We start from the raw sequence: 461,373 nt of genomic DNA on the forward strand, positions 1-461,373 counted from the left end.
AGTTGTATTTTGCTTGTAGGTATTAGCTTGTTCGGGTTGGAGCGCGCTCAACTTCTCGCTGATAACCTCAGCGATCGCAATTCCATTTTTGGCATCATTCCAGACATGGGGATCGGCAACCTTTTGGCCGCGATCTTCAAATTCTAGCGTTTTAGTTACGGCTAGCTCGTTTACGGCAATTTTAGGGGCGGGATTGGATGTTGAGCTAATTAGCTTAATTAGGCTTGGCTCAAAATCGTAGCCGCCGTAGAGAATTAGCTTTGATGTTTCAATTGCCTTGCGATCCTCGGGTGTAGGCTGGTAAACATGGGGATCCGACCCTGGGGAAATCAAGCATTTAAGAGCTATGGTGTCGGCGGCAATTTGCTGGGTGAGGCCGCAAAGCACGGAGTTAGTTGCCACAACCTGAGCGCGATTGGCTGGCGGTGTAGTTTGTGCCACAGGCGAACTGACAGGAGTCGTTTGAGTCGTTGTGGTTGTAGTCTGTGTTGTGGGACTGCAACTGACCAGGCTTACTGTAACTGCCAGCAGTGCGGTTCCTTTGGTAATGCCTTTGCTGATGGGAAGGCGATCGCTAAGTTGTTTAAATAATGTTCGCGCCATTGTATGCTTAGTTTCTGAAATATTTTGAAAACGATTATCATTATTATATAACTGAAGTCAAGCAGCCATAAAACACTCCTGCCGTGTTATAGCCTTTTTCAATTGAGAACAGATTTTATTGACGTGGTGAAAGGGTGGAACCCCTTCAAACCCCCTGTCCTTAAGCAAAATATCCTGAAACCCTCACTGTTAGGCCTCCTCAGGAAGAGGGGAATAAAACAACTCCTAAAAGTTTTAATTTTGATTTAGTTCGAGCACAACTCTTGCTTCGGCAGCAAAATCACCATTGGGGTAATCTTTAATAATTTCCTGCAGGTAGCTTTTATCCTTGCGATCGCCCAGGAAATATTGAGCAAAAAGCAGATCGTCGATATATACACTCCGAGGAAACTTTGCTTTTAACTCATTCGTAATCTCCGCAATACGCCTTTTCGTATCGTTTTTAACAAGTTCGTCAACCTTTTGCGCATAATCAGAATCTTCTTTTCCCACCTTTTCCCAAACATTTTGAGAATAAGAGAAAGTCCCAGCCCAAATTTCCTGAGGAAGATTGGGGTTGTTGAGATTTGGCGGTCGATAGCCTTTCTCCCAAAACTCTATGCTTGTCTTAACTCCTGCTAGGGGATGAATACGCAGATTTTCATCGCTAAGGAATTTTTCAAATTGTTTTAGAAGAGTTGAAGCAGTCATGAAAAGCGTCTTTTCTCTGATTTGGGGAGGTGTAGCAGGATCTTCAAGTAGTTTCTGATAGAGCGAAACAGCAATAGCATTAGGATTACCTAGTTGATAAGCCTCGCGTACTTCTGAAGTACTTCTATGATTTAGGTCGCAAACCCAAAAGCGCTCGCATACATCCCTATTTTCCGTCCGCCCTGTTCCAGTAGGTATATATGCAAATCGCCCCCCATTCCAGATCGGGAGATAGCCATTTTTATATCCCCCAGCATTTGCCCAACTAGAAGCAATTTGATAAAGTGATTCAGGTGTATTTTGTTCCTGTAATACCAGAAGTTTTTGCCAACGTTGCCGTTGCTCTATCAGCATTTTGCGTGCTTCTTTCCCTAAGCTCCCTATTCTCCATGGTAGATCCCGTAAATTATGTATTGTCCTCTCGGAAATTCTCTCAAGTTCTCGATCCAGATTTTTAGATATTTCTAATGCTTGACGATAATCGTGTACTCGAGCATGTTTGACAGCTAGAGCATATTTAAGTAGCGCTTCTATGGGATTAGTTTGAGGCTCATCCAGCAATATCTCGATTTGCTGAATAGATAGGCCAATATCTAAAAGGGGACGCAAATATTCGTAAGCGCGAAAAGATACATCCCCATCTCCTACCTTTTCAGTCAACATCTTAATCCAAAGTCTAGTGGCTGACATGACATCATTAGTTGCATAGTATGCCTGAATCAGGCGAAAAGAAGCATCATCAGCTCCTGGATGATCTGGATAACGACTCAGCCAATCTTGCCATTCTCTAACCTTTTGCTCTGCGGGTTTTCTTAAGGCTTTGTCTCGGGTTGCCCCATATTTTTCCTCTATTTCTTTATCCCAAGAATTTGAGAAATAAGGTCTCCCGATTAATTCTCCATACTCGCGACAGCCACGGGTAAATCTTGAGTTTGGATATCTTGTAGTTAAGGGGAGTAAAAAGTAAATACCAAGCTCTGGAATTTGGCTGAGATCGCGGTCGATTAGGTCGCTAATAAGCTCTTTCCCAACAGAATCGTCATGTCGCTCTAGCTCAATAATAGCCAATGACCGATATTCAGATTTTCGATCTCCAGCTATTTGGCGTAGAAACTCCCTTTGAAAACTAGAAATACTTCCTTTTTTTAATCTCCCACTTTGATAGTCCCACATAATTTCATGCCGATCGTTACTTTGGAACTGCTGAAAAGTTTCATAGCCAATTTTTATGTCCTCTGCAGTTGGTTTGACCAGCTTCTCATATTTTCTTCGCCACCGCTCGACCATACTCTCACTTTTCTTTTCCTTTTCAGTCGGTTCCCGATTGATGCTCTCTTGATATTTTTTATTCAACTGCTCCATATATATGGTTGATTCTAAATGCTCTAAAAAGCGTCTATTGAAACTTTCATAATCATCGCGATCGCCACTTTTTCGCGCTAATTCGATCAGACGATCGCGCATAACTGGGTTATCCAATTCAAACTCTGAGCCTTTGAAAGCCACCTCAAAGAAGGGATCGCACCTACATGAGGGGTTTCGCTCAATTTGCTTAATCAGCCAAATAGTCGTGTATGGCTTCCCTAAACTGCGAATGCCGTTAATTCCATATTCTTGCCTGATCGGGTCGTTCGATCGCGTATAGTAGTCGAGTAGCGGATAGGCTTTGACACCATACTTCTTCCATGCTGGAGTAGATATACCTCCCTTCCACTTAATCGCGATAAAGTCATTCCGCACTGCTTCCACAATCGGAATCAGCTCCGGCTCCTTGAGCAGGCGATCGCGCATTAGATCGTCAATTTCAAATTTGGTAATTTCCTCTGGAGTCAGCGATCGCTGCGAAATTTCCGTTATTACTCTCTGCTGTCGATCCAGAGCTTCATTAAGAATTTTTTCAGGATCGGGAGGCAATTCGGTCTTATTTTCTAATTCTGATGCCACCAACAGACTGTGAATTACCAAGATAATCAACACATGACCCAACCAGACAAATGTCTTGAGTCTGTCTGGTTGGCGATCGCGATCGGACTCTTCAGTTGACATGTCTGCAATTCCCTAGAGTTAGGGAATCCTCCACTTAGCTGCCACCAATGCGGGCAACATCGCGGGCGTTCTCTTCAAATGCAGCATTGAGCGCGTCGTCGCCGCTCAGACCAGATGCGACGGCATTGTTTATCGCCTGTAGCACCCGCTTGTAGTCCTTCGGCATCACCTTGACGAACTTCGGTACCATTTCCTCCCAGCGATCGAGGACTGTCTTCGCTTTGTCACTCCTGGTGTAATCGACATGTTTTTGGATAATCTGACGAACTTCCGCAACTTCAGATGGATCGTCTAGAGGTTCCAAGCCCACCATCTGCACGTTGCAGCGCGTGGCAAAGTCCCCTGCTTCGTCCAAAACATAGGCAACGCCTCCACTCATACCCGCCGCAAAGTTGCGTCCGGTAGAACCGAGAATCACTACCCTGCCACCTGTCATGTATTCGCAACCGTGATCGCCAACAGCTTCCACCACGGCGGTCACGCCAGAATTGCGCACGCAGAACCGCTCGCCTGCAACGCCGCAAATGTAAGCCTCACCGCTCGTTGCGCCGTAAAATGCCACGTTCCCAGCGATGACGTTGTCGGCAGCAATGAAAGTAGAAACGGCGGGTGGATAAAGAATTATCTTGCCACCACTCAAACCTTTGCCGAGGTAGTCGTTGGTATCGCCTTCCAATTCCAATGTCACGCCTTTCGGTACGAAAGCACCAAAGCTCTGACCGGCGCTGCCCTGGAAATGCAGATGAATGGTATCTTCGGGTAGCCCCTGCCAATGCCGCTTGGAAATTTCATTGCCGAGAATCGTACCAACAGCACGGTTGACGTTCTTAATCGGTAGAGTTGCCCTGACAGGTTCGCCGCGTTCGATCGCACCTTTACACAAATCCAGCAGCACCGCCATATCCAGCGATTTCTCCAGACCGTGATCCTGGGGAATCTGGCAGTAGCGCCCGACTTCGGGGCCAGCTTCCGGTTGATAGAGGATCTTGGAGAGGTCGATATTTTTAGCCTTCCAATGCGCGATCGCCTGCTTTGGTTCCAAAATATCAGTGCGTCCCACCATCTCATTGAACGTGCGGAAGCCAAGCTGCGCCATAATTTCCCGTACTTCCTGGGCGACGAATCGCATGAAGTTTACAGTATGGGCGGGATCGCCGACGAAGCTTTCCCGCAGGAGGGGGTTTTGAGTGGCAATGCCTGCGGGACAGGTATTAAGATGACAGACGCGCATCATAATGCAACCAAGCGTCACTAGAGGAGCGGTAGAGAAACCAAATTCCTCCGCGCCCAAGAGGGCAGCGATCGCTACGTCGCGTCCGGTTTTAAGCTGTCCGTCGGTTTCTACCACAATACGGCTGCGCAAATTATTCAGAACCAGGGTCTGATGGGTTTCGGCTAAGCCTAACTCCCAGGGCAGTCCGGCGTGTTTAATCGAAGTCTGCGGTGACGCTCCCGTACCGCCATCAAAACCGGAGATCAGTACCACGTCAGCGTGGGCTTTGGCAACTCCTGCGGCGATCGTGCCGACTCCCACTTCAGACACCAACTTCACATTAATCCGAGCATCGCGGTTGGCATTTTTTAAGTCGTGAATTAACTCCGCTAGATCTTCAATCGAATAGATATCGTGGTGCGGTGGTGGCGAAATCAGTCCCACTCCAGGCGTAGAATGCCGCACTTTGGCAATCCACGGATAAACCTTCTTCCCAGGCAACTGACCGCCTTCACCCGGTTTAGCTCCCTGCGCCATCTTGATCTGGAGTTCCTTCGCTTGAGATAGATACAAGCTGGTCACGCCAAAGCGACCGGAGGCAACTTGCTTGATCGCGCTGTTCTTGGAATCGCCCAACTCGTTCGTCCAGGTGTAGCGTTCCGGATCTTCGCCACCTTCACCCGTATTGGATTTGCCACCGATGCGATTCATGGCGATCGCCAGCGCCTCGTGTGCCTCTTTTGAGATAGAACCGTAACTCATGGCTCCAGTTTTGAAGCGTTTTGTAATTGCTTCAATTGGCTCCACTTCCTCAATTGGAACTGGCTGGCGCGGTTTGAATTCTAACAGCCCCCTTAGCGTAAAATGCTTGCGGTTCTGCTGGTTGACCTGCGTTGCATAGGTTTTGTAGATCTCGTAATTGTTCGTGCGCACGGCCTTTTGCAAAGCATGGATGGTCTCTGGGCCGAACAGGTGCGCTTCTCCATCCTTCCGCCACTGGTACTCACCGCCCACATCCAATGCTTGTCCCAATGTATGTCCGTTCGTAGGTCGATCTGGGAAAGCATGTGTATGTCGCAACACTGCCTCTTTGGTAATTACCTCTATATCCGCACCTTCAATGCGAGAGGCCGTCCAGGTAAAGTATTTATCGATGACTGACTGATTCAGTCCGATCGCTTCAAAAATTTGAGCGCCGCGATAGCTCTGAATTGTGGAGATGCCAATTTTGGAGGCAACTTTGATTACCCCCTTGGTTGCGGCTTTGATATAGTTTTTAACCGCTGTCGAGTAATCGACATTGAGCAGAATATTCTGGTCGATCAGATCCTCAATCGTCGCAAATGCGAGATAGGGATTAATCGCGCCGCATCCGTAACCGATCAGGGTAGCGAAATGATGCACCTCGCGAGGTTCGCCAGATTCTAACACCAAACCGACGCGCGTGCGGGTACCATTGCGGATTAAATGATGGTGCAATCCCGAAACAGCCAGTAGTGCAGGAATCGGTGCCAGATCGGGGTTGACACCGCGATCGCTCAGAATGATAATAGCCGCGCGATCGGCGATTGCTCGATCTGCCTCGGCAAAAATCGCCGCTAACGCTGCTTCGAGTCCAGCCACACCTTTTTTAGGATCGAACAGTATGTGGATGGTTGCCGAACTAAATCCCCGTTCGTTTGCATACTTTAACTTCATCAACTCTTCATTAGTAAGAATCGGTGATTTGAGCGAAATCAAGTGGCAGCTTTCGGGTTCGGGTTTGAGTAAATTTCGTTCCGTCCCAATCGTCGTTTGGGCAGAGGTAACGATCTCTTCTCGAATTGAATCGATCGGTGGATTGGTGACTTGGGCGAATAACTGTTGGAAATAGTCGTAGAGCAACTTCGGGCGATCGGACAGCACCGCCAGCGGCGTATCCGTTCCCATCGAACCTACAGCTTCCACCCCATCCCGCGCCATCGGAGTCAGCAACAACCGCAACTCCTCAAATGTATACCCAAACGCCATTTGATGGGCAATTAATCCCCACTTGTTCAGGGAAGTTGGCGAGATGAATCCTGCGGCTTCCCATATATCCTCTTGACCTGGATGTTGGGAAGTTGGAGGCGTTTCCCGTGTATCTAGCTCGGGGGGCAGTGGCATACGTGCGTGGGGGATAGGGGGAATGCCCTCGCGCAGATCCTCCAATTTAACCAAATTCTCGTCCAACCACTGGCGATAAGGCTGCTGCGTCACGATCGCTTGCTTGATTTCCTCATCTGCAACGATCCGCCCTGCCTGCATATCTACTAGGAACATCCGCCCCGGTTGCAGCCTGCCCTTGAGCGCCACGCGCTCCGGTTCGATTGGCAGTACTCCCGCTTCCGATGCCATGATTACGAGGTCATCTTTGGTGACGTAATAACGCGACGGACGCAAGCCATTGCGATCCAGCACTGCTCCAATTGAGGTACCGTCGGTAAAGGCGATCGAAGCTGGGCCATCCCAAGGCTCCATCAAGCAGGAATGGTATTCATAAAATGCCTTTTTCTCGTCACTCATGGACTCGTGAGCCGTCCACGGCTCCGGAATCATCATCATGACGGCATGGGGTAGCGATCGCCCTGCCAGCACGAGCAATTCCAGCGCGTTGTCGAATATAAGAGAGTCGCTGCCTTCAATATTAATGACGGGCTGACTCTTTTGCATGTCGTCGCCGAATAGTTCGGACTCAAACAGAGACTGCCGCGCGTGCATCCAGTTAATATTGCCGCGCAGGGTATTGATCTCGCCGTTGTGGGCAATGTAGCGATATGGGTGCGCCCGTTCCCAACTGGGGAAAGTATTGGTGCTGAAGCGCGAATGCACCAGTGCCAACGCGCTTTCGAGATCGGGATCTTGCAGGTCAGGGAAATATTGTCCTACCTGCACTGGCATCAACATGCCTTTATAGACAATCGTGCGGCATGACAAACTAGATGGGTACCAGTATGGATCGATTCCTGTAGCGCGGATAGCATTATGTGAAAGCTTGCGGATTACGTACAGCTTGCGCTCGAAGGCAAGATCGTCAACTAGATCGCGATTGCGCTGGATAAACACTTGCTGCATAAACGGCTCGCTGGCTTTTGCCGTATTGCCCAGCGACGAATTATCGGTTGGCACATCGCGCCAGCCCAGTACCTTTTGCCCTTCACCAGCCACCACTTGCTCGAACACTCGCCGACTCTGCTCCCGTTGAGCGGGATCGGGCGATGCGTAAATCGTACCAACACCGTATTGGCCGACTTCTGGCAGCATAATTCCCTCAGCCTTAGCTACCTTGGCCAGGAATTTGTGCGGTACCTGCATCAAAATACCTGCCCCATCGCCCGTGTTGGTTTCGCAGCCACAGGCACCGCGATGGTCGAGGTTGAGCAGAATCGTCAATGCCTGCTCTACGATGGCGTGCGACTTCTGCCCTTTCATATGTACAATGAACCCGACACCACAAGCGTCATGTTCAAACTGCGGATCGTATAGGCCTTGTTTGAGGATCGGCTGATTGCTATTCATATGCTGTTTGATGGGCTGAATGGGCTAAAAGTTGTACAGTCACCTGCTACCCAGAACAAAGGAGGCTGCTCGTGCTAGGTTCAGATAGGTATTCTCTGATGTGCAGATTACAAAAGTCTAGGCTCTTAAGGAAAATGTTAGATCTAGCAAACCATTAAGTAGCAATTGGTACAAGAGTGATGCGGTTTAAACATAAAAGCTTTTAGCGGTCAGCTTTCATCGGAACCCTTTGGTGTATGAAGTCTGCGGAGGCAGACTTTGTTTGTGTAGGCGCGAATTCATTCGCCAGCGACCGTTAGCGAATTCATAGGTGTTTCATGACTTTTGTCAGTCAACCAGGTTGGCTTATTTATAGCTATAGCCAACAGGCTTAGGATGGGGTGCAGAGGTGGAACCCCTGCGTGGGGGCGCAGCACCCACACCCCTGTCCTAACAGATCTGTACTATGGCTATATATTGTAGGGTTACCGCACTAGCTAATCCGACCAAGACAAGAGAAAGCCCCCGAGCGTCTGACCGTGTTTCGACTTCAGGGGCTTTCTTGTATTTAATTCACTCCTCACAGAAATAATAATATAACGATCCGTTGTTTAATGTCTTGCCGATTTCGGCAAACATGCGATCGCTTTTATACCCAATTTCCCAATCGATCCGGAGATCGCAATTCCAGCTTAAAACTCATTCTCCTCATCCGGAGGTTGAATGGGCTGAGCCACAAATTCCTGCCAAACCGCCAGAACTCCTGAGTCAGCACCGGCGGACAACAAACAGTCCACTACTGGGCCAGGGCTACATTTCAGTTCGGGGAATTTGAGTAGCAGCATGGCAATATCTCGCCAATCTGTTCCCGATTTTGGTTGACCGCGCCGTTGATGGAAAGCGATCGCTTTACTGGCAAGCAATTCTGGGGGAGCCATCACCCAGATTCGATCGATGCATCGAGCTGCTGGCAAAGTCTGTACCGGCCTGAGATCGACCAGATGACGGTTGCCCGACTTTTGCAGTTGAAAGAGTCGATAGCCCTTGCCGTCGCCAATTTCTCTCACTCGCACGGCAATGTGAAATTCCTGGCTTAAACAGTCTTTAAGTTCCTGGGCTAATTCCCGCGCATGGGTTGAGAGCAGATCGATGTCTTGAGTCATCCGAGGCTCGCCCACGTAGGCGTTGACTGCTTGTGCTCCAAATAAAACGACATCATTGCGATCGCGTAAAAACTCCAGCACCGCTTTTTGTAGCGTAGCTAAGGAAACGGGTTCCTGCATTGCAAACTCATGAAATGTTAAAACTTCGGCGCTAAACATAAGGGGCTGTTTCCGCTGGATGCAATTCATCTGCTTTAGCAGATACCATATATACTAGCTGTTTTAGCGCGGCTTTTAAGTAGGGGTTGCAATGCTGAAGTTCTACTACAATCCGGTCTCCGTCAACGCACGGCGAGTGTGGGTCGCATTGCGTGAAAAACAGATCCCGTTCGAGCCAATTTTGGTGAATTTGGATGGGGATCAACTCGATCGCGACTTTAGTGCAATCAATCCACTCCAGCGCGTTCCCGCCATTGAAGATAATGGATTTCGAGTGATTGAGTCGTTGGCAATTTTAGATTACTTAGAGGCAAAATATCCAACTCCACCTTTAATGCCAAGCAACCCCGAAGACATTGCCAAGGTGCGGATGGTAGAGATGGTGGCTCTCTACGAGCTTCAACCTGCTACATTCCCACTAACTCGCGTATTGCTGGGACTGGATGTTGACGATCGCAAGCTCGATGCTGCTAGAGAAAGAGTTACTACTGTAATGCAATTTTACGAGGATCTTCTAGCAGGTCGTTCGTACTTTGTCGGAGAAGAAATAACTTTGGCTGATATTGTGGCTGGAACCTTAGTGCCGGCATTGCCAATGTTTGGATTCTCCTTAGATGTCTACCCCCACCTTAAAGCGTGGTCGGAACATCTGGCGCTACGCGCAAGCTGGCAGCAAACAACGCCACTGCCCGAAGTTGTGGAAGCCGCTTTGCCAAATATGAGAAAAATTTTAGAGCGGCGGTTTTAGCGATCGCGACAGCACAAGAGCAATACTAAGTTTCAGAATACTAAGATCGACTATGCCTACACCCAAGGAATTAGGATTTCGCCAGCCCGCCGAATGGGAACCCCATGCTGCCTGTTGGTTGGCATGGCCGAGCCATCGGGAGTTATGGCAGGAGTATTTGGAAGCGGTGCAGGCAGAATTTACCGAACTGTGCCGAGCGATCGCCCAGTCGGAAAATCTAGAAATTCTGGTGCCGGATGAAGCGAACGCACAATTGGCGAGCGATCTCCTGGGCAACTTATCAGTCAACCTGCACCGCATACCATTTGGCGATATCTGGATGCGAGACATCGCGCCGATCTTCACAGTTACTCAAGACCGCACGCAAATCGCCGCTCTGAATTTTGAGTGGAACGGCTGGGGACAAAAGTATCTACTCGAACATGACGAACAGGTAGCAGATCGCGTAACTGCAACCTCAAATCTAAAAGCCTTCAATTTCCCCTGGATTCTAGAAGGTGGGGCAGTGGAAGTAGACGGGCAGGGTACGTGCCTGACCACGCGACAATGCCTTCTCAATCCCAATCGCAACTCCCACATGAATCAAACAGAAATTGAGGCAGGCGTATGTGATGCCCTTGGAGTAGATAAAATTCTGTGGCTGGATAGAGGTTTGCTCAACGACCATACAGATGGACATATCGATACGATCGCTCGATTTGTCGCTCCCGGTGTAGTGATGTGCATGCGATCGCTAGATTCCCAAGACCCGAATACCGAAGTCTTGTCCGAAATCGCGTCTCAGTTGAAGACATTCACTGACGTTTGCGGGCAGAGATTGGAAGTGATTGAAATTCTGTCACCTGGACTGGTACTGGATCCCGAACAAAACATTATGCCAGCTAGCTATCTCAACTTCTATATCGCCAACGGCAGCGTAATTGTACCTACCTATGGCACGATATACGATGAGAAAGCTGTGACGGCGATCGCTGCTTGTTTCCCGAATCGTCGAACCATAGGACTTAGCGCTAAGCACATTCTGCTAGGTGGTGGAGCTTTCCACTGCATCACCCAGCAACAACCGCAAATATAGCGTTTAACTTGACTGTAATAGCAAATCAAGACCTTGATGTGGTGAGAACCTTACGCAAACCCATTGCTCAACTTGATTGGAGGCCATTCCCAACAGGGGGCTTGACTTTTGCTTCTTCTTCTTAGAAGCTGTTTGAAAAGGCAAAATCCTTGCGCTCGATAACACTTTTCAAACGGGTTCTTATAGCGGTTTTCAGATGAAAACGAGAAGGGGGTTTGGGGGCGTTGCCCCCAAGAAGGGGAGGCAGGGCGGTCTTGGGGGTTCCCCGCTAGAGCCACTGCCGTGTGGAACCCCTTCACCCCGTCAATAAAACCTGTTCTCAATTGAAAAACGCTATAACTTGTCGCGAATGTCTAAAGCTAATCCATCTTGTTGTTCTTCTTTGCTGAGCGGTCATTTAACCCTGGACGCAGCAAATCAACTGGCTGCAATCTTTCGAGTGTTAGGCGAGCCGATCCGACTGCAAATGCTGAGTTCGATTGCAGCACAGCCACAGAAAGAAGTATGTGCGTGTGAGTTAGCAGAGCCGCTAGGGATTTCACAACCAACTGTTAGTCATCATCTCAAGGTCATGCATGCAGCGGGTTTGTTAGGGCGAGAACGGCGAGGCACATGGATTTATTACCGGATTTTGCCAGAGAAATTGGCGATGTTGGCTGAATCACTGACATTTGCAAAGATGTAGCTGAAAGCCGCTCAACCTTTATTTTGGGGTGGAATTTGGGTGGCATCTTTTTCTGGCTGAGATGTACAGCCGATCGCTATTTCCTTGGTGCGGGGATAAAGGCTGAGAAATCTAAACAAAGCCCGAAAGTCGAAGCTTCTCGGATCGATGCGCTCGCCCGAGCGATCTACTGCCCTATGCGTAGTAATCCGTCGGTCGGGTACGCCAGTCTTGGCAATTAGCCATGCTAACGAACGATATTGCGCTTCGGTATAGCCACTATGCGTGTAGGCATTGTTTATGCCATCCCAAGGTGTTTCTAGGGAAATATGATAGGCAAAGTTGTTGACAGAACTGGGACGGTGGGGATTGGTCCGAACTGATTCCCGCCCAGAAGCACTCACAAACTCTGAGTTACCTGCACCGAATGCCCGCTTATCGGGTGGGACAAAATACACTACGGTGCCATCCAGGGCGATGACTGTATGATAGCTGGCCTGCTCGTCTTCATCGCCATGATTTGTCTGGAAGTAATTAATGACGCTGCCAGTGGAACCAACAGTTTCGTGTAAAACAATTATCGGGTCTGACATGGCAGGGCGACCCTTTAGATCCTTGAGATAGCGATCGCCGTAGTTACTGGGATCGGCTAAGGCTATTACCTCTTTGGGGGCGGGTAAGTTAGCAGCGAGCTTTGCTGACTTAGCTCCTAAAATTGGCAACCCATTGGGGGCAACTTTGACGAGCTGAGGTGTTGTAGTAACGGCCTGGGTTTCTGTAGCTACCAACTGGGAGTCTTGTCGAAAGCGAGATAGGGTAATAGGCTGAGCAATTGTGGCAGCAGGTAAGGAAGGAATCGGTGGGTTGGCAGGAGGGCGATCGGCACAGCCAAAGACGGGAGAAAACTGATTTAACTGGCTGGAGTCCAAGGCAGAAGCACGAAATTGCTTAGGTTTGCTAAAGTCGGCATCGCCGATCGCATTTGTGCGGAGCGGTCGGTCGATCGCGAGCAGCACTAGCAAAGAAATTAAAGTGAGTGCAAAGGCTACAACCCGAATCTTCAGCTTCATGCTTGGCTTAAATGCTGCAATCCGAGTCTTCAGTTTCATGCTTGGCTTAAACAATGTTCTGAGTGGGGAAAAACTACAGGATCGTCAAAATTATAATTGGGTCTGGCTTGGTGCTTATCAATAATTTTGCATAGTCTGGTAGCAATACTATACAACTTGAAGTTTATTGAATATTTTTAAACTTTATGCTGCAAAAAGCACAAATCACTTCGAGGTTGCCTAAAATTAAGGCATAAGCATTTCAGGACGGAGGAAAATCCTATGGCTAGCTCTCCTCAAGGATCGATGCAACATGATGAAAGCGTGGCCGATATCATGATCGGCAGCATGTTGTTGTTCTGCTTGTTAACTTTCATCATTCTGCTGGGTATATTTTGAATAATTCAGTAGACAATAGTTTGACAGCAGGGGTAGGTGAGTATTGCTACCCCTTTAATTTGTAAAAATTGCCTTATCGAAATACCTTCAGGGCTGTCAGCGATCGCAGGCTAGGTAAGTCCATAATGCTAGCATCAGCCGGATTTACCTTCAGGAGATGGTGAACTAGTAAAAATCCCACGATCGTCCAGGTCTGACCGATTCTAGCTTGCTGTCCGATCCAGATGCCTTCGGGGCCGTCAAAATATTCTGCCCATTTCTGCTGCGGTAAGCGTTCTAAGAGCAGATCGTAGGACTCATGAAGCATTGCTTCAATTTCCTCGCCATCACTGCCTAAGTCACCGTACTTGCGTTTGAAACGCAACACGGACTGGACAAAAAACCACAACAGACAGGGCCAATGTCCGGCATTGTGATAGCACCAGGGTAAGTTTTTGCGATCGAACCCTGTAATAATCCGCCAGTCTTTATCGATCAGGGGCGGATGGCAGATGCGGAGTGGCATTTGGGCGAACAGGCTTTTGCGATTGCGCAGGAACAGGTGAAACAGCGATTTCTGTTGTGCCGAACTAATAGCATCAAAAGAAGCTCCCAAACAGTTCCCTAACGTAAAGAAACGGAAATCCGGCCTGCCCGTGCGAATATTGCCAATTAGATAGCCGCCCTGATTTCCCAGCCAATCTTGCAGCCAATGGGGAATCGTTTCCGTCTGGATATTGTATTCGTTCGCCACCTCATCACCATATTGCTCGGTCGGTCTGCGCCGCAGGGTTTGAACCGTTTTACTATTTACCCAGTAATGTTTGAGTAAATAGCTGCGCAGCCTCTTTGCCCAAGCGATCGCGTATTGAAATTGATAGTTTTGCTTATCTGCTAGAGAATCCTGCAATTTAATACTGTGGATCTTGGCAGTGGGATGGAAATAGCCCTGGATTTCCAGACTAATTCTGAGCAGACCGGCTGCCGCCAAAAGCGCACCGTACAAAAGCACCTGAATCTCTAGAGGATTGCCCCAAACGTCTAGAGGACGGTCGATCATAAACGCTCCATCTGGCACGTAGAGGGTAGGAGCATCGCGAAATTGGGGATGTAGGATCAAATCTAAAAATTTTTGCACCCCAATTTGTACTTCTCTTCGGATTGCCCATTGGTGATCGCCCGTACGCCGCACGTAGATATAGGCCAAAATCGGCCACCACAAAGTGGCATCAACCGAGCAAACGCGACCAATTGCTCTCTGACCGTAATCAATGCAGAGCTTGCCACGATCTTCGATGAAGCTGGTGGGAAAAATTCCTTGAGTTTGAAAGTCATTACTCTGTAGTTTCAGACAGCTTTCGAGAAAATGACGGACGATATCGTACTTGCCTTCAATTAGCAGAAATATCATCACGGGTACGTTGTCCCGAATGAATATTTCCCCGTAATTTAAGTTGTCACCGCCGAGATCGAAATTAGACTTCTTAGGAATAGCAGCTACTGCACCCACACATTTGCCATCTAACCTAACTAATGCTCTTTCATAGAATAAGGTTCTAGCTTCTTCAACTACTGAACGTTCTTTAGAATTGCTTCCTTTCATTGCACTGTGCGTTTGGCGAGTTAGCTGGTGGAGTTAATTTTTAGAATATCGAGACAAATCGAGACAACCTGTTTTATAGTTCCGCATTTGACACTCCCCCGACTCGGTAACTCTCGCTAAGCTAGCGTTACCTGAAAGTCGTGGGATTCTTCCTTCAATGACGCACCTTGCCCACGCAGGTTTGCACCAACGCAAGTAGAGGGTATGTCTCCAAAAGCGTTTACCGCATCGAGTACGGAGGTTCCAACGTGCCCCGTTGTACCTATTGCTTTGGTCAATATATTGAGCGCGGCATTATGGTCGCGTCCGAGTTCACAGCCACACTGACAAGCATGGGTACGAGTAGACAGCGATTTCTTGACCACAGTGCCACAACTAGAGCATTCTTGGCTGGTATAAGCTGGATTCACCGCAACAGTAACCCGACCAAATATCCGTCCAAACGTCTCTAGCCACAATCTAAATTGATACCATCCCGCATCAGAAATCGACTTAGCTAAACAATGGTTTTTCACCATATTTCTCACTCTTAAATCTTCATAGGCGACTAGATCGTTAGATCTGATTACGCACCGTGCTAATTTCACAGCATGGTCTTTACGTTGCCGACTTATTTTAAGGTGAATTCTGCCTAGCTTAATCCGAGATTTAATGCGATTTTTTGAACCTTTGACCTTGCGGGAAACTAGGCGTTGCGCCCGTTTCATCTTCACTTCCCCGGTACGGTAAAGTCTAGGGTTTTCCAGCTCTAAACCATTAGAATCAGTGTAGAAACTCTTCAGTCCTACGTCTAAACCAATTGTGTTACCAGTGGCGGGTAAAGTTTCTCTGCGGTCAGCCGAAATGCAAAACTGAACGTAGTAACCATCTGCTCTTTTGACCAGCCTTACCCGTTTAATTTGGTCGGGTTGGTAGAAGTTCAGATCGCGAGTACCTTTGAGTTTTAACCGACCGATACCTTTCTTGTCAGTGAAAGTAATCGATTTGCGGTCATCACTTAACGCCCATCCTGACGTTTTGTATTCAACCGAGCGGTTATCTTTCTGGAATTTAGGGAACCCTTTCTTCCCAGAAATCTTTGCTTTGCAGTTGTCATAGAAACGCTGAATTGATGCCCATGCACGTTCGGCAGCAGCTTGACGTGCCATCGAATTGAGTTGGTTAGCAAACGGGAACTCACGAGCCAATACAGCACAGTATTTATTGAGGTCGTAACAGGACTTTGCCCCTCCATCGATCCACAAGCGAATTGCTTTATTGCGAATGAACTGGACAGTCCGAATTGCCTCATCGACTGCGCTGAATTGACTAGATTTTCCGTATGCTTTGTACTCAAATACGAGCATAGATATTAAGGTTACCGAGATTGTTTTATGATCGCATAGTCATCACAAAAATACTTTTATTGGGCAAGGCAAAGCATTGGGCAGAAGGCGGTAGGCAGTTTTAACCGCTGTTGCCGCTACATCCACCCTCTGAAGAGAGGCGGTTTTGCGGCTATCGCTACTCTTCTGATAAGGTACTAGCGGCGCAAACTACTTAAAAAGCTGACCACTGACTGTTGAAAGCTTAACCACTACAAAAAGTTGTAATTATCGACAAGCATATGCAATTTTTGTTGATTACTGACCTCGACAATACCCTAGTAGGAGACGATCGGGCAACCTTTGCCCTCAGTCAAAAATTAACGAGTTTTCGGCATCATTGTTACTTAATCTATGCCACGGGTAGATCCTATATTTCGGCCCAGTATTTAGCGCAAGTCAAGCAACTTCTAGAGCCAGATTACTGGATTACAGGTGTGGGCACGGAAATTTACGAGCACGGCCATTTAGATCGGTCGTGGGCGAGTCAGCTATCGCAGGCATGGCAACGAGAGGCGATCGCGGCGATCGCGCAAACCTATAGCGAACTCATACCCCAACCGCAAAGCGAGCAAAACCCCTGGAAAATTAGTTTCTGCCTGGCACACCCAGAAAATGCTCGCGTTGTCGATAATTTGCGGGTTCAGCTAAGTAGAGCGGGCATGAACTGTCAAATCGTTTTCAGCAGCGGTCGCGACATCGATCTTCTACCCAGTAACGCTGATAAAGGTCTAGCGGCTAGTTATTTGCGCGATCGCCTGCAAGTTCCTGCCCATGCTACGCTCGCCTGCGGTGACTCCGGCAACGATATCAGCCTTTACCAGCACGGCACCCTGGGCGCGATCGTCAGCAACGCACAGCCGGAGCTACTGGAATGGTACAAACAACATCGGCATCCACAGATTTATCTAGCGCGATCGCCCTATGCCTGGGGCATGTTAGAAGCAATGCAATATTTCAACCTCATGCCCAGTTAGTGGCAATTCACCCTAATTGAAAGGCATCATTGGCATGAATCCAGATTGGTGAATAATTTGCTGACCCTTTGGCGACAAAGCCAGATCGATAAATTCCTTCACGGCTGGGCTTGTAGGTTTTGGGAAAGCTAGGTAAACATTACGACTAATCGGATATTTACCGCTTTGTACGGTTGCCATGTCGTTAGGTAAGGCTCCTTCAATGGGAACGATGCGCACTAATTCCTGCTCTTTCAATTGCGATACGGTGGCGTAATAAATCCCATCTTTCCCCAACGATGGCAATACAGCGGTGGTTTCGTCGCGGAGCCAGGTGATAAACCTGGAACTATCAGGGGCAAACTCCCGCCCTACAAGTACCGTGCTCTGAAATATATCTCTCGTACCGCTTGTCCTAGCGCGGTTGATGACTCGAATTGGCATATTCGCCCCACCCAATTCCGACCAATTGGTAATTTTGCCGAGATAAATCCGGCGTAGCTGATCGGTGGTCAGTTCGCCTTTGAAGGGATTATCTACCCCTACAACCACAGCAATTGAATCGTAGGCGATCGCTACTACCTGTATGCCTGCCTCAGCTTCTTTAGGGTATAACGGTCGGGAGCTAGCCGCTAAGACTACCGAGCGAGCGATCAGTCCTTCAAGCCCCTGGTTGGAGCCGCCTGGACGACCGTCAGGCTGACCGTAGGTTACGGGGATATTGGGATTGCGATCGGCATAGGCAGTTCGCAGCCGCATTACTAACTCAACCATCGAGGTACTGCCATCCATTGTCAAGACTTTTGGGTTAGGGAGCGAGGTGTCGATGGTAAGGCCAGCTATAGGTTGAGAGGAAAGCTGTGGTGGTGTTTCCAGCGAGGTACTGGCTGGTTTGGTACTGTTGCTGTATATCCAGTACAACAGACCAGCTAACCCCATAGCTACTAATAGGATTATGCCTATAATTTTGAGCATTCGCTGGCGGACTCCCTCCTGCAAATCCCAGTTTGATATTCGATCTGGGGGAGGTTGGACATCAGCCTCTGTAGATAAGGGAGGTTGTCCAGGTTGAGAGTCAGCTCCTAGCAGAATCTGTGCTTCATTCTTAGCACCGTTTCCAGTAGCGTTTTCAGCAGCATTTTTAGCAACGCCAGAACCTTTAATATCGATCGGTATGACTGGCTCCTTCTCGGATTTAATGGGTTGAGAGTTCGAGACTGCGGGCGTGGATAATTCAAACTGCGTCGATAAGTCAGGGTTTGAGAGACGATTGTGGCTCAACTCGTCTATTGGCAATGGATACTGGTCTATTTCATCTTCACTCCACACGCTAAAGTTATTAGGTTCTTCCAGAAGGACGCAGAGCTTACCCATATCTTCTGTGAGATAGCGCGAGAAGGCGACAGCGCGATCGCGATTATCTCCAAATGACTGCGCTAGACAAAAGATATGACCTTTGTACTGTAGAAAGGGAACCAGGTTGCCTTTAGGATGCAAAACCTTAGTAATTTCAACGTCTTGCGGGGAAACAATAAACATGATAGGAATTTAGGTGCCAGTTGATGAAATCCTAGCAAAAATTCGAGGATCGTGGTTAGAAGAAACCTTAGAAGAAACAACTGTCCGATGCAGGCTTGAGGTGGTGGTTGAGGAGTTAATGACAACAACGAATAAAGATTCTATAAAAACGCACGATCTTGCGACTATAGCCAACAAATTCGTCGATCTGGGTAATATCTCGGAGATTCAACCAATTGGGAGCGGCAATATTAACGATACCTTCCTGGTAACTATAAATTCCATAGGAGAGGCATCCGAGACCAGATTCATCCTGCAAAGGATCAACACGCAGGTATTTCGACAGCCAGAGCTGGTGATGCAAAACATGCGCATTCTCACGGAACACGCCCGCGATCGCCTGAGACGCAACCCACCAGGTAGCGATCGCCGTTGGGAAATACCACAAGTAGTCTCAACGCAAGATGGGATGGACTATTGGCTCGATCCAGATGGGTCGTTCTGGCGCGCGCTCGGTTTTGTGAGCAACTCATATTCTTTAGATGCGATCCAGGATCGCAAACACGCCCACGAGATTGGGTATGCCTTGGGCACATTTCATAACTTGATTAGCGATCTCTCTCCTGACAAATTAGCGGATACGTTAGAGGGATTCCACATTACGCCGCTTTATCTAGAACAGTATAAAAGTGTTTTGGCTCGATCCTCTCATCCCTCTCAATCACCCGATACTCGGTACTGCATGGAATTTATCCGCGATCGCCAGTCATGGGCGCGCGTACTGGAGGATGCTAAGGCTAAGGGCAAACTACCCTTGCGTCTGATGCACGGCGATCCCAAGGTTAACAACGTGATGATCGATATTGATTCGCAGCAAGCTGTTAGTATTATCGATCTCGATACTGTTAAGCCCGGACTGATCCATTACGATATTGGGGACTGTCTGCGATCGGGATGCAATCCTTTGGGGGAGGAAACCGATTGCTTGGGATCGGTATGCTTTGAATCTGAACTTTGCCAGTCAATATTACAAGCCTATCTAACTGAGACTAGCGAATTCTTAACAAAACACGATTACGACTATATATATGATTCGATCCGCTCGATCGCATTTGAGTTAGGCTTGCGGTTCTTTACAGACTACTTGGCAGGAAACGCATACTTTAAGATCGCGTATCCAGAGCATAACCTTGCTAGAGCATTAGTACAATTCAAGCTAGTGGAAAGCATTGAATCGCAGGAATCTACAATTCGTCAGATCGTTGAGGATATGAGATGAGCGATCGCGGTTTCAGAAATTTTAATCTGGTGGAATTCGGAGCGGGCGATCGCACCTCAAATCTGAAGATTTCTGGCAATGTTCGGCGTTCCCCGCACGCATTATCCATGAATTATTATTTGTACGATCCTGCGGCAATAGTCCTTATACCTCCGCAAGCGGAGCGATCGCTCCGCAAACATAATCTGTGGGAAGAAACTTGTTTTGAGCTTTTTCTAAGAATCAAGGATTCCGAGCCATACTGGGAGTTTAATCTTTCCCCCTCGGGGCATTGGAATGTTTACCATTTTGATACATATCGACAAGCGATGCGGGAGGAATTAGCTTTTACCACGCTCCCTTTTAGTTTTCATACTCGATCCGATTCCTTGTCTCTAGCAATCGATCTCGACTTGCAACCAATTATCCAACCGAAACAGATATTAAAAATTGCTGTTAGTGCTGTAACTAAATTCAAGGATGGCAATATCGCTTACTGGGCGCTAGTGCACCCTGGCATGTCAGCAGATTTCCACGATCGAGACAGTTTTATTTTGGAGATGTTATGCCAGCAGCAATCGTACTGATTGGCGTGCCAGGAAGCGGCAAGTCCACATTAGCCAGGGCAATGGCGCGATCGCCACAATTTGGCGCTCCTGCCACCACCCGCCTAATTTCACCCGACCTGATTCGCTACAACCTCTATGGCTCGGCCAGTATTCAGGGAAATTGGGGAGAAATCTGGACGCAGGTACAGCAAGAATTTGCTGAGGCAGCAGCTTCGCAACATTCCGTAATATATGATGCCACAAACTACAAACGCGAATATCGGCAGGAAGTAATAGGTTTAGCCAGACAGCATGGCTTTGCTCCAATTACGGGACTTTGGGTTGACGTGCCGCTGTGGTTATGCCTGATCCGCAACCAACACCGCGATCGCCCCGTTCCCGACGACGTAATTATCGAAATGCATAACTGTCTCAGCCGCACTCCACCGCATCTCAGCGACGGATTTGACTCCATTATGTTTAAACAAGAGAACAAAGAAAGCGAATGGATGGACTAGCTAGAAGTTATTAATTCTTGTAGTGCAATCTACTCTCACCCGAATGGATGAATCTTTAGGATGTAAACCACTGAATAAGCTGTTCGAGAGCATTTTCAATCTTTTAAGTTTATCAATCCAAATCTGGGGCGATCGGTTGCTGGGATATTTGGGTATTTTGATCGAAGAAATCATTTATAGTCCTTTGATTCATACACATTAGCTATGGGCATCCTTACTTCAATATTCGCGAAATTACAAAATCAGCCTCAAAACATCACTGTAAAACCATCAAAAGTTACTGCCTCAGTTAATATTGCCCAGCCACCATCCTCGGCATCGGTGCAGCCAGCATCTCCAGCAACCTCAGCACTAGCTCAGCCCAAACCCATCAAAACACTAGCCGAGTTGGAAGCAGAGATCCTGCAAGCTCACAATTTAAAAACTCAACCCATTGCCAAGCCAGGCGTAAACTGGGGCAAGTTGCGCAGTCGCTTGGTATGGACGATTATCTTACTTGGTATCCCATGTGGTGTAGTCTACGTCGCAAATTTACCCTATCCCATAATTAGAGGGACTGTATCAGAAAAGGCACCGCTTTTGCTGTTACCCAGTTACATAGAGATGGACTCAAACTTTAAACAAGCACAAGCAAAACTCGAACTAGCCAAACAGCTTATTACAAATCCGACGAGTCCAGAAGATCTCGATCTCGGTGAGAAGAAATTAAAAGAAGCACAAGCGCATTTAGATGCTTTACCTGTAGGGTTTGTGAGGGATTGGGTCGATTACAATCGCTATTACTGGTGGTATAGCTGGAGATTTAGCCCTGCGGGATTACAAGCATCGCGAGTGGAGGCTGGCGAGCTAGAAGCAAAAGTTTTCCAAGAGAAAAACGCCCAAACCGTATTATTTGAGGCAGATCGAGATTATCAACAGGCATATCGGCAATATCAACAAGCACAAACTCCTACCGATAAGCGTCTCGCTATTACCAACTGGCAGGCGGCGATCGATAAACTCGAACGAGTTCCGTCTGTAACCCTGGCAGGTAAAACCGCTCGGCAAAAATTAACCGCTTATCAGCGTAATTTTAAGGAAACAGTTGGTTTAGCAGCAGGCAATGAAAAGGTCATTGCTCTAATTACAGCCGCCCGACAGTTCTCTAGACAAGCTGCAGAAGCAGGGCAAAATCCTCCGCATACGGAGACGAGATGGCGGGAGATAGAACAACTATGGCAAGAGTCAATCAGTCAATTAGAGCGGATTCCACAGCAAGATATCGATGGTTATACAGAAGCAAGAAGGTTAATGGCAGAACATCAGCGCAGTCTGGCTGAAGTGCGAGAACGTCGAGAAGCAGAAGCTAGATCGGTGCGAGCTTTGGAACATGCCCAAAACAAAATTGAGTATTTGCTTGCTTCAACCCCGGTCAATCCTCAGGCTAGCGATCGCAACCGCATCATCAGCCAATTACAAGCAATTATCAACGAGCTGGACAAGGTTCAAAATGGTACGACTGTCTATCTTAAAGCACAGGATCTGAAACTAAAGGCAGAAGCAAAGCTAACACAATTGACTCCTGGATAATTTCGCTACTAAATGGCAAGGAGATCGCAGCTTTACGCCTCAAGTCTCTTTCGTTCTAAATTCGTTCTTCGTTAATCCTGCCAGCGATCGCGACTCTCAACGAGCAGCTATCCAAACTCAAATCGCTTTGGGATAACCCTAGTACGGGGGCTTAGTGGGGCCATTGTAGCCGCACATACCAAGATGAGGGGAGAATTGGGTCTCTATAGTCGTTATGCGGGTGTTCCAAACCCATGCATGTAAAACCTAAAAATTAATTTAATTGCTATAGATAATTTAGGTTAAATCTACTATAATTCAAGCAGTCGATCTCAACCATTTTGTTTCGATCCATGAAGACAGTAGGTTTGCCCATAATGGCTAAAAATGAGGTAGAGGACGTGGAGCTTTGTCTTGCGCCAACGGAATACGGCATGCTGACCGATCTCTACCAACTTACAATGACAGCTTGCTACATCGGTGAGGGCTTAGAAAATGCCCATGCCAGTTTTGAGCTATTCGTGCGGCATTTACCGGAAGGGTTTAGTTACCTGGTGGCTATGGGCTTAGCACAAGCCGTAGATTACTTACAGAAACTCAGTTTTAATTCGGAGCAGATCGAAGCCCTGCGAGCGACGGGCATATTCCCTCAAGTTAGCGACAAGTTCTGGTCAACACTCGCTAATACCAGATTTACGGGCGATCTGTGGGCAGTGCCAGAAGGAACGATTATATTTGCCAACGAACCAATCCTGCGCGTCGAAGCACCGCTCTGGCAAGCGCAGTTAGTAGAAACCTACCTGCTCAATACGATTAACTATCAAACCCTAATTGCCACTAAAGCCGCACGCATGAGAGATGTGGCAGGCGATCGCGCCACGCTCTTAGAATTTGGCACCCGTCGCGCTTTTAGCCCGCAAGCATCGCTGTGGGCAGCCCGCGCCGCCCTGTCTGCGGGGATGAATTCCACCTCGAACGTCCTCGCTGCCGTGAAACTAGGTCGCAAGCCCAGCGGCACGATGGCTCACTCGCTCGTGATGGCATTAGCGGCAACGGAGGGTAATGAGGATATGGCTTTTACTGCTTTTCACCATTACTTCCCCAATAGCCCCTTACTAATTGACACGTTTGACACCATAGAAGCAGCGCGACATTTAGCTGCCAAAGTGCAATCAGGTGAAATGAATCTCAAAGGTGTGCGATTAGATTCCGGCGATCTGGTTTCTCTATCGCAAACCGTGCGATCGCTTTTACCCGACGTTGCCATTTTTGCCAGTGGCGATCTCGACGAATTTGAAATTGCCCGCTTGCAAGCTGAGGGGGCATGTATAGATGGCTACGGCATCGGTACGAAATTAGTTACGGGCACGCCGGTGAATGGAGTCTATAAACTAGTAGAAATTAACGACATCCCTGTCAGCAAAAAGTCCAGCGGCAAGCAAACCTATCCCGGTCGCAAACAAATTTTCCGTCGTATCGACCCAGCAAACGAACAATATACGGATCGCCTCGGCCTTGCCACTGAGGCTACCCAGCCCAACGAACAAGCCCTCCTGGAGCTAATCATCAAAAATGGCACCCAAATAAAGCCAACAGAAAGCTTAGAAGCGATCGCCCAACGCACCCGCACGGCGATTGTCAACCTCCCCTCTGCTATCCGAGACATAAACCAAATCCATCCCATCTCCCCCCAACTCTCTCACCATCTCCAATCGCTGATAGATGCGCAACCGCGATCGGTGTAAGGTTAAGCATTTGCACGATAATTTTTGCATCAAGTGTAAGTGCTCGGTGCAAATGCTTAACCCCTCCGATATCCTCCGATATCCTCCGACATCGCTAAACCACTAAACCCGCAATCTCTATGAAAATCTCTCTCTTCGGTACCAGCGCTGACCCACCCACTCTAGGACATCAAGCTATTCTGAAATGGCTGTGCCAACACTTCGATCTTTGTGTTGTGTGGGTATCCGATAATCCCTTTAAATCCCACCAAGCCAGTCTAGAGCAGCGCATCCAGATGATGGAACTCGCGATCGCCTCGATGCAGTCTGAGTATAAAAATCTGGAGTTGCACCCCGATATTAGTCACCCCCGTACTCTGATTACACTGCAAAAAGCAAAGGTACTTTGGCCGAATGCAGAGTTTACATTGGTAGTAGGGGGCGATCTCATCGCCCAATTACCATCGTGGTATCGGTCGGATGAGTTACTAGCTCAGGTCGATATTCTGGTTGTACCGAGAGCGGGCTATGACATTCCCAATCGGGAGATCGAACAACTTAAACAACGGGGAGTGAAAGTAGCGATCGCGGAAGTTAGCGTACCAATGGTCTCCTCTTCAGCGTATCGTAAAAATGGTGACAGATCGGGCATCGTACCTTCAGTTTCAGCGTATATAGATAGGGAGCACCTGTACTCATGGCAGGAAACAAAAAACAATACCCTCTAGCAGATTTTAAAGTAGGGGTTGATAATGCTATCTTCTCTGTAGATACGGAGCAGAATCGCCTGTTAGTCCTACTGGTGATGCGGGACTCAGAACCGTATCGAGACTATTGGTGTCTGCCGGGGACCCTGGTCAGGCAAGGCGAATCGCTCGAAGCAGCAGCAGATCGGATCCTGTCGGAAAAGATTCGCGTGCAGAATCTCTATTTGGAGCAACTATACACGTTTGGCGAACTGGGTCGCGACCCCAGGGAAGATCCGCAAAGTTATAACATACGCTACCTGTCGGTCAGTTACTTTGCGCTGGTAAGGTATGCGGAGGCGGAACTAATTGCAGATGGAGTGAGCGGTATTGCCTGGTATCCGGTGAAGCAAGTCCCTCAACTAGCCTTCGATCACAATCGCATTCTGGAGTACGGCCACCGTCGTTTGTGCAACAAACTGGAATACAGTCCCGTTGCCTTTGATGTACTGCCGGAATTGTTTACACTGGGGGATCTTTATCAACTTTACGTCGCAGTGTTGGGCGAGAATTTTTCCGACTATTCCAATTTTCGATCGCGTCTACTAAAATTAGGATTTCTAGCAGATACTGGGACAAAAGTGTCGCGCGGTGCAGGCAGACCTGCCAGTCTCTATCGATTCGATGAAGAAGCTTTTGCCCCCTTTAAAGATAAACCATTGGTATTTATTTAACTGTATGCAACCTGAATCTCAATTGCGATCGCACAGACTGGCCGTATTAATCGATGCAGACAATGCTAGCGCTAACTCGATTGAATCTTTACTGAAGGAAGTTGCAAAATATGGAACCGCTCATGTCAAGCGGATTTATGGCGATTGGACGAGCAGTCAACTGAGTAGCTGGAAATCGAAACTCCACAAGCTAGCGATCCAACCAATTCAGCAATTCAGCTATACAACTGGGAAGAATGCTACCGATAGCGCTCTGATTATCGATGCGATGGATTTGCTCTACACGCAGAATTTCGATGGGTTTTGTATAGTATCCAGCGATAGCGACTTTACCAAGCTTGCCAGCCGCATGAGAGAATCCGGGTTAGTCGTATATGGTTTTGGCGAGAAGAAGACTCCCGAAGCATTTATTAGTGCCTGCGACAAATTTATCTACACGGAAATTTTAATGCAGTTAGAAGCTGAATCTACAGGTAACCTATCAGAAAATAAGCTTGAAGAAGGGAGTAAAAATGTTGCCAAGAACTCTCCTTCTTTGGCTGACGAGGCAGCTAACTTGCAAAAACTAAAAAGCAATAAGAAATTAATTAATCTGCTCAAGGATGCCTATGAAGCAGTTGATGAAGAGGATGGATGGGCGCATATGGGGCCTTTTGGCAGTCAATTGACTAAATTATCACCTTCATTTGATGCCCGTAACTATGGCTATAAAAAGCTCAGCGAACTGGTCAAGGCAATCGACTGCTTTGAGGTTAAGAAAACGCAGAATCACCTGCAAATTAGATTTAAAGAATAAACAAAAGATTGAATACATATGAAAATCGGAATTGCACAACTCAACCCCATCGTCGGCGACCTTATAGGTAACTCTGAGAAAATTCTGGCAGCGGCGCAAACCTGTGCGAGCGAGAGAGTAGATTTGTTCCTCACGCCAGAACTCTCGCTCTGCGGCTATCCACCCCGCGATTTGCTTATGGATCGCAGTTTTATTGACGACATGGCGATCGCTCTGCAAAAACTCGCTCAAGCCTTACCCGCAAAAATGGCGGTTTTAGTCGGCACAGTGGAGCCAAATCCTCAGGCAACCGCATTCGGAGGGAAACCTCTATTCAATAGCGCAGTCCTGATCCAGAATAGACAAATTGTCCGTAAATTTCACAAGCGACTCCTCCCCACCTATGACGTATTTGATGAGGATCGCTACTTTGAACCTGGGGAAGAGAGTAACTTTTTTAGCCTAGAGGCGAGCGACTCTTCCTCTCAAACAATGCGGATTGGCGTGACCATCTGCGAAGATTTTTGGAATGATGAGAAATTTTGGGGTAGGCGCAATTATCCTGAAAATCCCGTCGCAGAATTAGTTGCCAAGGATATCGACTTGTTAGTAAATCTCTCCGCATCCCCCTATGCTGTAGGCAAGCAAAAGATTCGCGAAGCCATGATCGAGCATAGCGCCATTGAGTACGGACTGCCAATTATTTATGTCAACCAGGTGGGTGGCAATGACGACTTGATCTTTGATGGTAGTAGCGTTGCCTTTAACCATAGCGGTCAATTAGTGGGACGCGCGCCAGCCTTTAAAACCGATTTGCTCGTGTTGGATTTCGATCTAGATAAACAGGATTTACTCCAAGGCAAAATAACGGCACAACCTCAAAGCGACGATGCTGAAATCTGGGACGCTCTGGTTCTCGGTGTCCGCGACTATGCCCAAAAATGTGGATTTAAAAAGGTAGTAATTGGTCTGAGCGGTGGGATTGATTCTGCCCTGGTGGCAGCGATCGCGACCGAAGCCCTTGGTGCCGATAACGTGCTGGGCGTGCTCATGCCTTCTCCCTATAGCTCAGATCATTCCATCACCGATGCCTTGGAACTAGCAAAGAATTTAGAGATAGACACCCAGACTTTGGCGATCGCAGAAGCAATGCAAACTTTCGATCGCATACTCGCTCCCATGTTTGTGGGTACCGCGCCAGATATTACGGAGGAAAACCTGCAATCGCGCATCCGTGGTAATTTGCTCATGGCGATCTCCAATAAATTCGGACATCTCTTACTATCGACTGGCAACAAATCTGAAATGGCGGTTGGCTATTGCACGCTCTATGGCGATATGAATGGCGGTTTGGCAGCGATCTCGGATGTCCCCAAAACCAGGGTATATTCTCTATGTCAATGGCTGAATGCGACGCGAGAGCATCCGATTATACCAGCGCACATTCTCACAAAAGCTCCCAGTGCCGAACTCAAACCCGGCCAGGTCGATCGGGATTCGCTGCCGCCCTACGATGTGCTGGACGATATCTTGCAGCGCTCGATCGGCACGCACGCCTCCCCCGCTGAAATTATTAAAGCGGGGCACGCGCCTGAAGTTGTGGAGCAGGTGGTAAAGTTGGTGGCTAGAGCCGAATTTAAGCGCCGTCAGGCAGCACCGGGTCTGAAAATCAGCGATCGCGCCTTTGGCTCCGGCTGGCGGATGCCGATTGCTAGCAAACGTACTAGATCGAGCGATTTCCACTAAAAAGCGTTACTGTAAAAAAATTCGTCACTACGGGTATTTTATATACTAGACATGTCCTGCGATCTATGTTGAATTTTTTCAAACCCCCATTACGGGAGCGCTTTCCCAAAGCTGCAACCAAACCCAAACCAAATCCCAAACTGCAATTATCAACATGGGCAACATCGATCGTGTCAGTTATCGTGGCGATCGCAGCAGCATCCGTCATTTATCAGCTAAACCAGGCAGCAGAGCAAATTGACGAGAAAAGGCTACTTTTGTCACAAGCCAAGGAGCGCATCAGCCGGCTTTACGCTCTGGAATGGGAGGGTATTTCCAAAGGTAAAATTGACGAGAATCTCGCTGAGGAACTGGCTGAAAATCAACACAGTACCAAATCACTCTTTGACAAGCTAGAGCAAATCAACCGGAGAGATCGCAATCTAGACAAATTCTTTGCTCTCTACAGACCCTATAAGGCTAGAGTTAGCGGTGCATTAGAGCTGATCGCTCAAAATATGCCCAAAGAAGCAATTTCCGTTGATGCCGACTTCATCGATCGCATCCATGACGAACTATATGCCGAAGTTGCAGCTTTAGAAAAAGCTTACGTAGAGCGGAAAGAGCAGGCGAGGAATCTGGCCGACGCTGGAATCTCATTTTCTTTACTGCTATCAGCCTTTATCATTGGCACTTTGTCCTACAAGTTTAGCAAAAACCTATGGAATAAAAACCAGGCTTTAGAAGCTACTTTGCAGGAACTACAGCAAACGCAGAATCAACTAATTCAGCAAGAAAAAATGGCGGCACTTGGGCAACTGGTTGCTGGAGTAGCGCATGAAATCAATAATCCCTTAGGTGCAATTAAAGCATTAGCCAGCAACAATCACACGGCATTACAAGCAGCTCTTACCGAACTTCCTCATTTGCATCGACGTTTGCATCTTGAAGAACGAGAAAACTTTTTTCAACTGATCGAGCGATCGCTGGAAAATAAACCATCGATCGCTTCGCAGGAGCGTCGCATCCTGAAACGCAAAATGGCTGCGCAGTTGCAAGAGTTCAAAATTACGGATGCCAGACATGTTGCCGATCTCCTCATAGAAATGGGCATTGGTGAAGAGATGGAGTTTTTGCACCCCCTTTTGCAGAGCGATTCTGCTCAGTGGGCTATCCAATTTGCCTATAACCTGACTTGTCCTTTTGCGAACAATCAAATCATAAGTGGTGCTGTAGATCGCTCCGCTAAAATAGTTTTTGCTCTCAAAAACTACGCTCGTTTTGACCAGAGCGAACAGAAACAGTTGGTAAAAGTGACTGACGGCGTAGAAACCGTACTGGAAATTTATCATAACCAGATCAAACGTAAAATAGATGTCGTGCAAAATTATCAAGATATCCCTGCCATTTGGGCTTATCCAGATCGACTCATTCAGCTTTGGACAAACCTGATTCATAATGCAACTCAAGCGATGGAATCAGGTGGAACGCTGACGATCGCGACGCAGCAGCAAGGGAATGGCGTGACGGTGAGCGTTATAGATACAGGATCTGGTATCCCAACCGAAGTGCAACCGAGAATTTTCGATCCCTTCTTTACTACCAAACCCCCAGGTGCAGGAAGTGGTTTAGGGCTGTATATCAGCCAGAAGATCGTCGATCGCCACCAGGGACGGATCGAGGTGGAGAGCCAACCAGGTTATACTCGGTTTAAGGTCTGGTTGCCCATAGAAGGTAACAATTTGGAGGAAACTTAAACATGCCCGATACTGCCATTCTCTGCGTTGATGATGAAGAGACAATTTTGATGGCGCTTAAGCAACAACTAAAAAATTGCTTTGGCAGTCAGTACATCTATGAGGTTGCTCAAAGCGCTGAGGAAGCCTGGCTTGCGATCGACGATCTAGTGCAGGACAGGATCGAGATTATCATTGTTGTTTCTGATTGGTTGATGCCAAATGTCAGGGGGGATGAGTTTTTAATTCAAGTCCACCAACGCTTTCCAGAAGTGAAAACTATCATGCTGACCGGGCAGGCTGATGAAGCAGCTATTAATCGAGCTCGCAAACAGGCTAATCTTTATGCTTGCATTTCTAAGCCTTGGCAGCAGGAAGAGTTGCAGCAAATTATTTATGCCGCGTTGAATTAATAGACGACAAGCTTAACCTGTGGAAATCTTTGTAATGTTACTTAAAACCCCCAACTAGTTAAAATATAGCTTGTCCGATTAATTTTGGTCTGCATAATCCTGGGTTAAGTCATGAATAACGTGCAGTTTCTAGATGAATATGAAGTAATTGTCGTAGGTGCAGGTCATGCTGGCTGCGAGGCAGCGCTGGCATCGGCGCGGCTTGGCCGTAAAACCCTACTGCTTACTTTGAATCTAGATCGGATTGCTTGGCAGCCCTGTAACCCCGCCGTGGGTGGCCCTGCCAAATCGCAATTAGTGCACGAGGTTGACGCGCTGGGTGGCGAAATCGGTAAAATTACCGATCGCACCTACCTGCAACGCCGCATTCTCAATAATTCCAGAGGCCCTGCCGTCTGGGCATTGCGCGCCCAAACCGATAAACGCGAATACGCGGCTGAGATGAAAAAGGTCATTGAAAATCAGCCCAATTTGCAACTGCGCGAGGGCACGGTTGTCAATCTTGTTTTAGAGAACAAGCAGAAAGTAATAGGTGTCGAAACCCAATTTGGTGTGGGCTATGGCTGCAAAGCCGTAATTTTGACCACGGGCACGTTTCTGAACGGTCAAATTTGGGTAGGCAATCGCTCCATGGCAGCGGGTCGAGCCGGAGAGTTTGCCGTATCGGGACTGACTGAAACTCTGAATGAATTGGGATTTGTCAGCGATCGCCTCAAAACCGGCACGCCAGCACGGGTGGACAAGCGCACTGCCGATTACAGCAAAATGGAAGTGCAACCACCTGACGCGGAAGATCGTTGGTTCAGTTTTGACCCCACCGCCTGGGTACAGCGCGAGCAAATGAACTGCTATCTAACGCGCACGACTGCTGCGACACATCAAATTATTCGCGATAACCTGCATCTATCGCCCGTCTACGGTGGCTTCATCGATGCCAAAGGCCCGCGCTACTGTCCCAGTATCGAAGATAAAATCGTGCGCTTTGCCGATAAGGAAAGCCATCAAATCTTTATCGAACCTGAGGGACGCGATATCCCCGAACTCTATATCCAGGGATTTTCCACAGGTCTGCCGGAACCGATTCAGTTGCAAATGTTGCGAACTCTCCCTGGCTTAGAGAACTGCCAAATGCTTCGCGCCGCCTACGCGGTGGAATACGACTATATTCCCGCCACGCAATGCTATCCCACTCTCATGACCAAGCGGGTGGAGGGTTTATTCTGTGCCGGACAAATCAACGGTACTACGGGTTACGAAGAAGCTGCTGCCCAAGGGCTGGTGGCAGGGATTAACGCGGCGATGTACGCGGGCGATCGCGCTATGTATACATTTCCCCGTTCCCAAAGCTATATCGGCACCCTGATCGACGACCTCTGCACTAAGGACTTGCGCGAACCCTACCGCATGCTCACCAGCCGCTCCGAGTATCGTCTCATCCTGCGCTCGGACAATGCCGATCGCCGTCTCACAGCACTAGGACGAGAGATTGGCTTAATCGACGATCGCCGCTGGCAGTTATTCCTCGATAAGCAAGCCAATATCCAGGCAGAGATCGAACGCCTGCAATCTACCAGGCTCAAGGAACATGACGATGCGGGAAAGGCGATTATTAGTTCCACTGGAGAAGCAATTAAAGGAGCGATCGCGCTGGCTGACCTGTTGCGCCGTCCCAGCATCAGTTATGCAGACTTATCGCGCTATCAACTCGATAATCCCAATCTATCTCTTGCCGAGCAACAGGGAGCAGAAATCGAGATTAAGTATCAAGGCTATATCCAGCGGCAACAATTACAGATCGAAGCGATCGAGCGTCAGTCCGAGCGCAAATTGCCAGCCAATCTGGACTACAGCAAAATCGCAACTCTCTCGATGGAATCGCGCGAAAAACTTGGAAAAATCCAACCGCTGACCATAGGACAAGCCAGCCGCATCGGTGGCGTGAACCCAGCGGATATCAATGCTTTACTCGTATACCTGGAGCTAAAGAACCGCTGCGCCGACCTAGTCACCAAATAATTCCACTTAAATATAATTCCATTCGCTAAATGTGGCGGCTTGACCGCATTTGCGATCTTCTTCGTCTAAAACGTTCCACACGATCGCCGATTTAATCTCAAAACGCTTCCTAGTACTGGAGATGCGAATGCCGTTATAGTTACTGATATAGCCGTGGGTTTGGGCTTGCCTTAAAAGCCGTTCGCGCTCCTCCCTTGCCACTGGTTCGGCGGTATGGCGAGAAGGCGTACTGGTAAACTGCGCCCAATCCATTTGCCATAGATCGAGTGCTGCTAGATTCCCGTAATTTAAGATGGGATCGGCTTCCATGCCATGAGAAACCAGGATGAATGAGGCTTCAAACAGCGATCGCGCTATTTCCTCATCCGCGCCCTTCGTTTCAATTAAAGGTTTGCCCGTCCAATGCTGAAAGCTGCGATATAAGCGCATACTATGCAAAATAAGTTCAGGTTGTTGCCAAATAGCCTGCATCTTAAATCAATCCTCTTCCTCTATTACAATGTTTCTCTTTTTAATTTCATCCACAAAGATTTTAAAACTGGGATTCTCTTTGTAAGAATTTAATAGAGTTTTGGGTTTGCAGTATTTGCATGAAATACTGCGATAATATTCGGGATTCTTATTATTACTGGAGTTTAGACTAAAAGGCAACAAGAAGCATCTCGCTAGATAGAAACTAGCGAGAGAGAGGATAAAAGGGAAGAAGTTGAGCTAAGCAGTTGCAGCGGAAGCTTTTTTGAGGGGCTTGGCATAGCGTTTTTTGACAGTAGGATAACGAATCCGTTGGGTTCGTTTTTTCCCAAGAGGCCAACCTGGAGACTTACCGCGAGGTTTAGGGTCAGGGGAAGGAGAGCCAATCCTGACCAAAACTAAAGCAAAAGCATTTGCAACTCGACCAGGAGACAATTTAGTCATCGGTTTCTGCCAAGGCAGAGGAGAGTCTTGGACAAGTTCACGAGCGAGCCACAATTGCCAAGTAAGTAAAGGCATCAAGTCCGACCAAGTCTCCATCTGAGCAGGGGTAGAAAGCTGAGGGATTGTCCAATGGAGACGTTGACGCACCAAGCGATACCAATGCTCAATGGCAAATCTGCGCAGATATTTTTGCCATACCTCACTCAAGATTGGCTCGTCTTTAGCGACCCAAATCAACCACAGGGGTTTCGATTCAGGCATATCAAGACGTTCGACCAGAATGAGTGTAAAGGGATGGTCTGCGGCTTGCTTTAAGTGCAGGTTTGGCCATCGACGAATTTGCAATCGTCCCAGTTTAGGCTCTGCAATTGTGATGTCTGCTTGGGGAATAGACCAAGTGTCAGAGTCTTTGAGGCTAAATTTCTCTCCATGCTTATGGGGTCGCCCATGCCCCTCGTAATCCTTTGGGGCATGATACAGAACCCGGTTGGGGCGTAGCCTGAGCAGCTTGATACACGGGATGTCTGCTGTTTGCTGCAAAAATGGTGCGCACCCATACTCGCCATCCCCCAGGAAAAGCACAGTCCCAGGAATTTCCGCACAAACCAAGCGTAACTGACTAGCGGCTTTCTGAATCGGGTTCTCGAAACTGGTGATCCGCTCATGCCGCAACGGTAAGGCAAAACTCCCTTCTGACTCTGGAATCCAGGCAATTGTGCTGTATCCTTGCCCCACCGTAACAGGTTTGCTTCCTACTCCCGGTTGAGGTTGATGTTCGTAGGTGCGTTCTTGTAATGTCACCGCATAGGGACGCGACCAGGCTGTATGGTCGCCCGCCAATATCGTCACCTCTGCTGCCGGCATTTGCTGTATGTATTGCTTCATCAAGTCTTCACGTGGAGGATGACTATCTTGCAGTGCTTCATAGATACTCGACCACTCCCTCCGAAATAATGGGCTTAACGAAAGTTCCACAAACGATGAAACACTCCGACTCGTCAGTACCGCATCCATCAAGTCGAACAGCGCATCTCTCCCGTTCCCTATAATTTCGTACGTGTACTTGCGAAATTGCTCAAGTTTATCCAAACTAATCATGATGAAGCTGTTGATTTTATAGTCTTTTCAGCTTCCATCATCAAGCGGTCAGTCTGCAATGGCTGGCTGCTTTTTACCACTTTTTAGTCTAAACTCCAGTTATTAGCGTCAATTGTAAAACCTTTTTTGGCAAGCGCTTGATTCAATGTGGATAGACAATTTATGATTTTTGCTTTTTTCTTGTCACTGTAGTACAGGGGTAGTAACCAACACTCCGTCGAATGAACGGCTATGGCAAAAATGATTTTATCTTCATTCTGACTGTAAAAATCTTCGCCAATTGAGGATTTAAATTTTGTAATTACATTCTCGATTAGTTTTTCAGGAGATAATTCGCCATCGCAATCTCTGTGAGGCACATCGTAATGTTCTTCTGAAACGTCAGTATCTATTTGAACAATGATGTATTCATTGAACTGAAATGCTTCTTTAAAATCATCTGATTGACAATACTCAAAAACTTGACTCCAGCCACCATAATTACTGGATCTATTTGCATCAGTTGTGTCTCTTAAAGGTTGAAGCCAGTTAACATCTATATCGGGGTTAAAATATCCAGCTAAAATATTTTCAATAATAATTTGGTCGGTGATTCCCTCTGTAATTCCTGCGAAAGTGTTCTTCATCTTAAAATCCCTTGGGCAATCCTCCAATATAGCCTCGCATAAAAGCTTCGGATAATTTTACTGGTTTTTGTCCCTCTAGAGGTTCTGGCTTTAAAATACGTTTAGCTTTGGTATGTCCGAATCTATTACGATAAACTACAAACAGTCTCTGCTCGTCATCATCTAGGTTTAGTCCGTCTAAAATAGCTGGATTATGTGTTGTGAGTATGGCTTGCTTATCGTGTTTTTTAGACAGTTCTACCAACTCTCTGGTTAGCTGACTGCATAATTTAGGATTAAGGGAAGCATCAATATTATCAACAGCAAAAAAGTCAGGTGTAATGCTACTAATAAATAAGGCAAAGTAAAACAATAAAAATAGAAAGCCTTCATTTGAGCTTTTCTGATCGAAGTAAGGTAGATTTGCATCCAAGTATCTATCTTTAATTTGGATACTTCGTTCCATACTTAATAAATCTTGAGATATTTCAAAATCACCAAACCAATCTATAAGCTTAAGTTTGGTTTTGATCTCATTGATTTCATCAATATTTTCGTCCGAATTTAAAGACTTAAGAAGTTTAAATAGCCCCTCTCCATTAATTCCTAACGGCTGGATCTGTCCTTCTCGCTCAAAAATACGCAATGATGAATTTTCTGGAGAATATATCAGGAAACTACTAAGACTATCTCGGTTTCCCCATTCTGAGATAATTCCAGTCGTATCGGCTGAAGTTTCTGCAATTAATAAAGCAAGTTTTTCTTTGACATCTGAAATTGTTTCAAGTAACAAAGCAAGTTTTCTCTTGCGATCGTTATCCTCTCCGCGATCAGTGGCATTAGCTCCAAACTCTTTAGATGCCCACTCAACAATCACTTCCATCTTATCAGTCGCAATCTCATTGAGTTGGTTGAGCATTTCAAGATGCTTCTCTCTCCAACTAGAGTAAGATTGATTATCATTTTGCAGTATGTATTTAAAATTACTTCCATCTTCCATTCTTAAATATATCTTTATCTCTTTATCAAGGGTTTCCTGTTCAAATGCCGATCGCATAAATTGAGGCTCTGTAACTCTGATACCCCTAGAGAATAAGAACTCGTTATCTAATTTATTGTTGGCAGCAGCAGAGGCTAGAGCGATCGCTTCTAATATATTGCTCTTGCCACAACCATTTTCGCCAATCAATACTGTTATTCGCCCCAAGTCTAGCTTGAGCTTTTGAATAGATTTAAAATTCTCTACCTGAATTTCTGTAATCATATGGCGATCGCCTCTGTATCTAATTACTCGGCTTTAATATTTTCTGGTTCTTTCAGTAGCTCTAGGCTACAGCATAACCTGTATGAGGACGCACGTGAGCCGGGTAAAAACCTAACACGATCTTATCCTTTGGAATACCTGCTTCCTCTAGCTCACCCGTAATGCCATCCTCAAGGCCATCTCGCTGAATCCAGATCTTATTATCGATAATCTGTACGTGTACTAGGCAACCGTGTACCCTACGGTGCTTTTCCCAGCCTTCTATCATCAACAAGAAATTCTTTCGTTCCGCGTCAATTACAACACTATTATGAATTTCACCATAACTATGGGGGATTTTCGCATGATTCTGTAGAACAGACTCAATTATTTGACTGTATTCAGCTAATTTATCCATTTGACGATTTCCTCCGTTACTGGATCGAAAACAATAATATTGAGCTGATTGTTCTCAATAAAAATCCTTCCTATTGGCTCGGAAAATATGTCTAAGTAAACATCATCGCGAACTGCCAAGTAAAGCCTTCGCTTTTCTTCCCGATACACCATTACTCCTTGATATAAAACGTATTGACCTAAATGCGGCCTCGAATCATAACTCCCTCATCTTCCATTTCGACATCGACGCTGGTTTCTGTCTCAATCCGAAATGACCTATGATAAAAATCGGCTAGATCTAGAAGTGGCACAAGAATTACCAGCTTGACACTATTTTCAAGCATCGGCGGATCTTCCATCAATTCCAAAAAATTAGCCTTCACCCGATCCAATAACTGTTGCTCTAATTGACTCAGATCGGGATAAGCCTCCAACCATTCTGGGAAAAAGGTTGGGCTTTGAGCTTGCTGCAATCCAAATGCTTGCTTCAGCTCGCGTAGGGTAATTTCAGTAGCTGGGATTGTTTGTACCATTCCTACCTTCTTCGGGCTAAATTAAACTATAGCTATAGCCAACAGGTTTGAGACGGGGTGCAGGATTTCTACCCCCATGGTGGGGACGCACACCCCAGACCCCCTGTAATAACCGATCTGCCTACAGCTATATTATTGCAAATGACGACGCAAGAAGGCGATCGTATGTCCGACCTCCAGTACCTGATTGCTGCGTTTGCCTGAACCGTGCCCCTCATCCGCAAAAATAATCAGTTGAGAGGGAATCTTACGCTGCTCCAAAGCCACTTGCATTTGTACTGCTTCACCCACTGGTACGCGCGGATCGTTGGCTCCCTGGATAATCAACAATGGAGCTTTTAATCGCTCGATATAGGTGATGGGTGAAAGTGCAATTAGAGCAGCGCGATCGCGCTGCGGATCGCCATATTCAGTAATTCGCAGTTGCCGCCGCGCCGGAGCCGTATTTTGCAGGAATGACAAGAGATTGCTCATGCCAACTAAGGAAACTCCCGCATCATAGCTGCCAGCAAATTTGGTCATCCCAATCAGCGCCGAATAGCCGCCATAGCTCCAACCCATAATACCAATCTTAGGGGTTTTGCCATTCACCTGCCAGGCTTTACGAATGTAGAGAGCGCAGTCTTCAATATCCGTAATTACTCCCAAACGCTTGGCTCCATTATCGGCATTCAGCCAGTTTTTGCCATATCCATCGCTACCGCGCACGTTGGGTTCCACGTAAACAAAACCTGCATCTACAAACATCTGCGCTAGGCGATTAAACCCCGCCGTACTTTGTGCTTCGGGGCCGCCATGAAAATGCACGACGACGGGACATGCTTTCTGCTCGCACTGGGGCGATCGCCAGACAAACATGGGAATCTTCGTACCGTCGCGAGCGGGATATGATGACAGAGTGGCAGCAACAAATCGACTCGCATCTACCTCGGGAATGCTGGGTAACACCCACTGGGTTAATTTACCCGTTGACCAATCGTAGACATAGCTAGTGCGCGGCGCTTTCCCCGTTTCCACCCCGATCGTCATAAAGCGACCATCCCGCGAAATCGTCCCCGCGTAGATACGATCTGCGCCCTCAAATTGAGGTAAAGCGATCGGCTTAAAAGTCCGCGCATCCATTGCTAACAAACGCGAATAGCCGCGATCGTTGACGCTGTAAATAATCCGTTTTCGAGGGTAATCGATCTCAAAGCCAGAGACATCCATTGGTACTTCCGGTGAGATCGGCGTAAACTTTCCGTTCGCGTATCGATAGAGGCGACGGAACTCGCCAAACTTTGGCGTGAGTACCAAAAATTCATCTGGGCGATCGCCAAATGCGACTTCGTACTCCTGACGCTCGTCCTGTCCTAAAATGGGTTGCAGTTGCTTGCTTTGTTCGTCAAAGGTGTAATACTCGCGATAGAGGCTGCCTGTAGCTTTTACCAGTAGCAACTTACCTGTGGGCAACCTGTCAGCGATCGCCCAAAAGCCTGACTCGGAAAAAATAAGTTGTTTCTGCCTGGTTGTGAGATCGTAGCGATAGATGGCAAAGGAATCGGGCTTGATATCGTTGGCGTTAAAGTAGATGTAGCGCGAATCATCAGAAATGGTGGCAAAGGACGTTCGCACCTGCGGCAGGTGCTGAATTACCTGTAAAGCGCCGCCGCTAGTAGGTTGAATATACAGACCGGCATTCTCTTCACCCTGGCGATCGCGAGACAGCACGATATACTTGCCATTCGGACTTATGCCCACAATCGTCGTCGCATCCTGTCCGCCAGTGACCTGCACCGGAAATGTTCGAGCACCGTCGATGCGCCATACCTGAGCCACGCCCGTAATGCCCCAACCGAAAAATAACTGCTTGCCATCGGGGGTAAGCATTCCTAAACCAGGCGATCGCACGTCCAGCATTGCCTCGATTTGCCGAGTTACGGTTGCGTCGAGGCTGGGAGGTGCATATTTCTTTAACGTAGCGGCATCAATGCTCGATTTGCCCAAACCCGTGTAAGTCTGTGGGACGGCTATAACTTTTGGGGCAGTACTGAAATATGTAGCAAGAGTTAGGGCAGGTAGAATCTTAAACAGCTTCATGGGTAGCTTAATAATTTCCAAAACGAAAGAAGGAGCCGATAACTTTCCTCGTTTCGTTCGGCTCCTTCATTCGGTTCGCTCCTCACACATCGGTAAGTGTAGCCTACTTCTGGCAAAATGGCTACCCCCATACCCAATCTTATTTTTTCGTAATATAAACAGACCAAACATCGCTAACTGACGCAGAACCGTACCAGATACCGGATCTGGGCGAATGGTTAGCGCCTTCCACCACTAAATTTTCTGCCCCATCCAGGTGCGCTGCCTCAATTGGGGTAATGCCATCGCCCCAAGTATTACCAACACCGCAGGTTAACTCGTAGCTGCTATAGGCTAACCATCTGGACAATTTCTTTTCGCCGTAGACTGCCTTACCAGCGACGCATACATATTTGACGCTTGTATAAAATGCACCCGGATAATTGTCGTTGACAAAGCCGAGGTTGCGCCGCGTCCAAGGCTCTAAGCTGCGGTGGGGCGTGCCCAGAGTAATTAAGCTGGCTACCATAGGCTCGGCGTGCCAAGTGCGATCGTAATAGGGAATGCCACCCAAATAGATCCGCGCCACCCAGCCACCGGCAGAATGGGCGATTATATTTACCTGCGGAACGTCGTACCGCTGTAAAACATCTTTTACAGTGGCATCCAGTCTCGCTAGAATCGGAGCCATCGATCGCCCCCCTACCGTAGGCAGCCATTCCCACCACTGTAGCGGCACGACTTCAGTTGGCATATTTTGTGCGGTTAGCCTTGCTGCCAAGTCGAAATAATCAGATGCACCAGCTAAATAGCCAGGTAAAATTACGCTAGGTAGATACATGTAGGGGTTCAAGGTTTTTAGGTAATTAGCTTTTAGCTTTTAGCTTTCATCGGTCAGCAGGAAAGTTTAGGCAAAACGGTAGTGTTTCTTTACGTCTTTGAGGATTTTCCACGTACACGACATTCCAGCGGGAAAAGTTACCAGGTCGCCTTTCCCTATATGCACTGGATCGCCGGATTCGGGCGTGACGATTACTTCACCTTCGAGCAAATAACAGGTTTCCTGACTGTCGTAGTGCCAGGGAAACTCAGATGCTTCCTTAGTCCAAATACCCCAATTTTTCACGCCTAGCTCTTGCAAATGCGCTTCAGTAGGTTGTTTTTCTACTTGTATTTTCATAGCTACAAACTTTTCCTCCTTTAAATCTTTTATTACTCGGTTGAGCGCAGGGCAGGTTTAGCTAGTAGTTTTGCTCGTCACGGGAGACACGCGTATAAAAACCGCCCCTACGACAAATCTGAGACAACTACAAACTTTTTCTGCTGCGATCGGTAAAAATTGAACCATTACAAGAGATGATCTAAATCAATCTTGAAACTATAGCCGTAGACAGATCTGTTAGGACAGGGGGTGTGGGGGCTGCGACCCCACGCAGGGGTGGAACCCCTGCACCCCGTCCTAAGCCTATTGGCTGTAGCTATAGTATCGATATATATCGTAGGGCGAGCATTGCCCACCTTACCCATGACATCCTACCTACTGGAGTACCTGTGTAGGCTCTGTCAATGCAATCAACCTTAGTTAAATCAAGCTAAAGTCAAAACTAACATCGACACAGGTACAATTATTAAGTATTCTTAATATTAATACTCTAAGTATATTTTCCTACTCAATTTTATGAATATGTCACCCACAATATCAGCAGAGCAGATCGATCGCATCGTTTGGAACCAGCATCAAGATCCCTTTGCTGTGCTTGGCCCCCATGAAATTGAGCGGGATGGTAAACCTGCTTGGGTGGTAAGAGCCTACCTACCCGATGCTGAAGCGGTATCTGTGATGGACTCAGATCGCCACATGACCTATCCCATGCATTCTGTCCACCACCCCCACTTCTTTGAGTGCGTTATCGATACGCCCCACATGTTTAGTTACAAGCTCAAAGTGACAGAAGGTGGCAGCGATCGCACGATCTACGATCCCTATTTCTTCAAATCGCCTTTGATGACTGAGTTCGATCGCCACTTGTTCGGGCAGGGCACCCACTATCAAATCTACGAAAAAATGGGCGCGCACGTTACCACAGCAGAGGGGGTTAGCGGTGTTTATTTTGCCGTCTGGGCACCAAATGCCCGCAATGTATCCGTGATCGGAGACTTTAACTATTGGGATGGGCGCAAACACCAAATGCGCAAAGGCGATCCTGGAGTGTGGGAATTATTCGTCCCAGGCATTGGTGCTGGTACTAAGTATAAGTTTGAAATTAAAAACGATGTGGGTCACATCTATGAAAAGTCCGACCCTTATGGCTTCCAGCAGGAAGTTCGTCCGAAAACCGCTTCGATCGTCACCGACCTCAACATTCACAAGTGGCAGGATGCGGCCTGGATGGATAAGCGCCGCACGACTGATGCGCTGAAGGAACCCATATCAGTGTACGAGTTGCACTTGGGTTCCTGGATGCATGGCGATGCCAACACGCCTCCTGCCGACGGCAACCCTATAGTCTACGCCGCCGACATGAAGCCTGGTGCGAGGTTCCTTACCTATCGCGAACTGGCGGATAAGCTCATTCCCTACGTCAAGGATTTGGGCTTTACCCACATTGAAATGCTGCCCGTTGCCGAGCATCCGTTTGACGGTTCCTGGGGTTATCAGGTGATCGGTCACTACGCCGCCACGTCACGCTACGGCAAGCCAGAGGACTTGATGTATTTCATCGACCAATGCCACCAAAATGGTATTGGTGTAATTGTTGACTGGGTACCCGGTCACTTCCCCAAGGATGGACACGGTTTAGCCATGTTCGACGGTACGCATCTTTATGAAAGTGCCGATCCTCGCATTGGCGAACATAAGGGCTGGGGTACGCTGATTTTCAACTACAAGCGAAACGAGGTTAGTAATTACCTGATTTCCAATGCCCTGTTCTGGTTCGACAAGTACCATATCGATGGTATCCGCGTCGATGCTGTCGCCTCGATGATCTACCGCGACTATTGCCGCGAACCTGGCGAGTGGTTGCCCAACGAGTATGGCGGACGGGAGAGTTTAGAGGCGATCGAATTTTTCCGCCACCTCCACAGCATTCTCTTTGAGTACTTCCCTGGAGTGCTCTCGATCGCGGAGGAATCGACCGATTGGCCGATGGTAACCTGGCCTGCCTATGCTGGCGGCTTGGGTTTCAACTTCAAATGGAACATGGGATGGATGCACGACATGTTGGACTACTTCCACATGGATCCCTGGTTCCGACAGTTCCATCAAAACAGCGTCACGTTCAGCATCATGTATGCGTTTAGCGAAAACTTCGTGCTGGCGCTCTCCCATGATGAAGTCGTACATGGCAAGAGTCCGATGATTGGCAAGATGCCCGGCTACGACTGGGATAAGTTTGCGAATTTGAGATGTCTCTATAGTTACATGTTTGCGCACCCCGGCAAGAAGACCATATTTATGGGTATGGAATTTGCCGTGCGCGATGAGTGGAATGTCTGGGGAGATTTAGATTGGGATCTGTTGAACCACGAGCCTCATCGGGGCATTCAAAAGCTGTTTACCGATCTAAACGCACTTGTAAAAGCCGAACCAGCTCTATACGAAGTTGACTGCTCCTACGACGGCTTCCAATGGATTGATTGCAGCGATAATCGCAACTCTGTTGTTTCCTTCATGCGCAAGGATAAGTTAGGGAATTCCTTAATTGTCATCTGCAACTTCACGCCCGTACTGCATAGCAACTACCGCATTGGCGTACCGAAGAAGGGATTTTATTCGGAAATCTTTAACAGCGACGCTACGGTCTATGGTGGCAGCGGTGCGGGCAACTACGGCGGTAAATACTCAGAAAACTGGGGCTATCACTATATGCCCTATTCGCTTGATATCTGCTTGCCACCTTTGTCAACTCTCGTGTTTAAGCTGACTAAGGAAGAAATCGATCCCGAGCCTGAAGTCACTTCAGAAAGCGAAACAGAAGTAGTGGAGCAATCTGTCTGAGAGATCCTCTCATGCACGAAATCCCTCTAGGGGCATTGCCTCCGTGCCGATCCCTTTAAGCAATTATGGCTTATTTGCCCTCACCCCCTAGCCCCCTCTCCCAAAATTGGGAGAGGGGGAACAGAGCGGTCGAACTCACGAGCTATAGCTATAAATCTTCACCCGCAAAATATAGCCATAGACAGATCTGTTAGGACAGGGGGTGTGGGGGCTGTGCCCCCACGCAGGGGTTCCACCCCTGCACCCCGTCCTAAGCCTGTTGGCTATAGCTATATAAACAATTCCCGTACGCTCATCAAAGCGGATAGGCTCTATAGTTTTAAAAAACATGCATGAGGTCGTTAGTTTTGATGCGATCGCAAGGCACTGCCAACTTCATAGTCGATAATGTTGGTATCGGCCAGTGTAGTTGAGATATCCGCAAGTGAGAGTAAAGGCCCTGTCTGAAGTTGACCGTTAGTGCTCAGTTCGCTATAGCAGAGGTAAACCCTTTCGGTGGCGCGATCTAGTAAGTCTCGCAGCAAGCGCTCTAACCGCCATCGATCGGCATCATTTTCATCCTGAATTGACCAGGGTTCACCGTGCCAACCGTGTAGAAATAGCGGTGCGGCAAATAGATCGGCAGCCCCTCCCTGTTTCCATAATGGCGAACTGGCATCCAACCAGAATTGCCAGCGGTGTTGCAATCTTGCCATTCGATACTGGTAGATGGTTGCCAGGGTTACGCTATCCGATTGGGTGCGCGGTGCGTAGGGATTGGCCGTGACCGTACCCTGACGAATCAGCTTAATAAATTGCTCGATAATTTGCCCATCCTGCCAGCCCAAACGGTAGCCGATCTCCCAATAATGTTGTGCGGTTTCAATTAATGCCTGGAGGTTGGCGATGCGGTCGTAACTGAGATTTCTAGGTACAAAAAATTTCTGAATTGCCCGATCCAGAAATAACAATGGCGCAAGGCTAGCTGTTTGTTGCTCGATCCACTGACGCAGTTGTTCGTAAGCGTGGCTGACTTCATAGCCAAGGCGATGCCACTCGCTGTAGGTATCGCTCGGAAGTAACTGAGGTCGATCGGGATGGGGCTGGAAGCACCGATCTGCTAAGATACCAGCCCTAACTGGATCGATTCTAGGATCGAGCGATACCAGCATCTCAGCGACGCGATCGCGATCTATCTGATGTCCTAATTTGGGATAGATCAGAGGCATCAACGTGAGGAGCGATCGCACCAGTGCAGAACCCGATAGGGGATGTTGGTCGTTTAATGGTAAGATATCTATCCCTTTTTTAGTGAGAATCTCTACGATCGCGTAACTGGCGATATTGTCTAAACCTGGGGCAATAATCGCGATTTCCTTGGCCTGAATTTGTCCAGTTGTAATCGCCGCCGCGATCGCGTCTGCAACGCTGCGGAACAGCTTAGCTCGCGAAATCGTTTCGATACTGACCAGACCTTGCAATGGCTCGTGGGCGAAGTACGTGCTACCGATCGGATTCACAGACGAGTCCAGGACGACAGCACCAATGCGATCGCCCAAACTATCCTGGGTAGGCGATAAATTAACGATGTCGCACTGAGCCGCAAGATCGCTCCAATAGTCTGGGTCTGCCCCTAAGCCTTGCCGAATCCCCCCCTGTGGGTTGAATGTAAATACGGCACTGGCTCCGGCAGCGATCAGGACTTCGCAAGCCTGTCGCACGATCGCTGGATATTCATCGACATCATCAGCAATGATATAGCGAAACCGCTGGCATAACTTGGCTTGATATTGGGGATTGGGGAGAAGATAGCGTCCAAATAATTCTGTAATTACGCCGTAGGTGAGCAACCCGTGCTGCCAGCAGAACTGCTGCCAGGCTGTTAGTGCCGTGCCAAAATATGCGTAGGTATTTTTAGTACTTTGATTCCCATCGCTTTCCAAACCCTGTTGTAAAATTGCTGGAATCTCATCGATCGCTTTACCACTATTAGCTGCTAGCAAATACAGATCGAGCAGGCGACGCACGAGGCGATCGCGGCTGACTCCTTCCATGCGCAACCGCCCCTCCTCCAGGTCTTCTGCCCACAGATTCATTGCCAATTCCTGTTCGTTCTCAACTCGCAAGAGAATGGGGAATTGCGCCTTCAGGCGGAGCGTTCGCACCAGGAGCGGAAAGAACAGCAGCACCTGATCGCGGAAGAAACCGATGGGAGTGGTAGCGGTAACCGGATATTGTCCGTGGGTGGCATGACTGAGGCGATCGCTAAATAAACGGCGCTGCTCGGCATCAACGGATAGCACCAGTACGGTTTGCGATCCAGCTTGAGGGTCGCTTTGCTGCGATATTTCCGTTTCTACCCACGTACAGAACTGTTCGCAAGCTCTCTGGCTTTTACCACTACGACCGCTCCCTTGAATCCATATTAGTGACATCTCAGTAGATACCTATTTGATGGTGATAGCAATTAGCTTTTAGCAGTTATAGCGCTTTTCAATTGAGAACGAGTTTTATTTTTGGGGTGAAGGGGTTCCACACGGCAGTGGCTCTAGCGGGGAACCCCCAAGACCGCCCTGCCTCCCCTTCTTGGGGGCAACGCCCCCAAACCCCCTACTCTTTCCGATCTGAAAACCGCTATAGCTTTTATGCCAACGATCGCTTTGTTTTATCGGACAGAAAAAGTTCTATCTTTCCTCAAGACAAATACGCTGCCTTCGTTGCCTCTGCTAATACGCAGATCGGTATCTAGATAGGTGGTTTCTAGCCAGCCCTGGCGATCGCGTTCTTTAATCCCAAAATCAATCGCTCTAAGTTTCCGCCCCGATTGCAGTAACTGCACGAATTCATCCACATTAGTGTAACCAATCAGGCGTTGCAGTCCTACTACCGCTCGCTCGAATTTAACGTTAACGCGCTGCGCGGAAACAACGGTAAAGCTGGCGCAAACACTCACAAATCCCTCTAGTAAAGGCAATCCTAAAATCTCTGCCACATTGTAAACTTTGCCCTCGTTGGCGCGAATGCACTGATAGATCTGACCGAGTTTGATGCCTGGGAAGCGCTCGAATCCCAATAATTCCTGGCTGGTGGTAAATAGCAAGCGCCAGTTGCCCGTTAGTAATTCTCCCGCCTCGGTGGGCGTTGGCGTAGGATTGCTTGCTTCCATATAGGCAATTGCGGCAAAAATGGCTTGTTTCTGCACGTCTGTCATTTTTAGACCGCGATTTACGGGCGCGATCGCCTCAAACAGCATTTCCTTATAGTTCATAATCTATGGGTAGGAGATTCTCTCTATCATAGCCGTCCAGTTGCAGTAGATCGCGGTCAAACCAGCAACTCATCCACTAAACCAGATGGCGGCACAACTTCGATCCGTTTTTGCGCGAGATCGACAAACGGGGCGATCGCCTCGACAAATGGTATTAGCGCCGTCTTACCCTCTTTTTTGACTTCGAGCAGATCGTTGCCAGCGGGAATTACGTCGCTCACCTCACCCAAATATTTTCCTGTGAGTTGATGGAATACACGGCAACCAATTAAGTCGTTGACATAGTACTCGTCTGGTTCCAGATGGGGGCGATCGCTCTGCGGCACGACGATCGAACAGTTACGCAAAGCATCGGCGGCGGTGCGATCGCCTATTCCCTCCAAACGCAGAACGTAAACATTGGTTTTACCAGGTAAACACCGACCAGAGAGCATTTCTACAGGTTGGGGCGCATCGCGATCCGAGGCACTCAGCCATCGCTTCCCAGGCACCTCAAATCGTTCGGGAAAATCAGAATAGGAAATTACCCGCACCTCACCTTTAATCCCATGCGCAGCGACCACCTTGCCAATTACAATCCAATCGTCTTGCATAACTATCTAAAATGGACTGAGTCCCGATTGCTGGATTAGGTTAAATGAATCGCGGAAGATCATAAATATACCCAGTCCAAGTAGCAGGAACAATCCACCTTGCATGACGTTTTCTTGCAAGGCTGATGGGAGAGGTTTACCGCCACGCAAAGCTTCAAGAATTAGGAAAATTAACTGACCGCCATCCAGGGCGGGAAGGGGCAGGATGTTGATAATTGCCAGGTTGATACTGATAATGGCGGTGTAGTCAAACAGGCTGGAGGCATCGGATTTTGCCAGTTCGGAACCCATCGCCACGATCGCGATCGGCCCCGATACCTGAGCCGCAGTTTCTTGGAAGTTGGTAACTAGCTGCTTGAGCCCCTGAACGGTCATGACCGTGAGCCTCTCAAAACTTTTTGCCGCACTGGTTAAGGCTTCGCCAACATTGCGAATGGGGCGGCGGTGCGGCTTGTCAGTAAAGTCTAACCTGATGCCAATGCGTCCGTGCCCGACTTCACCGCTAGGGACAACCGTAAGGTTTAGCATTTCGTCATTACGCTGGACTGCTAGATCGATCGATTGGTTAGCATTCTTAGCAATTATGGCTTGAAATTCTTCGAGGGTAGTAAGGCTGGTACCAAAGGAAGTGCCATTCGCCGATCGCACGATGTCCCCAGGTCTTAGACCAGCTACAGCAGCAGGCGAGTCGTTAGCAATCAGGCTGTCAACCCGCACGCCAGGTACATCGACGGTACCAACGCCCACCGCGATCGTCATCACCAACAGCACCAGGTAGGCAAAGACAAAGTTAGCAATTACCCCAGCACTAATTACGATCGCCCGATCGGCGATCGGGCGATTGCGCAACAGGTTGGGGTCGTTGGGGGGGATAGTGCTTTCCTCGTCATCGTCGGGGAACCCGACATAACCCCCGAGGGGAATAGCCCGCACCGCATATTCAGTTTGCGCTCCCTGATATTTCCAGAGGATAGGACCGAAGCCAATCGAGAACCGATTGACGTGAATGCCTTGCAGCCTCGCTGCCATGAAGTGTCCTAGTTCGTGAACTACAACCAGCAGAGCCAAAACAGAAATTGCTAGTAAAACGGACATACGGCTATTTAGGAATAAATAAATATTTGTTTAAGAATTATGTAAATCATAACACTTAGTCACATTTAGGATTTGGTTGCCGCCGCTATGCATGAATCTTTACTCCAATTAGCGATCTCGATCGCTGATGGTGAGTGGGTGCGAAATATTGGGCGATCGCAGCGACTAATCTGGGGTTAAAAAGCGCTCCAACTTGTATCTAAACGTACAAATCCCAGATAGTTGAATCTAAATAATAGATATCAACAAAATTTTGCCAGTTCAAGCCAAATTTGTCCCTCTATCAGTCAAGTTAGCTGACAAAGTTTAGGTTATGCCAAAAAGACGCGATCTCCTTTTAGGTGGGGCGGCTGCGGTCGCAGTCGCTATGATGGTATAGCGAATTCAAACTCTTCTTGACATTCTCGGTTGCATCATCATTTCCGGTGCAGGTTCGGGTTTAGGGATCGATGCTAAGAAAGGTGTTATCCTATTTCCCATATTCTCCACAGCCAAATTAGAGCCAAAGATATTGGCTTCTGACTGAGTAGCTCTAGCAGGAGTAGGAGAACTGCTAGTTGGCCGGTTAGTAGAACGGTTACTTGTGTTATTGGGAGCTGATGGCGTACAACTGGCAAGCAAGGCCATCAGTGCAATTGAAGCTAAATATTTGAATTTCATGGCATGGGGTTTCCATAATAAATAACCTGGTGCAAAACTTGCAGGCCCTGACTGCGCAGCCAAGTTGCTTGCACTAGGGATGTACGATAGAGAATGGTAAGATTTAGAGAAGTAAATCTTGCTACTCTAATCTTTATACTGTCTTTGTCTAATAACGAATGTGACGCGGATCTCACTTAGTATGCGATCGCGATCTCATATAGCGGTTTTCAGATCGGAAAGAGCAAGGGGTTTGGGGGTGTTGCTCCCAAAAAGGGGTAGCCCCCCTTCACCCCGTCAACAAAACCCGTTCTCAAGTGAAAACCTCTATAGTATATGTGGAGAAATGCTCTATTAGTGTCAAATATCACCACAAGAAACCCAGGTCAGAGAGGATTTACTGCTTCATTAGCCAGGGCATCGGGAAATGCAGTAAATCCAGCTTTTGTCAAAGCTTTTACTGTGGCTTTGTCATCGCTGACCCAATGCTGATTGCCAAGGCGCACCATTTGGGAATGATATGCGATCGAGGCGATAACTGGAACTTTCGCCCCTTCTTTCTCACCAGTTTGCGCTCTCAGGATTTCCCGCAGTTGGTGCAGCTTCTGGATATCCATTGCTTGCTCGCGATCCAGCTCCACACGCACCATACGCACTGATTCAATTGGTTGCATATCATCAATCACTAACTGGACGCGATCGTCGCGGCGATCGGCTTTGCCCCACACCATCAGGCGATTGTCTTTTTGAAGATGCGATCGCACCTTTTCGTAGATCTTAGGAAACACTACCGCTTCCGAGCTACCCGTGAGATCTTCGATTTGCAGAACCGCCATGCGATCGCCCTTTTTAGTAGTAATATCCTTGATATCTAGAATCAGAACAATTGCCGTCAGGGTAGTATTCTCAGGACTGTCAGCCAGGTCGCTCAAGTTAATGGGAGCCATCAACTTCGCAGATTTGCCTACAACCTTAAGGGGATGATCGGAAATATAGAATCCCAGTAATTCCTTTTCCATGCGCAGCTTTTCTTGGGGAGGATAGTCCTGCACCTTGGGGCCACTGGGGGTGTCGTCATAGGCGCTCTCGCTTGTATCTCCTGTCAGGAGATCGAACAAACTGACTTGACCGGATGCCTGTTCCTTCGCTTTGCGCGATGCCCACTCCAGCGTGATTTCCAGATCGCTCATCAGTTGATGGCGATTGGGTTGGATGGAGTCCAGGGCACCAGTTTGAATCAGCGCTTCCAATGCCTTTTTGTTCAACGCCCGCGAATCGACACGACTGCATAGATCGGCTAAAGACTTGAACTTGCCTCCCTTTTGTCGTGCTTCTAGGATAGAATCAATCGCACCGCCACCGAGATTCTTAATTGCTGCTAAACCGAAGACGATCTGACGATCGCGGGGCGTAAAGTCCACACCGGAGGTGTTTACGTCCGGTGGCAGAATATCGATATTCATGCTGTTGCAACTGGCAATATATCGTTGCACTTTAGCCTGGTCGCCACTTACAGACGACAGCAACGCTGCCATGTATTCAACGGGGTAGTTGGCTTTTAAATAGGCAGTTTGATACGTGACATAGCCATAGGCAACGCTATGGGATTTGTTAAAACAATATTCCGCAAATAGCACCATCTGATCGAAGAGATCGGTAGCAATCTTGGACTTAATGCCGTTCTTAGCCGCACCATCGAGGAACTTCTCTCTTTGCTTCTCCATTTCTGCGGGTTTCTTCTTTCCCATTGCTCTTCGGAGTAAATCGGCTTCTCCCAATGTGTATCCTGCCAGATCTTGAGCAATCTTCATAATTTGCTCTTGGAATACCAGAATCGAATATGTTTCTTGTAGAATCGGCTCCAGATCGGGATGAGCGTAATCCATTGCTTCGCGACCGTGCTTGCGGTTGATGAATTTCGGAATCAGTCCCGCATCCAATGGTCCAGGTCGATAGAGCGCTAATATTGATGAAATATCATCGATATTTGATGGTTTGAGATCCCGCACGATTTGCTTCATGCCCGATGATTCGAGTTGGAATATACCTTCCAATTCGCCTCTAGCCAGCAACTGATATGTCTTTTCGTTTTCGTGGGTGGATGCATCTGGCGCGATCGCATTGATATCAAAAGCTATATTCTTGCCCTTCTCGATCAGATCGACCGTATGTTGAATTGTGGTCAAGTTCCGCAGTCCCAAAAAGTCCATTTTCAGCAACCCTAAGGACTCTAGATCCTCCATCGGATATTGCGTCACTACGGCACCATCATTACTTCTCTGGAGCGGCACAACTTCATCTAGGGGCATGGGTGAAATCACCACACCCGCAGCATGTACGCCAGAACTCTTGTTCACGCCTTCAATCCGCATTGCCATATCCAGCCATTGAAATACCTTCGGATCTTTTTCATAGCGCTCCTTAAACTCCGGGGCTGGAGTCTCGTCTGAAATCATGGTCTTGAGCTTAGCTGGCTTGCCCCTAAACACGGGGATCATCTTCGCCATTTTGTCCGCTTCGCCATAGGAGATATCCAGCACTCTACCCACATCCTTGAGTACTGCTTTAGAGGTGAGGCGATTAAACGTGACGATTTGAGCCACGCGATCGTCGCCGTACCGCTGCGTGACGTACTCGATCAACTCGTTGCGATGATCGATACAGAAATCGGTATCGATATCAGGCATGGATTTGCGTTCGGGATTGAGGAAGCGCTCGAATAGCAGGCCGTGGTGAATGGGATCGATATTGGTAATACCCAAGGCGTAAGCAACTAAACTGCCAGCAGCAGAATTATGAATGGCAATAGAGTTAGCAACGTAGGAAGTATCACCAGGAACGGTAATATCGTAAACCTTGCCTTTGTAGTGGAATTTCTCAGCCGATCTGATTTTGAGGTAAATGTAGCGATCGTCCACATAAAAGCTATCATTCCTGAAAAATTTCTGCTCCTTAACCCCAATGGGAAAATCCCAAAAGTCACTATTCCAGTTAAGTAGTTGACTCCCTGCTAGTTTGACCGAATATTCTATAGCCCAGTTGTCTTGCTGTTTGCCTCTTTTGCTTTTGATAATAGAGACCCAGTAACCAAACCTAGCTAATAGCGATCGCAGTTGCATCGCTAATGCCGAAGATGTAGTCGTATACTTAATTGCTGTAGTTTTCTCTTTAGACCCATTATGTCCATCACCCCTGAACATATAGGCGATCAAAATCTTAATCAGTTCTGATTTACCTTTGAGCACGACCGCCGTAGGGATTGATTTGTGATTGGCTCCGATGCCACACAAACTTGAAAGGAACTCACCGACAGTACGGGAGTATGTAAGAACCTGGATTGATTGCTTGGCATGATGCGGAACTATGTTAGCATCTAGTCCAAAAATATTTTTGAGCAGTTGCTGAACCTCATTGGCATAGGTAGTTTCCTTACTGGAAAACCCAAATCCGACCGTACATTCTCTCTCACCTAATCTTGACCATCCTTCAGCAATATAGTAGCCAAGTAATCGAGCTAGATCCTCGTCATATGAGATATACCTGGGAATCCTTTTCGTTGCTAGCTGATTCGAGCCAATTTCATACCAAATAAATTCTTTGTCATACCTTAAATGTTCTCTTGCAGCTACATACTCAACAACATCAAAAACTATTTCCACTTCCTCAGATGGAATTCTCGGAAATGCAACAAAATCATCTTTGCTTAATTCTCCTGCTGCTATCCACTGTAGTTGGTAGTAATCGCAGGGTTTGACGGAGCAATAGCGCGTGCAGGTCGGTTTGCAAACATTTGCTGTTTTAGCTGAGTTCACCGCGCAGTCTGCCGATCTAACTGCCCAGATCTTGTGATCTTGAGTCAGGCACAACTCTTCACTGGCAACTTTAATTTTGATAATCTCCTCATCACAGTCATATACCAGCTTGTCCTCTACAGGCAAGAGATTCCCTGCATGAGTTACGACCTCTTGCCCAATCTGAACCTCATGAATTGGGATTTCCTTGCCGCTAGACAGCAGTACATTTGTATCCGGCAAAACGCATCCTCTGCCAGGGCCAACCGGGATACCGCGATCGCGCGCGTATTTAATGTAGTCCCACACGACTAGAAAGTAGGTGGAGAAGCCCATTTGTTGCATGATCTGCAACTCATAGTGGATGCGTTGTTGATAATTGTCGGGTATATCGCTGCGACGCTCGGTTTGGAATCTCTCCATCAGTCCCTGCCAGGTTACTGCCTCCAGATAGGTATCGGCAGTGTGCCCCTGGGGAACTGGATATTCCGCCGCTCGCGGATCGCTCATGATGTCGTAGCTTTTTACTTTTGCCGCGACTTCTACGGTATTGCTAATTGCTTCCGCAATAACATCATCGGGGAGGTGATCGCGAAACATCAATTTCATTTCGTCGGCGGATTTGAGATATTCCGTACCGCTGTAGTGCAGGCGATTGACTTCTGTAATTAGTTTGCCAGTTTGAATGCAAAGCAATGCATCGTGAGCTTCAACGTCATGACAGGAGACAAAATGCGAATCGTTAGTCGCGACGATTTTGATGTCTAATTCCCTAGCAATTTTGACAATCTCTACGTTGACGGTGCGGTCTTCAGGGTAGCCGTGATCTTGAATTTCCAGGTAATAGTCACCGCCAAATACCTCTTTATACCAGGCGGCAACTTCGCGAGCGATTTCAGGATGTCCTTGCAAAATTGCCTGCGGTACTTCACCCGCTAAGCAACCTGAGGTGACGATCAGACCTTCTTTATATTTTTCTAAATAATCTTTACTGATGCAGGGGCGGGCAAATATTCCCTTGCCCTGGTAACCCTGGAGGTGGGAAATAGTCGTGAGTTTGACGAGATTTTTGTAGCCCTGCGTGTTTTTTGCCAGGACAATCTGGTGATATTTCCGCTTCTTTTCCTGCTTGGTAATATCGCCATTGATGATGTACATCTCGTTGCCCACAATCGGCTTGATACCCTTGCCGCGACAGGTCTTAATTAGCTCGATCGCACCGTACATTACGCCATGATCCGTCAGGGCGATCGCCTCCATGCCCAATTCTGCTGCCTGGTCGATCAGGTTGGGTAGCTGACTAGCACCATCAAGTAAACTATATTCGCTATGAACGTGCAGACCGACAAAATTAGACATAATAGACCTTCTTTACGGCAGGACTGGGCTGAGATTAACCATGACCGTCAGCGCTCAGGTATACAATAGCGCATGGATCGATCCTAGTGTACTAAACCGTGAAGGTGGGCTTGTGTTTGGGCGATCGAGAGCGATCGGCTTCGCCACGCAAGCTAACAGTTTCGCCATACAAGCAAAAGGCTCCGCCGTGCAGGCTAAAGAAAGTTTCCAGCATATTTCTAGGGTCGGCGATCCTGAAAGTTTCTGTATAATAGACTTAATCGGAAATAGTCAAAGCCTTGTGTAGCAAGGCTTTCAGGAATGACCCAAAATTAAGCGAAATGCTTACTGCATAAGCTTTTGATGGCATTTTGCCCTTTCTATTGCCGATAAAGTCTAATACATAGTTGGACTGCTCTAAAAAAGTTCATTTTGCCCTGTTGCTGGGGTCAAGCCATTTGCCAAGTCATTTCTTGACCTGCCCGTAAGGGTACAAGTCCAGATTCCATAAAGGGAAGTTCATCGGGAACACACCAGGCTGTTTTGGTCAAAGTAATGTGCTCCGTATTACGTGGAAGCTGATAAAAATCTGGCCCATAGAAACTGGCGAACGCTTCAAGTTTATCAAGGGCATCGGCACTCTCAAACACTTCTGCATACAACTCCATCGCATGCAAAGCTGAATAGCAACCTGCACAGCCACAGGAACTTTCTTTGCTATTCCGAGAGTGGGGGGCGCTATCGGTGCCTAGAAAAAACTTAGGATTGCCGGAGGTTGCTGCTTGCAAAAGTGCCGACCGATGCTCCTCTCGTTTCAAAATTGGCAAGCAATAAAAATGGGGGCGAATGCCACCCTGGAACAGGCTATTGCGATTAAATAACAAATGTTGTGGTGTGATTGTTGCAGCGATGTTGTTTGCAGATAGGACATACTGTACTGCATCGGAGGTGGTAATGTGTTCAAGGACTACGCGCAGGCTGGGAAATCTTTGCTTGAGAGGAATTAAATCTCGCTCGATAAATACTTTCTCGCGATCGAACATATCAACATCGCGATCGGTCACTTCTCCGTGCAGGAGTAAAGGCAGGTCTACCTGCTGCATCGCTTCAAAGACGCGATCGCACTTGTGAATGTCTGTCACCCCAAGGTCTGAATTAGTTGTTGCTCCGGCTGGGTAGTACTTGACCGCTTTGACAAACTGAGACGCTTTCGCCGCGATAATTTCTTCGGGGCTTGTGTTGTCGGTGAGGTAAAGCGTCATCAGTGGCTCAAACTGCTGACCAGATGGAACTGCTGCAAGGATGCGATCGCGGTAGGATGCAGCATCAGCGACCGATCGTACTGGGGGCTTCAAATTCGGCATGATAATGGCACGGGCAAACTGACGCACCGTATGGGGTAGAACTGCTTTCAGTGCTTCACCATCGCGGAGATGAAGGTGCCAGTCGTCGGGTCGAGTAATTGTGAGCTTTTGCATCTTTCAATCATAAAACAGTTAGCGATATGGTGAGGACGTGTGGAACCCATGTGTTTTCATGTTCTTGGATGGTGCCAATGACAATCTCTATAAACCGAGTCGGTTCACAATCGGTAAAAGACTTGGCTACTCGTTAATTGCTGCTACAAGCAGCGCCCATGCACGCCGACCGCCGAGAGTCGATTATGATAAAAAGGTTATCTGCGACGGGTGATGGGCAACGTTAGCTAGTGAGTTATTGGTAGGGTCGTACTTCCATCATATTGTCGGCAGGTGCCACTTGGTTCCAAACATGACGGCAGCTTGTGATATTGCTGACTGTCTTAGCCAAGTGGACACCCTATCTAAATACCCTGTGGTACAAGGGTTTCCTAAACAGTAGCAGCAGATCTGAAGCACTACCCATTTGCAATGCTGCTCTGGCGATCGGATTTTGAGGCTAAAACCCTTGCTATGACAATCGCCGAATTTGTTACAAGACATCGGCAAAAGCCGATCGCAAGCGCTGATAAAACTTAAAGCTTATTAAGAACACGATCGCGGCAAAAACAGTGGCAATGCCCCACTCCTGCCAATGTTGCACCCGTCCTACCAAAATCAGATCGCGATAGACCTCGGCGATCGCTGCCATAGGATTCAGCCACAGTACCCAATGTCGCCAGGCGGCTGGAATCACCCTTTCTGGATAGACGATGGGGGTGAGGTAAAACCATAGGTTAATAATTACGGTGACAGTTTGGGGAATATCGCGTAAAAAGACTGTTAAGCCTGCCACCAGATAACCCAAGCCTGCCGTTAACAGCAATTGCGTTACCCACACCAGAGGCAACAGCCATAATGTAGGCTGGACGACCTGGGACGACAACCCCACCGCCACAATGAGCGCCGCCAGACCCATTGTGCTTTCAATAAAAGCAGACAGGACTGGTACGATCGGCAGTAGTTCCAGGGGAAATACTACTTTTTTGACCAGATTGGGTTGGCTAATTACGGCAACGGCAGCTTGCGAGAAGCCCGTGGTAAATGCCACCCAGGGCACTAAACCGGCAAATAGCCACAGACCAAAAGTTAAGCTATTTTCCGGCAGACTATCCAGCTTCAGCTTGACCTGGAGTACCACCGAAAACACGTAGGTATAGATCAGTAACTGTGAGAGTTGATTAAATAGCGGCCAAAAATTTCCTAAAACCGAGCCTTTGTACTTAGCGGATAAGTCGCGCCAGACCAGCGTGCCCAACAGATCTAATTTGGTGGATGTACTAGCTGGTAGAGATTGCATAAACCTGGCGAATAATCGCCTAGCCCTACCTACTAAACGCTCGAACAACCTCATCAGAATCTGTAACCATATTTATTTAGCCTGCTAATTGTCCTATATATTTAGTCACTCTCTTCATCCCGAATTATGACTCAATCTTAAAAATTAGTTGATGCATATAATGGACTGTTAGGTTTAGCGTTCAGAATTGTATTGTTAAAAGCTTTGGTGTATTTATGATTTCTTTTGTCAGTCGAGTAGTAGCGATCGCCCTAGCCACGATCCTTCTCAGCAATATATCGTTTGGCTGGTTTAGACCCGACAATGCCGCAGCGATCGACCTTACCCAACAACTTCAGAGTCAATCTAGCGCTGCATCTACTACTCAGCCAGTTGCCCTCGCCAGGGGCGTAACCAAAACCGTTCTGGACAATGGGTTAACGGTTTTGACAAAGGAAATCAATACGGCACCAGTGGTCAGCGTGCAGGTTTGGTATCGAGTCGGATCGCGCAACGAAAAGCCCGGTATTACTGGCATTTCCCATCAATTAGAACACCTGTTGTTCAAGGGCACAAAGGATCGCCCCATTCAATTCGGTCGCCTGTTTAGCGCTCTAGGTAGCAGTTCTAATGCCTTTACCAGCTACGACATGACCGCATATTTCGGCACCGTCGGCAGTGAAAAGCTCAACGCTCTTCTGGAGCTAGAAGCCGATCGCATGGTGAATACAGTCGCGGGAGCTGCGGAACTAAAGAGCGAGAATACGGTGGTGCTATCCGAATTGGATGGCGGCAACAATAATCCTGGTACTCGCCTCAATCGGGTTGTCATGCAGGCTGCTTTCCCAAATAGCTCCTACGGTTGGCCAGTAATTGGCTATCGCTCTGATGTCGTAGACTTTAGCGCTGAAGAAGTCCAGGCTTACTACCGCACGCACTATCGCCCGGACAATGCCGTGCTGGTTGTGGTTGGTAATTTTAATACCAACGCGGTGCTGAAACAAATTAAAGACATTTTCGGGAACATTACACCCCCACCTGCCCCCTCATCAATTCCAATATCTGCCCCCTCCATTCCCCCTGCCAAGCCATACAAGCAAGGCGAGCCTATCGTGCTGAAGGAACCGGGCAGCGTACCGTTTTTGCAGTCAGTTTATCCGACTCTGCCCCCGATTACCCATCCAGATGTTCCGGTTTTGGACGTGATGGACTCTGTCCTGACCTCTGGTAAAAGTTCGCGCCTGTATCAAGCCCTCGTACAGACTGGCTTAGCCAGTAGCGTAGGCGGTTCTTCCGTTACCTTAATCGATCCAGGTTGGTACTCATTTAGTGCTACTCCTGCCCAAGGCAAGTCACTCAAGGAGATCGATCGCCTGATTTTGGCGGAAGTAAACAAACTACAAACCAATGGCATCACGCCTGCAGAGCTAGAGCGAGCCAAAGCACAGCTATTGGCTACTTTCATCCTGGGCAATCGCGATATTAGCTCTCTAGCTCAGCAAATAGGCTACAACCAGATCGTGGCCAACGATTATGCGTTTAGCGATCGCTACCTCGACGCGGTAAGCAAAGTCACCACCGCCGACGTGCAGCGGGTTGCCAAGCAATATCTTAATCCTGAAAAGCGGGTATTAGGTTTCTTCGAGCCATCGGTAGTCACTGCCCAAGCTGGTAATACGACAGCAGGCACTACCCATAAGGAAATGTTTGCTCCTGGCAAACCCCTCGATCCTGCCGAAGTTGCACGTTATCTACCCAAGAGCGCGCTGGATGCCAAAGCCGCAACACCCAAACCCGTAAAGCCAGAGCGTTTTACGCTTGCCAATGGCCTCAGAGTGTTGCTTTTGAGCGATAAGAGCAGTCCTGCGATCGCCTTAGTTGGGGAAATTAAGGCTGGAACTGGTTTTGACAGCGAGGCAAAAGCTGGTTTAGCCGATCTCACGGCGCAAAACTTGATGAATGGCACTAAAACTCAAGATGCCCTGGCGATCGCCAAAAATTTAGAAAATCGCGGCGCTTCTCTGGGCTTTTCTGCCAGCCGCGAGCGCGTCAGCGTGGCTGGTTCGGCACTATCCAAAGACTTACCAGTGGTAATCGAACAATTAGCTGATGTTCTCCAAAATGCCACGTTCCCAGCCAACGAATTGGAGCTGAGCCGCCAGCGCAACCTGGTGGCGTTAAAGGCGGAACTGGACAGTCCAGGTAGCCTGGCGCGGCGCAAGTTCCAGCAAAAGGTTTTTCCTCAAGGCCATCCCTTCCATGCCATGCGGACGGAGGCAACGCTCCAGTCAATTACGCGCGAAGAAATCGCTAGCTTCTACAAAACCCACTATCGCCCCGACACCACAACCCTAACCATATTTGGTGACTTCGATCCTGCCACAACTAAAACACTCCTGACGCAAGCGCTAAGTACCTGGCAAGCTAAAGGCACGGCACCCCAGTTGCAATATCCAGATGTCAAAAAACCTGCCACCATTCAACAGGAACAGGTGGTTCTACCTGGCAAGACCCAAGCGATCGCGATGATGGGACATCTCGGTATCGCCCGACGCGATCCCCGCTATTACAAGGCCCTGGTGTTGAATCAGGTATTAGGCGGCGATACTCTCGCCAGTCGCTTAGGTACGGAAATTCGCGATCGCCTTGGTTTAACCTATGGCATCTTCAGCGCTTTCCAAGCCGGACAAGGGGCGGGGCCGTTTGTAATTCAGATGCAAACCAGCGCCAAGGATAACCAGAAAGCCATCGATGCTACGCTTGCTCTATTACGCCAATTGCGCGAAAAAGGCGTTAGTCAAGCGGAATTAGATGCTGCCAAGAGAAGTCTAATCAACAGTTTCCCCGTGGAGTTAGCCGATCCCGATAACATCGCCAATGCCATCCTCAGCGATGAAGTCTATGGCTTTGAGATTGGCAATTTTTATCAGTTCCCCAGTAAGGTCAAGGAGATCGACCTAGATGCGGTCAACAAAACCGCCCGCGAGTTGATCTTTCCTGAGAACTTAGCGATCGTGACGGTGACACCGGGGGATAAATCGTAGGCATTGAGGACGGGATGCCAGAGGTTCCATCTCCACATCCCGTCCTAGTCCCCGAGATCGAATAGATCTGCTCTCGCGATGGCATCACCCCATCTGCGCGAGGCACCAAGCGCGTCGTAAACTACTAAGAGCGATCGCTTGCCATCAACTCCAGAGAAAATCGTCATGCCCTCGGCGCGATCGCTGCCTTTGCCGTAGGGAATGTCTTGAATGGGAAATAACTTATCCGGCGCTTGCCAAATAAGGGTCTCTTGAGGCTGTTCGGGAGCTTCAGTATCGTCTAGAGCATTGCGCCACCGAAAAAGTTGAACTGCACCATCGAGAGACATGGTTGGCCCCGCTAAAATTAGCAGATCGCGATCGGCGATCGCCAGGTCTCGAATACCCAATCCATTTAGTTGCAGGAAGTGTTTTTTGTAGAGTCGCTTATGGGAGCCAATTTTACCGAGCTTCAGTTTGTTCCCTTTAACCTTGACTTCAAGTTCTAAGACAATCGCCCAGCCCCTCAATACAGGGCCGCGCAAGCCCAGAAAAATGCGGCGATCGCGAACCGCCAGCCCTTCTATATCAAATCCATTATCCTTGCCAGGTATTTTGAGAAATGGTTTGAGATGTTTATCCGCACCTAAAGCTTCGATCAGATCGTTGCTGCTACCCGAGATTTCCAATTGCGCCGCCGTTAAATCGCCATCGGAGACTAATTCATATTCACCGTCCCTCTCCACCAGGGGAATGCGAGCGAGGAAATGGCGATTAGCTATCTTACGCCTTGGCAATACATACGTTAATGACTCGATGTTCTCCGCCATACTTTGCTTGGCTTTAGGGCGATCGCGCTGGAGAGAATGCGAACCAACAATCCAAAGATAATTACCATCATAATCCATGCCTTCGATATCAATTTCCGCCTGAGAGTCTGGAAGTTTGACATACCGATTGATTTGAAACTGTTGATGCTGACTGAACGTTCTGCCCTCTGCTCCAAGTTTGAGCCGCTCGACTGTGGTTGTCTCATCGCTGGCTAGAAACAGATTCTTCCCAATTGATGCAACTGCGGAGAGGCTATCTCGAATCTCTTTAACCTTGCCATCAGAATCCTTGGGATTGTTATAAATGTTAAAATGTAATGAAATATCTTGCATATCCGTACTCTAGAATTCGTCAGCTATTATATAGCGATTTTCACTTGAGAACGGGTTTTGTTTTTGGGGTGCAGGGGTTCACCCCTGCGTGGGGGCACAGCCCCCACTCCCCCTGTCCTGACAGATCTGCATACGGCTACAATCTAAGAATTCAGGATTTTTGCTTGTCGTAGAGATTGAATTGTAGCGATCGCAGTCTGTGCTGCCAGATCGATTTCCTCTGTCGTATTAAATCGCCCAATGCCAAATCGGATCGAGGCATGGGCTAATTCTTCCGATCTTCCCAATGCCATCAGAACGTGGGAAGGAGAATTCTTAGTAGAACTACAGGCGGCACCGGATGACACGGCAATTCGCCCGTTCAAACCTATTATCAAGGCAGCTCCATCTACTCCCTCAACGCTAATATTGAGATTTCCCGCAAGACGTTGGGTAGCGTGACCGTTGAGATGAATGCCGTCAACCTGTTGCAACTGCGTCCAAAGCCGTTGGCGTAAATCCAACATGCGTTTTTGTTCGCTGGACTGGGATTCTATGGCGATCGCGATCGCGGTCGCGAAACCAACGATTTGCGGTGTAGCGAGCGTGCCGGAGCGCAGCCCCCGCTCGTGTCCGCCTCCATGCAACTGCGGTGCGAGCTGCACTCTAGGATTGCGCCGCCGCACGTACAGAGCGCCAACACCCTTGGGGCCGTAGATCTTATGTGCTGTGAGCGACATCAAATCTATATGCATATCCATGACATCCAGAGGGATTTTACCGATCGCCTGGGCAGCGTCGGTATGGAATAGTACTTGATGCCGATGACAGATGTCGCCAATGGTAGCTAGCGGTTGCAGCACACCGATTTCGTTATTGGCTGCCATGATGGAAACCAGGATCGTATCGGCACGGATGGCACTTTCTAAGTCTTGCGGATCGATTAGCCCATCGGGTTGCACGGGGAGGTAGGTAATCTCAAATCCCAGCGATGCTAGATAAGCACAGGGATCGAGTACGGCGTTGTGCTCTGTGTGCGCGGTGATGATATGCCTTCCTTTATGCAAATAGGCTTCCGCTACTCCCTTAAGGGCCAGATTATTAGCTTCCGTCGCCCCACTGGTGAAGACAATCTCTTCGGGCGAAGCATGCATGGCAGTTGCGATCGCCTCCCTCGCGCTTTTAACCGCCGCCTCCGCTTCCCAACCGTAGAAATGATTGACACTGGCAGGATTGCCAAACGCAGTGCGAAAATAAGGCAGCATTGCCTCTAGCACTCTTTCATCCAACGGAGTTGTAGCCTGATAATCTAAATAAATCGGACGCTGCATGGTTGAAATTACGAGGGATTCTGAGAGTGGATATTTTGGTCTTGGGTGCTGGTGCTAAATAGATGGGGGAGAATTAAACCGGAACGCGCTTTGTAATCCGCAAATTCGGGATAGCGCGACAGAGATTTATCCTTTTTCAGCATATTAGGCACGAATAACGCGAATACAAAAAATCCTAGAATTACAAAGGGTAACCAGTGCTGCGCCAACATGGCAAATGACAGGTAAATCAGAATTTCGCCTAGATAGTTGGTGTTGCGGCAACGGGCAAAAAAACCTTCAGTGATTAATCCAGGGCGATATTTGAGCGTGTAGTATTTCTGAGCGTCGCTGGTGTAGTGGAGGAAGATTCCTATGATATTAATGGCGATCGCGGCTGCGATTAGAGCGAAACTCGGTACAGAGCCGCTACTAATCAACAAAAATGGAGCAACCCAATACAGGAATAAGACTGCAAATGTAAACAAACCAATTTGAATGGGTATTTCGGTTTCCCATTGCTTATCGGGATAAATGCGATCCTTCATCAACCATAGGATTCCATAGGTACCGTGCAGCGCTAAATAGACCCAGGCACCGAGACTAAAATTTTGGTAGGCATACATTAGTCCTAGAACTACTAATGCCGTAGTTCCTTTATGCAGGTTGATGGCGTGTTTGATTTTCATCGGCATAACTTCAGAAATATCTAGCTTCTGTTCTAGCACACCGACATTTAAAGACATAACCTCATCAATGACAGGGTATGCTTTATGTTTGTGCAATCAACTGGCAACAAATTTTTATGACTGGCAAAATTTATTTAACTGGAGTGCGTGCCTATGGCTATGTGGGGTTACTCCCAGAGGAAAATGTCCTGGGACAGTGGTTTACGGTTGATGTCGCGATCGCCACAGATTTTGAGGCGGCAACTTACAGCGATGCGATCGACGATACCCTGGACTATCGTTCCTGTATTGCCAAAATTGAAACAACGATCCGCACTGCCAAGTTTGCTTTGATTGAAAGATTGGCTGGGGCGATCGCTGACTCCCTCCTCGAAGATCCCAAAATTGAGAAATTAGAACTGCGGGTCACCAAGCACCCGCCTATTCCTAACTTTCAAGGTGCCGTTGCGGTTGAAATTAGCCGCGATCGCACGGCTAGAAATCGCTCTATCCAGGACTCTATCCAACTTTCCGAGCGATCGCAACCACAGCAATTACAACTCCAGGCTCAAGCTATAATGCAGTCGCCCCAACCCAGTCAATCCGATGGGGTTGTTGTCAAGCAGAATAACCAGCGATCGGCGATTGTCACCAGCATCCATACAGACGGTGCCTGCTCCAAAAACCCCGGCCCTGGAGGTTGGGGCGTAGTCGTACACTTTGATAATGGTGACGTGCAAGAACTTGGTGGCGGAGCGAGAAATACGACGAACAATCAAATGGAGATGCAAGGAGCGATCGCCGCTTTAGAATTCCTGGCAGAACAAAAACAGGCAGCACCAGTCGATTTATATACCGATAGTAAATATGTAATTGACGGCATCACGAAATGGATTAAAGGCTGGAAAAAGAACGGCTGGCAGACCAAAGACAAGAAACCAGTCAAGAATCAGGAACTTTGGCAAGAACTAGATCGGCTGAATTCAGCTAACGTAAGCTGGCACTGGGTGGAAGGACATTCTGGCGATCCCGATAACGAGCGCTGCGATGCGATCGCCCGCGCCAATACTGCCGAACAAGTTTATCGCTAAGACGATCTCATCAGAAATTTTGCCCTATATTACGTAGGGGCAATCCCTTGTGGTTGCCCTGAAACATATCTTTATTTTTTTATCCCTACGTATTTTGACAGAGGTAATCGATATCTTCTTAACAGTCTAATTGGACGAATTAGATAATACAGAAAATGAAGAAATTTAGGTAAAGGTAAAAACTCTAAATCTTGTGCTGTGGGAGTAAACCATCCGTGAGTATTCATCAGGCTCATAAAGATTTCCCATCTATCTTGCCAGCGCTCGCGCGCGCTCATGTGGAATAAAGCCTGCGGAACTCCCTGGATTTCCTCCTCAGTAGTTTCAGAGAATAATTGCTGACTGACCTGTAGTGCTAGAAAATTCGCTGCGGCATCGGACTCTAACTCTTTTAATACTTCTTCTGAGAGGGGCGCTTCTAGTAAATTTCTTGCTAGTAGAAGTGCTAGAAAAATTATCCGTTTGCAGCCTAAATTTGCAGCTCGATCCATAATCTGTTGCCAATCCATACTGGTATTAGCTCTCACTGTTTCTGCTACATCGCAAATCCGCTGCAATGTGTTCCAGCAGTCTTTAGTTCCGTTTAAACAGAGCATCAAAAAGCAGGCTTCTGGACCTAAATTAGGCACCATTTCTCCAGCTAGGCACAGTGGCTGCTGGCTCTCCCACCAGTAGTCATCGCTTGCAGAGCGAGAGTAGTTCTTTGGTAAAATTTCGCAATGCAGGTCGATACAAACGATATCGCCATCAAGCACAAAATGACACTCCCAGGGCAGATTGAGAATAACCTCATATCCTGTGGAAGCGAGCAAATCTATAGCTTTTTGGTAATGCTGTTTGCGCACGAGGATATCTAGATCCCGTGTTTGACGCAGGCAAAGGTTTCCATAGGCTGCCGTTGCTAAAATAGATCCCTTGAAGGGGAGGGCGGGAATTTGATGGCTTTCAAACAAGCGCACGATCGCAATTAACTTTTGAGCTAGAAAAACGGTACGACAACTGTTAGTTTGAAAATACTCGCGGAGTTGCTTGAGCTTCTCTAGAGGAACAAGTTCAGGGCACGTACTTTTGAGACTTTGGTACAAAAGTGGCATTACCCCATGCCATTGTGCTACTTGCATCAAATAATCCCAGTCGATATCTTCTAAGAGAAGAGTCCTTAAATACTCTGCTATTGGAGCGGGCATGTAAGTCCTGGCACAGCAAAGCAACAATTCTTCTTCTTTGCGAACGGTCATAGGCAGCGATTTAGCAGGTGTTCGTGGTAATTGGATCATGCTGCTTTCACCTCTTTCACCTCTTTCACCTATAGTGTTGGGCTTGAATTTCAAACAAATTGGCATAAGTTCCGCCCAACCGTACTAGATCCTCGTGACTGCCGCTTTCCACAATCGAGCCATCAGTCATTACATAAATGCGATCGGCCATCTTAACTGTGGATAGACGATGGCTGATCAGAATAGCCGTTTGACCTGCAATTAGCTGGCGAAATCCTTCAAAGACTTCAGCTTCTGCTTTAGCATCCATAGCGCTGGTAGGTTCGTCCAGGACAATCACAGGTGAGTTCCGCAGGAATGCCCTTGCCAGTGCTACTTTCTGCCATTGACCGATACTAAGTTCTTCACCCTGGTCGAACCAATTTCCCAACATGGTGTCATAGCCTTGAGGTAATCTGGCGATGACGCGATCGGCTCCAGAACGACGCGCCGCCGCAATTATGCTTTCGTGATTTGGTGGAATGTCAATATTTCCCAAACCGATATTTTCTCTGACAGTAAAGTAATACTTAACATAGTCCTGGAAAATAATGCTGAATTGGCGGCGCAGTTCTATGATATCAAAGTGACGGATATCGATACCATCAATCGCGATCCTCCCACTGGTTGGATCGTACAGACGGCACATCAGCTTAATCAAAGTGGTTTTACCAGAGCCGTTTTCACCTACTAATGCTACTATTTCACCTGGTTTAATCGTCAGGCTAATATCCTGGAGTGCTTGCCTGGTAGAGTTGGGGTATTGGAAGTTCACGCGATCGAAAACAATGCCAGTTGCCATGTTTTGAGGAACGGGCTTGGGATGTGCGACTTGAACTATATTGGGTCTCAACCCCAAAAACTCGTAGAGATTGACAAGAAATAAGTTGTCTTCATAGAGCGATGATAGACTGCTCAAAACTCCCTTAAGAGACTCCTGTCCGCGTTGTAGAGCTTGGTAATAAAGTACCAGATCGCCAATGCGCAGAATTCCCACGAAGGTTTGATAGATGATGAAGCTATAGGCAGTAAGCATGAGAACGATCGCTGCAGCTTGGGCACCTAAACTAGCGAGAAAGCGCTTAGTCGAGATCTCCATATTTTCTCGGTACAGTTGCTGCCGTAACTTGTCAAAGCGCCGGCTGAAAAGCGAACCTAAGTCAAATAGACGAATTTCTTTAGCAAAAAGATTTCCTGTCAACAGCCAACTGAGGTATTCAGTTTCCCGATCGATCGCAGTGCGTTTGCGATGCCAATGGTACATAATCTTGGCAAATTTAAACCGCACCAATACCGCTGGAATTGCTGCCACAAACAATACGCCAGCAACTCCCCAATGTAGCGAAAGTAGCAATCCTACCATTGCGACCAGGGAAATAACATTCTGACCGGCTTCTACCAGATTATTCAGGATTTGCTTGGGACGATAAGTGGCTTCTTCTTGGGCGCGTTGCAGCGTATCGAAGTACTGGGGATTCTCATAGTACTCCAGATCTACTTCAATGGATTTGGCATGAATTATACTACTCATATAGTTCTCGATCTGCTGGGATTGGGCAGTATTGACAAGTTCCGCACCGGATGTCAAGACAACGTTGACTAGAGTAACCGCACCAGTTAAAGCAATGAGGAGAATTAGTTGAGAGAAGTTAGACGCTCTGTCAGCACTGGTAACGCTGATACTGACCGTATCGATAATCAGCTTTGTGAGATACAGTTGCAGTACAGGTACAATGCCCTGAGCGATTAACAAGAAAATATAAATAGCAGTCCAGCCAGGGGAGCTTTGCCAGACCAGGCGCAATGCTGGTAAAAGCCGCAAGGCATTCTTAAGTTTATGCAGTAACGTTTGCAAGGAGGACATTAAACTTGCTTTCACCCTAGGAAAAACTGCTAACTAAGCTCTGGACAAAACTTATAGCTTTATGAGGTTCTGCGAATAAGTGAGGGTAATCCTGAACCAGATGATGGCTGAGTTTTTCTATTGATAAGGTGCCATTACTATGGGATAAAACGTAAAGAGCAGCCCTACCTTTATCGTTAATCTGGGGTTGATAGTCCCAGGCAACTTGCTTGATACTCTTAAGTGTTCTCGGCACCGAAAAAAAAGTAGAACGCACCTGTTGAGTCAGATTGGTTCTTACTTCCCAAGTCCAGTCGCCACAGGGAGGACGTTGCAATTTAAAGACGATCTCCTCACCTGCTGTCAGTTCGATGGGAGGGTCGAGGGGTAAAAATGCTGCCGACCAATGTAGGGGAGGTTCGTGAGGGGCCGTTGAAAGCCATGTTTCTCCTAACTGCATCTTGAACCAACCAGCAAAGCCATGGCACGTTCCAGATTCCGCAATCGCATATTGCACTTCGCTCTGGCAGTAGGTGCTATGAGCTTGATGAAAATCCAGGGTTAACAATTTGGCGGGTTCTGCCAAATAGCGAGCCTTGTTCAACTCTTTGTTGTAGTAGTAAATGGATTGACTGGCGTACGTGCGAGCCGGATCGTGGTCTATGCCCATGTGAGGTGTCGACCAGGATGCTATTTCTTGTTGATGGAGTTCTTCAGCGCATATGGGTACTGCTTCCATCACCGCTGCTTGGGGAATCATTACTCCCCCTGGTTTTAAATACTTGTCGCGGGCGTAGAACAGCGATGGCAGCAGATCTTCTTCCAGTAAAAAGTTACCAGTAAATACGGATACGATCGCGTCTACTCGTTCGGGCAAATTCACCTCTTCAATCTTGCCCTGGAGGCAATGGATGCGATCGCTAAACCCATTGGCTCGCACAATTTGAGCGGCGACGCTAATAATATCTTCGGGTTCGACCAGATAAACTTGCTTGGCACCTAACTTGGCCGCTAAAAGTCCGTGGATGCCCAGGCCAGCACCTAAATCGAGGACGACACTGTCAGGAGCGATCGCCTGGGTCAAAGCTCGAGCGTAGGCTTCATTGCGACGAGAATCAAGGGTCATCGATTGTTGACCCTGAACCAATAAATAGCTCACAGTTGATGAACTTCCTTCAGTAAAAAGTCGTAAACTTGGGGCAACATGACGAAATCGCGGGGGTAAAACAGTTTTTTAACTGGAGTTTGTTTTACCAGGTGGGCGTAAGCATTCAAGAGATTGGGATTGGTAGGAATAAAAAGGCTAACATCGTAGCCGTGCGTCAACAAGTCGAACACGGCTTGGGCTTGGGGCAGCCGCTCGGCATAAATACGTTCGTCGGGACTTTCATCGAGCAAGTAAATAATGCCAAGAGGAACGGGTTGCTGGTGAAGTACGGCACCTAACTGTGCTGGCTCGTAAAAAATTTTATAGTCCGTGTCTTCTGAAGCATCCAATCCCAGTATTTCTCCTGCCTCCGGATATAGTTTAATGCGAGGATTTCCCGGTACTATCCGACTATTTTCATCAATAACCAGAACGTCATCCGTAATAAAACCCGCACCGCGAGAAGCACAGTAAGCACTCAGCGTTGATTTACCTTTCCCGGAATAGCCCACAAAGGCGATTCCCCAATCTTCTAAAGATACGGCGTTCGCGTGAATTGCCACCTGTCCTTGTAAGTTAAGACAGATACCAGTCAGCACGCTAGTAAACCCAAGCGTGAGTTCGCCAACATCTATTTCTCTAGCATCGTCTCGGATCAGAATTTTGACATCAGAGCCATCATTACTCACCCAAGCTCCTAATTGTTCCGTCCAGTCAATCCAATATGGAGTGCCAGATTTTTTCTTAGCTGTCGGTAAACTAGGGACATATTCCAAGCTCAAACGAACTGTTTGGGGAATTTGCGCTAGATCCCTAGAGACAGTTTCTAAAACATTCATTGAAAAAATAAGGTGTAGTCTGCCTGCCAATTTCATTTAGCAGAAACGGGACAAAAATCAGGACAAGGAAGCACCAACCCATTCAGCTAGATGCAATTAGATACAGATAGATACAGAGTGCATCTCAAGTTTGCAGGTTCATAACCCCACCTATCCTCCCCTTACCACGGGGAGGTGACGGAGTCGGAGGGGTAATTGCAAGACCAGGATGATTCCTAGATACCATTAAGGAAGAGTTGCACGGATAAGTGAGGGCTATTGCCTGCTAGAGCAGTAGCTTTGTTGTATGATAGCCCATCGCATCGTACAACTCCTCTCAAAGACTTCAGACCGTATTTAGAAATACGATCTATATCTAAACTTTATCTCATCCATCCACCATCATCATCCTCATTGCCATACTCAGGCGAGCAAAGTCTCCATATGCGCCTGTATTCATGGCTTGAGTCATTGCCGCAACGGAACCCAATTTAGAAATTTTGATGGCTGAATAAGTCTTTTTGTTGTTTTTGCCAATCATAGAATTAACTCCTTACTTGTTTAGATAATTGAGAGTTACATGCTTGAGCCAAATTTAAGTGCAACTTTCGCTGCGAGCAAACCAAATATCTTAGAAAAACATTTCGATGTGCTCGGGGGAGGCTTTGAAACTCGCACTACGGAATTTTAGCATGTTAATGAAAATACTAGACTAACCCGAGCATTGGAAAAGTTCCCTACGAGCTTCTAAAAATACATGCCCCAACTCTACAAGCAACATAGCTACATAGAAGTTATGCATTGACGAACATAGCGATCGCTAACTTTTTGATACCAATTAACAAAGGCCAAAAGGTAATATAGCTGATTAGCAGTGTTATTTTGGTAAGGCTCTCCCGGACAATATGCCTCAGAGTATCCCTGACGATAACGATCGAGATAAATTTTCAATTGCTCGACATTAACGATTTGCCGCAGTAAAGGAATATCTCGTATTTGCCCTAAAAGTTCCAAGGCTTGATGTCCTTTACCAAGTCCAGCGTATTTTAGGGGATCGAAATAGTTTTCTTTGGAGCGCCACAGGATATCCTGTGGCAGTTTAGTTTGATTGGCTTGACGGAGAAATATTTTTTCGTGCATGGAGTCATACTGGAGAGCAGGGGGCAGAGCGATCGCAAACTCTACTAATCGGCGATCTAGTAGAGGTGAAGTATATTGCAACTGATGTGCAGCGCTCATTAATTTGTAAACCTGACCCATACCAACAGCCCCAGCAGAGTCGATTCCCCACATAATCATCCGCCACTGGTCTGAGGATAGCGTACTTTCATAATATTGCTGGATGGCTAGCCGTGTCTGCATTGTTTGGGCATAGGCTGGTGCAATCCAGACAGGTAAGGGATTAGACAGGCGTTGCCTTCTCGCAAACCATGGCGCGCGCAAAAATCTGGGCAGTCGAGGCAGTACGAATTCTCGCCAAACTGCTGAGTGCCAGCGCCCTTCGGTTTTCAGGATATGGAGTACTTTTCGGCAGCAACCAGCTCGTGCTAAGTCTGACAAGCTCGTATAAAATAGTTCGTCCCCCCCTTCCCCATCAAAAACCAATCCAAATCCTTGCCTTTGGATTTGCTCCATCAGGCTAATATTCATCGCCAGCGTGTAGCTTACTAAGGGATCGTCAGTAACTGGTAAGCTGTGCCAGGGTTCGCTCAAAGACCAGGCGCGATCGCTATTGACTGGATGCCACCTTACCTGGGGATATTGCTGTAAAAAAGATTGAATTGGTTGGCGCTCGTCAAATTCTGGAAAAATATCGGTCACGGTTGAGAATGCATCTACCACTGGCAAGTGATTTAGTAAGGAAATCGTAACTGTAGTCGAGTCCAGCCCGCCACTGAGCGTACTGCAAATCGATCGACAACTGCGCAAACGATCTTTGGTAGCTCGATCCAATATATGCCAAAGCTCCTCGTAGTATATCTCTGGCGATCTCCGTGAGTTGTAGGATGCAGATATGGCCAATCGTGCAATTTGTCGCTGTTGCAGTTGCCCGGATTGGAGCACTAGCGCGAACCCCGGTCGCAGGCGCGCGATCGCGGCAAAAGGGGTGATGCCAGGCGGATGTGCCCACAAGTTGCAGATAGTATGGGCGAGGTAGAGTTCGTCCAGTGCTTTACTCACTTGGGGATGCAGCAATAGAGTTACTACCCTTGAAGATAGCAGCAGGGTCTTACCATCCCAGTAGTAAGCAAGCGTGCGACCTCCCACAGGATCGCATCCCACCAGCAGTAGATCGCCGAAGGCATCCCAGAGAATAAAAGCAAACTCACCGATCAGGTATTTTAAGCAATCGATTCCCCATCGGCGATAACTTGCAATCAGCAGTTGCGCATCGGTGGTAGAACTTGGAAGATCGGCTAAAAGCAATTCGCGTGCATCCAGGCGACCATCCCAGACCAAAACGCAACCAAGAAATTCGACTACGGGTGCTTCATGACAGGATTCAGGTGTATCAAAGAATTGATTGCATCCTAGACTAAGACATACTTTAGTATCGTGCCAGTCGCCCTGTCCATCCTGTCCTAGCACGTGCAGATCGTCCAACATGTTTTGCCAGGGAGTAGGCTTCTGGCTGTTCCAAACACCTAAGATGCCGCTCATTGATTCAGATACTTCGATCGCGAATCCTTATAATTTCTAGATAATTTCTAGTAGTTGAAATCTTTAATCAGAAACTTTGTAAATCAGCCCGTAACTCGATAATTCCTCTATAAAAAACTCTAGATCGTTAAGAACTCGATCGCGATCCACTTCATATTCGTCAATTATGTTTTCAACCACATGGGCAAAAGGCTGTTGTTTTTGCAAAGCTTCCCAAAATGGCAAACTGGTTTCGCTTAAACTGTAGTACATGCCAGAAGAAACATGTAACAAAACCGCTTCATTCTCTACGTAACTGCAAAAAACGTCATCAACTACTTTAAAGACTTGAGCCTTCAATAAATCTTCGCTTGTCGATACATTGTTTTGACTGTTTGTATGCATAATTTTTTCTGTAAACCTTAAACCGAGCGGAGCTAAAAACAGAGCGATCGCGTAGCTTATAGACCATATAGCACTCCTCTCTGAATTGTGAAGTTTTTTCGCCGATTGCTGAATCGCCGATCGCTAACTTAAACACAAATCATTTCAGATTGCCATATTTGACATCCCACTCTTACTCGCCTATCGATCGGCAAGTTTTAATAAAAACTATTCTGAGGATAAATAATTGGGTTGATATTAATTACTTCATAAACATCGCTGGCAACTTTACCTCTATTGGACGCTCGAACGGGACAAAATGTTGCCGTATATTTGGTCGATCGTTCAAAACTTTGTTCTGATACTCTACCCACGCATGGGCTTGAACCTCTCCAGCAATCTGTTGTACTCCTATGCGCAAGTCGCTAACAATGCCCTGACGACGTAGTAAATACCACAAAACCAGCGATCTTTTCAGACAGTTGGCCCAATACTGACTGTAATGAGCTGCGATCGCCACCATTCGTGCTGTTGTTTCAACCTGCAGCCATAAAGATTCGGGCGATCGTGAAGTTGCCTGTGGGCATAGCTTCAAGAGCGCATATTGGGTTCGTCCCATTCCCAAAAGATGTATGCAGAATGCTACTAATGGCAGTAAGACCAATGCCTGTAACAACAGCGATTTCTCTTGCCAAGACAGTCTTATGAATTTGCCAGCCTTGCTAAATAGGGCTCCAAAATGTGACATAAATACGCGACATAAGAGACTGCTAAGCTAAAAAATTAACACCATTTAAACATAGCTTAATACTAAAAGGTCAAAAATCTAAGTTTGTATTGTAAAAAACAGACTTTGAAATTAAATAGTGCAACTCAATATCTGCGATTGACCTCAGCAGTAAAGTGTATACCAAAATATACTGCTTTTTAAAAGCATGAGCTAAGATAAAAACTGAAAATCGCTATGGAGCTTAACTATTACACTATTGCAACTATGTGTAGGATGTGCGATTGTAGTTCACGAGTTAAACAATATCTCTAAATAAAGAACTTTTTGAACAATTAATCAGTCAAGCATCTCTAACGCGATAATTTGGAGCATTTTCCAATATATGAGTTATATGGTTTAATAGTTTAGCAATGCTGAAAAACTCTTACGGCAATTATATTTCAACAGAATATCTAGCTTACTTTTGATTTAGGAGTGGGCTTTGATGGTCTGTGAAGATCTCAGTCTCTCCAACGTAATCTTCCATTTTTTTCTTTATTTTTCTTGTGTGGGAGGTCGAATTGCAGAGAAGGTGTGACCGAAATCGGAAGCGTTCTAAACAACGATCTATTTATTGCCCAATTCACGGCTGTCATCTCGATAGTGCGAGTCAAAAATATCAGTTGTTTGCGGATAGTGTTGAACAGCTACAGGAACGCGGCATGCCTAAACGGAATGCCCTAATGCTAGTAGCAAATCAGACAGCAGTACCTTTAGAGGGAGAATGGGTAGAAGCTTTTTGGTGCAACGATTGCCAGCAAACAAAATGGTATCACGTCCGTAAGGGTGAACATCGTACCTTTGAGGTCTCTCCAGCACCACGAGAACTTTGGCAATATGCCACTGGGGCGATCGCTCCTGAAGGCAACCCGTCGGTCGGAGAGTTTACTCGCAGGCAGGCGCGGTTACTCAAACATGGTGGGCTCAAAGACTTTAAGTTTGTAGGTTAAGTGGTTGCACCACCACATACTGAGGTTATTGCGATTGATGTTTTTATCCAAGTCAAAGCGCCGCCCTCGTTCAACTCCAGTCAGCCAGCTAACTCGCATTCAAGCGACTAAGGGATGGGGATCGCTCAAGCTAGACGAATTGTGGCGCTATCGGGATTTGATTTATTTCCTGTTATGGCGCGAGATCGTCGCTCGTTATAAACAGATGGCTCTAGGACCACTATGGTTGGTAATTCAACCGTTGTTCCTGATTACGATGAACACGCTGGTGTTTGGAACTTTGGCCAAACTACCATCAGATGGAATTCCCTATCCATTATTCAATTTCGCAGGCGTACTACCTTGGCAGTTTTTTGCAGGAGCGCTAGCAAGAGTTTCTGGCAGTTTAGCTAATAATCAACAACTGATTACCAAAGTTTATTTCCCCCGTCTCGTCATGCCAATTGTGGGGGCTTTGTCCGGAGTATTAGATTTTCTGGTTTCCTTAGGGCTATTTCTGATTATTATGCCCCTTTACCAGTTTTTCCCAGGCATAAATGTCCTAGCAATACCATTTTTACTCATTTTTGCCGGAGCGATCGCTTTAGCAGTTGGATTGTGGCTGGCATCACTTCAAGCCCGATTTCGGGATGTGGGGTTTATGCTGAGTTACATATTGCAGGCCTGGATGTATGCAACACCTGTGGTGTACGCTAGCAGCATCATTCCAGAGCAATGGCAGTTTGTATACCGACTAAATCCAATGACAACGGTAGTAGAGGGATTTCGCTGGGCTCTATTGGGCAATGGGACTTTGCAATGGTTGCCCTCATTGATTTCGGTTGCGATCGTATTGATATTGTTGGTAACTGGAGCTTACGTATTTCGGAGGTCAGAGCGCACTATTGTTGATGTTGTGTAATGGGTTGCTGACAACTCAGATAGTAAAGCATTTTATTTAGAATCCGCTTATGTCAGATACAGTTATTCAAGTAGAAAACTTGAGCAAGCGCTACAAAATTGGCTTGCGAGAAAAACAAGCTAAGACGCTCAGACAAGCGGTTAAAAGAATTGCTAGTTCCCCATTTAAGTATTTAAATTCTGTGTTGAGAGAGCCAACACCGGAAGAGGTATTTTGGGCGTTGCAGAATATTTCATTCGAGGTAAAGCAGGGAGATGTAGTTGGGATTATTGGTCGCAATGGTGCTGGAAAGAGCACGCTCTTGAAGATTTTATCGCAGATTACGGAGCCAACTTCTGGGTATGCGGAAATTCGCGGTCGGGTTGGATCGCTCTTGGAAGTGGGAACTGGATTTCATCCAGATTTGACTGGTCGAGAGAATACTTATCTCAACGGCACAATTATGGGAATGAGGAAGCGAGAGATAGATCGCCGATTTGATGAAATTGTGGACTTTGCAGGAGTTGAGAAATTTATCGATACTCCTGTAAAGCATTACTCCAGTGGCATGTATACGCGCTTAGCATTTGCAGTAGCAGCGCATTTGACACCAGAGATTTTGATTATTGATGAAGTGCTAGCCGTAGGAGACGCTCAGTTTCAGAAAAAGTGCTTGGGCAAGATGGAGGATGTGGCAGAGAAAGAGGGTAGAACTGTCTTATTTGTAAGCCATAGCATGGGAGCCGTTTCTCAATTGACTGCTAAATGCCTTTTTTTAGTAAATGGCAAGATGATAAGCTATGGACCAACCCAAGAGATAGTCAACAAGTACGTTCAGTCAGGCTATAGCCAGCTTTGCGAAGGAAAAATCTACAAGAAAGACAAGAGTAAATATGATTGTCAAAAGCCGATTGAGTTTGAGCAAATTAAAGTAGAACAAGGAAAAGATAGTGCTATTGAGTGCGAGATCCTTTACATAGTTCGCATGCCCATTAAAAGCGTTATTGCCATGAAGGTTACTAATAGTCAGGGTTTTGTCATTACCACGGTTAGAGATACAGATCACGACCCCAACTTATTTTTGAAAGCTCAGGGACAATACAGAGCAAAATTTAGCTTGTCAGCCGATGATTGGTGTCCAGGTATTTATTTTCTGACTTTCTCATTAGCAGATATGGTGAGTAAAAGATACGAAATCTTAGAAGAAATTTTATCTTTTGAAGTTAGTTTAAACGACAAGGATAAAACACCTGGATGGTCTCGTGAAGGTTTATTTCTCAAACAAACATGCTGGGAAATAAGTCCATTAGATTTTTCTTGTATCTGAATTTTTGTAAGCCCTACTATACAAGTGACTCAGCGATCGCCCTGTTTTAACTCTCTTTGTATAGCGGTTTTTAGATAAAAACGAGAAGGGGGTTTGAGGGCGTTGCCCCCAAGAAGGGGTTCCACCCCTTCACCCCAAAAATAAAACCCGTTCTCAAGTGAAAACCGCTATATCCAATTTATATTTCAGGTAGACTAGCATTCCTGGTTGTGAGAATTCAAACACATTGGATATAGAAATATATTTAGCGACAATCCAAAATCGAAACTCAAACAAATGTATAGCTCTTTTAAACAAGCAGTTAAGCAATTAACTAAATCAATTCTGACCGATCGCCAACTGCGCCAAGTTAGGAGAATCGAACATCTTCAGGCTTTAGGTAAACTTGCACTACAAGATTTCAGGGTTTACCAGCTCGGGCAAATTTTTCCCATGAAACCCCACACGCTTAATTTACTAGTAAATGACGTGTGTAACTCTCGGTGTCAAATGTGTTTGATTTGGCAACAAAAAAAGAATAAGGAGATGACTCCCGAAGAGCTAGTCAAAATATTAAACGATGACTTATTTAGCGAGTTGAAATACGTTGGTGTTAGCGGTGGCGAGCCAACCTTAAGACCAGACTTACCTGAATTGTTCGAAGCAATCTGTTCTAAGGAACCCAAGATTCTTGGAACTGGAATTATTACTAATGGAATTATTGAAAATCAGGTTAGAGAGAGAATCCTAGCTTCTGCTGAAGTTTGCAGAAAATATGGTGTAGGATTCAATGTGATGATTTCTTTGGATGGCATAGGCCAAGTTCACGATGCTGTCAGAGGTCGAAAAGATAACTTTGAGTCGGCTATTTCTCTCCTCAGGTTTTTCCACAATGAAACAGATATCCCAACATCATTTGGATGCACTATTACCAGTACGAATGCCATATATGTCGATGAGTTGCTCGATTTTGCTAAATCAGAAGGTCTATATGGCAGATTTAGGGTAGCTGAGTATATTCAAAGGCTCTATAACGAGGGGCAAACAGAGTTTATTAGGTCGTTCGACGATAAAATGCTCTATCACCTAGCACTATTCTTCTTCCGAGCTGAGCATGACTTTGAGACAACATCACTCTTTCAAAAAACGTATCGAAATATCAGGGGAATGCTGGTTGAAGGTAAGTCTAGACAAATAAGATGCCCTTATCAAACTGGGGCTGTGGTAATGACTGCCCGTGGAGAGTTGCTCTATTGCGCTCCCAAATCCCCAACCTTGGGAGATGCGTTAACGACCCCAGCCAGTAAACTATATTTTTCAAATGTGGCAAAGCGGAAAGCAATTCTTCAGAAGGACTGTGGCAACTGCATTCACGACTATCATATGCCACCTACGTTTCAGGAAACACTATCTAACTACTTAGAAGACCACAGAAGAAGTAAATATAGCTGTTCAAACCTATTGAAACTTGCTGCGAAGCAGATCGAACAGAGGCAACCTGTTGAGGATATAGCGAGTCTTAGTTCCTCTAAGGTACTGATTGTAGGATGGTACGGCACAGAAACAGTTGGCGATAAGGCAATTTTATGGGCAGTAGTTGATAAGCTTCGTTCGCGCCCAAATCCACCAAAGAGAATTTATATTAGCAGTCTTTACCCATTCATCTCCCAATGGACTATTAAGGAAATGAATCTTGAGAATGTCTCAATTCTTGAAACGTACTCAAGAGAATTTGAAGCAGCCTGTGACGAGGTTGATGAAGTTGTGGTTGGTGGTGGCCCCTTGATGGATATCGAGCCGCTCAATCATATACTTTACGCTTTTATTCGAGCGACCCGCAATAAAGCAATTTGTAGAGTAGAAGGATGCGGTGTTGGTCCACTCAACCATCCCCTTTACATTAATGTAGTTTCCGAAATCTTCAGGCTGTCTAATTGTATAATGCTTCGCGATCGAGCTTCTGAAAACTTCAGCCTGCAAAAATTCCCGATATCCACAGCAACAGTAATCCCCGATCCAGCAACTGACTACGTTGGCTATATAAAAAACTCGGGTATTCTGGAAAAGAGTTTGCCTCTACTTAGTTCCACAAGAAATGTCTCATGTTTCCTGAGAGAATGGTCGACTGAGTACAGTGGTTCGCTAAGCACAGCAGAATTCACTTCAATGAAACAAGAGTTTGAAACTCAGCTCGTGCAACTGGTGATGGCTATTGCTCGAGCTAAGAATTTAGATATCCATCTATTACCTATGCATACTTTCCATGTTGGTGGAGACGATCGTATCTTTAACCGACAATTTGCCCAAAAATTATCCAGCTTGACAGAAAAGCATCAGACGAAACCATCAATAGATTTTGCCAGAGGACCTGTATCTCCTCTTGAAATTCTACAAAGCATGTATCGTGCTGAGCTTAGCATTTGCATGCGATTTCACGCTGTCTTGTTTGCAGAAACTCTGGGAGTACCCTATTTTGCCATCGACTATACCAATGGTGGAAAAATTAAGGCATTCTTAGAAAGTAAAGGCAAATTAGATCGATTGATTTCTCTGCAAGATATTGCTTTCGGTGATTGGAGGAATAGGCTCAACGAGTTGATGCAAATCAAAGCAACAATTTAATCTTTTTGCGAATGCAATTTTGCAATACATCGTTCTGGGTTAGCTGTGCAAGTTCTACAAATCAACCAATCTGATGTTTCAGGTGGTGCCGCGATCGCAGGTTACAGGCTTCATCAAGGTTTATTGGATGCAGGTATAGATTCTCGCTTGCTAGTTGGCAATATGCAAACGGATAGCGATCGCGTTGCGTTAGCTCCTATAAGTCCTCTTAAGGAAAATCTTTTATTCCGTGCGAGCAATCGTCTCTTAAATACCAACCTCAGTAGCGACGATTTAGGTCTCAATTACATCAATATTAGTGGAAGCTTTGACATTCCCAAACATCCCTTTTACAAAAACGCGGATATTCTTAATTTTCACAATCTACATACAGGCTATTTTAACTATCTGTCAATTCCCAAACTTACGGAAAATAAGCCTGCAATATTTACCCTTCATGACATGTGGAGCTTTACTGGGCATTGTGCTTACAGTTTTGACTGCGATCGCTGGAAAGTTGGTTGTGGTAAATGCCCTTATCCCAATACCTACCCAGAAGTTAAGCATGATAGCACCTGGCTAGAATGGAAATTGAAAGATTGGGTTTTTAGTAGGTCAAATTTAACTATTGTTACTCCTAGTAGATGGCTAGCAGAACAGTCTAAAGCAAGCATGCTAAGACGTTTCCCTATTCACCACATACCTAACGGAAGCGACATGTCATCCTATCAGCCGTTAGACAGCGGCCTATCTCGGAGAGAATTAGGGCTTCCAGAGAACAAAAAAATTCTTCTTTTCGGTGTAGAAAGTCTTAAGGATTTACGTAAAGGGGGTGATTTACTCTTAGAAGCCCTGCAAAGGCTTCCAGAAACATTGAAATCAGAGATCGTGCTCCTGACGTTTGGTTATGGGGGGGAAGCAATTGCTGCTTCGGTGGGCGTACCTACTCTGAACTTAGGCTATATCAGTAGCGATCGCATCAAGGCTATTGCCTATTCGGCATCTGACTTGTTTCTCTTCCCAACTCGAAACGATAACCTCCCCCTAGTGCTACAGGAAAGCATGGCCTGCGGTACCCCAATGGTATCTTTCAAGATTGGTGGAGTTCCCGAGCTAGTTCGTCCGGATATTACCGGCTATCTGGCACAACCAGAAGATGCAAGAGATTTCTGTAATGGAATTATGCACCTGCTTGAAGACAAAGAAAAATTGCAACAACTGAGGCAGAATTGCAGGCAAATTGCTGTAGACGAATATTCTATAGAACGACAAGTCAAGAGGTATATAAACTTATATCACCAGGTTTTGGAGAGGTAATGCCAAACTATTTAAAAATGATTAGCGTTATTACGCCAGTTTACAACGGCGAACGATTTATCGAAGCCTGTATCAAGAGTGTTATCGACCAAAATTGTCCCGAGGTCGAACACATAATCATGGATGGAGGCTCCACAGATAGAACAACAGAAATTATCAAACATTATGCCGAACGACATTCGCATATTAGATGGGTTTCAGAGAAAGATCGAGGACAGTCGGATGCAATGAATAAAGGAATTGCGCTAGCAAGGGGGGAAATTTTAGGAATTCTAAATGTGGATGATTTTTACGAGCCAAATGTACTCGATCGCGTATTAAAACTATTCCTTCCCCTCCCAAACCCAAGTTTGCTAGTTGCTAACTGCAATGTCTGGAATGACGAAGACACTATAATTTACGTCGATAAACCAACCAACTTGAATTTCTTTGATTTATTGACATTCCCTTTTAGACAGGTGACTCATCCTGTTAATCCGTCAGCATATTTTTATCATACCTCTTTGCATCAAAAAATAGGCCCATATAAAGTTGACGAACACTATGCGATGGACGTAGATTTCATACTTCGCGCCGTTCAGGTAGCTCATGTTAAATATATAGATGAAATTTGGGGGAATTACCGATTGATTGTGGGAACCAAGACATTTAACGATAATCAAGGTAGGCAAGGTAGGCTTCGCTTGTTGAACCTTTTAAGTCAATATCGCAAAAAACTTCCAGTTCATCAAAAGATCCGCATGTTCGCCATAGAACAAAGTACAAAAGCAAGATGGAAAACCATATCGCTAATAAACAAACTAAGAGCGCTAAATACGCTGGCAAACAAGCATTTTGGCTAGCCCGATCGCAGCATTTTTAACGCAGAAGACTCAACGACCCAATTCTCGCGAGGCAATTTCCCTATGTTATTGAAGAAATAAGTTAAATATGGAGGCATCCTGAATATCAATCCTCTAATTCCATAGCAAGAAATACCAATGTCTAAAACAATTCTTGTTTTTTTTCCTCATAATCCTTTCCCCCCAAGAACAGGCTCCCACAGACGTTTTATAGAGATATGCAATGGCTTAAAATCAATCGGATTCAAGACAATCTTCCTTAGCTCTACGCTTAACACCGATACAAAATGGCACTTGCCAATAAATAGCGATTCGACAAATAAGACAGTAGATCGGTTATTTGTTTATACGCCAAATTTATTAGATCGCCAGTACCTTAAATTTGCGCGTCGCTACTATGGTTACTTGAAGAAAACTCCAGCTCTTAGTTCAGATCTATTTTGTCCCCCAGGTATGCGATCGTGGTTTTCTCAAGTTTTAGATCGAGTTAGCCCTAATTTCATTTTAATGAACTATGCCTACTGGGATAAGCTGATCGATCATCGGAAGTTAGCGGATATACCCCGCTTAATCGAAACTCACGATCTAGTTACGCTAAACTCCAAAATGCAAAAGGAATTGTCTCGTTATTTCCCCCGTAACATGGACTCTATTAGTCTTGACCAAATAAACGACGAAATTTTGCGAGAAGATTTCTTTGAAGCATTAAATCTAGAAGCAGAGAGAGAAGAGTTTGACATATATAACCGTTACTCTACTACTATTGCAATTACTCCGAGAGAGGCTGACATTATACGCGATCGCACTTCAAACACTCATGTTGTTTCAATTCCGATGATGCAAAAGCCCGTTTCGATCGAAAATTCTTATTCTGGCCCTGCTATTTTTCCGGTCGGGCCGAACTCTTTTAATTTACAGGGGTACATTTACTTCCTCAAGAAAGTTTTACCCAAGGTTATGCAACAAATTCCGTCTTTTAGACTGCAAGTTACTGGTTCTTTTGGAAGTCATATCTCAGTGGAGCATGTAGATGGAGTTGTTTTTAGTGGTTTTATCCCAGACTTAACAGCCACGTATAAACAATCTAGTTTTTTGATTTGTCCGGTTTTTGGTGGCACCGGACAACCGGTAAAGATTGTAGAGGCAATGGCGCATGGGTTGCCTGTAGTTGCGCTTAAAGATGCGGCAAAGCGCTCTCCAATGCGACATCAGTTTAATGGATTGGTTGCTAACAACTCTGAGGAATTTAGCGAATATGTAATTCAACTGTGGCAAGATCGAAATCTTTGTCGCCAACTAGGTAATGCTGCCAGAGAAACCATCGCATCTGAATGCTCGCAAGATCTTCTTTGCGATTCCCTAGCTCGTGTCTTTCGGTAAACTGGAGATTTAGTTTAAGGTTACAGCGCTGTTTTGAAGTGAAAGTTCACAATTCTTGCTGCTGTAAAAATCCATTGGTGTAGCGGTAGGTTTTGTACGAGCGTTAGCGGTAACAAGCAAAAATTTCTAGCTAAACCTGCCCGTACATAGAGCATATCAATGAAGATTTACAAGTAGAAATTCTTTGTAGGTAGAGGCGGAATTATTTGATGCGAATTCTTTACGATGGTCAGATCTATTCGTGGCAAGCTGCTGGCGGTATTAATCGATATTTTGCCAACCTTATTGGTCGGCTACCGCATGACTTTTATCCCAGCCTCACTAACTGTGCATCGCGGGACGTTAACTTCCCCAATCACCCTAATCTGAATATATACTTCTATCAAAGATTCAACTTTCGACCGGGACGTATTTCCCTACAAGTAGAAAAATTCTATTTCAGGATAATTAGTACTTGGCACAAATTTGACCTAGTGCATCCAACCTATTACGAGTCGATAACCGGACAAGGCTTTCAGAAATTTCGCTACCCCGTTGTTTTAACAGTTCACGATATGATTCATGAACTATTTTCGAGCCAGATGGATCCTACAAAAGCTTGTGCTGAAACAAAGAAAAAAGCCATTACTGCAGCCCAGGCGATAATCTGTATTTCTGAAAATACAAAACAGGATTTACTCAAGTACTATCCCATACCGGAAGAGCGAATAACCATAATCCCACATGCTTCTGAAATTGATATTAGTTTATCCTATGGTGACGATTCAGTGCCAGCCCAGCCTTACTTCTTATACGTCGGAAGCCGTGCTTCTTATAAAAACTTCGATCGCCTCCTTCAGGCATTTGCAAATGTAGTTGCTACCTTCCCAGATTTACAGTTATGTGTTGTAGGCTCGTCCTTCACTAAAGAAGAAATTCGTTCGATTGCCGATCTGAAACTGGATTCTCACCTCCAATACTATAGCTTTTTAAGCGATCGCCATCTTGCCAAACTTTATCGATGTAGTATTGCCTTTGTCTATCCTTCACTCTATGAAGGTTTTGGCATTCCTCCGTTAGAGGCAATGTCCTGTGGCACGCCTGTCATTGCCTCTAATACATCGAGCTTGCCTGAGGTAGTTGCTGATGCTGGCTTGCTCTTTAACCCACTTTCGACTGATGAATTAAGCGATTGCCTGAGATTTGTGCTCGATAATCCTGCCAACCGCGAGCAATTAGTGCAAAAAGGATTTGAGCGCGCTCGGGAATTCAGTTGGGACAAAACGGTTAACCAAACCCTTGATGTCTATCGTGCTGTAGCCTCTTAAACAACCAGTTTTAATATTTAAGGATAGCCAATTTGAAGCATATCGTTCTTACCGATCCTACTCTAAAGGGGTTTGAATATGGCGTACTACAAGATTTTAAAGAAGAAATAATTCGTGTCACTAGCGGTCATCCTGTTGTCATGCCGAGGCGGAAATTCCCAAAGTTAATTGAAGCTCGACTCGGACACGGTACTAGGTACGGAGGGTTGCGCAAATTAATTCCCAAAATTGAGTGCGATCTAAAGGCAGATGTACTTTGGGTTGTCCTTATGGGGGCAGAAAACTTTTCCCTCGACCTGTTCAAAAACTGGGATCGGCATATTGGAATTAAGATCCTCTACATATTTGATACTTTTGAAAGCCAACTACCTTCAATTCGTCGAGTTTTACAGTCGTCAAAATGGGATCTTGCGATCGCTTCTTTTCATGGAGCTTTACCTTTTTTAGAAGAACAAACTCAACAAAAATGGCATGCTATACCACAAGGAGTAAAACTCGATCGATTTCAGCCAGTTAGTAAAGATGAGAAGCTTATTGACTTTTCTGCCTATGGCCGTCGACTAGAAAAGGTTCATAACAGTATCAAAGAGTATTGTTGGCAAACGGGGAAGTACTATGACTATACAACTACATCGACTGTGCAACCGCATCTAGATCCTCTAGAGAGCTATAGACACTATGCTTGGCACCTTAGCCACAGTTTTTTTACATTCTCCTGGCCAGTAGAGTTAACAAATCCTAAAAGAGTTCTAACGTATAGCCCGATTACCTGCAGATGGTTTGAAGCGGCTGCTAGTGGAACTGTTATACTTGGGCAAGCGCCTCAAGACCCTGAATTCGAAAAATTGTTTGGTTCTGATTTAGTAATTCCCATCGATTATACAAGCTGCCAGGAGAAGCTAAGAAGCGTCTGGGAGGAACTGTGGGAGAATCGAGACAGTTATTTCCAGTCAGCACTAAACGCTAGAGAAAAATTACTTGAAAAGTGGAGTTGGGAAAGTCGGATACGGGAAATTTTAGAGCTAGTTAATTTAGGTTAGCTCACTTAGGTAGGAGCTATAGCGGTTTTCAGATGAAAACGAGAAGGGGGTTTGGGGGCGTTGCCCCCAAGAAGGGGAGGCAGGGCGGTCTTGGGGGTTACCCGCTAGAGCCACTGCCGTGTGGAACCCCTTCACCCCGTCAATCAAACCTGTTCTCAATTGAAAAACGCTATATTGTTACTACATACCTTTTCTAAGTTTTACCGGAATTACTAAAATAACGATCCCGAAATGCTGTAAATATTTGAAGATTGCAACTTGACTAATGCTACGTTTAGCTTACTTTGTCTCCCATCCAATTCAATATCAGGCACCTTTGCTGCGGCTAATTGCAACAGAGCCAGATATCGATCTAAAAGTTTTTTTTTACAGCGACTTTTCTTTGAAGTCGTATAAAGATCCAGGCTTTGGAAGATCGATCTCGTGGGACATCCCATTGACAGACGGTTACAAGCACCATTTTTTGCATTGCTGGGGTAGTAGCAAATATCAAGGTATGTTACACCAGCCATTTGCTCGGGATATTTTTCAACAATTACAACATGGAAAGTTCGATATTGTCTGGGTGCATGGTTGGTCGTGGTTCTGTAGTTTACAAGCTGTCATCGCAGCTAATAAATTGGGAATTCCAGTCTTGATGCGGGGAGATTCTAATAGTGTCAGCGAACCAACAAATACGTTGAAAAGACAGGTGAAAAAACTTTTTTTGAGCTGGCTGTTTAAAAAAGTAGCGGGATTCCTTACCGTTGGTACTTCTAATCGTCAGTTTTATCAAAACTATGGAGTCGATCGCGATCGCTTGTTTTTTTTACCCTATGCGGTTGACAATGAATATTTTCAGCAACGAGCGTCGATCGCTAGTACCAATCGTGAAGAACTGCGCAAATCTCTTAATTTAGAGGCAGGAAGACCGATAATTCTTTATGCTGCCAAGCTTGTTGATGTCAAGCGTCCCCAGGATTTGCTCGCAGCTTATCAACTGCTATCAACCGATGGAGTTCAAGAACCCGAACCTTATTTATTGTTTGTGGGAGATGGGATGTTACGCCCGACTTTGGAAGCGCAGGCAAGGTCAACAAACTGGCAGTCAATTCGCTTCCTAGGTTTTTGGAACCAGTCAGAAATACCAGCAATCTACGATCTGTGCGATGTTTTTGTCCTACCCTCAAGGTTTGAACCTTGGGGATTGGTAATTAATGAGGTCATGAATGCAAAGAGGGCAGTAGTCGTAAGCGATCGCGTTGGGTGTGCTCCCGATCTGGTAAAAGATGAGCAAAACGGACGGGTTTTTCCAGTTGGAGATGTTAAGGCTTTGGCTGAAGCTATGCGTTGGGCGATCGCACACCACGAATCAGCCGGAGAAAGCAGTTTTGAACTGATTCAACAGTGGAGCTTTCAGGAAGATATTCGCGGACTCAAACAAGCTATGGCGTTTTTCAATTGAAAACAGGTTTTATCGGCGGGGTGAAGGGGGTGAAACCCCTTCCTAGGGGCGTTTTTCCCTACTTTTCCCAATCTAAAAACCGGTATATAAATTTCTTGCAGGTGACAGCTTAGATGAAAAAAGTCTTGATTGTCGGCCAAGCGCTGGAAGTAGGACGTACTGAGGAAGTTTACGGGCGTGGCTTTTCAGCTTTTGGTTGTGAAGTGCAGCATTTTACGTGGACAGAGTCTAAACCCAGCCTATTTCCCAATTCGTTACTGAATAGAGCTGCCTGGCGAGTGGCATGGCAACCACTGGCAAAACTGGCAAATCAGAAGTTAGTGAAGATGGCAGATCGATTTCAACCAGATTTAACTTTAGTGATTTCACCGCTTTTGCTCCACCCCGATAGCATTCTGGCTATTAAACAGCATGGCTTAGCCTTTGTATTTTTTACAGATAATCCCGTAGATGCTCATCGTACTCACACTAATTCTTGGGTGCGGCGCGGGTTTCCCCTATGGGATGCGGCTTTCATTTGGAGTCAAGAGCTGGTCGATCGCTTGTTAGCAAATGGAGTTAAACGAGCTTTCTTCCACCCTTTTTGTAGCGATCTGGAATATCATTTTCCCAAGCGGCAGCAAAATCCAATTTATGATGTCGCATTTATTGGGAACTGGGATGCTAGCCGCAAGCGAGAGCAGTATTTAAAGGCGATTGCTAACTATCGCTTGGGACTATGGGGATCTAACTATTGGAATACTCACTGTCAAGAACCCGCGCTCAAAGGTTTATGCCAAGGGATGTGTAGTTATCAAGAAATTCCAGAAGTATTAGGCTCTGCTAAAATCGGCCTCAATATTTTGCGCCCCCAAAATGAAGACGGGCACAATATTAGAACATACGAAATTCCAGCGACAAGGACGCTAATGCTCAGCGAACGCAGCAGTACGTTACTGAAATTATTTGGAGAAGATAGGGAAGCAGTGTATTTTTCTCATCCTGATGAATTAAAACAAAAGGTAGACTACCTTTTGCAAAATCCTGCCCTCATGACATCCATTGCAGAAGCAGGATATAAAAAAGCCCTGGAGAATACAATTTCAGCAAGAATCGAAGAAAATTTCCAAATATACGAGCAAATCAAAAATAATTAGCTGACCTTACGTGAACGACAATAAAGAATGAAAGTTGTTATCTCAGTATGGGGAAGATTTCATGCCTTTAATTTGGCTCAGCAACTGCAAAAAAGAGGACATTTACAACAATTAATTTCCACTTATCCAAGTTTTGCAATTACCAAGTATGGTATCGACAGTCAGTTAATTCATTCTATATGGCATCTGGAACTTTTATGCCGCAGTTGGCAGCGCTTACCAGTTCGGTTGAGAGGCGATCGCAATTTACAGCTTTGGTTTGCAGAGCAATTCGATCGCTCAGTTACAAATTATTTGTCGCCAGGTTTTGACTTGTTTGTAGGTTGGTCTGGATTTAACTTCCGGTCGTTGCAGAAGGCTAAAGAAATAGGCGCAAAAACAGTAATTGAGCGAGGTAGCAGTCACATGCTTTACCAAACAGAAATCCTCAAAGCAGAATACGAACGATGGGGATTAAAATTTACTGCGACACATCCTGGGATATACGAAAGAGAAATCGAGTCCTATGGTGAAGCTGACCGAATAGCCGTTCCCAGTCTATTCGTAAAACGCACTTTTTTGCAGCAGGGAATAACCGAAAACAAGTTAATCCACGTTCCCTATGGCACCTCTCTATCAGAATTTTATCCAGTTCCTAAAGAAGATACTATTTTTCGGGTCATACACTGCGGGGCACTATCCCTGCGTAAGGGCGTACAGTATTTATTGCAAGCTTTTTCCGAATTAAATCTGCCCGATGCCGAACTGTGGCTTGTCGGTTCGATCGCTCCAGAGATAAAGCCATTTTTAGCTAAATATCATAGCGATCGCATCCTTTATAAAGGTACGCACCCTCAAAATCGCTTGCGCTGGTTTTATTCTCAGTGTTCGGTATTTTGCCTTGCCTCTATTGAAGAAGGTTTGGCTATGGTGCAAGCACAGGCTATGGCGTGCGGCCTACCTGTAGTTCATACAACCAATACAGGGGGAGATGATATCGTGCGAGATGGGATGGATGGTTTTTGCATACCGATTCGGGATGTAGAAGCTTTGAAAGAAAAAATACTTTTTTTCTACGATCGCTCTGATCGGCGAAATGAGATGGGAAGAAATGCCTTAGAGCGGGCGCGCAAGTCACTATCTTGGGATGACTATGGTGAAAAGATTGTCCGTGCCTATCTAGAAACCTTTTAGATAAATATAGCGGTTTTCAGATCAGAACAAGTAGGGGGTTTGGGGGCGTTGCCCCCAAGAAGGGGTTCCACCCCTTCACCCCATCAATAAAACCCGTTCTCAATTGAAAAGTGCTATATATAGTTAGGAATAAATTTGTCTATCGACATGCAAGTACGCAATAACCCAATTATTGCTCCGGCAGCCTGAGATATTACAGGAGATACGGTTGTTTCAAGGGTCACTACCTAAAAAATGCAGGCTGTATTATTGCCGGAGCAATAATCTAAGTAATGATAGTTACTTTGACATTGAGAACGAAACATTATACTGTGGGTGGAATGCTGGCTTCTTCTCCAATTGTAGCATTGCTTTTAGAAGTCTAATCGACCTGTTCAACAGAAATATAACACCAAAAAAGATCGATTTCTCAAATAGCTTCCATAGTTATAAAACAAAAGCACAAATTAATAAAAATCTAGATTTATTTCCATATTATTTCTCAGTAGACGATCGCTTCCAAATTCCACGCAACAGAAAGATTCGTAAGCCTCTCACCCATGGCATTTATCAAAATTTGGATTACTATTCTTTCAGTCCTTTTATGCAAAAGTACTTTAACTTGAGCAGCCATATTCTAGATATTCAGAGCGCGTTAATTGAAAAATATAAGTTCGATCCGGCAAAAATAATTGCTGTTGTCTATAGGGGTACAGATAAATATCAAGAGGTTAACCTGGCAAACCCGCAGTTGTATTTAAATAAGGCTGAGGCAATTTTAAAGCAAAATACAGGGTTTAAAGTATTAATCCAAACAGATCAAAAGCAGGTTAGAGATTTGTTCATCGATCGCTTTGGAGAACAGTGTTTGTTTTTTGAGGAAATGTCAGTTACAGAAGGCAAAATTGGCTTACATTTGCTTGATGAAGATTGTCTTGGCTTGAATAAGTTTGAATTCGGGAAAACGATCTTAGCAGTTACCCATTTAATCGCAAAATGTAAATTCATAGTTAACCACACAGGTAACATGGCGCTTTGGATCTGCTTATTTCGAGGCAATGCACGCAATATGTTTCAGTTTGACCGAAAAGGAAACTTTGTATCTCGTTTCTATTGGATAAAATATTATCCAGAACTGTTTGTTGATGGGCTGAGAATTTTTTACTCCTCGCTGACAGATAAAAAGAGCGATCGCTAAAGGATTATAGATGCATCCACACTCTCAATTCTTAGTTTATCCCCAATTACCCAGGGCAGGTTTAGGCAATATGCTTCTGGTATGGGCGAGGGCAATTTTATTTGCCCATATTAATAGTTTTCCTATTGTTACACCTGCTTGGGGTCAGTTTGCGATCGGGCCTTATTTAAGGGGCGAACGGGATAAGAGGTATTACGGCCATCTATTTTCTCGCAGAAATTATGTATCCAGGTTTACTTATTTATTAGCGAGTTTAAAGAAACCACACGTTCACAATAATCCGGCTATATCCAAGCTAGAACTACCCGATTTAGAATTTCAAGCATCAGGCTATCATCTATTTATTTTTAACCAATTACCCCATTGGAGTGACTTCTTCGTAGATTTAAAAGAGCATCAACCGATCGTCAAAGATAAATTACTCTCAAGCATTCGCCCATCCGTACTTGCAGCTATTTCTAAGCGATCTGCACCCCAAATTGGCGTGCATATTCGCATGGGTGACTTTAGAACTCTGAAACCGGGAGATGATTTTACCCAATTAGGTGGCGTGCGCACCCCTTTTAGCTGGTTCATTAGGGTTATCGATACTATTAGGGAAATAGCTGGTTGTGACGTGCCTGTAACTATATTTTCAGATGGCCGCGATTGCGAGCTAAGCGAACTGCTAAAACTTCCCCAAGCGTGTCGCGCTCCCACTACCTCTGCCCTATCCGATATGCTCACTTTGTCAAAAAGTAAGCTTTTGATTGCTTCTAGTGGCAGTACGTTTAGCTATTGGGCTTCATATTTAGGACAGTGTCCTACTATATGGCATCCAGCACATTTTCACGGAGGAGTGTTTCCACAAGATGTCAGCCAGATCAAATTTGAAGGGGGCTTCGATCCTCAGTCAACGAGCGTTCCAGATTTACTGATTCATAACCTCAGATCGGCATTTAAAGCTTCCTATAGCAGTCTGAAATGATTCGCTCAAATTAGCAGCGACCAGCTATCAGCTATCGGCGAAGCAATTTACAACTCAGCTCCTCATGATTTTTCAGGTTAGAACAATGGGTAAAAAAAGTATTGGGATAGTTATCTATGCCAATCCCGACTACTATCCGCCAACAGTCAACGCCGTACATTTATTATCGCAATATTTTGATATAGTTTTAATCGGGCGCAATCAAGATCCTCCCGATCGCGAATATCCCGATAATGTTAAAGTCTACCGACTGGGGGAATACACAACGGTACGGGAACGAGAGCAGATAAGTGCTAAAGCCAAGCTTTGGGAATATATCAACTTTGTGGCTCGATCGCGACATCTTCTCAAAGGAGTATCCCTCATTTATGCTTACGATCCATTTGGCTATATCGCATCTTGCATTTGTCAATTGCGATTGGGACAGAAACTTCCACTAGTCTACCAATGTCATGAAATTAGCGATCGCCTGGCTCCTCTCTCTTCCTTGACAGGACTAGTTCAGCGAGCCGAACGAGCCTGGATAGATAAAGCTGATGTTATTATTTTCCCTGACAAAGACCGAGCGATATTTTTCCAGCAACAGGCAGCGAATCTTAAAAAGGAACCGCTAATTGTTCCTAATTTCCCTTTAAAAGCTTATTTTAAAATTTCAGAAGATTGGAATTTGTTAATTGAGAAACGTCGATCCCATATTACGCTCTTCTACAGAGGCTCCATCTCAGATAGCAGTGCCATGTTGGAAAGTATAACTGCAGCCTCCTTTTTAGATATAGACGTTAATATTAAATTTGTGGGGTTCCTTACCGCTCCTAATGCGGAAAAGCTGATCGGCTGGGTGGAACAGATGAAAATGTCAGACAGTTTTTCCTATTTAGGTACCCTACCTTATCAAGATTTACAACCTCTTACATTGGCTGCAACAATAGGCTTTGCTCTCTACAAAAGTACTCATTTCGATCGCTTAGCTTGCGTGACTGCTTGCAATAAAATATACGAGTACGCAGCTTGTGGCTTACCTGCGATCGTGAGCGATTTCCCTAATTATCGGAAATATCTTAGTAATGAGACTTGGGTGCGCTTTGCCGATCCCAACAACCCTGAATCCATTGCTTCTGCTATTCGGGATATCTTGAGCGACTTTGAGAATTATCAGACAATGTGTTTAGCAGCTAGAAAGGCATTTGAAGAAAGGTATAATTACGAGTCAGCTTTTTCTCCTCTGCATGCAAAAATAGACGAACTGATTAGATATTCCAAATAAATATAGCGTTTTTCAATTGAGAACAGGTTTTATTGATGGGGTGAAGGGGTTCCACACGGCAGTGGCTCTAGCGGGTAACCCCCAAGACCGCCCTGCCTCCCCTTCTTGGGGGCAACGCCCCCAACCCCCCTTCTCGTTTTCATCTGAAAACCGCTATATCGCAACGGCTGAAATGCTAGCTAATACTAGCTATAGCAACCCCAAATGATGCGTGCAAGTTAGCGGTCAGCGATCGACGGGGAAATTTTACAACTCAGATAGGAGTGCTATATGTCTGGTTCTAGCGAAACTCAAACTACCTGGAAACAAATACTGCAAAATTATTTTGAAATCCAGATAGCGAATGAGCGTTACATCAGGGGACTCGGCTATTTTTTACTATTTTGCGCGATCGCATATAGTTTTTACTTATTGGATAATCGCCCCAAAGTAGTGACGTTTGACAAAGCATATCTAGCTTTGGGCATAGTTTGGCTGGGATTTCTACCAAGTATCCAGTATTTGTTCGATCGCAATCGTCCTCCGATGCCTTTCTTCCCGCTAGTAGGACTATTTTATGCTAGTGGGTTCGGTTTATCTATTTTTGCTAGTAAAGCATCAGTTTCGGGGCGCTGGTCTATAGCCAGGGTTAGTGAAGAATCGCTAATGCTAACGTTCATAGCATTGGCATTGATGAACGTAGCTTTCTACTTTTCAAAGTATTTTCTATGGAGAAAAGTTTCGCCAATTCGGTTCCCTCAAAACTACCCATTCAGCAAATTGCTAAATTTACTATGGATGCTACTGATATTAAGTACCGCTCTGAGATATATCCCATTCCTCCGAACAATTCCTTCTCTAGGTCAATTTGTGCGTGGCTCTATATACGTTATTTTTGGAATGTTTTACGTTCTTTGGGCTAGGGGGCATCTGCCAAAATTTCAAAGTCGGTTGCTATTGTTTGTATTTGTTCCTCTTGAGGTAATACCACGTTTAGCCAGCGGGCTTTTAGCGGAAATAATGATCTTATGCTTATTCATGATGATTGTTATTTGGTACGAACGCAAAAGAATTCCAGTAATTTTAATCAGCGTATTGGCAATTTTATATCTGGGATTAGCTCCTGCCAAAGCAGAATATCGCGCTCAAACTTGGAATGATGCAGGAGCAGATCTCAATCCGATACAAAAAGTGCAATTATTTGTCAATCTTGCGATCGAGCACCATCAGAAATATACATTTAATTTTGACTCAAGAGTGCAAGCTACTCCCAAAACATCTGTTTTAGATCAAGCGGCTGAAAGATCGGCGCAAATAGTTGTCCTGTCAAAAGTAATGGAAGATACTCCTAGAGTAATACCTTACTGGAACGGCAAAACATATTTACCACTATTAACGAGTTTTATCCCTCGAATAGTATGGCCTGACAAGCCAGAATTGAGGGTGGGCAACGAATTTGGCAAGCGTTATAATTATCTAAATGCCAATGATTTCACTACCTCTTTTAATCTTCCCTGGATTGTAGAAATGTATGCAAATTTTGGGTATTGGGGAGTGATTTTTGGAATGTCCCTGGCAGGGATTTTTCTATCTCTAATCGAAGCTAAATTGAACGATTCGCGCATGAGTGCTTTAGAATTTATAGTAGGTTGTGCAGCTTCCTTTAGTTTGGTTTATCAAGAATCAAACTTTGCACTTATGATAGGAGGTTTGATCCCTTTAATAGTATCTATGTACATATTGTTCAGGTTTTTCTTGCCCGATCGACCGCTTAAGTTCACGAAATAGCCAAATCTCATTGAGTTATAAGTTAAGTTCTATAGAGGGGGAAGTAAGCCTTAAAAAACATGGAAAATATTATAAAGACCGCTCTTGCCAGATACGTTCGATTAATCAAACAGGGAATTACGGATTACAGATGGCTTTTGTTCTATATCCAGAGGATAGATTACAATCCCGAGCGTCGCAGGTTTATATCGTCAATAATAGCAAACCTTCTGCCCAAAACTATCGGCCATCAACTTTCTCCAGAAGCGCAAAAATTAAATAAAACCCTGGATGAAGATGGGGTAGTCGTACTGAATAATTTTGTAGACAAGACTCAAGTTGAAGAAATGAGAGCATATCTTGCGACGAAACTGTGCTTGGATCCTCAACGTCCTGAGATGGGAAGATTTAGTTCGCCAGATCTTGCGCCAAAAGTTACTTTTCATGCCTACTACACCAATGAAGACGCAGCTAGTCTTCCGCATTTATGGGAGTTGGCTAACGATCCCACAATTTTAAGCATAATCGAGGAGAGATTTGGCGCAAAGCCGACAATTTCTTTCCTCGCAGTTTGGTGGAAGCTTAATGATTTCGATCCAGAGGCAAACGCGAACCTCAGATCTTTTGCCAAGCCGGAAGAATTTCATAGAGATGTGGATGATTGGTCGGAAATCAAACTATTCATTTACTTAAATGATGTAGATGAGAGCACTGGCCCTCATGGGTTTATCAAGTCATCTCATAAGTGGTTTTTACCTCCTAGATCGAGAGCTTTAGACCTCGATTGTTCTAACTTTCCTATGAAAGATAATTTAGCAAAGATTACTGGTGAAGCTGGTATGGCATGGCTGGAGAATAGTTATGTACTGCACCGAGGTATGGTCGTAACAGCAAGACCTCGGCTAATTATCTCTGTAGTCTACACTTTATTCCCAGGACCGCATAGTCCTAAAACTCCCATTTTAACTTGTCCAGACCGAAATCGTTTCGATCCCTATATCAACAGGGTCTATTTGAGAGATAGCAATCCGCAATAATTTGTTTAATTTACTCACCTTACGCGGAAGATCCTGAAACCCTCACCCCTAACCCCGCTCCCTCAGGGAGCGGGGAACAAAACCAGAGCGGTGGCTACGCCCCTGCGACCCTTATGTATAAAGGGTACGTACAGGTTAAAGGAGATAAGGATTCCGCATAACATCAGTAATTTATAGCGCTTTTCAATCGAGAACGAGTTTCATTTTTGGGGTGAAAGGTTTCCACCCCTTCTTGGGGGCAAAGCCCCCAAACCCCCTACTCTTTCCGATCTGAAAACCGCTATATCACTAACTCAAATATGACTGATGCAATTGAGAGCTATACAGTTTTTACGCGAAAGTACGCATTTCAAAAGCACAAAAATCTACACCTATGGTTTCCTAATATTTTTGAGTTTAAGGGTGGGATTCAAGTCTATTCAGCATTTTTGCTGGAAGCATTACAAAACTTATATCCTCAGGTCACCTATGATATATTTTTAAAACACGATTCTGGTTGCCCGCCAAACCTTGCGGCGATCGCTAACTCTAAATTTCATTTTTCTGGAACTTGGCCGAGCGCTCTCAGAACAGTTGCCTTTGCTACTCACATTTCAGGCCATGCACTTTGGCAACGCCCTTGTTTAATTATTTCATCTCATGTGAATTTCACTGTAGCTGCCTACTTGCTGAAACGTCTAATTGGCATCCGCTACTGGACTGTAGTTCACGGTGTAGATGCTTGGAATATTACCAACCCTCACTTGAAAATGGCGCTCCAGCACGCCGATCGCATCCTGGCCGTAAGTAATTACACGCGCGATCGCCTGTTGCAAGAACAGCATCTCGATCCAGCGCGAATTTCGCTTTTGCCCAATACATTCGATCCCGAGCGCTTCCAAATTGCTGCCAAGCCAACTTATCTGTTAAAGCGATATAGGCTGAAACCCGAACAGCCCGTTATTTTAACCGTGGCGCGATTAGAAGGTCTGGAAAGACAGAAAGGCTACGACCAGATCTTGCAAGCCCTGCCTGAAATTAGACATCAGATACCAGATGTTCGCTATATTCTAGCTGGGAAAGGTCGCGATCGCTCTCGGCTCGAACAGGCAATTGCTCGATTAAATCTGCAAGATTGCGTTACCTTAGCGGGCTTTATCCCCGATTGCGAACTTGGCGATCACTACAATCTCTGCGATGTGTTTGCTATGCCCAGTCAGGCGGAGGGTTTCGGTATAGTCTACTTGGAAGCATTGGCTTGCGGCAAACCAGTTTTGGGTGGGAATCGAGATGGAGCACTTGATGCGCTGTGCGAAGGCGAACTAGGCGTTTTAGTCGATCCTCTAGATGTGGGCGCGATCGCGCAAACTTTAATTCAAATATTACAAGGTGAATACTCCAACTCCCAGATCTATCAACCTGAATTATTGCGACAGAAAGTAATTGCAAAATTCGGATTCGATCGTTTTCAACAAACTCTGGCTAGCTACTTAGCCCCCTATCTCAGTTCTACTTAATATGAAATCCAGATATTCTTGCCACAGACGATTGAGAGCCGGAATATGAAAATTCTTCATATTATTCCTTCAGTAGCTTCAGTACGAGGTGGCCCGAGTCAAGCTGTGGTGGAAATGGTTAAATCTCAGCGAAACGTGGGGATTCAAGCTGAAATAGTTACCACTAATGATAATGGTAAGGATTTATTAGAAGTGCCTTTGAGCGCGTGGATGGAATACAAGCAGGTGCCGGTTCAGTTTTTCCCAAGGTTTTCTCCTAACATAGATGCCATCCGCGAATTTGCTTTTTCTAGGCAGCTTACTGCATGGTTGTGGCAAAATGCCGCTAACTACGATCTGCTCCACATCCACGCCATATTTTCCTATGCATCGACAGCGGCAATGGCGATCGCTCGCCTGCAAGGCATTCCCTACATTGTGCGTCCCCTGGGACAACTTTGCGAATGGTCGCTCCAGCAAAGCGCTCGCAAAAAGCAGCTATATCTTAGCCTCATCGAACATGCCAACCTCGATCGCGCGCAGGCAATTCATCTTACTTCAGAACAAGAAAAACAAGATGTTTCCCGTTTAAATCTAAAAGCTCCAAGCTTCGTCCTGCCGCACGGACTCGCTATCCCACCTGCAATTCCTAATGCTCGCAGTCTTCTTCGCAAACATCTCAATATTTCTGCCAATGAACCTGTTATTTTATTTCTGTCTCGATTGCATCCTAAAAAGGGTCTCGATTATTTAATTCCAGCCCTAGGTAAACTCACTCACCATCGTTTCACTTTTGCGATCGCAGGTAATGGCTCAAAAGAATATGAAGCGGAAATTGAGAATCTTCTAGTTTCTCATGGTATTCGCGATCGTACCCATCTGATGGGTTTTGTGGAAGGTGAGACTAAAAACATGTTGATGCAAGGTGCCGATCTATTTGCGCTCACATCCCATTCAGAAAACTTTGCCGTGGTAGTTCTAGAAGCTTTAGCTGCAGGTATTCCCGTGCTCGTTACCCCTGGTGTTGCCTTGGCTAAAGTTGTTCAGCAACAACAACTAGGTTACGTGCCAGAATTGGATGTAACGGCGATCGCATCAGCCCTCGATCGCTATCTTAACAATCCTCAAGCAGGGATAGATATGGGCGATCGCGCTCGACAAATTGTCTGTGAGAAATATGCATGGAAGCGGATTGCGTTGGACATGCAGCAAATTTATACAGATATCCTCCAGCAAAAGCCTATTTCTGGGGTTGACTGAAAACGCATTGCCCTACAATTTTCGAAGTAGTCATGTCGATTTCAATCGCTAAAACTTTTCTACCTAGATGTTACTTTCGGGTGTCAATATGCCAGTATCTTCCCTACAAAAAGTCATTTTTAACTATGAGTTCAAGATATTTCAAGGAAGAGCATCGTTGGTTAGACAATTCTTGAGACGGCTAGTTTACGCAAGTAAAATCTTTATAGCTAACCTTCTTAGGACATTTCTCTCCAATCTTTTCAGTCGCAGATCGGCCTCAAGACTGCACCGAATTTTATTAGAACCGCAAACTTTGCCCGATTGTAATTTTTTGATTTTAGTACATCCCGTACGAGTTCCTTCCTGCGAGCCAGAATTTTTCATGTCCGGATCTGACGAAGTGGAGTTTATGAGATATCTAACTTCCTCTAAAGATAGATGCACCTGTCCAGCGGGTATTATCTCTGCAGACAACGTTTATTTGTCATTACCTACAGGGATGCACCTGTGGAATGAAAAAATATTTGAGGATGCCCTTCTTGGCACGCACATACTGGACAATCCTAAGTACCTTTTCGATCTTGAAACTATCTCTTTTAAGAAGAAAATAAAAATTGTAGAACCATCAATTTTACTGACTTTCCCCTGGTACTATAACTTATACCATTGGCTCATCGAGATCCTGCCAAGGTTGCTTTTATACGATCTTGCGCAAGATATCCATGACTTACCAATCATAGTACCAGCTTCAGCTCCTAAATTTGTAAGAGAAAGCCTTGCTTTAACTGGATATCTCGATAAAACTCGGCTTATTGATGATGGTATTTATCAATTTGAGAAATTACACATTTTAAGTAGATTAGCTACAATTAATGATATTTCCCCTCTTGCAATTCAATGGCTTAATACACGCGCAATAACCGAAAGAGGATCTTCCCAAAGAACGCGAATTTATGTTTCGAGGTTGGATGCAAAAAATCGTTATCTCAGCAATGAGGCTGATATTCACAATTTATTATCTGACTTTGGATTTGAAACGGTTGTGATGACTCATTATAGTTTTGAAGAGCAGATACAAATCTTTCAACAAGCTGAGATAGTGATAGGTAGTCACGGTGCAGCCTTTTCCCATATAGCTTTCATGAATCCAGGCTCGATATTTGTGGAATTTTTTCAGCCTGGATACTTTATTGACTGTTACTACCGTCTCGCAAGCTTGAAACATCTAAGGTACGTTTTTTTAATCGGTAAAAAAACTGGTTTAGGATTCTCCATAGACCCAACTCAATTGAGAAGTATCCTAGAGAATGCCTTATCCTAACGACAAGTATCTCTCCCTTTTGACAACATCATTAGAAGAATTTTCAAGAAAGATCGTACTGTACTCTAGTTCTACATCACCTGTTAAATAACCCATGCAATCTCTTCCCAACTACGAATATTCCTATGCAGATAGTGCCTCTGGACATCACCATGCCTACTTGTTACCTGTTATCTTAGAGACAATCTCGCAGTACGCCCCACAGCACGCAAAACTGCGAGTGCTGGATTTAGGCTGCGGTAATGGCAGTCTCAGCCAGCAAATTGCCAAGCAGGGGCATGAAGTAATTGGAGTTGAGGATTCCAGTTCGGGAGTTTTGTTTGCCAGCCAGCATTTCCCAGAGTGCAAATTCTTACATGCCAGCGTTTACGATCTGCCTTATGCCGATTTGGAAAATACATTCGATGTAGTTCTTTCTGTCGATACGATCGAGCACCTACTTTATCCTAGGGAACTACTTCGAGCTGCGAGAAGATGCCTTAAGCCAGGGGGTAACGTCATTCTCACCACTCCCTATCACGGCTATCTAAAAAATCTGGCGATCGCCCTGCTCGGAAAAATGGATCGTCACTTCGATCCACTATGGGATGGAGGGCACGTTAAATTCTTTTCAGTCAAAACCCTTGCCCGTCTAGTCGAGCAAGAAGGATTTATTAACTGTCAATTCAAGTTTGCGGGTAGATTACCATTTTTCTGGAAAGGAATGCTCTGCTCTGCAACCCTAGCCTCAAGTTAAAGCTGATATTCTCATGAGTTTCACACCATTAAGCGAACAGCTTACATCTCTGATCCTGACTTTCAATGAAGCTCCTAATATCGATCGCACTCTCAAGCAACTCACCTGGATAAGTAGAATCGTTGTCGTTGACAGCTATAGTACAGATAAAACTTTGGATGTTTTACACTCTTATCCTCAAGTACAGGTCTACCAACGACAGTTTGATTCCTTTGCCAGTCAGTGTAATTACGGGCTAGGCAAGATTTCATCGCAATGGGTTCTGTCGCTCGATGCCGATTATGTCTTAACCGATCGGCTAATCAGCGAGATTCAGTCACTGTCAGCAGATTCTGATGTGGATGTTTACGCTGCTAGATTCAAATACTGCGTGTTTGGTCGTCCTTTACGCGGCACCCTACTTCCACCTCGGCAAGTAATCTACAAAAAGGAAAAAGCTGTTTACAAAGATGACGGGCACGCGCATCGGGTTTGGGTGGATGGGAAATCGGCAATGCTGGCTGGCTGTATATATCATGACGATCGCAAACCTCTAGGGCGTTGGCTCTGGGCGCAGGATCGCTACATGATAATCGAAGCCAAAAAATTACTAGAAACCCCTGTAAGAGACCTGAGTTTGGGCGATCGCCTCCGCAAGCACAAAATAATTGCGCCTTTTATTATTTTGTTTTATTGTCTCATCCTTAAAGGCGGCATCTTAGACGGTTGGGCGGGGTGGTATTATGCTTTCCAGCGCATGCTAGCTGAGATCGTCTTAGCGATACGACTCATAGAACGAGAAATGGACGAGCAGTAGAGTAGAAACAATCTTGAAGAGTGGAAGTCTCATGCACTTAGACCAATATAACCTTGGAGACTATAGTCCTGGAGCCTCTATCTGGAAACAGGCTATGTGGTACTTTATTGGTAGTCCGTTAGTGCAGAGCTACTGGATTCCACTTTCCATCTGTAAAGTGCTGCTACTAAGGTGCTTTGGCGCGCAGATTGGTACGCACGTGCGCATTAAGCCAGGAGTCAAAATCAAATTTCCGTGGCGTTTGACTGTAGGAGATTATGTATGGATTGGAGAGAATACCTGGATAGATAACCTGGCTCCCATTACTATAGGAAATCACGTCTGTATTTCCCAAGATGTCTATCTTTGTACGGGCAATCACGACTGGCGACATCCAGATTTCAAACTAATTACATCAAGCATTGATATTCAAGACAGTTGTTGGATTGCTGCACGGGCTGTAGTTGGCCCTGGCGTAACTGTTGGCGAAGGCGCTGTGTTGGGCTTGGGCAGTGTAGCTGGGCGCTCACTAGAACCCATGCAAATTTACTTAGGGAATCCAGCTCAATCCATTAAGCAGCGCAAGCTCTAAGAGCGCTATGGCGTAATTACGAACCCATCTGAAACGCTCTCTATACCCACTCGTAGGAAAGTCAGATCTGTGACATCGGATGGTACGGGAAGCGAGCGATCGGCTAACTTCTCTTGTCTAAGCGGTGCTAACATCGAATACAACCAGCCTGGATCGATTGTGCCTTGATTGGTATACTGTTGCCCTTTACCGCTTGTCGTAGTCCAATTTTGGAGAAATGACACTTTTCCATCGGTTGCTGAGTCAGAGAATTCCGAGGAGAAGCTATCTTGTTTGCCAAAAATTGAGTTCAGCAGTAATACATTCATGTCAGGGTTACTGCCCTTTGTCTGAATGGATGCACCATTGAAGGCAATGCCATTAATGGTAACCTGCCCCGAAAACCCATCGATCGCAATAACCGGCGTGTCACCAGCACCATGGGCAAAATACTGTTGACGCATGTTGTCGAGCGTAATGTTGCCACTGTTATTACTCGATAGCTGGAGCATGGGAGTTCTCGTTTTGCCATTTTCGTACCAGGAATCCCGCACTATGAGCCGTCCACCATCATTTACCTGAAAAGATGGCCCCACCCCTACAGAACCACTAGTGCCTCCGAAGAGATTTACCCGCGCTGTAGTTAACTGTCCTGACTTTGTCTTTGCACCTCCTATAACGCGGATCCCTTTGTCCCCACCAAATTGGTGGTTGATGGCATCAACAGTGGTGTAGTCAAGACCTTTAACGCGCAGACCTGCGCCAGTGTTAGCAAAGGCACTGGTTTGGGTTTGGTTCAAGAAAATGCGCCCGCCAGGTCGATCGACACCCTGGATCGCTATTCCTGGCACCTGCTTATTTGAGTCGCCAAATATAAAAATATCCTGGACAACGGCATGGGATGGCCCCTGTATTGACAATATTGGCCCAGTCTGCGTACCGCGCCACGACAATCTTGAGACTCCGCTAAAAGCTAGATATCCCACGTCACCAACTAACCTGAGATCGCTGCCCGCAGGAATTGAGATTGTCGAAGAGACAGCATAGTTACCTGCCCGGAGGTGTACGATTGGGCGCTGACCCGAGTAATCTCGCACTGCTCTGTCGATCGCAGCTTGTATGCTTTCTCCTGTCAGGGCATCGACCTCAATTACAGGAGCCGTTGCGCGTTCTGGCGTGGGGGGAAGCACTGGCTGGGAAGCTTGGATTGCAGATCTATCTCTAACAGAAGTGTCGAGATCGAGAAAACGATTGTATGTCGAATCGATTTTAATAGGGTGTTTAACCGAAAAGGAGTTGCCAACAGCAACGACATTGCCCGGCACAAATCCGCCGAAAGTAACCGCTGGCTTTGAATTTCCCGCACTATTTCGGATTCTATTGTCGAGCAACGTGACGGGGCCGGGTGTCTTAATCTGAATTGCCGTATCTGTAGCGTCCAGGATCGTATTGTTTTGAATTGTAGCAATCTGTCCAGATGAGGTGGGGCCACCTGTCTGATAGAAGTAGGGCGATCCGACAGAGTAGTTGTTGCGCAGACCGATATAGAAGTTATCTCGCGCCCAAATATCTCCACTGGTAGAATTTTTGAAGACTGAGTTCGAGACATGGAAAACGCCGATTTCTCCTCTAATGCCATTATTGTTGCGATCGAACAGAGAATCGCGAATCCACCAATCAACTGTATTCCAGTCATTCAACAAAATGCCAGTTGAATTCCCAACGAACTTGCTGCGGTTGATAGCAACTTCAGCAGCAGTGTCCTGATGACCGTCACTAGTTGGATATTTCCCTCCACGTACCCCAACTTGCAGATTTTTGAATACGTTGTCTGAGATATCGAATGTAGTTGGGAAATTTTTAGTTTTCCCATCCCAGCGTATCCATAACCCATTGCCAGCAGTATTGTTACCGTCGAAGGTCACGCGCTGAACCCTGGTATAGGCTGTATTTTGGAACCGCAGCATCGTTCCGCCAGGTGCCCCAGCCCAACGCAAGTTTACCAGATCCGGAGACTCGCCCACGATCGCAACATTACGAACTTTAGAAAGGTCGAGCTGATTAGTTATCTTATACGTGCCGGCGGGAAGATAGAGGACGCTAGACTTGCCCGTTTTGCCAAGGTCGTTCAATGCAGCTTGTAGTGCCTGCGTGTCATCGCTCTTGCCGTCGCCTACCGCACCGTAACGAGTCTTGAGATTAGCCCAACTCGGGAATGGCCCCATAAACTCTTCCATGAACGATCTTCCCCCAGATGTAAAATGCGAGACAGCCGAAACAGGTAGCAAGTGGACGCGATCGAATGCCACTATGCTAAAAAATACAAGTAAAAATGTAAAGATATACCTCACGCTCTTATCTTCTCGGATCGATTCCTGCTAAACGGCTATCTCTCAAATCTTTGCAAGACTATCGAGAGAATATGGTACTTGATTTTGAGTTGATTTCAAGACCAAGCGCTCGTAGATATAAAGGCAAAATCTTCTCTAGAGTAAAACGCCTTTCGCAGAAAAGTCGAGCATTCTTTCCTAAACATTCAGCTTTACGGCGATCGCGAGCCAGGCGTTCGATGTAGTCAGCTAGACCCTGAGCATCGCCGTTAGCAAAGTAGTTTCCACAATTTCCCTCATCGATTAAATCCCTGAGATAGCAACCTTCAGGGCAAATGACAGCAACTGGTCTTCCTGCCGCCAGGATTCCATAGAGTTTAGAGGGAGCTACTACTGCATCCATGCTGGGTTTGAGACTAACTAAAGATAGGTCGCCAGCCGATAACGAATAAGGTAGAATTTCTCTATCTTGATACGGTAGCTGCATGGCGTTGGGTAATAATCCCGCATGAATTGCTTCCCGCACTCTCAAGCTACCAGCCCCATTACCAATAAACAGAAACTTGATGTCAGGATTGTTTCTCAGCAAACGGGCGCACTGAATTATAGTTTCTTCATCGTGACAGCGACCGAGATTGCCAGAATACAGAACCGTGAAAAATCGATCCATCCCGTATTGCTTGACAAAAAAATTCTTCTCCTTGGCTATGGGTCTAATAAACTTAACATCTGCCCAAGAGTGAATTACGTGAATTTTGTCTTCGAGACTAGAATCTTTTTCGAGCACTAGTTGCTTCATTGCCTCGCTTAAGACGATTAAAGACTGCGAGCGCTGCCATACTATACGGTTTACAGCATCCCACATCTTTACAATCCAGCGATCTGGATTGACCACTCCTAATCTCACGGCGACATCAGGGTAGATATCGTAGATTAAACAGGTATAGGAATGCCCAAACAGCCTATTGTACAGCCAGCCTACCAAAGATAAAAAAGGAGGTGCCGAAGTAATTAATAAGTGCGAACCTCTTGCTGCTTTATTTCTCAGTCTGATGGCAGCGCGCGCGCAAAAGATAATGCCGTTAATCAATTTTCCTCTAATGCGCTTCGGTAAAATCCTGGACGCTCCTGTTCGCCTCACCTGAACTCCATCTACGAATTCTTCCTTTGGGGCATCTATTTGACTAAAGGCATAACCGGGCTTACCCGTATATACCTGAACGGGCTGACCTTGATTGACTAAAGCAACTGCTAGCTCCTCGATCAATTGACCGGTAGCAGCGTAATCTGGCGGATAAAACTGGGTTAGGATGGTTATCTTTTGTTTTGTAGTATCCTTCTGTTTAATTTGTTTTGGCGGAACATCGATTACTGGCGAAAGCACCCTATTGGAAAATGACATCAGAAGGTTAAACATACACCCACCACACGCTGAGAGAGCATTACTTTGCGTTAGATATCTAACACATTTTGTTCGATTTTCAACATTCAGGATTCAAGACCGACGATCCGCAAACGCAGAAACAATAATTTAAACTGTTGCATATAGCATCCAGATCCACTTTTGATGTGGGGATTTGCAGTAAATCACAGCGGTTTTTTCTATAGGACTTAAACAATAACTCATTTGTTCCACATAAATTTATCAAAAAACACAATATTGTGAATTATTTGACTCATGCTATAGCGGTTTTCAGATGAAAACGAGAAGGGGGTTTGGGGGCGTTGCCCCCAAGAAGGGGTGGAACCCCTTCACCCCGTCAATAAAACCTGTTCTCAATTGAAAAACGCTATATGCAAAGAAAAAAATAATTACGCTTGAGATTTTGGCCTCTTGTAGCAGCAGGACAAGTTAGAGGTAAAGCTACGTAGTAGCTAAAGTAAAAGGGGGTAACTGAACAGAATTTGGTATTAAAGAGATAATAGCGTCTCTATTGTAACTAGATCGTATCCGTTCTCACAAATGTTACACAAAAATCGAATTTCTGTTGCCAAATTAACTCTCCCTTCGATCGGTTGAAGTTATCGCAGCTTATGATGGCTTAAGTCTTTTGAGTTTTTTGCTGCTTTCTGTAGGTGCATAGTGGCGATATTTGTAGTAAACTCTGGGGGTTGCTCCGTTGGCAACCAGTCCTAACACGTTGATGTCTGACTTGTCTAAAAGTTTTTTGGCAACGCTCGCATCAGGAGAACTGAGTAACTCTGGTCTGGCCACAATTAATACACCATCAGCTTGCTTGCTTAACACCATGGCATCTGCTACTGGTAATAGAGGTGGTGTATCGAGAATTACATAATCGTAGATATCGGCCCATTTTTCCATTAGAGCAGACATGCGTTGAGATTTTAGTAGTGATAATGATAGCGTGTTAGAGGGTAGCTTACCTGCTAATAATAGATTTAAATTAGGTATTACAGTGTGGATTACGGACCCCTCAGGTGTTTGTCCCGCTAATAAATCGGTTAATCCTAACCCGTGCGGTATATCCCAAATTGCATGTTGAGAAGGATGCCGCATATCCGTATCTATAAGTAAAACGTGTTTTCCTAACTGCGCTGCGATCGCTGCTAGGTTTGCTGAAACCGTCGATTTGCCTTCTGAGGGAACTGAGCTAGTAATTAATATGACCTTTAAAGGACAATTCGCGTTCAGGAATTCTAACTTTGTTTGCAGCATGCGATACGTCTCGCTAATTTGGGAACCAGGCTCAGCGCATACGATCGCATCTTGCCTACCCACCCATTTCCTGCCAAATTTAGGGAGAACGCCGAGTAAGGGATAACTATCAAACGCGCGTTCTAAATCGTCTGTAGTTCTAAGTAGGGTATCCATACTTTGCAAGGCAATTGCTGTAGCGATCGCTACAGCCAATCCCAGCAATCCACTCATCATCAGATTACTTTTGAGCTTGGAGGCGATCGGTTGAGTAGGCTCGACCGCTGACGAGAGTACGCGCGCGTTACTAACCTTCTGATTCTCTACTAACTGCACTTCTTGCAGTCTTTTTAACAGGCTTTCATAGGTAATGCGATTGACTGCAATCTTGCGTTCCAGGGATTGCTGTTCTTGTTCTAGTTTAGGTATGACCCGCAAGCGATCGCTGTACGTATTAAGCGACCGTTCCAGAGTGTCTAACTGTTGCTGGAGGCCGCTGCGATTGATTTCAGATTTGACTAGATCGGACATCAGAGCAAGATCTAGCCCGCCGACTTGTAAATCTTTAGAATTTATAGATTTACCACCGCCAATCACTTCAGCAACTCGCTGCTGCAGCAGGGTTTGCAAAGTAGTTTGTTGGCGTTTTAGCCTTTTGATAATAGGATGGCCGTCACTATACTGTGTGCTTTGGACTGCTAATTGCTGTTCGACTTTTTGGAGTTCGGCAAAAGTTTGCTTTACTGGTTCCGATGCGCTCAGCGTGCTGAGGAGAGTAGCCTGGTTGGTACTGATTCCCAGTCGCGATCGCATAGCTCTTATAGATGCTTCCAGATTAGAGATCTGAGCCTTGAGGTCTGTAATTTGTTTGTCTGTTCCTATGACTACTCCGATCGAGGACGAAGACTCTTGGGCTAGCGCGGTTACCCTATTTTTTTCCTTAAACCTACGCAGGGCAAGTTCGGAATCTACTAAATCCTTTTCGACGTTGGGTAGCTGAGACAAAATAAACTTCCTGGCCGTAACAGACTCTGCCTGGTTTGCTTGCAAATCGTTGGCAATGTAACTCTTCATCAACGCATTGACCACCTCAGCAGGTTCTTTGGGGTTTTCGCTTTGATATGAAACTTTTAAAATATTCGTGTCAGGGCTGGGAATTACACTCAACCCATCCGTAATGTCAATGTCCTTAAATGCGGGGTCGAGCGACTTGACCGCCAGCTCTACTACGGGGGCAGACAGGATAACCCGAGCTTCGGTTTGTAAATTTGTCTGTTTTTTTTCCTCATCGCCGATCCCTGTCAATCGCGCCGCTCTATCTACTTTAAAAATTAGCTCGCCACTGGCTTCATACAAAGGCTTTTGCCGAGATGCTAAATATGCTGAAATGCCAAAGACACCAACAAAAACAATAGTTGCAGGTAGCCATTGACGGCGTAGAGTCGTTAATAGACCGATCAGAGGATTGCTATCTTCCTGTTGACGGATCTTTTGAGGGACGTTCAGTTCAAGGAGATTCATAGGTTAGCATGCGAAAACAGCCGTTACGTAAAGTGCTCGAGCAGCTAACAGATCGACCTCAGGTGCCAAGCGACCTGTTGAAGCTTTGGGGGAGCTAATATGATGTGACCTTATACTCCGCTTGAAGTTCCACAACCTGCCTCCAGATAAGCATTTACATTTCGCTTAATCTATATCCTGACAATAGATCGTCAATAACTAACCCAATGAATATACTCCTACAATTAATTCATGACAAGTAACGATCTAACTGTAGCCGTAGACAGATCTGTTAGGACAGGGGGTGTGGGGGCTGCGCCCCCACGCAGGGTTTTCCCCCCTGCACCCCGTCCTAAGCCTATTGGCTATAGCTATATTTGTGGATATGGCAATCCGAAATGATTTGTGCAAGTCAGCGATTGGCGGTCGGCGCAGAAATTTTACAACTCAGATAGGAGTGCTAGAGTAAACCCTTTATTTGTAGCGGTAAAGTCATACTAAGACCCCAGTTTAAAGGCCTCAAGACACATGCCATACAGTACGCCTATCTTGAGGCAATTTAGCATAGTTGATGGTAGCGATCGCTTTGCCAGACTACCATCGGGTAAAACCTGCCGACTGGGGCTGTAGACAAAATGACTGATTAGCTCGGACAGTATGACGATCAGACCAGCGGTGAAAGTATCCCAGTCCGATCTAGCTCCAAAGGAAGTGGTGAAGATCGATGCTAACAGGAAGCCAAACAGCAGACTAATGACGGATAAAGACGTTCGCCGCCAGGGATTGCCGAGCCACCGTGCTAGGCGAGCCTGGCTGACATTAACAAGGGTGTTGAGGCGAGTGTTTTGCACGACTTGGAATATGAAATGTACGGTTCCGTAGTTTAAATATGGTTTTATAGCGATCCTAAATCATTTACGAACGGGGTGCAGGGGTGAAACCCCTGCGTGGGGGCGCAGCCCCCACACCCCCTTTTTCACAAATCACGTACGAACGGGGTGCAGGGGTGAAACCCCTGCGTGGGGGCGCAGCCCCCACACCCCCTTTTTCACAAATCATTTGTGATTGCTATATATTCTAGGGAACAAGTCTTTTATAGCAAATCTGCAGCAATTATCCCTATATTGCCTGGCGACTGGAAGTCGCGGCTACACAAACAAAGTCTGCCTGCGCAGACTCTGCGAAAGGGGGTTAACAAACCAGGATTTGGTATTAGTTCTAGCGTAATGCAAGAGCAGTTTTGCTAGCTTACAAGATTTAAAGTAAGACTGAAATAGTTTGTTAGTTTGGTCAAATTGAGGAATAAAACATGGTTTATTCAGGACTGACAGTGACTCCAGGTAGCTGGAGTACTGTCACCAGTCTTTTTAGTCACAGTCATCCCTTATTTCTGAGCGCGATCGCCCAAGCTTCGGAGCCAGCAGAACCAGATAGCTCCTTTGTCTTAGCTGCTGTAATGCTGAGTCTAGTGGTTGTCTACCTGGCCAGTAAGGTAGGTGGCGAGCTATCTAACCGTCTGGGTTTTCCGCCAGTGTTGGGCGAGTTGGTTGGTGGAGTGCTGGTTGGTGTTTCTGCCCTACATCTGTTGGTGTTCCCGGATACGGGGGTGGATGGCTCTAGTTCGCTGATTATGCAAATTCTGCTATCTACCGATGGTTTGAGTCCTGAAGCTGTCAACCCCACTTTTAAGGCTACGGGCGAGGTCATATCCGTACTGTCCGATTTGGGTGTAATTATTCTGCTGTTTGAAATTGGGCTGGAATCAAACTTGAACGAACTGATGAAGGTTGGCATCCAGGCGATTCTAGTAGCGGTGGTGGGGGTGACGGTGCCTTTTGTGGCTGGTACCGCTGGTGCGATGCTGATTTTTGGCGTACCTGCCATACCAGCAATTTTTGCGGGGGCGGCGCTCACGGCAACTAGTATTGGCATTACTTCTAAGGTGCTGTCCGAGTTAAACCAACTTACGTCTAAGGAAGGGCAGATTATTCTAGGTGCGGCGATCGCCGACGATATTATTGGCATTGTCATCCTGGCCGTAGTGGCGAGTCTGGCTAAGACTGGACGGGTGGATGTTGGTAATGCGATTTATTTAATCGTCAGTTCCGTGTTATTTATTGTGGGCACCCTCCTCCTGGGCAAGTTAGTAAATACTGTCTTTATCGCCCTTTCTGAGAGACTAAAAACACGCGGAGCTTTGGTAGTTCCGGCAATGATTTTTGCTTTGATCCTGTCCTATATTGGTGCTGCCGTGCACCTGGAGGCAATTTTAGGGGCATTTGCAGCGGGATTGTTACTGGACGAAACCAAGGAACGCGAGGAGTTAGAGGAATTAATTAAACCTGTAGCCGATCTGGTCGTACCGATTTTCTTCGTCTCAGTGGGAGCTAGAACCGATATTGGCGTGCTGAATCCAGCCATTTCAGCTAACCGTGAGGGTTTGGTAATTGCCATCTTCCTGATTACGGTGGCGATCGTGGGGAAAGTCGTCACTGGTTTAGCCGTATTCGGTCAACCGGGAATTAACCGCCTGGCGATCGGCGTGGGCATGATTCCCCGAGGTGAGGTGGGGTTGGTATTTGCAGGTGTCGGTACCGCCAGCGGCATTATTTCCGATGCGCTCAATGCCGCTATTATCATGATGGTGATTTTGACCACGTTCTTAGCCCCGCCGCTATTGCGGTTCACTTTCCCGGAGCCGCAATCCGAGCCGGTACAGGATGAGGGTACACCGGCCCAAACCTGAGTATCATGAGTAATCCGTTTAAATTGCTGCTAATCGACAGCGATCCCGTATTTCGCATGGGATTGCAGGCCTGGTTGCAGCAATTTAGCGATCTCGAAGCGATCGCCGAGGTGGAAACCGATACTGATGCGCTAGAGATGCTCGCAAAGCAGTCAGCATCAGATAAGATCGATTTGGCGATCCTGGATCTGGGTTTAGAGGGCAGTTTGGATCTGTGCCAGGCGATCGCCAAGCAATTTCCCCATCTCCCCATCCTCTTGCTGACCTCACCGCAGCCAGTGAAGCTCGTGTCTGCCGCCTTGCAAGCTGGTGTGGCAGGCTATTGTCTCAAGGGCACGCCAGCTACAGAGTTGGAGAATGCCATTCGCACCTGCGCTGGCGGCGGTAAATATTTACAAGATATTCGATTGCGCGATCGCAGTTTGGCGGCAAGTACAGCGGATGCAGCAGACGAACTTGAAATCGTCAGCGTACTCGCGGTGCTGCGGCACAACCTGCGGAAATCGGGACTGAGGCAGATCGATCGAACTTTACGGGGTGTCAAAATGCATCTAGCAGGCGCAGGAACATCCATCTGGGATGATATCGAGCGCATAGTATTAGAAGGCAGGCAGAGGGAACTGTTGGCAACGCGCTGGCTGGTCTCTCATTTACTCAAATCAACACTGAAAACATCACCGATCGCTAATTTTGACATTACATCTGACTCCACACCCAAGTCGAGCTATACTCAGGCTGTATTTAAATCTGCTGCATCCACCGAATCTACAGCTAGCGAAGCACAACTCGCGCGCGCCAGACTACTACAGGCGGAAATCTTCGATCGCGCGGCAGCAAAATTACAAGCTGGCTTATCTAACTTAACTGATGTCCTGTTGGAAATCGATATCCTCAGAGAAGAACAAAAACGGGAGCTATTACTGATTGTCCTGCGCCACTTGGAAGATGTGTTGGTGGAGTTGCGACTCTCGCAAGTCGAGCCGCAGCAACTATTGGAACAGCAAGCAAAGATTCTCCACGATCTATGGCAAGCCAGTACGATTAGTTTCTTTGGTAAATACTACAGTGTCGATCGCGATCGCCAGTCGGTAGTGGATGTTTTACTCGCGGATGCCGCGATCGTGCAGGCGGAAATTCTAGCTGAGATTCCGCAAGCGAGCGAACTATTTTCCTATTTGATTTTCCAAACAGATTTAGTCATTGATAATGCTACCTATGCGGCTGGCACCATAGAGGCAGCCATGAGAGCAGAAAGCCTATTGGATAATCTCGCAATTGAGATTGCCAATGCGGTCATGCAACCGCTTTTAAATCACTTTGCGGATGTGGAAGCCATCAAGCAAAAGTTCTACGACTATCGCCTGATTGCTACCCGCGAAATCGAACGATTCCGCAATAATCTATCTTGGAAATACCGCCTCAAGAAATATGTTCAAGTGCCGCAAGCAATCTTTGAGAGCCGCTACGATTTATTCGTCCTCGCTAGTCCCGGCATCAAAAAGCACGCAATCTACGCGCCGCGCCGACAAGAGCTAACTGAGTTAGGCGGAATTCAACTCGCCGTGACATTGGCATTGGAACTCCAGGATGCGATCGCGCCGCGCTTGCGATCGGCAGTCGCTTTCGTTGGTAGCGGTATTGTCTACGTCCTCACCAATATCGTAGGGCGTGGCATCGGTCTGATTGGGCGCGGCATTTTGCAGGGTATTGGTAGTGCTTGGCAAGATAGTCGTCCCCGTAAAAAAAGCTGACCGTGCTACTAGACTTCTGCTAGCAGTCAGGCTCTATTTGCAATCTTTTGTTGTGTAACTAGCAATATATTGATGAACCATGTTGGCAATCAACAGCGAGATTGAAGTCTCTGTTTGCTGTGCCAAGTCTTGCAAATATCGCATATCATCTACAGGTAATTCGACTTTAATCTCCTCTAATACCTGCGATCTGGCATACTTATTGTAGCGCTGAATCTCCTGTGCTAAATTTGGTACAGACTGCCATTCATCATTTTCTACAGACTCCAAAAGCGCTTTTTCTTCCGCATCTAAAAATGTCATTATGTTAGTCTCCTAAATACTTTTTCTTTAGCTTGCGACTGGGAATTATTGTTTTGAGAAAAATCTCCTCAGTGCTTTCCACAAACGGTACTAGATAAACGTATTGGTTAACTTCAATGATAAAGATCCGTTGCGATGGATACCTTTCTTGGTTGGGATGTTCTATCACATCTAGTACTTTGCCTTCAGCGATCGCCAACACTGCTACCTCAAAGCTAATCCCTCGCTCTGCCTGTAGTTGGTTGTTTTTCTCAGTATTCCAGCGAAATGGTTTTATGCCGTAAGACATTCCCTATTTTCTTCATCCACAATCGAACTGACAATGTTACCCAAGGTTTTGCCCTTACCTGCAATTGCAACAGGAGGGAATCGGCGTTTTACAATAGGTAATGCTGTCTCTTCTAAAACTGTCAGGATCGCAAGAGCTGAGAGGACTGGAGGTGGTCCTTCCGACCATTTGACTCGTCCGTTTTCGCAAACTGCCTCGTAGCTTTTCAGCATAACGTTGTCCTAAAACTATAACTGTAAGTTATGTTAATACAATCTTAACTGAAACTGCTGAAAGCAAAGGTATTGGTAGCGTTAAAACCATCGATCCAGTATGTTCAATCCGCTACTAAGAACCTGCCAAAGCCCAATAAAGGCAAGTACCTGCGTGATAAACTGCACCCAATTTGTAGAGGGAGACGTTTGCTGAGGGGGGCGATCGGGATTTCGCTTCATAATCTTGCCTAAAAACCATCAAGTAAGTAATACCAAATCCCGATCTGTTAATCCCTTTTCTCGCAGTCTGTGCAGGCAGACTTTGTTTGTATAGCTGAGACTTCCAGTCGCCAGGCAATATAGGGATAATTCGTGCGAATTTGGCGCAAGGTGGGCATTGCCCACCTTACCTATGTTATCTCTGCGTAAGTCCTGAAATCTATCTACCACTTCTTGTAGGGTAGGAACTTCCCATTCATAACTACTTTGACGCGATCGCCCTTTGGATCTTCCACCTTCTCAATATCGAGCGTGAAATCGATCGCGCTCATAATCCCATCACCAAATTTCTCCTGGATGACATCTTTCATTGGCATCCCATATACCTGCATAATTTCGTAAAAGCGGTAAACGAGCGGATCGGTTGGTACGACTGGTCCTAAACCTTTGACCGGGTAGGCCGTCAGTTCCGAGCTAAGATCCAAACTCAAGCCCAGAGCCTGGAGAATCTTGGTTGCTTCCTCCGCAGATGCCGTTGCCTGTCGATAGAAAATTGAGGCAATGCAGATTTCATCGAGTCCGACGATCGCTTCGAGATCGGCGAAGCTGAGACCTTTGCTCTTCTTGGCAGCTAATAACTTTTCGGTAATTGCAGGTACTTCAACGTTTGACATAATCGTTCCTCTTTTTAGTTACTATTATTCACCAACAGATAGAGTGCGAGATTCCTCGATCGCTCTAGTTTCGCGCATCAGATGCTGTTCCATTTCTACTTTGAGAGCGTGGTAGGCAGGATACTGGTCTAGCTCCTCGCGCTTGCGCGGGCGCGGAAATGGCACGTCCAAAACCTGAGCGATCTTGGCAGAAGGCCCCCGCGTCATCATCACAATTTTGTCAGATAGCAATAATGCCTCCTCGATACTGTGCGTAATTAGAACCACGGTTTTCTGCTTTTGCTCCCAAATACGGGCGATTTCATCCTGCAAGAAGCCTCGCGTCAGCGCGTCGAGCGCTCCAAACGGTTCGTCCATCAACAGGATACTGGGATTGATCGCCAATGCCCTGGCAATGCCCACCCGCTGTTTCATGCCGCCGGATAATTCGTGGGGATGTTTCTTCTCCGCACCTTGCAGGTTAACAAGCCCCAGATATTCGTACACGATCGCTTCTCGCTCGAAGTGTGACATTTGAGGGTAGACTGTAGCGATCGCGAAGTCGATATTCTCAGCCACTGTCATCCAGGGCATGAGGGCATAGCTCTGGAAAACTACACCGCGATCGGGGCCAGGTTTGGTAACCAATCTACCATCGAGCAAAATCGACCCCGTTGTTGGTTTTGACAATCCGGCAATAATATTCAACAAGGTGGATTTGCCACAACCAGAAGTGCCGATAATCGAAACAAAGGTATTTACCTCTATTTCCAAATTGATATCGGTGATGGCTATGTAGTCCGGAGTAGCGCGCTTAAAGGCTTTATCCATTAGGGTTTGTCTGCCCCGAAAAACTTTGGAGACACCTTGGATCGCAAGATGCGCCATTGCTCCTATTGCTTTCGATCTGGAATTGCTGTTCATTACGATGTCCTCTGTCCAAAAGACACCCAACTTTGCAAAAGGCCGAACAGTCGATCCAGGATCAATCCCACAATCCCAATCGTCAAAATGGCGGTAATGATACTGGTGATTTTCAAATTGTTCCACTCATTCCAAATAAAATAACCAACCCCTCCACTCAGCAAGATTTCCGCCGCTACAATCACAAGCCAGGCAATGCCAAAACTAATGCGCAACCCAGCAATAATACTGGGAGCGGCGGCAGGTAAAATCACTTTGCGGATCGTACGCCAGCGCGAAGCACCTAGCGTGCGGGCAACGTTGAGGTAGGCCGGATCGACATTGCTCACGCCAAACTTGGTATTTGCCAAAGTCGGCCAGATGCTGGTAATGGCAATTACAAACAGAGCGGTACGCTCTGAGTCTTTAATCAGTGCCAGCCCCAACGGCAGCCACGCCAGCGGCGAGACAGGACGGAGAATCTGGATGAAAGGATCGACTGCTCTAGATACAATGGGAGACAAGCCCACAAGTATGCCTAAAGGCACGGCGATCGCCGAACCAATCAGAAAACCCACTACCACTCGTTGCAGGCTGGTGAGCAAGAGCCATCCCAAACCCTTATCGTTGGGGCCATTATCGAAGAATGGATTCGTGAACCAAAACCAGGCATCTTTAAGTGTCTGACTTGCCGACGGCATGATGGGCAGAAATATCTTATTATTTACGCCCATTTCCCAAAACAGTAGGATAACTGCCAATATGGCTAAAAACAGTAAAAAGGCTTTTTGGTTAATGCCAAGTCGAAAGGATGGCGAGTGAGTAGATATACTCATTATCATACCTTGTACTTCTTAATCTGCTCGTCTACATACACGGCAGGATTCTTAGGATCGAAGGAGTCGTACTTCAGTTTCTCCAAGCGTTCTGCTTCAGTGGGTGGAGTTTGTCCCAAGTCCTTTTGCAGATTTGCTGCTACTTCCGTCAGGAAAATATCTTTAGCAATCTTGTCATAATCTGCCTTGTCCTTGGGCATCAAATCCCAGCGCACGAGTTGAGCGGAGATCCACTTAGCAAAGCTCTTCCAGGGATAAGGATCGAAACCAATGCGATCGGGGACATCTAACGTGTTACCCAATCCATCTTCAAACTTGCCAGTTAGAACTGCTTCAACCACGGGTAAAGGTTGATTGAGATACTTGCGTTCGATCAGAGCCGCAGCAACTTTAGAACGGTTAGCGGGGTCGTTGGCATAACTGCAAGCATCAATAATTGCTTTATTGACAGCTTTGAAGGAGTTGGGATTGGCATCGATCCATGACTGGCTGGCAGCAAACGCGCAACAGGGGTGTCCGTTCCAGAGATCCTTGCTGAGGATATGGATAAAACCGATCTTCTCAAACACGGCGCGTTGGTTGAAAGGATCGGGCATTAGCATGGCATCGATTTCACCGGCTGTCATCTTCGCTACACTATCGGGCGGTGGTACGGGGAAAATTTGTACGTCTTTATCGGGGTCGAGTCCGCCAGTTGCTAAATAGTAGCGAATCAATAGGTTGTGCATGGAGAAGGGAAACGGCACGCCAATCTTGAAGCCTTTAAAGTCCTTTGCTTCTTTGACTTTGTCTTTGTGCTTAAGGGCGACTGTAATTGCCTGACCGTTAATATTCTCAATACTGGCGAGCTTAATCGGAAAAGCCGCAGAACCTAAACCCAGCGTAATCGCGATCGGCATGGGAGAAAGCATGTGATAGGCATCGAGTTCGCCCGCGATCGCCGAGTCCCTAACCGCTGCCCAGTTGGGCATTTTCTTCACCGTCACTTTCAGACCGTGCTTGGCATAGAAGCCCAGCGGATCGGACATCACGATCGGCGTGGCACAGGTGATGGGGATGAAACCAATCGTTAAGTTAGTTTTCTCTAGCTTGCCTGGTGCCGCAGCTTCAGGCGAGGCTGTCGGAGTCGTCGGCTGAGTGTTATTACAACTGGCAATACTAATCAGCGCCCCTGCTACTACTACCCGTTTGAGAAACTCGCGACGACTAAAGTCACCCGTACGAATTGTGTTGCTGAAGAACTCTGTAGCGTGTACGCCGAAGGCGGCTGCCATAGCCTGGTCTAAGCCACCCGCTTCCCTAAGCAAATCTCGACAGAACTGTTCTCGAACTGGATCGCCGCCACCAATTTGTTGCAACAGTAGCGCTTCGCGCAACTCAACTTGGGTGAGGGTATTGGCCAGATCCAGTACTTGCGGGCTGTACGTCCCCATCTTAACGAGATCGTCGATCAGGTCTGGCGGGTTTTGGGGCATACTCGACCAAAATTCCCAGTGGTCTTGGGGTAAATGATTTCCACCACAAGGACACCGAGCAATATTGGACAAATCGGACAAAGGCGATAATGAACTACCTTTAGTTTTGAGCGTAAAAGTCATAAGCCTGGGATCGCTAGAATTAGCATCTTAAATTGTAGTGCGTTTTGCAAAAAAAGCGAGATTTTAAGGCATTTAAGATTTTTATACTTGAAAAAACGCAGAAAACATGGGCGTTAAGCTCAAGCAGTCAAAAAACTAAGTCATAGGTAATGACTGCTACATAGGAAGTAGGAACGTTATGCATAGCGATCGCTCGTAGACAAGATCCCCCAACTACACCTATTTATCCATCAGCCATTTCTCCAAATCTGCAATCCCAGAAAAATCCAATAATGCTTCGCCAAGAGATTCTAAATCTTCCAAAGATAGGTCTTCAATGCGATCGCGCTTTACTTGCCCTATTTCTCACTAGCAACCAGATAGCACCAGTGCGTCCAGACAATTACCATCGCCATCGTATCCAAGCAGCAATACTGTCGGAGCAATTCCCGCCACTTTTCTCTGGCTTCAGGGCGATCGCGATGTTTGCCATGTAAAATCTCTTGATAAGCAAGCATAGCTCCAGTTCCTTCATTAATTACAGCGATTTCTCCCAGGATATCTACTTCTGGCAGAGCAGCATAGGGATTCAGGATCTTGCCATCTATTTGCTTGAGATATGCACTCAACCAGGGTAACTGATGCAAATAGGAGTTGGTTGCCCAGATTGCAGGTAAAACGGTCTTGAGCGAAGTTTTACCTTTCATGAGAGGATGGAAATAATGCTGGAGCGTAAGGGCATTCATATCGACTAAACGCGACATGCCATGACTATGAGTTTTGACAGTTTTACCCAACCATGTCTCCAGTTCTGGATCGCGATGACCGTATGCTGACACCTGCTTGTGGATATCTCGCAAGACACTATTTTCGTGAGTAGCCCAGGTGAAGATGGTGCCGCGATCGCCAATCTGCTCCATCAGGGCACGCGCAAACTTAAAATTTGGGAAAGAGTTATTTAAATCGAGCCAGTCGGAATGGATGGGAGGATCGCCAGGTCTATTAATCGTATGACAGCTCCATTGAAATGCGATTTGCTCGAAGGGTTGCATTCCAGCATGATAGGGAACCGTCATGCGTGCGGTTTCAAAATCGATAAAATGAAGCGGATATTGGAATTTGGTCAGGAGCTTGGGTAGTTGTTTGGAAATCCATTCCGTATTTTTGCGGGTATATTCAAGTTGTACTAATTGCCTCAAGCTATAGGTAATATCGTTTAAGTGCTCGGAGGGGACATCATATATGCTGACCTTACCCTGTTGAATTAGCTCGTTGACAACTGCACCGTCGGAACCGCCAATGCGACCCATATGGTAGAGATCGAGAATGTGTGGCTCGACATCGGCGAGTTCCCGCCAGCATTCTTTAAAGCCATCTCTAGAGTCGAGAGAATTTCCCCTAAATTCGCAATTCTTGCAGGATTTGCTAATTGGCACCTCAATTTTGGTAATCCCGTTCTTCAAGCTTTCTACCAGTGGTTTTGCCGCCGCGATCGTAGCAGGCATCACCTCTAGAACTTCATCTTTAATACTGACTTTGGATAAAATATGATGTTCTCTTAGCTGTTGCAGATCGCCAGAAAATGTTACTTCCACGCGATCGAACTTAGAGAAAGAATTACGCGATCGAACGTGTTGAATTTGGAAATCAAAGGCTAGCCCCTCGATCGCCGCTATCTTTGACTTATCCGGCATAATCAGATAGGGATGTATTTCCGGCTGCAGTCCCATTTCCTCTTCCAGGAATTCTTGCAGCACATAGGTCTGGTAGCTGACATCCGCGATCGCCGATCGCCATGCGCTAGATACTCGACCGTCTTTTTTACTGCGAAATAGATTAATTCCTCTAGAGTTAATTAATTCTGCGTTCTCGCGACTGTCAAATGCTTTAGATCTCACCTCGATCTGTTCAAAGCGATCGCCCTGTTTAATTAAAATATCAATCCGTATCAGCTTGTGACCGGCATAAATAGCTGCGTCGAATAGAATGACATTTTTCTGCTGTAATGCCTTCTGCGTGAGGGCAATACATGCTTCAATACCCTGCTCGGAAGCAATCGCTATCCCATCTGAGTGCAGTAACCGCGCCATCTGGTGAATGATAAATTCTCCATCAGATAACATCCTGGCGTAGTTGCTGTAACTGCCAACCGTGGGATAGCCTAATTTCTTGTAGTACAACTTGGTCGGACAAGTCTGGGCAACTTTAAAATCGGATTTGGAGAGGTAGATCGGAGTGGACATGTAAGCTGATGGCCCAGTTTTAGTAATAGCGATCGCGGCTATCCGGCTTGAGGATACTCTTGCCAAAGATTAGTTGCTTCTCTAATACTCTTATAGTCGCCATTTCCTAAAATCAGGTGATCTAACAGAGGAATATTAAGGAAGCGAGCCGCCTCTAGCAGTTGTCGCGTCAGTGCAATATCCTCAGGACTGGGATCGGTATTGCCTGAAGGATGGTTATGGGCAACGATTAACTTGATAGCGCCACTTTTGAGTACCTCGCGAAAAATATCGCGGGGATGCGCTAGGGTTTCAGTTGCGGTACCAATTGTCATAGTGCGCTGCGCGACGATACGATTCCTATTATCTAACATTAAAATAGCAAGCCGTTCTTGAGGTTGCCACATTAAATCGTGGCTGAGTGCTGCCACCGCGACGGATGGATCGGTAATTTCGGCTTTATCAGGCGGACGGGCGCAAAATGCTCTTTTACCCAGCTCGATCGCCGCCAGAATTGTCGTAGCTTTGGCTGGCCCCACACCAGGAATTTTCATTAATTCCTGTGCCGAGACATTTTGCAACCCTGCAACTGGATCGCTAAAGTCCCGACCAACTTTTTGCAAGATCGCATGACCCAGCCCTACTGCCGATAATTTACCCTCACCTTGACCGCCCTGACCCGTACCGAGCAAAATTGCGATTAGTTCTGCTGTCGATAAATGGCGCGTTCCATGACTGAGAAGGCGTTCGCGGGGACGTTCGCTGGCTGCCATATCGACAATACGCAAGGAATAAGTCATAAAGTTGCGATCTCGGGATAGTAATTCTGCGGTATTCGTACAACCTCAACATCAGGCTATACGATCGTGAATATACCCATCTCACAGCGATAAATGACTACTACGAGAGAGCTATAGCCGTAGATAGATCTGTTAGGACAGGGGGTGTGGGGGCGTAGCCCCCACGCAGGGGTGGAACCCTTGCACCCCGTCCTAAGCCTATTGGCTATAGCTATAAAAAAAGTGGTAAGCCCTAAAGAAGCATAGAAAAAGTTTAGGAGCACCTTGCGGTACTCCTAAAAAAGAAAAATGCAGAATATAAATAATTGCATTAATCGGGTTGAAACAACCTACCTAGTAGGTGAGAGCCATACTACGAGATGTTTCAGCGCCTAGATACACGCGGATGCTTAGAAAGTCAGTGGGGCAAGCAGTTTCGCAACGCTTACAACCGACACAGTCCTCAGTGCGTGGAGAAGAGGCGATTTGACCCGCCTTACATCCATCCCAAGGAACCATTTCCAATACATCAGTGGGGCAGGCACGTACACATTGAGTGCAACCAATACACGTATCGTATATTTTGACTGAATGGGACATTGTAATAGTGCTCCAATCTGGTGCTTACCTACGGAACTAAGCTAAGCTTAGCCCCACAGTTCTTGTGAGAACTTATTTTAGGTAAAAATTCATCAAAATTAAGTTTACCGCAGCAGCCGAACTTCACTCCTAATAACTTGGAATAACTTAAAACAAATTAATAATTCAGGGTTGCCAACTTTACATTTGCTTAATATTCCTGCTATAGCGGTTTTCATTTGAGAACGGTTTTTATTTTTGGGGTGAAGGGGTTCCACACGGCAGTGGCTCTAGCGGGGAACCCCCAAGACCGCCCTGCCTCCCCTTCTTGGGGGCAACGCCCCCAAACCCCCTACTCTTTCCGATCTGAAAACCGCTGTAGTCAAGGCACATTGGGGCAGAAGCAAGACGCTGCCCCTACAATTTTGCTCGGCGCGATCACCAATATGGCAGAATTTTTGCGAAAACTGCCGCGATCGCGCTTCAATTACAGGATATACAGCAACAAGAACAGGATAATCCAGATAATATCGACGAAGTGCCAGTAAATTGAGGCTGCTTCAATGCCGTAGTGCTTGCCACCTAGAAATGCGCCTGGTTTGAACGATCGCAAGCCAACCAGCGCAATAATTGTTAAGCCCACGAAAACGTGAAAGCCGTGGAAACCAGTCAGGACGTAAAACGTGCTGGCAAATAGGTTAGTGGTTAGCCCAAACCCCAGATGATTGTATTCGTATAGCTGACCGCACAGGAAAATTGCACCCATGACGAACGTAGCCAAAAACCACCACCGCACGGACTTGATATCATCGCGCTTAATCGCGGCATCAGCCTGGTGAATTACAAAACTACTGGACACGAGAATAGCAGTATTAATTCCAGGCAAAAGCAACTCTAACTCTGGCGTACCCTCTGGCGGCCAGGCGGGGGCAACTACCCTAAAAGTTAGGTAAGCTGCAAACAAACCCATGAACAACATGCCCTCGGAAAAAAGAAACACCAGCAGCCCAAAGACGCGATGATCCGGGTGCTCGTGATGATGGGTTGTAGTATGAGCGATCTCAGAATGGTTAAGCTCCACTTGAGCGGTATCGATGGTTGAACCTTGCATAGTCGATTTTTCCCGATCTTGTTAGTTGTTCAATTTTAGTTGTTCAATTATGTAACCCTTATGGGGAGAGCCTACGTGCCTACCACTACAGGTGTCTGTTCGTCCTTTTCGTCAAAATATCCCATACCGTAGTCGTAGGGCCCAGTTAACAAGACTGGTTCGCCTGGCCAGTTTTCGTGAATTGGCGGTGAGTCAGTAGTCCATTCTAGGGTTAAAGCTTTCCAGGGGTTAGAACCGGCTTTTGGCCCTCGCATCCAGCTATAGATAGCATTGACCAGGAAAGGCAAAGTGGAAATTGCCAGGATAAACGCGCCAATCGTGCAAACGAGATTAATCGATGCAAACTGCGGGTCGTATTGCGCCACCCGTCGCGGCATGCCCTGCAAACCCAGGACATGCATGGGCATAAAGCAGAGGTTAAAGCCAATGAAGGTCAGGGCAAAATGTACCTTACCCCAGAATTCGCTGTACATGCGTCCTGTAATTTTGGGGAACCAGTGGTAAATCGCGGCATAAATCCCAAATACACTGCCACCAAATAAAACATAGTGGAAATGCCCCACAATGAAGTAAGTATCGTGTACGTGAATATCAATTGGTACTGAAGCCAGCATGACACCGCTGAGTCCGCCGATGACAAACATGGAAATAAAACCGATCGCAAATAGCAAAGGACTCTCCAGACGAAGCTTCCCGCCCCACAGAGTTGCCAGCCAGCTAAACACTTTGATGCCTGTCGGTACCGCAATCAACAAAGTGGCAATCATAAAGAACACGCGCAACCATTCCGGCGTACCGCTGGTGAACATGTGGTGCGCCCATACTAGCAACCCCAAAATGCAGATGAACATGCTGGAGAAAGCGATCGTCTTGTAGCCAAAAATGGGCTTGCGGGAGTGTACGGGAACGATCTCAGAAATAATGCCAAACACGGGCAGAACCATCACATAGACAGCGGGGTGGGAATAAAACCAGAACAGGTGTTGATAGACAACCGGATCGCCTCCACCTGTGGGATTGAAAAATGCCGTGCCGATTAACAGATCGAATCCTAAGAGAATCAGCGCTCCAGCTAGCACTGGCGTAGCGATCGCGATCAGAAAGGAGGTTGCCAGCATTGCCCAGCAATACAGTGGCATACTGAACAAATCCATACCTGGCAAGCGCATTGCCAGAATTGTGACGATAAAATTTACCGCGCCCAAAATAGAAGAAGTGCCGAGCAAAATCACGCTAAAGATCCAGATTGCTTGACCGACGTGTTGATCGGTCAAGATACTGAGCGGCGGGTAAGCCGTCCAACCCGTTGATGGCGCGCCAAAGAAGAAGCTGCTAATCAACAACAGTCCGGCAGGGGGAATCATCCAAAATGCAGCAGCGTTCAGGCGGGGGAATGCCATATCCCTTGCGCCAATCATTAGCGGCACCAGATAATTCCCAAATCCTCCATTAATCGCTGGTACGATCCAGAGAAAGATCATAATCGTACCGTGCATTGTAAACAGACCGTTGTACATCTCTGGCGGCACCAAATCTGAATCTGGCGTGGCAAGCTCGACTCTCACGAGCGATGCTAATACACCTCCCAGTAAATAGAAAACAAACGTAGTGACCAGGTACTGAATACCGATGACTTTATGATCGGTATTAAAGGTAAAATACTCGCGCCAACCAGTTTTATGATGTGGTGAGACCTTCCCCTCTTGAGTATCGGTATCAGGTTTTACTGCTTGTGTCATAAGTAAATTCTTGTATTTTGGACAAATTCCCAATCAATCCTTACAGCGGTTTTCAGATCGGAGGTGAGTAGAGAGGGTAGGGGCGTTGCCCCCAGGTCGGGGTGGAACCCCTTCACCCCGTCAATAAAAACTGTTCTCAATTGAAAAACGCTATAGTAGGTACAGGGTATTAGGTACGTGACATATGAAGATGAGACAGATCAGGGGAATGGCGAACTGGCTGCGGCACTGAATGCAGCACTGTGATATCAATATCTTCGATCGCTTCCATGTTTTTCATTCTCCCTGCTAGATACTCCCTATCTGTCATTGCGGTAGTGGGTTGATTGAGACTATTTGCAGCAATTACTCGTTTAGATGGATTGCTAGCTAGCTCCTCCTGAGTGGTTTTAACCCAAGCTTGAAATCCGTCAGGTGTATCTACAAATAACTGTGCCCTCATGCCGCCGTGATAAGCTCCACATAGCTCAGCACAAACGACGGGGTAATCTCCTATTTTGTTAGCCGTAAATTGTAGCTGGGTCGGAAGACCGGGAATTACGTCTTGCTTGAGGCGGATCTGCGGCACCCAAAAAGCGTGAATTACATCTGTGGCTTTGAGATTCAGGTTTACCTTACTCCCAACCGGAACGTGCAGTTCAGCCGTCTCGATGTTGTTGTAATCGGGATAAGAAAAAATCCAGGCAAACTGCATCGCCGTGACGTTAATGTTAGTAGTCGACAGATCGGGCTGTTCGACATTGCCAGCACCAGGTAAATTAGAGGAATCAGGTGGTTTAGTGGACGGCATTGCCTCAGCTAGATTGGATATCTCGCTATTGACATGAGTGGATTGACGATCTGTATTTGAGGTTAAAATACTAGCCTGGACTGGCTCTATGCCCAGCTTATCTATACCTAACTTATTAGCTAACTTATCCGGGGCGATCGCTGCAGGTTGGTGATGGGCAGGTTGGTGATGACCGGACAGATCGTGCGACATTGCCATCATCAATGCTGGCGAGTTGCCCCGCATGGCACTGTAAACATCGAAGCTATAAATACCGACAAACATCACAATTACTGTTGGAACAGCCGTCCAGATCAATTCCAGGGTAAAGTTATCGCGAATGGGTGGCCCGTCTGTATTATCGTCAGGCCGACGGCGGAAGCGAAATATACAAAATAGTAAAGTTCCTTCTACAAGTAGAAATAATGCCGTTGCTAGTGCAGTCAGGGTGTTGAACAGTCCATCGTATAGCGATGCCTCATCAGAAGCGGCTAATGGTAACAAGCCATGGTTGTTGCCATACCAAATGCCTGAAATTACGATCAGGCACAGTACGGTCACAACAGAAATAGTTTTTCTTGCATTCATCGGTAGTCCCTATTTTGTTGAGGATGCCTACACATTAAGTGCCAGCATATGCCTGCATACTTAATGTTAAGAAAATAAAACTGAAATCGCCCAGCTTTAGGCATTTCTTCAGGATCGTCTAGGGCAATTGTCAAATCGATCGCAATTATTCGATCGCTACTACACCTCTCATCCCTGCCTCTGCATGACCGGGTACGGTGCAGCGCAGGGGGAAATTACCCGGTTTAATTGCCACAAATACCCATTCGGCTTTAGTACCGGGGCGCAGTTCTAGCTCGTGGATGTTACCTTTAACCTCTACGTTGCCCGCATCAACTTTTTGCGTCCAAATCGCGTCGGCAAAGTCCTTATCGGTAAAGTAATGTTTCGAGGGGCTGGGGTTGCTGAGTACGAGTTTATAGTGTTTCCCCGCTTCAAATTTCAGGCGATCCGGGAAAAATTTGAGTTCGTTACCCTCATTGCCAAGACTAATATTAACCTCGATCGCTGGTTGTTTGAGGATATTGTTGCCGGGTGCAGCGATCGCGGGTCGGGCGATCGCGCCCAAACACCAGACCAGAGACGCAATTAGTAAGACCGGCACGACAAGGGGAAATAATTTGGGAAATTTTGAGTCTAAAAGTTTAAGCATGGATTCCTGCATTTAAATATTGCGATGTCGAAATGGCTTGGCATGCTCGCCTGCATACGTGGCAACAATATGACCGCTTCCAACCAGTTGATATTTGTAGGTAACCAGCCCCTCCAAACCCACTGGCCCACGGGGGGGCATTTTCTGCGTGCTAATTCCCACCTCTGCGCCAAATCCATAACGGAAACCATCCGCAAAGCGGGTAGAACAGTTGTGGAAAACGCCAGCGGCATCCACATCGCTCATAAATGTCTGTGCCGCGATCGCATCCTGGGTAATAATCGTTTCCGTATGTCGCGAACCATAGGTATTAATATGCGCGATCGCATCTTCTAGCGTATCGACCACCCGCACTGACAGAATTAGATCGCAGTATTCCGCAGACCAGTCCTCCTCAGTCGCGGGAATCAGGGACATTTCAGGTAGTAAGGCACGAGTGCGATCGCAGGCTCTAATTTCTACACCCTGGGATTGCATAGCAGTAACAAGACGCGGTAGGAAGACAGCGGCGATATCCCGATGCACCAAGAGAGTCTCAATCGCATTGCAGGCAGAAGGATATTGCACCTTAGAGTCAACTGCAATCGCGATCGCCTGTTCGAGATCGACATCGCGATCGACATAGGCGTGACAGATGCCGTCCGCATGACCGAGTACGGGAATGCGCGTATTGTTCTGGATATAACGCACTAACTGATTGGAACCTCTGGGAATAATCAAATCGATTTCTTTATCCATTCCCAAAATGGCATTAATCTCATCCCTTGTGGTTACCAGTTGCACGACATCGGTTGCGATCGTGCCCAGCTTAGCTAAAGCCCTGTGAATCGTATTCACGATCGCCTCCGAGGAACGGGTAGCTTCGCTGCCGCCTTTGAGGATAATGCCGTTACCGGATTTAATTGCCAGCGCGGAAATTTGCGTGACCGCGTCGGGACGTGCCTCAAAGATAATACCCACAACCCCTAGGGGGCAACTGAGGCGTTCCAGCACCAACCCTTCATCTAGTTCTCGGTGAATTTGCCGAACCCCAACCGGATCGGCGAGTTTGGCCACATCCCTTACACCTGCCACCATCCCAGCCAGCTTGGCTCGATCTAGCTTTAGCCGCCCAATTAGTGGCTTAGCCAATTGCGCTGCCTCCGCCGCTTGCACGTCTTTGTAATTAGCTGCCAGAATGTCCTCGGCGTCATCTTCCAGAGCTATAGCGATCGCTTCTAAGGCCGCATTTTTCGCTGGAGCATCTAACTTGGCCAGCACTCTGGCCGCGTTCCGCGTAGCTCGCACCGACTCAAGCAGCGATCGCGTTTGTGGGGCAGGTGAGGTAGTAACCATGATTAACTAAAGCAGTTTTTAATCTAGTTTAACCTCATTATTAATCATTGCAACTAGAGGTATTTTTGTTGAATCTTATAGAGGAGAACTATAGCGGTTTTCAGATGAAAAAGAGAAGGGGGTTTGGGGGCGTTGCCCCCAAGAAGGGGTTCCACCCCTTCACCCCGTCAATAAAACCTGTTCTCAATTGAAAAACGCTATACTATGGCAATGCTCTTAACTGGAATTGTTTTAAGTGCTCTAATGATAGGATTAGCAGTTTGGATAGCTGCGGGGAGTTGGCATCGCGAGACTGCTCGGTTAGTCGAGCAATCGATCCAAAAAATCCTTCCTCAGAGCGATCGCGAGACAAAAACAGTCAGCTTCCAAGATTTCGATCCCCTCCCCGAACCAGTAGCTAAATACTTGCGCTTAGTTCTCAAAGAAGGACAACCCTATATTCGCTCGGCTTCTCTTACGCAAGCAGGCGAATTTCGGATCGGTAAAGATGAAAAGGGATGGAAGCAGTTTGAGGCGAAGCAGTACTTCGCGGCAAATCCACCAGGTTCGATCTGGGATGCCAATATTCGCATGGCTGCCGCGATCGCCGTACGGGTACGCGATGCCTATACAGACGCGCAGGGATCGATGCAGGCAAAGATCCTGGCGCTTATTCCCGTGGTGAACGATCGCGGCAAGCCAGAACTGAATGCAGGCGCGCTGCAACGGTATTTAGCTGAGTCGGTCTGGATGCCAACCGCGCTAATGCCAAGCGATCGCTTAAAATGGAGCGAGATAGATCGCCACAAAGCCCTAGCAACTCTGACGGATAGCCAAACAACTGCGAGCTTGGAATTTCATTTTAACGATATCGGAGAAGTTACGGGCGTGTTCGCGCCAGCACGCTATCGTGAAGTCAATGGCAAATACGAGCCGACTCCTTGGGCAGGCTATTTCTATAACTATCAGGAAAGGCACGGCATGAGAATTCCCACCGCAGGATACGTGGAATGGCAGTTAGGCGATCGCAGTTTCCCATACTGGAAAGGTAACATCACCGAAGTAAAGTACGATTACTAACTTAGCAACTCACCTTACGCGGATGTCTGAGAGGGTTTCAGGTTTCAGGGAATGCCACGCAGCAAATGCCTGCTTCAGTGCCTGAAGGTACAACTTCGATTTAAGCGCAAAATGATTTTGCTTAGACTGAAGCTTCAATACCTCCAATTTGATATAGCGGTTTTCACTTGAGAACGGGTTTTATTTTTGGGGTGAAGGGGTGGAACCCCTTCTTGGGGGCAACGCCCCCAAACCCCCTGATCTTTCTGATCTGAAAACCGCTATATAACCCCACAATGCAGCAAAGAAATGATTCGTCTGACTGTTAATCGTCTGTGTAGGCGACTTTGACAGACTCACATTCTGCTTGAGCGATTTGTGGTATTCTTCAACTTTCCATCGTTTTTGATAGATTGTTGTGATGCGCTCGTATGTCAAGCTCGTATCACTTGTCGCCAAATAGAGAATGCCCGTACTGCCATCTTCGTTTGTGAAGATTTGTTTGGCTAACAATAAAGGGAATTCTACCCCTTCAAGGTAGATTGACTTAATGCATCCTCTTTTGATATCCACAGCCTCGACGCAGACATACTTGCCCTTCCTTTTGTCATCTTGACTCAGTGCTACCTTGCGATTGCTTTTGAGTGGCATGATAAAATCTTTCTTCAGTTCTTGCTTGATGAAATTCATATTCTCCGCTGCTGCATACCAAATATCGTTGAGTACATAACTAAACTCAACTTGATTTTGCACTGCTTGCTTTAGCATTTGCCGATAATGCTCGTTTTTCGTGATTGTACTTCGTCTCTTAGGTTTCCCTGTCTTTTCGTCTTTGTAGATCTCTGTCTTCGTCACCAACACGAATCCGATTGGCAACGATACTCCTTGGCTATGATACAAGAGGCTGATGAAGTTTATGCCTTTGACTTGTCTATCTTTGCTGTGGTCGTAATGCCAGCAGATATGCTCATTAGTTACTTGCAAATTTGAGCAAGTAGAGTTACTTTGTATACATAGACATAATCGAACTCTAAAATGCGCAACCCAAACCCAAATACAAAAGGGCTTAGGCCTATCCAAAGGAGTGACGATACCACAGACCCACTAGCAGAGACAGCATTGATGGCAAGGGTACCCATCCACATTGATGCAATCGTGCGATCGCTACCCAATCGATCGGCATGGTTGCGTCGGGTGATTACCGAAGCAGCACAGCGAGAGTTAATGGGAGATAAGTCATGACTGAGCGTTGGACAGACGAGCGTTTAGATCGACTTGCCGAAACTGTAGAGCGCTTTATCACAGGAGCAGAGGAGCGCATCGAAGATCTGACCGCAGTAACCCAGGCGATCGGTCGCGATGTGGCTCAACTGGTTGCAACCCAGCAGCAGTCATCGTCAGAGTTGAATCAGGCCATGATTCGTTTAGCCGATACCCAAGAGGGTATAGCAAGGCTACTTGCCAACCTGGATGATGACCGTCCTACCATATTGCGCAAACTCAACGCGATCGAGAACAAAGTCGATCGGCTGTTAGAACAGCAGTAATACCCCGATTTTTACCCCGCTACTTTATTGATAATGCCCAGATGCTTTATCAGGTAAGCAATTCAACCATGAGTGACATCTCAATGGCATTGAGAGGGTCAGCGGTTCGAATCCGCTTAGCTCCATCGGTTGAGGAACCGTTAATTGATAAGGCTTTTGGGAGTTTCAAACATCTCCTGAAGGTAGTTTTTGCTGTCAATAAGCCCACGAAAATTGGCTTTTAAGGGTTGTTTGGGTTAGTAAATTCACCCCGATTTTTACCCCGAACTTTCATGAGCACTGTATATATCGAAAAGCACGACGGACGCTTGCGATTGCGATGGTTCCACGCCAATAAACGCTACACGCTGGCTGCAGGCGTAGATGACAATGCCACCGGACGAGCGATCGCCAAACAAAAAGCCGCCCAAATTGAGCTAGACATTGCAGCGGGTTACTTTGTCAATAGAAGTTGTTATGCCTTGATTTTTGTCACTGCGATACTGCCAGAGAAACACACATCAACATCTGTGCCGGGAGAGCGATCGCGCAGTTCGTATTTTCCTGCATAGATCAAATGCTCGCCTTCTACTCGAAATCCAATCGGTAAAGGTTTGCTGGAGAGCGGACAAAATACGATGGCTGGCTCTGGAGCGTTAGAATCTAAATGCGGCAAATTCACATTCCAAAATGTGCCTGGTTCGATGGGTAGATTCAATAATTTATCCAGAACCAGAGTAGTGAGATACGCAGCATATTCCCAATCGATTTCCTTGCGTTTGGCGCGGTAATGGGAAATTGCGATCGCGGGTATTCCGTGTAATGCCGCCTCGCGCACCGCCGCTACCGTACCGGAAATATAGACATCAGCGCCCAAATTACCGCCTTCATTAATTCCCGATAGTACTAATTTGACATTCTCAAAGAGATGTCCGATCGCCACTCGCACGCAGTCGGCAGGCGTACCCGCGATCGCAAAATGACCGGGCGATCGCTGCTGGACGTGAATGGGGCTAGCGGTTGTGACCTGATGACCGCATCCCGACAGATGGTCGCGGGGAGCCACCACAACGCCCTTGCCAGCTACAGCCTTTTGCAGCGCTAAGATGCCAGGTGCATCAATCCCATCGTCATTGGTTAAAATTAATGTCAAGACTTCCTCTATCCCTTCTGTAACTTTAGCTAGCTGGATTTCGAGCATCAGTTAAAATGACATCCTCGCAGCCTCTAACTGTAGATAGATAGGTGCCTGCTAGATTGGCTCCTCCTAGTTTGGCACGAGCGATATTTGCCCAGTTCAACTTGGCTCCAGTGAGGTTAGCTCCGGTCAGATCGGCTTCAGTGAGGTTGGCTCCAGTAAGGTTGGCGCGGGTCAGATCGGCTTCGCTGAGATCGGCACCAGTAAGATCGGCATTATGCAAGCTAGCTCCAGTTAAGGATATCTTAGTGAGATTAGCCCTAACTAAATTCGCTTTGGTTAAATTTGCCGAAGTGAGAAAAGCGCCCTGTAATATGGCTCCCCCCAGATTGGCTTCGCTCAGATCGGCATCGATTAGATAAGCACCACTGAGATCGGCACCGACTAGAGAAGCCTGATAAAGACTAGCACCATTAAGATTGGCACGATTTAAATTAGCCTGCTGCAAATTGGCACCACTGAGATTGGAGAGATTTAACTCCGCCCCCTCCAGACTAGCTGCTTCTAAAACTGTGAGAGTTAAATCTGCCTCCACTAAGTTGACTGCGTTGAGATCGACCGATTGCAAGTGTCCGCCACTGAGTACGACCTGACTAAAATCGCGATCGCCTGCAGCATACCTCTCTAATAGTTCTTGAGCTTCCATAAAATTTATCAGAACTGACCGAGTAGCTGAAATTTCAATTAGTTCTAGCTACTCGGTAAAAATACCGTAAGGTGGGCATTGCCCACCCTACCTATGGAGTCTAGAATTCTCCTAAAAAAATTCAAAAACTAGGGATAGTTTTTACCGATAATCTGGGCCACTTCTTTAGCGAAGTAGGTAAGAATAATATCCGCGCCAGCTCGTTTCATACTGAGCAGAGTTTCCAGCATCACCTGTTTCTCATCAATCCAACCCATCTGAGCGGCGGCTTTGATCATGGCATATTCGCCGCTGACGTTGTACGCTGCCACTGGCAGGTCGGTTGCCTCTTTTACCTTAGCAATAATATCGAGATAAGCAAGGGCTGGTTTGACCATGACGATATCTGCCCCTTCCGTAATGTCCAGATATACTTCTTTGATCGATTCCCTGGAATTGGCTGGATCCATCTGATAGGTTTTCTTATCGCCGGACTTGGGAGCAGAGCCGAGAGCATCGCGGAATGGCCCGTAATAGGCGGAAGCGTATTTAGCTGAGTAGGCCAGAATACCAACATGCTCGTAACCCTGCTCGTCGAGGGCAGCGCGAATGGCACCGATGCGTCCGTCCATCATATCGGAGGGTGCTACCATATCCGTGCCTGCGGCAGCTTGGGAGAGGGACATTTTCACCAGAACTTCGACGGTAGGGTCGTTGACGATGATGCCATTCTCATCCAGGATGCCATCATGACCGTGGGTAGTAAACGGATCGAGAGCTACGTCTGTAATCACCAGAATATCTGGGGTGGATTGCTTGATGGCACGCACGGTTTGTTGCACTAAGCCGTCGGGATTATAGCTTTCACTACCCGTAACGTCTTTTTTCTCAGGTGGTATGGCAGGGAAAAGCGCGATCGCATTGATCCCCAATTCATACACTTCGGCAATTTCCTTCAGTAGCAGATCGAGTGTATAGCGATAGGAACCCGGCATGGACGATACTTCTTCGCGGTTGTTTTCCCCTTCCATTACGAACATGGGGTAGATCAGATCGTCAACCGTCAAGACGGTTTCACGGACAAGGCGGCGCATAGCAGGCGTGCGGCGCATACGGCGAGGGCGGTGAGTTAGCGACATGAACGTATGTTGAGTTACTAAATGACTAGGTGGTTATCAAAATTACTCTTAAAGCCAGTATTTTAACCTAACAAGAGGACACCTTAGTGGCGGATTAATGCTAGAACTTAGGCGAACCTAATCTAGGAACTTTCGCTTACAACGATGGTTCATGAATCTTAACGTGCTTTCAGAGGATCTATGTAGGGTGGCTATGCAGTACAAATCTGACAATTGGGGCAATTCATCTAAGCGACGCACCAAGCACCGCAAATGCTATAAGTTCTGGCTGGTAGGGGGCGCGATCGCCCTATCTACCTGTGTCTCCATGCCAAGTTCAGCCCAGATTCCCCCCACCTTTAACTGGGACGTTTTCAAATTTGCCGCCAGTCCTAAAAATAGCGACCCCAACGCGCAGATCGCCTCAGGTTGGGTGTGGCTAGACGGTCGTCCCCTATTTCAAGTCTCAGCTCCCAAGGATACGCTTGCCGTTCGGATCGATAATATTCAAGATAATTTGAATTCTGTATTAGCTAGCTATCTCAGACAGGAGACGGCACCAGAGACCATAGAGGTACAGGTCAAGCAATCGAGCGGACTGACTGCTTTATATGTCAAGCCCTCAAATGCTAGTGAAATCTACTTGATGAGCGTGACGGAATACGACACAAAAGTACATGGTGTTACCGTCGATATTTTAGCTAGGAATATTAGTCAGACAGTCCGCCGAGCCTTGATGAATGCCAAACAAGAGCGGCAACCTCAGGCTTTGCTAGTGCAGGGAGGTTTAGCTGCGGGTACGGTTGTGGCAGTTATATTGCTCAGTTGGGGCGTGCGTCGCTGGCGAAGACACGTCCAGGCATCCGTGCAGCCAATCGCTGTTGGTGGTGCGATTGATGGTGCCACTAGCGATGCTGCTAATATTGCTGCTAACGATCTGCCCGAAGATGAAGGTATAGGTCGGGAGATTGCCACACAAATAAAAGTAAGACAGAAAAATACGCTCAAGGAAATTCAAATTCGTCTGTTACAAGGTTTACAAGTTGGTATTTGGACGTGTGGCACATTAGTAATGCTGTACCTATCCCCTTATACGAGGGGATGGCTGGTATTGCTAGCGATCACGCTAGAAATTCCGGTCAAATTAGGTTTAGCAATCTTCGGCACCTATCTAGCTGTACGCCTCAGCTATGCCCTAGTCGATCGGTTTACATCTACGCTCGCTCAGACCACGCTTCTGAGTACCGCCGAAGATTCACAAAGGTTGCAGTTGCGTTTGTCTACAATTTCTGGTGTGACCAAAAGCATTACTACCGTAGCGGGTTTAGGCATCGGCATTTTTACTGGCTTAGCCATTCTCGGTGTCGATATTGGCCCACTTCTGGCTGGGGCTGGCTTAGTTGGTGTCGCTATTTCCTTTGCTTCCCAAAGCGTAATTAAGGATACGATTAATGGCTTCTTTATCCTGTTAGAAGACCAGTATGCGATCGGAGACTCAATTGCGGTATCGGGTTACAGTGGCTTAGTGGAAAATATAAACCTGCGCATTACACAACTAAGAGATGCGGATGGTCGCCTGATTACTATCCCAAACAGCGAAGTCAAAATCGTTGCCAACCTCTCTAGCCGTTGGTCGAGAGCTAACCTCAGCATTCCAGTTGCCTATAATGCTGACCTGGATCGGGCGATCGCCCTGATTCGAGAAGTAGCAGCCAATATGGTCGAAGACAACAAATGGCGGGAAAAGATTTTGGAAACTCCAGAGGTACTGGGCGTAGATGACTTTGCTAGCAATGGTTTGACCGTGCGCGTGTGGATGAAAACTCAACCTTCGCTCCAAGGGCCAGTTGCGAGGGAATTTCGCCGTCGCGTTAAAATGACCTTCGATCGCGCTGGCATTGCCCTACCTACAACCGGTTAAAGGAGAGATTAAATACAGTGCAATTAACTAGCTATAACCCTGGTAACTTTTATGACGAGCTATTCTTAGCTTCAGGCAACCCTCGTCCCGAGGCAATACCGTTGGTAGATCGCATTAATTCCCTCTCCCCTGGCGAACTCAACCGCAGGTATCTAGCCGCACGTCAGACTATGTTTAAGCTAGGCGTAACGTTCAGCGTCTATGGCGACGAAGAGGGGACAGAGAGAGTTTTGCCCTTCGATATTATTCCCAGAATCATTACAGCAAAAGAATGGGAATGGTTAGAGAAGGGACTGAAACAGAGAATCCACGCCCTCAATCTCTTCCTGGCGGATATCTATGACGAACAGAAAATAGTCAAGGATGGTATTATCCCTCTAGAGTTAATTTTATCGGCAACAGGCTTTCTGAAGCCATGCATTGGGTTGAAGCCGCCCCAAGGCATCTGGTGTCATATTACTGGTACGGATCTGGTGCGCGATCGCTCCGGTGAGTGGTACGTACTTGAGGATAACCTGCGCTGTCCTTCTGGCGTTTCCTATGTCCTGGAGAATCGGCGCGTGATGAAAAGCACCTTCCCACAGGTATTCAATATGATGAGCATTGAGCCAGTGGAAGACTATCCCAGCTATCTACTTGACGCTCTGCTGCACTTAGCACCTCCTGGGTTACCCAATCTTACTGTAGTCGTACTCACGCCAGGCATTTACAATTCCGCCTACTTCGAGCACTCTTTCCTTGCCCAGCAAATGGGTGTAGAACTGGTGGAAGGTCGAGATTTAGTCGTCAGCGATGGATATCTCTACATGCGCACCACCAAAGGGTTGCAACGGGTGGATGTGGTCTATCGTCGCATCGACGACATCTTTATCGATCCACTGGCATTCCGTTCCGATTCCCTCCTGGGTATACCTGGGCTGATGGAAGTTTATCAATCGGGTAGAGTGGCGATCGCCAACGCCCTTGGGACTGGTGTTGCGGATGATAAAGTGATCTATGCTTTCGTGCCGGAGATGATTCGCTATTACTTAAGTGAAGATCCCATCCTGCAAAACGTACCGACCTATCTCTGTTGGGAGGAGAAACAACTGGAATACGTGCTGGCAAATTTGGATAAGCTAGTTGTAAAATCTGCGAATGAATCTGGCGGCTATGGCATGTTAATCGGCACGCAAGCATCAGCACAGGAGCGTGCGGAGTTCTCTCAGCGCATTCTCGCCACGCCCCGCAACTACATTGCCCAACCAACATTAAGCCTATCCCGCGTACCGACACTAATCGACGACCAGATTGAAGGCTGCCATGTCGATCTGCGCCCCTATATCCTCTATGGCAAGGATATTTACGTTAACCCAGGCGGTCTAACTCGCGTCGCCCTCAAACGCGGTTCGTTGGTCGTCAACTCTTCCCAAGGCGGTGGCAGTAAAGATACCTGGGTGCTGACTGCATAGATGCATGAGGCGTATTGTGTAATTGAGTCGATCCGTACTATTGTGGCAATAACAGGGTTTACGCAAGTAGTAAGGTGGGCAATGCCCACCCTATCCTCCACTAAAAAAGCTGACTGCTGACCGCCGAAAGCTGACTGCTAATCGCTAGTTAATAAAAATAATTGGTATGACCGTAAGTAATATTGAATCCCGCGATCGCCTGTATGCTAGCTTGCCCTACCTCCTGCCCATGTCGGCGGTTGTCTATTTTGGGGCTTCCTTACTCCAACAGTTTTTGCCCCTGGAATATCTATTCTTTCCGTTTATCTGGTTATATGGCAATGTTTTAATGCTGCCAGTCGTCCCTTTGCTAGGCTTGAACGGCGAGTTTTTGATCTTAGTTGGCCTGTATGTATTGGTGATTCGAAATACTCGCATCAATCATTTCGTGCGCTTTAACGCCATGCAAGCGATTCTGCTAGAAATCGTCATATTTTTAATGCAGCTAATTTTGCGCCTATCTGCGGAAATTGCGGGTTATTCGTCTGCAATGAGCTTGATATTTGCAACTCTCTTCAATACCGTTTTTCTGGGGATAGTTGGGGTTTGTGTCTACGCGATCGCACAGAATATTGCCGGCAAATACTCCGAAATTCCCACCATCTCTGAAGCCGCACTCATGCAATGCGAATAGATTCACACGATCGACAATCCCACCCGGTAAGGGTTTAGCATTTGTCTGCCAATCTCCGCATCAAACGCAAGAATTCACGACAAATGCTAAACCCCTGCGGTATTGCCCGCTAATCCCAAATCACTTCGTCTGAGTCACTCTCCAACTCAACTTTAAGTTAATCCAGAAATTCCAAACGGTGACGATCGCGATCGCGATCAGGTTGGCAATCAGGTAATGAAGATTAAAGTAATTAACCAAAACATTCACAATTAAGACATTCAGGAACAATCCCAGAAGGCAAACTAGATTAAATTTAATAAATCGCTTGATCCGCTTCGACCAACCTCTTTGCTGGCTAGAGATGTCTCTAAATGTCCAGAGATCGTTCCACAGAAAATTATTGACGATCGCAACTTCGGCGGCAACTACTTTACTGCGGGTTAACGGCAATCCTAGCGCTGCTGGGTCGTGCAGTAAATAGAATATTGCCATATCAACAAATACGCCGCTTAAACCCACCAGGCCAAATCGCACAAACCGTTTAATGGGAACCTCGAAGCGTTGTTTTAGCTTTTCGAGCCGCCCGCGAGAGCGAAGTCGGATTAAATGCTGGATGTACTCGACATATTGCTTCCAGGTAACTTTGCTCGCCCCCTCCTGCCGTTCCTGAAATACATAACCAATTTCTGCGATCCGATCGATCTGACAGCGCCCCAGCACTTCAATCAGGATTTTATATCCAATTGGGTCGAGGTCTCGTCCGATAACTGCATCTCGACGCACCATAAAATAGCCGCTCATGGGATCCGAGACGCGCCCGATCGCATTCGGTAAGATAATCAGACCCAAAAGTTGCGCCCCTCGCGATAAGAAGCGCCTGATAAATCCCCAATCGCTCACGCCGCCGCCCTCGATATGACGACTCGCAACCACTAAATCCGCTCCCCCTTTGAGGGCAGTCAACATTTGCAGTAATATTTCGGGCGGATGCTGTAAATCGCTGTCAATTACACCGAGGATTTGCCCTGCGGCAGCTTGCCAACCTCGAATTACAGCCGTAGATAGTCCGCGCTCTTGCTGCCGTCTGATTACTGTTAACTGGGGATAGTCGTTACACAAAGCCTGCGCCAATTCCCAGGTGCGATCGGGGCTGTCATCATCCACAACGATCAACTCATAGAACCCTTCCAGTACGGGATCGAGAAGCTTGCTGATGCGTTCTACCAGAGTCTGAATATTTGGTCTTTCGTTGTATGTGGGCACGACCAAAGATAGGTAGGTTTGCCGATCGCTTGACCCCTCAATGTCAGAAATTCTTAAACTCATGTTAACGACTCAAATAATTCAGATCTAGTTGACGATCGTAACATCGGTAAGAACGGGCGATCGTATCGGCAGCTAATTAGTGTCTTTAGGACGAAAAACCTCTGCTAGCTCCTCTTTAGTCATGGTGTCAGGAGAAGGGTAGGCTTTAGCATTTGGACTGCGGCAATTGATAAACAATTCTCTAATTGCCTCATCATCAGTGGGATTTTGTCTAATATAAGCTTTTAATTCTTTACGATTCATTTGGGTAAAGTTAGGTTTGGTCATCTGCGTAAAACTCCCAATTTCCATCTTCAAAAATGACAGTTTCTATCCCTTCATCGACACCAGCTAATGTTAAAGATTTATACGACGCATCATATCTAAACAAGTGAATAGGCTGTAGCATATCTGAAAGAGATTGACAGACATAGACAGAGGCGATCGCTTGTTCGTGAGTTGGCATTTACCAAAACATTTCCCGAATTGTTATAGTGCCTCTTAAATTGTACCTAAAATAGCGATCGCCGCCTTGGAATGCCTACCACTAGAGCACGATCGTGTTATGTGAAATCCGACTAATTAATTATTGATATATTGCCTACTTGTTAACGATCTCAGTCATTTTTATGGTAAGCGATCGACCGGATTTCGTACTATGGAGGTTGGCGATCGCGCTAAAGTAACTATCGGACATAATTGGATGCAATCGGCTATAATTGGCTAAGTAATTGGACATAAAATTGCCCCAATGCGTAACATTGCAATTACCCAGGAAATATTGTTACTCATTTCCGAGCTTGACGAATTTAAGGGTACTTGGAAGGCACTTAATACCCTGGCTCCCGATCGATTGGCAGCATTGCGGAAAATCGCCACGATTGAAAGCATTGGTTCCTCAACCCGCATTGAAGGAGCGCGGCTTTCCGATCGCGAGGTCAAAGATCTAATCGCAAATCTTGGACAACAGAGTCTTATTTCCCGCGACGAGCAAGAAGTAGCTGGGTATGCTGAAGTTATGGACTTAGTCTTCTCAAGTTGGGAGTCCATTCCCTTCACAGAAAATTATATTAAACAAATTCACACGATACTGCTCAAGTATAGTTCAAAAGATGAGAGGCATCGAGGTGAGTATAAGAAATTCCCAAATAACGTTCAAGCCTTTGATGTAGATGGGAAAAGCCTTGGCGTTGTGTTTGAAACTGCTTCGCCATTCGACACCCCACAACAAATGTCTGAAATTGTGACCTGGACAGCCGAACAGTTTGTCTCGCGGGAGATCCATCTACTGCTCGCAATTGGTGTATTTGTGGTTGCGTTCTTGGCAATTCATCCTTTTCAGGACGGAAATGGGCGGCTCTCTCGAATTTTAACCGTACTCCTGCTCCTGAAAGCAGGATATGCCTACGTTCCATATTCCTCGCTGGAAAGTATCATCGAAGAGAATAAAGATAGATATTACCTCGCGCTTCGTAAAACCCAAGGAACGCTTAACCAGGATGAACCTGACTGGGAACCCTGGCTGCTCTTCTTTCTGCGCGCGCTCCAACGCCAGAAAGTGCGGTTGCAAACCAAACTCGAAAGTGAAAGAATCATGGCTTCAACCCTACCGACTCTTTCGGTACGCATCCTCGAACTTGCAAAAGAACACGGTCGCGTCACGACTCAAGGTATCGAGAAGGCAACTGGTGAGAGCCGAAGTACAATTAAAGCGAGACTTAAGCAACTCACGGAGGATCGGCTACTGGTGCGCTATGGCAAGGGCAGATCTACATGGTACGGACTGAGTTAGGGCTATAAGGATACAGCATCAGCAAGGGTATGCAGCATATCCACGGTAGTAGCAAAGTCAACGCAGCCGTCTGTAATGCTTTGACCGTAAACCAGTTTAGAGAGATCTTTAGGGATAGATTGCTTGCCAGCGACCAAATGACTCTCAATCATCACTCCCATCAGATATGGAGAACCCGCTGATAGCTCCTGGGCAATAGCTTGTAGTACTTCAGGTTGCTTGGTATAGTCTTTGTGGCTGTTGTCATGGCTGCAATCGACCATCAGACGAGGGCTGAGGCTGTGCTTCTTCAGTGCCTGAGCTGCTTTTTCAAGATGGACATCATCGTAGTTAGGGCCATGCTTGCCTCCACGTAAAACCAGATGGGTACTGGGATTGCCCGTAGTAGTGACAATACTGGCGAGACCTTCGGCGTTAATACCGAGAAAGTGATGTACCTGATTCGCTGCCAGCATGGCATTGATGGCGATCGTTAAGCCTCCGTCCGTACCATTTTTAAACCCGACCGGCATGGACAGCCCGGATGCCATTTCGCGGTGAGTTTGGCTTTCAGTTGTTCGCGCTCCGATCGCTGTCCAGGCAATCAGATCGGCAATAAACTGCGGAATAATTGGGTCGAGCAACTCCGTCGCGCTGGGCAGTCCTAAATGCGCTAAGTCCAGTAGGAGCTTGCGTGCGAGCTTGAGCCCGAGGTTGATATTATAGCTCCCATCGAGATAAGGATCGTTAATCAGACCTTTCCAACCGATCGTCGTGCGGGGTTTCTCGAAATACACCCGCATCACGATTTCCAACTTGTCCTTTAACTGCTCGCGCAAAAAAGCTAGCTTTTCGCCATACTCATAAGCAGCCTTAACATCATGGATCGAGCATGGCCCCACGATTACTAGCAGTCGTCGATCTCGACCGCTCAAGATATTACAGATGCGCTCTCTGGTTTCCGCAACTACAGTGGATGCGGCTTCAGTAATCGGCAACTCGTTTTTGAGCTTCGCCGGACTAGTAAGCGCTCTAGTTTCAACAACATGCAGGTCGTTGGTTTTATACATGCTTTTCTGGGCTGGAGATGTTAAGACTGACAAGGCTCTTTTTAGTTATTAAATTGGATAAATGGACTGAAATTTTAGAAATATTTTTAAAATACTCAATGGCTTATCACCTAATAAATTCTACTTTAGTTAGCGCACAAGGCTCACGCTAAGGGGTGATGATAGCAAAATGCGGACACTGTAAACTTATGTTAATTCTTTTTGACAAGAACCTCCTGGGTTGCGTCTCAAAGTAATACAGGTAAGGCTTTGTCGATTGCAACTATTAGCCAATTCAAGTCAAGCTGCGATCGGCCCCGCAGGTTTTCACGGATTTTTAAAGATCTAATCTAAATTGTTATGGAGATTCCCCGCATTGGTAATATCGGTCGCAAGACTAACCCCTGGTTGTGGGGGTTACTCCTTGCTGGCATTGCGGGGACTAGCGCGATCGCCTATCAGTCGCTCGTCCGCAATAATGAAAAACCAAATATCAGTAACTTGACCGTACCCGTGACAGTGGAAACTTTAAATGTCACGATCAAAGCCAGTGGTTCGGTCGTTCCGGTGCAGACTGTGAATGTCAGCCCGAAGGTATCCGGTCGCTTGCAGGAACTCTATGTGGAGCAGGGGGATACGGTTACTAAGGGACAGATGCTGGCACGGATGGACGACAGCAACATCCAGCCACAAATTATGCAGGCCAGGGCTAGTCTTGCGAGCGCCCAGGCAAATCTAGCCCGATTGCGCAACGGCAGCCGCCCTGAGGATATTGCTGCTGCGGAGGCTAGAGTGGAATCGGCCAGATCGCGCTCAGCACTGGCTAAAGAGAAAGTATCGAGGTATAGATCGCTCGCCGATCAAGGGGCAATTACCCGCGATCGCCTGGACGAGCTATTAGCAGACGAAACCGCAACTGCCGCCAATCTGCTAGAGCAGCAGCGCCAACTCGATCAGCTTAGAAATGGCAGTCGAGCAGAAGAAATTGCCCAGGCCGAGGCTCAGGTTCAGCAAGCGATCGCCAGCTTGCGAATTGTGGAAGTGCAGCAAGAAGATACGATCGTGCGCGCGCCATTTGATGGCAAAGTCACGCAAAAGTTTACGAATGTCGGTTCGTTTGTTACACCCACAACTTCAGCTTCAACCACTAGCTCCGCTACCTCCACATCAATTGTGGCTGTCGCCAATGGCCTGGAAATCTTAGCCAAGGTGCCCGAAGTAGATATCAGTCAGATTCGAGTAGGGCAATTGGTGGAGATTGTGGCCGATGCTTACCCTGACAAAGTATTCAAAGGGCGCGTGCGGCTGATCGCACCAGAGGCGATCGTCGAGCAAAATGTCACCTCATTCCAGGTACGCATCACCTTAGAAACCGGAAAGGATAAGTTGCAGTCGGGTATGAATACCGATCTGAAGTTTGTGGGTGAGGTGCTAAAAAATACTCTAGTGGTGCCAACTGTGGCGATCGTGACTGAGAATAATCAAACAGGACTGCTTTTGCCGGATGGGAACAACAAACCCAAATTCCACCCCGTCACGTTGGGTATCACGATTAACGATCGCACTCAAATTCTCAAAGGCGTTAACTCCGGCGATCGCGTTTTCCTCACCCTCTCTGAAAACAAGAAACCCGGAAATAACTGATCGGTCTGTCATGCTTGTATCTGTTTGGGAAAAGATAAGCTAAAATTTCTGAGATTCGGGACTTACGCAAAGCAGATCCCCTAACCCCCAACCCTTACGGGAAGGCAAAGCCTGGAAAAAGGGTGCTTTTGGCTTCTCCCCCTTAAAAAGGGGGGCTAGGGGGGATCTTGAGTTTTAGCATTCAATGCGTAATTCCTAGGATTATCGCTCGGATTAACGATAGACAAAGCGAGGCAGAATTCAAATGGCTACAATCATTGGTCGCGTTTTTGCCACGGAAAATATCCCCAGTACGCCCGATACTTTTAATTTCTGGACGGAACTAAATTCCCCAGTGGGAATCGGCACGATCGTGAAGGTTACAGTACCGCAGCCGTCCAAACGCAATTTTGGCAATGCCAATGCCACGCAGTGGGATATCTATGGCATCGTGGTAGAAGCGCACGGTTACACGGATTTAGTCTCGGCGCTCTACGATTACATCGGTGCCGATCGCAGCCCAGAATTGGCAGATATCGCACCCACGCAAAGGCCGGAGATTCGAGCTTTTAAGGTAGCCGTCCTGCGCATGGAGCCGGAAGAACCCATGCAACCCGTTCCCATCGGCCCCGTGTACCTGGCGGAAGACGAGGACGTGCTGATGTCCATGCGCATGGATGAGTACGTGCATAAAGGCAGGGGAATTCCTGTAGGCGTATACGTCAAGGGAGGTGCCAATTCCCCCGTTTATCTCGATGCCGATTTCCTGTTGGGGCCAGAAGCGGCACATCTGAATATTACTGGCGTATCCGGCCTAGCCACGAAGACATCCTTAGTGGAATTTCTATTAAAAAGCATATTTACGCATTATTATCCCGATCGCAGCGATCGCAGCGTGGCAGCGGTATTTTTCAATGTCAAAGGCCCTGACCTCCTTTATTTAGATCTGGAGCCAGCCGAGTCTGGTCAGTTAAGCCCTGAAGAGATAGCGATCTACGATAAGTTGGAGATTCCTGCTACACCATTCGATCGCGTGCAGTACTACGCTCCCTATAAGCCTGACGGTTACAACCTGAATACACTCCGTACCCATCCCGATCTATTGCATAACGTCTCGCCACTGCAATGGGGGTTGACCGAGATTTTTGAATATACAGAGGTTTTACTCAATCGCGATGATGTTGATGCTAAGGCTGATGCCGTTTTGGCATTGATCGAAGAGAAGGTGATTCGCAAACCCGATCCTGCCTACACTCTGGGTGTCAAAGTTACTAATTTCCAGCGCCTCGAAGAGTGGTTTCGACAAGTAATTGAGGAAATGGAAAGCGACAATAAAAAAGAGTGGCACAGCCACCACATCGCGACATTGTATAAGGTGCGAAATCGCTTGCTTAACATCACTAATCGCTGTCGCGGTCTGGTTGGCAATGGCGATGCCGTAAGCGATCTGCCGTGGGGCGAGTTTCGCAAAAATCACATCTACGTCGTGGATGTGGCAAACCTCGATCCTACCGCCCAGGATTTAGTATTTACGCGCATTGTCAGTAAAATTCGCGAATCCCTCGAACAAAACGATCTGGGCGTAGAACGTGCAATTATCTTCGTCGATGAGTTAAATAAATATGCCGCTTCCGATAGCGGCGACACTTACCTGAAGCGCACTTTGCTGGATATTTCCGAGCGGGGCAGATATCTAGGCGAAGTCCTATTTTCGGCACAGCAGTTTAGATCGCAGGTACACAAGCGGGTTGTTGGTAACTGCGGCACGGGTTTGTACGGTCGTATGGATATGGACGAACTTGCTACGCCGGGCTACAGTAACCTCTCTGCGGCGGTTAAGACCAAGCTGTCGACTTTACCTAAGGGCGAGTTGATGGTGAGGCATCCCCACTTTACTCAACCTGTATTCGTGAAGTTCCCGCGTCCGTCGGTCATGCGCGGTCAAGATGGGCGACAGCTCTATCCACCGCAAGTGGATATGGAGTTCCAAGAAGCAATGGTCTATCGCTTGCGGCAGTTGCAACGCCATCTATCACCAGCCAAGATTAAAGATGCGATCGCGGGCTATGACGACGACATTGTTTTGCAGGTAGTGAACAAAATCGAACAGCAGCGACCGGAAGATATTCTCAGCTTCTGTAAAACCAATCTGCGTACTATTCCCACTCGCAGTAATGGAGCCAAGGTTAAGGTTGCCCCTCTCTACATACCAGATGAATCGGATGATGCCTATGGGGATTAACGTGACTTCACCCATCCACAGCGTAGCCGGCGGCGGCGATCGCACCCTTAACCTCAGATTCGGCTTGCGTTGTAGTAATACTGACTAACTTAGTGGTCAGATCGGCCTGGATTGTAGCAGAGGCATCCAGCGCCTTTACTGCCTTGGTAATGGTATCCGCACAGGCGGAACAAGCCATAGAGGGAATTTTTAGCTCGATTGTTGACATTTTAGTTTGTGCCCTTGTGGTTTAGTTTTTTGCAGGTGGTTGAAGCTTACAATAATTAAGGTTACGCAATAGTAATTTTACAAAATGTTCGCAAATGCCCGATCGTCAAATACTACTTGATTTTGAGAAACCTTTGGTAGAGCTAGAAAGTCGCATCGATCAAATTCGCTCTCTAGCTAAAGATAATGGTGTTGATGTCGATCAACAGATCTATCAGCTCGAGCAACGTGCCGATCAACTGAGACAGGAGATCTTTAGCAGTCTGTCTCCCATGCAAAAAATGCAGATCGCACGCCATCCGCGCCGCCCCAGCACGCTCGACTACATTCAGACTATCACCGACGAATGGTTGGAGTTACACGGCGATCGCCGTGGTAACGACGATCCAGCTATGGTGGGAGGTATCGCCAAGCTAGATGGCTACTCGGTCGTAGTTTTGGGGCACCAAAAAGGGCGCGACACCAAAGACAACGTTGCTCGCAATTTTGGCATGGCTTCACCAGGAGGATATCGCAAGGCACTGCGCCTGATGGAACATGCCGATCGCTTTGGCCTACCAATTATTACCCTGATCGACACTCCAGGTGCATACCCCGGCGTATCGGCGGAGGAACTGGGACAAGGCGAAGCGATCGCCGCTAATCTCCGCAACTGTTTCGGCCTGCAAGTACCAATTATCTGCACTGTGATCGGTGAAGGTGGATCTGGCGGTGCTTTGGGTATTGGCGTGGGCGATCATCTGATGATGTTCGAGCATTCTGTGTATACTGTAGCCACACCTGAAGCCTGCGCTGCTATTCTGTGGCGCGATGCGGCAAAAGCTCCTAAAGCGGCAGAGGCACTCAAGATTACTGCCGACGACCTCAAGCAATTAGGTATTATCGATCAGGTCTTGGCCGAACCAAGAGGTGGCGCGCACCGATTGCCACTGGAAGCAGCAGCCACCCTCAAAGCAGCACTTATCAAAAACCTGGAGCAGATTAGTAAGATGAGTGTTAGAGATCGCCAGGAACGCCGCTATCAAAAGTTCCGCAAGATGGGTGTATTTCTCGAAGCAGATTTGTAGGTAACCCTAGGAAACCCGATTATGTCAGAGCCTGGCATCGCCGAACTATTACGACAGGGCAATGCGATCGTGCTGGCTGCCTTAATTAATCGCCTCCTCTTACCCTACGCCATGACTGCTACGCTGGAGAAATGCGATCGCAGGTTGAACCTGTCGATCTCCTCCAGTCAAAGACTACCAGAGTTAGATTTTTCCATGCCAGATCGGCAGGGATTGGTGGCACTCGTGCAAAGATTGCTGCTGCGATTGAACGTGCAAGCGATCGACCGCGTGAACCTATCCTGGCAACTATCCAATGTAGTTCAGGATCTAGCTTTGCCAGATCGGAAATTCGATTGCTCTGAGTATGCTTGGAATGCTGAGTTTAATCTGGCTAACCCTGAAACTACAGCAAAAACCGATGATGAACGCAGTATCGAGCCTGCACCTGAGAATAGTAGGTTGGCTAAATGCGATCGCGATTTGCCCGCACCGACAGATAACTTTGGGAACCAGCTAGTACAATACGCGATCGCAACTCTAATTATGGCTGGTCTATTTTTGGGCATTCATTTTGCCATCAATAATAACAAACCCGCCAAAAATAGCCCGAACTCTGCCCTTATGCGTGGAATAATAGCGTGAAACCCGGCTTAATTCATATTTGTGTCATTTTAGGAACTCGGCCTGAAGCCGTGAAGCTAGCTCCAGTTGTCTTGAGCTTGCGGCAAAGTCCTGCGTTTAAAACCACCCTCATCCTCACGGGTCAACACCGCGAGATGGTGCAACAGGTGATGGATTTATTCGCACTCAAAGCAGATTATGACCTAGCAATCATGCAGCCCAAGCAGTCGTTAACTCAGATTACCTGTGGCAGCTTGAGCGGCTTAGAGCAATTGTTCCAGGATCTCCACCCAGACATGATTTTAGTACAGGGCGATACTACTACTGCATTTGCTGCGGCGTTAGCGGCTTTTTATCAGCGCATCCCCATCGGGCACGTAGAGGCAGGCTTGCGCACTGACGATTTATTTAATCCTTATCCCGAAGAAGCCAACCGCCGTCTCATTTCCCAAATTGCCCAGCTTCACTTTGCACCTACGATCGCCGCTGTCGAGAATCTCAAGCGCTCTGGCATTACCGCTGGCATCCACAACACTGGTAATACGGTAATCGATGCCCTCCTGCACGTATCCGCCCAGTCACCCGCCTGCGACATTCCTGGTCTGGATTGGTCGGCTCATCGCGTTATCTTATCCACGGTACATCGACGCGAAAATTGGGGACAGCCCTTAGAAGACATTGCGAAAGCGTGGTTGCAGATCCTCGATCGCTTCCCCCATGTAGCCGTATTATTACCGTTGCACCTCAACCCCGTGGTGCGCGAGCCGTTGCAGGCAATTTTGGGCAGCCATCCCCGCATTTTCCTCACCGAACCTCTCTCCTACGGTCAACTTGTAGGGGCGATGCAACGTTGCTACCTCGTGATGACCGATTCCGGCGGCTTGCAGGAAGAGGCTCCCAGCCTGGGCAAGCCCGTCCTCGTATTGCGCAAAACCACCGAACGCCCCGAAGCGATCGCCGCTGGCACGGCTAAGTTAATCGGTACCGAAACCGCAGATATAGTGGCAGCAGCCAGTACTCTCTTGCAGGATGAAGCTGAATACAACCGCATGGCACAAATTGCCAATCCGTTTGGCGATGGCAAATCCTCCGAGCGCATTCTAGAAATCGTCAAGTCATATTTTTAGCTTGCTTCAACAATGTCTATTCCTCCTGAAATTCTTGCGTTGGCTCAACAATTGACCGATGAACTAGATCGCATTGAACTGCAAGCCAATAAAGGACTTGTCTTGGTAAGCCAATTTTTAGAGCGTTTTCCCGACGATGCAAGGCTGATTAGCCTGTCTGTTAGAGTAGGGAATGGCTTATTTTTTGTTGATGGCTTTAGAAATAGGATTGAGAGCATAATTGAGAGCGTATCTGACCCCAACGTATCAATCGAGGCTATTCAGTTGGCTGGTGAGGAGTTGTCAGAATTTTGGGGAAGAACTCTAGAATGTAAGATAGTAGTAAATAGAGCTATGAATATATTGGAGAGCTTGCAATGACTCAGCCACAAATGACTAGGGAGCAGGAGGTTCTCTTGGATGAGGCTCTAAAATATGCCCAATTGTTCGAGCAACAGGCGAAAGAGCTATGGGAGCAGGGAGAAGCTTTTGCCCAAAGGTGGGAAAAACGCCTGCGTGAAGCCGAAGCTGCTGCTGCACCTAATTCATCTATTGACTAAAGCGATTCAGTTAAACTCCCTCTTTGTTGAGCTATGCAAATATAAGGGTGCGATCGCTGGGTGGTTACTTACCAATGCAAAAACGACTAAAGATTCGATCGAGGACGGACTCAGTTACTTCTTCACCAGTAATTTCACCGATCGCGGCGATCGCGGCACGCAGATCGATCGTCCAGAAGTCCAAGGGCAGGCGATCGGCAACGGCTTCCATCACTTTATGCAAGGACTGTACTGCCTTCAGCAAACAGGCTTTTTGTCTTTGATTGATCGCAATATCGAGATTGCTGGCGGTGAGATTGGAACTGCGCGCGCAGGTCAGAATGGCTGACTCCAGCAAGTCAATACCCCGATCTAGAGCAACGGCGGCATGAACGATCTGGCTGAATGGCACGGGGATAGAAATCCGATCGCTTAGATCGATGCCATCGACTAAATCGACTTTATTGATGACCAGGATAGTAGGGCGATCGCAAATCAGGTCGAAAATAGCTCGATCTTCTGGCAGCCAGCCAGCCTGGGCATCGATTACCAGTAATACGATGTCGGCGGCCTGGGCAGCTCGTCGCGATCTCTCTACCCCTATCTTTTCTACCTTGTCTTCTGTCTCTCGAATACCAGCCGTGTCGAGTACTTGAATCGGAATTCCACCGACGACAAGCTGTGAGTCCACCACATCTCTGGTCGTGCCGGGCAAATCCGTGACAATGGCGCGATCGCTGCGACTCCAGGCATTGAGCAGGCTCGATTTCCCCACATTTGGCCTGCCGACAATCGCGACTTTCAGTCCGGCACGTAATAGTTCGCCCCGATCCGCCGTGTCCAGAATATGTTGGGCATCAGTGGCAATCCGGTCGATTTCTATTTTCACCCAATTTGTATCCAGGGGCGGCAGGTCGTCCTCAAAATCAATTCTTGCCTCAATTTCCGCCAGGATATCGACACACTTTTGCCGCAGTTGTCGTAAAGGTTGGGCGAGTTTACCTTGAAGGCCGGCGATCGCCATCTCTGCGGCCTGAGGTGACCTTGCCCCCACTAAATCGTTAATACTTTCTGCCTGGGTGAGGTCGATGCGCCCGTGCAAAAATGCTCTCAGTGTAAATTCCCCAGGTTGGGCGAGGCGAGCGCCCTGTTCCAAGCATAAATTCAAAGTTTGCTGGACGGCGATCGCACCACCATGACAGTGAAATTCCACCACGTCCTCGCGGGTGTACGAACGCGGTGCTTTCATAACTAGCAGCAGACTTTCATCAATTACTACACCAGTAGTAGGGTGTTTGATATAGCCGTAGAGAATGCGGTGGCTTTCCCAAACTTGCTTGCCAGGTGCGCTAAACATGCGTCTGGCGATCGCCTCGGCTCGACTGCCCGATAAACGCACGATCCCTACGCTGCCTTGCTGGGGTACTATGGCGGTCGCGATCGCGACAATTGTACTGTCGAATGTATCGTCGGTCATAATAGGTCAAGGCAGGTTTGGTATTTTGGTGTAATATGCATTAACTTTGAATGGTGCGCCTATGTTGTTCGCGATCCTAGCTGTGCAAGCTCCTCAAAAAGTTAAGGAAAAAGATACTAAGGTAGTCCGCAAGCAGTACCCAAACTACAAAGTCATAGTGCTCAACGATGACTTTAATACATTTGAACACGTTGCTAAGTGTTTGATGGCATATATTCCTGGCATGACTGAGGATAGAGCCTGGGAATTAACAAATCAGGTGCATTTTGAAGGGCTGGCGATCGTCTGGGTGGGGCCGCAGGAACAGGCGGAACTTTATCACGCTCAACTAAAGCAATCAAACCTGACGATGGCTCCGCTCGAACCTGTTTAGCGATTTTGGGAATTCTCTTCTACCAGGTTAGCCAGCCATATACCACCACCAATCAACATAAACAACCCCAACCAGCCCCATCCACCATCTCCACCATCGATGGAACTGCCACTGCCACTGTAAGAACCTTTCGCAAATACGGAGTCCGGCGCTACGATGTTAGCGACCAACAGCGTGAGGGTAAGCATAATCAACACTTTAGTCGTATTTGCGGGGGTATTTGTAGAGATATTGCGATCGCTCCCTTGCGGTTCGCCAGCATTGCCATTACCGATCTGCAAATCAGACAGCGATCGCTGCAAGTCATCTGTGACTTGGGACGGTAACTCTGGCGATCGCTCCAGGATTTTCTGGAATAATCGGGATAGATCGATCTGGCTCAGCAGGTGTTTGGCGCTGCCCAACCATTCTGCCGTCATATGCGGCGCATGGTAAGGATGCTGCACGGGCAGTAGCACCTGTGGATTAAATTCATGACGCTCGGCTTGCTCCAGCCAGATCCTGGCTAAAGATTCCAATTGCAATGGATCGAGTTTTTGGGCTGAAGTCTGCGACGTTAGCTGGGGTGGCGAAGCCAATTGCGCTTGCGATCGTAGCGCTTGCTCTGTCGCTCCATCAATTTCTAGAAAGTCAATCGCCCTATCTGAGCGATCGCCGACTGTTTCCGAGTTTTCTGGGGGTAGCTCGAAGTTTGGATTAGTGGGGTTAAGTAGGTAGTAAAACAACTGCGGCGCTGTCTGACTGTGCGGAATTACCTGGTGCCGCATAGCAGCATTTGCTCGCGAGAAGGTAAATGCGGACAAAAGGAGATCGGTTGTTAGTGCTTGCAAATTATGCGGCAATTTCAGATCGCATAGTTCGCATTTGGAAATATCGAGATCCGATGCCACCAGAAATCCCCAATCACCATAGTCGTGCATCTGAAACGAGGGAATATCGATTTGCATCGGCTTTGGCAGCAATCCAGATGCCAGCATGGTTTGGTAAAGGCACCAAAAAGCTGTAGGCGTGTACTGTGGCGAAACGGCATTCTGGGCGATCGCGCCACCAGGAGCCAGGATGCGCCGTGCTAGTTGAAACCATTCCAGGCTATAAATCTGAGTTTCCTGGCTGGTTTGAGGATAGGTAAAATCAGCAATGATGGCATGATAGGGGTCGCGATCGCCGCGATCTATGAGAGTCGCAACTTCAGTTATGTAACTAAAAGCTTCCCCCACCTGTACGTTTACTTTAGGGTGATGCAGGCTAGCTTGATTGAAAGGAGCAAATGCAGTCCTGCCTAAATCCAATACATCTGGATCGTAATCGACTAGATCGATCCGACTCACCTCAGGATATTTCAACACTTCACGGGCAGCTAACCCGTCACCACCACCACAGATGAGTACGCGCAGGGGCTGGGGAAAACGTCGAACTGCCAGAGCGATCGCTGGAATCACCAAAAATTCATGATAGATCGCCTCATCAGCAGTATGGAACTGCAATTCGCCATTGATATAAAAAGCCAGTCCATGCGCTTGGTGTTCGATAAATAAGGATGCTGGCACGACTCACCAACCTCCAAATAGCATCAACAACAAACCCACAATAATCAAAGTCCACGCTCCGATCCACTGCCAAATGCGATCGTTTTTCTGCGAACCGATCCGCCCAGAACTAAATGCTGCTGCTCTTAAATTAGTCGCGCTGCGCTCCACATCTGAGAACTCCTCCGGTTGCACTGGTTTGGTCGAATAGACGCGCACTAAGCCACCCGCCCAGGCTTCCAGTGCCAGATTCCAGGTGCGATCGGCATCCCAGTAATCCCAAGTAGTGCGCGATTCATCGCCCTCGTCGCTTCTGTAGTTACCCGTAGTCTGAGATTCAAATGTAAATACCCTACCCAAGGCACGCAACTGATGATACGGTTGCCCATCGCGCATCGCGTCCCAGAGACCAAAGCGAATATCATCGCCAGGCTTTATCCCTGAGACTTGATTTAAGGAAATCTCCTCGGAAAAGTACCAATTGACTTCACTGTCAGGATTATGCGGATCGATTTCTCGCAGGAGATAGTGTTCTTTACCCGACAGCGATCGCAACAGCCATTCCGCTGTTTGGTAGTTTTCATCGTCCGCATAGGTACTGTAGTCCATCACCTGCCACTGCACGCCACCGTAGGTGACGCGATCGCCTGCTCTTAATTGCTGTAAGCGAGCCTGAGTAAAAACCGAAGGCATAGATTGCACCAAACTTACTCAATCTTGGGTTCAGTTTAAGGTAAAATTACTTAAGATAAAACCAACAACTATATAAGCCTATGTCTTTGCTTCAGTCTGGTCCCGTCGCGTACACCTTAGTTGCGGGTGCTTATCTTTTCGTCATCCCCTTAGCTTTAATGTACTACCTTAAAGCCCGTTGGTACGTAACTGGTTCCCTGGAAAGAGCTTTTATTTGTTTCATGGTATTCTTTTTCTTCCCAGGATTGTTGCTGTTTGCGCCCTTACTTAACTTCCGCCCCCAACCCCGTAAAATCTAGATGCGCCGTATTGATGCCATTGCTCTCACGTTAGTTTTTTTCCTACTGGGCGGACTGGCCTATATTGTTCTGCAATGGCTGGGGATTGGCAAGATGAATGCTGGAATTTGGAGTCAAGTGGTCCTGATAACCGCACTACTGGTGTGGCTTGGCTCCTATCTCCTGCGCGTCGTTACCAAAAATATGACCTACGACCAACAATTAGAAAACTATAAAACTGCCGTCCTCAAAAAGCGCCTGGAAGAAATGTCACCAGAAGAAATCGCACGACTACAGGCAGAAGTTGCGGCAGAAAAGCAGGAACGCCTAAGCGATAGTTAGAATACTAAAATATTAGAATATTAGGATAAATTCCTGCCAACCTGCCCACCCACAGGTGTATGAGCCAGTGCTCTCCATACCCTTTATTTCAACTCAAAACGCTAACCAGGCGGATGAGTAATTTTGGGTTTCCAGCCAATCTAGCTAGCCGCGCTGCCAAGATTCAGAGATGGTTGGACTTTGTGGCTAGTGGAGATCGCCCCAATCCTGCCACCGATGCCGAGTTTTTACATGAGATCTTTGTTGACGTTCTGGGCTACCGTTCGCTGTTTTATCCCGATCGACTGGGGTGGGAACTGGAATTTAGTCCTACTCCCTGCCTCGGTTTTTTTACGGAAGAGAAATCTCACGTTCTAGCGGAAATCTTCCCTGGCGAGATAAATCTCAAACCAGTGCCCATACACGACACCACAGAATGGGCGATCGTAACCAATTACGAGGAAATTCGCTTATATCACAGATTCAGTTCCCCTCTGTTTTATCAGCAGTTTTATCTCAATACATTAACTAACCCCGACCGTCTCAAGCAATTCTATTTCATTCTCTGTCGTCGTACGCTTTTAACCGCCAGCCCTAAAACACAAGAACCTTCTCGCACGCTACAGCTCCTGGAGGAATCGCACCAAATAGAAGCTGATATTGCCAAGGATTTCTACAGTCATTATCATAAAATTCGCTTGCAGTTGATCAAGGATTTTCAATACCGCTTGCAGCAATTACCGCAAGCACAAGCATCGAACCCGATCGCGAATGAAATTAAAAATTTAGCGATCGCCAAAGCCCAGAAGCTCTTAAGTCGGATTTTGTTTATCGCTGTTGGTGAAGATCGACAATTGTTAGCTAATGGGCTACTGAATAATGCCTATGAATTTTACAATCCCTATACTAGCCAGCCAGTTTGGGTTAACTACAAAGCGATCTTCAACTGGATCGATCGCGGCAATTCTAAACCTAACTGGCAAGTAAATGCCTACGGTAGTAGTCTGTTTGCCCAGGACGATCTTTTGGATCGATTCTTATTTGTTGGAGATGAGTTATGTCGTCAGATTAAGGAATTAACGCGATTTAACTTCGATGAAGAGATATCGAATGCCATAATTGCCTTTGTGTTGGAGGAGTCCATTAAGGATTTGTCTCTACTCAAAACAGAATCCGATAAGTTACCCAAGCGGCGTAAATATCATTACCCGCCCAGGTCGCTCTTAAATAGCATCTCGGTTGTGAGCGATATTAGGGCTTATCTAGCTAATAAAGCCCCTCTCAATCCGAGCGATCGCTCGTCTAGCGATGCTGAGATCGTGGAATATTTGCAAAAACGCCTCTCCTGCTTAATCGATCTCAAAATCGTAAATGCGAATTGCAATAGCGGCATTGCACTTGTGACTGCGCTTGATTGTTTACTAGAAGAGTATCAAAATCTAGAACAGGAGTTGCTTAAATTAGATATTGCCCCTAATTTCCCGCTTCACGAGGAATTCCCAGGCTTTGACGAAAAAGAGTTGATAGCGACGATCTGCCAGCGCAATCTATTTGGTTGCGATCCCGATCCAGAAAATATCGCGATCGCCAAACTATGCCTGTGGCTCAGAACGGCTCAATGCGATCGCCCCCTCATTCCTCTCGATCTGAATATCAAGCAAGGCGACCTCTCTAGTCGCAACCTGGCAGCCAAATTCACAGAAATCTTTGCCCAACCTGCTAATCCAGACTGCCTGTTGTTAATTTATACCAAAACCTGATTCCGGCGATCTTCGGTAAAAAACTCTCAATCAACTCTAGGGTGGACATTGCCCGCCCAGCAGTCTGCACCTTTGACACTGACCCCCTTTTCAGAAGTTGCCTCAACCACCCCAACCTGCCCAACCTGTAGAATTACCCTAAATGTATCTATAATTGGGTAAAATAGCATAGCTTGTAATTTGGCGCTTATTGGAGTTTTAAGATAAATGAGTTCTGAGGTTGAAATAATAAAGCCATCCGGCAGGTTAGATGTAACTAGTGCGGCTAAATTTCGGCACGAAGTTACCGAATTAGCCGCTACCAAGCCCAGATTTTTACTTGTAGATCTGGAAAATGTCAGCTTTATGGACAGTTCGGGTTTGGGAGCTTTGGTCTCAGCACTCAAAACCATACGCAGCGTCAACGGAGAGTTAGCTGTTTGCTCCCTTAGCGAACAGGTCAAAATGTTATTCGACCTGACCAGTATGAGCAAGATTTTTATTATTTATGCTAACCAGGGCGAGTTTTACTCTAAAGTTGGGCTATCGAGAAGTTAATTCGCCATAATTTGTCTCTGTAAAGTTCCATTGGCGTAGGGACAGGTTTCGTTCAAGTACTAGTAGTGACTGCAAAAAATTCTGGCTAAACTTGCCCTTAAATGCAGCCTATCGATCGAGAGCGCCAAATTAAGCAAAGCTAAGCTCCAACAGCGATAGGTCATCCTCAAGCTTATCGCCATGTTTTGCTGTCAGCGTAGCCTTGTGTAAGGCTATATCGAGACTATTTTCGCCCTGCCCCACAGGAGATATCAGGGCATCGATCAAACTGTCCAGCCCCCACAGTGAATCATCTGCTTGCGCGATCTCATAGGCACCATCGCTAAACAGGTAAAGCTTGCTACCAGGGGGAATATTGCAAATTTTGGTTTCAAATTCGACATCAGATATCATTCCAATTGGTAAGCCACTAGTTTTGAGCTTCACGATCTCTTTGCCATCAGGACTATCGTTCGAGTTATTTACTAATATGGCAGGTGGATGACCGCCACTGGAATAGGCTAATTGTTGATTAGATTTGTTATAGACCCCGTACCAGATTGTAAAGTACATATCTTGATGTCCCGACATCTGGAAATAGTCGTTTAGCGCGCTCAGTACTTCATGGGGTTGGCTCAGATCTGTCGATCCCAGTATCTGGGCGCTCCCCTTTTGGCCGCTCGTGCGTAGAAGGTTTAACACGGACACCGATAATAGCGCTGCCCCTACGCCATGCCCGGCAACATCGAGCAGGTAGAATACTAAGCGATCTCGATCCAGCCAGTAATAGTCAAAACAGTCTCCTCCTAATTGTGCTGATGGCAAAAAACAGGAACGGGTAGCGATCTGACCTTCAAGAGGATGTGGCAGTAGCGATCGCACGTAGGCTGCCGCTTGCGCTAATTCCGCTTCTAAATATTGTTTCTGCACCTGTAGAGCATGATTGGCTTGGTATAACCGCAAACCAGCTCTAACCCTCGCTTTTAGTTCATTTAGATCGGGTGGCTTTGATAGAAAATCATCTGCCCCATTTTCTAAGCCCTGGACTATATCGACCACCTGATCGCGGGCAGTAAGCAAGATAAAATAGGTATTGGCTAAGGTATCTTCGGTTTTGACATGGCGGCATACTTCCAGCCCATCCATCATCGGCATCATCCAATCACAAACGATCAGAGCCGGACGCAACCTTAGTGCTTCTTTCAGACCTTCTTCTCCGTTGGTAGCAACAAAGACCTCATAGCCCTGCTTCTTGAGGGACCTCGATAAGGTCAATCTCATGGTTGGATCGTCGTCAACGATCAGAATTTGGCACATTTACGGCAAAAGATACGATACAAAGTCATCTGCAACTGAATCCTAACAATCAAAGTTTATCTTGTCTTTGCCGTTGAAATTTTTCCCTTAGCATTAACCATACATAGTTTTATTACCGAATCTACTGCTGAACTGAGAAGGATGTCGCAACTTTGTAAAACATGTCCTTGACTTTAGGCCAACGGTTTTCCGAGGTCGATACGCTTAAAGTATACAGGTTACCACGATTTGTAGTGACATTAACCAGATCGTGACGTAGCTCTCCCGTAGCACGCCTGACTGCGTACTCTAGCAGGTAGTAATCTTTGCCATTGACATCGCGTAGTTCTGCGTTAATTAATTCCGCCTCGCGCCCAGAACCAGAAGCAGCAATTACCTTTTGTTTTACCTTTAGACCGACATCGCTAGCAGAGCCGATTTCGCCTAGATCCTTTACGCTACTTAGTTTGCTAATAACTACAGACACATTTTCGGCCTGCTCGATAATGTCATGAAAAATGACATCAGGGCCATTCTTCAGGCTAGTTTGCAACCATCCGTTGGGATAAAGAAAACTATAGCCATCTTTGCTGTCAACGAAAGGGACAAGCCCGTTTGTAGATGAGACACAGCCACTTAGACCTATTGTCAACATCATGAGAATAATGCAAACAGCACGTTTGAACATATGCTTATACCAACCTCGATGAACTATACAGATAGTAATATAATTTAATTAAGTAATGCAGCGAAAGATTACGCTTTGTTTCGGAATCCTGAAGTATGTAACCGTAGCATGATAGTTTTTAATGAGGATTTTGAGGAAAGCCCCCTCAAACAAATATTATCCTTCAATCGGTCTTGTAACTAACACATTCCATTTACAGAAGAAGTTGTATACAAAAGTTGCAATGAAAGAGAACACTATAAACTACTCAAATTTCAAATCCGAACCTTCCCCATCCGAAGCTTTAAGTGATTACGTCGCCCATCTACAACTGCACATGACCTTGCAAGCTCGTAATCTAGTTCCCCATCTCGGCAGCGATCGCTACTCTGGCGATAGCCGCAGCCAGTTACTACAACAGACACAGGTTGCATTTGAAAAGCTGGCATCGCGCCAGTAGTTTTGGGCGGATGCATTTTATTCCAGAATATTAACTAATTTGCGAGTAATTACTGCATATAAACCTGCTAAGGCTTAATAATTAAGCGCAGGTAGCATCAGTTTTACTCGCTTTTTGTTGCCTAAGCAAAAGGCCAATGATTATATATAGCTATAGCCAATAGGCTTAGGACGGCGTGCAGGGGTGGAACCCCTGCGTGGTGCGTGGGGACGCAGCCCCCACACCCCCTGTCCTAACCGATCTGTCTACGGCTATAATTAAAAAAAGCGATCGCTCTCACAGCTTTCCATAGGTAGGGCGATCGCTTTATTTGCAAGGTGATCCATTTGTCACTAGAAACTAGGACATGAGGAGCAAGAGTGTGATACCACGCTTGCTCCTTAAATGTCAAATCTTTTACTAGACCTTCTTCATCCAGCTAAACATAGCACGCAAGTCTTTACCAACGACTTCGATTGGGTGTTCGGCTTCGCGGCGGCGCATGGCAGTAAAGCCAGGTTTGCCTGCCTGGTTCTCCAGGACGAACTCGCGAGCAAATTGCCCGGACTGGATTTCAGAGAGAATTTTGCGCATCTCCGTGCGGGTTTCTTCCGTAATAATGCGATCTCCACGGGTATAGTCGCCATATTCAGCCGTATTCGAGATGCTGTGGCGCATGGTTGCCAGCCCGCCTTCTACGATCAAGTCTACGATTAGCTTGACCTCATGCAAGCATTCAAAATAAGCCAGTTCGGGTTGGTAGCCAGCATTGACCAGCGTTTCAAACCCCGATTTAATCAACGCACTTAAACCACCGCACAGAACCACCTGTTCGCCAAATAGATCCGTTTCAGTTTCCTCGCGGAATGTGGTTTCCAGGATGCCAGCGCGGGTGCCGCCAATACCGCGAGCATATGCCATAGCGCGATCGCGAGCCTGTCCAGAAGCATCCTGGTAAACGGCAAACAACGAAGGCACGCCCTGCCCCTGTTGAAACACGCGGCGCACCAGATGTCCTGGCCCTTTGGGTGCAATCATCACCACGTCAACATGGGGAGGAGGCACAACTTGAGCAAAGTGAATATTAAAGCCGTGAGCAAAAGCCAGCACGTCACCTTCTTTGAGGTTAGGCGCAATATCATTGTTAAACACAGCTTTCTGCACTTCGTCGGGTAGCAGAATCATTAAGAAATCGGCAGCGGCGGCAGCATCAGATGTACTTTTGACAGTTAAGCCTTCGGCTTCTGCCTTTTGCCAGGATGGACTACCAGGATACAGCCCCACCATGACATCCAGGCCGCTATCTTTGAGATTAAGGGCGTGGGCGTGTCCTTGAGAACCATAGCCAATGATAGCAATTTTCTTCCCTGCCAGGAAGTCAAGATTTGCGTCGGTATCGTAGTACATCTTAGCCATAGCTCAGGTATCTCCAGGACATTCAATAATAGTGAATAGCAGTTAACTTACAATTTACGGCGTGCAATTTTATTGCAGTTTTCTAGTTTACCTAAAAACTGGTGGCAAATTTAAATCTAGTTGGAAAACTGGAAAACCATCGCAGCAGCTTGCGCTACAAATGGCTCTACTGTAGCTTATTAAAATTGGTGTTTTCAAAACCTTAGGGAAAGCGACAATTTCATCAGATTTAGTACGAAACTCGCGGAATAAGCGCTCCAGATGATTAGTTATCCGAACCTGGCTGCTGGGAGAGCCAATTTCGCTCGCCGAACTCAAGCCTTCCGAGCTATCTTTGGAGCCAATTCGTGCCGATGCCCTGATTTTGCTACAGTCCGAACGGTTAGTTTTGCATAGTGACATCCTCCCCGCCGCAAGCGGACGGGGCATCCTAACCTCACGATTAGACATTAATCTGCCCAACGCCACTGATCTAGAGCCGCCTCATGACGTACTCCCCGACAGACCGACTTGACAGACTGTTTCCCTTCCCCAGAGTCCCTGGGTACAATACAATTCCCGAACTTTGGAGGTCCCGGCAATGCCTGACTTTCACTCTCAATCGGTGGGCTGCGAACCACAACAATTTTATCACGCCCCAAGGGGCGGGGAATTCGACCCTTAGCGATTAAATTCCAGGTCGAGCCGGATAAAACTATGCCATTTATAGCCGTAGACAGATCTATTAGGACAGGGGGTGTGGGGGCTACGCCTCCACGCAGGGGTTCCACCCCTGCACCCGTCCTAAGCCTATTGGCTATAGCTATAGAATGGCAGATTATCGGCTGCGGATATATCGCCGCTTCCCTGAGAAGGAAGTGCGGCAGGTAGTAATTTATCTAGTACCTTCTAGCTCGGAGTTGGTATTCCAAACCAGCTTTGTCATTCCGGAGATGCCCCATGAATTTGAGGTAATACGATTGTGGGAGCGATCGCCTGCCGAATTTCAGCGACTACCTGGACTGTTACCCTTTGCAGTCGCTCGGCAAATCCCGACAACTTCACGCGCGATCTCTGGTTGACTGAGAACAAAATGCGCGTTCTCTTGACTTGTATTTATTTCTGTGCGATTAATTTTCTTCTCCTGGCGATCGTTCTGCTGTGATTATTTCGTGGGAATTGCCCACCCTACTAGCTCTTTCCAAACACGCGATCGCCGGAAATCCCAAACGCAATGATGTAAAGAGATCGCTCAACAAGAACGTTTGATTTCACAATAGGAAAGACTTGCCAAACAAGAGTTGGAGGCGATCGCTGTCACCACTGGTTGCTACTAAAATACAAAAACTATGGCAGAATAAAGATAACCTGACGTGCTCAAAGCTATGGTTAATCTATCTTCTGAATACCGCCGCCGCTTACCAACGGCTCAGGAATTACCTTGTTCCGACGAAACTCCTGTGGATAACGAACTGCAAAACGACATCCCAAATATTTTGCTGCACCTGTTGATCGATATTTGGGGCGATCGCTCGGACTGGTTCTTTGGAGTCGATATGGCGGTTTACTACGACCCTGACCTGGAAAATCCGAAAAAGTCTAAATCTGTTGTTCCGGATGGTTTTTTGGCTTTAGGTGTCAAGAAGAGAACGGATGAAGGTGGGCGCTTGAGCTATGCGATTTGGCAAGAGGGAGCGATACCGATTTTCTTCTTAGAAGTAGTTTCTAAGAAATACAACAATGAATACGAGACTAAGTTGACACAATATGCAGAGATAGGCGTTCTCTATTATGTTGTTTACAATCCGTTAAGTGGCAAAGGAATTCATAAAAATCGTCAATCTTTAGAAGTATACAAATTAATCGAAGGGAAGTACGAACTTCAGTCATCCGTAGCGCGGCTACCTGAAGGGGTCGAAATGGTGTGGATGCCAGAGATCGATCTGGGTATTGGTTGCGAACGAGCAGATCGCGGTGATTGGCAGAGGGAATGGGTCTATTGGTACGATCGCCATGGCAAGAGATATCCTACTGCTCGCGAACGGGCTTTACAAGAGCAACAAGCTCGAATCAAGGCTGAAATGCTCGCAGATAGATCTATACTTGCTAAACAAGAAGCGGAGGCGATCGCTGAGCAAGAACGCCAAAAGAATGAAAAGCTAGAGGCGTACCTCAGATCGCTTGGCATTAACCCCAATGAGGTTTAACCATGATCGCCTGAGCAACACCTGATTAACCGATCGCTGGTTGAATGAGCGCTAGGAGCGCGATCGCTTCCTCTGAAACTTGAGAAACAAGGAGAGCGCTTGAATTGTATTTATCTCTGTGCGATTAATCTTCTTCTCTTCGCGATCGTTCTGCTGCGATTATTCCGTGGGCATTGCCCACCCTACTAGCTTTGATAACAAAGGTAGGCGAAATTAAGCGTAAATTCGTCACTAGAAAATACTTAGGGGAGATCGCTTCCCAGATAAGCGATTAAATTATGTACGTTAGTTTGGTAATCGTCTATATCGTCATCCCAGCCAGCCATCGATTTCATGGATGAACTGACTGGATTGTAATTTCGATAACATTCTTCAAAAATCTTATCATCTTTATAAAAGTCTCCTCTATCCGTCCATTCAAAAGCATTCATCTCATAGCAATCTGCAAAGGTTTGCATCATTGCTGTAAGATTGTCATATTTTTGTTGAAATGGACAATAGCCCCATTCTTTATGGTCAAATGTATACACCGGAGAAGAGAGAAATCGATCTACACCGCAAACTATAAAGTAAGTTATGGGATCTCTGTCAAATATTGCCAACCATTTATCTCCCCATAATCCCTCTCTCTTTAATCTCATAAATAAGCCATTATATTCTTGAATAGCTTCTTCTAAAGAGAAGAAATCTAAACCGCCAAACCCATCAAATTGAAATAATGAGCCTTGATCGAATCCATTATGCCACTGATACAAACAATAAACCTCTTCTGGCAAGTAGAAGGGAATAGCAGAAGCCATTTGATCGATTTGTATACGTGTAATGCCAGGATTAAAAATTTTGGCTCGCTCAGGTTCGTTAATTGTCATCCAACTAATTATTCTGTCCAAACTGTTGATTAGTTCATCCATCACTTCAGATCTCCCTATCAATTACCAAAATCAATAATATAAGGGACGAATCTATTTTCGGAATCAATCCACCCAGAGATAAACCACTTCCTGAGAGCAAGAACCCCAAAAGCCTCCCCTTGCATCATCCTTCCTCTTTTATCTGCTTTGTTATAGAAATTTCCCATGAATGCCGTTTGTCTTGCTGATTCATCCGGATCGACTAGTCGTAGTGAGACTAAGCCAGATAGATATTTATCCTCTCCTCCTTGAGCAGTTGTGGCAAAAGGATACTCGTCACATGCAGGTTTCTTTCCATTAGTATCTAGATATGTCTTTCGAGCAGCTTTACTACAAGTTATATACTTATCCTCATCATACCAATTGCCACCTTCGCGACCAGGCTGATAATTGAGAACAGAGGGCTTCCCTTCCGCAATGGCATCGGCAATATGCATTGTATGATCGTGGAAGTAAGCGATACCATAAACAATAACTGGGAAGCCAACTCTACATGCAAGATCTTGATCTAAATTGCATCTATTAACTTCCCTTTCGCTAAACTTATCTTGAATCCAGTCATATATGGACAAGCCAGTATTGACAGTATCAATTATTCTTGGCGCATTATTTCTAATTACTGAGCCAACTCTAGTTAGGAAGACAAATACTCGAGTTGTTTCCAGTTGTCTATAAAGCTTTTGCCCCTCTGCTTGCAGGACTAAAGTTTCATTGACGAGAAATCTACCATCAGGATCTATGGCATTGACGGGATTCCCATGCACGTAAGGATACTTCGCCATCGAGAGAGGCTGCATTATATCGCCTTCAAACGGGTCTCTCGTGGTAAATCTGCCCACAGATGGCTTGTAATACCTCGCTCTCAGGTAGTAATCGCCTAGATTCTGATCGAACTGCTCCCCTGCGTAGAGATAGTTATTAGCCGTGGTGCCTGTAGAACTGGTCAAGTTCCCATAGGCATCATAAGTATATTTATCCGTTACTGTACCCGCACTGTTAGTCAGAGCGCGAGTGCTATTGAGCGCGTCCGAGATAAAGAAAGAAGATTCACTATTTCTTGCTTGGGTTCTGGTTTGAACAATCAAATTATTGCTATAAACATACCTGGCTGAACTACCAGCCCGTGTCTCTTCCAATACCTGAGCGTAATCGCGATTGTCATCGATCAGATAATTCGTCGTGCTGCCATTGGTAGCGCTGCTGATTCTGATGCCATGGGCATCGTAGCCATAACGCACCATGCCTGTAGGTAACTGCGCCGATATCAGTCGATTCTGGTCGTCGTAGGTGTAGGCAATGGTTGCCGTACCAGTGGCCGTGCCCGTGGTATTGCCGTTGTTGTCATAGGAATAGGTATTCGCCCCATCGCTCAACAGCCTGTCATTGGCATCGTAAGTAGAGGTTGTGGTGCCAGCGCTGCTGGTTTTGGTCAACCTGTTGCCCACTGCGTCATAGGTGTAAGCGATATCACCCTCTGGAGCAGACTCCCGAACTAAACGATAGAGTTTATCGTAAGTGTAGTTCACCGTCCTGCCACCCAATTCGGCGATCGCAGTGCGATTTCCACTTGCATCCAGCGTATAACTGAATCTGGTCAAGACATTATTGCCTTTCTTACTCTCCATATCAGTCAGGCGATCGCGCTCATCGTAGGAATGAGTTTCGATGACTCCGTTGGATAGGTTAGTCTGCGTGAGATTCCCCACCTTGTCATAGGAGTAAGTAGTCACACCCGCAGCAGGATCGCTCACCGTTTTCAGTTGATGATACTTATCAAAAGTATACGCCGTCGTACCCGCAGCCGTAGTCACCGCCGTGCGCTGATTTGCCGCATCGTATTCATAACGCACAAACTGCTCATCAGGATCGCTGCGCTGCTTCAACCTTTGTCTGGCATCATACTCATACACTGTAAACCCTCTACTGTCTTTGACAGACTTCACTTCGCCCGTTGGTGTATAGGTATACTCCACATCAAAACTGTTGTCAGCAAAACGTTTTGCCGCCATCCGATTCATGGCATCGTACTCGTAGGATATGGTTTTACCATTGAAGTCCGTCATACTTGCCAGATTACCTACCGCATCATAGGTCATGGTAGCTCGCTGTCCCATCGGCAAAATCGTCGCAATCCGCTGATTGAGTTTATTGTACTCATGCTTGGTGATATGACTGTTAGCATCCTTAATTTCAGTCAGATTCCCTGTTAAATCGTAGCTGTATTCCGTTCTCTGATTGAGCGCATCGATAACCGCACTCAAACGTCCCTACACATCGTATTCGTAGCGAGTAGTATTGCCATTCTCGTCGGTTTTGGCAATCTCTCGACCCAGCGCATCATAAGTCGTAGTGGTAAAGGTAGCATCGGCAAAAATGGTCTTAATCGGGCGATTCAAATCATCATAAACATATTTGGTCGCTCTGCCCAACTGGTCGGTCTCAGCGGTAAGGTTGCCTGCCCCGGGTTGGGTCGAGGAGGAATATGACTTCCTGCCCCTCCCAATTAGATCGCAGCGTGCGACTTTCACCGCACTGCGCTCCCGATATTCTCTAGCTTGCGCTTTTGCCCATGTGGAAATAGGTATGGCAACTCTCATGAATCGCTAACAGGTTTTCTTTCTTCCAGTTGTTGTGGTTGCCATCGGCATGGTGGAGATGAACTCTTTCGTCCGATAATAATTTGTGACCGCAGGAAGCACATGAATGGTTTTGCCTTTTTAGGGCTTTAGAGGTTTGACCGTCATAGAGCTTGCTGTTTCGCTCACTCCAGTAGACCAAATCGCCATCAAAGGGAGATTTATTTCCTCTGACATTTACGTGTTTGTTTTCAGAGTAAGGAACAGATGGGAATGCTTTCTCAATCAACTGCTTGGTTGAGTATCGATCCTGCTTCTTCTCCTGATTGAATACCTTCCATGCCCTGTGACTGATGTGCCATAGGCTATGCTTAGCCCCATCCATCTTGCAGTACCTGTGGTATCTCCTCCATCCTCTCACGAGCGGCGCTAGCTTTTGAGCTTTCACCTCTGCACCATAGTTTGAGTTGTTGACTATGGCTTTGACTTTCTTGCGGAAAGCTTTGTAGTTGTCCACTGAAGGGAAACTTCTAAACTTGCCGTTGTTTTGGACTTTAAAGTGCCAACCGAGAAAATCAAATCCATCTGTCGTTGCGGTTAGCTGCGTTTTGTTTTGGCTAATGTTCATGCCTCGTTTGGCAAGGAACTGGCTGATTTTGACCAGTATCAAGTCTGCGTTGTCTTCTGGCTTGAGCATAAACACCATATCATCAGCATAGCGGATGGATGGATGCATATCTTCTATGCCATTTAGGGCAATGTTCGCTAATAGAGGACTGACCACTCCGCCTTGAGGCGTTCCTTGTTCAGGAAATTCAACACTGGTTCCTGCTTTTAGGCATCGGAATATGCCGAGCTTTAGCCCTGATGGGGCAATTAGGTTGTCCATTATTGCTTTGTGGTTGATGCGGTCGAAGCATGTTTCGATATCAAGCTCAATCACTCTTTTACCTATGCCATTGCTTCTGGAGCTTAAATTGTTGAACAAAAGTCTCTGGGCATCATGTGCCGAGCGTCCTGGTCTAAATCCATAGCTCCTAGCATGGAAGGTTGCTTCGTGTGCTGGTTCTAAGGCGAACTTAGCCAGACATTGCCATGCTCTGTCTGCGATTGTAGGCACCTTGAGCATTCGAGTTGTGCCGTCCTTTTTTGGGATGGCGATTTCTCGTAAACTTTGGTGCTGCCAAGTGGTAAAGTTAGCCCTAAGTTTATCACTTAGGTTTAAGCGTTCTTCACTTGTGAGGGACGCTTTGCCGTCAATTCCCGCAGTCTTTTTCCCAGCGTTTAGCTGGGTTACTTGCCGTATTGCCAATAGGATTGCCGCTTGCGATTTTACGATTAGCTTTTGCAGTGAACGGGCTTTCCGCTTGTCTCCAACTGTAACGGCTTTGTAAACTCTTCTTTGTAGCCGGAATAGGTCTTTGCGGAATTTCTTCCAGTTTAACTTCTTCCAAGATTCACTCGCATTGCTGCTGTGTCTAATCATGGTCTGCTCCAATTTGTTTATTCTGAATACCTCGGGGCAATTACGCCCCGTCCTACCCGTTTCTGAGGGCTTACTCCTCTCGTCCGGTCTACCGTGAATTCGACTTTTCACAGACCTCAGATCCGTTTTTATTCGTTCCGCCCCTATGATGGTTTTGTTCCTTTAGGTGTAGCCATTTTGACCGCCAGAACCCCTTACTCTTGCTGCTACTATACGAATGGTGCAGCGGGATACTAATCTCTGACAGGGTCAGACTTTCGGGCGTTGCGTCTGCCTCTACGTAGGTCACTTTTTTAGGCTCTGTTTCACCTTGGCAACTCCCCTTTAGCGCCAGTGTCATCTGCAACTGATGTCTGATTGCGCCCTGCTCCCAGCTTTGACCTCCCGAATTCCGAGTCGGGTCATCATGGGCAGATAGGGATTCACATCTGAGTTTGATGGGAAGGGCTTTCACCTTCATCATTGGGGCAGTTCAGCTCTTTGGGTGCTTCATGTCTTGCAGCCAAGCTGGTAAGGTTATTTACGGACTGGCTACCGTGATTCCCTTACAACGAATCGCACTCGTAAGCATAGTTCATACCATGGCAATCGCAATCATTGCGTAGCTCGATCCTTCTACCCGCAAGATCGTATTTATATTCCTGACGATTCCCCAACTCATCAATCTGAGCCGTTACCTGCCCCAGTTCATTATATTCCGTCCGGCGACGCGGGTTATCACTCAAACTATCAGGCGTATCGTCAGGATAGATGACCTCAATCGGTCGATTCAGCCCATCGTAGACATAGCGCGTCACGTTGCCCGCCTGGTCGGTGGAGCTACTACGCCTGCCCACATTGTCATAGGTTTCGCTGGTACTGGTACCGTCAGTATAGATTGTCTTGACTGGTCTGCCCACAGCATCGTAGATGTAGGTAGTCGCCCTACCCAAAGCATCTTTCTCGCTGATGCGATAGTTGCCATTGTTGTAGGTGTAGGTGCTGACGTTACCGATCGCATCCTTAACACTGGTGCGCCGACCCGCCAAATCGTAGCTGAATTCGCTACGATCGCCACGTTCATCAATTTGTGCCTTTACCTGTCCTGCCGCATCATATTCCACCTTTGTGCGCGGATTATCCGTGAGGTCGTCCGGTGTAGCATCGGGCAGGATCGTTTCCAAGGTTCTACCGAGGGCATCGTAAACCGTGCGCGTAGTTTCGCCCAATTGATTAGACCTCTTGCAAATTAGCCAACTGAGGAGCCTTGAGAGCGTTCAAAATTGTAGAGACCAGCAATTAGATTGCAACGCAAACCAAAGCGGTGACGACGATTGCGATAGCGTCCAGATAAGATGCGGAAGATCTTCAAGCGGCGATTAACATGCTCAATGCCAACCCGTTGGCGCGCAAGTTGGCGGTTGAACGCTTTCTGCTCGGGCGTAAGCTGACCACCTTTCGGTTTCTTGTGGGGTAAGCGGCAGTAGAGATGCAGTTTGGGAGCATCTCAACTTTGCACTGAGTAATAATGCTTAATATAGATGGGTAGCCAAAAGGGGGAAGAAATCAGAAGATAGGAATACGAGAAACCAACCCCAAGGAGAGCAACCATGACTCCAGAGCAGGAAAAAGAAATGCAAGCGCACGTTCAAGCTATTGCCGCCATCCTTTATCAGAATACACCATCGGAACAACTAACCAGCTTGGAAGGGATCGAAATCGCTGTGCGGCAGCAAATCCTCGAACATGTCAGCCCAGAAATAGGGAGTTTTTTATCCGCACAGTTACGGGCACAGAAGCAGGACGCCGCAGGCGAGTGCAAAGCAGCATCGGACAGCTCCACCTCACGCAAAAGCAAGCGCAGAAGCTCAAAGTAGCCCCCTATAGCCAGGTGAGCCCGTATGTGGAAAGATGTAGCCTGATCTTGAGTGCGAATGTATCCTACGAACAAGCCGCCAAAGACTTAGCCATGTTGATGGGAGTGCAAATATCGCGCAGTACACAACAGCGCCTGGTGCATCGCCATGAATTTAGCCCCCTAGAGGTAGAAGAGTCGGTCGAGGAATTAAGTGTCGATGGAGGCAGAATCAGACTGCGCACGCCACTTGGACAGCCAAGTGAGTGGAAGGACTATAAAGCTGTGAACTTGCATGGACAAGCCATATTTGCCACATTTCAAGATAACATTGCCTTAACAGACTGGGTAAATCGACAGCCTTTAGCAGATATGGTTACCTGTATTGGGGATGGACATGATGGGATTTGGAATATTATTGCCCAGATCTCTATACCTGATAGTCGCTATGAAATCTTGGACTGGTTCCATTTGGTGGAAAACCTGCATAAAATTGAGGCTACAGCTCAACTTTTGACTGGGGTCGAAGCTTTTTTGTGGCGGGGTAATGTAACTGCAGCTATTGCTGAGCTCAATCACTTAGCTAGTCCTCAGAGCATCAATTTTATTGCTTATCTGCACAAGCATCGCCATCGTATTCCTGATTATTGGTATTTCCAAACCGAGCAGATTTGCTCTATTGGTTCTGGCGCAGTGGAATCTGCTGTTAAGCAAATCGCTAGACGCATCAAAATCTCTGGCGCTCAATGGAACCGTGATAATGTGCCACAAGTCCTCAAACACCGTTCTGCTTACCTTAATGGCTCTCTTAACCTTGCCTTGCAAAACTGAGATGCTCCCTGCAGTTTCTGGATGCCTTGATAACCCTTGTCCTGCAAACTCTCGGTTTGAGGATGGAAATGGATGCCAGAAGCTTTGAACAGCTTGAAATCATGCCGTCGCCCCTTGCCGAAAAACGTACAGATAATCTGCCCAGTAAGAGCGTCAATTATGAGTTGACATTTGAGCGTGTGCCCTTTCTGTTTGCCGCTATAAAAGGCACGTTGGTGCCGCTTAGGACGCTCAATGCGAGTTTCAGTCACATCAACGTCGCGACTGTAGGTATCCCAAAGCCCCGCACCAACTGGCGCTTCCCAGGTAGTCGAAAGCGACGTGAGCGGATTAAAGTCTCCTCTACCCAATGCACTATTCGACAAACTGTAGACTCGCTGATGCCCCAACTAGTGGCGATGTGAAAGTAGGTGCGATATTCCCGCCAATACTCGAAGGCAACCAATATGCGGTCTTCTAGTCCGAGTTTAGGCTTGGCTCCAGGTGTTGGCGTTGCTCGCCACTCTGGTTTAAGCACTTTCACAATTGCTTTGAACGTATTAGTCTCGATACCAAATCGACGCTTAAAGTGTGCAGCAGGTAGGGTTTGCGCTATTATATAGTTCATCATCAGGACGCTTTTTCGTTATTGCTATGTCCTGATATTTTCCTATCTTGGGGTTCTTTGGCAACTCAACCTCAACCTAATCTGCAAGAGGTCTATTGGTTTGCGCTATTGTCTGTCCCTTGGCATCATAGACCGTGGTCTCTGAGGTGCGATCGGCATAGGTCACCTTAGTTTGCTGCCCCTTATCATCGTACTCATATTCCGTGCGATGTCCCAGTGGATCGGTTGAGGCGATCTGATTGCCCACTTTGTCATATTCCTGACTGGTCACATTCCCCAACTCATCCTTGGTAGAGGTGACGCGATTATTACTGTCATACGTCCATTCCTTCACCAACTTCCGAATCGTACCATCAGGAAGCCTTTCTGTATGAGTCTCAGTTAACTGATTGCCATTCGCGTCGTAGGTATAGGTAGTAGTTCTTCCCATCGCATCAGTCTGACTGGTGACGCGGTTGGAGGCATCGTAGACAAATCTGGTGGTGCTACCATCAGGCGCAGAAATGGCTACAGGTCTACCCTTGATGTCATAGTCATACCCGGTCGTATTTCCTTCCGCATTGGTGAGACTGAGGCGATTACCATTCTTGTCATAGGTATAGGTAGTAACTTCGCCTAAGGGATTAGTCTTTGTCAGTACCTCGCCAAAATTGTTGAGCGTGTATCGAGTCGTGTTTCCTAGTGGGTCTGTAGAACTGGTGAGATTACCCCTAAAGTCATAGGTGTAAGCAGTAGTCCTTCCCAATGGATCGGTTTGAGAGAGGAGATTATTATCCTCATCGTAGGTGCGCTGAGTCACCCCTCCCAGTGCATCGACCTCAGTGACAACATTGTCCCGCCTGTCATAGACATACGTTGTGGGATTGCCCAACGCATCGGTCACCGTTTCTTTGCTGTTATCTGGGTCATAGGCAATCTGTACCGACTTACCCAACGCATCCGCCATATTCACCAGGCGACCCTTATCGTCATACTCATTCTTAATCCCAGTGCGACCCAACGGATCGATAATCTCCGTGAGGAAATGCGGTCGAGTCGCCAGTGCATACTTAAACTGCGTCTTGTTATTCTCTCTGTCTGTGACACTGACCAAATCGCCCTTATCATCATAGGCATAGAGCACCTTTTGTCCCATAGGGTCAGTCGCCGAGACAATCCGCCCCACCGCATCGCGCCCAAACACCACAGCCTGCCCCGTATCGCTCGTAATCCCCGCCTCCGTAAACGTCAGCATATTCCCATTCGGATTGCTCACCGACAACAAATCGCCCGTATCACCCTCAATCTCATACACCACACCCTCCTTCGTCGTCAGCGTATAGCTGCCACCAAAATAACTATCCGCCGGATTGTACGGTACACCCGAACCCAACCCAAAATAGCGATTCTCCACATGCGACAAGCGCGTATCGCGTACCGACAGCGTACTGGTCACACCCTTATCCGCCACAAACGCCGGATGATAAATCGCCGTATCATACCCCTCAACGGGCGGAAAATACCCCGATAACCTATCCCTGGTCGGCTTAAACGTAAACCCTTCCCGCTTCCCACCCGGCAGCGTGAGATAAACCCGACTGTTATCCCTAAACGCCGCCGTGCGGATCCCCAACTGCCGATACGTCTCATCTACACCCACACTCGTGCGCAAGTCCGTATCCCTAAACTCCAAGCGCCAACCATAACCCAGATCGTCTCTGGTACTACTGGTAAGCGAATCATAGGTGCGACTGACACTGACTGGTAGTCCCACCACCTCCAGCGCCATGTCCGTAAACGATAGACGGAAGTTGCCTAACTTCAAATCTCCCGATACATTCACAATCCGCTCCATACTACTAGTCTTGCCACCCAAATCCTCTGCTGTGACTCGCAGGACATAAGCATCATTCCCCAACGTCGCCGGGTCAAAACTAGCGAGCTTACCATTCACGATCGCCGTACTGCCACCCCGTGCCACCTCCACAAACGCATCGCTACCCACCGGAGCCACCGCAACCGTATAAGCCGCCAGATTCGTATCCTGCACCGTGCCAAATAGCTCCACCGTCGAAGTAATAGACCTCTTGCAGATTAGGTTGAGGTTGAGTTGCCAAAGAACCCCAAGATAGGAAAATATCAGGACATAGCAATAACGAAAAAGCGTCCTGATGATGAACTATATAATAGCGCAAACCCTACCTGCTGCACACTTTAAGCGTCGATTTGGTATCGAGACTAATACGTTCAAAGCAATTGTGAAAGTGCTTAAACCAGAGTGGCGAGCAACGCCAACACCTGGAGCCAAGCCTAAACTCGGACTAGAAGACCGCATATTGGTTGCCTTCGAGTATTGGCGGGAATATCGCACCTACTTTCACATCGCCACTAGTTGGGGCATCAGCGAGTCTACAGTTTGTCGAATAGTGCATTGGGTAGAGGAGACTTTAATCCGCTCACGTCGCTTTCGACTACCTGGGAAGCGCCAGTTGGTGCGGGGCTTTGGGATACCTACAGTCGCGATCGTTGATGTGACTGAAACTCGCATTGAGCGTCCTAAGCGGCACCAACGTGCCTTTTATAGCGGCAAACAGAAAGGGCACACGCTCAAATGTCAACTCATAATTGACGCTCTTACTGGGCAGATTATCTGTACGTTTTTCGGCAAGGGGCGACGGCATGATTTCAAGCTGTTCAAAGCTTCTGGCATCCATTTCCATCCTCAAACCGAGAGTTTGCAGGACAAGGGTTATCAAGGCATCCAGAAACTGCATCTCTACTGCCGCTTACCCCACAAGAAACCGAAAGGTGGTCAGCTTACGCCCGAGCAGAGGGTGTGACCATAATTTGATGTAGGGATTAGAGGGAGAAACCATAGCGATTGATATTAGACCAGAATTGCTGCCAACGACCTTTGGTATAAGTCAAAGTTCTAAGGCTCAAAACGATAGAAGCACCCCAATCTTTCCATTTCATGCCAGCCCCTCCCAAGCGAGCCTTAATAATTACTTTGCAAGCAGCTTCGGTGACTCCGGAACCGATTGGTAAATTAGAGGAGATGGCTTCAGCATAAAGCATTTGATGATGATGATTGCGAAAATAAGTAATAGCATCTTGAAGTCCTTGAATAATGGATTGAGAAACTCTCTTGGGTTGAATGGTTTGTATTTCTGCAAGTAACCTCGAAGCCCCTCCAAATTCATGTTTAAGGTCATGACAATGGGTATCCATCCAAGCTTTTTGTGCCTGCTCGTTACGTGGATGAAGAGCCTTAGCTGCTTTGTCTAAATACTGGGTGGCATGGTAAAAGTCCAATGTTTGGGTGTCGGTTACGGTATTTAGAAAAGTCCAGTTTTCGGGAGCACCATCGGCTAAACCTTGATAATGGGCATTGGGATACAATTGCTTGACAGTCGAGACTGATCAGAATTTTGTGTAAGCGGTCTAGAATCACAAAAACCAAGGAGACCGCAACATGTTAAGAGGCAAACAAGCAACTAATCGTACAGATGAACTACTAGACGAGTTGGTGTCAGAGTGCCATAGCCCCGAGGACATTCTAGGAGAATCGGGCTTACTGAAGCAACTGAGTCAACGACTAATCGAGCGAGCGCTCACGGGAGAGCTGAGCCATCACCTCAAATCAAGCACGCCTAAGGGAGAGGAAGCGGTAGAAGACGAAGTTGTGCGACGCAACAGCCGCAATGGCTACTCGCAGAAGACGGTGCAGTCGCAACAGGGCGAAATGGAGTTGTCGATACCGCGAGACCGTAACGGCGAGTTTGACCCCGTGCTGGTACCGAAACACCAAAGGCGAATAGCAGGACTCGATGAGAAAATCCTGGCTATGTATGCACGGGGATTAAGCACCCGAGACATTAGTGCTCAACTCGAAGAACTCTATGGTGCCAAGATCTCCGCCGCACTCATCAGTGAGGTCACTGATGCAGTTAGCGACGAGGTCAAGGCTTGGCAGTGCCGTCCCCTGGAACCTGTATATCCCATCATTTACCTCGATGCCCTCTACGTGAATATCAAGGTGTCGGGTCGGGTGAGCAAGCGAGCGGTCTATGTCGTCTTGGGTATTACGGTTGAGGGCAACAAAGAATTGCTTGGGCTGTGGATTGGGGAGGTGGAATCCGAAGGCGCTAAGTTCTGGCTCAAGGTGCTGACTGACCTCAAAAACCGTGGGGTCAAGGACATTCTGATTGCCTGTTGCGATGGCTTAGTGGGATTCCCCCAGGCGATTGAGGCTGTTTTCCCGCAAACCCAGGTGCAACTATGTATTGTGCATCTGATCCGCAACTGTTTGCGTCATGTGCCCTGGAAAGACGCTAAAGCTGTTGTGGCTGACCTCAAGCCCATTTATCATGCTGCCACTTTGGCAGAAGCCGAAGCTGCGCTTGAGGCTTTTGCCGCCAAGTGGGATCGCCTATACCCCGCGATTAGCCAAATCTGGCTGCGCCATTGGCAGAACATTATCCCCATCTTTGACTATCCCATGGACATCCGCAAAGTCATCTACACTACCAATGCCATTGAATCCCTCAATCGCTCCCTGCGCAAGGTGATTAAAACCAAGGCTGTCTTCCCCGATGAGGAATCTGTCTTCAAGCTCATGTTCTTGGCCATGCATAACATTGCCAAGCGTTGGACTCGCCCCCTTAAAGATTGGAAGGCAGCGTTGTCATATTTTGCTATCCTATTCCCAGGACGTTTAAATTACTGACCTTATTTCTCGCTTACACAAAAATCTGAGCACTCTCGACAGTCTCTACTTCCCGTTGCAGTCGTCCTAAAAACCGCTCACGTCCATATTCGGGGGTGGCAGCTATGTAAGTTGTGTGTTGCCTGTCCCCTGATTGGTCATACAAGCTAATCGTACCCACCATTGCTTGGCGATAGCCCTCACCACATAACAACATACAAGTACCATCTAATCCGATACTCACTGTCGGAATTGCTACCTCTAGTTTTGGTGTTTGGTAAGCCCAGTCCTCCTCTTTGCTCAGCGCGATACTGCCAACTGCTTCGGCTAATGTCTGTACAAATGAACGATGTACTGTGATTCCATGATTCTCGCGTAAGTCTTCAACTAACCTCACGCTACTCATTTCTGCATATTTGTGACTGATCTGCTTCGCTAATCTTGGTGTTGAAGTGATGATGATCCTTGCCTCTACTTCCAATGGACAGTATGTTGCCCCTCCTGTACTCGCTTGATAAACATGTCGACTGATGCTGATGTTGCCATAGGGTGTTTGATATGTTTTCGCCTGTTTCCCCTTGCTCGTCCAGTTTTTTCCATCCACTTCTATCGGCAATCCATCCGTATCTAACTGTTTTAGTGCTTCTCCACTCGCTACCGTCCCTGCATCATTTAACGCTGATTGAATGCTTGTTTCCGTCTCTAAAAATGATTTGCTGTATGGTATCGTAATTTGAAGCGTTACAAATTTCTCATTACTCTCGATTATTGATGTACTCATGCTTTAATCTTTCTCTTAATTCCTTACCCCTACTGATTAACCTTATCAGCTTTTGTCTTTTACATCAAATTTTGGTCATGCCCCGAGCAGAAAGCGTTCAACCGCCAACTTGCGCGCCAACGGGTTGGCATTGAGCATGTTAATCGCCGCTTGAAGATCTTCCGCATCTTATCTGGACGCTATCGCAATCGTCGTCACCGCTTTGGTTTGCGTTGCAATCTAATTGCTGGTCTCTACAATTTTGAACGCTCTCAAGGCTCCTCAGTTGGCTAATTTCTGGAGTTTAGACTAAAAAGTGGTAAAAAGCAGCCAGCCATTGCAGACTGACCGCTTGATGATGGAAGCTGAAAAGACTATAAAATCAACAGCTTCATCATGATTAGTTTGGATAAACTTGAGCAATTTCGCAAGTACACGTACGAAATTATAGGGAACGGGAGAGATGCGCTGTTCGACTTGATGGATGCGGTACTGACGAGTCGGAGTGTTTCATCGTTTGTGGAACTTTCGTTAAGCCCATTATTTCGGAGGGAGTGGTCGAGTATCTATGAAGCACTGCAAGATAGTCATCCTCCACGTGAAGACTTGATGAAGCAATACATACAGCAAATGCCGGCAGCAGAGGTGACGATATTGGCGGGCGACCATACAGCCTGGTCGCGTCCCTATGCGGTGACATTACAAGAACGCACCTACGAACATCAACCTCAACCGGGAGTAGGAAGCAAACCTGTTACGGTGGGGCAAGGATACAGCACAATTGCCTGGATTCCAGAGTCAGAAGGGAGTTTTGCCTTACCGTTGCGGCATGAGCGGATCACCAGTTTCGAGAACCCGATTCAGAAAGCCGCTAGTCAGTTACGCTTGGTTTGTGCGGAAATTCCTGGGACTGTGCTTTTCCTGGGGGATGGCGAGTATGGGTGCGCACCATTTTTGCAGCAAACAGCAGACATCCCGTGTATCAAGCTGCTCAGGCTACGCCCCAACCGGGTTCTGTATCATGCCCCAAAGGATTACGAGGGGCATGGGCGACCCCATAAGCATGGAGAGAAATTTAGCCTCAAAGACTCTGACACTTGGTCTATTCCCCAAGCAGACATCACAATTGCAGAGCCTAAACTGGGACGATTGCAAATTCGTCGATGGCCAAACCTGCACTTAAAGCAAGCCGCAGACCATCCCTTTACACTCATTCTGGTCGAACGTCTTGATATGCCTGAATCGAAACCCCTGTGGTTGATTTGGGTCGCTAAAGACGAGCCAATCTTGAGTGAGGTATGGCAAAAATATCTGCGCAGATTTGCCATTGAGCATTGGTATCGCTTGGTGCGTCAACGTCTCCATTGGACAATCCCTCAGCTTTCTACCCCTGCTCAGATGGAGACTTGGTCGGACTTGATGCCTTTACTTACTTGGCAATTGTGGCTCGCTCGTGAACTTGTCCAAGACTCTCCTCTGCCTTGGCAGAAACCGATGACTAAATTGTCTCCTGGTCGAGTTGCAAATGCTTTTGCTTTAGTTTTGGTCAGGATTGGCTCTCCTTCCCCTGACCCTAAACCTCGCGGTAAGTCTCCAGGTTGGCCTCTTGGGAAAAAACGAACCCAACGGATTCGTTATCCTACTGTCAAAAAACGCTATGCCAAGCCCCTCAAAAAAGCTTCCGCTGCAACTGCTTAGCTCAACTTCTTCCCTTTTATCCTCTCTCTCGCTAGTTTCTATCTAGCGAGATGCTTCTTGTTGCCTTTTAGTCTAAACTCCAGTAATTTGCAAGAGGTCTAATCGTCGCGTCCTCCGCCAATACCTGCCCGTTCTGACGCAACTCAAATGCCACCTCAGGCGCATCAATATCAGTGGGGTCAGATACCGTCACCGATAGCGTATCGCTACCCTCATTCCCCGCCGCATCCATCGCTTTGGCAATAATGGAAATTACACCCACCCTCGACATTCTCACCGTGGCACTACCATTGTTATCGAGAATCACGCCCTTACCATCGACAAACAATTGCCGCCTCGTTACACCGACATTATCCGTAGCACTGACATAGAACGTCACCTCAGTACCCACATCCGTCGGATTAAATCCCGCAAACCCCAATTTCACTACCGGAGCGATACCATCCGCTGTCACCGTTAGCGTATATTCCTGCACCGCCGCATTCCCCACCGCATCCGTCACCGTCACCACGACGGGATAGGCACCCACCTGCGCCGCCGTCGGCGTCCAGCGCAGTCTACCCACCGCATCGATGCTCATGCCCCGTCCCACCGCCGCAGGATCGAGACCATAGCTGAGTTGGCTGCCTTCGGGGTCTACCGCCTGGACATCATAGGCATAGAGCGCCGCCGTTGCCGTCACAGTTATCGCTTCCGAACGAATAATCGGTTTCAGGTCAAGCCGCGCCGTCAGACTAAAGCTCTGCGCCGCACCCAATCCCTTACTGTCTTTGGCACCTACCTCTACGCGATAATTCCCCGTTATCGGTGTAGCCCAGTTCACCAGTCCCGTTGTCAAGATTTCTATGCCCAGTAGTTTCTCGATCAGTTCGTAGGCGATCGCATCGCCGACATCGGGGTAGGTTGCCCTTACTTGATAGGTATAGGGTCGATTGGTATCCGCCGGGAATAGCGGCGTGGAGGTGATGCTGGGTGGGCGGTTGGCCATGGGGGAGATGACGATCGCAATGGGTTCGGTATCCAGATCTACCACTTGCAGCCAAGCACAAAAACTATGGCAGAATAAAGCTAACCTGACGTGCTCAAAGCTATGGTTAATCTGTCTTCTGAATACCGCCGCCGCTTACCAACGGCTCAGGAATTACCTTGTTCCGACGAAACTCCTGTGGATAACGAACTGCAAAACGACATCCCAAATATTTTGCTGCACCTGTTGATCGATATTTGGGGCGATCGCTCGGACTGGTTCTTTGGTGTCGATATGGCGGTTTACTACGACCCTGACCTGGAACATCCAAAAAAGTCTAAATCTGTTGTTCCGGATGGCTTTTTAGCTTTAGGTGTCAAGAAGAGAGCGGATGAAGGTGGACGCTTGAGCTATGCGATTTGGCAAGAGGGTGCGATACCGATTTTATTTTTAGAAGTAGTTTCTAAGAAATACAACAATGAATACGAGACTAAGTTGGCACAATATGCAGAGATAGGCGTTCTCTATTATGTTGTTTACAATCCGTTAAGTGGCAAAGGAATTCATAAAAATCGTCAATCATTGGAAGTATACAAATTGATCGATGGGAAGTACGAACTGCAGGCATCGGTAGCGGGGCTACCTGAAGGAGGCGAAATGGTGTGGATGCCAGAGATCGATTTGGGTATTGGTTGCGAACGAGCAGATCGCGGTGATTGGCAGAGGGAATGGGTCTATTGGTACGATCGCCATGGCAAGAGATATTCTACTGCTCGCGAACGAGCTATGTTGGCGGAGGCGATCGCTACTCAAGCAGAACTAGCAAAGCAAGAGGCAGAGGCGATCGCTAAGCAAGAACGCCAGGAAAAAGAAAGGCTGGCAGCATATCTCAGATCCATAGGCATTAATCCTGATGAAATTTAGGACGATCGCACGAGAAAACACCTATCAGGCGATCGCTCTGCAAGAAAAACTTGAAATATCGCGGCGGTTCGCATCCCGCAGGGAATTGCTTCGGCAATCTCTCTGAGTAAATATGGCGATCGCTACCCAAAAATCTATAGCGGTTTTCACTTGAGAACAGGTTTTATTTTTGGGGTGAAGGGGTAGAACACGGCAGTGGCTCTAGCGGGGAACCCCCAAGACCGCCCTGCCTCCCCTTCTTGGGGGCAACGCCCCCAAACCCCCTACTCTTTCCGATCTGAAAAGCACTATATCATCAATGGGGCGATCTCATAAGAGAACATCCAACATGCGATCGCTATGTTAACATCTCTAATAAGCGACGGCGAACTAGAAAAAGAACTTTGATTTGTTGCTGCTATTCTCAATAACTTTAAGTTTTTAGAGGTGTCCTTAAATGAATCAACTAGTTTTATCCCTAGAAAAGCATATTGAAGGGTTGCTGTTTGAAAGCGATAGTTCATACCCTTTTAAAGTCTTTTTTAGGGATGCAAATCTTGGTGAGTTTACGGTTGGAGGGTTACTACAATCTATTGGCTACCTTAATCTGGTTAGCTTTGAACAGTTTCATGGAGATATATTTAGCAACCTGCCCGATATAGCTCAAAAATATGAGGAGATTGCAAACCTCATGCGATCCAACTTAAGCTGTTTTGAAATTTATCAGATTAAAACTGAAGACCTAACCTTTCAAAATGATTTCTATCCTGGTATTTCTAGTTTTTACATTATCGTGGGTAAGACTGAGTGTGGAAACTATCTTGGCTTATCAACAAAGCTCAATCCGTATGTTGGTCGAAATTTTGACTCATCTCTACTCGTTGCAAGAGAGGTAGTTGACGATCCAGAGTTAGCGTTGTTAAATTCTCTACTTTTACAAACTCTAGAAAACTATACATTCCCTCTTGATATAACATTGTATCCTTTCGACAGTTTTACATGGGAATTTACAACTCAAAAGGGCGCTCTACTAGATTTACTTCTAGACTCTATTGGACTTGTTGAAACCACAGTATTAGATAAACGTTTAATTATGATTGATGACCAAAGCTACGTTGAAAGAATGTCTGCATTATTCAAACTCCTCTCTCAAAATCTAATTAACATACGAGTTTATAGGATTGGAGTTATCCAAAACGATATATATATTTTGGGTATTGATAACAATAATAACTTCGTTGGTGTATCTACAATTTCTATTGATACTTAAACACAAACTCATGGGTTACCGAAAGAGCTAGGCAATGCCCACGGAATAATCGCAGCGGAACGATCGCCAAGAGAAGAAGATTAATCGCTCAGAGATAAATACAAGTCAAGCTATGACCTTGTTTCTTAAGTTTTAGAAGTTGTCGGGATTTACAGGGCGATCGCTTAAATCGCTTAATCAGTTATTTCTCAGGCGATCGCTGTTAAATGTCATCGGGATTGATGCCAAGCGATCTAAGGTAGGCAGCAAGTTTTTCTTTTTGCTGGCGTTCACGATCGGCAATCTCATTCGCAGTTAAATATCGATTTCCCTCTCGATCGTATAAATACACCCACTCTCTTTGCCAAGTCGCAAAAACCATCAGGCACGATCGCAGGTGTATGTAATTTGTAGTGAATTGCCATATCCACCCCAAAGAACCAATCCTGCCGTTCTTCCCAAACCAGACGCAATAAATTAAGAATAAAATTTGGGATGTCGTTTTGCAGTTCGTTGTCCACAGGCGTATCGTCTGAGTGAGGTAACTCCTCAGCCGTTGGCAGTTTCAGTAAGGGATCAGAGGAAAGATGCACCATAGCTTTCCTGAGTGAGTGAGGTTGCATTTATTCTGCCATAAAAATTATGCTAGCGATCGGATCGCCTTGTTTCTCAAGGTTTAGAGGAAGCAAGCGCGCTCTTACCGTGCATATCCTTAAGTGAAAATCGCCATAGCGCCTTTGAGGAAAGGAGGGGGGGAGATGTTATTTCCAGGGTTCGTCGAACTCACGTCTTAAAAGGGGATGCTTTTTCAAGCATCCCCTTCCGTACTGACAAATTTGTAGCGGTCTTTAAAAAGCTGACAGCTAGTAGCCGATAGCTAGCAGCTATATTACTTAATTTTGTCCATAATCGTGAAAATGGGCAGGTACATGCCAACTAGAATCGAGCCGACCATGCCGCCTAAGACGCAAATCATGATAGGTTCCATCACGCTGGTCAGAGCTTTTACTGCTTCTTCCACTTCATTTTCGTAGAAGTCCGCCACCTTCATCAACATCTTATCGAGTTCGCCAGTCTCCTCCCCAATTGAAATCATCTGAATCGCCATCAGTGGAAAAACCTCCTGCTTTTCAATGGCGGGTGCGATCTGGCCGCCCTCACGTACCGCTTTTCTAGCTTCTTCGAGTGCATTAGTAATTACCTGATTGCCAGAAGTTTCGCCCGTAATTTCCAAGGAACTGAGAATTGGTACGCCTGCTCTAGATAGCGAACCAAACGTACGGGCAAAGCGCGCTACAGCAGTTTTGACAACGAGATCCCCAAACAAGGGCAATTTGAGAAACACGCCATCCATATACAGCTTGCCTGCAGGCGTACTGTAAAACCATTTATAGGCAGCCATGAAGGCAAAAAAACCAACAGGCAAAGTAATAAAAGCTGGACTTCGTAGAAAATTACTAATTCCTACTAGAAATTGTGTAAATGCTGGTAGATCTCCTCCCAATTGCTTAAACACCCCATCAAAGGTAGGTATGATAAACACGCACATGCCCACAAAAATACCAACTGCCAGAATCGATACCGTCACTGGATAGGTCATGGCGGATTTGATCTGGTTAGTCAAGCGGGCAGAATCTTCTAGCAACTTGGCCAATCGCTGTAATACGTCATCCAGTACGCCCCCAGTTTCACCTGCCTGTACCATAGCGCAGTACAGGCGATCGAAAATTTTGGGATGCTTGCGCAGCGCATCGGAAAAGTTTGCTCCCTGTTGCACGTCCTCTAAAATATCTTTCAGGGCTACTTTCATCTTGGGATTGGAAGCCTGGTCGGTCATGACACCCAGACCGCGTACCATAGATACACCTGCGTTGACAAGGGTAGCTAGCTGGCGCGAGAAAATGGCCTTGTCCTTAACTGAAACAGTTTGAAGGGACATGGAAAGCTTCTCAAAACTGAAGCCTTCGGCGACCTCGCTCACGTCCAGAACTGTGAACCCCTTCTGACGCATGAGGTTACTAACATCCTTGACTGATTCGGCAGAAACCGTTTGCTGCAGGCTTCTACCTTGGGAGTTTTTCAGATTGACTTTATATTTAGGCATGGTTTCACCTCACATTTAACCGCTGATCGAACGAGATTTGACTTCCTGCTTGGGATCGTAGGTTCCCTTCTTGCGGATCACAGGTGCAGGATTGGGGCCGACAAGGCGGTGCAGTTCTTCAGGGCGTGAGGTTTTGGAAATTGCCGACTCAAATGAAATTTCGCCTTCTCTATATAAATCTGCCAAGACTGACTCTAAAGTCTGCATTGACTCTTTCCCCCCCGTTTGAATAAAACCGTACATTTGTGCTGTCTTACCTTCGCGGATCAGGTTGGCGATAGCTGGCGTGACAATCATAATTTCCTGCGCCATCACCCGCCCAAACTGCCCTGGTTGCACGTTAACTCTGGGAATTAAGGTTTGACTGAGCACAGCTACTAGGGAGTTGGATAACTGGACGCGAATTTGCCCCTGCTGTTCTGGTGGAAATACATCGATAATCCGGTCGATGGTTTGAGCAGCGGAACTAGTATGCAACGTACCAAATACTAAGTGACCGGTTTCTGCTGCTGTAACTGCAAGCTGGATCGTTTCTAAATCGCGCATCTCCCCAACCAGAATGACATCTGGATCTTCGCGCAGAGCGCCTCTTAATGCCGCAGCAAAGCTCTTGGTATCTTCGCCGACCTGCCGTTGGTGAATTACGCTCTTGATCGACTCGTAAACAAACTCGATCAGATCTTCAACGGTGAGAATGTGCTCGGCTCTGGTCTTATTAATGGTCTGGATCATGGCTGCCAGCGTTGTAGTTTTTCCCGATCCAGTTGGTCCAGTCACCAAAACAAGCCCCCGTGGTTTTTCCGACAGTTCCTTAACAATTGGCGGGAGCTTTAAATCCTCCATGTCAGGAATTTTGGAAGAGAGTGCCCGCAAACAGGCAGCAACTGTACCCCTATCCTTATAGACGTTAACCCTGAATCGGGCCAGTCCCTTTACCCCATAGGAACAATCTAATTCCCAATTCTGTTCAAAGGTCTTACGCTGGTTGTTATTCAGCATGGCAAAAATCAGACGTTGACATTCCTCAGGTGTCAGCGGATCTCGATCTGTAGGTGTTAAGTGGCCATTGATGCGGATATAGGGAGGTAGACCTGCGGAAATATGGATGTCAGAGCCTTTACGCTCCACGACTTCTTCCATCAGATCCTCAATAATGTAGTCCATTACCATAGTGGTACATCCAATTTAGTCAAGTTAGCATTTATGGTCGTGTAAGGAGAGATTCTAGAGAGCCAGATTATGGTTGAACCTATGCCGTACGGCCAAGACTAGACAATTCTGGGCGTAGTACAGTAAGGACACTCCAACATTTCTGGACGAAGAATAGCATTGCACGTCTGACATTCCAAGCTTCTTTTTCGGCGAGCGCGTTCTTCAGCCTCGCGTCCTTTATCGGTGTAGGTAACCCGCAAGACTTCTTCGAGCGTAGTATAACCCTGTCGAACCAGATCGAAACTGTATGCCATCAAGGTTTTCATGCCTTCTTCTACGGCAATTTCTTTGATAATGTCAGTACTGGCACCCTTATTGATCGCGCTTTGGAGCCGCTCGCTCATCCGCATAATTTCATAAGCACCGACTCTGCCTTTGTAACCTACCCCCCCACAAACAGGACAGATTTTCTTATTGGTACTTTGACGTGCTAATATTTCTTCGCGGCTGAGCGTATTGGCACGATAGAAAGTATGGCTGCGATCGCTGTGAGGCAGACCGAAGGAATCTAATTCCTCGGTGTTTGGGTTGTATGGAATGCGACACCCACTACAGACGCGACGCAGCAGGCGCTGTGCTAAGACACCAATCAGAGCAGTGCTGGTCATGAATGGTTCGATTCCCATTTCTTCTAAACGGGCGATCGCGCTGGGAGCATCATTGGTGTGCAGGGTGGTCAGCACCAGGTGACCCGTTAGTGCCGCTTCGATCGCCGTCTTAGCTGTTTCTTTATCGCGGGTTTCTCCCACCAGGATGACATCGGGATCTTGTCTCAAAAAGGCACGCAGGATGTTGGCGAAGTCCATCCCTTTTTCGCGAATAACCTGGCACTGGGTTAGACCGGGCAAGCTGTACTCAATCGGATCCTCTGCCGTACTGATATTAATTCCGGGATCGTTACATTCAGCAAGAGTAGAGTACAGTGTTGTGGTTTTACCCGATCCCGTCGGACCAGTAACTAAGATCAAGCCGAACGGTCGCCTTGCCATATCTTGCATGAGCTTGAGGCTGTCTGGGTCGGTGATCAGCTTATCTAAGCCTAGTTGCGTAGTTGAGTTGTCGAGGATGCGCAGTACAATTTTTTCGCCGTAGGGTGTGGGCAGGGTATTAACCCGAAAGTCCACTCTGCGACCCTGAAAATTCCGCTTGAGCTTACCGTCCTGTGGTTTGCGCCGCTCGGCAATATCGAGGTTGGCGATGATCTTAAAGCGAGATGTCACGGCAGCAATAATTTGGCGCGGTAGCTTTTTCGCTTCGTCGGATACCATTTCGCGCAGCACGCCATCTTTGCGGAAGCGAACGCGCAAATATTTTTCTTGAGGCTCGATGTGAATGTCTGAAACCCCATCTTTGAGCGCCCTCACCAAAATTTGGTCTACTAGCTTGATAATTGGGGCAGAATTTTCCCCAACTGCCTTACCCAGATCGTCGTCTTCATCCGCAATTGCATCTAATGACTCGTCAGCACCATAGATCTGGGTGTCGATCTCCAGGTGTTCTTGATCGATATCTTCTGCCTGATTAATGCTCTGTTTAACCTGAAGATTAACAATGTCTTCGTAAAGTACCTGGTGGCAGTCCTGCCGAGCGATCACCCTTTTTTGTAGTGCCAGCCCTTGCGATCGCAGGATCTGGTTATTTAACTCGTCCAGTGCTTTCATGTTATCTGGATTCACCATGCCAACTAGCAGGGATGAGTCCGTCCTAATTAGCGGCAATATTTCGTGCTCTTTACATTTATTGATAGGGATAACGCTACTATCAATCAAACGGCTAATCCCCGATACATCGAACTTCTCCTGGTCTACTTCCGGATCGATCGCCTCTATCCCATACAGCAGGGATAGCTCGAATAAGTACATTTTTTTGAAGTAGCGGGTAATTTTAGGAGCTAACTCATGTCCAATAATTTGCTCTAATGCCTCAAGAATCGAAATATCCTGTTTGGCGCTTTCCTCGATCGCCCGACTAAACTGATCGGAAGTAGCCATTCCTTCATTGATCAGCTTACTTTCAAAGGGGGTTCTCCCTCCCCGGGTAGCCAGTGCCTTGGTGCCGCCTACCCTAGTTCTAGTTGCCGGCATAGGAGGGATTTTATCTGAGGTATTCATACGCGAATTAATGAACCTGTAGAAATTTACGACTCAGGATAGTGGTCTAATCATCGATCATAGCTGCTGAAATGGCAACATGGGGAAACGTTTTATGTACTAACGTACTCTGCTATGGGTAAACACGAGCAAACAAAATGGCGATCGCCGAAGGCATTATCAATCCTACCCACACTGGGCCAAAACTTATGCTCTTTACTCCAAATTGCTGGATAGGCAGCCGAGGTTCTGGTGTAGGGGTGCGTCCATTCGTCCTGGAGTAAGGCTTCGGCGGTGTGAGGTGCATTTTTTAGCAAGTTATCCTGCCGATCTGCTTGACCGGATTCGATGGCGGCAATTTCGGCGCGAATGGCAATCATGGCATCGCAGAAGCGATCGATTTCCTGTTTGGACTCGCTCTCGGTCGGCTCTACCATCATCGTGCCCGCCACCGGCCATGAAACTGTGGGGGCATGGAAGCCGTAGTCCATCAGCCGCTTAGCAATATCGTCTACTTCAATACCAGCGGATTGCTTCAGTTGACGCAGATCGAGGATGCATTCATGGGCAACTAGACCAGATGCGCCTTTGTAGAGAATAGGATAATGGGGGGCCAAACGATGAGCCATGTAGTTGGCATTTAGAATTGCTACTTCGGTCGCTAGCTTTAGACCATACCCACCCATCAGGGCAATATAAACCCAGGAAATAGCCAGAATACTGGCGCTTCCCCAGGGTGCGGCTGACACGGTGGTGACGTGTTGCCCCTGGCTATTGCCATTGGCATCGGCATTGCTATGGGCGGACAAAAAGGGATGCTGTGGCAGAAAGGGGACGAGGTGAGATTTCACCGCGATCGGTCCCATGCCGGGACCACCACCGCCGTGAGGAATGCAGAAAGTTTTGTGCAAATTGAGGTGGCAGACATCGGCACCAAAATCGCCAGGACGGCACAGACCAACTTGCGCGTTCATGTTCGCGCCATCCATATATACCTGACCGCCATAGTAGTGGACGATATCGCAGATCTCGGCGATCGCTTCCTCAAATACACCATGCGTGGACGGATAGGTGACCATCAGGGCTGATAGTTCGTGTTGGTGCGCCTCTGCCTTTGCCTTTAGATCGGCAATGTCGATATTGCCCTGGAGATCGCAGGCCACTACTACAACTTTCATACCTGCCAATACGGCACTGGCGGGATTTGTGCCGTGGGCAGACTGGGGAATCAGGCATACGTGGCGATGGCGATCGCCTTTCGCCTCATGGTACTGGTGAATTACGAGCAGCCCTGCATACTCGCCTTGCGCCCCGGCATTGGGTTGCAAGGATACGCCATCAAAGCCGGTAATTTCCGCCAGCATGGCTTCTAGTTGCTGAAACAGGATTTGATAGCCTTGGGTTTGGCTCAGGGGGGCAAAGGGATGCACCTGACCGAACTCCGGCCAGGTGACTGGCAACATCTCGCTAGTAGCGTTCAGCTTCATCGTGCAGGAGCCGAGCGGAATCATCGACGTGGTGAGGGAGAGATCTTTGGCCTGGAGGCGGTGTATGTATCTCAGTAGCTCGGTTTCGGAGTGGTGCTGGTTGAAAACGGGGTGGGTGAGGTAGGGGGTGGTGCGGATTAGGGATTGGGATTTGAGGATATCGGGGATATTGGAGATATCGGGGATATCGGGGATATCGGAGGGGTTAAGCATTTGTTCGACTATCTCTGCATCAAGCTCAGGCATTCCGGGCAAATGCTTAACCCGTACGTCAGGGATGGGGGTGAAAATCTGAAGGAGATCGATGATGTCTTGTTTAGATGTGGTTTCATCGAGCGAGATCGTAATGGTACCTGCATTCAGGAGACGCAGGTTAATGCCACGAGCGACGGCACGATCCATAATTGCTGCGGCATTGTCGCGATCGCTATTGATGCGGAGCGTATCGAAGAATGGGGAGTCACCGAGTTGGTAGCCTAGTTGAGTTAGTTCTCTGGCTAATAGGCTTGTGAGTTGGTAAATGCGCGTGGCAATCTGTTTGAGTCCGTCGGGGCCGTGATAGACGGCGTACATGCTTGCCATTACGGCTAGCAACACCTGGGCAGTGCAAATGTTGCTGGTGGCTTTGTCGCGGCGGATGTGTTGTTCGCGGGTTTGCAGAGCAAGTCGGAGAGCGGGATTACCGTGCGCGTCTTGGGAAACGCCGACGATGCGGCCTGGAACCTGGCGCTTGTAGGCTTCCCTGGTGGCAAGGTAGGCGGCGTGCGGGCCACCGTAGCCGAGGGGCACGCCAAAGCGTTGAGTAGTACCGACAGCAATATCAGCACCAAATTCTCCAGGGGGTTTGAGGAGGGTAAGGGAGAGCAGATCCGCTGCTACGATCGCAATGCCACCTGCGGTATGAATGCGATCGATGCAATCGCTATAGTCATAGATCGCGCCATCGGTAGCGGGATATTGCAGAAGAGCGCCGAAGACGGAGCGATCGAACTCAAAGGCTTGACGATCACCTACGATGACTTCAATGCCCAGGGGTAAGGCTCTAGTTTGGACTACGGCAATTGTTTGGGGGTGACAATCCTCTGAGACAAAAAACTTGGTCGCGATCGCCGCATCTCGATCTTTATGCTTTTGAGTTTGGCTGCCTGTTTGATGACCCGATAATGCCCATGCCATTGTCATGGCTTCGGCAGCGGCAGTACCCTCATCCAGCAGAGAAGCATTGGCAATCTCTAACCCCGTGAGGTCGATTACCATCGTTTGAAAATTTAAAAGTGCTTCCAGACGACCCTGGGCGATTTCTGCTTGATAGGGAGTGTACTGGGTGTACCAACCAGGGTTTTCCAGGATGTTGCGCTGAATTACGGGCGGAGTGATGCAATTGTGGTAGCCCATGCCGATGAACGAGCGACATAACTGGTTTTTTGAGGCGATCGCCTTTAATTCCTCTAGCAATTCTCGCTCACCGCGTTGAACGCCTGGATCGCCTAGCTTTAGGGGTTGTTTCTGGCGAATCGAGGGCGGTACGGCTTTGTCAATCAGGGCATCCAGATCGTCAAACCCCATAGATGCCAGCATTTGCTGGATTTCTTCAGGGTTGGAGCCGATGTGTCGATGGACGAATGTGTCGGTTGGCACGAATGGATCTGTCGATTTAGCTGCGACTGACTGGGGCTGGCTACTTTGATGCCCGTTAGATCGTGCTTGCAAATCGAGATCGGAGCGATTGTGGGCGATCGAAGTTTCCGACATAGGTTTTGAGTTAGTAGTAGCTAAACTTTAACAATAGTTTAACAATTGTTTTGTTGTTAATATAACGCGAGTTCGGCAACCCCGAGCCAGAGGATGGTGAGCTGTAATATTGGGGAGGTATCAAAACCTCAAAATTATGCGGGTAATGAATAGTGGACTTTGAAATCATCGGTGATATTTCTGATATTGAAACTATTGCTGTAGGGAAAGGTATTCGAGATCGATTGCGCCTTCAAAAATATTATGGGAGAGGTAAATGGAGAAAGTTAAAAGGTGTTGCCAAAGTTCAGCTTCCTAGCGGTACAATAAGGTTAGCTGAGATTCATTGGTACGAGGCTCACGGTATTGGGAAAAAAGAGTTTAAGTTAAAGCTACCTTTCCTGGATTGACTATGATAGCAAAGTTAGATCGGGGCACAAGTTTTGTAATATGCCTGAATAATCAGGGGTACCGAGCCTCGCTTGAGGTTGGTAAGGTTTACCAAGCGATCTATGATAATGAAGCTGAGTTAAATGGTCTTATCCGTATAGTTGATGAGAGCGGCGAGGACTATGCATTTTCGGCTGAGCGTTTTTATCCGATTGAGTTGCCTAAGCGCGTAGAGGAGATATTACTAGCAACTCATTAGCCACCACATTAGCCACTGGTAGTAGGCGCTGAATCGGCTAGTAAAAGCAGGCGCACTGGGTGTATTTGCACCAGCCAGGATAAAGGGCGATCTTTGAAAGTTGACCATTTTTCCTTAAATACTTCGGCCTGGATGTGATAGTCCCGTGTGTGGGTGGAAGGAGAATTAAGTTTTAGATATAACGTGATGCGATGCGGGGTTTCGCTGGTCGATGCCAACCAGCAGGGAAATGTGTTGGGTTGGGTTGGGTCGTTGGTGAAAATCAGTTGGTGGGCGCGAATGCCAACATAGCGCATCGTGCCGGGCACTGGCTCGATCGCCTGGAGCGTGCAACCCCAATCAACTGCCTCGATCGCGTGCGACGATACTGCCACGGCACGGGAAAAGTTTTTGAGGCCCGTAAGACAAGCTATAGACAACGTGCGAGGACGCTCGAAAATCTCTTGCTTTGCCCCTGCTTGTACGACGCTACCCCGATCCAGTACGACCAGATCGTCACAAACGCGATAAGCTTCTTCGAGGTTGTGGGTGACGAATAGGGTAACGCCGCGATAGCGCGCTAAAGTTGTCACCAACTGTTGCTCTAACTGATAGCGTAAATGCGTATCCAGCGCAGAAAATGGCTCGTCTAGCAGCAATATTTCCGGCTGGCCGACCAAAGCTCTGGCGAGGGCGACGCGCTGCTGCTGTCCGCCAGAAAGTTCGTGGGGGTAGCGATCGCCCAGGTCATGCAACTGCAATTGCACCAGTTGTTCTTCTACTTTTTGTTTGGCGGCGATCGCCGAGATACTTTTCGGCAATCCAAAGGCAATATTCTGAACGATGGTCATGTGGGGGAAGAGAGCGTAGTTCTGAAACAAAAATCCCACGCGGCGATCGCGGGTAGGGATATTAATTCCCGCTTCCGAGTCGAACAATACTCTGCCATTTAAAATGATGCGTCCTTGCGCGGGAGTTTCTAGCCCCGCAATGCAGCGCAGAATCACGCTTTTACCCGCACCGGAGGCACCGAGAAGCCCTAAAGGGCGATAGCTACTGCGGAAACGCGCATCCAGGTGGAAATCGGCAATCTGCTTTTGGATATCGATAAATAGATCGCTTAGAACCAGATTGTCAAGGTCGGGAGGATTGGGCAGAGAAAGAGAAGTAGAGAGATCGCAGGACTTACTAACTTGCAGCCTGAAAGTTCGATCCCCCCAAGCCCCCCTTGTTAAGGGAGGGAGCTTAAAAGCCCCCTTGTTAAGGGGGTTGGGGGATCTGTTTTGCATAAGTCCTGGCTCTTTCTTCTTCCTCGCACTCTTCCTTTTGCTTCTCCATCTTCTAGTTCGCTGCCAGAAATTCACGGTTACGATACCCAATAGGGAAATGCCAAGGATAATCAGCGACCACGTCCACGCCTCTTGCATCGCTCCTGCTTCGACCGCAAAGTAGATCGCCATGGGAATCGTCTGGGTTTCGCCAGGGATATTACCTGCCAGCATTAAGGTGGCACCAAATTCGCCCAAGCTACGGGCAAAAGCCAATACCGTTCCTGCTAGAATACCGGGTAAGGCTAGCGGAAAGGTGATACGCCAAAATACGCTTTGTTCCGATGCGCCTAACGTCCTTGCTGCCCTTTCCAAGTTGGCATCTACCTGCTCGAATGCCCCCAGCGCTGTTTTATACATTAACGGGAAGGAAACCACCGCCGCTGCGATCGCGGCAGCGTACCAGGTAAAAACAATGGTGAGGTTAAGCCGTTCTAGCAATTGTCCCAAGGGACCATTCTTGCCAAACAAAAGCAGTAGCAAGAATCCCACTACAGTGGGTGGCAGGATCAGAGGCGAGACTAGAATCCCTTCGAGCGATGCCTTCCATTTGCCTTGATAGGATCTCATCCTGTAGGCAGTACCGATGCCGACAAAGAAAGTGAAAACAGTTGCAATCAGGGCTGTTTTTAAGGATATCCACAGGGGTGAGAAGTCGGAAGGCATATCTCTAGTCTAGGATTTAGCAAGCGTGAACCCGTATTTCTCAAATACACTCCTGGCAGTTCCACTTGATAGGAACTTTACATAGTTTTTAGCTACTGGGATGTTTTTGCTATTCTTAAGGACAGCAATAGGATAGACAATAGGAGAATGTAAATTCGTGGAAATTAGTTCTACTACTCTGACGCGATCGGAGATTTTGGCATCGGTAATATAGACAATACCTGCATCCGCATTACCGCTTTCCACAGCAGCAAGAACGTTACGAACTGTGTTGCCCAGAATCAATTTCGATTTTACCTGTTCGGCAATACCTAGTTTTTTGAAAACTTCTTCGCTATATTGCCCCACAGGCACGCTTCTCGGTTCGCCTACGGCAATCTTTTTGACATTGCCGCCAGCCAAGTTCCGCACGCTTGTAATCCCTAAAGTAGAATTTCTCGGCACGATCAAAGCCAGACGGTTGCCCAGTAAATTCTGGTTGGTGTCCTGTAAGATTAAACCTTTCGATTGTAAAGCGCTCATTTGTTTCGTAGCAGCAGAGATGAAAACATCTACAGGTGCACCCTGTTCGATCTGTTGCTGCAAAGCACCCGAAGCACCAAAATTATATTTTACGGCTACCGCAGGCTGAGACTTTTGGTAGATGGGTGCAATCTCTTTGAGTGCATCTTGCAAGCTGGCAGCGGCGGATACCAACAGGCTGGTATTACCTTGCGCTATAGCTGGATGTCGCTCGAAGAACTTGGTGCCGACAACTAGACTGAAGGTAAGAGCGATGCAGGCAATGAAAGTAAAAACTCGTCTTCTATTCATGATGTAGTTTGAGGTTAAGATGGAACCTAATTTATTGGATTTTACTTGGGTTTACCTAGCGTTTACGAGCAACGATGTGAAAAATATGCCAGTACTTCTCCTCACCTATGGCAGTTTTACCCAGATGTTCCTCTTCTTCCAACATTTCGATCGCGAATGACCGTAACAATTCTTCTACCTCCTTACGGCTGTGATGATTTGTAGAAGTATAAGTTGCCCAAGAATCCCTGTCTCCAAGTATCTGTCCGCAGAATCGACCTCCGGTTTTGAGCGATATTACAATTCTTGCCCACAGGCTAGGAAAGCGATCGGGAGGGCAGAATGGTAAAGAGAAGCTGGCATTGACTAGATCGACAGATGTTGGTAAGTTCGCATCTTCAAAGCGAATTACTTGAGATGCAAACTGTTTCTCTAAGTGGATGGGATCGATGTCCGGACGCAGCCGCAGCCGCGCGATCGCTTCTGCTTGCCCGTCGATTGCCAGAACGTGCCAACCGCGCCGCAGTAGCTCCACAGTGTCGCGACCTTCACCGCAACCGAGATCGACTGCAAATCGAGAATTGACTTCGCTTGCTTCAGCATCGAATCTTGCCAGTGCTGCTAAAAGCGTTTCTCTGGGCGGGCGACCTACAACAGCATTGTAATAAGCTTCCCAATCCCGTTCTAAAACCTTGCTTTTAGAATACTTGTCGTCTATCTGTGGCATGTTCTGGTATGGAATCTTTGGGCTTGCAAGCAGGAATTTAATTCATTTAATCCTACGAGAGTTAATGAAATTGTAGCAATTATACCAATTCTCAATCGGCACGTTATACAAATACTGTTTAGCTAACCCCTTTTACTTGAAGTCCGCCAAGGCTGACTTTGCTCGTGTAGCCGCGCCTGAAAGTCGCCAGACAATATTAGGGATAAGAGTCGCCAGACAATATTAGGGATAAGAGATTAGTAACTGGAGTTTAGACTAAAAAGTGGTAAAAAGCAGCCAGCCATTGCAGACTGACCGCTTGATGATGGAAGCTGAAAAGACTATAAAATCAACAGCTTCATCATGATTAGTTTGGATAAACTTGAGCAATTTCGCAAGTACACGTACGAAATTATAGGGAACGGGAGAGATGCGCTGTTCGACTTGATGGATGCGGTACTGACGAGTCGGAGTGTTTCATCGTTTGTGGAACTTTCGTTAAGCCCATTATTTCGGAGGGAGTGGTCGAGTATCTATGAAGCACTGCAAGATAGTCATCCTCCACGTGAAGACTTGATGAAGCAATACATACAGCAAATGCCGGCAGCAGAGGTGACGATATTGGCGGGCGACCATACAGCCTGGTCGCGTCCCTATGCGGTGACATTACAAGAACGCACCTACGAACATCAACCTCAACCGGGAGTAGGAAGCAAACCTGTTACGGTGGGGCAAGGATACAGCACAATTGCCTGGATTCCAGAGTCAGAAGGGAGTTTTGCCTTACCGTTGCGGCATGAGCGGATCACCAGTTTCGAGAACCCGATTCAGAAAGCCGCTAGTCAGTTACGCTTGGTTTGTGCGGAAATTCCTGGGACTGTGCTTTTCCTGGGGGATGGCGAGTATGGGTGCGCACCATTTTTGCAGCAAACAGCAGACATCCCGTGTATCAAGCTGCTCAGGCTACGCCCCAACCGGGTTCTGTATCATGCCCCAAAGGATTACGAGGGGCATGGGCGACCCCATAAGCATGGAGAGAAATTTAGCCTCAAAGACTCTGACACTTGGTCTATTCCCCAAGCAGACATCACAATTGCAGAGCCTAAACTGGGACGATTGCAAATTCGTCGATGGCCAAACCTGCACTTAAAGCAAGCCGCAGACCATCCCTTTACACTCATTCTGGTCGAACGTCTTGATATGCCTGAATCGAAACCCCTGTGGTTGATTTGGGTCGCTAAAGACGAGCCAATCTTGAGTGAGGTATGGCAAAAATATCTGCGCAGATTTGCCATTGAGCATTGGTATCGCTTGGTGCGTCAACGTCTCCATTGGACAATCCCTCAGCTTTCTACCCCTGCTCAGATGGAGACTTGGTCGGACTTGATGCCTTTACTTACTTGGCAATTGTGGCTCGCTCGTGAACTTGTCCAAGACTCCTCCTCTGCCTTGGCAGAAACCGATGACTAAATTGTCTCCTGGTCGAGTTGCAAATGCTTTTGCTTTAGTTTTGGTCAGGATTGGCTCTCCTTCCCCTGACCCTAAACCTCGCGGTAAGTCTCCAGGTTGGCCTCTTGGGAAAAAACGAACCCAACGGATTCGTTATCCTACTGTCAAAAAACGCTATGCCAAGCCCCTCAAAAAAGCTTCCGCTGCAACTGCTTAGCTCAACTTCTTCCCTTTTATCCTCTCTCTCGCTAGTTTCTATCTAGCGAGATGCTTCTTGTTGCCTTTTAGTCTAAACTCCAGTAGTAATGCACGCGACCTCAAGCGGAGACTGATAGGCTTTAGAAGGTCGCTGCTAGAAAGTTTCACCTGCTTGCGACTTGATGGCGAACTTGCAGAATTTCTGGATGTTCGTCACAGTATTCCTGAAAAGCCGTTTTCTCAGGCGGGATCGTACCTTCTTGGTAAACTGCCTCTGCCTGAATTTCCTCTACTAATTGCCAGGCATCAAGGCAGTCGGGGGCGGTAAATCCCTTGGCATTACAAGTGGATTTGGCATCCGCGATCGCTCTGGACAGTTCGCGCTTGAGCACGACAGACTTGGGATTTTCCAAGAAGTCGCCTTTATTCAGGATATCGCTCAACGAGATGATACCAATCAATCCATCTCTAATTACAGGGGCAACGTGGATGCCCGTGTTGGCAAACAACCGCGCTACATATTCCACACCCAGGTCGGGATTGACTGCGATGCAGGGTTTGGTCATAATTTCGTAGACCCGCATCTTTTCAGGATCTTTACCATAGGCAACGACTTTGTAGACGATATCCGCCTGTGTCACAATGCCGTAGGCATCTTGAGGACTGCGAGTATCCACGATGAGTGCGTGTAAATCCTTAAGCCGCATGAGCTTTATGGCTTGAGCCGCAGTTGCCGAACCAAGAATAGTGGCTACGTCCTGGGACATGATGTCCGATGCTTTCAACATAGTAATTAAACCTCCTCTCGAACAAAAATGGAATTCATAGTGAAATCAAAAACTCAATTGACTAGTTGAGTTCGTAAGGACTGTGCGCGTAACAGTTTTTAGGGCAGATGCGCGAGCAGGCTTGGCAGCCAACGCAGAGATCCGGGTTGGCAATTGTCATTACCTTGCGTTCGATTTCTTCGTCCTCTTCGTTATCTACGAATTCGCCCTCTTCATTGAGTGCTTTGAGCGCTAAAACATTGCGGCCGCATACTTTCATGCATCTGCCGCAACCGAGACATGTCGAGTAATTAATTGCCTGAACGAATTGGGGAGTCCAGGCATTGCCTCCAAGTGTCAATCCAGTTAAGTGTGTCATGGTACTTTTTCCTCCAAAATAGCTGTTAGAATTAATTCGTACTCTCAATTACATGTCGAGATTGAAATTATGCAACTAAGCGCACGTAACGCCCTCAAGGGAACGGTAAAAGCGATTGCTCCCGGTTCCGTTAATGCTGAAGTCACGATTGAAGTTGCCCCAGGTGTGGAAGTAACCTCGATTGTTACAAAGTCCTCAGTTGAGAAACTAGGACTTGCAGTGGGCAAGGAAGCCTACGCAGTTATCAAAGCATCAGATGTCATGGTTGCCATAGATTGAGTGCCCTAAAACTCATGAGGGAGAAATGGGGTGGCTGTCAAAAACGCGAACGTAAATAGCGCGCGCTAGCTGTTCCTCAAGTACCAAGCTTTTCTGTCCTGCCTTAACCGTGAAGGCAGGATATCGTTTTTCCAGAGTGATGGAAGTTCCTGGCGCAATTCCCATCGCCTCTAACTTTTGCACGACGCGATCGTCGTTACTTCTAACTTTGTTGACGATACCTTCTTCTCCAGGGTGGAGAAGTTGCAAAGAAGAACCGGAAACAGTAAAGGCTTTGGCAAACATAAGGATTATCTCCACGATCTTAAAGATCGATTTTGCAGTTACAGTTCGCTGACAAACTTTAGACTAAGTAGGCTTCTTGATGGGTGCGGATGACGCAATTGGAGCGAGGGTAGGAGACGCACAGGAGGACGAATCCCTTTGCGATCTGCTCGTCGTCCAGAAAGACCTGCTCGGATTGATCGATTTCTCCCTCAACCACTTTGGCAACACAGCTAGAACAGGAACCGGATTGACAGGAAGAAGGTAATTCGATATCTTGCTCTTCCGCCGCCTTGAGGATGGTTGTATCCTCATCGACTGGAATCGTAATATCGAGTCCTCTCTTCTTATTGATTAGCTGCACCTGGTAAGTAGCCATGGTTCTTCCCTCCAAGATCGATAATTATTAGGGTTGACTTACTGTCTCGCTTAGATACATCGGTTAGATCTTTCCGTTGGTTTAGCTGCACTTAACTGCTTCAGGCGTGCAGTCTCCTGCTTTGAAGGATTGCCCGCAACCACAGGATTCAGTCGCGTTAGGGTTAGAAAACTTAAACCCACTCTGCGTTAGCCCTTCAACGTAGTCTATTACTACTCCCTCTAGAAGCGGTGCGCTTTTGGCATCGACGTAGATTCGCAATTTGCCCTGTTCCACTAGCAGGTCTTCTGGCTTAGGCGTACTGGTAACATCTAAGGCATATTGATAGCCACTACAGCCGCCATCGGTTACTGAAACGCGGATACCTCGCTGTGATGGATCTGCAGTTTTGGCAGAACCCTGGAGAAACTTACGCAGTCTGAATTCTGCTACTTCGGTTAATGTTAGGGTCATAGAACCTCCTGAATAAATGGATAGATTTTGGGATTAAGATAGATTTGCATGGATGACTCGGTGATGTCCGAGCATATGCGGGGCGATCGCAGTAACTTATCTAAACCACTCCTGCCGTTTTAGGTGAGTTTTGCCTTACAGCAATTTGCTTCACGCTACCTCTAACGTCTCGCAACCCCACGCGCAGCTCCCTGGAGATCCTGCCGCAAACAGGGCAATCAGGATCGTGGTAGGAGTGGCGTTTGGCAAAGTCCGCACTGCCCAAGTCCATAGTGAGCAACTGCGAGAACAGTGGCTTGCCCAAGCCGGTAATCAGCTTGATTGCTTCCAGGGCAGTTAGGCAAGCTAACGCGCCGGAGACTGCACCCAGAACGCCGAAGCCACGCCGATCCCAATCGGGTTTTTCGGGGAAAAGGCAGGATAGGCAAGGAGTCTTGCCAGGTACGATGGTCGTGAGATACGCCTCCATACCATTCATCGCAGCTTCGATCGCGGGCTTGCCTGCCTTCACGCACGCAGCGTTGAGCAGATCGCGCTCTATAAAGTTGTGGGCGCAGTCGAGGGCAAGATCGGCAGATGCAACTAGTGCATCTGCATTCTCTGGCGTGACATATTCGGCGATCGCTTCCACCTGGATGTCTGGATTGATGCTTAATAGAGTCTCTCGGGCTTTGTAGACCCTTGGTTGACCGACCCAATCGTCAGTCATGAGAATTTGGCGATTCATATCGTCCAATCTCAAGTCGCCACCGCGCACGAGAATCAAGCGTCCGACCCCAGCCACAGCAAGATAGAGCGCCGCCGTACCGCCCAATCCTCCCACGCCCGTAACCAGAACAGTCGCCGACTTTAACTGCTGCTGTGCGATCTCGCCGAAACCGGGAAGCATAATTTGGCGGCGATAGCGCTCCAATTCAGTGGGTGTAAGGTCTAACATGTGATTTCTCCTGGGTTCTCCTGACATCCTCTAGGCTCTAGGCTAGGGTTTCGCAGTTGGCATCGACTTCGGCATCGACTTCAGCATCAATTTCCGAGAGCAGCACTACGTTAGCTGGCTTCTGCTGGAATACTTTAAATAGCTTTTCGTCAACGGCAGTGGAACTGAGAAACACCTCATAAGCCTGCTGAAAAGCCAGTCGATATTGCTCGAATTTTTGCTCTGCGCTCGGGTTAGCAGCATCGATCTCTTTCATGCTCTGCGAAAATTTTCGCAAAATATGCAGGCGATTGACGTTTACCACTTGAGGATCGTAAGGGAGTTGAAAGAAGTCGAAATACTCTTCAGCATCTACGAGAGTTTTGAATTTAGCGAAATCCCAGGTCATCTTTGTGTCTCCAGTGCAGCTAGTTGTTGTTTCATGGCATCTAATTGGCAGTAAATGTCGTAAGTGGTGGCTGCTAGCTCCATAAGTTGCTTGTAGTTCGCTGGCAACCCTTCTGCTAGATCGTGCAGATCCATCTTGAGTTGACCTGCCTTACTATTGAGGCGTTTGATCTCAGTTTTGAGTCGAGTAATATCTTGCTCGCGTTCATCAACTGCGATCGCATCCGTTACTTGCACCATAAATTTCTCCCATTAGAGTCTGACAACTTCAGGATGGCTCTCAACCATGGCAATACCAGCTTGGGTTAGCTTCTCACCCTCGGCTGCTAGCTTCTCAGCGGAATCAAAGCCAAAGCGCTGGGCATCTCTGAGCGTACGGGTTACGACCAGAAGGCGACCGCTGAAAACGAGCGCCCAACCAAAGCCTTCGTGGCTTAGATCGACAACAACTTGGGATAACGTGCCAGTTGCTTGTTCGATGCGGGCAGCGATCGCGCGATAAAAAGCTAAAATCCTTGCCTTGGTAACTGGATCGACATCGCCCTCAACAGAAATTTGACGTTTCTTTTCACGACTGACAATAAAAGGCTTGAGTACCAATTCATCCGACCAGTCGCGATAAACGCCGTAATGATCTTGAGCGCGAATCTGTCTTGCCAGTTCTTTCAGAAATGGCGTGTCGTAAATTTCCGATAAAGTTGCTGTCGTTTGGGTAGGTGTGGCAATCATACTAGTTCTTTCTCCAGTTCTTCTTCAAAATTTGATGTCTTCTGTTGCTGAAGGGCTTTACGCAGCCAGGGTGGTGGGCTGCCCTTCAGTGTCTGCACCATTTTGTCAAGGACATCGGTAATGCGATCGTTTTCCGATGGTGCTTTGATAGGCGTGATGCGCTTGTTAATCAGGCGGGCTGCGGCACTACCACCGATCGCGGAGACGTAAACGATCGTGCAACCGGCCAAAGCCTCTAGCTTAGGAAGTAGCTTATCTTCATTCCCATCCTCTTGCAGATCGCCAGCGAATTCTAAGGTCTCCAGGAATTCGTATCTTTCGGCAGTTACTTCGTAAACTGCAATTTGCTTTGCCCAGCCAAAGTGGGCATTGATATGAATTCCGTCTTCTGTAGTAAATGCAATTTTCATTTCTCTCCTCCTAGATCGATCGTTCCAGCACTTTTCAATTGAGAACAGTTTTTATTTTGGGGGTGAAGGGGTTTCACTCTTTACTTGGGGGCGCAGTCCCCACCCCCCAATCGTTCCGAATCTGAAAACCGCTATAGTCATTTACAAAGGTTCAATCACCTCAATGCTTTGCCATCGCCTCCTCTCTTTCTAATAAAAGATTGCCGATATCGAATAGAATCTGTACCGTGCCGCGATAGCCCACAGTACAGCGCTGGCCGTTGCCCAAGCGATCGTGGATGGGTATGCCCATTCGATACAATGGGATATCTAGCCTTCGCGATATCTCCGCACCGTGCGAATTAGTAATCAGCAAATCCGCTCCTGCCGCCAGATCCTCAAAATCTCCCAAATCGCCAACAGTAACTGTTTCTATTGGGAGTTTTTCGAGTAAGGGCGATCGCGTTGGCACGATGGCAGTCTGAATTTTTGCTCCCATCGAAGTCAGCCAGTGGGTCATGGTCGCAAGCTGGTCTGATTCCAGTGCCAGAGCTACGCGCTTGCGACCAAAATAGAAGTGCGCGTCCAGCATGGCATCTTGCAGTTGGCGGCGCTGGCGACAGTATTTCTCAGGCACGCCGATCTGATTCAGTCGTAATAACTGCGCGATCAGATTATCCGTCGCTTCCAATCCCGTTAGCTGCGACAGCACCTCGTAGGGCGTGCCAAACCGTTGTTGCAGGATTTCCGCTGCGGGTCGCATGCTATCGCCCAGTGCCAGCGTAAATGCCGACTGTCCCAAACTGCGAAGTTGAGCCAGAGTCGTGCCGCCCGTGGTCGTCGCGCTGAAGTTTTCGCCTAAATGACCGTCTAAGGAACCGGACAGATCGGGAACTACAACAGGCACGAGACCGAAGTCCGTCACGATATCTTTGATTTCCTGGAGATCGCCAGGGGTAAATTGAGAGCCTGCTAGAATCGACACCTGACCGTGATTAATTTCTCCTGCCTCGGGCAGCGATCGCACCATGCTTTCTACAGCAGCGGCGAAACCTTCTTGCAACGCCCCTTTAAAGTCGGGTGTAGAAACGAAGATAATTGGTAGCTCGTCTAACTCGGGGTGGCGACCGCGAATGCTCTTCAATATGCCATCCATGTCATCGCCTCTCGTCTCCGTCAGTCCGGTCGTACACAAACCGATGATTTCCGGTTTCGCCTTGGCAACTAGAGTTAGAATAGCTTGCTCGATATTATCTTCGCCGCCCAGGATAGTCGTTACTTCCGTCATGGCGGTAGTAGACATGGGAATTGCTTCGCGGAAGTGCCGCACCAGGGTTACTTTAGCGAAGGCAGTACACCCTTGCGAGCCATGAAACAGCGGCATCATACCTTTTAATCCCAAGAATGCCAGAGAAGCTCCCAGGGGTTGGCTGAGTTTGAGCGGATTAATAGCAACTGACTTTTTGTGACTGGTAACTGTAGCCATTAGACCGCCTCCTGTTCCCACGGTGCTGGTTTGCGAACTTGTGCCCATATGGGGCTATAGAGAGCCTCGTCGAGTTCTCTCGCCATCTCCACCATGCCAGCATAGCCAGCGTAGGGATGGTGGCGTTCTTGATTGATGTCGAGGAAAGGAATGCGTGCTTTCAGGGCGGTATACTGGTTGCGACCGCCAGCGATCAGCATATCGGCTTTGGTCTGTGCCACCACTCGCAATAGCTCTTGGGCGTTGCCTTTTTCCATCATGATGCCGTCTTTGCCTAGCAACTCTCGAATGCGAGCTTTGTCTTCTTCCGTACTTTTCTTGGTACTGGTAGCCACCACTTCCATACCCAGATCCTTCGCGGCTGAGATAATCGACCAGCTTTTGACACCACCCGTATACAGTACCACTCGCTTGCCTTTGAGTCTGGCTCGATAGGGAGCTAAAGCGCGATCGAGGGCAGCCTCTTCCTCTGCGATCAACTGCTCCGTGCGTGCTTGCAAATCGGCATCGCCAAGTTTTAGGGCGATATTGCGCAGACAGCGATTCATATCTTCAACACCGTAGAATGACTCTTCGATGTAGGGAATGCCGTAGCGTTCTTCCATCTTCCTCGCCATATTGATCAGCGCTTTCGAGCAGATCATAATATTGAGTTTGGCACGATGGGAAGCGCAAATGTCCCGATAGCGCCCGTCCCCAGTGATTTTTGCCAGTACGCGAATGCCCAGCTTCTCAAACAAGGGCAGGACGCTCCACATTTCTCCCGCAATGTTGTATTCGCCAATCAGGTTGATGTCGTAGGGGGTGGTAAATTCAGGTTCGACAGTACCTACAACGTATTCCAGTAGCGCTTCCCCACCAACGCGGTTGCCCAGGTTTTTGCTCCCAATAAAGCCTGGAGAATTCACGGGAATGACAGGAATGCCTGTTTTCTGAGCCGCAGCCTGACAAACCGCATCCAGATCGTCACCGATCAAGGCTGTAACGCAGGTGGAATAGACGAATACGGCACTGGGTTGATATCGCTCCTGCACTTCCAGAATACTCTTGTACAGTTTCTTTTCACCGCCAAAGATAACGTCGTTCTCGCTCAAATCTGTCGTGAATCCCATCTTATACAGGTGAGACCCGGACGAGAGACTACCCCGACTGCCCCAGGAATTCCCCGCACAGGCGATCGGACCGTGGACTAAATGCGCGGCATCTGTAATCGGAACCAGAGCAATAGAAGCGCCATCGAAAGCGCAGCCACCCTGTGCGGCACCAGGTTGAGCCTGCTGTTGGCAAGCCTTATTCTTTTTGCCGCCTTCATGCTTGTGGTGATTGTGCGAACAACCTGGCTCTGTGAGTAATTCCTTAATCTTTCCTGCGGTCATTTTCATGGCTACTAGTTCCAGTTAGTTACGAGTTAAGTGATGTATTGCGTAACATTCTCTCCACATTCCTCTGAGAGATAGGTTATGCTGCGCAGGCGCAACGCCACAACTTCTTCATAAAGGGGATTAATCCGGCAAAGAGCTGGGATATGAATCGTACGACCGAATATGCTAACGTCCCTTTCAAAGGGGCAACGAGAAGGGACGATCTGACAAATCAGGCGGGCAGTTTTTGCATCCTTAATTGCTATACCATTCATCCAATTGCGTATGGGGAATAGAGGATCGCGGATTGCTTCGATTACCTGAGGCAATCGGTATTGGAACTGTAAGAGAGGGATATCTGCCATAGGGAGAACCTCCAAGAAAGGTGAAGGTTGGACTCGCTTTGCATCTCACGTCTGGGAGTAATACCACCCACTCTTGGGAAGAGCATATACCGATTGGCTTCGCGATATAAGCTAGTGTCAGCGTTATCGCAGAGAATGGGTGGGTAGGTGCAAACGGAGATGCGTAAAGAGCAAGAATAGCGGATGAAGGACGAGCGACGTAACATCCTCCATCCCTATCTATCTCGCTAGCGAATTAGATCGTAGGAGATATCTGTTTTTGCTGGCACGATCGTTTTGCGATCTAGCTCTTCCAGTATCGTGTTGATAGTCCAGTTAAGCAGGTTGATCGCGCCTTGATACCCAAGCGTGGGATAGCGATGCAGGTGATGGCGATCGAAGATGGGATAGCCAATCCGCGCTAGGGGTGTATGGGTATCGCGCCATAGGTACTTACCGTAGGAGTTACCGATCAGCAGATCCACAGGCTCGGTAAACATGAGCGATCGCATGTGCCACAGATCCTTACCACCCCAGACAGTTGCACCCTGACCGTAAGGACTGGATGCCAACAGAGCCTTCGCTTCTGCTTCAAACTCAGGGTTGGAATTTGTAACCACAATGTGTACTGGCTCTCCTCCCAATTCCAGCAGGAAACTCAACAGACCCATGACCAGGTCGGGATCGCCGTAAAGGGCAATGCGTTTGCCGTGAATCCATGCCTGAGAATCGGTCATGGCATCTATTGCTTTACCCCGTTCGATTTCCAGTTCGCGTGGAATTGGCTTGCCAGTCAACTCTGACAGGGCGGTTAAAAATTCATCGGTACCGCGAATGCCAAAGGGGCGATATACGGCAGTCTTCTGCCCCCACTCTTTATTGATATAATCCCGAGTCTTGGTGGTGGAGTAGCTTTGCAAGGCGATCGTTGCCTCAGCATTGATCGAATCTGCTGCCTCTTCCAAGGTTGTATTTCCCTGGTACATGATAAACTCACCTTCGTTGGGCGAATCGAATGTCGTCGAGTTTTCTGCCAGGATGGTGTTATCTATACCAAACAGCGACAGAATCCTCTTTAACTCGCGATTATTGTTGACGTAGGTGTCAAAACCAGGAATGAAGTTCAACTTGCCGTTGGTTGTCTCTTTCTTTTTACCTTCCGTGAGCGTTGTGAGAATGCCCTTCAGCATATTGTCGTAACCCGTGATGTGGGAGCCGACAAAGCTAGGTGTATGGGCGAAGGGAACTGGAAAGTCTTCAGGAATCGATCCTTTCTCCTTCGAGGTCTTGATAAAGGCGCTCAAGTCGTCGCCGATGACCTCAGCCATGCATGTAGTGCACATGGCAATCATCTTGGGCTTGTAGAGGCTGTAGGCATTTGCCAAGCCATCAATCATATTTTGTAGCCCGCCGAATACCGCCGCATCTTCAGTCATGGAAGAAGAAACTGCCGAGAAAGGCTCCTTAAAGTGGCGGGTTAGATGGGTGCGGAAGTAGGCAACACAGCCCTGCGAACCATGTACGAAGGGTAGCGTTCCTTCAAAACCGGAGGCGGCAAAGATTGCTCCCAGGGGCTGACAGGCTTTAGCTGGGTTGATGGTTAAGGCTTCGCGAGCAAAATTCTTTTCGCGATAGTCCCAACCCTTTGTCCATTCTGCTACCCGTGCTATTTCTTCTGGGCTGTGCTTGGCTTCAAACTCCTTCTTGACCTCAAATAGTTCCTGATACTCTGGTTGATGGAAGAGGTCGACGTGATCCTTGATCTTTTCTACATTCTGAGCCATGGTTTTTCTCCATTCATAAATTTTGGCGATCGCGCTAATAGCACTTTTCGGTTGTGAAGGGTGTTTATGGGGCGAAGGGATAGAATCCCTTCTTAAGGGCATAGCCTCCAATAACCCCTGCTTTTCAGGTTGAAAACTGCTATGGAAGCAAGGAAGAGGTAAAGAATGAACTAGAATTTTCTCTGCCGCCCCTTGCCTCCAAGCTCTCTATGCGGCTGCTTCGGCTTTCTTCCACGGAGCCTTGACCAAACCCCAGGTAGGGCTGTTCAGGGCTAAATCCATATCCCTGGCGAAGATGGCAAAACCATCGTAGCCGTGATAAGGGCCGGAATAATCCCAGGAGTGCATCTGGCGGAATGGTAGAGCCATCTTTTGGAAGACGTACTTTTCTTTAATGCCAGCAGCAATCAGGTCTGGTTTCAGTTTCTTGGCGAAATCTTCAAATTCGTAACCAGAAACGTCATCGTAAATGATCGTGCCATCATCTACGTATTCGGCAGTGCGCTTGTAGTCGTCATTGTGCCCAAATTCGTAACCAGTTCCAATCACCTTCATCCCTAAGTCCTTAAAGGCTGGGATGACGTGACGCGGGCGCAAGCCACCAACCATCAACATCACGGTCTTGCCTTCCAAACGAGGGAGATACTTGGCAATGATGGCATCACTCTGGGCTTGGTATTTAGCAATTACTCGTTCGGCTCCTTCTTGGATCTTCTCGTCAAATTTAGCGGCGATCGCTCGCAGTGACTCTGCAATGTGAGTAGGCCCGAAGAAGTTAAACTCCAACCAGGGAATACCGTAGGTTTCCTCCATGTGACGGCAGATGTAATTCATCGACCGATAGCAGTGGATGAGGTTGAGTTTCACCTGCGGTGTAAGTAGCACTTCGTTTAGAGTGCCATCACCTGAGAATTGTGACACGACGCGCAATCCCATTTCTTCCAGCAAGATGCGAGAAGACCAGGCATCACCACCGATATTATAATCGCCGATTACTGCTACGTCGTAGGGGCCAGGTTCAAAGTTGAGCGATCCGTCTTTTGCCATTTTATCGGCGATCGGAAGTACCCAGTCGCGCACCGTGTCGTTAGCAATGTGGTGTCCGAGCGATTGGGAAACACCACGGAAACCTTCACAACGTACGGGTACGACGGGCTTGCCAATTTCTTTGCTGGCTTTCTTGGATACAGCTTCGATATCATCGCCGATCAGACCAACGGGACATTCTGATTCAATTGTGATGCCTTTGTTGAGAGGGAAGAGTTCTTCCATTTCGATAAGCAGCTTAGCTAGTTTCTTATCGCCGCCAAAGACAATGTCGCGTTCTTGGAAGTCAGAGGTAAATTGCATCGTACCGAATGTATCAACGCCTGTGGTGCCGATGTAGTAGTTGCGACGACCAGACCAGGAGTAGTAGCCACATCCCACAGGTCCGTGACTGAGGTGAATCATGTCTTTAACAGGCCCCCAAACCACACCTTTCGCACCAGCGTAGGCACAGCCACGGGTAGTCATCACGCCTGGCAGCGATTTGATATTGGACTTAACACCACAGTCGGATTTTCCCTCTTCATAGACGTTCAGGTGCTTTTCTCGCTTCTTAGCACTCTTCTCAGGATAAGCCTCTAAGACTTCCTTAATAACCGCTTTCTTTTCATCAATATTCAATGTCATAGCTTCCTCTCCGATTGATATAACTGAGGGGCAGGGGGTGGGCTATAATACAGCCCACCCGAGTGGGAATACAGTACTTACCTAGACAACTGCAACTTCTGCTGCTGTCTTGCCAACTAGATGCTCGAATTCCTTGTCATCGCCAAGGATACCGAATTCCACAAGTAGCTCTTCCAATTCATCCATAGAGATAGGAGTCGGAATGGTGAGATTCGTGTTTTCCTTGATTTTCTTGGCAAGCGTGCGATATTCGTCTGCCTGTGAGTGGGTGGGATTGTATTCAATCACAGTCATGCGACGCAGCTCTGCATGTTGCACCACGTTGTCGCGTGGGACGAAGTGGATCATTTGCGTGTTCAGACGCTTCGCCAGGGTTTCGATTAATTCGACTTCTCGATCGACTTTGCGGCTGTTGCAGATGAGACCGCCCAAGCGCACGCCACCAGAGTGAGCGTATTTGAGAATGCCTCGGGCAATGTTGTTGGCTGCATACATTGCCATCATTTCACCAGAGGTGACAATGTAGATTTCTTGAGCTTTTCCTTCGCGGATTGGCATGGCAAATCCACCGCAAACAACGTCGCCCAATACGTCATAGCTGACGAAGTCAAGATCTTCGTAGGCACCATTTTCTTCAAGGAAGTTAATGGCAGTGATGATCCCACGACCGGCACAGCCAACCCCTGGTTCTGGACCGCCAGATTCAACGCAGCGGACTCCCTTGTAACCAGTTAACAGTACTTCTTCAATTTCCAAATCTTCTACAGCACCGCGTTCGGCTGCTAAGTGAAGAATTGTGGTTTGCGCTTTACTGTGTAACATCAAACGGGTGGAATCTGCTTTCGGGTCGCAGCCTACAATCATGATGCGCTCGCCTTGTTCAGCTAGACCAGCGATTGTATTTTGGGAGGTTGTGGACTTGCCGATACCACCTTTACCGTAGAATGCGATTTGACGCAAGGACATAGTATTTATTCTCCTGAGTGAAATTTGGGTTTGCTTGACAGAAAAATTGGTCTAGTGATTCGCCGTCGCTCTTAATACGAATCTCACATTACTTCCATTGTTTTGATACTGGCGGCGATCGCTCGCCACACAACCCAGGTTGGGTTGAACTAAAAGTAATAGGTTTCATAATAATCAAGGTAGTGAATGAATTTAAACAGCTTCAACTACTAGAGTGGGCAGGACTCGCTCCTGCAATCGAGCTTCGATCGCGCCTTTCAGAGTTGCCGTGCTGCTAGGACAGGAACCACAGGCACCTTTGAGAATCACTTTGACGCGATCGCCCTCTACATCGTAGAGTTCCACATCGCCACCATCGGCAACCAGGAGAGGACGCACTTCCTCTTGTATGACCTTCTGGATCAGAGAGATCTTCTGGATTGTGGTTAGAGGAGGCGCAACTCTGGTTAGAACTGCTCCCTCACCTTCTTTCTCTGCTCTATAGGCCACAGTTAGATTCTGCCTTTCTTGCTCTATCTGTAATGACTCCATCTGCACTGCTGCAATTAGATCGTCAATATCAGCCAGGCAAGATCCGCAACCTCCACCTGCTTTGACATAATTTGTCACCTGCTCGGCAACAGTCAGGTTGTTCTCTGCAATAACGCGCTTAATCTTAGTTTCGCTAATGCCAAAGCAGGTACAGACCAGGGCACCATCATCGTCCTCATGGGTATCGAGAGGGATGCCGCGATAGGTAAAGATCGCTGCTTCCAAAGCTTCCTGTCCCATCACCGAACAGTGCATTTTCTCTTCTGGCAATCCGCCTAAAGCTTCAGCTATTTGCCGATTTGTGATTTTGAGGGCTTCATCCAAGGTTTTGCCTTTCACTAATTCGGTTAGAGCGGAAGAGGACGCGATCGCGCTAGCACAGCCAAAGGTTTGAAAGCGCGCGTCGAGAATGATGTTTGTGGCTTCATCAACTTTAAGGTGCAATCTGAGCGCATCGCCGCAGGCTATGCTACCCACCTCGCCAGTTACGATTTTTACGCCAGATTCGGGTTCTCCCTCGAACAACCCCTGGTTTTTGGGATTGTAGAAGAAATCCATTACTTTCTCAGTATAGTCCCACATAATTCAATTCACCAGTTATCAGTTTATTAGTTATCAGTTATTCAGTAGTTGTTTGTTCGCGATCGGGGATGAGATTCAGCGATTTGAGTTGCTTTAATTTTTTCACCGATCGCTGGTTGCCATTTACTGGAGTACTAGAGCTTGCCCTCGATCTTGCAGCCACTCTGCTTCATCGCTATTGAATGGAGAGAGGGCGCGCAGGCGATCGACGATCTGAGGCATCACCTCTAAGACTGTATCGATCTCTTCGGCTGTGGTATAGCGAGAGAGACTGAAACGAATAGAACCATGCAGGATGGTGTATGGCAATCCCAATGCTCTGAGGACGTGGGAAGGCTCTAGAGAACCCGAAGTACAAGCTGAACCAGAAGAAGCACAGATCCGGTATTTATCTAGCGACAGCAGTACTGCTTCTCCTTCAATATACTTGAAGCCAATGTTGGTAGTATTTGGCAGTCTCTGCGTGGGATGCCCGTTAACCTGACAGTTAGGAATGGTAGCGAGAAGACCTTGTTCGAGGCGATCGCGCAACCTTCCTTCGCGATCGATATCCCAGAGATAGGAAGTTGCCAGTTCTGCTGCTTTACCCAAAGCAACGATACCCGCAACGTTCTCCGTACCTGCTCTTCTACCTCTCTCCTGATGGCCGCCTACAAGTAGGGGACGGAATCTCACACCACGGCGCAAGTACAGAGCCCCAATACCTTTAGGAGCGTGGAGCTTGTGGCCTGAAAACGCTAGTATATCAACCGTACTGGTTTTCATGTCCAGGGGGATTTTCCCTACTGCCTGCACGGCATCGACATGAAAGAGGATGCCGCGTTCTTTGACTATTTGCCCTACTTGCTCGATGGGAAAAATCACACCTGTTTCATTGTTGGCGTACATGATGGAAACGAGAGCAGTATTTCCCGTGAGGGAGGCTTCTAGCTCTGCTAAATCTAGCTGTCCTTTCTCATCTACTGAGAGATAGGTGACAGTATAGCCCTGCTTTTCTAGAAGCTTGCAGAGATTGAGTACGGAAGCGTGCTCCACTTGTGTGGTTACAATATGTCGCTTGTTGGGATTAGCAGCTAATGCAGCGCGAATCGCGGCATTATTGCTTTCCGAACCGCAACTGGTAAACACGATCTCCGATGGTTCGGCACCGATGAGAGCTGCAACCTGAGATCGCGCCTCACTCACTACTCGACCAACTTGCCCACCGAAGGTATGCATGCTGGAAGGATTGCCATAGTAACGGATCAAGTACGGCAACATTGCCTCTAGTACGTCATCGTCCACTCTCGTAGTGGCGTTGTTATCGAGATAAATCACGCTCATGCTTGCACCTCTGTATTAGTGGCTTTGTAGTTCGTGTTAGACTGCCGGTTGTTGGATCGTTCTGAGTCTTTTCACCAGGCGAGCGTAGGTAGTAAACCATGATTCCCAATAGTCATTGGAGTCCCTGGGATAGATGTCCTGGTTGGGAATGATGTTTTCATCATCGAAGATGGAAACACAGCGATCGCCACTGAGAAATGCCGACCCGCACATCCGTACAGCACTGCCCTTGCAACCATTACAAAGTTCGCGATCGATACAATAGTGATGGTTAAACCGTTTGATAGCTTGGGTGGGACATTGCGCTTGACAGCTTTCCCAAGAGATGTACTGATTCCTAGTCGTGTAAGGCATGACTAAACTCCTTTTAGCTCTTTACAGATCCTGTAGTTGTTCCTTCAAAAGTCGATCTTGTTCTAGATCTTGCAGAAACTGTTCGTAGAAATCGCGAGCAGCTTTTTCAATTACGTCGTAGGCTTCGACCGGCTCTAGTCCTGCTGCCCGCAATTCTGTCTGCGGACAACTGCCAATCTTGGAAGCTATGACAGCCCGACAATCAGAGATTGTCTTAATGATATTTTCTAGAGTTGCTTCCTCTCCATATCCACTTTGGCAATAGTGGTCGACCTTACGGTGCCCGACAAAACGAATATTATTGACATCCACTTCGTAGATTTGGAATTCTTTAGCGTGACCGAAGTGCTGGTTGACGATACCGCCGCCTTTTGTCGCCACTGCCACCATGATTTTGGGACTGTTCTCTGTTGCAGAGCGATCGCCCGATCCTCTTTTTGCTTTGGCTTTGACAGACTTCAGATCGTCTTTAAACTGCTCAATACCAGCATGAACCTCTTTACGCACTTCAACGTCGTATTCAGGAGCCATCTCCATGAATTTCTCTTTGGTAAATTCTTGACTGCGGTCTTCTCCTAACAGTCCCACTGCATCTGCGCGGCACTGGCGACAGTGACGCATCATATTCATATTGCCCGAGCAACTGTCTTGCAATTCCTTTAGCTCTTTTGGCGTAGGTCCTCGTTGTCCAGTAAGGCCAAAGTGAGTGCCGTGCTCTGGAGCAGAAATTAGAGGCATGATGTTGTGGAGGAAAGCACCGTGCGAACGAATTACTTCATTGACTTCAGCCAGGTGCTTGTCGTTGATGCCCGGAATCATTACCGAGTTAACTTTGCAAAGGATATCTGCCTCTTTAAGGGCTTGCAATCCTTCCATTTGACGTTCGTGGAGAATTTTAGCAGCTTCTACACCCGTATGGCGTTTGCGATTGAAGCGCACCCAAGGGTAGATCTTTGCACCAATCTCCGGATCTACCATATTGATCGTGATCGTAACGTGATCGACATTTAGTTGTTTGATCCGATCTACGTGGTCGGTTAGTGCCAGGCCATTTGTTGATAGGCACAGCTTGATATCTGGTGCTTTATCTGCAATTAGTTCAAAGGTGCGGAAAGTTTTTTCGGGATTAGCCAGTGGGTCTCCAGGGCCAGCAATACCTAAGACGCTCATTTGAGGAATTTTGCCGGCAATTACCAATACTTTATGAGCCGCTTCTTCTGGAGTTAAAAGCTCGCTCACAACTCCAGGACGACTTTCGTTCGCGCAGTCATATTTGCGGTTGCAGTAATTGCACTGAATATTACAAGCCGGTGCGACAGCAACGTGCATGCGAGCGTAGTGATGATGGGCTTCTTCGCTATAGCATGGATGTTTTGCAATCCGCTCTTTTAGTCTTTCATCTAGCCCTTCTGTTTTAGTGCCGCAGCCTGAAGAGGCACAACCGCTGGTTTTCTTCTCAGCTTCAGTTGAAGATACGTTTATGCCAGACTTTGCTAGCAAATCTAGCGCTGATGTTTTTTCTGTAGCTTGCATTGAATTCCCTTGAGTAATGTGGACGACACCGCAGTGATGCAAGTGAGGGCATCTAAACACTTCAGCTACCAGGACGCAATTGAATATTGTTCTGTATTGAAGACTAAGTGTTCGAGCGGCTTGTTAAGTAGGTTATATCAGTAGGCCAATGAAGGGAATTTCCAAGAGCGCAAATCAGAGTTATTGATATATTAAGGATGTACTCAATAGATAAAATCTTTGACCTGCAAGCATTCCAAAAATATTTTGGGATAAGGGTACTGGTATTTTTGCGAATGGGTTCTAGTATTTTCGCATGGGGGGGCTTGCATTTCTGTACTCAGGCAAAACCCAGTCCTAGCATAGATTTGACTGGATTTTCATGCATCTCTCGCAAATCGCGATTTAGTACTCAAAATAAGGAAAAGACTGGAGCAGACTCACTTAATTTCTACTCCAGGGAAGATACAGAAAATTTTTCTGTATCTAAAATAGCACTTTTTGAATTTAATGCAAGAAAATTTTTGAACTTTTGATGACAGACCGTATCAACCTCAAACTTCAGAGAAGTTATAAAAATATTTTCTGTATCTAATGTAGCATTTTGGGAACTTAAGTGTTAAAGTAGAACCGTTTGATTGAGACCTGGTATATGTTGCTACAAACCTACTAAAAAATATTCCATAAAGCAAGTATGTGAGTACATTTTTAATCTTCTCAAAACAGATATAAAGAAAATGTTAAGCCCTTATCTGGTATGGGTTAGGGGATGAGTACATAAATACTCGTACCCTCACCTCCAAATACCTGTATCTCAAGTGTAAAATACTCGTACCCCCACCCAAAAAAATTCTCAAAAGCTTGATATTTTTGATTTGAGAAGCTTTGAGTACATTCTTAATAATTCTAATATCTTCAATCGAACCCAACGATCGCAATCGCAGCGGTGCCACCTGATATAAGCAGTAATAGCTATTTATACTGCACTTACACCGCAATTCCATGTCACATCCTAATCTCGTCGCCAGTCCCAGTACATCTGCAACTAACTCTATGACAGAGAGTGGGGTGAATCGTATTTATTCACTCATGGATGATATTGACTTTGGCGATCGCATAGAGTCGGAAACTAATTCCCTACTCTCTACGGTCAAGACATTGCTGGTAGATTTTCGTATTATCTTTAAACGCGATCCCGCTGCCAAGAATTGGCTGGAAGTACTGTTCTGCTATCCAGGGCTGCATGCCCTGTTTATGCATCGCATTGCCCATTGGTTGCATAACCTCAGCATACCATTCATGCCGCGCTTGATGTCTCACCTCGCCCGCTTTTTGACAGGCATCGAAATTCATCCCGGTGCCAAAATTGGGAGGGGTGTATTTATCGATCATGGTATGGGTGTCGTGATTGGAGAAACTGCGATCGTGGGAGATTTCGCGCTAATCTACCAGGGAGTAACCCTCGGTGGCACTGGCAAAGAAAGCGGTAAACGCCACCCTACCATCGGCAGGCATGTGGTTGTGGGTGCAGGAGCAAAAGTCTTAGGCAATATTCATATTGGCGATCGCGTCCGCGTAGGTGCTGGCTCCATCGTATTGCGGGACGTACCGACTGACTGCACGGTAGTGGGCGTACCGGGTCGCAATCTCTGCCGTTTGCCCGAGCGTTTTTGTCCGCTCGAACACGGACAAATGCCCGATGCCGAAGCTAGTGTAATTCGCGCCTTATTGGAACGGGTTGAACAGCTAGAGCGACAACTGCAAACCCTAACTAATGAGAAGAATTGAGGTGATCGCGATGTTTCAGCCTTCTGATTCTAATGCCCTGGTTGGTCAAATTGTCAAAATTGCACGGAGCGATCGCTGGCAGGTTTATCGTCGCTTGCAAGAGTTAACGATTCCCTGTTGGTGTCCGTCGGACGGCTCGCTATGGGTAGAGATAAATCATAGTATTGCTGCCATTCTAGTTCGCAGCACGATCGAGCAATTTACGGCCTCGCGCCAAGAATTGGTGGATTGGCTAGAACGCTGTTGGGATGCTGAAGCAACGTGATGCGTGCTTCCCTCATTAATCGCTAGATCGACAACTATAGCGGTTTTCAGATGAAAACGAGAAGGGGGTTGGGGGCGTTGCCCCCAAGAAGGGGAGGCAGGGCGGTCTTGGGGGTTCCCCGCTAGAGCCACTGCCGTGTGGCACCCCTTCACCCCGTCAATAAAACCCGTTCTCAATTGAAAAACGCCATATCACTTCAACTATCAAAGGAGAAAACGATGACCCAGTTAACGTTTGTACCGTTCGGACAAGTACAGGATAATGCTGTGGGATTGGGACTTGAGGTTACAGTTCCCATTTGCGAAGGACTGAATATTGCCTTGGCGAGCTATCAAGCTCTTTACCTCCAATATCAAAAACATCACTTCGTCGTGGATGGCGCTGAGTTTTATTCCCTCCACGAGTACTTTCAAGAAAGCTACGGGGCAGTAGCAGGACACGTTCACGCCATAGCGGAAAGGTTAAATGGTCTGGGCGGTACGCCAGCAGCCAGTTTTGCAAAACTCGCAGAGTTATCTTGCGCTCCCCAGGAGCCCGATGGAGTTTTTTCAGCGCGAGAAATGGTCGAACACGATCTGCAAATGGAACAGGCTATTCTGGATTTACTGCGGCGACAAGCAGTACAGGCTGAAAGTATCGGCGATCGCGCCACTCGCTATCTGTACGAAACCATTCTCTTGCCTGCGGAAGATCGCGCCTTCCATCTCGCTCACTTCTTAGCAGAAGACAGCCTGACTGTAAGCTTTGTATCGTCTAAAAAATAATCCGAAGTATCTGCTAAAAACTCACACTCGTTCGGCGATTTGCTACTAAATGGACGATCGCCGACTATTAAATTCTAGGAGGCTACTATGCTTACACTACTCTCTGCACTCAGCATGTTCGCACTTTACACATGTGCATATACATTTGCAATTTACCTCGCGGTAAAAATTCATCCAGAACCTCACTCCAAACCTAAACTACGAGCTAAGTAGACAGCCAATGACAATCTGTTGTTGTAGGGGCAGTTTTTTGACAGGTGCTGCTAGCAAAAAAACAGCATTTAGCTAAACCTTCCCCTACTGCCCTTAAATGTATGCCATCAAGTTATATAGCGGTTTTCAGATCAAAACGAGAAGGGGGGTGGGGGCGTTGCCCCCAAGAAGGAGTTCTACCCCTTCACCCCGTCAATAAAACCTGTTCTCAATTGAAAAACGCTATAGAAGCATCCCAATTTTGCAATTTCCTCGGAGCAGACATGAGTCAAATTCATATCAACGATACAACTCTGCGTGATGGCGAACAGGCTGCTGGTGTTGCCTTTAACGTTGCGGAGAAGGTAGAAATCGCAACTTTTTTAGATGAGATCGGCATTCGCGAACTCGAAGTAGGTATTCCCGCGATCGGGCAGGAAGAAGCAATGGCGATCGCTGCGATTAACGACCTGGGATTAAAAGCTCAACTATTGGGTTGGAATCGCGCTGTGAAATCCGACATTCAGGCTTCGATTGCCTGCGGGTTGAAACGCGTGCATATTTCAGTGCCCGTTTCGGAAGTTCAGATCGCAGCTAAATTTCACGGGCAGTGGCGCGTGATGTTGGATCGCCTGCATGAAAGCATCGCCTATGCGCTCGATAGCGGGCTGTGGGTGGCTGTGGGAGGAGAAGATTCCTCTAGAGCCGATGAAAACTTCCTCCTGGATGTGGCGTTATTTGCCGAACAACAGGGTGCATCGCGGTTCCGTTTTTGCGATACAGTCGGCATTCTCGATCCATTTACAACTTACAGCAAGGTTCGCAAACTGGTTTCAGAATTATCTATCCCAGTGGAAATGCACACGCATAACGACCTGGGTTTGGCTACTGCTAATGCTTTAGCTGGCATTAAGGCTGGAGCTATATCTGTTAACACAACTGTCAATGGTCTGGGTGAAAGAGCCGGTAATGCTGCTTTAGAAGAAGTGATTATGGCTCTCAAACGGATTTATGAAATAGAAGTGGGAATTGATACTAAGAGACTATTACGACTATCTCAATTGGTAGCTAAAGCATCTAATCACGAGGTGCCACCGTGGAAGGCTGTGGTGGGAGAAAATACCTTTGCCCACGAGTCGGGGATTCACGCTCATGGCGTATTGAAAAACCCCGTTACCTACGAACCTTTCGCTCCCGAAGAAGTCGGTTGGGAGAGGCGCTTTGTGGTGGGCAAGCATTCAGGACGGCATTTGGTGCTCGATGCGCTCAAACAGCAGGGTGTTAATGTAGGTTCGGCAGAAACTCAGGTCATCTTAGAAGCAGCGCGCAGCTTATCCATTAAGCTAAAGAGGGGCCTGACTGCTGACGAGTTGATCGCCTTAGTGTCGAAAGGGAGGTATGCTCGTGCTCAGGGATGAAATAGAAATTGAAAGCCCACCTGTATTTGAGATCGGTGAAAAAGTACGGGTTCGCAAGCTAATTCGCAATGACGGCACGTTTCCCGGTCAGGAAATAGGAGCAACGCTGGCAAAAAAGGGTGACGTTGGCTATGTAGTTGGGATTGGCACGTATCTACAAAGCTCCTATATTTATGCCGTGCACTTCATAAGTAGAGGATTTGTTGTCGGTTGTAAAAAGAAAGAACTTGAAATCGCAGAGGAAGGACAGGGAACATGAAAGTAATGCTTCGCAACAATTCCGCAGGTAAGTTATTAGCTTACGTGGCGAAGAAGGATCTAGAAGAAGAAGTAGTGAATCAAACTTTTGATGCCAATGGAGCCAGAATCTTCACCCTGTCTAATGGTTGGGAGTTAGCGATCGCGGATTTGGCAGATCCCTTAACTCTACCGCAGACTGTGGAAGCAAGGCGACTGGCCTGAACGATTCAAGCAAACTGAGCCGTGGAGGAACAAAAATATGGGCAACTCTAACTATCAGCAGCCCTGGCAATTTGAATTTGAAGGGCAGTTTTTAGGTTTTGACGGTCATGCCGGCGATAAGCTGAAGTATTTACGTCTTAAATTTCTTGATGAGACGGTGCAGGTCAAGCTGACCAAAGATTTACGCCATTTTGCCAGATTTAACCTCAGTTTAGGAGAGCGCATTCGCATCACGGGTTTAGGAAAGCTAGATCCCGAATCCGGGGATATAAAGCTCAAAGCCCAACAGATCGTACCTACCGACTGTCTTAACTGCCCCTCTGCCGAAACGGTCGAGCAAATTGCAGTGCAAGAGCCGACTGAGACAGAAATTCCGACTATCTCAACTAAAGTACGGACTATTTTGGTATGTCACAAGTCTAGTTGTCTCAAGCGCGGCGGCAAGAAGCTGTATCATGCGATAGAAGATGCTCTGCGCGATCGCGGCTTGCTAGGCAAGGTAGCAATCGAAACTACAGGCTGTCTTAAGCGCTGTTCGTCTGGCAGTCCTAATCTCATGTTTATGCCTGGGAAAAAGCATTGTAGTGGAGTCAAATTCGGAGATATCCCAACTCTTTTAGAGAAACACCTTTAGGTTGCGTTTGGAATATTGAAGTATTGAAATATTGAAATACTAGAGATGGCAACTGTAATTTTCTACGAAAAACCTGGCTGCATCAATAATACCAAACAGAAAGCTCTACTCAAGGCGGCAGGGCACGATCTGGAGGTTCGCAACTTACTCGCTGAGACCTGGACTGCCGAGAGCCTGCGATCGTTCTTCGGTCAGTTACCCGTCGCCGATTGGTTCAATCGCTCAGCTCCTAAGATAAAGTCTCAAGAAGTAATTCCCGAACAGATCGATACTGAAACTGCGCTATCATTGATGCTGCAAGATCGGTTGCTAATTCGTCGACCTTTAATGCAAGTAGGCGATCGGCGCGAGGTGGGTTTTGATGTCGATCGAATAGACAAATGGATCGGTTTGCAACCTATCGATGCCTCTCAAAGATCTAAAGTTGAAGATTTAACCCATCAAGACTTACAGACCTGTCCTAACAGTCATTAGATAAGTTATTTGTGAAATCTTAGAGTTATCTGCCATCTCATACCAAATCCTGGGTTGCCAACCCCCTTTTAGGAGATTTCTAGCAAATAAAATCCACTTAGGGGCAGGTTTTGCAGTTTATCTTCGGTTAAAACCATCAGGATTGGGCAAAACCTGCCCCTACACCTAGGTATATTGTTTCGTAGCAATCTCCTTACTTGAAGTCCGCGCAGGCGAACTTTGTTTGTGTAGCTGCGACTTCCAGTCGTCAGGCAATATTAAGGGTAATTAATGCGGATTTGGTATCGCTCTCTAATTTCGCAGTAAAAGATGCAGCTCCAACCAGAAGCGCGGGTCGGTGTACTTGAGATTAGACATTGGATCGCGTAACAGTCGCGTGGCGTTGATACAAACCACTTCGACTAATCCCATATTCTCTGCTATTTCCCTAAGGGGATACTTATGCAACTGCACGGCAGCCATCAGATCTTCGGGACAGTAAATCCCAATATATCGGAAATGTTTGCGACTAGTCTTAGAGTAGGCGTTAATCGCTCTGACGCAACATCTTTGTAGCAATACACCTATTTGCGGATAGAAATCCTCCACAACGGCAATGAATTCACGTGCTAGCTGTTCTGAAGTAAACATAATGAAGCGATCGCTCGACGGAGATCGACTAGAAATTTCTCGCTGTATGATTCACAGGATCGAACTCAAAGCGCTGTGAGTGAGTGGTTTCACCGTAAATATTAAAGGCGATCGTAGGCTCCACAGATACTGCTTCTACACTGTGAATAGCATCAGGCGTAAAACTTATTATATCACCAGGATGCAGAATTTTCTCTTCTACAAGTTCAATTTTACAATCGAATTCTGAGTTTGGAGTTCTGTGCCAAAATGAATTTTTCTCTTGACCTTTTAATATGGCAATTACCCCCCAGGTACCGTGATTGTGAATTGACGATTTTTGCCCCTGCATCAATGTTTCGGTCTGTACGGTGAGGGGAAAACCTATTTCGTCATAGAGCAGCAAAATGGCATCTCCCTTTTTAGGCGAAGGTTCTAAGTATTGAGTTTGCAGCCAGTAGGAATTAATTGTCAACTTCCGCACCAGTTTGCGGATAGTGGGCAGGCAATCCACTTCGCGATCGGCAAGTTCTAGCGCATCCTCTACCTCCGTAAGGAACCTGTAGAATCGATAGTTCTCTTTGAGCAAATCCCACGATCTAGGCGATTTGCAGGCTCGACAGCAGCCATCTGCATCTACGTGCCAGTCGCGATTTTGCATAGGTTCTAAAGATTTATATTTGCGTGATTATTCATCTTCTTCCTCGGGCGGACGGGTCAGAATATCCAGTACGAGGGAAGCTCCAAATTCATTGCGATTGTCAACCTCTTTAACTTTATTGGCAATCTCCTTAGCTAGTTCGGGTTCCCCCAGTCTTGCCAACATAAAACCAGAGGCCGTATAGGCATTCAGGTACAGGCGGATCGCAGGATCTTCTTTGCGATCGAGCAAAATGGGTTTAAGTTCTTCCCAGCGATCGGGTAAATGCTCTGAATTTATCACCTTGTTGATGACTCTACGAGCCATTTTAAGCGCCAGATCGTTGCTATTCTTGTAAAAAAAATAGCGATAGGCAGTTACTAAAACATCTACACTATCGTTATTGGTAGCATTGTCGATCTCCAATGCTTGGTTAATATACTGTTCGGACAGAGTCCGATCTTCCCAAGATTCTGCTGCCAGTACCAGCAAGCGTTTGATATCTTCAGGGACTGCGTACCAGGAAAATTTTTGTTCGAGAACTTGCATACCAATAAAGCATTCTATCTCTATTGTTTAATTGTAATCTAATTCTTAGCTTATAGACATTAAAAAATCCCAGATTGGCGATCGCAAAATGAGAAGAGCAATAAAATCTCTTTACTTCACAATCAAGTAATTCCGCCAGCGAATTTAAGAGCTGAAAATGTTTGCCGCAAACAAATCAATCTAAATTTATTTTGCTTTTTAACGCATTATCAAAAATGCAACCATTGTTACCAAATTCGAAGCTGAAATGGTTATACCATATGAGTTTTAAAAATTGTTAAAAAATTATTAATTGGCTCATACTGGACAATATTACCTGCATATTTCTATTAAAAGTGTATTGTTAGCGATCTTAACTAAATTAAGATCGTTAGCTAATTTAGAATTTTCTAGTTTTAATGTCGTGTAATTATGTTATCAATCGATAACATATAGGCTGATAGCAAAAACTTTCCAGTGACGCATCCTTCTGAGTTCAGGTTATTTTATCTTTTGTTCCAGCTTAATTCAACCGATCGAAATAGCTTAATGTCATGGCTTATAGTATTACAAACCAATGTGTTGGCTGCGATCTTTGCCGCCCGCAATGTCCCACTGGAGCTATTAAAATTGATAATGGTCAATATTGGATCGACTCCACCCTTTGCAACAACTGTGAAGGTTTTTATCCAGAACCTCAATGCTTGCTGACCTGCGAAAACGATACTCCTGTACCATATCAAGCCAAAAAAGGTAGATATAAAGCTGATGTCAGGCCCATAACCAGTCCCGAGATTTTCTCAAATGGTGTTAATAGTCCCTTTGCCTCTGCAATTGCGATCTGGGAACTCTGTAATGTTTTGACTCAACGGCGATCGCTGCCCTGGCAACAGGAGACAGATAACAATCTTTATTACAAGCGCTCCGTTAAACAAGGGCGTAACAAAATTGCCTTTCGAGTTACTGACGAAGCCAGCCTCAACGCGGAAGCAGTGCTGGACGGACTTGACATCCGCTCGGCTTGCATGCATTTGATTTATGCAGCATATGCTACAAATTTAGAGAAACCTTGGGAAGAGGAGATTATTATCAACGATCGTCAGATTGAAGAATATCTGGGATTGGACAAGCGCAAGGACTTGAGCAAAATAGCCAAATTGGCCTTGATCAAGGAATTGGCGCAGCAACCATGCCAAATTCAGGTTAGTCTGGAATGGGCTCAACAGGGTAGAGTCCCAGGATTTTCAGTGGAGTGGAGTCATTTATGGCACATGCAAGAAATCCAGCATCACTTTCAAGAAGACGATATGGGTTGCCGACACCTGGTTGGTTTGACCTTCAGAGTAAAAGCAGGGAAATGGTCGCAACATTTTCTCAATCAGCAGGGGTATAAAGAGGGAAACTCTTTCTACCAGTATGGTAGTTTACCCAAGTCGCTTCTCGCAGCAGTAATGAGACTCTGGCAACAGCATGAAGGTGCAGTACGCATGATGTTATGGTTGTTGTTCAAAACCAAAATGGGTCTCGAACAGCGCATTACGGTGCCAACTCTAATGCGGGTTGCCTATGGAGCAGATAAAATTGCACAGATAAGTGGCGATCGCGAAAGCCGCAAGCGCCTCGTTCGTGCTTTTGAAAACGATTTAGAAGCGCTCAGCCACTACGGACTAATCCCAATATTCGATCCACTAACCTATCCAACTGAGATTCAACCACTATGGGCTAGATTGCAAGATATTCCCGACGATGCCGAGTCAGCTCTGGAGTTCTGGGTTAATGATGGGAGTAAGGATAGAAGGTTAACCGATGCTAGCCCGCGCGGTAAATGGAGTCGGTTAATGAATGCTCGCATTTTATACTTTGAGTTACCGGAGGGATGGGAGCATCAAGCAGAGAAAGAGAAGAAGAAGCAACGCAAAGTCAGTAAACCTCACACAGTAACGTCAATAGCCGATCGGATGAGTCTTTCCAGCGAACAAATTCACATAGCACGCAAAGATTTGGGCTTGAGCCAGAGAAAGCTGGCGGAAATGACGGGTAAAAGCCAAAGTTGGATTCGCGATATTGAAAGAGGTCGCTTTAAAGTTAAGTCAGAAGATCTGGCTTTATTACAGAGAGCGCTAGGACAAGCATAAGGGCACATATACTTCAGCGAAAAGTATGGCCAGGCTGAGGACGGGGTGCAGGGGTTCCACCCCTGCGTGTCGGGTAACAGCCCCCACACCCCCTGTAACCCCATGCTTTACCCAAATGTCGCCGCGAGACTAAAACTTGCATCTAGACTAGCCTGAGGCGCGAGCTGAATTAAGCGATCGCCTGTATTCATCGCATTACGGGCAGCCGTCCACGGTTCCAAGCAGTAATAGTCCTTGCCCTTGACTGTCCAAAAGACCAGGGTGGTGAAAGATGATGAGTAGTTAAGACTAAGGCTTAAATTTTGGTTGCGATCGCGCACTGTCGTTGATGTGGAGGGAAAATCGAGAAATGCCACGTCAACCTGGTCTAGATCGTAGTCGAAATAACCTGGATAAGGCTGAGCCGATTGGGTGATATGATCCCACAATTGCGTGGCGGTTAGATCGAATTGCAATTGCCGCTTATCTGCTACTGCAAAGTAGGGATGAAAACCCGCTGCAAATGGCATTACCGATTGCGAGAGGTTAGTATATCGTTGCTGGACGGTCAGACGATTGCCCTGGAGTTGGTAAGTAAAAGCAACTTGAAAATCAAAGGGATAGTTGAGGCGCGTCTGGGCATTACTTTCCAGGACGAGCGTCAGACTGGCGCAATCGTCAGTCGATCGCGCTGATACTTGCCAAGCTAGATCGCGAGCAAAGCCATGCTGCTTGAGCTTATATGCCTGACCGTTATAGATATAGGTATCGTTGGGCAGGTTGCCGCAAATTGGGAAGAGAATGGGGATGCCGCCTCTGATGCTGAGCGATGGGTCGGCAAATCTTTCGGTATCCATGTATAGAATGGGCTTGCCGCCTACTTGCCAACTGGTAACGATGCCACCCCGCTCTGGAACGACTTCAATGCTTGACTGCGCGCTCGGATCGGTGAGGATATAGGTCTCGAATTGTCTTTGCTCGACTGCGATCGCAAACATAGTGTTTCTGTAATTAAGGGAATCAGGTATACCCAATCTTTAAGATTATCAACAATTTGCCAACAAAGACTTCCAGTTGTTATTGACTCAAACAATAATTGATATGGCCGTAGACAGATCGGTTAGTACAGGGGGTGTGGGGGCTGTTCCCCCACGCAGGGGAAGCAGGGCGATCTTGGGGGTTCCCCCCTAGAGTCACTGCCGTGTTCCACTCCTGCACCCCGTCCTCAGCCTATTGGCTATAGCTATAAAAATTCGCTAGGTGAAGACAAATGTTTGAAAAAATACTATTAGCGGTAGATGGATCGGGGCGATCGCGGGAAATGATGAATATGTTGTTGCAATTACCCAGCATGCAACAGTCCCAGATCACCGTATTGCACGTCATTCCTATACCTGCTAGCCGAGACGGCTTGACCGAGTATCGTCTGGCGGGCGAGCGGGTTTTGGAAAAAGAAACCAATAGTCTTAACGTAAGTTCCGGTAACTCCTTTGTATCAGTACTCAAAGAAGGCGACCCCAAGGATGTTGTTTGTAAAGTAGCTGAAGAACTCAGCCCTAGTTTGCTGGTTATGGGTTCGCGAGGCATGGGACGTTTGCAAGCAATCCTGGCCAATTCCGTCAGCCAGTACGTGTTTCAGCTCTCGTCCACACCTATGTTACTGGTTAAGGATGATGTTTATATCAAAAGCATCAGGAATGTAATGGTAGCAGTGGATGGAACGCCGGCTTCCGAGCAATGCCTGGATCTAGCCCTGAATATGGTTAGCGATCGGGAAGATGTTGAAATTCTCCTGGTGCGCGTCACCAAGTCAACTTCCACCAATGACTCAGATCCGGTGCTGGAGAATGCAGCGAATAAGGCGAAAAGATATAACGTGCCCTGTCGAACATTCCTGCGTAGTGGCGATCCTGGGCGCGAGATTTGCAATGCTGCTGATGAGAGTGGTGCGAGTTTGTTGATGCTGGCCTCTCCAGATCGTCGCCCCTCGATCGCCAAGAATTTACCCGATCTCGATCGATTACTCGGTTCTTCCGTATCGGACTACGTGCGCGTCAAAGCCCCTTGTCCGGTACTGCTAATCAAGCCGACCGCAGATTAGTCGATCTTCGGTTGCCTCGTAAATAAAATATCCGTAGGGACAATCCCCCCGACAGCGTTACGTACCCTGCTTACGAAGCGTTTCCGAAGGAAATAAGGAATCGCCCCAAGGCAGGCACAGGGGCACAAGGCAGGCACGGGGCACAGGGCAGGCACGGGAAGCGCAGGCAGGCACGGGGGCACTGCCCCTACGACGACGATCTTGCAGGAATCGACTGTGCTAGCGTCCTAAGGCATTGAATAGTTCCTGCATGCGATTCATAAAGGACGATCGCTTGCCGGTAGCCTTCATGAAAATGCGATCGAGATCGTCGCTGTTGGGGCGCTGTTCGCTCTCAAATATCATCTTCATTTCGGTTTCGCCGTGCTGCCACACCTGCCATACTTGAGGATAGCAACGCCATAATGCCCCTTGTTCTAGGGGTAGCACGTAATAGCAAACCTCAAAAGTAGATAAAAAGCGATCGCGCATTTTACGCGTCGATAGCCCTAAACCCACTTCGCTATTTTCCAGGCGAGGATTGAGTAAGAGAAAGGGGCGATCGCCAGCTAGTTGTAGCAACTTCTCAACGCGATCTACTTCGACCGAGGTAGGTGCTACTAGCAAAAATGCTTCGTCCTCATCGCGGATTGCGGCTCTACCTTCATTGACACCGCGCATGGAAATATCCATATCTGCCCAATCGCGTTTTGCTAGCGCGGCAGCACCCGCGTCGGAAAATAAGGCTTGCCATGCCTGTCCGTAACGCTCTTGCCACGCTTGCGCAAAATAGCGAGCGATCGGCATGGGTTTGAGTTCGGGGAAGTGCAGGTCTACCAGGAGGCGACGATGCCCTTCTGCAATGGCGGTAAATGTGGCAGCGATCGCCTGTTGTGCGGCTTCTTCAATGGAATCGGGTAAGTGGGTCATGTTAAATCAAGCGTTAAATATTGCAATTATCGTAGTATCTACAACAAAAATGGTCGAGGATTCAAACCATCCTCGACCGCAAATAAGTCTAGCAAAAGCTAGGAATTAATAAGGTGGCAACAGCCGCTAGATTACGACTGTTTTGAACGATGATTCATCTAATACACCGCTAGCAGGAAGTTGTAGTGTTGCTAAGACTTCGCTACCAAGCGCAATTTGGGTATTGCTACCAACTTTAGTAATCGTCAGATCTTTAAAGGTGGTGTTACCAATCAGACCAATGAAGTCCTCGCCGATCTTGAAGTCTAAGATCGCGTCCGTACCATCACCGGCACCGATGGCAAAAACATCTGCACCCCTACCGCCAAAAAGGACATCTTTGCCTTTGCCACCATAGAGCAGATCGTCACCTCTGGAGCCGTAAAGTGTATCATCTCCATCGTTGCCAAAGAGACGATCGTCACCACGCTGTCCGTCAATAAAATCATTGCCAGCTCCACCATAGAGAATATCATTATCCTCATCAGAACTGCCAAAGCCAGAACCACCAAAAACAATATCATCTCCGCCACCGGCGAAGACAATATCGTTGCCTCGTCCGGCAATAATGGTATCCTTACCACCAGTCGCACCCTGGATGGTCAGGTCGCCCCATATAGTATTATCAGAACGATTGCCAAATAGGAAATCGCTGCCATCATTACCGCCAATTACTCCGGAATTTTTGGTAGGAAGCGCCAGGAGTAGCTGACCGCCTTCTGCTTGACCGCCAGCGAGAGCATTACCGTCGTCGGTACTTGGCGTAATACCGTGAGCCTGAACGTCGAACAGATATCCACTGTTGCCCGAACTCGTACCCGGTACTTCGACAATACCAGAGGTTTCCCATCCACCCGTACCATTATCAAACTGCTCGCCGTAAGCAAATTGATCGATCTCTCCGATAAATTCAACGCGATCGTTACCGTTTTTACCTTCGTTAGCAGCAATGTTGTACTTGATGATGCGACCATCGCGCTTCTCTAGATCCATCTGCTGACCGCCGAAAGCAGTTTCATCTTCCATAATCAGGACATTGCCAGATTTATCGGCCACGACGTTGTCATAACTGACACCCTTTCCAGGGCCACCCACCAGCATCAGTTCAAAGTTATTGATACTCGCAGTAGGATCGGAAGCGTTTAAACTAAAGCGATAGAGTCTGCCATAGGGATTCTCAGCCGCGTCTGGAGTGGCGACATCAGGATCGGAAGGTTTCCCAAGTGGTTTTTTAGTCCCGGTAGTTACAAAATAGAAAGTTCCAGGTTTATTTGGGTCTTCCGTAATATCTTCAATCCGTTGAAAGTTTGTAGACTTGCCCGCACCATTCACGAAAGTAGAGAGATCGGCTCCGGTTGCTTTTGGAGTTCCATCAGAATTGAAGACTGCTGATTTATCAACTTTTGTCCAGGTTGCTGCTTTCTTGCTTCCTTCAGTTACTTGCCCTTCAAAATCAGCACCATCAACTTTAAGGACGTACAAATCTCCGTTTTTAAAGCCATTGGGATCTTCGGTTGTTTGTTGCCCTACCCACATGTAAAGCTCGCCATCAGCATTATCTTCTGGCGAGATCAAAACAGTTTTGGTGGAGTTAGTGGCACGATATTGGGAAGCTGCCAGTACATTTTCTTTAGCATATCGACCCAAGCCATCCAAACCTAAGGCTTTTCCATCGGATGAGGTTACTGCCCAACCCCGACTGGAAGCACTAGACTCTTCGGGCGCAAACCAAATGGGAGTTTCCTTACCACTGCGATCGACAAAACCATTTGCAGCTAAGTAACCGGAGCAAAAGCGACCGAAGGCGCTCAATACCTTGCCGCTGGAATCCTTGTACTGTCCTGTTGTGGTATCTAATTTAAAATTGGAATTATCAGATTCAGCGGAATCAATCAGGTTTTTCCCACCAACAATTTCCCACTCTTTGTTAAACTTCAGGAGTGAAACTCGCGCTCCGGTAATTTTCCCACCTGTGAGATCGGTTGTTGATGTCGAACCTAATTCGTGATTGACAAAAACGTAGTAGAAGCCATTAATTTCAGTAATGCCAGTACCATCAGGAATACCACTGAATGTATATGTTTTACTGCTGCTGGCTGTCTCATTACCTAGCGCACCTTCTAGAAGAGGAATTTTGTCGCCAGTCGAAAGTAAAGGGATGATGTTGTAATCAGAACCGCCAGGAATGTTAACAAAGTACGGCGGCTGCGATGTCCGCTCGATCGCTGGATCGTTGGTCATTATTTTGAGTGACTCCTAAGTCTTAACAGTTAATTTAGGCAGCACATTCTGAGGGTAAAGGAGTGAAATATCCTTAAACTTAGAGTGTGAAGGATGCGAAAATTCGTGCCATTCAAGAGAATCGCATCTGAAGGTTAAGCCTACGTTGTGTTACTGTTAAAAAATGAAGCAGGTTTCGTAAAATTAAGATCGCAAAAAGCGGTGAAAAATAAAAAAAGGCTAAAAATTTTAGCCTGCATTATTCATGACAATTTACAAAAAATCCTCAGAATGCCTATAGAGCAAGCAATCTGACGATTTACCCAAAATGCAATCTGTTTTTTGAATGCATTTGCGTAATACCAAATCCTGGTTTGCTAACCTCTTTTTCCTTGAAGTCCGCGCAGGCGGACTTTGCTCGTATAGCAGCGACTTCCAGTCGCCAGGCAATCTTAGGTGTATAGCGGTTTTCACTTGAGAACGGGTTTTATTTTTGGGGTGAAGGGGTTCCACCCCTTCACCCCGTTCGAGCTGTCGTGTTTACCGTTCAAATTGGTATTATTTACTAACTGATGTTACGCGGAATCCTCATCTCTTTTAACCTGCACGCATCTTTACACATAAGGGTCGCAGGGGCACAGCCCCCGCTCTGGTTTTCTTCCCCTCTCCCTGAGGGAGAGGGGCCAGGGGTGAGGGTTTCAGGATCTTCCGCGTAAGGTGAGTTACTAAAAGGTCATTGGCTCGTTAACCTTTTGGTACTGGCAGAATGGCATTAATCAGTTGCGACGAGAAAAAAGCAGCGCCAATGCCACAGATCACTAAACCAGCCGATCGCAAGTTAGCAGGCAGCTTTTGGACTTCCTTGTCTCGAAATAGTCTTTTAGCGATCGCAAACGCACTCGCAGCCACTGCCATTTGAATCACCGTAAACCCAATCAAGTAGGCGATTAGGGGAGTCGTCTCCGCCCCAAAGATCGATTCACCATAGGCATAGCCGTGAAATATACCCGCGATCGCTGCTAAGAGCGCGATCGCAAACGTGTTGGGACTATCTTGACTTACCAGCAGGATACCGAATAGCAAAATCGATCCCGAGACAAACAATTCGGCTCCTGGCAACCCGAAGCCAAGCATATGGAAGCCAGTGCCCAGCATGGCAGACAAAATAAACGCACCTGGAATCAGAATGCCCTGCCGCTTAATGGCGGCTAGTAAACCAACCGCAACAATGAAAGCAAAGTGATCGGGGCCGATGAGCGGATGCGCTAACCCGGACAGAAAGCCTTCCAAGAAGTTACTCGGCATTTTGTTGCCCATGGCGTGGTGAGCCATTGCAGGAGAAGCGGACAGAAGTAAGAAAACACTCGCAACGATTGACAGAAGCTTTGTCCGCCAAAATCTTTGACCGAGATCGAGTAATGAAAATTGCTGTTGATGCATGAATTAAACCCTCACAAAGAAGAACACAATTGGGGCGATCGATAGTTTAGACCATCTACTCTGCTTGCGCTAAAATCTCGGCAGTGCGCCGGTCTAGTTCTACCGGATCGAGCAGGTTAGACTCTAGAGTTAGCCGCTCCAAAGCCAGCAACCAGCGCTGGTAGTAGTCCCAACTAGGATCGTCCTTACAATGGGTTGCTTCCCATTCGGCAATCGATGCAATCAGTCCCTGGCGAAAGTCTTCCCACTCATAGTGACCTTTTTTAGAGAGCGCGATCGCCATACCAAAAGCACGTCCCTCCCAAGGTCTTTGAAATAAAATCTCTCCATTGCTGCGAGGAGGGGCATTTTCATCCACCAGCATACTAGCTGCTGCAAACTGCTCGAACTTAACCTGCATACTTATACCTCACTGAACTACACGTATAGCTATAGCCGATAGGCTTAGGACGGGGTGCAGGGGTTACACACGGCAGTGGCTCTAGCGGGGAACCCCCAAGACTGCCCTGCCTCCCCTGCGTGGGGGCGCAGCCCCCACACCCCCTGTCCTAACAGATCTGTCTACGGCTATAAAATCTATGCTGGTACGACAACTTTTGCCGCGCCTTGCATTGCTTCTGGCGTGACGATCGCGGCTAACTGCTCTTCCGTCCAGCCCTCTGTTCCTACCGGGCGTTCTGGCAGGACAAACCAGCGAATCTGAGCGCTCGTATCCCAGACATCTACGCGAGTTGAGGCGGGGATGTCTAGCCCAAACTCCTGCAAAACTTTGCGGGGTTCCCGAATCGCTCTAGCGCGAAATGTTGGATCTTTGAACCAGTAGGGCGGCAATCCTAACACTGGCCACGGGTAGCACGAGCACATAGTACAAACAATTAAGTTATGCACCGCTGGGGTGTTTTCTACCGCTTTCATGTGTTCCCCTTCGGCACCTGCCATACCGCGTGGGAAATTCATTTCCGCGATCGCCGATGGCGTATCTTCCAACAACCGTTGCTTAAATGCCGGGTCAACCCATGCTTTAGCCACAATCTTGGCACCGTTAAACGGCCCCATGTCCTGCTCAAAAAACTCGATCACCTTATCGACAGTTTCGCTTGTAATAATTCCTTTCTCGATCAACAGCGACTCCAACGCTCGCACGCGAGCAGCACTATAGGTTTCGCGATCGATATTCTCAGTCATAACGCCATTTCCTCAATGCATCAAATCCATTTCTATCTAGTCCTATGAAATCCTATAGCGGTTTTTAAATTGGAAAGAGCAGGGAGTTTGGGGGCAATGTCCCCAAGAAGGGGTGGAACCCCTTCACCCCGTCAATAAAACCCGTTCTCAATTGAAAAACCCTATATCAAGCAGTCAAGCAGGATCTTCTAAATACGCTTCAAAGATCTGCACGTAAATCCACGTCTTTGGCTCGGTCAGGTCACCCCAAATCTCGTGCGAATCAAATTTAACGTTGTAAATCGGCATCGGATTGCCTATCCCATCGCCAGTGGGGAAATAGTAGTTGTAAACCCCCTTGTAGACCTCATCAATTACACCTTTCTTGGTGCGCAGATACCCTGGCAGTTTACAATGGTCTACAGGAGGCGGATTTCGCACTGTCACCACATCCCCCAATTTAAATTTGGGCTGAACCTCCACATCGCATTTGGGAGAGTCTCCTACCCGCAAATATTCCATTACCTGTGCGTCGATCGCGGGTTCTTTCCCTTGAGATAAAGGAGCTTCTAGATTTTCCAAATAGGTAGCCGTTTTTGAGTCCAGTTCTTCTTTAGAGACATATCCCGACTCCACAAAAAATCCAGAAATACCTCCCAGCCACTTCTCGTAATAGCGATATTTGAAGTAGTCAAATGGGTTCATACCTTCAGCACCCTTGCGCAGATGCCCCCACGTCCAAAAACTTTTAAACTTAGTCGGCACCGTTTTGACAGCTTCCAAATGATTGCTTAAAGCCATCATAGCGACGTGGATGCCAAAGATGCGCTCTTCCCAAGGCTGTACGAAGACGCGCTTCTCAAACCACGATGGTTCCAACCCTTCAATGCCACCAATGTAGTGCTGTAGTTTCATTTACTAACCTCGCTAAACTGTAGAATTAAGAATGTGAGTTAAGGGAGTATGGAGATCGCGCCTAGACGCGCTCCCCTATAGATGTACTTTCGCTTGTCATCGCATCGCCCCAAACTTCTGACAGATAGCCAAACACGCCACCTAAAATCATGGCGGCAGCAGCCACCAGCGCTGGATTTTCTAAACCAGGAGTTGCGATCGCTTTGCCAGTCGCCACTGTCGTACCGACAGTAGAGGCAAATCCCCAAACAATCGCAGGAGTTGCGGCGAGTAGGGGAACTTTAGAAGCTTGCACCATTGCTGCACTACCAACCCCAACGCAGATAGCCGCCACGATCGGATTAGCATTCAACATCGCGATCGCTAATAGCGTCAGAGATGCCAGCATAACGCCTGTCAGGTTGGAGGCAATACTTTGTTTTAAACCTGCCGACTTTCCACCCAAAATAAAGAAGGAAGCCCAGGCAATAAACGTAACCCAAACGGGTACGAGAATCCAGGTTGCGGTTACATAGGTATCAATTGCGCCCAATACACCAATACTGACACTGTAAGCATCTAATTTCTTCATCAAGGTAGCTCCTTGTCAATTCTTGACCTTAAACGATTAAAACTGATACAGCAGTATGATCTGAATCCAAGTAGGAGTGAGGCTGCGTCACGCGCGGGGATTCTACCCGCGCACCCCTTCATCTAAACCAAACAGGACTGAAAACCCTTTCTGAGACTAGCTTCGTGCAGATCGCGCCCGATAAACACCATCTCATTCTTGCGATTTTCATTGGGTTTCCAGGGTTTTCCCGGTCTCCCATCTAACATCATGTGAACGCCCTGCAACACAAACCGCCGATCTTCATCATCTACGTTTAAAATCCCTTTCATCCGGAAAATATTTTGTCCTTGTGCCTGTACCAATTGATTGAGCCAGGTTTCCAGCTTATCGCCATTCACGCAACCTGGTTCTGCGATCGCCACAGAAGAGACAGTCTCATCGTGTTCGTGAGCATCCTCACTCAAGAATTCAGGATCGATCGATAGCGCGTTCTTGAGATCGAAGGCTTTAACTCCCAAAATTGAGTCTATCCCTAGCTCGCAATTTTGCGTGCGGTATATCTTGGCAATGGCATTTGCGGCGCGAATCCGCTTCTCTAGAGCGTCAGCTTCCTCCGGCAAAACCAGATCCATCTTGTTGAGCAAGATCGCATCTGCAAACGCAATCTGTTCCTGAGCTTCGCTACTATCCCAATGATCTAAAATGTGCTTGACATCAACCACTGTGACAACAGCATCTAGCTCTGTCCTGGCATGCATGACCTCATCGACAAAGAAGGATTGAATCACTGGAGCGGGATCTGCTAAACCTGTTGTTTCAATAACAAGACGATCGAACTTCTCTCGCTTCTCTAAAAGATTGCCAACGATTCGGATTAGATCGCCTCTCACCGTGCAGCAAATACAGCCATTGTTCATCTCTAGAATTTCTTCATCTGCATTCATCACAAGCTGGCTATCGATGCCGATTTCACCAAACTCATTGACAAGCACAGCCACCTTTCTATCGTGTTCGTAAGTTAGAATACGATTCAATAATGTAGTTTTTCCAGAACCCAGGTAGCCTGTAATTACAGTGACAGGAACAGGAGAATTTGTGGCAATCATAGCAAGAAGCTGCGAAAAAGAACTATATCTCTAGCCGATGGACTTTTCGCGGAATATTTGGTATTTATCGCACTAATTCACTGAAAAGAATGTAGTCCTTGAGACAAATACGTGGCGATCGCATCTGTATCGCGACGGGCTGAAATTTAACCTGCTTAATTTTTAAGAAATGTCAAGAATTTGCGTGAAGGTGCGGCATAATAGTAAAGAAATACTAAAAAAATAAACAATCGGCATATTACTATGTCTCTTCCTATTCGCAATGTTGCCATCATCGCTCACGTCGACCATGGTAAAACCACTCTCGTAGATGCTTTGTTGCAGCAAGCTGGTGCCTTTCGCCAAGGCGAAGCTGTCGTGGAATGCGTGATGGACTCTAACGAACTAGAGCGCGAGCGCGGCATTACTATCCTGGCAAAAAACACCGCAGTTAAATACAAAGATACGTCGATCAACATTGTCGATACCCCCGGTCACGCTGACTTCGGCGGTGAGGTAGAACGCGTATTAGGTATGGTAGAGGGCTGTCTGCTGATCGTAGACGCGAATGAAGGCCCGATGCCCCAAACCAGATTTGTGCTAAAAAAGGCGCTGGAAAAAGGTTTGCGCCCGATCGTGCTGGTAAATAAGATCGATCGCCCCTCTGCGGAACCTTATAAAGCGATCGATAAAGTATTGGATCTGTTCCTGGAGCTAGGAGCGGATGAGGATCAGTGCGATTTCCCCTACTTGTTTGCCTCTGGTCTGGCTGGCTTTGCCAAAAACGACCTCGACGACGACAGTAACGACATGGTGCCGCTGTTTGAAGCGATTTTGCGCCACGTACCGCCGCCTGTAGGCGATGCCAACAAGCCATTGCAGCTACAGGTCACGACCCTGGACTATTCCGAGTACCTCGGTCGCATTGTCATCGGTAAAATTCACAACGGAGTGATTAAAGCCAACCAGCAAGCTGCGCTAGTTACAGAAACTGGAGCGATCGTCAAAGCTAAAATTTCTAAGCTATTTGGCTTTGATGGTCTGAAGCGGATCGAACTAGAGGAAGCATCGGCTGGTAATATCGTGGCGGTGGCGGGGTTTGCCAATGCCAATATTGGCGAGACCATTACCGATCCCAACGATCCACAGGCTTTGCCTTTGATTAAGGTAGACGAACCCACACTGCAAATGACTTTCTGCGTAAATGACTCGCCATTTGCTGGGCAGGAAGGTAAATTTGTGACTTCGCGGCAGTTGCGCGATCGCCTGATGCGAGAACTGGAAACCAACGTTGCTCTGCGGGTTGAGGAAACGGATTCTCCCGATAAGTTTGCCGTATCCGGTCGGGGCGAGCTACACCTGGGTATTTTGATCGAAACCATGCGCCGCGAGGGTTATGAGTTTCAGGTGTCACAGCCACAGGTAATTTATCGCGAGGTTAGCGGTCAGCCCTGCGAACCATTCGAGTGCTTGGTACTGGACGTACCTGAAGATGCTGTAGGTGGCTGTATCGAGCGACTGGGGCAACGCCGCGCCGAGATGCAGGATATGCAAGTTAGTAACAATGGGCGTACGCAATTAGAGTTTGTCATCCCCGCTCGCGGTCTGGTGGGCTTTAGGGGCGAGTTTATGCGCCTTACCCGTGGCGATGGCATTATGAACCATAGCTTTTTAGACTACCGACCGTTGGCAGGGGAAGTGGAGTCGAGGCGTAATGGTGTCTTGATCTCGTTTGAAGAGGGCGATGCGACGTTCTACGCCATGAAGAACTGCGAAGATCGGGGTATCTTTTTCATTACCCCCGGTACCAGAGTTTACAAGGGCATGATCTTAGGCGAGCACAACCGTCCTCAAGATCTCGATCTGAATGTTTGCAAAACTAAGCAGCTTACTAACCACCGTGCTTCTGGCGGCGAGGAACTGGTACAGCTCCAAGCTCCAGTAGAGATGAATCTGGAACGCGCTCTGGAATATATTGGCCCCGACGAACTTGTGGAAGTAACTCCCCAGTCGGTACGTTTGCGCAAGCTCAGCAAGAAACTAGTGCGAAGGTAGGGAAGCTTTTAGCGAGCAGCTTTTAAAAAAGCTGCTCGCTAACTCGCGTGCCAGCAACATAGGTAGCAGCGATCGCGCGATCGTCGCCCAAGATCGTGGTGGCGAAAATTTGTTCGGACAGCGTTTCTAAGGTCTGGGGAATACCGCCGCGATTGCGGAGTGCCATCAGGGGGGTGGCCTGCATATCCAGAACTACGAAATCCGCTTCTTTGCCAATCTCAAAGTTGCCCAGCTTATCTGCCAAAGTCAGTGCTTTTGCCGCGCCAAGGGTAGCCAGATAAAAAGCCTGGAACGGTGAGAGACTTTCCCCTTGCAATTGCGCCACTTTATAGGCATCGCACATCGTCTGGAGCATAGAGAAACTAGTGCCAGCACCGACATCCGTTGCCAGACCGACTGGGATAGGACGATCGACCGATTTGGCTTTACCAAGTTTAAACAGCCCGCTGCCCAAAAATAGATTGGAAGTGGGACAAAAGGCGATCGCCGCACCCACCTCAGCCAGCCGCTCGAAGGCGGAATCATCTAGATGGATGCAATGGGCGAAAATCGAGCGATCGCCTACCAGTCCAAATTGCTCGTAGACATTGAGATAGTCTTTGCTGTGGGGGAAAAGTTCTGCGGTGAGTTCGATCTCTTTGAGATTCTCAGAGAGATGCGTATGCACGTAGACATCAGGAAATTCTGCCTTTAGTTTCCCAGCTAGCGCTAGTTCCTCATCTGTGGATGTAATCGCAAAGCGCGGCGTAATTGCATACAGCAATCTGCCATTGCCATGCCATTTTTGAATTTGTGCTTTCGTCTGCGCGTACGCAGTTTTCGCATCATTAATCAGGAAATCGGGAGCATTGCGTGTCATCAACATTTGCCCTGCCACGATCCGCATATGCCGCCGTTGTGCTTCCTCAAACAGTACCTCCACAGACTGTGGAAAGATTGTAGTCAGCACTACCGCTGTCGTCGTGCCATTACGCAGCAACTCATCCAGGAAAAAAGAGGCAATCTCTCGTGCATAATTCTTGTCGCGAAACTTGGCTTCGGTGGGAAAGATGTATTTGTTCAGCCATGCCAATAATTGCTCGCCGTAAGCACCGATCGCTTCGGTTTGAGGATAGTGAACGTGCAGATCGATAAATCCAGGCAGAATCAATTTTCCCTGATAAGAAACCACCTCCAATTCAGCATACTTAGCTCCCAACGTTTCAAACGCGCCAAAATCTTTTACCATGCCATCCTCAATGACTAGCAAGCCATCCGGTAAGTAACGGACGCTTTCTGATTCCGGCACAAAGAAAGGATCGCCAACAAAATCGAGAAATGCAGCACGGATCGCCTTCATAAATATTGCTCCTGTTTGAGGGTATTCTGGCGATCGCTTTGATATAGCAAATACTGAGGCATTGACTTAAAGTATGATGTAGGCAATAGATATAGAATAATTATTGCTCCGGCAACCTGAGATATTACAGGAGATACGGTTGTTTCAGGGGTCACTACCTAAAAAATGCAGGCTGTATTATTGCCGGAGCAATAAAATTTGTCAACCTCGCGCTAATTTGTAGGGTTTCATATCAGATGTTAACCTATAGCTTTAACGAGAGGTGTTGTATTACTAAAGCTCCAGATGTTTACGGTAGTAGCGCTTGTATTGAAGAGAGATGGTCTTGTTTGGCAGCACTGGCACAATCGAAACAAAGGGGCGGGTCGATTGTTTGGAATAGAGATTTAAATTTCAGACGAAATAGATACTTTACAGCTAACATACGCACCAGATCCAGGAGTAAAGGTCGAATTTGAGGAACCTGTTGTTGCCACCCCAATCGTTTCATCAATTTAAACCGCATCTTCAAACGCCAGAGAAAATATCTCGACAATTGTTGTGGAATTGAATGAATCGGGCGATCGAAGCGGCGATTGATAATCTGGTCGAAGTCAAAGGTTTGCTCGAAGTGCCTGGACTCAGCCGCTCCAATTTGCGTTGAAGCATCTCTAAATAGATCCCAGGCAGCACGTTCGCTTTTTTCTCCACCCTGCAAAAGTCCCATCAGACCGTCGGCTCCCTGGGGATTGGTGAGAAACCCACACCACCAGAGCGGTAAAATTGCGTTCCACCAGCCGTTTAAATTCCAATATCGACGCAGATGAGCGGAAAATGGGTCGTGCATGGTGACATATTGATCGGTAATATCAACTTGCCGTCTTGCGGTAATTTGACACCAAAGCGAAGAGAGTGCTTCCACATCATCCATTGCTAGCGTATTAGCTAGGTCTCGTCGCACGATCTCGGTTATCTGTTGAATTTGCAACGCGGTCATGGCCAGCCCAGTGCTATAGAGTGGATCGACGGTGCGAGCGGCATTGCCAACCAAGAACCAACCATTAGCAGAATAGACTCGATCTGCACTGTACAGATAGTTACGATAACTGTGCATATCTAAGATCTGACCGCTCCTAACCATTGCTGCAACGGCAGGATGTTCGGATTCTACGGCAGCAAGAAAATGCTCTAGAGTTTGCATAGGGCGATCGTACAAATCCGGTCGATAGGTTATCCCAACACTAATCAGATTTCTGCGATCGCTGCTTTGAAGTGGAATGCACCAAATCCAGTTAGCATGTCCCATGAAATGATGGGTAGAGTGCAAGAGGTCGTATTCATGGGGTCGCCGCATTGACAGTTCTAACTGCGGTAAAAACTCGTTAAAGTCAGCTAGCCGAAACCAGAACGCACTGCGCTGTCCTGTTTCAGGGTGGTTGTAGGTGGCGACTTTTTTGCCAATAATCCGATGGTGTCCCGTCGCATCGACGATCCATCGCGCCGATAGCTGAACGCATTCTCCGGTTGCGGTCTTCACGATCGCTTGATGATGATTTTTGCCATCACCGATGTTGACTTCCTTCACTTTTCCGTCCAGAAACTGAACGCCCATCTGAACTGCATGGTGATATAGATCGCGATCGAAGATCGGTCGGTTGAGCTGCCGAGAGTGATAGTAAAGAGATTCACCGGGGGCATGAACAGAATAACGATAGTCGTTGGGATCGTCAATCCGCAGCTTATGATAAAACGTGAGCCCATTTTTGCGATCGTGGGTGCGATCGAGATAATCCTTCAACCCAATTTCCCAGAAAAAGTGAATGCTAATTTCTGTCAGAGATTCACCAACATAAGCGCGCTTCTCCTGTTCTGGTCGAGGCCCGATCGCAAGAATATTCAGGTGAGGTAGCTTTAGTTTGAGATAGCAGGATGTCATCAATCCACTGATACTCGATCCAACGACGATAACATCTGCCTTTATCTGTGAAATTTGAGAAACCTGAGATGAGGTTTCTGTCTCATTTTCAATCTCGTACTTCAACATCGAACGTTCTCCTTTTATATTGCAAAAGTTGCGATCGCTCCATTAAACAACTAATTCTTTTAAAGTTTGCCAGTAGGTGCGAGTCACATGAGCCTGTTGACGGAAGTTTTCATCTTTCATCAGTTCAGCGTGAAGATTTGGGAGGCGATAGAAGGGAATATGAGGATAGAGGTGATGTTCGAGGTGGTAGCTAATGTGACGGGGAACGATAAAGAGTCGGTCGAACCAGGATGGCAGCGTGGTTCGGGTTAAGCAGTAAAACTCATCGGAATTGGTAATGGCACTGTGTTCTCCTGCTATTCGCAGCAGATTGGTAAAAACGAACCAGGTGGAGAGAGGGACGAACCAGTACAACAATAAAATTTGACCGCCATGAAACCAGAGAATCAGGCCGAGGATGCTGGTATAGTAGAGCAGGTTCAATAATCGATAACGTAGTGTCCCTTTGGTGAAGAGGCGATGTATGGATCTCAGGATGTAAATGATGCCTGCAATGCCAGAGAGTCGCGGCAATACCCAAAGTGCAAAGTGGATTTTGGATTTTGGGAAATTCCAACTGGGTATTAATTCACCATCTGGTGTATGCGTGCCGTATTGGGCGCGATTCCCATCTTTGGTAGTACCAATATGACGATGGTGCAGAAAATGATACTCGCGGAAGTATTGATTGGAAAGCAGAATCGGCCATGCCAGGAATACCTCGGCAACAAGATCGTTCCATTTTTTGTTAGGCAAAAGTCGGAAGTGAGCGGCATCGTGTTGCAGCACCGCTAGAGCGTGTTGTCGTCCTCCAACGAACGGGATGGCGATCGCGTAAAGAAGTGGATTCCAGAAAAAATGACAAAGAGCGATCGCGCCAAAAATAGCCAGCCATTCTGAAGCGATCGCCGCTACAGTTTTCCCAACATCAATTCGAGCCAACTCCCGCAGAATCGCTCCAGGCAGTCGCACTGTCAGGGTGCCAGCATAGATGTCGTCTCCAAACTCGGGTAGAGGTGTCGCGTGGGTTGCAGGTTGAGTAATCATAATGGGTTTAGAGCTTTGACTAAACGATCTGTAAATAATTCGGGGTTTTCTAGGGGAATAAAGTGGCCGGTATCGAAGAATTCTAGAGCGACCGAGGGAGCATTTGGGAAAAACTCTTGAGCCTGCATTGGGCGATCGCAGCCAGGGATAAAAGTTCCCCAAGGTTCATATCCATCCCCAAGACCAATGCCATTGCGATCGAAAGCCCGAGATAGGAGCGTTTTGGTGCCGTTGAACGAACGGACGACTTTAAAGGCCATACCCGTCGTACCATCAAATCGCTCGGGAGGCATGGCAATATCGTGAATCCCCTGAAATAGAAATACAGGAAAGGCGTAATTTTGGTAGGCTTGCAGATTATTTTGAACGAACTGTCCGTAATCGCGATTGTGCTGGTAGAGTCCTGCCCAAGCCCCAGCAAAAATGCCGGGCTTGCCTGTTCTCGGCCCCCACTGGAAGGCATGGGATGCCTCTAGAACCGCAGAGGCTAGAACAGAATCTGGTAGAGGTTGCTTTGTCCTTTTCATTTGTCGATCCAGAACAGACCACCCAGTTCTCCCGTAAAGGATGCGCAATAAGATGCTGGGATCTGACTCCAACATCGCCGCGAACATCCTGGCTCCTCTCTTTCTGCGTAAGATTGCCCCTTGCGGGATCGACGATCTAAAGTGTCCGACTAAAGGTTGCTGACAGCGAATATAGCGCAGAATGCGATCGCTGTATTTACCAGCGAGAATATCACTAATGATGGTTCCCAGATCGAGCGCGACTAAATTGAACTGCTTGATGCCAAGCGTTTCTAATGCCGTCACGATCTCATCGGCTTGCATTTCCAAGCTATAGTCACCACCTGGATCGTTGACTTCAGGGAATAGGTTCCGAGGATAATTCATCGACGACTGACCGCATCCTTTGAGATCGAAGGCGATCGCGTAGTAGCGATCGCTGAGAAATTCAAGCTGGTGCTGCCACAACCGCCAGGTATCCATCAGTCCGTGCAGGAAAACGATACATTCTCGTTCCCGATCGGCTGACTCAACATAGTGAAATTTCACATCAGTAAGCTTGCCGCTAATCGTCTTTTCTATCCTGATGTACCTGTGAACGAGCGAACCACAGCAGCCGAAGGCATTCGGAACGAAATCGCCCTCAGCGTTGGCGATCGCCTGAAGGGATTTTCGATTTATGAAGCTGAGAATCCAGCGACTGATGATATATAAAATCGCGATCGCAAATAATTTCATGGTGCATGTTTCGCCAAATAATCTTTACGATATTGATAGCGGCGATAAACCCACCGGAAGTACGTGTTGGGATTGGATGCCTGACGATAGCGTTCTTCCAGATTGAGGCGATCCCAAAAGGCAACAACGTTAGCATAGCGTTCGGCTTTCGTAGATGACCGTAGAACTCGATAATCTACCAGTAAGAGTTCGAGCATGTTTGGCGGAAACGGCGCGCCCGCAACTGTAATCATTGCAGCTACTAATGCCAGAATGGAAAGGAAAAAGGTGACAATGTAGTCGAATAGATTTGGCGGCGGTAGTCGATCTAGCAAATTCTTATGCATGACCATACTCAACACCGAATTGTAGCGGACATTTGTATAGCGCTCCAGAATGTGCCGATTGAGCCGCTGATAATCCTGGTTAATTAAATCCAGAGGTACTTGGGGATAGGCATGATGAATGCCGTGATTGATAATCCCACCATTACCCAGCACGCTATATAACCACAAAGGCACTTTAAATAATCCCTGACAAGTGCGATAGTCAAAAATGCCATTGCTCTCAAAACTATTGCGGCGATCGATGCCAGAGTGAACGATGACCGCACTCAAAATTTGCACGCCAGCTAAAACATTGAGCGGAATCAGGTGAAAAGCTAACAGGAAATAGGAACCATGAAACAGTTCCGTAACTAAAGCTGCTATATACGCGTAGAATCCAATGATTTCGATCGCTAACTTCCGTCGATTAATCATTTCCTGCTGGCAAAACTGCCGATCGCGCAGAAATTTGAGCAAAATCCAGGGACGCACGAAATAGTTGACGGGGATCTGGTCGAACGTCAGCCAAACCTCGGAAAAGATCCGCGAGACGTTGCCAATATCGTTATAGTGGGCGGCACAGTGGCGACGCTTAAACAAGGCGGGAGAAATTCCCGTGAGCGGCAACCCAAAGCGATCGACGCTCGTATCTATCCAGCCAACTCCTGTGAGATTGCTGGGAGAATGCGCCCGCATGTGCATGACTTCTCCCTTTTGCACGACAAATAGAGCGGCAATAAATAAAGGAATTCCCCACCCAAAGGCGTATTGGGGAAAGTTTGCGTGCAGGTAAAGATAGCAAACTAATAGAGCGAGGTATCCTGCGATAAACTGAGCTAGATCTTTGCGCTCGATCGCTTGGAAATCTTTGCGAGAATAACGACTGTGGATGTCTTTTTTGAACCATTTCATGAAGTCCATGAATTGCTCGTCAAACATCTCTTGCTTGTTGAGACGTTGGTGCGATTGAAAGTCTTGATAGTCGTCAAAATCCTTGTAGACAGAAGGCTGTTTAGGCTCAGATAGTTTAGACTCAGATAGTTTAGACATTAGTATGCTCCAAATTGCAATAACTTCAATTGTCGATCGGTAAATTTTTCCTCCTTTAAATTTGCTCGCCTAGAGTATTGGCATAGCCAAGTTTTTGAAAAGCAAATGCCCAGCGACGATCTATGAGTTCTCGCTCCTGGGCAGATAGCTGAAACTGATTTTTCTGATAAGCCCGTTGCGAGGAAATATAAGATGCAAATGCTGGTAATGCCTCGTTAAAACCTGGCAAGCCAAGTTCCTTGTAAACAAGCTGTAAGACTTGTAGCGGATCGCGCTCTAGATCTGCAAAGCTTACTTCAACGATCTGACCGGATGGGATCGAGGGGCGATCGCGAAAGAACTGCTGCATCATATCTTCATACAGTTCGAGGATCGTGCGATCGACATTGGTTGGATCGATAGACTGCAGCGTCGTTAAGGACAGTAAACTATGACGGAGACTGCGCGTGGAGGCAAAGACATCGTAGGGACAACGGTGAATGTGGATAAATTTTGCCCCTGGGAACAACTCCAACAGCAAACGAATCCTGGCAGTGTTGACTGGATTTTTTAAGACGAGTTGCTTCCCATGCGCGTGAATAGTGGCAATTTGGAGCAGTCGGTAATACTTGCGTTTAAACTCCCGAATAAATGACTCAGAGGCACCCTGCAATAACACGAACTGCTTAAAGAGGTTTAGCGTTCTGTGGGGAAATAGAAACTGGGTATAAAAGGAATGGGGCATGGTCTTCGCCAGGGGAATTTCTTCCTCTTGGGGAGAATCAATCGGCCAAGTCATATTATCCATCGGTCGTTTGAGCGGTACGATTTTTGATAACAAAGATTTGAGCCAAATTCCGCCCACTAGCGAGCAATCGGGAACCATTGACTGATACATAGACAGATAGCCAAATGCTGGATCCTGAGCGATCAGATTGTGCAGGTGTGTCGTACCGCTGCGCCAATGGCCGATAATAAAGATTGGGGGGTGCGCAATGGTGGTGTTGATAATCCGCTGCTCCCACACAATCTTTTCCCACAGGCGCAGAGGCAAGGTACAGATACTTGTAATCGAAATTAGCAGCAGGCGTAACGCATAGCGGGGATGAATCCCGATCGCATAGTGGGTTAGCCGCAGGATGTTACTCAGTCGCGTAAATCCGATTAATCCGATTTGATAACCGAGTTGACTGTTCGTGAATGGGTTTGCGTTCATGGCGTGCTATCTATCAATTACGATTGGACGTGGGAACCACCGTTCGGCGACGTAATTTAAAATAGAGCCTCGAACGACGTTAGGCAGAATGTTCAGCATGTTTAAGAAGTGATAAGACCAGTAGGGGAAGCAGTAAAAGCGCCGTCGCTGCTCGATCGCTCGCACAATTTTGGCGATCGCAACTTCCCGCTGCATGCACAGATGAGCGGGCACCTGTTCCTTGACAGTCATGTCTGTATCGATAAAGCTGGGGCAAATAGTGGTGACGTGAATGCCATGCGGCTTTAAGTCCCTGTACAGCCCCTCTAATAGATAATTCAGAGCTACTTTGGAGGCACTATAAGCACTAATTCGAGGCATAGCGTGCAAGGCCGCCATACTGGAAATCCCGACGATTTGACCGCGACCTCGTAATAGCATGGCATCAATTACAGGAGCGATGGTATTGGCAACCCCCATGACATTGGTTTTCACGATCTGTTCAAAACGGTCGAGATCGAATTTAGCCTCCAGGTTTTGCGCAGTAATCCCAGCGTTGGCGATCGCTAGCTCGATTGGCCCCAGGTCTTTTTCAGCCATCGCCACAACATCGGCGATCGCCTGTTTTTGGGTAACATCGGCGGCGTAAATTTTCAGATGTCCGTAGCGACATTGCGGTTCTTGATAAAGAGCCTGAAGTTTTGTCTCGCGACGGGCGATCGCCGCAACGCTACAGCCATGTTTGAGATAGTGCAGCGTCAGTGCATATCCAATCCCAGATGAGGCTCCTGTAATTAACACGTTCATGGGGAAATTTCCTGCTGAGCTTCAAATTGTTCCAGACAAGGATGGACGACTCGCTGAAACACAGGTGGTATCAATGCTAGAAAAAACATCGCGACATGTTGGTATGGGTATACTGGCGATCGGTTCTCGCTCCTTAAGTAGGGATAGGGACAATTGGGGGCAGCATGATGCTCCCCGTGGCGAAACAGATTCAAGAGTGCGAAGTCATGGATAAATAGAGCCTGCGACCAGGCATGATGGGTGCCAACTGGCTCGTATTTGCCTGAAGCATCAACGGTTCGCATCAAACCATAATGTTGGATGTAATTCGTCCAATCGAGTTTCAAGATAGCGATCGCGCTTTGCAAAATAAAAAATACCCCCCCTTTCCCCCCCCACAGCCAAACCGTCAGGGACAACCAGAGCAGGCTAAAGCCATACCAGATTAGCAACTCGCTTTGCCAAAAAGACTTACCCGCTTTGGCGAGGCACTCTCGTTCGCAGCGGAGCGCCCCGCTAAAATTACCGACAAGGCTCTGCCACCAAAAACTATAGAGACTTTGCCCCCGTCGGGCGGTAGCAAAATCTAGAGGGGTGCCAACATGGCAATGATGAATCTGGAGATGGACGACTTTGAACGTGCCAAAGCTAACGGTTGAGAGTAACAGCCCACCCAGAAATCGGTCGAATTGCTGAGGCCGATGGATTAATTCATGCCCTAGGGTGATGGCGAAAATCCCGCTCAAAACCCCTGTTGATAATAGATAGCCCAGACTCCCCCAACCATTCAAGCTGCTACCGCACCAGTAATGCGTCGTAACCGCCAGCATCGCCAGTTGGGCGGGCACTCCTCCAAACAGCAGCAAGCGGAAATAGAGCGGCGATCGCTTTGGGATCGCGGCGGCATCAAACCGAGCGGGTACCGGATAGGGCCAGAGCCATTGGAGAAAGGCAACAAGACCATAGGCGATCGCGAGCGGTGCAAAGGCGAACAAATTGGGACGAGCGCTTACTTCTCCGAGCCAGGCACTCAAAATCGGTAGAGCCGGAATCGCATAGGCGAGCAAATATCCCAGGCTACTCAAAATTGGAAAGCGATTATCTTGGGGATTCGTTCCGCCACTATTCTGAGTCATAATCCACTTCTCTCAACTTCAATACGTCAACTGGACAACCGAAGCAACCAGTCCGGCACTAACAGGCACAAATGCAATAGAATCTCCTCTCCGAAGTACCCCTTCATCTTCGGCAAGACAAAGTCCTACCGGAATGCTTGCTGAAACCACGTTGCCAAATTCTGGGTAAACCTTCAAGTAGACTTTCTCAATCGGGACTCCATATGTGGGCATGTATTCTTCATAAATTGCCTTGGAAGGGGTATGGGGAAAGTACCAAACCGGATGGCTGACATCGTCGATCGACTCAGCAATGACTTTCCCTAAGGATTTACTGCCTTCACGAAAGAGATCTCTACCATAGGATACAAATCGATTAATGCCATTCAGTTCCATGCGATCGCTTGCTTCCACAAAGTTAGCATAGCCAGGAAGCGGTATCGTACAGAGATCGGCGAACTCGGGTCTCGATAGATAGGAAAAGTTCCAGGGGCGATCGCTGGGTAACAGAATCGTGGCTGTTGCTGCCTCGCCAATGGTGTACATCGGAAACGAATATTCCAGAGCGCGGATATCGCGGATTTCCCAGTTATCGTGCAGCCCTAAATGGAATTCTCCATTCACGATCATTGCGGCTTTGAACGCACCCGACTGCAACATTAAACCTGCGATGTGAGCCGCCCGCACCCAACTCATGCAGGCATCCGTAACATCAAAACAGTTAGCCAGATGCATCCCCTTCGCCTTGGCATAAAAATAGGCATTGGCAGGCTCTAAAAAACCGCGCCCCACGCCGCAATAAATCAATAAATCGATATCTGTTGGAGCCATGTTCGCTTTCTCTAAAGCACCATCGATTGCTGAAAAAATCGAGTCTGATGCCTTCTCCCCCGCCTCAATATCGCGAAGATACCGAGTTTTCGCTCCTGTTTGACTTAACAACTTTTCAACGATTTTGAGGTATGGAGCTTTCTTAATGGGGGAAACTTTAGGGTTGCTCCGCTCCATATAATCCAGCAGATCGCTATTGGTTAATTTTTGAGAAGGTACGCGGTAAGATATAGAAGCGATTTTCATGGTTTAGGCGTTCCAGTTGAATATGGAGCTCAGATTCAGAACGCAAATCCTCTAAACTCGCGCTCTGGCATCTTAAGAGCACCTCTAAAAACTCAAAATTATTGAGAGTATAGATTTCGCAATCAAGTTTTTAATACCAATTTAAATGGTTAGCTTCCCAGATCGGGGTGTGAGGATCTTGCCCCCAGAAAGGGGTGGGAACCTTTCACTTCGCTCGATCTGTCCCGTCGATAGTGCAAATTGGTATAACTCCATGCTATTAAGCATAAGGCAATTGTTCGAGATGCTCTATAAATTGTAGACTAACTTAATGAAGAGTTAAACGTCATCTGATAAATGTCACTACCTGCACGTGACAAATGTCATCAGCGTTCGCAAATAGTTTGTAAATAAGGGGTGTAGTGGCTTTACCCCAGCCAGGTTTACATTCTTAAATGCAGCTAGATATTCGCAATCTTTAGTTGCGATCGACACTAAGAAAAAGAAGGAGACTACCATGCCAGAAGACTTGACCTGCGATCTGTTCTCAAAATATCTGGGGAGCGTGTTTCAACTGCCCGTACCGTCGGTAGCACCACTAGAGTTACAGCTTGTAGAAGTCGTGCCACATACAGCACATCCTTTGCCTGAGAATCGGGGGGTATTACAACGCATCCCCTTTTCGTTAATATTCCAGGGACCGCTAGAGACAGCACTACCGCAACGCACCTACACCTTGGAACATGCGGAAATGGGTAAATTGGATATCTTTTTAGTTCCCGTGGCCCGCCGCCAGGATGGCATGCAATACGAAGCGGTTTTCACTTAAACTTATGGCAGATAAACTATCTCACCAACTATCTCATCAAGCCTTAAGCGATCGCGGTGTAACCTTTCGCGACATTACACCTGAGGATCTTCCGTTTCTCCAAAGGCTCTATGCCAGTACCCGCGAAGAGGAAATGGCAATGGTGGATTGGAGCGATCGCGCCAAAGCAGATTTCCTGCAAATGCAATTTGAAGCCCAGCATAAGTATTACCAGGCAAACTACGCGCAAACATCTTTTCAGATAATTCTTTTACATGAAGAACCGATCGGTCGCCTGTACGTGGCGCGATGGGAGCAAGAGATTCGCATTGTCGATCTGGCGATCCTGCCAGAGCATCGCGATCGCGGGATTGGCTCCCAAATACTCCAGGATCTGCTAGCAGAAGCAACGCGGCGAGGTTTACCTCTACGAATTCACGTGGAGCAGTACAACCGCGCCCTGCGGCTCTATCAGCGCCTGGGTTTTCAAAAGATTGGAGAGCATGGGGTATACTGGTTGATGGAATGCACTCCTGGTGAAGTTTTACTGTAGGATCGATGGCTGGGACAACCCCGATCGCGAGCGCACCCAGTCCCAATCTTCATCCTTCAACTTTACCCGTGGCGGACAGGTATAGTCGATCGCCAGATCCAGTGCTGCTTCTTCATACACCCGATCCAATAGTGCTTTCAAATCGATCTGCGGTTCGCAATCGCTTGGTTCCAAGGGCAATGGGAATACGGGAATGCGATCGCGAACGAATTCAATCGTAAGGGGCGATCGCTCCCAGGATAGCTCCATACTACTTCAGGTGCGAGGTGGATATACTCCCTGTAAGGCAATGCAGAAATAGAAGGTTAAGTAGGGCTGCATGTTATTGTGCGGTGCGTCGCCGCCGGATGGGGCGAGAGCGGAATCTGACATTGGCTGCAAGCCAGAGGATATTGAATTCTGGTACAAAAAGCCATTTGCCGACCGTGCCAACACGCGGTTAGATGTGGGAGCTTTTAGATCGCCATCGTCCGAAGAGGCCATTAAGGAATGGCTGTGAGATGGTATCTCCGACTCCAACAGCGTTACTGTTTCGGAGCCTCCAGTTTCGCCCAGATCGTGCAACGAAAGCCCTGGCCCTTGTCCTGGGTGCATGGGAGCGCGTCCTTGTAAATCGGGTAGACCAAAATTCGATTTACCATTTCCTCCGTAGGTAGTTCCCAACAACGAAAACAGCGCCGTGTTCTGGGACAGCGGCAATAACTGACCATCGCACCACGCCCAGCCTTTGGGTGGAAAGTTAAATGGGAAAATTCTGATCTCAGCCACAAATGGGTCGGCCATATTTATTCTCCTAAATACTGAAATCTAAAAGCTGAAAGCTAAATACTCCTCTCAATCATGTCGGGCTTGGGAAAATCCCCAATAGAGAAATGATGAAGTCAACGCAGAGATAGGGTTGAAAATTGGTGTGTGGCTGGCTACCACCGATCGCTGACACCACTGCTGAATTCATATTGCTGTTGGCGGTGTCTTCAATAAAGGGACTAATCGCTACCGACTCAGCTAAGAGGTTTTTGCTCGGGGTTGCGAGGGTTGCCGCTGAGGTGGATGCCAACAGAGGGTGACTATGAGATGGAATCTGACTTACCGTCAACGCAATCTCTTCGGCTCCCCCTGTCTCCGCCAGGATAAAACCGTTGCCCATGTGTACGGGCAAGCGACCGCGCAAATCGGGTAAAGCAAAGTTAGATTGACCGTCACCGCCATAGGTCGTACCGATCAATTGGAAGAGGGCTTCGTTTTCCGCAATCGATATTAGTTGTCCCTCGCAGAACATCCACCCCGCAGGGGCGAAGTTGCCCGCGAACATGCGAATTTCGCCAATATAAGGCTGTGCCATAGATGTCTCCTAGTTTGGACTTGGGAAAATGCCCTGGAGGGCGATTGAGAAGTTTAAGGTTAGAAAAGGCTGCATGTTAAGATGTGCCTGCGACCCTCCAACGTTGGCGATCGCGCTAGGACTAAGCGAAGTCAAATTTGTGGGAGGATTGTAAACATTGTTGGCAGCAGCCAAAATATTACCAACCGCGACCGGAACGTTTGCATTTGAGGGCGATCCCGACAAAACGTGGGTATGGGTGGGAATCTCGGTGATCGAGAGGGTGTGTGCTTGTTCGCCGCCCCGTTCGCCAAGCGTGTGACTGCCGCCAACATGAATCGGTGTCCGGGCGCGCAAGTCGGGCAACGCAAAGTTCACGCGCCCATCGCCGCCGAAGGTCGTTCCGAGCAATGAGAAGAGACCCTGATTCTGATTGATGGGCAAAAGCTGTCCATCGCAGAGCGCCCACCCCCTCGGGGCGAAGCCAAAGCTCATGATGCGGATTTCTGAAAGGAAAGGTTCGGCCATTAGGCATCTCCTTCGCGCCTAGCGCGATAAAAAATAATTAACAAATGTTGATGGGATAGGCATCGCGCTCCGCCGACGCTAGGTTACTCCAATAAATCAGCGATGTAATCCCAATTCTTATCCAAAAACTATTGTATTGCATAAAAGTCGGCAAATCTAGACGAGAATCGATGAAATTACGAACAGTAGGGGTGGTGTCGATCGCTGAGATGAGATATTCCGCACCTCTTAGGAAAGCATCCACAGGACTAGAACGGAGTCGGTGTCGGCACCGTACCGCCGAAAAAGCCGTCCGTCGTTACTGTTGCGGAATCGTTTGCCGTGGCGCTGCCAGGTTCACCTGCACTGCCAGTGTTGCGACCCTGAATATAGGTAACCACGGCTGCAGTGTCAAAGGGAGTTCCTGAGTAACCGGGCATCTCGATGCGCGAGTTAAAGCGTTGGCGGATGCGGAAGTCGTCGGTCGTGCCGGCACTATTCGTGAGTGTATTGGCAAGCGCTCCAGCCCCGCCGAAGTTGAGACGAACGGTATGGCTATCGACCGCACCAAAGACGTTGGTCGTAGTTGATGCATTATTTAGGAAGAATGATTGGAGGGATAACGGATTGGTTGAAACCGACTGATCGAGATCGTTGCTTTGCACTGTCAGATTGAGGACGCCGTTGCCGTCGTTCGCCTGGACGGAAATCCCACGTTCTAAGGCATTGATAACAGTGTTGCCCGTAACTGACGAGGTGTGAGTGCCGTTGCCGTGGGCTTCAACGACGATCCCGCTCGCTTGGGTTGAACCGGAAAGCGGCGTGCCTGCCGTGCCAATGTTGTTGTTACGGATGAAGCCATTGAACGTCCCGGCAGCACCTGAGGTGCCGAGATTGGCCGTAATCGCACTCAGAATTGCTCCGTTAATCGTGTTGCTGTCGATATCGTAGTTGACCCGCCCGGTGTAGCCACCGAACGCCACGCCAGTAGCTGCGTTGATCGTGATGCCCTGCCCAAGTGCGGTGGGATGACCGCCGGAGAGTGTATTATTGGTGAATTTCACGTTGAGATTTGCCGAATTGCTGGCAGCGGCCTGGAAGTGGTCGCCTCGATTGGCGGTAAACGTGTTGCCAGTGAGGGTTGCCGTCATGGTGGCAGTTCCAGACGCATCCATCAGGAAGCCGTCGTTACCGATCGCCGAGTTGTTGCTGAAGGTACTACCAGTTACGGTGAGGTTGGTCAGCGTGCCGCTGGAATTGCGGATGACGGCGTTGTCCTCCGCCGAGCCACTGACGGTAATGCCCGACCAGGTCGAGGTACCGAACAGGTTGGTCAGATCGATACCTGCCTCGCCAGCGGCATTGCCGTTGTTCGTTACTCGCACGCCCGTAAGCGAGAGTCCGGTAACCGTCGTACCGCGAATACCGTCATCTCCACCGCCTGAAATGTTCATGTTGGAGAGATTGACATTTGCCGTATTGGTAAGCAAAATGCCCGCGTCCGTTGAGTTTTGAATTGTGCCGCCCGATCCAGCCGTCGAACCGGTGCCCGTGACGGTTAATCCACCACTCGTACCCGTGTTGTTGAGTACGATGCCGTTAGTGGCTCCATTAGAACTGATGCTGCGGAAGTTCAGGTTACTCGCGCCAATTGTGGTGTTCGCGACATTGAGGGCTGTGCCGGTGGTGGAAGTAATTGTATTCGTGCCAGTAGCCGATACTGTACCGCCACCCGTGGCGTTGAAGCCCACACCGCTAGTCGTGTTGAGCGTCAATCCACCCGTGAAGTTGACCGTGCCGCCTGTGTTGGTCAGGTCGATCGCATTGGCAGTCGTCGTCGTGCCAGTAATCTGACCGTTAAACGTTGTGGTGCCTCCGGTCTTTGCATTGATATTGACGGCATTATTGGCATTGTTGGTCTTAGTAATTGTGCCGTTATAGGTCACGTTTGCCGTGCTCGTATCTTCGTTGTAAGCGATGCCAGATGGGTTATTGATGGATGTATTCGCGCTGAATGCAAACGTTCCGCCCGAACCACCGATGATATCGATTCCCGCATCGCCGCCATTCAGCGTCGCGGTGCCGTTGAAATTGTACGTACCGTCGGCGTTGTTGAACTGCAATCCCGTACCGTTGGTCGCGTTAATCGTTCCCGTTTGGAACGTAGCAGTTCCCGTGTGACCTCCAGATACGGAGACCGCTGCGGCATTGTTTGCCTGGGTAATGTTGCCAGAATAGGTAGTATTTACGCTGCCGCCATTGATATTGAAGGCTGCACCCGTGGGGCTGGTAATAGTACCGCCATTGGCAGTAAACGTACCCGAGCTACCGACCAGATTGACACCATTCGTACCGCCGCTAGAAGAGAGACTGCCCAGAACGACATTCAAAGCACCGGAAGTACCGACATTGAAACCGCCACCCGTGGTGTTATTGATGATGGCCTCGCTAATTGTCAGGTTGCCGACTGCGCCACCAGTAATGCTAAATCCACTGGCATTGCCCGCATTTAGCCCCCGCAGCGTATTGTTTGAACCCAGGGTAATTCCTCCAGCGATGTTGGGTCTGTTACCCGAGAACGCATCCAGACTGTTAAAGCTGCCCAGCGTAATGCCAGTAAGCGCTGCCAGCGTAGTACCTGTTGTGCCGTCGCCAATCAGTTTCTGATCGTTTCGCAGCGTAATCCCACCTGCATAGGTACCCGCGCCATCAGCATTTGCATTGGTGGCATCGTCATCGATAAAGATAAAATCGGTGTTTGCAGGGAGATTGCCAACACCAGTATTTGCCGCATTAAAGGCTGCCAAAGTCCTGAATGGATCGGCCTGAGTGCCTAAATTAGCCGAATCAATGGCATCCTCATCGATGAACCACAACACGCTGTTCCCAGCACCAGCACCATCGAGATCGGTGACGTTAATCGTTGCGGTTATATTTGCCGTCGCAGGAGGCAGAGGCGTACCGCTATCCTGAATTTGATAGACAAACGTATCGCTGCCAACAAAGCCAGCTACAGCATTATAGGTAAAGCTACCATCAGCATTCACCGTCACGTTGTTATCGTCCGCAGTTGTTGCCGTGGCTGCCGCTGCTGCACTTGTCAGCGTAGCTGCCACCACACTCACCGTTGTGCCATCGGGGTCTGTCGCTCCCGTCAGCAGATCGCTCGCACCATCAGGGACAGTCAGGGTCAAGTTAGCATTGCTGGTATAAGTCGGAGCGGGGGTGAGGGCAGGCGGATCGTTGACGGGTTGCACGTTAATATCCCGCGTTACCGTATTGCTGTTGACATCGCCATCATTCACCGTGTAGCTGACCGTGCGCGTAGCAGTATTGGGGTTATCGCTGGTGTTGGTGTAGGCAATTTGGTGCAAAGCCGTCGAGTAGTTGGCGAGCGATGCCGACCCCGTAAGGGTTATCGTACCTGGCACGGAAGTATTGGCGACAATCCCACCTGGAAGAGCGCCGACTACCGAGAGGACATCCTGTCCAGCCACGAACCCACTCGTAATACTAATCGTGGCACTTTCTGCGTTTGGCTCGTCGTCTGTAATCCCCAATCCGGTAGGACTGATTATTGTTTGCGTTTGCTCGTTAATCGTAATGGCACCCACAGCAGCCGCGCCCAAAACTGGTGGTGCGTTGACAACTCCGGTAATCGCGAAGTTGTAGGGGTTCTCATTGCTGTCGTTGTTCGGAATGGTGATGTCGCCGCCAAACGTACCAGAGGCAGCAGCAGTTAGCTGTACCGTTATTGTGGTGCTAGCTCCCGGCGTTACCGTTGCAGATGGCAATGTCGTAATTGTGTAACCAGTTGGTACGGTAATGCTGCCGGTTGTGAGATTGAGCGGAGCTGAACCAGTATTCTCAATTGTGAAGGTGCGGGACACGGTAGCACCAACGTTAGTTCTGCCATAGTCGGTGCCATCGGTTGTACTCGGCGTGGTATCGCCATCGGCAATGTTGTCAGTCGTACCGCCAAAGCCGCCATCGGTGACGTTAATCTCTGGCGCGACAACGCTACCAGTAATGGCAAAGTTATAGGGATTCTCATCGCTGTCGTCGTTCGGAATTGAGATATCCCCAGCAAACGTACCGGCAGTTGCAGCGGTGAGCTGTACGCCAATTGTGGTGCTGCCTCCTGGTGCTACTGTTGCGGCTGGCGTGGTGGTAATCGTGTAACCAGCGGGTACGGTGATGCTACCAGTCGTGAGGTTGAGGGTGCCTGTACCCGTGTTCTCAATCGTAAACGTGCGAGTTACAGCAGTACCAACTGGAGTACTGCCATAGTCGGTGCCGTCTGTAGTACTCGGCGTGGCATCGCCATCTGCAATGTTGTCAGTTGTACCGCCAAAGCCACCATCCGTGACGTTAATCTCCGGCGCAGTAACCGTACCTGTAATGGCAAAGTTGTAAGGATTCTCATCGCTGTCGTTGTTCGGGATGACGATGTCGCCAGCAAACGTACCAAGGGCACCAGCAGTAAGCTGTACCGTAATCGTGGTACTGGCTCCTGGTGCTACGGTGGCGGCTGGTGTACTTGTAATCATGTAACCCGTGGGAACGGTAATACTACCCGTTGTGAGATTGAGCGTAGCCGTACCAGTGTTCGCGATCGCAAAGGTGCGACTCACGGCTGTACCCAGCAAAGTCGTACCGTAATCGGTACCGTCGGTCGTACTTGGTGTGGTGTCGCCATCCGCGATACTGTCAGTTGCTCCACCAAAGCCACCATCGGTGACATTGATTTCCGGAGCGGTAACAATGCCTGCGATCGCGAAGTTGTAGGGATTCTCGTCGCTGTCGTTGTTGCCAAAGCTGATTTCACCGTTAAAGGTACCTGGTGTTGTGGCATCCAGTTGAACGGTAAAGGCAGCGTTACTTCCTGCTGCAATACTGGTTGGGAATGCGCCGACCAAACTGAAACCCGTTGGTAAGGTGGGTGCGCCTAGAGTTAATGCTGCTGTACCGAGATTTTCAATCGTAAACGTTTGAGTCAGGGCTGTTCCAACTGTGGTCGTACCGTAATCAGTGCGATCGTCAACGCTCGGCGTGGTATCGCCATCGAGAATGCTGGTAGGACGACCGTTAATATCGTCAACAGTGACATTAATCTCTGGAGCGACAACGCTGCCAGTAATGGCAAAGTTGTAGGGGTTTTCATTGCTGTCGTCGTTTGGAATTGAGATATCGCCCGCAAACGTGCCGACGGTGGTGGCGGTAAGCTGTACCTCGATTGTGGTGCTGGCTCCTGGTGCTACTGTTGCCGATGGCAGGGTGGCGATCGTATAGCCAGTTGGTACGGTAATGCTACCAGTCGTGAGGTTGAGGTTGGCGGTGCCGGTGTTCTCAATTGTAAAGGTGCGGGTTAGGGCAGTGCCAAGGGGAGTGGAGCCATAGTCGGTGCCGTCGGTTGTGCTCGGTGTGGTGTCGCCATCGAGGATGTTGTCGGTCGTACCACCAAAGCCGCCATCGTTAACGTTAATTTCTGGAGCAATTACAGTGCCCGTAATCGCAAAGTTGTAGGGGTTCTCGTCACTGTCATCGTTCGGGATCGCGATATCGCCCGCAAACGTGCCAGCAGCAGTAGCTGTAAGCTGTACTTCAATTGTGGTGCTGGCTCCTGGTGCTACAGTTGCCGATGGCAGGGTCGCAATCGTATAGCCAGCAGGCACGGTAATGCTGCCAGTCGTGAGGTTGAGATCGGACGTGCCAGTATTCGCGATCGTAAAGGTGCGAGTTATAGCAGTACCGAGGGGAGTGGAACCATAGTCGGTGCCATCGGTGGTGCTTGGCGTGGTGTCGCCGTCAGTAATATTGTCGGTTGTGCCGCCGAAACCGCCATCGGTGACGTTAATCTCTGGGGCGGTAACGGTACCTGTAATGGCAAAGTTGTAAGGATTCTCATCGCTGTCGTCGTTCGGAATTGAGATATCCCCAGCAAACGTACCGGCAGTTGCAGCGGTGAGCTGTACGCCAATTGTGGTGCTGCCTCCTGGTGCTACCGTTGCAGATGGTGTAGTGGTAATCGTGTAACCAGCGGGTACGGTGATGCTGCCAGTGGTGAGATTGAGATCGGACGTACCAGTGTTCGCGATCGCAAACGTGCGGGTCACCGCCGTGCCGACCAGGGTGCTGCCATAGTCGGTGCCGTCCGTAGCGCTCGGCGTGGTATCGCCATCGGCGATGCTGTCAGTTGTACCGCCAAACCCACCATCAGTCACGTCGATCTCTGGTGCGGTAACCGTGCCTGTAATGGCAAAGTTATAGGGATTCTCGTCGCTGTCGTTGTTCGGAATGACGATGTCGCCAGCAAACGTACCAGTGGCAGCCGCTGTAAGCTGTACGCCAATTGTGGTGCTAGCTCCCGGCGCTACCGTTGCAGATGGAGTAGTGGTAATCGTGTAACCGGCGGGTATGGTGATGCTGCCAGTCGTGAGATTGAGATTGGCCGTACCCGTATTCGCGATCGTAAACGTGCGCGTTACGCTATTTCCAACAAGAGTTGTGCCATAGTCGGTACCATCGTCAGTGCTTGGCGCAGCGTCACCATCAGCAATGCTGTCTGTCGTACCGCCAAACCCGCCATCGGTCACATTTATCTCTGGGGCAATAACGGTGCCTGTAATGGCAAAGTTGTAGGGGTTTTCATTGCTGTCGTTGTTGCCAAAACTAATTTCACCGCTGAAAATACCGCCTGTCGTGGCATCCAGTTGCACGGTAAATGTAGCATTGCCCCCCGCAGCGATGCTGGTTGGGAACCCACCAACCAGGCTAAAGCCTGTTGGTAAGGTGGGCGCGCTCAAAGTTAATTCAGCCGTACCAGTATTTTGAATTGTAAATGTGCGAGACAGGGTTGCGCCAAGCGCGGTCGAACCGTAATCGGTGCCATCGGCAGTACTGGGCGTGGTGTCGCCGTCAGTAATGTTGTTGGTCGCGCCGCCAAAGCCACCATCGGTAACGTTAATTTCTGGAGTAGGAGCTGGACCAACTACTCCTGTAATCGCAAAGTTGTAGGGATTTTCATTACTGTCGTTGTTGCCGAAGCTGATATTACCGCTGAAAGTACCTACTGCCGTGGCATCCAGTTGCACGGTAAACGTGGCGTTACTGCCCGCTGCCACACTGGCCGGGAATCCACCAACCAGGCTGAAGCCTGTAGGTAAGGTAGGCGCGCTTAAGGTGAGATCGGCTGTGCCCGCGTTCTCAATCGTAAACGTGCGGGTTACAGCCGTACCAGCCGTAGTACTGCCGAAGTTGGTGCCATCTGTAGTGCTTGGTGTGGTATCGCCATCGGCGATATTGTCAGTCGTACCGCCAAAGCCACCATCGGTAACGTTAATCTCTGGGGTAGGGGCAGCACTAACTGCTCCTGTAACAGCAAAGTTGTAGGGATTTTCATTACTGTCGTTGTTGCCGAAGCTAATATTACCGCTGAAAGTACCGGCGGTTGTGGCATTCAGTCTGACCGTAAATGTGGCATTGTTCCCTGCTGGGATACTGGTGGGGAACGCGCCGATCGGGCTGAAGCCAGTAGGCAAGGTAGGCGCGCTTAAGGTGAGAGCGCCCGTACCGGTATTCTCGATCGTAAACGTGCGGGTTACGGGCGTGCCCACTACGGTACTGCCGTAATCGGTGCCGTCAGCAGAGATCGGCGTGGTATCGCCATCGGTAATATTGTCAGTCGTACCGCCAAAGCCGCCATCGGTAACGTTAATCTCTGGGGTCAGTGCTGGTGCCGCGTCTACTCTTGTGGTTTCCGTGACGCTGTTGTTGGTTTCGTTGCTCTCGGCGATCGCATTTAGCGGATCTACCCTGGCAGTATTACTTTTTGTACCTACCGTGGCGGTGGTAGTAGACACAGCGATCGTCAGCGTGGTACTGCCGCCTGCGGCAATGCTTCCACCCGTAAAGGTAACGGTTTGCCCTGACGTACTGGCAGTGAACCCATTGGATACAGTTGTGGCTCCAGGCACGAATCCTGTGGGTAAGGTGTCCTGCACCGTAACGTTGCTGGCGGCGGCGGTGCCGTTATTGCTGACAGTTAACGTGTAGACGAGCGGATCGCCAACTCTAATGGGATCGGCACTATCTCTCTTGGCGATCGTTAAGTCGGGTCTAAACGTGCCTACGGGGGTAAGATCTGTAGTGAAATCGCTCTCCGTTAATTGGTTGGGTTGGATTGCTCGCAGAACTCCTAAATATTCCCCAGTCAACCTGTCCCGAATTACGGTTGAATTGACGAAAGTACCTGTAGAATCGAGCGCTCTTGTTACCAGGATAAAGTCTAGATCTTGAAAGCTCAGTCCTCCTCCCAGTCCAATTAGATCGGAACCCTTGGTGAAATCCATAATTCGATCGGCATCGGAGAAGTTAGGGCCGCCAGTTGTGCTTGTGGCTGCGCCTGACACTCGCTCGAACACGAACTTATCCGCACCTGCCCCACCTGTAAGCTTATCGGATCCGAGATCGCCGAATATAACATCGTTATCCTGACTGCCAAAGATTTCGTCTGCATCTTCACCGCCATGAAGGATGTCGTTGCCTATACCGCCATTAATAATATCTATCCCCTGGCCGCCATCGATGAGGTCGTTCCCATCACCACCAGAGAGCTGATCGGCTCCCTGGTTTCCGAATATTGTATCCGCACCTCCTAGACCCGAAATAATACTGTTGATAGGCAAGCCGTTAAGCAGGTCGGGGTTGGGCGTACCGAAAATAAATTCATCCATGGAGTGGGATACCTCTATCCAAAATTCAGGTGTTTTATTGTGAGATTTTGTGCGAGACCGTAGGATCGGCGAAATGGTTCAGGATAACTCTATCCAAAACTCAGACACTCCACTCTACATGATGTGAGATTTTGTGAGATTTTGTGAGATCGGCAACGTGCGATTAGCGATCGCACAGACTACTTAGCTACTCAGTCGGTACTAACCCTAGCCCATTCCGCTTTTTCAGATTGCTTTTCTACTTAAGAACTGATAGGAAAATTAAGATAACCGCGATGCGTTACGGCTAATGCCTAAGACACCCTAACAATTGCGACATTTACAATTGCGACATTATTTAATTTAAACGTTAGTCCTTTACCTTGCCACCCTGGATAAATTTTTCTCTCTTACCCATATATAAGCTTTAATTTTATCTCTATTAATAGATTTGGTAAATTACGTTACATTAAGCAAATCCTTAACGGAATATTACGCTGAGTACATATCGTGCATTTTTGGTTGAACCTCGTAAATTTAAATCGTTCGGTAGCATCACTTTAACGAAATGAGTTTTTGGGAAACATCGTATAAATGTCATGAGTCAGACATGATATTTGTCATGACATATAGCGGTTTTGACTTGAGAACGGGTTTTATTGACGGGGTGAAGGGGTTCTACCCCTTCCTGGGGCAACGCCCCCAAACTCCCTGCTCTTTACCGATCTGAAAACCGCTATAGTTCTTTCGTTATCCGTTAGTAAAGGAGGTGTAGGGTGCGCTCCCGCGCAAGGAGCTTCTACCCCTGCCACCTATCCTAAGCTTGTTGGCTTAGCTATACTTTAAAACGAATGATTCAAGAAGTCTTGGGGAAGTTATGAGGAAATTATGGGGAAATTATGGGGAAGTTCTTGCCTGAAATATTTAATATCTTGACGTACTTACAATCCCTGGGGCTGAGACGCTGCTAATAGAGCCATGTCGATCGCTGCCCTTTGCTCGGCATCATAGCCCCACTTTTGCAAGAAATCAGCATACTCCCCCTCACTGGTTTGCGCGGAGTATTGCATCTGTGCGGCAATGCGTTCGATCTCCTCTAAATTAGCCGATCGTATTAATGCAGTACTGCGACGAGCCACCCGATCTGAGCCTTCAGCCTGACTGTCGTTGCCCGCGCGGCGATGCGCGATCGCCATGGCTGTAGACATTGACAAGTTTTTAACCAGCAGTTCTGAGGCTGGGAAAGGCACGGATTCAATCGCTGCAATAATTGCGTTAATTTGCCGATCGCTTATTTCCCAATCTTCCGTGAGGTAACCGACAAAGAATCCCCTCGCACCATTGGCAGAGTCAATCAGGTCGGCAATCGCCCGTTGGAATTCGCGATCGCTAAGTTCGTCCGCTCGCAAGAGTAGCGTGTGGGTATAAGCGATCGCCTCTTCAAAGGAGATCGAGCTAAGCTCGGTGGGTGAAAGGAGGAAAGTCATAGCAGCGATTAATCCATGTTTTCTAGACGAATGCGCGGATCGACAGCTTTGAGCATCAAATCCGCCAGCAGATTACCGATGACAAGCATGACCGTGCCGAGCATCAAACCTGCCATCACCAGATTGACATCCTTTTCCAAAATGCCCTGTAACATTAATTTCCCTAACCCCGGCCAGTTAAAGAAATACTCCGTAATAAAAGCGCCGCTAAGCAACCCAGCAAACTCAAATCCCAGTAATGTAATCATGGGGTTAACTGCATTACGCAGTGCGTGCACGTAGATCACCCGATTCTCCGGTAAACCTTTAGCTCGCGCCGTTTTGATATAGTCCTGCCGCAACACGTCTAGTAAATTAGCACGCATGAGCCGCTGCAAGCCTGCCAAGCTAATCACTGTAAGGGTCATGGTTGGTAAAATCAGGTGATAGCCAATATCGAGGATTTTGCCCCACCAGCTTAGATCGTTGTGATTGATGCTAGTCATACCCCCCACGGGAAACAGCGAAGTATTCTGCGCCACCATCAGGAAAATAATGGCTAAGACGAAGCTGGGGAAAGCCTGCAAACCGTAGCTCGACACCTGCACTGCCCGATCCGAGAAAGTATTTTGCCTGACCGCACTGGCAATGCCCAACGGAATCGCGATCGCCCAGGTCGTAATGAATGAAGCGATCGCCATCAGCAAAGTGTTGCCCGCCCGCTCCATAATTAATGGCGCGACGGGTGAAAAGCCTTGGCAGCGAACCCCTAAATTGCCGCGTAGGGTATTGCCCAACCACAGGAAATACTGCTCGAGTATTGGTTTGTCGTACCCCAACCTTTCTCGTATTTGGGCAATTACCGCCTTTGGCGTGCTGGGATTAGCCAGCAACTCCGTGAAACAGTCGCCAGGCGATAACTTGAGCATAATGAAGCTCAAGACCGACACTAAGAACAGCACGATCGCTGCCTGCGCCAATCGCTTGGTGATGTAGGCAAATGTATCGCTAGCCAGAATAGACTGAAGTGGAGATGCGGTTTGGGTTGCCATAAATAAACCAAGTACATAGGCAGAATTAATTACATACTTTATCAGCTACGAGCTTGCTGTAGAATCAGGCGATCGCGATGGACGTGCGAGATCTGCCAGGGTGTACCTTCTACAAATTGATGCAACATGAATAACACGTATTCGGGTTTGAGGGTATTCCCATCCGCAAAACAAGTACCCACATACTTAATTGCGAGCGGATCGCGATCGATGAGTTCCAATTCCGTCAAGCGATCGCATAACTCCAGTATCTGTAAGTTGCCGGATTTCGATGTTTTGGGCATGGGAATAGAATTTGCGGACTTGACAGCGGCGATCGCCTCTGCGATATCAGGTATGAAATCGCGATGCCATTCCTCTTTCAGCTTTAATGTTAGCGTGTAGGCAGCCTGTGCGAGCAACAAAGCCGCCGATGCCGACTTCAAGTCGATTTCCTCAATGGCGTAGATGGGAATTTCCGCTGGGAGTTGCGCGGCTAATCGGGACTGAAATTCTATTACGGGTAGGGCATTAGTAAGCTCGAAATCAGCTAATTCACCGCTACTGGTGCATCCTAACGATAAAGCATTGGCAGCGGCAATGCGAGGCATGGGATGAAATCCACCTGTAAAGGAGAGAGGAATAGCAGCGCGCCGGGCGGCGCGCTCGAACAGGCGCATCAGATCGAGGTGCGAAATCAGAGCCATACTCCCCAGCTTGCCAAAGGTAATCCGCAATCTCTGAACGCTAGGGGGATTCGCCGCACCCAGATCGCCGATAAATTGAGGAATTGGTGGCGGCGGCACGATCTCGTTATGCCCGAAATCGGGACCGCAGATGCCGCATCTGGAACACCCGTGAAACGAGCAGTCCGGCACGGTTTTTGCCGCGATCGCCCTGTGCCAATCATCAATTAGCCATTGCTTGTCAATACCCGTATCGATGTGATCCCAGGCAAGGGCTTGTTCGACTCGGGGCGATGGCATCTGCCATTGCAGGCGAGCAGACTCAATCGCCTCTGCCCATGCCTGAAACGCCCGATCGGCACTCTCAAACCAGGCATCCATTCCAGCCCCTAATTCCCAAGCGCGTTGAATGACGGCACCGAGGCGGCGATCGCCCCGACCGATAAAATCCTCCATTGCTGAGATGCGCACGTCGGTAAAGTTGGCTTTAACGCTTTTCAGACGGCGCAATTCAGCTTTTAACAATTCTTGCTTGTGGATAAAATCTGCCGTGGAAACGCTATGCCATTGGAAAGGTGTATGCGGCTTGGGCGTGAAATTGGAAATCGTCACGGTTACGCCCAAACGCTTGCGCCCTGGGATGTGACATTGCTGCTGCAACCAGGCGATCGTGCGGGCGATGCCTGCCACATCCTCCTCGGTTTCCGTTGGCAAGCCGATCATGAAGTAGAGCTTGACCCGATCCCATCCCTGCTCGTAGGCAGTTTTAACACCGCGCAATAACTCTTCATCGGTTAATCCCTTGTTAATTACATCCCGCAATCGCTGCGTTCCTGCTTCCGGTGCAAAGGTCAGCCCCTGGTGCCTGCCTTCACCTTTGAGGATATTGGCAATGTTTTCGTCGAAGCGATCGACTCTCTGGCTGGGTAGTGACAGGGAGACGCGCTCGTCTTTGAGGCGATTTTTAATTTCTATACCTACGGCAGGCAAAGCCAGGTAATCCGAGCAAGAAAGGGAAAGTAAAGAAAATTCGTTATATCCAGTCTCGCGCACCGCCTTCTCAATTGTGTTAACCACATCTTCAGGCTTAACGTCGCGGGCGGGACGGGTCAGCATCCCCGGCTGGCAAAACCGACAGCCGCGCGTGCAGCCTCGTCGGATCTCGATCGTGAGGCGATCGTGCACGGTTTCTATCAGGGGGACTAAACCAATACTATGCTCTGGCATGGGTGGAGCGACGCGGCGCAAAATCCGATGGGGAACATCATCGCGATTGCGCTGAACGGAACCGTCTTCAGGGTTCATGTCGTAGAACTGCGGTACGTATACACCTGGTACGTTTGCCAAATCTAGCAAAGTTTCCACGCGAGACTTTCCTGCTAACTTTGCCGCTTTCACAACTTCGCCAATTTCGGGCAATACCTCTTCACCATCACCCAAAGCAAAAAAATCAAAGAAGTCAGCAAAAGGCTCGGTATTCGAGGTTGCAGTTTGTCCGCCAGCAAAGATGAGGGGATAAGAAGATGCGAGGGAATCGGAGGGATTGGAGGCGTTGCGAGCTTGCCAGGTGAGGGGGCTATTAGCTAAATCGAGCATTTCCAGGATGTTGGTGGCTCCAAGTTCGTAGCTGAGGCTAAAGCCCAAGATGTCGAAATCGAGGAGCGATCGCTTGGATTCAACCGCAAATAAGGGGGTTTGGGTAGCGCGTAGTTTAGCTGCGAGATCGGGAGCGGGCAGGTAGGCGCGATCGCACAACTGGTTGTTTTGGGCGTTGAGGATGCTGTAGAGAATAATATGGCCCAGGTTAGAAGCCCCTACTTCGTATAACTCGGGGTAGGTCAGGCACCAACGCACCATCATTTCATTTTTTGGGTGATGCCAAGGCTTATGCACTGCCCCTAGCTCGTTACCAAGATAACGTGCTGGTTTGAGGATTTCTGGCGTAATTAACCGATCTACTGATACGGGCATAGCTTCATCTTTAACGGGGATATCAAAAAATCTATAGATAAAGAATTCGGATCGCAATCCGGTCTTGGGGCGCTTACATAACAGGTTGCAATTTACTGCCGAAAGCCGATCGCCATAATAAGGCTACGCCAAGAAGATAAGTTATGGGTGGCAGCAAAGTTAAATATTTATGTGTTTTATTCTTCTTGATGTTAAGCCAACTGCCTAAATCAACCAGGAGTAGCATCCTTGCGCCATACAATGCGATGCCCTTGAATTCTTAAACAGGCTCTAAGAACTCATTTAAGAAAGTATAAATACTTAGTATTTTTTGCTGCTTCAGGGGATGTATGGTACTGAAATGCTGACTTCTTACATGGTAGCAATGTGACTAAAAGAAGCTTTTCTTGACTTCCCAAATGGGTTCTAAGGCGGGTGCAATCCGCATTATTGCGAAAGCGAGGGATGCAACGGGGAATGAGGGTAGCGATTCTCTTTCTGTGACTGTGTTTGACCCTATGGATGTGGTATAGGCTTTGACTGCCAGCGTTGTCGATCTAGAAGACTGGTTGCGCGATCGCGCATAAAATTTGTCGAACTCAAGCGCTTGGCTCCGCCATAGGCGATCGCCAAGCAAGGGCTGACTTTGAAGATAATTGCTTCACCCCATGAGATCCGTTCTGTATTGCTTTTCAAATTGGTATAGCTGTAGCCACTAGGCTTAGGACGGGGTGCAGGGGTTCTACCCCTGCACCCCGTCCTAACAGATCTGTCTATAGCTATATTAAAATCCTATAGGTAAGAAAGCAGGACTAAGAATAAGTTTATGAAAATTTTGGTTATGGGTGGCACGCGCTTTATGGGCGTGGCGTTGACAAAGAAACTGGTAGACCGGGGACACGAGGTCGTGCTATTCAATCGCGGTAACAAACCTGCACCAGTAGAAGGAGTGAGAGTAATTAAGGGAGATCGCACCGATGCCCAACAACTCAAGGACAAACTCAGCGGCGAGCAGTTTGATGCCATATTTGACAATAACGCGCGGGAACTGACCGATACGCAACCACTGGTAGAAATTTTCCGCGATCGCATCCAGCACTTTGTCTACATGAGTTCGGCGGGTGTATATCTGGAATCGGATGTATTGCCTTACATCGAAGGCGATGCGATCGATCCCAAAAGCCGCCATAAGGGCAAATTACATACCGAAGCATATCTAGCAGAAGCCTACGCCAATTATGCTTTTCCCTACACGTCAATTCGCCCCACGTATATCTATGGGCCGCAGAACTATAACGATTTAGAAGCCTGGTTCTTCGACCGCATAGTGCGCGATCGTCCGATTCCCATTCCTGGCAATGGTAAATTCATCACTCAATTAGGCCACGTTGAAGATCTCGTTGCAGCAATGGCAGCGGTCTTGGGTAAACCGCAGGCAGTTAATCAAATCTATAACGTATCCGATACGCGCTTCGTCACATTTGATGGACTGGCCAAACTCTGCGCCACCGCCGCCGGAAAGTCGGCTTCCGATCTGGAAATCGTGCGCTACAATCCCAAAGAATTTGATTTCGGCAAGCAAAAAGCTTTCCCCTTCCGCCTGCAACACTTCTTCACATCCGTCGATAAAGCCATGCAGGATTTGAACTGGAAGCCAAAGTTCGATTTGCTAGCAGGTTTGGAAACTTCATTTCAGCAAGATTATCTGGCATCAGGTCGCCAACAGGCTTACGTTGATTTTGCGATCGACGACACGATCCTTGCCAAGTCAAAATAATCTAAACTATTGAAACCTTACTATGGCCGATCTACCTCAAGATATGGCAGACATCATCTGGCATTTGAAGCGAGAATTGCTAAGTCTTGTCAATGATACAACAGCTACTGAGTTCATGGTTTTAGAGCTTTTCGGTGAAAATGAGCTGACGGAGGTTATTTTTGGCGAGTTGTCTAATGTTAGGGAAAAAGCCAGTAGCTGGTTTGAGCGCCTGTCAAGTTTGCAACTGCTTTCTGCGGACAGTCAACCAGTAATTGCTTCTGATATGCTGTATTTAATTGAACGCTCAATCGAACAGATCCAAGCTAATCTGCCTGCAATGAAACAAAGTATTCAAGAAGTGAAGAAGGATTGGGATTTAATATGAAAGTGCAAAAGCCTATGCCAGATATGGAAACAGTGAAAAGATCGGTTGTTAAACTGCGTAGAATTTCGGCAAAGATTGAGGCTGCTATGCTTGAAATTGATGGGGTTGTTGCTGCTTTGGGACAAAGTAGTCGGCAAAGAAGATTAGACAGGCTAGAAAGATCGTTAAGTAGATATGAAAAAATGTAGGGTCACTTCTAATAGCCGAGCATATTCTCAATAAGGGACTGTCAAGAAAATAATATACCCTACGATTGGGACATTATTTAACCGCAAGTCCCTAACATGGACTGAAAGCTTCGATGTCAGTCTATTCAAACTATACAGCGTTTATCCTGAAGATATCGCCGCTAAAGTAGTCTGCGACATACAGGTTACCTGCTTCATCTTCGCCAAAGGTGGAAATCCCATAGTCGGTATCGAGCAGTAGTTTATTTTCCCACGTGCCATTGTTGAGGGCTAATCCCCACAGTCTACCATCAACAAAATCACCATAGAAGTATATCCCATTCAAACTCTCTTACCTACCACGATAGACTAATCCACCTGTAATGGAAGCGCTGGCTCCAGGATGTTCGTATTCTGCTACAGGAAACATCAGACCTTCATTAACTGGATCGTCTGCAAAGCGACTAGATCCTTCAAATATTCTCCAGCCATAATTTTCTCCACCAGTACTGAAAAAGGGTTGGAAATTAATCTCTTCCACCGCGCCCTGACCGACATCGCCGATGTATAGATCGCCAGTCAGCCTGTCAAACGAAAATCGCCAGGGATTGCGCAGGCCGCTTGCCCAAACTTCATCGCGGATGGCATTGTTTGGGTCAGATTGACTCGGAAAGGGATTGCTAGCTGGAATCGCGTAGGGAAATACACCAGACTCCACATCAATGCGGAGGAGTTTTCCTAAAAGCGATCCGGGATTTTGAGCTAAATTGGATGGGTCACCGCCACCACCGCCGTCTCCCATGCCAATATAGAGATATCCATCGGGGCCAAAGGCTAACTGCCCGCCATTGTGATTGTCAAATGGTTGGTCGATGGTGAGGATAATTTCTGCGCTATTGGGATCTGCAACGTTTCGGTCTCCACTAATGCGATAGCGAGATACAACGGTATCGCCATTGATATCCGTATAGTTGACGTAGAAATAGCCTTTACTGGCATATTCAGGGGGAAATGCCATACTCAGCAGCCCCTGTTCTCCCCCTGTGCTGATGCGATCGGAAATATCCAGAAAAGGCGTTGGTAGCAAGCTACCATTCTCGACAACCCGAATTTCGCCCCCTTGCTGCACGATAAACAGGCGATCGCTGCCATCGCCTGCATTAGTAATATGGACTGGACTGGTTAGCCCACTCACTTGGGGTATGAACCCGATACTCAGATTGTCAAGCATGATTTACAACTTGCGGAAGCTAGTTACTGAGCCTTTGCCATACGCGCCTGCATCATTGCTTTTAGCTGTGCCAGCATCTCTGGTGTGGGCTGGGTAGCTTGCCAAGCAGGGCGACTTTGCAGGCGATCGCACCAGGCTTGTACCCTAGTATAGCTATCGATCGGTATTCCTAGTTTGGGCAGCCAGGGAATGGAAACGCCAGCGGTAATATCGGCTAGAGATACCTGCTCCCCGCCAAAGAAGGCATTGTCTCCCAGCAGGCGATCGAAGAGTTGCAGAATTATGGCAAATTTTTGCTTGGACTGCTCCGCCTTCTCAGGATCGGGTGCACCCATTCCCATCATCTGTCCGACAAAGGGACTCATTGCCGGAGACAACTCATTAATTGTCACCATCCGCACCATTTGTACGATCCCTAAGGATTTAGGATCTTTTGGTTGTAAAGCATGTTCTGGGTACTTAGCTTCCAGATAATCCAAGATGGCTTGGGATTCGACAATACTGAAATCATCATCCACAAGTGCGGGAATGTGATGAAAAGGGCTGATCGCCATAAATTCAGGCGTAAACTGATCGCCATCGAGTTTGAGCGCGATTAGCTCAAAGGTCAGTTCTTTCTCTAACAAGGCAATCCATACGCGCCGCGAGTTGGGCGATAGGGGTTGGTGATAAAGCTTCAACATGGGTTGTCTCCATAGTTTAAGTCGCCTGCTCTACCATATACCAAAAAGACTGCCCTCAAGGTAGCCAAATCCTTTGCAGAATTTGGCACGATCGAAAGATCGGTTGTCTGGGAGCGCGATGAGATTGCTGAACCAGCATAATTTAGCCTTTAATTTTTAGATCCAGGATTGGCTGCTGAGTAAGGCAGAGCCAATGGCAGGCGAACAGGTTGGGTTCCTGTACGCCAATGCTGGCGATCGCGGGTTCGTCGGGAAAGGGAATCAGGCGATCGAAGAGGATTGGGGGTGGATGCAGGGGTTTAGCATTTGGTATGGATTCTTGCGTTTGATGCGGAGATTGACTGCCAAATGCTAAACCCTTACTATCGGTGAAACCGATGGTTGGGGGTTGGGGTGTGAATTGGATTAGATAAACGGCAGGGGGGGCTGAGAGGGAAGTGAGGAGGCTATAGGCGAAATGGTAAAGTGGCTGCTTGAAGCGATCGCTAAGGTGAAACGGCTGATGGTAGCGACCGTCCGATCGGCGAGTAATTACTTCAGCGTACAAAGGCCCCCGCACAGTCCAGACCACGGGTAACCAGAAGTTGCCCGTGTCGATCGCGTCAATGCCATGTATTTGTTTCGCCCAGATGCGCCTACCTTCGAGATCGGCACAAGCGGCGACGATTTCAAGCATTACTGAAACCTGGCAAACTAGGCCCATTATTCATCATTTGGGGTAGCTCTACCCTTTTTTGGGGCTTGCTGCGGATGGCCAAACGATAACTGAGGCTTTGTAACTCCATGTGCAGTTGGCGATTTTCCTTTTGCAACAGTTCTATCTTGTTTTTGATCGGCACCATGCGCTCGGCAAACTTGGCACGATAAACCTGCGGTAACTCCTGCACTACTTGCTCTAAAGTGCGCGCGCGATCGGTTAGCTCCTGGCAAGTTTTACGCAACTCGACTGCCTCCAGTTCGCGCTCTTCCATTTGATCCTGCGATCGCGACAGTTTTTCCTCTGTAGCAGCTAGCTTATGAGAAAGCGCCAGGAGTTCTTCTTGATGCTGATGCGAAACCTCCTGGGGAGTTACGAAAACATTATTACCCTTGATCAGCCTGAACAGTTCCTCAGACAGTTGTTGTACTAGCAAATCTTTTTGCTGTAACTCCTGTTTAAGTTGACCGATTTCCTCACTTAGCAATTCAACCGTTGGCATAACTACACCTACTTTTAGGATTTAGGGACTTAAGTTTGCGATCGCACGAGATTGGGTTCCAGATTTAGTTCTAGATTAAGCTCAGGTCGCGCTGCTTGACATTTTCTGTCCAAATTCTGGGGGGCGAACTCCGACGAATTTCCCGCCAAATTGCAGTTGCGGCTAATGTACCATCTGCCACCGCAATTGACACCTGATTTAACCCTTGTTTTAGATCGCCAAGGGCAAAGATGCGGGGATGCGAGGTGCGGCACATTTCATCCGTTACTAAGTTGTTGCCATCGCGCTTGAGGTCAAAGTCTTGCAGGTACTCGCTAAAATAGTGAGATCCCATTGCCACCAGACCAGTTTCTAACTCCAATACGGAACCGTCGGTAAATTCTACACCAGTCATCTCATGGTTGCGACCTAAAAATTTTGCAATTGGTTGTTCGTACAGGGGATAGCCATGTTTGGCTAGTTTGGCACGCATTTCTTCGCCTACCGTACAGGTACCGCCAGTGACGATGCTGATGTAGGGCGTAAACCAATTCAGTACAAATGCTGTATTGATGGCACCTTCGGAATTCACAAACAGCCCGCAACGCTTGTCGCTCATTTCATAACCATCGCAGATCAAGCAAACGTGGAGATTGTAGCCCGCGTAGTTGTAGACGTTCTGCATGTCACCCAGTTGGGGCAGGTTGTCGATAATCCCACTGGCAGCAACCAGGTACTTGCAGCGAAACACGGGATAAATGCTATCTTTCTTGCCCACTTTGACCTGAACCGCAAACGTATCGCCTTCGTCCGTTACACGTTCGACGTAGCCATTCAGGTAGTCTGCACCCACTGAAAGAGCGTGTTCCTGCCCCTGCTTGAGCATGTCTCTACCTGGTGTATCCGGTGGCAGACCTAAGTAATTGGTTAAGTGTTGCATCCATAGCGATCGCCCTCTGCCTTTTTCAATCACGAGGCAAGAGAGGCGATACCGTGCTAAATAAATGGCAGCTGACAACCCACCCGCACCTCCGCCGACGATAATGGCATCATAGGTATGGTTCAGTCTTTCATCCAGGTTTTTCTTTGCCAGTTTCATAGCGCTTGCGTACTCCGTGCTCGTAAAGGCTGTTCGAGTTTAGACAATTTAGATGCGATCGCATACTTTATCGCCACGCATCCCTCAATAAATTAATTATTTAAATTTAAGTGGTTAACCATTGTCATGTCATCGACCCCAGGTAGTTTTCCATGCTGCAACAATTTTTTTCGTTAAGTCTGACTTATGCTGCGATTCTGGTTTCCCAGTCACTACCTCTGACGAGCGATCGCCTTAGCGTGGCGCAAAAATTGATAACTGGCGATCGCGTTGCCAAGCAAGCATCTAAACCAGGTATTACCTTTCTCGCTTTTGGTGGTGGCGGCTCGCCTGCCAATAACGAAATTGCCCTGGAGAAAAACCTGCTCTACTTTCAGCGCACTTTAAAAAGTCTGGGGTTTAATCCAGCGGAAGCATCGATTTTCTTTGCGAATGGCAACGACCGCTCCGCCACTATCCGCTATGTAGATAACCATGATAAGGAGAAATTCAAGCCGCCGGAAATTCCCCATCTCAAGGGATCTGCGACGCTCGCCAACCTGAGGTCATGGTTCGGTCAATATGTCCAGACTAATCCCCACAACAAACAGCTTTTCTTTTATTTTACAGGTCATGGGATTTTGAACGAGCAAAATCCCGATGATAACTCGCTCCTACTGTGGCAAGAGCAGCACATTAGCGTGAGGGAATTTTCGCAATTGCTCGATCTCCTGCCCGCCCAGACACTGATCGCGATGATGATGGCCCAGTGCTATTCCGGTTCGTTTGCCAATATTATTTACGCCGATGGCGATCCCGAAAAGCCATTAGCGAAACAGAACCGCTGTGGCTTCTACGCTACGATTAAGACTCTACCGTCAGTGGGCTGTACGGCAGAGGTAAATGAATCCGATTACCGCGACTATAGCTCCAGTTTCTTTGCGGGTTTGAGCGGACGCAGCCGCACTGGCGAGGCAGTACCCTCAGCGGACTACAACAAGGATGGCAAAGTTTCCTATCTCGAAGCCCATGCCTTTGCCAAGGTTGACGAAAAATCTACCGATCTTCCTGTATCGACTTCTGAGGTGTGGTTGCAGGGGCAATCATCCCGGCAACTGCGCGATCGCACCTTCAGCCAACCGATCGCGGCGCTGCTGCAAACCGCCCGTCCCGAACAGCGCTATGTTGTCAATTCTCTGATCGAGAAACTGAATCTGAACCCTAGCTTCTCATTTAAAAAGAATAGAGAAAATCTAATCTTTGCCCAACCTGGTTTAGATTCACCTGAGGAAAAAGCATATTTAACTCGCTTGCAAATGGAGTTGATTTCAATTAGCGTGGAAAGTAAAATTCGCAGTTCGCAAAATCCTACTCAGATCGCTACTCTCGATCGCCTCTTAAAATGCGAGCAGGGACATTGGCGCATGTAGAAACCCTTGTTTGGATTTTTCGCTGGAGACCTCCTTCAACAAAACTCATGAAAACCATCTTGTTTCTCTGTAGAAGTATTTGAGATCGGACGATCGCAAATCCTAATCGAGCGATTCTCCTTCGGAGATTTCTAGCGAACGCAGTCGCGCCAACAATGACTCCACCTGTCTTTGAGCCATATCTGCCCGCTGTCGTTCTGCATCTGCTCGTTCATCTGCACTGAGATAGCGATCGCCCCGTTCGTCAAACCATGCCAGTTGCTCCTGCGACAGATTGCTAAACACTGTCTGATTGCGGCCAATGCCTAATCCTACTTCTGCCATCCAATAGGGTTCGCCTCTTTGTAACTCGTATTTGCCATCCACCAGCTTATACATCTCAAACGGTTGATGTCCGTCCCGCTGCCAAAATTCTGGATTGTAGATCGCGTAGTACAGTACCCCCAAGCGAGCGTAAATTGCCATCTTCTCGTCATACTCCCCACCCGGTTTATGGGACACCATCTCTAGAGTGAAAATGGGCACAATTCCCTGCTCTTCCCAAACCACATAGCTGCGACGCGACTTACCACCCTTTTTGCGCTCTACACCCAAGCTTAAAAAGGCATCAGGCACGACAGGGACGCGCGGATTTAGCCCTGTGGTGTGATACACCGCCATATCGACACCGAAGTACCAATCCATGCGCTCTGCCCAAATCGAACTGAGCAAAAACAGCAGAATGTTGGGCAATAGATTCTGGTCTTCGTTATCCACAGGTGTGTCGTCCGAATCTGGTAATTCGTCACTGGTGGGCAGTTGGTTTAGATCTATTTGAAGCATGGGAAAACCTCAAAAGCGTTCTAGCTGTATTGTAAGCGATCGCGCCGATCGCGAGACTACTCTGTCAAGAATTCTGTCATAAAGCGATCGGTGCGGAAAACTGAGAGTATTCTGAATGAGGTAATTATTACAGTAATTAAAACTATAAATACCCTTCTTTAACTTATTTTGTACGAGCGCGGAATGTCGCTCTTTGCGATGAAGAGATATCAGGATGCGGCATCTTCTTTTGATAAAGCGATCGCCCTGCGCTCTGATTTTGCCGATGCCATTAAGGCTCGTCAGGATGCCCAAAAATAGTTGCGATAATGGGGTGGGAAATATCTAGGGCGTGAAGCTAGCGATCGCCAGCTTCACATTATTTGACGATCGCTTGAGATTGCTTGTGTTATACCAGAATTGTTAGCGTTTGATGACTGAGGAGGGACTATGTTCTTACAGCACAAACGAAGCGGCGATCTGGTAGAAGTACTTACACTACAGGAACTTTACAACCCTTGCCAGCACGCAATTGTCGGTAGAATGCATGCTGGCGAAGAGATGCAAGACCCTGAGTCTTTTGATAAGTTAGATATGGTTTTCCCATCAGGAGAACCGCTACCTCGTTGCTGGTTGGATCCGAATTATCGGGTTCAAGCTGCTCAAATTCTTGTTTCCGCTACAAGCTAAGTAGAATATAGGAAACATGCTGGGGCGATCTTTACCTGGAGAAAGGTTGTCCTAGCATTTTTGGCAAAATTATAGTTGCCGAGCGAGAGGTAGCCTATGTCAAACTTCACGGGGATTTCAATATTGCTATTAGCAACGGTAACAAGCGTGCTGCTGGTCGATATACCAACTGGGGCAATTTCCGATCGCACTGCTGGAGCCGTACGACTCCGCGATGGCAGGACTTACTTCGATCGTCCACCCACTTTAGTCGATGCGGAAACAACTGTTAATTCCGTCTATGCGTGGGGGGCAACTTACTATTTCAACCTGAGACTTCCAGAGAATGCTGGCGAGCCACTGCAAAGGGTAACTATTAGCCAGTATGAGGGCACTGACAAAATTGCATTCGATCGCAACGAGAGCTTGGCACTCGCGATCGCGCCATCGGGCGAGCGCACCAGGTTAAATGCAGCGATCGCAATAACCGACACCGAACCGCAACAGGTAACAGTTGACTTTACTCCTCCCATTCCTCCTGGCAGTACGATCTCGATTGGGTTGCGCCCTTACAACAATCCCAGATACGGCGGCGTTTATTTATTTGGCGTTACCGCCTTCCCATTAGGGGAAAAGCCTCACGGTCAGTTCCTGGGCTACGCACGCTTGCACTTCTACGATCGCAGCGATCGCAGCGGCATATTTCGCCGCTAGTCCAATAGCGCGCATCACGCGGCGACATGTTGGATAATTGCGGTAAAATTCTCATATAATTGCTAAATCTCTCACATGACCTGAGAGTCTTTGACTGCGGCAAAAATGCAGGATCGGCGTAATGGGATCGATACGTATCTCGAGCTAGAATTTTCCAATTGGGAGATCGATGTATCAGCATATTTCAAGAAACACGGAGACACAGCTAAATCGTTTATCCGATCTTGTAGATCGGTACCGAAATCAGCCAAGCGATCGCGAGGTGATCGCCTCTCTGCGCGATGCCCGTCAGCAGTTAGCACACAGATGGATTGATATTCCCGAGGACTTGCTGGAGAGTTCATATGCAGGCTATTTGGGGAAAGCGCATCAGACTCTCCTGCAAAGCGGTCTCAAATACGAACTGCTAACTGATGTCGAAACGCATTTTTTAGAGCAGGAAGTTTTACCTCAACTGCAAAACAATCATCAGAAACCAGGAGCGATCGGGTATCTCTTGACCTTCATGCTCTACTTGTATCCGCACGAGTTACCATTGCGATGGCATGGAAAAGTCGATGTTCCAGACTGGTTTATGCACGACTATCTGAGATTCATCCTCGCCAGTCCCAATTACTTCCGAACTGTCGGCGAATCTCAACGGTATTTCCAATTCATGCAGACTACGATCGATGCGCTGTATAACGCGATTTTTACCGATCGCAACTCAAAGATCGGACAGGACACCTTAGCGATCGCGCAGCAAATAAATCCCATTCAACTATACTTTACCCAAGAAAACCTGAGAGATATTCAGAGCAAGCGAGGCGATATCATTGAACTTGCATTAAGGCAAAAAGGCGCTCAAATCGAGCACGATTTCTCTATCCCTCCCCCTAATCGTCAAAAGATTCGACTGGGCATATTGCTGAAATCATGCAACCCATCACCTGAGACTTATTTAGCGCTCCCAATTGTCGAACACTTAGATCGCGATCGATTTGAAATTATCCTGTACGTGTTGCAAATTGCGGGACATCAACTGGAAGACTACTGTCGAGAACGCACGGCTAAACTGATTCAGTTACCTAACGATGGACTTAACCAACAAGCTGAAGCAATTCGCAGCGACGATCTAGACATCCTCCTGGTTGGTGCAAATATTACTGCTGCAATCCATCAAGTGACAATGCTTGCCAACTATCGACTAGCCAGAGTCCAGCTAACTAACTTTGCTTCTCCCATTACAACTGGCATCAAAAATATCGACTACTATATTGCCGGGAAGTTGATGGAGCCACTGCCCGACGCTCAAGCTCACTATCGCGAGCGATCGATCGCCATAGATGGTACTGGTTTTTGCTTTAGCTATGGCGTGGAGCCGCCTGCAACTCAATATCGCATTAATAGAGAAAAGTTGAGAATTCCCGACAGTGCGATCGTGTTTGCTTCCACAGCTAATCTATTCAAACTCGTGCCCGAATTGAGGGCAACCTGGGCAAAGATCTTAGCCACCGTGCCCAATTCTATGTTGATGCTCATGCCCTTTGGTCCAAACTGGATGAGCTATTATCCAGGAATTACGTTTGTGGATGATATGAATGCCGTATTGGCAAAGTATGGTGTGAGTGGCGATCGCCTGCGCGTTTTAAAAGCACTTCCGCATCGCGCTGATGTGAAGGAGGCATTAAAGGTGTCCGATATTTATCTGGACTCTTTTCCTTATGCGGGTACGACTTCTCTCATCGATGCTTTGGAAGTTGGCTTGCCGACGATCGCGTGGGAGGGCAATACACTGCGATCGCGCATGGGAGCAGCGATTTTGAAATCTCTTTCCATGCAGGATCTAATTGCCCGTCGCGAGGAAACGTATGTAGAACTAGCCGTGGCTCTAGCGGAGAACCCCGATCTCCGCAGGCAAAAGAATCGGGAAATTCTGCAAAAAATGCAACAAAATCCTGACTTCTTGGACGGTCGAGCTTATGTCGCACAGCTTCAACCCATACTTCTCAATCTGTACGAGAAATGGCGATCGTTATCGATACTATCCAACTTTTATAGCTATAGCCAATAGGCTTAGGACGGGGTGCAGGGGTTCCACCCCTGCGTGGGGGCGTACCCCCCACACCCCCTGTCCTGATAGATTCTGTCTATGGCTATGACATCTCATCAAACTCGAAATACATGCAGAAACAGAGAGGTTAAACTTAAAAAAGTTAAGAATCCAACTGTATCTAGAATTGTAGTGAGCAAAGGGCCGCTAATCAAGGCAGGATCTAGCTTCAAGCGCTTTAAGCCCATCGGGAGTAACGTACCCAGGGTGGCAGCAACCAGTACGTTAATCGCCATGACCAGGCCAGCCACCAGAGCCACCCAACGATTTACAGCAGAAGACCAGATCAAAGACAGAACTGCCAGTGCCAGACCCAACGCGAGGGCAGTACCTAAACCTGCCAAAATTTCCTTGCGCAGGATCGCCAAAGTATCCTGGGGTGTCACTTCCCCTACACCTAAACCTCGCACGGTTACTGATAGAGCTTGAATGCCGACGTTACCACTCGTGTTAGATAGGATGGGCATAATTACGGCCAGGACTGGGACAAGCGCAATCGTGCCCTGAAATGGGGCGATCGCGCTGGCGGCACCCACATACAAACCGATGTTACCTAACAACCAGGGCAAACGTTTTTGGATTGTAATTAGTGGTGGTGACAGCGCTTCCTCGTCGCCGCTAACCCCTGCCAGCTTTTGAATATCTTCGGTGGCTTCTTCTTCGAGAATATCAACCACATCGTCGATGGTGACGATGCCTACAAGCCGATCTTCGCGGTCTACCACTGGTAATGCCAGCAGGTCGTAGCGCTTCATCAGTTGCGCCACCTCTTCTTGGGGCATATCAGTACGGGCTTTGATCGCGCGATCGCTGGCAATGTCCTTAACTAGGGCATTAGGTAAAGAGAATAGAAGCTGCCGCAGCGAGACAATTTGCTTGAGCTTGCGGTTGTCGTCAGTAACGTAAGCGTAGTAGATCGTTTCTTTGTCCTTATCGTTCAGGCGGATTTTGCCGATCGCTTCTTCGACAGTCAGTCCCTGTCGCAGTCGCACGTACTCGGTGGTCATTACCCGACCTGCCGTACCCTCGGCATAACCGAGAATTGTGGCGGTGGCATGTCTTTCTTCGGGGCTGAGTTGCTGGAGAAGGCGCTTTACTACACCGGCGGGCAGCTCGTCCAGCAGTTCGGCGCGATCGTCAGGTCGCATCGACTCGATAATTTGCTGTACGTGGATGTCGTGCAGCGACCCTAGTAATTCCTCGCGGGACTTTTGCGGCAGATACTCAAATACATCTGTGGCGTTGGACTTATTGAGAAGGCGAAAGGCGATCGCTTTTTGCTCGGAAGGAAGCTCGTCAATGTAGTCACCTACATCGATAGCTGGCATCGCATTGAGTTCCGATTTGAGTTGATTCCAGTCGGTAATATCCGACAGTGAAGTCAGAGCTTCCTGGGTGAGCATTGAACCTCCTACATCTCCCGACGCGCTGGGAGATACTCACACCATTGCATCGGAACCTAACTAAAATAACCAGATGGACTGGGGTCCATGAGATCCTTAAAACACGACATCGGCATTGCTGGTAAATGCCGCTAATCTACAATCTTAGCGGTTAGAGTACCTGATGCAAATACTTTTTGGCGATCGCGGTGACTACGATAAATGCGCCTCCAGGCTATAAGATAACAAATGTGTCAAAATGTAAAGCATGATGAGTCAATTCTGCCAAATATAAACCTAATATAAGCGTGCTAGTTATTTCCGATCTAAGTAAAGCCAGTACCCCAACAGCGATCGCCATGGGTAACTTTGACGGCATACATCGAGGACACCAATGTGTAATTGCTCCAGTAGTTGGCAATACAGAGAATTTGGTTTCGACAGTCTTAACTTTCAATCCACACCCGCAGGAGTTTTTTACAGGTACTTCGCGGCTGCTACTAACACCGATTGCGGAGAAAGTCGTTCAACTAGAGGCTCTGGGCGTGCAACAGCTAGTTCTACTGCCTTTCGACCGCGAGATCGCCAAGCTTACGCCGCAGGAATTTATGCAACAAATCCTGATCGAGAGACTCCAGGCACGTTCGATTAGTGTTGGCTTTAATTTTCGGTTTGGCTGTCAGCGCTGCGGCTCGGTGGAAGATTTAAGAGCCATGTGGGGCGATCGCTTGCATATTGTCTCTGAGCAACTCATGCACGATGTATGTGACACGAGCGATCCATCAATTCGGATTAGCAGTTCGGCGATTCGTCGCGCTTTGGAGCAGGGGGAGATCGACGCTGCTCGCACTCTGCTAGGTCGCCCCTATAGCCTGATTGGTAATGTAGTGGCGGGGCAGCAGATGGGGCGGAAGTTAGGTTTCCCTACGGCTAATCTCCAGCTACCCCCCCAGAAATTCCTACCGAGAGATGGCGTTTATGCCGTACAGGTTCTGCGATTGGGGGATAAGCCGCTCCCTGCGGTGATGAATATTGGTATGCGCCCGACCGTCACCGGCGATCGCGCGCGCACGATTGAGGTACATCTATTAGACTGGGATGGCGATCTCTACGGTCGAGAGCTATGCGTCAATTTAGTCAAATTTCTGCGCCCCGAACAGAAATTTGAGTCCTTAGAAGCACTGAAACAACAAATTACTATTGACTGCGAGCTAGCTACAAAGCTTCTATTCTGATAATGCCGTCTCATTCAGTATGGCTATAGCCAATAGGCTTAGGACGGGGTGCAGGTGTGGAACCCCTGCGTGGGGACGCAGCCCTCACACTCCCCGTAATAGCCGATGATCTGTCTGCGGCTAGACTGGAGCTTCAAGATACGCGATAGGTAAAGCTAAGAGTTGCCCAATCATTCACATCCAGCGTCCACATATCGTCTGGCTTAGTAGAAGCAGGAATGTCCAGCTCGCTATGGAGATCTGACAATAGGGCTTGAGCTACTTGTAAGGGATTGGATACTGCGACCATTCCGGCTGGGGATGTGGCTTGTCGTGAAGATTGTTCCAGGAGTTTAGTGGTCTCGGTCAGAGGGAACCGGCTTACCACCAGGTGAATCTCAAATAGTCCTTGTGGAGCCGAGGCTACCCAATCGAATGGTGCTGCTGGGTGCGGAATCAGCAACTCTTGTTGGGCTGGCACCACGCTGTCAAGAGCATAGGGACTGGTGAAGAAGTGGGGAGTCATGATCTTGCCACGCGGATCGAAGCTGAAAATACGCACGTAGAGAGGACTGTCTGTAAAGTTCTCCAACCGACAACAGAGGCGATCGCCAATCGCGATCGCCTTATTTAAAATATTTGGTGATGGTAAAGCGTTTCTACCGCTAGCTGCCAAAGGAGCGGACTGATTCCCAGACCGCTGTGTAGCTTGAGCCGCGATCGCAACTGGAGCGGTACTCGTTGGACTCATAGTCATCAAGGTAGCTCTCAATCCTAAAGTTGAAGAGCCTTGATTAGCAGTCAGATAAATCAACTTGGTTGCGAGCAAGCCTTCCAACAAAGGCTGTAGGCGGCGGAGGGCAGCACCTACCGACTCGCCCACCGAACCAAAGGAACCGAGAATGGGACTGCGTCCCACCGTAAACAGACCGTAGCTAGTCGCCTGGACTCCAAACAAACAGTCAGCAAACTGTTCCGTCGCATTTACACCTAACATTCCTGGCATTGCCGATATGGCACTGGTGGCATCCACCCGTTCGATTTTGCTCAGATTTAGATCCAGAGCGACAATCAAAGTCATGTTGCGCGGCAAAGCCCTTACTCGCTCCTGCAATAGTTGGTTGACGCGCAGTCCGCTCTGCCCTGGTAGAGCTTCTACTTTAGCGGTCAAGCCATTGTGCGATCGCAGTTGAACCAAGGTTTCATCTGGGGTCGATAGGATCGAACCAACACCATAGTAGCCTAGCGGTACAATTGGCAGACCGGCCAGCCAGATATCCCCTATCCGACTATTGTTTACAGTTCTGATGATTCCATCGGCACCATCAAGTAACTCCTTCGTTGCGGAGGGAGATGCCATCAGTAGATCGTCAAAACTGGTGGTGTAAGTAGCCTGAGTCGTGGTTTTGCGATCGGTATTGCGATCGATCTTACTACCAGAGACGAGAGAGGTTAATTGTTGTTCTGGGGTGAGAGATGGAGATGCAAATGCCTTTTGCTCCAACGTAGCGATCGCGCGATCTATTACCACGTAAAGAGATGTGGCGGGCATCATTTGCCATAGTTGTTGGGTCAGTGCGTAGGTGAACGCACCACTGCTAAATCCCGGCCATAGGGCATCGGCGCATAAGCGATCGCCGCTAGCAGCACGCAGCAACATTCCTGGCATTGATACTTTTGACGATCGCGCGTTTAACTTATCCCCTTTAGCTAAAACTTGCCTAGAATCGCTCTGTTCTCTGAGATGGCGTTGCAGTTCGATTTCCTCTGGATCGATCTGCCAATCGTGACGGCTGGGGCGCGAACGAATGCGAAAGTTACCCACTACAGGCGTGCCCGGGTAGTTATGACCGATATCGAGGATGCAGGTCGTATTCTCTGTGGCGATCGCTTGCAACCATAACGCGATCGTGTCTTCCATGAAATCTTTAACGAGCATGCCTGTTTCAGGCATGCCGCTATCCACTGGCACAAAGGTATTATTCTGCCCCAATTTAGAGCCATGACCGCTGAAATGCACTACCACTACATCACCGGGCAAGGCTTGAGCGATCAAGTGTTCTGTAAATGCCTCGGCGATCGCGGCTCGGGTCGCTTCTCGATCGATCAATGTGAGGATATCAGCAGGATTAAAGCCAAATCGGTGCATGAGTAACTCGCGCTGTAGATCTACGTCAGTCACGCAGCCATTGAGGGGCAACCAATCACCCTTAGCATCGTACTGATTGATGCCAATCAGCAGTGCTAGCTTGCGTTTGGTAGATTGGTTCAATTTTTTAGCGTACAACTCGGCTGCCCTAGCCATTTGCTGCGGTGGCACGATCTGCCAGCCTAAGAGGCCAGCCGAAACCATTTGTAAGAACTGCCGCCGCGCAAGTCCCATTTTTGCTACCCAAACTTTTGTATGCCTATCAAGACTATTAAAACCCAAACCGATAGCCACTAACCAAGAAATCAATTATTTCAGGGCAGGCACGGAGGTACCAATCAGATGTTGTTAATCCGATCCCAAGTTGCTTGCTAAATTGGACTCTACAAATCGTAAGTCGCGTTTTAAAAAAGTTTGCTCGCCCGCATCCGTCTGCACAGTTGCTCTGATTATCCCTACGGCGCTTATACGCAGGTGTTCCATATAGTGCGGGCTATCAGGATCCCTTACTTGCACGAGATCGCCGATTTGTAGTTGCCTAATCTGGGAAGATGAAGCAGTTTCTGCCTTCTTCCGATCGCATGACACAGCAGAAGTATCTGCTACCCCTGACTCCACGATCGGTGCGGGGTTAGCTGGCTCGGCTTTAAGGTTAGCTTGAAGATTGGCGATCGCTTCTAACTGCGATTTCATATGACTTTGAAGGTTCTGTAACAGCGATCGCATTGGCTGCATTTGCGCTTCAACTTGAGCCTGGACTCGTTGCATAATCGCGGACTCTAGTTCTGCCAAACGAGTCTCGATCTGGTTCGGCGCATCGTTACCACAGCCAAGGTAGCTGCAAAGACTTTGTTGGACCAGTTCGCTAGCACTACTGCCAGATAATTGTGCCCGAGCCATTAAGGCATCGTAAATTTCTGCAGTTAACTCGATCTGCAAAAACTTTGTCCCTCGGTCTGTTGGTGGCATTATGCGATCGCTCGCTCAAAACAACACAGATATTAATGATACCTAATATGTCAGGTTTGCTAGGATTGTGGGAATAACTTTTGCTCTCTGGTACGCGAGGGTTTAAATTTTGGTTTCTACTACACAAGCTCCATCCATAATTAATAGCAATTTGGGCAGCAATATGTCTGCCCCTGGGAATCGTCCCACGATCGCTATTCTTGACTTTGGCTCCCAGTACTCTGAACTGATTGCTAGGCGCATTCGCGAGACCAAGGTTTATTCCGAGGTATTGCCCTATTACACGGAGATCGAGCACATTGTCCAGCTCAATCCCAAAGGCATTATCCTCTCTGGCGGGCCTAATTCCGTCTACGATGAGGGTGCTCCCACTTGTCACCCGGCTATCTTCGATCTAGGCATTCCTATCCTGGGCGTTTGCTATGGGATGCAACTGATGGTGAAGCAACTGGGGGGCGTAGTAGAACGTGCCGAGCATGGCGAGTACGGCAAAGCCGAACTGATTATCGACGACCCTACGGATCTGCTCACTAACGTAGAGGATGGCACGACCATGTGGATGAGTCACGGTGACTCTGTCTTGAGGACACCATCGGGCTTCTCCACCTTAGCGCATACCGCGAATACCCCCTGCGCCGCCATCGCCGATCCGTTACGACGCATCTATGGCGTGCAATTTCACCCCGAGGTAGTTCACTCTATTGGCGGTATTGCCTTGATTCGCAACTTTGTCTACCACATCTGCGAGTGCGAGCCGACCTGGACGACCGACACGTTTATCGAAGAAGCGATCCGCGAGGTGCGGGCGCAGGTGGGACATAAAAGAGTCCTGCTGGCGTTGTCCGGTGGTGTGGACTCTTCTACCCTGGCGTTTTTGTTACATAAGGCGATTGGAGAGCAGCTTACCTGCATGTTTATCGATCAAGGTTTCATGCGCAAACACGAGCCGGAACGCCTGCTCAAGCTTTTCCAAGAACAATTTCACATCCCCGTCGAATATATCAATGCTAGCGATCGCTTCATCGCCGAAGTAAAAGGCATTACCGAGCCGGAAGAAAAACGAAAGCGCATCGGACATGAATTTATTCGCGTGTTTGAAGAGGAATCTCAGCGACTGGGACCATTTGATTTTCTCGCCCAGGGTACGCTTTATCCTGACGTGATCGAATCCGCCGATACCAATATCGACCCCGCTACGGGTAAGCGCATTGCCGTCAAAATTAAAAGCCACCACAATGTCGGCGGTCTACCGCCCAACCTGCGCTTTACCCTGATCGAACCGCTCCGCAAGCTATTTAAAGATGAAGTGCGCAAAGTTGGTTCGGCACTGGGGCTACCAGAAGAAATCGTGAAGCGTCAACCATTCCCAGGCCCAGGCTTGGCAATTCGCATCATTGGCGAAATCACACCCGATCGCCTGGAAATTTTGCGAGATGCGGATTTAATCGTGCGCCAGGAAATTAATCGCAGCGGCACCTACGATCGCCTGTGGCAAGCATTTGCCGTCCTCCTACCCACAATTAGAAGCGTGGGGGTAATGGGCGATCAGCGTACCTATGCCTATCCAGTCGTGTTGCGCCTGGTCACGAGCGAAGATGGGATGACTGCCGACTGGGCGCGAGTGCCCTACGATCTGCTCGAAATTATCTCCAATCGCATCGTCAACGAAGTCAAAGGTGTCAATCGCGTCGTTCTAGATATTACGTCCAAACCACCCGGCACGATCGAATGGGAATAGATGCAAAGAAAGTAGCACCCTATGGTGCGTGGAAATCGCCAATTACGTCGGAGTTAATTGTCTCCACCAGTATCGGTCTCGGACAGGTGGCTCTCGTCGGCACAGAAATTTACTGGAGTGAAAGTCGTCCATCTGAAGGTGGCAGGAACGCGATCGTCCGCTACGCGCACGGACAAACCGCAGACGTGCTGCCTCTGCCCTATAATGCCCGTAGTCGCGTCCATGAATACGGTGGTGGTTCGTTCCTGGTTGTAGATGGCAAAGTTTACTTTGCTAATTTTGCCGACCAGCGCATCTATTGCCAGTGGTTGCAAGTAAATCCCAATAACGAACCCACTGCCTTAACGAGTGCAGGCGCATTTCGCTATGCTGATGGGGTATTCGATCGCGTTCGCAATCGCTTGATTTACGTGCGCGAAGAACAGCAAGACCCCAACTGCGAACCGATTAATACTCTAGTTAGTATTAATGTTCTCAATGGTGAAGATGTGAAAGTTTTGGCGAGGGGTGCGGATTTCTATGCTGCGCCGCAACTCAATGCCGATGGCACCAAACTGGCCTGGTTGAGTTGGAATCATCCCAATATGCCTTGGGATGGTACGGAATTATGGGTTGCCGATCTAGCAGAGACAGAACTACACAACTGTCAGCTAGTGGCAGGTGGAATGGAGGAATCGATCTTTCAACCACAATGGTCGCCGCATGGCGTGTTGCATTTTGTCAGCGATCGCAGTGGTTGGTGGAATCTCTATCGCTGGCACGGCGATCGCATCGAGCCGCTATGCAAGATGGAGGCAGAATTTGGGATGCCGCAGTGGGTATTTGGCATGTCCACCTATGCTTTCCTGTCGAGCGATCGGATTATCTGTGCCTACAATCGCAATGGCGAATGGCAACTGGCTACCTTAGATACGTCAGGATCTGGACAATCGGTATTAACTCCAATCCCCACACCCTACACGGATATCTCATCGCTGCAAGCTCATGGCGATCGCGCTGTCTTTATTGCTGGCTCGCCCACGGAACCGACAGCGATCGTGCAACTGGATCTAAACAGCGATCGTATAGAAGTATTGCGCTCCTCAACGGAATTACAAGTAGATAAAGCATATTTATCCATCCCGCAAACTATTGAATTTCCCACTGAAAACGGTCAGACTGCCTATGCCTTTTTCTATCCGCCCACCAACGGCGACTTCGTCGCGCCTAACCATGAGAAACCACCTTTACTGGTAAAAAGTCATGGCGGCCCCACGGCAGCCGCATCGAGTTCGTTCAGCCTCCGTACCCAATATTGGACAAGTAGAGGCTTTGCGATTTTGGATGTGAACTACGGCGGTAGTACTGGTTATGGCCGCGCCTATCGACAACGACTGCATAATAACTGGGGCATAGTTGACGTTGACGATTGCGCGAATGGGGCGAAATATCTAGCGGACAGGGGACTGGTAGATGGGAACCGTTTAGCCATCTCAGGTGGCAGTGCCGGAGGCTATACCACGCTCTGTGCCCTCACGTTTAAGGATATCTTTAAAGCAGGAGCTAGCTACTATGGAGTCAGCGATCTAGAGGCTTTAGCTAGCGACACTCACAAATTTGAGGCGCGTTATTTGGACGGTCTAATTGGCGCATATCCAGAGAGAAAGGATTTATATGTGGCGCGATCGCCCATCCACTTCACCGAGCAACTATCCTGTCCGGTAATCTTCTTTCAGGGACTGGAGGATAGAGTAGTGCCGCCCAATCAAGCTGAGATGATGGTCGATGCCTTGAGAACGAAGGGATTGCCCGTAGCATACGTGGCATTTGCAGGAGAGCAACATGGTTTTCGCAAAGCCGAAAATATCAAACGCGCTCTTGACGGTGAATTTTATTTCTACTCTCGTATTTTCGGCTTTGAACCTGCTGATATTCTGGAACCTGTAGAGATCGATCGTCTTGACTAGAAGAGGCACTTAGATGATTTCGATCGCCGAGCCTTTAGTTGCTGCGAGGTCGTAACCGTTTTTCGCCCAGTCTAAATAGTCGGCAACAAGACGTTGGACTAAACGCCTCTTCATGGTGAGTAAAACGCTTCTGAGCAAGCTATTCCCCGTAGCTTCCAAAACTACTGCGGGAGTCATGAAGAAAATAGGTGGTAGCTCGACATTAACTTTTAACTCGACCCTGCCAACTAACCTGGTGCGACTGTGGCGATCGACTTGAGGTGCGATCTTGCCTGCTAGCTTAAGGGCAAACCTGCGATCGATCCAGTCGGTGCCGCGAATTTGCGTGCGCATGGAACGCATGTGGACGGTACCGTCGGGATCTGCCCAAACATCCAGGTCAACCGTAGGCTGAATAGTAACCTGGAGAAAGCCAAGCGGCTGCATTTTGAGGCGGAAAATGCTATGACCATCCGTAGTGCTATGCTTGATTAACTCTACCCTGGACTTTTCAGTTACGGCATTTACCACTCGTTGCGGTTGGCGCAAATAATGCGCGATCGGTATAGAGCGCGATGGCACGGCAATAGAAGTCGACTCAGAAGCATAGAACTCCGCAACCATAAATAAAATTCAAACTATTTGTTAAGTCTAAGTCTCGATCTTAACCTTTAAGCGGGATAACTGGTATAGCTTTACAGGTAGATAAATTTTGGGTGGGGGAGGTTTGGGGTATTAGCGATCGAGATCGCAGGTTAGCAGTGAGCAGGATCACCCACGCATGGAATTTGAGCGCTTAGCATAATGGCAGTGTAGTGGACGAGCAATTATGCAAGCCCAACAGCACTTCTAGTCATAACTCCTAATATTTGGGGCAGGAATACCTCCTACCCCTTTTTATTATGACAATTGTTGCGTCATCACAAATCTGCGTTAATTATCCCTAATATTGCCTGGCGACTGAAGTCGCGGCTGCACGAGCAAAGTCCGCGCAGGCGGGCTTCAAGACCGCTGATGTTGTTCGATTTCACGATGTTCAACCCAACCCACAAAAGAAATTTGCCAGTCAATTAGAATCGAATAGAAAGTCTTGAAGATAAATCTATGGATGGGGATTTGATATCTTTCCCACTTTATTAGAGTCTATTTGAGAAGTTGTTCGTATTTTGCCGTGTTTCCCTAAGCTCGCAAGTTTCAGGAAACCTAGGGAGGCTAATATAGAAATTTGGGAACCTTTCCAAACATCCACTTAGAATCAACATCGCTTGCGGTAAATTGTTTTAATAGGTATCATTGCCTGTAATGTTGTTATACCAAAAAACAGATGAAACCACATTTAAATATAACTATAGCCAACAGGCTGGGGACGGGATACAGGGGTGGAATCCCTGTATGGGGGCACAGCCTCCATACCTCCCGCACTAACAGAGATGCCTGCTGCTATACTGCGAATTTCAAAAAGGGAGCATACGGGCAATTAGCAATTGGTGTAGTTGCAGGGCTGATGGCAATTGCGACGGAGCCGTTGGTGAATTCAGCATTGACGGGACAATCGATTGATGCCCGCACTCAAGCCATTGCTCAATCCACCGCGCCTGCTACAAAAAACCAGGATGTCATTCTCAAATGGAACAAGCTAGCATTAGAGATGATTCAGACTGAGAAGACATCTCCTCAAATGGCGGCAAGGAATCTCGCCCTTTTGCATACTGCTATGTACGATGCCGTCAATGCTATCTCTAAAAAATATAAAGTTTATCAAGTCAATATCGAAGCTCCAGATGGTACATCCGAAGAGGCTGCCGCGATCGCTGCTGCCCACCGCGTACTGACTGCTCTATATCCGAAGCAGGTAGCCAAGCTCGATGCTGCCAAAGCCGAAGCTCTCACCGCACTTGCGAGCAGTCAACCCACTGCCAACAATAACTCAGTATCTATTGGGTTATCAATCAATCCTGCCGATCTATTTAGCGGCAAAAGTCCCATTGCCGAACCCAAAGTCTCAATTAGCCGACCTCAAACTGATGGCATCAAACTGGGCGAATCTGTTGCAGATCGGATCCTGGCACTGCGTAAAGATGATGGCGTAGATGCCAAAGTAGAATATAAACCCAGAGAGCAAGTTGGCTTCTGGCAACCAATTCCACCGGATCTCAAACCAGCTTCCATGCCGCAATGGAAAAATGTTAAACCATTTAGCATGAGCAGTAGCTCTCAATTTCGCATTGCTAACGTTCCAAGTTTGATTAGCCCTGAGTACCTTCAGGAATATCGGATTACTAAAGACATTGGTAGCAAAGACAGTAAAGTGCGTACGCCAGATCAAACTGTAATTGCCAAGTTCTGGCTTGATGAATCTGGAACAGTCACGCCTCCAGGACGATGGAATCAAATTGCAGCCGATCTCGCTGTCCAACGAGGTAACACGCTCCTGCAAAACGCTCGTTTGTTTGCATTGTTAAATATTGCGCTAGCCGATGCCAGTATTATTGATGCCGATCAGAAATACACGTTTAGCCGCTGGCGACCGATTACTGCTATCCGTGCTGCTGACAAGGACGACAACGCCAGAACAATTCCAGATCCAAACTGGACACCGTTACTCAAAACACCATCTTCGCCCTCGTATGTATCGGGACACAGTACGTTCGGCGGTGCAGCAGAGATAGTACTAACCAGCGTCTTTGGTCGCAATACAGGGTTTACTACCAATGCTGACCCATCCTTAAATCTTGCGCCGCGCACTTTCCGTAACTTTAAAGAGGCTGCAGAAGAAGCTGGCATGAGTCGCATCTATGGTGGCGTGCACTGGATGTCTGACAATCGCGATGGTCTGATGGCAGGCAGAAATCTTGGCAGGTATGTGATTCAGAACTTCCTGACACCCCGCTAGCAGCCCTAAAACATAGAAATTGCGGGATAGTTTCACTATCCCGCAATTTCTGACGACATATAGCCGTAGACAGATCTGTTAGGACAGGGGGTGTGGGGGCTATGCCCCCACGCAGGGGTTCCACCCCTGCACCTCGTTCTAAGCCTATTGGCTATAGCTATACTAGGCTACGCTGGCAAATAGGCGATCGCTAGTCTGCTCTTCCAAACCAGACTTGGCAACAATTTCTACCACCTTATTGCGCGCATCCGGTTGGGTTAGGGCATCAACGCAGATCTGAGCCACCTTAATGCGTGGAATACTACCTTCAAACAGCGTATCAGCCGCTGACATTACTACTGCTCCGCCTGAATCTTCATTCTTTAAACCACCAGGGCGGACGATCGTGTAGGTCAAACCGCTGGCTTTGAGATATTTTTCCGCCTGTTTCTTCCAAAACAACACCAGCCAGAATAAATTAAGCGGATGGAAGAACAAGGAAGTACAAAGCGAGGTAACTATAACAAAATGCTCGATCTGCTTGGCTTTGGCAACGTCGATCAGGTTCTTCGTTCCCAAATAATCCACCTGCAAGGGGCCAAAAGGATCGAGGCTCGGTCTGGCACCAGTGGCACAAAGGATGACATTACAGTCAGCGATCGCCTCCTCAATCGCTGCTTTTTGCAATACATTGCCTACTACCAATTCGGCTTCTGGAGGCAGAATTGCCTGTGCCGTCTTAAGATCGCGCACCATTGCTCTGACAGGGATACCGCGCTTTATAAGTTCGGCGACGATGTGACGACCTGTACCGCCCGTTGCACCTGCGACAAATGCTTTCATAAAATCGTTTTGCCAATACTTAAATTTTCTTAATCTTACTTAATATTTTACAGCAATAGCTAACAGTCATAACGAGGTGCAGGGTGGAACCCCTGCGTGGGGTACAGCCCCCCACCCTGTTTTAAATAATCTGTTTATCGCAATAACTTGGCAGCAGAAATGACGTGTAAGTGCTATTTTCGTCAGAGAATAGGAAATTGTTGAATTGGGAGTCTTGCTATGAGCGGGTTAGAAATCTTACTGCTGTTGGTAGGTGCTGTCGTTGGTGCAGGTCTAATGTTCTGGTGGCAAGAAGACCGCATCAAGCAACTCAAAATCGACCATAAAAGAGCTTTGCGCAAAGTAATCGAAACTACTGAGAGGCAGAACTTTGCTTCCCGTAGCTCAAGTAGCTCAAATACTGTCGATCGACTGACTCCCCCTCCCATTGCAGATAAGGGGTTATCCCCAACCATTATGCAAGCGGCAACCGAGTCAGCGATCGCACCGACCGAGCAGTTTGTGCCTGCATCGCGATCGCCAGAAGTTTCGAGCGAGCCAGTAATTGAGCCAGTAATCGAGCCAACGATGGACGAGACGATCGTCAACGAGACAACAATCGACGAAGCGATCTTTAACGAAGCGATCGTCGACGAGGCAATTATCGAGCCACTTACTGAGCCAACGAGCGACGAAGCGATCGTCAACGAGACAATTGACGAGCCACTTACTGAGCCTGTAGTCGAGCCGATTGGCAAGCCAGAAATTGCCAGCGCGTCAACGGAATCGATCGGTTTATCTGAGGTGCCTCCCGCTCCTGCCCAAATTACCGAACCCTCATTGCCACTACCCACACAAATCCAAGCGGAACCGCCGCTGGTCACGCAAATCTTTGACGAGCCACCGATCGCACCCGATTGGGTTGCCGCTTCTACCCAGCAACAACTTGCTACAGTGCCAAATCAACCTTTTAGACAACCTTTAAAAGACAAAATTGCTGCATGGGGGCAGGTTGCCAGCCCTACTTACATTCCCCAGCTATTGCCATATGTCAATCATCCCAGCCCTAACGTGCGCGCGGATGTGGCAAAAGCATTGGGGCAAATTGCTGCCATCCACAATCTGCATGCCTACGAGCCACAGGTTATACCAGTTTTAGAGCAGCTTAGCCGCGATCGCCACCTGGAGATCCGCTACCAAGCGATCGTTGCCCTCGGGCACCTTAAGTCCGATCGAGCCATACCAATACTGACAGCAGCTCTGCACGATCCGTCCAGCAAGTTGGTCAAAGCTGCCAGTAGCGCTCTAGCTCGGCTCAAATACTATGCTCTACCCTCGGCTCCTCAAACAATTAAACCGCCCAAAAGAGTTATATACAAGAAGCCCATTCGTTTCGTTTAGAGACTATCCGGGTTGCGATCGGGGCTGCCATCCTCGACTGGTGGCAGCATCAGCCAATTTCTCAAGCAATTTAGTATGCGCCTCGCCCCGAGCTGAAAATTTAATTTTACGCTCGTCCGTATCAATAGATAGGGGGATAGGCTCGATTTGCAGGTAATCTTGCAGTGATGTAGGCAACCTTTCCGCCCACTCGATCGCTACTACCCCCAACGGAAAATCTGCGCCACGCCAATACTCCTGCAAGTGCAACGAACCTACCTGCGAGCTTTCCAGCCGATAGAGATCGATGTGGTAGAGGGGTAGCCGCCCGCAGTGGTATTCATCAATCAGGGTAAATGTGGGGCTAGTAATCCCAGCTTTAATATTTAACCCTCGACCTAACCCCTGCACAAACGTAGTTTTGCCACTGCCTAAGTTACCCTTGAGCAACAAGATCGCGCCCGGTTCTAGCAACTGAGCCAGTACCTCGGCAATTGTTTGAGTAGCCTCGGCATTGACAGCATATAATTCCACCTGCATCCGGCTTAAAACTCCACGTTACAACTTCATTAAGCAATTTGGCTTAGCCTATAGGAATCCTAAGATATTTGTAGAATAGGACACAATCATATGTGTTATTGACGAAGCACTATGATTTAATCTATGCGATCGCAAACTCACACCAATTTAAAAAGCAACGAGGACAACTTGTATGGAGTGAAGGGGCAGCCTCCGCGTGGAGCAACCCGCCCGCACTGCCATCCGCAACCTCGACTGTTTAAGTTGGCAATACCTATTTCTGCATACTAAGGCGCGGAATGACTTCAAGTTTTAACAATCCACTGCAGGCGATCCTAACTAGGGCAACTCAATGGTTTAAAAAAACCCCAGAAAGAGCTATTAATGAAGCCTATCAAGCGGCTACGAACATTAAGAGGATCGAAGACGAGTATTTTGGTGGTAACCCTATATCAGAGAATTCAGGATACAGCGACAATACATTTAGCCTTTTCAATATCCAATTGCAAAAGCATCTCAGGACTATTGACACCAGGCTGGCAGAATATAAACTGAGTGCCAGGGTTCCTTACCTTTTACCGCCTAATCCTGTGGAGCCGATTGTCAGACCGCTTGGCAATCCAAACATTTCAGATACTAATCCTTCCATTACGCAAAAGCTGGCTTTTATTGACTTTATTTTATCGAGATATCGAGCTAAACCAGCTCAAGGTGTGGCGACTCAACCAGATACGATTCAACTACTCGACGTTGAGGCACTAGAACCACAGGATAAACATAAATTTGTCCTATTTCCGCATTCAGATAAAAAAGAAGAACATAGCCGCGTCACTCCTATTGAGAAGAGTATTTTACCTGGATCCTTTACCCGTGCCTTCGATCGCGTCAGACGCAACCTTACCCGCTCGTATAGCTCCTATGAAAAGGATGTAGTTGACGAATTAAGACAATCGCGCCGTCGCACCAATGCTGCCATTAGATATTGCGTAATTTTGGTACTGGCAACTATTGCCGTACAAATAGTTTCTAAAAATCTGATTTACAGCCCAATCGTTGACTACTGGACTGCGCAGAAACCTTCCGAAATTCAATTAAATCCTGAATTTGACGAAGAAGCCCTCAAACGCTTTGCTATGGTTAAGCAAAGAATAGAATTTGAAAGACTAATTGGAAAAACTCCAAATCTCACCCAAGCGGAAATAGATAATCAGTTACGCAGTGAGGCGATCGAGATCGTCAAGTTTTACAGAAATGCTAGCTTTGAGGGGGTCAAAAACCTACTGGCGGATTTTACAGCGGTCATGGCCTTCAATATCATCCTGGTGGCGGGCAAGAAGCAAATCATGGTGATCAAGGATTTTATCGATGAAGTGCTATACAGCCTCACTGACAATGCTAAAGCCTTTCTGATTATTGTTTCTACAGATACCTTTGTCGGGTTTCATTCCAGTGAAGGGTGGGATGCGCTGCTAACCTCGCTATTCCAGCACTTTGGCATCCATGAAAACCGTATTTTCGTCATGGCCTTTATTGCCACAATTCCAGTATTCCTAGACGGTCTATTTAAGTTCTGGATCTTCCAATATCTGCGTCAGTCATCACCATCTACTGCTGCCATTTACGGCGAAATGAATGACTAATCTATTGCAGCCAGAAACAGATAACATAACAATTCTCCAACTAAACACCTCACTTTTTATCACTTTTTATTGCTGACACTCACAGCGAGCGATCGTAAAGTTAAGGCAAAGAGAGTTTCTGCACGATAACTAGCTAGCTGGCTCCATATCCAACCTTCTGCTTGTTTCCGCAGAGATATTAATTTAAGGCAAATTTAAAGAGATTTGAGGATTTTGTTTTTATGACTAATTCAATGGCATCGCCAGAAACAACAGGGCGCTACCTGATTCTTTTACCAGAAGGAAATATCGACTCTGGCATCAGAGCTTTTACAGATTCCACGGGAATTAGCGCGGTTGCCAGATCTGCGGACTTCGCGGGTCGTACGTTTACTGCCGAACAGTTAGAGAGTACAGGCGCTTCCGTCTTTGATACCTTGGGAGTTGCAGTTGTCGCTTTAGATCCCGATCAAGTTCAGTCGCTTGGAGCCGCTACAGTTGCAGGAGGAATGGGATTAGCGATCGAACCAGAGCGCGTTGTTTATGCGATCGCAACTAGTTTAAATACAAGTCTTACATTTGATTATTTGAAAGGATATCGAGATGCGATCGACAATTTAGTCGATCGCGCAGCTCCATCAGAAAGTCAACTAGATACTGCTGCCGCATTTGCGAATGGCTCAGCTACCTGGGGTTTGCAAGCTACTAAAGTTGTAAATAGTCCTTACAGCGGTCTTGGTATTAAAGTGGCAGTATTAGATACTGGTCTAGATCTTACTCATCCCGATTTCGCTGGACGCAGGATTACCAGTCAGTCATTTATCAGTGGTGAAGCAGTTCAAGACCAAAATGGGCACGGAACCCATTGTATTGGAACCGCATGTGGACCACGAAATCCGTCTGCTTTACCGCGTTATGGGATTGCTTACAATGCCGAAATCTTTGCTGGCAAAGTTCTAAGCAACAGAGGATCTGGCTCTGATGGAGGTATTTTAGCGGGAATTGATTGGGCTATTACTAATGGGTGTCAAGTCATATCGATGTCGCTAGGTGCACCAACAAGACCTGGAGATACTTACTCCCGAGTTTACGAACAAATCGGACAGCGCGCGCTTCGTCAAGGAACTCTGATTGTCGCTGCGGCTGGGAATGAGAGTATGGATCGAAGCACTGGCAAGCGCTTCTCCCCCCCAAATCCGGTAGGCTATCCGGCCAACGCCCCCTCCCTAATGGCCGTAGCTGCTCTAGATTCCCAACTGCAAATAGCTGCTTTCTCTAATGGCTCAATTAATCCTAATGGCGGACAAGTGGATATTGCAGGTCCTGGAGTTGATGTCTACTCAACCTGGCCGATGTCAACTCGCTATCGATCCATTAGCGGTACGAGTATGGCTACTCCTCATGTTGCAGGGATTGCTGCTCTCTATGCTGAAGCAACAAAACTAAGCGGCTACGCTCTTTGGGGATATTTACTGCGCGATGCTCAGCGGCTACCACTGCCCTCCGTTGATGTTGGTGTTGGTTTAGTTCAAGCCCCCCTATAGAATCTTACCTTATAGCCACTGACAGATCTTTGAGGACAGAGGGTGTGGGGGCTGCGCCCCCACGCAGGGGTGGAACCCCTGCACCCCATCCTAAGCCTGTTGACTATAGCTATAAGTGAAATTCCAGCTTGCTCGCAAACAGTGGATTTGCGAGCATGTTTTTATACCAATTTAAACAGTAAACAAGACGGATCTAACTGAATATGTCTAAGGTGAAAGTATCTATCTCTATTGACGATGCCCATATCGATCGCATTTCCGAAATTGCCAAAAGCTTGCAGGCTATGGGTGTGGATGTCGAGCAAACTTTACCAAGTATTGGCATTATAAGTGGCTCCGTTAGCTCGGAGCAAGTACATCGCCTCAACCAGATTGAAGGAATACAACATGTAGAAACTGAGCGTGACTATCAACTACCTCCCCCAGATGCTGACATACAGTAATACCAATTCTTCAAAATCAAACTACATATCAATCTAAGTACGGGCGAACGGCCGTTCGCCCCTCCAGCAATCTGTAATTTTACTTTAGAGAATTGGTATAACTATATTTCTACTTGCAACTTTTGCATATTCATGTTGACTATCTTGCCACCGATCCTAAAAACAAACTGCAATTTCCTGAGAAGCGATCGCATAGGTCTTACCCTCTATAGTTTGCTAGTGTCGTAAATTAGCCATAGATTTTTTAAAGAGGTATTCATGGGTAAGCCAAAACGGATCGGCATTTTGACTAGTGGTGGTGATTGCGGTGGGCTTAATGCAGTGACTAGAGCCGTAGTACGCCGCGCCCAAGCCTATGACATCGAAGTTATGGGCATCCAGGATTCAACCCTCGGACTGCTCAGCCGCCCGGTAAGGGCAGAATTGCTCGACCTCAAACGTGTTTCAGGCATTCTGCGCTATGGTGGCACTATCCTCGGTACGACAAATAAAGGTAATCCATTTGCTTTTCCCATGCCCGATGGTAGCGTAATCGATCGCTCTCAAGAGATTATCGACGGCTATCACGAATTAGGGCTGGATGCGCTGATTGGCGTAGGCGGTGATGGTAGTCTGGCAATCCTGCGCAAACTGGCTCAGCAGGGTAACTGGAATCTAGTTGCCGTTCCCAAGACTATTGATAACGACCTGGGAGCAACGGAAAGTTCGGTCGGCTTTATTACCGCTGTCAACGTGGCAACCGAGGCACTGGATCGGCTGAATTACACCGCTGCCAGCCACAGCCGCGTCATGATCCTGGAAGTAATGGGTAGAGATGCGGGGCATATTGCCATCAGCGCTGGAATTGCAGGCGGCGCGCACGTAATCTTAATTCCCGAAATTCCCTATAGCATTGCTCGCGTTTGCCAGACCCTTGACGAGCGCCAGCGCACGGGGCGCAATTTTAGCCTCATTGTTGTGGCAGAAGCAGTTAAAACCGAGACGGGCGAACCAGTTAAATTTACCAATAGTTTGGGACAGACGCTCTATGGAGGTATCGGGCAATATTTAGCCGATCGCATCAGTACGTGTATGGGTGCTGAGACCAGAGTGACTAGCCTGGGACACCTGCAACGGGGCGGTACGCCCTCCGCCTTCGATCGCCTGATTGCCTCCGCCTTTGGGGTTAGTGTGGTTGACCTGATCGTCCAGGGGAAGTTCGATCGCATGGTGGCCTGGCAAAACCGCGAAGTGATAGATGTCCCGATCGCCGATGCGATCGCCCAGTATCGCGCTGTCGAACTAGATGACACGCTGGTAAAAACTGCAGTTGGCTTGGGTATTTATGTTGGCGATCTTGAAACCGATAATAATGGCAAAACGAACTACAACCAAAACCTAGCTATCCCTTCCATTGCCTGTGCCTAATGTCAATTTGGCGACATATGATAGGGGATGTTGATAGCTAATAGCTACTATAGCCGTAGACAGATCTGTTAGGACAGGGGGTGTGGGGGCTGCGCCCCCACGCAGGGGTGGAACCCCTGCACCCCGTCCTAAGCCTATTGGATATAGCTATAATAGCTAGCTAAAGGAGTAAGTAGCTCTATGGTCTATAGCCCCGATCGACCTGTGGTTTCCGTGCAGTGGTTGCACGAGCATCTTGACGATCCGCAGGTTGCGATCGCGGACTGTCGATTCGCACTGATGCAACCCGAACTAGGTCGCCAGCAATATGAGAACGGTCATATTCCTGGTGCTTACTACCTCGATTTAAATCTCGATCTGTCGGGGCCAGTTAGCAAGCATGGCGGTCGCCATCCCCTGCCCGATCCCGATCTATTAGCAACTAAATTATCGGCGATGGGGATTAACTCATCGCCCTCAGATGGCTCTGAGCCAACTCTGGTAATTGCCTACGATGACTCCCGTTTTGCCTTTGCCTCCAGATTATGGTGGCTGCTCTCATATCTCGGTCACGAGCGCGTTGCGGTTTTGGATGGTGGATTTAAAGCATGGATCGATGCTGATTACGCGATCGCCACAGAACTGCCAGAACCAAGATCGGGAACGTTCGTGCCGCGCCCTAACCCCGAGCGCATCGTCGATATTAACTATGTCAAAGCGAGGAAAGATTTACCCAGCGTAGTATTAATTGACTCCCGCGAGGCAGAACGCTATCGGGGCGAACGAGAACCAATAGACCCGATCGCAGGGCATATTCCTGGAGCCGTTAACTATCCCTGGCAAGACGCATCCGATCCTCAAGGATATCTCCAGAAAGATCGACAAGCTCGCTGGATATCGTTAGAATTAGATAAATCAGATAAATCGGATGAGGTAGTTGTTTACTGCGGTTCGGGTGTTACTGCCTGCGTCAATCTGCTGTCTTTACACATTGCAGGCATTAATGCCAAGCTCTATCCAGGCAGTTGGAGCGATTGGTGTTCTTACCTAGTGGGAGACTAGCAAGTCTGCGCGCTCGTTTCTTAACCTCGCGAGTCTAGAGGAGATTTTGCATGAGCCAGAGGGAGGATACGACAGTTGTTGAGGTCAAACAGCAATATCACTACTTGATAATTGAGGATGCAGAGGGGCAGCGCAAGTTTTTACTGGATGCAGCCACATATTCTATAGGGCGCAATCCTACAAATGGGATAGTACTGCGATCGCAATTGGTATCTCGTCAACACGCCATTTTGCTGAGAGTACCCGTGCCAAAGCTCTCATCTCATATGTTTCGGATTATTGATGGTAACCTGCAAGGGAAACGGAGTAAAAACGGCATATTAATCGACGGCAAGCGCTGTTTTTCTCACATATTGGCGCATGGAAACGAAATCGTATTTAGCAGCGATACTAGAGCCTACTATCAAGTTGTCTCCCATCCTAGTGAATTGGTCGTGCCGGGCGATACGGATGCCGACGAGCCTTATATAGGGACGCAGCACAATTACAAGGTCAATATTTCCGATACGGATTTCGCTAACTATAATGCCGAAGCCCTAGCGCGCTTAGCCTCCTTTCCCGAACTCAATCCTAACCCCATCCTGGAAATCAACTTCTCCGGCGCAATTACCTATCTCAATCCTGCTGCTACTAAGCAGTTTCCCGAGTTATACGAACTAGGTTCTTACCATCCTCTACTCAAAGACTTACTTGCCTCCGCCACCGAGTTGCAAAACGGAGATCGAGAGATGTTTACGCGCGAAGTAGAAGTAAATGGACTAACTTTCGAGCAGTTCGTTCACTACCTGAGTGGTAGTAACCTGATCAGGTGCTACGTTATTGATATTACCGAACGCAAGCGATCTCAAGAGATTATTCAATACCAGGCGTACCACGACGCGCTCACGGGGCTACCCAACCGCAAGCACTTTAGCGATTACCTCACAAATGCGTTGGCCGAGTCTGCCACTAGCAACGAACAACTGGCAGTGATTTTTATCGACCTGGATCGCTTTAAGTCGATCAATGACTCGCTGGGACATGATTTTGGCGATCTGCTGCTGCGCGGCATATGCCATCGCTTGCGCGAATTTCTCCATGACGACGATATGCTGTCGCGTTGGGGTGGAGATGAGTTTATCTTGTTGGTGCGCAATGTGGCATCCGCAGATCTTGCTTTCAGGCTAGCGCAAAAGATGCTGAAAGCATTTGAGCAACCCTTTATCTGCGCTGGGCGCGAACTATATGTTAGTGCCAGCATGGGAATTAGCCTCTATCCATTTGATGGCGATCGAGTGGATAGCCTGATCAAAAATGCTGATACAGCCATGTACCGAGCTAAGCAAAGCGGACGTAATAGCTGCCAGCTCTACGCACCGCAAATGAACGAATCTGCTTTTGCAAAACTATCGCTAGAAAACAGTTTATGCCAAGCGATCGAGCGCGATGAATTGGTGGTCTACTACCAGGTGCAGGTAGACATGGCGAGCGCGCGAATTAGTGGGGTAGAGGCACTCATTCGGTGGCAACATCCAGAATTCGGCCTGTTATCTCCAGATCGGTTTGTGCCCCTAGCGGAAGAGACAGGCTCGATCGTTACGATCGGTAATTGGTTATTGCGCGCCGCGTGCATGCAAAGCCGCGCTTGGCAGCTAGAGGGATTGCCAACATTACACTTAGGGGTCAATATTTCCACGCATCAGTTTAAACAGCCTGATTTTATCGATCGCCTGACTGACATTTTGACAGAGACGCAACTGGATCCGCATTACCTGGATTTGGAGCTAACCGAAAGCATCATTATGGAGGATATCCCAGAAAATATTCAAAAGCTACATAAACTTAGGGATATGGGGATTAACCTTTCAATTGATGACTTCGGTACTGGCTATTCATCTCTAAGTTATCTCAAGCGCCTTCCCATCAATGTCTTGAAGATAGATCGCTCCTTCATCAAAGACATAAATACCAATAATGGCGATCGGGCGATCGCCATCTCCGCGATCGCGCTCGCCCATAACCTGAACCTGCGGGTAGTAGCCGAGGGAGTGGAAACGCGGGAACAGATGGAATTATTGCGATCGCTAAAATGCAACGAAATGCAGGGTTATCTGTTCAACAAACCACTCCCTGCCAACGAGTTAGCAATTCTGCTAGCTAACCAGAAAGACTCGTAACCTATAGCGGTTTTCAGATCGGAAAGAGTAGGGGGTTTGGGGGCGTTGCCCCCAAGAAGGGGTTCCACCCCTTCACCCCAAAAATAAAACCCGTTCTCAAGTGAAAACCGCTATATCTGCTTTATCGCATCCTCCATAATCAAAAAATCAGGGTAAAATTTCAAAGTTGAATTGCAAGGCAATGAGCGATCGCCTGAAATATAGCCATTGACAGATCTGTTAGGACAGGGGGTGTGGGGGCTGCGCCCCCACACAGGGGTGAACCCCCTGCACCCCGTCCTGAGCCTGTTGGCTATAGCTGTACTTATGGTTGGTATATGAATGCAGTCGAAATCGAAGAAGCCGTTTCCCGGCTGGCTGAGGCTCCCTTTGATCCAGAGGAGTTCCCCTTTGCTTTTTTGGAAGCTTTCGGTAACAAGCCAACAACCCTCAAGCGGCTCAAAAGCAATAGCTCAAACCAATCTGACCTACCTGGTGGGGTACTCCAGCGGAATAATATTCATTTGAAGGTGTGTGCTGAGGGGGAGGTGACTGCGACCCTGACGGAGTTGCGGCAGAGTCCGGCGACAGCGCGGCAGAAGGCGAAGTTTATTTTGTCGACGGATGGCAAGAGCTTTGAGGCAGAAAACCTGGCGGATGGCGAGACGATCGCCTGCGACTACCCCAATTTCCCTGACCACTTTGGTTTTTTCTTGCCCTTGGCGGGGATTACAACGGTTAAGCAGATTCGGGAGAATGCTTTTGATATTAAGGCAACGGGTCGTCTGAATCGGCTCTATGTAGAGTTGTTGAAAGATAATCCCGACTGGGACAAGGCAGAGCGTCGGGAAGATTTTAACCATTTTATGGCGCGACTGATTTTCTGCTTTTTTGCGGAGGATACGAATATTTTTCCCACTACCCCAAAAGGTGAGGGGTTGTTTACGAATACGATCGCGCAGATGAGCGATGCCTCGAATACCCATGAGGTGCTGTCGGAGGTGTTTCGGGCGATGTGTACGCCGCCCAAGGATCGCGAGGCGGCGGAGATTCGCAATTGGGCGGATAAGTTTCCCTATGTGAATGGGGGGTTGTTTAGCCCTCATCCTGACCCTCATCCCCTAACCCCTTCTCCCAAGCAGGGAGAAGGGGAACAAGAGGCTGTTTCTCCCCTCTCCCGACCTGGGAGAGGGGCTGGGGGCGAGGGTCTTCAGACTAGTGAAGGGGGACAAGAGGTTGAATACTGGGAAATTTCACCTGCCCTTAAGCAGAAAATGACTGAAGTTGCCCGTCAATTTCGCAAAGAACCTACTCCCAGTGAAATAATCCTCTGGCAAGCCCTGCGCGGACGCAAGCTAGAAGGACGGAAATTCAGACGACAACAACCGATTGGAGCGTTCGTTGTTGATTTCTTCTGTGGTGCAGAACGGCTGATTGTGGAAGTGGATGGGGGGGTGCATGAATCGCAGCAGGAAGCGGATCGACAACGGCAAGAATTGCTGGAGTCGTTGGGGTTGAGGGTTGTTCGGATATCGAGTGAGCTAGTTGAAACGAGGCTAGACGAGGTATTGGCTGTCGTGCGACAAGCGTTTGACCCTCATCCCCTAACCCCTTCTCCCAAGCTGGGAGAAGGGGGACAAGATCCGGCTCCCCTCTCCCTTTCTGGGAGAGGGGCTGGGGGTGAGGGTCTTATGGTGCCGCGTTTTAGTAAAGTAGCCCGATCGTACCTCCTCCACGTCGGCAATCTGGACTGGAAGCAGATCAATCCCGACATTTTCGGCTCGATGATTCAGGCGATCGCCGAGGACGAAGAACGCGGGGCGTTGGGGATGCACTATACCAGCGTGCCGAATATCCTCAAGGTGTTGAATCCGCTGTTTTTGGACGATTTGCGCGCTCAACTAGAAGCAGCGGGGGATAATGGCCGCAAGTTGCTGAATTTACGTCAACGGATGGCAAAAATTCGGGTGTTCGATCCGGCTTGTGGGTCGGGGAATTTTTTGGTGATTGCTTATAAGGAGATGCGGGCGATCGAAGCGGAAATCAATCAGCGGCGGGGGGAGAGCGATCGCAAATCCGAGATTCCGCTGACGAATTTTCGGGGGATTGAGATTCGCCATTTTGCCACGGAGATTGCGCGGTTAGCGTTGATTATTGCGGAGTATCAGTGTGATGTGTTGTATCGGGGGGCAAGGCTGGCGCTGGCGGAGTTTTTGCCGCTGAAGAATGAGAACTGGATTACTTGCGGGAATGCGTTGCGGTTGGATTGGTTGAGTTTATGTCCGCCGACAGGAACGGGGGTGAAGGTGCAGCGTGAGGATCTAGATTTATTTAGTACGCCGCTGGAGCAGACGGAAATTGATTTTGAGAATGAGGGTGGGGAAACGTATATTTGTGGGAATCCGCCTTATCTCGGATCGACTTGGCAATCGAACGAGCAGAAGGACGATCTAAAACTCATTTTTGATAGACGCACCAAAACCTGGAAGTCGCTGGATTATGTGGCGGGCTGGTTTATGAAAGCAGCGGATTATGGCACACAAACCCAATCTGCGGCAGCGTTTGTGTCTACGAATTCCATTTGTCAGGGACAACAAGTGCCGATTCTATGGCCGCTAATTTTTGCAACAGGACACGAAATTGCTTTTGCCCATACCAGTTTTAAGTGGGCAAATCTGGCGAGCCATAATGCTGGGGTCACGGTAGCGATCGTTGGGATTTCTAATCACGCTGGTAAAGTTCGACAGTTGTTTTCAGTTGAAGATAACGGTGAGACAGTCGCGAAAGAGGCTGACAACATAAACGCTTATTTAGTCGCTGGGTCTAATGTTGAGATTTCAAAGCAAGCAGAACCTCTAGCCAAAACAGACGAAATGCTACGAGGGAACATGCCCTATGACGGTGGAAACTTGCTCCTTTCCGCTAACGATGTGAATGAGCTTGATTTGACCAAAGAACAACGCGATCGCTTTATTCGGCGAATTTATGGATCGGCGGAATTCATTCGGGGGCTATCTCGATATTGTCTTTGGATTGAAGATGATGAGCTTGAGGAAGCATTAGCTATCGAACCGATCCAACAGCGAATTGCAGGAGTGCGAGCAATGCGGCTGGCAAGTCGTGACAAGAGCGCGAACGAAATGGCGGCACGTTCTCACCAGATGCGTGAGATGAATATCGGTAAAAAGCAGACAGTTGCAGTAGCTGCTATTTCATCTGAAAATCGCCAATTCCTACCGTGTGGATTGCTTAGTCCTCATGAAACCATTACGAATAAGGTCTACGCTCTCTACGATGCCCCCCTCTGGAATATGGCACTGATCGCCTCCCGCCTCCATTGGGTCTGGATCGGCACGGTCTGCGTCCGCATGAGAACCGATTTCTCCTACTCCAACACCCTTGGCTGGAATACCTTCCCCGTCCCCACCCTGACCGAGCAAAACAAAACCGACCTCACCCGCTGCGCCGAAGACATCCTCCTCGCCCGCGAACGCTACTTCCCCGCCACGATCGCCGACATGTACGACCCCGATCGCATGGATAGCGAATTCCCGTTAGTCAGGGAAGCCCACGATCGCAACGACGAAATCCTGGAGCGCATCTACATTGGTCGCCGCTTCAAAAACGACACCGAACGTCTCGAAAAACTATTTGAGTTATATACCAAAATGACCAGTCAGCAGGCTTCATCCCAAAAGTCTTCCAATCGTAAACCTAAAGGACGTAAGTGATTGTTGCAGAAGTCTAAATATTAAAATTAGAACCAATAATTGGAGGGTACAACAATGTTTGCAGTTTCAAGTCAGCCAATCAAACTAACACCTATTGAATATTTCGCTTGGGAAGAGCAGCAACTCTGTCGCCACGAATACATCAACGGTGAAGTCTACGCCATGAGCGGCGGCACTCAAAATCATAGCCGCATTGGTCTAAAATTCGGTGCTTTGCTAGATAGCCACCTATCTAATGGCAACTGTCGGGTCTTTAACGCTGATTGTCGGGTGAAAATTGTCGAGACTAATGACTATACCTACCCCGATGTCAGCGTTAGCTGCGATCGTCGAGATAAAACCACAACTCAATATATTACCTATCCTTGTTTGATCGTTGAAGTCTTATCGGATAGTACAGAAGGCTATGACCGTGGCAACAAGTTCTTTCGCTATCGTCAGAATCCGCAATTACAAGATTATGTATTGGTCAGTTCTCAGGAAATTGCGATCGATCTTTATCGTAAAACAGAAAATGGACGATGGGAAATTATCAACTATCGAGCCGGAGATATAGTCGAGCTGCAATCCGTAAACTTGAGCTTCCCCATTGAGCAAGTGTATCGCGGGATTGATTTTTCGGAAGTTTCTGTTGAACCGACCACGCCTGAACAATAGCTAAAAATCCTATGAGTAATCCGAACGCTAAAGGCGCGCTTTCAGCGAACGCCATTCCCGCCGTTTCCGTCACCTACGCCCAGGATGGCACCTCCACCACAGCCAACGCCCTGGGGATGCGCCCCATGCAAGAACGCGCCTACCAAAAACGCGGCGAACAATACCTGCTGATCAAATCACCCCCCGCCTCTGGCAAAAGTCGGGCACTGATGTTTATCGCCCTAGACAAACTAGAGAACCAGAAGCTCAAACAAGCCATCATCGTCGTCCCCGAAAAGGCTATCGGCTCTAGCTTCCACAACGAACCCCTCAGTAAATTTGGCTTTTGGGCAGATTGGCAGGTCGAACCCAAATGGAACCTCTGCGACGCTCCAGGAGGAGACAATGGCGGCAAAGTGGATGCAGTCAAGAAATTCCTCGCAAGTGATGACAAAGTGCTGGTCTGTACCCACGCCACCTTTCGGTTTGCCGTGGACAAGTTTGGGGTAGAAATTCTGGACGATCGCCTGATCGCCGTAGACGAATTTCACCACGTTTCCGCCAACCCCGATAACAAGCTGGGCGATCGCGTCCGCCAACTCATGACCCGCGACAAAACCCACATCGTGGCGATGACTGGCTCCTACTTTCGCGGTGATGCCGAGGCTGTTTTGCATCCTAACGATGAGTCTCGCTTTGAGACCGTCACCTACACCTACTACGAACAACTCAACGGCTACCAATACCTCAAACAACTCGACATCGGCTACTACTTCTACGCTGGTCGATACACCGACGAAATCATTCAGGTGCTCAACCCCAACGAAAAGACCATCCTGCACATTCCCAACGTCAACTCCCGCGAGAGCACCAAGGACAAAATCCGCGAAGTAGAGCACATCATCGAAGAATTAGGCGAATGGCAGGGTATCGATCCCCAAACAGGGTTTCAACTCGTCAAAACCACCGATGGCAAGATTCTCAAAATTGCTGACCTCGTAGACGACGATTTCACCAAGCGCGATAAAGTCGCCGCTGCCCTCAAAGACCCCACCCACAAGGACGATCGCGACCATGTGGACATCATCATTGCCCTCGGCATGGCAAAAGAAGGCTTCGACTGGATCTGGTGCGAACATACCCTAACGATCGGCTACCGCTCCAGTTTGACCGAGATTATTCAGATTATCGGTCGCGCCACCCGCGATGCGCCAGGGAAGACCCGTGCCCGATTCACCAACCTGATTGCCGAACCCGATGCTAGCGAAGCCGCCGTCACCGAAGCCGTGAATGATACGTTGAAAGAGATCGCGGCCAGTCTGCTGATGGAACAGGTGCTCGCGCCGCGTTTCGAGTTCAAACCCAAGCACCCCGACAATCAACCCACACCCGGCTTTGACTACGGCGAAGGCGGCTACGATCCGCTCAAGTGTAACGTGGGCGTTAATCCCGCAACGGGTCAAATCCAACTAGAAATTAAGGGGGTTAGCTAAACCCAAGAGCAAGGAAGCCGAGCGCATCTGCCGCGAGGACTTGACTGAACTAGTGACGGCTTTTGTCCAGGACAAGCCCACAATCGAACGCGGTCTATTCGACGAGGAACTGGTGCCCGAAGAACTGACCCAAGTACGAATGGGCAAAATCGTCAAAGAAAAATTCCCGAATTTAGACGAAGAAGATCGAGAAGCAGTGCGTCAACATGCGATCGTCGCCCTCAACCTCGTGCAACAAGCCAAGCAAACCGTCAACGAATCCGGTGGTAACTATAATATTCTTCCCCCCTCTCCCAGGAAGGGAGAGGGGTTGGGGGTGAGGGAGGAAAAAGAAGCGCCCAAAAACACCGCCCTCATCGATGGAGTTCGGCAGTTTGCCCTATCGGTGACAGAACTCGACATGGATCTGATTGATCGCATCAACCCCTTTGGCGAAGCCTATGCCATTCTAGCTAAGTCCATGAGCGAAGAACGACTGCGGCAGGTCGCAGAAGTGATTGCTGCCAAACGGATTACCCTGAGCGTGGAAGAAGCACGGGAATTGGCTAAACGGGCACTGCGGTTCAAGCAAGAAAAAGGCAGGTTGCCCTCTCTCACAGCAGTCGATCCTTGGGAAAAACGGATGGCAGAGGGGGTTGCCTTCCTGCAACGCAAAGTAAAGGAGGAAAACGATGCCTAAGTCTACCCTCATCCCCCAGCCCCTTTCTCCCAAAACGGGAGAAGGGGAGCAAGACTTCTTCAAAGTCCCTCTCCCCTTCTGGGAGAGGGATTTAGGGTGAGGGAATCCAACTAAGGAGGAAAGCGATGCCTAAATACACAACTGATGAAGATTTGGAATTGCTCGGTGAGTTGGGTGTAGACCTTGCCCCCGATCCATCAAGTCAGCGTTCCGCCAGAGAAGAGCGAATTATTGCGGGCTTCGAGGAAATCGAACGGTTTGTGGAGGAACAGGGCAAACTGCCCCAGCACGGAGACGATCGCGATATCTTTGAACGGCTTTACGCAGTACGTCTGGATCGCCTGCGCGAATCCGAGGAATGTCGTGCGCTCTTGGAACCACTTGACTCTCGCGGATTGCTAACTGCGGTCGCCAATACCAGCCTCACCCCAGAAGCAGACCTTGATGATGAAGCGCTGTTGGCGACCCTTGGCGTTAATGCCGCAGAAAACGATATCATGCAGCTTACCCATGTGCGATCGCGCAGCGAAATCAAAGCCGCAGAGGAAATCGCCCAGCGTACTCCCTGTCAGGACTTTGACCGATTCAAACCGATCTTTGACCAAGTACAGCGCGATTTGGAGACAGGGGTACGGCAAACCCTGAAATACCAAGATAATGCCCAAATTAACCAGGGCGATCTATTTATCCTCAATGGTCAGAAGACACTGGTAGCAGAGATGGACAAACCCTTCATCACCGATTCCGGTTTGCCAAATTGCCGCCTGCGAGTTGTTTATGACTGGAGTTTAGACTAAAAAGTGGTAAAAAGCAGCCAGCCATTGCAGACTGACCGCTTGATGATGGAAGCTGAAAAGACTATAAAATCAACAGCTTCATCATGATTAGTTTGGATAAACTTGAGCAATTTCGCAAGTACACGTACGAAATTATAGGGAACGGGAGAGATGCGCTGTTCGACTTGATGGATGCGGTACTGACGAGTCGGAGTGTTTCATCGTTTGTGGAACTTTCGTTAAGCCCATTATTTCGGAGGGAGTGGTCGAGTATCTATGAAGCACTGCAAGATAGTCATCCTCCACGTGAAGACTTGATGAAGCAATACATACAGCAAATGCCGGCAGCAGAGGTGACGATATTGGCGGGCGACCATACAGCCTGGTCGCGTCCCTATGCGGTGACATTACAAGAACGCACCTACGAACATCAACCTCAACCGGGAGTAGGAAGCAAACCTGTTACGGTGGGGCAAGGATACAGCACAATTGCCTGGATTCCAGAGTCAGAAGGGAGTTTTGCCTTACCGTTGCGGCATGAGCGGATCACCAGTTTCGAGAACCCGATTCAGAAAGCCGCTAGTCAGTTACGCTTGGTTTGTGCGGAAATTCCTGGGACTGTGCTTTTCCTGGGGGATGGCGAGTATGGGTGCGCACCATTTTTGCAGCAAACAGCAGACATCCCGTGTATCAAGCTGCTCAGGCTACGCCCCAACCGGGTTCTGTATCATGCCCCAAAGGATTACGAGGGGCATGGGCGACCCCATAAGCATGGAGAGAAATTTAGCCTCAAAGACTCTGACACTTGGTCTATTCCCCAAGCAGACATCACAATTGCAGAGCCTAAACTGGGACGATTGCAAATTCGTCGATGGCCAAACCTGCACTTAAAGCAAGCCGCAGACCATCCCTTTACACTCATTCTGGTCGAACGTCTTGATATGCCTGAATCGAAACCCCTGTGGTTGATTTGGGTCGCTAAAGACGAGCCAATCTTGAGTGAGGTATGGCAAAAATATCTGCGCAGATTTGCCATTGAGCATTGGTATCGCTTGGTGCGTCAACGTCTCCATTGGACAATCCCTCAGCTTTCTACCCCTGCTCAGATGGAGACTTGGTCGGACTTGATGCCTTTACTTACTTGGCAATTGTGGCTCGCTCGTGAACTTGTCCAAGACTCTCCTCTGCCTTGGCAGAAACCGATGACTAAATTGTCTCCTGGTCGAGTTGCAAATGCTTTTGCTTTAGTTTTGGTCAGGATTGGCTCTCCTTCCCCTGACCCTAAACCTCGCGGTAAGTCTCCAGGTTGGCCTCTTGGGAAAAAACGAACCCAACGGATTCGTTATCCTACTGTCAAAAAACGCTATGCCAAGCCCCTCAAAAAAGCTTCCGCTGCAACTGCTTAGCTCAACTTCTTCCCTTTTATCCTCTCTCTCGCTAGTTTCTATCTAGCGAGATGCTTCTTGTTGCCTTTTAGTCTAAACTCCAGTTATGATAATGGTACAGAAGGCGATTACCTGCTGCGATCGCTCCAACGGGCTTTAAACAAAGACAAAGCCAGCCGCCGCATCACCAACCCAGACTTAGGATCGCTCCCATTATTTTCGCAAGTTGAAACAGCCGACGATTTGCCGACTGGCTACATCTACGTGCTGAGGAGCCAATCAGATCATCCGTTCATTACTGAAAATCGATCTGTCATTCACAAGATCGGTGTTACGGTCGGCGATGTCAAAAGCCGGATTGCCAATGCCAAAAAAGACACCACCTATTTGCTGGCAGACGTGGAAATTGTCGCTACCTTCAAGCTGGCAAATGTCAACCCAAAGAAACTGGAGTCACTCCTTCACAGGGTTTTCGACAACGCCCGATTGGAATTGGCGTTGCCCGATCGCTTCGGTATACCCGTGCAGCCGAGGGGGTGGTTCCTTGTGCCCCTAGAAGCGATCGAGGCAGTGATTGAAAAAATCAAGGCAGGAACCCTCGACCGATTTCGATACGATCCCAAAACAGCCCGTCTCACGCAATTGTAGTGTCCCCCAAGGAAAATAACTGCTACTAAGACGATGCCTGCTATCTGTCGATAACCAAAAAGTCTGGTTGTCCCTAATTAGAAAGTAAACGAAATGTACTTGCCAAGCAAGATAATATAGCGGTTTTCAGATGAAAACGAGAAGGGGGTTTGGGGGCGTTGCCCCAAGAAGGGGAGGCAGGGCGGTCTTGGGGGTTCCCCGCTAGAGCCACTGCCGTGTTCCACCCCTTCACCCCGTCAATAAAACCTGTTCTCAATTGAAAACCGCTATATAAATCGATGGAGCCGACCGCCGAAAGGTTATCTGCGTGCAGCAGAAGTTATCTACTTTTACGACCATCATTTTGATGGGCAGAATTGCGCGTGAGAGCCACTACTAAGCAAGCTAGCCCCACGTTGATCGATACATCAGCTAAATTAAACACCGGGAAGTTAATCAACTTAAAATCCAGGAAATCAATCACGACCCCATTGGCAAACCTATCAATCCCATTACCAATTGCTCCCCCCAGGATGCAGCCATAGCCAATTTTTTCCCATGCATCGAGCTTATTACTGACGCAGCCCAACACAATTAATCCTAAACTGACAGCGAGAGATACCCACTTTAACCAATCACCGGACTGATGGAACAGGCTAAAAGCCGCACCTGAATTAGTAATGTATGTGAGATGGAATACACCCTGCCAGATTGCTATAGAGTCATAAAGCTGAAGGTTCTGCATGACCATATGCTTGCTGGTTTGGTCGAGACACAGGCAAATTAGCGCCGCAACCCAAAATAAAGTGTTTTTGATCATGCCAAAGACTGAAGAGCCTCACTATATTTTTATCTATGTAGCATTAATTATCCCCAACCAGGCCAATACTCCTTGACCTGTAAAAAATTCGATCGCGACAGCCAATAAAAAGCCAATCATGGCAGCGCGACCGTTAAGGCGTTCGGCATAGGTGTTAAAACCGAAGGTTGGGTCTTTTGCCTGAGGAGTTTGTGCGGGTTCGGTCATGACTCAAGGTGCCTCCTTAGCGTTAGAAAATTAAGCAAAGTTTTGTCAACAATTGAAACCATTTATTAAAACATCATAAATGAAAATTAAGTTTTACAACATTTTTGAAGCTTAACTTTTGTTTTTGAATTGTCTAAGCCGATTTCTTGTAAGCTTAGTAAAATAAGGATAAAAAGCTTAATAAGAAGTTTGAAAACCTTCATAAATTTATGCTACGCAGCTTAACTTATTTAAACGATCGGATTAATCAATCCGATTAATTAATATAGCCCTAAGCGATCTGGTCTAAGCTGGGGGTGTGGGGACTATGCTCCACGCAGTGGTTCTACCTCTGCACCCCACCCTAAAGCGATTTCGCAGTGCTGCTATACACGTTGCGGAGCAGAAGGAAAACTAAATTTTGCAAATTGACTAGGGTAACTGGAGTGTCAGGTAGCTTGGAGAGTCATAAGGAAAAAATACTGGTAGTTGACGATGAGGCTAGTATTCGCCGCATCCTGGAAACCAGGCTTTCAATGATCGGCTATGAAGTGGTAACCGCAGCCGATGGGGAGGAAGCTATTAGTATGTTTCATCAGGAAGCTCCCGATCTGGTGGTGCTAGATGTCATGATGCCCAAATTAGATGGTTATGGCGTTTGTCAAGAGCTGCGCAAGGAATCGGATATTCCCATTATCATGCTCACTGCGCTTGGCGATGTTGCAGATCGAATTACAGGACTGGAACTAGGTGCCGATGACTACGTTGTTAAGCCATTCTCGCCAAAGGAACTAGAAGCGCGAATCCGCTCCGTACTGCGCCGCTTTGAACGCAATGGTTCCTCGGGCATCCCTAGTTCTGGCGTGATCCATGTTGGCAACATTCGGATCGATACCAACAAGCGTCAGGTGTATAAGGGTGACGAACGCATTCGGCTGACCGGCATGGAATTTAGTTTATTGGAATTACTCGTGGGTAAATCTGGCGATGCTTTTTCGCGCTCCGATATTCTCCAGGAAGTATGGGGCTACACGCCCGAGCGTCATGTCGATACCCGTGTAGTTGACGTGCACATATCCCGCCTCCGTGCCAAGCTCGAAGAAGACCCCAGCAATCCCGAGCTTATCCTCACTGCCAGAGGGACTGGTTACCTGTTTCAGCGTATCATCGAACCAGGAGAAGACGCATAAACCCGAAATAGCGACAATCCTCAGTCACGTTAACATTTAGGGTTTTCTCTGTATTGTGGATTGTCGTTTAAAAGACGAGGAGATGGACATGGAAATTAAGTCAGTTGCAATGGAAATTCCTGACGGTAGCAATATCATCATCGGCCATACCCACTTTATTAAAAGCGTTGAAGATTTATACGAAATCATGGTGGGTACGTCGGCTCAGGTTAAATTCGGCATTGCCTTTTGCGAAGCCTCCGGCCCTTGTCTGATCCGCGTGGCGGGTAATGACGACGCGCTGCAAGCAGTGGCGACTAAAAACGCGCAGGCATTGGCGGCAGGCCACAGTTTTAACATTCTGTTGAAAGAGGCATATCCCATCAACTTCCTCAATGCCATCAAACAATGCCCGGAAGTTTGCACGATCTATTGCGCTACAGCCAACCCGGTACAGGCGATCGTAGCCGAGACAGAGCAGGGACGAGGTATTCTGGGTGTCGTGGATGGTTTTTCACCTAAAGGGATAGAAAGCGAAACCGATGCGATCGCGCGGCGAGATTTTCTACGTCAAATTGGCTACAAGCTGTAAATGATTATTGCAAAACGGATTTGGGACGAGAGGGTGAGGGATAATAATTATGTAACAGAGTGTCCTCAAGTACTTTCCCTGCTTTCAAAACGAACGTTATGACTTTCTAACTCAATTGGCTTCCATAGGTATTGGCGGAAACTAAGAAAGCAGGAAGGGTTGGCTTGTCATAGGAGGCTACGATGGAAAGCTTCGATTATGTAGTTCTAGGAGCTGGTTTGGGCGGACTTTCAGCGGCAGCGTGTTTGGCACGGCAGGGGAATCGAGTTGCTGTGTTAGAAAAGCACTACTTACCCGGTGGGTGCTGCCACACGTTTGACTACGGCGATTACCGCTTCTGTGCTGACGTGCACTATGTCTCGGAATATGGCGCGCATCAGCCTCTCAAGCAATTTTTAAACTATATCGAGCGGGATGTTCCATTCAACTCCCTCGACCCTGACTGCATTGACTGGGTAATTACACCGGAAGCCAATCTCAGAATTCCATTGGGGTGGGAGAACCTGCGCGCGCGATTGCTGTCAAACTTCCCAGAGGAGTCGCACGCGATCGCTCGCTATTGCGACGAGATCGAACATTTTCACTGGCAGGTGCACGATTTAATGCAGGAAGTGAAATGGTTTGATATTAAGCGATGGGATTGGCTGAAACTGCCGAAATATTGGGATCTGTTTTGGAAACAGCACTGGACTTTACAAGACCTTTACGATCGCGTCGGTCTTTCCCCTAAACTGCAAGCTTTGCTAGCAGGTCAGAGTGGCGATTATGCTTTGCCGCCCAATGAAATCGCTCTGTTGAGCCATACTGCGATTGTTTGGGATTATTCAGAAGGGGCTTACTATCCCAAGCATCACTTCAAGCATCTGGTCGATACGATCGTAGAAGCGATCGTCGCAGGTGGCGGTGTAGTGAAATACTCCACGCCGGTCGAGCATATTGAAGTTCGCGATCGCAAGGTGTTGAGCGTTACGGCTGGAGGCGAAAAATACATAGCCACTAAAGCTTACATCAGCGATCTCGATCCTAAACTAACCGTTCAATTGATGGGCAATCCAGAAGTATTGAGCAAAAAAGAATTGCAACGCTTGACTGGTTATGAATACTCAGCCAGCGCCTTCAATATCTATTTGGGATTGCATCGTACGTTCGAGCCACAAAAGTACGGCATTGGCAATTGGAATATCTGGTACTATCCCGACAGCGATCTGAACCGAGCTTATCAGCGACAACTGGCAGGAGATTTGCACCATCCCTGGATTTTCCTGTCTTGTCCGACCATGAAATCCAACGAGCCGGGCATGGCTCCAGAGGGCAATCACGTTCTAGAGATCGCAACCATCTGCCCGTACGAACCTTTTAAACACCTGCGAGAAACCGATCCTCAAGCATACAAAGCTCAAAAACGAGAAGTCTATCGGGAAATTATGGCCAGCGTGCGAGATTTGATTCCCGACGTGGACGCGCACGCCCGCATGAAGATCTACGGCACGCCTACTACGAGCGAGCACTATCTGGGACAACCGCAGGGCAACATTTACGGTGCCAAATTGATACCCCAAAACGTTGGCCTGCATCGCATGGGCTATTGTACGGAATTACCTAACCTCTTCCTGGTGGGAGCCACCGCGGGCTATCCTGGCGTGCCGGGCGTGATTAGTAATGGGATGAATGTTGTCGAACTGATTACGGGGCGATCGATTCGGCACAAAACCGAGATCCAAAGGCGATCGGTCGAGTGGCGTGTCGAGGAACGAACCGGAGCGCGATAAAGAAAATAGTATTTTGGTATTACACCTGAAACAGTGGTATATCTCTCCATTGCCACAGGGCATAAGGTCAATCTCGAATCGGTGCGATCGCATGTCAGTATTCTCAAACAAGTTCCCCATAGCATTCTGCTCCATAAGGGATTTTGCGATATGGAGGTCGTGCGATCGCTTTACCAACAAGAAGCTCAAAAACAAGCGATCCTCCACTGTGGAACCTGACGTAATAGAAGGCAAAATAGCCGCAGAACCTCATCCCTCACTTACCGCGATCGATGCCGTGGCGACGATTGTCGGGATCGTTGTGGGGGCGGGGATTTTTAAAACTCCTGCGATCGTCGCTGCCAGTACGGGTAGCGAAGTGGGCTTTCTCTCAATCTGGCTGGTAGGTGGCTTGATATCGCTGGTGGGGGTCTTGTGCTATGCCGAACTCGCCACCGCTTACCCGCATCCTGGTGGAGAATACCACTACTTAACTCGCGCGTTTGGTGGGAAGATGGCCTGGTTATTTGCCTGGGCGCGACTCAGCGTCATGCAGACTGGGTCTATCGCACTCCTGGCGTTTGTATTTGGCGATTACTTTTCTCAGTTGTTGCCTTTAGGAGAAGATACCGATCGCTCTGCTTCCATTTATGCTGCCTGTGCCGTTATCTTACTGACCGCGCTCAACGCTATGGGAATTCAATTCAGTAGATGGGTGCAAAACGGTTTGACTGCTGCAAAAATCCTGGGTTTAGCTTGCGTTTGCCTTGCAGGATTTACCCTGGCTAGAACTCAAACTCCCGTGCTAGATGCGATGCAAAGCACCTCGAAAAGTTATGGTTTGGCAGCTATCTTTGTATTGCTAACCTATGGAGGCTGGAGCGAAGCTGCGTATATTTCGGCAGAACTTCGCGACGCGCAACGCAATATGACCGGAGTACTAGTTTGGAGTATTGCCGCGATCGCCAGTATCTTTATGCTCGTCAACCTCGCCTACCTTAAAGGATTGGGTCTAACGGCGATCGCGAGATCGGATGTGGTGGCAGCGGAGTTGATGCGACGGTTGCTTGGCGAAACTGGAGCGCAGTTTATTAGTTTGCTTATTGCAGTTTCAGTACTGGGAGCTATGAACGGCACGATCTTTACGGGCGCTCGAACTACTTATGCATTGGGGCGGGATTTCGCTCTATTCAGTTGGCTCGGACGCTGGCATCCCAAGATCGATGCACCAATCAACGCTTTGCTCGTTCAGGGCGCGATCGCCTTAGCTCTAGTCGGTCTCGGTACCCTGACCCGCCAGGGGTTTAGCAGTATGGTGGACTACACCGCGCCCGTCTTCTGGTTTTTCCTGTTACTGGTCGGTCTGTCGCTTTTAGTACTGCGATCGCGCGAACCAGAAGTAACTCGACCGTTTCGCGTGCCTCTCTATCCGCTGACACCGTTGCTGTTCTGCGCGACGTGCATTTACATGCTACAGGCTAGTTGCACCCAGACTGGCATTGGCGCAGGGGTAGGAATTGCAGCACTGCTGGTCGGTCTGCCAATTTTGCTGCTGTCACGAGCGATCGCAGGAGAAGATAAGAAACCGGAACCAATCGCTAGAGCTAACAACGGGGATTAATGCCGCGCTTGCGCTTGCCCTGTTATCGAAGGCAGATGGGAGGGCTTGCCCGTCATTGGTACAAACCGAACGGGGATGGTTCTTTTTTCGACGAGACCGTTATTCGTTCTGGCGATCGTGACAATATCCTGTTCCCATGTGCCCACCGGAATGACGAGTTTCCCATCCACTGCCAGTTGCTCGACTAAAGCTGGGGGAACGCGATCGGGGGCGGCAGTGGCGACGATCGCATCGTAGGGGGCGTATTCCGGCCAACCTTCGTAGCCATTCCCCATCTTGACATGGACGTTCTGGTAGCCCAGCCGCTCTAGAATTTGACGCGCGTGCTCAGCTAGGGCGGGTACGATTTCCACCGTGTAAACTTCTTTTGCCAACCGACTCAAAACAGCCGCCTGATATCCCGAACCAGTACCGATCTCCAGCACCTTGTCATTAGGGGAAATTTCAGCCGCCTCGGTCATGTAGGCAACGACGTAGGGCTGCGAGATGGTTTGAGCGTAGCCGATCTCCAGGGGATAGTCTTCGTAGGCCAGGTGGGTTTCAGATGGATTGACGAAATAGTGGCGGGGCACTTCGGACATAGCCTTCAGAACGGCTGCGTTCTGGATACCGCGCGATCGCAATTGTCGGTCTACCATGTGCAACCGCTGACTGTGAAATTCATCGATGCCTGCACCGTGCGCGTGCGTGCCAGCCAGCATGGGAAACTGCATCATCGCCCAGGCGGGCAAGATTACAAGTACGATGCATAGAAAAATAACGAGGGATACGTGCATAGAACCTCCTTCCAAGGCTGGGATAAAGGCGCGTGCGGACTGGCTCGTTCGGCTTCGAGTTGGGGTTTCAAGTCAGCAGCAAGGCCAGCAGACCGCACAGCGCGATGCCGTCAAACACACCCGCTCCACCGATGCTGAGTACGCCCGCGCTCATTTTGCTGATGTCTTTGAGATGGAGTATGTCCGCTCCAATCAGAGTGCCCAGGATACCACCTGCAAAGGCGATCGCTGAAGCATGGCTGTTGCTAATTAACATGGCAGATAAAGCAGCAGCAAGAGGAGGAACTAGAGGATTCAACTGAATGCCGATGCCTGGTACGATATGGGCGGCATAGTAGGACACAACTGATACCACGGCTGTAACCGCTAGAATTGACATGGGAGGAGCTTGCCGAAACTGATATAGAGCAAGCACGATGGGAATCAGACCACCCCCCACATTCAGAGCAACTACAGTCGTACGTTGGATTCTGTGGAAGGGAATCCCCAAAAACTGTCTCCGATAGAGCAAGACAAAGTCATCGATCAAATCCTCCTCCGACTCTATGCGATAGAGGGGGATATTAATGGCACTGCCCAGGATAATTAGCGCCAACAGGAGCAACCCGATAGGGCGGGCAAACCCCAACTTCGCCACCGCTATCTGCACGACATCGATTGCGAGCGCAAACCAGAGGAAGGGTAAGAGCAGCAGGAATAAAAGGAATAGCAGTAGGGTAACTGGAAGGTAGATCATGGCACGAAATTAATAATGCGATCGCTGAGCAACACCAACACCAGGTAACTCAAACACCAGACACTCCCTAGATTTTAAGCCCTTCCAACCCCAGATACCAGCAGACGTAACTATTCCTCACCAAAACCAAACACCTATTTCTTCCAGGGAAACTTCGTTCCCATTTCAGTCAAAGCGGAGAAAACAAGATAAGCAGCCAGCAAACCAACGCCCATCAGAAAAGCCAGTAAATCGTTGTCCATACGCGAGATCGGTCAATCCTCCGCTCATATTAGCATCCGTGGTTTGAGCTTAAGAATTCAGTCAACAGCTATAGTCAACAGGCTTAGGACGGGGTGCAGGGGTGAAACCCCTGCGTGGGGGCGCAGCCCCCACACCCCCTGTCCTAACAGATCTGTCTATAGCTATAACTGGCAAGGAATAGGGAAAAAGTAGCCTTGCTCGTAATACTCCGCCAGCAAAGAAACGGAGAGCGCTCGATAATCTGACGAGCTACCCTCGGTTTCTGTAGTTATGCTTGCGATCGCTATAGCGTTTTTCAATGTGAGAACAGATTTTATTGACGGGGTGAAGGGGTGGTACCCCTTCTTGGGGGCAACGCCCCCAAACCCCCTTCTCGTTTTCATCTGAAAACCGCTATAAACACCTAAATTGCCAACTGTAAAAGCAAGCCTATTAGCGGATGACTGGCTTTGGCGGCATCCTCATTTCCAGAGGCACTGTGGCTTCTGCCACCATAAAGTGACCTAAATTAGCTTTTAACAGATCCTTTTGCATATCGCTCAGCCCCTCAATTTTCAACACATCCTCAACCTTGACGTAGGGGCCGTGCGTGACGATCGATTTTGCCAGAGATGGATAAAATCCCGGACAGTCTGTAAAAGCAGCCATATTAGCGTTGTTCAGATCGATTTTCACGTCGGATGCAACGCATAACCCTATACCCGCAACGCCAGGTTCTACAGCGATCGCGGGTTGAATCCAGCCAATTAAACCAATCCATGTAGCGATCGCTAAAATTAACGCGCTCAACCATATGACTAATCGCTTCATAACTTAACCCTCCACATCGCAAAATTCGTCCGCGCCCCCTGGGGAAATTGCACGTCAAGCACCTTCCACCCTGGAGCAACCATAACAAAGTGGAAAATCGGCTAGTCTAGCCCTAATATCTAGCGTAAAGGAATAATGTGAGGAATTTGTGAGATATCTCTGTAAAATTTTTGGCATTGTTAAGGCTTTGTTGCATAATAATTCCGCCAGCAAAGGCTTTGTCAATAAAGCGCCATAAAAGACGATCCTTGCTACACCAGGTTTTGAGATATTCATGCCACAACGCCCATTGTTACGCTAAGTTGCCAATATCGATCGCATCGAATTTTTTGAGAGAGAATATGGTTGTGGGGAGGTAGAGGTAAAATAAAAGTGCAACCGAATCGCGCGATCGATTGCTCCATACCTCAGAAAATTCTGCAAGCCGCGCATTGAGGTAAAGGTTATGGAAATTATCCCAGTCACTGACGATGTTATCTATCTAATTGTCAAGCTCGGTTTACTAATTCTAGTACTGCTGCTGTGGCTAGCACTCAGCAAAACTCCTGCCGTGTAGGCACCAGATCGATATAATTTGTTGACGGTCTGAATAACCTGTCAAGCTCTGTAGAATGAGAATGGGTGTTTGCGACAGTCTTCTGCTGCTTGGCAGCGCATCAAACCACTTGAGGCATCTACATAAGACCAGTTAGCAAATTTGGCGCAGATGTTTTCAGTACGTCGATTGAACCATCAGCAATAAGTTGGACTGCGATCGCTAAAATCAAAAAACCCAGGATGCGGTTGAGCGCTCCCATGTTGGTCTCCCCTAACCTCTCAATGAGGGACTCACCTAAAACGAGACACAGGTAGAGAACGACTCCCAGTAAAACGATCCCGACTAAACAACTCACAATATCAAACCACTGACTTGTTTTGGTGGAAAGACCTATGACCACTCCAATTGCTCCAGGGCCACTAACAATCGGTACGGCCATCGGCGTGAAAGATATATCTTCTTTATCGATTGCTTCTTGATGCTCTTGAACAGTCAGTCGTCGCCGCGCAGTTAACATTTCCCAAGCCGTATGCGCGACGATCAGGCCGCCTGCAATTTTGAGAACGCCTAGGGAAATACCAAAAAAACTGAGGATTACTTTACCTCCGAGTAAAAATACTGCCAGTACCAGGATGACATGCAAAGACGTTTTTTGAGCCAGCCGAAGACGATATCTCGGAGTATCGGTTGCTGTCAGGCTGTAAAAGATCGGCACTGCCCCTAGAGGGTTGGCAATGGGAAACAGCGTAATTAAAGTGCCAACGGCATAAGCAATCAAGTTTTGTATCATATAGCAATCACAAATGATTTGTGAGAAAGGTGGTGTGGGGGCGCAGCCCCCACGCAGGGGTGAAACCCCTGCACCCCATTCATAACTGATTTAGGATTGCTATAATATAGACTACTCTAACAACACCCTAGAGCCAGCATTGCCTGATGGGTAGTCAAAAAAATGCGATCGCTACCCAAGCGCTGGACAAAGCCAATTTCTTGCAATCGATCCATCACGGGGCCCTTCACCTCTGACAGGTAGAGATGAATCCCCGCTGCTTCGAGATCCTCGCGCAGATTTTCCAGGGTTTCTAAAGCACTAGCATCGATGAAGTCGATCGCGCTGCAAATCAGAACGAGATGTTGGATGTCGGGGCGATCGGCGATCGCGCGCAGCAAGAAATCTTCCAAGTACTTTGTATTCGCAAAATAGAGACTTCCATCTACCCGTACTGCTATTACGTGCGGGTAGGTTTTGACCGCATGTCGCAATACATTACGAAAATGTTCGGTATCGCCAACCCGCCCCACCACGGCAATATGGGGACGGCTGGTTCGCCACAAGTAGAGCAGCAGCGATGCTACAACACCTACGATAATGCCAATTTCCACGCCCAATCCCAGTACGGCGAAGAAGGTAACGAGTAGAGAAATGGCATCGGTTTTGTCGTATACCCACATCCGCTTGAAGGTCGCCACATCCAGCAGGCCGAATACGGCAACGATAATTGTGGCTGCTAGAGTCGTCTGAGGCAAGAAGTAAAACAAAGGGGTTAAAAAGATTAAGGTCGCGGCAATCAGCACGGCGGTGACGATCGAGGCCAGGCCGGTATTGGCTCCCGCCGCAAAGTTCACCACCGAACGGCTGAAACCTCCAGTGACAGGAAATCCACCTGTAAAGGCGGCTCCTAAGTTGGCAGCGCCCAATCCGATCAACTCGCGATCGGCATCAATTTTTTGACGGCGCTTGCTGGCAAGAGATTTAGCAACGGCGATACTCTCAACAAAACCAACCAAGCTGACGATCGCTGCCGTCGGCAAGAGGGCTTGCCAAGTAGCCCAATCAAACTGAGGCATGGAGATCGGCGGCAACCCAGTGGGAATCGCACCGACAATTTTGACCTGGGCAAAGCGATCGAGTCGTAATAGCCAGACTAATAGGGTGCTGCCAACGACCACCAGGAGGGGCCCGCTTCGCACAATGGGGACGATCCAATGCGACGCTATTTGCCGCTGCTTGAGAAAGTTACCCAGGAATTGCTGGAAGTAAATCAGCAGGAGCATACTGCCCAGTCCAATCCCCAAAGTTACCGAATTCGCGGCATGTATTTGTTGGGCGATCGCCGCTAACATCCCCGCAAAAGACTCGGCTGATGGCAGTTGAATGCCCAGCAGATGCTTCAATTGCCCCAGCCCAATAATCAAAGCAGAAGCGCTAATAAACCCAGAGATAACGGCATGACTGAGAAAATTGGCGACAAACCCCAATCGCACCAGCCCCATCCCAATTTGCAACAAGCCCACCACAAATGCCAGCGTCATCGCCAGTAGCAGGTAGGTTGGCGTATTCGGTGTCGCCAGTTGTCCCACACCAGCAGCAACGAGCAGGGAAACAATCGCTACGGGACCCACAGACAGGACTCGACTCGTGCCCAATAAAGCATAGAGAACGAGCGGCAGAATACTGGCATAGAGACCGACCTGAACTGGCAACCCCGCCAGGAGAGCATAGGCCATGCTCTGGGGTACCAGCATAACCGCAGCGATCGCTCCAGCGGTCAAATCGCCCGCCAGGTCTTGGGAGCGGTAATGGAATAGCCAACTGAGAAATGGGAAATAGCGGCTCAGCCGGTCGATTGTATTCCCAGGTGAAACTTTTGGTTCTGAGTGTCGATCTGACATCGATTTATCCCGCGTTAAGTTTAGCCAGCCTGCGTTTCTCATACCATTGATAGATTAACAATGGCAACAGCTCGACCGCAAAGTTCATTGGCTGGCACTGCTTCCATCATCTTTTTCGGATCCGGTAGGTTGAGAGCATTCATGAATTCGATGAAATTTTGCCGATCGCGACCAACAAAACGAGGATTCCACCGTTTTTCTTCGCCGATTGTAGAAACGGTATGTCCGCGATAGTCGTGGGCGGGATAAACGAGCGTTTCGTCGGGCAAGGCAAACAGTCGTTGGGTGACGGAGTCGTAGAGGATGCCAGCGTTACCGCTCTGGAAGTCCGTGCGCCCGCAGCCGCGAATCAGCAGCGCATCTCCGGTCAAAACCAGATGAGGCTCGACATTTGCGGTCTGGCGGTTGAGCTTGAGGCGATCGCTGCCGACCAGATATGCCATATGGCTGTCGGTATGACCGGGAGTAGCAATGGCTTGAATGGTAATGGCTCCCAATTCCAGAATCTCCCCATCTTTGATGTGGCGATCGGCGCAACTAACATGGGCGCGTTCGGGAACGACACCCAAGCAGCCGGTATCCGCCCGCAAGCGATCGGTGCCCGTAATGTGATCCGCATGAACGTGGGTTTCCAAACAATAGCGCAAGGTCAACCCCAGTTGATTCAGGAGCGCGCGATCGCGTTCGACCTGTTCCAACACCGGATCGACCAGAATTGCCTCCTGCAAATTTGGATCGGCGATTAGATACGTATAGGTACTGGATTCTAAATCGAATAATTGGCGAAATAGCATATTTCAAACCTCCTGTTCGGGCTACTGGCAAGATCGACTAAACTCGGCTTGCTCGAATAAAGAAGGCTAGCATGTGAATGTAACAGCCATAAAACACGACTTAGAAGAAGATAAAGTTGCGATCGCTAACCTCTTACTACCATTTTAAACAAAAAGGCAATCCTACATTGTCCGCGATCTTCACAGGATCCTCAAAGAGTTGGCTTAAAGTAGGATTAGAAACTGCATTGGAGCACAACTGTGGAAAGTCCTATGCAATCTTTAAATGACTCGCGATCGCCAGGGTTTGCAGAGGTCGATCGCACGGCAGATTGGGCGTACCAGGTATGGGGAGAGACCTTAGCAGAGTTGTTTATTCAAGCCGCGATCGCTCTGTATGCCCTAGCAGGAGTTCACCTGGAAACCGCCCCTCCAGTCGTGCGAGATATCGACTTGCAGGGCATAGATTATGAAAGCCTCCTTGTTGCCTGGTTAAACGAGCTGCTGTATCTACGCGAAAGTGAAAACCTAGGCTTCGATCGCTTTGAGATTCTCCAGCTCGATCCCCAGCACTTGAAAGTGCAGATCCAGGGAGCGCCCGTCCGGAGCTGGTCGAAATTCATTAAATGGGAACGGAGAGTTGGATTTTGGTGGGAACTGCCGAGAGCGATCGCCTATCCTTTGGGTCGAGCTGTCACGGTGCGGGACGGGTCATGAGTCGAGCAAAAGCAAAACGAGAAGTACGGGGCGATCGCCTGCGTGGAGAACTGGAAAAAGAAGGGATTTCCGTGCGGGCTGGTTCTATGTCGGGTTTAGCTGAAGAAGCTCCCCAAGCTTACAAAAACGTCAGTCGCGTCGTAGAAGTTGTCAGTCGGGCAGGGATTGCCCGCAAGGTAGCTCGCCTGCGCCCTGTAGCAGTAGTAAAGGGCTAATTCTAATCAATTTAACGAACGTGTAGCTCTAACCGTTTTCCTAACACCCGCAAAGCTTGTTCGATCGTAGGTATTTTTGTGCCATGATGCGGATCCAAAATTCTCCGAATCTCCTTCTCATCTTTGCCTAGCAACTCGCCTAATTGAGTTTTTGCCATGCCGCTCTCGTTTAGGGCTGAATACAAAGCGCCTTTTAGAGCGATCTGCATGGGAACGGCGACAAGATACTCGCCTGCTTCTAAATCACTGGATTCTGGGATCTCTCGCCCATCATCAATCCGCGCAGCAATTGCTTCTGCCAGACAATCCACAGCCTCCTCTAAACTTTCTTCGATACTCTCACCCTGTGTTATTGCTTCTGGGAAGTCTCGAAAGGTTATCACATAGCCACCTTCATCTGCTGCTTCTAGCTTCACTGGATAGGAAAATCGTTTCATATATCCCCCTTTTCAAGGCCAAGTTGTTTCAATATTGCGCTCGACGTTCCTGTTTTTAACTCCTTTTTCAGGTCTGGAATAACCGCATAATTTTCTCCAAAGTACAGTGTGACGTGACTTCCTTTCCCACGCTTGCTCTCGATACGCATCTCAATTTGACGCAATTTAGACAGCTTCTGTAACCTTTTTACTAATTCTTTGCCAGTCATTTTTTTATTTTCGGACATTTGTGTCCGAAAAGCAAGCGGCAGATAATGACTCTACAAGCGCACTCTTTCTAGGAGAGCCGCTAACATGGCGATCGCTCTTGGGCATTGCCCTAATCGTCGGGGGTACGCTGGCGATCGTGCTCTAGTTCCATAATTTGGGGAGATGAAATAATACAATAGGGTCAGTATCGGGAGGTAATTCGCATGGTACAAGCAATTCCCCAACTCATGACCTTTGATGAGTTTATTGCCTGGTATCCAGAGGACGGACGGTATGAGTTAATTAATGGGAGAGCGTGCGAAGTGAAACCAACTGGCCTCCACGAACAGATCGGAGCCTATTTGAACCGGAGACTGCTGGTGGAAATCGATCGCCTGCAAATGCCCTACTTTATCCCCAAAAGTTGTACCGTTAAGCCCTTTAGCGAGTTGTCGGGCTATTTGCCGGATCTCGTCGTTATCGATCGCACCAAATTGAATAACGAACCTCACTGGCAACGGGAATCAACCCTGATTTACAGTTCCTCTATGCCATTGGTAGTCGAAGTAGCAAGTACCAATTGGCGAGACGATTATCAGCGCAAAGCCGCAGATTACGAAGAAATGGGCATTCCGGAATTCTGGATTGCGGATTATTTGGGGATTGGCGGACGGCGATACATTGGCACCCCCAAGCAACCGACGTTCTCGGTCTATCAATTGGTCGATGGCGAATACCAGGTGAACTTGTTTCGAGGATCGGAACGGATTGTTTCACCCACATTTCCAGAACTCAATTTAACATTGGAGCAGTTATTGAATGCAGCCAAGATTGGAGATGGAGAAGTATAGTAATGATATCTCAAGCCAATCGCAATACCATGACAGGTTTATCCGAACAAGAAGCGATCGCGCGGCTCAAACGCGATGGCTACAACGAACTCCCTTCAGCTCAAGCCCGAAGCCTCTGGTCGATTGCGTGGGAAACAGTTCAAGACCCCATCTTCCTATTGTTGCTCGGAGGTGGTGCGATCTATTGGATTTTAGGCGACCTCCAGGAAGCCCTGATTCTGCTTGGTTTTGTCCTGTTTATTATGGGGATTAGCCTCTATCAGGAAGGCAAAACCGAACGCGCTCTGGAAGCTTTGCGCGATCTGTCCAGTCCTCGTGCCCTGGTAATTCGCGACGGGCAGCGCCAACGGATTGCGGGGCGCGAAGTCGTGCGGGGCGATCTGTTGGTGCTGGCGGAAGGCGATCGCGTGCCCGCCGATGCGATCGTCCTGGAATGTACCAACTTTTCAACTGACGAGTCGTTATTAACCGGCGAATCTATCCCCGTTCGCAAAGTGGCGGCGGCGGGCAACGAAGAGATGGCGCGTCCGGGCGGCGATGGCTTGCCGTTCGTGTATTCGGGAACTCTGGTGGTGCAGGGGCAAGGCGTAGCCCGAGTCCGGGAGATTGGCGCTCGAACCGAGATGGGCAAAATTGGCAAAGCCCTGCAAACCGTGCAACCTGAGGCGACCCCCTTGCAACAGGAAATGACGCGCCTGGTCGGTCGGTTATTTGGTATTGCCTTGTCCTTGTGCGTGACGATCGTTGCGATCTACGGCATCACGCGCGGCGATTGGCTTAAAGGCGTGCTGGCAGGTATTACTCTAGCGATGGCAATTTTACCGAATGAATTTCCGGTGGTCGTGACCATCTTCTTAGCGTTGGGAGCCTGGCGCATTTCCCAAAAACAGGTCTTAGCCCGTCGGACTTCCGCCGTCGAAACCTTGGGATCGGCGACGGTGCTGTGCGTTGATAAAACTGGAACGCTGACCCTGAATCAAATGAGCGTTCAGCAACTCTATCCCTATCCCCATGCAGCAACAGCTTACGATGTCGCATTGCACGCACGAGAACCCCTCCCGGAAGCGGTACACGAGTTGGTAGAGTTTTGCATTCTCGCCAGCCAGCGCGATCCGTTTGACCCCATGGAAAAAGCGTTTAAGCAACTGGGCGATCGCTATCTGGCGCACACGGAACACTTGCACCAGGATTGGAATTTGCTGCGAGAATATCCGCTCTCTCCGGATCTATTAGCCATGTCGCACGTTTGGCAGTCCGCCGACGGTCAGCGGTACGAGATTGCCGCTAAAGGCGCGCCAGAAGCGATCGCGGATCTCTGCCATTTTACGCCCCCACAACTGGAAGCTTTGGCAGCGCAGGTTCGGGAAATGTCCGAGCGTGGCTTGCGGGTTTTGGGAGTTGCCAAAGCCTCTTTGCTTGAAGCGCCCCCTCCGTTTTTGCCCCCGCATCCGTCGCTCGATCCCGTGCGTTTACCCGAGCAACAACACGACTTTCCGTTTCAATTTCTGGGATTGGTCGGCCTGTCCGATCCCGTGCGCCCGACCGTGGCGGCGGCAATTCAAGAATGTTATAGCGCAGGCGTTCGCGTGGTTATGATTACGGGCGATTATCCAGGTACGGCTCAAGCCATTGCGCGGCAAATCGGATTGATGCAAATGGGGCCAATTCTCACCGGAGCGGAATTGGATCGGATGAGCGAGGCCGACCTGCAACAGTGCATTCAAAGTACGAATGTTTTCGCGCGCGCCGTTCCCGAACAAAAATTGCGGTTAGTCAATGCCCTGAAAGCTCAGGGAGAAGTCGTGGCGATGACGGGGGATGGAGTAAACGATGCCCCTGCACTCAAAGCCGCTCAAATTGGGATTGCAATGGGACAGCGAGGCACGGATGTTGCCCGCGAGTCGGCGGCATTAGTGTTGTTGGACGATGATTTTTCGTCGATCGTGCAGGCGGTCAAGCTGGGACGGCGAATTTTTGATAATCTGCGCAAGGCGATGGCGTATCTGCTGGCGATTCACATTCCGATCGCTGGCATGTCTCTGATTCCCGTGGTATTCAAGCTGCCATTAGTCTTACTGCCAGTTCACGTAGCATTTCTGCATTTAATTATCGATCCCGCTTGTTCGATCGTGTTAGAAGCGGAACCTGCCGAAGCGACTGCGATGCAGCGTCCCCCCCGCCATCCCAAGGAACCGCTGTTCGGTCGGGAAACACTCGCTCTCGCCCTATGGCAAGGCATGGGAATCATGGCGATCGTGCTGGCGATTTTTGTCATTGCGCTCGAACGCGGTCAGGGCGAACTCGACGCGCGGGCGTTAACATTTACGACATTGATTTTGGCAAACCTGGCCTTAATTCTGAGCGAACGGTCTTCAGCGCGGCTAAATCTGAAAGTGTTGCGATCGCCTAATTCTGCACTGTGGTGGGTAATTGGTGGAGGACTCGTATTTCTAGCACTCGCGCTGTACGTTCCTGCTTTACGTCACCTATTTAGCTTCTCATTTCTACATCCAATTGATATCGCCATCTGTCTGGCTGGAGGAGCGATTAGCTTGCTGTGGTTCGAGCAGTTGAAGTCCCTCCATCGTCGTCATTGAGAACTGAATGAGGATTTATAGCGTTTTTCAATTGAGAACAGGTTTTATTGACGGGGTGAAGGGGTGAAACCCCTTCTTGGGGGCGTTGCCCCCAAACCCCCTTCTCGTTTTCATCTGAAAACCGCTATATGCAAAAGCCGTGCGATTGCTCTCCAGTCCATAGCGGTTTTCATATGGGAAGGGAGTGAGAAATTCCCTTCTCGACCCGCTTCTGCGGCGATCGCTCACCAACAAGCTCATACAACGAATTGCCAGTCCAACGCTGTAATAAAGCGAGACAAATGAGCTACGTTCGTTGTCGCAACGATTACCTCAGTCACCTCACCACAGAGAAGACGGGCTTGAGCACACAGAATCATATCTCCATCTAACGCTTTGGGATCTGCGGTAGGCTGTCCAGTCTTCCTAGCTTCTGCCCACAATTCAGCCGCTAGGAGCATCGTATCTGTCTGAATCGGAATGTAATCGAGAGGTTGCTTCAAACTATCAAGCCGACGCAAACTTCGTAACAAATCTGCGCGAAGGAGTTCGCGGCGAACTTCATAATCTGAGATTTCAGGAATGGCAACCCGTTCTCCACGTTGTAAGAGAGCCTTTAGCCATAGTTGACAATCAAGGAGAATGCCTGCGGCTTTTGGATTCGTGACCATTCCCAGTGACCCAGAATCCAGCAAAATCAGACGATTCATGGGAATAAGGGGCGATCGGATAACCGATCTTCGTCAAGAGCAGTCTTCAGGAAATCCCATGCTTGCTGATGCTCTGAAGCATCTTCCGTGTCATCTAGCCACGAATCTAGGAGGTCGATCGCCGCTTGATTTTTCTGGGCTTGTTCAGCATCAATCACAGGTAGGGCTGTTGATGGAATTTTCTGTCGAAACTGGCGCAAGATATCCAGTAAATCTGTCCAATATTCTCTGGGTGTTGCCTCAATTTCATGAAGCAGCAATTCGAGAGACGCTGAAGATGAGTTAGAGTGGGTTGCCATATCTGTAGGCTTGTCGTCAGAGGTTATAACCCAATTTTAATGCAGAAGTTACTGGAGCTATAGTAAGGTTGGCATAAAACTAAAGGCGATCGCAATTCCTTGCCCTCAGCACTATGGCAAGCAGTCGCTCCCGAACGGGGTTAAAACTCCTGAGATTGGAGATCGACTTCTTGCAGTTCTCCCAACCCATATCCACAGGCCATTAATTCCTGCAATCGCCTGATGAAACGTGCCACTGGCGCACCGTCTGTGATGTCGTGGTCAAACAGCACGGTTAGCCCTACATATTCGCACGCGACTATCCGATCGTCCACGATGCCGGGTCGTTTTGCGATCGCTCCCACCGCAACAATCAAGGGATGGATGCCGATGGGAATGCCCCAACTCATCCCACTCTGGCTCGCCATTCCCAGGGCAGTCACCGAGACCGTACCCATCATGCGCTTGAATAGAAAAGGATTGCGCAATAAGGGTTGCCAGAAGAACCAATCGCGCACAAATCGCGGCAGCATGGTTGCAATTGTTGTCATCCAGGCAGTGCGAGTCGAACCAATTTGCACTTCTCCTGCTGCGACGGGCAGTCGTTGCGCGGCGCGGATTTCGGAATTGATAACTGCAACGTTTTTCTCATTTGCTTTCCGAATGATATAAGGCATCGGTAGCGTCTCGCTTGTCCCAGGTTGACCGATCGCTCTTTCCACAATAACTGTTACATCCACATCATCAAAGATCGCTAACCGCTGTTTTCCCTTGCGGAGTGCGTGGACGAACTTGTGCTCACTGACGGCCTGAGCGAGGCACTTCACAATCCAACCCGTAAAGCTGATGCTTTGACCCGTCTTTGTCTTCCGATCGCGGATGGCCTCGCGTGCTGTCGTCACGTCAATTTCTAGCAGGACGGGAATATGATGCCGTTTGCTGCCCCAAATCAGCGTATCGATTGTGGGGTTTCGGAAATCTGGAAATTTGCGCTCCTCAAAGCTCCCAATTAGATCTGGTTGGTGCATCTCTCGCCTCCTCAAATGGTATGACTTTTCATTTACTCCCTTTTATAGCCGTAGACAGATCTGTTAGGACAGGGGGTATGGGGGCTGCGCCCCCACGCAGGGGTTTCACCCCTGCACCCCGTCCTAAGCCTATTGGCCATAGCTATACTTTAAGTCCGCGCAGGCGGACTTTGTTTGTGTAGCCGCAACTTTCAGTCGCCAGGCAACTCCAGATGCATCCGTATCGCCTACAGACAATCGCTCGCATCAAAAACGATCTTAACGCTGCTGTTGGGAGATGCTGTTTAAGAGTTCTACCACGTTGAACGGTTTGGTTAATACGATCGCGATGCCGAGCGATCGCAGAGTTTGTCGATAGTTGTCTGCCAGTCCGCTAGTAGCGATTACTCTGACGTTGGGATTTATTGCTTGCAATGCCTGAACTACAGCGATGCCATCCATATCCGGCATCATCATGTCCAACAGCACGGCATGAATTTCACCCTGGTATTTGCGATAAATTTCGATCGCGTCGGCTCCACGACTAGCAGTAATAACTCGATAATTGTAGGTTTCCAGAATGGCCTGAGCGGACTGGAGAATGGCGTTCTCATCATCGACGATTGAAATCAATTCTCCATGCCCTTGGGGTAGGTCGGTTTGAGCCTTTGTGGGAGTAACTGCCGTTTCCACCATTGCGGGTAGATATACCTTAAACTGGCTGCCTTCACCTGGTTGGCTCTGTACTTCAATAAATCCACCATAGGTTTTGACAATGCCCAAGACGCTGGAAAGTCCCAAGCCACTGCCTTTCCCGGTCGCCTTAGTGGTAAAAAACGGATCGAAGATGCGATCGCGAACCTCCGGGACAATCCCACAGCCGGTATCGGCAACGGTAATTACTACATAGTTACCCGCACGAGCCTCCAAATGCATTTGGGCAAATCGTTCGTCAACGGGGAAATTTTCGGCAGACAGCGTGAGTAACCCACCGTCTGGCATGGCATCGCGAGCGTTGATGCAGAGGTTCATCAAAATCTGATGCAAGTAAGTGGGATCGGCAGAAACTAGCCAGAGTTCGGGATCGGACGCGATCGCATCAACGGCGATCGATTTGGGAAACGTTTGTTGGATAACAGCGATCGCTTCTTGCAATAGAGACGCAACCTGGACGGGGCGGCAATCGCCTTCGGTGCCTCTGGTAAAGGCTAGAATTTGTTTGATGATATTTGTACCGCGTTTGGCACTTTCTTCTAAAACCTTCAACATATCCTGCGATCGTTTATCCAGATTGGGTTGGTGCATCCGCAAGAGTTGAGACAGCGCCACAACGGGTGTAAGGACGTTGTTGAGATCGTGGGCAATGCCGCTAGCCAGTGTACCCAGGCTTTCCAAGCGTTGCGCGTGATAAAACTGGGCTTCCAGGTTTTTCTTGTCCGTAATGTCAGTATTGACGGTGAGAATGAATTTGGGTTGACCGGCTTCGTTGCGAACCAGCGTCCAACGTCCCTCGACAATGACTTCGTTGCCCGCTTTCGTGAATTTATGCAGCTCGCCGTGCCACTCTCCTCGCTCCACCACCGTTTGGGTAATTTCTGGAATTAAAGAGGCATCTTCTCGTAACAAGTCACTGGCTTTCTGAGCGATCGCTTCGGTTGCCGTCCAGCCATACAGGCGCTCGGCACCTCGATTCCAGAAGAGAATGCGATGGTCTAAGTCGCGCACAAAAATGGCATCGGTAGCAATATCTAATAAAGTGGCCTGTTCGCGAATTTTTCGTTCGGCGTGCTCGCGCTCGACAAGTTCCATTTGCAGGCTTTGCAACAGTTCGGATTGTTGAATGGCAATGCCAGCCTGTGTTGCTATTTGTTGGAATAGATCGATCTCCTCGGGCTGCCACATGCGCGGCGCGGCACACTGATTCGCCACTAACAAGCCCCACAACCGTTCGCCTTGCAAGATCGGAACGACTAAGTTAGCTTTGATGTGAAACTGCGCCAGCATGTCGATATGACATGGGGTCAAGTTAGATGCATGAATATCGGCAACCGCCTGAATGCGTCCCTGCCGATAGTCTTCGCCGTGGGTTTCCATAAAATACAGGTCTTCGACTTCCGCCTGTAATGCGGCGGGATAGCGATCGCTAACCGACTCGATCGCAATCGTGCCGCTCCAGTCGGCATGAAAGCGATAGATAAAAACGCGATCGCAATTAAGCACCTCTCTGATGCGCTCCACCGTGCGGGATAATACGTCGTTTAACTTGAGGGATTGCCGGATATCCCCAGCAATATCTGCAATCAGTTGTTCTCGCCGCAGTTGTTGTTGGAGCGCTAATTCAGCTTGTTGGCGTTTGGCTTCGAGCTGCTTTCGCTCGCTGATATCAAAGGCAACGCCGAGCATCCGCACGGGTTGACCCGCCTCGTTGTAAAGCCCTCGCCCTTTGCCCAGCAGCCAGTGCATGCTGCCATCGCGCCGCACCACTCGAAGCTCCGCTTCATAATCTGTCTGAGTCTCCAGGGCTTGAGCGGTTTTCCGGTCAAACTCAGCCACATCATCGGGGTGAATATGACTGTGCCAGAATTGATAGCTTGGTTCGACTTCTCCTGGCTGATAGCCTAACAAACGGTAGTTGTAGTCATTCCAGGTCACGTCTCCGGTCGCAACCTGCCACTCCCACATGCCGATACGGTTCAAATCGAGGGCCAAGCGAAGCTGTTCTGCGCTTTCCTGGAGAGTGGTTTCTAGTTGCTCGCGATCGCTTATTTCTTGTCTTAATTGCGCGTTTGTTGCAGTTAGTTCTATGGTGCGCTGCCGAGCAATTTCCAATTCCCGATCTTTTTGAAGCATTTCTGCTTGAGTCGATCGCAGTTCTTCCAGGGTGGCGCGTAATTGTGCGTTCGCCGCATTCAGTTCCGCAATTTGAGGCGCGGTTAGCTGCCCGTCTGTCTGCAAAACTGGTGGGGATGTATAGAGGGGATTTAATCGATAACCCCGCCGATTCTGGTTGTCAATGAAATCTTTAGGCGCGCCAAGTTTAGTTAATTTCTGCCGTAAGCCTCTAATGTGAACTCGAACCGTTTCCTCTCCAGGTGCTTCCAACGAAGTCCAGACATGTTCCAGAATCGTCCTGGCACTAAATGCATTTTCAGGATCGCGCAACAGCAACTCCAGAATGGCATATTCCTTGGGGGTGACGACCAACAGGCGATCGCCGTAGGCAACCTGGCAGCGACTCGGGTCTACGGATAAATGACCGAAGGTTAAGACTGGTTGGTTGGTTAAATTGCCGCGCCGCAATAATGCTTGCACCCGCGCAATCAATTCTTCCGGATCGAAAGGTTTAGTCACGTAGTCGTCAGCTCCCGCATTGAGGGCATTGGCTTTTTGCCATCCTTCTCCTTGCCCCGTTAGCAACAGGATCGGACTCTGAAATCCCTTAGCGCGCAATTGTTTGCAGAGGCTCACCCCATGTAATTTGGGCAGGATCGCGTCCAGCAAGATCAGATCGTATGCAAAAGCTTCAGCCATCTGCAGCCCCACTTCCCCATCAGCAGCAATATCGACCGCGTAGTTATAGGCTGAAAACAGAAACTCCAGGCTTTGGGCAACAGCGCGATCGTCTTCTACAACTAAAATTTTCATCGGAGTTTACCGAGCCAACTGCTCTCAACATAAACATACTAGTGTTGCAAATCATAAATTTTGCAACATGGGGGAATGGGGGCAGAGCCCCCAGAAGGGGATTTCACCCCCTCCACCCCCTCCAAAACTTTTGTTTTGGTGTACTAGCTATGCAATTTTTGATGGCGAAACCCGAAAAACAAACTTTCCGGCAGAAAATCCTATAAACTAACAGTCTCGCGATTAAATTCAGTCTATTTACTTATTCTTAACTATTTCTTTACGCTCGAACCGAGAGAATAATGAGTTAGGATGTAGTTGCTGTGACATCGGTGTTCGCAACTTACAGTATTGCACTTTTGCAGCACTACCTGGGTCGTTTTTAAAAACGAGGTCATCATGAGTTATTGCCCTTGTTGTTCCTATCCAATGCTCCAACAATTTCGAGACCATCAAGTTTATTGGTTTTGCCGTCACTGTTGGGCAGAAATGCCCGACCTGGAGAATAAACTGGATACTTTATCTTGCGAGCGCCTATCTAGAAATCGGCTGGAGCGGCTGTTTGAGCGCATCTGAGATTCCGACTATCAGCCCATAAGTTATGCAACGAAAGCCTTACTGGTATGTGAAATGGATAGGTGGAGCGATCGCTTTAGCGATCGCTGGCTTAGCAGTTGCCGTCTATCTTAACCAAACTGAGGCTGTTCCCCGAGACTCTAAGGCTAATAAAGTAACGGTATTAAGCGGTCTAGAGCATCCCTGGAGTATGGCGTGGCTGCCAGATGGTACCCTATTGATTACGGAGCGGCCAGGGCGACTGCGCGTCGCGCGTAACGGCACGCTCGATCCCACCCCAATTACTGGAGTACCGCCAGTTTTTGCGGAAGGACAGGGCGGGCTGATGGAGGTGTCGATTCATCCCAACTTCGCGAAGAATCGTTTCATCTATCTCACCTACTCCCACGGTACGGATCGAGCAAATCGCACCCGCCTTGCCAGGGCAACATTTGACGGTAAAGCATTGAGCGACGTGCAGGTCATCTTTGAAGTTTCTCAGGCAAAGTCAGGAACGCAACATTTTGGCTCGCGGATCGTGTGGTTGCCAGACAATACTATGCTGGTGGCGATCGGGGATGGCGGCAATCCGCCCGTGCAATTGGATGGCGACTTGATTCGCAAACAAGCTCAGAACCTGCGCAGTCAACTGGGGAAGATCGTGCGACTGAACGATGACGGTTCCATTCCCAGTAATAATCCGTTTGCGAACGATCCTAATGCAAATCCATCTGTGTGGAGTTACGGACATCGTAATACTCAAGGGCTTACCTTTGATGCCCCAACTGGTCGAGTTTGGCAAACAGAACACGGCGCGCGCGGGGGCGATGAAGTCAATCTCGTGCGATCGGGCAAGAACTATGGTTGGCCGATCGTGACCTATAGCCGCGAATACTTTGGCCCAGAGATTTCTGCAGAACGCTCTCGTCCTGGGATGGAAGATCCAAAGCTAGTCTGGACACCGTCAATCGCTCCTTCGGGTTTAGCGTTTTACAGTGGAGATCGCTTCCCTGCTTGGAAAGGAAATCTGTTTGCTGGCGGCCTAGTCTCCAAAGATGTGCGTCGGATTACCCTGGATGCCACAGGTAATGTTGTCAACCAGCAGTCCATCGATATTGGACAACGAGTGCGAGATGTCCGACAAGGGCCGGACGGCCTGCTATACGTTCTCACAGACGAACAAAACGGACAACTGATCCGCCTCGATCCCAAATCCTAGAGCTATAGCGTTTTTCGATTGAGAACAGGTTTTATTGACGGGGTGAAGGGGTTCCACCGCATTCTTGGGGGCGTTGCCCCCACCCCCCCTACTATTTCCGATCTGAAAACCGCTATAACTCTTTCGTGTAAGATGAGTTAGTTACTTTTAGTTATTTGAATTTTGGTGCTTCTGTCTATGCCACCGATCGCGATTGATTTTGCGCTAATTGCTCAGAAACTTAGCATTTTTGTCTTGTTTTGCGCGCTGGCAACCGGTATAGCCTTTGCACGGCAGTGGAAATGGCGATTTCGCATGGTAGGGGTTACCTCTTTTTCAGTTCTCCTTACCATTGGTTGCTTCACGCTGAGCCTTAACCCTTTGATCCATGAGAGCGTACCTGATGCCATACGCTACTCATTGGTCTACGATCGCATGGGGCCGCAGGCAGTAATTGCCGTTCCTCAAGATATTACTGAAACTCAGCTAGAGGCTACGCTCAGGCAGGCGGCAGCCAATTTGTTTTCGCCCGGACGGAATGGAGGGGGCGTGTCTGAAGACTTGACTATTCGCGCCCGTACGGTTTTGCATCCCGTTGAAGGGGTATCGCAGCCTTTGTACATTGGACAAATCAAGCGATCGCTGCGTCTGCGCAACGATCCAGACATGCAGATCGAAATTTTTCGCGACAATTTCGCAAGCATCCAATGAGGCAAAAGCGTGATGCATAGGCGATCGCTAACCGTACTCCTGTTAATTCCGACAGGTATTAATGCAGCGATTGGCGGCTATGCTGGCGATGCTTTGCCAGTGGCACGGGCGATCGCTGCCGTATCCGACACTTTAATTACACATCCGAACGTGTTGAACGGTGCCAGCCTATTTTGGCCGATGCCCAACGTTTTGTATGTGGAAGGCTATGCTATAGATCGCGTCGCGCAGGGCGAGTGGGGCTTGCGTCCCGTGCATGGCAATCGCATCGGCGTAATTTTAGATCGCGCTATCGAACCGGACTTGGAACTGCGCCATCGACAGGCGATCGCAGCAGCACGGGCAACTTTAGGTTTAAATATTAGCGATATTGTCATTACCGATCTCCCGCTGGGGGTAGAGATCGCTCAGGGGAAATCGGGGGCAACTTGGGGCACGATCGCGCAGCCGGATAGCTTACTGCGCGCAGCATCCAAACTGATATGCGATGCGAAGGTATCCGCGATCGCCGTAGTGGCTAGATTTCCCGACGATCCCGATAGTTTGGCGCTGCGCAACTATCGTCAGGGTAAAGGAGTTGATGCGCTGGCAGGGGCTGAAGCTGTCATCAGTCATTCGATTGTGCGGGAATTTGCCATTCCCTGCGCCCACGCCCCCGCCCTGCAACCGTTACCGCTCGATCCAGATATATCGCCGCGATCGGCAGCGGAGGAGTTGGGGTACACATTTCTGCCGTGCGTATTGGCAGGTCTGAGTCGCGCCCCCCAATTGATTGCGGATCGATCGCAGATACGCTCTGGCGATCTCTCAGTTGACGATATTGATGTGGCGATCGCGCCCGCCAGTGCCTGCGGTGGCGCAGGTTTGCTGGTATTGGGAAGATCGTCAACCACCCAGCTCATTTTTATCGAAGAGAATACTACGGCTCTAAATGTCTCTCCCGAGGCAATGGGATTAAATGGGATGCGAGTGAGAAATTATTTAGAAGCGATTGGAGTTCTCGCTGCGATTCGCGCAGGCTTAGAACCTAAGAGTTTAGGTCGTTAGTTTGAGGTCGCAACATTTCACGTACGTTCAAATTCACATCTGGGAAAGCGATCGGGGCAAGCGCGTCGCGATCTGAAAGAACTTCATGAGTTCGATATCCATCTAGATCGGGATCTCGAAATACGTGCAATTGACGGCTATTAATATCCAGCACCCAATAATCGCTAATACCTGCCTGCCCGTAGGAGATCGCTTTGACCTGGCAATCTTTGTTGAGCGTCGTATCGGCAACTTCGATTAAAAGGTAAATGTCTGATGGAATGGGATGGCGATCTTCGTAGTACAGCGGCTCTGGTCTGAGTACGGCAATATCCGGCTCTGGTTCGGAATAGTCGCTCAGTTGCACTGGTTCCTGCGAACGGACTAGTACGCGATCGCCCAAGCGGGCTTCTAGCAATTTCCACAAACGAGTAACAGTGGCACAATGAGGGGCACCTTTTGCTGCCATTTTAATAATTTGTCCTGCAATCAACTCAACTCGTTCGCTATCGCTGAGAATACCGGCATCAAACATTTGATGGAATTCTTTAACTGTAATTAATCGTATATCTGTCAGCATAATTACCTCTCAGCAACTACGAATTGGGCGAGCGATCGAGAAACTAACTTAAGAAATTAATAGAGTACCCTGTAGACTAGCAGCATTGTTATTATCCGCAAAGGTGAGATTTGCTGACAATAGATTACCCGTAGTAACCAGGGGAACCTCCACAATGGGTATAAACGATATCCCAGGGGGAAGTAGATAGCCGTAGCTTGACGCTGCGAATCTCAAGCCACCTGAATTAGATGGATCTATGTTTAATGAGATCTGTTCAAAACCATTACCGTCTGGTTTATAAGAGAAAACTAAACTTTCACTAGTAGTGGTGATAAATCCATCCGCCGACCAACCCGTCCCAGGAGTGACAGAGGCGTTGCTCCATTGACCGGTGGGATTGAGCGACGGAGATGTAATACCGCCAGCCGTCGCACCTGAGTCTGCAATCACTCGCAATCTGCGCGTAGCAGTACTACCTTGCAGTTGACTTTGAACTGTACCGACATCTACGCCCTGCACTACGGCAATAGTTTGACCTGAGATTTTGTCAACAATCAAGGAATCGCCACCGCTCGCAGTGATATTAAGATTTGCTACATCAAGGTCGCCCGCAATGACTCCAAATGAATCCTCGGTTCGGAAGTCGGTAATGATATCAGTCCCCCTATTAGCCTGGAGGACGAACACATCGGCACCGGAGCCACCAGTCAGGGTGTCAACACCGATATCGCCATAGATGGTGTCATCCCCATCGCCGCCATTGATAATATCCTCATTTTGCCCGCCGCGTACGACATCGTTACCACCGCCACCATCAACTGTGTCATTGCCAATGTTGCCGTTGACTTGATCGTTACCATCATTACCTTGCACGACATCGTTACCCTGTCCGCCGCGCATGAAGTCATCGCCACCAGCCCCAGCCACATTGTCATTACCGAGGTTGCCATTAATATCATCGTTTGCCTCGGAACCAGTGGTGTTATCGTTACCTTCGAGCGATCGCACGGCATTACCCGGCGCGTAGGGGGCACCATTGGCAGGCGATGCAAAACCAGGGAATAGCGTGACGTTGTCGTCACCAGTCGTTAGATCGAAAAATTCCATGACTTTTTAGTATTTGCTTATGTTGTTTGAGCGAGACGAGCACCCAGTTACTTTTTCTCCCCTAGGGATACCAAGTCTAGCGAAACGACATTAGCCACCCAATTGCGTCAGTATTATTCTAGACAAGCATAGTTATAACTATTCTATATTCTAGGTCAGCGAGTTGGAGATAGGCATGAAAGGTAAACAGGTATTACTAACAGGTGGGACGGGTGGTTTGGGCACGGGTGTAACCAGGGTATTACTAGCACGAGAGGCTAAGATTACGATTCCCTACGTGAATCTAGCGGAGGTGGAGCGCCTGAAACAAAGCTTGTCTGCTTCGGAGTTCGAGCAATTACGGTTGGTAGCAACAGATCTGACTGACGAGCGCGAAATTGCTCAGCTAGTCGATGACATGGGGCACTTGGACGTACTTATTCACCTTGTGGGTGGTTTTGCCATGGGCAAGACCCACGAATTTAGCTTTGCCGACTGGAAGCAGCAACTCGACCTGAACCTGAATACTACGTTCCTGACCTGCAAGCACAGCTTGCGCAAGATGCTGGAGCATAACTACGGTCGGATCGTGACGGTTGGGTCTCGCGGGGCGGTACAGCCTGCCGGACAGCTAGCTGCCTATTGCGCTGCCAAAGCAGGTGTGGTGGCTCTGACACAGGCGATCGCCGATGAAACCAAAGGTACAAATATTACCGCCAACGTGGTTTTGCCCAGCGTCATCGATACACCTATGAATCGGCGGGCCATGGGTGAAGCTAATGCCGATCTTTGGGTTAAGCCGGAGTCGTTGGGGCAAGTAATTTGCTTTCTTGCCTCCGAAGCCGCCAAGGATATACGGGGGGCAGCCATTCCCGTGTTTGGCAGCGTTTAAACCGCATCAGGATCGATTCCTAGTGCCAGCAGGCGATCGCGCAAACGTTGTGCTTCTTGCTCTGCCGCTTCAGCGCGTTGACGCTCTTGCTCGATAATTTGTTTTTGCGCTTGCCATGCCTCAGACAATTCGCTAGGAATCAGTAACTTTTCACCTGTATCTTGTCGATAAAACCCGATCGAACCGTCCTCCACTTCTAGTCGCAAACCCAATACTTGACTGGATTTGTCGGCGATCGCGACGTAAACGGGATCTAGATCTGGATCGGTTTCTTGCAATCGGTAGCCGCGCAACTGTTCGGCGATCCATTCGCCTTTGGGGTCAAACAGCCAATATTCCCGAACGCCGATGCTTTCATACAGCATCTTTTTGTGGTCTCGATCTTGGGTTTGCGTCCCGGCTGATGTCATCTCAAAAATGACGCTGGGTACTTTTCCTGTTTCCCAAATTTTGTAGTTGTCGTAGGGAATTTGCGGGATCTCAAAAATCACCATTACGTCGGGGGCAACGCGCAGGCGCGGGAAACCCTGGGCGTAGTACAAAAACTGGTCGGCAAGCACGACGGGGGATTTTTCGGGGAAAGCAGCCAGATAATTGCGCAGCACGGCAACGGTGGTAATAATGGCATCGGCATGCATGGAGGTTTCTGCCAAGGGTTCACCATCCTCAGAAGGGTAAAAAATGTCTGGTTCGGATTGCTGCGATCGCGTGCTTTCAGCGGCTAGAGTCATGACTTTGGCGGATGACAACGTGTATTTATTGTATCGTCAAAAAAATGCGATCGCCTGCGCCGAATAGGGGAGTTTAAAGGAGAAAGAGTAGAAGGTAAAAGCGCAAAAGTGTAAAGGTCTACAAGAGTTCTCGGGCGGAACAGACAACTCGAAAACCGATATCGTAGCTGCAGTAGCCGGCATAGTCGTTGACGCGATACGCAGAGCGACAGAAACCAGGATAGTAGTTCCACGAACCGCCGCGCAGCGAATGTGAGGTTCTATTAGGTTCAATCCACGCACTGCCATCGATCGGCGCTCCCTGATAATTAGCCTTCCAAGTATCCGCACACCGTTCCCAGACATTGCCGTGCATATCGTACATTCCAAAAGCATTCGCTACTTGAAAGCTTCCTACAACCGTAGTCTCTTGGCGATAGATGCCTTTTGGTGCCTTTCCATAGGAATGGTTAGCATTGTAATTAGCTATTTCTGGCGATATCGTTTCGCCAAAGTGGAAAGGTGTAGTCGTCCCTGCCCGACAGGCATATTCCCATTCTGCTTCGCTCGGCAAGCGATATTCCCGTCCCGTTCGTTGCGATAGCTTCTCGCAAAATGCTACGGCATCGTTCCAAGAGATACTCTCTACCGGACGATTCTCCCCTTTAAAATGGGAAGGATTCTTTCCCACGATCGCTTGATATTGTGCCTGCGTCACGGGGAATTTTCCCATCCAAAATGGATCGATTTGAACTCGGTGCTGAGGGCGTTCGCTATCTTGCTCTTGGCTTCCTGCTTCGGCTCTGGGAGCACCCATAAGAAATTCACCACCGGGTATAGACATCATATGGAGACTGACACCATTACCTAAATCCTCGAAGAAGGATTTAGCATTGCCCATTTCGCGCCGAACAATTTTCCCTTGCGAATCTACATTGACAATATCAAACGTGACAATCTGTATTTTAGGCAAGCCTTCATGGATGTTGTCAAGAATTTCTCTTCCCGCGATCGCGGCTTGTTTTGTCTCTATTCGCGACTCAATTTCAGCGACATCTTCCGCTGCTAGTCCGAGAACTCGTTGCAGTTCTAGTAAATCCTCTCGCAGTTCACCACTGAGCGGATATTCGTACTGGATCGCCTCGCGAAATGCCTGTTCGTACTCACGCAGTTGGTAATCTCGATCTGTTTTCAGAATCTCTCGCTCGATCGCTTTGGCTTCTTCGGGCGATAATCCCAACTCTTCCCGTTGCTTTTCTAACACCCGCCTTCCTACGGGCGAAATTTTGCTGCCACGACTGGCAAAGCGCTCTACCGCTTCTCGATAAAGACTGCGTAAAGACTCTCTCTGACTCTCGATTTGCTGCGTTACCTGGTGCTCGATCCTGGCGGCATCTGCTAAGTCCAAACCGAGTTCCTGCCGCAGACTCATAGACTTATGTGCCGCAATCGCAGGCGAATAGGAACCTTGCGTCAGTAATTCCGCAAAACGAAGCTGGTATTGCTGTAACTGAAGGGCGCGATCGCGATGTTCCTTTGCTTTGAGAGGGTTGACTAAATAAGCGCGATCGAATAGCTCTACAGCGCGATCGATCTGGTACTCTTCCAAGTAGGCTTCAGCCAGATCGAACATAGCGCTAAAATGATTGGGATTAGCTGACAAAACGCTCTCGTACAAAGGTATTGCCCGATCTGGAGTACCATGCTGTCTCGCCTGAGTTGCCTCCTCGTACAATCGTTTAGCTTCTAAGTCAACTTCTTCTAATTCCTCAATTCCTCTACGTAAAGGATAGCGTTGGACTAGCCACCGCCTCACCAGTTCTACTTCTACCCTGTATCTGGGAATCTCAGTACGATCGACTTCTTGGATGTAACCACCAGACACGAGGCGATCGCCTGCCATGCGTAGTGATTCTGTCATCGCGACACCGTGGGACTCTAGCAATGTTACGGGATCTGAGTCCTGAACTTGAGACTCGGCAACAGCATAGAAAAACACGCGATCGCTAATGTGCAATCCATCTCGAAACCAGGCCAGCCCACCTTCACCTAGCTCGATCGCGTCATCAACTGCATCGCGAACGTCCTCAGCCGTTACGACTTCTCTTTCTTCAGCGCGAGCGCGGTTAAAGACGGCAGCACACATCACTTGGGTAAAGTAAGGATGTCCAGATGTAAGTGCTAAGATCGCTTGAATGGCATCGGGTTCGTAGGTCAAAATTCCCTTGACGGGTTCGACGATCAGCCGCGTGGCACTGGTCCGATCGAGCAATCCAATTCTTTGATTGGGCGCTCTGCGAAATAGGTGAAGCAATTTATCTAAATCTTCTGGCTGACGACCGATTACAGGAATGACAAATAAATCTTGGTATCGTTCTAAAAGCTCCTGCAAATGTGGAAAAAAATGCTCTACCGCTGCGTCAGGTTGGTAATTATTGAGAACGTCAAATTCGTCGAGCAATAATACAAGAGGTTTGCCTGCAAGAAGTTCAGAGATTCGTGGGAGAAAATCATCCGCAAAAATATTGTTGTTCGTCGCGATCTGGGATAGCATTTCCCCAGCAGCGTCCCTTGGCAACTCAGTCACATCCATGAGTCGATCCAGGATTTTTGTCGCCAGATTTTGCAATACCCGCTCTAAAGGTAACTTTGCTTTATCTTGCAGATCGAAGAGAACGAAAACAAATTCACCTTTGCCGACAAAATTAGGGATTTGAGCCAGCACGGACGATTTGCCAATCCGCCGCTGACCGTGTAGCAAAATTACTTGCTGGTGGTTTTCCAGTTGATCGTGGATAAACTCAAACAGCGATTCCCGCCCAAAAAATAACTCGGGTTCGGCGATCGGGCGACCGACAATGTAAGGATTTCTCAGTCTAGTAGCTGGATTCATACTCCTACAGTCCTAAGTTTGGATCGCTCCCTTGGGAATTGCTGCCAAAAGCTTGCCAACCCATTCCAAAATAGACGGAACCTTATCTCTATTCTGCCACAGCCATTGAATCGATCTGGTTAATTGTTCTGCTTGCTTATGACTCATGAGGTTGAGAAATATTCTCTGGCGATCTTGCAAATCCTTATCGTTACTATTCAAAATCTTTTTGACTACCCACCATTCCATAATCGATGAGGCAAAACTATAGGAGGCAATATCTTCCTTTAAGGTTTGCTGAAGGATTCCACGCTCCACCAGCACTTTTAATTCGATTTCCTTCTGACTGAAAATATTTTTAATATTTCCCAGATCGAAATTTTTGTTCGGCAGCTTCCCCTGCAGTTCTGTCAAAGCCACCAGCATCATCAAACTTTGCTCTAGAGGAGTGGATAAATCCCAAATCGCTTCAAAAATCTGGAGTGTGGAACCCTGGAAATCATTGGCAAAAGCAGTAGCATCGAGTCTGCCACCCTCTCTCAGCTTTTCGTATAGTAAGTACCCTGCATTTTGCAATAGCGTGGGATTACCACCCGCCATTTCGCGAATACCTTCCTGGATCGCAGGCGTAATTGGCATCCCTGCAAACAAAGCCGTGACTTCGCTTTCAGTCAAAGGCTTGAGTTGGCGAAACAGGTAATGGTTGTACCAGGGCGATTTGTCGGGCGTAAGCTTGGGCGATATGTCGCTAAGTCGTCTCGAAGAAGTCACGAGCATCGAGAGATACTGCCGCTCCTCAGCTAACGAGGCAATGCTGCGACACTCGCTCAAAAATGCTTCTACGTCTTCTTCAGTATGAGTAGGGTTAGAACGCAGCGCCGTATCGTAATCATCTGCCAGCAGCACCAAATACCTGTTGCATTTTCCTAACTCCCGCAATAAAGCCAGCACATCATCAGATGTATTACCCTCTTTTTGCAACAAAGTTTCTAAACAGGTTTGTAGCGTTACCTCACCATTTAACTGAGTTTGGATCGATCGCAAAACAGTACGCCAAAATTTAGCTGCTGTAAATGGTTCTAGCGCGAGACAGTTAACCCTAGCGATCGCCGCGATCGAGATATTATGTCCCCGTAAATGCCAAGCTTCAGGCGATATCACATACTTGAGCAAAGAGGACTTGCCCATCCCTGTGCCGCCCCAAATCGCCAGATGGCTGCGGCTAAAAATTTGATCGAAAGCTGTTTCGACCTCAGACTTGCGCCCTATAAATCGGTCTAGAGCTACTGGTTTACCAACGGTAAAGGGATTGGTCATAGCGATCGCCTAATTTCCCCAAAATGTGTTCGCGAGGGAGACAAAAATTACTGGTTACTGCAAAAATAATACCGCCAAAATCATTCAAGCTGTTCGCGAACCCAATGCAAAAATTCCCTTCTTACTGCACTCATGGGTATTTCATTACTGCGAGCCAAACACTGTGAGATGCGATCGGCGATCGGCAAATTAGGGAATAGCAGGCTATGCGGCAATGTAACGTACTTGCCATCCTGCCAAACACTAATTGTTAACTTGCCATCTTTGTAGCGCCAAATCTCGGCAACACCCAGGGCTTCATAGGCGCTTATCTGAGTATTGGAAGTGAGATCGACCTCTATTACCAGATCGGGCGGTGGATCGATGTTTAGATCGAGCCGTTTTTTGCCGATCGCCGCCGCGTAGTTTTTGATGTAAAAGCAGTCATCCGGCTCGATGCCTGCTTTCATCATTTGTTTCTTAAAGGTGGAAGAACCCAGTGATTCCCACTCTTGCCCCAATTCGTCAAGCAAAATTTTGAGCAGATCGCCAATAATCACCTTAGCTCGCTCGTGTTCTGGTAGTGGCATCCGTATCTCTAGTGTTTCACCATAATAAGCAATGCGGGCGGCGCGGCGATCGCCTAATTCCTCTAGAATCTCTTCAAATTCCGACCATGTGATGTCGTGCAGGACGGCGCGCTGCCCTGGCAGCACTTCAATTTGACTGATTCGCACCTGCACGACCATCTTGTTGTGGTTCCCTAGCGACCGATACCGACATAGTTGAAGCCAGCGGCTTCGAGGGCTTCGCGATCGCAGAAGTTACGAGCATCGACCATGACGTGATTGGTCATCAGCTTTGCCATCTTCGCGTAGTCAAGGGTGCGAAACTCTTCCCAATCTGTCACTAAGACTAAAGCATCACAGCCGTCAGCGAGGCGTTCGGCATCGGTTTCCACGATCACGTTGGAGAGCGCATCGCGAATACCAGACTGGGACACGATCGGATCGTAAGCCTTTACCTTAGCTCCCAAGCGGCTGAGTTGTTCGATTAAGGTTAGAGAAGGTGCATCGCGCATGTCATCGGTATCCGGCTTAAACGCTAAGCCCAGAAGTCCGATCGTTTTGCCCTTCAGAATCTTCAAAGTCTGCTGGAGTTTTAAGACAACTAAGTTACGCTGGTGCTGGTTGACCTGCACGCAAGCCTTGAGTAGCTCGGCAGTATAGCCGTAGTCAGTGGCCGTATGAATTAATGCCGATACGTCCTTGCCGAAGCAGGAGCCGCCCCAACCGATGCCCGCCTGGAGGAACTTGCTACCGATACGGGAATCTAGCCCTATGCCGCGACTGACCTCTTTAATATCAGCACCAACGCGATCGCAAACATTGGCGACCTCGTTGACAAAGCTAATCTTTACGGCTAGGAAGGCATTGGCAGCATACTTAATCATTTCTGCCGAGTTCAGATCGGTCACCACAACGGGAACTGGGGTACTGGTTTTGTCTGTAGCATATTTGCGGTTGATGATATCTGCATAGAGTGCGTGCATGACTTTGATGGCGCGATCGCTGCTACTGCCCAGAACGATGCGATCGGGGTTAAAAGTATCGTAAACGGCATTACCTTCGCGCAAGAATTCGGGATTGCTGACAATATCGAATTCCGCTTGCTTGTGATTGCCATGCTCTGCCATACCATCTAGCACCAGCATCCGCACCCAATCGCCAGAGCCGATTGGCACCGTGGACTTATTCACGATTACCTTATAGCCATGCTTGAGGTGAGCGCCAATGCTGCGGGCTACGGCTTCTACATAACGGGTATCGCTTTGCCCGTCTGGTAACGGTGGCGTACCGACGGCAATAAACAGGACTTCGCCGTGTTCTACACCAGCCATAATATCCGTGGTAAAGCTGAGGTGACCTGCCGCGATCGCCTGCTGCATGATTTCGGGCAAGCCTGGCTCGTGGATGGGGGACTGTCCCGATTTCATGAGCTGTACTTTGGCTTCGTTATTATCAACGCAGACCACGTCATGTCCGGCATGGGCAAGGCACGCCCCCGTAACTAATCCAACATATCCGGTGCCAATTACGCAGACTTTCATAGTTAATTAGCGATCAATTTAAGTAGTGGTTTACAGTCAATCTGTCGATCTGTAGTTTAAGTTCAGATAGTGAAAATCTAGAGAAAGTTCCAAGTTAACATTTGCAGATCTGGAACTTTTAAATAACTAATTACCAATAATTCTGGTACGGAAGTCGGCGATCGTACGAGTTAGTCCTTCTTCTAATGGTACTAGAGGTTTCCAGTCCAGCCACTGCATTGCTCTAGTTATATCTGGCTGGCGACGGCGCGGATCGTCCTGGGGCAGGGGGTTAAAAATTACCTCCGAGTTTGGGTTTACCATTTTTTGAATCGTAGTTGCCAACTCCAGGATCGTGTATTCACCAGGATTGCCAAGATTGACAGGTTCCGTGCGATCGCTATCCATCAAGCGCATTAACCCTTCTACCAGATCGGATACGTAGCAAAAACTGCGGGTTTGGGAGCCATCGCCATAAACGGTGAGAGGCTTACCCCGCAAAGACTGCACGATAAAGTTGCTGACTACGCGACCGTCATTTTCTTGCATGCGCTCGCCATAGGTGTTGAAAATACGTGCCACCCTGACATCGAGATTGTGTTGGCGTAGGTAATCAAAAGTAAGCGTCTCCGCTATCCGTTTGCCTTCGTCGTAATTTGCGCGAATGCCAGTGCAATTAACGTTGCCCCAGTATTCTTCGGATTGAGGGTGAACTAAAGGATCGCCATATACTTCCGAGGTCGAAGCCAGCAAAAATCTGGCTTTAACGCGTTTTGCCAGACCTAGCATGTTCATAGTACCGAGGACGTTAGTTTTAATGGTCTTGATCGGGTTGGCTTGATAGTGAACCGGAGAAGCGGGGCAGGCGAGGTGATATACCCGATCTACCTCCAGCTTAATGGGGTCTGTGATATCGTGGCGCAATAGCTCGAAGTTATTGTTACCAAACCAGTGGCTGATATTGCGCTTGTCACCTGTATAAAAATTATCTAAACAAATAACCTCATGCCCTTGATGCATGAGCCGATCGATCAAGTGCGAGCCAATAAAACCTGCACCACCAGTTACCAAAATTCGCATAGACTCTATATTCCTAATAACTCAGAGTGTCAATTGTGCCAAATTATGCCAAATACGGAAAAGCCTTGATTCGATCGCTATTTTTATCTTTGGGTTGTCGTTGGCGATTTACCAGTCGACGCGTACCTCAAATCGGATATCTCTAGAAGCTGCCAGAGCGATCGCAAATGGGCAATATAAACAGACAATGTCTGCTTATGCCTACCAGTACAGGTAGAGTTTATCTGTATGTCGGCAAAAACTGCAACAATTGGTATAGCATTTGGCTTTTAGCGGTCAGCTTTCAGCCGGCAGCTTTTTTAGAGGCTTATGCCGCAAGCAATTTTTGCTATATAAACATTAGATATTGCCCAAGTTTAGTTAATTTTGAAGCAGGTTAAGTTGTGCGCAAATATCCTCACATTAGTTTAGCTACCTTGCTAGCGATCGCAACAGCAATACCAATTTTGAGTAATGCTCATGCTGCCATCGCCCAAAATATTACCCAAAAGAGCGATCTGGCAAAAGAGCGATCGGGGGGCTTAGAGATCCTGGTTGTAAATAGCTCTGGAGTCGGACTGAAATCGCTGCAAGTGGCTCCAGGTAATTCCCTTACCTGGGGGTCGAATATTTTGAGCGCGGATATGACTAATGGTGAAGAGCGGCAGGTACAGATTGCCAAGCAACGCCGAGACTGTTATCGCGATATCAAAGCCGTGTTTGCTAATGGCAGTAGCATTGAAGACTGCAATATCAATTTTTGCCGGAACGATATCTATACATTTACAACTACGACCTTGAGCGTACCAGCCCTGTGGTAGAACTCCTGTTAGCAACTACTGAGCATCCTAAAGTCATTTTTCTCGATGCGGTCGGTACTCTGTTTGGCGTGCGTGGGGGCGTGGGGCAGATTTACAGTCGCTTTGCCCGGGAAGCCGGGGTATCAGTAGCGGCTGATGCGATCGATCGGGCATTTCGGCAGAGTTTCCAGTCTGCACCCAGGATGGCTTTCCCAGGTGTAGATCGCTCTGATATCCCCGCAAGCGAGTATCAGTGGTGGAAAGCGATCGCCGCGCAAACGTTTAGCCTGGCGGGCGCGATCGAACAATTTGATGATTTTGCCCAGTTTTTTCGACCTTTATACGACTACTTTGAACTGGCCGATGCCTGGTTTGTGTACGATGATGTCCCCCTAGCTTTACAAAATTGGCAGAGCATGGGGATCGAGCTAGGCGTAATCTCGAATTTTGACAGCCGACTTTATCCCGTTCTGGAAGCACTGCAACTCTCGCACTTCTTTGACTCCATCACGATTTCCACAGAGGTGGGAGCAGCTAAGCCAGATCCGGTCATCTTTCAAGCTGGTCTCAGCAAGCACTATTGCACGGCGGCACAGGCATGGCACATCGGTGATAGCTATAAAGAAGATCGCCAGGGTGCTGTAGCTGCTGGCATACAGGGCATATGGTTAGAGCGCGATCGCGCCTTTGCCACTCCGCCATCTCAGATTGAGTCCAATACTTACAGCGTGCAGAGTCTGGCGGGTTTGCTCAAGCCTCAGAGTGCCTGAATTTTGCGATCAGACCGTGTTTGGGTGCGAAAATCATCGCGACGAGAAATAGCAGAGTTTGCACGACTACGATGCATCCTCCGGTCGAAGCATCCAGATAACGGCTGACGTACGTGCCCATCACGCTAGAGAAGACGCTACTCGCGATCGCCAACCACGTCATGCGATCGAAGCGATCGCTGAGCATATAACCCGTTGCCCCTGGCGTTACCAACATGGCAATTACCAGGATAATTCCCACGGTTTGCTGCGCTGCCACAATCGTGAGCGCCAGTAAGGATAAAAGCGTGTAGTAGAGCGCGGTGGTATTAATACCAATGGAACGAGCGTGGGTTGGGTCGAAACAAAACAGCAGTAAGTCTTTGCGCTTTACGAACATTACCGACATCGTAATCGCACCGATAATGCCTGTCTGGATAATGCTCCAATCGGAGATCCCTAAAACATTACCAAACAGAATATGGGATAGATCGACAGCAGCAGTAGTCTTAGACACCAGTACCAGACCGAAGGCAAAGAAGCCAGTAAATACCAGACCGATAACCGTATCTTCCTTGATGCGAGTTCTATCTTTAATAAATCCAATTGAGATGACAGCTCCCAATCCAAAGATAAAAGCACCGATCGCAATAGGAATGTTGAGAATGTAGGCAAGCACTACACCCGGCAAGACCGCATGGGAAACCGCATCTCCCATCAAAGCCCAACCCTTGAGGGTCATATAGCAAGAGAGCACGGCACATACCATGCCCACCAGAGCGCTGACTAAAATCGCCCTCACCATAAACCCATACTGCAAGGGATCGACAAACCAATGCCAAATTGCTTGGATGATATCCATAAATTATCCGGCTATAGAAGGGTTTGGCACTGTAATTCCAAATGTCCGCGAGAGATTTTCCTCCGTGAACACCTCAGAAGTGGGACCGTAGGCAAGGATGGTACGATTGACCAAAATCGCCCGATCACAGAACGTAGCGATCGAAGCCAGGTCGTGGGTCGAAATTAAAATCGTTTTGCCTGCATCGCGCAACTCCACTAAAAGCTGCACGATCGCTTTTTCCGTTTTGATATCCACCCCAGAAAATGGCTCGTCTAATAAAATTACTTCCCCTTGCTGTGCCAGAACCCGCGCGAGGAAAGCCCGCTTTTTCTGCCCGCCTGACAGTTCGCCGATCTGTCTATCTTTAAATTCGCGCATGTGAGTGCGATCTAGGCTATCCAGGACAATCTGGCGATCGCGACGGCTGGGAATCCGCAACATATTCATATATCCATAGCGCCCCATCATCACCACATCCTCAACGCTGACAGGGAAATTCCAATCCACATCTTCTGATTGCGGAATATATGCTACCAGGTTCTCTTTTTGCACTCGTGCCGTAGGTAGACCGTGAATCAGGACTCGGCCAGTTTTCGGTTTCACAAACCCCATAATCGCCTTGAACAGCGTTGATTTCCCGCTGCCATTCATGCCCACCAAACCACAGATCGAACCCGCCGACAATTGCAGATTCGCCCCATGCAGCGCTACTTTCCCGCTATAGGAAACTGTCACATTCTCGACTTGAATACTCGGTACGGTCATAAATCAATCCAACCTCCAAATAACAACATCAAATCCACGTAAGGATTAAGCATTTGCCCGATAATCTTCAGTATCAAACCCAGGTATTCTGTGCAAATGCTTAACCCCTCCGATACCTCCGATACCTCCGATATCCCCGATATCCTCGACATCATCCCTAACTCCCATCACTGCAATCCCCTCACAAGCGTCTCCACGTTGTATCGCATGAGGGTCAAATATGTGGGCACCGACCCACCTGAGTCGGAGAGGGAATCAACATAAAACACACCACCAAACTTTGTCCCAGCTTCTGCTGCCACCTGCTTCTGGGCATCGGCGCTGACCGTACTTTCGCAGAACACTACGGGAATTTTGTTCTGTCGCACCACATCTATAACTTTTTGTACCTGTCTGGGTGTGGCTTGCCGTTCCGAGTTCACCGCCCATAGATATACCTCCGTTAAGCCATAGTCTTTAGCCAGATAGGAAAAAGCTCCTTCACAGGTGACGATAAAACGGCGATCGCGTCCAATTGTCTCGATCTCCGTCTTAAGTTGGCGATCTATGGCTTGAATTTCCTGGCTATATCTTTTGGCATTGGCATTATATGTAGAAGCATTTTCGGGATCTAATTGCACGAGGGCTTTACGGATATTCTCCACATAGATTAATGCCAGCTTTGGTGACATCCAGGCATGGGGATTGGGTTTGCCAGCGTAGGCATCTTCAGAAATATTGATTGGCGTAATCCCTTCGCTAATCGTGACGTGGGGAACGTTATTTAATCCCTGGTAAAACTTTTCCGCCCAGCGTTCTAAGCCCATGCCATTGTCGAGAATCAGGTCGGCTGTTTGGGCGCGGATTAAATCGCTAGGGGTCGGCTCGTAACCGTGAATCTCAGACCCAATCTTGGTCAAGGACTCCACCACCGCCGCATCGCCAGCAACATTACGAGCCATATCGGCAATCACCGTAAACGTGGTCAGAACTATCTTTTTACGTTTGGCCTGGGAGGTTGGACTGTTAGTACCAGTACCAGTGCGATCGCCAGGTGTTGTGCTTGGAGAGTTACAAGCGATCGTACAAGTTACCAGCAACAAACCCACCACGGCTTGTCCGACTCGCCCTAGCCGTAGTTGCCGATCGCTCCTTTGATTGCCCGTCCGATACACCTGCATATAAGCTGTACTGTCACCCGATCTGGTGGGGATATATGTAAAAGAGTTTTTCATTATTCTTTCACTTTCATTATTCTTTCATATTTTTGCGGTTAGCGATCGAGCGAATTAAAAATAATTGCTACCGAATCTAGCAAGATTCAGCGTGCAGGCGTGGAACCATCGCATGGTCGCCAGCCCCCACACCCCACTACAAGGTCGCGAAGGGTTATTAAGTAACTAAATTGCAAATTTTTAGCGATTTAAGTTAACACATGTACTTTTATAGTATAAATAATTATTCTCAATAAGAGTAAAGGTGCTACGAGGTAGCAAGTTTAGCCTTGTAGCTGCTTGCTCGGGATTGAAGAAGTTATTTATAGAAAAGTTAAGACTCAGACATGAAGGAAACAATATTCGCTTCACTGTTCGTCCTTTTTAGAAATGTTGGTGCTTTTTGGCAAGGATATTCCCAAAAAGCAGTTAAGTATAGCTGTGGACAGATCTTTTTAGTCCAGGGGGTGTCGGGATGTCCCTCCCACGCAGGGGTTCTATCCCTGCACCCCGTCCTAAGACTGCTGGCTATAGCTATTTTGTCAATGAAACAGGAGGTAAGTGTAAAACATGACAGGAGCAACTAAAAGTTCTGAAATTCAGACTTACGACTTCCCCCGTCAATTAGATGCAGCGCAGGTTGCAGTTTATGGCTTAAGTATTCTATCCGCTGGTTTATTTCTACTATTACCCTTTGTCAATTTATTGCATCCCAGTCCTTGGCAGCGCTGGATGGGGACTCTGCATGGTGTTGGCTCGCTGTTGGCAATGGTAGTAATGGTGTATGCTGGGCATCTCGCGTTTCCGCTCCTACGCGGAGCCGCCAAAATTTTGCCTCAGATGCGGACGTTGAGTTTTTGGTCGAGCGTGCTGTCGTTTCTGGCGATCGCGACAGGCAATCTCGCCTACATGCGCTACCGTGCCAGTTTAGATAATGGTGGTGCTAGAGCCTGGTTAAAGGAAAATTCGCCTTTGACCCAGTACGTCTTGATGGAATATCACGAATTCACGGTTTTATTCACGTTGCCTTTGGGTATTGCCTGTACCTGGGTGCTGTGGAAGTATGGCGATGCGATTCTAGACAAGCAAAATCGTCCCGTACTGACGGCAACCTGCATTGGCTTGATGTTGATGATGTTCTTTGCGATCGGCGGTATGGTGAGCGGCTTGGGCGTTGCCAAGATCCATGCTTTGTAATTTAGGAGTGAAATGAATATGACTAGACGAATAGGTCGCAGTCGCGATGATGAGACAACCTACAAAATACCTCGTCGCCACCTAGACGATGAACCGATCTATGGCAAAGCATGGGCGATGTTAAAGCGCTTTCCTCAAGGTTTGGCGGCGGGTTCGGAGCGATCGCCTGAGGTCTCAGGGCCAGCGGCGGCGGCTTCGATCGCGGCAGCAATTGGTTGTTTTACCATGATGGTGGCGCATCATCTTTCAGATACATCCAAAGCACGCGAGGCATTTCTGCTGCAACTGGGTAGCTGGATTCCTGGAGCCACCAACCCAGACCAAATGTGGGGCAACATTGGTAGTTATGCGGGCAAAGAAACCATGCTTCTGATTGGTTGGTTGCTCAGTTGGCCGATTTTGTACTCCTTACTCAAACACAAGCAGGTTAAATCTAGAACCATCTTCTTTTGGATGTTTGCTCTAATTGCAGCAGCCACAGCCATGTCCTGGCATCCGCTATTTCCCTACATGCCTTTAATTTGAGAGGGTGTTGGAAAAGTCTCTTAAATCTTTGCATTAGCCCCTCTAACCCCAATTGTGGGGAATGAAGCTCAAAGTCCCCCAAAATTGGGGGATTTTGAGGGCGAGTGCGAAGCATTAGCAACTTCTCAAACAGGCTCTGAAGTTCTTTTAAATATTGAAACCAAGCTATGAAACAAGAATTGCCAATTAACAATATCGAGCAGGCACCAGTTAGCTCGTTGCAACCACTACCTGCTCGAAAGATGCACAAAATCGTATTTGCTTTCATGGGTCTTTTTACCGCGATCGCAGTTACCTACCCGATCGCCATGTGGCGTGTCAGTCAGATGGACAAATTTCGCGGTTTCCACGTTAAATCTTTATCAGATAATCTGAGGGCTCCAGCTAACGAGGTTACAGGTACAAAGGCTACACCTAAGTAAACGTCAGTTCGCTTACCGATCTGCCCTCACGTTATAGCGCTTTTCAGTTGAGAACGGGTTTTATTTTTGGGGTGAAGGGGTTCCACCCCTTCTTGGGGGCGTTGCCCCCAAACCCCCTACTCTTTACGATCTGAAAACCGCCATAAGTCAGCGAGCAAATACAGGAAAAATTGCCCTCAGTCCAGGTTGAGGGCAATTTTTTAAAAATTAAATATTTAGTACTCAAATAGTGCTGCGATCTGATACCATATGCCTATTGCAAATAACTAGCAAATAGATAGCAGTATTTTCGTAAATAATGCAACTTACTATACCTTCTAGATTCCAGCGTAAGAAGTTTAAATTTTTACGCCCCCAGCGTGCTTCCTCCGCTTCAAATGGAGGCACGTAGGTATACATGCTCGCACGATCTGCAACTCATCTTTCTGAATCTGGATTTTCCTGAATTAATCAAATAAAGGTAGTACGTACATGCTCGATCTCGTGGAATACAAATACGAAAAACTAAGACGATCGCAATGTCTGACCAATAACGACATCAATACCGCATCAAAATTGCCATCCAGTCTAATGCAGCACACTTTTGGGCGAGGCGAGCATATGCCGCTGCCGCCAAATGTGTTGTGGCAGATCGAATTTGGCATCGTGCGGACGTTGACATGGAATGATGACGGCAAGCAAAGTACGCTGGGCTTGTGGAGTAAGGGAGATATCATTGGCGAACCGCTATCGAGTATCAATCCCTATGAGGCAGAATGCCTGACTAGCGTAACGGTGAGCGTTTTACCGTCTAGTTTGTGGGATCGGGCGTTTGATGCCATATTTGCGCATATCCAACAGGCGGAAGAATTATTACATATCCTGCACTGCGATCCGATCCATCTTCGGCTTCGATTACTGTTGTGCTGGCTATCTGAGAAGTTCGGAACCAATGTGCCACAAGGCAGATTGATTAACCTGAGCCTCACGCACCAGGAGATTGCCGAACTAATTAATACAACTCGAGTCACAGTTACGAGAAATCTCAAACAATTAGAACAGAATGGAATTATTTCGTATGACAAGAGAAGAGCGATCGTCCTGACCTCTTTTGATTCCTAAATGTTAATAACTCACCTTACGCGGAAGATCCTGAAACCCTCACCCCTAGCCCCTCTCCCTGAGGGAGAGGGGGACAAAACCAGAGCGGGGGCTACGCCCCTGCGACCCTTATGTATAAAGGGTACGTGCAGGTTAAAGGAGATAAGGATTCCGCGTAACATCAGTTAATAAAAAGAGTTAATGAGGCTGGCAAAGCAACTCCTTATATGGTAAGAATGATTATTATTATCACTTTTTGTATAGCTTACCTGGTTAACAGGTTTTGATTAGGACTTATAGCTATAGCCAATAGGTTCAGGACAGAGTGCAGGGGTGGAAGCCTCCCCTGTAATAACCAATCTGTCCGCGGCTATAGGTGAGTTCTATATAAAATTCAGTAGAAATTTTGTTTAGTGAGGAGTTTTATGTCTAAGTTTTATCTATCGTTGGCGGGAGTTTTAGCATTTAGCGGTTTAGGCATTATGGCACCGTCCGTAATGGCAGAACCATCGGCAATTTCTCCTGAAATGCAGCAGTACGCCCAAGAGGCGGTTACGCCCGCATCTCCCACGGCGCAGAACGTAACCTCGGTTTCCCAACTGTCTGATGTCAAGCCTACAGACTGGGCATTTACGGCGCTCCAGTCTCTGGTAGAACGCTATGGTTGCATTGCTGGTTATCCCGATCGCACCTTTCGAGGTCAGCGTTCCCTCACTCGGTTTGAGTTTGCCGCAGGCTTAAATGCTTGCTTGGATAAGATTAACGAAATTCTCACCGCTGGTTTAGCAGACAAAGCCAGCAAAGAAGACCTGGCTGCCATCCAAAAGCTCCAGGAAGAATTTGCAGCGGAACTGGCAGCTCTCAAGGGTCGAGTCGATACGCTCGAATCCAAAACTGCTACCCTGGAGGCACAGCAGTTTTCCACCACGACCAAGCTAGAGGGACAAGCGATTATCTCCTTCTCTGGTAGTGGTTCCGGCGACACGTTGCTCAGACAGCCCGCCCTCGATCTGGCAGGTCGCCCCGTGCTATCCGAGCAGCCTGGGAATGCGAATACAACTGCGATCGCCAGAGTCCGACTCAACTTCAATACCAGCTTTACGGGCGAAGACATGCTCATAACTCGTTTAGAAGCTGGTAATAACGGTAGTAATGCCGCTAACTTCCTCGACCAACCGGATCGTCTTACTGGCTTTACTGGTTTTGCCAATAGTTCGGCGCTGGACTACAGCGGTGCTGGCACCAACTTTTCTTTGGGTAAGCTAGTCTATGAATTTCCCATCGGTAAGGATATCACAGTCGCTGTGGGGCCAGTAATTTCGCTCAACGACTACGTCGATCATAATAGCTTTGCCAACGATGAAGCTAGCGATTTTTCCAGCGGCATGTTCATCAACAACCCGTTGATTCTACCTGTTAATGGTGGTGCAGGTGCAGTTATTAGCTGGAACTTTGGCAGTGGCCCGATTACCCTACGCGCTGCCTACGTTGCTGCAAATGGCGAGTTTGCCGCTGCTGATAACGATATCAATCGCGGTTTGTTTGGCGATCCTTATCAAGGCACTGTGGAGCTAGAGTTTTCACCTAAGGACGGAGACAAACCAGGGCCATTTGCATTGCGCTTGCAGTATACAGGTGCTTCCGTCAACAATCTGGAATACAGCATTGGCGGTGTTAACCTGGAGTGGGCGATCGCGAAAGGATTTGGTATTTTCGGTCGCTATGGTTTCGGCAGCATTAGCAATCGCGGTAACGCCATCGCCGATGCTCTCCCCACCTACGTCAATGCTTCCTTTAGAGGTTCCAATCTGAATCCTTCAACATGGTCGGCAGGTTTCGCTTTCCCAGATCTGTTTAAGGAGGGGGCATTGGCAGCGATCGCTGTAGGTCAGCCCTTTATCGAAGGCAACGTGGGAAACAGCACCCAAACTAATTTGGAGTTGTTCTACAAGATTCCGGTATCGGACAACATCCACATCACTCCTGATTTGCAGTTCATCTTTAATCCCAATAACAATAGTGCAAATGGCACGATTACGGTTGGTACGATCCGTACCGTGTTCTCTTTCTAAAGAATAGTTGCTGTCAGTTCTATCTTTCCTCTCACACAAGTCCGCCAAGGCGGGCTTTTTTTAATGGCGGAACTTCTAATACTAATTCTCTAAAGCTATACTACGGATTCAGATCTCCCTAAATCCCCTTTAAAAAGGGGGACTTTAAGTAGTTCCCCCCTTAAAAAGGGGGGTTAGGGGGGATCTTCACTTAACATTGGTAATAGATACATTTAGCATGACTTCCATCTATAGAACGCAGTAGACCCCAATGGATGCATCAACGATCGCGACACTTCTCACACAGCCCATAGAGGGTTACCTCATAACCAGATACCTGGAATCTAGACCGAAGATGATTCATGTCGATGTCCGGTAATTCATTCCAGAGAATGTCTTCAATCTTACCGCAACACTGACAACGAAAATGATGGTGGGGAGCAACATTGGCATCATACCGACACACCCCTTCATCCAACAGTACCTCTCGCACCAACCCAACTTCACAAAGTGCCTGCAGCGAACTATAAATCGTCGATTGCGATGAAATGGGGGCATTCTGATTCAGATCGTGAAAGAGCTGCTCGACAGTTGGATGATCGGCACGATGCATTAAATTGGCATAGACTGCAAAACGTTGGGGGGTGACTCGCAAACCACGAGCTTTCAAGGTTTGGATAATTGAGTCCGTTCGATCTGCTATTACTCGTTCCATAGACTTTTCTCTATACTACTCTATGCCCAATCTCTGGACAGTTTCTTTGACCCAAGAATAATGCCGATCGCATTGCCGATCTACAGCACCCCAGTATTTTGGGATCGGAATATTTCTTCTTATCAGTTCACATAAGTATACCATTCCTATTTCAGAAGTAAAACGATCTAGAATTTCTTCTAAAGAATAAGTAATTCTACTTATTGAGTAATACCTAAATCGGAATTATTCTTAAGTATTATTGATTGAGTACTAAACACCAGGTGCCAATACAAATACCTAAATCATTAGACCTTATCGGAAATCGTGGAACCCTTATCCAATAAGGATTCCAGAGATGGGCTTGAGATTGCTTGAAACTCGTGCAGTGTAAGTATTTGAGTGCCTATTTAAGTGCCTTTTGACCCAGTTTGTTTTCCGCATTTTATGTGCTATTCGTTTGCAGTACCTGAAGTACATCAACAAATCCACACCACGACACTCGATAGGAGATACTATGAGCAGCGAAAGCAGATGTCCATTTATGGGCGGAGTTCAGAAATTCACGGCTGGTAGTGGCACGTCGAACCGAGACTGGTGGCCGAATCAGTTGAACCTGAACATCCTCCACCAGCACTCACCCAAGTCCAATCCCATGGGTGAGGCGTTCGACTACGCTAAGGCGTTCAAGAGTCTCGACTATGCTGCCCTGAAAGCAGACATCTTCGAATTGATGACTGCATCTCAGGACTGGTGGCCAGCCGACTACGGTCACTACGGGCCGCTCTTCATTCGAATGGCTTGGCACAGTGCAGGTACGTACCGCATCGGCGACGGTCGCGGCGGCGGCGGCACCGGCAACCAGCGGTTTGCGCCGATCAACAGTTGGCCCGACAACGCCAACCTCGACAAAGCACGCATCCTGCTTTGGCCGATCAAGCAGAAATACGGCGAGAAAATCTCTTGGGCTGACCTGATGATCCTTGCTGGCAACTGCGCCCTGGAGTCAATGGGATTCAAAACGCTCGGTTTCGCGGGCGGGCGCGCAGACATTTGGGAGCCTGAAGAAGACATTTACTGGGGTTCTGAGGCCGAATGGCTGGGCGACAAGCGTTACACTGGCGATCGCGAGCTGGAAAATCCTCTGGGCGCGGTGCAAATGGGTCTAATCTACGTGAACCCGCAAGGACCAAACGGCAATCCCGACCCGTTCGCATCGGGGCGAGATATTCGCGAAACGTTCGGGCGGATGGCGATGAACGATGAGGAGACAGTGGCGCTCGTTGTCGGCGGACACACCTTCGGCAAATGCCACGGTGCCGGTGATGCCGCGTTGGTCGGACCCGAACCTGAAGGTGCCAGCATTGAAGAGCAAGGTCTCGGCTGGAAGAGCAGCTTTGGCAGCGGCAAAGGCGTGCATACAATCACTAGCGGTATCGAGGGCGCATGGACCACCAACCCGGTGAAATGGGACAACAACTACCTCGAAAACCTGTTCGGCTATGAGTGGGAACTGGTGAAAAGCCCTGCTGGCGCGCATCAGTGGACTCCTAAAGGAGGTGCAGGTGCGGATACGGTGCCCGACGCGCACGATCCATCCAAGCGACATGCTCCTATCATGACCACGGCGGACATGGCTATGAAGATGGATCCCACGTACGAGCCGATTGCAAGGCGCTTCCTCGATCGCCCAGAGGAGCTTGAAGTGGCGTTCGCCAAGGCCTGGTTCAAGCTGACGCATCGCGACATGGGGCCGCGATCGCGCTATATCGGCCCGGAGGTTCCCGCAGAAGAGTTCCTGTGGCAAGATCCCGTCCCTTCAGTCGCCCATGCAGCGATCGACGAGCAGGATATCGCCGCCCTTAAGGGCAAGATCCTTGCTGCGGGGCTGTCTATCTCCCAACTGGTCTCGACGGCTTGGGCTTCAGCGTCAACGTTCCGTGGCTCCGACATGCGCGGTGGGGCGAACGGGGCGCGCATTCGGCTTGCGCCGCAGAAGGATTGGGAAGTCAACCAGCCAGCCCAACTGGCAACGGTGTTGCAGACGCTGGAGGCAATCCAACGGGAGTTCAACAGCTCCCAGTCTGGAGGGAAACAAGTCTCCCTCGCTGACACGATCGTTCTGGGTGGATGTGCAGGTGTCGAGCAAGCGGCGAAGAACGCCGGACACGATGTCAAGGTTCCTTTCAAGCCCGGACGTACGGATGCGTCGCAGGAGCAAACGGACGTGCAATCCTTTGCCGTCCTCGAACCCAAGGCAGACGCGTTCCGCAATTACCTCAAAGGTGGCCTCACCCTATCTGCGGAGGAGTTGCTGGTGGATCGCTCGCAACTGCTAACGCTGACCGCCCCTGAAATGACGGTTCTCGTTGGTGGCATGCGCGTCCTGAATGCTAACTTCGGTCAGAGCCAGCACGGTGTCTTCACCAAGCGGCCAGAGTCATTGACCAATGACTTCTTCGTGAACCTGCTTGACTTTGGCACGACGTGGAAGGCGACTTCTGAAGCTCAAGATGTGTTTGAGGGGCGCGATCGCAAAACGGGCGAACTCAAGTGGACGGGTACCCGTGTCGATCTCATCTTTGGATCGAACTCGCAGCTACGCGCCCTTGCCGAAGTCTATGGATGTGCGGACTCGCAACCGAGATTTGTGCATGACTTTGTGGCGGCGTGGGACAAGGTGATGAACCTCGATCGCTTTGACCCTAGCTAGTCTCAGCGCAAAGATCTTTTATACATTTGCATTTTAATCTATGCGATCGCCCCTCCGTCTCAATTCAGACGCTATGAGGTGCGATCGCTATTTATGGCTTCTATTCTAACCCTACCACCTTCCACAGCCCGAATTTGCAGATCGTAACCATAGAGCAAACTCATCCCACCAAAGCGATGAACGGCTCGATGCCCAATACGAACGATCCAGGGTTGAGCATCTGGGAGCCTCTGGAATAATCGATCGGTTGCTGTTAAAATCTCATCTGCAAGCTCGAAGGCTCCAGTTTCAATGTCGATCGCTACAATCTTGCCATAATTTCCTTCCTCGACTTGCGGACGCACTTGCGACTCATAGATCGCATCGCCGCGTCTGGCAAACTCTTCTTTACTATATCGAGGTTGTCGAACTGCCATAGCATGTAACTAATAAAGCATAAAACTACTCCTTTAATTGATTTCTACTCCTAGTTTTCAGCACAATCGCCATTCATGCTCTCAAGAGCATCAAAAGAGACATCTTCATATAAATCCGCGATCGCGCATCGATAATCTACGCTGGACAAATATACTTCCTCCCCTTCTCCATAGGGATAAAGCACCCATTGCCCCGACTCGCTGCGACGAAAAACTTCAACGTTGACGCGATCCTGACTAATTAATACGTATTCCTGCAAAGAATCTAGTTGGCGATAGTCGGCAAACTTATCGCCGCGATCGACCGCCCTACGGAACGCCCAAAGCATCGCGCAACATGCGTTCGCTGATGCCGAGTCGACTTGCTGCTGCGCCCAGGTTGGGAGGTGGTGGGCCGAGTGCTTCTCGTAATTGTCGTTCGCTAATGCCCAGTTTCCTCGCCGCGATCGCCAGATCGGGATGGCGCGGTGGCGGTGGCGGATTGCCAAAATTCTGAGGTGGGAAACCCGGTCTATCTCCGGTTTGTGGATAGCGTGGTGGCGGATTGCCAAAATTCTGAGGCGGAAAGCCTGGTCTATCTCTCATGGGCGGCGGCCCGCTCAGTACCATCACATCGCCCATCTTATACTTGCCGCGCATGCAACCCACCGTATAGGGAAAATCCCAAGTGGCGTGATAGTGATACATCGATACCTGCTTTCCATTCCAAGCGATCGCGTGCGTATGTCCGTGACAGGCATCCAGATCGGCACTCGCTAGAATCCTGCCACCTTCGCCGCGCCGTCCGTAAATCCCAAATCCGTCCAAGCTGTAGCCGATAAGCGTGGAATGACCGTCCTTAGTTGTCCGATCGGGCAGACAAGTTGTGGCGCTGTGATAGTGATAAACGCCAGATTCTTGCGGGTGTCCCTGACAGGCATCCTGCGCCTCGTGCGCCACGGCATCGCGACCCGGTGCGTCGAGCGCGTTGAACAAAACTACACCCGTCTCCAGAATACCAACTGCTCCTGGTGTGCAAGTAGGCTGGGCTGCCAGTTGGGGATTGGCAGGCAACTCCACCTGCATGTTCTGCATGGCAATTCTGTTCGGATTGCGATCGTAGAGGAATGCATCATCGGTTTGGGCAATGGGATATACACCCGTGGGATGGTTCGGCAGGTCGTTGGTGGTAAAAATGCGCTTGTTCCCTTGCAGCGACATCTTAAAGCGATGTGGCCAGGTTACTCCGCCATCGACAACTGCTTTGGCAGTGAAATCGTAGGTGCCGTCAGCTTTAATCCACGATCCATTGAAAAAAGCCCCGCCAGCAGTGGAATCGATGCGGCAAGGCCAAATCCATCCCGCCCTCGGACTGTTGGATATTTTGCCATCGCCTAATGGCAGTCGCGTCAGGTCTACTCCATTTACTTGGGATACGAGAACAGGCTTTGAGGTCTGAGGATTCCCCGTCGCCTGCTGCGTGCTCGTAGCAAAACTTACGAAGCCCAACCTGTCAAAATTTATGCCGTGCAGTGCGACAACTAAGGCAATTACCGCTAATACAATTCCAATAAAACGTTTATGCATAATTCTAGGGTTCTGTCTGGCTGGAAAGAGAAAAATATTAACGCACTCCAAACTTCGCTCCCGCATCCGTTGGAGGATTAGCGATCGCAGGCAAAGCGGCAACGATACGATTTCTCCCTTCATTTTTTGCTTGGTAAAGATGCTCGTCTGCGCGTGCAATTAAATCCCTCAGAGACAGATGAGGCTGGGGAATCAAGCTGCAAACCCCAATGCTGAGGGTAACGTAATCGGTAGCCTTAGAACCGGAATGAGGAATATTGAGATGTAAAACAGATATTCGCATTTGCTCTGCTACGGCAATAGCATCCCTTACCGGAGTGCTGTGCAAAATCACCGCAAATTCCTCTCCGCCATAGCGAGCGACGATCGCGTTTGCTTCGTCCTCTACAACCGCAGACATGGCTTTTGCTACCTTCTGCAAGCAGAGATCGCCCGCCAGGTGACCGTAGATATCGTTGTAAGGTTTGAAGAAGTCCACATCGCACAGAAGCAGGGATAAAGATTGAGAGTTTTGTAGAGCCGTTTGCCAAATCTTCTCCAGGTGAATCTGAAAGAAGCGACGGTTCATTACCTGCGTCAAGCCATCCGTACGGGCTAAGCGCTCCAGTTCCTGATTTGCTTCCTCAATTTCTGCTTTTGCCAAATGCAAGTTCTCTTGATAGCGCTCTTGTTGCTCTAACATAGCGTTAATCTCAGCAGCCAGATCGCTAAGTTCGTCTCGACCCGGTAGAGACACCTCTGTAGAGTGACTGAAGTCTGCTTTCACGTCTCTCACCTGGCGGCTCAAGTTGGAAATCCTGGCCAGTACCCAGCGATCGAGCAGCAAATTGAGCGCTATCCCAAAGATCGGAACTATCACCCACAGGAATATGAGTAGGATTTTTACGCCCTCTTCGCCCTGGGCAACGAAAGGCTTGGGAGAGATAGCTTGTAGAACTGCGATCGGTTCGCCTTTGACATCTCTTAGCAGAATATATCCCACCTGAAATTTAGTTGCTTCTTTTGGGAATAACTTTTTCTCGGCTTTTACCTGCGATGTGCTTATTTGGGGAGATCGTAACCGATCGCGGCCTGCAGTCGGTTGGAGATCGTCGCGTCGATTGGGGGCAATGGGCGGCAAATCTCTTGGACGATTTCCCGATCCAATCTCCGGTTGTGGGTCTTGCTTGGGGATATAGTCCTCGATCGCTCGCAAGATGCCTAGCTGGGAATCTCTCAATTGGGCGGGCACTTCAGGCGCTTCTACGCTCAGGAGGTGCAATCGCAAGAGGGTAAGCTCCCCCAGTATTTTCAGGCGATGAGGTCGCAGCCACTGTCCCACCAGCAACCGCAGCGGTTCGCCATTGCTCTGCTCCAACGGACGCTCTGCCAGTAGGAGCAATCCCTCCGATGTTTGCAAAAATCCCACCTGTACGTCTCTGGGAAGATCGAGTGGATCTGCGGTCGGAAGACCAATCCATCGTGTCGGTAAGTTGGCAAGTTGGGCTTGCAGAGACGGTGAAGGCAATTGCGCAGCCCTCAACGAGGGATTCTTCAGATCGCGCGCAACGGGCTTGCCATTGCGATCGAGAACGATCGCCACATCTACATTTGCCCTTACCTCTTCTGAAGGATTTCTGGGGTCTCCAGGTGACGGGCGATTGGTATCGGGTAATACGCCCAAGTCATTGGGAAGAGATGCGATCGCGCGATCGAGTCGACGGTTCATGGTAGTAGTCTCTATCTGGGCGATCTGTCGCAAAACTAGATAAGACAGACCGACTGACAGCCCCATCAGCAGCCCCATAGTTGCTATACTGCTAGCCAGCAAAGTCTTTAATCGCAGATTCATAAGATACAGATCTGTAGCTTCATGGAGAAAAGTTATCAACGCCTGCCACCGCGCTCTGGATTTAACGGACAGCGCCAAAATTCCACGCCCCTGTTGAATGAGGTCGAACGGTTACATGCGATCGCTCGCTCCCTTCAATAAACTTACCATAAGGGCTGTTGTAGAGATCGGTTATATTGCGATCGCCCTAAGCTGTACATATCTCGGCAGTTAGCTAGATGAGTTGTCAATCTAACGGCAAAGACAGGAAGATTGTTTATCAACTTCACCTACTCGCTCAATTGTTATTGCGCTTCAAATGTGTCATCATCCTGATTCAGGATATCAAGATACTCTTTATAGATATATACCTTGTTTCTAGATTTACCAGTTGCCTCAGTCACGATACCAAGTTGCTGAAGATCTTCAATTGCACGTTTAACAGTTGGCTTGGTTGTTGCACAAGCCTCTGCGGTTTCGGGAATTCGGATGGCAATCCTTTTCTTTAAGTAATCGTAGATCGTCAAGTTTGACTGCACTGCAACGGATTGGTAGATCGATCCTCTCCTCGACTGCTCTACTACTTTTCGATCTCGCTCAAAGAGTGCCATTAGAGCGCGGATTTTCTCCGTAGCTTGATTAGCAATAGTTGTAACACCTTCAAGAAAAAATACAAGCCACTCTTCCCAATTTCCTTGAGTTCTTACTTCTTGGAGAAGACGGTAATACTTGTCGCGGTGCTTCTTAAAATAAAGGCTCACATATAGCCACGGTCGTTCCAGAACCCCTTCAGCAACAAGCATAAGCGCTATGAGCATACGACCTACTCGACCGTTACCATCAAGGAAGGGGTGAATTGTCTCAAATTGTGCGTGTGCAAGTCCAACCTTGAGCAAGACAGGATATTCCACAGAATGGAGAAATTTCTCGAACGCACCAAGTACATCTGGCAACTCATGCGGAGGTGGTGGCACAAACATGGCATCACTCGGCTTACTTCCCCCAATCCAATTCTGGGAACATCTGAACTCTCCGGGCGCTTTCAGATCGCCACGAGTACCACGGACAAGCCGCTCATGTGACTCACGAATTAGACGCAAGCTGAGCGGCAGTGTTGAGAGGCGATCGATACCATAGCTCAATGCACCAATGTAGTTGGAAACCTCTTGAACATCTTCCAATACAACTCCCGGTACTGCCTGATTTTCATGAAGAAGTAAATCAGCAATGGATGACTGAGTTCCCTCAATCTGACTTGACAATACGGCTTCTTTTCGGATGTAACTGTATAGAAGTTCTTCTGGTCCTGGTAGTATTCGCCCAATCCCATCAAGTCGCCCCAGAGCTAACCCAGCAGCTTCAAGCTGTCGTTGAAGTACTGAGTCCACCTTAATTGCTGGAACAGGAGGGAGGGGCGCAGGAATAAAGGCTTCATAGGAAGTTTCACCGTTGCCCTGCTGCACCCATCGTCCTGCCCGTTCCGACTTTTTAGTAAAGGATGACATACTTACAAAATTGTTAGTAAAGTAAATCGATATTTACTTTACTAGTGATTTTTAAAAAAGTAAATCCTGTGCACGAAAAATCCTTGAATCGAGATTTGCGTTTGCAGAAGCGTATCAACCATGGGTTTAGCATAACGGTTGAATTGAGCGGCAAGCGATCGCCTTAAGCTGTCACTATCTCATCAGTTAGCTAGATGAGTTGGCAATCTAAAGGTTGAATTGAGCAGCAAGCGATCGCCTAACACAACATTTTACTTTGCTCTTGCATAGCCGGAGCTAAGTGCCGATCTACTTTCGAGACTTAACAGCGCAGCCAAATTATTTGTGCTTGTTTAGTTGCGATCGCAGACAGCCCCCAAGGATAGCTACAAGCAGCTTGCTAAATCGCTTAGCATTTTTGTACGATTTTCATACTATTTATAATATAATAATTATCAGGCTACTATTTTGTAATTTTGCTAGCATGAAACGTTTATTTAACACTGAAGGTTGAGCAATGATCGACTGTCTCAATGTGGCTCGCTACTTCATTATGAAGGCTTATGAGGATGGTTTAGAAGCTGAAATGACCAATATGAAGGTTCAGAAGCTCCTGTATTATGCTCAAAGCTTACATTTGGCGCTATACGATGAGCCATTATTTGAAGAAGAAATTCAGGCATGGCGTTATGGGCCTGTTTGTCCTCGTGCCTATGGATTCTACAGCGATTTTGAGGCTCAACAACTACCAATTCCTCGCAAAGAATCCTTGTTACAGCTCCCATCTGACAAGAAAGAACTTTTAGAAGAAGTTTGGGAATACTTCGGGGGCTACCACGCTTATTTGCTGAGTGATATGACTCATGGGGAATTTCCCTGGAAGAAAACTCGTAAAGGTCTACCACCTGACGCAAGTTCAACTGAGCCAATTCTCCTTGATGATATGAAGGCATTGGGTTGCCAAAAGCTCGATCTAATAGAACGTGAAAACCCAGCATACAAAACAGCGATGTCTGAAGCTTTAAAGGATTCTTTTGCTGCAAAATCTTTAAATCGCATAGAGAAAGGAGAAGTTCGTGACTGGCTCAACTCTCTTCTCGATTGAAGCATCTGATAATTTCAAGCGCTCTTTCAAAAACTTGCAAAAGTTCACAAGGATAGCTTTGTTGAACTTATTACGAAGACTTTAGAAGATTTAACTGATAACCAATACCCGAATAACTCCCGTACCGAACCTCTGCCAGGAACAATTCAGCTACCTGAAGGATGGACGTTCCATAAGCTAGAACTCCGGTTCGCAAAAGGAGCTTCGGGGCAAATTAGACTGATGTATCTCGTAAATGCAACTGCTTGCAAAGTCAGATTGGTTTGGATTTACAGTCACGAGCAGTTTGCCAAACGTCCTGACGATAGCGATCTAAAAAGCGTTATTAGAGAAATCCTAGATTTTTAATATTGCGCGCTATTAATGTCCGAAAATGGCGAGACAATTCGAGATATACCATTTATGCTAGAGCTATTCTGCAATGCCATAACTGAAGACAATAGCCAATGTTGAGCGATGACCAATGCTACCAGGCGATTTTGAGTCGCGATCGCCGTTTTGATGGGGTCTTCTTTGTGGGAGTCTCCAGTACGGGTATCTACTGCCGCAGCATTTGTACGGCTAAAACCCCGCGTCGAGAAAACTGTATTTTCTATCCCAGCGCGGCAGCAGCAGAACAGGCCGGATATCGCCCTTGCTTGCAATGTCGTCCCGAATTAGCGCCCGGTCAAGCCAGGATTGATGCGGTGGGGCGATTAGCAGCAGCAGCGGCCAGTCAGATTGAGGATGGAGCCTTAACCGAGCGATCGCTTCAGGAACTGGCAATTTCGCTTGGTGTTAGCGATCGCCACCTGCGGCGCGTAATTCAACAGGAATTTGGCGTATCGCCAATTCAACTCGCCCAAACCCAGCGTTTGTTACTAGCCAAGCGCCTTTTGACTGATAGTAATTTGTCGATCGCGGATGTGGCGTTTGCCAGTGGATTTTCCAGCGTCCGCAGGTTGAATGCACTATTTCAAAATCGCTATCGTCTCAATCCCACGCAAATTCGCAGAGCTGCACATTTACCGCAGGACGCAATTAGATGCGAACTTGCCTATCGCCCGCCTTTTGATTGGGAAGCTTTGTTGAGTTTTCTGAGGGCAAGAGCGATCGCTGGTGTAGAGGCAATAGATTGCAAGCGATATCAACGCACCGTTGCGATCGATCGGAGTGACGAGCGGTACCAGGGCTGGATTCGGATATCCCAAATCCCCAAGCAGAATAAGCTCCAGGTCGAACTTTCTGCCTCTCTGATTGTGGCGATCTTGCCGATTCTGACTCGTGTCAAAATTTTATTCGATCTAGTTGCCGATCCAGCCCTAATCGCCAAACATTTGGGGGATTTGGCAGCGAGTTCCCCAGGTCTGAGAATACCTGGTGCCTTTGATGAATTTGAGGTAATGGTGCGAGCAATTCTCGGCCAGCAAGTCAGCGTCAAAGCCGCAACCACGCTAATGGGAAGATTGGTCGTAACTTTTGGCAAACCCATTCAAACCCCAATCGCGGGATTGACACATCTCACCCCATCACCTCAACAAATCGCCCAGCTATCCCCTGAGGATTTGACCGCATTGGGAATTATCCACGCCCGCGCTCGCTCAATTCTAGCGATCGCCAGCGCCATTAACGACGGACACCTGAGTCTGAACGCGCATCAGGCAATTGAAACGATAATTACTCAGCTTAAGGCATTACCCGGCATTGGTGATTGGACGGCTCAGTATATTGCCATGCGAGTCTTTGCTTACCCAGATGCATTCCCGCACGGCGATCTGGGCTTGCGACGAGCCTTGGGCATTGAGAAGCCTGCCGAGGTTCTCCAAATTGCGGAATCCTGGCGACCCTGGCGCGCCTATGCTGCTATGTATCTTTGGAAATCTTTGGAGGAAGTCAAATGATTTACTACAAGCGAATCGAGAGTCCTTTAGGTAAGCTGTTGCTAACTAGCGATCGCCGATCGCTGACGGGACTCTACCTCGCCGGACAGAAATACTTTCCCCAGCAAACAGAAATATGGCAGGAAGCTTCACAACTGGAGCTATTTATGCAAACTCAAGAGCAGTTGGAGGAATATTTCGCGTGTCAACGTCAATACTTTGGCTTGCCACTCGATCCGCAAGGGACGGAGTTTCAGCAACGGGTTTGGCAACTCCTCCGCAAGATTCCCTTTGGCGAGACTATTTCCTATGGCACGCTAGCCCAGCGCGTCGGACAACCCAACGCTGCGCGTGCGGTAGGAGCCGCCAACGGACGCAATCCGATCGCGATTATCATACCCTGTCATCGCGTCATTGCTGGTAATGGGAAACTGACAGGTTATGCTGGAGGTATCGATCGCAAGCAATGGCTGCTAGATCGCGAGCGACTTTCACTTGACCGTCAGCAACTTTCACTCAATATCGCCTGCCCGGAGGTTGTTGTAGGCGCTGTTTGAGTTTAGTTTAGAAAAGCATATCGATCGCGCATGGCAACAATTCATGAATTCGCAACGGCTTGGAATCCTGTACGCAGTTTTAGCCTATGGCATTTGGGGACTTTTCCCAATTTATTGGAAACTCCTGGATGCAGTTCCCGCTACCGAAATTCTGAGCCATCGCGTCATCTGGTCTGGATTTTTGCTGCTGGGAATTGTCACGCTCCAAAACCGTCGGCAGGACTTGGCTAAGGTTTTCTATGCCAAACAATGGCTACCTCTATTCGGTTCCGCCAGCATTTTGGCATTCAATTGGGGATTGTATATTTATGGCGTGAATAGCGATCGCGTCGTTGAAACTAGCCTGGGATATTTTATTAATCCTCTCGTTAACGTGCTGCTGGGTGTCATCATTTTGCGAGAACGGTTGTTTTGGGGACAGTGGATGGCAGTGATTCTGGCTGGTGTCGGTGTCGGCTATTCAATCTTCAGCGTCGGGCAAGTCCCCTGGATCGCTTTGGGGTTGGCATTTTCATTTGGATTCTACGGACTATCGCGCAAGTCGATCCCGGTTCCACCATTATTGGGATTGACAGTGGAAACCTGTTTGCTAACTCCTGTAGCGCTGATTTATCTGGCGTGGCAGGATAATCAGCAGTTTGGGGGGAATGCATTTATAACCTTATTGCTGATAGGTTGCGGAGTTGTCACATCCGTGCCGTTGTTTTGCTTTAGCAGCGCCGTGCAAATTCTGCAATTGTCTACGATGGGTTTCTTCCAATACATTGCACCAAGCTTGCAACTAATGTTGGGAGTTTGGCTGTACCGCGAACCATTTACCAAAACAAACGCGATCGCCTTTGGTTGCATTTGGACTGCGCTAGCACTTTATTCTGGAATTTCCTTATTCAATCGTAAAAACGAATCCAAATCTGCGGAGTAGGCAAAGGTCGCTACCCCTAGAGATATTTTTATACATTACAAATCATGCCCGCTAATCCATTAATTAACATTTGCGATGAGAATCTCAAAAATGCTTCGAGTTCTTCACCTCGACCCACCTGTAACTTGTTATCCAGTGCCAGTGTGGATTGACCGTGCACCAGCGACCACGCAACCCGCGCCATATCAATTGTATCCGCTGCACGGAAGATTCCAGCCGTCTGACCTTCCTGGATCGTGCTTACTAGCACCATAAATGCCTGCCGTGAAGCTTCTGCAAGCGCGGTATACTTGCTGAAATTGCAACGATAGTCTCCAAACATTAATCGATAGTGCAAGGGATTTGCTAAGGCAAAATTGACATAGGCAATTCCGATCGCTTCCAGGCGATGAGATGGGTCAGATGGAGCTGCTTGTCTCGCTGTTTCCATTGTAGTTCGCAACGACTGAAACCCTTGTTCGGCAACTGCTGCCAATAGGGCTTCTTTATCCTCAAAGTGACGGTAAGGGGCATTGTGAGAAACTCCAACCCGCCGAGCAACCTGGCGGAGCGATAAATCGTCGATCCCTTCCTCACCGATGAGAGCGATCGCCGCATCAATCAGGCTTTGCCGTAAATCTCCGTGGTGATAGGTGTTTCTTGTTGCTAATGCCATAGATGTCTTTCTCTAGAGGGGATTTATAGCTATAGCCAGCAGGCTGAGAGCGCTGTAGAGGGACTATCATTGGGTGGGGACAGTGCCCCACACCCCGCGTACTAACACATCTGCCTATAGCTACCCAAAATTTTAGCTCAATATGTTGACATTGACAACATAGCTAGTTTACCATAATGTTGTCGTTGACAACATTAGCATTTCTTTGTAGGAGGAGCTATGGTCGCGCCGACTCAACAGCAGACGTTCGATGCCATTGTAATTGGCTCTGGAATTGGTGGATTAACGGTTGCAGCCCTGCTATCAAAGCTTTATCGCAAAAGTGTTTTAGTCCTGGAACAGCATTTCACCGCCGGAGGGTTTACCCATACCTTCGAGCGCAAGGGAAAATTTCATTGGGATGTAGGGTTGCACTATGTTGGAGATATGGGTGAGGGCGGTACTGGAAAAGCAGTACTTGACTATCTCACCAATGGCAATTTGCATTGGCAGAAAATGCCCGACCCTTTTGAGAAATTTGTCTATCCCGATTTCACCTTTGAGGTGCATTCCGATCCCGATCGCTTTCAAGCCGATTTGATCCAGCGCTTTCCTCGCGAGCGGAAGGCTATTCGGCGATATTTTAGTGACGTTCAGAAAGCGGCGTTTTGGTTTGGCGCACACTTGATGTTGGAGCTATTTCCGGTATGGTTGCATCCCCTACTCAAGCGCACCGTGCGTTATTTTGGTGCCATTGCCAGAGAAACGACTCAGCACTATTTAGACAGAAATTTTCAAGATGCCCATCTCAAAGCGTTACTGGCCTCCCAGTGGGGAGATTACGGCTTACCGCCATCGCAAAGTTGCTTTGGCATTCATGGTGTAATTGTGGCCCATTATTTCAATGGGGGATGGTATCCCGTAGGTGGAGCGCAGGCGATCGCGCAATCCATTATCCCCGCGATCGCGCAAGCGGGCGGTGCCGTCATCACCCAACGCCGAGTCACGGAAATCTTGCTGGAATCAGGGGTGGCGGTGGGAGTGAAAGTCCAGAACACGGCACGTCCCGAGGCAGAGTTGGAAATCTACCACGCTCCCATCGTGGTATCCGACGCTGGGGCTTTCAATACTTATTTGAAACTGATTCCATCCAGCTACCCGCTGGCTGAGCGCGCGGAAATTCAAGCATTCCCAAAAGGCAGCAGTATGTTGACAGTATACCTGGGATTGAAAGAGAGTCCGCAACGACTGGGGTTTCAGGGGGAAAACCACTGGATTTACACGACTTACGACCACAATGCGATTTTGCAAGATCCGTCTATCTCTTCTGAGGATTTACCCAAATTCTGCTATCTCTCATTTCCATCGCTCAAAGATCCACTGGCGAACGGACATACAGCAGAAATTATCGCTCATGTTGACTACGACTTCTTCTCGCAGTGGCGAGAGAAGCCCTGGAAGCATAGAGGAAAGGATTATACGGAACTGAAAGATCGGATTGCCCGCTCCCTAATCCAACTAGTCGAGAGTCACTATCCCGGTTTTCAAGATGCGATCGAGTATGCAGAACTCTCGACCCCGCTGACGGTGGAACACTTTGATGCCAGCGATCGCGGTACCATCTATGGCATTCCCTGCATTCCCGAACGCCTGGATCGATCCTGGATTGGGGCAAGAACGCCGATTAAAAACCTGTATCTGACCGGAGCCGATGTCTTTTCACTCGGCATTATGGGAGCGATGATGGGTGGAGTGAAAACAACAGGTATTGTGAATGGTGGATTTAGCTTTTTTAAGATTATGTCAACTATTATGAGAGAGTCGGCTTTACACCACCGCGATCGCAAAGTAAAAGCGTACCGATGATGCATTTTTTGATACGCTACAAAAGTTATTTGCAAATCCGGGTCACTGCAACCCGAGCGCTTATGTCTAATGAAAACTTACCGATTCCTGTAATTGTAGCAGGTGCGACTGGCAAAATGGGGCGCGAGACGATTAAAGCGATCGCCCAATCGCCTGACATGACTTTGATTGGTGCGATCGGGCGCAAGCATGTGGGCGAGGATATCGGCGAAGTAGTGGGCTGCGGCGCACTGGAAATACCCGTGACGAGGGATTTGGAAGTATTGCTGGCGCAGGGCGCGCAGGAAAAGCAATATAGCGTCATGGTGGACTTTACCCATCCCAGTTTGGTATACGAACACATCCGCTCGGCGATCGCCTATGGCGTGCGTCCTGTCGTGGGGACAACTGGCTTAACACCCGGTCAACTCAAAGATCTCGCAGAATTTGCCGATAAAGCCAGTATCGGAGCAGTAATTGCCCCTAATTTCTCAATTGGCATGATCCTGTTGCAGCAGGCAGCGATCGCCGCCTGTCAGTATTTCCAACACGTGGAGATTATCGAGCTGCATCACAACCAGAAAGCCGACGCTCCCAGCGGCACTTCCCTGCAAACAGCGCAAATGCTGTCGGAGTTGGGTAAAACCTACAATCCAGCCCTGGTGCAAGAAAAAGAAAATATTCCAGGCGCACGGGGGGCAGTGGTGGGCGAAAATATCCGCTTGCATAGCGTGCGCTTACCCGGACTGATCGCGCACCAGGAAGTTATTTTTGGCGCGGCAGGTGAAACCTATACGCTGCGCCACGACACCAGCGATCGCGCTTCCTACATGCCCGGTGTATTACTGGCGATTCGCAAGGCGATCCAACTCAAAAACCTCGTGTATGGCTTAGAGAAGTTACTCTGATTCTGCATCCATGTCAGCATCCATTTGCGCGGCGAGTTTCTGTAAAATCTCATCTTCCTGGGTAATAAAATCCTCCTCTTCGATCTCGCCTAGATCGAACTTAATTTGTAAAGCAGTTAATTGTTTTTGCAGATTCTCTTTTTGATCTAACTCCGCTAGTGCCCGTTCTTCAATCTGTTCGGCCAACCAGATCGTGCTATCTAGGGGCCAGGTTAGTAGTTGCCATACCATAGGGGTTCGCCTTTACTAAATGCATATGCTCGATCGATTCTATCAATATAGCCTCAGAAACCTATTATTTGCGCTCGACCCGGAAATTGCACACAAAGGCGCGATCGCTTTTTGTCAGGCACTCAGCAATTCGCCATCGCTGCGATCGCCCATCGCAAAGCTCTGTTCCTACCAACACGACTACCTCCGTCAAACATTGTGGGGAATCGAGTTTGCCAACCCCGTCGGTCTGGCGGCGGGATTTGACAAGGACGCGATCGCGCCCAATGCATGGGCTTGTTTGGGGTTTGGTTTTGCCGAGATGGGTTCGATTACTTATCACGCTCAAACGGGAAATCCACAGCCCAGGTTATTTCGCTTGTCAGGCGATCGGGCCGTACTCAACCGCATGGGATTTAACAATCGCGGTGCCATAGCAACGGCGGCATATTTGCGCGATCGCTTAGCAAAGCATAAACTCGATGTTCCATTGGGGATTAATCTGGGTAAATCCAAAATTACACCCTTAGAGGAAGCAGGAAATGATTATCTAGAGAGTTTTAAATTACTCAAAGACTGCGGCGATTATTTTGTCGTGAATGTTAGCTCTCCCAATACGCCCGGTCTACGGGATCTACAAGCGGTAGGGCAGCTACAGGGGATTCTCTCAATTCTACAGGTGGAGAATAATAGTGCGAAACCGTTACTCGTGAAAATCGCACCCGATCTGGCTGATGATGATATTCGACAAATTGTCAGTTTATGTTTATTGCATCGAGTAGCGGGAATTATCGCCACGAACACATCGATCGCCCGCAACAATCTCTCCACTCAAATTCTCTCTGCTACGGGTAAACCAGTCGCAGAAGAAGCAGGTGGTATTAGCGGTCAACCGCTCAAAGCTCGCTCGACTGAGGTAATTCGGCTGATTTATCAAGCTACATCGGGCAATCTACCGATTATTGGTGTAGGAGGTATCTTTACAGCCGCTGATGCCTGGGAAAAGATTGTAGCTGGAGCATCGCTGGTGCAAATCTACACAGGTTGGATTTACCAGGGGCCGCTAGTCGTGCGGCAGATTCTCGAAGGATTGGTGCTAAAGATGCGAGAAGCTGGATTTAGTCGCATTAGTCAAGCGATCGGAAGCGCTAACGACCTGACCGTAATCTAGTCTCAGGATCTGGTCGGCTACGCCAAAATATTTCTCGTCATGGCTAATTACTAAAACAGTTTTGCCTTCAGCCTTGAGGGTTGGTAGAAGTTCTTCGTAAAAAGTCTTTTTAAAGATGGGGTCCTGGTCAGAAGCCCATTCATCGAATAAATAGATAGGGCGATCTTCTAGATAAGCTGTCAGGAGTGCCAGGCGTTTGCGCTGTCCCTGCGATAGATTTGTCGTTGAGAGCTTGCCATCTTCAACCTTGACTTTGCGATCTAGTTGAAGTTTAACCAAATATTCCTGCACTCGCTCGTCAACTTGCGGCAGTCCTAGGAATCGTTCAAACAAATAAAAATCTGAAAAGACTACGGCAAAATGCTGCCGATACCATTCTCTATTAGCATCATCGATCGCTCTACCATCAAGCCGAATTTCTCCAAATTCGGGAATGTATAACCCGGTTAGTAACTTAGCTAAGGTTGATTTACCGCTACCATTTCCGCCAACGATGAAAACTAGTTTACCCGCACTTAATGTCAGATCGATTGGCCCCAGAGTGAAGTTACTGTCGTCGCGTTCCTTAAAGTAGGTATGGGTAACTCCCAATAGCTCCAGCTTTTGCCAGGATGCACCAGATGCAGATACGCTACAAACTCCAGGCTCAGCACTTTTCTCCAGGAGCAGTCCGAGGTCAGAGATTTTAAGTAAAGCAATCCTGGCTTTCCCCCAGTTAGGCAGCACGCTCAAGATTTGCCCCACGTAGGGGCCTATGTAAATGAATGTGAGTACATAAGCCGACAAAACCGAGCGAAAACTTGGTTGGAGGCTAGGCATCAGAAACAGCAATATGCCCATGATGAGAAACTGTAATGCTTGTCCCCAACTGGCTGCCCCAATGTAGATGGTCATTCCAGCAATTTTATGTTTTTTTACAGTAGCAGCAGTGAGTTTTAAATCCTCATCGAGAAATGCCTGACGACGATCGCTATGCATTTTGAGTTCCTTGATGCCCTCAGTCATAGCGCGGAAGTGTTGGAATAGACGATCTTGATGCTGGCGGGCTAATCTGAGTTGGGCGATCGCTTTTGTCTGAAGGAACTGAAAGCTGACGATGCCCAGTCCTAGAAAGGCTAGCAGGATAAGAAAGAGCGTTCCTGAAAGCCAGATTAAATAGAGAAGACAGCCGCTTACCAAGGCAATGTTAATGCAGACAAAAGGAATGAACGTAACAAAGTTCGATATTGCCTGGATATCCTCAGTCAGGGATGCTAGCAGTACTGGTGTACCCATGGTTTCGAGCTGACGGAGCGATGAAGCCAGAATGCGTTGACTTAAAAGCATTTGAAGGCGACAGGTCATTTCCTGTCCGAGTCGAGTTAGAGACACCTCCGAGATGAAGCGAGTTATTAGTTGAATGCAGCACAACCCTATAAATCCCCCGATCTCCAGAAGAGAAGGTGGCTGAGATTGACGCATCGCTGTAGCGATGAGAGCGATCAGAAAGACAGTACAGCCACCACTAATTATTCCTGCGATCGCGGCGATCGCGACCGTAGTCCAGGAGGCTTGTAGCAATTGTCTAACAAAATTCACAGCTTTGTTCCTTTTAAACGAGTTAGTCGGCTTCATCTACGAGGAGCGATTGTGGATTCGCAATCTGGAAGTGACGAGCCTTGTATCCGACTACCCAAAGCAAACTCTCCGATAGACGTTTCGGCGTAATAGTCACATCCTGTCACCTTCGCAAATAAATCGGAATTGCCACCTCCAAGACCGCAAGGAGCTAATCCCATAGCTGTTGCCACCAGGTACATAGTTTGGTACAGAACCCCGACGTTCTTGAGCATCGCTGCATAAGCCATCGATTCGTACTTCCAAGCTATCCTTTGAAAACGGGCGGCGATCGCAATCAGAACTTGAGGCATACCTTGCTGCCCCATCGATTGCCAAGCATTTTGGAGTAGCGCGCCTACAGTTTCGGTTCTGTCAGAAATCCGGTACAGTTGATGTGCTAAAGGATCGTAGTGATATAAACCAGAGTCAATTCCCTCACAACGGTTGACTATGGGGTAAAGTTCTAGTTCGTATAGTGCCCCTCCACCGGGATAAGGACGGCGAGTAATTTCTCCATGCTCTTCCTGCTTCAAGTGTTTGACTCTAGCACAGCGGTAGAGAAACTCTCCTAGTTGTTGGGCAGCGATCGGAGTTTCTCCGTACTCCCGAATTGACTTTCTTGTTTCTAGAATCTGAGTCAAGGATACCTCCGTCGTTTTGAGGATTTCCAGATCGGGTTTATATAGCGCGATCGCTTCCTCGGACATCCGAGGTTTGATCGCAGGCAATGGCTCAATTTTGCCTAAAAAGCGATAAGTTCTGCCGAAAGGATTGGCATGTCTCCCTTGCCGGCTGCGGCTATGAAACAGAAGGTCGTGAAATTCCCATTGGGCGAGGGTAGTATTGGCTTGTTCCTGGATAGTACCGTCTTCACTCACCTCAGAGAGCATTTGGGCACTTAGAAGTAGGCCGATCAACTGCTGCACTGTTTTTAGGGAAATTCCTGGAACTGCGGCCAGGATGTCATGACAGCTTTGAGGTCTGGCTAACTGCATCACCAGGGCTGCCCCTTGCCAATTCAGTAATAGCACTTGCGATCGAGACAGCGGTGACTCCAGTACCAGTTGCCCTTCAACCGAGTGGCAATAGGCAAAGCGGGAGAGCACATATCTGGACTCGACAACGACCTCAGTATAAGGAAATTGATAATCTGCAGTGATGGGTATGGCAATGGCGATCGGCATCCCTTCTGCTAAGGCTGAATGACAAAGCCAGCCGCAGTGGGTGAATCTTTGCAGGTAGGTATAAAACCGGAGTGCAAGAAAATTTCCACCGTCCTGTTCTACCATTTGACTCAGTTCTGACAAGGTGGCACCCCCATCTGCCAGCGTCCTGAGCGCTGTTTTCAATCCCGACTGTACCTGTTTAAAGGTCAAAGCATGGGTTGAGGATTGGAGAATGAGCCGATCGGGTTCGTCTGATTCAATGCAGGAAATGTCTTGTTTAAGAGATAGGAGGAATTGCTGTGACATATGAACGATCCTTAGATTTAGAAAAACATCGGTATGGGATTGAGTTGTTCTTCCGTCAGAGGTTCTGGCAACCAACCCATGTTCGCGGGAACTTCATACAGCCGCCCTGGAGCAAACCGATTCCAAAAGTGGCGCATTCCAGGAACGATTACCTTGACGACGTTTAAACCAATATCTGGGCGGGTTTGGTCGAGGACAAGGGTTTCCATGCCGTGTCGTGCGGCAATGTCTACGCAGGTGAGTACGTCTTGTCGGAGGTCGTCATGACAGTATTGTGGATAATCTGAGTAAACTTTCGCAGAAACCTGGCGATCGCCCACCAGGTAAGGCTGGTTTTCTAATGTGGCATTCCTAAGCCAATACTGCCAATCTGGATCGTCAGGCACGGCTTTACCATTGTCCAGTTCGATGCCCAATGTTTGGTTCATCTCAGTAACCGCCCTGAGCACGGCAACTTTAGCATCGAAATGAGTGCCAAAGCCCAAAAGTATCTCCTCAGAAGCTCCTTGAGTGCGTCGGGAAATCGCAGCAAAGCAAGGAATATTCAGATCGTTAGTGATATCCAACACCCAGAGATCGCGGTATTGAGTTTGGTAATAGTCTTTCAGGTCTAACAGGTAGGGGTCATCAAAACTGTCTAAATCCACAGCGGGTCGTCTGATGCGGTTGTACCACCATAACGCCACGCAATCCCGCTCTACCAACTCCATAAATCCCTGAAGAATTGCCTCTTCCAGGGTATTGCCCGCTGCGTTACCGTTGGAATCTCCACGGCAGAAACGATGGTCTTCGGGAAGCAAATAGTCATAGTAACAGTAAGCTGTCGGCAGATACTTGAACTGTTGGTGAGTCAACGACCAAACAGGTGTCCACTCAATTTCTGTTGCCTCATCAAAAGGAGCAGGTACCCAGGCAAAGCGACCATGTTGTGAGTTCCATTCCTGGCGATTTTGATACTGATTGGCACTAAACAGCATACAGGTATTGGGATGAATGGCAACTGACTGCAATTGTGCGTAAGTGCCTTTGATGCGGATTTCATCACCTGTGAAAATACCAGAGTATCGTTCGATCGCTTCGCAAAGACCGCTTGCTTTGGATTGCCGATCGGTTTTCCCCTTGCCAGCACTGTTTTGACGTAGACTGCTACGTAGATCGGCTAAACTACCCAGGTTTTTTCTCAGCGAGTGAACGGCACTGTAAACGTGAATTAGATCGCTGTCAATCTTCTTTTTGGGAAGAGCGCGGACTACTCCCGTAATCGGGCTGATATGATGTTCGTATTTCTTAAGCGTCTGCTCTGGTGTGAAACAGCGATGGCCGCCATCTGTGGTGAATCGCTTCTTCTGACTTTCGATCGCGATTGGTTTTGGTTTGCGATCCTCAAAAGCAGCTTTTTCTCCACAAGCTGGACATTGTGGACGTTTAACTAAAACGTGGTGCTGCATGGACAGTGAGGCTAGATCCAATGTCAACAAGTTGCCCTCTAGCTGTTCGTGGTTTCCCTGGGCTATCCATTTGGCAACTTCCGCTGCTGCCAAATTTACGCCAATCTGGAAGTGGGTTGGTAAAATCGAGCGAGAGGTGGGAAAGGGATCGGCAATTCCTTTTTGCTGACTGACGACAGTTTCGACTTCACGATTGGTCTGCAGGCGTTGAGCTAGACATTGCCAACAACCCGTTTGACCCGGAACAAAAATTGGCCCAACCCAGATGGTTGCACCGACAGGTTTGACCAGCATCCAAGGCTTTTGGCTGCGTAAGGATTGGGAGTTAAACTCACCTAAACCCGGTTGTAGATAGTCATCAGTCAATACAACGGTGAAGTCTCCATCGTTGCTAACTTCGATGTTCAGAGATTCTAACGCAGAGATAAACGGTTCTGTTTTCACTTTACCGAAGGCAGTTACAGAAACTCTGGTATTTTGAAGTTTACTAACGGCTATTCCAGGCTCTATGCCCTGCAAACTCCAAAAGGCTGCTACTTCAGTTGGGATGTCTACAGCCTCGGTGAGATAGCCCTGACTTTCCAAGTTGGTTAATGCGTGATAAATCCCAAGCAGCGATCTATGTGCTTTTAGCCGCTCAACAATTTCATCAACTGTATGCTGACCGTTTAGCAAGGGAGCTAACAAGGTATAGAAGTTGCCACTCAAAGCAGAATGCCCTTGCTCGCCCATGAGATAGACGGTACTTGGTTCTACAACTTCAATGTGGAAGTGAGGCTTAAACTGGGGTTTTTTAAACATAAATTACTTCTCTGAGATTTTGGGTTTTGAAAGTTATATCCGAACTTATAGCTGTAACCACTAGGCTTAGGACGGGGTACAAGGGTAGAACCCTGCAGCCCCCCACCCTCTGTCCTAACAAATCTGTCTACAGCTATAAATGCGATTAATTAGGGATGACAAACGTTTTTCTCAACAGCTCGATATTTTGCCAAAGCTTCAATACAGAGAGCAGTTGTTAGCTCCTCAGATCCCCAATAACCTGGTAGCCAATTTCCGGTTTCTCCTGCGCCTTCAGTCCAAAAGCAACCAGTTACCATAGCGATTTTTGACCAAGCTCCATCTTCTTGCTGGCGCTCCACAAGACTCTGAACTGCGCGATCGAGAATGGTTCGATCGCTATACTGATAGTTGAGCAGCGTACAAACCGCAAGAGCAGTACTCAGATCGTCACCAAAAGAACCATCTGCTTGTTGCAAGGAAATCGTTTTGTTTGAGACAGCGTCTCTTGCATCCTTAAGTCTGCGCGCACCCTGAAAATATGCTCTAGACATGAAATAGTAAAGGCATAAATCGCTGAGATAGGAACGATCGGAACCCTTTTCGCGATCGCTCAATACCAGATCTTGCAAATAATCGCAGACTGCCTTAGTTTCATCGCAATCGCCCAGGTAAAATAGCACGTTAGCATTAACTACACTATCAACCCAATTATTTGGATGTCCGGGCGGTACGATCCAAGTATAAAAAAGTCCCCGTTCGTTTCTATTATTGAGAAGAATTGTTTGATTAGAACCAAACAGAAATGAATAAAGTAAAGGAGAATAATACTGCTTTAAAGTGAAGGCAATGCAGGCAGTATCGTCTAAATCAAGAGGAAGTCTCTTGTGCTTTGGGTTTCTCGAAGACCAAAATCGCCACAGACCCAGTATTTCTTTCTCCTCCACAAGGAATTGGACTGCTTTTTGGGTTATTTCCTTGACTTTTGGATCTTCTACAAAACTGATACAATATACAACCAATGCTGTGACAAATGGCGAGCTATCAAATACACACCGATCTTTAATCCTTTCATCAGTGGAAAAGTAGGTTTTAATTTCGCCGTAAGGCAGTTGATTTCGAGCGATAAAATTGAGTGCCTTTGCAATAGCAACATCAATCTGATTTCTGTTTGCTACTATCGATCTATTAGTCATGGTGTCTCTTCTCTCATTTTGTAATACTTTGTATAGGAGATTTGGGGGCTAATTGCTTCTTCCCAGTCAGGACATCAGAAGCAAACCAGTTATGCCCAAAAGCTAGATATCCTTTGGCTTCCAATGGCATACCTGGTTGATAGATCAGTTTTATATGGCTGACCTTTCGCCAAAAGACGCTAGACGCTCTAGCACCTAAGAAGCGATCGCCAACGCTAATATTACTGGGCCATAGGTCTGGAACAGATGGTTTCTGGGACAATCCAGGCCAAGTCAGAAAAGCATTTTTCTTAGCTGGAGTACACGCTCCTTTTTCAATCAAATAGTCTAAGAATTGCTCCCATCGCGGTTCGGCATAGGGCTGCTTATCCAGAAAACATTCCAAACCAATTCTAGGCAGAAGAGTATCTCCCATATCAAAACTTAGGATAACTGTATCGGCGAACTCTGATACAGTCGATACGAGAGTAGAGAATGTATGTATTGAATCTGCCCAGCCAATTTGGATTAGGTAATCTAATACTTGATTTGGAGAAATCCCCTGGACATTCACCCTAACAGCTTTGGCTACGCGAGATAACATGGCTCCGAGATGGCTAATCGTTGTCCCAACAGGTAAAAAATCAGCACAACGGCGCAGATTCGACTCAAGTAGTGGAGAAATCTGAAGGTTAAGGAGCCTGACCATTTGCAGTAGTCTTTCAGCATCAAGAGGATTGTCCTCTCTAAATTGCAGGAAGATAGAGGGAGTGGGAACTTGAGGCATCCGTTCGTTCACGTCAAATTCCAGCCCAACATTTCTAATCTCTTGTTGCAGTGAAGAGTTGGGCTTTGTCCAATTCTGATAAAAGTCTTGCAAAAATTGCCATGCTGGAGCGATCGAAAAACTTTCTGGCAATTTCCGATCGAGGCAAGGGAGACGGACTTGGAAATCAACTCCCGATCGATCTGCGCCCAAACGACATTCAAGCCCAGCCAAAGACGAGGAAGGTAAAACTTGGCTGAGAGACTGGATGCGGGACAAAGCTTCGGGAGAAACCAGGTCGGGATGTAGTTGGGAGACGACGATTTTTAGGTAATTTTCCATAGAATAGTTCATATAGTTTACTCCTGTTTGAGATGAATTGCCGACCCTGGAACTTCCAACTGAGATGGAGATGCCGCGTTACCATTTCAAGGGTTTCGGCTAAAATCTTTATCAAAAAAGTCAAATAAAATGCTCGCTAGGGAGGCTGAAAATACGCTGAGAGTATTACCAGTGTTCAACGCCTTAAGTGTTATAGAAATTCTAAATGAATCGCAAATGGTGAGTGGGAGTTGTGTTGCCGCACTGAGATTCCACATCTACTCCCATTCATCAATTAGAAAGGAGCGTCTATTGAGTGATGCAAAATTTGACTGCTCGTAAACGAGAAGGGGGGTGGGGGCCAACAGTTACGTCTACCTTCCGTACGTACCCCCAAGAAGGGGGTATACCCCTTCACCCCATAAATAAATCTCTTTTAGATCTGAAAGACGCTATACCGATCGCAAAATTTAGTAGCAGGCACTTAGCGTATATGTGATCGGCACATCCTCACCTTCATCATCATTGGCCAGAGCCTCAATCCACTCATTCCCAATGGCAACTTCTATTGCCATTGCAGCTAAGACTTCCTCTTTAGTGAAAAAGTAGCCTTTCTCCTCTCCCAACTTTACAGCTAGTTCGCCAAGACTATCTGGATCTGTTGCTGCTTTAAGCCGTTCTTGCAGCATTGGGTCTTTCAACAGTTCCAGGTAAAACTGTTCGAGGTTGGTAGTTGACTGGGTTGTAGTTGTTGTAATCATGTGGTTTCTCCTTTGAGAAATCGAGTTTTATCAAACATTAGGTAGAATTAGAACATTGATTAGTCTAAAAAAGATACATACATACTCGAACGCCGAATAAATTTATGAATTGATATTAATCACATAATTTGGGTATTTACCATCACTGATATAGCTATAGCCAACAGGCTTAGGACGGGGTGCAGGGGTTCCACACGGCAGTGGCTCTAGGGGGAAACCCCCAAGACCGCCCTGCCTCCCCTGCGTGGGGGCGCAGCCCCCACACCCCCTGTCCTAACAGATCTGTCCATGACTATAATCAGAATTCAGGCGGTAGCAGAGGAATGCTGGAAATTTCAGTACAGATATAGAGGAATGGCACTGAAATAAGATGGGGCGATTAGCTAGCGTAGGCTTGATATGAAATCGCAGAATCTGTAGGGGTAGCGCCCCCGCGTCTACCCTTCACGCATTGGGACTTTATCAGGCTTATGTTGAAGCGTCTTGCTGATGCTTCCCAAAATCTCAACTGAACTCTTTAAGATAAAAGCCGATCGACAGAAACGGAAATATCCGCAAAAGCAAGAGGCGCGATCTTTCCTCCCACAAATGCACTTTCTTCACTGTATTTACCATCTTGAGGATACCTGAATACAATGACTTGCTTGTCAGATAAATCTAAAACCCAATATTCCTGAATTCCAGCATTAGCATAGATTGCGGCTTTGAGTTCCAGGTCTTTCTTTAAGCTTGTTTTAGCTACTTCTACTATCCAAAAAATATCCTGAGGGGTGGGATGGCGATCGCTATACAATGATTCTGGCAGCCGCACAATGGCAATATCTGGTTCTGGTTCCGAGTCAGACAGCGTAATGGGGCCATTAAAGCGAACATCGGCTTTACCAGATAATAACTCCTCTAAATATTTGGTACTGCGTTTGGCTGTGGCATAATGAATTGGAGTTTCTGGACTCATTTCAATTATTTCGCCTCTTAGTAGTTCTACATGGCGATCGCGCAGAATGCCCGCCTCAATCATGGAATGATAATCATCTACAGACCATTTAGCTAGTGTATTCATAATCCATTCCCAAGTTAGATTTCACAGTGCGATCGTGTATTAGCATTCCAAGTTATGTCTTAGGGTCGTCTTTGATGGCTTCGTAAGGCTGGGGCTCTCGAAGGCGCTTTTCTATAAATTGGCGACGATGCTGAGCTATTTGGTGATAAATTTCCTTACGCGATAAATTGACTTTGCCAACAGGTTCGTGTTCGTACAGGCTGTGCCAAGGAGTAAATGACAAGCTCTCATCTAATCGTTTGCGTTCGTCAAAATCAAATGATTGAGGTGGGATAACGATTGTTGCTACCTCAATTGGTTCGGAATTCCATTCCTTAGTTGGGTCTTCAATTGGGGTAAGATTGTCATCAATATAAGGTTGAATCAGGAATTTAAACTTAGTTGTCTTGGCATCCTCAGTTAAATACTTACGAATAGCTGCACGTAGATAGTTTGCATCCGAACCTTCAATAGAATTAGGAGGCGACTCCACATCTTCAGGCTGCACGGCAAATTTGATGGTTTGAGACCCTAATTGATAAGGTGTCGTACTCCAGTATTGGATACGGAGAGGATTTTCCACCTTTCGAGCACCAATCTCCTCTCGAATTTGCTTCGCGCGAACCACCACTTCCTGTAGCTCCGGGCTAGTTGGCATGATGCCAGCTTCGGCACTGAATACAATCAGATATTCCTGAGCGTCACGCACGAAGAAGCGGGGGAAATTCAAAAGCACAAAATCTTGAGTTCTCTCCTCATCATCCATAATCTTTTTTCCTGCAACACTCATAAGCTTAATTGCCATGCCACGACCAGCAGGGTTAGTATCTGGTTCCAGCACTCCTCGCTCTTTAGGAGGGGCACTATTGGAGAAACGCACCCAAATGGGATATTCCTTCCCTGCGAAAACACCAACCTTCATGCGATCAGGAATATTATCGTTAATGATGAATTTCCCATACACTAGCCCGTGACTTTTAGCATGTAATTGTCTTAAGTCTGGGCCTTTTTCTTCTTGTGCTTTAAGGCTTCTATCTAGGACAAGTTTGGTTGCTTCTTCCTCGCTAATTTGGCGATCGCTCATAACATTGCTCCTTGAAATAATTATTCTAAGGCAAAAGATATAGAACTACAGTAGATCAAAATTACTATCTCACCTTACGCGGAAGATTCCGAAACCCTCACCCCTAGCTCATCCCCCTCAGGGAGAGGGGAACAAAACCACAACGGGGGTTACGCCCCTGCGACCCTTATGTATAAAGGGTACGTACAGGTTAAAAAAGATAAGGATTCCGCGTAACATCAGTTACTATTTTCAATCAAGGGTATGTCCTTAAGTTATATTATCTCATTGCATTTGTAAGTAAGAAAAAGTGACTTGTTTTATTGTCTAAAAATCATAGTGTAGCTGCTCAGACTAAGCCAAAACCTATGAAAACTGCTATTCGCAGTCATAAAGCAATTGCACAAAAATAATTGTTAAGAAAGTGATGTTCTCTTTTTAAGTAATGTTAAAGTTTGATCGAACACACACTTAACTACAGAGCTTGCTCATGCAATGACAACTGAAGAAGTTCTGATTTTACTAGATTCGGTATTTCAGCCAAAACACCTGAATACTATTCAAGAAATCGTTTTTCGACATGCTTGGGAGGGATTGAGCTATGCCGAAATTGCTGAGCAACATGGCTACGACTCGGAATATATCAAGCAAGTTGGGGCTCAAGTATGGCGAATGCTTTCCCAGGAACTAGGATTTAAGGTTAGTAAAAGCAACTTTCGGTCTATATTACAACGTTATACGTCTAAAAGTCATGGAAGCAACCCATCTTCGGCAGATCGGCTAGAAGTCAGAAGTGAGTTGGATGCAACATCTGTGCAGGAGCGTCGTGCAGGAAATTCACGAGAGAGTCAGGCAGAAAAGGCTGAAGAAGAATTGTTATCTCCTTTGTCAGCCTATCAAGATTGGGGTGAAGCAATTAATGTCTCAGCTTTTTATGGGCGAACAGATGAGTTAGCGTTATTAAAACAGTGGATTGTTGGCGATCACGCTAACCTTCATTGCAGTGTTGTAGCTATTCTAGGTATGGGTGGTATAGGTAAGACTGCTCTATCTGTAAGTCTAGCTCAGCAGATTCAGAATGAGTTTAACTATGTCATTTGGAGAAGTTTGCGCAATCCTAGACCTCTCCAAGAACTTTTAACCGATATCGTGAATGTTTTATCCGATCGGCAATCCATAAATTTGTCGAAAAATACTAGCGAATTAGTAGCCTGCTTGCTTGAATATTTGCGGGGATATCGGTGTCTTTTGGTATTGGATAACTACGAAGCAGTTTTGCAAAGTGGTAGTATTCACGGTCAGTACCGAGAGGGATACGAAGATTACGGTCAGTTCTTACATCAATTGGGGGAAGTCCATCACCAGAGCTGTGCGATCCTAACTAGCCGCGAAAAGCCACTAGAAATTGAAGCATTGCAGGGTAGAATCCTACCAGTTCGCATACTAAACCTCAAAGGTTTACAATTCTTAGAAGGACAGCAAATTCTGAGTTCAAAAGGATTATCAATCTCTATAGAGGAGAGTAATAAGTTAGTCGATCGCTATGATGGCAATCCATTAGCACTTAAAATAGTTGCTACGGCAATTTTAGAACTATTTAATGGTAATACCCATGATTTCCTGCAACAAAATGCTATCGTTTTTAATGGAATTCGCCATCTTTTAGAGCAGCAGTTTCAGCGCTTGTCAGGTCTCGAAACTAGTGTAATGTACTGGTTAGCCATTAATCGCAAACCAGTTCTTCTCGACGAATTACAATTAGATATCGTACCTGCTATATCCAAAGCCATCTTGTTGGAAATCCTTATCTCCCTAAGTCGGAGATCGCTAATTGAAAGGTATCCTACAGGATTTACACAACAATCTGCAATCATGGAGTTCATAACCGACAAGCTCGTAACCACGATGTGCGAGGAAATCCAGGGGAGCGCAGGATTGGGGATTCATTATCTCAACAGTTATGCTTCGATCAAAGCACAGGCTAGCGAATACATTAGAGATAATCAGATCCGCTTTATTCTGAAGCCTATGCTAGAGATCTTGATTTCTACATATTCCTCTCAAACACTGCTGGAAGAGCGACTTCGGCAAATATTAGGGAGGTTGCGTGCGGAAACATTTCTTTCGTCAGGGTATGCTGGAGGGAACGTGTTAAATATTCTCTGCCACTTGCAAAGCAATCTCACAGGTTATGACTTCTCAAATCTAGTCGTAAGGCAGGCATATTTAAACAAGGCAATTTTGCATGATGTCAACTTCGCTGGTGCTAACCTGGCTACATCTTTGTTTGCTGAAACGTTTGCTGGCATCTTAGCTCTAGAGTTTAGTCCTGACGGTCAGATCCTGGCGATCGGCGATACCAATCAGGAGATACATCTGTACCGAGTAAAGGATGGAACTAAGGCATTGAGCTATCGAGGTCATAGTTGTCGCGTCTGGGCGATCTCCTTTAGTCCTGATGGTAAAATGTTCGTGACAGGGAGCGGCGATAAAACTTTCAAACTATGGGATACTCAGACGGGTGCGTGCCTCAAAACCTTCGCAGGTCACTCTGGTTATGGGTGTCTAGCTGTTTTCAGTCCTGATGGTCAATATTTAGTTAGTGGTAGCTTTGATAAGCGTTTAAAGCTATGGGATGTTGCCTCAGGGAAATGCTTAAAAACCCTAAAAGGACATCAAGGCTATATCTTATCAATTGCTTTTAATTCCGATGGTTCCACGATCGCTAGCGGCAGTATGGATGGAGTAATTAAGATTTGGAATGCCAGTACAGGTGAATGTTTAAATACTCTAAAAGACCATGCTGATAAGGTTTCATCAGTTGCTTTTAGTCCTAAGCAAGATATTCTTGCCAGTGGTAGTAGCGATCGCACGATTAAGCTTTGGGATATAAATGCAGCTCGATGTTTGACCACCCTTACAGGGCATACTGATGAAGTTAGATCGGTTGCGTTTAGCCCGGATGGAGAAATTCTAGCGAGTGGGAGCTACGACTCAAGCGTAAAACTATGGCAACTCAGAGCAGGAAGATGCATCAAAACCTTGCAAGGTTCATCCCCTGGTCGAATCGATGCACTTGCATTTAGCCCTGCCGATCCAAATAATGTCGATCGCGATGTTAATGGAAATCAGCAAAGAGCAATCGTTGCCAGTGGAGGAATTAATTGTAGCGTGAGTTTGTGGAATGCTTCCACTGGAGAAAGACTGCGCACTCTGCAAGGATATATCAGTACTGTCTGGTCGATATCTTTTAGTCCCGACGGACGAACTCTTTGCAGCGGGGGTGGAAATCGATCCATAGAGCTATGGGATATCTCAACTGGCAAATGTTGTAAAACTTTGACAGGTCATGCTGGTTTTGTGTGGCACGTTGCCTTTGCCAATAATGGAAGAACGATCGTATCCAGTAGCGAAGATTGTACAGAAAAGCTGTGGGATTCTAGTACTGGGGAGTGCTGTCAAACATGGCAAAGTGGTTTCAGAATCATGCATTCTGCTGCCGTCAGTCCAGATGGGCAAATGATAGCTAGTAGCAAAGGGGATTATGCGATCGCTCTATACGAAGTGACTTCAGGGAAGTGCTGTCAAATGTTTTACGGACATTATGCTGAGATTGTAGCGCTCTGCTTTAGTTCAAACAGAGAGATACTCGCCAGTGGTAGTTCGGACAGAACTATACGTTTATGGGACATCGCTACGGGAAAATGCTGGCGCAAAATACAAGAGCGCAGTTACTGCATGACACTGGCTTTTAGCAATGATGGACAGATTCTAGCAAGTGGCAATCATGAAGAAACGATCGATATATGGGATGTCAACACGGGTAAGTGTATTAAAGTTTTGCGCGGCCACATCGGTGCTATACGCTCAGTTGCATTCAGCCCGGATGGCAGACTATTAGCAAGTGTCGGGCACGATCGAATTGTGAGGTTATGGGATACGCATACTTGGGAATGTCATAAAACCTTTGCAGGTCATGGTAGGGCAATATACTCTGTTGCATTTAGCCCTACTGGAGAAATACTTGCAAGCGGTAGTCATGATGAGACTATCAAGCTATGGGATATCCAAATCGGCGAATGTATTAAAACCATGCGATCGCCTCGTCCGTATGAAGGCATGAATATTACTGGTGTGACTGGTTTGACAGAAGCTCAGAAAGGCACTCTTAAAGCTTTAGGAGCAGTCGAGGCTAGTAGTGGCGATTAGCGAACTAATGCCTGCTCGCTATATATAGCGGTTTTCAGATCGGAAAGAGTAGGGGGTTTGGGGGCGTTGCCCCCAAGAAGGGGTTCCACCCCTTCACCCCAAAAACAAAACCTGTTCTCAAGTGAAAACCGCTATAATTAAAGCAGATAGCTGCTAAAGGATAAATTTTCTACTTGTTCTACAGGAATCATCCATATTTTGTTCTGGTAGATGCGCCAAATCGCGCTCATGATGTAGCGATCTTGCAAGCAAATAACGTGGACGTGGGGTATGCCCGAATATTTGGAGCAAAATCGCAGAAAGTCTAGCGCCCGGATTAAACGCCCGTGTAAGAAAATTGCCATGTCTTCGCTACAGTTCTGGCGATACATGGTTACAGGCTGTGGCTCGCTCAAACCGCGCAGCTCGTATAAAAGATTGGTTTTGCCTTTAAAGTCAAGCTTGCGCGACCTTACAGTCCAGTTACACAGTACACCGTATCCTAGAACTGCCATACCCAGGTCAATATCAAAGTCGCGCATCTGAAACTTGTTGGCTCCAACGCGATCTTTAAGCGTGTTATACCCCGTCCACTTGTGAAATTGCTCTAGCGCTTCATCGCTAATGTCTATGGTCGTACAGTAAGATGATGTCATATTTGCGTGGTTGCTTTAGTTTGACCAAAGTAAGCAGCTCTTTCCCCCTCAAGTTAAAGTAATCGTACCCATATCCTTGCATTTAGCTATGCCCACCCTCAATAATGCTTGTTTCAGTTGTTAACGGCATGTTAACTTTAGGCAAGTCAAAACACAACCTCCATCAACAATCTAGATAAATTTATGACTTTATCTGCCAGTATTGGCGTTATTGGTGGCAGCGGTCTTTACAATATGGCGGCATTAACCGATATCCAGGAAGTAAAGATCGATACACCATTTGGTAGCCCTTCGGATGCTTTGATCGTTGGTAACTTGTCAAATGTTCCCGTTGCTTTCTTAGCGCGACACGGGCGATCGCATCATTTGCTACCGTCAGAAGTGCCTTACCGTGCCAATATATACGCCATGAAAAGCCTGGGCGTACAGTACATTATTTCAGCATCGGCTGTGGGTTCTTTGCAAGAGTATGCCAAGCCATTGGATATGGTAATTCCCGATCAGTTTATCGATCGTACGAGAGGGCGCATTTCTACCTTTTTTGGTAACGGAGTTGTGGCCCACATCGCCTTTGCCGATCCCGTCTGTCATAACCTGGCAAGCTTGCTGGCCAGCGCGGCTGAAAGTATCGACCTGGCCGACAGCAAGGTGCATCGCGGCGGTACCTATCTGTGCATGGAGGGGCCAGCCTTTTCCACGAAAGCGGAGTCGTTTTTGTATCGCAGTTGGGGAGCCAAAGTAATTGGCATGACAAATCTGACTGAGGCAAAGCTAGCCAGGGAGGCAGAAATTGCCTATGCAACTCTAGCTTTGGTAACCGACTACGACTGCTGGCACGAGCACCACGAGCATGTCAGCGTCAGTATGGTGCTTGACAACCTCAAGCGCAATGCCACCAATGCTCAAAAAACGATTCAAGCAGCGGTGCAGAAAATTGCCGCCCACCCACCGCATTCGGAGGCGCATACAGCGCTCAAATATGCGATTATGACCGATCTAAAGAAAGTACCAACCGAAACGATCGATCGGCTTGGTGTAATTATTAAAAAATATATTGATGCCTAACGCGATGTCTCAACTTAACCCAAATCCCAGCTATAGCCTTACCATCAGAGTTCAGTTACCCAATCGTGCTGGCATGTTATCTTCCGCCATCAGAGCTTTAGCAGATGCCGGGGGGAATATGGGTCAAATCGACCTGATCCAGCGCACTCACAAAATTTCGGTACGGGATATCACAGTTGATGCCTCCAGCAGCGAGCATGCCGAGAAGTTAGTAGAAGTTCTCAAAGCTATCCCAGAAGTGCGTTTCCTCGATGTTCGCGATCGCACGTTCAACCTCCATCGCGGCGGCAAGATTAGCATTAAATCTAAAATCGAAGTTAAAGGGCAAGACGATCTGGCAATGGTGTATACTCCCGGTGTAGGACGGGTCTGCAATGCGATCGCCGAAAATAAAAAGAAGGTCTACGACTACACGATCAAGTGCAACACGATCGCCGTGGTCACTGATGGGAGCGCGGTACTGGGTTTGGGCAACATTGGTCCCGAGGCAGCGCTGCCAGTGATGGAAGGGAAGGCAATGCTGTTTAAGGAATTTGCCGGACTCGATGCTTTCCCAATTTGTCTCGCTACGCAGGACGTGGATGAGATTGTCAAAACAGTTAAATATCTCGCTCCCACGTTTGGCGGCGTAAATTTGGAAGACATCAGTGCTCCTCGATGTTTTGAAGTGGAAAAGCGTCTCAAAGCCGAAATCGATATTCCCGTGTTTCATGACGATCAGCACGGCACGGCGATCGTGGTCGTTGCCGCCATGCTTAATGCGCTAAAGGTCGTGAATAAGGAGATCGATCGGGTACGCATTGTCATGAATGGTGCGGGAGCTTCGGGGATTGCAGTGGCGAGATTGCTCCGTAAAGCTGGAGCTGCAACGATTTTGATGTGCGACTCGCAGGGTTGTATCAACGAGCAGCGTTCCGACCTCACGCCAGAGAAAATGGAATTTGCCCGACCTGAATCTGGCAGTCTTGGCGATGTGATTAAGGGAGCGGATGTCTTTGTCGGTTTAAGCGTTGCCGGAGCGCTCACGCCTGAGATGGTAAGGAGTATGGCTCCCGATCGCATCGTGTTTGCGATGGCAAACCCGATTCCAGAAATCCAACCGGAACTGGTGGAGAACGATGTGGCCGTCATGGCTACTGGGCGCAGCGATTACGCCAACCAGATCAATAACGTTCTGGCATTTCCTGGAATTTTTCGCGGAGCGCTGGATGCGAGGGTCAAGCAGATTACCACCGAGATGCATTTGGGCGCGGCTCAGGCGATCGCTTCTCTCGTCAGCAGTACCGAACTCGCGCCCGACTTTATTATCCCATCGGTTTTCGATCCTCGCGTTTCCCAAGCCGTATCGGCGGCGGTGCAGCAAGCAGCGCGTCAGCAAGGCTTAGCGCACTCCTGATAGCTATTCCGTAGATTTTTCGTAATTCACTTCTACTACGGTATGCACGTTGCCACGTGGGTTAAAGTCGCCTTTGATATGGACGGATAACGGATTAGCTGCCGCCACAAAATCGTCCAGGATTTGATTGACTGACTCTTCATGTGAAATGAAGCGATCGCGGTAGCTATTGATATAAAGCTTTATGGCCTTCAGTTCCACCAGCACTTCATTAGGAACGTAGCTGAGATAAATTGTGGCAAAGTCGGGATAGCCAGAGAAAGGACACTTGCAAGAAAATTCCGGCAGAGTAATGTGTACGTTGTAGATACGTCCGGGACGGGGATTGGGAAATGTTGTGAGCCTGACCGAGGCGATCGCCTCTTCACCATATTTTGTCGTCATATACCTATAATCCTTGCTGACCGGGCAATAGTATCTTTACGATGCTGACCAAATTGTTTACAATTTCTGTTTGCCGCTCAGTGGTAGTAGCTAAATTATCCAGCCTGGAATCTATACTATCAACTCTGGAATTTGTGCGATCGAGCTTGGCATTGCTAGCCTCAATGCTAAGCCTGAGTTCAGTCATGCTATCTTTGAGTTCAGTCATGCTGCCCTTGAGTTCGGTCATGCTATCTTTGAGTTCAGTCATGCTGCCTTTGAGTTCGGTCATGCTATCTTTGAGTTCAGTCATGCTGCCTTTGAGTTCAGCCATATCCTGTCTGGATTCGGCCATATATTTCCTAAATTCAGCCATATCCTGTCTGGATTCCATCCTGGCTACCTCTTCCCGTTGGGCTGATTCCAGCGCAAACTTTGCTAACTCTGAGATTTGGTCTTCAATGCGCGCTAGTCTCGCGTCTTGCTGATTTTGTTCGGTCATGGGTGTTGTTACGAGGATCGACTTTGCTCAGATGGTAATACTACCACTGGTGCGAGTTTTTGAGTTTTTAGTTCGGCAATACCAAGAAAGGTGCCCGTGCGATCGCATACTCTTAAGTAATTGGCGCGTTCGGCTACTTCCGGCATCTCTATTGTAATCGCCTGTCCGTTGCACCATCGTTTTGCTAGATCTGTCTCCAGGCTAACCTGTGGCAAATACGATAGGGCAACTTCGGGTGGTGTTAATACTAAGCAATTTTGCTGAATTTTGGCGGCGATCGCTTCAAAAGTAAGACTGTGAGACAGATCGAAACCATTACTGTACGTGCGTTCCAAATATGCTAGCGTTGCGCCGCAGCCAAGTCGATCGCCTAAATCGCGAGCGATCGCGCGAATATACGTCCCCGTGCCGCAGGAGATCGTTAAATCTAATTCGGGAAAATCTCCCAGTCGCCAGTCCAGAACCTTGATATTCTTGACTTCTACGGTTCGGATCGGCACGTCCACGGTTTTACCTGCTCGGGCTAGCTCGTAGAGGCGTACTCCCTGCACCTGAATAGCGCTAAAAGCTGGCGGAATCTGCTGAATTGTCCCTATAAATAAGGGAATTAAGACCTCGATGTCAGTAAGGCTCAAATTGGTACATACCTGAGACGTAACTATGTCGCCATCGAGATCGTCGGTGGTCGTTCTTTGTCCAAATCTTACCGTGGCTTTGTAAGTCTTACCACCTGGCAAAAAGCGAATAAATCTGGTAGAGTACCCCACCGCGATCGGGAGCACGCCTACAGCAGCCGGATCGAGCGTACCGCTATGTCCTATGCGCTTTTGGCGGAAAATTTTGCGCGCGCGGCTGACACAATCATGAGCAGTCATGCCGGTTGGCTTGTTAAGATTGAGGAAACCATTCCACATTTTGCTTCCAATAACTAAATTAGGAGTTATGCTAAACGTAATGCTAATAAAAACATTAAATATGGGTATAACTTATGTATTATTTGTGTTCGCATGAATTTGCGCTCGCATAAATTAAGGTTGTATCTAGAGAAGATCTGTAGATCTTGTTGTCCTTGAATTCTTGAGTATTAAGCCGAGGTTAATTAGCGTTGAGGCGATTTGTAATTGGTGACGTGCACGGTCAGTTTAAGGCATTAATGATGCTGATAAACGAGATTAAGCCCAAACCTGAGGATCAAATCTTTTTCTTAGGCGATCTGATCGATCGCGGACCTCAAAGCGCCCAAGTTGTGAATTGGGTCATGAATAATGGTTACGTTTGCTTGTGCGGCAATCACGAGCAGATGTGTTTGGAAGCGTTTACCATGCTCGACTCCACCCATGCCTGGCAAGGATGGCTGGGTAATGGTGGTGCCAAAACTTTAGAAAGTTATGGTGGGGAACTAATTCCCGACGAACACTTAAATTGGATGAGTCAGTTGCCCCTATATGCCGATCTAGGAGATGTCTGGCTCGTACATGCTGGTCTAAATCCTAACTTACCGATCGAACAGCAGGGAGAACCTGAGTTTTGCTGGATCCGCGAACCATTTCACCGCATGTCCGAACCTTACTTTAACGATAAGATCATCATCACAGGTCACACTATTACATTTGTTTTTCCTGGAGTTAAGCCCGGCCAGTTGGTACAGGGGGCAGGCTGGTTAGATATAGACACCGGTGCATATCATCCTAAAAGTGGCTGGTTAACCGCCCTAGAGCTAAATTCATCAACCGTTTATCAGTCTAACTACTTCACGCAATCGGTGCGATCGCTACCTTTAGAAGATATTACAGTCTTAATGAAGCCTACGGTTAGGAAGCGGATAAGTGCTTAGGGAATTGCATGAAAATAAGACACCCATTCCGGCAAGTTTTTATATTTTATAAAGGTGCTGAAAACATTCATGAGATTCAAAAAAATGCGTTTCCTTTGCCCCCGCAGCGCTAGTATCACCCGTATCGATCGTTAAGCACTTGCAGGTGACATTGATGTTGCTTCTTTTCCTTTATTTGCTGCAAGGGTGCCAATTTCGCGATCGATAAAGAACAACCCCTGTCCTTCAACGCCGATCAGCTCGATCTTATCGAGGATGCTCTTGAACAGAAATTCTTCTTGATGCTGCTCGGCAACGTACCATTGCAGGAATTGCAGGGTGGAATAGTCGGGTTCCGTATTGGCTAAATGAACTAGATCGTTGATTTTCCTGGTAATAGATTGTTCGTGGATGTAGATCTTTTCAAACATCTCCTGCAACGAATTAAACTCTGTCGGTGGTGCTTCCATCCCTCCCAAGGTTGCTAACGCACCTGTTTCTTGCAGGTAGTCGATTAAACGGCGCATGTGCATCATTTCTTCATCTGCGTGTTGGCTGAGAAAGGTGGCAGTTCCATCCAATGCTTTGTAGGCACACCAGGAACTCATTTGCAGGTAAAGATGAGAGGAAAACATTTCCAGGTTGATTTGTTGGTTCAACCGATCGATCATCGCTTGTGATAACATTGCAATAATTTCTTCGTTATATAGCTATCTTACTATAAAGTATCAATCGATTGATTGTAAATCCAATCGCTGAATTGGGTCAGGACAATTGGAATAAGAGAGATCGGGATGAATTCCAATTCCGATCTGCCCTTCATCGGAATCTGGAATTTACTACCCACTCATATAATTCCAAACTCTCTGGGGCGCAACTATATTGCCTTGGCAATAAAATAGAATGCAATCTATAGAGCAGCATAAATAATAGATGGATGCTTAAAGTAACTCCTAATGTGGGCAGGCAATCTCTGCAATTTCTGCAGTTGAGATAGCAATCTATGTTTTAATTGACCCAGGTTTCGCGTCAGAGGTTTGGCGTGAACTCCCTGTTTCACATCACCATTGAAATACTCTACTGGATTCAACTGCGGCGCATAGGAAGGCAAATAAAATAACTCGATCTCCTGGGAGTGCTGTTCTAACCATTGCTGCACGGGGCGCTCTCGATGGACGGGATGGCGATCCACGATCCAAAACAGTTTGCTTGAACGCTTGTCAATCAACCGTTGCAGAAATTCAATAAATACTGGGGCTGTCAAGGTACAGGTGTAAAGCATAAATTGAATCGTGCCTTGATTACTGATGCTAGCAATGAAATTCAACCGTGTCCGCTCGCGTTTACTAGGACGAATTTCAGGGGGATGCCCCTTGGGTGCATAACCTCGCCCTCCATACTCATCAGAACTGAGTCCCGATTCATCTCCCCACTCGATTTCGGCACCTTCTGCTTGTGCCCGTTGCTCAATCGCGGGATATTCTTCCTGTAACCAGTGTTTCACGGCAGCGGGGTCTTGCTCATAGGCACGTTCGATCGGCTTCTGGGGGCTGTAGCCCCATCGTTTGAGGTATTCCCCCACTGTGCGGATTGGCATCTCCACACCTAATTCTTGCTCGATTAAGGCTTTTACGGCTCGTCTACTCCACAAGGCGCTCTCGATCTGGTATTCCTCCGGGCTGTGTCCCCGCAGCATTTCTTCAATCGTTGTTTCCTCTGAGGCACTTAAACTGCGCCCTTCCCCTACCTCTCGTCCTCGTCGCTGCTGAAACAGGGCTGCTTCTCCGTAATCTTGATACGCCCACCACCACTCCGTAATCGTGTTACGATGAATCCCCAGGTACTCACTAATATCACATACTCGTTTCCCTTGTTCTCGCAACCGGATCGCTTGCTGTCGAAGGTAATTTTGCGTCTCTATCGATAGGTGTCGGCCATCTGGTTTATCCATGTCAAACCTCCTTGTGCCTTTACTTCTATTATCCTATGCTTTCTTTTTCATTGCCGGAGCAATAACACTTACCACATTCTCTACTCTCTAATTTACGCACTCGCCCTTTACGAACGAGCAAATTGAGCACTTCTCGCATCGCTGCTGCATCCATTTGAAAGTGACGAACTAACTCCTCTAGAGAGACTGTGGGATGATTGCTGAGATAGGTTTGCAGGTGTTTCAATATCATAGTTTTGCCTCCATCACCGACTGACCGATGCTCTCTGTTTGTCAATAGGCTGTAGCTGAATGCGACGGCGATCGCTAAACTTTCTCAGCCCAACTAGCGTTCCTAGCATCACCAGTGATAATCCAACTAATGCGGATCGATACGGATCTACCTTTTCTCCGCTAAGTCCATCATCATGTTGAGGGCGACGATCGCACCTAAATGCTGCTATGCGTCTATAACCTGAATGCACCGAGCCATCTCTGCTCCTAAACCCAGGCGGTTGTCTTGCAGTGCCACGATCGTCGATCCAGTTGCCGTGCGACTCACCACCTGCACCACTCCGCCCGGCATCAATCCCATTGCCATCAATCGGTTATTGCAGTCATCGCAGTTTAAGGAAACAATGCGAACGCGATCGCCCACCTTCGCCATCGCCAAGGGTACCATCGATGATTTAGTGTCAGCCTGGTCAGCCGTCTCGAATCTTTTCTCCCCATTCCTGACATTGCGATCGCGCCCAGAGGACTCGCTCAAGTAGACAAACGCTTGCCAAGGAGATTGTTTGAAATTTTGCAACCCATGATTTCCATGGTCATCTACACGATCCATACTTTCTGACGCAGTATTTTTATTAGAAACTATTATTAATAAGCTACTATCTATGCTTGCCAAATTTAATTAAGTTTAACTAAGTCTTAAGGGTATTTAGTGCCGTAAAAACTACTCGTCGGCCTAACAGGCTTAATAGCTCACCTTACGCGGAAGATTCTGAAACCCTCGCCCCACAGAGCAGCTAGCGAGGCAAAGCCTCGTGCTACCCCCTGCGACCCTTATGTATAAAGAGTACCTACAGGATGGATAAAGGAGACAAAATTATGTATAACATCAGTTAATAAACTTAAATAATTCTCAAAAAGATCTGAAAATTTGCTTAAGTATGGAAAGTGTACGTTCAGAGCCAATCCTGGTTCTTTAACCTCTTTTCTTAGAGTCTGTGCAGGCAGACTTTGTTTGTGTAGCCGCGACTTTTAGTCGCATAGCTATAGCCAATAGGCTTAGGACGGGGTGCAGGGGTTCCCCCCCTGCGTGGGGGCTGCGCCCCCACACCCCCTGTCTTAACAGATCTGTCTACGGCTACAATAATAGAAGGACAATTGGTGCGGATTTGGTATTAGCTCCAGTTGAGCTTAGCTTTGAGTCAAGAAATCAATATTCCTGGCTTTTAATAACTGCTCATAAAAGACTCAATCTGACTGAGGTAATCTGACAGTTGCTGAATTATATCTGTAGGACTGTGCAGTTCTTTTGTCTGTGCTTGCCGCTCTAAATTCAGGGCCAGCACCTGCATCACTTCAGCGCCAACATTACCGCTTGCCCCCTTAATCTGGTGTGCTTCCCTTGCTAAGGTTTCGCAGTCATTTGTCGCGATCGCTGCTTTAGCCAGATCCAGGTGAGAATACGTGTCTTCCACAAACACCTGTAACAATTCCAACTCAAACTCTTTATCCCCATCGGATAGTTGATGGAGATAATCCAGGTTAATTGGCAAATTTTCTTGTGAGGTCATCCTTTTGGCAAACACTAAAAAATACAGTGAAGTGTCTAGATTGAAAAGCTAGCCTAAGACTACTGCAAAAGCAAGTTCAGGGAATATTATGCTCTAGACAGAGCGCTCGGATTCAATCCGGCGCTTCTGATTTTTTCCTGTAATGTGCAACGCCAACTGTTCGATCTTAGTATAAAAAGAGCGAGGTAGTAAAAACAGAAGGTAGGCAGCCAGTAAAGTCAAAATTGTGCGGCGCGGTTCCTCGATCGTAATGCGCCAATCTGTCGCTAAAGCGCGATTGACTAAGCTAATTGCCTCACCGCCGTCGGGCTTGCGGATGGCACGGCGCGCCAGATAGCGTAGTTGGTAAGCTCTTGCCCTGCTCTCCCACTCAGCCAGGATTTCTGGCGCGTAGGTACGAGTTTTATCGATGACTTTTTCCCATGTATCTAGTTGTTTGAGCAAGTTGGCTGACAGGCTGCCGGAATTGACGCGATATAGGGTAAGAGCAGCGGGAATACCCTCTATAAGCCAGTTGGTTGTAATTGCAATCCGAATCCAGCACTCAATGTCTTCAGACTGACGGAAGCGATCGTCAAAATAAAAATCCTCCAAAGTACCATACAAATTATCCTGAAACTTAATTTGTTCAAATACTTCACGCCTGATTACGGGTGCGGAGCCATTGCCAATGGGATTGCGGCAGAGCAAATGCGAAGCGGTAATGTTTTGCAGTTTGGGCATTTGGTAGGTGCCGATCGCATTGTCATCCTCATCAATAAATGCAGAACGACTAAAACTCACCCCGACTTGGGGCGAATTATCCAGATGGCGGACGTGTGCTTCCAGTTTCTGCGGCAACCACAGATCGTCGCTATCGAGGAGAGCAATGTATTGTCCCCGTGCGTGACGAATTCCCGTATTTCTCGCGCCAGCTAAACCCCGATTTTTCTGACGAACGATCTTAATTCTGGGATCGTCAAACGATTGACAAATCTCGATACTGCGATCGGGGGATTCATCGTCTATTACCAGTAACTCAAAATCGCGAAATGTTTGCGCCAAAACCGAGGCGATCGTTTTGCCCACGAACTTCTCGACGTTATATACAGGCACAATTACTGAAACTTTAACCATACCTAGATACCTCTGGATATCTTCACATCAAACTTTGCCCCTACGGGTATTTTCTTTATAGCTATAGACAGATCTGTTAGGACAGAGGGTGTCCCCACGCAGGGGTGAAACCCCTGCACCCCGTCTTCAGCCTGTTGACTATAGCTATAACGAGAGTGTTCAGATTTTTGTGTAAATTGAGTCCTGAAGTACGTATTTACGCTGTTTCAGAGGCTCGATACACAAAATTCCGATCGCACCCCTATAACTGAGACCTTAGGGACTTGCATGAAAATGAGATCCCCACAATGCGTTACGGCGATCGCCTAACACATTCTACAGTGGGGACATTATTTAACCGTGCCTCCCTTAACTATCCTAAGAAACCCGATTAAGTAAAAATAGTCCTGCCCCCAAGCAAATAATATTTGGCATCCAGCCAGCCAGTACGGGTGAAAGGATCTCTACCTGTCCTAGTGCTTGACAGACGAACAGTAGTAAATAGTACCCAAAAATAATTAAAACGCTTACACCAAAACCTTTAGCCGCACTAGTGCGCTGGGGACGAATGCCCAGCGGAGAACCAACTAGCGCAAATACTACACAAATAAATGGTAATGCATACTTTTGTTGCAAGCGCACGTCCAGCTTGCGTTCCTCTTTTAAATTACCTGATTGGCGCACTAGATCGATGTAACGTTTTAACTCCGCGATATTCATTTCCTCAGGATTGCGCTGCTCTTGGGCAAAATCTAGAGGTGCTCTGGGTAGGCGCAGCTTTTGCTGGTCAAATTTGAGAATGCTGTGGTAGGAGCCGTCGGTATTAATGATGTAAGTTGTACCATTTTTAAACTCCCATACGTTTTGATCGGGCTGCCAAATTGCCGACTCCGACGACAGTACCTGCTGGATCTTACCTTGCGAAAAATCCAGTACGGTCAGGTCTATCATCTTTTTGCCATCGAAGCGGCGGGCATAAAAACTCCGTACCAAACCCTCTTCAGTAGAGCCATCGGGCAGTGGAATTTGTCCGTATTGTTGATAGAGGATATCCCTACTTTTGAATTGCGGGTTTTCCTGCTTTAATGCAGCTTTGAGCGTATTTTTTGCTTGCAGATTAGCGGTCGGCACGATCGCTTCGTTGAACACAAAAGTTAAGCCTGAAACCATCAAACTCAGGATCAGGGCGGGCGCAATTAAACGTGCTACGCTGATACCACAACTGCGCAGGGCTGTGATCTCACCATCCGCCGACATGCGGCTGTAAGTAAGTAGAGTTGCCAGCAGTACGGACATGGGAAATGAATACACCATGAAACCGGGTAATTGCAGGGCAAAGATCTGGACGGCAGTGAATATATTTAGCCCTGCATCTGTGATCAGGCGAATTAACTCAAACAGCGAACCGATCGCTAGGGCAATTGAAGAAAACGATCCCACCCCAAACAAAAACGGCGACACCATCTCCTGACTGAGATAGCGATCCATAATGGAAACCCGAGGCAACCCACCAAATGGTATAAATCCCGCAGCCCTTCGCCGCCTCACTTTTCTGGTAGTTTTCAACTTGCGTATGGTTGCCATGTACTTAAATTGAGATTACATCTTTTTGCGATCGACTGCGACTGTTGCCAGCCAGGTAAATAAATTGTCAAAGTTCTAATTGGAATGCCTATTTAACTAGTTCTACGCACCAACATACTTGCACCAACATATTGGACTGACAGCTAGAAGTGAAAGTTCTCCCCCAAATAATACTTGCGTACCTCGGGATTAGCGGCTAACTCGTCACTGTTACCAAATGCCAGGATTTCACCATCGCGCATTATATAAGCTCGATCGATAATTGCCAGTGTCTCTCGCACGTTGTGATCGGTAATCAGGATACCGATGTTGCGATCGCGCAGATCCGCCATGATTTCTTGAATTTCGCCCACGGCGATCGGATCGATCCCCGCAAAGGGTTCATCTAGAAGCAGGAACTTGGGGCCGGTTTTACCGATGGCTAGCGCCCGCGCAATTTCCGTACGTCGGCGCTCGCCGCCAGAAACCTGGATGCCTTTAGTCTTTGCCACATGGGTCAAACGAAAGTCTTCCAGCAAATCTTGCAATCTTGACGACCACTGATGGCGGGGTACGCCCGTTTGTTCCATGACAAGCAGCAGGTTATCCGCGATCGACAGTTGGCGAAAAATGGTCGGTTCCTGGGCAAGGTAAGCCATCCCCAAATGAGCGCGCTTGTGAATTGGCAGATCGGTAATTTCGCGATGATTGAGGAAAACGCTGCCTTCGTCAGGTTGAATTAAGCCGGTAGCAATGTAAAAGGTGGTGGTTTTGCCTGCCCCATTTGGTCCCAAGAGCCCTACAATCTCGCCCTGGTTAACAACAAGACTGACCTGATGTGCTACCTGACGGCGATCGTATAGTTTGCTGACATTTTCAAGAGTTAGTTTCATTGCGAATTGGGTTGATTGCTGGGCTTGACCTCCTGATTCTTGCGATCGGGATCTGCTGGTTTTACAGGCTCAATCGTGGCATCCTGTTTGGGACTAGTTGGTATAGATGTGGGGCTAACTAAACTTTTATCTGGGCTTTTAAAAGCGGGCTTGATCTGCGTCACGGGTGTAGTGCGAGCATTTTCAGCATTTACCCCTTCATCGGGCACGATATAAACCGATTCCACCTGCTGCTCGCTGGGTGGCAAGGCTTGGAATTTACCTTCGTCGATCAAGTAGGTAATAGTTTCCGCTTTGATGCTGTTCCCTTCTTGGATAACAATCACGTTGCCGGATAGAACTATGCGCCGCTCTTTAGAAAAATATTGTGCTTGTCTTGAGGTGGCATTAATCTGACGGGCGGGATAGTTCATACGCACGTTACCTCTGGCAGTCACGATCCCAGTGCGGGAATTTGCCTCCTGGATATCGGCACGAATCGTGAGGGCAGTATTGGTATTCTGCCCCAAAGCAGCAGGGACAGAGATACCACATAGGACTGCAGCTAAGGGTAAAAGCAGGTGCTTTCGATATCGAATTTGGTGTTTCAAGTGAGACTCATTCATCTTTACCTACCAGCTTTTTCCCAGCTTCTACGTTTTTGCAGTTACAAGTTGTCGTTCGTGGTACAGATCTACAATAATGCCAACCACTGCTTCAACGCTTAACCCATCTGTATTAACTTCGATCGCATCGTCAGCTTTTGTCAGAGGCGATATGGCGCGATTGCTATCTATAGCATCTCTTTGTTGAATCGATTGCTCTATGGATTGTAGATCGGTTACCGATTCTCCCCGTGCAACCAGATCCTTTTGGCGACGATGGGCGCGTTCTTGGGCAGATGCGGTCAAAAATACCTTAACTTCGGCCTTGGGAAAAACTTTAGTCCCGATATCTCGTCCTTCCATTACTAAGCCACCAAATTTGCCTAGCTCCTGTTGTTGTTTGACCAGAGCTTGACGCACCGCAGATTGGGTAGAGATCGCCGCCACTCGTTCGGTTACGGCGACGCTACGAATATCCCAGGTAACATCGCGATCGTCTAGATAGATTTTGGGCGGCACGTCCGCAAATGGGGATGGCACAATTTCAATGCGGGCGCGATTCGCCACCAGACCTACACTTGCTTCGTCAGCAGGATCGATGCCAGCTTGCAATACGGCCAGAGTAATGGCTCGATACATCGCGCCTGTATCGAGATAGAGCAAGCCGAGCTGTTGGGCTACTTGTCGGGCAACCGTAGATTTCCCTGCCCCTGCCGGGCCATCGATCGCAATTATAGGTTTATGGCTTTGCAATAGCATATTGTCAATTAGTCGTGTGTTACCGATGCGGGCGGCGATCGCCAGCATTGCCTCTGTATTAGTATTATTCCCATCAGAACCGACCTCTATACATTTTAGAGGCTGAAGGCTGCGAGCATTTACTAGCTCGACATACTCTACCGCAATCGTGGGTGCTTGCGCTAGGCAATCGCGGACTTTCTCCAGTAAAGTTTCCCGATCTCTAACGCCGAGGACAAAAGCGTGGGCGGCTTGCTCTAAGCTGCGATAGAGCGTGGCAGCAGTAGCTGACTGCTCGGGATCGAGGTATTGATTGCGGGAACTGAGGGCTAATCCGCTGGATTCGCGGACGGTGGGGCAACCAATTACCTGTACTGGGAAATTTAGATCGCTAATGACGCGACGCAGAATCGCTAATTGCTGTCCGTCCTTTTGCCCAAAGTAAACCCGTCGGGGCTGCACGATATGCAGCAGCTTGGTCACGATCGTCGCCACCCCCGTAAAATGGCCGGGACGCGATCGCCCGCACAGAATATCGGTCATGGCAGGCGGAGGTACCACTGCCGTCAGTTGCGCTCCCGTGCCCAAAAGTTCGGATACATTAGGGACGAAAATAGCATCTACACCAGCATCTTGACAAAGTTGCAGATCGCGTTCGAGGGGACGGGGATAGCGATCTAAGTCCTCGCCCGCGCCAAACTGAAGCGGATTGACAAATATGCTGACCACCATGCAACTATTTTCTCGCTTGGCTCTGGCGATCAAGCTGAGATGACCGCGATGCAAAGCTCCCATTGTCGGTACAAAACCAACTGCATCCTGGGAATCCAGGAATTGCCTGAGAGGAGCGATCGCTTTAAATATTTGGCTCATATTTACAGTAAATAGGAAGCAGCTAAGTTTTTACTGCTTCCTATCCAAAATGGTATCCCAACCAAAAAGCTCTACTAAGATTCAATATAGTGCGGAGCGATAGTCCCTCAAATTAGCGACCCAAAACCTCCATGCGGACTGGCGCTACACCGGAGTAGACTAAACCGATCGCTCTGGCTGCACCTTCCGAAATATCAATGACTCGACCGTGAGCGTAGGGGCCGCGATCGTTAATGCGGACGACCACAGACTGACCGTTGTCCATATTAGTAACTCTCACTTGAGTCCCAAAGGGCAAAGTGCGGTGCGCGGCGGTCATAGCATTAGCATTAAAGATTTCGCCACTGGCACTCATAGCACCGTGAAATCCGGGACCGTACCAGGAGGCAAACCCAGACGCGACAGAAGTAATCCGAGCATCAGGGCTGCTAATTGCAGCTACCCTCGATCTTACCGGAGTATTAGCTACTGCACTTACGGGTGCGGCATTGCCAACTAAGCGGCGTAACAGGTTAGCAGCTTGCAGCACATCGATTTCTTGATTTTTGATCGTTTCAGAGAAAACAATTCCGCGATCGAACTCGATCTTTGACTGTTTGCCAAGCTTGATGACATACTTGCCAGATTCAAATGCCGGAACGATTTCCTTAGCATCAAGTCCGTCGCGATTAAACCGATCGATCAGTGCTGCTACCGCCGTTGCTCTTTCAACGGGATTGTTAGATTCTAGAGATTTTGTAGAATCAACCTCATCTGATGATGAAGGTAGCTTAACCGCGCTACTGGACTTGGATTTTGCGCTATCTGAAATCTTATCTTGACCCAGGAAAGTAAAAACTGGAATGTTGCGTACATATACAGTGGCTGCATTGTACCCGTTTTTGGGGTGTGGATGGATGCGGGTCAATACACCCTGCGAGCGTACCATTGACTGAGAGCGAGTTTCACCGACTTTAAGCACAGATGTAGAAGGGGAAACTGCTTCAGGCTGGGCGGTGGACTCTGATTCTGCTTGAACTGGAGCGTGCGAGTAACCAAAACCGATGGTTAGGGCTGAGATAAGAGCTGAGATCGCCCAGCCCCAATTTTTCTTAACCATAATAATTAAGTCAATCTTTCAATAAACTGCAATGAGTAAGGAGTTCGTTTAGACTTAGAGCCTTTAAACTCACTCAGTAGAACTTTTGGGGTTGACCTGAAATAACGTACCACTTTTTTGAACTTAAGCGATCGCCTAAAAGCAAAAAATGGTGCATTTTTGAGCATAAATACGCATAAATATTCCTAAAGATATATTTTTCAGGTACGATCTACGTGCATCGATGCAGTGCTAAAAAGTACCCAATGGCAGAGATTTCCAGTCAAGAATTAATCGAAATGTTGAAGGCAGGTCGGGATCTAGAAGGTCTCGATCTGTCCTGGATCGATTTGCACGAGATCGACCTCCAGGGGGTTAATTTGCGTAATGTTAATTTAGAGGGCGCAGATTTATTTAACGCTAATCTGGCAAATGCAAACTTAGCAGGTGCCAATCTCTATGGCGCGTATCTATTTGGCGCTAATTTGCAAAATGCCGATCTCAGCCACGCCAATCTAACACGGGCAGATCTAGAGCAAGCTAACCTAGCGGGAGCCAATTTAACAGGAACGGTCACGATCGGCGCTAACTTGCAAGGAGCCAGTCTTTGACAGGTTTATGTCATTTCATACCATCGGGTAACCCAATTGGGGGATGGTACGGAGCATTTACAGCATGTAACCTGAAGTCATTGAAGCCTTAAACTGACTGCACCCAGCAAAATCACTGCTGGGTCTTTTCATGGGAATTTACCAATAATTTGCAGGGGCGAACGACCTACGGTCGTTCGCCCCTGCAAATACTAAATCCATTCATCATCGTCATCGTCGTAGGTAACGCGGGTGTTAGGACGACGAGGTGATGCGTCTTTAGAGCGGCGGCTGTTTTTGTTGGCGATGCTGCCGATACTGTCTAAAAGTCCGCCAAACAAGTCTTCATCGTCCTCATCTTCGTACTCCGGTTTGTCATAGAGTTCGCGGGACAGAGCATAGACAGCTTCCTGCAGTTCTGACTGCGAGCGATCTATGCGATAGTCATCTTCTTTAGCGATCGCATCTTTCAGATTTCGTATTAACGTCTCAATCTCTTTACGCCGCTCGTAGCTGAGTTGATAGCCAAAGTTCAACGCTAATTCCTTGAGTTGGCGTTCGGAATTGATGACCAGGTTATCGGCACGGTTCATCTTTTCGATGCGTTCGCGGCGGGCGCGATCGCGTTCGGCATATTGCTCGGCATCGTCAATCATGCGTTCTACTTCCCTTTGGTTGAGCGTAGAAGCTCCCTTAATCGTGATGCGTCGTTCCACACCTGTACGGCGATCGGATGCTGTTACTGCGAGCATCCCATCGGCATTTAGATCGAATACCACATCCACCTGAGTCATCCCGCGCGGTTGCGGGGCTAAGCCGCTGAGTTTAAACCTACCGAGCGATTTATTGTGTTCCGCTAAGTCTCGTTCGCCTTGCACGATGTGAATCTCAACCGACGTTTGATTATCCTCTGCTGTGGTAAATAAATCGGTTTTGCGAGTGGGGATTGTCGTATTGCGGGGAATTAACTTGTTCACGATACCGCCAAAGGTTTCCACTCCTAGCGACAGCGGCGTGACATCGAGTAATAATACGTCCTTGATTTCACCGGAGAGAATACCCGCTTGCACAGCAGCGCCTACCGCAACTACTTCATCTGGATTCACTCCCTGATTGGGTTTCTTGCCGATTAGATCCTCAACCAACTGCTGTACGGCAGGAATGCGAGTGGAACCGCCTACAAGTACCACTTCATCAATTTGACGCGGACTCAATTTGGCATCGCGCAGCACGCGCTCTAGTGGTTCGTTCAGACGCAGGAATAGATCTTCGCACAGACGTTCAAACTGCGATCGCTTTAAGTTTGTATCGATGTGCAAAGGCCCATCGGCAGTAGCAGTGATGAAAGGCAGATTGATATCTGTTACTCCCACAGTGGATAGTTCGATCTTGGCTTTCTCTGCCGCTTCGGTCAATCTTTGTAGGGCTTGACGCTCTTTGCGCAAGTCTACACCTTCATCCTGCAAGAATTGATCGGCGAGCCAGTTCATAATGGCGCGATCGAAGTCATCTCCCCCCAACTGCGTATCTCCGCTGGTAGCTTTGACCTCGAATAAGCCATCTCCAACTTCCAGAATTGAGACATCAAATGTGCCGCCACCGAGGTCGAAGACTAGAATTCTCTCGCTGTCTTTCTTATCCAGTCCGTAGGCAAGCGAGGCAGCAGTTGGCTCGTTAATAATACGTTTGACTTCAATACCAGCAATCCGTCCCGCATCCTTGGTGGCTTGTCTTTGGGAGTCATTAAAGTAGGCAGGTACGGTAATTACTGCTCCGGTTACGGGTTCGCCCAGATAGCGAGAGGCTTCGTCCACCAGTTTGCGGATCACCATAGCCGATATTTCTTCAGGGGCAAAGTCCTTATCCAGACGCGGGCATTTCAGCTTAATGTTGCCAACCTCATCCCGCCGCACCGTATAGGGCACGCGCTTAAGCTCTGTAGTTAGCTCGCTGTGCTTGCGCCCCATAAACCGCTTGACTGAGTAAAATGTGTTGTCGGGATTGAGTACCGCTTGCCGCCGTGCCATCTGACCCACCAGACGTTCGCCATCTTTGCTAAAGCTGACTACAGACGGCGTAGTTCTGCTGCCCTCAGAATTGGCAATTACTACAGGCTTACCTGCTTCCATAACGGCGACGACTGAGTTGGTTGTGCCTAAGTCAATGCCAACGATCTTACCCATTGATGAATAAACCTCTTTAACTGCCCAATTAGCAACTACTATAATGTAAGCTTACCCCACTCTAACGAGATAGGGCTTTCGCCTCAGATTTGAAAGATAGTCAGAAGAGGTATTTGCCCTTCCAACTGACAATTCATCCCCGGACGTTCGGGTTGGCTTACAAAACTCAACCCCAAAGCAGCAATATTCATCGCCGCGTTCACATCAGCATCATGTTCAAACCCACAATACCCACACTTGAATTTCTTGACACTGCGATAACTTTTTCCCTTGATGGGGTGAATGTGACCGCATCGGTTGCAAGTTTGAGACGTGTAGCCAGGTGGGACAAAAACAACAGACACACCTGCAATAGCAGCTTTGTATTGCACAAAAATTCTGAGCTGATGAAACGCCCAATTGTTTGTACGTCTACGTTCCGTCTTATTGCGAGGTTTTTCGTTGAGACTTTGACGAATATTTGTCAAATCCTCAAAAACCAACGCTGCGCCAGATTGTTTTGCTACTTGAACTAATTCTTTGCTGATGTTGTGATTCAACCACTTTTGATAGCGTTGTTCTCTCCCAGAGAGCCTTCTCAACAATCTTCTAGAATTGCGAGTGCGTTTGGATTGAACTCCCGCTCTGACTCGACTAAATCGGTCGCGAACTGTTTGAATCTGCTCGCCACTCCAGCTTTTATTGGTACTGGTAGTTGCGATATCTCTGCGTCCGAGATCGACTCCAATCACTTTTGGGGTTTTCCCCGTAGGTGGCGTGTCAATCTCGACTACAAAGTTGATGTAGTAATCACCCTGTCTGGTTTTGTTCAGTGTTGCGCTTGTGATTTTCTGTCCTCGCAGCAACGCAATTTGATAGCCACCTATTGCGAGTTTAAAACGATGGCGTTTCGTCAAAGTGATACCGACTTCTTGGGTTTCTTCCCAATAGCGAAAGGTTCGTTCGTTAAGGCTAATCGAAGTAGGACGGAATTTGTGAATCTGTTTTACGGCTTTCACGTTCCCGACAACACGACGAATTGCCATGCAAACATGGTTAGAACCCAAACCAGTAGACGCTCTGACTGTTTTGTAGGCCAGATGGTGCAATTTGGTTGTATTCCATTGTTTGAATCCCTGCCCAATTTTCAATATCTGATTACACGCATCCGCGAATCCTTGAAGTGTTGCGTCAATTTCAGTCCGCAACTCTTTAGAGACTATAAGCCTGCATTTAACTGATAGTAACTGAGTCATAGATACATAATAGTGCATCCAGAAAAGAATATCAATAGGCGACTAAAGTCGCTCGCGTCGCTTTTCCACCCTGGACTAAAGTCACAGGGTCGCCAAGCTCTCGGAGGTTTCTGATGCTGTCTAAGATTCTAGCTTTGGTTGGCTAGCTCGGTATAGCAGTCAACGGTCAGCTTTCAGCGATGGGCTGTTAAAAGGCCGATCGTGCCAGCGTTTGATTAGACCTCTTGCACATTAGGCTTAGAGTGCTTGACTAGCAAGCGTTTCTAGCAGTAATGGTTGCCAACAGGTATGAAATCAGGAAACATCAGGACAGCAAAATTAAACAACAAAAATGTCCTGACGATGAACTCTAAGATAGCGCAAAACCTCTCAACCGCAAAGTTCAAACGACGCTTTGGGGTGCAACACAGCACGTTTAAACAAATGCTGAAAGCCCTAAAACCATATTGGCAACCAGAGCTAAGCCAGGTGCTAGCCCGAAATTGCAGCTAGAAGAACGAATTTTGGTGGCCTTGGAGTATTGGCGAGAATATCGTAATTCTCTCTGGCCGTTATCGCAATCGCCGTCGTCGCTATGGCTTGCGCTGCAATTTAATTGCCGCTTTGTACAACTATGAACTGTCTCTGGCTGCTTGATTTAAAATTAATGTGCAAGAGGTCTATTTATTGAATACGATCGCCCTTCTCTATTTTCCTTCTCAACGATCGCCCATTGCAGATGCGGTGATATCGATGCCAATATCGCCAACAAACGAAAAAGTTCTCACAAAATCGAAAATCTGACGTATCTCCTTGAGTTTGATGTCGTAGGGCGCGATCAATTTTCCAACGTCATGCTGGAGTTTTTGGATATCTTGAGCGAGATATATGTCTGGATTGCGCTTTTCACGATCTAGATAGCGATTGAAGACGTTACTGAGGGTTTCATTATCTTTTTCTGTTTGATGTCGGCTTTCTTCGTAGTAAGAGCCGATTTCTTGTAGGATGCCGCGCATGAGGTCGGGGTAGCGGCTGGAAAAAACGAGAAGGGATAGGATCGCTTGCTGTTCTTTTGGTGTGGGTCGATGTCCACGGGTGCGACTGAGGACTTTGTAGAGTTTATAGACGTTGGTGAGGCGTTTGAGGCTGCGGGGTGAGAGTTCGGCTTCTTGGCAGCAGGCGACGAGGCGGTTGAATTCTTGGGGGGAGAATTCGTTGAATTTAGTGCCGCTGGTTCCGCCGTCTTGGACGACGGTTTGGGCGCGGAGGTAGGTGCGGAGGGCATCTTCGGCGATCGGGCGGACGCGGTAGGGGATTTGGATGATTTTCTCGAGGTAGTCGGCGGCGGAGGGGCTACCTTGGAGGGAAAGAACGCCTTTGTAGTGTTGGGCTAAGGCGCGGTTGATGTAGCGCTCGTCGATGGCGAGGACGGCGATGAAGAGGGGGTTTTTGACCAGGAGTTAGACGGCTTCGAGGACTTCGACGACGGTATTGGGGGGACAGCGATCGAGGTCGTCGATGTAGACGACAACACGGGCTGGCCCTCTGGGAAATATCTGCTTCAGCTTGTCTAACTTTGTCTTAAACTCAGTGGCATTTGTTGGTGGTAAAAGACTGCTGCTCAACTTCCAGAGGTCGTCTTTGAACTGGTGCATTAACCCCAGGTGTTTGCTGTAGTCGCCGTCTTTCAGTCGAGAGTTGACAAAGTCAATTAGGGAGGAGTAATCGGCTGTCAATCCAACCTCTCGTCGCTGTTCTTCAACTAGGAGCTTAAGGGATGCTACTTCTTGGATGAGTCCCGCAACTTTATTCTGTTCCTGTTTAAGTAAGACTTCACGCTTACTCTGAATCTCTGCTTGTTCTTTCTGAACTGAGGTGATGTAATTGGCCAGAGATTTGAGGATGGGGAGCAGAGCTGTGACGCTTGCAGTTATAGCAGCTAGAATCTGAATTGCCGATGGAACTTCTTTGGGGATTTCTTTAATCCACTGCGGTAAACTTTCAAACCAAATTAGAATATTTTGAATCAGTTGATTGAACCAATCTGCTATTCCAAACTTTCCTAGGAGTGCCTGAGTTGCTGGATCCAGCGTCAGTACTATCAACAGGGTCATTGTGAATAGAGCCAGTAGTCCTTGCCAACTCGTAATCGCCTGACGCAGCATCGTGTAAGTTTTACCTGCTTCCGTAAACTCTTTAATTTTTTCATCGGAAAAGTGTAGCTTGGCTACGGCATTAATAATAGGCTTCCAGAATGCCGTAACAGATCGTTGAGCAAGTCGCTGATTTACATCTTCTTCAGCTTTTTTTCGCTGGCGCTGAAGCTCTTTTTCTTTTGTTTCTAAAATTTGCTCTTTTTGCTTAAAAATCTGCTTTTCTTCTCGTTTTACTCGATCGAGTAAATCCCAAAGAGAATTAGAGATTTCAGTCTTTGAAGCTGATTCTTTCCAGTCTTTGAATTGGCTGGGTTTCAGGTTGGACTGAAGGAAAGCAGTTCGCTCTTCTTCATCCATTAGGTAAAGTGCTTGCCATAATTTGCCGCCCTCTCGCAAGGCTTTGCTAAAGGCTTTTGAGCTTATGTTAGAGCTAGAATCAGGAGATATTAAATCTTCAGTAGTTACTGGCTTATAATCAGATTCCATGCTAATTGTATTCCAATATCTCTGTCTATCACTTAAGCGTTTTTGGAATCCAACAAACATTAGAAAAACAATTCTGTTTAAAATGTTTTCTATTACTGAATTATAGGGAGCATTACTTCCTGAGTGATTGAGAGAGTAATCTTGAAAGTAGTAATTTTTGATTTGACTCGAAAATAGTGCTTCAAATAGTAATTCCCCATCTTTTAATTTGCATAGAAAAGAAGCAAAAAGATTGAGGGAAAGACGTATTATTTTCCTGTTTTTTAATCTATATAAAAGAGAATCAAAAAGATTGAGAGCAGGGCGTATTATTTTATGATAAAAGTAATCGTTGTTTTTTTCAATCATCCAGAAAAGAACAATCCTCTTTGCCAAAATAATCAGTGCAATGATAACCTTAATTAAAAATTCCAGGGAAAACAAAGCGAATACAATAATATGCAGAATAAACTGGACTATGACGAGATTCAAAAAATTTTGGAAAAAATCAGTAAATTTTTTATTGATTTTTTCGCAATACTTATAGAAATCTTGTCGGTTTTTCCGGATTTTTTTTCTTATAGTTAGAAGGGGGTTGTAGATAAATTGATCGAGATAGCGATCAGATCGCTGTTTCGATGAAGCATTATCTGGCACTGTTTCCCGATCTGATGACCGATCGAAGTTGCTGAGGATATGTCCTAGTTTTTGTTCTAAACTGATTTGACGATTCAACTCATAGAATATTTCCTGCATGAGGCTTGCCCAGAGGTTAGCTTTGGCATAAGTCCAGGCATCAAATTTGATTTGGTAAATGTGACCGACAAATCGACCTACCCGATCGCCGTCAGGACTTTTACTGTCAGCATCTTTAAGCCCCCAGGCTTCGATCGCTTCCATACCTTGACTGCGGATCTCGACCATGTGGCTCTGCATCAGGTGCATGATGTAGGATTTGCCACCGCCCCACCCGCCCAGAATGCCGACAGCAACGGGAGGTTCAAGGTCTCGCATCAGGAGCATTTCGGTGAGAGCGTTGATTTCGTCTTTGAGGTTGAGCAGGTCTTCGTCTTGGGTGGCATCGTTGCGGAGGCTACCCGTTTTGAGGGCTTGGCGATATTCGTTTCGCAGGACAAAAAGAGAACGCTCCCAAAGGTCTTGAGGGGCTTTACCGATGCTGGCTTCGCGATCGATTTCTCGAACGAGGCGAATGGGGAGATTAGGTTTGAGGGCGATCAGGATACGACGGCGTTTGTAGGTATTGGGATCGGGTTCTTTGGGGTCTTCTTTGAACTGATTTTGGTCTGCCCATTCTTTAACGGCTTTGAGGAGAGTGGGAATTTGTTCGGGAACAATGGTGGCAAATTGGCTTAGGAGTTCAATGTATGGTACTAAATATTGTTCTAGATTAGGTTGAGGAATAATAAATGGATCATCCGGTTGAAAGAGTCGATATTCATCCATCTGATAGGGTGAATATATCTTAACTTTTTCAATCTGGCGTTGGACTTCTAAACGGATTTCGGGAAAGTAGATGGCGATGGCTAGGAGCGCCCGGACTTGATGGTAGCGATCTTGCAGTTCTAGGGCAATACTTTGGGCTTCGAGGATATGTTGCGGGAGTAAATGCGGTGCAAGTTTAACTAAGGAGTTGGCTTTTTTAGCTTCATGAGTCTGTGACATTTCACGAATTAGCTGCAAAGCTCTAAATTGGTCGGTCACAAGTTGGTCATTGTCTACAGGGCTTAATTCCTTGGGTTGGGGACGGGTAGCTAGAATTATGGCTATATCTGTTTTTTGGATTGAATTAGTTTGGTCTTTGAACTGTGCGATGATGCTGTCATGTACATGCAGTTCTGGATAGAGAGGGATGAAGGCACTGAGAGCAGTAGCTTTGGGACGGGGACGATCCTGACAGAGGGCTTTAGCCTGTTGGTAAAAAGGGGACAATTGCTCCGGGGTAAGGTGGGGTGAGGTGGCAAGGGCAGCGAGAACTTGGGACAGGTAAAATTCTGACTTCAGTTTTGGTAGTAGATTATCTTTGATGAACTTGAGGCGATCGTCACTGTCTAGGCTAGGAACTAGGACAGTGAGTACGTTAGTTATAGTTCTTTCAGCAGAAAGGTGCTGGTCAGTTTGATCGAGAATATGATCGATAAGTTCATCTTTCAGATTGGAGTCACTTGGTTCAGTCTCTATAAATGTAGGAATACTGACTCGAATTGCCACCTGATGAAGTATTTGGGCGAGAAGTTCAGGGTAGGGGCAGCGTATTTCGGCAATTTCTAACGCTTTTTTGAGCTGCTCCGGAGATAGGTAGGGAATAAGATTACAAAGAGCTGTTGCGGGGTAGGAGTAGCCAGGAAGGTAGTTCTGAACTATATCGAGTGCTTCTGATAATCTTTCTGCGGGGAGATAAGGGGCTAGGTTACCAAGGACTTCCGCTTGGTAAGCAGGATGGGTGATTTTAGTTTGAATCAGTTGCAATACTCTGGGAAATAGTCCTGCCGAAAGACGGGGGGCTAAGGCACTCAGCAGTTTGGCTCTATCGGCAGAGCTTTCGCCCCTAGGAACAATTTCCAGGACTGAGGAGAGTAGTGTTGGAGGGCAACAGAGAATCAGGAACTCGGTGGATTGAAAGGCGATTGTAGTCAATACATTAATCCGATTTTCTACACTTTTCAACTCTAAAGCAATCTGTATTATTTTTTGTTGTATTTGAGTTGAGAAATTGCAGCTTTTGTCACATACTACTTTTAATATTTTTACCTTTCTGGACTCATTATTAATGAACAACATAGAATTCAGGAATTCTTGCAATAATTGAGTTTCGAAAATAGGAATTTTAGCACCAATTTCTTCAAGAATTTCACTTCGATCATTTTCATCTTGAATACTGGAAGTAATCCTTAGAGCTTGCTTTAAAATCTGAGTTTCAGAACAGGGGATTTCGGCGATGGCACTTTGCAAGAGATATACCGGGTTATCCATCGATGAAGAGGCTCTTAACTTTATTTCCTTGTACACAAAAAATGCCAACTCTAATCCCTGTTGAAATACGAATTGGGATTGAGGAGAAGGTAGTTGAGCAGCAACTGATACCAGAGCAAAGGTCTTGTAAATTGGATTCTTAATAGTTGAAGCCAGCTTTAGTGCTTGTTTGAGTACTCGTTGACGTTTGGATGGAGGAAGTTTGGCGGCAATTGCACCTAGCGCAATGGCTTTATGGTGATTAAAATCATAAGGCGCGGCTGCTTTCAGAGCTTTTTTTAGCAATTTAGGTTTGGTGGGAGGGATGTAGCTGACAACTAAAGCTAGTAATCTTAATCTATCGGAGAATCTATCGGAGGAAGACTCAATAGATAAAACGACTTCAAGAGCTTTTTCTAGTAGTTCTTCAGACTCTAGCAGAGAAATTTTTTTCGTAATTGCCGCTATTATTTCTACTTGATTATTTTTGTATGACTTTCTGTGATTGACTATGTATTTTTTGGCGGCATTTAGCGCTCTTATTAACCATTCAGTCTTAGGCGAAAGGTGGGCAAGGATGACTGCTATAAAAAGAGAATCATCACACCGAATCAACAAGTCTTCAAATATTTCTAGTTCGAGTTCAAAGGGTGGAATTACTGACAGAAAATCCTTAAAATACAAGCCTTCACCATAAGGATTTTGAGAAGGATATATTTCTATGATTTCTATTATCTGCTTTAGAATATCTCCGCATTGCGAGGGATGATATTTTTGGGCAATATATGACAAAAATTCCAATTTTCTTCTCGTATCAGAAGAGCAAGCACTTAACTCTTTATCAATTACTTTCTGTCGTAGGTTAGATTTGGAGGAATGAATATTGTCTAGGAGAATTCTGGAAAACCAACTGTTAGTAAACTCCCATGAGATCATTTTTTGAAACAGGGAGTCACGTCCCGAGTAAGGTAATTTGGCAGCCACCGCAGCAAATACTTCACTGCGCATTTCCTCATACGGAATAACTTGCGTGGACTCTAGTACTTGTTGGAGCAGTTGGGGTTCCGAAGCAGAAAACTGGGCTATTACCTTAGTAAGTGCTGTACTTCGACTCCCCTCCAAAATGATTTGCGCTGTATCCAGTGCTTGTTGGAGTATAGGTTTGCGTTCCTCTGAGGGAAATTGGGCAGCCACAGCAGTCAATGCTAGACTTCGGCAATACTCATGCTGAAGCATTTGCGCAGTATTCAATGCTTGTTGGAGTAGTTGAGGTTCTGAAGCGGTCAGTCGAGCAACCACGGCGAAGAACGCTCTTGGTCTGTCCAATTGGGCTTCTGCGGCGTCCATTTCTTGCTGAATCCTAACCCTATCCTCATCACTAAGCGGTGACAGTTCTACCCTCACCTCTTCTTGAACAGATTTTTCCCCCTCACTACTAACCTCTTCCTTCGACCAGAACTCCTCTGGTAGCCCCTGCCCTGGCAACTCCGCCAGCACCTCCCGCACTACCCACTCACTACCCGTCAGGTTTAGCCCCTTAATCTTCTCCAGCCATGCGATCAAATCTTGCACCCAAATGGGCTGATCTTCTGAATTTGCTGTCACCGTCTCTCTATCTGCCACAAACAACCTCACCACCTAAAGTCAATCTGAACCGATCGCAAACCAATTCCAGAAATTCACGGCTTGCAAAGCCAAAGACAAACCCCTCACACCCGGAATGATATCAATGCTATCATTAAAGCAATCGAGAATACAACACCACCTCGAAACGGAGGCAGTCTATGGCAAATTTAATCGTCCGAAACATCGATGAAACCATTGTCAAAGCGCTCAAAAAGCGGGCAAGTCAGCATGGGGTCAGCGCCGAAGCCGAACACCGCAAAATTTTAGAACAGGCACTGCTGCAACCGCAAAGAAAATCGTTTGCAGAGGTGCTCAGCCAAATCCCCAACGTTGGCAATGACTTAGACTACGAGCGGGTACAGGATGACACAGCCAGCCAAGTATTTGATTGATACCAACGTCATTAGCGAACTCCGAAAAAAAAGCAATGCGAACCTCGGTGTTCTGCAATTTTTCCAGCAAGCCGCCGAGCAAGCTGCACCTCTCTATCTCAGTGTCATAACCATTGGCGAACTGCGGCGAGGGGTTGAACTCATCCGACATCGCGGCGATCGCAGCCAAGCAGACCTGCTAGAAAACTGGTTGCAGACCGTTTTAGAAGACTACGCCGACCATATTCTAGATTTCACTGCCCTGGATGCCCAGGTTTGGGGCAAATTGCGCGTTCCCCATCCTCAAAATGCCTTAGATAAACAGATCGCCGCCACTGCACTCACCTGCGGCTTAACCCTGGTCACCCGGAATGCGAGCGACTTTGCAGGGACAGGAGTTCTCCTGCTAGACCCTTTTGAAACCATTGAGAGTTTCTGAGGCAATCTCCATCCAGCAATACCCTCTCTATACACGCGTACCTGATGATTTGCTTCCGCAGGCAGGCTTGCCGCAATACTCGTAAAGAGATTGGATTAGGCGGGTGCAGATTTCAGCTCGATGCTCCAGCTGCGCAATTTGCCAACATCAATTCTGGCGCGATCCGCAACATTCAAAGTCCAAATACCCATCATGGGTTGTCCCACCATACCGCCAAGAACACCCGACACCGCTGAATCGTAAGTCGCGACTAGATTGTCAGTGGAGCCACCAAGTTGTGGATGAAGAACAGTGCTCCGACCCGCAGGCGAAGTCAGTGTGACCCGCAGGTCGCCGATGTAGGTATGCTGAATATCGACATTCACCTTGATCTGGGCCACCGTGCCGGATTGCGCGATGACGATTGTGCTCGAAATGCCTGCTGTCGTATTATCGGGAATGGAAGCCATCGGGTTGGCCTGACCGGAAGCGACCAGAGCGGCTGGCGCGGAACCTATCTTGAACGCCATAGTGTCACCCGGTGCTGCAATATCGGATATCACAAGCCCCGAATCGCGGCCATCCCATTCCCTCGAATTGGGCGAAGACGCAGCAGATAGGGCAACGCCCTGGATTGTGGCGTAAAGGTCGTCACCGTCACCACGGTTCGCGTCCAGTTCCAGATCGCGGCGGCCGTCCGCTTGGAGCAAAGCGCATTGGTAGTGTTTTGCGGAGGTGCCCTGCTGCAATTCGTTCGAACCCAGAATGTCGCAATGATAAACAGCAAGACCACTGGCTGGTAGTCCGAGAGTGTTCAGATTTTTGTGTAAATTGAGTCCTGAAGTACGTATTTACGCTGTTTCAGAGGCTCGATACACAAAATTCCGATCGCACCCGTAGTCCACGGTCAAGCCCCATCCTGGAACGATTTTCAACCAAGAAGTATTCGTTCGGCTTAGACGTGCGGTATTTCAACACTGTGTTGTAGTCGCCCTGACGTGCCTGGTGGTTGGCAGCCGTTTTCAAATCAATTTCATTGTCGCACCATCCAGCAAGATCGCGCAGATAGGCGCAGACCGGCGAGGGGCTAAGTCCGTTGTCGTTGTGGTTCCCAGATCCCATGAGGCAATAGCTGCCGATGCCGGCGCTCTTGACACTGTCACCATCACGTTCGCCGTAGTCGTACATGTCTGGGAAACGGCAAAGGAGATGGCCATTCTCGTGGCAGAATGTGCCGATGCTGAGATCGGCAGGCGTGCGTCCGAGGCTTGTCAGGAGATAGAGATCGGTTCTCATAGTGCCAAAGCGCAGATCGATATGCCAGTTGTGCGGCCACAACTCGCCACGATACTGTGTTTGGCCGGCATACATGATGTTGAGGGCATCGATGATATTCTCATTGCGCGAATCGAATTGCTTGAGATTGAGACCGTCTGCGACGGCGAGTCGAAGCGCCTCTTCGACCAGCAAATTGTTGACATAGAATTCGCGGTTCCTACTGAGAGTGTACGGGCCAGCAACGAAATTCGTGTATTTGAGTTTTCCGCTCGATACGCGATCGAAATATTCACGAGCCGAACAAATGTTGCCGTTGCGGTTGTAGTTCGCGCCGTTAAGCATCTCTTCTACGTCGGGGCGCGTAACGGTACTTGCGAGGTCTTGGAAATTCACCAGGATCGTTAAACCCTTGACCGTACCAATCGAGAGAACGCGACCCTCAAGCAGTCCCTGGTTTGGGCCTACGGTTCGCACTACTTCCGCCTCGCGTTGGCCTCCGGCCATCGCGGCGCGGCGCAACTTGCGAGCCCCGGCCCGTGCAACGATTGTTTCCTGCGATTCCTGTAGATGGCGCACCAATCCTTCGGGAACAGGTTCTGAAAGCGGTGTACCGGTCGAGCGGAAACTTCCGGCTGAGAGGCGGGCGTAGCAGAAAACGCCAAGCTCGTCGTCATAAATGGCCGAATACCCGTTCATATCCTCGTATCGTGCGTAATGCTCGTCGCCGAACACTTTGAGGGATATCTCTGGACCTTTCGACTGGCCGAATCTCAGGATTTCACCAAATATCGCGCTCATTTCATTACTCCTTATTTTATTTTGGCGTCGCCCCTGAACGCTGATCCATTTGCTGCGTTCGTTCCTCGATTTTTCGTATTCTGACCTCGTCGGATTCAGTCGCGTGCCGCTCCACGCCAGGCGGTGGGGGCGATGTTACGGAAATGCCTGTTGTTTCAAATCTGCCTCCGACAACCCGGGCGTAGCAGAACAAACCCAGCGAGTCGTCGTAGATGGCTGGAAATCCCTCTGGCGTTTCATACGTTGCGTAAAATTCGGTGCCTCTGACGATCAGGTCGACATCTGAACCGTTAGCCTGTCCTAGAGAAGCCTTTTCGCCGAACACACCTACCATGCGACGGTCATTCATACTTCTATTACGCCTCCTATGGGAGATCCAAATTAATTAATGGCACGTGATGTCCAACTAAATGTTTCGCAATATTAAAAATCGCAAAAGCATTTTAAGAATTATTAGAGCACAGCAGGCAAGTATTTGGTAGAAAAGCGAGAAAAAATTAACGTAACTCGTTCCCGCAGCGGTTCTATCAAGTCTATATCATTACAAGATGTCCATTAACATAGTTGGTTGATGTGGCGATCGCCTGACGAATCATGCTTTGGATTGCAGTTTTACCTCCAGAGCCTGACCGATCTCAATCACTCGTGCCATGTTAGCCGAAGCATATTCCGTCGCTTCATAGCGCTGGATTTGCTGCTCTTTAAGCCCCAATCGCTCCGCCAACTCCTTTTGACTTAGTTTAGCTGCAATACGAGCTTTAATTAGAGCAAGGGGTAACGCCTCTATAGAATCAAGACTAAAGACGAGTGGCTCGTCAGCAGGACGGTTAGTCAGCGCTTCGTACTCCACAATTTCTGCTTTCAGATCCTCGCACTGACTTTCCAGAGCCGTCATCTGGGCTTGCCACAGCAGCAAATTTTCCTGCTTTTTGTCTTCAGGATATCTAGCTAGCTCTGCTAATGCCTGCTCGAATTTCTGTACCTGCGCCTTGGTGATGCGGTATCGAGCGCTTTCCGAATCGTATACTTATGGACATGATGCAATCTAAGCTGGACATCAAGCTATTGGGATGTTTTGCCCTGACCTATGGAGATACCCCCATAGCGGAACTTTCCAGTGGGCGATCGCAAGCCTTATTGGCATATCTGGTCTTGCATCGCCAAACTGCCCAACCCCGCCAGCGCATCGCTTTTTCCCTGTGGCCGGAATCAACAGACGAGCAAGCCAGGGCGAATCTCCGCAAGGAGTTAAGTCGGTTGCGCCATGCTTTGCCAAACCCAGACGAATTCCTGCACGTAGATGCAAAAATGCTGCAATGGTTGCCCCATGGTAACTTTACGCTGGATGTGGCGGGGTTTGAAGCAACTGTGCGGGCGGCAGAGCAAGCCCCCGATCGCAATACCGCCCGCGATCGCTTAGAACAGGCGATCGCGCTATACCAGGGAGACGTATTACCCGATCTCACAGATGAGTGGGTATTACCAGAGCGCGCGCGCTTGCAGCAAATGTACATGCAGGCACTAGAGCGACTGGTAAACCTGACGGAAGCACAACGCGACTACCGGGTGGCACTAACCCATGCCCAACAGATGTTACGAGTCGATCCGCTCAATGAAGCCGCCTATGTCAACTTAATGCGATTGTATGAGTTGCAGGGCGATCGCGCCAAAGCTTTGCAGGTCTACCATCAGTGCATGACCGTGTTGCGCGAAGAGCTGGGAGTCGATCCCAGCGTTGCCACGCGCAAGCTGTACGAACAGATCCTGATAGAAGAAGATGCACCCAAGCAGGTGGGCGTGACATCCCGCAGCAGCTTGTCCGTCCCTTCACCTTTACTGCCTTCGCGATCGCTAGCATTATCCCCATTAATAGGACGCGAGTCAGAGTGGGCGTATATGCAGGAGTGGGCAGGCGCGATCCTGTCTGGGAAGAGCGGTGCGAATAGTGGCAGTACGTTTGCGGGTGCAGTATCCCAAGTACTATTGCTATTGGGAGAACCGGGAATTGGCAAAACGCGCTTGCTAGAGGAATTGCAAATACTAGCGCAGCAAGAGAGCGCTCTAGTAGTTTGGGGGCAAAGCTTTGCGGCGGAGATAATGCGCCCCTATGGCATCTGGATTGATGCATTTTAACAGCCCGGTTACGTCAGCACAGATGCTGTCATACAGCGGCTCGCGTTTGGCGGAAATCGGGCGAGACATGGCACGGGCAGAAGCTTTGTTCCTGGAGGCACAGGCACAGGCAACGAGAGTAGGGTTGGAGCTTTGCGATATTTACAGCGGGTTGGGAATCGTACACCGTCACTACGGTCGCTATTCCGAAGCGCGATCGCTACTCCAGCAATCATTGCGACTAGTACGAGCAGAGCAAGACCATTGGCGCGAGTGTACGTACCTCAGCTATCTGGCGATGACGGAATTGGAAGGCGGCGATCCATTGGCAGCTTTGCCTTACTGCGATCGGATCTTGCTAGTTGCCGATAAAATCAAAGGTGAAGGGAGCGAGGCAGCGATTGCCAATGCACTGGCGGCGTTAGTTCGCTATCGGTTGCAGTATCCCAATGCGGCGGCGGAGTTAGCGCAGGCGATCGCCACTTTGCAACAAGTCGATGCCAAGCGCATTCTAGCTTATGCTCTGATTGGAGCAGCGGCAGTCGATCTGCAATGCGATCGCTTGGAATTGGCGGTACGTCGAGCTGAATCTGCCTTGGAGAACGCGCAAATCATCAATCATCCTGGTGAGATTGCCCTCGCATGGGCAATTCTGGTACAGGGATTGTTAGGATTAGGAGAAATAGAACGAGCGAAAGTACAATTTGCAGCAGGTTATCCAACTCTCGATCGCCAAAATTTGAGCTTGCTTGCCCAAACCGCAGTCGATCGAGTACTAAACCAAATTCAAGATAGCAATACAGGATGACGCGCTACAGTTAGCGCCTAAAGGAGGTCAATATGTCGCTGGTAATTGTAGAAACCCTGGCAGATTCGCCGCTCGTCCCCGAAGAACCAACTGAAACCGATTTGCGGGTTTTGGGCTGTTTGACAGAACGTCAGTCAACATGGCGTTATTCGTTACTATCTCACGATCGCCTGCGTATGATTTGCACGTTTGATGCGCCCGATGTGGAATCCGTGCGAGAGTCTTACCGCAAAGGTGGTGGAGTATTTACGCGCATGTGGGCAGGCGAACCGATCGAACCAGAAGGGGTGCAACCACAAAGGAATACCAGCACTCTGAAAGTAGCTGAGGCTACCTTCCCAAATGGCTTTACGCAAGCAGAGTGGGATGCAGGAACTCGACGTGCGCTACCCTGCTACGCCGAACGTGGGTCAGAGTTCATCCAATCCTACTTGTCCCTCGATCGCACCCGCCTTATTTGCGAGTTCAATCCCCCCGATGCGGAGGTGATTCGCCAAACTCGCTACAAGCTAGGCATTCCCTGCGATCGCGTCTGGTCGGCAATGGTAATCTCACCTTAGGAGCAAGCTCATGACAGATTGGTATAACGAGGATCTTGCCTATATCCATGATGTTGGCTATAGAGATTACGCGCTGAAGTCTATGCCGGGGATTCTAGAAATCTTGCAACACGACAACATCTCAACTGGGTTAATTATAGATTTGGGGTGTGGTAGCGGACTCTCCACCGAAATCCTAGATCGGAATGGCTATCAGGTGCTAGGTATTGATATTTCCGGTGCAATGATTGAAATTGCCAAGACCAGAGTGTCAGCGGCTGAATTTCGCGTGGAATCGCTTTTTACCGCAGAAATCCCACCCTGTGCTGCGGTAATTTCCATTGGGGAATGTTTGAATTATCTATTCGATGCTAATTCCGATGCAATCCTGGATGCGTTGTTTCACCGTATCTATAATGCCCTACCCATTGGTGGTACGTTTATCTTTGATGCCGTTATACCTGGGCAAGTGCGCCCAGGAGAAATCGTGAAAAGCTTTACAGAAGGTCAGGATTGGATTGTCCTCTTAGAGAAGCAAGAGGATTTAGAGCAACAAATTCTTACTCGTCGCATTATTACCCTGAGACAGGTCGGCGACCTCTATCGCCGCACCGATGAAGTGCATCGCCAGCGATTATTCAACGCACAGCTATTATCTGAAGCCTTGGGCAAAATCGGATTTCAAGTGGAAATGCGCGATCGCTACGGGCAGTTTAGCCTGCCACCTGCCCGCGTTGCCTTCATTGCCCGCAAACCAACAGGAATTATGTAAAGCGATCGCGCGGTGCAACTATTGCAAGAGCAACTAAGGGCGACAACCAGACAAAGCTGAAAAGTGGAAAGGGGCGATCGCCCAATCCCACCACTTGCATTCTGACTACTGCCATGTGGCAGTGACAAACTTGAAAGTATCCCTGATAATGGTAATACCTATATTCTGGAGGAGAATCTATGGCTCCAGTTATTTCCGAAAAAGTCCGTTGGACGATCGCCGATTTAGAAGGTTTTCCCGATAACGGCAATTGTTACGAGATTATTAATGGAGAACTGTTTGTGACCCGCGCTCCACACTTAGACCATCAGGATATTATCGGTTTAATTTATGCAGCATTACTACAATGGTCACTTTCAAGCGGGTTGGGTAAACCTTTTATCGCACCAGGCATTATATTTTCTGAATCTGACGCGGTGATTCCCGATCTAATTTGGATTAGCCATGAACGGCGATCGCAATTAACTGATAGTTCGGGTCATCTGACAGATGCTCCAGAACTGATTGTTGAAGTTTTGTCTGATACTGAAAAAGATAAAAAACGCGATCGCGAAACTAAATTAAAACTATATTCTGTTGAAGGAGTATTTGAGTATTGGATTGTCGATCGCCAACAACAAGCGATCGAAGTTTATCGACGAGAGAATGGCATTCTCAAGAAAGCTATGACTTGGTTTAAGGCAGATCGGATCGTGAGTCCACTATTGCCGGGATTTAGTTGCGAAGTAGCATCTCTATTTTAAAAGAACGGATAAAGTTAGCAACCAGTCAAAGCAGTAAAAGAGATATTTTAATTTATAAAAATAGCCCGTAAACCGATTTTAAGTTAGGGATCGGTAAAGGATCGCTTTGGGGACGGTTTCGGATCGGTGCGATCGATATTCTGACAAGTACACGACTTGGAAGGTTATTCAAGCCGAGGACAGAATGTCAGATGAGTCTAAGCAGGCATAAGCACCTCCAATACCTGAGCTATAGAACGTCCGTTGGCAAACAAGCCATGAGCCAACTCCAGTAGTTGAGCAAGCGCTTCACGCGAGAGGGAATGGAGCTTCTGCCCGATGGTTTGCGTTCCCTTAGCAAACGAAAAACTTTCCGATTTTCCGCCCGAGCCCGTTACGCGTTGGAGCAAAGACTGCGCTAGACAACATAAACGCAAGTGGCGTTTGACCGCTTGCTGGTTGCGTACCTGAGCCGCTTCCAATCCTGTAACTTGCTTGCAGAACTCATGAAAGACTTCACAAGACCAGCGATAGTTCCAAGTTTCCATGATGCGCGTGCTTTCCCAATGTTGGGCATCCGTGAGTAAAAAGCGCGGGGCATCACCCAAGTCCGACTGCTCGTGTACAATGACCAAACGCTTGCGTCCATAGCGTTTCAGCCGTATCACTTTCGTAAATGCCCACATGGTCTTACTTTGACCATTACGACAGGCGATCGTCACAGCCCGAAAGCTCTGAGGATGCTGAGACCGTAACAGGGTGGCGACAGCATCAACTCGTTGCCACTGGTTATCCCAAAGGATATGTCGCGATGATTCAATTTCGCTGACCCAGTGCTTGCCCTTACTTTCAATCAAACGCGTCAACTCCAGGGTCAATACGCCGTTGTCAAAAGCATAGTGGGCGTTGGGGAACTGTCCCTCTGTTTCCAGTTGTTCCACGAGGTCTCGCACGATTTCCGTGCGTTTACGATACTCCAGCCGATTGCTCTGGTAGCTGATTAACTCGCTCAGACGCGCCATTACCTGCCCCATCTCCGTGTAACTCTGTTGTGCGCTCATCTGCAAATATGCTTTCTCTGCCTCCTGCCAATTCGGTGGTTGCACTACCACGTCTAACCCATCGATATACTCCCGATTGGAGATTACTGCAGTCACCACTGTTTGGTAGTTGCTCATGCGATGCTCTACATAATCGTAACTGCGTTTGACTCCAAAGATTTCTTTGCCCCGTTCGTGATGTGCCAACGTCCAATCCAGGCTGATTACCTCTTTCCCCTTGCCTTGATGCTCCGATGATAATGTCTCCCGATGCTTTTGCATTAACTCTTCGCTATCCCACCCTGCCTCAAACACTGCCTCGTGCATTGCCCGTCGGCTCACGGCTTCTCCCTCTGGCCACACTATTTGGCTGTGGATCCCTTGTAATGTCTTGTTGGGACTTAGAATCAAACCATTGACATATCGACTGACGTGGTTAAATCCCTCTTCGCGACAAAACACGCTGCGATATGCCTGCATCCCTTTAGCTATGGTTGGTGCTACTCCTACCAGGCTGAAAAAAGGTAATAACATTGGCAAAACAAGGCTTTTTCGTCGTTTATTCCTTCATCTTAGCCTTTTGTTGCCCTTTTTAGACCTTACCTGCTTAACCTTCCAAGTCGTGCAAGTAGATGCTGCCACCAATGGAACACCAGTCTACTACGCGATCGATTGTGCCCACGCCACCCATTTTGCTGGGGTACTGACCCCTGGTGAATCCTGGGATGACGTTGTTTCCCAATGCGGGACATCTCGTACATATGGCCTCCCATATCTATATCCGCACCGGGCGCTATCACGATGCCGTCTTGTCCAATCAACGGGGCATCAAGGCAGACAATGCCTACCTGGCTCAAACCCCAGCGCAGGGGATTTATCCGCTCGCCTATAAGCCCCACAATCACCACTTCCTCTGGTTTGCAGCGCTGATGACCGGCCAAAGTAAGATTGCTTTAGAAGCCGCCGAACAAACCGCCAACGTCGATCCTAAACTGATGGTAGAAGGGGAGCTAGCCGGAGCCTTGCAGCACTATTCACTGATTCCCCTGTTTACCCGACTGCGGTTCGGCCAGTGGGATGAAATTTTAGCAGCATCGGCACCAAAACTTCCCTATCCCAAAGGCATCTGGCACTATGCGCGGGGCAAGGCATTTCTGAGCAAGGGACAAACAACTCAAGCAGTTTGGGAGCTTAAACAGTTGCAGGCGATCGCTGCCAACCCCACCCTTAAAGATCTCAAAATCTGGGGCTTTAACAGCACCGCCAGTGTCCTGGACATTGCCGCAACCGTGCTATCTGGCGAACTAGAGGCTCAAGCGGGGCAATATGAGAAGGCGATCTCCCATCTACAAACTGCCGTTAAACTTGAAGATGCGTTGGTTTACACGGAACCAGCAGACTGGTATCAATCCACCCGTCAGGTACTGGCACGAGTATTGCTCAAGGCAGGAAAGGCAAGGGAAGCGGAACAAGTCTATCGAGCCGATCTGAAAATCTATCCTGAAAATGGGTGGTCTTTGTACGGTTTGTCGCAAAGCCTGAAAACTCAAGGCAAAATAACAGAGGCGCGATCGCTCCAAACTCGATTCCAAGCAGCTTGGAAGTACGCCGATATTCCGTTAACGGTCGCACGGTTTTAATCCACAAACAGGTTAGGGAATTACGGTTAAATAATGTCCAAGTTGGTATAACGCTTTAGAGCTTCTTGAAATATCTGGCAACCGGCCACAGTCCAAAGCCTGCCTTTTCATAGGTGCGGCGTGCTGGGGCATGGCCGGGATCGCTTCCAGTTTCAACCATTGCAATAGACATGCCAGCGTCTTTCATCCAAGCAAGCGCAAATTCTATCAAAGCGCTTCCAGTGCCTTGACCTTGAAAGTCCGGATCGACAGCAACCATGTAGATTTCACCCATACTGTCCTCTAAGTGTAGTTTCACGACTACAAAGCCCGCAATAGAATTTGCATCGATCGCAACCCACACATTAGTATCTTCCGCAGTGCAGACATCCTCAACCGCTTTTTGCTGGCTCGCATGCCAACCATCGGGATAGAATGCGCGGTACACGTCTGCATCCATCGAGTTCTGAATCGATTTAAACACCGGAGTCCATGCTCGAAGTGAAAGACGAACAACGGCATCAAGGTGCTGAGGTTTGTACGATTCAATTTGCATTTCAGTATGAACCCCAGAATAAATCAGAATTATAGCTGATGAAGTCTAACAACTTTTATCTCCAAGGAGCATCTACTATGCCTCTAAAAATCGCAATTCCACTGCTTAATCGCATCTAAGTAAAGCTTCATGTCGTGGTCTTCTATTGCATCTAACCGACCTCCACCGTTTTTCTCAACCATTTCACGAAAAGATGTGAATGTGCCATCAACCGAATCAAGAAAACGGAACCACAGCCCAGGATCGTTATACAGTTTCTTCTCTTCTGAAATATATAGAAACGAACCAACATGACTGTAGCTCATAATGCGAGATGGTAATCGGGTAACTATATCATTATTGTTTTGAAAACGAAAAAAACGATATTTCGCCTCTACATTGAAGATTCGAGATGTTTCAAGAGTCATGGCGCGTGGCTGCCCAAAAGTATACGTCGATATGAAAGGCAAATCCATATGGATGAGTCTTGCCGCAGCAATAGTCGCCATAGCGCCTCCCAAGCTGTGACCTGTTAAAAAGAGAGGTCGTTTTTTTCGATCTTTCAAAGTTTTGTACTTCTCAAATAATTCTTGCCAAACATCGCTGACCGAATTCCAGAAACCACGATGAAACTCCCCAAATATGGCTCTTTCAGGAAACATATTCAAGTTGTCTAACCAATCAGTAATTTCATCAGTACCTCGGAAAGCAAAGCAAAGATAGTTTTCATGTTCTATTAATGCTGCTTGGGCACTGTTTTTAGAAACACCGAAAATCTCAATAAAATTTTCATCTTCTTCCTTTAAATTTTTAAGGATTTTAACTTCGTCTGGAGCAGGATTGTTGTCTGACTCCCTGGTGTAAATTTGTCCAGCAATTCTTGCCATCCAATAAGCATTAGGTTTACTCAGAGCCGTTGTGTATTGTTCTACATTATTCATGAATTTTTCCTGGAATTAAAAAAGCCATTGAGGCAGAAAGCTCATATCCTTCATTTAAGGTTATACGCAGTCCGCTCTAAAAATAGTCATTATGCAGAAGATTTCTATTCAATCTCCTCATTTTAAGGAAATATACAGGTAGTTTTTCGATCGCTGCTTCGATTACAGAAACGATTACAGAAAGTCGTTCCTCTAAAAAAGTGTTGTTTGTTATTCGTGCCTGAAAAAGTAAAAAGTTTTGTTTATTTCTCACAAAAGTGCCTCTTACCGCTCTAGCATTTATCTTTGTTAGGATTTGTCTAGTAATTGTTAAGGTGCATATGAACTCTGCCACCGATTTAGCTGACCTGCGTATCTACGACACCACGCTGCGCGATGGCGCACAGTGCGAAGGGCTGTCCCTCTCTGTCGAAGATAAGGTGAATATTGCCCACAAGCTAGATCGACTCGGTATTCCCTTTATTGAAGGGGGCTGGCCGGGGGCAAATCCCAAAGATGGTGAATTTTTTCGCCGCATCCAGGAGCAGCCACTGATGCAGGCGGAGGTTGTAGCATTCTGCTCCACGCGGCGACCCGGGATCGTAGCTAATGAAGATCCCATGCTAGTGCCAATTGTGGCGGCTTCTACGCGCTGGATTACGGTATTTGGGAAATCCTGGGACTTGCACGTCACGGAAGGGCTGCGTACCACCCTGACGGAAAATCTGGAGATGATCGCAGATACGATCGCCTACCTCAAACAACGCGATCGCCGCATCGTCTACGATGCCGAACACTGGTTCGATGGCTACAAGCACAATCGCGAATATGCCATCTCTACGCTCAAAGCTGCCGTCGATGCGGGCGCAGAATGGCTGGTGCTGTGCGATACCAACGGCGGCACGCTGCCGGACGAAGTGGGAGCGATTACCAGGGCGGTGAAAACCTGGGCAGAGGCATATGGCGATCGCGTCCAAATAGGCATTCACACCCATAACGATTCTGGTGTGGCCATCGCTAATGCGCTTGCCGCCGTACAAAATGGGGCAACGATGGTGCAGGGGACGATCAACGGCTATGGCGAACGCTGCGGTAATGCCAATCTCTGTACGTTAATTCCCAACCTGCAATTAAAAATGGGGCGATCGTGCATTGCCCCCAGCCAACTGCAACTATTGACAGAAGTGTCGCGCCAGATTAGCGAGATCGTGAATTTGGCACCGGACGATCGCGCGCCCTTTGTAGGACTCTCCGCCTTTGCCCATAAGGGAGGCATTCATGTCAGTGCCGTGCAGCGCAATCCCATCACCTACGAGCATATATCGCCCGAAAGCATCGGCAATCGGCGGCGCATTGTCATTTCCGAGCAAGCGGGCTTGAGTAACGTGCTATCCAAGGCTGAGTCGTGCGGCATTAAGCTGCAAAAGGACGATCCCGCCTGCCGTCAGATTCTGCAACGCATGAAGGACTTAGAGCAAGTGGGTTACCAATTTGAAGCGGCGGAAGCCAGTTTCGAGCTACTGATGCGCGATGCCATCGGCGATCGCCCTTGTTTCTTTAAGCTGAATGGATTTCAAGTCCACTGCGATACCTATTGCGATGAATACTCCTGCGGTGCCGTCAGCGCCCTAGCTACAGTCAAGATTACGGTCAAGGGCGAGCAAAAACTGACGGCTTCGGAGGGCAACGGGCCGGTCTCGGCGCTGGATTCGGCTCTGCGCAAGGCGTTAGTGGATTTTTATCCCGCGATCGCTACCTTCTATCTCACTGACTACAAAGTGCGGATTCTCAACAGCAATGCCGCCACCTCTGCCAAGACTCGCGTTTTGATCGAATCGAGCAACGGTTCGCAGCGCTGGACGACCGTTGGCGTGTCGGGCAATATTATCGATGCGTCTTACCAGGCTTTAGTAGAAGGATTGGAATACGGTCTGATGTTAGCGGGTTTGCATAATCCTGTGAGTGCGGTAAAATGCCCTGATTAAGGAAATTTCCAGAAAACAAAATCTCTGTAGGGGCAGGTTTAGCCCAAATCCAATGGTTATAGTCTGGAATTTACTCCAAAACCTGCCCCTAAACTAGGGGTATGTTTTCTCTCAGAAATCTCCTATGCCTAAATTCAACATGCGCCAGTTTTCGAGGCGATCTCTCAATACATGGACGATCCTAATAGCCAGCCCAATTCCTACGAGAAAGCCCTAACCGACATTACAGAAGATTTAGCGAATCTCCGTGCCAATTTGCTGGGTAAGCTGGGGCGCGAGATTATCAGTCTGCAAACTCAGAAAAGCGAGCTGACCGAAGACATTCAAAAGCTGCAAGCACAGAGAAAAGAAGTTGAGGTGCAACTGATCGCCGAGCAGGGTTTAAGCGCACAGGACATACAACGGCAGCAGTGGATCGAACAACTGGCTCAGTCCATTGCGGTACATCTGAGAGCCGAAGTAGATGCCAGCAATGCCCAGTCGATGCAGCGACACTCGGATACGATCGAACGTTTGACTGTAGATCTAGACAATACGTTGCAAGTGGTGTTTCAGTCCTTGCAGCGAGATATCGAAACCTATCAAAATGACTGGGAGCGCCAGATGCAGCGCATGCACGGTCAGCGGCAACAGGCCGAGCTATTACTCGCTGCCCTGATCGAACGCATAGACCAGCAGTTGGAACGCGCTAAAGCCCTGGAGCAAGACGCAAGCGATCGCAGCCATATGGCTCTCCCCGCCGAAGTACAGGGGGGACAACAGACACAACCTATTATCTATGTCTCAGCATCTCCTCCTCCTAGCGCGGCTAGATCTGCTTTTGGGATTAGATCTATTTCTCACAACTGGTGGAAGGGTTTTCTACTGCTACTAGGAGCAGCGATCGCCCTATCCCTGCAAAATATCTTACTGCGGATTATTTTCGTCCCCGTTCGCATTTTCGGTAGCGTTCAGTTCGGCGGACTGGTTGGCGGCATAACCGCGAGCTTGTCAAATCCCAGTGCTGCGCACGCGATCGTCGTCCTGCTGTTGCGGATGGTCTTTGCCGTGCCTTTGATGTGGTTGGTAGCAAGCCAGGTGTTCCGTGTCAACGTGGCTAAGGATCTCAAGGGATTGCTCAAGCCAGAGCGTCGCCTGCTGCTAGCTAGAGTAGGTTTGAGTTCCCTGGTGCAATTTATCTCCTTCGTGCTGTTGTATATGGCGATCGCCTCAATGAAACCAGCGATCGCCACAGGATTGTTCTTTACTTTCCCAGCGGCTAGCATTCTACTAAACTGGATATTTTTCAGCGATCGCCCCCATGCTGGTAAATGGCAGGTATTTGCCACGATCGCTCTGGGGGGGATGCTGATCTACAATCTCTTCGGGTTATTCGGTACTGCTGCGGACAAGCTCAACCTGTGGGGTGGAGTGGCTGCCATATCGTCGGGTATTACTTTTGCCATCTATTTACTTACGTCGCAGGCCTGCTTTCGGCAAATCAATCCTGTTTCCTTCACGACAATTAACTTTGCCATGCTCCTGGGTTTCAGTATTCCCTTCACTCCTTTCTTCTGGTCGTCATTCTCGCCCAGTCCTGGTTTGTGGGGGATGGGAGCGGCGATCGCCTTGACTACGGTATCGGGGTACATCCTGACCCACTTTGGCACGAAGTTGATGGGGGCGGCACAAGCCTTGATTGTCAGTGCCAGCAGCCCAGTCCTTACAGCGGTGCTGGCGCTCGCGATCTTATCGGATAGTTTGTCTTTATCGCAGGCAATCGGCATCTGCTTGGTTTCGGTTGGCATGGGATGGCTGAGTTGGCAGAGCATCGGTCGCAAACAGCCCGGATCGGCTTAGATCCTGTTTTTAGGCTTTAGTTTTGATATAAGCGATCGCGTGCTGCCAGATCACCATGCTGTGGGTAGCCCCACCATCACTGGTGTGAATGCAAAGACAATGCTCGTCGATCCACTTCACTTGTCCCTGGATTAGATCGCCCGTGAGGAGCTTTAGCTCTGCGGCTTGATTTTCTTTAATCAGGTTGTGGACGCGACGAATGCTGGGTAGGGTAATATTCAGGTCTGACATCGATTGATTAACTCGTTGATTTGATAGCCATAGACAGATCGTTGATGTATAGCTATAGCCAATAGGCTTAGGACGGGGTGCAGGGGTTTCACCCCTGCGTGGGGGCGCAGCCCCCACACCCCCTGTTCTAACAGATCTGTCTACGGCTATATTAGCTATCTAAGCCAAGCCTAATTCTAACTTAAGTAGTTCGATTGACTCGCTGGCAATGTAATTATCGCAGTAGATGACCTCAAGAGGGCGGATGCGTTCTGGTCGGATGATGGCGATCGCTTCGTCTAATTCCTGCCGACCTGAGTGCCCGGCGATCGCCAGATCGGCGCTGCGAGCCACCGTTTGCAAGCGATAGGTATCCTGCGGCAATACCGAAACCACCAAAATATCATCGCCGCGAATGCTATGAATCAGGCTCTCTGCCAGCCGTAGCGCCCCCGTACTGATCGATACTAAGCCAACATAACTACCTGCGGGCAAGTCGCGAATGCGCTGAATTTCTTTGCTGTAGTTGTAGATGTCGATCGCGATTACTCGCACGTTATGGCTGCCTGCGGCTTTACGGGCGGCATCCAGGTAAAACCGATTGGTAACTACAGTGCCAGCGCTAGTATGCTCTAAGACCTGTGGCAAATCCTCAAGCGGCACGATCTGGATGGGGATATCGAGGGCTTGCCCTAGTTCCATTGCCATTATTTTCGCAATGCCAGGATCTTCATGCCCAGAAACAACCAACAGTTGCGCGTTAAAACTCAGCCGCCAATCCACCTCTCGCGACATTAATTCCTTAGCTTTAGCGAGCGAACACCCAGCCGCTAACATCTTATCGAGGCATTCGCGCAATAGCTTTAAGGGTAACTCAGAAGCAGAAGTATTACTATTGCGATCGCTGACATAAATACCAGAACCGCCTCTGGCTTCGACCATACCTGTCTGTTTTAGTTGCTGATAAACTTTATTGATCGTGTTGCGATGCAGCCCCGTCCACTGAGCCAACTGTCGCGTGCTGGGGAGTTGCTGACCGGGTTGATATTGGCGCGTGGTAATGGCAAAGCTAAGCTGATCGTACAGTTGGGTAGAAGCAGAAATTTCGCTATCGGCCTTAATGAAGAACTGCACCATAGTTGTCTTGCCCAGAGCCTACAGGTTGCACTTAAAGATCGTACCGCTGTAGATTTGAAAGCAATTATCCCACAGACTCTCTTTCACTCGAAATAGATCGATTTTAGGATCTATTTCTTTGAGAAAGTCGGGATACGCTAAAAACATTTCCGCAAAATCGTTAAAGTCATCTTTACCTTCGACTTGAGGCATGGAGGTTGACAACCAGGCGCTCAAACTTTGCCAGCGCTCCTCTACAGTGGGAGCAATATGTTCGAACGATCGCTTGACCTCAAACTGGATGCCTTCGGCAAACTGGTAGCAATTATCGTGAAATCTTAAAATGCAATTTTGCGCTGGCAGGTGCAGATCGCAAATCCGCACCAGATCTAAAATCTCTTCTTTGCGCGCAAGCTGATGTTTGGCATCTACCGTGACAACCTCTCCATAAGTTGGCAAGAGACCGTATACCCGCTGGCTGACATCGCTCCAGTTGAACTTAATTGGATGCGCAGTGCTATCCTTACCAGGTTCGGGATTGCATACAGCATAAATTCCACTTTTATCCGGTGCTGGTTCAAAGTAGGCGACCGTATGCACGTTAATTGAGGAAATTGCGCTTAAGCTCGTCCACAGTGCTGGGATCCCGGCTTCAATTAGCTTTTGTCCGTAGAATTGCATTTCCCCCAAGCGCCCGATCCGCAAAACCTTGAGGTTGCGGCTGGGGATCTGGGTTTTGGCCGTGTACGGATCGATGCGAAAAATTTTAGCTAGCTTTGTTGCCGCCTCTTGCTTGCGATCGCTAGGGACGGGATGGATAGACAGAAAACCCAAATTTTGTCCGCCTACAGCGGCGATCGCCTGGGCGATGCCATCTTTGTGCTCTTTCAGATCGGCATCTTCAATCTCTTGCAAGCCCTTACGCGCCTGCGCTAGAAGCTTAGTCTGGGAGCAAGATTTTAAAACATCCCGATAGATTGCCTCTGCCCGATCGGATTTACCCTCAATTTTGTAGAGATCGGCGGTGGCGATCTGTACCTGTGGATCGTTGGGGTTAACTTTGAGGAGTTGCTGCAGTGTTTGAGTCGCTGCGGGCAGATCTTTGCGCCCCAATTGCTGCTCGAACACAGACATCAGATTTTCCAAGCCCATATTTTGCCAACTAATTGCGATTTTTATTAGTTCGTACCAAATCCCGATCTATTAGCCCTTTTCTTGGAGTCTGCACAGGCAGACTGTGTTTGTGTAGCCGCGACTTCTAGTCGCCAGGCAATGTAGGGGGTAATTGATGCAGATTTGGTATCAAAGCCAGTGTCGCAATTATACCCAACTCCACGAAATCGAACCACAGAGACGAGGTGCAATTTGCATACGACCAGAATCTCTGTGGTTAATTAAGCGGAGAAAATTGTATATACCGAAAAACTTCTAACTGCAAATTTGCTGTCGATCCCCTGTCCTTAGAGGACAGGTTTGGCTAGAAGTTATTGGATTTTACCACTGGCGATCGGGCAAAAACTGCCTCTACACCAATGAATTTTCCAGCAACAAAAAATCTAGAAGCGGAAGCCAACACCTGTTTGTACGGAAGTAGCGGTGCCACCTGTGGTGCGATAAGCGTCAAATGCAAAAATTGCATTGGCAAAAACGACCATATTGCTATTAGGTACGGTGTAGTCAACTCCAGGTTGCAGGACAAAACTAGATTTGTTGCCAACTGGGGTATTGGAGTTAGCTATTGCTGCTCCTACACCTAAGTAGACGTCGGTATCGAAGTTAATTGGTAGATCGTAGGAAATAGTTGGCACGACAGCCGTGTTAGTACCAATTAATACCTGGGTTCTTAAAGAAACTGGCATTTCTAGAAACTTATAGCGCAGGGCAATCACCCCGGCTGCGGTTTTGCCTTCACCGGCTCCTGGAGTGCCTTCACTCAGCCCAAAGCTGCCACCGACACCAATATAGCTACCGTAGGCGGGTTGCGCTTGGCTCGGTGCAGCCGCGATCGCTGAAATACAACCCAGTAGCCCAACTCCAAGTAGAACCTTGAACAAATTTTTCACAGACTTGTTCCTCGTATACGAAACTTTTGATTTAAAAGCAGTCAGCTTTGTTGCGTTGGATTCTAACAGAAGATTTTCCAAATAACACACTTACTCGCGGCAGATTTTTATAGCCGCAGTACAGATCGGTTAGTGCAGGGGCGGAACCCCGTCATAAGCTTGTTGGCTATAGCTATTAGATCGCGAGATTTGGTGTTTTTAACTAAAGCTCGAGCCACCCTAGTAGGATCGACGATTTTCACCCAAATTTGTTGCCTACCAGTTACAAATTCCTTAAGCTAGGTCGACTCTGTGGCATCTAAGGGGTAGTAGCCGCGCTCAAAAGCAAAGCGCACGATTTGCGAGCGATTGTCCAAATTCAGCTTAGTCATGATGCTGCTTAGATGAGTCTGCACCGTACGCGGACTTATCTGCAAGCGTTTGCCAATCTCTTTGTTGGTTAGCCCTTGTACCACCTGGCGAAATACTTTCTCCTCTGATGGAGTAAGGCCAAAGTTCGCGTTTGGTGCGGTGGGAGTATCGAATCGATCGGGGGAGATAATCGGCGGTACGATCTGCTGGTTGGGATTGTAAAAAACCATCTCTGTTTTGCCGAGGATGAGGCGATCGCTATGCTTAATCGCAACTGGGGCGATCAGGCGGTGTCCGTTGACAAAAGAACCATTACGACTGCCCAAATCTACCAGATAGAAATTACCAGCGCTTTCTTGCTCGCTGTCGGGCAAGTTGTTGGTATGAGATTTTGGCTCGGCCAAGCTAGATGTTTGCTCCAGGTTCGGATTAGCATAGCTGTCATTGTTTTCTGCAATAGGTTGGATGTGGCGATCGATAGGAGGCTCGATCGCTTTACCAACGAGTTGGATAGTGGCATGATTGCGAGATGCCCACTTATCATTCAGTACAATTGAATTGTTATACCCCCGCCCAATTGTCCAAAACTCAGCTTTTGTGAGGGCAACGAATTTCTCCCCATCTACAGTGTCAATTACTAGATGGGGAAAAGGGTATGTTGCATCTTTGTGAAGTTCAAACAAGAGTTTTATTCGCAACGCGACTATGGTGTAAGCATACCCAGGTTGCAACTTTTATCTGACAGGCTACAAATATTTGTATATTTGGGATTATAGCTATACGCGATGTGCATCTTTCCCCCATTCCCTAAATTCCTCTCCCAGAGCAGGAGAGGGACTTTGACCGATTCTGGCTCCCCTTCACCTGTCTTGGGAGAAGGGGCTGGGGGATGAGGGAGTACGTTAGTTGCACATTGCGTCATCTAGGAATTTGTAACCAGGGTGTTAATTTTGGCAAGAGCTACCGGAAAGTTATGGTTTGGATTGTTATTACTATAAATTTGCTGTTAAGCCTGGGCTTAATATGGGCTGCTTGGCAAGTTTGGCAACTGCGAGTTGCTTTGGCAGCAGCGGCTGATAGTGTAGATAGCTGGGCAGCCGCTTCGCAGAGGGGGTTATCGGTATCTCCTCCTGCTATTTTAATCGCGCAGAAAGGATCGGCTGCTTTAAAACAAAAGTATTGGGCATTCTTACCTCAGATCCAAAAAATTCAGCTAGTTTTATTTACTCTGGGGCAACTGCAATCTTTAATAAGATGTATGAGTTTATCCCCAAGGCATCGGCACAAAGCCCGACCTGAAAATTTAAAAAGGAGGGATCTCCATGTCAAACGGCGCGGGTAAATTTTTAGGTGGTTTTTTAGTTGGCAGCGCGATCGGCACTCTAGTAGGCTTATGGATCGCACCAAAATCTAGTAAGCGTACCAAGCGCTTGCTGCGTAAGTCTGCAAACGCCTTACCAGAAATTGCAGAGGAATTAACTGCTAACGTGCAGCACCAGGCCGATCGCCTGACAGAGTCCGCTCAGAAAACCTTAGTAGAAGCCCTGGAAAGATTGCAGACAGCGATCGCAGTAGGGCAAGCAGCTAGCCAGAAACTGCGTCAAGAGCTCAGCGTGTCGTTAACAGACTCCGAGCGCAATCCACCGGACAATGACTCTCTATGAATAATTCTCTATGAAAGAACCTATATTCTGGTTGGCATTGTCTTTTCTGCTAGTAGCAATTAGCCTGACGATCCTGCTTGCTAGCGCTATCCCAGCTTTTCGAGAATTGGCAAGAGCTGGTCGCAGCGTGCAAAAGCTCGCCGATGTCATCTCGCGCGAACTGCCGCCCACATTAGAAGCTATTCGCCTCACGGGTTTGGAAATCAGCGAACTGAGCGACGAGCTAAACCAGGGTGCCAAAAATGCTGGCGAGGCAGTCAAACAGGTGAATGAAGGAATTAAGGGTGCCAAAAACCAGGCGCAAAAAGCTTCGATCGCGACTCGCAGCGCGATCGCTGGCATCAAAGCTGGTTGGAATGCCTTCAGCCAACCCCGACGCTCCAGACGGCCATCCAGTCTCGCAAACGATTCTTCCCCCCCCAAACAACTACCACCCTTTGACGATAATTCGAGGTTCGATATAGAGCCAAAATAGTCGGGGAATGATGGGTTATAGAGGTTAGTCTTTTAAAGCATCAAGAAGTCTTATCAAATTAGGTAAGTCATTCTGCACTACATCCCAGATTGTCTCAACATCTACCCGATTATAGTCATGAACGAGGATGTCTCTCATTCCAGCAATATCACGCCAGGGAACTTCTGGATAATTTTGCCTAAACTCAGGCGATAATCGTTTTGTTGCCTCACCAATAACAAGAATGCGCCTGAGTACGGCATCCTGCTTTTCATTGTTAGACAGGAACTCATCCAAAGTAACACCTGCTGTATAGGCAAAGATTTTTCTAATCGCCTCAATAATATCTAGAATCGACTCTTTATCCCTCGGCATAAATAATCTTAGCGGAACCTAATATGTTTTGACGGCGGATGTAATTCGGATCGACTAAGATGGCAGACTTGCTAACAAGATCGACTTTCCGAGCGAACAAATCCTCAAGCTCATGTTTCATTCGGGCTTGTAAAATCAGATTCTTTCGAGCATTCTCGTCATAGGTAAACAGCACATCAACATCACTTGGGTGCTCTCCATTGACTCGAAAGTCATCCCTCAGAACTGAACCAAACAAAGCGATCTCAGCGATTTGCCATTTTTTGCAAAAGCTAGCAATATTATCCAGGGTCGCGTTCAGACGTTGAAAAACTAATTGCATCGGTACGGCACTAACAGCAATATCTACCTTAGGGTGCTGTTCTTGTTCGTCGTACTTACCTTCCCAGGCAAACGCGGTTCGCGTTTGCGATCGCGGATAAGATGTATTGGGGTCATGCATGGATTGCGGAGGCATGGGCTAGTCCTGAAGGGTAACGCTCTGCAAAAATTATAGCAATTGTGAGAGAATTCAAGCATCTCCTAGTTAGAGACTGGTGAATATGGCTAGTAATTGGCAATTAATTCCACCTGTAGAACCGCCAACCTGGTTAGTCGATCGCGCGGGTATCTATGCCGCCCAGTTACTTTGGCAGCGGGGATGGCGCGATCGCGATCGCGTCGAAGCATTTCTCGATTGTGCAGCCTATACGCCCACAAGCGCGGTTGCCTTTGGTGCCGAGATGCAACAGGCAGTTAAGCGCATTAAACAAGCTTTCGAGCGCGATGAGAAGGTGTTGATTTGGGGTGACTTTGATGCGGATGGGATTACAGCTACATCCGTCTTGTGGGAAGGTTTGGGACAATTCTTTCCTCAGGAGCGCAGATTGTTTTATTACATCCCCGATCGCCTGGTGGCATCTCATGGATTATCGCAAGCGAGTATCGAGCGACTGCACTCCGAACATAATTGCCAGTTAATTATTACCTGCGATACGGGCAGCACTAACCTGGATGAGATTATTTACGCGCGATCGCTTGGCATCGATCTCATCGTTACCGATCATCACACTTTGCCTGCCGAGCGCCCGCCTGTGGTAGCGATCGTCAATCCGCGCTATCTAGAACCTACTCACCCACTCTATCATTTATCAGGCGTGGCAGTTGCTTTCAAACTAGTGGAAGCTTTGTATGAGGGGATGCCGATCGATCGCACCGCAGTGGAGCCTTTAGAGAATTTACTCGATCTCGTCGCGATCGGTTTAGTGGCCGATCTGGTGCAGTTGGTGGGAGACTGCCGTTACCTGGCACAGAGGGGCATCGAGATTCTCCGCCAAAAACGCCGTCCCGGCATCAAGTCTCTATTAGAGCAGTGTAAAAAGGCTGGCGATCGCGCCATTGATATCAGTTTTGGTATCGCTCCCCGCATCAACTCCATCAGTCGCATCTGGGGCGATGTCCGTAAGTGCGTAGAGTTACTCACCAGTCAGGATCCTGAGATTTGCCAGGAATTAGCAGAGCTAGCAGAGCTGGCCAATACCGAACGCAAAGCACTGCAAAGGCGCATATTAAGTCAGGTAGAGCAAAAGATCGATCGGGTCGATTTATCTACTACAGGGATTCTCGTCCTAGACGATCCCCAATGGCCGGTTGGGATTTTAGGATTAGTGGCGGGGCAGGTTGCCAGTACCTACAATCGTCCCACTATCCTCTGTAATAGCGAAGCTGAATTAGCTCGCGGTAGCGCCCGTTCTATCGCGGGCATCGATCTGTACGAACTGATTAAGGGGCAGGAACATCTGCTCGCAAGTTTTGGGGGACATCCACTTGCTGCTGGGTTTAGCCTGCCCACAGTCAATCTCTCGCTTCTGCGCGAAGCTCTCAACCATCGCTTTTGGCAACATAACGGTCAAATGCAAATCCACCCTCTAGAGATCGATTTGAAACTGACAATTTCCGAACTCGGACAAAATCTATTTCGGCAGATCAAGCTACTCGAACCCTATGGCATGGGCAATCCCGCCCCTCGTTTTCTGATTTCCAACTGCCGCTTTGAGAATATCTTTAATGCCAATATCAAAACTTTTAAAGGGAAGAAGGTAGAATACATTCGCACAGAATTCGATCTAGTCGATCGCACGGGTAGAATCAAGGGCGACTGGTGGGGGCATTACAGCTACGAGTTACCCGCAGGTGAATGTAATGCAATCGTGGAATTAGTAGATAATCCCTCTAAACGAACTTATACAGTTCGTTTGATTGACTTTGTGGAATTAGCTGGCGATCGCGATAATTTAGAGAATAGTTTCAATCTCCCAGCTTATGCCAAGACGATTGCTACCCATCTCAGCATTCGCGAAGCAATTACCCACCAAGTCAAAATACTGGACTGGCGCGGTAAGTCGCAAACCGATTCCATCGATTCTATTGATATGAGTATTGATATGAGTGAAGTCGTTATTTGCGATCGCTGTCCCACCAGTTGGCGCGAGATCGAGTACTGGCTCGGTCGAGCTTCGAGCCACCACAAGCCCTTAGTCCTGACATACTCCCCACCCGAGCAAAGCAATGGTACGAAAGCCTGGCGTTTGCTCGTCGGGATTGCCAAATATCTCAGCCGCACGGGTAAGGCGATCTCCAGATCGCAACTGCGATCGCAACTCCATCTAGAAGATGCCGCATTGCAACTAGGACTGGACGCGATCGCCGCCTATGGTTGGCAAATCGCGCCAGATCGGCAAACTAACCCATCGTTGCAAATGCAGTTTGTAGATACGGCAGCAACGTCTCAAGAAACGGCAATTTGTGCCACCCAAAAATTCATCAATGCCGTCAACGAACTATCATTTCAACAGCGATACTTCGATCGACAATTATTAAGCCTTATAGCGGTTTATGCTATCACAGGCGAACAGTGCCATTAAAATTACCTAAAACGTCCCATGATTAAGGCTCTCACATTTTGCTGCATCTGTTTTCGTTGCGTTGGTGTCAGTTCGTTTGCAATTTGTTGATATGTCGATCGCAAGATCGGCCCGATCTGACTTTTCTGGTCGCTGGAAAGATTGAGTTCGCCGATCGCAGTTCGTAAGTCCTCGTTATTACCGATCGCATTTAATACAGTTGTTTTCTGGTCTGGTGTGAGAATATTACTCAGTTGAACGATCGCGTTTTGACGAATCTGCTGTATTTTTTCCTGCTGTGCGGAAGTGAGTTGGATACCTTTGAGAGCTGGATATGTCTGGGCAATCCTATTGGAATTGGCTTGTACTACTGGTACAGGATGAATAGCGACAGTAACAGCAGTAGCGGCAGTGGCGATTGCTAGGAGCATCAGGTTCAGGTTCATAAGGTCTACAGATGATGAGTAATTGATAGCCTTATGGTAGAAGTTGTGCAGAGCGATCGCATGAGTCGAAGGTCACGAAATTAACCATGACGTTTGTCATATCGCGCTCCTATAGGGCATTATCTATTATCTAATATGGACGACCGTCTTTGTGTGTCATCTTCCATACGCCATTTGTTAGTTGGGTGGCTTTGAGGTCGTCGTTGGGATATTCAACTTCATCTCCTTCCGCGCGATCGCCGATTTCAAGATATGTCACTTCTTCATTAGATCGATTAACAAGGTGATGAGCCACGCCCGTACCTGCTTTAAAGCCATAACAGTCGCCAGGATTCAAAACGAATTCCTCTTCTCCTAGAATCAACGTTGGAGTTCCTTCGAGAACGAAGATGAATTCATCTTGCTTTGAGTGACTGTGAGCCAGAGCGGACATTGCACCTGGAGAAAGATGAGTCAAATTGACTCCAAAATTAGTCAGACCGAAGACATCACCCAGTTTGCGTTTCAGTCGTCCTTTGACTGATGAAGCATACGGCTCTGGATATATCGTCTTGCCCATTGGCGCTGCAATAGATGTTGCTGAAATTGGCGATCGCTTCATAATATCCTCTCAATTCGCCGCTCAAAGGACGGATTTGGTGGGCGCAAACCATTGTAGCTTAACTAAGAAGACCGAGCCGTTTTGCTGCAACGCGATCCTGAGCGCGATCGCTATTCGCATTCCTTGAACTCTGGCCTATACTTTACCGTTCCACTATATCCTTCCAGCGCGCCATTTTCCAACTCCAGTAGCATGAACACCTCATCCGGTACTGCGTACTCGCATCCAAACCCTTTCTTTTTGGCTGGTACGAATCCAAACCGGGGATAGTACTCCGGATGTCCCAGCACGACAACAGCTTTGCTACCCAACTTAGCGCACTCGTTTAAGCCATGTCGAACCAGCAACGACCCAACTCCTTGCCGCTGGCGCTCGGGAACCACTGCCAGTGGCGCTAACCCCAAAACGAGTAAATCGTCTGGGCAATTTCCTGCGATCGTGACTGGACTAAAGAAAATGTGTCCGATAATTTGTTCGGATTCCACAGCAACAAATGAAAGCGTAGATACAGAACCTCGCAAGCGATCGACTAAGTTCGCTTCGCTTTCTCGCCCAAACGCGGCAATATTAACTTTGCGAACGGCATCTACATCTTCTGGTTTCTCAACTCGAACTTCCATACTTACTATTTCCCCAGACTTGAAAAATTTACCGACTTTTGAGAGGCGATCGGCAAAAGTCAACGAATTCCAATTAACATCATTTAAGAAGCTGGTTAAGTTAACCTCTTAGTCTTGTCTGCATCTTCAAAACGTATATGACAGGTTAATAAATTGCCATAGTTGTTGCGGAAATTTAACATTTGGTAAAGATTTTCTTAAGAGAAACCATGATTTTCTGACATAGGGATCGCGATCGCGCTATGGTCTCGATATAAAACTTGAGCCTATTGAGCTGATGGCATATTGGTGTGTATGGGGTGCTTTCAGCAGGAATTAAGGTCAGTCAGCCTGCGATGGGCTCAACCTATTTTTCCCAAGGAGGGATCGATATTATGAACCAAAAAGGTATCTCGGGTTCGCGAAACGTGGCAATCGTCGGACCCTACTTAAGTGGGAAAACCACACTTTTGGAGAGTTTGTTATCTGTTACAGGTACGATTTCTCGCAAGGGGCGCATTTCAGATCGCAATACCGTTGGCGATAGTTCCCCCGAAGCCCGCGATCGCTCCATGACGGTTGAAATCAACACTGCGGTTCTGGAATATGAGGGTATTAACTTTACATTTCTAGACTGCCCTGGCTCCGTTGAGTTTGCTCAGGAAACCTACAATGCCCTGGTAGGAGTAGATGCCGCCATCGTCGTCTGCGAACCAGATAGCGATCGCGTTCTCACCTTAGCACCTCTATTCAAGTTTTTAGATGATTGGGAGATCCCCCATCTAGTTTTTATCAACAAGATGGATCGTGCCAATGCTGCCTTTATGGACGTGCTAAACGCCCTGAAAACGGTTTCTTCTCGTCCTTTAGTTCCGCATCAATATCCCATTAGCCAGTCAGGTCAGGTAACTGGCTTTATCGATTTGGTAACCGAGCAGGCGTATCAATATCACTCTGGCGCTCCAGCCGATCCCATTCCCTTCCCTGAAGCTTTAAAAGAGCAGGAGCAAGCTGCTCGAACTGAAATGCTAGAAGCTCTCGCTGATTTTGACGACCACCTGCTGGAAGAGCTACTAGAAGAAATTACCCCTCCCGAAGAAGAAATTATCCAGGATCTGAAGATGGAATTGGGAGCCGATCTAATCGTCCCAGTCTTCATTGGTATGGCCGAGCAGGACTATGGCGCTCGTCCCTTACTGGCAGCCCTACTGCGCGAAGCTCCCGAACCTGAAGTTACGGCTGAACGACGCAAGCTTGGCAGTAAGAGCCAAACCCCAATCGCCCAAGTGCTTAAAACCTATTCCAATCCTCAGGGTGGCAAGCTCTCGTTGGTAAGGGTCTGGCAAGGGACTCTATCGGATGGAGCGACGATTAATGGCAGTCGGATCAGCGGCATGTATCGGCTGTTAGGCGCTCAGACCATACCCACACCGCAAGCATCCGCTGGGGACATTGTTGCCCTGGGTCGTCTGGAAGGCGTTAAAACTGGCGATACGCTCGGTCTTGAGCCTAGTAGCCCCGAGCTGCTTAGAGCGGACAAAATCGCCCCGGTGTTTGCCCTTGCCATTACTCCAGTCAATCGCAACGATGAAGTCAAGCTGAGCGGTGCTATGAGTAAGCTGCTGGAAGAAGACCCCTCACTCTATTGGGAACAACATGGCGACACCCGCGAGATTATTCTCTGGGGCCAGGGAGAAATTCACCTTCAGGTTGCCTTAGATCGACTGCATCGCAAGTACAACCTTCACATGTCCACCCACTTGCCACAGGTTCCCTATAAAGAAACCATTCGTAAATCTTCCTCATCTCACGGTCGCTATAAGCACCAATCCGGTGGGCACGGGCAATTTGGCGATGTCTATCTCGATATCAAACCCATGCCGCGCGGCGAAGGCATCAGCTTCCAAGAAACAATTGTGGGCGGCGTAGTTCCCAGGCAATACATTCCTGGAGTAGAAACAGGGGTGCGCGAGTACTTGACACATGGGCCGTTGGGATTCCCCGTAGTGGATGTCTCTGTGACATTAACCAATGGGTCTTATCACTCGGTGGACAGCTCAGAGCAGGCATTTAAGCAGGCAGCACGGCTAGCTATGCAAGAGGGTATGAGTAAGTGCGAACCGACCTTACTAGAACCGATCGCTCAGATCGAGATTTCCATTCCCAGCGACTATACTCCCAAGGCTTTGCGCCTGATTAGCGGTCGTCGCGGTCAGGTACTGGGCTACGATGCCAAACAGGATTGGCATGGTTGGGATCGGGTTTTAGCCTATCTGCCGCAGGCAGAAATGCACGATCTAATTGTGGAGTTGCGATCGCTAACTATGGGAGTGGGATTTTTCCATTGGGAATTCCATCATCTCCAGGAGGTGCCTGAAAAGCTCGCAGAGCGGGTGCTAACAACTAGCAACGCACCTACAAGTAACGGCAAGAACCACAAATAGGTAGATTTCTTCTCGCAAGCGCCATATCTGCCATCCTAGGAGCAGTGCCCCGTGCCTGCCCTGAATCTATCGGGGTTATATCCTAAAAGGTCGCGATCGCGTTTTGCGATCGCGACACCATTCTGCGGTAACGTGAGATCCGTGCGTTTATGTTTTTACGATCGGAATCGTTTGACAGTCACTTTATGAAAACAGCGTGGGTATTTCCAGGACAAGGTTCGCAAGCCGTAGGTATGGGCATGGACTTGCTAGAGGTAGGGCAGGATAAGTTTGCCAAAGCCGCAGAAATTTTAGGGTGGTCGATCGCCGAAAAGTGTCAGGGCGACATTGCCGAATTATCGCAGACAGAATACACGCAGCCTTGTCTTTATACGATCTCCGCCATTCTGAGCGATCTGCTCAAAGCCAAAGGCTATACACCTGATGTGGTGGCTGGACATAGCCTGGGCGAATATTCTGCCCTCTACAGTGCTGGCGTATTTGACTTTGCTACTGGTTTAGAGTTAGTCAAGCAGCGATCGCTGCTGATGTCAGGCGCGAGCGGTGGTGCCATGACTGCCCTGATCGGGTTCGATCGCGCTGCTTTAGAAGACCTGATTGCCAATACGCCGGATGTGGTACTTGCCAATGACAACAGCGACGGACAGGTAGTAATTTCTGGAACAGTTGAGGCAGTGCAAAGCGTCTGCGGGCAAATTAAAGTCAAAAAGGCAATGCCCCTAGCAGTGAGTGGCGCATTTCACTCGCCATTGATGGCAGAGGCTGCCGCGAAATTTGCCGATATCCTCGCCCAAATTCAGTTTCGGGATGCCCAGATCCCGGTATTATCCAACGTCGAACCAACTGATGCCACGACTTCAGCACAAACCCTGCGCGATCGCCTCAGCGTCCAAATTACCTCTCCCGTGCGTTGGCGCGAAATAAGCTTGTATCTAGGTGAATCTGGTTGCGAACGAGCGATCGAGGTCGGCGCTGGCAAAGTGCTTACGGGATTGCTAAAGCGGACTGCACCAAATTTGCAATTGGCGAATATCAGCAATCTAGAGCAACTCAATGAGTTAGTTCGCTAAACCTAATCTCAATAAATCCAGTTATAGCCGTAGACAGATCTGTTAGGACAGGGGGTGTGGGGGCTGCGCCCCAATCCTAAGCCTGTTGGCTATAGCTATATTTAAGCTTTTTGTAGAGCCATTTCTACCAGGATGCCAGTTATTTTGGAAACCTCATTTATGTAGTACGAATCGAGATCGATATAAGCTTTATTCTCTGCTAACTTCATAAATTTCCATTCGTCCCCAGTGGTAACAGCACCATAAATTGACGATATATTCGCGGTTTCTTTCTCATTATAAATTTGGGCTGCATACATTTCAGCTATGCACTGACCAATTCCAGAAATGATATTTTCATTTTTTGCCTCAACAATCGTAATGACGGGTGTTTCCAAATATAGTTGTTCCGGCGAACTACTGATAATGTAATCGCAAAATCCTGTGAGTCCTTTTTCTTTATCGACATTGAAGTCAATGCCCGAGAACAAACTTACTTCGTCGGATAATTTATCTTTGACTTCAAGCAAAATATTAATAATAATTAATTCCGAGCGGGCTTTTTCTGTATTAATGGCAAGGGCTAAAGGGACGTTGCGCTTTAATGTTTGACTGAGGCGATCGCTTATTTCCAGAGCTTTAATCGCCGAAAAAAGAGACAAATTTTCAACGGTCTGCAAACCAAAATCTGACTTGATTCTTTTAAGAGTGAAATCACTGTAAGCCATAGATTTGCAGGTTAAAACTCAACTTGCTTTAGATCCGGTCTGAGGTGTTTGGCTCCATTTAGATAAACGTGCTGAATGGCTTCTTGCTCTAGGGGGGTATTGATGTGCAAAATTACCCGGATGCAATGGGGTAGGTCGCCCTCAACGTGCATGTGCTGGACATCAAGCAAGGGTACGTGCTCCCAATGGGGACGCGATCGCGCAACTTTGGCAGGGAAGATCGCGTCGATATCCGGCGTGACCGAGAAAGTAGCGCTCGCAATATCCTTGGGGTCAATTTGATTGCTAGCTTCCAGTGCTGCCATCAGTTCCAGCACTGCTTCCTCAACAGCCGCCACTGAATTTTCCGCTACTGTTGTCGCTCCACGAACGCCACGAATACGCCATCCCACGCTACATCACCATTGACTCAAGTTAACCTGACTCCAACGATCATAATATTTAGTTACACCGTTAGGATCGGTTTTTGCGATCGCTTTATAGTAAGTTTGTATGGGTACTTAGTACTACAAGCTATTCACACTGCGCAATTGACACTAACTATGACTACCAGCACCATACAAACTCCCCTGCCTCAAGTGCCAACTGATTCTAGATCTCAGGTCAGTCAGTTCATGCAACAACTGCAAGATAGTATTTGTGCCGGACTGGAAGAACTCGACGGCAAGGCAAAATTTCGCCAGGATGAGTGGGAGCGTCCCGAAGGTGGCGGCGGGCGATCGCGCGTGATGGCTGAGGGCAACGTTTTCGAGAAAGGTGGCGTGAATTTCTCCGAGGTGTTTGGCTCGCATCTACCTCCCAGCATTGTCAAGCAACGTCCCGATGCCACCGGTCATGACTTCTATGCCACGGGCACTTCGATGGTGCTGCATCCCCGCAACCCCTATGTCCCGACCGTCCACCTCAATTACCGCTATTTTGAGGCAGGCCCCGTTTGGTGGTTTGGTGGTGGTTTGGATTTAACTCCTTACTACGGTTTCGCGGAAGACGCACATCACCTGCATTCTACGCTCAAGACAGCTTGCGATCGCCACAACCCCGACTACTACCCTGTATTTAAGCTATGGTGCGATGAATATTTCTACCTCAACCACCGTCAAGAGATGCGCGGTGTAGGCGGTATTTTCTTTGACTATCAAGATGGCAGAGGCAAACTCTATAAAGGCGATAAGCAGCAAGCGGCGCTCGAACTCAGCGATCGCATCGGGGAAGTACCCGAGCGCTCCTGGCAGGAGTTATTTAGTTTCATCCAGGACTGTGCGGGATCGTTTTTGCCTGCCTACGTGCCAATCGCACAGAAACGTAGGGATACTCCTTGGGGCGATCGCGAGCGTGATTTTCAGCTATATCGACGCGGTCGTTATGTGGAATTTAACCTGGTTTACGACCGGGGCACCATTTTTGGCCTGCAAACAAATGGACGGACGGAATCGATTTTAATGTCATTGCCACCAGTGGTGCGTTGGGAATACGACTACCATCCCCAACCCAACACCCCGGAAGCCCAGCTTTACGATCTGTTCCTCAAGCCGCAAGACTGGGCTAACTGGGTCGAAGGGAGCTAAAACTGCGAGATGTTGGGTTCTTGATTAGTTAAAATCGTGCAGTCAGACGTAGGGTAGCTTATGCATAAAAGTCGGAAGCCGGCTGCCCTTTGCCCGGAGTTAAAGAACATGTCAGGGTTGCCGCCCGATTCTTTGACATCGCCCTCTATGACTCTGCCAGCGCAGGTAGAGCAGGTGCCTGCACGACAGCTAAAGGGTAAGTTAATCCCTTCCGCTTCCGCCACATCAAGCACGAACTCGTCTTCATCTACTTCGATAGTTTCATCAAGCCCTTCAGCTTCGTTGATTAGTCGAACATTGTAAACTGCCATACGATCTGCATCCTCTCAGTCGCTAGTTGTAAATATAGCTATAGCGGTTTTCAGATCGGAGGTGAGTAGCGGGGTGGGGGCGTTGCCCCAAGAAGGGGTGGAACCCCTTCACCCCAAAAATACTGTTCTCAAGTGAAAATCGCTATATAGCCAACAAACTAATAATGCCAACCATTGTGAAGCAGTTTTGGCCAAGAGTGAGTTTAGTTAAACTTTTTTAACTTCTCACGTAATGGGATGATGAACGGTTACTAGTTTGGTACCGTCTGGGAACGTTGCTTCTACCTGTACTTCATGGATCATCTCCGGTACGCCTTCCATGACATCGTCGCGCCCTAGCAATGTCGTGCCATAACTCATGAGGTCGGCTACAGTGCGTCCATCCCTTGCTCCTTCCAAGATTGCTGCTGTTAGGTAGGCAACCGCTTCGGGGTAGTTGAGTTTTAAGCCGCGCTGCTTGCGGCGTTCTGCTACCAGTGCCGCAGTAAAGATCAGTAACTTATCTTTTTCTTGAGGCGTTAACTCCATAAGTGTTTTTGCTTTTGAGGGTATTCTAAGTTAGTTAATCATATAGCAGGTATAGCAGGCGATCGCCTACCTTACTCCGCCACCTGAACAATTTGCGACACGGTGAGGTTCAGATTTGGGAAAGCTGGCGAAACCAACCGTTCCTCAGCTTGAAACTGTTGCAACTGATATTCTTCATTTACCAACTGACAAATAGTAATTGTAGGTTGTTTGGGATTGCCAATGAGGCGGCGACCGCCTAAACCCAGGTAGTCTACAATCCAGTATTCGGGAATGCCCAATTTTTCGTATTCGCCCAGTTTGGTCAGGTAGTCATCGCGCCAGTTGGTACTGACTACTTCAATAGCGAGACAAACGGAAGTACCTTTGGTAATTGTAGAGCGCTTTTTCCAGAGTGGTTCTTCGGAAAGTGCATTGGCGTGCAGGACAGCGACATCGGGACTGAATCCAGATTTGTCATCGTCCCACCCCTTAAGAATGCACTGACGGGGAATGATAAGCGGTAGAGAATATTGCTTAATTTGAAACCCAACTTCGAGGGTAAGAAATCCGCCTACTTGTTCGTGGGGGCCTGTGGGTTGCACTTCAACGATGACTCCATTTCTAAGTTCGTAACGTCCGCCGCGATCGGGATACCATTCGAAGAATTCTTCCAGCGTTATTCGCTTCGGTTCAAATTCTTCATCTTCCTGGTCGGATGGCTTTGGTTGTACTTGGATCATAGGAACCTCGGGTGGTTAACTTTCGGCTAGTTAACATTATGCTGCCAAATTCTTGGTATGCAAGTAGACGATCCCATGAATGACACTCGCAACATTTGCCATACTGCGATTAACCAGGTGCGCGCTTCCAGACTGGATGCACCGCGATAGCGACATATTATCCCCTGTTCGAGCCGTGTCACGCCAAATTCGCCTTGCATTTCACCTTTTATCGCAGTCTTTACCAAAGTTCGCGCCTGTTCTACTATTTCTGTTGGTATAACCTGTCCGATAAATGCCAAATTGGCAACCACTGGTTGTCCGGCCAAGGCATGAGGGCTGTGGATTGTATCAGCACCACCGCTCAGTCGTTGTCGATCGATCCAGAGCGGTCGCCCTTGCTGCCATACTTCTGTATGCGATCGCACTTGTCCTGACAAAAAGCTTTCCCCTCTAGCCGTCCGTCCATAGCGACAGACTTCCCAACCGCACCAGGTTGCTTGTGGTGCTAATTCGACATGCAGGTGTTGATTGTAGATAGCGCCGTCAAAAATAATACTGTCCTGGGGCAACCACTCCAAATACGCACCAGCGGCAATTTGAATCCTGGTTGATTGCTGGGCGATAAGTCCGTTACTGCGATAGATTTTGGCGGCTGCCGCCGTGGTAATTAGGGCATGGGTATTTTCCGCCAGGTTAATCTCCGCACTGAGGCGATCGCCCCCCACCATACCTCCCGCTGTATGCAACAAGACGCTATGGCAAATGCGATCGCCCTCGGGATAAAAAGGTCTTTGCAGTTTCCAAGGAGCCTGACTGTAGCTGTGTTTGACGTGTGTCGCGCCATCTCGGTTTGCAAAATCCAATTCGAGCTTGCCATGCCAAACATTGCGATCGGTTGGCGGTTTGGCGATAGAACTTTCCTGTCCAATCATTTGGCACTACCTTCAAACATAAGTTGCGAACGGTGATGACAACGAGATCGTACAACCTGCATGCGATCTCGTTTAGCGATCGAAAACTAACTACTACGGGCTTGCCATGCTTGCTGAAATTCTTTGACTACCAGATCCATGCCGATGGAGCGGGATGCTTTGAATAGGAGGCGATCGCCAGGTTCTACTAATTTAAGCAGGATTTCGGTAAGTTCGGCATGGGTGGAACCGCTGCTGGCACCAGGAAAATCTCGGCCTGCACCCAGCAGAATTGCATCTGATTCTCCATCGGTTAGAACTAAGAGACGATCTATCCCTAAGTTGCGAACGGTTTCGCCCACCTTGACATGCAGCGATTTAGACATCTCACCTAACTCCTTCATAGTGCCTAAAACTGCCCAGCGGCGGCGGGCGGGAGTGCTTGCCAATAGATGTAAAGCGGCAATAGTTGCCTCTGGAGAGGCGTTATAGGTCTCATCTAGAATTGTGATGTCTCGATCGAGGTGATATACCTGCGATCGCCCCGCTGGCATGCTGAGATTCTCTATGCGGTCTGAACTTGACGCAGTCACCGACCAGTCCAGATCCAATGCTTGTAAAACCCCCAGCGCGGCTAAAAAATTCAGTGCATTATGGCGACCGGGGATGGGCATCTGCCACGCCATTTGTCCCACTCGCCCCACTCGCCGCACGCACAAAATATCTCCCTGCAATTCGCCATTGATATCGCCTGCATCTAATCCATAGGTGAGAGTACGTCCGTGCCAAACCTGTCCAGCGGTTTTCATGAGTAGGTCATCTTCCCCATTGAGAACTGCAATTCCGTCTGGGGGAGTTTGCTCTAACAACTCGCATTTAGCGGTCGCGATCGCTGCTTGAGAACCGAGTCTGCCAATATGCGCCGTACCGATATTCGTAATTACGCTCACATCAGGTTGGGCAACGCGGGCTAGTCGGGCAATTTCCCCCAGCCCTCGCATCCCCATTTCCACCACCACAAAGCTGTGCTGACTGGGATCGATCGCTAAAAGAGTTTGGGCAACACCGATGTCGTTGTTGTAGTTGGCAGCGCTTTTGTGGACTGACTTGCCTGGCTCGGTGTAATAACCGAGTAGCGCTGCAATTAATTCCTTGGTAGTGGTTTTGCCAGCGGAACCAGTTACCGCCACTACTGGTAAATTGCATTTTTGTCGCCACCAACTCGCGATCGCTTGATAGGCGGTGAGGGTATCGTCCACCATTAGCAATGGTAAGTCTGAGGCGTTATTTGTGAAGCGATCGGCTTGCACGACAGCAGCGATCGCGCCCTGGCCGATCGCGCTGGCAACAAACTCATGCCCGTCAAAATTTTCACCCACGAGTGCGACGAATAGCTGCCCAGATTGGAGCTTTCGACTGTCAGTGCAAATTCCTGTTAGCAGGGCTTGGGGATTAACATTCGCGAATTTGGCTGACATTGCGGCGATCGCATCGCCTACAGTACATTTACAGGTCATTTTTCTCTATCATCAAACTTTAGCTGTTGGAAATATGCCGAATAGCTTGGCAGCACCACCAATCAAAGCGACCGACAAATTGCCTGTCCATCTTCTGGTTAATGTCGGAGAATTGCTTGTCCATCTTTTGCTCGAAGCGGGTCAAGACTTCTTCCAGGGTATAGGTGAGGATAGGCGGGTTGGTAGTCATGGCGAAACTGCCGAGTTAGGGTATATAAGGGATTCGGATTGCTAAGCTGGCTAAATTACAAAGTAGTCAAGCAGGGTGTTATTCCATCTTTTGTAACAGTATAACCGCGATCGCTAATTAGCAATGAGAAGGCGATCGCTGCTTTTCTTAATCTATGGAGGACGCCATGATAACTTCTTCCTAGATGTGGGTAAATTACTCTTAATCCATAAAACTAGAGACTTAATGAGAAATATATAGCGATCGCAAGTTATCTGCTTATGGGGGACGCAGCCCCAAGGCTCAAGTTTCTACCCATATTTAGGACTACCGTAGTCTGTTCAAATTCTAAAAAGCCTACTTAAAAAGACTCTCGATAGATACGGAATTCAGCGTTCGTCTAGCGGTGTTATGGCGGCAGATGAGACTAATTTTTTGCTGCCTACAGTTACGTGCCCACCCATGTAGATTTCGTGAAGGATAGATCGCCTGAAATATCGCAGTTATCCTTTCCTAACCTAATCGCTCATTATAAGAGATTTCTCACTGAGAAATTACCGAAATCCCCCTAGGTAAGCCCCCGCAAACGCCGATTTGGAGGGCTATCTATTGCTGGTAGTTTTTTGCTGAAAATCTTTATTTCTTCGCAACCCGTATGCAATTCATACCCAATATTGTTGCTTGCAAGTTTTTCTATCCCATTTTTTGTCCACACTTTAACCCAATCAAGGTGAAAAAAATATGGCCGCAATTGATGTATCTAGCAACTCTCTACTCTTGTCAACAGATTTAAGCCTCAACTTGTCAATTCTCGGCACTAAAGATGACTCGCGAACGTTGGACGCTAAGGAAATCGTCCTGATCGATTCGGGCGTGGCGGACTATCCGAGTCTGGTTGCTGGGGTGCGATCTGGCGTTGAGGTAGTAGTGCTGGATGGGATGCGCGATGGCGTTAAGCAAATTACGGAAATCCTATCCACACGGCAAGACGTCGCCAGTCTGCACGTTGTCTCGCATGGTTCGTCTGGCGGCATGCAACTGGGAAATAGCTGGCTGAGTGTGGAAACGCTGGATCGCTATGCTCTGGACTTACAAGCCTGGTCGGAAGCGTTGGCGGCTGGTGCTGAACTGCTGATTTACGGTTGCGAGGTGGCAAAAGGAGAGCGAGGTTTGGCTCTGGTGGCTCGCCTAAGCGAACTGACTGGAGCGAGCGTAGCGGCATCGACTACAAAGACTGGTTGTGCTTTGTTGGGAGGGGATTGGGCTTTACAGGTAGCTCCCATGCCATACCAGTTGGCATTTCTGCCCGCCGCGATGGATGAGTATGTTGGGATATTTGCCGACACAAACGCACCAATACCAATCAATCTGAGTTTGCGCAATAACAGCGTGGATCTCAGTTCCGGCGAAGGCAGCATCGGACTCAACTTGCAAGTCACGGACGACAGTGCTGGCTTTAACTATGGATACGTCTATTTCCGCAGTCCCAGCGGTCAATCTATCGGTGTGTCCCTCAGAGACCCCAACAACCTGATCGGCGGCACCGAACTGGCTGGAACCTATACCGGGGCGAGCAATTTATATTCCAATTCCGAGGTAGGAACCTGGACGTTTGAATCCCTCCAGCTATCCGACGATCGCGGTAACCAGCGCACCTACACCAGCAGCGATCTGACCGCACTCGGCATCAATCCCAGCTCGCTTGCCTTCACGGTTACTAACTCGAATTACGATAGCCAGGCACCAACGCTAACCAATCTGAGCTTGACCAATAACAGCATGGATCTCAGCTCCAACGAAGGTAGTATTGGGCTCAATCTACAAGTCACTGACAACATTTCTGGCTTTTCCGATGGCTATGCCATGTTCCACAATTCCAGTGGTGAATATTTATATATGAACCTCTACGACTCTAACAATCTGGTTAACGGTACAGAACTGGCGGGCACCTATTCCGTCGAGGTGTTTGATAATAATTATTATGGCAACAAGTTGGGAGTCTGGACGTTTGACTTCCTCCGGCTAACTGACGATAACGGTAACTCTCGCACCTACAACAGCACCGACCTGACCGCCCTCGGCATCGATCCCAGCACGCTTAACTTCACGGTTACCAATTCCGTTGATACACAGGCACCAACACTAACCAATCTCAGCTTGCGCAATAACACTGTGGATGTCAGTTCCGGCGACGGCAGCATTGGGGTCAATCTGCAAGTTACCGACAACAGTTCTGGTTTTAACTTTGGCTCCGTCACTTTTCGCAGTCCCAGCGGTCAAATATACGATTTCAGCGTGTACCTCAGCGACCCCAACAACCTGACCAGTGGCACTGAGCTGGCAGGAACCTATACCGGAGCCAATAATTTATCTAATTCTGCCGAGACGGGCATCTGGACGTTTGAATCCCTCCAGCTATTCGACGATAGATTTTACTCTCGCACCTACAACAGCAGCGATCTGACCGCCCTCGGCATCGATCCCAGTACGCTTGCCTTCACAGTTAGCCGTGGATCTACGCCGACCCCAGACCCCGACACAACCGCACCAACACTAACCAATCTGAGCTTGCGCAATAACAGCGTGGATCTCAGTTCTGGTGAAGGCAGCATCGGGCTGAACCTACAAGTTGCCGACAACATCTCTGGCTTTCAGTCTGGCTCCGTCTATTTCCGCAATTCCAGCGGTCAATCTTTCCAGGTGAACCTCAGCGACCCCAACAACCTGGCCAGTGGCACAGAACTGGCAGGAACCTATACTGGGGCAGGGCAATTATCTGCAAACTCCCAGCCGGGAGTCTGGACGTTTGACTACCTCCAGCTAACTGACGATAACGGTAACTCTCGGACCTATAACAGCAGAAACCTGACAGCACTCGGCATCGATTCCAGCACCCTTTCTTTCACGGTTACCAACTCTGATAGCCAGGCACCAACGCCAGTCAGCCTGAGCTTGAACCATACCAGCGTGGATGTCAGTTCCCCCGACCCAAGCATTAGGCTAAATCTGCAAGTCACTGACGACAGTTCTGGCTTTAACCAGGGCTACGTCACTTTCCGCACTCCCAGCGGCCAATCTCTCCAGGTGAACCTCAAAGACCCCTACAATCTGGTCAGTGGTACAGAACTGGCAGGAACTTATACCGGGGCGAGTAATTTAAATTACTATTCCGAGTTGGGAACTTGGACGTTTAGCTCCCTCCAGCTATACGACGATCGCGGTAACTCTCACACTTACAACAGCAGCGATCTGACCGCACTCGGCATCAATTCCAGCACGCTTAACTTCACGGTTACCAATTCCGCCGATCGCCAGGCACCAACGCCAGTCAGTCTGAGCTTAATCGGTAATACCAGCGTAGATCTCAGTTCCGGCGAAGCAAGCATCAGGCTCAGTCTACAAGTCACCGATGACAGTTCCGGCTTTCAGTCTGGCTCCGTCATTTTCCGCAGTCCCAGCGGTCAAATATACGATTTCTATGTGGATCTCAGCGACCCCAACAACCTGACCAGCGGCACCGAACTGGCGGGCACCTATACCGGAGCACGTAATTTAGCCACCAATTCCCAGCCGGGAGTCTGGACGTTTGACTCCCTCCGGCTATATGACGATCGCGGTAACAATCGCACCTACAACAGCAGCGACCTGACCGCACTCGGTATCGATACCAGCAAGCTTGCCTTCACGGTTACTCAAGGGACGAACAGTGCGCTAGTTCTGGATGCAAATCAATCACCTACCCTAACTGCCATTCCCGAAGATTCAACCAATCCTGTAGGGAACACCGTCGCCCAAATTATCATTGATGGATCGATTACCGACCCCGATGTGCCTTCAGGGGCAGCCGCCGAGGCTATTGCCGTGACGAGCGTTGATAATACGAACGGACACTGGCAGTACAAAGCTGGCAGTGGAAGCTGGGCAAATATCGACTTCAGTGGTGCAAATGCTGACAAGGTGCTTTTGTTGGATGGCACCGACTCGATCCGATTTATCCCCAATGCCAACTACAATGGCACGCCAACCTTTACCTTTAAAGCCTGGGATAAATACGTAGGCACAGCAGGAACTTATACTTATTTCAGCCCAACCAGTCCAGTGTTGTCTGCGGCTTCTGACACTGCTTCTATCGCAGTTACCCCCATCAACGATGCGCCCGTGGTCGCAACTGCGATCGCCGACCAAACTGCCAAAAAAGATGCAGCCTTCAACTTTACCATTCCCGCCAACACGTTCAGCGATGTGGATAATGCCACGCTCACCTACACCGCCACCCTGGAAAATGGAGACCCACTGCCCACCTGGTTGAGTTTTAATGCCAACACCAGCACGTTCAGCGGCACACCCCTCGAAGGCAATGGCAATATCAATGTCAAAGTCACCGCATCAGATGGCACCTTTTCCGTCAGCGATGTCTTTGCGCTAACCGTCATCCCCAACATCAGTCTCGCCATCTCTGGGGTCAATACCGCACAACTGGAAGGGAACAGCGGCACCACCAACCTCACCTTTACTGTCACCCGCTCCGGTGACACTACAGGCGCGACGGATGTTAGTTACGCCGTAACCGGAAGCGGCACCAACGCTGCCAACGCTGCCGACTTTGGCGGCACCCTACCCACCGACACGGTGAGTTTTGCCGCCAACGAAACCACCAGAACCATCGTGGTGCCCGTCAGCGGCGATATCGTTCTGGAACCCAACGAAACCTTCGACGTGACGCTCAGCAATGCCACCGGCGGCGCTTCTATTTCCACTACCGTCGCTACAGGCACGATCCAGAACGACGACAGCGCTACCAGCCTTGCTATCTCTAGTGCCAATCCCGAACAAATAGAGGGCAATAGCGGTACTACTGCTTTCTCCTTTCTTGTGATGCGCACCGGCGATATTACAGGCACCACGGATGTCAGCTATGCCGTCACCGGTAGCGGCACCAACGCCGCCACCGCTTCCGATTTCGTTGGTAATGCGCTTCCCATCGGTACCATCAGCTTTGCCCCAGGCCAGAGCTTTAAGACGATTGTGGTACCTGTCAGTGGAGATGTAGGGTTTGAAACAAACGAGGACTTCACCGTCACGCTCAGCAATCCTACAGGTGGGGCGGCTATTACCACTGCTACAGCTACAAGCACAATTCAAAATGATGATGGAGCTTCCAGCCTAGCGATCTCTGCTGTCAATGCCGTACAACTAGAGAGCAATAGCGGCACAAAAGCCTTCACGTTCTCAGTCACCCGCAGTGGCAATATCAACGGTAATACCACCTTTGACTATTCGGTAGCAGGAAGCGGTACTAATGCTGCTAATGCTGCCGACTTCGGCGGTGTGCTACCTTCGGGCACGGTTAGTTTTGCGGCGGGCGAATCTATCAAGACAGTAACGGTGAATGTCAGCGGCGACACCGTTGGCGAGCTAGACGAAGACTTTACCGTCAACATATCCAATCCCAGCAGTGGAGCCACTATAACCACAGCAAGTGCTACTGGCACAATTCAAAATGATGATAAAACCCTGGCCATTTCTGCCACCAATGCCGTACAAGCAGAAGGAAACACAGGCACAAAAGCATTCACATTCACTGTGACTCGCGGCGGCGATACCACTGGCAGCACCTCTGTTAACTATTCAGTTACGGGTAGCGGTACTAACCCTGCCAATGCTGCCGACTTTGGTACAGTTCTTCCCACAGGTACGGTGAGTTTTACTGCAGGTCAGACCAGCAAAGTCGTCACGGTCAACGTCAAAGGAGACATCGCTCGGGAGTCAGACGAAGACTTCACCGTTACCATCTCCAATCCCACGGCGGGCACCACCATCACCACGCCAACTGCCAAAGGTACGATTCGCAATGACGATAATGCTCCTACCTTTGCGATCGCCGCGACTAATGCCAACCAAGCTGAGGGCAATTCAGGCAATAAAGCCTTTACGTTCACGGTAACGCGCACGGGCGACACCACTGCTGCAAACAACGTCAACTGGGCAGTGACGGGTAGCGGAACTAACCCATCTGATGCAACTGACTTTGGCGGCACGCTGCCTACAGGTACGCTCAGCTTTGCCGCAGGTCAAACCAGCAAAGTCGTCACGGTCAATGTCAAAGGAGACACAACCGCAGAACTAGATGAGAACTTTACAGTTACGCTGTCAAATCCTACAAATGGAGCTATTGTTGCTACCGGCGATGCTGCTGGCACGATTAAAAATGACGATCTTATTCTCGGTACTGCTGGCGGCGATACGCTCTCAGGTACGATTGGCAACGACACTATTTCTGGTTTAGGAGGGGACGATCTGTTAACGGGATTAACAGGCAATGATTCTCTCAATGGTGGAGTAGGCAATGACACGCTGGTTGGTGTCGATGCCATCATTGGGTTCGGAGCAAATGAAATCGATAAGCTGACAGGGGGAACGGGGAGCGATCGCTTTATCCTGGGCGACTCAACCAGAACGTATTATTTGGGAGGAGGAACGACAGACTACGCACTCATAACGGACTTTGGTGTGGGTGATGTCATCCAAACCCATAACGGCGATGTCTTAACAATTGGTGGCACCTTGCCTACGGGTGTCACGGGCAAGGCACTGTATCTAGGCTCTGACCTGGTAGCAGTGGTGCAGGGTGCTGTTCCGACTCTTGCCTCCTTTGTGGCAGTATAACTCCTGGATAATATATGGTTGGGGTGTTGAATATCTTTATGTTCAGCACCCCTTCCTTCTGTTTTGCCATGCTTGCTGAAGTTCTTTCACTACCAGATCCATACTGATGGAGCGCGATGCGATGGCATTACGTGCAGTTGTATATCAATTGCTAGCTAAGTCGCTGAAACATATTTGTAGTGTTAAAAGTCTGTTTGGAGGTTCGGATCGGATGCAGTCGCTCTTGGCAGGGGGATCGGCGATCGCTGGAGCCTAGCAACAGATCTAAAACACTACCGAAATTATGCGATTGTGGGGTTAAAATTTAAGCTTTAAAATTCCCCTCGCTAACTCACGCAATTAATTCACTATGACTAAGTCCGATCGACCTACTTCTAAACCTACTGCCATCAAAAAGAAAAAAACTCCGAGAAAGAAGAAGACTCCAGTTTTGCTAATTGGGGGGATAAGCGCAGCAGCAATGGCTGCGGGTAGCGTAGCGGGATATTTCTTCCTGACGCGATCGCAAAACACCGACAGCATCACGGGCATCGCTACAGTTATTCCGCAGGACGCTCAGGTTGCGATCGCCTTCAACACGAAACGGGAACCCTGGCAAAAACTCAATCAATTTGGTACGCCAGAATCGCAAAAGTTGCTGAAAGACTCAATGCAGCAGTCTCCACTTGGTGTTTTGCTCAGCCAGAGTCAAACTGACTTTAGCAAAGACGTGCAGCCCTGGCTGGGCGGAGAAGCAGTCATGGCACTAGTAAGCGATCCGCAAAAGCCGAATAGCCCGCCTGGGACTCTGGTAATTGCCAGTACCAATGACAGCAGCCAATCGGAGGCATTTTTGGCCAAGTACCGCAATGCATTAACTAAGCAAGGGGCAAAGTTCAGTCCCAAAGAATATAAGGATCTGCGCTACTTTGAGTCGCCCACGCGGGAGCGGGGGCGTACTGTAGTTACGGCTGATATTGGCGGTCGGTATATCGCGATCGCCACCAGCCCCGAATTAATCAAAAAAACCTTTGACACGTACAAAGGCGAGAAGCCATCTCTTGCCAAAAAGACTAACTTTACCAATGTATTTGGAGCCGAGCGTCGCAGTAACATTAACGATCCACTGGTGCAAATGTATTTAGATGGCTCCATTGCCCTGGAGTTTATTGGCTCTAACGCTAAAGTTAGCCTCAGCCAACCAGTGGTGGAAGCGTCGCGCAAGCAGATCGATGCTATTACCCTGGCGGTTGGAACCCAAAAAGAAGGTATACGGATGGAGCTGAGCATCTATCCCAAAAACGATTCTAATTTGAATCAACAAGCCAACGATAGTCAGAATGGCACCAGTAGCGTTACGAGCAAATTGCCCCAGGAAACATTTCTGCTGATTTCCGGCAATAATTTGCAGCGATCGTGGCAAGAGATTACCGCACAGGCAAAAAGCAATCCCTCATCCGCACAGGCAACTCAACAAATACGCAAAGCTGTCAAAGATGCCACCCAACTCGATCTCGAAAAAGATATCTTGAAGTGGATGACGGGAGAATTTGCGATCGCGGCAATTCCTGCCGATCGAGGGTTATTGGCAAATCCTGGCTTTGGTTTAGTCGTGCTGATGCAAACTAGCGATCGCAATGCCACTACGAAAATGCTGACTAAGCTCGATCGACTAGCTGAATCATCGGTAAGTGGCGCGATCCCCCAAGGGGTTGAAGTTAAGAGCAAACAGCTAGCCAGCAAGCAGATTGTCACTTGGAATATTGGTACTTCCACGGTTGCCTCTCACGGTTTTATCGACGACACGCATGCATTTTGGGCAATGGGCGATCTTTCGGAAACTTTAATTCCATCACCAAGCAAGAAACTACCTGATAGCAGTGACTTTCAGGTTTTGACTGCCGGGTTGCCCAAGAATAACGGCGGCTACTTCTATCTGAATATGGAAAATGCCCTCACAATTGCAGAGAAACTGCTGCCATCCGATGCAAAAACCAGCGAGGGATATGCGCAGACCAAAGCTCTACTTAATGCTATTCGTGGCATTGCCGTAACAAACACTACAATTGACAATCGCATTACGCGCTTAGATTTCTTATTTACGCTCAAGCCAGTTCCTGGTAATTAGACCAATTGCATGTTGACATTTCAGCTCAAATCTGAAGTGTGGCATAATGTTACGATTAGCATGGACATTTCCGGTCAAAGCGATCGCATAGGTGCTGTCTTAGGTACATGTAAGTAAGTAACTTCAACCAGCGTACATGGATATCGTATTCGCCCTCTTGCAATACTATGGGTTCGATCTCGGCGATTATTCAATTGCAGAGTTGACCGAGTTGTGGTGCAAATACGACCCTGCTTGGGTGCGATTGGCAATTATCGAAGCTCTATATCGAGGTAGGTACAAGGCTGTTTCAGTAGATCAAATTCTGGCATCTTGGCAGCGTCGAGGTGAACCATATTGTCTGTTTACCCGCGAGTTTGAACGCCTGGTGTGTGGAGGTTTTACCCCATTGATGCCCAGTTTACCGCGTAAAGTAACCTACGCATCTAACCGAACCGCGACCCCCCAGGATCGGCGATCGCAGACTGAGTCAACCCAATCCACCCAAACTAAATCCCCAAAACTTTTCTCTCCTACTCATCAAACGGCGATGCAGCAGATGGGCTTGCTAGCAGACTCTTCCCTGTTTGTCGATAAACTTAAGGCCATGTGCCAAGAGAGCGTCTACGTGCTTGAATATCCAGACCTCGAGAGTCTAGAAACTCAGGATTCGCGTTCTGAGATAACAAATTTATTTTGATGGCTCGTGGCCGGACAATTTCGCCTCCAACCATTGTCGCCAATCCTGATATTCTGGGGAAGCCAACCCCAGATTTAGCGCTGCCACCAGGTTTACCAAGTTTCCCCCCAATAAATCTTCTACTGCTAACCATAGTCCAGGAAACAGTCGGCTGCGGATCGTGCCATCGTCATCTACAGGCAGCTTGACGTACGTGCCCTCTTGCCAGATAAACCAGTCTAGGGCGCGATCCACTACCCGCCACACGAGATATTCCCGCACCCCACTGCGACGATACACCTGCATTTTGTCATGCAGATCGTAGGACACAGTGCTGGCAGCAATTTCCACAATCAACTCCGGTGCGCCCTCAATGTAATCGTCCTCTGTAATGCGCGATTGTCCACCTACCGCTTCTTCAAGCCGCAAACAGGCATCGGGCTGAGGCTCATTATCCTCATCCAGAATTACTGTAGGGTTGTCAAGCAACTCAATACCAGGCGTGACCTGACAGTAATTGAATAACCAACCAATGATTGTGGCGTGGGGTTTACTGTGTTTTTGTGCTCGAACAGGAGATGGCATGTAAACTCTTCCTTCAATTAATTCAGCTTTTTTGCAGTGGGGCATGGCGTTATAGCGGCGCTCAAATTCAGCGCGGGTGAGGCGATCGCCATTTTCCAGCAACGGCAGCGACGAGATTGGTGGTTTAGAAAGAGTCATGTATAGCAACTAAAACTAACTAAGTGGGTACACTAGCTAGGCGCATGGGAAGTAACCTCCCGACGCAGCATTAAGTAACGTATTGCCTAAATGCCGGTCAGACTCATAGACTAACATGAAATTATCTGAGCCGATTAAGCCCCCTAAACAACAAAACCTTACCAGAGCTGATAAATTTAGGGGACTGCCCCTACGCCTGGTCTTAGTTTTGCCTTTTGTCCTACAAGTTGTTGGTGCAGTAGGACTGGTGGGTTATTTGTCCTTTAGGAACGGGCAGCAGGTGGTTAACGACCTTGCTCACCAGTTAATGGATAAAAATAGGGATTTAGTTAAACAACATCTCGATACTTATCTAACTATACCCAATCAAATCAATCAGAGTAATATCGATGCGATCGAGTTGGGAACGCTGAAATTGAATGACTTTAGACAGCTAGGTCGTTACTTTTGGAAGCAAATGCACGTGTTTAATGTTGACTACATTAATTACGCTAATGCACAAGGGGAGTTTATTGGAGTTGAGCGTAAAGATGACGATCGCCTGGTTATCAATGAAACCTTAAAGTCCGCTCTCAAAGAGATGGCAGTTTACACGACGGACGATCGGGGCAATCGCGTACAAAAGCCCAAAATCTTATCCGACCAGGCTCCGATTCAAGCAGAAGCTTGGTATGCAAATGCAGTCAAGGCAGGTCGTCCCATCTGGAGCGATATCTATCAATGGGACGATCGCCCAGATATTATCTCTATTTCCTCAAGCTACCCAATTTATGATGATTCGCGCCAGTTAATTGGTGTAATAGGAAACGATCTGCGGCTTTCAGGCATCAGCAGCTTTCTCCAAAGTCTTAAGATAAGTCCTTCTGGCAAGATATTTATTATTGAGCGCAATGGATTTTTAGTCGCTACGTCCAGTCCAGAAAAACCTTTTGCTACGATTAATGGCGAAGCAAAGCGCCTTAAAGTTCAAAACAGTAAGGATCCTCTCACTCAGTCTACTGCTACTTATCTACTCCAAAAATACAACGACTTCCAAGCCATAAAAGACGAACAACAACTAGATTTTCAGTTGCAAGGCGATCGCCAGTTTGTGCGCGTAACTCCCTGGAAAGATAAATTTGGATTAGATTGGCTAGTCGTTACTACCGTCCCCGAGTCAGACTTTATGGCACAGATAAATGCCAATACTTACACGACTATTCTGCTCTGCCTCTTAGCTCTTGCCGTAGCTATAGGCTTGGGACTAATTACCTCGCAGTGGATTGCACGACCAATTTTGCGTTTGGGTAAATCCGCTTCCGCGATCGCCAAAGGAGATTTCGATCAACAAGTAGAAGTCAAGGGTATTAACGAACTGAGCGTATTATCGCGCTCCTTCAACGAAATGGCACGGCAACTACAAGCATCATTTGCCAATTTAGCTTCTACTAATCAAAAACTAGACAAGGTCAACCAGGAGTTAGAACAAAGCAACCAAAAATTGGAAGCAAGAGTAGAACAGCGAACCGCTGAACTCCAACAAGCTAAAGAGCTAGCAGAGCAAGCTAACAAGGCTAAAAGCGAATTTTTAGCTAACATGAGTCACGAATTACGCACTCCCCTTAATGCTATCCTTGGATTTTCCCAGCTAATGAATCGCGAAGCATCTCTAACCAAAGAGCAACTGGAAAACATCGGGATTATCAATCGTAGTGGCGAGCATTTACTATCACTAATTAATGACGTACTCGATTTAGCGAAAATCGAGTCAGGCAGGATGACTCTATATCCTACGGATTTTGACCTATACGCCTTGCTGGATCTAATCGAAGAGATGCTAGCACAAAGAGCAGAAGCTAAAGGGCTGCACTTTGCGATCGCCTATAGCCAGGATCTCCCTCAATACATCAATACCGATGAGAAGAAACTGCGTCAAGTTTTAATTAATCTAATTAGCAATGCCATCAAATTCACCGAAACTGGGAAGATAACCCTACGTGTTAGATCGTCCCAACCCCCAACCCCCAACCCCCATACTCTCTACTTTGAGGTTGAGGATACTGGCGCGGGCATTGCACCAGAAGAGATGGATAGTCTATTTGAAGCTTTTACTCAAACGGAAGCAGGCAAGCAATCTCAACAAGGAACAGGGCTAGGATTACCGATTACCAAAAAGTTTGTCGAACTAATGGGAGGAGCAATAACGGTTAGCTCTCAACTGGGGAAAGGAAGTATTTTTAAATTTAATATCCAGGTTCAATTAAGTGGAGCCGATAAAATTTCGAGGCAAAAACCAGATCGAAGAGTAGTTGGACTCGAATCCAACCAGCAACAATATCGTATTTTAGTAGTAGACGATCGCATTGAAAATCGACAATTATTATTGAAATTGCTACAACCAATAGGATTTAGCATCCGAGAAGCTTGTAATGGCAAAGAAGCACTGGAAATATGGCAAACCTGGCAACCGCACCTGATTTGGATGGATATGCGCATGCCAGTGATGAATGGTTATGAAGTAACTCAACAGATTAAATCTCACCTACAGGGACAAGCGACGGTAATTATCGCACTAACTGCCAGTACGCTCGAA

Annotated in this window: 409 protein-coding genes and 15 pseudogenes (2 of these 424 cut by a window edge); 178 read left to right on the forward strand and 246 right to left on the reverse strand. The window is 48.0% G+C overall.

The annotated features are described in order from the left end of the window. From PSE6802_RS0107280 to PSE6802_RS0107295, 4 genes are all read right to left on the reverse strand, one after another. On the reverse strand, positions 1–603 hold the 5' portion of the coding sequence (locus PSE6802_RS0107280) for a metal ABC transporter solute-binding protein, Zn/Mn family (protein WP_019499395.1). 444 nt of this gene lie to the left of the window's left edge; 603 of the gene's 1,047 nt are visible here — the first part of the coding sequence; its start codon is at positions 601–603; its stop codon lies beyond the left edge, outside the window. A 234-nt stretch (positions 604–837) separates the two neighbouring features. Beyond that, positions 838–3,339 carry a tetratricopeptide repeat protein gene (locus tag PSE6802_RS28125; protein ID WP_019499396.1) on the reverse strand — a complete coding sequence of 834 codons (2,502 nt, stop codon included), beginning with the start codon at positions 3,337–3,339 and terminating at the stop codon, positions 838–840. 34 nt (positions 3,340–3,373) lie between these two features. Further along, positions 3,374–8,089, reverse strand: a complete 4,716-nt coding sequence (gene gltB, locus PSE6802_RS0107290; protein ID WP_019499397.1) for a glutamate synthase large subunit — start codon at positions 8,087–8,089, stop codon at positions 3,374–3,376. A gap of 671 nt (positions 8,090–8,760) precedes the next feature. Further along, a complete protein-coding gene (locus tag PSE6802_RS0107295; protein WP_019499398.1) occupies positions 8,761–9,390 on the reverse strand; it encodes a nucleotidyl transferase AbiEii/AbiGii toxin family protein in 630 nt (209 codons plus the stop codon). Positions 9,391–9,481: 91 nt separating this feature from the next. On the opposite strand from PSE6802_RS0107295, the gene PSE6802_RS0107300 reads away from it, so the two are divergent. The 3 genes from PSE6802_RS0107300 (at position 9,482) to PSE6802_RS0107310 (ending at position 11,898) form a co-directional block, all read left to right on the forward strand. Continuing rightward, positions 9,482–10,138 carry a glutathione S-transferase family protein gene (locus PSE6802_RS0107300; protein ID WP_019499399.1) on the forward strand — a complete coding sequence of 219 codons (657 nt, stop codon included), beginning with the start codon at positions 9,482–9,484 and terminating at the stop codon, positions 10,136–10,138. 52 nt (positions 10,139–10,190) lie between these two features. Next, positions 10,191–11,213: an agmatine deiminase family protein gene (locus PSE6802_RS0107305; protein ID WP_019499400.1), complete on the forward strand. Its 1,023-nt coding sequence runs from the start codon at positions 10,191–10,193 to the stop codon at positions 11,211–11,213. 349 nt (positions 11,214–11,562) lie between these two features. Then, entirely contained in the window at positions 11,563–11,898 is a 336-nt protein-coding gene (locus PSE6802_RS0107310) for an ArsR/SmtB family transcription factor (RefSeq protein ID WP_026103130.1), read from the forward strand. An 11-nt stretch (positions 11,899–11,909) separates the two neighbouring features. Here PSE6802_RS0107310 and PSE6802_RS0107315 read toward each other — a convergent pair whose 3' ends face one another. From PSE6802_RS0107315 to PSE6802_RS0107330, 3 genes are all read right to left on the reverse strand, one after another. Further along, the gene (locus PSE6802_RS0107315) at positions 11,910–12,986 is read right to left on the reverse strand and encodes a peptidoglycan recognition protein family protein (protein WP_019499402.1); all 1,077 of its coding nucleotides are present in this window, start codon (positions 12,984–12,986) and stop codon (positions 11,910–11,912) included. 412 nt (positions 12,987–13,398) lie between these two features. Next, positions 13,399–14,907, reverse strand: coding sequence for a glycoside hydrolase 100 family protein (locus tag PSE6802_RS0107325; RefSeq protein WP_019499404.1), 1,509 nt, complete (start codon positions 14,905–14,907; stop codon positions 13,399–13,401). A 116-nt stretch (positions 14,908–15,023) separates the two neighbouring features. Next, positions 15,024–16,253, reverse strand: a complete 1,230-nt coding sequence (locus PSE6802_RS0107330) for an RNA-guided endonuclease InsQ/TnpB family protein (RefSeq protein ID WP_019499405.1) — start codon at positions 16,251–16,253, stop codon at positions 15,024–15,026. A 260-nt stretch (positions 16,254–16,513) separates the two neighbouring features. On the opposite strand from PSE6802_RS0107330, the gene PSE6802_RS0107335 reads away from it, so the two are divergent. Beyond that, a complete protein-coding gene (locus tag PSE6802_RS0107335) occupies positions 16,514–17,248 on the forward strand; it encodes a sucrose-phosphate phosphatase (protein WP_019499406.1) in 735 nt (244 codons plus the stop codon). A gap of 12 nt (positions 17,249–17,260) precedes the next feature. Here PSE6802_RS0107335 and PSE6802_RS34695 read toward each other — a convergent pair whose 3' ends face one another. Next, the gene (locus tag PSE6802_RS34695) at positions 17,261–18,766 is read right to left on the reverse strand and encodes a phosphate ABC transporter substrate-binding protein (RefSeq protein WP_019499407.1); all 1,506 of its coding nucleotides are present in this window, start codon (positions 18,764–18,766) and stop codon (positions 17,261–17,263) included. 118 nt (positions 18,767–18,884) lie between these two features. Between PSE6802_RS34695 and PSE6802_RS0107345 the strand changes: the two genes are divergently transcribed. The 12 genes from PSE6802_RS0107345 to mnmG all read left to right on the forward strand — a co-directional run bounded on the left by PSE6802_RS0107345 (position 18,885) and on the right by mnmG (position 32,426). Further along, the gene (locus PSE6802_RS0107345; protein ID WP_036945866.1) at positions 18,885–20,024 is read left to right on the forward strand and encodes a phosphotransferase enzyme family protein; all 1,140 of its coding nucleotides are present in this window, start codon (positions 18,885–18,887) and stop codon (positions 20,022–20,024) included. After that, entirely contained in the window at positions 20,021–20,590 is a 570-nt protein-coding gene (locus tag PSE6802_RS0107350) for a DOMON-like domain-containing protein (protein WP_019499409.1), read from the forward strand. The genes PSE6802_RS0107345 and PSE6802_RS0107350 overlap by 4 nt, the downstream gene beginning before the upstream one ends. After that, positions 20,569–21,069: an AAA family ATPase gene (locus tag PSE6802_RS0107355; protein ID WP_019499410.1), complete on the forward strand. Its 501-nt coding sequence runs from the start codon at positions 20,569–20,571 to the stop codon at positions 21,067–21,069. Before PSE6802_RS0107350 ends, PSE6802_RS0107355 begins: the two co-directional genes overlap by 22 nt. A gap of 204 nt (positions 21,070–21,273) precedes the next feature. Then, a complete protein-coding gene (locus PSE6802_RS0107365; protein ID WP_019499412.1) occupies positions 21,274–22,638 on the forward strand; it encodes a hypothetical protein in 1,365 nt (454 codons plus the stop codon). A gap of 356 nt (positions 22,639–22,994) precedes the next feature. Further along, positions 22,995–24,362: a nicotinate phosphoribosyltransferase gene (locus PSE6802_RS0107370; RefSeq protein ID WP_026103135.1), complete on the forward strand. Its 1,368-nt coding sequence runs from the start codon at positions 22,995–22,997 to the stop codon at positions 24,360–24,362. Positions 24,363–24,481: 119 nt separating this feature from the next. Further along, positions 24,482–25,069, forward strand: coding sequence for a nicotinate-nucleotide adenylyltransferase (locus PSE6802_RS0107375; RefSeq protein WP_019499414.1), 588 nt, complete (start codon positions 24,482–24,484; stop codon positions 25,067–25,069). Continuing rightward, entirely contained in the window at positions 25,039–25,761 is a 723-nt protein-coding gene (locus PSE6802_RS0107380) for an NUDIX hydrolase (protein ID WP_019499415.1), read from the forward strand. Before PSE6802_RS0107375 ends, PSE6802_RS0107380 begins: the two co-directional genes overlap by 31 nt. A gap of 4 nt (positions 25,762–25,765) precedes the next feature. After that, positions 25,766–26,557 carry an NYN domain-containing protein gene (locus PSE6802_RS0107385; RefSeq protein ID WP_019499416.1) on the forward strand — a complete coding sequence of 264 codons (792 nt, stop codon included), beginning with the start codon at positions 25,766–25,768 and terminating at the stop codon, positions 26,555–26,557. A gap of 18 nt (positions 26,558–26,575) precedes the next feature. Further along, the gene (locus PSE6802_RS0107390; protein ID WP_019499417.1) at positions 26,576–28,282 is read left to right on the forward strand and encodes an NAD+ synthase; all 1,707 of its coding nucleotides are present in this window, start codon (positions 26,576–26,578) and stop codon (positions 28,280–28,282) included. Positions 28,283–28,347: 65 nt separating this feature from the next. Beyond that, positions 28,348–30,018, forward strand: coding sequence for a sensor histidine kinase (locus PSE6802_RS0107395; protein WP_019499418.1), 1,671 nt, complete (start codon positions 28,348–28,350; stop codon positions 30,016–30,018). Between the two features lie 2 nt (positions 30,019–30,020). Continuing rightward, positions 30,021–30,410, forward strand: a complete 390-nt coding sequence (locus tag PSE6802_RS0107400; RefSeq protein ID WP_019499419.1) for a response regulator — start codon at positions 30,021–30,023, stop codon at positions 30,408–30,410. A gap of 111 nt (positions 30,411–30,521) precedes the next feature. Then, positions 30,522–32,426, forward strand: coding sequence for a tRNA uridine-5-carboxymethylaminomethyl(34) synthesis enzyme MnmG (gene mnmG / locus PSE6802_RS0107405; protein ID WP_019499420.1), 1,905 nt, complete (start codon positions 30,522–30,524; stop codon positions 32,424–32,426). 6 nt (positions 32,427–32,432) lie between these two features. Here mnmG and PSE6802_RS0107410 read toward each other — a convergent pair whose 3' ends face one another. The 10 genes from PSE6802_RS0107410 to PSE6802_RS0107455 form a co-directional block, all read right to left on the reverse strand. Next, positions 32,433–32,897, reverse strand: coding sequence for an MEKHLA domain-containing protein (locus tag PSE6802_RS0107410; protein ID WP_019499421.1), 465 nt, complete (start codon positions 32,895–32,897; stop codon positions 32,433–32,435). Between the two features lie 240 nt (positions 32,898–33,137). Further along, the gene (locus PSE6802_RS0107415) at positions 33,138–34,439 is read right to left on the reverse strand and encodes an NF041680 family putative transposase (RefSeq protein WP_019498766.1); all 1,302 of its coding nucleotides are present in this window, start codon (positions 34,437–34,439) and stop codon (positions 33,138–33,140) included. An 83-nt stretch (positions 34,440–34,522) separates the two neighbouring features. Further along, positions 34,523–35,065, reverse strand: a complete 543-nt coding sequence (locus tag PSE6802_RS0107420) for a hypothetical protein (RefSeq protein ID WP_019499423.1) — start codon at positions 35,063–35,065, stop codon at positions 34,523–34,525. 1 nt (position 35,066) lies between these two features. Beyond that, positions 35,067–36,308 (reverse strand): AAA family ATPase, encoded by a 1,242-nt coding sequence (locus PSE6802_RS0107425; RefSeq protein ID WP_019499424.1) that lies wholly within the window; start codon positions 36,306–36,308, stop codon positions 35,067–35,069. Positions 36,309–36,369: 61 nt separating this feature from the next. Then, positions 36,370–36,705 (reverse strand): XisI protein, encoded by a 336-nt coding sequence (locus tag PSE6802_RS0107430; RefSeq protein ID WP_019499425.1) that lies wholly within the window; start codon positions 36,703–36,705, stop codon positions 36,370–36,372. Next, complete coding sequence (locus tag PSE6802_RS28130; RefSeq protein WP_019499426.1) at positions 36,693–36,857, reverse strand: element excision factor XisH family protein; 165 nt, start codon at positions 36,855–36,857, stop codon at positions 36,693–36,695. The genes PSE6802_RS0107430 and PSE6802_RS28130 overlap by 13 nt, the downstream gene beginning before the upstream one ends. A gap of 26 nt (positions 36,858–36,883) precedes the next feature. Next, on the reverse strand, positions 36,884–37,219 hold the full coding sequence (locus PSE6802_RS28135; protein ID WP_019499427.1) for a hypothetical protein: 336 nt from the start codon (positions 37,217–37,219) through the stop codon (positions 36,884–36,886). Positions 37,220–37,351: 132 nt separating this feature from the next. Next, on the reverse strand, positions 37,352–39,298 hold the full coding sequence (locus PSE6802_RS0107445; RefSeq protein WP_019499428.1) for a prolyl oligopeptidase family serine peptidase: 1,947 nt from the start codon (positions 39,296–39,298) through the stop codon (positions 37,352–37,354). Between the two features lie 139 nt (positions 39,299–39,437). Beyond that, on the reverse strand, positions 39,438–40,118 hold the full coding sequence (locus PSE6802_RS0107450) for an esterase/lipase family protein (RefSeq protein ID WP_019499429.1): 681 nt from the start codon (positions 40,116–40,118) through the stop codon (positions 39,438–39,440). A 66-nt stretch (positions 40,119–40,184) separates the two neighbouring features. Continuing rightward, a complete protein-coding gene (locus PSE6802_RS0107455; protein WP_019499430.1) occupies positions 40,185–40,457 on the reverse strand; it encodes a cupin domain-containing protein in 273 nt (90 codons plus the stop codon). 504 nt (positions 40,458–40,961) lie between these two features. Between PSE6802_RS0107455 and glgB the strand changes: the two genes are divergently transcribed. Further along, complete coding sequence (glgB, locus tag PSE6802_RS28140) at positions 40,962–43,277, forward strand: 1,4-alpha-glucan branching protein GlgB (RefSeq protein WP_019499431.1); 2,316 nt, start codon at positions 40,962–40,964, stop codon at positions 43,275–43,277. Positions 43,278–43,618: 341 nt separating this feature from the next. Here glgB and PSE6802_RS0107465 read toward each other — a convergent pair whose 3' ends face one another. From PSE6802_RS0107465 to PSE6802_RS0107500, 9 genes are all read right to left on the reverse strand, one after another. After that, complete coding sequence (locus PSE6802_RS0107465) at positions 43,619–45,691, reverse strand: hypothetical protein (RefSeq protein WP_019499432.1); 2,073 nt, start codon at positions 45,689–45,691, stop codon at positions 43,619–43,621. A 230-nt stretch (positions 45,692–45,921) separates the two neighbouring features. After that, a complete protein-coding gene (locus PSE6802_RS0107470; RefSeq protein WP_019499433.1) occupies positions 45,922–46,524 on the reverse strand; it encodes a PAP/fibrillin family protein in 603 nt (200 codons plus the stop codon). Positions 46,525–46,580: 56 nt separating this feature from the next. Beyond that, positions 46,581–47,117 (reverse strand): ribosome maturation factor RimM, encoded by a 537-nt coding sequence (rimM, locus tag PSE6802_RS0107475; RefSeq protein ID WP_019499434.1) that lies wholly within the window; start codon positions 47,115–47,117, stop codon positions 46,581–46,583. 6 nt (positions 47,118–47,123) lie between these two features. Further along, on the reverse strand, positions 47,124–48,212 hold the full coding sequence (rseP, locus tag PSE6802_RS0107480) for an RIP metalloprotease RseP (RefSeq protein ID WP_019499435.1): 1,089 nt from the start codon (positions 48,210–48,212) through the stop codon (positions 47,124–47,126). A 384-nt stretch (positions 48,213–48,596) separates the two neighbouring features. Next, a complete protein-coding gene (locus PSE6802_RS33235) occupies positions 48,597–48,872 on the reverse strand; it encodes a hypothetical protein (RefSeq protein WP_156815453.1) in 276 nt (91 codons plus the stop codon). A 365-nt stretch (positions 48,873–49,237) separates the two neighbouring features. Further along, on the reverse strand, positions 49,238–54,001 hold the full coding sequence (gene dnaE, locus PSE6802_RS34700) for a DNA polymerase III subunit alpha (RefSeq protein WP_019499436.1): 4,764 nt from the start codon (positions 53,999–54,001) through the stop codon (positions 49,238–49,240). 91 nt (positions 54,002–54,092) lie between these two features. Then, a complete protein-coding gene (locus tag PSE6802_RS35265; protein ID WP_263970322.1) occupies positions 54,093–54,215 on the reverse strand; it encodes a hypothetical protein in 123 nt (40 codons plus the stop codon). A gap of 214 nt (positions 54,216–54,429) precedes the next feature. After that, on the reverse strand, positions 54,430–55,458 hold the full coding sequence (pyrC, locus tag PSE6802_RS0107495; protein WP_019499438.1) for a dihydroorotase: 1,029 nt from the start codon (positions 55,456–55,458) through the stop codon (positions 54,430–54,432). Positions 55,459–55,930: 472 nt separating this feature from the next. Continuing rightward, positions 55,931–56,737 (reverse strand): ABC transporter permease, encoded by an 807-nt coding sequence (locus PSE6802_RS0107500; RefSeq protein ID WP_019499439.1) that lies wholly within the window; start codon positions 56,735–56,737, stop codon positions 55,931–55,933. 215 nt (positions 56,738–56,952) lie between these two features. On the opposite strand from PSE6802_RS0107500, the gene PSE6802_RS0107505 reads away from it, so the two are divergent. Next, positions 56,953–59,760 (forward strand): M16 family metallopeptidase, encoded by a 2,808-nt coding sequence (locus PSE6802_RS0107505; protein ID WP_019499440.1) that lies wholly within the window; start codon positions 56,953–56,955, stop codon positions 59,758–59,760. Positions 59,761–59,804: 44 nt separating this feature from the next. Here the strand turns inward: PSE6802_RS0107505 and PSE6802_RS0107510 are convergent, their stop codons facing one another. The 3 genes from PSE6802_RS0107510 to PSE6802_RS0107520 all read right to left on the reverse strand — a co-directional run bounded on the left by PSE6802_RS0107510 (position 59,805) and on the right by PSE6802_RS0107520 (position 62,880). After that, a complete protein-coding gene (locus PSE6802_RS0107510) occupies positions 59,805–60,902 on the reverse strand; it encodes a DUF3616 domain-containing protein (RefSeq protein ID WP_019499441.1) in 1,098 nt (365 codons plus the stop codon). 143 nt (positions 60,903–61,045) lie between these two features. Then, entirely contained in the window at positions 61,046–62,212 is a 1,167-nt protein-coding gene (locus tag PSE6802_RS0107515) for a cysteine desulfurase family protein (RefSeq protein WP_019499442.1), read from the reverse strand. An 8-nt stretch (positions 62,213–62,220) separates the two neighbouring features. Beyond that, a complete protein-coding gene (locus PSE6802_RS0107520; protein ID WP_026103137.1) occupies positions 62,221–62,880 on the reverse strand; it encodes a methyltransferase family protein in 660 nt (219 codons plus the stop codon). Positions 62,881–62,996: 116 nt separating this feature from the next. On the opposite strand from PSE6802_RS0107520, the gene rnhA reads away from it, so the two are divergent. After that, the gene (gene rnhA / locus PSE6802_RS30860; RefSeq protein ID WP_019499444.1) at positions 62,997–63,950 is read left to right on the forward strand and encodes a ribonuclease HI; all 954 of its coding nucleotides are present in this window, start codon (positions 62,997–62,999) and stop codon (positions 63,948–63,950) included. Positions 63,951–64,021: 71 nt separating this feature from the next. Here the strand turns inward: rnhA and PSE6802_RS0107530 are convergent, their stop codons facing one another. From PSE6802_RS0107530 to PSE6802_RS28155, 8 genes are all read right to left on the reverse strand, one after another. Continuing rightward, positions 64,022–65,188, reverse strand: coding sequence for a nucleotidyltransferase domain-containing protein (locus tag PSE6802_RS0107530; protein WP_162139214.1), 1,167 nt, complete (start codon positions 65,186–65,188; stop codon positions 64,022–64,024). Between the two features lie 64 nt (positions 65,189–65,252). Beyond that, positions 65,253–67,070 carry an ABC transporter ATP-binding protein gene (locus tag PSE6802_RS0107535; RefSeq protein WP_019499446.1) on the reverse strand — a complete coding sequence of 606 codons (1,818 nt, stop codon included), beginning with the start codon at positions 67,068–67,070 and terminating at the stop codon, positions 65,253–65,255. A gap of 16 nt (positions 67,071–67,086) precedes the next feature. Further along, on the reverse strand, positions 67,087–68,175 hold the full coding sequence (locus PSE6802_RS0107540; protein WP_225902659.1) for a methyltransferase domain-containing protein: 1,089 nt from the start codon (positions 68,173–68,175) through the stop codon (positions 67,087–67,089). A 29-nt stretch (positions 68,176–68,204) separates the two neighbouring features. After that, on the reverse strand, positions 68,205–69,035 hold the full coding sequence (locus PSE6802_RS0107545; RefSeq protein WP_156815455.1) for a phosphoenolpyruvate carboxykinase (ATP): 831 nt from the start codon (positions 69,033–69,035) through the stop codon (positions 68,205–68,207). Positions 69,036–69,402: 367 nt separating this feature from the next. Then, positions 69,403–69,555, reverse strand: coding sequence for a hypothetical protein (locus tag PSE6802_RS33250; RefSeq protein WP_019499449.1), 153 nt, complete (start codon positions 69,553–69,555; stop codon positions 69,403–69,405). 242 nt (positions 69,556–69,797) lie between these two features. Next, positions 69,798–71,675 carry an asparagine synthetase B family protein gene (locus PSE6802_RS0107555; RefSeq protein WP_019499450.1) on the reverse strand — a complete coding sequence of 626 codons (1,878 nt, stop codon included), beginning with the start codon at positions 71,673–71,675 and terminating at the stop codon, positions 69,798–69,800. A gap of 63 nt (positions 71,676–71,738) precedes the next feature. Then, complete coding sequence (locus PSE6802_RS0107560; protein WP_019499451.1) at positions 71,739–72,059, reverse strand: PqqD family protein; 321 nt, start codon at positions 72,057–72,059, stop codon at positions 71,739–71,741. Between the two features lie 241 nt (positions 72,060–72,300). Beyond that, positions 72,301–72,786 (reverse strand): lasso peptide biosynthesis B2 protein, encoded by a 486-nt coding sequence (locus PSE6802_RS28155; RefSeq protein WP_019499452.1) that lies wholly within the window; start codon positions 72,784–72,786, stop codon positions 72,301–72,303. 542 nt (positions 72,787–73,328) lie between these two features. Between PSE6802_RS28155 and PSE6802_RS0107570 the strand changes: the two genes are divergently transcribed. From PSE6802_RS0107570 to PSE6802_RS0107680, 23 genes are all read left to right on the forward strand, one after another. Beyond that, positions 73,329–73,757: a hypothetical protein gene (locus PSE6802_RS0107570; protein WP_026103139.1), complete on the forward strand. Its 429-nt coding sequence runs from the start codon at positions 73,329–73,331 to the stop codon at positions 73,755–73,757. 37 nt (positions 73,758–73,794) lie between these two features. Beyond that, complete coding sequence (locus PSE6802_RS0107575) at positions 73,795–74,658, forward strand: ABC transporter permease (RefSeq protein WP_019499454.1); 864 nt, start codon at positions 73,795–73,797, stop codon at positions 74,656–74,658. Between the two features lie 49 nt (positions 74,659–74,707). Then, the gene (locus PSE6802_RS0107580) at positions 74,708–75,964 is read left to right on the forward strand and encodes an ABC transporter ATP-binding protein (protein ID WP_019499455.1); all 1,257 of its coding nucleotides are present in this window, start codon (positions 74,708–74,710) and stop codon (positions 75,962–75,964) included. Between the two features lie 276 nt (positions 75,965–76,240). After that, entirely contained in the window at positions 76,241–78,565 is a 2,325-nt protein-coding gene (locus PSE6802_RS0107585; protein ID WP_019499456.1) for a radical SAM protein, read from the forward strand. 45 nt (positions 78,566–78,610) lie between these two features. After that, positions 78,611–79,861: a glycosyltransferase family 4 protein gene (locus PSE6802_RS0107590; protein ID WP_019499457.1), complete on the forward strand. Its 1,251-nt coding sequence runs from the start codon at positions 78,611–78,613 to the stop codon at positions 79,859–79,861. Next, positions 79,861–80,703 (forward strand): glycosyltransferase family 2 protein, encoded by an 843-nt coding sequence (locus PSE6802_RS0107595; protein ID WP_019499458.1) that lies wholly within the window; start codon positions 79,861–79,863, stop codon positions 80,701–80,703. Before PSE6802_RS0107590 ends, PSE6802_RS0107595 begins: the two co-directional genes overlap by 1 nt. Positions 80,704–80,997: 294 nt before the next feature. Continuing rightward, complete coding sequence (locus PSE6802_RS0107600) at positions 80,998–82,083, forward strand: glycosyltransferase family 4 protein (RefSeq protein WP_162139215.1); 1,086 nt, start codon at positions 80,998–81,000, stop codon at positions 82,081–82,083. Between the two features lie 209 nt (positions 82,084–82,292). After that, complete coding sequence (locus PSE6802_RS0107605) at positions 82,293–83,390, forward strand: glycosyltransferase family 4 protein (RefSeq protein ID WP_019499460.1); 1,098 nt, start codon at positions 82,293–82,295, stop codon at positions 83,388–83,390. A gap of 32 nt (positions 83,391–83,422) precedes the next feature. After that, positions 83,423–84,430, forward strand: coding sequence for a glycosyltransferase (locus PSE6802_RS0107610; protein WP_019499461.1), 1,008 nt, complete (start codon positions 83,423–83,425; stop codon positions 84,428–84,430). Between the two features lie 265 nt (positions 84,431–84,695). Continuing rightward, on the forward strand, positions 84,696–85,874 hold the full coding sequence (locus PSE6802_RS0107615) for a glycosyltransferase family 4 protein (protein WP_019499462.1): 1,179 nt from the start codon (positions 84,696–84,698) through the stop codon (positions 85,872–85,874). 113 nt (positions 85,875–85,987) lie between these two features. Next, on the forward strand, positions 85,988–87,010 hold the full coding sequence (locus PSE6802_RS0107620; RefSeq protein WP_019499463.1) for a CgeB family protein: 1,023 nt from the start codon (positions 85,988–85,990) through the stop codon (positions 87,008–87,010). A gap of 27 nt (positions 87,011–87,037) precedes the next feature. Then, positions 87,038–88,183, forward strand: coding sequence for a glycosyltransferase family 4 protein (locus PSE6802_RS0107625; RefSeq protein ID WP_019499464.1), 1,146 nt, complete (start codon positions 87,038–87,040; stop codon positions 88,181–88,183). Positions 88,184–88,766: 583 nt separating this feature from the next. Next, the gene (locus PSE6802_RS33255; protein WP_156815457.1) at positions 88,767–89,360 is read left to right on the forward strand and encodes a hypothetical protein; all 594 of its coding nucleotides are present in this window, start codon (positions 88,767–88,769) and stop codon (positions 89,358–89,360) included. Between the two features lie 10 nt (positions 89,361–89,370). Further along, entirely contained in the window at positions 89,371–90,327 is a 957-nt protein-coding gene (locus PSE6802_RS0107635; protein ID WP_019499466.1) for an alpha-1,2-fucosyltransferase, read from the forward strand. Positions 90,328–90,412: 85 nt separating this feature from the next. Then, complete coding sequence (locus PSE6802_RS0107640) at positions 90,413–91,591, forward strand: glycosyltransferase (protein WP_026103140.1); 1,179 nt, start codon at positions 90,413–90,415, stop codon at positions 91,589–91,591. A gap of 432 nt (positions 91,592–92,023) precedes the next feature. Continuing rightward, positions 92,024–93,358: an O-antigen polysaccharide polymerase Wzy gene (locus PSE6802_RS0107645; protein ID WP_202950693.1), complete on the forward strand. Its 1,335-nt coding sequence runs from the start codon at positions 92,024–92,026 to the stop codon at positions 93,356–93,358. 59 nt (positions 93,359–93,417) lie between these two features. Further along, positions 93,418–94,374 carry a phytanoyl-CoA dioxygenase family protein gene (locus PSE6802_RS0107650; RefSeq protein ID WP_019499469.1) on the forward strand — a complete coding sequence of 319 codons (957 nt, stop codon included), beginning with the start codon at positions 93,418–93,420 and terminating at the stop codon, positions 94,372–94,374. Positions 94,375–94,673: 299 nt separating this feature from the next. Continuing rightward, positions 94,674–95,870 (forward strand): glycosyltransferase, encoded by a 1,197-nt coding sequence (locus PSE6802_RS0107655; protein WP_019499470.1) that lies wholly within the window; start codon positions 94,674–94,676, stop codon positions 95,868–95,870. Positions 95,871–95,915: 45 nt separating this feature from the next. Next, the gene (locus PSE6802_RS0107660) at positions 95,916–97,109 is read left to right on the forward strand and encodes a glycosyltransferase (RefSeq protein WP_026103141.1); all 1,194 of its coding nucleotides are present in this window, start codon (positions 95,916–95,918) and stop codon (positions 97,107–97,109) included. Positions 97,110–97,473: 364 nt separating this feature from the next. Next, complete coding sequence (locus PSE6802_RS0107665; RefSeq protein ID WP_162139216.1) at positions 97,474–98,412, forward strand: glycosyltransferase family 61 protein; 939 nt, start codon at positions 97,474–97,476, stop codon at positions 98,410–98,412. A 94-nt stretch (positions 98,413–98,506) separates the two neighbouring features. After that, positions 98,507–99,148 carry a class I SAM-dependent methyltransferase gene (locus tag PSE6802_RS0107670; protein WP_019499473.1) on the forward strand — a complete coding sequence of 214 codons (642 nt, stop codon included), beginning with the start codon at positions 98,507–98,509 and terminating at the stop codon, positions 99,146–99,148. Between the two features lie 13 nt (positions 99,149–99,161). Beyond that, complete coding sequence (locus PSE6802_RS0107675) at positions 99,162–99,944, forward strand: glycosyltransferase family 2 protein (RefSeq protein WP_019499474.1); 783 nt, start codon at positions 99,162–99,164, stop codon at positions 99,942–99,944. Between the two features lie 31 nt (positions 99,945–99,975). Continuing rightward, positions 99,976–100,515, forward strand: a complete 540-nt coding sequence (locus PSE6802_RS0107680) for a putative colanic acid biosynthesis acetyltransferase (RefSeq protein WP_019499475.1) — start codon at positions 99,976–99,978, stop codon at positions 100,513–100,515. Positions 100,516–100,520: 5 nt separating this feature from the next. On the opposite strand, the gene PSE6802_RS0107685 is transcribed toward PSE6802_RS0107680, so the two are convergent. From PSE6802_RS0107685 to PSE6802_RS28160, 4 genes are all read right to left on the reverse strand, one after another. After that, positions 100,521–102,845, reverse strand: a complete 2,325-nt coding sequence (locus tag PSE6802_RS0107685) for a right-handed parallel beta-helix repeat-containing protein (protein ID WP_156815458.1) — start codon at positions 102,843–102,845, stop codon at positions 100,521–100,523. 58 nt (positions 102,846–102,903) lie between these two features. Beyond that, positions 102,904–104,226 (reverse strand): glycosyltransferase family 4 protein, encoded by a 1,323-nt coding sequence (locus PSE6802_RS0107690; protein ID WP_156815681.1) that lies wholly within the window; start codon positions 104,224–104,226, stop codon positions 102,904–102,906. A 630-nt stretch (positions 104,227–104,856) separates the two neighbouring features. Continuing rightward, positions 104,857–107,001, reverse strand: a complete 2,145-nt coding sequence (locus tag PSE6802_RS0107695) for a GumC family protein (RefSeq protein WP_019499478.1) — start codon at positions 106,999–107,001, stop codon at positions 104,857–104,859. A gap of 476 nt (positions 107,002–107,477) precedes the next feature. Further along, a complete protein-coding gene (locus tag PSE6802_RS28160) occupies positions 107,478–107,831 on the reverse strand; it encodes a DUF565 domain-containing protein (RefSeq protein ID WP_036945591.1) in 354 nt (117 codons plus the stop codon). Positions 107,832–108,289: 458 nt separating this feature from the next. Here PSE6802_RS28160 and PSE6802_RS0107700 point away from each other — a divergent pair, with 458 nt between their 5' ends. Together PSE6802_RS0107700 and PSE6802_RS28165 are read left to right on the forward strand one after the other, a co-directional pair. Then, complete coding sequence (locus tag PSE6802_RS0107700) at positions 108,290–109,726, forward strand: cation:proton antiporter (protein WP_019499479.1); 1,437 nt, start codon at positions 108,290–108,292, stop codon at positions 109,724–109,726. Between the two features lie 5 nt (positions 109,727–109,731). Continuing rightward, positions 109,732–111,477 carry a DUF3685 domain-containing protein gene (locus PSE6802_RS28165; protein WP_019499480.1) on the forward strand — a complete coding sequence of 582 codons (1,746 nt, stop codon included), beginning with the start codon at positions 109,732–109,734 and terminating at the stop codon, positions 111,475–111,477. A 33-nt stretch (positions 111,478–111,510) separates the two neighbouring features. On the opposite strand, the gene PSE6802_RS0107710 is transcribed toward PSE6802_RS28165, so the two are convergent. The 16 genes from PSE6802_RS0107710 to PSE6802_RS0107780 all read right to left on the reverse strand — a co-directional run bounded on the left by PSE6802_RS0107710 (position 111,511) and on the right by PSE6802_RS0107780 (position 126,204). Then, the gene (locus PSE6802_RS0107710) at positions 111,511–111,780 is read right to left on the reverse strand and encodes a hypothetical protein (protein WP_019499481.1); all 270 of its coding nucleotides are present in this window, start codon (positions 111,778–111,780) and stop codon (positions 111,511–111,513) included. Between the two features lie 4 nt (positions 111,781–111,784). Next, positions 111,785–112,069 (reverse strand): BrnT family toxin, encoded by a 285-nt coding sequence (locus PSE6802_RS0107715; RefSeq protein WP_019499482.1) that lies wholly within the window; start codon positions 112,067–112,069, stop codon positions 111,785–111,787. Next, a complete protein-coding gene (locus tag PSE6802_RS0107720; protein ID WP_019499483.1) occupies positions 112,054–112,281 on the reverse strand; it encodes a hypothetical protein in 228 nt (75 codons plus the stop codon). Before PSE6802_RS0107720 ends, PSE6802_RS0107715 begins: the two co-directional genes overlap by 16 nt. 425 nt (positions 112,282–112,706) lie before the next feature. Beyond that, on the reverse strand, positions 112,707–113,156 hold the full coding sequence (cynS, locus tag PSE6802_RS0107725) for a cyanase (RefSeq protein ID WP_019499484.1): 450 nt from the start codon (positions 113,154–113,156) through the stop codon (positions 112,707–112,709). A 24-nt stretch (positions 113,157–113,180) separates the two neighbouring features. Next, entirely contained in the window at positions 113,181–114,059 is an 879-nt protein-coding gene (locus PSE6802_RS0107730) for an ABC transporter ATP-binding protein (RefSeq protein ID WP_019499485.1), read from the reverse strand. Further along, a complete protein-coding gene (ntrB, locus tag PSE6802_RS0107735; RefSeq protein ID WP_019499486.1) occupies positions 114,059–114,874 on the reverse strand; it encodes a nitrate ABC transporter permease in 816 nt (271 codons plus the stop codon). The genes PSE6802_RS0107730 and ntrB overlap by 1 nt, the downstream gene beginning before the upstream one ends. Before the next feature lie 2 nt (positions 114,875–114,876). Then, a complete protein-coding gene (locus tag PSE6802_RS0107740; RefSeq protein WP_019499487.1) occupies positions 114,877–116,472 on the reverse strand; it encodes a CmpA/NrtA family ABC transporter substrate-binding protein in 1,596 nt (531 codons plus the stop codon). A gap of 219 nt (positions 116,473–116,691) precedes the next feature. Then, a complete protein-coding gene (locus PSE6802_RS35625) occupies positions 116,692–116,814 on the reverse strand; it encodes a DUF4351 domain-containing protein (protein ID WP_083901670.1) in 123 nt (40 codons plus the stop codon). After that, positions 116,811–118,760 (reverse strand): DUF2779 domain-containing protein, encoded by a 1,950-nt coding sequence (locus PSE6802_RS0107750; protein ID WP_225902660.1) that lies wholly within the window; start codon positions 118,758–118,760, stop codon positions 116,811–116,813. Before PSE6802_RS0107750 ends, PSE6802_RS35625 begins: the two co-directional genes overlap by 4 nt. After that, positions 118,733–119,473: a RadC family protein gene (gene radC, locus PSE6802_RS0107755; RefSeq protein WP_019499489.1), complete on the reverse strand. Its 741-nt coding sequence runs from the start codon at positions 119,471–119,473 to the stop codon at positions 118,733–118,735. The genes PSE6802_RS0107750 and radC overlap by 28 nt, the downstream gene beginning before the upstream one ends. Before the next feature lie 333 nt (positions 119,474–119,806). Beyond that, on the reverse strand, positions 119,807–120,052 hold the full coding sequence (psaC, locus tag PSE6802_RS31780; protein ID WP_071592270.1) for a photosystem I iron-sulfur center protein PsaC: 246 nt from the start codon (positions 120,050–120,052) through the stop codon (positions 119,807–119,809). A 466-nt stretch (positions 120,053–120,518) separates the two neighbouring features. Continuing rightward, a complete protein-coding gene (locus PSE6802_RS0107760) occupies positions 120,519–121,142 on the reverse strand; it encodes a cytochrome c oxidase subunit 3 (RefSeq protein ID WP_019499490.1) in 624 nt (207 codons plus the stop codon). A 71-nt stretch (positions 121,143–121,213) separates the two neighbouring features. Beyond that, on the reverse strand, positions 121,214–122,881 hold the full coding sequence (gene ctaD / locus PSE6802_RS0107765) for a cytochrome c oxidase subunit I (protein WP_019499491.1): 1,668 nt from the start codon (positions 122,879–122,881) through the stop codon (positions 121,214–121,216). A gap of 169 nt (positions 122,882–123,050) precedes the next feature. Next, complete coding sequence (locus PSE6802_RS0107770; protein WP_019499492.1) at positions 123,051–124,238, reverse strand: cytochrome c oxidase subunit II; 1,188 nt, start codon at positions 124,236–124,238, stop codon at positions 123,051–123,053. Positions 124,239–124,383: 145 nt separating this feature from the next. Continuing rightward, positions 124,384–124,869: a plastocyanin/azurin family copper-binding protein gene (locus PSE6802_RS0107775; RefSeq protein ID WP_051050615.1), complete on the reverse strand. Its 486-nt coding sequence runs from the start codon at positions 124,867–124,869 to the stop codon at positions 124,384–124,386. Between the two features lie 12 nt (positions 124,870–124,881). Further along, positions 124,882–126,204, reverse strand: coding sequence for a glutamate-5-semialdehyde dehydrogenase (locus PSE6802_RS0107780; protein ID WP_019499494.1), 1,323 nt, complete (start codon positions 126,202–126,204; stop codon positions 124,882–124,884). 204 nt (positions 126,205–126,408) lie between these two features. Here PSE6802_RS0107780 and PSE6802_RS28170 point away from each other — a divergent pair, with 204 nt between their 5' ends. Next, a complete protein-coding gene (locus tag PSE6802_RS28170; RefSeq protein ID WP_019499495.1) occupies positions 126,409–127,263 on the forward strand; it encodes a DUF6920 family protein in 855 nt (284 codons plus the stop codon). Between the two features lie 180 nt (positions 127,264–127,443). On the opposite strand, the gene PSE6802_RS28175 is transcribed toward PSE6802_RS28170, so the two are convergent. After that, positions 127,444–128,226: a transposase gene (locus tag PSE6802_RS28175; RefSeq protein ID WP_162139217.1), complete on the reverse strand. Its 783-nt coding sequence runs from the start codon at positions 128,224–128,226 to the stop codon at positions 127,444–127,446. Positions 128,227–128,480: 254 nt separating this feature from the next. Here PSE6802_RS28175 and PSE6802_RS28180 point away from each other — a divergent pair, with 254 nt between their 5' ends. Together PSE6802_RS28180 and PSE6802_RS31785 are read left to right on the forward strand one after the other, a co-directional pair. Next, positions 128,481–128,789 carry a hypothetical protein gene (locus tag PSE6802_RS28180; protein WP_019499498.1) on the forward strand — a complete coding sequence of 103 codons (309 nt, stop codon included), beginning with the start codon at positions 128,481–128,483 and terminating at the stop codon, positions 128,787–128,789. A gap of 272 nt (positions 128,790–129,061) precedes the next feature. Further along, on the forward strand, positions 129,062–129,340 hold the full coding sequence (locus PSE6802_RS31785) for an Arm DNA-binding domain-containing protein (protein WP_071592271.1): 279 nt from the start codon (positions 129,062–129,064) through the stop codon (positions 129,338–129,340). Here the strand turns inward: PSE6802_RS31785 and surE are convergent. The 3 genes from surE to hemB form a co-directional block, all read right to left on the reverse strand. Continuing rightward, positions 129,244–129,969, reverse strand: a complete 726-nt coding sequence (gene surE / locus PSE6802_RS0107810; protein ID WP_019499500.1) for a 5'/3'-nucleotidase SurE — start codon at positions 129,967–129,969, stop codon at positions 129,244–129,246. The genes PSE6802_RS31785 and surE overlap by 97 nt on opposite strands. Further along, entirely contained in the window at positions 129,947–130,612 is a 666-nt protein-coding gene (locus PSE6802_RS0107815) for a pentapeptide repeat-containing protein (RefSeq protein WP_019499501.1), read from the reverse strand. Before PSE6802_RS0107815 ends, surE begins: the two co-directional genes overlap by 23 nt. 128 nt (positions 130,613–130,740) lie before the next feature. After that, positions 130,741–131,730 (reverse strand): porphobilinogen synthase, encoded by a 990-nt coding sequence (gene hemB, locus PSE6802_RS0107820; RefSeq protein WP_026103148.1) that lies wholly within the window; start codon positions 131,728–131,730, stop codon positions 130,741–130,743. A 193-nt stretch (positions 131,731–131,923) separates the two neighbouring features. On the opposite strand from hemB, the gene PSE6802_RS0107825 reads away from it, so the two are divergent. The 3 genes from PSE6802_RS0107825 to PSE6802_RS0107835 all read left to right on the forward strand — a co-directional run bounded on the left by PSE6802_RS0107825 (position 131,924) and on the right by PSE6802_RS0107835 (position 135,754). Next, positions 131,924–133,630, forward strand: coding sequence for a mechanosensitive ion channel family protein (locus PSE6802_RS0107825; RefSeq protein ID WP_019499503.1), 1,707 nt, complete (start codon positions 131,924–131,926; stop codon positions 133,628–133,630). Between the two features lie 17 nt (positions 133,631–133,647). Continuing rightward, positions 133,648–135,081 (forward strand): circularly permuted type 2 ATP-grasp protein, encoded by a 1,434-nt coding sequence (locus PSE6802_RS0107830; protein ID WP_019499504.1) that lies wholly within the window; start codon positions 133,648–133,650, stop codon positions 135,079–135,081. Between the two features lie 166 nt (positions 135,082–135,247). Beyond that, entirely contained in the window at positions 135,248–135,754 is a 507-nt protein-coding gene (locus PSE6802_RS0107835; RefSeq protein ID WP_019499505.1) for a Tic20 family protein, read from the forward strand. A gap of 120 nt (positions 135,755–135,874) precedes the next feature. Here the strand turns inward: PSE6802_RS0107835 and PSE6802_RS0107840 are convergent, their stop codons facing one another. From PSE6802_RS0107840 to PSE6802_RS33260, 4 genes are all read right to left on the reverse strand, one after another. After that, complete coding sequence (locus PSE6802_RS0107840) at positions 135,875–137,062, reverse strand: glycosyltransferase (protein WP_019499506.1); 1,188 nt, start codon at positions 137,060–137,062, stop codon at positions 135,875–135,877. Between the two features lie 72 nt (positions 137,063–137,134). Beyond that, positions 137,135–137,329, reverse strand: a complete 195-nt coding sequence (locus PSE6802_RS0107845; RefSeq protein WP_026103149.1) for a DUF6887 family protein — start codon at positions 137,327–137,329, stop codon at positions 137,135–137,137. Further along, positions 137,316–137,507, reverse strand: a complete 192-nt coding sequence (locus PSE6802_RS31790; RefSeq protein ID WP_071592272.1) for a DUF6888 family protein — start codon at positions 137,505–137,507, stop codon at positions 137,316–137,318. The genes PSE6802_RS0107845 and PSE6802_RS31790 overlap by 14 nt, the downstream gene beginning before the upstream one ends. A 135-nt stretch (positions 137,508–137,642) precedes the next feature. After that, positions 137,643–137,780, reverse strand: a complete 138-nt coding sequence (locus tag PSE6802_RS33260; RefSeq protein ID WP_156815461.1) for a hypothetical protein — start codon at positions 137,778–137,780, stop codon at positions 137,643–137,645. A 12-nt stretch (positions 137,781–137,792) separates the two neighbouring features. Here PSE6802_RS33260 and PSE6802_RS0107850 point away from each other — a divergent pair, with 12 nt between their 5' ends. Further along, positions 137,793–138,833, forward strand: coding sequence for a Fic family protein (locus tag PSE6802_RS0107850; protein WP_019499508.1), 1,041 nt, complete (start codon positions 137,793–137,795; stop codon positions 138,831–138,833). Positions 138,834–138,835: 2 nt separating this feature from the next. On the opposite strand, the gene PSE6802_RS0107855 is transcribed toward PSE6802_RS0107850, so the two are convergent. Next, positions 138,836–139,882, reverse strand: a complete 1,047-nt coding sequence (locus PSE6802_RS0107855; RefSeq protein ID WP_019499509.1) for a 3-deoxy-7-phosphoheptulonate synthase — start codon at positions 139,880–139,882, stop codon at positions 138,836–138,838. Between the two features lie 339 nt (positions 139,883–140,221). Here PSE6802_RS0107855 and PSE6802_RS0107860 point away from each other — a divergent pair, with 339 nt between their 5' ends. Beyond that, positions 140,222–141,505 (forward strand): efflux RND transporter periplasmic adaptor subunit, encoded by a 1,284-nt coding sequence (locus tag PSE6802_RS0107860; RefSeq protein WP_019499510.1) that lies wholly within the window; start codon positions 140,222–140,224, stop codon positions 141,503–141,505. A 244-nt stretch (positions 141,506–141,749) separates the two neighbouring features. Then, a complete protein-coding gene (locus PSE6802_RS0107865) occupies positions 141,750–143,726 on the forward strand; it encodes an ATP-binding protein (RefSeq protein ID WP_019499511.1) in 1,977 nt (658 codons plus the stop codon). Positions 143,727–143,733: 7 nt separating this feature from the next. Here the strand turns inward: PSE6802_RS0107865 and PSE6802_RS0107870 are convergent, their stop codons facing one another. After that, on the reverse strand, positions 143,734–143,934 hold the full coding sequence (locus tag PSE6802_RS0107870) for a heavy-metal-associated domain-containing protein (protein WP_019499512.1): 201 nt from the start codon (positions 143,932–143,934) through the stop codon (positions 143,734–143,736). A gap of 94 nt (positions 143,935–144,028) precedes the next feature. Here PSE6802_RS0107870 and PSE6802_RS0107875 point away from each other — a divergent pair, with 94 nt between their 5' ends. The 5 genes from PSE6802_RS0107875 to PSE6802_RS0107895 are packed head-to-tail and all read left to right on the forward strand — an operon-like array spanning position 144,029 to position 147,269. Continuing rightward, positions 144,029–145,000, forward strand: a complete 972-nt coding sequence (locus PSE6802_RS0107875) for an acetyl-CoA carboxylase carboxyltransferase subunit alpha (RefSeq protein WP_019499513.1) — start codon at positions 144,029–144,031, stop codon at positions 144,998–145,000. A gap of 21 nt (positions 145,001–145,021) precedes the next feature. Next, positions 145,022–145,624, forward strand: a complete 603-nt coding sequence (locus tag PSE6802_RS0107880) for a hypothetical protein (RefSeq protein ID WP_019499514.1) — start codon at positions 145,022–145,024, stop codon at positions 145,622–145,624. After that, entirely contained in the window at positions 145,621–146,730 is a 1,110-nt protein-coding gene (wecB, locus tag PSE6802_RS0107885; protein WP_019499515.1) for a non-hydrolyzing UDP-N-acetylglucosamine 2-epimerase, read from the forward strand. The genes PSE6802_RS0107880 and wecB overlap by 4 nt, the downstream gene beginning before the upstream one ends. 12 nt (positions 146,731–146,742) lie before the next feature. Then, positions 146,743–147,090 carry a hypothetical protein gene (locus PSE6802_RS0107890; protein WP_019499516.1) on the forward strand — a complete coding sequence of 116 codons (348 nt, stop codon included), beginning with the start codon at positions 146,743–146,745 and terminating at the stop codon, positions 147,088–147,090. Further along, positions 147,087–147,269: a hypothetical protein gene (locus tag PSE6802_RS0107895; protein ID WP_019499517.1), complete on the forward strand. Its 183-nt coding sequence runs from the start codon at positions 147,087–147,089 to the stop codon at positions 147,267–147,269. The genes PSE6802_RS0107890 and PSE6802_RS0107895 overlap by 4 nt, the downstream gene beginning before the upstream one ends. Positions 147,270–147,333: 64 nt before the next feature. On the opposite strand, the gene mnmE is transcribed toward PSE6802_RS0107895, so the two are convergent. After that, positions 147,334–148,725, reverse strand: coding sequence for a tRNA uridine-5-carboxymethylaminomethyl(34) synthesis GTPase MnmE (gene mnmE / locus PSE6802_RS0107900; RefSeq protein ID WP_019499518.1), 1,392 nt, complete (start codon positions 148,723–148,725; stop codon positions 147,334–147,336). A 61-nt stretch (positions 148,726–148,786) separates the two neighbouring features. On the opposite strand from mnmE, the gene clpS reads away from it, so the two are divergent. Then, positions 148,787–149,098, forward strand: a complete 312-nt coding sequence (gene clpS, locus PSE6802_RS0107905) for an ATP-dependent Clp protease adapter ClpS (protein WP_019499519.1) — start codon at positions 148,787–148,789, stop codon at positions 149,096–149,098. On the opposite strand, the gene PSE6802_RS0107910 is transcribed toward clpS, so the two are convergent. Both PSE6802_RS0107910 and PSE6802_RS0107915 read right to left on the reverse strand, forming a co-directional pair. Continuing rightward, positions 149,095–150,645, reverse strand: a complete 1,551-nt coding sequence (locus PSE6802_RS0107910) for a spermine/spermidine synthase domain-containing protein (RefSeq protein ID WP_019499520.1) — start codon at positions 150,643–150,645, stop codon at positions 149,095–149,097. The two genes, clpS and PSE6802_RS0107910, sit on opposite strands and share 4 nt — an antisense overlap. A gap of 3 nt (positions 150,646–150,648) precedes the next feature. Beyond that, the gene (locus PSE6802_RS0107915) at positions 150,649–151,317 is read right to left on the reverse strand and encodes a DUF4178 domain-containing protein (RefSeq protein ID WP_019499521.1); all 669 of its coding nucleotides are present in this window, start codon (positions 151,315–151,317) and stop codon (positions 150,649–150,651) included. A gap of 80 nt (positions 151,318–151,397) precedes the next feature. Here PSE6802_RS0107915 and ndhL point away from each other — a divergent pair, with 80 nt between their 5' ends. From ndhL to PSE6802_RS0107930, 4 genes are all read left to right on the forward strand, one after another. Then, the gene (gene ndhL / locus PSE6802_RS31795; protein WP_071592273.1) at positions 151,398–151,616 is read left to right on the forward strand and encodes an NAD(P)H-quinone oxidoreductase subunit L; all 219 of its coding nucleotides are present in this window, start codon (positions 151,398–151,400) and stop codon (positions 151,614–151,616) included. Continuing rightward, positions 151,617–151,937: a DUF3007 family protein gene (locus tag PSE6802_RS0107920; RefSeq protein ID WP_019499522.1), complete on the forward strand. Its 321-nt coding sequence runs from the start codon at positions 151,617–151,619 to the stop codon at positions 151,935–151,937. Between the two features lie 113 nt (positions 151,938–152,050). After that, entirely contained in the window at positions 152,051–153,676 is a 1,626-nt protein-coding gene (locus tag PSE6802_RS0107925; protein WP_019499523.1) for a hypothetical protein, read from the forward strand. A gap of 207 nt (positions 153,677–153,883) precedes the next feature. Continuing rightward, positions 153,884–154,213, forward strand: a complete 330-nt coding sequence (locus PSE6802_RS0107930; protein ID WP_019499524.1) for an STAS domain-containing protein — start codon at positions 153,884–153,886, stop codon at positions 154,211–154,213. A gap of 129 nt (positions 154,214–154,342) precedes the next feature. Here the strand turns inward: PSE6802_RS0107930 and PSE6802_RS0107935 are convergent, their stop codons facing one another. Continuing rightward, a complete protein-coding gene (locus PSE6802_RS0107935) occupies positions 154,343–155,509 on the reverse strand; it encodes a PP2C family protein-serine/threonine phosphatase (protein WP_019499525.1) in 1,167 nt (388 codons plus the stop codon). Between the two features lie 121 nt (positions 155,510–155,630). Next, complete coding sequence (gene psbP, locus PSE6802_RS0107940; RefSeq protein ID WP_019499526.1) at positions 155,631–156,176, reverse strand: photosystem II reaction center PsbP; 546 nt, start codon at positions 156,174–156,176, stop codon at positions 155,631–155,633. A 223-nt stretch (positions 156,177–156,399) separates the two neighbouring features. On the opposite strand from psbP, the gene PSE6802_RS0107945 reads away from it, so the two are divergent. After that, a complete protein-coding gene (locus PSE6802_RS0107945) occupies positions 156,400–156,615 on the forward strand; it encodes a hypothetical protein (protein ID WP_071592274.1) in 216 nt (71 codons plus the stop codon). A 399-nt stretch (positions 156,616–157,014) separates the two neighbouring features. Here the strand turns inward: PSE6802_RS0107945 and ilvC are convergent, their stop codons facing one another. After that, complete coding sequence (ilvC, locus tag PSE6802_RS0107950) at positions 157,015–158,010, reverse strand: ketol-acid reductoisomerase (RefSeq protein WP_026103151.1); 996 nt, start codon at positions 158,008–158,010, stop codon at positions 157,015–157,017. A gap of 334 nt (positions 158,011–158,344) precedes the next feature. Between ilvC and PSE6802_RS31800 the strand changes: the two genes are divergently transcribed. The 3 genes from PSE6802_RS31800 to PSE6802_RS0107965 all read left to right on the forward strand — a co-directional run bounded on the left by PSE6802_RS31800 (position 158,345) and on the right by PSE6802_RS0107965 (position 160,196). After that, complete coding sequence (locus tag PSE6802_RS31800; protein ID WP_071592275.1) at positions 158,345–158,524, forward strand: hypothetical protein; 180 nt, start codon at positions 158,345–158,347, stop codon at positions 158,522–158,524. Positions 158,525–158,819: 295 nt separating this feature from the next. After that, positions 158,820–159,071 (forward strand): RpnC/YadD family protein, encoded by a 252-nt coding sequence (locus PSE6802_RS0107960; RefSeq protein WP_019499530.1) that lies wholly within the window; start codon positions 158,820–158,822, stop codon positions 159,069–159,071. 303 nt (positions 159,072–159,374) lie between these two features. Further along, complete coding sequence (locus PSE6802_RS0107965) at positions 159,375–160,196, forward strand: Uma2 family endonuclease (RefSeq protein ID WP_019499531.1); 822 nt, start codon at positions 159,375–159,377, stop codon at positions 160,194–160,196. Between the two features lie 242 nt (positions 160,197–160,438). On the opposite strand, the gene PSE6802_RS0107970 is transcribed toward PSE6802_RS0107965, so the two are convergent. From PSE6802_RS0107970 to PSE6802_RS31805, 6 genes and pseudogenes are all read right to left on the reverse strand, one after another. Beyond that, positions 160,439–161,107, reverse strand: coding sequence for an SMI1/KNR4 family protein (locus PSE6802_RS0107970; protein WP_019499532.1), 669 nt, complete (start codon positions 161,105–161,107; stop codon positions 160,439–160,441). Between the two features lie 17 nt (positions 161,108–161,124). Next, the gene (locus tag PSE6802_RS0107975) at positions 161,125–163,368 is read right to left on the reverse strand and encodes an RHS repeat-associated core domain-containing protein (protein ID WP_026103152.1); all 2,244 of its coding nucleotides are present in this window, start codon (positions 163,366–163,368) and stop codon (positions 161,125–161,127) included. Positions 163,369–163,374: 6 nt separating this feature from the next. Beyond that, positions 163,375–163,704: an RHS repeat domain-containing protein gene (locus PSE6802_RS35270; RefSeq protein WP_083901672.1), complete on the reverse strand. Its 330-nt coding sequence runs from the start codon at positions 163,702–163,704 to the stop codon at positions 163,375–163,377. Continuing rightward, a complete protein-coding gene (locus PSE6802_RS0107985; protein ID WP_019499533.1) occupies positions 163,658–165,169 on the reverse strand; it encodes a group II intron reverse transcriptase/maturase in 1,512 nt (503 codons plus the stop codon). Before PSE6802_RS0107985 ends, PSE6802_RS35270 begins: the two co-directional genes overlap by 47 nt. A 545-nt stretch (positions 165,170–165,714) precedes the next feature. After that, positions 165,715–166,377 (reverse strand): RHS repeat protein, encoded by a 663-nt coding sequence (locus PSE6802_RS0107995; RefSeq protein ID WP_026103154.1) that lies wholly within the window; start codon positions 166,375–166,377, stop codon positions 165,715–165,717. 20 nt (positions 166,378–166,397) lie between these two features. Further along, a pseudogene (locus PSE6802_RS31805) lies at positions 166,398–166,622 on the reverse strand (transposase family protein); the annotation flags it as partial. A 136-nt stretch (positions 166,623–166,758) separates the two neighbouring features. Between PSE6802_RS31805 and PSE6802_RS0108005 the strand changes: the two are divergent. Then, a protein-coding gene (locus PSE6802_RS0108005) for an ISKra4 family transposase (RefSeq protein WP_156815358.1) occupies positions 166,759–167,834 on the forward strand; the annotation gives its coding sequence in 2 pieces (ribosomal slippage) (positions 166,759–166,914 and positions 166,917–167,834; 1,074 coding nt in all). Here the strand turns inward: PSE6802_RS0108005 and PSE6802_RS28185 are convergent. Together PSE6802_RS28185 and PSE6802_RS0108015 are read right to left on the reverse strand one after the other, a co-directional pair. Next, positions 167,834–168,441 (reverse strand): annotated as a pseudogene (locus PSE6802_RS28185) (transposase family protein); the annotation flags it as partial. The gene PSE6802_RS0108005 and the pseudogene PSE6802_RS28185 overlap by 1 nt on opposite strands. 76 nt (positions 168,442–168,517) lie before the next feature. After that, positions 168,518–170,488, reverse strand: coding sequence for a DUF6531 domain-containing protein (locus PSE6802_RS0108015; protein ID WP_026103156.1), 1,971 nt, complete (start codon positions 170,486–170,488; stop codon positions 168,518–168,520). Positions 170,489–170,594: 106 nt separating this feature from the next. Between PSE6802_RS0108015 and PSE6802_RS0108020 the strand changes: the two are divergent. Continuing rightward, positions 170,595–171,242 (forward strand): annotated as a pseudogene (locus PSE6802_RS0108020) (transposase family protein); the annotation flags it as partial. A gap of 37 nt (positions 171,243–171,279) precedes the next feature. On the opposite strand, the gene PSE6802_RS30865 reads toward PSE6802_RS0108020, so the two are convergent. After that, positions 171,280–171,822, reverse strand: coding sequence for a hypothetical protein (locus tag PSE6802_RS30865; protein ID WP_019499537.1), 543 nt, complete (start codon positions 171,820–171,822; stop codon positions 171,280–171,282). A 73-nt stretch (positions 171,823–171,895) separates the two neighbouring features. Here PSE6802_RS30865 and PSE6802_RS0108030 point away from each other — a divergent pair, with 73 nt between their 5' ends. Next, entirely contained in the window at positions 171,896–173,149 is a 1,254-nt protein-coding gene (locus PSE6802_RS0108030) for an IS256 family transposase (protein WP_019498360.1), read from the forward strand. A gap of 31 nt (positions 173,150–173,180) precedes the next feature. Here the strand turns inward: PSE6802_RS0108030 and PSE6802_RS32530 are convergent. Continuing rightward, a pseudogene (locus PSE6802_RS32530) lies at positions 173,181–173,909 on the reverse strand (ISKra4 family transposase); the annotation flags it as partial. An 87-nt stretch (positions 173,910–173,996) separates the two neighbouring features. Between PSE6802_RS32530 and PSE6802_RS31810 the strand changes: the two are divergent. Next, positions 173,997–174,182: pseudogene (locus PSE6802_RS31810) on the forward strand (transposase family protein); the annotation flags it as partial. 102 nt (positions 174,183–174,284) lie between these two features. Next, complete coding sequence (locus tag PSE6802_RS0108040; protein WP_019498766.1) at positions 174,285–175,586, forward strand: NF041680 family putative transposase; 1,302 nt, start codon at positions 174,285–174,287, stop codon at positions 175,584–175,586. Between the two features lie 67 nt (positions 175,587–175,653). On the opposite strand, the gene PSE6802_RS0108045 is transcribed toward PSE6802_RS0108040, so the two are convergent. Then, positions 175,654–176,619, reverse strand: coding sequence for an Ig domain-containing protein (locus tag PSE6802_RS0108045; RefSeq protein WP_026103157.1), 966 nt, complete (start codon positions 176,617–176,619; stop codon positions 175,654–175,656). A gap of 57 nt (positions 176,620–176,676) precedes the next feature. Between PSE6802_RS0108045 and PSE6802_RS0108050 the strand changes: the two genes are divergently transcribed. From PSE6802_RS0108050 to PSE6802_RS35275, 3 genes are all read left to right on the forward strand, one after another. Further along, positions 176,677–177,477, forward strand: coding sequence for a Uma2 family endonuclease (locus tag PSE6802_RS0108050; RefSeq protein WP_019499539.1), 801 nt, complete (start codon positions 176,677–176,679; stop codon positions 177,475–177,477). Positions 177,478–177,913: 436 nt separating this feature from the next. Next, complete coding sequence (locus tag PSE6802_RS0108055; protein ID WP_019499540.1) at positions 177,914–178,726, forward strand: nuclease A inhibitor family protein; 813 nt, start codon at positions 177,914–177,916, stop codon at positions 178,724–178,726. Positions 178,727–178,865: 139 nt separating this feature from the next. Beyond that, positions 178,866–179,024: a hypothetical protein gene (locus PSE6802_RS35275; protein WP_263970323.1), complete on the forward strand. Its 159-nt coding sequence runs from the start codon at positions 178,866–178,868 to the stop codon at positions 179,022–179,024. A gap of 55 nt (positions 179,025–179,079) precedes the next feature. Here the strand turns inward: PSE6802_RS35275 and PSE6802_RS0108065 are convergent. The 5 genes and pseudogenes from PSE6802_RS0108065 to gcvP form a co-directional block, all read right to left on the reverse strand. After that, positions 179,080–179,301: pseudogene (locus tag PSE6802_RS0108065) on the reverse strand (Uma2 family endonuclease); the annotation flags it as partial. Between the two features lie 293 nt (positions 179,302–179,594). Continuing rightward, a complete protein-coding gene (locus PSE6802_RS0108070) occupies positions 179,595–180,809 on the reverse strand; it encodes a type II secretion system F family protein (RefSeq protein WP_019499543.1) in 1,215 nt (404 codons plus the stop codon). A gap of 15 nt (positions 180,810–180,824) precedes the next feature. Beyond that, entirely contained in the window at positions 180,825–181,973 is a 1,149-nt protein-coding gene (locus PSE6802_RS0108075; protein ID WP_019499544.1) for a type IV pilus twitching motility protein PilT, read from the reverse strand. A gap of 104 nt (positions 181,974–182,077) precedes the next feature. Next, positions 182,078–184,105 carry a GspE/PulE family protein gene (locus tag PSE6802_RS0108080; RefSeq protein ID WP_026103159.1) on the reverse strand — a complete coding sequence of 676 codons (2,028 nt, stop codon included), beginning with the start codon at positions 184,103–184,105 and terminating at the stop codon, positions 182,078–182,080. Positions 184,106–184,224: 119 nt separating this feature from the next. Beyond that, positions 184,225–187,350 (reverse strand): aminomethyl-transferring glycine dehydrogenase, encoded by a 3,126-nt coding sequence (gene gcvP, locus PSE6802_RS0108085; protein ID WP_019499546.1) that lies wholly within the window; start codon positions 187,348–187,350, stop codon positions 184,225–184,227. Positions 187,351–187,502: 152 nt separating this feature from the next. Between gcvP and PSE6802_RS0108090 the strand changes: the two genes are divergently transcribed. Beyond that, complete coding sequence (locus PSE6802_RS0108090; protein WP_019499547.1) at positions 187,503–187,739, forward strand: hypothetical protein; 237 nt, start codon at positions 187,503–187,505, stop codon at positions 187,737–187,739. A gap of 2 nt (positions 187,740–187,741) precedes the next feature. Then, a complete protein-coding gene (locus PSE6802_RS0108095; RefSeq protein ID WP_019499548.1) occupies positions 187,742–187,978 on the forward strand; it encodes a hypothetical protein in 237 nt (78 codons plus the stop codon). A gap of 8 nt (positions 187,979–187,986) precedes the next feature. On the opposite strand, the gene modB is transcribed toward PSE6802_RS0108095, so the two are convergent. From modB to PSE6802_RS0108110, 3 genes are read right to left on the reverse strand one after another with little or no spacing between them, the layout of a single operon-like run. After that, positions 187,987–189,951, reverse strand: a complete 1,965-nt coding sequence (gene modB / locus PSE6802_RS0108100) for a molybdate ABC transporter permease subunit (protein WP_019499549.1) — start codon at positions 189,949–189,951, stop codon at positions 187,987–187,989. Between the two features lie 9 nt (positions 189,952–189,960). Next, the gene (modA, locus tag PSE6802_RS0108105) at positions 189,961–190,764 is read right to left on the reverse strand and encodes a molybdate ABC transporter substrate-binding protein (protein ID WP_019499550.1); all 804 of its coding nucleotides are present in this window, start codon (positions 190,762–190,764) and stop codon (positions 189,961–189,963) included. 55 nt (positions 190,765–190,819) lie between these two features. Further along, the gene (locus PSE6802_RS0108110; RefSeq protein ID WP_019499551.1) at positions 190,820–191,470 is read right to left on the reverse strand and encodes a class I SAM-dependent methyltransferase; all 651 of its coding nucleotides are present in this window, start codon (positions 191,468–191,470) and stop codon (positions 190,820–190,822) included. Between the two features lie 342 nt (positions 191,471–191,812). Here PSE6802_RS0108110 and PSE6802_RS28200 point away from each other — a divergent pair. Further along, positions 191,813–193,115: pseudogene (locus PSE6802_RS28200) on the forward strand (NF041680 family putative transposase). 145 nt (positions 193,116–193,260) lie between these two features. Here the strand turns inward: PSE6802_RS28200 and PSE6802_RS0108125 are convergent. Together PSE6802_RS0108125 and fdxB are read right to left on the reverse strand one after the other, a co-directional pair. Next, the gene (locus PSE6802_RS0108125; protein WP_019499552.1) at positions 193,261–193,884 is read right to left on the reverse strand and encodes a CBS domain-containing protein; all 624 of its coding nucleotides are present in this window, start codon (positions 193,882–193,884) and stop codon (positions 193,261–193,263) included. Positions 193,885–193,945: 61 nt separating this feature from the next. After that, positions 193,946–194,242: a ferredoxin III, nif-specific gene (gene fdxB, locus PSE6802_RS0108130; protein WP_019499553.1), complete on the reverse strand. Its 297-nt coding sequence runs from the start codon at positions 194,240–194,242 to the stop codon at positions 193,946–193,948. 69 nt (positions 194,243–194,311) lie between these two features. On the opposite strand from fdxB, the gene PSE6802_RS0108135 reads away from it, so the two are divergent. Beyond that, positions 194,312–194,521: a TOBE domain-containing protein gene (locus PSE6802_RS0108135; RefSeq protein WP_019499554.1), complete on the forward strand. Its 210-nt coding sequence runs from the start codon at positions 194,312–194,314 to the stop codon at positions 194,519–194,521. Between the two features lie 12 nt (positions 194,522–194,533). On the opposite strand, the gene PSE6802_RS0108140 is transcribed toward PSE6802_RS0108135, so the two are convergent. The 18 genes from PSE6802_RS0108140 to nifB form a co-directional block, all read right to left on the reverse strand. After that, positions 194,534–194,806 carry a FeoA family protein gene (locus PSE6802_RS0108140; protein ID WP_019499555.1) on the reverse strand — a complete coding sequence of 91 codons (273 nt, stop codon included), beginning with the start codon at positions 194,804–194,806 and terminating at the stop codon, positions 194,534–194,536. Between the two features lie 58 nt (positions 194,807–194,864). Further along, positions 194,865–195,164, reverse strand: a complete 300-nt coding sequence (locus PSE6802_RS0108145; RefSeq protein WP_019499556.1) for a 2Fe-2S iron-sulfur cluster-binding protein — start codon at positions 195,162–195,164, stop codon at positions 194,865–194,867. A gap of 81 nt (positions 195,165–195,245) precedes the next feature. Beyond that, positions 195,246–195,617 carry a HesB/IscA family protein gene (locus tag PSE6802_RS0108150; RefSeq protein WP_019499557.1) on the reverse strand — a complete coding sequence of 124 codons (372 nt, stop codon included), beginning with the start codon at positions 195,615–195,617 and terminating at the stop codon, positions 195,246–195,248. Positions 195,618–195,717: 100 nt separating this feature from the next. Next, positions 195,718–196,554 carry a HesA/MoeB/ThiF family protein gene (locus PSE6802_RS0108155; protein ID WP_019499558.1) on the reverse strand — a complete coding sequence of 279 codons (837 nt, stop codon included), beginning with the start codon at positions 196,552–196,554 and terminating at the stop codon, positions 195,718–195,720. A 37-nt stretch (positions 196,555–196,591) separates the two neighbouring features. Next, the gene (gene nifW / locus PSE6802_RS0108160) at positions 196,592–196,942 is read right to left on the reverse strand and encodes a nitrogenase-stabilizing/protective protein NifW (RefSeq protein WP_019499559.1); all 351 of its coding nucleotides are present in this window, start codon (positions 196,940–196,942) and stop codon (positions 196,592–196,594) included. Beyond that, positions 196,939–197,181, reverse strand: coding sequence for a CCE_0567 family metalloprotein (locus PSE6802_RS0108165; RefSeq protein ID WP_019499560.1), 243 nt, complete (start codon positions 197,179–197,181; stop codon positions 196,939–196,941). The genes nifW and PSE6802_RS0108165 overlap by 4 nt, the downstream gene beginning before the upstream one ends. Positions 197,182–197,193: 12 nt before the next feature. After that, positions 197,194–197,670, reverse strand: a complete 477-nt coding sequence (locus PSE6802_RS0108170; protein WP_019499561.1) for a NifX-associated nitrogen fixation protein — start codon at positions 197,668–197,670, stop codon at positions 197,194–197,196. Next, entirely contained in the window at positions 197,667–198,080 is a 414-nt protein-coding gene (nifX, locus tag PSE6802_RS0108175; protein WP_019499562.1) for a nitrogen fixation protein NifX, read from the reverse strand. The genes PSE6802_RS0108170 and nifX overlap by 4 nt, the downstream gene beginning before the upstream one ends. Positions 198,081–198,240: 160 nt before the next feature. Beyond that, positions 198,241–199,545 carry a nitrogenase iron-molybdenum cofactor biosynthesis protein NifN gene (gene nifN / locus PSE6802_RS0108180; protein ID WP_019499563.1) on the reverse strand — a complete coding sequence of 435 codons (1,305 nt, stop codon included), beginning with the start codon at positions 199,543–199,545 and terminating at the stop codon, positions 198,241–198,243. Continuing rightward, positions 199,545–200,927 carry a nitrogenase iron-molybdenum cofactor biosynthesis protein NifE gene (gene nifE, locus PSE6802_RS0108185; protein WP_026103161.1) on the reverse strand — a complete coding sequence of 461 codons (1,383 nt, stop codon included), beginning with the start codon at positions 200,925–200,927 and terminating at the stop codon, positions 199,545–199,547. Before nifE ends, nifN begins: the two co-directional genes overlap by 1 nt. 26 nt (positions 200,928–200,953) lie before the next feature. After that, positions 200,954–201,271: a Mo-dependent nitrogenase C-terminal domain-containing protein gene (locus PSE6802_RS0108190; RefSeq protein WP_019499565.1), complete on the reverse strand. Its 318-nt coding sequence runs from the start codon at positions 201,269–201,271 to the stop codon at positions 200,954–200,956. A gap of 227 nt (positions 201,272–201,498) precedes the next feature. Continuing rightward, the gene (nifK, locus tag PSE6802_RS0108195; RefSeq protein WP_019499566.1) at positions 201,499–203,034 is read right to left on the reverse strand and encodes a nitrogenase molybdenum-iron protein subunit beta; all 1,536 of its coding nucleotides are present in this window, start codon (positions 203,032–203,034) and stop codon (positions 201,499–201,501) included. A gap of 207 nt (positions 203,035–203,241) precedes the next feature. Next, a complete protein-coding gene (nifD, locus tag PSE6802_RS0108200) occupies positions 203,242–204,708 on the reverse strand; it encodes a nitrogenase molybdenum-iron protein alpha chain (protein ID WP_019499567.1) in 1,467 nt (488 codons plus the stop codon). A gap of 81 nt (positions 204,709–204,789) precedes the next feature. Then, complete coding sequence (gene nifH / locus PSE6802_RS0108205; RefSeq protein ID WP_026103163.1) at positions 204,790–205,668, reverse strand: nitrogenase iron protein; 879 nt, start codon at positions 205,666–205,668, stop codon at positions 204,790–204,792. 198 nt (positions 205,669–205,866) lie between these two features. Next, positions 205,867–206,787 (reverse strand): Fe-S cluster assembly protein NifU, encoded by a 921-nt coding sequence (nifU, locus tag PSE6802_RS0108210; RefSeq protein ID WP_019499569.1) that lies wholly within the window; start codon positions 206,785–206,787, stop codon positions 205,867–205,869. A gap of 123 nt (positions 206,788–206,910) precedes the next feature. Continuing rightward, positions 206,911–208,110, reverse strand: a complete 1,200-nt coding sequence (nifS, locus tag PSE6802_RS0108215) for a cysteine desulfurase NifS (RefSeq protein ID WP_019499570.1) — start codon at positions 208,108–208,110, stop codon at positions 206,911–206,913. Positions 208,111–208,146: 36 nt separating this feature from the next. Beyond that, complete coding sequence (locus PSE6802_RS28205) at positions 208,147–208,464, reverse strand: hypothetical protein (protein WP_019499571.1); 318 nt, start codon at positions 208,462–208,464, stop codon at positions 208,147–208,149. 21 nt (positions 208,465–208,485) lie between these two features. Beyond that, positions 208,486–209,997: a nitrogenase cofactor biosynthesis protein NifB gene (gene nifB, locus PSE6802_RS0108225; protein ID WP_019499572.1), complete on the reverse strand. Its 1,512-nt coding sequence runs from the start codon at positions 209,995–209,997 to the stop codon at positions 208,486–208,488. A 1,068-nt stretch (positions 209,998–211,065) separates the two neighbouring features. On the opposite strand from nifB, the gene cysE reads away from it, so the two are divergent. From cysE to PSE6802_RS0108270, 8 genes are all read left to right on the forward strand, one after another. Then, on the forward strand, positions 211,066–211,764 hold the full coding sequence (cysE, locus tag PSE6802_RS0108235) for a serine O-acetyltransferase (RefSeq protein WP_051050617.1): 699 nt from the start codon (positions 211,066–211,068) through the stop codon (positions 211,762–211,764). A gap of 10 nt (positions 211,765–211,774) precedes the next feature. Continuing rightward, on the forward strand, positions 211,775–212,029 hold the full coding sequence (locus PSE6802_RS0108240) for an Asr1405/Asl0597 family protein (RefSeq protein ID WP_026103165.1): 255 nt from the start codon (positions 211,775–211,777) through the stop codon (positions 212,027–212,029). Positions 212,030–212,247: 218 nt separating this feature from the next. Continuing rightward, positions 212,248–212,793, forward strand: coding sequence for a DNA starvation/stress protection protein DpsA (dpsA, locus tag PSE6802_RS0108245; protein ID WP_019499576.1), 546 nt, complete (start codon positions 212,248–212,250; stop codon positions 212,791–212,793). A 476-nt stretch (positions 212,794–213,269) separates the two neighbouring features. Continuing rightward, entirely contained in the window at positions 213,270–214,403 is a 1,134-nt protein-coding gene (gene nifV / locus PSE6802_RS0108250; protein WP_019499577.1) for a homocitrate synthase, read from the forward strand. Continuing rightward, positions 214,384–214,662 (forward strand): nitrogen fixation protein NifZ, encoded by a 279-nt coding sequence (locus tag PSE6802_RS0108255; RefSeq protein WP_019499578.1) that lies wholly within the window; start codon positions 214,384–214,386, stop codon positions 214,660–214,662. Before nifV ends, PSE6802_RS0108255 begins: the two co-directional genes overlap by 20 nt. Further along, positions 214,659–214,865, forward strand: a complete 207-nt coding sequence (gene nifT, locus PSE6802_RS0108260; protein ID WP_019499579.1) for a putative nitrogen fixation protein NifT — start codon at positions 214,659–214,661, stop codon at positions 214,863–214,865. Before PSE6802_RS0108255 ends, nifT begins: the two co-directional genes overlap by 4 nt. A gap of 37 nt (positions 214,866–214,902) precedes the next feature. After that, positions 214,903–215,499, forward strand: a complete 597-nt coding sequence (locus PSE6802_RS0108265; protein ID WP_019499580.1) for a (2Fe-2S) ferredoxin domain-containing protein — start codon at positions 214,903–214,905, stop codon at positions 215,497–215,499. A gap of 45 nt (positions 215,500–215,544) precedes the next feature. Beyond that, positions 215,545–215,973, forward strand: coding sequence for an ArsC/Spx/MgsR family protein (locus tag PSE6802_RS0108270; RefSeq protein WP_019499581.1), 429 nt, complete (start codon positions 215,545–215,547; stop codon positions 215,971–215,973). A 291-nt stretch (positions 215,974–216,264) separates the two neighbouring features. On the opposite strand, the gene PSE6802_RS0108275 is transcribed toward PSE6802_RS0108270, so the two are convergent. Genes PSE6802_RS0108275 through PSE6802_RS0108285 form a run of 3 tightly spaced genes read right to left on the reverse strand, consistent with a single transcriptional unit; the run spans position 216,265 to position 217,771 of the window. Then, positions 216,265–216,603, reverse strand: a complete 339-nt coding sequence (locus PSE6802_RS0108275; RefSeq protein WP_019499582.1) for a hypothetical protein — start codon at positions 216,601–216,603, stop codon at positions 216,265–216,267. A gap of 28 nt (positions 216,604–216,631) precedes the next feature. Beyond that, a complete protein-coding gene (locus PSE6802_RS0108280) occupies positions 216,632–217,243 on the reverse strand; it encodes a cysteine dioxygenase family protein (protein ID WP_019499583.1) in 612 nt (203 codons plus the stop codon). A gap of 27 nt (positions 217,244–217,270) precedes the next feature. Then, on the reverse strand, positions 217,271–217,771 hold the full coding sequence (locus PSE6802_RS0108285) for a hypothetical protein (RefSeq protein WP_019499584.1): 501 nt from the start codon (positions 217,769–217,771) through the stop codon (positions 217,271–217,273). 533 nt (positions 217,772–218,304) lie between these two features. Here PSE6802_RS0108285 and PSE6802_RS0108290 point away from each other — a divergent pair. Continuing rightward, entirely contained in the window at positions 218,305–219,885 is a 1,581-nt protein-coding gene (locus PSE6802_RS0108290; protein ID WP_019499585.1) for a helix-turn-helix domain-containing protein, read from the forward strand. A gap of 107 nt (positions 219,886–219,992) precedes the next feature. Here the strand turns inward: PSE6802_RS0108290 and PSE6802_RS0108295 are convergent, their stop codons facing one another. Beyond that, positions 219,993–220,862: an aldose epimerase family protein gene (locus PSE6802_RS0108295; protein WP_019499586.1), complete on the reverse strand. Its 870-nt coding sequence runs from the start codon at positions 220,860–220,862 to the stop codon at positions 219,993–219,995. A gap of 272 nt (positions 220,863–221,134) precedes the next feature. Between PSE6802_RS0108295 and PSE6802_RS0108300 the strand changes: the two genes are divergently transcribed. Further along, entirely contained in the window at positions 221,135–221,965 is an 831-nt protein-coding gene (locus PSE6802_RS0108300; protein ID WP_019499587.1) for a universal stress protein, read from the forward strand. 219 nt (positions 221,966–222,184) lie between these two features. Here PSE6802_RS0108300 and PSE6802_RS0108305 read toward each other — a convergent pair whose 3' ends face one another. The 8 genes from PSE6802_RS0108305 to PSE6802_RS0108340 form a co-directional block, all read right to left on the reverse strand. Continuing rightward, complete coding sequence (locus tag PSE6802_RS0108305; RefSeq protein ID WP_019499588.1) at positions 222,185–222,874, reverse strand: DUF1995 family protein; 690 nt, start codon at positions 222,872–222,874, stop codon at positions 222,185–222,187. A 126-nt stretch (positions 222,875–223,000) separates the two neighbouring features. Beyond that, on the reverse strand, positions 223,001–225,154 hold the full coding sequence (locus PSE6802_RS30875) for a hypothetical protein (RefSeq protein ID WP_019499589.1): 2,154 nt from the start codon (positions 225,152–225,154) through the stop codon (positions 223,001–223,003). A 723-nt stretch (positions 225,155–225,877) separates the two neighbouring features. Then, the gene (locus PSE6802_RS0108315; RefSeq protein ID WP_019499590.1) at positions 225,878–226,573 is read right to left on the reverse strand and encodes a HupE/UreJ family protein; all 696 of its coding nucleotides are present in this window, start codon (positions 226,571–226,573) and stop codon (positions 225,878–225,880) included. A gap of 55 nt (positions 226,574–226,628) precedes the next feature. Further along, positions 226,629–226,973, reverse strand: coding sequence for a nitrile hydratase accessory protein (locus tag PSE6802_RS0108320; protein ID WP_019499591.1), 345 nt, complete (start codon positions 226,971–226,973; stop codon positions 226,629–226,631). Positions 226,974–227,149: 176 nt separating this feature from the next. Further along, positions 227,150–227,758, reverse strand: coding sequence for a nitrile hydratase subunit alpha (gene nthA / locus PSE6802_RS0108325; RefSeq protein WP_019499592.1), 609 nt, complete (start codon positions 227,756–227,758; stop codon positions 227,150–227,152). A gap of 174 nt (positions 227,759–227,932) precedes the next feature. Then, positions 227,933–228,652 carry a nitrile hydratase subunit beta gene (nthB, locus tag PSE6802_RS0108330; RefSeq protein ID WP_019499593.1) on the reverse strand — a complete coding sequence of 240 codons (720 nt, stop codon included), beginning with the start codon at positions 228,650–228,652 and terminating at the stop codon, positions 227,933–227,935. Positions 228,653–228,713: 61 nt separating this feature from the next. After that, positions 228,714–229,223 (reverse strand): DUF1097 domain-containing protein, encoded by a 510-nt coding sequence (locus tag PSE6802_RS0108335; RefSeq protein WP_019499594.1) that lies wholly within the window; start codon positions 229,221–229,223, stop codon positions 228,714–228,716. 122 nt (positions 229,224–229,345) lie between these two features. Then, the gene (locus PSE6802_RS0108340) at positions 229,346–230,311 is read right to left on the reverse strand and encodes a CobW family GTP-binding protein (RefSeq protein WP_019499595.1); all 966 of its coding nucleotides are present in this window, start codon (positions 230,309–230,311) and stop codon (positions 229,346–229,348) included. Positions 230,312–230,554: 243 nt separating this feature from the next. On the opposite strand from PSE6802_RS0108340, the gene typA reads away from it, so the two are divergent. After that, positions 230,555–232,345, forward strand: a complete 1,791-nt coding sequence (gene typA, locus PSE6802_RS0108345) for a translational GTPase TypA (RefSeq protein ID WP_019499596.1) — start codon at positions 230,555–230,557, stop codon at positions 232,343–232,345. A 22-nt stretch (positions 232,346–232,367) separates the two neighbouring features. Here the strand turns inward: typA and guaD are convergent, their stop codons facing one another. The 10 genes from guaD to PSE6802_RS0108390 form a co-directional block, all read right to left on the reverse strand. Beyond that, positions 232,368–233,684, reverse strand: a complete 1,317-nt coding sequence (gene guaD / locus PSE6802_RS0108350) for a guanine deaminase (protein WP_019499597.1) — start codon at positions 233,682–233,684, stop codon at positions 232,368–232,370. Further along, positions 233,681–233,839 carry a hypothetical protein gene (locus PSE6802_RS33265; protein WP_156815464.1) on the reverse strand — a complete coding sequence of 53 codons (159 nt, stop codon included), beginning with the start codon at positions 233,837–233,839 and terminating at the stop codon, positions 233,681–233,683. Before PSE6802_RS33265 ends, guaD begins: the two co-directional genes overlap by 4 nt. Before the next feature lie 134 nt (positions 233,840–233,973). Further along, a complete protein-coding gene (locus tag PSE6802_RS0108355) occupies positions 233,974–235,707 on the reverse strand; it encodes an NAD(P)/FAD-dependent oxidoreductase (protein WP_019499598.1) in 1,734 nt (577 codons plus the stop codon). 42 nt (positions 235,708–235,749) lie between these two features. Continuing rightward, positions 235,750–236,733, reverse strand: a complete 984-nt coding sequence (locus tag PSE6802_RS0108360; protein ID WP_019499599.1) for a fatty acid desaturase family protein — start codon at positions 236,731–236,733, stop codon at positions 235,750–235,752. Continuing rightward, positions 236,730–237,977, reverse strand: coding sequence for an alpha/beta fold hydrolase (locus PSE6802_RS0108365; protein WP_019499600.1), 1,248 nt, complete (start codon positions 237,975–237,977; stop codon positions 236,730–236,732). The genes PSE6802_RS0108360 and PSE6802_RS0108365 overlap by 4 nt, the downstream gene beginning before the upstream one ends. Further along, entirely contained in the window at positions 237,974–239,332 is a 1,359-nt protein-coding gene (locus tag PSE6802_RS0108370; RefSeq protein WP_019499601.1) for a fatty acid desaturase, read from the reverse strand. Before PSE6802_RS0108370 ends, PSE6802_RS0108365 begins: the two co-directional genes overlap by 4 nt. A gap of 55 nt (positions 239,333–239,387) precedes the next feature. Continuing rightward, positions 239,388–240,527, reverse strand: coding sequence for a sulfotransferase family protein (locus tag PSE6802_RS0108375; protein ID WP_019499602.1), 1,140 nt, complete (start codon positions 240,525–240,527; stop codon positions 239,388–239,390). Between the two features lie 6 nt (positions 240,528–240,533). Continuing rightward, complete coding sequence (locus tag PSE6802_RS28215) at positions 240,534–241,313, reverse strand: SDR family NAD(P)-dependent oxidoreductase (protein WP_019499603.1); 780 nt, start codon at positions 241,311–241,313, stop codon at positions 240,534–240,536. Beyond that, the gene (locus PSE6802_RS0108385; protein ID WP_019499604.1) at positions 241,310–242,428 is read right to left on the reverse strand and encodes an alkane 1-monooxygenase; all 1,119 of its coding nucleotides are present in this window, start codon (positions 242,426–242,428) and stop codon (positions 241,310–241,312) included. The genes PSE6802_RS28215 and PSE6802_RS0108385 overlap by 4 nt, the downstream gene beginning before the upstream one ends. 18 nt (positions 242,429–242,446) lie before the next feature. Continuing rightward, complete coding sequence (locus PSE6802_RS0108390) at positions 242,447–243,484, reverse strand: 3-oxoacyl-[acyl-carrier-protein] synthase III C-terminal domain-containing protein (protein WP_019499605.1); 1,038 nt, start codon at positions 243,482–243,484, stop codon at positions 242,447–242,449. Positions 243,485–243,980: 496 nt separating this feature from the next. Here PSE6802_RS0108390 and PSE6802_RS0108395 point away from each other — a divergent pair, with 496 nt between their 5' ends. Further along, entirely contained in the window at positions 243,981–244,292 is a 312-nt protein-coding gene (locus PSE6802_RS0108395; RefSeq protein ID WP_019499606.1) for a DUF6916 family protein, read from the forward strand. A gap of 4 nt (positions 244,293–244,296) precedes the next feature. After that, positions 244,297–244,824, forward strand: coding sequence for a GNAT family N-acetyltransferase (locus PSE6802_RS0108400; protein ID WP_019499607.1), 528 nt, complete (start codon positions 244,297–244,299; stop codon positions 244,822–244,824). Here PSE6802_RS0108400 and PSE6802_RS0108405 read toward each other — a convergent pair. The 9 genes from PSE6802_RS0108405 to PSE6802_RS33275 all read right to left on the reverse strand — a co-directional run bounded on the left by PSE6802_RS0108405 (position 244,816) and on the right by PSE6802_RS33275 (position 261,195). Then, positions 244,816–245,073, reverse strand: a complete 258-nt coding sequence (locus PSE6802_RS0108405; RefSeq protein WP_019499608.1) for a DUF4058 family protein — start codon at positions 245,071–245,073, stop codon at positions 244,816–244,818. The genes PSE6802_RS0108400 and PSE6802_RS0108405 overlap by 9 nt on opposite strands. Before the next feature lie 6 nt (positions 245,074–245,079). After that, on the reverse strand, positions 245,080–245,607 hold the full coding sequence (locus PSE6802_RS0108410; protein WP_019499609.1) for a phage tail protein: 528 nt from the start codon (positions 245,605–245,607) through the stop codon (positions 245,080–245,082). 55 nt (positions 245,608–245,662) lie between these two features. After that, positions 245,663–246,166: a phage tail protein gene (locus tag PSE6802_RS0108415; protein ID WP_019499610.1), complete on the reverse strand. Its 504-nt coding sequence runs from the start codon at positions 246,164–246,166 to the stop codon at positions 245,663–245,665. Positions 246,167–246,175: 9 nt separating this feature from the next. Further along, entirely contained in the window at positions 246,176–246,673 is a 498-nt protein-coding gene (locus tag PSE6802_RS0108420) for a phage tail protein (RefSeq protein ID WP_019499611.1), read from the reverse strand. Between the two features lie 248 nt (positions 246,674–246,921). Further along, positions 246,922–255,387 carry a choice-of-anchor D domain-containing protein gene (locus tag PSE6802_RS0108425; RefSeq protein ID WP_019499612.1) on the reverse strand — a complete coding sequence of 2,822 codons (8,466 nt, stop codon included), beginning with the start codon at positions 255,385–255,387 and terminating at the stop codon, positions 246,922–246,924. Positions 255,388–256,307: 920 nt separating this feature from the next. Next, positions 256,308–256,853, reverse strand: a complete 546-nt coding sequence (locus PSE6802_RS0108430) for a hypothetical protein (protein ID WP_019499613.1) — start codon at positions 256,851–256,853, stop codon at positions 256,308–256,310. 8 nt (positions 256,854–256,861) lie between these two features. Next, the gene (locus tag PSE6802_RS0108435) at positions 256,862–257,884 is read right to left on the reverse strand and encodes an ABC transporter permease (protein WP_019499614.1); all 1,023 of its coding nucleotides are present in this window, start codon (positions 257,882–257,884) and stop codon (positions 256,862–256,864) included. A 41-nt stretch (positions 257,885–257,925) separates the two neighbouring features. Continuing rightward, complete coding sequence (locus PSE6802_RS0108440) at positions 257,926–260,520, reverse strand: TIGR03960 family B12-binding radical SAM protein (RefSeq protein ID WP_026103167.1); 2,595 nt, start codon at positions 260,518–260,520, stop codon at positions 257,926–257,928. Positions 260,521–261,015: 495 nt separating this feature from the next. Continuing rightward, on the reverse strand, positions 261,016–261,195 hold the full coding sequence (locus PSE6802_RS33275) for a hypothetical protein (RefSeq protein ID WP_156815466.1): 180 nt from the start codon (positions 261,193–261,195) through the stop codon (positions 261,016–261,018). 130 nt (positions 261,196–261,325) lie between these two features. Here PSE6802_RS33275 and PSE6802_RS0108450 point away from each other — a divergent pair, with 130 nt between their 5' ends. Genes PSE6802_RS0108450 through PSE6802_RS0108460 form a run of 3 tightly spaced genes read left to right on the forward strand, consistent with a single transcriptional unit; the run spans position 261,326 to position 262,831 of the window. Further along, entirely contained in the window at positions 261,326–262,276 is a 951-nt protein-coding gene (locus PSE6802_RS0108450) for an NAD-dependent epimerase/dehydratase family protein (RefSeq protein ID WP_019499617.1), read from the forward strand. A gap of 22 nt (positions 262,277–262,298) precedes the next feature. After that, positions 262,299–262,643, forward strand: coding sequence for a hypothetical protein (locus PSE6802_RS0108455; protein ID WP_019499618.1), 345 nt, complete (start codon positions 262,299–262,301; stop codon positions 262,641–262,643). 14 nt (positions 262,644–262,657) lie between these two features. Beyond that, positions 262,658–262,831: a hypothetical protein gene (locus PSE6802_RS0108460; RefSeq protein WP_156815467.1), complete on the forward strand. Its 174-nt coding sequence runs from the start codon at positions 262,658–262,660 to the stop codon at positions 262,829–262,831. A gap of 130 nt (positions 262,832–262,961) precedes the next feature. Here the strand turns inward: PSE6802_RS0108460 and PSE6802_RS30880 are convergent, their stop codons facing one another. The 6 genes from PSE6802_RS30880 to PSE6802_RS0108485 form a co-directional block, all read right to left on the reverse strand. Beyond that, the gene (locus tag PSE6802_RS30880; RefSeq protein WP_019499620.1) at positions 262,962–263,156 is read right to left on the reverse strand and encodes a hypothetical protein; all 195 of its coding nucleotides are present in this window, start codon (positions 263,154–263,156) and stop codon (positions 262,962–262,964) included. Between the two features lie 6 nt (positions 263,157–263,162). Next, positions 263,163–264,041: a PQQ-dependent sugar dehydrogenase gene (locus PSE6802_RS28220; protein ID WP_019499621.1), complete on the reverse strand. Its 879-nt coding sequence runs from the start codon at positions 264,039–264,041 to the stop codon at positions 263,163–263,165. A 23-nt stretch (positions 264,042–264,064) separates the two neighbouring features. Beyond that, complete coding sequence (locus PSE6802_RS0108470) at positions 264,065–264,724, reverse strand: glutathione S-transferase family protein (RefSeq protein ID WP_019499622.1); 660 nt, start codon at positions 264,722–264,724, stop codon at positions 264,065–264,067. 142 nt (positions 264,725–264,866) lie between these two features. After that, positions 264,867–265,400, reverse strand: coding sequence for a hypothetical protein (locus PSE6802_RS28225; RefSeq protein ID WP_019499623.1), 534 nt, complete (start codon positions 265,398–265,400; stop codon positions 264,867–264,869). After that, the gene (locus PSE6802_RS0108480) at positions 265,393–265,923 is read right to left on the reverse strand and encodes an Npun_F5560 family protein (RefSeq protein ID WP_019499624.1); all 531 of its coding nucleotides are present in this window, start codon (positions 265,921–265,923) and stop codon (positions 265,393–265,395) included. Before PSE6802_RS0108480 ends, PSE6802_RS28225 begins: the two co-directional genes overlap by 8 nt. 70 nt (positions 265,924–265,993) lie before the next feature. After that, positions 265,994–267,001, reverse strand: a complete 1,008-nt coding sequence (locus PSE6802_RS0108485) for an NAD(P)/FAD-dependent oxidoreductase (RefSeq protein ID WP_019499625.1) — start codon at positions 266,999–267,001, stop codon at positions 265,994–265,996. A 152-nt stretch (positions 267,002–267,153) separates the two neighbouring features. On the opposite strand from PSE6802_RS0108485, the gene PSE6802_RS0108490 reads away from it, so the two are divergent. After that, positions 267,154–268,410 carry a caspase family protein gene (locus PSE6802_RS0108490; RefSeq protein WP_019499626.1) on the forward strand — a complete coding sequence of 419 codons (1,257 nt, stop codon included), beginning with the start codon at positions 267,154–267,156 and terminating at the stop codon, positions 268,408–268,410. A 102-nt stretch (positions 268,411–268,512) separates the two neighbouring features. On the opposite strand, the gene PSE6802_RS0108495 is transcribed toward PSE6802_RS0108490, so the two are convergent. Next, a complete protein-coding gene (locus tag PSE6802_RS0108495) occupies positions 268,513–269,232 on the reverse strand; it encodes a Uma2 family endonuclease (RefSeq protein WP_019499627.1) in 720 nt (239 codons plus the stop codon). A 168-nt stretch (positions 269,233–269,400) separates the two neighbouring features. Between PSE6802_RS0108495 and PSE6802_RS33280 the strand changes: the two genes are divergently transcribed. The 4 genes from PSE6802_RS33280 (at position 269,401) to PSE6802_RS28230 (ending at position 272,647) form a co-directional block, all read left to right on the forward strand. Continuing rightward, positions 269,401–269,532, forward strand: coding sequence for a tetratricopeptide repeat protein (locus PSE6802_RS33280; protein WP_263970327.1), 132 nt, complete (start codon positions 269,401–269,403; stop codon positions 269,530–269,532). A 129-nt stretch (positions 269,533–269,661) separates the two neighbouring features. Then, positions 269,662–269,901, forward strand: a complete 240-nt coding sequence (locus PSE6802_RS0108505) for a hypothetical protein (RefSeq protein ID WP_019499629.1) — start codon at positions 269,662–269,664, stop codon at positions 269,899–269,901. Between the two features lie 96 nt (positions 269,902–269,997). Beyond that, the gene (locus PSE6802_RS0108510; protein ID WP_019499630.1) at positions 269,998–270,594 is read left to right on the forward strand and encodes a DUF2808 domain-containing protein; all 597 of its coding nucleotides are present in this window, start codon (positions 269,998–270,000) and stop codon (positions 270,592–270,594) included. Between the two features lie 169 nt (positions 270,595–270,763). Next, positions 270,764–272,647, forward strand: coding sequence for an O-linked N-acetylglucosamine transferase, SPINDLY family protein (locus PSE6802_RS28230; RefSeq protein ID WP_019499631.1), 1,884 nt, complete (start codon positions 270,764–270,766; stop codon positions 272,645–272,647). A 95-nt stretch (positions 272,648–272,742) separates the two neighbouring features. Here PSE6802_RS28230 and mgtE read toward each other — a convergent pair whose 3' ends face one another. Beyond that, on the reverse strand, positions 272,743–274,089 hold the full coding sequence (mgtE, locus tag PSE6802_RS0108520) for a magnesium transporter (RefSeq protein ID WP_019499632.1): 1,347 nt from the start codon (positions 274,087–274,089) through the stop codon (positions 272,743–272,745). Between the two features lie 287 nt (positions 274,090–274,376). Here mgtE and PSE6802_RS0108525 point away from each other — a divergent pair, with 287 nt between their 5' ends. Next, entirely contained in the window at positions 274,377–275,303 is a 927-nt protein-coding gene (locus PSE6802_RS0108525; protein WP_019499633.1) for a bifunctional riboflavin kinase/FAD synthetase, read from the forward strand. Between the two features lie 133 nt (positions 275,304–275,436). On the opposite strand, the gene PSE6802_RS0108530 is transcribed toward PSE6802_RS0108525, so the two are convergent. Together PSE6802_RS0108530 and PSE6802_RS0108535 are read right to left on the reverse strand one after the other, a co-directional pair. After that, positions 275,437–277,665, reverse strand: coding sequence for a caspase family protein (locus PSE6802_RS0108530; protein ID WP_019499634.1), 2,229 nt, complete (start codon positions 277,663–277,665; stop codon positions 275,437–275,439). A gap of 114 nt (positions 277,666–277,779) precedes the next feature. Further along, positions 277,780–278,400 (reverse strand): hypothetical protein, encoded by a 621-nt coding sequence (locus tag PSE6802_RS0108535; RefSeq protein WP_019499635.1) that lies wholly within the window; start codon positions 278,398–278,400, stop codon positions 277,780–277,782. A 163-nt stretch (positions 278,401–278,563) separates the two neighbouring features. Between PSE6802_RS0108535 and guaA the strand changes: the two genes are divergently transcribed. Together guaA and PSE6802_RS0108545 are read left to right on the forward strand one after the other, a co-directional pair. Next, entirely contained in the window at positions 278,564–280,138 is a 1,575-nt protein-coding gene (gene guaA, locus PSE6802_RS0108540; RefSeq protein WP_019499636.1) for a glutamine-hydrolyzing GMP synthase, read from the forward strand. Then, entirely contained in the window at positions 280,129–282,084 is a 1,956-nt protein-coding gene (locus tag PSE6802_RS0108545; RefSeq protein ID WP_019499637.1) for a S9 family peptidase, read from the forward strand. The genes guaA and PSE6802_RS0108545 overlap by 10 nt, the downstream gene beginning before the upstream one ends. A 9-nt stretch (positions 282,085–282,093) precedes the next feature. Here PSE6802_RS0108545 and PSE6802_RS0108550 read toward each other — a convergent pair whose 3' ends face one another. Continuing rightward, on the reverse strand, positions 282,094–282,687 hold the full coding sequence (locus tag PSE6802_RS0108550) for a DUF1997 domain-containing protein (protein ID WP_019499638.1): 594 nt from the start codon (positions 282,685–282,687) through the stop codon (positions 282,094–282,096). Positions 282,688–283,387: 700 nt separating this feature from the next. Here PSE6802_RS0108550 and PSE6802_RS30885 point away from each other — a divergent pair. Beyond that, a complete protein-coding gene (locus tag PSE6802_RS30885; protein WP_156815469.1) occupies positions 283,388–284,956 on the forward strand; it encodes a vanadium-dependent haloperoxidase in 1,569 nt (522 codons plus the stop codon). A gap of 162 nt (positions 284,957–285,118) precedes the next feature. Here the strand turns inward: PSE6802_RS30885 and PSE6802_RS0108560 are convergent, their stop codons facing one another. Then, positions 285,119–285,778, reverse strand: coding sequence for an SDR family oxidoreductase (locus PSE6802_RS0108560; RefSeq protein WP_019499640.1), 660 nt, complete (start codon positions 285,776–285,778; stop codon positions 285,119–285,121). A gap of 219 nt (positions 285,779–285,997) precedes the next feature. Between PSE6802_RS0108560 and PSE6802_RS0108565 the strand changes: the two genes are divergently transcribed. Continuing rightward, positions 285,998–287,158, forward strand: coding sequence for a HEAT repeat domain-containing protein (locus tag PSE6802_RS0108565; protein WP_019499641.1), 1,161 nt, complete (start codon positions 285,998–286,000; stop codon positions 287,156–287,158). Positions 287,159–287,161: 3 nt separating this feature from the next. Here the strand turns inward: PSE6802_RS0108565 and tsaE are convergent, their stop codons facing one another. After that, positions 287,162–287,677 carry a tRNA (adenosine(37)-N6)-threonylcarbamoyltransferase complex ATPase subunit type 1 TsaE gene (gene tsaE / locus PSE6802_RS28240; RefSeq protein WP_019499642.1) on the reverse strand — a complete coding sequence of 172 codons (516 nt, stop codon included), beginning with the start codon at positions 287,675–287,677 and terminating at the stop codon, positions 287,162–287,164. A 278-nt stretch (positions 287,678–287,955) separates the two neighbouring features. On the opposite strand from tsaE, the gene PSE6802_RS0108575 reads away from it, so the two are divergent. The 13 genes and pseudogenes from PSE6802_RS0108575 to PSE6802_RS28250 all read left to right on the forward strand — a co-directional run. Continuing rightward, complete coding sequence (locus tag PSE6802_RS0108575) at positions 287,956–289,296, forward strand: hypothetical protein (RefSeq protein ID WP_019499643.1); 1,341 nt, start codon at positions 287,956–287,958, stop codon at positions 289,294–289,296. Between the two features lie 221 nt (positions 289,297–289,517). Continuing rightward, on the forward strand, positions 289,518–290,819 hold the full coding sequence (locus PSE6802_RS0108580) for a S8 family peptidase (protein WP_026103169.1): 1,302 nt from the start codon (positions 289,518–289,520) through the stop codon (positions 290,817–290,819). Positions 290,820–291,022: 203 nt separating this feature from the next. Further along, the gene (locus PSE6802_RS0108585; RefSeq protein WP_019499645.1) at positions 291,023–291,262 is read left to right on the forward strand and encodes a hypothetical protein; all 240 of its coding nucleotides are present in this window, start codon (positions 291,023–291,025) and stop codon (positions 291,260–291,262) included. Positions 291,263–291,520: 258 nt separating this feature from the next. Beyond that, entirely contained in the window at positions 291,521–292,669 is a 1,149-nt protein-coding gene (locus PSE6802_RS0108595) for an ATP-dependent 6-phosphofructokinase (RefSeq protein ID WP_019499647.1), read from the forward strand. A gap of 180 nt (positions 292,670–292,849) precedes the next feature. Further along, a complete protein-coding gene (locus tag PSE6802_RS0108600; protein ID WP_019499648.1) occupies positions 292,850–293,710 on the forward strand; it encodes a sulfurtransferase in 861 nt (286 codons plus the stop codon). A gap of 50 nt (positions 293,711–293,760) precedes the next feature. Continuing rightward, a complete protein-coding gene (locus tag PSE6802_RS0108605; RefSeq protein WP_019499649.1) occupies positions 293,761–295,866 on the forward strand; it encodes an EAL domain-containing protein in 2,106 nt (701 codons plus the stop codon). 317 nt (positions 295,867–296,183) lie between these two features. Next, positions 296,184–296,945, forward strand: a pseudogene (locus tag PSE6802_RS35780) (type IIL restriction-modification enzyme MmeI); the annotation flags it as partial. Positions 296,946–297,119: 174 nt separating this feature from the next. Next, a complete protein-coding gene (locus PSE6802_RS0108610) occupies positions 297,120–299,576 on the forward strand; it encodes a DNA methyltransferase (protein WP_202950739.1) in 2,457 nt (818 codons plus the stop codon). Between the two features lie 54 nt (positions 299,577–299,630). Continuing rightward, positions 299,631–300,233 carry a Uma2 family endonuclease gene (locus PSE6802_RS0108615; protein ID WP_019499651.1) on the forward strand — a complete coding sequence of 201 codons (603 nt, stop codon included), beginning with the start codon at positions 299,631–299,633 and terminating at the stop codon, positions 300,231–300,233. 11 nt (positions 300,234–300,244) lie between these two features. Continuing rightward, positions 300,245–302,384 (forward strand): annotated as a pseudogene (locus tag PSE6802_RS0108620) (DEAD/DEAH box helicase). Positions 302,385–302,509: 125 nt separating this feature from the next. Further along, positions 302,510–303,181, forward strand: a complete 672-nt coding sequence (locus PSE6802_RS28245) for a hypothetical protein (protein WP_019499655.1) — start codon at positions 302,510–302,512, stop codon at positions 303,179–303,181. Positions 303,182–303,264: 83 nt separating this feature from the next. Next, on the forward strand, positions 303,265–304,566 hold the full coding sequence (locus tag PSE6802_RS0108640) for an NF041680 family putative transposase (protein WP_019498766.1): 1,302 nt from the start codon (positions 303,265–303,267) through the stop codon (positions 304,564–304,566). Between the two features lie 84 nt (positions 304,567–304,650). Beyond that, a pseudogene (locus tag PSE6802_RS28250) lies at positions 304,651–305,193 on the forward strand (GIY-YIG nuclease family protein); the annotation flags it as partial. Positions 305,194–305,512: 319 nt separating this feature from the next. Here the strand turns inward: PSE6802_RS28250 and lspA are convergent. Together lspA and PSE6802_RS33285 are read right to left on the reverse strand one after the other, a co-directional pair. Next, positions 305,513–305,992 (reverse strand): signal peptidase II, encoded by a 480-nt coding sequence (gene lspA / locus PSE6802_RS0108650; RefSeq protein ID WP_026103170.1) that lies wholly within the window; start codon positions 305,990–305,992, stop codon positions 305,513–305,515. A 33-nt stretch (positions 305,993–306,025) separates the two neighbouring features. Next, positions 306,026–306,199 (reverse strand): chlorophyll a/b-binding protein, encoded by a 174-nt coding sequence (locus tag PSE6802_RS33285; protein ID WP_019499658.1) that lies wholly within the window; start codon positions 306,197–306,199, stop codon positions 306,026–306,028. A 437-nt stretch (positions 306,200–306,636) separates the two neighbouring features. Here PSE6802_RS33285 and rpaB point away from each other — a divergent pair, with 437 nt between their 5' ends. The 5 genes from rpaB to PSE6802_RS0108680 all read left to right on the forward strand — a co-directional run bounded on the left by rpaB (position 306,637) and on the right by PSE6802_RS0108680 (position 311,308). Then, complete coding sequence (rpaB, locus tag PSE6802_RS0108660; protein WP_026103171.1) at positions 306,637–307,368, forward strand: response regulator transcription factor RpaB; 732 nt, start codon at positions 306,637–306,639, stop codon at positions 307,366–307,368. An 88-nt stretch (positions 307,369–307,456) separates the two neighbouring features. Beyond that, positions 307,457–307,939: an adenosine-specific kinase gene (locus PSE6802_RS0108665; RefSeq protein WP_019499660.1), complete on the forward strand. Its 483-nt coding sequence runs from the start codon at positions 307,457–307,459 to the stop codon at positions 307,937–307,939. A gap of 182 nt (positions 307,940–308,121) precedes the next feature. Next, on the forward strand, positions 308,122–309,708 hold the full coding sequence (locus PSE6802_RS0108670; RefSeq protein WP_019499661.1) for a phytoene desaturase family protein: 1,587 nt from the start codon (positions 308,122–308,124) through the stop codon (positions 309,706–309,708). A gap of 33 nt (positions 309,709–309,741) precedes the next feature. After that, a complete protein-coding gene (locus tag PSE6802_RS34710) occupies positions 309,742–309,927 on the forward strand; it encodes a hypothetical protein (protein ID WP_019499662.1) in 186 nt (61 codons plus the stop codon). Beyond that, complete coding sequence (locus tag PSE6802_RS0108680; RefSeq protein WP_019499663.1) at positions 309,917–311,308, forward strand: APC family permease; 1,392 nt, start codon at positions 309,917–309,919, stop codon at positions 311,306–311,308. Before PSE6802_RS34710 ends, PSE6802_RS0108680 begins: the two co-directional genes overlap by 11 nt. Here the strand turns inward: PSE6802_RS0108680 and PSE6802_RS28255 are convergent. The 7 genes from PSE6802_RS28255 to PSE6802_RS0108720 all read right to left on the reverse strand — a co-directional run bounded on the left by PSE6802_RS28255 (position 311,305) and on the right by PSE6802_RS0108720 (position 317,878). After that, on the reverse strand, positions 311,305–312,084 hold the full coding sequence (locus PSE6802_RS28255; protein ID WP_019499664.1) for a protein-L-isoaspartate(D-aspartate) O-methyltransferase: 780 nt from the start codon (positions 312,082–312,084) through the stop codon (positions 311,305–311,307). The genes PSE6802_RS0108680 and PSE6802_RS28255 overlap by 4 nt on opposite strands. A gap of 67 nt (positions 312,085–312,151) precedes the next feature. Beyond that, positions 312,152–312,820 (reverse strand): DUF1614 domain-containing protein, encoded by a 669-nt coding sequence (locus PSE6802_RS0108690; protein WP_019499665.1) that lies wholly within the window; start codon positions 312,818–312,820, stop codon positions 312,152–312,154. A 404-nt stretch (positions 312,821–313,224) separates the two neighbouring features. Then, positions 313,225–313,362, reverse strand: a complete 138-nt coding sequence (locus PSE6802_RS33290) for a hypothetical protein (RefSeq protein WP_156815471.1) — start codon at positions 313,360–313,362, stop codon at positions 313,225–313,227. A gap of 133 nt (positions 313,363–313,495) precedes the next feature. Next, positions 313,496–313,873 carry a photosystem II complex extrinsic protein PsbU gene (gene psbU / locus PSE6802_RS28260; RefSeq protein WP_019499667.1) on the reverse strand — a complete coding sequence of 126 codons (378 nt, stop codon included), beginning with the start codon at positions 313,871–313,873 and terminating at the stop codon, positions 313,496–313,498. A gap of 674 nt (positions 313,874–314,547) precedes the next feature. Further along, on the reverse strand, positions 314,548–315,201 hold the full coding sequence (locus PSE6802_RS0108710; protein WP_019499669.1) for a MarC family protein: 654 nt from the start codon (positions 315,199–315,201) through the stop codon (positions 314,548–314,550). 116 nt (positions 315,202–315,317) lie between these two features. Continuing rightward, on the reverse strand, positions 315,318–317,084 hold the full coding sequence (locus PSE6802_RS0108715) for a SulP family inorganic anion transporter (RefSeq protein WP_026103172.1): 1,767 nt from the start codon (positions 317,082–317,084) through the stop codon (positions 315,318–315,320). Between the two features lie 38 nt (positions 317,085–317,122). After that, positions 317,123–317,878, reverse strand: a complete 756-nt coding sequence (locus PSE6802_RS0108720; RefSeq protein WP_019499671.1) for an MBL fold metallo-hydrolase — start codon at positions 317,876–317,878, stop codon at positions 317,123–317,125. Positions 317,879–318,130: 252 nt separating this feature from the next. Between PSE6802_RS0108720 and PSE6802_RS28265 the strand changes: the two genes are divergently transcribed. Together PSE6802_RS28265 and PSE6802_RS0108730 are read left to right on the forward strand one after the other, a co-directional pair. After that, on the forward strand, positions 318,131–318,574 hold the full coding sequence (locus PSE6802_RS28265) for an archease (RefSeq protein ID WP_019499672.1): 444 nt from the start codon (positions 318,131–318,133) through the stop codon (positions 318,572–318,574). Continuing rightward, a pseudogene (locus PSE6802_RS0108730) lies at positions 318,484–318,789 on the forward strand (RtcB family protein); the annotation flags it as partial. The gene PSE6802_RS28265 and the pseudogene PSE6802_RS0108730, both read left to right, overlap by 91 nt. Before the next feature lie 11 nt (positions 318,790–318,800). On the opposite strand, the gene PSE6802_RS0108735 reads toward PSE6802_RS0108730, so the two are convergent. Beyond that, entirely contained in the window at positions 318,801–319,226 is a 426-nt protein-coding gene (locus tag PSE6802_RS0108735; RefSeq protein WP_019499674.1) for a type II toxin-antitoxin system HicB family antitoxin, read from the reverse strand. Beyond that, entirely contained in the window at positions 319,223–319,453 is a 231-nt protein-coding gene (locus PSE6802_RS0108740; protein WP_019499675.1) for a type II toxin-antitoxin system HicA family toxin, read from the reverse strand. The genes PSE6802_RS0108735 and PSE6802_RS0108740 overlap by 4 nt, the downstream gene beginning before the upstream one ends. 2 nt (positions 319,454–319,455) lie before the next feature. Between PSE6802_RS0108740 and PSE6802_RS35290 the strand changes: the two genes are divergently transcribed. From PSE6802_RS35290 to PSE6802_RS0108750, 3 genes are read left to right on the forward strand one after another with little or no spacing between them, the layout of a single operon-like run. Then, positions 319,456–319,581 carry a hypothetical protein gene (locus tag PSE6802_RS35290; RefSeq protein ID WP_263970330.1) on the forward strand — a complete coding sequence of 42 codons (126 nt, stop codon included), beginning with the start codon at positions 319,456–319,458 and terminating at the stop codon, positions 319,579–319,581. 58 nt (positions 319,582–319,639) lie between these two features. Then, on the forward strand, positions 319,640–320,266 hold the full coding sequence (locus tag PSE6802_RS0108745) for a Uma2 family endonuclease (RefSeq protein WP_019499676.1): 627 nt from the start codon (positions 319,640–319,642) through the stop codon (positions 320,264–320,266). A gap of 2 nt (positions 320,267–320,268) precedes the next feature. Beyond that, the gene (locus PSE6802_RS0108750) at positions 320,269–322,863 is read left to right on the forward strand and encodes a cation-translocating P-type ATPase (protein ID WP_019499677.1); all 2,595 of its coding nucleotides are present in this window, start codon (positions 320,269–320,271) and stop codon (positions 322,861–322,863) included. A 236-nt stretch (positions 322,864–323,099) separates the two neighbouring features. Here PSE6802_RS0108750 and PSE6802_RS0108755 read toward each other — a convergent pair whose 3' ends face one another. From PSE6802_RS0108755 to PSE6802_RS32545, 4 genes are all read right to left on the reverse strand, one after another. After that, complete coding sequence (locus tag PSE6802_RS0108755; protein ID WP_019499678.1) at positions 323,100–323,552, reverse strand: type II toxin-antitoxin system VapC family toxin; 453 nt, start codon at positions 323,550–323,552, stop codon at positions 323,100–323,102. After that, positions 323,549–323,851 (reverse strand): hypothetical protein, encoded by a 303-nt coding sequence (locus tag PSE6802_RS0108760; RefSeq protein ID WP_019499679.1) that lies wholly within the window; start codon positions 323,849–323,851, stop codon positions 323,549–323,551. The genes PSE6802_RS0108755 and PSE6802_RS0108760 overlap by 4 nt, the downstream gene beginning before the upstream one ends. A 140-nt stretch (positions 323,852–323,991) precedes the next feature. Then, positions 323,992–324,858: a 2-oxo acid dehydrogenase subunit E2 gene (locus PSE6802_RS0108765; protein WP_019499680.1), complete on the reverse strand. Its 867-nt coding sequence runs from the start codon at positions 324,856–324,858 to the stop codon at positions 323,992–323,994. A 258-nt stretch (positions 324,859–325,116) separates the two neighbouring features. Beyond that, complete coding sequence (locus PSE6802_RS32545; RefSeq protein WP_019499681.1) at positions 325,117–328,482, reverse strand: response regulator; 3,366 nt, start codon at positions 328,480–328,482, stop codon at positions 325,117–325,119. Between the two features lie 378 nt (positions 328,483–328,860). Here PSE6802_RS32545 and PSE6802_RS33295 point away from each other — a divergent pair, with 378 nt between their 5' ends. From PSE6802_RS33295 to PSE6802_RS0108785, 4 genes are all read left to right on the forward strand, one after another. Then, positions 328,861–329,037, forward strand: a complete 177-nt coding sequence (locus PSE6802_RS33295; RefSeq protein ID WP_156815472.1) for a hypothetical protein — start codon at positions 328,861–328,863, stop codon at positions 329,035–329,037. Between the two features lie 25 nt (positions 329,038–329,062). Next, on the forward strand, positions 329,063–330,235 hold the full coding sequence (locus tag PSE6802_RS0108775) for a PQQ-dependent sugar dehydrogenase (RefSeq protein ID WP_026103175.1): 1,173 nt from the start codon (positions 329,063–329,065) through the stop codon (positions 330,233–330,235). Between the two features lie 177 nt (positions 330,236–330,412). Then, entirely contained in the window at positions 330,413–330,925 is a 513-nt protein-coding gene (locus PSE6802_RS0108780) for a Ycf51 family protein (protein ID WP_019499683.1), read from the forward strand. Between the two features lie 12 nt (positions 330,926–330,937). After that, positions 330,938–331,972, forward strand: a complete 1,035-nt coding sequence (locus PSE6802_RS0108785; RefSeq protein WP_019499684.1) for a DUF3326 domain-containing protein — start codon at positions 330,938–330,940, stop codon at positions 331,970–331,972. On the opposite strand, the gene PSE6802_RS0108790 is transcribed toward PSE6802_RS0108785, so the two are convergent. Further along, the gene (locus PSE6802_RS0108790; RefSeq protein ID WP_019499685.1) at positions 331,953–332,531 is read right to left on the reverse strand and encodes a Uma2 family endonuclease; all 579 of its coding nucleotides are present in this window, start codon (positions 332,529–332,531) and stop codon (positions 331,953–331,955) included. The genes PSE6802_RS0108785 and PSE6802_RS0108790 overlap by 20 nt on opposite strands. A gap of 48 nt (positions 332,532–332,579) precedes the next feature. Continuing rightward, positions 332,580–333,620: a calcium-binding protein gene (locus PSE6802_RS30890; RefSeq protein ID WP_019499686.1), complete on the reverse strand. Its 1,041-nt coding sequence runs from the start codon at positions 333,618–333,620 to the stop codon at positions 332,580–332,582. A gap of 175 nt (positions 333,621–333,795) precedes the next feature. On the opposite strand from PSE6802_RS30890, the gene fabG reads away from it, so the two are divergent. Further along, positions 333,796–334,491, forward strand: coding sequence for a 3-oxoacyl-ACP reductase FabG (fabG, locus tag PSE6802_RS0108800; protein ID WP_019499687.1), 696 nt, complete (start codon positions 333,796–333,798; stop codon positions 334,489–334,491). Here the strand turns inward: fabG and PSE6802_RS0108805 are convergent. The 6 genes from PSE6802_RS0108805 to PSE6802_RS0108840 all read right to left on the reverse strand — a co-directional run bounded on the left by PSE6802_RS0108805 (position 334,488) and on the right by PSE6802_RS0108840 (position 342,538). Then, positions 334,488–335,222, reverse strand: coding sequence for a Uma2 family endonuclease (locus PSE6802_RS0108805; protein WP_019499688.1), 735 nt, complete (start codon positions 335,220–335,222; stop codon positions 334,488–334,490). The genes fabG and PSE6802_RS0108805 overlap by 4 nt on opposite strands. A 118-nt stretch (positions 335,223–335,340) precedes the next feature. Next, positions 335,341–338,094, reverse strand: coding sequence for an SUMF1/EgtB/PvdO family nonheme iron enzyme (locus PSE6802_RS30895; RefSeq protein ID WP_019499689.1), 2,754 nt, complete (start codon positions 338,092–338,094; stop codon positions 335,341–335,343). Positions 338,095–338,106: 12 nt separating this feature from the next. Then, complete coding sequence (locus PSE6802_RS0108815) at positions 338,107–339,390, reverse strand: ATP-binding protein (protein ID WP_019499690.1); 1,284 nt, start codon at positions 339,388–339,390, stop codon at positions 338,107–338,109. Between the two features lie 80 nt (positions 339,391–339,470). Beyond that, positions 339,471–340,118 carry a Uma2 family endonuclease gene (locus tag PSE6802_RS0108820; RefSeq protein WP_019499691.1) on the reverse strand — a complete coding sequence of 216 codons (648 nt, stop codon included), beginning with the start codon at positions 340,116–340,118 and terminating at the stop codon, positions 339,471–339,473. Between the two features lie 14 nt (positions 340,119–340,132). Then, entirely contained in the window at positions 340,133–341,479 is a 1,347-nt protein-coding gene (locus PSE6802_RS28285) for a UDP-glucose dehydrogenase family protein (RefSeq protein ID WP_019499692.1), read from the reverse strand. Positions 341,480–341,605: 126 nt separating this feature from the next. Beyond that, a complete protein-coding gene (locus PSE6802_RS0108840) occupies positions 341,606–342,538 on the reverse strand; it encodes a UDP-glucuronic acid decarboxylase family protein (RefSeq protein WP_019499693.1) in 933 nt (310 codons plus the stop codon). A gap of 383 nt (positions 342,539–342,921) precedes the next feature. Here PSE6802_RS0108840 and PSE6802_RS0108845 point away from each other — a divergent pair, with 383 nt between their 5' ends. Both PSE6802_RS0108845 and PSE6802_RS28290 read left to right on the forward strand, forming a co-directional pair. Further along, entirely contained in the window at positions 342,922–343,338 is a 417-nt protein-coding gene (locus PSE6802_RS0108845) for a hypothetical protein (RefSeq protein WP_019499694.1), read from the forward strand. Next, the gene (locus PSE6802_RS28290; protein WP_019499695.1) at positions 343,332–344,087 is read left to right on the forward strand and encodes an HAD-IA family hydrolase; all 756 of its coding nucleotides are present in this window, start codon (positions 343,332–343,334) and stop codon (positions 344,085–344,087) included. The genes PSE6802_RS0108845 and PSE6802_RS28290 overlap by 7 nt, the downstream gene beginning before the upstream one ends. Here PSE6802_RS28290 and PSE6802_RS0108855 read toward each other — a convergent pair. The 3 genes from PSE6802_RS0108855 to PSE6802_RS28295 all read right to left on the reverse strand — a co-directional run bounded on the left by PSE6802_RS0108855 (position 344,068) and on the right by PSE6802_RS28295 (position 346,889). Next, complete coding sequence (locus PSE6802_RS0108855) at positions 344,068–344,928, reverse strand: metal ABC transporter permease (RefSeq protein WP_019499696.1); 861 nt, start codon at positions 344,926–344,928, stop codon at positions 344,068–344,070. The two genes, PSE6802_RS28290 and PSE6802_RS0108855, sit on opposite strands and share 20 nt — an antisense overlap. A gap of 3 nt (positions 344,929–344,931) precedes the next feature. Continuing rightward, on the reverse strand, positions 344,932–345,675 hold the full coding sequence (locus PSE6802_RS0108860) for a metal ABC transporter ATP-binding protein (RefSeq protein WP_019499697.1): 744 nt from the start codon (positions 345,673–345,675) through the stop codon (positions 344,932–344,934). Between the two features lie 167 nt (positions 345,676–345,842). After that, complete coding sequence (locus PSE6802_RS28295) at positions 345,843–346,889, reverse strand: metal ABC transporter substrate-binding protein (protein ID WP_019499699.1); 1,047 nt, start codon at positions 346,887–346,889, stop codon at positions 345,843–345,845. 549 nt (positions 346,890–347,438) lie between these two features. On the opposite strand from PSE6802_RS28295, the gene PSE6802_RS0108875 reads away from it, so the two are divergent. The 5 genes from PSE6802_RS0108875 to PSE6802_RS0108900 all read left to right on the forward strand — a co-directional run bounded on the left by PSE6802_RS0108875 (position 347,439) and on the right by PSE6802_RS0108900 (position 352,164). Beyond that, the gene (locus PSE6802_RS0108875) at positions 347,439–348,065 is read left to right on the forward strand and encodes a hypothetical protein (RefSeq protein ID WP_019499700.1); all 627 of its coding nucleotides are present in this window, start codon (positions 347,439–347,441) and stop codon (positions 348,063–348,065) included. Between the two features lie 117 nt (positions 348,066–348,182). Continuing rightward, the gene (locus PSE6802_RS0108880; protein ID WP_412973440.1) at positions 348,183–348,590 is read left to right on the forward strand and encodes a hypothetical protein; all 408 of its coding nucleotides are present in this window, start codon (positions 348,183–348,185) and stop codon (positions 348,588–348,590) included. Between the two features lie 167 nt (positions 348,591–348,757). Next, on the forward strand, positions 348,758–349,012 hold the full coding sequence (locus PSE6802_RS0108885) for a hypothetical protein (protein ID WP_019499702.1): 255 nt from the start codon (positions 348,758–348,760) through the stop codon (positions 349,010–349,012). 471 nt (positions 349,013–349,483) lie between these two features. Then, a complete protein-coding gene (locus PSE6802_RS0108895; RefSeq protein WP_019499704.1) occupies positions 349,484–350,113 on the forward strand; it encodes a Crp/Fnr family transcriptional regulator in 630 nt (209 codons plus the stop codon). Between the two features lie 404 nt (positions 350,114–350,517). Beyond that, the gene (locus tag PSE6802_RS0108900; protein ID WP_019499705.1) at positions 350,518–352,164 is read left to right on the forward strand and encodes an iron uptake porin; all 1,647 of its coding nucleotides are present in this window, start codon (positions 350,518–350,520) and stop codon (positions 352,162–352,164) included. Positions 352,165–352,423: 259 nt separating this feature from the next. Here the strand turns inward: PSE6802_RS0108900 and PSE6802_RS0108905 are convergent, their stop codons facing one another. After that, on the reverse strand, positions 352,424–352,858 hold the full coding sequence (locus PSE6802_RS0108905; protein ID WP_019499706.1) for a Fur family transcriptional regulator: 435 nt from the start codon (positions 352,856–352,858) through the stop codon (positions 352,424–352,426). 496 nt (positions 352,859–353,354) lie between these two features. Between PSE6802_RS0108905 and katG the strand changes: the two genes are divergently transcribed. Then, positions 353,355–355,550 carry a catalase/peroxidase HPI gene (katG, locus tag PSE6802_RS0108910; RefSeq protein ID WP_026103180.1) on the forward strand — a complete coding sequence of 732 codons (2,196 nt, stop codon included), beginning with the start codon at positions 353,355–353,357 and terminating at the stop codon, positions 355,548–355,550. A gap of 155 nt (positions 355,551–355,705) precedes the next feature. Here katG and PSE6802_RS28300 read toward each other — a convergent pair. The 5 genes and pseudogenes from PSE6802_RS28300 to PSE6802_RS0108935 form a co-directional block, all read right to left on the reverse strand. Further along, positions 355,706–355,966 (reverse strand): annotated as a pseudogene (locus PSE6802_RS28300) (hypothetical protein); the annotation flags it as partial. Between the two features lie 50 nt (positions 355,967–356,016). Then, positions 356,017–356,295, reverse strand: a complete 279-nt coding sequence (locus tag PSE6802_RS28305) for a Uma2 family endonuclease (RefSeq protein ID WP_019499709.1) — start codon at positions 356,293–356,295, stop codon at positions 356,017–356,019. Then, positions 356,276–357,532, reverse strand: coding sequence for a YHYH protein (locus PSE6802_RS30900; RefSeq protein ID WP_019499710.1), 1,257 nt, complete (start codon positions 357,530–357,532; stop codon positions 356,276–356,278). Before PSE6802_RS30900 ends, PSE6802_RS28305 begins: the two co-directional genes overlap by 20 nt. Before the next feature lie 37 nt (positions 357,533–357,569). Next, positions 357,570–359,363 carry a sensor domain-containing diguanylate cyclase gene (locus tag PSE6802_RS30905; RefSeq protein ID WP_019499711.1) on the reverse strand — a complete coding sequence of 598 codons (1,794 nt, stop codon included), beginning with the start codon at positions 359,361–359,363 and terminating at the stop codon, positions 357,570–357,572. A 284-nt stretch (positions 359,364–359,647) separates the two neighbouring features. Beyond that, positions 359,648–360,847, reverse strand: coding sequence for a Fic family protein (locus PSE6802_RS0108935; RefSeq protein WP_019499712.1), 1,200 nt, complete (start codon positions 360,845–360,847; stop codon positions 359,648–359,650). Between the two features lie 496 nt (positions 360,848–361,343). Here PSE6802_RS0108935 and PSE6802_RS0108940 point away from each other — a divergent pair, with 496 nt between their 5' ends. The 5 genes and pseudogenes from PSE6802_RS0108940 to rarD all read left to right on the forward strand — a co-directional run bounded on the left by PSE6802_RS0108940 (position 361,344) and on the right by rarD (position 365,269). Next, positions 361,344–361,931 carry a Panacea domain-containing protein gene (locus tag PSE6802_RS0108940; RefSeq protein ID WP_019499713.1) on the forward strand — a complete coding sequence of 196 codons (588 nt, stop codon included), beginning with the start codon at positions 361,344–361,346 and terminating at the stop codon, positions 361,929–361,931. Continuing rightward, a pseudogene (locus PSE6802_RS35785) lies at positions 361,903–362,279 on the forward strand (hypothetical protein). The gene PSE6802_RS0108940 and the pseudogene PSE6802_RS35785 overlap by 29 nt, the downstream one beginning before the upstream one ends. Before the next feature lie 98 nt (positions 362,280–362,377). After that, entirely contained in the window at positions 362,378–363,811 is a 1,434-nt protein-coding gene (locus PSE6802_RS0108950) for a DNA-3-methyladenine glycosylase 2 family protein (protein WP_019499715.1), read from the forward strand. After that, positions 363,808–364,347 (forward strand): methylated-DNA--[protein]-cysteine S-methyltransferase, encoded by a 540-nt coding sequence (locus PSE6802_RS0108955; RefSeq protein ID WP_019499716.1) that lies wholly within the window; start codon positions 363,808–363,810, stop codon positions 364,345–364,347. Before PSE6802_RS0108950 ends, PSE6802_RS0108955 begins: the two co-directional genes overlap by 4 nt. A gap of 43 nt (positions 364,348–364,390) precedes the next feature. Then, positions 364,391–365,269: an EamA family transporter RarD gene (gene rarD / locus PSE6802_RS0108960; RefSeq protein WP_019499717.1), complete on the forward strand. Its 879-nt coding sequence runs from the start codon at positions 364,391–364,393 to the stop codon at positions 365,267–365,269. Positions 365,270–365,297: 28 nt separating this feature from the next. Here rarD and PSE6802_RS0108965 read toward each other — a convergent pair whose 3' ends face one another. Further along, positions 365,298–365,924 carry a TetR/AcrR family transcriptional regulator gene (locus tag PSE6802_RS0108965; protein ID WP_019499718.1) on the reverse strand — a complete coding sequence of 209 codons (627 nt, stop codon included), beginning with the start codon at positions 365,922–365,924 and terminating at the stop codon, positions 365,298–365,300. A gap of 219 nt (positions 365,925–366,143) precedes the next feature. On the opposite strand from PSE6802_RS0108965, the gene PSE6802_RS28320 reads away from it, so the two are divergent. Both PSE6802_RS28320 and dapB read left to right on the forward strand, forming a co-directional pair. Further along, positions 366,144–367,769, forward strand: coding sequence for a phytoene desaturase family protein (locus tag PSE6802_RS28320; RefSeq protein WP_019499719.1), 1,626 nt, complete (start codon positions 366,144–366,146; stop codon positions 367,767–367,769). 62 nt (positions 367,770–367,831) lie between these two features. Continuing rightward, a complete protein-coding gene (dapB, locus tag PSE6802_RS0108975; RefSeq protein ID WP_026103182.1) occupies positions 367,832–368,656 on the forward strand; it encodes a 4-hydroxy-tetrahydrodipicolinate reductase in 825 nt (274 codons plus the stop codon). On the opposite strand, the gene PSE6802_RS0108980 is transcribed toward dapB, so the two are convergent. Further along, on the reverse strand, positions 368,648–368,887 hold the full coding sequence (locus tag PSE6802_RS0108980; protein WP_019499721.1) for a gas vesicle protein GvpG: 240 nt from the start codon (positions 368,885–368,887) through the stop codon (positions 368,648–368,650). The genes dapB and PSE6802_RS0108980 overlap by 9 nt on opposite strands. Positions 368,888–368,912: 25 nt before the next feature. Between PSE6802_RS0108980 and PSE6802_RS0108985 the strand changes: the two genes are divergently transcribed. Continuing rightward, positions 368,913–370,037 (forward strand): quinone-dependent dihydroorotate dehydrogenase, encoded by a 1,125-nt coding sequence (locus PSE6802_RS0108985; protein WP_019499722.1) that lies wholly within the window; start codon positions 368,913–368,915, stop codon positions 370,035–370,037. On the opposite strand, the gene PSE6802_RS28325 is transcribed toward PSE6802_RS0108985, so the two are convergent. From PSE6802_RS28325 to PSE6802_RS0109025, 8 genes are all read right to left on the reverse strand, one after another. Then, positions 369,963–371,615, reverse strand: a complete 1,653-nt coding sequence (locus tag PSE6802_RS28325) for a cyclic peptide export ABC transporter (RefSeq protein ID WP_036945945.1) — start codon at positions 371,613–371,615, stop codon at positions 369,963–369,965. The genes PSE6802_RS0108985 and PSE6802_RS28325 overlap by 75 nt on opposite strands. 32 nt (positions 371,616–371,647) lie before the next feature. Next, a complete protein-coding gene (locus tag PSE6802_RS0108995; RefSeq protein WP_019499724.1) occupies positions 371,648–373,108 on the reverse strand; it encodes a SagB family peptide dehydrogenase in 1,461 nt (486 codons plus the stop codon). A 17-nt stretch (positions 373,109–373,125) separates the two neighbouring features. After that, the gene (locus tag PSE6802_RS0109000) at positions 373,126–375,357 is read right to left on the reverse strand and encodes a TOMM precursor leader peptide-binding protein (RefSeq protein WP_019499725.1); all 2,232 of its coding nucleotides are present in this window, start codon (positions 375,355–375,357) and stop codon (positions 373,126–373,128) included. 149 nt (positions 375,358–375,506) lie between these two features. Beyond that, a complete protein-coding gene (locus PSE6802_RS0109005; protein ID WP_019499726.1) occupies positions 375,507–376,532 on the reverse strand; it encodes a prenyltransferase/squalene oxidase repeat-containing protein in 1,026 nt (341 codons plus the stop codon). 13 nt (positions 376,533–376,545) lie between these two features. Then, complete coding sequence (locus tag PSE6802_RS0109010) at positions 376,546–377,631, reverse strand: hypothetical protein (protein WP_019499727.1); 1,086 nt, start codon at positions 377,629–377,631, stop codon at positions 376,546–376,548. A 437-nt stretch (positions 377,632–378,068) separates the two neighbouring features. Continuing rightward, positions 378,069–378,359 carry a Nif11-like leader peptide family natural product precursor gene (locus PSE6802_RS0109015; RefSeq protein WP_019499728.1) on the reverse strand — a complete coding sequence of 97 codons (291 nt, stop codon included), beginning with the start codon at positions 378,357–378,359 and terminating at the stop codon, positions 378,069–378,071. 517 nt (positions 378,360–378,876) lie between these two features. Next, positions 378,877–379,419 (reverse strand): Uma2 family endonuclease, encoded by a 543-nt coding sequence (locus PSE6802_RS0109020; RefSeq protein WP_026103183.1) that lies wholly within the window; start codon positions 379,417–379,419, stop codon positions 378,877–378,879. 52 nt (positions 379,420–379,471) lie between these two features. Further along, positions 379,472–380,482, reverse strand: coding sequence for a catalase (locus PSE6802_RS0109025; RefSeq protein WP_019499730.1), 1,011 nt, complete (start codon positions 380,480–380,482; stop codon positions 379,472–379,474). Positions 380,483–380,956: 474 nt separating this feature from the next. Between PSE6802_RS0109025 and PSE6802_RS0109030 the strand changes: the two genes are divergently transcribed. Continuing rightward, positions 380,957–384,670, forward strand: coding sequence for a WD40 domain-containing protein (locus tag PSE6802_RS0109030; RefSeq protein WP_019499731.1), 3,714 nt, complete (start codon positions 380,957–380,959; stop codon positions 384,668–384,670). A 137-nt stretch (positions 384,671–384,807) separates the two neighbouring features. Here PSE6802_RS0109030 and PSE6802_RS0109035 read toward each other — a convergent pair whose 3' ends face one another. After that, positions 384,808–385,305, reverse strand: coding sequence for a hypothetical protein (locus PSE6802_RS0109035; RefSeq protein WP_019499732.1), 498 nt, complete (start codon positions 385,303–385,305; stop codon positions 384,808–384,810). A 183-nt stretch (positions 385,306–385,488) separates the two neighbouring features. Here PSE6802_RS0109035 and PSE6802_RS0109040 point away from each other — a divergent pair, with 183 nt between their 5' ends. Together PSE6802_RS0109040 and PSE6802_RS0109045 are read left to right on the forward strand one after the other, a co-directional pair. Continuing rightward, complete coding sequence (locus PSE6802_RS0109040) at positions 385,489–386,370, forward strand: S-methyl-5'-thioadenosine phosphorylase (protein ID WP_019499733.1); 882 nt, start codon at positions 385,489–385,491, stop codon at positions 386,368–386,370. A 4-nt stretch (positions 386,371–386,374) separates the two neighbouring features. Beyond that, positions 386,375–387,766 (forward strand): NAD-dependent malic enzyme, encoded by a 1,392-nt coding sequence (locus PSE6802_RS0109045; protein ID WP_026103184.1) that lies wholly within the window; start codon positions 386,375–386,377, stop codon positions 387,764–387,766. Between the two features lie 3 nt (positions 387,767–387,769). On the opposite strand, the gene queF is transcribed toward PSE6802_RS0109045, so the two are convergent. From queF to truB, 3 genes are read right to left on the reverse strand one after another with little or no spacing between them, the layout of a single operon-like run. Continuing rightward, positions 387,770–388,150 carry a preQ(1) synthase gene (gene queF, locus PSE6802_RS0109050; RefSeq protein ID WP_019499735.1) on the reverse strand — a complete coding sequence of 127 codons (381 nt, stop codon included), beginning with the start codon at positions 388,148–388,150 and terminating at the stop codon, positions 387,770–387,772. Positions 388,151–388,154: 4 nt separating this feature from the next. Then, positions 388,155–388,631 carry a hypothetical protein gene (locus PSE6802_RS34250; protein ID WP_019499736.1) on the reverse strand — a complete coding sequence of 159 codons (477 nt, stop codon included), beginning with the start codon at positions 388,629–388,631 and terminating at the stop codon, positions 388,155–388,157. An 8-nt stretch (positions 388,632–388,639) separates the two neighbouring features. After that, positions 388,640–389,545, reverse strand: coding sequence for a tRNA pseudouridine(55) synthase TruB (truB, locus tag PSE6802_RS0109060; RefSeq protein WP_019499737.1), 906 nt, complete (start codon positions 389,543–389,545; stop codon positions 388,640–388,642). Positions 389,546–389,736: 191 nt separating this feature from the next. Between truB and PSE6802_RS0109065 the strand changes: the two genes are divergently transcribed. Beyond that, on the forward strand, positions 389,737–390,465 hold the full coding sequence (locus PSE6802_RS0109065; RefSeq protein ID WP_026103185.1) for a metallophosphoesterase family protein: 729 nt from the start codon (positions 389,737–389,739) through the stop codon (positions 390,463–390,465). Between the two features lie 131 nt (positions 390,466–390,596). Here PSE6802_RS0109065 and ftnA read toward each other — a convergent pair whose 3' ends face one another. The 12 genes from ftnA to PSE6802_RS0109125 form a co-directional block, all read right to left on the reverse strand. After that, positions 390,597–391,130 carry a non-heme ferritin gene (gene ftnA, locus PSE6802_RS0109070; RefSeq protein WP_019499739.1) on the reverse strand — a complete coding sequence of 178 codons (534 nt, stop codon included), beginning with the start codon at positions 391,128–391,130 and terminating at the stop codon, positions 390,597–390,599. Positions 391,131–391,354: 224 nt separating this feature from the next. Further along, positions 391,355–392,395, reverse strand: coding sequence for an IS630 family transposase (locus PSE6802_RS0109080; protein ID WP_019499741.1), 1,041 nt, complete (start codon positions 392,393–392,395; stop codon positions 391,355–391,357). Positions 392,396–392,423: 28 nt separating this feature from the next. After that, on the reverse strand, positions 392,424–392,627 hold the full coding sequence (locus tag PSE6802_RS0109085) for a FeoC-like transcriptional regulator (protein WP_019499742.1): 204 nt from the start codon (positions 392,625–392,627) through the stop codon (positions 392,424–392,426). 13 nt (positions 392,628–392,640) lie between these two features. Further along, positions 392,641–392,859 carry a hypothetical protein gene (locus PSE6802_RS33305; protein ID WP_156815473.1) on the reverse strand — a complete coding sequence of 73 codons (219 nt, stop codon included), beginning with the start codon at positions 392,857–392,859 and terminating at the stop codon, positions 392,641–392,643. Next, complete coding sequence (locus PSE6802_RS33310; protein ID WP_019499743.1) at positions 392,835–393,218, reverse strand: FeoA family protein; 384 nt, start codon at positions 393,216–393,218, stop codon at positions 392,835–392,837. Before PSE6802_RS33310 ends, PSE6802_RS33305 begins: the two co-directional genes overlap by 25 nt. A 613-nt stretch (positions 393,219–393,831) precedes the next feature. After that, complete coding sequence (locus PSE6802_RS0109095) at positions 393,832–394,176, reverse strand: Hpt domain-containing protein (protein ID WP_019499744.1); 345 nt, start codon at positions 394,174–394,176, stop codon at positions 393,832–393,834. A gap of 93 nt (positions 394,177–394,269) precedes the next feature. Continuing rightward, complete coding sequence (locus PSE6802_RS0109100; RefSeq protein WP_019499745.1) at positions 394,270–395,292, reverse strand: glycosyltransferase family 2 protein; 1,023 nt, start codon at positions 395,290–395,292, stop codon at positions 394,270–394,272. Positions 395,293–395,649: 357 nt separating this feature from the next. Continuing rightward, positions 395,650–396,759, reverse strand: a complete 1,110-nt coding sequence (locus PSE6802_RS0109105; RefSeq protein WP_019499746.1) for an LptF/LptG family permease — start codon at positions 396,757–396,759, stop codon at positions 395,650–395,652. 239 nt (positions 396,760–396,998) lie between these two features. After that, positions 396,999–397,727 (reverse strand): LPS export ABC transporter ATP-binding protein, encoded by a 729-nt coding sequence (lptB, locus tag PSE6802_RS0109110; protein WP_019499747.1) that lies wholly within the window; start codon positions 397,725–397,727, stop codon positions 396,999–397,001. Continuing rightward, on the reverse strand, positions 397,724–398,332 hold the full coding sequence (locus PSE6802_RS0109115) for an LptA/OstA family protein (protein ID WP_019499748.1): 609 nt from the start codon (positions 398,330–398,332) through the stop codon (positions 397,724–397,726). The genes lptB and PSE6802_RS0109115 overlap by 4 nt, the downstream gene beginning before the upstream one ends. Positions 398,333–398,359: 27 nt before the next feature. Beyond that, positions 398,360–399,922 (reverse strand): bifunctional pantoate--beta-alanine ligase/(d)CMP kinase, encoded by a 1,563-nt coding sequence (locus PSE6802_RS0109120; protein WP_019499749.1) that lies wholly within the window; start codon positions 399,920–399,922, stop codon positions 398,360–398,362. A 112-nt stretch (positions 399,923–400,034) separates the two neighbouring features. Beyond that, positions 400,035–401,021, reverse strand: a complete 987-nt coding sequence (locus PSE6802_RS0109125) for a septal ring lytic transglycosylase RlpA family protein (protein ID WP_019499750.1) — start codon at positions 401,019–401,021, stop codon at positions 400,035–400,037. A 245-nt stretch (positions 401,022–401,266) separates the two neighbouring features. Between PSE6802_RS0109125 and PSE6802_RS0109130 the strand changes: the two genes are divergently transcribed. After that, the gene (locus tag PSE6802_RS0109130; RefSeq protein WP_019499751.1) at positions 401,267–401,611 is read left to right on the forward strand and encodes a pentapeptide repeat-containing protein; all 345 of its coding nucleotides are present in this window, start codon (positions 401,267–401,269) and stop codon (positions 401,609–401,611) included. A 191-nt stretch (positions 401,612–401,802) separates the two neighbouring features. On the opposite strand, the gene dnaK is transcribed toward PSE6802_RS0109130, so the two are convergent. Both dnaK and PSE6802_RS0109140 read right to left on the reverse strand, forming a co-directional pair. Next, entirely contained in the window at positions 401,803–403,773 is a 1,971-nt protein-coding gene (gene dnaK / locus PSE6802_RS0109135; RefSeq protein WP_019499752.1) for a molecular chaperone DnaK, read from the reverse strand. An 83-nt stretch (positions 403,774–403,856) separates the two neighbouring features. Continuing rightward, positions 403,857–405,008 carry an RNA-guided endonuclease InsQ/TnpB family protein gene (locus PSE6802_RS0109140; RefSeq protein ID WP_026103187.1) on the reverse strand — a complete coding sequence of 384 codons (1,152 nt, stop codon included), beginning with the start codon at positions 405,006–405,008 and terminating at the stop codon, positions 403,857–403,859. Positions 405,009–405,545: 537 nt separating this feature from the next. Here PSE6802_RS0109140 and PSE6802_RS33315 point away from each other — a divergent pair. Continuing rightward, positions 405,546–405,644: pseudogene (locus tag PSE6802_RS33315) on the forward strand (IS5/IS1182 family transposase); the annotation flags it as partial. 62 nt (positions 405,645–405,706) lie between these two features. On the opposite strand, the gene PSE6802_RS34720 reads toward PSE6802_RS33315, so the two are convergent. Next, complete coding sequence (locus PSE6802_RS34720; RefSeq protein WP_019499755.1) at positions 405,707–406,003, reverse strand: hypothetical protein; 297 nt, start codon at positions 406,001–406,003, stop codon at positions 405,707–405,709. Positions 406,004–406,171: 168 nt separating this feature from the next. Next, positions 406,172–411,925 (reverse strand): annotated as a pseudogene (locus PSE6802_RS35630) (P-loop NTPase fold protein); the annotation flags it as partial. A gap of 437 nt (positions 411,926–412,362) precedes the next feature. On the opposite strand from PSE6802_RS35630, the gene PSE6802_RS0109165 reads away from it, so the two are divergent. Both PSE6802_RS0109165 and PSE6802_RS0109170 read left to right on the forward strand, forming a co-directional pair. Further along, entirely contained in the window at positions 412,363–412,596 is a 234-nt protein-coding gene (locus PSE6802_RS0109165; RefSeq protein WP_019499758.1) for a FitA-like ribbon-helix-helix domain-containing protein, read from the forward strand. Beyond that, entirely contained in the window at positions 412,568–413,014 is a 447-nt protein-coding gene (locus PSE6802_RS0109170; RefSeq protein ID WP_019499759.1) for a type II toxin-antitoxin system VapC family toxin, read from the forward strand. The genes PSE6802_RS0109165 and PSE6802_RS0109170 overlap by 29 nt, the downstream gene beginning before the upstream one ends. Positions 413,015–413,109: 95 nt before the next feature. On the opposite strand, the gene PSE6802_RS34255 is transcribed toward PSE6802_RS0109170, so the two are convergent. The 4 genes from PSE6802_RS34255 to PSE6802_RS28345 all read right to left on the reverse strand — a co-directional run bounded on the left by PSE6802_RS34255 (position 413,110) and on the right by PSE6802_RS28345 (position 415,985). Next, positions 413,110–413,742, reverse strand: coding sequence for a proprotein convertase P-domain-containing protein (locus tag PSE6802_RS34255; RefSeq protein ID WP_019499760.1), 633 nt, complete (start codon positions 413,740–413,742; stop codon positions 413,110–413,112). Between the two features lie 112 nt (positions 413,743–413,854). Further along, on the reverse strand, positions 413,855–415,069 hold the full coding sequence (locus tag PSE6802_RS28340) for a M6 family metalloprotease domain-containing protein (RefSeq protein ID WP_019499761.1): 1,215 nt from the start codon (positions 415,067–415,069) through the stop codon (positions 413,855–413,857). 16 nt (positions 415,070–415,085) lie between these two features. Then, a complete protein-coding gene (locus PSE6802_RS0109180; protein WP_019499762.1) occupies positions 415,086–415,418 on the reverse strand; it encodes a hypothetical protein in 333 nt (110 codons plus the stop codon). A gap of 243 nt (positions 415,419–415,661) precedes the next feature. After that, the gene (locus tag PSE6802_RS28345) at positions 415,662–415,985 is read right to left on the reverse strand and encodes a helix-turn-helix domain-containing protein (RefSeq protein WP_156815474.1); all 324 of its coding nucleotides are present in this window, start codon (positions 415,983–415,985) and stop codon (positions 415,662–415,664) included. Positions 415,986–416,104: 119 nt separating this feature from the next. Between PSE6802_RS28345 and PSE6802_RS0109190 the strand changes: the two genes are divergently transcribed. The 4 genes from PSE6802_RS0109190 to PSE6802_RS0109205 are packed head-to-tail and all read left to right on the forward strand — an operon-like array spanning position 416,105 to position 419,300. Beyond that, entirely contained in the window at positions 416,105–417,202 is a 1,098-nt protein-coding gene (locus PSE6802_RS0109190) for a BTAD domain-containing putative transcriptional regulator (protein ID WP_162139218.1), read from the forward strand. Continuing rightward, entirely contained in the window at positions 417,177–417,989 is an 813-nt protein-coding gene (locus PSE6802_RS0109195) for a tetratricopeptide repeat protein (RefSeq protein ID WP_019499765.1), read from the forward strand. The genes PSE6802_RS0109190 and PSE6802_RS0109195 overlap by 26 nt, the downstream gene beginning before the upstream one ends. A 32-nt stretch (positions 417,990–418,021) precedes the next feature. Beyond that, positions 418,022–418,549, forward strand: a complete 528-nt coding sequence (locus PSE6802_RS0109200; protein WP_019499766.1) for a nickel-binding protein — start codon at positions 418,022–418,024, stop codon at positions 418,547–418,549. 10 nt (positions 418,550–418,559) lie between these two features. Then, entirely contained in the window at positions 418,560–419,300 is a 741-nt protein-coding gene (locus PSE6802_RS0109205) for a class I SAM-dependent methyltransferase (RefSeq protein WP_019499767.1), read from the forward strand. On the opposite strand, the gene PSE6802_RS35295 is transcribed toward PSE6802_RS0109205, so the two are convergent. Continuing rightward, positions 419,293–419,415 (reverse strand): hypothetical protein, encoded by a 123-nt coding sequence (locus tag PSE6802_RS35295; protein ID WP_019499768.1) that lies wholly within the window; start codon positions 419,413–419,415, stop codon positions 419,293–419,295. The two genes, PSE6802_RS0109205 and PSE6802_RS35295, sit on opposite strands and share 8 nt — an antisense overlap. A gap of 64 nt (positions 419,416–419,479) precedes the next feature. Between PSE6802_RS35295 and PSE6802_RS0109215 the strand changes: the two genes are divergently transcribed. Beyond that, positions 419,480–420,043, forward strand: coding sequence for a Uma2 family endonuclease (locus tag PSE6802_RS0109215; RefSeq protein ID WP_019499769.1), 564 nt, complete (start codon positions 419,480–419,482; stop codon positions 420,041–420,043). A gap of 197 nt (positions 420,044–420,240) precedes the next feature. Here PSE6802_RS0109215 and PSE6802_RS0109220 read toward each other — a convergent pair whose 3' ends face one another. Continuing rightward, positions 420,241–421,596 (reverse strand): transposase, encoded by a 1,356-nt coding sequence (locus PSE6802_RS0109220; protein WP_019499770.1) that lies wholly within the window; start codon positions 421,594–421,596, stop codon positions 420,241–420,243. 191 nt (positions 421,597–421,787) lie between these two features. Between PSE6802_RS0109220 and PSE6802_RS28350 the strand changes: the two genes are divergently transcribed. Beyond that, on the forward strand, positions 421,788–422,702 hold the full coding sequence (locus PSE6802_RS28350) for a tetratricopeptide repeat protein (RefSeq protein WP_019499771.1): 915 nt from the start codon (positions 421,788–421,790) through the stop codon (positions 422,700–422,702). Between the two features lie 55 nt (positions 422,703–422,757). Here PSE6802_RS28350 and PSE6802_RS0109235 read toward each other — a convergent pair whose 3' ends face one another. Beyond that, on the reverse strand, positions 422,758–423,237 hold the full coding sequence (locus tag PSE6802_RS0109235; protein WP_019499772.1) for a GNAT family N-acetyltransferase: 480 nt from the start codon (positions 423,235–423,237) through the stop codon (positions 422,758–422,760). Between the two features lie 83 nt (positions 423,238–423,320). Further along, complete coding sequence (locus tag PSE6802_RS28355; protein WP_019499773.1) at positions 423,321–424,157, reverse strand: lipase family protein; 837 nt, start codon at positions 424,155–424,157, stop codon at positions 423,321–423,323. Positions 424,158–424,477: 320 nt separating this feature from the next. Here PSE6802_RS28355 and cimA point away from each other — a divergent pair, with 320 nt between their 5' ends. Beyond that, positions 424,478–426,121, forward strand: a complete 1,644-nt coding sequence (cimA, locus tag PSE6802_RS0109250; protein WP_019499775.1) for a citramalate synthase — start codon at positions 424,478–424,480, stop codon at positions 426,119–426,121. 171 nt (positions 426,122–426,292) lie between these two features. Next, positions 426,293–427,960, forward strand: a complete 1,668-nt coding sequence (locus tag PSE6802_RS0109255) for a DMT family transporter (protein ID WP_019499776.1) — start codon at positions 426,293–426,295, stop codon at positions 427,958–427,960. A gap of 9 nt (positions 427,961–427,969) precedes the next feature. Here the strand turns inward: PSE6802_RS0109255 and PSE6802_RS0109260 are convergent, their stop codons facing one another. From PSE6802_RS0109260 to PSE6802_RS0109280, 5 genes are all read right to left on the reverse strand, one after another. Beyond that, positions 427,970–428,191 carry an Hfq-related RNA-binding protein gene (locus tag PSE6802_RS0109260; RefSeq protein WP_026103189.1) on the reverse strand — a complete coding sequence of 74 codons (222 nt, stop codon included), beginning with the start codon at positions 428,189–428,191 and terminating at the stop codon, positions 427,970–427,972. Between the two features lie 159 nt (positions 428,192–428,350). Then, positions 428,351–429,307 carry a GntR family transcriptional regulator gene (locus tag PSE6802_RS0109265; RefSeq protein ID WP_019499778.1) on the reverse strand — a complete coding sequence of 319 codons (957 nt, stop codon included), beginning with the start codon at positions 429,305–429,307 and terminating at the stop codon, positions 428,351–428,353. 18 nt (positions 429,308–429,325) lie between these two features. After that, the gene (locus tag PSE6802_RS0109270) at positions 429,326–430,420 is read right to left on the reverse strand and encodes a tetratricopeptide repeat protein (protein WP_036945956.1); all 1,095 of its coding nucleotides are present in this window, start codon (positions 430,418–430,420) and stop codon (positions 429,326–429,328) included. Positions 430,421–430,842: 422 nt separating this feature from the next. Next, complete coding sequence (locus PSE6802_RS0109275) at positions 430,843–431,349, reverse strand: hypothetical protein (RefSeq protein ID WP_019499780.1); 507 nt, start codon at positions 431,347–431,349, stop codon at positions 430,843–430,845. A gap of 278 nt (positions 431,350–431,627) precedes the next feature. Continuing rightward, positions 431,628–432,383 carry a LuxR C-terminal-related transcriptional regulator gene (locus PSE6802_RS0109280; protein ID WP_019499781.1) on the reverse strand — a complete coding sequence of 252 codons (756 nt, stop codon included), beginning with the start codon at positions 432,381–432,383 and terminating at the stop codon, positions 431,628–431,630. Positions 432,384–433,022: 639 nt separating this feature from the next. Here PSE6802_RS0109280 and PSE6802_RS28360 point away from each other — a divergent pair. Beyond that, positions 433,023–433,364 carry a YtxH domain-containing protein gene (locus tag PSE6802_RS28360; protein WP_019499783.1) on the forward strand — a complete coding sequence of 114 codons (342 nt, stop codon included), beginning with the start codon at positions 433,023–433,025 and terminating at the stop codon, positions 433,362–433,364. A gap of 10 nt (positions 433,365–433,374) precedes the next feature. After that, positions 433,375–433,839 (forward strand): hypothetical protein, encoded by a 465-nt coding sequence (locus tag PSE6802_RS0109295; RefSeq protein WP_019499784.1) that lies wholly within the window; start codon positions 433,375–433,377, stop codon positions 433,837–433,839. Between the two features lie 24 nt (positions 433,840–433,863). Here the strand turns inward: PSE6802_RS0109295 and PSE6802_RS0109300 are convergent, their stop codons facing one another. Next, positions 433,864–434,193 (reverse strand): HepT-like ribonuclease domain-containing protein, encoded by a 330-nt coding sequence (locus PSE6802_RS0109300; RefSeq protein ID WP_019499785.1) that lies wholly within the window; start codon positions 434,191–434,193, stop codon positions 433,864–433,866. Beyond that, positions 434,180–434,650, reverse strand: a complete 471-nt coding sequence (locus PSE6802_RS0109305) for a nucleotidyltransferase family protein (RefSeq protein ID WP_019499786.1) — start codon at positions 434,648–434,650, stop codon at positions 434,180–434,182. The genes PSE6802_RS0109300 and PSE6802_RS0109305 overlap by 14 nt, the downstream gene beginning before the upstream one ends. An 85-nt stretch (positions 434,651–434,735) precedes the next feature. Between PSE6802_RS0109305 and recJ the strand changes: the two genes are divergently transcribed. Continuing rightward, positions 434,736–437,096, forward strand: a complete 2,361-nt coding sequence (gene recJ, locus PSE6802_RS28365) for a single-stranded-DNA-specific exonuclease RecJ (protein ID WP_019499787.1) — start codon at positions 434,736–434,738, stop codon at positions 437,094–437,096. Between the two features lie 2 nt (positions 437,097–437,098). Here recJ and PSE6802_RS0109315 read toward each other — a convergent pair whose 3' ends face one another. Together PSE6802_RS0109315 and PSE6802_RS0109320 are read right to left on the reverse strand one after the other, a co-directional pair. After that, positions 437,099–437,521 (reverse strand): hypothetical protein, encoded by a 423-nt coding sequence (locus PSE6802_RS0109315; RefSeq protein ID WP_019499788.1) that lies wholly within the window; start codon positions 437,519–437,521, stop codon positions 437,099–437,101. Positions 437,522–437,651: 130 nt separating this feature from the next. After that, positions 437,652–438,080 carry a cupin domain-containing protein gene (locus PSE6802_RS0109320; RefSeq protein WP_225902720.1) on the reverse strand — a complete coding sequence of 143 codons (429 nt, stop codon included), beginning with the start codon at positions 438,078–438,080 and terminating at the stop codon, positions 437,652–437,654. On the opposite strand from PSE6802_RS0109320, the gene PSE6802_RS34730 reads away from it, so the two are divergent. After that, positions 437,980–438,249: a hypothetical protein gene (locus PSE6802_RS34730; protein WP_225902751.1), complete on the forward strand. Its 270-nt coding sequence runs from the start codon at positions 437,980–437,982 to the stop codon at positions 438,247–438,249. The two genes, PSE6802_RS0109320 and PSE6802_RS34730, sit on opposite strands and share 101 nt — an antisense overlap. On the opposite strand, the gene PSE6802_RS0109325 is transcribed toward PSE6802_RS34730, so the two are convergent. Then, complete coding sequence (locus PSE6802_RS0109325) at positions 438,233–438,742, reverse strand: GNAT family N-acetyltransferase (RefSeq protein WP_026103192.1); 510 nt, start codon at positions 438,740–438,742, stop codon at positions 438,233–438,235. The two genes, PSE6802_RS34730 and PSE6802_RS0109325, sit on opposite strands and share 17 nt — an antisense overlap. Positions 438,743–439,116: 374 nt before the next feature. On the opposite strand from PSE6802_RS0109325, the gene PSE6802_RS0109330 reads away from it, so the two are divergent. From PSE6802_RS0109330 to fabD, 3 genes are read left to right on the forward strand one after another with little or no spacing between them, the layout of a single operon-like run. Then, entirely contained in the window at positions 439,117–441,165 is a 2,049-nt protein-coding gene (locus tag PSE6802_RS0109330) for an elongation factor G (RefSeq protein WP_026103193.1), read from the forward strand. Positions 441,166–441,216: 51 nt separating this feature from the next. Further along, positions 441,217–441,354, forward strand: coding sequence for a hypothetical protein (locus PSE6802_RS33320; RefSeq protein WP_156815475.1), 138 nt, complete (start codon positions 441,217–441,219; stop codon positions 441,352–441,354). Beyond that, a complete protein-coding gene (fabD, locus tag PSE6802_RS0109335; protein ID WP_019499792.1) occupies positions 441,351–442,235 on the forward strand; it encodes an ACP S-malonyltransferase in 885 nt (294 codons plus the stop codon). The genes PSE6802_RS33320 and fabD overlap by 4 nt, the downstream gene beginning before the upstream one ends. A 101-nt stretch (positions 442,236–442,336) precedes the next feature. On the opposite strand, the gene PSE6802_RS0109340 is transcribed toward fabD, so the two are convergent. Then, the gene (locus PSE6802_RS0109340) at positions 442,337–442,942 is read right to left on the reverse strand and encodes a hypothetical protein (protein WP_019499793.1); all 606 of its coding nucleotides are present in this window, start codon (positions 442,940–442,942) and stop codon (positions 442,337–442,339) included. An 11-nt stretch (positions 442,943–442,953) separates the two neighbouring features. Beyond that, complete coding sequence (aroH, locus tag PSE6802_RS0109345; protein WP_019499794.1) at positions 442,954–443,334, reverse strand: chorismate mutase; 381 nt, start codon at positions 443,332–443,334, stop codon at positions 442,954–442,956. A gap of 150 nt (positions 443,335–443,484) precedes the next feature. On the opposite strand from aroH, the gene hemF reads away from it, so the two are divergent. Beyond that, a complete protein-coding gene (gene hemF, locus PSE6802_RS0109350) occupies positions 443,485–444,507 on the forward strand; it encodes an oxygen-dependent coproporphyrinogen oxidase (protein ID WP_019499795.1) in 1,023 nt (340 codons plus the stop codon). Here the strand turns inward: hemF and PSE6802_RS0109355 are convergent. The 6 genes from PSE6802_RS0109355 to PSE6802_RS33325 all read right to left on the reverse strand — a co-directional run bounded on the left by PSE6802_RS0109355 (position 444,504) and on the right by PSE6802_RS33325 (position 448,668). Then, positions 444,504–444,818 (reverse strand): 2Fe-2S iron-sulfur cluster-binding protein, encoded by a 315-nt coding sequence (locus PSE6802_RS0109355; RefSeq protein ID WP_019499796.1) that lies wholly within the window; start codon positions 444,816–444,818, stop codon positions 444,504–444,506. The genes hemF and PSE6802_RS0109355 overlap by 4 nt on opposite strands. A gap of 225 nt (positions 444,819–445,043) precedes the next feature. Beyond that, positions 445,044–445,346 carry an urease subunit gamma gene (locus PSE6802_RS0109360; protein ID WP_019499797.1) on the reverse strand — a complete coding sequence of 101 codons (303 nt, stop codon included), beginning with the start codon at positions 445,344–445,346 and terminating at the stop codon, positions 445,044–445,046. Positions 445,347–445,417: 71 nt separating this feature from the next. Further along, on the reverse strand, positions 445,418–446,068 hold the full coding sequence (locus tag PSE6802_RS0109365) for a Uma2 family endonuclease (protein ID WP_019499798.1): 651 nt from the start codon (positions 446,066–446,068) through the stop codon (positions 445,418–445,420). Between the two features lie 26 nt (positions 446,069–446,094). After that, positions 446,095–446,982, reverse strand: coding sequence for an urease accessory protein UreD (locus tag PSE6802_RS0109370; protein ID WP_019499799.1), 888 nt, complete (start codon positions 446,980–446,982; stop codon positions 446,095–446,097). 86 nt (positions 446,983–447,068) lie between these two features. Continuing rightward, positions 447,069–448,478 carry a UDP-N-acetylmuramoyl-tripeptide--D-alanyl-D-alanine ligase gene (locus PSE6802_RS0109375; RefSeq protein WP_019499800.1) on the reverse strand — a complete coding sequence of 470 codons (1,410 nt, stop codon included), beginning with the start codon at positions 448,476–448,478 and terminating at the stop codon, positions 447,069–447,071. A 19-nt stretch (positions 448,479–448,497) separates the two neighbouring features. Then, positions 448,498–448,668 (reverse strand): hypothetical protein, encoded by a 171-nt coding sequence (locus tag PSE6802_RS33325; RefSeq protein ID WP_156815476.1) that lies wholly within the window; start codon positions 448,666–448,668, stop codon positions 448,498–448,500. Positions 448,669–449,388: 720 nt separating this feature from the next. Here PSE6802_RS33325 and PSE6802_RS32565 point away from each other — a divergent pair. The 4 genes from PSE6802_RS32565 to PSE6802_RS28375 all read left to right on the forward strand — a co-directional run bounded on the left by PSE6802_RS32565 (position 449,389) and on the right by PSE6802_RS28375 (position 458,099). Further along, the gene (locus tag PSE6802_RS32565; RefSeq protein ID WP_019499802.1) at positions 449,389–455,313 is read left to right on the forward strand and encodes a DUF7035 domain-containing protein; all 5,925 of its coding nucleotides are present in this window, start codon (positions 449,389–449,391) and stop codon (positions 455,311–455,313) included. A gap of 121 nt (positions 455,314–455,434) precedes the next feature. Then, complete coding sequence (locus PSE6802_RS35300) at positions 455,435–455,569, forward strand: hypothetical protein (RefSeq protein ID WP_263970335.1); 135 nt, start codon at positions 455,435–455,437, stop codon at positions 455,567–455,569. A gap of 93 nt (positions 455,570–455,662) precedes the next feature. Further along, positions 455,663–457,420 carry a DUF3352 domain-containing protein gene (locus PSE6802_RS0109395; protein ID WP_019499804.1) on the forward strand — a complete coding sequence of 586 codons (1,758 nt, stop codon included), beginning with the start codon at positions 455,663–455,665 and terminating at the stop codon, positions 457,418–457,420. A 136-nt stretch (positions 457,421–457,556) separates the two neighbouring features. Further along, positions 457,557–458,099: a hypothetical protein gene (locus PSE6802_RS28375; protein ID WP_019499805.1), complete on the forward strand. Its 543-nt coding sequence runs from the start codon at positions 457,557–457,559 to the stop codon at positions 458,097–458,099. Here the strand turns inward: PSE6802_RS28375 and PSE6802_RS0109405 are convergent. Further along, positions 458,091–458,801, reverse strand: a complete 711-nt coding sequence (locus tag PSE6802_RS0109405) for a Uma2 family endonuclease (RefSeq protein ID WP_019499806.1) — start codon at positions 458,799–458,801, stop codon at positions 458,091–458,093. The two genes, PSE6802_RS28375 and PSE6802_RS0109405, sit on opposite strands and share 9 nt — an antisense overlap. Before the next feature lie 115 nt (positions 458,802–458,916). Between PSE6802_RS0109405 and PSE6802_RS0109410 the strand changes: the two genes are divergently transcribed. Continuing rightward, on the forward strand, positions 458,917–461,373 hold the 5' portion of the coding sequence (locus PSE6802_RS0109410) for an ATP-binding protein (RefSeq protein ID WP_019499807.1). It continues 372 nt past the right edge of the window; only the first 2,457 of its 2,829 coding nucleotides appear in the window; it begins with the start codon at positions 458,917–458,919; its stop codon lies beyond the right edge, outside the window.

It is taken from the genome of Pseudanabaena sp. PCC 6802 (genome assembly GCF_000332175.1).
Classification (GTDB): domain Bacteria; phylum Cyanobacteriota; class Cyanobacteriia; order Pseudanabaenales; family Pseudanabaenaceae; genus PCC-6802.

What these genes read in the sequence shown, in the direction of transcription:
- nifK (WP_019499566.1), bottom strand. Translation starts at nt 203,034, where the DNA reads ATGGCTCAGAATGTAGAAAAGATCAAGGATCACGTCGACCTCTTCCAT.
- PSE6802_RS28155 (WP_019499452.1), bottom strand. Translation starts at nt 72,786, where the DNA reads ATGTCACATTTTGGAGCCCTATTTAGCAAGGCTGGCAAATTCATAAGA.
- PSE6802_RS0107715 (WP_019499482.1), bottom strand. Translation starts at nt 112,069, where the DNA reads ATGTCTTACGGCATAAAACCATTTCGCTGGAATACTGAGAAAAACAAC.
- PSE6802_RS0108050 (WP_019499539.1), top strand. Translation starts at nt 176,677, where the DNA reads ATGGTTAATCTGTCTTCTGAATACCGCCGCCGCTTACCAACGGCTCAG.
- PSE6802_RS0107505 (WP_019499440.1), top strand. Translation starts at nt 56,953, where the DNA reads ATGATTTCTTTTGTCAGTCGAGTAGTAGCGATCGCCCTAGCCACGATC.
- psaC (WP_071592270.1), bottom strand. Translation starts at nt 120,052, where the DNA reads ATGTCCCATTCAGTCAAAATATACGATACGTGTATTGGTTGCACTCAA.
- PSE6802_RS0107650 (WP_019499469.1), top strand. Translation starts at nt 93,418, where the DNA reads ATGGAAAATATTATAAAGACCGCTCTTGCCAGATACGTTCGATTAATC.
- PSE6802_RS0107345 (WP_036945866.1), top strand. Translation starts at nt 18,885, where the DNA reads ATGACAACAACGAATAAAGATTCTATAAAAACGCACGATCTTGCGACT.
- PSE6802_RS0109140 (WP_026103187.1), bottom strand. Translation starts at nt 405,008, where the DNA reads ATGACTCAGTTACTATCAGTTAAATGCAGGCTTATAGTCTCTAAAGAG.
- PSE6802_RS33260 (WP_156815461.1), bottom strand. Translation starts at nt 137,780, where the DNA reads ATGTCCAATTACTTAGCCAATTATAGCCGATTGCATCCAATTATGTCC.
- mgtE (WP_019499632.1), bottom strand. Translation starts at nt 274,089, where the DNA reads ATGCTCACCCAGGAAGCTCTGACTTCACTGTCGGATATTACCGACTGG.
- PSE6802_RS0108790 (WP_019499685.1), bottom strand. Translation starts at nt 332,531, where the DNA reads ATGCTGACAGATATACGATTAATTACAGTTAAAGAATTCCATCAAATG.
- PSE6802_RS0109085 (WP_019499742.1), bottom strand. Translation starts at nt 392,627, where the DNA reads ATGATATTGAAACACCTGCAAACCTATCTCAGCAATCATCCCACAGTC.
- PSE6802_RS0108610 (WP_202950739.1), top strand. Translation starts at nt 297,120, where the DNA reads ATGACTGAAGTTGCCCGTCAATTTCGCAAAGAACCTACTCCCAGTGAA.
- PSE6802_RS0108785 (WP_019499684.1), top strand. Translation starts at nt 330,938, where the DNA reads ATGCATAGGCGATCGCTAACCGTACTCCTGTTAATTCCGACAGGTATT.
- PSE6802_RS0107535 (WP_019499446.1), bottom strand. Translation starts at nt 67,070, where the DNA reads ATGTCCTCCTTGCAAACGTTACTGCATAAACTTAAGAATGCCTTGCGG.
- PSE6802_RS0107915 (WP_019499521.1), bottom strand. Translation starts at nt 151,317, where the DNA reads ATGCCTTCGGTTTTTACTCAGGCTCGCTTACAGCAATTAAGAGCAGGC.
- PSE6802_RS0107520 (WP_026103137.1), bottom strand. Translation starts at nt 62,880, where the DNA reads ATGAAAATCAAACACGCCATCAACCTGCATAAAGGAACTACGGCATTA.
- PSE6802_RS0107675 (WP_019499474.1), top strand. Translation starts at nt 99,162, where the DNA reads ATGAGTTTCACACCATTAAGCGAACAGCTTACATCTCTGATCCTGACT.
- PSE6802_RS0107455 (WP_019499430.1), bottom strand. Translation starts at nt 40,457, where the DNA reads ATGAAAATACAAGTAGAAAAACAACCTACTGAAGCGCATTTGCAAGAG.
- PSE6802_RS0107605 (WP_019499460.1), top strand. Translation starts at nt 82,293, where the DNA reads ATGCGAATTCTTTACGATGGTCAGATCTATTCGTGGCAAGCTGCTGGC.
- PSE6802_RS0108055 (WP_019499540.1), top strand. Translation starts at nt 177,914, where the DNA reads ATGAATCAACTAGTTTTATCCCTAGAAAAGCATATTGAAGGGTTGCTG.
- PSE6802_RS0107935 (WP_019499525.1), bottom strand. Translation starts at nt 155,509, where the DNA reads ATGTGCCAAATTCTGATCGTTGACGACGATCCAACCATGAGATTGACC.
- PSE6802_RS0108600 (WP_019499648.1), top strand. Translation starts at nt 292,850, where the DNA reads ATGGTCTATAGCCCCGATCGACCTGTGGTTTCCGTGCAGTGGTTGCAC.
- PSE6802_RS0108765 (WP_019499680.1), bottom strand. Translation starts at nt 324,858, where the DNA reads ATGCACCAACCAGATCTAATTGGGAGCTTTGAGGAGCGCAAATTTCCA.
- rnhA (WP_019499444.1), top strand. Translation starts at nt 62,997, where the DNA reads ATGACTGGCAAAATTTATTTAACTGGAGTGCGTGCCTATGGCTATGTG.
- PSE6802_RS0107295 (WP_019499398.1), bottom strand. Translation starts at nt 9,390, where the DNA reads ATGTTTAGCGCCGAAGTTTTAACATTTCATGAGTTTGCAATGCAGGAA.
- PSE6802_RS0108935 (WP_019499712.1), bottom strand. Translation starts at nt 360,847, where the DNA reads ATGTCATCCTTTACTAAAAAGTCGGAACGGGCAGGACGATGGGTGCAG.
- PSE6802_RS0107870 (WP_019499512.1), bottom strand. Translation starts at nt 143,934, where the DNA reads ATGTCAACAATCGAGCTAAAAATTCCCTCTATGGCTTGTTCCGCCTGT.
- PSE6802_RS0107850 (WP_019499508.1), top strand. Translation starts at nt 137,793, where the DNA reads ATGCGTAACATTGCAATTACCCAGGAAATATTGTTACTCATTTCCGAG.
- PSE6802_RS0107370 (WP_026103135.1), top strand. Translation starts at nt 22,995, where the DNA reads ATGGCTAAAAATGAGGTAGAGGACGTGGAGCTTTGTCTTGCGCCAACG.
- PSE6802_RS0107585 (WP_019499456.1), top strand. Translation starts at nt 76,241, where the DNA reads ATGTATAGCTCTTTTAAACAAGCAGTTAAGCAATTAACTAAATCAATT.
- PSE6802_RS0108150 (WP_019499557.1), bottom strand. Translation starts at nt 195,617, where the DNA reads ATGACCCTAACATTAACCGAAGTAGCAGAATTCAGACTGCGTAAGTTT.
- katG (WP_026103180.1), top strand. Translation starts at nt 353,355, where the DNA reads ATGAGCAGCGAAAGCAGATGTCCATTTATGGGCGGAGTTCAGAAATTC.
- PSE6802_RS0108110 (WP_019499551.1), bottom strand. Translation starts at nt 191,470, where the DNA reads ATGCCACAGATAGACGACAAGTATTCTAAAAGCAAGGTTTTAGAACGG.
- PSE6802_RS0108285 (WP_019499584.1), bottom strand. Translation starts at nt 217,771, where the DNA reads ATGCAAGTTCTCGAACAAAAATTTTCCTGGTACGCAGTCCCTGAAGAT.
- mnmE (WP_019499518.1), bottom strand. Translation starts at nt 148,725, where the DNA reads ATGACCGACGATACATTCGACAGTACAATTGTCGCGATCGCGACCGCC.
- PSE6802_RS0108560 (WP_019499640.1), bottom strand. Translation starts at nt 285,778, where the DNA reads ATGAAAGCATTTGTCGCAGGTGCAACGGGCGGTACAGGTCGTCACATC.
- PSE6802_RS0107860 (WP_019499510.1), top strand. Translation starts at nt 140,222, where the DNA reads ATGGAGATTCCCCGCATTGGTAATATCGGTCGCAAGACTAACCCCTGG.
- PSE6802_RS0109180 (WP_019499762.1), bottom strand. Translation starts at nt 415,418, where the DNA reads ATGAATGACCGTCGCATGGTAGGTGTGTTCGGCGAAAAGGCTTCTCTA.
- PSE6802_RS0107670 (WP_019499473.1), top strand. Translation starts at nt 98,507, where the DNA reads ATGCAATCTCTTCCCAACTACGAATATTCCTATGCAGATAGTGCCTCT.
- PSE6802_RS0107355 (WP_019499410.1), top strand. Translation starts at nt 20,569, where the DNA reads ATGCCAGCAGCAATCGTACTGATTGGCGTGCCAGGAAGCGGCAAGTCC.
- PSE6802_RS33235 (WP_156815453.1), bottom strand. Translation starts at nt 48,872, where the DNA reads ATGAAATTCAAATATTTAGCTTCAATTGCACTGATGGCCTTGCTTGCC.
- PSE6802_RS0108365 (WP_019499600.1), bottom strand. Translation starts at nt 237,977, where the DNA reads ATGAAATTATTTGCGATCGCGATTTTATATATCATCAGTCGCTGGATT.
- PSE6802_RS0107545 (WP_156815455.1), bottom strand. Translation starts at nt 69,035, where the DNA reads ATGAATGTTTTAGAAACTGTCTCTAGGGATCTAGCGCAAATTCCCCAA.
- PSE6802_RS0108255 (WP_019499578.1), top strand. Translation starts at nt 214,384, where the DNA reads ATGCTCGTGCTCAGGGATGAAATAGAAATTGAAAGCCCACCTGTATTT.
- PSE6802_RS0107770 (WP_019499492.1), bottom strand. Translation starts at nt 124,238, where the DNA reads ATGAATGCAAGAAAAACTATTTCTGTTGTGACCGTACTGTGCCTGATC.
- PSE6802_RS28220 (WP_019499621.1), bottom strand. Translation starts at nt 264,041, where the DNA reads ATGCTTGACAATCTGAGTATCGGGTTCATACCCCAAGTGAGTGGGCTA.
- cynS (WP_019499484.1), bottom strand. Translation starts at nt 113,156, where the DNA reads ATGTCAAACGTTGAAGTACCTGCAATTACCGAAAAGTTATTAGCTGCC.
- PSE6802_RS28225 (WP_019499623.1), bottom strand. Translation starts at nt 265,400, where the DNA reads ATGCTTGAAATCGTCGCCGCTTGTGCCGATCTCGAAGGTAGGCGCATC.
- PSE6802_RS28355 (WP_019499773.1), bottom strand. Translation starts at nt 424,157, where the DNA reads ATGAATAATGTAGAACAATACACAACGGCTCTGAGTAAACCTAATGCT.
- PSE6802_RS0108980 (WP_019499721.1), bottom strand. Translation starts at nt 368,887, where the DNA reads ATGGTATGGCAACTACTAACCTGGCCCCTAGATAGCACGATCTGGTTG.
- PSE6802_RS0107350 (WP_019499409.1), top strand. Translation starts at nt 20,021, where the DNA reads ATGAGCGATCGCGGTTTCAGAAATTTTAATCTGGTGGAATTCGGAGCG.
- PSE6802_RS0108820 (WP_019499691.1), bottom strand. Translation starts at nt 340,118, where the DNA reads ATGGTCGTGCAGGTGCGAATCAGTCAAATTGAAGTGCTGCCAGGGCAG.
- PSE6802_RS0107530 (WP_162139214.1), bottom strand. Translation starts at nt 65,188, where the DNA reads ATGACCGTTCGCAAAGAAGAAGAATTGTTGCTTTGCTGTGCCAGGACT.
- PSE6802_RS0107760 (WP_019499490.1), bottom strand. Translation starts at nt 121,142, where the DNA reads ATGCAAGGTTCAACCATCGATACCGCTCAAGTGGAGCTTAACCATTCT.
- PSE6802_RS0109295 (WP_019499784.1), top strand. Translation starts at nt 433,375, where the DNA reads ATGAAAGAACCTATATTCTGGTTGGCATTGTCTTTTCTGCTAGTAGCA.
- PSE6802_RS0108580 (WP_026103169.1), top strand. Translation starts at nt 289,518, where the DNA reads ATGACTAATTCAATGGCATCGCCAGAAACAACAGGGCGCTACCTGATT.
- PSE6802_RS0108780 (WP_019499683.1), top strand. Translation starts at nt 330,413, where the DNA reads ATGCCACCGATCGCGATTGATTTTGCGCTAATTGCTCAGAAACTTAGC.
- PSE6802_RS0107655 (WP_019499470.1), top strand. Translation starts at nt 94,674, where the DNA reads ATGACTGATGCAATTGAGAGCTATACAGTTTTTACGCGAAAGTACGCA.
- PSE6802_RS32565 (WP_019499802.1), top strand. Translation starts at nt 449,389, where the DNA reads ATGGCCGCAATTGATGTATCTAGCAACTCTCTACTCTTGTCAACAGAT.
- PSE6802_RS0108435 (WP_019499614.1), bottom strand. Translation starts at nt 257,884, where the DNA reads ATGGCAACCCAAACCGCATCTCCACTTCAGTCTATTCTGGCTAGCGAT.
- PSE6802_RS0108615 (WP_019499651.1), top strand. Translation starts at nt 299,631, where the DNA reads ATGTTTGCAGTTTCAAGTCAGCCAATCAAACTAACACCTATTGAATAT.
- PSE6802_RS0107365 (WP_019499412.1), top strand. Translation starts at nt 21,274, where the DNA reads ATGGGCATCCTTACTTCAATATTCGCGAAATTACAAAATCAGCCTCAA.
- PSE6802_RS0108715 (WP_026103172.1), bottom strand. Translation starts at nt 317,084, where the DNA reads ATGTCAGATCGACACTCAGAACCAAAAGTTTCACCTGGGAATACAATC.
- PSE6802_RS0107960 (WP_019499530.1), top strand. Translation starts at nt 158,820, where the DNA reads ATGGCAGATTATCGGCTGCGGATATATCGCCGCTTCCCTGAGAAGGAA.
- PSE6802_RS0107635 (WP_019499466.1), top strand. Translation starts at nt 89,371, where the DNA reads ATGCATCCACACTCTCAATTCTTAGTTTATCCCCAATTACCCAGGGCA.
- nifW (WP_019499559.1), bottom strand. Translation starts at nt 196,942, where the DNA reads ATGACCTGGGATTTCGCTAAATTCAAAACTCTCGTAGATGCTGAAGAG.
- PSE6802_RS0108840 (WP_019499693.1), bottom strand. Translation starts at nt 342,538, where the DNA reads ATGCGAATTTTGGTAACTGGTGGTGCAGGTTTTATTGGCTCGCACTTG.
- PSE6802_RS0108390 (WP_019499605.1), bottom strand. Translation starts at nt 243,484, where the DNA reads ATGAAAATCGCTTCTATATCTTACCGCGTACCTTCTCAAAAATTAACC.
- PSE6802_RS0109030 (WP_019499731.1), top strand. Translation starts at nt 380,957, where the DNA reads ATGACAACTGAAGAAGTTCTGATTTTACTAGATTCGGTATTTCAGCCA.
- PSE6802_RS0107330 (WP_019499405.1), bottom strand. Translation starts at nt 16,253, where the DNA reads ATGCTCGTATTTGAGTACAAAGCATACGGAAAATCTAGTCAATTCAGC.
- PSE6802_RS30900 (WP_019499710.1), bottom strand. Translation starts at nt 357,532, where the DNA reads ATGCATAAACGTTTTATTGGAATTGTATTAGCGGTAATTGCCTTAGTT.
- PSE6802_RS0107385 (WP_019499416.1), top strand. Translation starts at nt 25,766, where the DNA reads ATGCAACCTGAATCTCAATTGCGATCGCACAGACTGGCCGTATTAATC.
- PSE6802_RS28135 (WP_019499427.1), bottom strand. Translation starts at nt 37,219, where the DNA reads ATGGTACAAACAATCCCAGCTACTGAAATTACCCTACGCGAGCTGAAG.
- PSE6802_RS0107420 (WP_019499423.1), bottom strand. Translation starts at nt 35,065, where the DNA reads ATGAAGAACACTTTCGCAGGAATTACAGAGGGAATCACCGACCAAATT.
- dapB (WP_026103182.1), top strand. Translation starts at nt 367,832, where the DNA reads ATGTCTAATGAAAACTTACCGATTCCTGTAATTGTAGCAGGTGCGACT.
- PSE6802_RS30905 (WP_019499711.1), bottom strand. Translation starts at nt 359,363, where the DNA reads ATGAATCTGCGATTAAAGACTTTGCTGGCTAGCAGTATAGCAACTATG.
- PSE6802_RS0107985 (WP_019499533.1), bottom strand. Translation starts at nt 165,169, where the DNA reads ATGATTAGACACAGCAGCAATGCGAGTGAATCTTGGAAGAAGTTAAAC.
- PSE6802_RS0108565 (WP_019499641.1), top strand. Translation starts at nt 285,998, where the DNA reads ATGAGCGGGTTAGAAATCTTACTGCTGTTGGTAGGTGCTGTCGTTGGT.
- PSE6802_RS0109025 (WP_019499730.1), bottom strand. Translation starts at nt 380,482, where the DNA reads ATGAGCGATCGCCAAATTAGCGAGGAAGAAGCAACCAAACTTGTCCTA.
- PSE6802_RS0109320 (WP_225902720.1), bottom strand. Translation starts at nt 438,080, where the DNA reads ATGGGCAAGACGATATATCCAGAGCCGTATGCTTCATCAGTCAAAGGA.
- PSE6802_RS0109190 (WP_162139218.1), top strand. Translation starts at nt 416,105, where the DNA reads ATGATGCAATCTAAGCTGGACATCAAGCTATTGGGATGTTTTGCCCTG.
- PSE6802_RS0107390 (WP_019499417.1), top strand. Translation starts at nt 26,576, where the DNA reads ATGAAAATCGGAATTGCACAACTCAACCCCATCGTCGGCGACCTTATA.
- PSE6802_RS0107580 (WP_019499455.1), top strand. Translation starts at nt 74,708, where the DNA reads ATGTCAGATACAGTTATTCAAGTAGAAAACTTGAGCAAGCGCTACAAA.
- PSE6802_RS0108425 (WP_019499612.1), bottom strand. Translation starts at nt 255,387, where the DNA reads ATGGATGAATTTATTTTCGGTACGCCCAACCCCGACCTGCTTAACGGC.
- PSE6802_RS28305 (WP_019499709.1), bottom strand. Translation starts at nt 356,295, where the DNA reads ATGCTTTGGGCGTTCCGTAGGGCGGTCGATCGCGGCGATAAGTTTGCC.
- PSE6802_RS0107730 (WP_019499485.1), bottom strand. Translation starts at nt 114,059, where the DNA reads ATGAACAGCAATTCCAGATCGAAAGCAATAGGAGCAATGGCGCATCTT.
- PSE6802_RS30890 (WP_019499686.1), bottom strand. Translation starts at nt 333,620, where the DNA reads ATGGAATTTTTCGATCTAACGACTGGTGACGACAACGTCACGCTATTC.
- PSE6802_RS0107880 (WP_019499514.1), top strand. Translation starts at nt 145,022, where the DNA reads ATGTCAGAGCCTGGCATCGCCGAACTATTACGACAGGGCAATGCGATC.
- PSE6802_RS0108605 (WP_019499649.1), top strand. Translation starts at nt 293,761, where the DNA reads ATGAGCCAGAGGGAGGATACGACAGTTGTTGAGGTCAAACAGCAATAT.
- PSE6802_RS0108240 (WP_026103165.1), top strand. Translation starts at nt 211,775, where the DNA reads ATGTTTCAGCCTTCTGATTCTAATGCCCTGGTTGGTCAAATTGTCAAA.
- PSE6802_RS0108815 (WP_019499690.1), bottom strand. Translation starts at nt 339,390, where the DNA reads ATGACCAATCCCTTTACCGTTGGTAAACCAGTAGCTCTAGACCGATTT.
- PSE6802_RS0108985 (WP_019499722.1), top strand. Translation starts at nt 368,913, where the DNA reads ATGCTCGATCGATTCTATCAATATAGCCTCAGAAACCTATTATTTGCG.
- PSE6802_RS0108575 (WP_019499643.1), top strand. Translation starts at nt 287,956, where the DNA reads ATGACTTCAAGTTTTAACAATCCACTGCAGGCGATCCTAACTAGGGCA.
- PSE6802_RS0107555 (WP_019499450.1), bottom strand. Translation starts at nt 71,675, where the DNA reads ATGAGCGGCATCTTAGGTGTTTGGAACAGCCAGAAGCCTACTCCCTGG.
- PSE6802_RS0107815 (WP_019499501.1), bottom strand. Translation starts at nt 130,612, where the DNA reads ATGGAAGCTCAAGAACTATTAGAGAGGTATGCTGCAGGCGATCGCGAT.
- PSE6802_RS0109215 (WP_019499769.1), top strand. Translation starts at nt 419,480, where the DNA reads ATGGCTCCAGTTATTTCCGAAAAAGTCCGTTGGACGATCGCCGATTTA.
- PSE6802_RS34250 (WP_019499736.1), bottom strand. Translation starts at nt 388,631, where the DNA reads ATGACCGAACAAAATCAGCAAGACGCGAGACTAGCGCGCATTGAAGAC.
- PSE6802_RS35295 (WP_019499768.1), bottom strand. Translation starts at nt 419,415, where the DNA reads ATGGCAGTAGTCAGAATGCAAGTGGTGGGATTGGGCGATCGCCCCTTT.
- PSE6802_RS0108875 (WP_019499700.1), top strand. Translation starts at nt 347,439, where the DNA reads ATGACAGGAGCAACTAAAAGTTCTGAAATTCAGACTTACGACTTCCCC.
- PSE6802_RS0107845 (WP_026103149.1), bottom strand. Translation starts at nt 137,329, where the DNA reads ATGACCAAACCTAACTTTACCCAAATGAATCGTAAAGAATTAAAAGCT.
- mnmG (WP_019499420.1), top strand. Translation starts at nt 30,522, where the DNA reads ATGAATAACGTGCAGTTTCTAGATGAATATGAAGTAATTGTCGTAGGT.
- PSE6802_RS34720 (WP_019499755.1), bottom strand. Translation starts at nt 406,003, where the DNA reads ATGCGCGGCATCCTACAAGAAATCGGCTCTTACTACGAAGAAAGCCGA.
- PSE6802_RS0107575 (WP_019499454.1), top strand. Translation starts at nt 73,795, where the DNA reads ATGTTTTTATCCAAGTCAAAGCGCCGCCCTCGTTCAACTCCAGTCAGC.
- PSE6802_RS0109095 (WP_019499744.1), bottom strand. Translation starts at nt 394,176, where the DNA reads ATGACCTCACAAGAAAATTTGCCAATTAACCTGGATTATCTCCATCAA.
- PSE6802_RS28285 (WP_019499692.1), bottom strand. Translation starts at nt 341,479, where the DNA reads ATGAAAGTCTGCGTAATTGGCACCGGATATGTTGGATTAGTTACGGGG.
- PSE6802_RS33310 (WP_019499743.1), bottom strand. Translation starts at nt 393,218, where the DNA reads ATGGATCGTGTAGATGACCATGGAAATCATGGGTTGCAAAATTTCAAA.
- rseP (WP_019499435.1), bottom strand. Translation starts at nt 48,212, where the DNA reads ATGTCCGTTTTACTAGCAATTTCTGTTTTGGCTCTGCTGGTTGTAGTT.
- PSE6802_RS28245 (WP_019499655.1), top strand. Translation starts at nt 302,510, where the DNA reads ATGCCTAAATACACAACTGATGAAGATTTGGAATTGCTCGGTGAGTTG.
- PSE6802_RS0107825 (WP_019499503.1), top strand. Translation starts at nt 131,924, where the DNA reads ATGCAGTACAAATCTGACAATTGGGGCAATTCATCTAAGCGACGCACC.
- PSE6802_RS28360 (WP_019499783.1), top strand. Translation starts at nt 433,023, where the DNA reads ATGTCAAACGGCGCGGGTAAATTTTTAGGTGGTTTTTTAGTTGGCAGC.
- PSE6802_RS0107510 (WP_019499441.1), bottom strand. Translation starts at nt 60,902, where the DNA reads ATGCAAGATATTTCATTACATTTTAACATTTATAACAATCCCAAGGAT.
- PSE6802_RS0108860 (WP_019499697.1), bottom strand. Translation starts at nt 345,675, where the DNA reads ATGACCGTACCGAGTATTCAAGTCGAGAATGTGACAGTTTCCTATAGC.
- PSE6802_RS0108070 (WP_019499543.1), bottom strand. Translation starts at nt 180,809, where the DNA reads ATGCCTAAATATAAAGTCAATCTGAAAAACTCCCAAGGTAGAAGCCTG.
- PSE6802_RS0107895 (WP_019499517.1), top strand. Translation starts at nt 147,087, where the DNA reads ATGACTCAGCCACAAATGACTAGGGAGCAGGAGGTTCTCTTGGATGAG.
- nifE (WP_026103161.1), bottom strand. Translation starts at nt 200,927, where the DNA reads ATGAAAATGACCGCAGGAAAGATTAAGGAATTACTCACAGAGCCAGGT.
- PSE6802_RS28350 (WP_019499771.1), top strand. Translation starts at nt 421,788, where the DNA reads ATGACGTTGTTTCCCAATGCGGGACATCTCGTACATATGGCCTCCCAT.
- PSE6802_RS0109265 (WP_019499778.1), bottom strand. Translation starts at nt 429,307, where the DNA reads ATGGTGCAGTTCTTCATTAAGGCCGATAGCGAAATTTCTGCTTCTACC.
- PSE6802_RS0108270 (WP_019499581.1), top strand. Translation starts at nt 215,545, where the DNA reads ATGGCAACTGTAATTTTCTACGAAAAACCTGGCTGCATCAATAATACC.
- PSE6802_RS0108375 (WP_019499602.1), bottom strand. Translation starts at nt 240,527, where the DNA reads ATGAACGCAAACCCATTCACGAACAGTCAACTCGGTTATCAAATCGGA.
- PSE6802_RS0107305 (WP_019499400.1), top strand. Translation starts at nt 10,191, where the DNA reads ATGCCTACACCCAAGGAATTAGGATTTCGCCAGCCCGCCGAATGGGAA.
- PSE6802_RS0109200 (WP_019499766.1), top strand. Translation starts at nt 418,022, where the DNA reads ATGTCGCTGGTAATTGTAGAAACCCTGGCAGATTCGCCGCTCGTCCCC.
- PSE6802_RS0107945 (WP_071592274.1), top strand. Translation starts at nt 156,400, where the DNA reads ATGAAAGAGAACACTATAAACTACTCAAATTTCAAATCCGAACCTTCC.
- PSE6802_RS0108510 (WP_019499630.1), top strand. Translation starts at nt 269,998, where the DNA reads ATGTCAAACTTCACGGGGATTTCAATATTGCTATTAGCAACGGTAACA.
- PSE6802_RS0107395 (WP_019499418.1), top strand. Translation starts at nt 28,348, where the DNA reads ATGTTGAATTTTTTCAAACCCCCATTACGGGAGCGCTTTCCCAAAGCT.
- PSE6802_RS33325 (WP_156815476.1), bottom strand. Translation starts at nt 448,668, where the DNA reads ATGACTACCAACCCGCCTATCCTCACCTATACCCTGGAAGAAGTCTTG.
- PSE6802_RS35265 (WP_263970322.1), bottom strand. Translation starts at nt 54,215, where the DNA reads ATGCTGGAAACTTTCTTTAGCCTGCACGGCGGAGCCTTTTGCTTGTAT.
- PSE6802_RS28340 (WP_019499761.1), bottom strand. Translation starts at nt 415,069, where the DNA reads ATGAGCGCGATATTTGGTGAAATCCTGAGATTCGGCCAGTCGAAAGGT.
- PSE6802_RS0108690 (WP_019499665.1), bottom strand. Translation starts at nt 312,820, where the DNA reads ATGATCTACCTTCCAGTTACCCTACTGCTATTCCTTTTATTCCTGCTG.
- nifS (WP_019499570.1), bottom strand. Translation starts at nt 208,110, where the DNA reads ATGAGCGTGATTTATCTCGATAACAACGCCACTACGAGAGTGGACGAT.
- surE (WP_019499500.1), bottom strand. Translation starts at nt 129,969, where the DNA reads ATGCTCGAAATCCAGCTAGCTAAAGTTACAGAAGGGATAGAGGAAGTC.
- PSE6802_RS0107665 (WP_162139216.1), top strand. Translation starts at nt 97,474, where the DNA reads ATGTCCGGATCTGACGAAGTGGAGTTTATGAGATATCTAACTTCCTCT.
- PSE6802_RS0108290 (WP_019499585.1), top strand. Translation starts at nt 218,305, where the DNA reads ATGGCTTATAGTATTACAAACCAATGTGTTGGCTGCGATCTTTGCCGC.
- PSE6802_RS0107965 (WP_019499531.1), top strand. Translation starts at nt 159,375, where the DNA reads ATGGTTAATCTATCTTCTGAATACCGCCGCCGCTTACCAACGGCTCAG.
- nifU (WP_019499569.1), bottom strand. Translation starts at nt 206,787, where the DNA reads ATGTGGGACTATACTGAGAAAGTAATGGATTTCTTCTACAATCCCAAA.
- PSE6802_RS0108490 (WP_019499626.1), top strand. Translation starts at nt 267,154, where the DNA reads ATGCTGCAACAATTTTTTTCGTTAAGTCTGACTTATGCTGCGATTCTG.
- PSE6802_RS0107425 (WP_019499424.1), bottom strand. Translation starts at nt 36,308, where the DNA reads ATGATTACAGAAATTCAGGTAGAGAATTTTAAATCTATTCAAAAGCTC.
- lptB (WP_019499747.1), bottom strand. Translation starts at nt 397,727, where the DNA reads ATGAAACTAACTCTTGAAAATGTCAGCAAACTATACGATCGCCGTCAG.
- PSE6802_RS0107500 (WP_019499439.1), bottom strand. Translation starts at nt 56,737, where the DNA reads ATGCAATCTCTACCAGCTAGTACATCCACCAAATTAGATCTGTTGGGC.
- PSE6802_RS0107310 (WP_026103130.1), top strand. Translation starts at nt 11,563, where the DNA reads ATGTCTAAAGCTAATCCATCTTGTTGTTCTTCTTTGCTGAGCGGTCAT.
- PSE6802_RS0107920 (WP_019499522.1), top strand. Translation starts at nt 151,617, where the DNA reads ATGCGCCGTATTGATGCCATTGCTCTCACGTTAGTTTTTTTCCTACTG.
- PSE6802_RS0107925 (WP_019499523.1), top strand. Translation starts at nt 152,051, where the DNA reads ATGAGTAATTTTGGGTTTCCAGCCAATCTAGCTAGCCGCGCTGCCAAG.
- PSE6802_RS0108315 (WP_019499590.1), bottom strand. Translation starts at nt 226,573, where the DNA reads ATGCATCAACAGCAATTTTCATTACTCGATCTCGGTCAAAGATTTTGG.
- PSE6802_RS0107300 (WP_019499399.1), top strand. Translation starts at nt 9,482, where the DNA reads ATGCTGAAGTTCTACTACAATCCGGTCTCCGTCAACGCACGGCGAGTG.
- PSE6802_RS0107660 (WP_026103141.1), top strand. Translation starts at nt 95,916, where the DNA reads ATGAAAATTCTTCATATTATTCCTTCAGTAGCTTCAGTACGAGGTGGC.
- PSE6802_RS0109170 (WP_019499759.1), top strand. Translation starts at nt 412,568, where the DNA reads ATGACACAGCCAGCCAAGTATTTGATTGATACCAACGTCATTAGCGAA.
- rarD (WP_019499717.1), top strand. Translation starts at nt 364,391, where the DNA reads ATGAATTCGCAACGGCTTGGAATCCTGTACGCAGTTTTAGCCTATGGC.
- recJ (WP_019499787.1), top strand. Translation starts at nt 434,736, where the DNA reads ATGGCTAGTAATTGGCAATTAATTCCACCTGTAGAACCGCCAACCTGG.
- PSE6802_RS28180 (WP_019499498.1), top strand. Translation starts at nt 128,481, where the DNA reads ATGACTGAGCGTTGGACAGACGAGCGTTTAGATCGACTTGCCGAAACT.
- PSE6802_RS0107540 (WP_225902659.1), bottom strand. Translation starts at nt 68,175, where the DNA reads ATGACCCTTGATTCTCGTCGCAATGAAGCCTACGCTCGAGCTTTGACC.
- ftnA (WP_019499739.1), bottom strand. Translation starts at nt 391,130, where the DNA reads ATGTTATCACAAGCGATGATCGATCGGTTGAACCAACAAATCAACCTG.
- PSE6802_RS0109340 (WP_019499793.1), bottom strand. Translation starts at nt 442,942, where the DNA reads ATGGCTTACAGTGATTTCACTCTTAAAAGAATCAAGTCAGATTTTGGT.
- PSE6802_RS0109020 (WP_026103183.1), bottom strand. Translation starts at nt 379,419, where the DNA reads ATGAATACACTAGCTAAATGGTCTGTAGATGATTATCATTCCATGATT.
- PSE6802_RS0109015 (WP_019499728.1), bottom strand. Translation starts at nt 378,359, where the DNA reads ATGATTACAACAACTACAACCCAGTCAACTACCAACCTCGAACAGTTT.
- PSE6802_RS33255 (WP_156815457.1), top strand. Translation starts at nt 88,767, where the DNA reads ATGCAAAAGTACTTTAACTTGAGCAGCCATATTCTAGATATTCAGAGC.
- dnaE (WP_019499436.1), bottom strand. Translation starts at nt 54,001, where the DNA reads ATGTCTAATTTTGTCGGTCTGCACGTTCATAGCGAATATAGTTTACTT.
- PSE6802_RS0107740 (WP_019499487.1), bottom strand. Translation starts at nt 116,472, where the DNA reads ATGACTTTTACGCTCAAAACTAAAGGTAGTTCATTATCGCCTTTGTCC.
- PSE6802_RS28215 (WP_019499603.1), bottom strand. Translation starts at nt 241,313, where the DNA reads ATGAACGTGTTAATTACAGGAGCCTCATCTGGGATTGGATATGCACTG.
- PSE6802_RS0108355 (WP_019499598.1), bottom strand. Translation starts at nt 235,707, where the DNA reads ATGTTGAAGTACGAGATTGAAAATGAGACAGAAACCTCATCTCAGGTT.
- PSE6802_RS0108640 (WP_019498766.1), top strand. Translation starts at nt 303,265, where the DNA reads ATGATTAGTTTGGATAAACTTGAGCAATTTCGCAAGTACACGTACGAA.
- PSE6802_RS0107700 (WP_019499479.1), top strand. Translation starts at nt 108,290, where the DNA reads ATGGTTTATTCAGGACTGACAGTGACTCCAGGTAGCTGGAGTACTGTC.
- PSE6802_RS0107445 (WP_019499428.1), bottom strand. Translation starts at nt 39,298, where the DNA reads ATGAAGCTGTTTAAGATTCTACCTGCCCTAACTCTTGCTACATATTTC.
- PSE6802_RS0108075 (WP_019499544.1), bottom strand. Translation starts at nt 181,973, where the DNA reads ATGGACTACATTATTGAGGATCTGATGGAAGAAGTCGTGGAGCGTAAA.
- PSE6802_RS0108670 (WP_019499661.1), top strand. Translation starts at nt 308,122, where the DNA reads ATGGAAAGCTTCGATTATGTAGTTCTAGGAGCTGGTTTGGGCGGACTT.
- PSE6802_RS28375 (WP_019499805.1), top strand. Translation starts at nt 457,557, where the DNA reads ATGGATATCGTATTCGCCCTCTTGCAATACTATGGGTTCGATCTCGGC.
- nifB (WP_019499572.1), bottom strand. Translation starts at nt 209,997, where the DNA reads ATGCAAGCTACAGAAAAAACATCAGCGCTAGATTTGCTAGCAAAGTCT.
- PSE6802_RS0109000 (WP_019499725.1), bottom strand. Translation starts at nt 375,357, where the DNA reads ATGTTTAAAAAACCCCAGTTTAAGCCTCACTTCCACATTGAAGTTGTA.
- PSE6802_RS0108950 (WP_019499715.1), top strand. Translation starts at nt 362,378, where the DNA reads ATGTTGAGCGATGACCAATGCTACCAGGCGATTTTGAGTCGCGATCGC.
- PSE6802_RS0108040 (WP_019498766.1), top strand. Translation starts at nt 174,285, where the DNA reads ATGATTAGTTTGGATAAACTTGAGCAATTTCGCAAGTACACGTACGAA.
- PSE6802_RS0107720 (WP_019499483.1), bottom strand. Translation starts at nt 112,281, where the DNA reads ATGCTGAAAAGCTACGAGGCAGTTTGCGAAAACGGACGAGTCAAATGG.
- PSE6802_RS0108585 (WP_019499645.1), top strand. Translation starts at nt 291,023, where the DNA reads ATGTCTAAGGTGAAAGTATCTATCTCTATTGACGATGCCCATATCGAT.
- PSE6802_RS0108405 (WP_019499608.1), bottom strand. Translation starts at nt 245,073, where the DNA reads ATGGAGCTATCCTGGGAGCGATCGCCCCTTACGATTGAATTCGTTCGC.
- PSE6802_RS0108940 (WP_019499713.1), top strand. Translation starts at nt 361,344, where the DNA reads ATGATCGACTGTCTCAATGTGGCTCGCTACTTCATTATGAAGGCTTAT.
- PSE6802_RS0108470 (WP_019499622.1), bottom strand. Translation starts at nt 264,724, where the DNA reads ATGTTGAAGCTTTATCACCAACCCCTATCGCCCAACTCGCGGCGCGTA.
- PSE6802_RS0107410 (WP_019499421.1), bottom strand. Translation starts at nt 32,897, where the DNA reads ATGCAGGCTATTTGGCAACAACCTGAACTTATTTTGCATAGTATGCGC.
- PSE6802_RS0109365 (WP_019499798.1), bottom strand. Translation starts at nt 446,068, where the DNA reads ATGATCCAAGTACAACCAAAGCCATCCGACCAGGAAGATGAAGAATTT.
- PSE6802_RS0109395 (WP_019499804.1), top strand. Translation starts at nt 455,663, where the DNA reads ATGACTAAGTCCGATCGACCTACTTCTAAACCTACTGCCATCAAAAAG.
- PSE6802_RS0109355 (WP_019499796.1), bottom strand. Translation starts at nt 444,818, where the DNA reads ATGGCAGTTTACAATGTTCGACTAATCAACGAAGCTGAAGGGCTTGAT.
- nifN (WP_019499563.1), bottom strand. Translation starts at nt 199,545, where the DNA reads ATGGCTACAGTTACCAGTCACAAAAAGTCAGTTGCTATTAATCCGCTC.
- PSE6802_RS0108415 (WP_019499610.1), bottom strand. Translation starts at nt 246,166, where the DNA reads ATGGCACAGCCTTATATTGGCGAAATTCGCATGTTCGCGGGCAACTTC.
- PSE6802_RS0109235 (WP_019499772.1), bottom strand. Translation starts at nt 423,237, where the DNA reads ATGCAAATTGAATCGTACAAACCTCAGCACCTTGATGCCGTTGTTCGT.
- PSE6802_RS0109315 (WP_019499788.1), bottom strand. Translation starts at nt 437,521, where the DNA reads ATGAACCTGAACCTGATGCTCCTAGCAATCGCCACTGCCGCTACTGCT.
- PSE6802_RS0108385 (WP_019499604.1), bottom strand. Translation starts at nt 242,428, where the DNA reads ATGACTCAGAATAGTGGCGGAACGAATCCCCAAGATAATCGCTTTCCA.
- PSE6802_RS0107620 (WP_019499463.1), top strand. Translation starts at nt 85,988, where the DNA reads ATGAAAAAAGTCTTGATTGTCGGCCAAGCGCTGGAAGTAGGACGTACT.
- PSE6802_RS0108550 (WP_019499638.1), bottom strand. Translation starts at nt 282,687, where the DNA reads ATGGTTGCGGAGTTCTATGCTTCTGAGTCGACTTCTATTGCCGTGCCA.
- PSE6802_RS0108665 (WP_019499660.1), top strand. Translation starts at nt 307,457, where the DNA reads ATGGAAATTAAGTCAGTTGCAATGGAAATTCCTGACGGTAGCAATATC.
- pyrC (WP_019499438.1), bottom strand. Translation starts at nt 55,458, where the DNA reads ATGCAAAAGCTCACAATTACTCGACCCGACGACTGGCACCTTCATCTC.
- PSE6802_RS0108595 (WP_019499647.1), top strand. Translation starts at nt 291,521, where the DNA reads ATGGGTAAGCCAAAACGGATCGGCATTTTGACTAGTGGTGGTGATTGC.
- PSE6802_RS0109370 (WP_019499799.1), bottom strand. Translation starts at nt 446,982, where the DNA reads ATGATTGGACAGGAAAGTTCTATCGCCAAACCGCCAACCGATCGCAAT.
- PSE6802_RS0108480 (WP_019499624.1), bottom strand. Translation starts at nt 265,923, where the DNA reads ATGCCAACGGTTGAATTGCTAAGTGAGGAAATCGGTCAACTTAAACAG.
- PSE6802_RS0109260 (WP_026103189.1), bottom strand. Translation starts at nt 428,191, where the DNA reads ATGTCAGACCTGAATATTACCCTACCCAGCATTCGTCGCGTCCACAAC.
- PSE6802_RS34695 (WP_019499407.1), bottom strand. Translation starts at nt 18,766, where the DNA reads ATGTTTATTGTTTCCCCGCAAGACGTTGAAATTACTAAGGTTTTGCAT.
- gltB (WP_019499397.1), bottom strand. Translation starts at nt 8,089, where the DNA reads ATGAATAGCAATCAGCCGATCCTCAAACAAGGCCTATACGATCCGCAG.
- guaD (WP_019499597.1), bottom strand. Translation starts at nt 233,684, where the DNA reads ATGAAGGCGATCCGTGCTGCATTTCTCGATTTTGTTGGCGATCCTTTC.
- PSE6802_RS0108895 (WP_019499704.1), top strand. Translation starts at nt 349,484, where the DNA reads ATGCTCGATCTCGTGGAATACAAATACGAAAAACTAAGACGATCGCAA.
- PSE6802_RS0108395 (WP_019499606.1), top strand. Translation starts at nt 243,981, where the DNA reads ATGCCAGAAGACTTGACCTGCGATCTGTTCTCAAAATATCTGGGGAGC.
- PSE6802_RS0107775 (WP_051050615.1), bottom strand. Translation starts at nt 124,869, where the DNA reads ATGCTTAAACTTTTAGACTCAAAATTTCCCAAATTATTTCCCCTTGTC.
- PSE6802_RS0109300 (WP_019499785.1), bottom strand. Translation starts at nt 434,193, where the DNA reads ATGCCGAGGGATAAAGAGTCGATTCTAGATATTATTGAGGCGATTAGA.
- radC (WP_019499489.1), bottom strand. Translation starts at nt 119,473, where the DNA reads ATGACTTATTCCTTGCGTATTGTCGATATGGCAGCCAGCGAACGTCCC.
- PSE6802_RS33285 (WP_019499658.1), bottom strand. Translation starts at nt 306,199, where the DNA reads ATGACCGAACCCGCACAAACTCCTCAGGCAAAAGACCCAACCTTCGGT.
- PSE6802_RS0108855 (WP_019499696.1), bottom strand. Translation starts at nt 344,928, where the DNA reads ATGGATATCATCCAAGCAATTTGGCATTGGTTTGTCGATCCCTTGCAG.
- PSE6802_RS0108485 (WP_019499625.1), bottom strand. Translation starts at nt 267,001, where the DNA reads ATGAAACTGGCAAAGAAAAACCTGGATGAAAGACTGAACCATACCTAT.
- PSE6802_RS0109255 (WP_019499776.1), top strand. Translation starts at nt 426,293, where the DNA reads ATGGACGATCCTAATAGCCAGCCCAATTCCTACGAGAAAGCCCTAACC.
- PSE6802_RS0107450 (WP_019499429.1), bottom strand. Translation starts at nt 40,118, where the DNA reads ATGTATCTACCTAGCGTAATTTTACCTGGCTATTTAGCTGGTGCATCT.
- PSE6802_RS30885 (WP_156815469.1), top strand. Translation starts at nt 283,388, where the DNA reads ATGAAACCACATTTAAATATAACTATAGCCAACAGGCTGGGGACGGGA.
- PSE6802_RS0108495 (WP_019499627.1), bottom strand. Translation starts at nt 269,232, where the DNA reads ATGCTTCAAATAGATCTAAACCAACTGCCCACCAGTGACGAATTACCA.
- PSE6802_RS0107430 (WP_019499425.1), bottom strand. Translation starts at nt 36,705, where the DNA reads ATGGATAAATTAGCTGAATACAGTCAAATAATTGAGTCTGTTCTACAG.
- modB (WP_019499549.1), bottom strand. Translation starts at nt 189,951, where the DNA reads ATGCCTTCCGACTTCTCACCCCTGTGGATATCCTTAAAAACAGCCCTG.
- modA (WP_019499550.1), bottom strand. Translation starts at nt 190,764, where the DNA reads ATGAATAGAAGACGAGTTTTTACTTTCATTGCCTGCATCGCTCTTACC.
- PSE6802_RS0108095 (WP_019499548.1), top strand. Translation starts at nt 187,742, where the DNA reads ATGATAGCAAAGTTAGATCGGGGCACAAGTTTTGTAATATGCCTGAAT.
- PSE6802_RS0108720 (WP_019499671.1), bottom strand. Translation starts at nt 317,878, where the DNA reads ATGCTATTTCGCCAATTATTCGATTTAGAATCCAGTACCTATACGTAT.
- truB (WP_019499737.1), bottom strand. Translation starts at nt 389,545, where the DNA reads ATGTGGAATGGTTTCCTCAATCTTAACAAGCCAACCGGCATGACTGCT.
- PSE6802_RS28295 (WP_019499699.1), bottom strand. Translation starts at nt 346,889, where the DNA reads ATGAAAAACTCTTTTACATATATCCCCACCAGATCGGGTGACAGTACA.
- PSE6802_RS0108140 (WP_019499555.1), bottom strand. Translation starts at nt 194,806, where the DNA reads ATGTTTGCCAAAGCCTTTACTGTTTCCGGTTCTTCTTTGCAACTTCTC.
- PSE6802_RS33295 (WP_156815472.1), top strand. Translation starts at nt 328,861, where the DNA reads ATGAGTTATTGCCCTTGTTGTTCCTATCCAATGCTCCAACAATTTCGA.
- PSE6802_RS0108805 (WP_019499688.1), bottom strand. Translation starts at nt 335,222, where the DNA reads ATGACTCTAGCCGCTGAAAGCACGCGATCGCAGCAATCCGAACCAGAC.
- PSE6802_RS0107640 (WP_026103140.1), top strand. Translation starts at nt 90,413, where the DNA reads ATGGGTAAAAAAAGTATTGGGATAGTTATCTATGCCAATCCCGACTAC.
- psbP (WP_019499526.1), bottom strand. Translation starts at nt 156,176, where the DNA reads ATGTTCAAACGTGCTGTTTGCATTATTCTCATGATGTTGACAATAGGT.
- nthB (WP_019499593.1), bottom strand. Translation starts at nt 228,652, where the DNA reads ATGAAACTACAGCACTACATTGGTGGCATTGAAGGGTTGGAACCATCG.
- PSE6802_RS28170 (WP_019499495.1), top strand. Translation starts at nt 126,409, where the DNA reads ATGGCAATGCTCTTAACTGGAATTGTTTTAAGTGCTCTAATGATAGGA.
- PSE6802_RS0108275 (WP_019499582.1), bottom strand. Translation starts at nt 216,603, where the DNA reads ATGTTTACTTCAGAACAGCTAGCACGTGAATTCATTGCCGTTGTGGAG.
- PSE6802_RS0109205 (WP_019499767.1), top strand. Translation starts at nt 418,560, where the DNA reads ATGACAGATTGGTATAACGAGGATCTTGCCTATATCCATGATGTTGGC.
- PSE6802_RS0109045 (WP_026103184.1), top strand. Translation starts at nt 386,375, where the DNA reads ATGTCTCAACTTAACCCAAATCCCAGCTATAGCCTTACCATCAGAGTT.
- PSE6802_RS0108530 (WP_019499634.1), bottom strand. Translation starts at nt 277,665, where the DNA reads ATGGGACTTGCGCGGCGGCAGTTCTTACAAATGGTTTCGGCTGGCCTC.
- guaA (WP_019499636.1), top strand. Translation starts at nt 278,564, where the DNA reads ATGTCTGCCCCTGGGAATCGTCCCACGATCGCTATTCTTGACTTTGGC.
- PSE6802_RS0109330 (WP_026103193.1), top strand. Translation starts at nt 439,117, where the DNA reads ATGAACCAAAAAGGTATCTCGGGTTCGCGAAACGTGGCAATCGTCGGA.
- PSE6802_RS0107315 (WP_019499402.1), bottom strand. Translation starts at nt 12,986, where the DNA reads ATGAAACTGAAGACTCGGATTGCAGCATTTAAGCCAAGCATGAAGCTG.
- PSE6802_RS33250 (WP_019499449.1), bottom strand. Translation starts at nt 69,555, where the DNA reads ATGATTGGCAAAAACAACAAAAAGACTTATTCAGCCATCAAAATTTCT.
- PSE6802_RS0107680 (WP_019499475.1), top strand. Translation starts at nt 99,976, where the DNA reads ATGCACTTAGACCAATATAACCTTGGAGACTATAGTCCTGGAGCCTCT.
- PSE6802_RS0107515 (WP_019499442.1), bottom strand. Translation starts at nt 62,212, where the DNA reads ATGCAGCGTCCGATTTATTTAGATTATCAGGCTACAACTCCGTTGGAT.
- PSE6802_RS0109130 (WP_019499751.1), top strand. Translation starts at nt 401,267, where the DNA reads ATGGCAGAGATTTCCAGTCAAGAATTAATCGAAATGTTGAAGGCAGGT.
- PSE6802_RS0109325 (WP_026103192.1), bottom strand. Translation starts at nt 438,742, where the DNA reads ATGGAAGTTCGAGTTGAGAAACCAGAAGATGTAGATGCCGTTCGCAAA.
- PSE6802_RS0108265 (WP_019499580.1), top strand. Translation starts at nt 214,903, where the DNA reads ATGGGCAACTCTAACTATCAGCAGCCCTGGCAATTTGAATTTGAAGGG.
- PSE6802_RS0107415 (WP_019498766.1), bottom strand. Translation starts at nt 34,439, where the DNA reads ATGATTAGTTTGGATAAACTTGAGCAATTTCGCAAGTACACGTACGAA.
- queF (WP_019499735.1), bottom strand. Translation starts at nt 388,150, where the DNA reads ATGACGACAAAATATGGTGAAGAGGCGATCGCCTCGGTCAGGCTCACA.
- PSE6802_RS0108430 (WP_019499613.1), bottom strand. Translation starts at nt 256,853, where the DNA reads ATGACTTTCCTCCTTTCACCCACCGAGCTTAGCTCGATCTCCTTTGAA.
- PSE6802_RS0108750 (WP_019499677.1), top strand. Translation starts at nt 320,269, where the DNA reads ATGATATCTCAAGCCAATCGCAATACCATGACAGGTTTATCCGAACAA.
- nthA (WP_019499592.1), bottom strand. Translation starts at nt 227,758, where the DNA reads ATGACTGAGAATATCGATCGCGAAACCTATAGTGCTGCTCGCGTGCGA.
- cysE (WP_051050617.1), top strand. Translation starts at nt 211,066, where the DNA reads ATGGATGATATTGACTTTGGCGATCGCATAGAGTCGGAAACTAATTCC.
- PSE6802_RS0108740 (WP_019499675.1), bottom strand. Translation starts at nt 319,453, where the DNA reads ATGTCCGAAAATAAAAAAATGACTGGCAAAGAATTAGTAAAAAGGTTA.
- PSE6802_RS0107690 (WP_156815681.1), bottom strand. Translation starts at nt 104,226, where the DNA reads ATGTCATTTTCCAATAGGGTGCTTTCGCCAGTAATCGATGTTCCGCCA.
- PSE6802_RS28265 (WP_019499672.1), top strand. Translation starts at nt 318,131, where the DNA reads ATGCAATCTTTAAATGACTCGCGATCGCCAGGGTTTGCAGAGGTCGAT.
- PSE6802_RS31790 (WP_071592272.1), bottom strand. Translation starts at nt 137,507, where the DNA reads ATGCCAACTCACGAACAAGCGATCGCCTCTGTCTATGTCTGTCAATCT.
- PSE6802_RS0109080 (WP_019499741.1), bottom strand. Translation starts at nt 392,395, where the DNA reads ATGGATAAACCAGATGGCCGACACCTATCGATAGAGACGCAAAATTAC.
- lspA (WP_026103170.1), bottom strand. Translation starts at nt 305,992, where the DNA reads ATGATCAAAAACACTTTATTTTGGGTTGCGGCGCTAATTTGCCTGTGT.
- hemB (WP_026103148.1), bottom strand. Translation starts at nt 131,730, where the DNA reads ATGTCGCTAACTCACCGCCCTCGCCGTATGCGCCGCACGCCTGCTATG.
- PSE6802_RS0108460 (WP_156815467.1), top strand. Translation starts at nt 262,658, where the DNA reads ATGCCAGATATGGAAACAGTGAAAAGATCGGTTGTTAAACTGCGTAGA.
- PSE6802_RS0108880 (WP_412973440.1), top strand. Translation starts at nt 348,183, where the DNA reads ATGTTAAAGCGCTTTCCTCAAGGTTTGGCGGCGGGTTCGGAGCGATCG.
- PSE6802_RS0107400 (WP_019499419.1), top strand. Translation starts at nt 30,021, where the DNA reads ATGCCCGATACTGCCATTCTCTGCGTTGATGATGAAGAGACAATTTTG.
- PSE6802_RS0109005 (WP_019499726.1), bottom strand. Translation starts at nt 376,532, where the DNA reads ATGACTAATAGATCGATAGTAGCAAACAGAAATCAGATTGATGTTGCT.
- PSE6802_RS0107325 (WP_019499404.1), bottom strand. Translation starts at nt 14,907, where the DNA reads ATGAAAGGAAGCAATTCTAAAGAACGTTCAGTAGTTGAAGAAGCTAGA.
- PSE6802_RS30875 (WP_019499589.1), bottom strand. Translation starts at nt 225,154, where the DNA reads ATGACCAACGATCCAGCGATCGAGCGGACATCGCAGCCGCCGTACTTT.
- dnaK (WP_019499752.1), bottom strand. Translation starts at nt 403,773, where the DNA reads ATGGGTAAGATCGTTGGCATTGACTTAGGCACAACCAACTCAGTCGTC.
- PSE6802_RS0109360 (WP_019499797.1), bottom strand. Translation starts at nt 445,346, where the DNA reads ATGGAGTTAACGCCTCAAGAAAAAGATAAGTTACTGATCTTTACTGCG.
- PSE6802_RS0107375 (WP_019499414.1), top strand. Translation starts at nt 24,482, where the DNA reads ATGAAAATCTCTCTCTTCGGTACCAGCGCTGACCCACCCACTCTAGGA.
- PSE6802_RS0108370 (WP_019499601.1), bottom strand. Translation starts at nt 239,332, where the DNA reads ATGTCTAAACTATCTGAGTCTAAACTATCTGAGCCTAAACAGCCTTCT.
- PSE6802_RS0108305 (WP_019499588.1), bottom strand. Translation starts at nt 222,874, where the DNA reads ATGACCCACTTACCCGATTCCATTGAAGAAGCCGCACAACAGGCGATC.
- PSE6802_RS0109125 (WP_019499750.1), bottom strand. Translation starts at nt 401,021, where the DNA reads ATGGTTAAGAAAAATTGGGGCTGGGCGATCTCAGCTCTTATCTCAGCC.
- PSE6802_RS0109305 (WP_019499786.1), bottom strand. Translation starts at nt 434,650, where the DNA reads ATGCCTCCGCAATCCATGCATGACCCCAATACATCTTATCCGCGATCG.
- PSE6802_RS0109220 (WP_019499770.1), bottom strand. Translation starts at nt 421,596, where the DNA reads ATGTTATTACCTTTTTTCAGCCTGGTAGGAGTAGCACCAACCATAGCT.
- PSE6802_RS0108360 (WP_019499599.1), bottom strand. Translation starts at nt 236,733, where the DNA reads ATGATTACTCAACCTGCAACCCACGCGACACCTCTACCCGAGTTTGGA.
- dpsA (WP_019499576.1), top strand. Translation starts at nt 212,248, where the DNA reads ATGACCCAGTTAACGTTTGTACCGTTCGGACAAGTACAGGATAATGCT.
- PSE6802_RS0108535 (WP_019499635.1), bottom strand. Translation starts at nt 278,400, where the DNA reads ATGCCACCAACAGACCGAGGGACAAAGTTTTTGCAGATCGAGTTAACT.
- PSE6802_RS0109010 (WP_019499727.1), bottom strand. Translation starts at nt 377,631, where the DNA reads ATGAACTATTCTATGGAAAATTACCTAAAAATCGTCGTCTCCCAACTA.
- nifT (WP_019499579.1), top strand. Translation starts at nt 214,659, where the DNA reads ATGAAAGTAATGCTTCGCAACAATTCCGCAGGTAAGTTATTAGCTTAC.
- PSE6802_RS0107875 (WP_019499513.1), top strand. Translation starts at nt 144,029, where the DNA reads ATGCCCGATCGTCAAATACTACTTGATTTTGAGAAACCTTTGGTAGAG.
- PSE6802_RS0108760 (WP_019499679.1), bottom strand. Translation starts at nt 323,851, where the DNA reads ATGGCAACCCACTCTAACTCATCTTCAGCGTCTCTCGAATTGCTGCTT.
- PSE6802_RS0108440 (WP_026103167.1), bottom strand. Translation starts at nt 260,520, where the DNA reads ATGCCCGTATCAGTAGATCGGTTAATTACGCCAGAAATCCTCAAACCA.
- PSE6802_RS0109120 (WP_019499749.1), bottom strand. Translation starts at nt 399,922, where the DNA reads ATGAGCCAAATATTTAAAGCGATCGCTCCTCTCAGGCAATTCCTGGAT.
- PSE6802_RS0108900 (WP_019499705.1), top strand. Translation starts at nt 350,518, where the DNA reads ATGTCTAAGTTTTATCTATCGTTGGCGGGAGTTTTAGCATTTAGCGGT.
- PSE6802_RS0109040 (WP_019499733.1), top strand. Translation starts at nt 385,489, where the DNA reads ATGACTTTATCTGCCAGTATTGGCGTTATTGGTGGCAGCGGTCTTTAC.
- PSE6802_RS0109270 (WP_036945956.1), bottom strand. Translation starts at nt 430,420, where the DNA reads ATGTCTGTGTTCGAGCAGCAATTGGGGCGCAAAGATCTGCCCGCAGCG.
- PSE6802_RS0107890 (WP_019499516.1), top strand. Translation starts at nt 146,743, where the DNA reads ATGTCTATTCCTCCTGAAATTCTTGCGTTGGCTCAACAATTGACCGAT.
- PSE6802_RS0109195 (WP_019499765.1), top strand. Translation starts at nt 417,177, where the DNA reads ATGGCATCTGGATTGATGCATTTTAACAGCCCGGTTACGTCAGCACAG.
- PSE6802_RS0108965 (WP_019499718.1), bottom strand. Translation starts at nt 365,924, where the DNA reads ATGGCATTAGCAACAAGAAACACCTATCACCACGGAGATTTACGGCAA.
- nifD (WP_019499567.1), bottom strand. Translation starts at nt 204,708, where the DNA reads ATGACATTGAATATTGATGAAAAGAAAGCGGTTATTAAGGAAGTCTTA.
- PSE6802_RS0107335 (WP_019499406.1), top strand. Translation starts at nt 16,514, where the DNA reads ATGCAATTTTTGTTGATTACTGACCTCGACAATACCCTAGTAGGAGAC.
- PSE6802_RS0107380 (WP_019499415.1), top strand. Translation starts at nt 25,039, where the DNA reads ATGGCAGGAAACAAAAAACAATACCCTCTAGCAGATTTTAAAGTAGGG.
- gcvP (WP_019499546.1), bottom strand. Translation starts at nt 187,350, where the DNA reads ATGTCGGAAACTTCGATCGCCCACAATCGCTCCGATCTCGATTTGCAA.
- PSE6802_RS0107970 (WP_019499532.1), bottom strand. Translation starts at nt 161,107, where the DNA reads ATGGATGAACTAATCAACAGTTTGGACAGAATAATTAGTTGGATGACA.
- PSE6802_RS0108455 (WP_019499618.1), top strand. Translation starts at nt 262,299, where the DNA reads ATGGCCGATCTACCTCAAGATATGGCAGACATCATCTGGCATTTGAAG.
- PSE6802_RS0108155 (WP_019499558.1), bottom strand. Translation starts at nt 196,554, where the DNA reads ATGTTAGACCTTACACCCACTGAATTGGAGCGCTATCGCCGCCAAATT.
- PSE6802_RS35270 (WP_083901672.1), bottom strand. Translation starts at nt 163,704, where the DNA reads ATGAGAGTTGCCATACCTATTTCCACATGGGCAAAAGCGCAAGCTAGA.
- PSE6802_RS0109115 (WP_019499748.1), bottom strand. Translation starts at nt 398,332, where the DNA reads ATGAATGAGTCTCACTTGAAACACCAAATTCGATATCGAAAGCACCTG.
- PSE6802_RS0109165 (WP_019499758.1), top strand. Translation starts at nt 412,363, where the DNA reads ATGGCAAATTTAATCGTCCGAAACATCGATGAAACCATTGTCAAAGCG.
- clpS (WP_019499519.1), top strand. Translation starts at nt 148,787, where the DNA reads ATGTTGTTCGCGATCCTAGCTGTGCAAGCTCCTCAAAAAGTTAAGGAA.
- cimA (WP_019499775.1), top strand. Translation starts at nt 424,478, where the DNA reads ATGAACTCTGCCACCGATTTAGCTGACCTGCGTATCTACGACACCACG.
- PSE6802_RS35300 (WP_263970335.1), top strand. Translation starts at nt 455,435, where the DNA reads ATGGCATTACGTGCAGTTGTATATCAATTGCTAGCTAAGTCGCTGAAA.
- PSE6802_RS0108745 (WP_019499676.1), top strand. Translation starts at nt 319,640, where the DNA reads ATGGTACAAGCAATTCCCCAACTCATGACCTTTGATGAGTTTATTGCC.
- tsaE (WP_019499642.1), bottom strand. Translation starts at nt 287,677, where the DNA reads ATGCAGGTGGAATTATATGCTGTCAATGCCGAGGCTACTCAAACAATT.
- typA (WP_019499596.1), top strand. Translation starts at nt 230,555, where the DNA reads ATGTCTCTTCCTATTCGCAATGTTGCCATCATCGCTCACGTCGACCAT.
- hemF (WP_019499795.1), top strand. Translation starts at nt 443,485, where the DNA reads ATGACTACCAGCACCATACAAACTCCCCTGCCTCAAGTGCCAACTGAT.
- PSE6802_RS0108300 (WP_019499587.1), top strand. Translation starts at nt 221,135, where the DNA reads ATGTTTGAAAAAATACTATTAGCGGTAGATGGATCGGGGCGATCGCGG.
- ndhL (WP_071592273.1), top strand. Translation starts at nt 151,398, where the DNA reads ATGTCTTTGCTTCAGTCTGGTCCCGTCGCGTACACCTTAGTTGCGGGT.
- glgB (WP_019499431.1), top strand. Translation starts at nt 40,962, where the DNA reads ATGTCACCCACAATATCAGCAGAGCAGATCGATCGCATCGTTTGGAAC.
- PSE6802_RS0108295 (WP_019499586.1), bottom strand. Translation starts at nt 220,862, where the DNA reads ATGTTTGCGATCGCAGTCGAGCAAAGACAATTCGAGACCTATATCCTC.
- rimM (WP_019499434.1), bottom strand. Translation starts at nt 47,117, where the DNA reads ATGCAAGACGATTGGATTGTAATTGGCAAGGTGGTCGCTGCGCATGGG.
- ilvC (WP_026103151.1), bottom strand. Translation starts at nt 158,010, where the DNA reads ATGGCTAAGATGTACTACGATACCGACGCAAATCTTGACTTCCTGGCA.
- PSE6802_RS0107855 (WP_019499509.1), bottom strand. Translation starts at nt 139,882, where the DNA reads ATGTATAAAACCAACGACCTGCATGTTGTTGAAACTAGAGCGCTTACT.
- PSE6802_RS0108775 (WP_026103175.1), top strand. Translation starts at nt 329,063, where the DNA reads ATGCAACGAAAGCCTTACTGGTATGTGAAATGGATAGGTGGAGCGATC.
- PSE6802_RS28165 (WP_019499480.1), top strand. Translation starts at nt 109,732, where the DNA reads ATGAGTAATCCGTTTAAATTGCTGCTAATCGACAGCGATCCCGTATTT.
- PSE6802_RS0108145 (WP_019499556.1), bottom strand. Translation starts at nt 195,164, where the DNA reads ATGGCTACTTACCAGGTGCAGCTAATCAATAAGAAGAGAGGACTCGAT.
- PSE6802_RS0108170 (WP_019499561.1), bottom strand. Translation starts at nt 197,670, where the DNA reads ATGATTGCCACACCTACCCAAACGACAGCAACTTTATCGGAAATTTAC.
- PSE6802_RS28125 (WP_019499396.1), bottom strand. Translation starts at nt 3,339, where the DNA reads ATGTCAACTGAAGAGTCCGATCGCGATCGCCAACCAGACAGACTCAAG.
- PSE6802_RS0108190 (WP_019499565.1), bottom strand. Translation starts at nt 201,271, where the DNA reads ATGGCAGATATCCCTCTCTTACAGTTCCAATACCGATTGCCTCAGGTA.
- PSE6802_RS0108905 (WP_019499706.1), bottom strand. Translation starts at nt 352,858, where the DNA reads ATGGAACGAGTAATAGCAGATCGAACGGACTCAATTATCCAAACCTTG.
- PSE6802_RS0109100 (WP_019499745.1), bottom strand. Translation starts at nt 395,292, where the DNA reads ATGGTTAAAGTTTCAGTAATTGTGCCTGTATATAACGTCGAGAAGTTC.
- fabD (WP_019499792.1), top strand. Translation starts at nt 441,351, where the DNA reads ATGAAAACAGCGTGGGTATTTCCAGGACAAGGTTCGCAAGCCGTAGGT.
- PSE6802_RS0107865 (WP_019499511.1), top strand. Translation starts at nt 141,750, where the DNA reads ATGGCTACAATCATTGGTCGCGTTTTTGCCACGGAAAATATCCCCAGT.
- PSE6802_RS0107625 (WP_019499464.1), top strand. Translation starts at nt 87,038, where the DNA reads ATGAAAGTTGTTATCTCAGTATGGGGAAGATTTCATGCCTTTAATTTG.
- PSE6802_RS0108135 (WP_019499554.1), top strand. Translation starts at nt 194,312, where the DNA reads ATGCAACTAAGCGCACGTAACGCCCTCAAGGGAACGGTAAAAGCGATT.
- PSE6802_RS28230 (WP_019499631.1), top strand. Translation starts at nt 270,764, where the DNA reads ATGTATCAGCATATTTCAAGAAACACGGAGACACAGCTAAATCGTTTA.
- PSE6802_RS0108320 (WP_019499591.1), bottom strand. Translation starts at nt 226,973, where the DNA reads ATGCAGGTTAAGTTCGAGCAGTTTGCAGCAGCTAGTATGCTGGTGGAT.
- PSE6802_RS0108030 (WP_019498360.1), top strand. Translation starts at nt 171,896, where the DNA reads ATGTTAAGAGGCAAACAAGCAACTAATCGTACAGATGAACTACTAGAC.
- ntrB (WP_019499486.1), bottom strand. Translation starts at nt 114,874, where the DNA reads ATGAGTATATCTACTCACTCGCCATCCTTTCGACTTGGCATTAACCAA.
- PSE6802_RS0107930 (WP_019499524.1), top strand. Translation starts at nt 153,884, where the DNA reads ATGAGTTCTGAGGTTGAAATAATAAAGCCATCCGGCAGGTTAGATGTA.
- PSE6802_RS0107840 (WP_019499506.1), bottom strand. Translation starts at nt 137,062, where the DNA reads ATGAGTTTAAGAATTTCTGACATTGAGGGGTCAAGCGATCGGCAAACC.
- PSE6802_RS31785 (WP_071592271.1), top strand. Translation starts at nt 129,062, where the DNA reads ATGAGCACTGTATATATCGAAAAGCACGACGGACGCTTGCGATTGCGA.
- PSE6802_RS0108450 (WP_019499617.1), top strand. Translation starts at nt 261,326, where the DNA reads ATGAAAATTTTGGTTATGGGTGGCACGCGCTTTATGGGCGTGGCGTTG.
- psbU (WP_019499667.1), bottom strand. Translation starts at nt 313,873, where the DNA reads ATGAAGCGATTAGTCATATGGTTGAGCGCGTTAATTTTAGCGATCGCT.
- PSE6802_RS0108335 (WP_019499594.1), bottom strand. Translation starts at nt 229,223, where the DNA reads ATGAAGAAATTAGATGCTTACAGTGTCAGTATTGGTGTATTGGGCGCA.
- PSE6802_RS0108755 (WP_019499678.1), bottom strand. Translation starts at nt 323,552, where the DNA reads ATGAATCGTCTGATTTTGCTGGATTCTGGGTCACTGGGAATGGTCACG.
- PSE6802_RS28320 (WP_019499719.1), top strand. Translation starts at nt 366,144, where the DNA reads ATGGTCGCGCCGACTCAACAGCAGACGTTCGATGCCATTGTAATTGGC.
- PSE6802_RS0108410 (WP_019499609.1), bottom strand. Translation starts at nt 245,607, where the DNA reads ATGGCCGACCCATTTGTGGCTGAGATCAGAATTTTCCCATTTAACTTT.
- PSE6802_RS0108955 (WP_019499716.1), top strand. Translation starts at nt 363,808, where the DNA reads ATGATTTACTACAAGCGAATCGAGAGTCCTTTAGGTAAGCTGTTGCTA.
- nifV (WP_019499577.1), top strand. Translation starts at nt 213,270, where the DNA reads ATGAGTCAAATTCATATCAACGATACAACTCTGCGTGATGGCGAACAG.
- PSE6802_RS0108885 (WP_019499702.1), top strand. Translation starts at nt 348,758, where the DNA reads ATGAAACAAGAATTGCCAATTAACAATATCGAGCAGGCACCAGTTAGC.
- PSE6802_RS0107695 (WP_019499478.1), bottom strand. Translation starts at nt 107,001, where the DNA reads ATGAATCTCCTTGAACTGAACGTCCCTCAAAAGATCCGTCAACAGGAA.
- PSE6802_RS0107560 (WP_019499451.1), bottom strand. Translation starts at nt 72,059, where the DNA reads ATGCATACAAACAGTCAAAACAATGTATCGACAAGCGAAGATTTATTG.
- PSE6802_RS0108505 (WP_019499629.1), top strand. Translation starts at nt 269,662, where the DNA reads ATGTTCTTACAGCACAAACGAAGCGGCGATCTGGTAGAAGTACTTACA.
- PSE6802_RS0107470 (WP_019499433.1), bottom strand. Translation starts at nt 46,524, where the DNA reads ATGAACTATAAGGAAATGCTGTTTGAGGCGATCGCGCCCGTAAATCGC.
- PSE6802_RS0108995 (WP_019499724.1), bottom strand. Translation starts at nt 373,108, where the DNA reads ATGTCACAGCAATTCCTCCTATCTCTTAAACAAGACATTTCCTGCATT.
- PSE6802_RS0107465 (WP_019499432.1), bottom strand. Translation starts at nt 45,691, where the DNA reads ATGTCACTAATATGGATTCAAGGGAGCGGTCGTAGTGGTAAAAGCCAG.
- fdxB (WP_019499553.1), bottom strand. Translation starts at nt 194,242, where the DNA reads ATGACACACTTAACTGGATTGACACTTGGAGGCAATGCCTGGACTCCC.
- PSE6802_RS0108735 (WP_019499674.1), bottom strand. Translation starts at nt 319,226, where the DNA reads ATGAAACGATTTTCCTATCCAGTGAAGCTAGAAGCAGCAGATGAAGGT.
- PSE6802_RS0109375 (WP_019499800.1), bottom strand. Translation starts at nt 448,478, where the DNA reads ATGACCTGTAAATGTACTGTAGGCGATGCGATCGCCGCAATGTCAGCC.
- PSE6802_RS0108710 (WP_019499669.1), bottom strand. Translation starts at nt 315,201, where the DNA reads ATGATACAAAACTTGATTGCTTATGCCGTTGGCACTTTAATTACGCTG.
- PSE6802_RS0108340 (WP_019499595.1), bottom strand. Translation starts at nt 230,311, where the DNA reads ATGATTGCCACAAATTCTCCTGTTCCTGTCACTGTAATTACAGGCTAC.
- PSE6802_RS0108080 (WP_026103159.1), bottom strand. Translation starts at nt 184,105, where the DNA reads ATGCCGGCAACTAGAACTAGGGTAGGCGGCACCAAGGCACTGGCTACC.
- PSE6802_RS0108400 (WP_019499607.1), top strand. Translation starts at nt 244,297, where the DNA reads ATGGCAGATAAACTATCTCACCAACTATCTCATCAAGCCTTAAGCGAT.
- PSE6802_RS0109405 (WP_019499806.1), bottom strand. Translation starts at nt 458,801, where the DNA reads ATGACTCTTTCTAAACCACCAATCTCGTCGCTGCCGTTGCTGGAAAAT.
- ctaD (WP_019499491.1), bottom strand. Translation starts at nt 122,881, where the DNA reads ATGACACAAGCAGTAAAACCTGATACCGATACTCAAGAGGGGAAGGTC.
- PSE6802_RS0108545 (WP_019499637.1), top strand. Translation starts at nt 280,129, where the DNA reads ATGGGAATAGATGCAAAGAAAGTAGCACCCTATGGTGCGTGGAAATCG.
- PSE6802_RS32545 (WP_019499681.1), bottom strand. Translation starts at nt 328,482, where the DNA reads ATGAAAATTTTAGTTGTAGAAGACGATCGCGCTGTTGCCCAAAGCCTG.
- nifX (WP_019499562.1), bottom strand. Translation starts at nt 198,080, where the DNA reads ATGAAAATTGCATTTACTACAGAAGACGGAATTCATATCAATGCCCAC.
- PSE6802_RS28205 (WP_019499571.1), bottom strand. Translation starts at nt 208,464, where the DNA reads ATGCCTTACACGACTAGGAATCAGTACATCTCTTGGGAAAGCTGTCAA.
- PSE6802_RS0108420 (WP_019499611.1), bottom strand. Translation starts at nt 246,673, where the DNA reads ATGGCCGAACCTTTCCTTTCAGAAATCCGCATCATGAGCTTTGGCTTC.
- PSE6802_RS0107615 (WP_019499462.1), top strand. Translation starts at nt 84,696, where the DNA reads ATGCTACGTTTAGCTTACTTTGTCTCCCATCCAATTCAATATCAGGCA.
- PSE6802_RS0109105 (WP_019499746.1), bottom strand. Translation starts at nt 396,759, where the DNA reads ATGGATCGCTATCTCAGTCAGGAGATGGTGTCGCCGTTTTTGTTTGGG.
- PSE6802_RS0107835 (WP_019499505.1), top strand. Translation starts at nt 135,248, where the DNA reads ATGACCGTAAGTAATATTGAATCCCGCGATCGCCTGTATGCTAGCTTG.
- PSE6802_RS28255 (WP_019499664.1), bottom strand. Translation starts at nt 312,084, where the DNA reads ATGCACGTATCCCTCGTTATTTTTCTATGCATCGTACTTGTAATCTTG.
- fabG (WP_019499687.1), top strand. Translation starts at nt 333,796, where the DNA reads ATGAAAGGTAAACAGGTATTACTAACAGGTGGGACGGGTGGTTTGGGC.
- PSE6802_RS0107780 (WP_019499494.1), bottom strand. Translation starts at nt 126,204, where the DNA reads ATGGTTACTACCTCACCTGCCCCACAAACGCGATCGCTGCTTGAGTCG.
- PSE6802_RS0109035 (WP_019499732.1), bottom strand. Translation starts at nt 385,305, where the DNA reads ATGACATCATCTTACTGTACGACCATAGACATTAGCGATGAAGCGCTA.
- PSE6802_RS0107595 (WP_019499458.1), top strand. Translation starts at nt 79,861, where the DNA reads ATGCCAAACTATTTAAAAATGATTAGCGTTATTACGCCAGTTTACAAC.
- PSE6802_RS0108165 (WP_019499560.1), bottom strand. Translation starts at nt 197,181, where the DNA reads ATGGTGCAAGTAACGGATGCGATCGCAGTTGATGAACGCGAGCAAGAT.
- PSE6802_RS0107710 (WP_019499481.1), bottom strand. Translation starts at nt 111,780, where the DNA reads ATGACATTTTTAGATGCGGAAGAAAAAGCGCTTTTGGAGTCTGTAGAA.
- PSE6802_RS0108125 (WP_019499552.1), bottom strand. Translation starts at nt 193,884, where the DNA reads ATGTTGAAAGCATCGGACATCATGTCCCAGGACGTAGCCACTATTCTT.
- PSE6802_RS28130 (WP_019499426.1), bottom strand. Translation starts at nt 36,857, where the DNA reads ATGGTGTATCGGGAAGAAAAGCGAAGGCTTTACTTGGCAGTTCGCGAT.
- PSE6802_RS30895 (WP_019499689.1), bottom strand. Translation starts at nt 338,094, where the DNA reads ATGAATCCAGCTACTAGACTGAGAAATCCTTACATTGTCGGTCGCCCG.
- PSE6802_RS0108280 (WP_019499583.1), bottom strand. Translation starts at nt 217,243, where the DNA reads ATGCAAAATCGCGACTGGCACGTAGATGCAGATGGCTGCTGTCGAGCC.